The organism is Bradyrhizobium sp. USDA 4369 (genome assembly GCF_054056435.1).
In genome coordinates this window covers 393548-843395 of the sequence record NZ_JBSRYH010000001.1, presented here as the reverse complement: position 1 = coordinate 843395, position 449848 = coordinate 393548, and the positions used below count along the sequence as shown (strand labels likewise).

General features: G+C 65.4%; 418 protein-coding genes, 1 tRNA gene, 11 pseudogenes and 1 riboswitch (2 of these 431 cut by a window edge). Of the genes and pseudogenes, 273 read left to right on the top strand and 157 right to left on the bottom strand.

Features of this window, described 5'->3' with window-relative positions:
* Together ileS and ACVIJ6_RS03990 are read right to left on the bottom strand one after the other, a co-directional pair.
* On the bottom strand, nucleotides 1–1135 hold the 5' end (the start) of the coding sequence (gene ileS, locus ACVIJ6_RS03995; RefSeq protein WP_456771586.1) for an isoleucine--tRNA ligase. The gene continues 1865 nt to the left of window position 1, outside the view; 1135 of the gene's 3000 nt are visible here — the first part of the coding sequence; it begins with the start codon at nucleotides 1133–1135; the stop codon falls past the left edge of the window.
* Nucleotides 1136–1359: 224 nt separating this feature from the next.
* Nucleotides 1360–2340 (bottom strand): bifunctional riboflavin kinase/FAD synthetase, encoded by a 981-nt coding sequence (locus ACVIJ6_RS03990; RefSeq protein ID WP_456771585.1) that lies wholly within the window; start codon nucleotides 2338–2340, stop codon nucleotides 1360–1362.
* 269 nt (nucleotides 2341–2609) lie between these two features.
* Between ACVIJ6_RS03990 and ACVIJ6_RS03985 the strand changes: the two genes are divergently transcribed.
* Nucleotides 2610–3005: a response regulator gene (locus tag ACVIJ6_RS03985; protein WP_006613531.1), complete on the top strand. Its 396-nt coding sequence runs from the start codon at nucleotides 2610–2612 to the stop codon at nucleotides 3003–3005.
* 67 nt (nucleotides 3006–3072) lie between these two features.
* On the opposite strand, the gene ACVIJ6_RS03980 is transcribed toward ACVIJ6_RS03985, so the two are convergent.
* The 10 genes from ACVIJ6_RS03980 to uvrC form a co-directional block, all read right to left on the bottom strand.
* Complete coding sequence (locus ACVIJ6_RS03980; protein WP_456771584.1) at nucleotides 3073–3927, bottom strand: TIGR01459 family HAD-type hydrolase; 855 nt, start codon at nucleotides 3925–3927, stop codon at nucleotides 3073–3075.
* A 15-nt stretch (nucleotides 3928–3942) separates the two neighbouring features.
* A complete protein-coding gene (locus ACVIJ6_RS03975; protein ID WP_456771583.1) occupies nucleotides 3943–5538 on the bottom strand; it encodes an EAL domain-containing protein in 1596 nt (531 codons plus the stop codon).
* A 417-nt stretch (nucleotides 5539–5955) separates the two neighbouring features.
* Nucleotides 5956–6519, bottom strand: coding sequence for a phage holin family protein (locus ACVIJ6_RS03970; RefSeq protein ID WP_456771582.1), 564 nt, complete (start codon nucleotides 6517–6519; stop codon nucleotides 5956–5958).
* Between the two features lie 182 nt (nucleotides 6520–6701).
* Nucleotides 6702–8045 carry an aspartate aminotransferase family protein gene (locus ACVIJ6_RS03965; RefSeq protein ID WP_012041961.1) on the bottom strand — a complete coding sequence of 448 codons (1344 nt, stop codon included), beginning with the start codon at nucleotides 8043–8045 and terminating at the stop codon, nucleotides 6702–6704.
* A gap of 332 nt (nucleotides 8046–8377) precedes the next feature.
* The gene (gene prmB / locus ACVIJ6_RS03960) at nucleotides 8378–9343 is read right to left on the bottom strand and encodes a 50S ribosomal protein L3 N(5)-glutamine methyltransferase (RefSeq protein WP_456771581.1); all 966 of its coding nucleotides are present in this window, start codon (nucleotides 9341–9343) and stop codon (nucleotides 8378–8380) included.
* Nucleotides 9343–9807, bottom strand: coding sequence for a molybdenum cofactor biosynthesis protein MoaE (locus ACVIJ6_RS03955; protein WP_012041963.1), 465 nt, complete (start codon nucleotides 9805–9807; stop codon nucleotides 9343–9345). The genes prmB and ACVIJ6_RS03955 overlap by 1 nt, the downstream gene beginning before the upstream one ends.
* 24 nt (nucleotides 9808–9831) lie before the next feature.
* A complete protein-coding gene (gene moaD / locus ACVIJ6_RS03950; protein ID WP_456771580.1) occupies nucleotides 9832–10083 on the bottom strand; it encodes a molybdopterin converting factor subunit 1 in 252 nt (83 codons plus the stop codon).
* On the bottom strand, nucleotides 10080–10697 hold the full coding sequence (pgsA, locus tag ACVIJ6_RS03945) for a CDP-diacylglycerol--glycerol-3-phosphate 3-phosphatidyltransferase (RefSeq protein WP_041750468.1): 618 nt from the start codon (nucleotides 10695–10697) through the stop codon (nucleotides 10080–10082). Before pgsA ends, moaD begins: the two co-directional genes overlap by 4 nt.
* A 283-nt stretch (nucleotides 10698–10980) precedes the next feature.
* On the bottom strand, nucleotides 10981–11316 hold the full coding sequence (locus ACVIJ6_RS03940; protein ID WP_315713606.1) for a GIY-YIG nuclease family protein: 336 nt from the start codon (nucleotides 11314–11316) through the stop codon (nucleotides 10981–10983).
* Between the two features lie 321 nt (nucleotides 11317–11637).
* Complete coding sequence (gene uvrC, locus ACVIJ6_RS03935) at nucleotides 11638–13704, bottom strand: excinuclease ABC subunit UvrC (protein WP_456771579.1); 2067 nt, start codon at nucleotides 13702–13704, stop codon at nucleotides 11638–11640.
* A 242-nt stretch (nucleotides 13705–13946) separates the two neighbouring features.
* Between uvrC and ACVIJ6_RS03930 the strand changes: the two genes are divergently transcribed.
* Complete coding sequence (locus tag ACVIJ6_RS03930) at nucleotides 13947–14567, top strand: outer membrane protein (RefSeq protein ID WP_456771578.1); 621 nt, start codon at nucleotides 13947–13949, stop codon at nucleotides 14565–14567.
* 348 nt (nucleotides 14568–14915) lie between these two features.
* Here the strand turns inward: ACVIJ6_RS03930 and ACVIJ6_RS03925 are convergent, their stop codons facing one another.
* From ACVIJ6_RS03925 to ACVIJ6_RS03910, 4 genes are all read right to left on the bottom strand, one after another.
* Complete coding sequence (locus tag ACVIJ6_RS03925; RefSeq protein WP_012041969.1) at nucleotides 14916–15131, bottom strand: cold-shock protein; 216 nt, start codon at nucleotides 15129–15131, stop codon at nucleotides 14916–14918.
* Between the two features lie 251 nt (nucleotides 15132–15382).
* Complete coding sequence (locus tag ACVIJ6_RS03920; RefSeq protein WP_456771577.1) at nucleotides 15383–16243, bottom strand: 23S rRNA (adenine(2030)-N(6))-methyltransferase RlmJ; 861 nt, start codon at nucleotides 16241–16243, stop codon at nucleotides 15383–15385.
* A 122-nt stretch (nucleotides 16244–16365) separates the two neighbouring features.
* Nucleotides 16366–17067 carry a ribonuclease T2 family protein gene (locus ACVIJ6_RS03915; RefSeq protein ID WP_456771576.1) on the bottom strand — a complete coding sequence of 234 codons (702 nt, stop codon included), beginning with the start codon at nucleotides 17065–17067 and terminating at the stop codon, nucleotides 16366–16368.
* A gap of 136 nt (nucleotides 17068–17203) precedes the next feature.
* Nucleotides 17204–17668 carry a hypothetical protein gene (locus tag ACVIJ6_RS03910; protein ID WP_456771575.1) on the bottom strand — a complete coding sequence of 155 codons (465 nt, stop codon included), beginning with the start codon at nucleotides 17666–17668 and terminating at the stop codon, nucleotides 17204–17206.
* Between the two features lie 170 nt (nucleotides 17669–17838).
* Here ACVIJ6_RS03910 and ACVIJ6_RS03905 point away from each other — a divergent pair, with 170 nt between their 5' ends.
* Nucleotides 17839–18159, top strand: a complete 321-nt coding sequence (locus tag ACVIJ6_RS03905; protein ID WP_456771574.1) for a hypothetical protein — start codon at nucleotides 17839–17841, stop codon at nucleotides 18157–18159.
* Nucleotides 18160–18240: 81 nt separating this feature from the next.
* Entirely contained in the window at nucleotides 18241–18786 is a 546-nt protein-coding gene (locus tag ACVIJ6_RS03900; protein ID WP_456771573.1) for a DUF3617 domain-containing protein, read from the top strand.
* A gap of 72 nt (nucleotides 18787–18858) precedes the next feature.
* On the opposite strand, the gene ACVIJ6_RS03895 is transcribed toward ACVIJ6_RS03900, so the two are convergent.
* From ACVIJ6_RS03895 to ACVIJ6_RS03885, 3 genes are all read right to left on the bottom strand, one after another.
* Nucleotides 18859–20247 carry an ATP-binding protein gene (locus ACVIJ6_RS03895; RefSeq protein WP_456771572.1) on the bottom strand — a complete coding sequence of 463 codons (1389 nt, stop codon included), beginning with the start codon at nucleotides 20245–20247 and terminating at the stop codon, nucleotides 18859–18861.
* A 273-nt stretch (nucleotides 20248–20520) separates the two neighbouring features.
* A complete protein-coding gene (locus ACVIJ6_RS03890) occupies nucleotides 20521–21252 on the bottom strand; it encodes a response regulator (RefSeq protein ID WP_456771571.1) in 732 nt (243 codons plus the stop codon).
* Entirely contained in the window at nucleotides 21249–21800 is a 552-nt protein-coding gene (locus ACVIJ6_RS03885; RefSeq protein WP_456771570.1) for a MarR family winged helix-turn-helix transcriptional regulator, read from the bottom strand. The genes ACVIJ6_RS03890 and ACVIJ6_RS03885 overlap by 4 nt, the downstream gene beginning before the upstream one ends.
* A gap of 341 nt (nucleotides 21801–22141) precedes the next feature.
* On the opposite strand from ACVIJ6_RS03885, the gene ACVIJ6_RS03880 reads away from it, so the two are divergent.
* The 4 genes from ACVIJ6_RS03880 (at nucleotide 22142) to ACVIJ6_RS03865 (ending at nucleotide 26086) form a co-directional block, all read left to right on the top strand.
* Nucleotides 22142–23221: a branched-chain amino acid aminotransferase gene (locus ACVIJ6_RS03880; protein ID WP_456771569.1), complete on the top strand. Its 1080-nt coding sequence runs from the start codon at nucleotides 22142–22144 to the stop codon at nucleotides 23219–23221.
* Nucleotides 23222–23384: 163 nt separating this feature from the next.
* Complete coding sequence (hisS, locus tag ACVIJ6_RS03875) at nucleotides 23385–24983, top strand: histidine--tRNA ligase (protein ID WP_456771568.1); 1599 nt, start codon at nucleotides 23385–23387, stop codon at nucleotides 24981–24983.
* A gap of 250 nt (nucleotides 24984–25233) precedes the next feature.
* On the top strand, nucleotides 25234–25470 hold the full coding sequence (locus tag ACVIJ6_RS03870) for a tautomerase family protein (RefSeq protein ID WP_456771567.1): 237 nt from the start codon (nucleotides 25234–25236) through the stop codon (nucleotides 25468–25470).
* A gap of 220 nt (nucleotides 25471–25690) precedes the next feature.
* Nucleotides 25691–26086: a thioesterase family protein gene (locus tag ACVIJ6_RS03865; protein WP_456771566.1), complete on the top strand. Its 396-nt coding sequence runs from the start codon at nucleotides 25691–25693 to the stop codon at nucleotides 26084–26086.
* Nucleotides 26087–26189: 103 nt separating this feature from the next.
* On the opposite strand, the gene proC is transcribed toward ACVIJ6_RS03865, so the two are convergent.
* Both proC and ACVIJ6_RS03855 read right to left on the bottom strand, forming a co-directional pair.
* Nucleotides 26190–27056 carry a pyrroline-5-carboxylate reductase gene (gene proC, locus ACVIJ6_RS03860; protein WP_456771565.1) on the bottom strand — a complete coding sequence of 289 codons (867 nt, stop codon included), beginning with the start codon at nucleotides 27054–27056 and terminating at the stop codon, nucleotides 26190–26192.
* A gap of 123 nt (nucleotides 27057–27179) precedes the next feature.
* Nucleotides 27180–27680 (bottom strand): type III secretion system chaperone family protein, encoded by a 501-nt coding sequence (locus tag ACVIJ6_RS03855; protein WP_012041983.1) that lies wholly within the window; start codon nucleotides 27678–27680, stop codon nucleotides 27180–27182.
* A gap of 392 nt (nucleotides 27681–28072) precedes the next feature.
* A riboswitch (FMN riboswitch) is annotated at nucleotides 28073–28268 on the top strand.
* Nucleotides 28269–28344: 76 nt separating this feature from the next.
* On the opposite strand from ACVIJ6_RS03855, the gene ACVIJ6_RS03850 reads away from it, so the two are divergent.
* From ACVIJ6_RS03850 to ACVIJ6_RS03815, 8 genes are all read left to right on the top strand, one after another.
* The gene (locus ACVIJ6_RS03850; RefSeq protein ID WP_456771564.1) at nucleotides 28345–28959 is read left to right on the top strand and encodes a 6,7-dimethyl-8-ribityllumazine synthase; all 615 of its coding nucleotides are present in this window, start codon (nucleotides 28345–28347) and stop codon (nucleotides 28957–28959) included.
* Between the two features lie 171 nt (nucleotides 28960–29130).
* Complete coding sequence (locus ACVIJ6_RS03845) at nucleotides 29131–30363, top strand: MHYT domain-containing protein (RefSeq protein WP_456771563.1); 1233 nt, start codon at nucleotides 29131–29133, stop codon at nucleotides 30361–30363.
* Nucleotides 30364–30726: 363 nt separating this feature from the next.
* A complete protein-coding gene (locus ACVIJ6_RS03840; RefSeq protein WP_456771562.1) occupies nucleotides 30727–31590 on the top strand; it encodes an FAD binding domain-containing protein in 864 nt (287 codons plus the stop codon).
* A 257-nt stretch (nucleotides 31591–31847) separates the two neighbouring features.
* Nucleotides 31848–32348 (top strand): (2Fe-2S)-binding protein, encoded by a 501-nt coding sequence (locus tag ACVIJ6_RS03835; RefSeq protein WP_456771561.1) that lies wholly within the window; start codon nucleotides 31848–31850, stop codon nucleotides 32346–32348.
* A complete protein-coding gene (locus tag ACVIJ6_RS03830; protein ID WP_456771560.1) occupies nucleotides 32345–34765 on the top strand; it encodes an aerobic carbon-monoxide dehydrogenase large subunit in 2421 nt (806 codons plus the stop codon). The genes ACVIJ6_RS03835 and ACVIJ6_RS03830 overlap by 4 nt, the downstream gene beginning before the upstream one ends.
* Nucleotides 34766–35112: 347 nt before the next feature.
* Nucleotides 35113–35982, top strand: a complete 870-nt coding sequence (locus ACVIJ6_RS03825) for an AAA family ATPase (RefSeq protein ID WP_456771559.1) — start codon at nucleotides 35113–35115, stop codon at nucleotides 35980–35982.
* Complete coding sequence (locus ACVIJ6_RS03820) at nucleotides 35979–37184, top strand: vWA domain-containing protein (RefSeq protein WP_456771558.1); 1206 nt, start codon at nucleotides 35979–35981, stop codon at nucleotides 37182–37184. The genes ACVIJ6_RS03825 and ACVIJ6_RS03820 overlap by 4 nt, the downstream gene beginning before the upstream one ends.
* A gap of 214 nt (nucleotides 37185–37398) precedes the next feature.
* A complete protein-coding gene (locus ACVIJ6_RS03815) occupies nucleotides 37399–38214 on the top strand; it encodes an XdhC family protein (RefSeq protein WP_456771557.1) in 816 nt (271 codons plus the stop codon).
* A gap of 7 nt (nucleotides 38215–38221) precedes the next feature.
* On the opposite strand, the gene ACVIJ6_RS03810 is transcribed toward ACVIJ6_RS03815, so the two are convergent.
* The 7 genes from ACVIJ6_RS03810 to ACVIJ6_RS03780 all read right to left on the bottom strand — a co-directional run bounded on the left by ACVIJ6_RS03810 (nucleotide 38222) and on the right by ACVIJ6_RS03780 (nucleotide 45230).
* Nucleotides 38222–39316: an HWE histidine kinase domain-containing protein gene (locus tag ACVIJ6_RS03810; protein WP_456771556.1), complete on the bottom strand. Its 1095-nt coding sequence runs from the start codon at nucleotides 39314–39316 to the stop codon at nucleotides 38222–38224.
* Between the two features lie 319 nt (nucleotides 39317–39635).
* A complete protein-coding gene (locus ACVIJ6_RS03805; protein ID WP_012041993.1) occupies nucleotides 39636–40460 on the bottom strand; it encodes a carbohydrate ABC transporter permease in 825 nt (274 codons plus the stop codon).
* Nucleotides 40457–41395, bottom strand: a complete 939-nt coding sequence (locus ACVIJ6_RS03800) for a carbohydrate ABC transporter permease (protein ID WP_012041994.1) — start codon at nucleotides 41393–41395, stop codon at nucleotides 40457–40459. Before ACVIJ6_RS03800 ends, ACVIJ6_RS03805 begins: the two co-directional genes overlap by 4 nt.
* A complete protein-coding gene (locus tag ACVIJ6_RS03795) occupies nucleotides 41392–42711 on the bottom strand; it encodes an ABC transporter substrate-binding protein (protein WP_456771555.1) in 1320 nt (439 codons plus the stop codon). The genes ACVIJ6_RS03800 and ACVIJ6_RS03795 overlap by 4 nt, the downstream gene beginning before the upstream one ends.
* Before the next feature lie 149 nt (nucleotides 42712–42860).
* Nucleotides 42861–44093: a benzoate/H(+) symporter BenE family transporter gene (locus tag ACVIJ6_RS03790; protein WP_456771554.1), complete on the bottom strand. Its 1233-nt coding sequence runs from the start codon at nucleotides 44091–44093 to the stop codon at nucleotides 42861–42863.
* Nucleotides 44094–44634: 541 nt separating this feature from the next.
* Complete coding sequence (locus ACVIJ6_RS03785; RefSeq protein WP_456771553.1) at nucleotides 44635–45036, bottom strand: type II toxin-antitoxin system HicB family antitoxin; 402 nt, start codon at nucleotides 45034–45036, stop codon at nucleotides 44635–44637.
* 5 nt (nucleotides 45037–45041) lie between these two features.
* Complete coding sequence (locus ACVIJ6_RS03780; RefSeq protein ID WP_456771552.1) at nucleotides 45042–45230, bottom strand: type II toxin-antitoxin system HicA family toxin; 189 nt, start codon at nucleotides 45228–45230, stop codon at nucleotides 45042–45044.
* On the opposite strand from ACVIJ6_RS03780, the gene ACVIJ6_RS03775 reads away from it, so the two are divergent.
* Nucleotides 45144–45746: a hypothetical protein gene (locus ACVIJ6_RS03775; protein WP_456777178.1), complete on the top strand. Its 603-nt coding sequence runs from the start codon at nucleotides 45144–45146 to the stop codon at nucleotides 45744–45746. The two genes, ACVIJ6_RS03780 and ACVIJ6_RS03775, sit on opposite strands and share 87 nt — an antisense overlap.
* Nucleotides 45747–45789: 43 nt before the next feature.
* On the opposite strand, the gene ACVIJ6_RS03770 is transcribed toward ACVIJ6_RS03775, so the two are convergent.
* The 7 genes from ACVIJ6_RS03770 to ACVIJ6_RS03740 all read right to left on the bottom strand — a co-directional run bounded on the left by ACVIJ6_RS03770 (nucleotide 45790) and on the right by ACVIJ6_RS03740 (nucleotide 51609).
* Nucleotides 45790–46029: a hypothetical protein gene (locus ACVIJ6_RS03770; protein WP_456771551.1), complete on the bottom strand. Its 240-nt coding sequence runs from the start codon at nucleotides 46027–46029 to the stop codon at nucleotides 45790–45792.
* A gap of 754 nt (nucleotides 46030–46783) precedes the next feature.
* Complete coding sequence (locus ACVIJ6_RS03765; protein WP_456776892.1) at nucleotides 46784–47737, bottom strand: ribose-phosphate pyrophosphokinase; 954 nt, start codon at nucleotides 47735–47737, stop codon at nucleotides 46784–46786.
* Nucleotides 47738–47901: 164 nt separating this feature from the next.
* Nucleotides 47902–48462: a hypothetical protein gene (locus ACVIJ6_RS03760; RefSeq protein WP_456771550.1), complete on the bottom strand. Its 561-nt coding sequence runs from the start codon at nucleotides 48460–48462 to the stop codon at nucleotides 47902–47904.
* A gap of 201 nt (nucleotides 48463–48663) precedes the next feature.
* Nucleotides 48664–49410: a peptidoglycan editing factor PgeF gene (pgeF, locus tag ACVIJ6_RS03755; protein WP_456776891.1), complete on the bottom strand. Its 747-nt coding sequence runs from the start codon at nucleotides 49408–49410 to the stop codon at nucleotides 48664–48666.
* A gap of 20 nt (nucleotides 49411–49430) precedes the next feature.
* Nucleotides 49431–50558, bottom strand: coding sequence for a class I SAM-dependent methyltransferase (locus tag ACVIJ6_RS03750; RefSeq protein ID WP_456771549.1), 1128 nt, complete (start codon nucleotides 50556–50558; stop codon nucleotides 49431–49433).
* A complete protein-coding gene (lgt, locus tag ACVIJ6_RS03745) occupies nucleotides 50555–51412 on the bottom strand; it encodes a prolipoprotein diacylglyceryl transferase (RefSeq protein ID WP_456771548.1) in 858 nt (285 codons plus the stop codon). Before lgt ends, ACVIJ6_RS03750 begins: the two co-directional genes overlap by 4 nt.
* A complete protein-coding gene (locus tag ACVIJ6_RS03740) occupies nucleotides 51409–51609 on the bottom strand; it encodes a hypothetical protein (RefSeq protein WP_456771547.1) in 201 nt (66 codons plus the stop codon). The genes lgt and ACVIJ6_RS03740 overlap by 4 nt, the downstream gene beginning before the upstream one ends.
* Before the next feature lie 46 nt (nucleotides 51610–51655).
* Here ACVIJ6_RS03740 and ACVIJ6_RS03735 point away from each other — a divergent pair, with 46 nt between their 5' ends.
* The 4 genes from ACVIJ6_RS03735 (at nucleotide 51656) to ychF (ending at nucleotide 54650) form a co-directional block, all read left to right on the top strand.
* Nucleotides 51656–51946: an accessory factor UbiK family protein gene (locus ACVIJ6_RS03735; protein ID WP_456771546.1), complete on the top strand. Its 291-nt coding sequence runs from the start codon at nucleotides 51656–51658 to the stop codon at nucleotides 51944–51946.
* A 194-nt stretch (nucleotides 51947–52140) separates the two neighbouring features.
* Nucleotides 52141–52839 carry a 50S ribosomal protein L25/general stress protein Ctc gene (locus ACVIJ6_RS03730; protein ID WP_456771545.1) on the top strand — a complete coding sequence of 233 codons (699 nt, stop codon included), beginning with the start codon at nucleotides 52141–52143 and terminating at the stop codon, nucleotides 52837–52839.
* 69 nt (nucleotides 52840–52908) lie between these two features.
* On the top strand, nucleotides 52909–53514 hold the full coding sequence (pth, locus tag ACVIJ6_RS03725; RefSeq protein ID WP_456771544.1) for an aminoacyl-tRNA hydrolase: 606 nt from the start codon (nucleotides 52909–52911) through the stop codon (nucleotides 53512–53514).
* 38 nt (nucleotides 53515–53552) lie between these two features.
* Entirely contained in the window at nucleotides 53553–54650 is a 1098-nt protein-coding gene (ychF, locus tag ACVIJ6_RS03720) for a redox-regulated ATPase YchF (protein WP_456771543.1), read from the top strand.
* A 15-nt stretch (nucleotides 54651–54665) separates the two neighbouring features.
* On the opposite strand, the gene ACVIJ6_RS03715 is transcribed toward ychF, so the two are convergent.
* Nucleotides 54666–54956 carry a DUF4282 domain-containing protein gene (locus tag ACVIJ6_RS03715; protein WP_041750474.1) on the bottom strand — a complete coding sequence of 97 codons (291 nt, stop codon included), beginning with the start codon at nucleotides 54954–54956 and terminating at the stop codon, nucleotides 54666–54668.
* Nucleotides 54957–55178: 222 nt separating this feature from the next.
* Between ACVIJ6_RS03715 and ACVIJ6_RS03710 the strand changes: the two genes are divergently transcribed.
* The 3 genes from ACVIJ6_RS03710 (at nucleotide 55179) to ACVIJ6_RS03700 (ending at nucleotide 56381) form a co-directional block, all read left to right on the top strand.
* Nucleotides 55179–55640: a MaoC family dehydratase gene (locus ACVIJ6_RS03710; protein WP_456771542.1), complete on the top strand. Its 462-nt coding sequence runs from the start codon at nucleotides 55179–55181 to the stop codon at nucleotides 55638–55640.
* Nucleotides 55640–56119, top strand: a complete 480-nt coding sequence (locus tag ACVIJ6_RS03705) for a MaoC family dehydratase (protein WP_456771541.1) — start codon at nucleotides 55640–55642, stop codon at nucleotides 56117–56119. Before ACVIJ6_RS03710 ends, ACVIJ6_RS03705 begins: the two co-directional genes overlap by 1 nt.
* Before the next feature lie 118 nt (nucleotides 56120–56237).
* The gene (locus ACVIJ6_RS03700; RefSeq protein ID WP_041750475.1) at nucleotides 56238–56381 is read left to right on the top strand and encodes a hypothetical protein; all 144 of its coding nucleotides are present in this window, start codon (nucleotides 56238–56240) and stop codon (nucleotides 56379–56381) included.
* Between the two features lie 312 nt (nucleotides 56382–56693).
* Here ACVIJ6_RS03700 and ACVIJ6_RS03695 read toward each other — a convergent pair whose 3' ends face one another.
* The 5 genes from ACVIJ6_RS03695 to ACVIJ6_RS03675 form a co-directional block, all read right to left on the bottom strand.
* Nucleotides 56694–57116, bottom strand: coding sequence for a hypothetical protein (locus ACVIJ6_RS03695; RefSeq protein WP_012042011.1), 423 nt, complete (start codon nucleotides 57114–57116; stop codon nucleotides 56694–56696).
* Nucleotides 57117–57265: 149 nt separating this feature from the next.
* The gene (locus ACVIJ6_RS03690; protein ID WP_456771540.1) at nucleotides 57266–58195 is read right to left on the bottom strand and encodes a hypothetical protein; all 930 of its coding nucleotides are present in this window, start codon (nucleotides 58193–58195) and stop codon (nucleotides 57266–57268) included.
* A 126-nt stretch (nucleotides 58196–58321) separates the two neighbouring features.
* Complete coding sequence (locus ACVIJ6_RS03685; protein ID WP_012042013.1) at nucleotides 58322–58762, bottom strand: nuclear transport factor 2 family protein; 441 nt, start codon at nucleotides 58760–58762, stop codon at nucleotides 58322–58324.
* Between the two features lie 189 nt (nucleotides 58763–58951).
* Nucleotides 58952–59227: a hypothetical protein gene (locus ACVIJ6_RS03680; protein ID WP_456776890.1), complete on the bottom strand. Its 276-nt coding sequence runs from the start codon at nucleotides 59225–59227 to the stop codon at nucleotides 58952–58954.
* 120 nt (nucleotides 59228–59347) lie between these two features.
* On the bottom strand, nucleotides 59348–59794 hold the full coding sequence (locus ACVIJ6_RS03675) for a nuclear transport factor 2 family protein (RefSeq protein WP_456771539.1): 447 nt from the start codon (nucleotides 59792–59794) through the stop codon (nucleotides 59348–59350).
* Between the two features lie 278 nt (nucleotides 59795–60072).
* On the opposite strand from ACVIJ6_RS03675, the gene ACVIJ6_RS03670 reads away from it, so the two are divergent.
* The 3 genes from ACVIJ6_RS03670 (at nucleotide 60073) to ACVIJ6_RS03660 (ending at nucleotide 62033) form a co-directional block, all read left to right on the top strand.
* The gene (locus ACVIJ6_RS03670; protein ID WP_456776889.1) at nucleotides 60073–60294 is read left to right on the top strand and encodes a hypothetical protein; all 222 of its coding nucleotides are present in this window, start codon (nucleotides 60073–60075) and stop codon (nucleotides 60292–60294) included.
* 140 nt (nucleotides 60295–60434) lie between these two features.
* Nucleotides 60435–60827 (top strand): hypothetical protein, encoded by a 393-nt coding sequence (locus tag ACVIJ6_RS03665; RefSeq protein ID WP_456771538.1) that lies wholly within the window; start codon nucleotides 60435–60437, stop codon nucleotides 60825–60827.
* 741 nt (nucleotides 60828–61568) lie between these two features.
* A complete protein-coding gene (locus ACVIJ6_RS03660; protein WP_456771537.1) occupies nucleotides 61569–62033 on the top strand; it encodes a hypothetical protein in 465 nt (154 codons plus the stop codon).
* Nucleotides 62034–62527: 494 nt separating this feature from the next.
* Here ACVIJ6_RS03660 and uvrB read toward each other — a convergent pair whose 3' ends face one another.
* From uvrB to ACVIJ6_RS03640, 4 genes are all read right to left on the bottom strand, one after another.
* On the bottom strand, nucleotides 62528–65704 hold the full coding sequence (gene uvrB / locus ACVIJ6_RS03655; protein WP_456771536.1) for an excinuclease ABC subunit UvrB: 3177 nt from the start codon (nucleotides 65702–65704) through the stop codon (nucleotides 62528–62530).
* 179 nt (nucleotides 65705–65883) lie between these two features.
* Nucleotides 65884–66066, bottom strand: coding sequence for a hypothetical protein (locus ACVIJ6_RS03650; protein WP_456771535.1), 183 nt, complete (start codon nucleotides 66064–66066; stop codon nucleotides 65884–65886).
* A gap of 169 nt (nucleotides 66067–66235) precedes the next feature.
* Nucleotides 66236–66448 (bottom strand): hypothetical protein, encoded by a 213-nt coding sequence (locus tag ACVIJ6_RS03645; RefSeq protein WP_041750477.1) that lies wholly within the window; start codon nucleotides 66446–66448, stop codon nucleotides 66236–66238.
* Between the two features lie 66 nt (nucleotides 66449–66514).
* Nucleotides 66515–67438 (bottom strand): LysR substrate-binding domain-containing protein, encoded by a 924-nt coding sequence (locus ACVIJ6_RS03640; protein WP_012042022.1) that lies wholly within the window; start codon nucleotides 67436–67438, stop codon nucleotides 66515–66517.
* Nucleotides 67439–67530: 92 nt separating this feature from the next.
* On the opposite strand from ACVIJ6_RS03640, the gene ACVIJ6_RS03635 reads away from it, so the two are divergent.
* Genes ACVIJ6_RS03635 through ACVIJ6_RS03625 form a run of 3 tightly spaced genes read left to right on the top strand, consistent with a single transcriptional unit; the run spans nucleotide 67531 to nucleotide 69286 of the window.
* Nucleotides 67531–68295: a TSUP family transporter gene (locus tag ACVIJ6_RS03635; protein ID WP_456771534.1), complete on the top strand. Its 765-nt coding sequence runs from the start codon at nucleotides 67531–67533 to the stop codon at nucleotides 68293–68295.
* 10 nt (nucleotides 68296–68305) lie between these two features.
* Nucleotides 68306–68545, top strand: coding sequence for a hypothetical protein (locus tag ACVIJ6_RS03630; RefSeq protein ID WP_456771533.1), 240 nt, complete (start codon nucleotides 68306–68308; stop codon nucleotides 68543–68545).
* 45 nt (nucleotides 68546–68590) lie between these two features.
* The gene (locus tag ACVIJ6_RS03625; protein ID WP_250172725.1) at nucleotides 68591–69286 is read left to right on the top strand and encodes a glutathione S-transferase family protein; all 696 of its coding nucleotides are present in this window, start codon (nucleotides 68591–68593) and stop codon (nucleotides 69284–69286) included.
* On the opposite strand, the gene ACVIJ6_RS03620 is transcribed toward ACVIJ6_RS03625, so the two are convergent.
* Nucleotides 69283–70068 (bottom strand): crotonase/enoyl-CoA hydratase family protein, encoded by a 786-nt coding sequence (locus ACVIJ6_RS03620; protein WP_456776888.1) that lies wholly within the window; start codon nucleotides 70066–70068, stop codon nucleotides 69283–69285. The two genes, ACVIJ6_RS03625 and ACVIJ6_RS03620, sit on opposite strands and share 4 nt — an antisense overlap.
* Nucleotides 70069–70165: 97 nt before the next feature.
* Here ACVIJ6_RS03620 and ACVIJ6_RS03615 point away from each other — a divergent pair, with 97 nt between their 5' ends.
* Nucleotides 70166–70795, top strand: a complete 630-nt coding sequence (locus tag ACVIJ6_RS03615; RefSeq protein ID WP_456771532.1) for a TetR/AcrR family transcriptional regulator — start codon at nucleotides 70166–70168, stop codon at nucleotides 70793–70795.
* 16 nt (nucleotides 70796–70811) lie between these two features.
* Here the strand turns inward: ACVIJ6_RS03615 and ACVIJ6_RS03610 are convergent.
* Together ACVIJ6_RS03610 and ACVIJ6_RS03605 are read right to left on the bottom strand one after the other, a co-directional pair.
* Nucleotides 70812–71487 (bottom strand): annotated as a pseudogene (locus ACVIJ6_RS03610) (HAD family hydrolase).
* Nucleotides 71484–71693, bottom strand: coding sequence for a cysteine-rich CWC family protein (locus tag ACVIJ6_RS03605; protein WP_456776887.1), 210 nt, complete (start codon nucleotides 71691–71693; stop codon nucleotides 71484–71486). The pseudogene ACVIJ6_RS03610 and the gene ACVIJ6_RS03605 overlap by 4 nt, the downstream one beginning before the upstream one ends.
* Before the next feature lie 157 nt (nucleotides 71694–71850).
* On the opposite strand from ACVIJ6_RS03605, the gene ACVIJ6_RS03600 reads away from it, so the two are divergent.
* The 3 genes from ACVIJ6_RS03600 (at nucleotide 71851) to ACVIJ6_RS03590 (ending at nucleotide 75037) form a co-directional block, all read left to right on the top strand.
* Entirely contained in the window at nucleotides 71851–73386 is a 1536-nt protein-coding gene (locus tag ACVIJ6_RS03600; RefSeq protein WP_456771531.1) for a DUF1800 family protein, read from the top strand.
* Entirely contained in the window at nucleotides 73383–74606 is a 1224-nt protein-coding gene (locus ACVIJ6_RS03595) for a DUF1501 domain-containing protein (protein WP_456771530.1), read from the top strand. Before ACVIJ6_RS03600 ends, ACVIJ6_RS03595 begins: the two co-directional genes overlap by 4 nt.
* A gap of 110 nt (nucleotides 74607–74716) precedes the next feature.
* On the top strand, nucleotides 74717–75037 hold the full coding sequence (locus ACVIJ6_RS03590) for an antibiotic biosynthesis monooxygenase family protein (protein WP_456771529.1): 321 nt from the start codon (nucleotides 74717–74719) through the stop codon (nucleotides 75035–75037).
* A gap of 171 nt (nucleotides 75038–75208) precedes the next feature.
* On the opposite strand, the gene ACVIJ6_RS03585 is transcribed toward ACVIJ6_RS03590, so the two are convergent.
* The 5 genes from ACVIJ6_RS03585 to ACVIJ6_RS03565 all read right to left on the bottom strand — a co-directional run bounded on the left by ACVIJ6_RS03585 (nucleotide 75209) and on the right by ACVIJ6_RS03565 (nucleotide 78523).
* Entirely contained in the window at nucleotides 75209–75670 is a 462-nt protein-coding gene (locus ACVIJ6_RS03585) for an N-acetyltransferase family protein (RefSeq protein ID WP_456771528.1), read from the bottom strand.
* Between the two features lie 73 nt (nucleotides 75671–75743).
* Nucleotides 75744–75929: a hypothetical protein gene (locus ACVIJ6_RS03580; RefSeq protein ID WP_012042034.1), complete on the bottom strand. Its 186-nt coding sequence runs from the start codon at nucleotides 75927–75929 to the stop codon at nucleotides 75744–75746.
* Nucleotides 75930–75996: 67 nt separating this feature from the next.
* On the bottom strand, nucleotides 75997–76242 hold the full coding sequence (locus ACVIJ6_RS03575; RefSeq protein WP_456771527.1) for a hypothetical protein: 246 nt from the start codon (nucleotides 76240–76242) through the stop codon (nucleotides 75997–75999).
* A gap of 207 nt (nucleotides 76243–76449) precedes the next feature.
* A complete protein-coding gene (locus ACVIJ6_RS03570; RefSeq protein ID WP_456776886.1) occupies nucleotides 76450–77100 on the bottom strand; it encodes a glutathione S-transferase family protein in 651 nt (216 codons plus the stop codon).
* A 193-nt stretch (nucleotides 77101–77293) separates the two neighbouring features.
* Nucleotides 77294–78523, bottom strand: coding sequence for a glycosyltransferase family 87 protein (locus ACVIJ6_RS03565; protein ID WP_456771526.1), 1230 nt, complete (start codon nucleotides 78521–78523; stop codon nucleotides 77294–77296).
* Between the two features lie 191 nt (nucleotides 78524–78714).
* Between ACVIJ6_RS03565 and ACVIJ6_RS03560 the strand changes: the two genes are divergently transcribed.
* The 11 genes from ACVIJ6_RS03560 (at nucleotide 78715) to ACVIJ6_RS03510 (ending at nucleotide 91074) form a co-directional block, all read left to right on the top strand.
* Complete coding sequence (locus ACVIJ6_RS03560) at nucleotides 78715–79917, top strand: pyridoxal phosphate-dependent aminotransferase (protein WP_250172791.1); 1203 nt, start codon at nucleotides 78715–78717, stop codon at nucleotides 79915–79917.
* A 120-nt stretch (nucleotides 79918–80037) separates the two neighbouring features.
* Complete coding sequence (locus ACVIJ6_RS03555; protein WP_456771525.1) at nucleotides 80038–80562, top strand: DUF992 domain-containing protein; 525 nt, start codon at nucleotides 80038–80040, stop codon at nucleotides 80560–80562.
* Nucleotides 80563–80742: 180 nt separating this feature from the next.
* A complete protein-coding gene (locus ACVIJ6_RS03550; RefSeq protein ID WP_456771524.1) occupies nucleotides 80743–81213 on the top strand; it encodes a DUF992 domain-containing protein in 471 nt (156 codons plus the stop codon).
* A 176-nt stretch (nucleotides 81214–81389) separates the two neighbouring features.
* On the top strand, nucleotides 81390–83438 hold the full coding sequence (locus tag ACVIJ6_RS03545) for an elongation factor G (protein WP_456771523.1): 2049 nt from the start codon (nucleotides 81390–81392) through the stop codon (nucleotides 83436–83438).
* Between the two features lie 295 nt (nucleotides 83439–83733).
* Nucleotides 83734–84759: a sensor histidine kinase gene (locus tag ACVIJ6_RS03540; RefSeq protein ID WP_456771522.1), complete on the top strand. Its 1026-nt coding sequence runs from the start codon at nucleotides 83734–83736 to the stop codon at nucleotides 84757–84759.
* A gap of 129 nt (nucleotides 84760–84888) precedes the next feature.
* Nucleotides 84889–85191 carry a helix-turn-helix domain-containing protein gene (locus ACVIJ6_RS03535; RefSeq protein ID WP_456771521.1) on the top strand — a complete coding sequence of 101 codons (303 nt, stop codon included), beginning with the start codon at nucleotides 84889–84891 and terminating at the stop codon, nucleotides 85189–85191.
* 92 nt (nucleotides 85192–85283) lie between these two features.
* On the top strand, nucleotides 85284–87059 hold the full coding sequence (locus ACVIJ6_RS03530; protein WP_456771520.1) for a SulP family inorganic anion transporter: 1776 nt from the start codon (nucleotides 85284–85286) through the stop codon (nucleotides 87057–87059).
* A gap of 125 nt (nucleotides 87060–87184) precedes the next feature.
* Nucleotides 87185–88027 carry a shikimate dehydrogenase gene (locus ACVIJ6_RS03525; RefSeq protein ID WP_456771519.1) on the top strand — a complete coding sequence of 281 codons (843 nt, stop codon included), beginning with the start codon at nucleotides 87185–87187 and terminating at the stop codon, nucleotides 88025–88027.
* 109 nt (nucleotides 88028–88136) lie between these two features.
* Nucleotides 88137–89483, top strand: coding sequence for a YARHG domain-containing protein (locus tag ACVIJ6_RS03520; RefSeq protein WP_456771518.1), 1347 nt, complete (start codon nucleotides 88137–88139; stop codon nucleotides 89481–89483).
* On the top strand, nucleotides 89480–90271 hold the full coding sequence (locus tag ACVIJ6_RS03515) for a M15 family metallopeptidase (protein WP_456771517.1): 792 nt from the start codon (nucleotides 89480–89482) through the stop codon (nucleotides 90269–90271). Before ACVIJ6_RS03520 ends, ACVIJ6_RS03515 begins: the two co-directional genes overlap by 4 nt.
* 242 nt (nucleotides 90272–90513) lie before the next feature.
* Nucleotides 90514–91074: a hypothetical protein gene (locus ACVIJ6_RS03510; protein ID WP_456776885.1), complete on the top strand. Its 561-nt coding sequence runs from the start codon at nucleotides 90514–90516 to the stop codon at nucleotides 91072–91074.
* 219 nt (nucleotides 91075–91293) lie between these two features.
* Here the strand turns inward: ACVIJ6_RS03510 and ACVIJ6_RS03505 are convergent, their stop codons facing one another.
* A complete protein-coding gene (locus ACVIJ6_RS03505; protein WP_456771516.1) occupies nucleotides 91294–92430 on the bottom strand; it encodes an alpha-hydroxy acid oxidase in 1137 nt (378 codons plus the stop codon).
* A gap of 393 nt (nucleotides 92431–92823) precedes the next feature.
* On the opposite strand from ACVIJ6_RS03505, the gene glmM reads away from it, so the two are divergent.
* A complete protein-coding gene (gene glmM / locus ACVIJ6_RS03500) occupies nucleotides 92824–94173 on the top strand; it encodes a phosphoglucosamine mutase (RefSeq protein ID WP_012042050.1) in 1350 nt (449 codons plus the stop codon).
* Between the two features lie 328 nt (nucleotides 94174–94501).
* Here the strand turns inward: glmM and ACVIJ6_RS03495 are convergent, their stop codons facing one another.
* A complete protein-coding gene (locus ACVIJ6_RS03495; RefSeq protein ID WP_456777177.1) occupies nucleotides 94502–94702 on the bottom strand; it encodes a hypothetical protein in 201 nt (66 codons plus the stop codon).
* Here ACVIJ6_RS03495 and ACVIJ6_RS03490 point away from each other — a divergent pair.
* The 4 genes from ACVIJ6_RS03490 to ACVIJ6_RS03475 all read left to right on the top strand — a co-directional run bounded on the left by ACVIJ6_RS03490 (nucleotide 94629) and on the right by ACVIJ6_RS03475 (nucleotide 97705).
* Complete coding sequence (locus ACVIJ6_RS03490) at nucleotides 94629–95474, top strand: outer membrane protein (protein ID WP_456771515.1); 846 nt, start codon at nucleotides 94629–94631, stop codon at nucleotides 95472–95474. The genes ACVIJ6_RS03495 and ACVIJ6_RS03490 overlap by 74 nt on opposite strands.
* 179 nt (nucleotides 95475–95653) lie before the next feature.
* Nucleotides 95654–96535: an outer membrane protein gene (locus ACVIJ6_RS03485; protein WP_456771514.1), complete on the top strand. Its 882-nt coding sequence runs from the start codon at nucleotides 95654–95656 to the stop codon at nucleotides 96533–96535.
* A gap of 86 nt (nucleotides 96536–96621) precedes the next feature.
* Nucleotides 96622–97212: a glutathione S-transferase family protein gene (locus ACVIJ6_RS03480; protein WP_456771513.1), complete on the top strand. Its 591-nt coding sequence runs from the start codon at nucleotides 96622–96624 to the stop codon at nucleotides 97210–97212.
* A gap of 37 nt (nucleotides 97213–97249) precedes the next feature.
* A complete protein-coding gene (locus ACVIJ6_RS03475; protein WP_456771512.1) occupies nucleotides 97250–97705 on the top strand; it encodes an N-acetyltransferase family protein in 456 nt (151 codons plus the stop codon).
* A gap of 6 nt (nucleotides 97706–97711) precedes the next feature.
* Here the strand turns inward: ACVIJ6_RS03475 and ACVIJ6_RS03470 are convergent, their stop codons facing one another.
* Complete coding sequence (locus ACVIJ6_RS03470) at nucleotides 97712–98563, bottom strand: amidohydrolase family protein (RefSeq protein WP_456771511.1); 852 nt, start codon at nucleotides 98561–98563, stop codon at nucleotides 97712–97714.
* Entirely contained in the window at nucleotides 98560–99546 is a 987-nt protein-coding gene (locus ACVIJ6_RS03465; RefSeq protein ID WP_456771510.1) for an aldo/keto reductase, read from the bottom strand. The genes ACVIJ6_RS03470 and ACVIJ6_RS03465 overlap by 4 nt, the downstream gene beginning before the upstream one ends.
* 116 nt (nucleotides 99547–99662) lie before the next feature.
* Here ACVIJ6_RS03465 and ACVIJ6_RS03460 point away from each other — a divergent pair, with 116 nt between their 5' ends.
* The 5 genes from ACVIJ6_RS03460 to ACVIJ6_RS03440 all read left to right on the top strand — a co-directional run bounded on the left by ACVIJ6_RS03460 (nucleotide 99663) and on the right by ACVIJ6_RS03440 (nucleotide 107054).
* Nucleotides 99663–99953 (top strand): hypothetical protein, encoded by a 291-nt coding sequence (locus tag ACVIJ6_RS03460; RefSeq protein WP_012042057.1) that lies wholly within the window; start codon nucleotides 99663–99665, stop codon nucleotides 99951–99953.
* 142 nt (nucleotides 99954–100095) lie between these two features.
* Nucleotides 100096–101268 (top strand): phosphoserine transaminase, encoded by a 1173-nt coding sequence (locus ACVIJ6_RS03455; RefSeq protein WP_456771509.1) that lies wholly within the window; start codon nucleotides 100096–100098, stop codon nucleotides 101266–101268.
* Between the two features lie 264 nt (nucleotides 101269–101532).
* A complete protein-coding gene (gene serA, locus ACVIJ6_RS03450; RefSeq protein ID WP_456771508.1) occupies nucleotides 101533–103122 on the top strand; it encodes a phosphoglycerate dehydrogenase in 1590 nt (529 codons plus the stop codon).
* Nucleotides 103123–103325: 203 nt separating this feature from the next.
* Nucleotides 103326–104984, top strand: coding sequence for a mucoidy inhibitor MuiA family protein (locus ACVIJ6_RS03445; RefSeq protein ID WP_456776884.1), 1659 nt, complete (start codon nucleotides 103326–103328; stop codon nucleotides 104982–104984).
* A gap of 495 nt (nucleotides 104985–105479) precedes the next feature.
* The gene (locus ACVIJ6_RS03440; RefSeq protein ID WP_456771507.1) at nucleotides 105480–107054 is read left to right on the top strand and encodes an ABC transporter substrate-binding protein; all 1575 of its coding nucleotides are present in this window, start codon (nucleotides 105480–105482) and stop codon (nucleotides 107052–107054) included.
* Nucleotides 107055–107138: 84 nt separating this feature from the next.
* On the opposite strand, the gene ACVIJ6_RS03435 is transcribed toward ACVIJ6_RS03440, so the two are convergent.
* The 9 genes from ACVIJ6_RS03435 to ACVIJ6_RS03395 form a co-directional block, all read right to left on the bottom strand.
* Nucleotides 107139–107486 carry a RidA family protein gene (locus tag ACVIJ6_RS03435; RefSeq protein ID WP_456771506.1) on the bottom strand — a complete coding sequence of 116 codons (348 nt, stop codon included), beginning with the start codon at nucleotides 107484–107486 and terminating at the stop codon, nucleotides 107139–107141.
* Between the two features lie 7 nt (nucleotides 107487–107493).
* A complete protein-coding gene (locus ACVIJ6_RS03430) occupies nucleotides 107494–108627 on the bottom strand; it encodes an NAD(P)/FAD-dependent oxidoreductase (RefSeq protein WP_456771505.1) in 1134 nt (377 codons plus the stop codon).
* Nucleotides 108624–110030: an FAD-dependent oxidoreductase gene (locus ACVIJ6_RS03425; protein ID WP_456771504.1), complete on the bottom strand. Its 1407-nt coding sequence runs from the start codon at nucleotides 110028–110030 to the stop codon at nucleotides 108624–108626. The genes ACVIJ6_RS03430 and ACVIJ6_RS03425 overlap by 4 nt, the downstream gene beginning before the upstream one ends.
* Nucleotides 110027–110323: a (2Fe-2S)-binding protein gene (locus ACVIJ6_RS03420; protein ID WP_456771503.1), complete on the bottom strand. Its 297-nt coding sequence runs from the start codon at nucleotides 110321–110323 to the stop codon at nucleotides 110027–110029. The genes ACVIJ6_RS03425 and ACVIJ6_RS03420 overlap by 4 nt, the downstream gene beginning before the upstream one ends.
* 31 nt (nucleotides 110324–110354) lie before the next feature.
* Nucleotides 110355–111494 carry an NAD(P)/FAD-dependent oxidoreductase gene (locus ACVIJ6_RS03415; RefSeq protein WP_456771502.1) on the bottom strand — a complete coding sequence of 380 codons (1140 nt, stop codon included), beginning with the start codon at nucleotides 111492–111494 and terminating at the stop codon, nucleotides 110355–110357.
* 8 nt (nucleotides 111495–111502) lie between these two features.
* A complete protein-coding gene (locus tag ACVIJ6_RS03410) occupies nucleotides 111503–112312 on the bottom strand; it encodes an ABC transporter permease (RefSeq protein ID WP_456771501.1) in 810 nt (269 codons plus the stop codon).
* Complete coding sequence (locus ACVIJ6_RS03405) at nucleotides 112309–113190, bottom strand: ABC transporter permease (protein WP_456771500.1); 882 nt, start codon at nucleotides 113188–113190, stop codon at nucleotides 112309–112311. The genes ACVIJ6_RS03410 and ACVIJ6_RS03405 overlap by 4 nt, the downstream gene beginning before the upstream one ends.
* On the bottom strand, nucleotides 113187–114227 hold the full coding sequence (locus ACVIJ6_RS03400) for an ABC transporter ATP-binding protein (protein ID WP_456771499.1): 1041 nt from the start codon (nucleotides 114225–114227) through the stop codon (nucleotides 113187–113189). Before ACVIJ6_RS03400 ends, ACVIJ6_RS03405 begins: the two co-directional genes overlap by 4 nt.
* Nucleotides 114228–114488: 261 nt before the next feature.
* Nucleotides 114489–115520 (bottom strand): ABC transporter substrate-binding protein, encoded by a 1032-nt coding sequence (locus ACVIJ6_RS03395; protein WP_456771498.1) that lies wholly within the window; start codon nucleotides 115518–115520, stop codon nucleotides 114489–114491.
* A gap of 203 nt (nucleotides 115521–115723) precedes the next feature.
* Here ACVIJ6_RS03395 and ACVIJ6_RS03390 point away from each other — a divergent pair, with 203 nt between their 5' ends.
* From ACVIJ6_RS03390 to ACVIJ6_RS03380, 3 genes are all read left to right on the top strand, one after another.
* Nucleotides 115724–116671, top strand: a complete 948-nt coding sequence (locus tag ACVIJ6_RS03390) for a LysR substrate-binding domain-containing protein (protein ID WP_456771497.1) — start codon at nucleotides 115724–115726, stop codon at nucleotides 116669–116671.
* Between the two features lie 97 nt (nucleotides 116672–116768).
* Nucleotides 116769–118625, top strand: coding sequence for an ATP-dependent zinc metalloprotease FtsH (gene ftsH / locus ACVIJ6_RS03385; RefSeq protein ID WP_456771496.1), 1857 nt, complete (start codon nucleotides 116769–116771; stop codon nucleotides 118623–118625).
* Between the two features lie 108 nt (nucleotides 118626–118733).
* Complete coding sequence (locus tag ACVIJ6_RS03380) at nucleotides 118734–120419, top strand: methyl-accepting chemotaxis protein (protein WP_456771495.1); 1686 nt, start codon at nucleotides 118734–118736, stop codon at nucleotides 120417–120419.
* Between the two features lie 81 nt (nucleotides 120420–120500).
* Here ACVIJ6_RS03380 and ACVIJ6_RS03375 read toward each other — a convergent pair whose 3' ends face one another.
* From ACVIJ6_RS03375 to mgtA, 3 genes are all read right to left on the bottom strand, one after another.
* Nucleotides 120501–121475: a DMT family transporter gene (locus tag ACVIJ6_RS03375; RefSeq protein WP_456771494.1), complete on the bottom strand. Its 975-nt coding sequence runs from the start codon at nucleotides 121473–121475 to the stop codon at nucleotides 120501–120503.
* A gap of 100 nt (nucleotides 121476–121575) precedes the next feature.
* Nucleotides 121576–122505: a DMT family transporter gene (locus ACVIJ6_RS03370; RefSeq protein ID WP_456771493.1), complete on the bottom strand. Its 930-nt coding sequence runs from the start codon at nucleotides 122503–122505 to the stop codon at nucleotides 121576–121578.
* A 144-nt stretch (nucleotides 122506–122649) separates the two neighbouring features.
* Nucleotides 122650–125214: a magnesium-translocating P-type ATPase gene (gene mgtA / locus ACVIJ6_RS03365; RefSeq protein ID WP_456771492.1), complete on the bottom strand. Its 2565-nt coding sequence runs from the start codon at nucleotides 125212–125214 to the stop codon at nucleotides 122650–122652.
* Between the two features lie 207 nt (nucleotides 125215–125421).
* On the opposite strand from mgtA, the gene ACVIJ6_RS03360 reads away from it, so the two are divergent.
* From ACVIJ6_RS03360 to ACVIJ6_RS03330, 7 genes are all read left to right on the top strand, one after another.
* Nucleotides 125422–126687 (top strand): efflux RND transporter periplasmic adaptor subunit, encoded by a 1266-nt coding sequence (locus tag ACVIJ6_RS03360; RefSeq protein WP_456771491.1) that lies wholly within the window; start codon nucleotides 125422–125424, stop codon nucleotides 126685–126687.
* On the top strand, nucleotides 126684–127910 hold the full coding sequence (locus tag ACVIJ6_RS03355; RefSeq protein WP_456771490.1) for an ABC transporter permease: 1227 nt from the start codon (nucleotides 126684–126686) through the stop codon (nucleotides 127908–127910). The genes ACVIJ6_RS03360 and ACVIJ6_RS03355 overlap by 4 nt, the downstream gene beginning before the upstream one ends.
* A complete protein-coding gene (locus tag ACVIJ6_RS03350; RefSeq protein ID WP_456771489.1) occupies nucleotides 127903–128607 on the top strand; it encodes an ABC transporter ATP-binding protein in 705 nt (234 codons plus the stop codon). The genes ACVIJ6_RS03355 and ACVIJ6_RS03350 overlap by 8 nt, the downstream gene beginning before the upstream one ends.
* 324 nt (nucleotides 128608–128931) lie before the next feature.
* A complete protein-coding gene (locus tag ACVIJ6_RS03345) occupies nucleotides 128932–130224 on the top strand; it encodes an adenylosuccinate synthase (protein WP_012042083.1) in 1293 nt (430 codons plus the stop codon).
* A gap of 36 nt (nucleotides 130225–130260) precedes the next feature.
* The gene (locus ACVIJ6_RS03340) at nucleotides 130261–131895 is read left to right on the top strand and encodes a hypothetical protein (protein WP_456771488.1); all 1635 of its coding nucleotides are present in this window, start codon (nucleotides 130261–130263) and stop codon (nucleotides 131893–131895) included.
* 54 nt (nucleotides 131896–131949) lie between these two features.
* Nucleotides 131950–132396 carry a DUF5413 family protein gene (locus ACVIJ6_RS03335; RefSeq protein ID WP_456771487.1) on the top strand — a complete coding sequence of 149 codons (447 nt, stop codon included), beginning with the start codon at nucleotides 131950–131952 and terminating at the stop codon, nucleotides 132394–132396.
* 48 nt (nucleotides 132397–132444) lie between these two features.
* A complete protein-coding gene (locus ACVIJ6_RS03330) occupies nucleotides 132445–132996 on the top strand; it encodes a DUF4112 domain-containing protein (protein WP_456771486.1) in 552 nt (183 codons plus the stop codon).
* Nucleotides 132997–133081: 85 nt separating this feature from the next.
* Here the strand turns inward: ACVIJ6_RS03330 and ACVIJ6_RS03325 are convergent, their stop codons facing one another.
* The 3 genes from ACVIJ6_RS03325 to msrA all read right to left on the bottom strand — a co-directional run bounded on the left by ACVIJ6_RS03325 (nucleotide 133082) and on the right by msrA (nucleotide 134997).
* Nucleotides 133082–133366, bottom strand: a complete 285-nt coding sequence (locus ACVIJ6_RS03325; protein ID WP_012042087.1) for a hypothetical protein — start codon at nucleotides 133364–133366, stop codon at nucleotides 133082–133084.
* Nucleotides 133367–133764: 398 nt separating this feature from the next.
* Nucleotides 133765–134175, bottom strand: a complete 411-nt coding sequence (gene msrB, locus ACVIJ6_RS03320; RefSeq protein WP_456771485.1) for a peptide-methionine (R)-S-oxide reductase MsrB — start codon at nucleotides 134173–134175, stop codon at nucleotides 133765–133767.
* Nucleotides 134176–134280: 105 nt separating this feature from the next.
* Entirely contained in the window at nucleotides 134281–134997 is a 717-nt protein-coding gene (gene msrA, locus ACVIJ6_RS03315) for a peptide-methionine (S)-S-oxide reductase MsrA (protein WP_456771484.1), read from the bottom strand.
* Nucleotides 134998–135432: 435 nt separating this feature from the next.
* On the opposite strand from msrA, the gene ACVIJ6_RS03310 reads away from it, so the two are divergent.
* The gene (locus ACVIJ6_RS03310; protein ID WP_456771483.1) at nucleotides 135433–135732 is read left to right on the top strand and encodes a hypothetical protein; all 300 of its coding nucleotides are present in this window, start codon (nucleotides 135433–135435) and stop codon (nucleotides 135730–135732) included.
* A gap of 45 nt (nucleotides 135733–135777) precedes the next feature.
* Here the strand turns inward: ACVIJ6_RS03310 and ppk2 are convergent, their stop codons facing one another.
* The 7 genes from ppk2 to napE form a co-directional block, all read right to left on the bottom strand.
* Nucleotides 135778–136905 (bottom strand): polyphosphate kinase 2, encoded by a 1128-nt coding sequence (gene ppk2 / locus ACVIJ6_RS03305; protein WP_456771482.1) that lies wholly within the window; start codon nucleotides 136903–136905, stop codon nucleotides 135778–135780.
* Nucleotides 136906–137052: 147 nt separating this feature from the next.
* The gene (locus ACVIJ6_RS03300; RefSeq protein ID WP_456771481.1) at nucleotides 137053–138162 is read right to left on the bottom strand and encodes an ATP-dependent DNA helicase; all 1110 of its coding nucleotides are present in this window, start codon (nucleotides 138160–138162) and stop codon (nucleotides 137053–137055) included.
* A 293-nt stretch (nucleotides 138163–138455) separates the two neighbouring features.
* Complete coding sequence (locus ACVIJ6_RS03295; protein WP_456771480.1) at nucleotides 138456–139118, bottom strand: NapC/NirT family cytochrome c; 663 nt, start codon at nucleotides 139116–139118, stop codon at nucleotides 138456–138458.
* The gene (locus ACVIJ6_RS03290) at nucleotides 139115–139567 is read right to left on the bottom strand and encodes a nitrate reductase cytochrome c-type subunit (RefSeq protein WP_456776883.1); all 453 of its coding nucleotides are present in this window, start codon (nucleotides 139565–139567) and stop codon (nucleotides 139115–139117) included. Before ACVIJ6_RS03290 ends, ACVIJ6_RS03295 begins: the two co-directional genes overlap by 4 nt.
* A 23-nt stretch (nucleotides 139568–139590) precedes the next feature.
* Nucleotides 139591–142095 (bottom strand): nitrate reductase catalytic subunit NapA, encoded by a 2505-nt coding sequence (gene napA / locus ACVIJ6_RS03285; protein ID WP_456771479.1) that lies wholly within the window; start codon nucleotides 142093–142095, stop codon nucleotides 139591–139593.
* 15 nt (nucleotides 142096–142110) lie between these two features.
* Entirely contained in the window at nucleotides 142111–142431 is a 321-nt protein-coding gene (locus tag ACVIJ6_RS03280) for a chaperone NapD (RefSeq protein WP_456771478.1), read from the bottom strand.
* A 17-nt stretch (nucleotides 142432–142448) separates the two neighbouring features.
* Nucleotides 142449–142634 (bottom strand): periplasmic nitrate reductase, NapE protein, encoded by a 186-nt coding sequence (gene napE / locus ACVIJ6_RS03275; RefSeq protein ID WP_012042097.1) that lies wholly within the window; start codon nucleotides 142632–142634, stop codon nucleotides 142449–142451.
* Between the two features lie 385 nt (nucleotides 142635–143019).
* On the opposite strand from napE, the gene ACVIJ6_RS03270 reads away from it, so the two are divergent.
* The 6 genes from ACVIJ6_RS03270 (at nucleotide 143020) to ACVIJ6_RS03245 (ending at nucleotide 147709) form a co-directional block, all read left to right on the top strand.
* Nucleotides 143020–143976, top strand: coding sequence for an aliphatic sulfonate ABC transporter substrate-binding protein (locus ACVIJ6_RS03270; RefSeq protein ID WP_456771477.1), 957 nt, complete (start codon nucleotides 143020–143022; stop codon nucleotides 143974–143976).
* 34 nt (nucleotides 143977–144010) lie between these two features.
* Nucleotides 144011–145186 (top strand): FMNH2-dependent alkanesulfonate monooxygenase, encoded by a 1176-nt coding sequence (ssuD, locus tag ACVIJ6_RS03265; protein ID WP_456771476.1) that lies wholly within the window; start codon nucleotides 144011–144013, stop codon nucleotides 145184–145186.
* Complete coding sequence (locus ACVIJ6_RS03260) at nucleotides 145183–146001, top strand: ABC transporter permease subunit (RefSeq protein ID WP_456771475.1); 819 nt, start codon at nucleotides 145183–145185, stop codon at nucleotides 145999–146001. Before ssuD ends, ACVIJ6_RS03260 begins: the two co-directional genes overlap by 4 nt.
* Before the next feature lie 8 nt (nucleotides 146002–146009).
* Nucleotides 146010–146876, top strand: coding sequence for an ATP-binding cassette domain-containing protein (locus ACVIJ6_RS03255; protein ID WP_456771474.1), 867 nt, complete (start codon nucleotides 146010–146012; stop codon nucleotides 146874–146876).
* Nucleotides 146877–146890: 14 nt separating this feature from the next.
* Complete coding sequence (locus ACVIJ6_RS03250) at nucleotides 146891–147472, top strand: flavin reductase family protein (protein ID WP_456771473.1); 582 nt, start codon at nucleotides 146891–146893, stop codon at nucleotides 147470–147472.
* Nucleotides 147473–147553: 81 nt separating this feature from the next.
* A complete protein-coding gene (locus ACVIJ6_RS03245) occupies nucleotides 147554–147709 on the top strand; it encodes a hypothetical protein (protein WP_456771472.1) in 156 nt (51 codons plus the stop codon).
* A 19-nt stretch (nucleotides 147710–147728) separates the two neighbouring features.
* On the opposite strand, the gene ACVIJ6_RS03240 is transcribed toward ACVIJ6_RS03245, so the two are convergent.
* From ACVIJ6_RS03240 to ACVIJ6_RS03200, 9 genes are all read right to left on the bottom strand, one after another.
* On the bottom strand, nucleotides 147729–148121 hold the full coding sequence (locus tag ACVIJ6_RS03240) for a hypothetical protein (protein WP_456771471.1): 393 nt from the start codon (nucleotides 148119–148121) through the stop codon (nucleotides 147729–147731).
* A 40-nt stretch (nucleotides 148122–148161) separates the two neighbouring features.
* Nucleotides 148162–149541, bottom strand: a complete 1380-nt coding sequence (gene flbD / locus ACVIJ6_RS03235) for a sigma-54-dependent transcriptional regulator FlbD (RefSeq protein WP_456771470.1) — start codon at nucleotides 149539–149541, stop codon at nucleotides 148162–148164.
* A gap of 53 nt (nucleotides 149542–149594) precedes the next feature.
* Nucleotides 149595–149942 (bottom strand): flagellar motor switch protein FliN, encoded by a 348-nt coding sequence (gene fliN / locus ACVIJ6_RS03230; RefSeq protein ID WP_456771469.1) that lies wholly within the window; start codon nucleotides 149940–149942, stop codon nucleotides 149595–149597.
* Nucleotides 149943–149972: 30 nt separating this feature from the next.
* The gene (locus tag ACVIJ6_RS03225) at nucleotides 149973–150590 is read right to left on the bottom strand and encodes a FliH/SctL family protein (protein ID WP_456771468.1); all 618 of its coding nucleotides are present in this window, start codon (nucleotides 150588–150590) and stop codon (nucleotides 149973–149975) included.
* Nucleotides 150590–151684, bottom strand: coding sequence for a flagellar motor switch protein FliG (gene fliG / locus ACVIJ6_RS03220; protein ID WP_456771467.1), 1095 nt, complete (start codon nucleotides 151682–151684; stop codon nucleotides 150590–150592). The genes ACVIJ6_RS03225 and fliG overlap by 1 nt, the downstream gene beginning before the upstream one ends.
* Before the next feature lie 46 nt (nucleotides 151685–151730).
* Complete coding sequence (gene fliF, locus ACVIJ6_RS03215) at nucleotides 151731–153341, bottom strand: flagellar basal-body MS-ring/collar protein FliF (RefSeq protein ID WP_456771466.1); 1611 nt, start codon at nucleotides 153339–153341, stop codon at nucleotides 151731–151733.
* A gap of 328 nt (nucleotides 153342–153669) precedes the next feature.
* The gene (sciP, locus tag ACVIJ6_RS03210) at nucleotides 153670–153945 is read right to left on the bottom strand and encodes a CtrA inhibitor SciP (protein ID WP_002714638.1); all 276 of its coding nucleotides are present in this window, start codon (nucleotides 153943–153945) and stop codon (nucleotides 153670–153672) included.
* Nucleotides 153946–154216: 271 nt separating this feature from the next.
* On the bottom strand, nucleotides 154217–154909 hold the full coding sequence (locus ACVIJ6_RS03205) for a flagellar hook assembly protein FlgD (protein WP_456771465.1): 693 nt from the start codon (nucleotides 154907–154909) through the stop codon (nucleotides 154217–154219).
* Between the two features lie 12 nt (nucleotides 154910–154921).
* The gene (locus ACVIJ6_RS03200; RefSeq protein WP_456771464.1) at nucleotides 154922–156520 is read right to left on the bottom strand and encodes a flagellar hook-length control protein FliK; all 1599 of its coding nucleotides are present in this window, start codon (nucleotides 156518–156520) and stop codon (nucleotides 154922–154924) included.
* 16 nt (nucleotides 156521–156536) lie between these two features.
* Here ACVIJ6_RS03200 and ACVIJ6_RS03195 point away from each other — a divergent pair, with 16 nt between their 5' ends.
* From ACVIJ6_RS03195 to ACVIJ6_RS03175, 5 genes are all read left to right on the top strand, one after another.
* Complete coding sequence (locus ACVIJ6_RS03195; RefSeq protein WP_456771463.1) at nucleotides 156537–156854, top strand: hypothetical protein; 318 nt, start codon at nucleotides 156537–156539, stop codon at nucleotides 156852–156854.
* 24 nt (nucleotides 156855–156878) lie between these two features.
* Nucleotides 156879–158072 (top strand): tRNA 2-thiouridine(34) synthase MnmA, encoded by a 1194-nt coding sequence (mnmA, locus tag ACVIJ6_RS03190; protein WP_456771462.1) that lies wholly within the window; start codon nucleotides 156879–156881, stop codon nucleotides 158070–158072.
* A gap of 21 nt (nucleotides 158073–158093) precedes the next feature.
* Nucleotides 158094–158729 (top strand): class I SAM-dependent methyltransferase, encoded by a 636-nt coding sequence (locus tag ACVIJ6_RS03185; RefSeq protein WP_456771461.1) that lies wholly within the window; start codon nucleotides 158094–158096, stop codon nucleotides 158727–158729.
* A 76-nt stretch (nucleotides 158730–158805) separates the two neighbouring features.
* On the top strand, nucleotides 158806–159153 hold the full coding sequence (locus tag ACVIJ6_RS03180) for a hypothetical protein (RefSeq protein WP_456771460.1): 348 nt from the start codon (nucleotides 158806–158808) through the stop codon (nucleotides 159151–159153).
* Nucleotides 159154–159395: 242 nt separating this feature from the next.
* Nucleotides 159396–159472: transfer RNA gene (locus tag ACVIJ6_RS03175), tRNA-Met, on the top strand.
* 572 nt (nucleotides 159473–160044) lie between these two features.
* Here ACVIJ6_RS03175 and ACVIJ6_RS03170 read toward each other — a convergent pair.
* Nucleotides 160045–160122, bottom strand: a pseudogene (locus tag ACVIJ6_RS03170) (hypothetical protein); the annotation flags it as partial.
* Nucleotides 160123–160182: 60 nt separating this feature from the next.
* Between ACVIJ6_RS03170 and ACVIJ6_RS03165 the strand changes: the two are divergent.
* Nucleotides 160183–160671 carry a hypothetical protein gene (locus ACVIJ6_RS03165; RefSeq protein ID WP_456771459.1) on the top strand — a complete coding sequence of 163 codons (489 nt, stop codon included), beginning with the start codon at nucleotides 160183–160185 and terminating at the stop codon, nucleotides 160669–160671.
* On the opposite strand, the gene ACVIJ6_RS03160 is transcribed toward ACVIJ6_RS03165, so the two are convergent.
* Complete coding sequence (locus ACVIJ6_RS03160; RefSeq protein ID WP_456771458.1) at nucleotides 160668–161051, bottom strand: recombinase family protein; 384 nt, start codon at nucleotides 161049–161051, stop codon at nucleotides 160668–160670. The genes ACVIJ6_RS03165 and ACVIJ6_RS03160 overlap by 4 nt on opposite strands.
* A gap of 605 nt (nucleotides 161052–161656) precedes the next feature.
* Here ACVIJ6_RS03160 and ACVIJ6_RS03155 point away from each other — a divergent pair.
* The 13 genes from ACVIJ6_RS03155 (at nucleotide 161657) to ACVIJ6_RS03095 (ending at nucleotide 177046) form a co-directional block, all read left to right on the top strand.
* The gene (locus ACVIJ6_RS03155; RefSeq protein WP_456771457.1) at nucleotides 161657–162181 is read left to right on the top strand and encodes a DUF3833 family protein; all 525 of its coding nucleotides are present in this window, start codon (nucleotides 161657–161659) and stop codon (nucleotides 162179–162181) included.
* Between the two features lie 842 nt (nucleotides 162182–163023).
* Nucleotides 163024–163341, top strand: coding sequence for an STAS domain-containing protein (locus ACVIJ6_RS03150; RefSeq protein ID WP_456771456.1), 318 nt, complete (start codon nucleotides 163024–163026; stop codon nucleotides 163339–163341).
* Nucleotides 163341–163706 carry a response regulator gene (locus ACVIJ6_RS03145; RefSeq protein WP_456771455.1) on the top strand — a complete coding sequence of 122 codons (366 nt, stop codon included), beginning with the start codon at nucleotides 163341–163343 and terminating at the stop codon, nucleotides 163704–163706. Before ACVIJ6_RS03150 ends, ACVIJ6_RS03145 begins: the two co-directional genes overlap by 1 nt.
* The gene (locus ACVIJ6_RS03140) at nucleotides 163703–165745 is read left to right on the top strand and encodes a chemotaxis protein CheA (RefSeq protein WP_456771454.1); all 2043 of its coding nucleotides are present in this window, start codon (nucleotides 163703–163705) and stop codon (nucleotides 165743–165745) included. Before ACVIJ6_RS03145 ends, ACVIJ6_RS03140 begins: the two co-directional genes overlap by 4 nt.
* Entirely contained in the window at nucleotides 165745–166215 is a 471-nt protein-coding gene (locus ACVIJ6_RS03135; protein ID WP_456771453.1) for a chemotaxis protein CheW, read from the top strand. The genes ACVIJ6_RS03140 and ACVIJ6_RS03135 overlap by 1 nt, the downstream gene beginning before the upstream one ends.
* Nucleotides 166216–166250: 35 nt before the next feature.
* Nucleotides 166251–167969 carry a methyl-accepting chemotaxis protein gene (locus ACVIJ6_RS03130; protein ID WP_456771452.1) on the top strand — a complete coding sequence of 573 codons (1719 nt, stop codon included), beginning with the start codon at nucleotides 166251–166253 and terminating at the stop codon, nucleotides 167967–167969.
* A 71-nt stretch (nucleotides 167970–168040) separates the two neighbouring features.
* Nucleotides 168041–169993, top strand: a complete 1953-nt coding sequence (locus tag ACVIJ6_RS03125; RefSeq protein WP_456771451.1) for a HAMP domain-containing methyl-accepting chemotaxis protein — start codon at nucleotides 168041–168043, stop codon at nucleotides 169991–169993.
* A 56-nt stretch (nucleotides 169994–170049) separates the two neighbouring features.
* Nucleotides 170050–172245, top strand: coding sequence for a HAMP domain-containing methyl-accepting chemotaxis protein (locus ACVIJ6_RS03120; RefSeq protein ID WP_456771450.1), 2196 nt, complete (start codon nucleotides 170050–170052; stop codon nucleotides 172243–172245).
* A gap of 63 nt (nucleotides 172246–172308) precedes the next feature.
* Nucleotides 172309–172794, top strand: coding sequence for a chemotaxis protein CheW (locus ACVIJ6_RS03115; protein ID WP_456771449.1), 486 nt, complete (start codon nucleotides 172309–172311; stop codon nucleotides 172792–172794).
* A gap of 32 nt (nucleotides 172795–172826) precedes the next feature.
* The gene (locus tag ACVIJ6_RS03110) at nucleotides 172827–173648 is read left to right on the top strand and encodes a CheR family methyltransferase (RefSeq protein ID WP_456771448.1); all 822 of its coding nucleotides are present in this window, start codon (nucleotides 172827–172829) and stop codon (nucleotides 173646–173648) included.
* Nucleotides 173649–173665: 17 nt separating this feature from the next.
* Nucleotides 173666–174760 (top strand): protein-glutamate methylesterase/protein-glutamine glutaminase, encoded by a 1095-nt coding sequence (locus ACVIJ6_RS03105; protein ID WP_456771447.1) that lies wholly within the window; start codon nucleotides 173666–173668, stop codon nucleotides 174758–174760.
* A gap of 172 nt (nucleotides 174761–174932) precedes the next feature.
* Entirely contained in the window at nucleotides 174933–176498 is a 1566-nt protein-coding gene (locus ACVIJ6_RS03100) for a chemotaxis protein (protein WP_456771446.1), read from the top strand.
* A 344-nt stretch (nucleotides 176499–176842) separates the two neighbouring features.
* The gene (locus ACVIJ6_RS03095; protein WP_456771445.1) at nucleotides 176843–177046 is read left to right on the top strand and encodes a hypothetical protein; all 204 of its coding nucleotides are present in this window, start codon (nucleotides 176843–176845) and stop codon (nucleotides 177044–177046) included.
* Between the two features lie 247 nt (nucleotides 177047–177293).
* On the opposite strand, the gene ACVIJ6_RS03090 is transcribed toward ACVIJ6_RS03095, so the two are convergent.
* Together ACVIJ6_RS03090 and ACVIJ6_RS03085 are read right to left on the bottom strand one after the other, a co-directional pair.
* On the bottom strand, nucleotides 177294–177560 hold the full coding sequence (locus ACVIJ6_RS03090; protein WP_456771444.1) for a hypothetical protein: 267 nt from the start codon (nucleotides 177558–177560) through the stop codon (nucleotides 177294–177296).
* 461 nt (nucleotides 177561–178021) lie between these two features.
* Nucleotides 178022–178492, bottom strand: a complete 471-nt coding sequence (locus tag ACVIJ6_RS03085) for a PfkB family carbohydrate kinase (protein WP_456771443.1) — start codon at nucleotides 178490–178492, stop codon at nucleotides 178022–178024.
* Between ACVIJ6_RS03085 and ACVIJ6_RS03080 the strand changes: the two are divergent.
* From ACVIJ6_RS03080 to ACVIJ6_RS03005, 16 genes and pseudogenes are all read left to right on the top strand, one after another.
* Nucleotides 178433–178960, top strand: a pseudogene (locus ACVIJ6_RS03080) (substrate-binding domain-containing protein); the annotation flags it as partial. The gene ACVIJ6_RS03085 and the pseudogene ACVIJ6_RS03080 sit on opposite strands and share 60 nt — an antisense overlap.
* 61 nt (nucleotides 178961–179021) lie before the next feature.
* Nucleotides 179022–179615 (top strand): invasion associated locus B family protein, encoded by a 594-nt coding sequence (locus ACVIJ6_RS03075; protein ID WP_456771442.1) that lies wholly within the window; start codon nucleotides 179022–179024, stop codon nucleotides 179613–179615.
* A gap of 530 nt (nucleotides 179616–180145) precedes the next feature.
* A complete protein-coding gene (locus tag ACVIJ6_RS03070) occupies nucleotides 180146–181018 on the top strand; it encodes a helix-turn-helix domain-containing protein (protein ID WP_456771441.1) in 873 nt (290 codons plus the stop codon).
* A 319-nt stretch (nucleotides 181019–181337) separates the two neighbouring features.
* Nucleotides 181338–182168, top strand: coding sequence for a helix-turn-helix domain-containing protein (locus ACVIJ6_RS03065; RefSeq protein WP_456771440.1), 831 nt, complete (start codon nucleotides 181338–181340; stop codon nucleotides 182166–182168).
* 307 nt (nucleotides 182169–182475) lie between these two features.
* Nucleotides 182476–182880 carry a hypothetical protein gene (locus ACVIJ6_RS03060; RefSeq protein ID WP_456771439.1) on the top strand — a complete coding sequence of 135 codons (405 nt, stop codon included), beginning with the start codon at nucleotides 182476–182478 and terminating at the stop codon, nucleotides 182878–182880.
* Complete coding sequence (locus ACVIJ6_RS03055) at nucleotides 182835–184244, top strand: MFS transporter (protein WP_456771438.1); 1410 nt, start codon at nucleotides 182835–182837, stop codon at nucleotides 184242–184244. The genes ACVIJ6_RS03060 and ACVIJ6_RS03055 overlap by 46 nt, the downstream gene beginning before the upstream one ends.
* Nucleotides 184244–184498, top strand: coding sequence for a hypothetical protein (locus ACVIJ6_RS03050; protein WP_456771437.1), 255 nt, complete (start codon nucleotides 184244–184246; stop codon nucleotides 184496–184498). Before ACVIJ6_RS03055 ends, ACVIJ6_RS03050 begins: the two co-directional genes overlap by 1 nt.
* Nucleotides 184498–185289, top strand: a complete 792-nt coding sequence (locus ACVIJ6_RS03045) for an SDR family NAD(P)-dependent oxidoreductase (protein WP_456771436.1) — start codon at nucleotides 184498–184500, stop codon at nucleotides 185287–185289. The genes ACVIJ6_RS03050 and ACVIJ6_RS03045 overlap by 1 nt, the downstream gene beginning before the upstream one ends.
* Before the next feature lie 500 nt (nucleotides 185290–185789).
* On the top strand, nucleotides 185790–186380 hold the full coding sequence (locus tag ACVIJ6_RS03040) for an NADPH-dependent FMN reductase (RefSeq protein WP_456771435.1): 591 nt from the start codon (nucleotides 185790–185792) through the stop codon (nucleotides 186378–186380).
* 95 nt (nucleotides 186381–186475) lie between these two features.
* Nucleotides 186476–187726, top strand: a complete 1251-nt coding sequence (locus ACVIJ6_RS03035) for an acyl-CoA dehydrogenase family protein (RefSeq protein ID WP_456771434.1) — start codon at nucleotides 186476–186478, stop codon at nucleotides 187724–187726.
* 21 nt (nucleotides 187727–187747) lie between these two features.
* Nucleotides 187748–188821, top strand: coding sequence for an alpha/beta hydrolase (locus ACVIJ6_RS03030; protein WP_456771433.1), 1074 nt, complete (start codon nucleotides 187748–187750; stop codon nucleotides 188819–188821).
* A 112-nt stretch (nucleotides 188822–188933) separates the two neighbouring features.
* Nucleotides 188934–189914 (top strand): NAD(P)H-dependent flavin oxidoreductase, encoded by a 981-nt coding sequence (locus ACVIJ6_RS03025; RefSeq protein WP_456771432.1) that lies wholly within the window; start codon nucleotides 188934–188936, stop codon nucleotides 189912–189914.
* 200 nt (nucleotides 189915–190114) lie between these two features.
* Nucleotides 190115–190252 (top strand): hypothetical protein, encoded by a 138-nt coding sequence (locus ACVIJ6_RS03020; protein WP_456771431.1) that lies wholly within the window; start codon nucleotides 190115–190117, stop codon nucleotides 190250–190252.
* The gene (locus tag ACVIJ6_RS03015) at nucleotides 190239–190412 is read left to right on the top strand and encodes a carotenoid oxygenase family protein (RefSeq protein WP_456771430.1); all 174 of its coding nucleotides are present in this window, start codon (nucleotides 190239–190241) and stop codon (nucleotides 190410–190412) included. Before ACVIJ6_RS03020 ends, ACVIJ6_RS03015 begins: the two co-directional genes overlap by 14 nt.
* A gap of 15 nt (nucleotides 190413–190427) precedes the next feature.
* Nucleotides 190428–191957, top strand: coding sequence for an AMP-binding protein (locus ACVIJ6_RS03010; RefSeq protein WP_456771429.1), 1530 nt, complete (start codon nucleotides 190428–190430; stop codon nucleotides 191955–191957).
* A 708-nt stretch (nucleotides 191958–192665) separates the two neighbouring features.
* Nucleotides 192666–192830, top strand: a pseudogene (locus tag ACVIJ6_RS03005) (transposase); the annotation flags it as partial.
* Between the two features lie 48 nt (nucleotides 192831–192878).
* Here ACVIJ6_RS03005 and ACVIJ6_RS03000 read toward each other — a convergent pair.
* From ACVIJ6_RS03000 to ACVIJ6_RS02990, 3 genes and pseudogenes are all read right to left on the bottom strand, one after another.
* Nucleotides 192879–193124 (bottom strand): annotated as a pseudogene (locus ACVIJ6_RS03000) (IS66 family transposase); the annotation flags it as partial.
* Between the two features lie 815 nt (nucleotides 193125–193939).
* Nucleotides 193940–194053, bottom strand: a pseudogene (gene tnpA / locus ACVIJ6_RS02995) (IS66 family insertion sequence element accessory protein TnpA); the annotation flags it as partial.
* 620 nt (nucleotides 194054–194673) lie between these two features.
* A complete protein-coding gene (locus tag ACVIJ6_RS02990; protein WP_456771428.1) occupies nucleotides 194674–195012 on the bottom strand; it encodes a hypothetical protein in 339 nt (112 codons plus the stop codon).
* Between the two features lie 82 nt (nucleotides 195013–195094).
* Between ACVIJ6_RS02990 and ACVIJ6_RS02985 the strand changes: the two genes are divergently transcribed.
* Together ACVIJ6_RS02985 and preA are read left to right on the top strand one after the other, a co-directional pair.
* Nucleotides 195095–196462 (top strand): NAD(P)-dependent oxidoreductase, encoded by a 1368-nt coding sequence (locus ACVIJ6_RS02985; protein ID WP_456771427.1) that lies wholly within the window; start codon nucleotides 195095–195097, stop codon nucleotides 196460–196462.
* 3 nt (nucleotides 196463–196465) lie between these two features.
* A complete protein-coding gene (gene preA, locus ACVIJ6_RS02980; RefSeq protein WP_456771426.1) occupies nucleotides 196466–197791 on the top strand; it encodes an NAD-dependent dihydropyrimidine dehydrogenase subunit PreA in 1326 nt (441 codons plus the stop codon).
* A gap of 6 nt (nucleotides 197792–197797) precedes the next feature.
* Here the strand turns inward: preA and ACVIJ6_RS02975 are convergent, their stop codons facing one another.
* Entirely contained in the window at nucleotides 197798–198472 is a 675-nt protein-coding gene (locus ACVIJ6_RS02975) for a TetR family transcriptional regulator C-terminal domain-containing protein (RefSeq protein WP_456771425.1), read from the bottom strand.
* A 197-nt stretch (nucleotides 198473–198669) separates the two neighbouring features.
* Between ACVIJ6_RS02975 and ACVIJ6_RS02970 the strand changes: the two genes are divergently transcribed.
* The 14 genes from ACVIJ6_RS02970 to ACVIJ6_RS02905 all read left to right on the top strand — a co-directional run bounded on the left by ACVIJ6_RS02970 (nucleotide 198670) and on the right by ACVIJ6_RS02905 (nucleotide 215783).
* Nucleotides 198670–199455 (top strand): ABC transporter ATP-binding protein, encoded by a 786-nt coding sequence (locus ACVIJ6_RS02970; protein WP_456771424.1) that lies wholly within the window; start codon nucleotides 198670–198672, stop codon nucleotides 199453–199455.
* 43 nt (nucleotides 199456–199498) lie between these two features.
* Nucleotides 199499–200392, top strand: a complete 894-nt coding sequence (locus tag ACVIJ6_RS02965) for an ABC transporter permease (protein ID WP_456771423.1) — start codon at nucleotides 199499–199501, stop codon at nucleotides 200390–200392.
* Complete coding sequence (locus ACVIJ6_RS02960) at nucleotides 200389–201366, top strand: ABC transporter permease (RefSeq protein WP_456771422.1); 978 nt, start codon at nucleotides 200389–200391, stop codon at nucleotides 201364–201366. The genes ACVIJ6_RS02965 and ACVIJ6_RS02960 overlap by 4 nt, the downstream gene beginning before the upstream one ends.
* A 44-nt stretch (nucleotides 201367–201410) precedes the next feature.
* Nucleotides 201411–202400 carry an ABC transporter substrate-binding protein gene (locus ACVIJ6_RS02955; protein ID WP_456771421.1) on the top strand — a complete coding sequence of 330 codons (990 nt, stop codon included), beginning with the start codon at nucleotides 201411–201413 and terminating at the stop codon, nucleotides 202398–202400.
* Nucleotides 202401–202508: 108 nt separating this feature from the next.
* Complete coding sequence (gene hydA / locus ACVIJ6_RS02950) at nucleotides 202509–203966, top strand: dihydropyrimidinase (RefSeq protein ID WP_456771420.1); 1458 nt, start codon at nucleotides 202509–202511, stop codon at nucleotides 203964–203966.
* Nucleotides 203963–205237: an allantoate amidohydrolase gene (locus tag ACVIJ6_RS02945; protein ID WP_456771419.1), complete on the top strand. Its 1275-nt coding sequence runs from the start codon at nucleotides 203963–203965 to the stop codon at nucleotides 205235–205237. The genes hydA (ACVIJ6_RS02950) and ACVIJ6_RS02945 overlap by 4 nt, the downstream gene beginning before the upstream one ends.
* Before the next feature lie 1045 nt (nucleotides 205238–206282).
* On the top strand, nucleotides 206283–207635 hold the full coding sequence (locus ACVIJ6_RS02940) for an ABC transporter substrate-binding protein (protein ID WP_456771418.1): 1353 nt from the start codon (nucleotides 206283–206285) through the stop codon (nucleotides 207633–207635).
* 72 nt (nucleotides 207636–207707) lie between these two features.
* A complete protein-coding gene (locus tag ACVIJ6_RS02935) occupies nucleotides 207708–208589 on the top strand; it encodes an ABC transporter permease (RefSeq protein WP_456771417.1) in 882 nt (293 codons plus the stop codon).
* Entirely contained in the window at nucleotides 208586–209476 is an 891-nt protein-coding gene (locus tag ACVIJ6_RS02930) for an ABC transporter permease (RefSeq protein ID WP_456771416.1), read from the top strand. Before ACVIJ6_RS02935 ends, ACVIJ6_RS02930 begins: the two co-directional genes overlap by 4 nt.
* A gap of 11 nt (nucleotides 209477–209487) precedes the next feature.
* Nucleotides 209488–210594, top strand: coding sequence for an ABC transporter ATP-binding protein (locus ACVIJ6_RS02925; RefSeq protein WP_456771415.1), 1107 nt, complete (start codon nucleotides 209488–209490; stop codon nucleotides 210592–210594).
* Between the two features lie 27 nt (nucleotides 210595–210621).
* Nucleotides 210622–211110 carry a (2Fe-2S)-binding protein gene (locus ACVIJ6_RS02920; RefSeq protein WP_456771414.1) on the top strand — a complete coding sequence of 163 codons (489 nt, stop codon included), beginning with the start codon at nucleotides 210622–210624 and terminating at the stop codon, nucleotides 211108–211110.
* 2 nt (nucleotides 211111–211112) lie between these two features.
* Nucleotides 211113–213500, top strand: a complete 2388-nt coding sequence (locus tag ACVIJ6_RS02915) for a xanthine dehydrogenase family protein molybdopterin-binding subunit (RefSeq protein ID WP_456771413.1) — start codon at nucleotides 211113–211115, stop codon at nucleotides 213498–213500.
* Between the two features lie 9 nt (nucleotides 213501–213509).
* On the top strand, nucleotides 213510–214307 hold the full coding sequence (locus ACVIJ6_RS02910; RefSeq protein WP_456771412.1) for an FAD binding domain-containing protein: 798 nt from the start codon (nucleotides 213510–213512) through the stop codon (nucleotides 214305–214307).
* A gap of 15 nt (nucleotides 214308–214322) precedes the next feature.
* Nucleotides 214323–215783, top strand: coding sequence for an amidase (locus ACVIJ6_RS02905; protein ID WP_456771411.1), 1461 nt, complete (start codon nucleotides 214323–214325; stop codon nucleotides 215781–215783).
* A gap of 223 nt (nucleotides 215784–216006) precedes the next feature.
* Here ACVIJ6_RS02905 and ACVIJ6_RS02900 read toward each other — a convergent pair whose 3' ends face one another.
* Both ACVIJ6_RS02900 and ACVIJ6_RS02895 read right to left on the bottom strand, forming a co-directional pair.
* Nucleotides 216007–216906 carry a LysR substrate-binding domain-containing protein gene (locus ACVIJ6_RS02900; RefSeq protein WP_456771410.1) on the bottom strand — a complete coding sequence of 300 codons (900 nt, stop codon included), beginning with the start codon at nucleotides 216904–216906 and terminating at the stop codon, nucleotides 216007–216009.
* A 385-nt stretch (nucleotides 216907–217291) separates the two neighbouring features.
* Nucleotides 217292–218188 (bottom strand): GNAT family N-acetyltransferase, encoded by an 897-nt coding sequence (locus ACVIJ6_RS02895; RefSeq protein ID WP_456771409.1) that lies wholly within the window; start codon nucleotides 218186–218188, stop codon nucleotides 217292–217294.
* Between the two features lie 205 nt (nucleotides 218189–218393).
* Here ACVIJ6_RS02895 and ACVIJ6_RS02890 point away from each other — a divergent pair, with 205 nt between their 5' ends.
* Nucleotides 218394–219317: a 2-hydroxyacid dehydrogenase gene (locus ACVIJ6_RS02890; protein WP_456776882.1), complete on the top strand. Its 924-nt coding sequence runs from the start codon at nucleotides 218394–218396 to the stop codon at nucleotides 219315–219317.
* A 21-nt stretch (nucleotides 219318–219338) separates the two neighbouring features.
* Here ACVIJ6_RS02890 and ACVIJ6_RS02885 read toward each other — a convergent pair whose 3' ends face one another.
* Nucleotides 219339–220613, bottom strand: coding sequence for an NAD(P)/FAD-dependent oxidoreductase (locus ACVIJ6_RS02885; protein ID WP_456771408.1), 1275 nt, complete (start codon nucleotides 220611–220613; stop codon nucleotides 219339–219341).
* A gap of 13 nt (nucleotides 220614–220626) precedes the next feature.
* Nucleotides 220627–221295 (bottom strand): haloacid dehalogenase type II, encoded by a 669-nt coding sequence (locus tag ACVIJ6_RS02880; protein ID WP_456771407.1) that lies wholly within the window; start codon nucleotides 221293–221295, stop codon nucleotides 220627–220629.
* Nucleotides 221296–221463: 168 nt separating this feature from the next.
* Here ACVIJ6_RS02880 and ACVIJ6_RS02875 point away from each other — a divergent pair, with 168 nt between their 5' ends.
* The 7 genes from ACVIJ6_RS02875 to ACVIJ6_RS02845 all read left to right on the top strand — a co-directional run bounded on the left by ACVIJ6_RS02875 (nucleotide 221464) and on the right by ACVIJ6_RS02845 (nucleotide 229775).
* Nucleotides 221464–222306 (top strand): GNAT family N-acetyltransferase, encoded by an 843-nt coding sequence (locus ACVIJ6_RS02875; RefSeq protein WP_456771406.1) that lies wholly within the window; start codon nucleotides 221464–221466, stop codon nucleotides 222304–222306.
* Nucleotides 222307–222319: 13 nt separating this feature from the next.
* The gene (locus ACVIJ6_RS02870) at nucleotides 222320–223696 is read left to right on the top strand and encodes an aminotransferase class III-fold pyridoxal phosphate-dependent enzyme (protein WP_456771405.1); all 1377 of its coding nucleotides are present in this window, start codon (nucleotides 222320–222322) and stop codon (nucleotides 223694–223696) included.
* Nucleotides 223697–223854: 158 nt separating this feature from the next.
* On the top strand, nucleotides 223855–224574 hold the full coding sequence (locus ACVIJ6_RS02865; RefSeq protein WP_456771404.1) for an HAD-IA family hydrolase: 720 nt from the start codon (nucleotides 223855–223857) through the stop codon (nucleotides 224572–224574).
* Nucleotides 224575–224625: 51 nt separating this feature from the next.
* Complete coding sequence (locus ACVIJ6_RS02860; RefSeq protein ID WP_456771403.1) at nucleotides 224626–226233, top strand: ABC transporter substrate-binding protein; 1608 nt, start codon at nucleotides 224626–224628, stop codon at nucleotides 226231–226233.
* A gap of 81 nt (nucleotides 226234–226314) precedes the next feature.
* On the top strand, nucleotides 226315–227265 hold the full coding sequence (locus ACVIJ6_RS02855; RefSeq protein WP_456771402.1) for an ABC transporter permease: 951 nt from the start codon (nucleotides 226315–226317) through the stop codon (nucleotides 227263–227265).
* Entirely contained in the window at nucleotides 227262–228116 is an 855-nt protein-coding gene (locus tag ACVIJ6_RS02850) for an ABC transporter permease (protein WP_456771401.1), read from the top strand. Before ACVIJ6_RS02855 ends, ACVIJ6_RS02850 begins: the two co-directional genes overlap by 4 nt.
* Nucleotides 228117–229775 carry an ABC transporter ATP-binding protein gene (locus tag ACVIJ6_RS02845; RefSeq protein ID WP_456771400.1) on the top strand — a complete coding sequence of 553 codons (1659 nt, stop codon included), beginning with the start codon at nucleotides 228117–228119 and terminating at the stop codon, nucleotides 229773–229775.
* A gap of 8 nt (nucleotides 229776–229783) precedes the next feature.
* Here ACVIJ6_RS02845 and ACVIJ6_RS02840 read toward each other — a convergent pair whose 3' ends face one another.
* Complete coding sequence (locus ACVIJ6_RS02840) at nucleotides 229784–230260, bottom strand: Lrp/AsnC family transcriptional regulator (RefSeq protein ID WP_041750504.1); 477 nt, start codon at nucleotides 230258–230260, stop codon at nucleotides 229784–229786.
* 241 nt (nucleotides 230261–230501) lie between these two features.
* Between ACVIJ6_RS02840 and ACVIJ6_RS02835 the strand changes: the two genes are divergently transcribed.
* Nucleotides 230502–231827 carry an NAD(P)/FAD-dependent oxidoreductase gene (locus ACVIJ6_RS02835; protein ID WP_456771399.1) on the top strand — a complete coding sequence of 442 codons (1326 nt, stop codon included), beginning with the start codon at nucleotides 230502–230504 and terminating at the stop codon, nucleotides 231825–231827.
* 123 nt (nucleotides 231828–231950) lie between these two features.
* Here the strand turns inward: ACVIJ6_RS02835 and ACVIJ6_RS02830 are convergent, their stop codons facing one another.
* A complete protein-coding gene (locus tag ACVIJ6_RS02830; RefSeq protein WP_456771398.1) occupies nucleotides 231951–233330 on the bottom strand; it encodes an aspartate aminotransferase family protein in 1380 nt (459 codons plus the stop codon).
* A gap of 205 nt (nucleotides 233331–233535) precedes the next feature.
* A complete protein-coding gene (locus ACVIJ6_RS02825; RefSeq protein WP_456771397.1) occupies nucleotides 233536–234606 on the bottom strand; it encodes a LysR family transcriptional regulator in 1071 nt (356 codons plus the stop codon).
* A 63-nt stretch (nucleotides 234607–234669) separates the two neighbouring features.
* Here ACVIJ6_RS02825 and ACVIJ6_RS02820 point away from each other — a divergent pair, with 63 nt between their 5' ends.
* From ACVIJ6_RS02820 to ACVIJ6_RS02810, 3 genes are all read left to right on the top strand, one after another.
* On the top strand, nucleotides 234670–235323 hold the full coding sequence (locus ACVIJ6_RS02820; RefSeq protein WP_456771396.1) for a hypothetical protein: 654 nt from the start codon (nucleotides 234670–234672) through the stop codon (nucleotides 235321–235323).
* A 502-nt stretch (nucleotides 235324–235825) separates the two neighbouring features.
* Nucleotides 235826–236086 (top strand): hypothetical protein, encoded by a 261-nt coding sequence (locus tag ACVIJ6_RS02815; RefSeq protein WP_456771395.1) that lies wholly within the window; start codon nucleotides 235826–235828, stop codon nucleotides 236084–236086.
* Between the two features lie 400 nt (nucleotides 236087–236486).
* Entirely contained in the window at nucleotides 236487–237470 is a 984-nt protein-coding gene (locus ACVIJ6_RS02810; protein WP_456771394.1) for a SphA family protein, read from the top strand.
* Between the two features lie 77 nt (nucleotides 237471–237547).
* On the opposite strand, the gene ACVIJ6_RS02805 is transcribed toward ACVIJ6_RS02810, so the two are convergent.
* Nucleotides 237548–238456 (bottom strand): LysR family transcriptional regulator, encoded by a 909-nt coding sequence (locus ACVIJ6_RS02805; RefSeq protein ID WP_456771393.1) that lies wholly within the window; start codon nucleotides 238454–238456, stop codon nucleotides 237548–237550.
* A gap of 143 nt (nucleotides 238457–238599) precedes the next feature.
* Here ACVIJ6_RS02805 and ACVIJ6_RS02800 point away from each other — a divergent pair, with 143 nt between their 5' ends.
* The 8 genes and pseudogenes from ACVIJ6_RS02800 (at nucleotide 238600) to ACVIJ6_RS02765 (ending at nucleotide 245986) form a co-directional block, all read left to right on the top strand.
* Entirely contained in the window at nucleotides 238600–239757 is a 1158-nt protein-coding gene (locus ACVIJ6_RS02800) for an alpha/beta hydrolase family protein (RefSeq protein WP_456776881.1), read from the top strand.
* A gap of 23 nt (nucleotides 239758–239780) precedes the next feature.
* Nucleotides 239781–240738 (top strand): annotated as a pseudogene (locus tag ACVIJ6_RS02795) (VOC family protein).
* Nucleotides 240722–241084 (top strand): Rieske (2Fe-2S) protein, encoded by a 363-nt coding sequence (locus ACVIJ6_RS02790; RefSeq protein ID WP_456771392.1) that lies wholly within the window; start codon nucleotides 240722–240724, stop codon nucleotides 241082–241084. Before ACVIJ6_RS02795 ends, ACVIJ6_RS02790 begins: the two are co-directional and overlap by 17 nt.
* Nucleotides 241085–241123: 39 nt before the next feature.
* Nucleotides 241124–242254, top strand: coding sequence for an FAD-dependent oxidoreductase (locus ACVIJ6_RS02785; protein WP_456771391.1), 1131 nt, complete (start codon nucleotides 241124–241126; stop codon nucleotides 242252–242254).
* Nucleotides 242255–242305: 51 nt separating this feature from the next.
* Nucleotides 242306–243463 carry an MFS transporter gene (locus ACVIJ6_RS02780; protein WP_456776880.1) on the top strand — a complete coding sequence of 386 codons (1158 nt, stop codon included), beginning with the start codon at nucleotides 242306–242308 and terminating at the stop codon, nucleotides 243461–243463.
* A 16-nt stretch (nucleotides 243464–243479) separates the two neighbouring features.
* Nucleotides 243480–244055, top strand: a complete 576-nt coding sequence (locus ACVIJ6_RS02775) for a cupin domain-containing protein (RefSeq protein ID WP_456771390.1) — start codon at nucleotides 243480–243482, stop codon at nucleotides 244053–244055.
* Nucleotides 244055–245056: a fumarylacetoacetate hydrolase family protein gene (locus ACVIJ6_RS02770; RefSeq protein ID WP_456771389.1), complete on the top strand. Its 1002-nt coding sequence runs from the start codon at nucleotides 244055–244057 to the stop codon at nucleotides 245054–245056. The genes ACVIJ6_RS02775 and ACVIJ6_RS02770 overlap by 1 nt, the downstream gene beginning before the upstream one ends.
* Nucleotides 245057–245059: 3 nt before the next feature.
* Nucleotides 245060–245986, top strand: a complete 927-nt coding sequence (locus tag ACVIJ6_RS02765) for an NAD-dependent epimerase/dehydratase family protein (protein ID WP_456771388.1) — start codon at nucleotides 245060–245062, stop codon at nucleotides 245984–245986.
* A 104-nt stretch (nucleotides 245987–246090) separates the two neighbouring features.
* On the opposite strand, the gene ACVIJ6_RS02760 is transcribed toward ACVIJ6_RS02765, so the two are convergent.
* Complete coding sequence (locus ACVIJ6_RS02760) at nucleotides 246091–246768, bottom strand: helix-turn-helix domain-containing protein (RefSeq protein ID WP_456771387.1); 678 nt, start codon at nucleotides 246766–246768, stop codon at nucleotides 246091–246093.
* Nucleotides 246769–247023: 255 nt separating this feature from the next.
* Between ACVIJ6_RS02760 and ACVIJ6_RS02755 the strand changes: the two genes are divergently transcribed.
* The 4 genes from ACVIJ6_RS02755 (at nucleotide 247024) to glnT (ending at nucleotide 251314) form a co-directional block, all read left to right on the top strand.
* On the top strand, nucleotides 247024–247917 hold the full coding sequence (locus ACVIJ6_RS02755; RefSeq protein WP_456771386.1) for a class II glutamine amidotransferase: 894 nt from the start codon (nucleotides 247024–247026) through the stop codon (nucleotides 247915–247917).
* Entirely contained in the window at nucleotides 247917–248600 is a 684-nt protein-coding gene (locus ACVIJ6_RS02750; RefSeq protein ID WP_456771385.1) for a GltB/FmdC/FwdC-like GXGXG domain-containing protein, read from the top strand. Before ACVIJ6_RS02755 ends, ACVIJ6_RS02750 begins: the two co-directional genes overlap by 1 nt.
* Before the next feature lie 10 nt (nucleotides 248601–248610).
* Nucleotides 248611–249936, top strand: coding sequence for an FMN-binding glutamate synthase family protein (locus tag ACVIJ6_RS02745; protein WP_456771384.1), 1326 nt, complete (start codon nucleotides 248611–248613; stop codon nucleotides 249934–249936).
* 79 nt (nucleotides 249937–250015) lie between these two features.
* On the top strand, nucleotides 250016–251314 hold the full coding sequence (glnT, locus tag ACVIJ6_RS02740) for a type III glutamate--ammonia ligase (protein WP_456771383.1): 1299 nt from the start codon (nucleotides 250016–250018) through the stop codon (nucleotides 251312–251314).
* 230 nt (nucleotides 251315–251544) lie between these two features.
* On the opposite strand, the gene ACVIJ6_RS02735 is transcribed toward glnT, so the two are convergent.
* Genes ACVIJ6_RS02735 through ACVIJ6_RS02720 form a run of 4 tightly spaced genes read right to left on the bottom strand, consistent with a single transcriptional unit; the run spans nucleotide 251545 to nucleotide 256634 of the window.
* Nucleotides 251545–252144, bottom strand: a complete 600-nt coding sequence (locus ACVIJ6_RS02735) for a sarcosine oxidase subunit gamma (protein WP_456771382.1) — start codon at nucleotides 252142–252144, stop codon at nucleotides 251545–251547.
* Complete coding sequence (locus tag ACVIJ6_RS02730; protein WP_456771381.1) at nucleotides 252137–255115, bottom strand: sarcosine oxidase subunit alpha family protein; 2979 nt, start codon at nucleotides 255113–255115, stop codon at nucleotides 252137–252139. The genes ACVIJ6_RS02735 and ACVIJ6_RS02730 overlap by 8 nt, the downstream gene beginning before the upstream one ends.
* Nucleotides 255112–255375, bottom strand: a complete 264-nt coding sequence (locus ACVIJ6_RS02725) for a sarcosine oxidase subunit delta (RefSeq protein ID WP_456771380.1) — start codon at nucleotides 255373–255375, stop codon at nucleotides 255112–255114. The genes ACVIJ6_RS02730 and ACVIJ6_RS02725 overlap by 4 nt, the downstream gene beginning before the upstream one ends.
* Before the next feature lie 8 nt (nucleotides 255376–255383).
* Nucleotides 255384–256634, bottom strand: coding sequence for a sarcosine oxidase subunit beta family protein (locus ACVIJ6_RS02720; protein WP_456771379.1), 1251 nt, complete (start codon nucleotides 256632–256634; stop codon nucleotides 255384–255386).
* Between the two features lie 32 nt (nucleotides 256635–256666).
* Between ACVIJ6_RS02720 and ACVIJ6_RS02715 the strand changes: the two genes are divergently transcribed.
* From ACVIJ6_RS02715 to ACVIJ6_RS02645, 15 genes are all read left to right on the top strand, one after another.
* Entirely contained in the window at nucleotides 256667–257692 is a 1026-nt protein-coding gene (locus ACVIJ6_RS02715) for a GlxA family transcriptional regulator (RefSeq protein WP_456771378.1), read from the top strand.
* Nucleotides 257693–257860: 168 nt separating this feature from the next.
* The gene (locus tag ACVIJ6_RS02710) at nucleotides 257861–259027 is read left to right on the top strand and encodes a transporter substrate-binding domain-containing protein (RefSeq protein WP_456771377.1); all 1167 of its coding nucleotides are present in this window, start codon (nucleotides 257861–257863) and stop codon (nucleotides 259025–259027) included.
* 36 nt (nucleotides 259028–259063) lie between these two features.
* Nucleotides 259064–259672, top strand: a complete 609-nt coding sequence (locus ACVIJ6_RS02705; protein WP_456771376.1) for an ANTAR domain-containing response regulator — start codon at nucleotides 259064–259066, stop codon at nucleotides 259670–259672.
* A 250-nt stretch (nucleotides 259673–259922) separates the two neighbouring features.
* Nucleotides 259923–261179 (top strand): transporter substrate-binding protein, encoded by a 1257-nt coding sequence (locus ACVIJ6_RS02700; protein ID WP_456771375.1) that lies wholly within the window; start codon nucleotides 259923–259925, stop codon nucleotides 261177–261179.
* 62 nt (nucleotides 261180–261241) lie between these two features.
* Nucleotides 261242–262135: an urea ABC transporter permease subunit UrtB gene (gene urtB, locus ACVIJ6_RS02695; protein WP_456771374.1), complete on the top strand. Its 894-nt coding sequence runs from the start codon at nucleotides 261242–261244 to the stop codon at nucleotides 262133–262135.
* 2 nt (nucleotides 262136–262137) lie between these two features.
* Nucleotides 262138–263286, top strand: coding sequence for an urea ABC transporter permease subunit UrtC (gene urtC, locus ACVIJ6_RS02690; RefSeq protein WP_456771373.1), 1149 nt, complete (start codon nucleotides 262138–262140; stop codon nucleotides 263284–263286).
* A 3-nt stretch (nucleotides 263287–263289) separates the two neighbouring features.
* On the top strand, nucleotides 263290–264033 hold the full coding sequence (gene urtD, locus ACVIJ6_RS02685) for an urea ABC transporter ATP-binding protein UrtD (RefSeq protein ID WP_456771372.1): 744 nt from the start codon (nucleotides 263290–263292) through the stop codon (nucleotides 264031–264033).
* Nucleotides 264033–264728: an urea ABC transporter ATP-binding subunit UrtE gene (gene urtE, locus ACVIJ6_RS02680; RefSeq protein ID WP_012042180.1), complete on the top strand. Its 696-nt coding sequence runs from the start codon at nucleotides 264033–264035 to the stop codon at nucleotides 264726–264728. The genes urtD and urtE overlap by 1 nt, the downstream gene beginning before the upstream one ends.
* 92 nt (nucleotides 264729–264820) lie before the next feature.
* Nucleotides 264821–265858, top strand: a complete 1038-nt coding sequence (locus tag ACVIJ6_RS02675; RefSeq protein WP_456771371.1) for an aliphatic amidase — start codon at nucleotides 264821–264823, stop codon at nucleotides 265856–265858.
* Nucleotides 265859–265934: 76 nt separating this feature from the next.
* Entirely contained in the window at nucleotides 265935–266480 is a 546-nt protein-coding gene (ureE, locus tag ACVIJ6_RS02670) for an urease accessory protein UreE (RefSeq protein WP_456771370.1), read from the top strand.
* Nucleotides 266481–266483: 3 nt separating this feature from the next.
* Nucleotides 266484–267155 carry an urease accessory protein UreF gene (locus tag ACVIJ6_RS02665; RefSeq protein ID WP_456771369.1) on the top strand — a complete coding sequence of 224 codons (672 nt, stop codon included), beginning with the start codon at nucleotides 266484–266486 and terminating at the stop codon, nucleotides 267153–267155.
* A gap of 12 nt (nucleotides 267156–267167) precedes the next feature.
* Nucleotides 267168–267863, top strand: a complete 696-nt coding sequence (locus tag ACVIJ6_RS02660; protein WP_456771368.1) for an urease subunit gamma — start codon at nucleotides 267168–267170, stop codon at nucleotides 267861–267863.
* A 21-nt stretch (nucleotides 267864–267884) separates the two neighbouring features.
* Nucleotides 267885–269594: an urease subunit alpha gene (gene ureC / locus ACVIJ6_RS02655; protein WP_456771367.1), complete on the top strand. Its 1710-nt coding sequence runs from the start codon at nucleotides 267885–267887 to the stop codon at nucleotides 269592–269594.
* A gap of 4 nt (nucleotides 269595–269598) precedes the next feature.
* Nucleotides 269599–270243 (top strand): urease accessory protein UreG, encoded by a 645-nt coding sequence (gene ureG / locus ACVIJ6_RS02650; protein ID WP_456771366.1) that lies wholly within the window; start codon nucleotides 269599–269601, stop codon nucleotides 270241–270243.
* Complete coding sequence (locus ACVIJ6_RS02645) at nucleotides 270209–271045, top strand: urease accessory protein UreD (RefSeq protein WP_456771365.1); 837 nt, start codon at nucleotides 270209–270211, stop codon at nucleotides 271043–271045. The genes ureG and ACVIJ6_RS02645 overlap by 35 nt, the downstream gene beginning before the upstream one ends.
* Before the next feature lie 2 nt (nucleotides 271046–271047).
* Here ACVIJ6_RS02645 and ACVIJ6_RS02640 read toward each other — a convergent pair whose 3' ends face one another.
* The 5 genes from ACVIJ6_RS02640 to ACVIJ6_RS02620 form a co-directional block, all read right to left on the bottom strand.
* Nucleotides 271048–273366, bottom strand: a complete 2319-nt coding sequence (locus ACVIJ6_RS02640; protein WP_456771364.1) for a VWA domain-containing protein — start codon at nucleotides 273364–273366, stop codon at nucleotides 271048–271050.
* Nucleotides 273354–274154 carry an AAA family ATPase gene (locus ACVIJ6_RS02635; protein ID WP_456771363.1) on the bottom strand — a complete coding sequence of 267 codons (801 nt, stop codon included), beginning with the start codon at nucleotides 274152–274154 and terminating at the stop codon, nucleotides 273354–273356. Before ACVIJ6_RS02635 ends, ACVIJ6_RS02640 begins: the two co-directional genes overlap by 13 nt.
* 197 nt (nucleotides 274155–274351) lie before the next feature.
* Nucleotides 274352–275095: a hypothetical protein gene (locus ACVIJ6_RS02630; RefSeq protein ID WP_456771362.1), complete on the bottom strand. Its 744-nt coding sequence runs from the start codon at nucleotides 275093–275095 to the stop codon at nucleotides 274352–274354.
* 134 nt (nucleotides 275096–275229) lie between these two features.
* Nucleotides 275230–276897 carry a 2Fe-2S iron-sulfur cluster-binding protein gene (locus ACVIJ6_RS02625; protein ID WP_456771361.1) on the bottom strand — a complete coding sequence of 556 codons (1668 nt, stop codon included), beginning with the start codon at nucleotides 276895–276897 and terminating at the stop codon, nucleotides 275230–275232.
* Between the two features lie 307 nt (nucleotides 276898–277204).
* The gene (locus tag ACVIJ6_RS02620; RefSeq protein WP_456771360.1) at nucleotides 277205–277969 is read right to left on the bottom strand and encodes a thioesterase II family protein; all 765 of its coding nucleotides are present in this window, start codon (nucleotides 277967–277969) and stop codon (nucleotides 277205–277207) included.
* Nucleotides 277970–278233: 264 nt separating this feature from the next.
* On the opposite strand from ACVIJ6_RS02620, the gene ACVIJ6_RS02615 reads away from it, so the two are divergent.
* From ACVIJ6_RS02615 to ACVIJ6_RS02455, 33 genes and pseudogenes are all read left to right on the top strand, one after another.
* On the top strand, nucleotides 278234–278845 hold the full coding sequence (locus ACVIJ6_RS02615) for a hypothetical protein (protein WP_456771359.1): 612 nt from the start codon (nucleotides 278234–278236) through the stop codon (nucleotides 278843–278845).
* A gap of 4 nt (nucleotides 278846–278849) precedes the next feature.
* Nucleotides 278850–280349 carry an MATE family efflux transporter gene (locus ACVIJ6_RS02610; RefSeq protein WP_456771358.1) on the top strand — a complete coding sequence of 500 codons (1500 nt, stop codon included), beginning with the start codon at nucleotides 278850–278852 and terminating at the stop codon, nucleotides 280347–280349.
* 445 nt (nucleotides 280350–280794) lie between these two features.
* Nucleotides 280795–282255 carry an aldehyde dehydrogenase family protein gene (locus ACVIJ6_RS02605; RefSeq protein ID WP_456771357.1) on the top strand — a complete coding sequence of 487 codons (1461 nt, stop codon included), beginning with the start codon at nucleotides 280795–280797 and terminating at the stop codon, nucleotides 282253–282255.
* A 167-nt stretch (nucleotides 282256–282422) separates the two neighbouring features.
* Nucleotides 282423–282827: a carboxymuconolactone decarboxylase family protein gene (locus ACVIJ6_RS02600; RefSeq protein WP_456771356.1), complete on the top strand. Its 405-nt coding sequence runs from the start codon at nucleotides 282423–282425 to the stop codon at nucleotides 282825–282827.
* Nucleotides 282824–283720 carry an NAD(P)-dependent oxidoreductase gene (locus ACVIJ6_RS02595; RefSeq protein WP_456771355.1) on the top strand — a complete coding sequence of 299 codons (897 nt, stop codon included), beginning with the start codon at nucleotides 282824–282826 and terminating at the stop codon, nucleotides 283718–283720. Before ACVIJ6_RS02600 ends, ACVIJ6_RS02595 begins: the two co-directional genes overlap by 4 nt.
* A gap of 1020 nt (nucleotides 283721–284740) precedes the next feature.
* Nucleotides 284741–285751 (top strand): phosphate ABC transporter substrate-binding protein PstS, encoded by a 1011-nt coding sequence (pstS, locus tag ACVIJ6_RS02590; RefSeq protein WP_456771354.1) that lies wholly within the window; start codon nucleotides 284741–284743, stop codon nucleotides 285749–285751.
* A gap of 96 nt (nucleotides 285752–285847) precedes the next feature.
* Complete coding sequence (gene pstC, locus ACVIJ6_RS02585) at nucleotides 285848–286846, top strand: phosphate ABC transporter permease subunit PstC (protein ID WP_456771353.1); 999 nt, start codon at nucleotides 285848–285850, stop codon at nucleotides 286844–286846.
* A 3-nt stretch (nucleotides 286847–286849) separates the two neighbouring features.
* On the top strand, nucleotides 286850–287725 hold the full coding sequence (gene pstA, locus ACVIJ6_RS02580) for a phosphate ABC transporter permease PstA (protein ID WP_012042209.1): 876 nt from the start codon (nucleotides 286850–286852) through the stop codon (nucleotides 287723–287725).
* Nucleotides 287722–288543: a phosphate ABC transporter ATP-binding protein PstB gene (gene pstB, locus ACVIJ6_RS02575; protein WP_456771352.1), complete on the top strand. Its 822-nt coding sequence runs from the start codon at nucleotides 287722–287724 to the stop codon at nucleotides 288541–288543. The genes pstA and pstB overlap by 4 nt, the downstream gene beginning before the upstream one ends.
* Before the next feature lie 33 nt (nucleotides 288544–288576).
* Nucleotides 288577–289293: a phosphate signaling complex protein PhoU gene (phoU, locus tag ACVIJ6_RS02570; RefSeq protein WP_012042211.1), complete on the top strand. Its 717-nt coding sequence runs from the start codon at nucleotides 288577–288579 to the stop codon at nucleotides 289291–289293.
* 16 nt (nucleotides 289294–289309) lie between these two features.
* A complete protein-coding gene (gene phoB / locus ACVIJ6_RS02565) occupies nucleotides 289310–290017 on the top strand; it encodes a phosphate regulon transcriptional regulator PhoB (protein WP_012042212.1) in 708 nt (235 codons plus the stop codon).
* A 95-nt stretch (nucleotides 290018–290112) separates the two neighbouring features.
* Nucleotides 290113–291429: a trypsin-like serine protease gene (locus tag ACVIJ6_RS02560; RefSeq protein WP_456771351.1), complete on the top strand. Its 1317-nt coding sequence runs from the start codon at nucleotides 290113–290115 to the stop codon at nucleotides 291427–291429.
* 180 nt (nucleotides 291430–291609) lie between these two features.
* A pseudogene (locus tag ACVIJ6_RS02555) lies at nucleotides 291610–292738 on the top strand (HoxN/HupN/NixA family nickel/cobalt transporter).
* Between the two features lie 14 nt (nucleotides 292739–292752).
* Nucleotides 292753–293769 (top strand): NADH-quinone oxidoreductase subunit B family protein, encoded by a 1017-nt coding sequence (locus ACVIJ6_RS02550; protein ID WP_456771350.1) that lies wholly within the window; start codon nucleotides 292753–292755, stop codon nucleotides 293767–293769.
* Nucleotides 293766–295205, top strand: coding sequence for a nickel-dependent hydrogenase large subunit (locus ACVIJ6_RS02545; RefSeq protein WP_456771349.1), 1440 nt, complete (start codon nucleotides 293766–293768; stop codon nucleotides 295203–295205). The genes ACVIJ6_RS02550 and ACVIJ6_RS02545 overlap by 4 nt, the downstream gene beginning before the upstream one ends.
* A gap of 225 nt (nucleotides 295206–295430) precedes the next feature.
* Nucleotides 295431–296522: a hydrogenase small subunit gene (locus ACVIJ6_RS02540; protein WP_456771348.1), complete on the top strand. Its 1092-nt coding sequence runs from the start codon at nucleotides 295431–295433 to the stop codon at nucleotides 296520–296522.
* Between the two features lie 21 nt (nucleotides 296523–296543).
* Nucleotides 296544–298334: a nickel-dependent hydrogenase large subunit gene (locus ACVIJ6_RS02535; RefSeq protein WP_456771347.1), complete on the top strand. Its 1791-nt coding sequence runs from the start codon at nucleotides 296544–296546 to the stop codon at nucleotides 298332–298334.
* Nucleotides 298335–298347: 13 nt separating this feature from the next.
* The gene (gene cybH, locus ACVIJ6_RS02530; RefSeq protein WP_456771346.1) at nucleotides 298348–299091 is read left to right on the top strand and encodes a Ni/Fe-hydrogenase, b-type cytochrome subunit; all 744 of its coding nucleotides are present in this window, start codon (nucleotides 298348–298350) and stop codon (nucleotides 299089–299091) included.
* 14 nt (nucleotides 299092–299105) lie between these two features.
* Nucleotides 299106–299693, top strand: coding sequence for a HyaD/HybD family hydrogenase maturation endopeptidase (locus ACVIJ6_RS02525; RefSeq protein ID WP_456771345.1), 588 nt, complete (start codon nucleotides 299106–299108; stop codon nucleotides 299691–299693).
* A 28-nt stretch (nucleotides 299694–299721) separates the two neighbouring features.
* Entirely contained in the window at nucleotides 299722–300012 is a 291-nt protein-coding gene (locus tag ACVIJ6_RS02520; RefSeq protein ID WP_456771344.1) for a HypC/HybG/HupF family hydrogenase formation chaperone, read from the top strand.
* A 243-nt stretch (nucleotides 300013–300255) separates the two neighbouring features.
* The gene (locus ACVIJ6_RS02515; RefSeq protein ID WP_456771343.1) at nucleotides 300256–300702 is read left to right on the top strand and encodes a hydrogenase accessory protein; all 447 of its coding nucleotides are present in this window, start codon (nucleotides 300256–300258) and stop codon (nucleotides 300700–300702) included.
* Nucleotides 300699–301562 (top strand): hydrogenase expression/formation C-terminal domain-containing protein, encoded by an 864-nt coding sequence (locus tag ACVIJ6_RS02510; protein ID WP_456771342.1) that lies wholly within the window; start codon nucleotides 300699–300701, stop codon nucleotides 301560–301562. Before ACVIJ6_RS02515 ends, ACVIJ6_RS02510 begins: the two co-directional genes overlap by 4 nt.
* Nucleotides 301559–301768 carry a rubredoxin gene (locus ACVIJ6_RS02505; protein ID WP_456771341.1) on the top strand — a complete coding sequence of 70 codons (210 nt, stop codon included), beginning with the start codon at nucleotides 301559–301561 and terminating at the stop codon, nucleotides 301766–301768. Before ACVIJ6_RS02510 ends, ACVIJ6_RS02505 begins: the two co-directional genes overlap by 4 nt.
* Nucleotides 301765–302268 (top strand): [NiFe]-hydrogenase assembly chaperone HybE, encoded by a 504-nt coding sequence (gene hybE, locus ACVIJ6_RS02500; RefSeq protein WP_456771340.1) that lies wholly within the window; start codon nucleotides 301765–301767, stop codon nucleotides 302266–302268. Before ACVIJ6_RS02505 ends, hybE begins: the two co-directional genes overlap by 4 nt.
* A complete protein-coding gene (locus ACVIJ6_RS02495) occupies nucleotides 302265–303371 on the top strand; it encodes a nickel-dependent hydrogenase large subunit (RefSeq protein WP_456771339.1) in 1107 nt (368 codons plus the stop codon). The genes hybE and ACVIJ6_RS02495 overlap by 4 nt, the downstream gene beginning before the upstream one ends.
* On the top strand, nucleotides 303364–303705 hold the full coding sequence (gene hypA, locus ACVIJ6_RS02490; protein WP_041750511.1) for a hydrogenase maturation nickel metallochaperone HypA: 342 nt from the start codon (nucleotides 303364–303366) through the stop codon (nucleotides 303703–303705). The genes ACVIJ6_RS02495 and hypA overlap by 8 nt, the downstream gene beginning before the upstream one ends.
* Nucleotides 303705–304646, top strand: a complete 942-nt coding sequence (gene hypB / locus ACVIJ6_RS02485) for a hydrogenase nickel incorporation protein HypB (RefSeq protein WP_456771338.1) — start codon at nucleotides 303705–303707, stop codon at nucleotides 304644–304646. The genes hypA and hypB overlap by 1 nt, the downstream gene beginning before the upstream one ends.
* Nucleotides 304643–306901, top strand: coding sequence for a carbamoyltransferase HypF (hypF, locus tag ACVIJ6_RS02480; protein WP_456771337.1), 2259 nt, complete (start codon nucleotides 304643–304645; stop codon nucleotides 306899–306901). Before hypB ends, hypF begins: the two co-directional genes overlap by 4 nt.
* Nucleotides 306901–307137 carry a HypC/HybG/HupF family hydrogenase formation chaperone gene (locus tag ACVIJ6_RS02475; protein WP_456771336.1) on the top strand — a complete coding sequence of 79 codons (237 nt, stop codon included), beginning with the start codon at nucleotides 306901–306903 and terminating at the stop codon, nucleotides 307135–307137. Before hypF ends, ACVIJ6_RS02475 begins: the two co-directional genes overlap by 1 nt.
* Nucleotides 307134–308261, top strand: coding sequence for a hydrogenase formation protein HypD (gene hypD, locus ACVIJ6_RS02470; protein WP_456771335.1), 1128 nt, complete (start codon nucleotides 307134–307136; stop codon nucleotides 308259–308261). The genes ACVIJ6_RS02475 and hypD overlap by 4 nt, the downstream gene beginning before the upstream one ends.
* On the top strand, nucleotides 308258–309298 hold the full coding sequence (hypE, locus tag ACVIJ6_RS02465) for a hydrogenase expression/formation protein HypE (RefSeq protein ID WP_456771334.1): 1041 nt from the start codon (nucleotides 308258–308260) through the stop codon (nucleotides 309296–309298). Before hypD ends, hypE begins: the two co-directional genes overlap by 4 nt.
* 9 nt (nucleotides 309299–309307) lie before the next feature.
* Nucleotides 309308–310765 (top strand): sigma-54-dependent transcriptional regulator, encoded by a 1458-nt coding sequence (locus ACVIJ6_RS02460; protein WP_456771333.1) that lies wholly within the window; start codon nucleotides 309308–309310, stop codon nucleotides 310763–310765.
* Nucleotides 310740–312107 carry a sensor histidine kinase gene (locus ACVIJ6_RS02455; protein WP_456771332.1) on the top strand — a complete coding sequence of 456 codons (1368 nt, stop codon included), beginning with the start codon at nucleotides 310740–310742 and terminating at the stop codon, nucleotides 312105–312107. The genes ACVIJ6_RS02460 and ACVIJ6_RS02455 overlap by 26 nt, the downstream gene beginning before the upstream one ends.
* A gap of 8 nt (nucleotides 312108–312115) precedes the next feature.
* Here the strand turns inward: ACVIJ6_RS02455 and ACVIJ6_RS02450 are convergent, their stop codons facing one another.
* Together ACVIJ6_RS02450 and ACVIJ6_RS02445 are read right to left on the bottom strand one after the other, a co-directional pair.
* Nucleotides 312116–312802 carry a GntR family transcriptional regulator gene (locus tag ACVIJ6_RS02450; RefSeq protein WP_456771331.1) on the bottom strand — a complete coding sequence of 229 codons (687 nt, stop codon included), beginning with the start codon at nucleotides 312800–312802 and terminating at the stop codon, nucleotides 312116–312118.
* A gap of 79 nt (nucleotides 312803–312881) precedes the next feature.
* Nucleotides 312882–313602 (bottom strand): annotated as a pseudogene (locus ACVIJ6_RS02445) (GntR family transcriptional regulator).
* Between the two features lie 191 nt (nucleotides 313603–313793).
* Here ACVIJ6_RS02445 and ACVIJ6_RS02440 point away from each other — a divergent pair.
* From ACVIJ6_RS02440 to ACVIJ6_RS02385, 12 genes are all read left to right on the top strand, one after another.
* Nucleotides 313794–314249: a copper chaperone PCu(A)C gene (locus ACVIJ6_RS02440; protein ID WP_456771330.1), complete on the top strand. Its 456-nt coding sequence runs from the start codon at nucleotides 313794–313796 to the stop codon at nucleotides 314247–314249.
* A gap of 99 nt (nucleotides 314250–314348) precedes the next feature.
* Nucleotides 314349–316127, top strand: coding sequence for a PQQ-dependent dehydrogenase, methanol/ethanol family (locus ACVIJ6_RS02435; RefSeq protein WP_456771329.1), 1779 nt, complete (start codon nucleotides 314349–314351; stop codon nucleotides 316125–316127).
* A 99-nt stretch (nucleotides 316128–316226) separates the two neighbouring features.
* Complete coding sequence (locus tag ACVIJ6_RS02430) at nucleotides 316227–316724, top strand: c-type cytochrome (protein WP_456776879.1); 498 nt, start codon at nucleotides 316227–316229, stop codon at nucleotides 316722–316724.
* Nucleotides 316721–317353, top strand: coding sequence for a hypothetical protein (locus ACVIJ6_RS02425; protein ID WP_456771328.1), 633 nt, complete (start codon nucleotides 316721–316723; stop codon nucleotides 317351–317353). Before ACVIJ6_RS02430 ends, ACVIJ6_RS02425 begins: the two co-directional genes overlap by 4 nt.
* Before the next feature lie 134 nt (nucleotides 317354–317487).
* Nucleotides 317488–317586 carry a pyrroloquinoline quinone precursor peptide PqqA gene (gene pqqA, locus ACVIJ6_RS02420; protein ID WP_456771327.1) on the top strand — a complete coding sequence of 33 codons (99 nt, stop codon included), beginning with the start codon at nucleotides 317488–317490 and terminating at the stop codon, nucleotides 317584–317586.
* 185 nt (nucleotides 317587–317771) lie between these two features.
* Entirely contained in the window at nucleotides 317772–318260 is a 489-nt protein-coding gene (locus ACVIJ6_RS02415) for a (2Fe-2S)-binding protein (protein ID WP_012042242.1), read from the top strand.
* Complete coding sequence (locus ACVIJ6_RS02410) at nucleotides 318257–320539, top strand: molybdopterin cofactor-binding domain-containing protein (RefSeq protein WP_456771326.1); 2283 nt, start codon at nucleotides 318257–318259, stop codon at nucleotides 320537–320539. Before ACVIJ6_RS02415 ends, ACVIJ6_RS02410 begins: the two co-directional genes overlap by 4 nt.
* A 773-nt stretch (nucleotides 320540–321312) precedes the next feature.
* Nucleotides 321313–322335, top strand: coding sequence for a TRAP transporter substrate-binding protein (locus ACVIJ6_RS02405; RefSeq protein WP_456771325.1), 1023 nt, complete (start codon nucleotides 321313–321315; stop codon nucleotides 322333–322335).
* A gap of 29 nt (nucleotides 322336–322364) precedes the next feature.
* Nucleotides 322365–324248 carry a TRAP transporter large permease gene (locus tag ACVIJ6_RS02400; RefSeq protein ID WP_456771324.1) on the top strand — a complete coding sequence of 628 codons (1884 nt, stop codon included), beginning with the start codon at nucleotides 322365–322367 and terminating at the stop codon, nucleotides 324246–324248.
* A 34-nt stretch (nucleotides 324249–324282) separates the two neighbouring features.
* A complete protein-coding gene (locus ACVIJ6_RS02395; protein WP_456771323.1) occupies nucleotides 324283–325836 on the top strand; it encodes an AMP-binding protein in 1554 nt (517 codons plus the stop codon).
* Nucleotides 325837–325874: 38 nt separating this feature from the next.
* A complete protein-coding gene (locus ACVIJ6_RS02390) occupies nucleotides 325875–326813 on the top strand; it encodes an AEC family transporter (RefSeq protein WP_456771322.1) in 939 nt (312 codons plus the stop codon).
* A gap of 28 nt (nucleotides 326814–326841) precedes the next feature.
* Nucleotides 326842–328554, top strand: coding sequence for a thiamine pyrophosphate-binding protein (locus tag ACVIJ6_RS02385; RefSeq protein WP_456771321.1), 1713 nt, complete (start codon nucleotides 326842–326844; stop codon nucleotides 328552–328554).
* 112 nt (nucleotides 328555–328666) lie between these two features.
* On the opposite strand, the gene ACVIJ6_RS02380 is transcribed toward ACVIJ6_RS02385, so the two are convergent.
* Entirely contained in the window at nucleotides 328667–329977 is a 1311-nt protein-coding gene (locus ACVIJ6_RS02380; RefSeq protein WP_456771320.1) for an MFS transporter, read from the bottom strand.
* A gap of 151 nt (nucleotides 329978–330128) precedes the next feature.
* Here ACVIJ6_RS02380 and cyoA point away from each other — a divergent pair, with 151 nt between their 5' ends.
* Genes cyoA through ACVIJ6_RS02345 form a run of 7 tightly spaced genes read left to right on the top strand, consistent with a single transcriptional unit; the run spans nucleotide 330129 to nucleotide 337111 of the window.
* A complete protein-coding gene (gene cyoA, locus ACVIJ6_RS02375; RefSeq protein ID WP_456771319.1) occupies nucleotides 330129–331304 on the top strand; it encodes a ubiquinol oxidase subunit II in 1176 nt (391 codons plus the stop codon).
* 24 nt (nucleotides 331305–331328) lie between these two features.
* Nucleotides 331329–333338 carry a cytochrome o ubiquinol oxidase subunit I gene (gene cyoB / locus ACVIJ6_RS02370; RefSeq protein ID WP_456771318.1) on the top strand — a complete coding sequence of 670 codons (2010 nt, stop codon included), beginning with the start codon at nucleotides 331329–331331 and terminating at the stop codon, nucleotides 333336–333338.
* Nucleotides 333335–333964: a cytochrome o ubiquinol oxidase subunit III gene (cyoC, locus tag ACVIJ6_RS02365; protein WP_456771317.1), complete on the top strand. Its 630-nt coding sequence runs from the start codon at nucleotides 333335–333337 to the stop codon at nucleotides 333962–333964. The genes cyoB and cyoC overlap by 4 nt, the downstream gene beginning before the upstream one ends.
* Nucleotides 333961–334344, top strand: a complete 384-nt coding sequence (cyoD, locus tag ACVIJ6_RS02360) for a cytochrome o ubiquinol oxidase subunit IV (protein WP_456771316.1) — start codon at nucleotides 333961–333963, stop codon at nucleotides 334342–334344. The genes cyoC and cyoD overlap by 4 nt, the downstream gene beginning before the upstream one ends.
* Nucleotides 334344–335189, top strand: coding sequence for an SURF1 family protein (locus ACVIJ6_RS02355; RefSeq protein WP_456771315.1), 846 nt, complete (start codon nucleotides 334344–334346; stop codon nucleotides 335187–335189). The genes cyoD and ACVIJ6_RS02355 overlap by 1 nt, the downstream gene beginning before the upstream one ends.
* A 46-nt stretch (nucleotides 335190–335235) precedes the next feature.
* Nucleotides 335236–336588 (top strand): ATP-binding protein, encoded by a 1353-nt coding sequence (locus ACVIJ6_RS02350; RefSeq protein ID WP_456771314.1) that lies wholly within the window; start codon nucleotides 335236–335238, stop codon nucleotides 336586–336588.
* On the top strand, nucleotides 336578–337111 hold the full coding sequence (locus tag ACVIJ6_RS02345) for a response regulator transcription factor (protein WP_456771313.1): 534 nt from the start codon (nucleotides 336578–336580) through the stop codon (nucleotides 337109–337111). The genes ACVIJ6_RS02350 and ACVIJ6_RS02345 overlap by 11 nt, the downstream gene beginning before the upstream one ends.
* Before the next feature lie 188 nt (nucleotides 337112–337299).
* Here ACVIJ6_RS02345 and ACVIJ6_RS02340 read toward each other — a convergent pair whose 3' ends face one another.
* From ACVIJ6_RS02340 to ACVIJ6_RS02320, 5 genes are all read right to left on the bottom strand, one after another.
* A complete protein-coding gene (locus ACVIJ6_RS02340; RefSeq protein ID WP_456771312.1) occupies nucleotides 337300–337497 on the bottom strand; it encodes a hypothetical protein in 198 nt (65 codons plus the stop codon).
* Nucleotides 337498–337658: 161 nt separating this feature from the next.
* Nucleotides 337659–338933 (bottom strand): DUF2130 domain-containing protein, encoded by a 1275-nt coding sequence (locus ACVIJ6_RS02335; protein WP_456771311.1) that lies wholly within the window; start codon nucleotides 338931–338933, stop codon nucleotides 337659–337661.
* A gap of 109 nt (nucleotides 338934–339042) precedes the next feature.
* Nucleotides 339043–342120, bottom strand: a complete 3078-nt coding sequence (locus tag ACVIJ6_RS02330) for an efflux RND transporter permease subunit (RefSeq protein ID WP_456771310.1) — start codon at nucleotides 342118–342120, stop codon at nucleotides 339043–339045.
* On the bottom strand, nucleotides 342117–343190 hold the full coding sequence (locus ACVIJ6_RS02325) for an efflux RND transporter periplasmic adaptor subunit (RefSeq protein WP_456771309.1): 1074 nt from the start codon (nucleotides 343188–343190) through the stop codon (nucleotides 342117–342119). Before ACVIJ6_RS02325 ends, ACVIJ6_RS02330 begins: the two co-directional genes overlap by 4 nt.
* Nucleotides 343190–344314, bottom strand: coding sequence for an efflux RND transporter periplasmic adaptor subunit (locus ACVIJ6_RS02320; protein WP_456771308.1), 1125 nt, complete (start codon nucleotides 344312–344314; stop codon nucleotides 343190–343192). The genes ACVIJ6_RS02325 and ACVIJ6_RS02320 overlap by 1 nt, the downstream gene beginning before the upstream one ends.
* A gap of 317 nt (nucleotides 344315–344631) precedes the next feature.
* Between ACVIJ6_RS02320 and ACVIJ6_RS02315 the strand changes: the two genes are divergently transcribed.
* Nucleotides 344632–345270, top strand: a complete 639-nt coding sequence (locus tag ACVIJ6_RS02315) for a TetR/AcrR family transcriptional regulator (RefSeq protein WP_456771307.1) — start codon at nucleotides 344632–344634, stop codon at nucleotides 345268–345270.
* 60 nt (nucleotides 345271–345330) lie between these two features.
* On the opposite strand, the gene ACVIJ6_RS02310 is transcribed toward ACVIJ6_RS02315, so the two are convergent.
* Entirely contained in the window at nucleotides 345331–345621 is a 291-nt protein-coding gene (locus ACVIJ6_RS02310; protein WP_456771306.1) for a hypothetical protein, read from the bottom strand.
* An 868-nt stretch (nucleotides 345622–346489) separates the two neighbouring features.
* A complete protein-coding gene (locus ACVIJ6_RS02305) occupies nucleotides 346490–347677 on the bottom strand; it encodes a urate hydroxylase PuuD (RefSeq protein WP_456771305.1) in 1188 nt (395 codons plus the stop codon).
* A gap of 199 nt (nucleotides 347678–347876) precedes the next feature.
* On the opposite strand from ACVIJ6_RS02305, the gene ACVIJ6_RS02300 reads away from it, so the two are divergent.
* Nucleotides 347877–348182: a hypothetical protein gene (locus ACVIJ6_RS02300; protein ID WP_456771304.1), complete on the top strand. Its 306-nt coding sequence runs from the start codon at nucleotides 347877–347879 to the stop codon at nucleotides 348180–348182.
* A 17-nt stretch (nucleotides 348183–348199) separates the two neighbouring features.
* Here ACVIJ6_RS02300 and ACVIJ6_RS02295 read toward each other — a convergent pair whose 3' ends face one another.
* Genes ACVIJ6_RS02295 through ACVIJ6_RS02285 form a run of 3 tightly spaced genes read right to left on the bottom strand, consistent with a single transcriptional unit; the run spans nucleotide 348200 to nucleotide 353165 of the window.
* Nucleotides 348200–349597, bottom strand: coding sequence for a nucleobase:cation symporter-2 family protein (locus ACVIJ6_RS02295; RefSeq protein WP_456771303.1), 1398 nt, complete (start codon nucleotides 349595–349597; stop codon nucleotides 348200–348202).
* Nucleotides 349598–349626: 29 nt separating this feature from the next.
* Entirely contained in the window at nucleotides 349627–352341 is a 2715-nt protein-coding gene (locus tag ACVIJ6_RS02290; protein ID WP_456771302.1) for a molybdopterin-dependent oxidoreductase, read from the bottom strand.
* On the bottom strand, nucleotides 352338–353165 hold the full coding sequence (locus tag ACVIJ6_RS02285) for an FAD binding domain-containing protein (RefSeq protein ID WP_456771301.1): 828 nt from the start codon (nucleotides 353163–353165) through the stop codon (nucleotides 352338–352340). Before ACVIJ6_RS02285 ends, ACVIJ6_RS02290 begins: the two co-directional genes overlap by 4 nt.
* Nucleotides 353166–353305: 140 nt before the next feature.
* Between ACVIJ6_RS02285 and ACVIJ6_RS02280 the strand changes: the two genes are divergently transcribed.
* Nucleotides 353306–354652: an 8-oxoguanine deaminase gene (locus tag ACVIJ6_RS02280; protein ID WP_456771300.1), complete on the top strand. Its 1347-nt coding sequence runs from the start codon at nucleotides 353306–353308 to the stop codon at nucleotides 354650–354652.
* 9 nt (nucleotides 354653–354661) lie between these two features.
* Here the strand turns inward: ACVIJ6_RS02280 and ACVIJ6_RS02275 are convergent, their stop codons facing one another.
* From ACVIJ6_RS02275 to ACVIJ6_RS02235, 9 genes and pseudogenes are all read right to left on the bottom strand, one after another.
* Nucleotides 354662–355639, bottom strand: coding sequence for a peptide ABC transporter ATP-binding protein (locus tag ACVIJ6_RS02275; protein ID WP_456771299.1), 978 nt, complete (start codon nucleotides 355637–355639; stop codon nucleotides 354662–354664).
* Nucleotides 355636–356667, bottom strand: a complete 1032-nt coding sequence (locus ACVIJ6_RS02270) for an ABC transporter ATP-binding protein (RefSeq protein WP_456771298.1) — start codon at nucleotides 356665–356667, stop codon at nucleotides 355636–355638. The genes ACVIJ6_RS02275 and ACVIJ6_RS02270 overlap by 4 nt, the downstream gene beginning before the upstream one ends.
* A 27-nt stretch (nucleotides 356668–356694) precedes the next feature.
* Nucleotides 356695–357606 (bottom strand): ABC transporter permease subunit, encoded by a 912-nt coding sequence (locus tag ACVIJ6_RS02265; RefSeq protein ID WP_456771297.1) that lies wholly within the window; start codon nucleotides 357604–357606, stop codon nucleotides 356695–356697.
* Nucleotides 357603–358613 carry an ABC transporter permease subunit gene (locus tag ACVIJ6_RS02260; protein WP_456771296.1) on the bottom strand — a complete coding sequence of 337 codons (1011 nt, stop codon included), beginning with the start codon at nucleotides 358611–358613 and terminating at the stop codon, nucleotides 357603–357605. The genes ACVIJ6_RS02265 and ACVIJ6_RS02260 overlap by 4 nt, the downstream gene beginning before the upstream one ends.
* A gap of 209 nt (nucleotides 358614–358822) precedes the next feature.
* Nucleotides 358823–360421 (bottom strand): ABC transporter substrate-binding protein, encoded by a 1599-nt coding sequence (locus tag ACVIJ6_RS02255; protein WP_456771295.1) that lies wholly within the window; start codon nucleotides 360419–360421, stop codon nucleotides 358823–358825.
* A gap of 222 nt (nucleotides 360422–360643) precedes the next feature.
* Nucleotides 360644–361724 (bottom strand): annotated as a pseudogene (locus ACVIJ6_RS02250) (BMP family ABC transporter substrate-binding protein).
* Nucleotides 361725–361803: 79 nt separating this feature from the next.
* A complete protein-coding gene (locus tag ACVIJ6_RS02245; protein WP_456771294.1) occupies nucleotides 361804–362721 on the bottom strand; it encodes an ABC transporter permease in 918 nt (305 codons plus the stop codon).
* Complete coding sequence (locus ACVIJ6_RS02240) at nucleotides 362708–363799, bottom strand: ABC transporter permease (RefSeq protein WP_456771293.1); 1092 nt, start codon at nucleotides 363797–363799, stop codon at nucleotides 362708–362710. Before ACVIJ6_RS02240 ends, ACVIJ6_RS02245 begins: the two co-directional genes overlap by 14 nt.
* A complete protein-coding gene (locus ACVIJ6_RS02235; protein WP_456771292.1) occupies nucleotides 363783–365351 on the bottom strand; it encodes an ABC transporter ATP-binding protein in 1569 nt (522 codons plus the stop codon). Before ACVIJ6_RS02235 ends, ACVIJ6_RS02240 begins: the two co-directional genes overlap by 17 nt.
* A gap of 574 nt (nucleotides 365352–365925) precedes the next feature.
* Here ACVIJ6_RS02235 and ACVIJ6_RS02230 point away from each other — a divergent pair.
* Complete coding sequence (locus ACVIJ6_RS02230; RefSeq protein WP_456771291.1) at nucleotides 365926–367020, top strand: hypothetical protein; 1095 nt, start codon at nucleotides 365926–365928, stop codon at nucleotides 367018–367020.
* A gap of 59 nt (nucleotides 367021–367079) precedes the next feature.
* Here ACVIJ6_RS02230 and ACVIJ6_RS02225 read toward each other — a convergent pair whose 3' ends face one another.
* Together ACVIJ6_RS02225 and ACVIJ6_RS02220 are read right to left on the bottom strand one after the other, a co-directional pair.
* Nucleotides 367080–367604 (bottom strand): nucleoside deaminase, encoded by a 525-nt coding sequence (locus ACVIJ6_RS02225; protein ID WP_456771290.1) that lies wholly within the window; start codon nucleotides 367602–367604, stop codon nucleotides 367080–367082.
* 184 nt (nucleotides 367605–367788) lie between these two features.
* A complete protein-coding gene (locus ACVIJ6_RS02220; RefSeq protein WP_456771289.1) occupies nucleotides 367789–369081 on the bottom strand; it encodes an MFS transporter in 1293 nt (430 codons plus the stop codon).
* Nucleotides 369082–369146: 65 nt separating this feature from the next.
* Here ACVIJ6_RS02220 and ACVIJ6_RS02215 point away from each other — a divergent pair, with 65 nt between their 5' ends.
* The 4 genes from ACVIJ6_RS02215 (at nucleotide 369147) to ACVIJ6_RS02200 (ending at nucleotide 373211) form a co-directional block, all read left to right on the top strand.
* Complete coding sequence (locus ACVIJ6_RS02215) at nucleotides 369147–370076, top strand: 2-dehydro-3-deoxygalactonokinase (RefSeq protein ID WP_456771288.1); 930 nt, start codon at nucleotides 369147–369149, stop codon at nucleotides 370074–370076.
* Between the two features lies 1 nt (nucleotide 370077).
* Nucleotides 370078–370719: a 2-dehydro-3-deoxy-6-phosphogalactonate aldolase gene (locus ACVIJ6_RS02210; protein WP_456771287.1), complete on the top strand. Its 642-nt coding sequence runs from the start codon at nucleotides 370078–370080 to the stop codon at nucleotides 370717–370719.
* 123 nt (nucleotides 370720–370842) lie between these two features.
* On the top strand, nucleotides 370843–371298 hold the full coding sequence (locus tag ACVIJ6_RS02205; protein ID WP_456771286.1) for a MarR family winged helix-turn-helix transcriptional regulator: 456 nt from the start codon (nucleotides 370843–370845) through the stop codon (nucleotides 371296–371298).
* Complete coding sequence (locus ACVIJ6_RS02200) at nucleotides 371295–373211, top strand: FUSC family protein (protein WP_456771285.1); 1917 nt, start codon at nucleotides 371295–371297, stop codon at nucleotides 373209–373211. The genes ACVIJ6_RS02205 and ACVIJ6_RS02200 overlap by 4 nt, the downstream gene beginning before the upstream one ends.
* Here ACVIJ6_RS02200 and ACVIJ6_RS02195 read toward each other — a convergent pair.
* The gene (locus ACVIJ6_RS02195; protein ID WP_456771284.1) at nucleotides 373192–375846 is read right to left on the bottom strand and encodes a flavin-containing monooxygenase; all 2655 of its coding nucleotides are present in this window, start codon (nucleotides 375844–375846) and stop codon (nucleotides 373192–373194) included. The two genes, ACVIJ6_RS02200 and ACVIJ6_RS02195, sit on opposite strands and share 20 nt — an antisense overlap.
* A gap of 286 nt (nucleotides 375847–376132) precedes the next feature.
* Between ACVIJ6_RS02195 and serA (ACVIJ6_RS02190) the strand changes: the two genes are divergently transcribed.
* A complete protein-coding gene (gene serA / locus ACVIJ6_RS02190) occupies nucleotides 376133–377380 on the top strand; it encodes a phosphoglycerate dehydrogenase (protein ID WP_456771283.1) in 1248 nt (415 codons plus the stop codon).
* 21 nt (nucleotides 377381–377401) lie between these two features.
* Complete coding sequence (locus ACVIJ6_RS02185) at nucleotides 377402–377881, top strand: TOBE domain-containing protein (protein ID WP_456771282.1); 480 nt, start codon at nucleotides 377402–377404, stop codon at nucleotides 377879–377881.
* Here ACVIJ6_RS02185 and ACVIJ6_RS02180 read toward each other — a convergent pair.
* From ACVIJ6_RS02180 to ACVIJ6_RS02145, 8 genes and pseudogenes are all read right to left on the bottom strand, one after another.
* Nucleotides 377790–378212 carry a winged helix-turn-helix domain-containing protein gene (locus ACVIJ6_RS02180; protein WP_456771281.1) on the bottom strand — a complete coding sequence of 141 codons (423 nt, stop codon included), beginning with the start codon at nucleotides 378210–378212 and terminating at the stop codon, nucleotides 377790–377792. The genes ACVIJ6_RS02185 and ACVIJ6_RS02180 overlap by 92 nt on opposite strands.
* A complete protein-coding gene (locus ACVIJ6_RS02175) occupies nucleotides 378209–378799 on the bottom strand; it encodes a DUF2478 domain-containing protein (RefSeq protein ID WP_456771280.1) in 591 nt (196 codons plus the stop codon). The genes ACVIJ6_RS02180 and ACVIJ6_RS02175 overlap by 4 nt, the downstream gene beginning before the upstream one ends.
* A gap of 11 nt (nucleotides 378800–378810) precedes the next feature.
* Entirely contained in the window at nucleotides 378811–379674 is an 864-nt protein-coding gene (locus ACVIJ6_RS02170) for a xanthine dehydrogenase (RefSeq protein WP_456771279.1), read from the bottom strand.
* 203 nt (nucleotides 379675–379877) lie between these two features.
* Nucleotides 379878–380975 carry a molybdenum ABC transporter ATP-binding protein gene (gene modC, locus ACVIJ6_RS02165; protein WP_456771278.1) on the bottom strand — a complete coding sequence of 366 codons (1098 nt, stop codon included), beginning with the start codon at nucleotides 380973–380975 and terminating at the stop codon, nucleotides 379878–379880.
* On the bottom strand, nucleotides 380972–381661 hold the full coding sequence (gene modB / locus ACVIJ6_RS02160) for a molybdate ABC transporter permease subunit (RefSeq protein ID WP_456771277.1): 690 nt from the start codon (nucleotides 381659–381661) through the stop codon (nucleotides 380972–380974). The genes modC and modB overlap by 4 nt, the downstream gene beginning before the upstream one ends.
* Before the next feature lie 26 nt (nucleotides 381662–381687).
* Nucleotides 381688–382455 (bottom strand): molybdate ABC transporter substrate-binding protein, encoded by a 768-nt coding sequence (gene modA / locus ACVIJ6_RS02155; RefSeq protein ID WP_456771276.1) that lies wholly within the window; start codon nucleotides 382453–382455, stop codon nucleotides 381688–381690.
* Between the two features lie 278 nt (nucleotides 382456–382733).
* On the bottom strand, nucleotides 382734–384296 hold the full coding sequence (locus tag ACVIJ6_RS02150) for an amidase family protein (protein ID WP_456771275.1): 1563 nt from the start codon (nucleotides 384294–384296) through the stop codon (nucleotides 382734–382736).
* Nucleotides 384297–384318: 22 nt separating this feature from the next.
* Nucleotides 384319–385738 (bottom strand): annotated as a pseudogene (locus ACVIJ6_RS02145) (M20 family metallopeptidase).
* Between the two features lie 287 nt (nucleotides 385739–386025).
* On the opposite strand from ACVIJ6_RS02145, the gene ACVIJ6_RS02140 reads away from it, so the two are divergent.
* Nucleotides 386026–386271: a hypothetical protein gene (locus ACVIJ6_RS02140; RefSeq protein ID WP_456771274.1), complete on the top strand. Its 246-nt coding sequence runs from the start codon at nucleotides 386026–386028 to the stop codon at nucleotides 386269–386271.
* Between the two features lie 6 nt (nucleotides 386272–386277).
* Here the strand turns inward: ACVIJ6_RS02140 and ACVIJ6_RS02135 are convergent, their stop codons facing one another.
* Both ACVIJ6_RS02135 and ACVIJ6_RS02130 read right to left on the bottom strand, forming a co-directional pair.
* Nucleotides 386278–386466 carry a hypothetical protein gene (locus tag ACVIJ6_RS02135; RefSeq protein WP_012042301.1) on the bottom strand — a complete coding sequence of 63 codons (189 nt, stop codon included), beginning with the start codon at nucleotides 386464–386466 and terminating at the stop codon, nucleotides 386278–386280.
* Between the two features lie 51 nt (nucleotides 386467–386517).
* Nucleotides 386518–386673, bottom strand: coding sequence for a hypothetical protein (locus tag ACVIJ6_RS02130; protein ID WP_456771273.1), 156 nt, complete (start codon nucleotides 386671–386673; stop codon nucleotides 386518–386520).
* Between the two features lie 118 nt (nucleotides 386674–386791).
* Between ACVIJ6_RS02130 and ACVIJ6_RS02125 the strand changes: the two genes are divergently transcribed.
* The 6 genes from ACVIJ6_RS02125 (at nucleotide 386792) to ACVIJ6_RS02100 (ending at nucleotide 392362) form a co-directional block, all read left to right on the top strand.
* On the top strand, nucleotides 386792–387370 hold the full coding sequence (locus ACVIJ6_RS02125; protein ID WP_456771272.1) for a cytochrome c oxidase subunit 3: 579 nt from the start codon (nucleotides 386792–386794) through the stop codon (nucleotides 387368–387370).
* 3 nt (nucleotides 387371–387373) lie between these two features.
* Nucleotides 387374–387634 (top strand): cytochrome C oxidase subunit IV family protein, encoded by a 261-nt coding sequence (locus ACVIJ6_RS02120; protein WP_456771271.1) that lies wholly within the window; start codon nucleotides 387374–387376, stop codon nucleotides 387632–387634.
* A 102-nt stretch (nucleotides 387635–387736) separates the two neighbouring features.
* Nucleotides 387737–388189, top strand: coding sequence for a c-type cytochrome (locus tag ACVIJ6_RS02115; RefSeq protein WP_456771270.1), 453 nt, complete (start codon nucleotides 387737–387739; stop codon nucleotides 388187–388189).
* A gap of 37 nt (nucleotides 388190–388226) precedes the next feature.
* Nucleotides 388227–389573: a cbb3-type cytochrome c oxidase subunit I gene (locus ACVIJ6_RS02110; protein WP_456771269.1), complete on the top strand. Its 1347-nt coding sequence runs from the start codon at nucleotides 388227–388229 to the stop codon at nucleotides 389571–389573.
* Nucleotides 389574–389635: 62 nt separating this feature from the next.
* Nucleotides 389636–390445: an AAA family ATPase gene (locus ACVIJ6_RS02105; protein WP_456771268.1), complete on the top strand. Its 810-nt coding sequence runs from the start codon at nucleotides 389636–389638 to the stop codon at nucleotides 390443–390445.
* 3 nt (nucleotides 390446–390448) lie between these two features.
* Nucleotides 390449–392362 (top strand): VWA domain-containing protein, encoded by a 1914-nt coding sequence (locus ACVIJ6_RS02100; RefSeq protein WP_456771267.1) that lies wholly within the window; start codon nucleotides 390449–390451, stop codon nucleotides 392360–392362.
* Nucleotides 392363–392483: 121 nt separating this feature from the next.
* On the opposite strand, the gene ACVIJ6_RS02095 is transcribed toward ACVIJ6_RS02100, so the two are convergent.
* Nucleotides 392484–392918: a DUF2267 domain-containing protein gene (locus tag ACVIJ6_RS02095; protein ID WP_456771266.1), complete on the bottom strand. Its 435-nt coding sequence runs from the start codon at nucleotides 392916–392918 to the stop codon at nucleotides 392484–392486.
* 514 nt (nucleotides 392919–393432) lie between these two features.
* Between ACVIJ6_RS02095 and ACVIJ6_RS02090 the strand changes: the two genes are divergently transcribed.
* Nucleotides 393433–393675: a hypothetical protein gene (locus ACVIJ6_RS02090; RefSeq protein WP_231327015.1), complete on the top strand. Its 243-nt coding sequence runs from the start codon at nucleotides 393433–393435 to the stop codon at nucleotides 393673–393675.
* A gap of 351 nt (nucleotides 393676–394026) precedes the next feature.
* On the top strand, nucleotides 394027–394977 hold the full coding sequence (locus ACVIJ6_RS02085; RefSeq protein ID WP_456771265.1) for an N-carbamoyl-D-amino-acid hydrolase: 951 nt from the start codon (nucleotides 394027–394029) through the stop codon (nucleotides 394975–394977).
* 112 nt (nucleotides 394978–395089) lie between these two features.
* On the opposite strand, the gene upp is transcribed toward ACVIJ6_RS02085, so the two are convergent.
* The 3 genes from upp to ACVIJ6_RS02070 form a co-directional block, all read right to left on the bottom strand.
* Entirely contained in the window at nucleotides 395090–395719 is a 630-nt protein-coding gene (gene upp, locus ACVIJ6_RS02080; RefSeq protein ID WP_456771264.1) for a uracil phosphoribosyltransferase, read from the bottom strand.
* Nucleotides 395720–395957: 238 nt separating this feature from the next.
* Complete coding sequence (locus ACVIJ6_RS02075; protein WP_456771263.1) at nucleotides 395958–397181, bottom strand: URC4/urg3 family protein; 1224 nt, start codon at nucleotides 397179–397181, stop codon at nucleotides 395958–395960.
* A 15-nt stretch (nucleotides 397182–397196) separates the two neighbouring features.
* Nucleotides 397197–398453 (bottom strand): GTP cyclohydrolase II, encoded by a 1257-nt coding sequence (locus tag ACVIJ6_RS02070; protein ID WP_456771262.1) that lies wholly within the window; start codon nucleotides 398451–398453, stop codon nucleotides 397197–397199.
* Between the two features lie 254 nt (nucleotides 398454–398707).
* On the opposite strand from ACVIJ6_RS02070, the gene ACVIJ6_RS02065 reads away from it, so the two are divergent.
* Nucleotides 398708–399937: an amidohydrolase family protein gene (locus ACVIJ6_RS02065; protein WP_456776878.1), complete on the top strand. Its 1230-nt coding sequence runs from the start codon at nucleotides 398708–398710 to the stop codon at nucleotides 399935–399937.
* A gap of 133 nt (nucleotides 399938–400070) precedes the next feature.
* Entirely contained in the window at nucleotides 400071–400997 is a 927-nt protein-coding gene (locus ACVIJ6_RS02060) for an N-carbamoyl-D-amino-acid hydrolase (protein ID WP_456771261.1), read from the top strand.
* Between the two features lie 253 nt (nucleotides 400998–401250).
* Here the strand turns inward: ACVIJ6_RS02060 and ACVIJ6_RS02055 are convergent, their stop codons facing one another.
* Complete coding sequence (locus tag ACVIJ6_RS02055; protein ID WP_456771260.1) at nucleotides 401251–401910, bottom strand: aspartate/glutamate racemase family protein; 660 nt, start codon at nucleotides 401908–401910, stop codon at nucleotides 401251–401253.
* A 129-nt stretch (nucleotides 401911–402039) separates the two neighbouring features.
* Here ACVIJ6_RS02055 and hydA (ACVIJ6_RS02050) point away from each other — a divergent pair, with 129 nt between their 5' ends.
* From hydA (ACVIJ6_RS02050) to ACVIJ6_RS02040, 3 genes are all read left to right on the top strand, one after another.
* Nucleotides 402040–403509, top strand: a complete 1470-nt coding sequence (gene hydA, locus ACVIJ6_RS02050; protein WP_456771259.1) for a dihydropyrimidinase — start codon at nucleotides 402040–402042, stop codon at nucleotides 403507–403509.
* Nucleotides 403510–403690: 181 nt separating this feature from the next.
* A complete protein-coding gene (locus ACVIJ6_RS02045; protein WP_456771258.1) occupies nucleotides 403691–404662 on the top strand; it encodes an NAD-dependent epimerase/dehydratase family protein in 972 nt (323 codons plus the stop codon).
* 1 nt (nucleotide 404663) lies between these two features.
* Nucleotides 404664–405425: an SDR family oxidoreductase gene (locus ACVIJ6_RS02040; protein ID WP_456771257.1), complete on the top strand. Its 762-nt coding sequence runs from the start codon at nucleotides 404664–404666 to the stop codon at nucleotides 405423–405425.
* 188 nt (nucleotides 405426–405613) lie between these two features.
* Here the strand turns inward: ACVIJ6_RS02040 and ACVIJ6_RS02035 are convergent, their stop codons facing one another.
* Nucleotides 405614–406507, bottom strand: coding sequence for a LysR family transcriptional regulator (locus tag ACVIJ6_RS02035; protein WP_456771256.1), 894 nt, complete (start codon nucleotides 406505–406507; stop codon nucleotides 405614–405616).
* A 210-nt stretch (nucleotides 406508–406717) separates the two neighbouring features.
* Between ACVIJ6_RS02035 and ACVIJ6_RS02030 the strand changes: the two genes are divergently transcribed.
* From ACVIJ6_RS02030 to ACVIJ6_RS02005, 6 genes are all read left to right on the top strand, one after another.
* Entirely contained in the window at nucleotides 406718–408148 is a 1431-nt protein-coding gene (locus ACVIJ6_RS02030; protein WP_456771255.1) for an NAD(P)-binding domain-containing protein, read from the top strand.
* Between the two features lie 149 nt (nucleotides 408149–408297).
* Nucleotides 408298–409917 carry an ABC transporter substrate-binding protein gene (locus tag ACVIJ6_RS02025; RefSeq protein WP_456771254.1) on the top strand — a complete coding sequence of 540 codons (1620 nt, stop codon included), beginning with the start codon at nucleotides 408298–408300 and terminating at the stop codon, nucleotides 409915–409917.
* A gap of 236 nt (nucleotides 409918–410153) precedes the next feature.
* Nucleotides 410154–411185 (top strand): ABC transporter permease, encoded by a 1032-nt coding sequence (locus tag ACVIJ6_RS02020; protein ID WP_456771253.1) that lies wholly within the window; start codon nucleotides 410154–410156, stop codon nucleotides 411183–411185.
* The gene (locus tag ACVIJ6_RS02015) at nucleotides 411182–412042 is read left to right on the top strand and encodes an ABC transporter permease (protein ID WP_456771252.1); all 861 of its coding nucleotides are present in this window, start codon (nucleotides 411182–411184) and stop codon (nucleotides 412040–412042) included. Before ACVIJ6_RS02020 ends, ACVIJ6_RS02015 begins: the two co-directional genes overlap by 4 nt.
* A gap of 23 nt (nucleotides 412043–412065) precedes the next feature.
* Nucleotides 412066–413703, top strand: coding sequence for a nickel ABC transporter ATP-binding protein NikE (gene nikE / locus ACVIJ6_RS02010; RefSeq protein ID WP_456776877.1), 1638 nt, complete (start codon nucleotides 412066–412068; stop codon nucleotides 413701–413703).
* A gap of 120 nt (nucleotides 413704–413823) precedes the next feature.
* On the top strand, nucleotides 413824–415239 hold the full coding sequence (locus ACVIJ6_RS02005; RefSeq protein ID WP_456771251.1) for an FAD-binding oxidoreductase: 1416 nt from the start codon (nucleotides 413824–413826) through the stop codon (nucleotides 415237–415239).
* A 46-nt stretch (nucleotides 415240–415285) separates the two neighbouring features.
* Here ACVIJ6_RS02005 and ACVIJ6_RS02000 read toward each other — a convergent pair whose 3' ends face one another.
* Entirely contained in the window at nucleotides 415286–416767 is a 1482-nt protein-coding gene (locus ACVIJ6_RS02000) for a mannitol dehydrogenase family protein (RefSeq protein WP_456771250.1), read from the bottom strand.
* A 9-nt stretch (nucleotides 416768–416776) separates the two neighbouring features.
* Nucleotides 416777–417799 carry a Zn-dependent oxidoreductase gene (locus ACVIJ6_RS01995; protein ID WP_456771249.1) on the bottom strand — a complete coding sequence of 341 codons (1023 nt, stop codon included), beginning with the start codon at nucleotides 417797–417799 and terminating at the stop codon, nucleotides 416777–416779.
* A 159-nt stretch (nucleotides 417800–417958) separates the two neighbouring features.
* On the opposite strand from ACVIJ6_RS01995, the gene ACVIJ6_RS01990 reads away from it, so the two are divergent.
* The 29 genes from ACVIJ6_RS01990 to ACVIJ6_RS01850 form a co-directional block, all read left to right on the top strand.
* Nucleotides 417959–418975, top strand: a complete 1017-nt coding sequence (locus ACVIJ6_RS01990) for a TRAP transporter substrate-binding protein (RefSeq protein WP_456771248.1) — start codon at nucleotides 417959–417961, stop codon at nucleotides 418973–418975.
* Between the two features lie 42 nt (nucleotides 418976–419017).
* Nucleotides 419018–420880, top strand: a complete 1863-nt coding sequence (locus ACVIJ6_RS01985) for a TRAP transporter large permease (protein WP_456771247.1) — start codon at nucleotides 419018–419020, stop codon at nucleotides 420878–420880.
* Nucleotides 420881–420898: 18 nt separating this feature from the next.
* Nucleotides 420899–421624 carry a GntR family transcriptional regulator gene (locus ACVIJ6_RS01980; RefSeq protein ID WP_456771246.1) on the top strand — a complete coding sequence of 242 codons (726 nt, stop codon included), beginning with the start codon at nucleotides 420899–420901 and terminating at the stop codon, nucleotides 421622–421624.
* 32 nt (nucleotides 421625–421656) lie between these two features.
* Nucleotides 421657–422853 (top strand): mannonate dehydratase, encoded by a 1197-nt coding sequence (gene uxuA / locus ACVIJ6_RS01975; protein WP_456771245.1) that lies wholly within the window; start codon nucleotides 421657–421659, stop codon nucleotides 422851–422853.
* A gap of 53 nt (nucleotides 422854–422906) precedes the next feature.
* Nucleotides 422907–423938 (top strand): L-idonate 5-dehydrogenase, encoded by a 1032-nt coding sequence (locus tag ACVIJ6_RS01970; protein ID WP_456771244.1) that lies wholly within the window; start codon nucleotides 422907–422909, stop codon nucleotides 423936–423938.
* 17 nt (nucleotides 423939–423955) lie between these two features.
* Entirely contained in the window at nucleotides 423956–424882 is a 927-nt protein-coding gene (locus ACVIJ6_RS01965) for a sugar kinase (RefSeq protein ID WP_456771243.1), read from the top strand.
* Entirely contained in the window at nucleotides 424879–425523 is a 645-nt protein-coding gene (gene eda / locus ACVIJ6_RS01960; RefSeq protein ID WP_456771242.1) for a bifunctional 4-hydroxy-2-oxoglutarate aldolase/2-dehydro-3-deoxy-phosphogluconate aldolase, read from the top strand. The genes ACVIJ6_RS01965 and eda overlap by 4 nt, the downstream gene beginning before the upstream one ends.
* Before the next feature lie 243 nt (nucleotides 425524–425766).
* The gene (gene ytfQ, locus ACVIJ6_RS01955) at nucleotides 425767–426732 is read left to right on the top strand and encodes a galactofuranose ABC transporter, galactofuranose-binding protein YtfQ (RefSeq protein WP_456771241.1); all 966 of its coding nucleotides are present in this window, start codon (nucleotides 425767–425769) and stop codon (nucleotides 426730–426732) included.
* A gap of 94 nt (nucleotides 426733–426826) precedes the next feature.
* Nucleotides 426827–428377: a sugar ABC transporter ATP-binding protein gene (locus ACVIJ6_RS01950; protein ID WP_456771240.1), complete on the top strand. Its 1551-nt coding sequence runs from the start codon at nucleotides 426827–426829 to the stop codon at nucleotides 428375–428377.
* Nucleotides 428374–429366, top strand: coding sequence for an ABC transporter permease (locus tag ACVIJ6_RS01945; RefSeq protein ID WP_456771239.1), 993 nt, complete (start codon nucleotides 428374–428376; stop codon nucleotides 429364–429366). The genes ACVIJ6_RS01950 and ACVIJ6_RS01945 overlap by 4 nt, the downstream gene beginning before the upstream one ends.
* Nucleotides 429363–430358 carry a galactofuranose ABC transporter, permease protein YjfF gene (gene yjfF, locus ACVIJ6_RS01940; RefSeq protein ID WP_456771238.1) on the top strand — a complete coding sequence of 332 codons (996 nt, stop codon included), beginning with the start codon at nucleotides 429363–429365 and terminating at the stop codon, nucleotides 430356–430358. Before ACVIJ6_RS01945 ends, yjfF begins: the two co-directional genes overlap by 4 nt.
* On the top strand, nucleotides 430355–431098 hold the full coding sequence (locus ACVIJ6_RS01935; RefSeq protein ID WP_456771237.1) for a FadR/GntR family transcriptional regulator: 744 nt from the start codon (nucleotides 430355–430357) through the stop codon (nucleotides 431096–431098). Before yjfF ends, ACVIJ6_RS01935 begins: the two co-directional genes overlap by 4 nt.
* On the top strand, nucleotides 431095–432831 hold the full coding sequence (locus tag ACVIJ6_RS01930; RefSeq protein ID WP_172235533.1) for an IlvD/Edd family dehydratase: 1737 nt from the start codon (nucleotides 431095–431097) through the stop codon (nucleotides 432829–432831). Before ACVIJ6_RS01935 ends, ACVIJ6_RS01930 begins: the two co-directional genes overlap by 4 nt.
* A 10-nt stretch (nucleotides 432832–432841) precedes the next feature.
* The gene (locus ACVIJ6_RS01925) at nucleotides 432842–433771 is read left to right on the top strand and encodes a dihydrodipicolinate synthase family protein (RefSeq protein ID WP_456771236.1); all 930 of its coding nucleotides are present in this window, start codon (nucleotides 432842–432844) and stop codon (nucleotides 433769–433771) included.
* A 1-nt stretch (nucleotide 433772) separates the two neighbouring features.
* Nucleotides 433773–434699, top strand: a complete 927-nt coding sequence (locus ACVIJ6_RS01920) for a Gfo/Idh/MocA family protein (RefSeq protein WP_456771235.1) — start codon at nucleotides 433773–433775, stop codon at nucleotides 434697–434699.
* Between the two features lie 3 nt (nucleotides 434700–434702).
* Nucleotides 434703–435782: an aldose epimerase family protein gene (locus tag ACVIJ6_RS01915; RefSeq protein ID WP_456771234.1), complete on the top strand. Its 1080-nt coding sequence runs from the start codon at nucleotides 434703–434705 to the stop codon at nucleotides 435780–435782.
* Nucleotides 435782–436663, top strand: a complete 882-nt coding sequence (locus ACVIJ6_RS01910; protein WP_456776876.1) for an SMP-30/gluconolactonase/LRE family protein — start codon at nucleotides 435782–435784, stop codon at nucleotides 436661–436663. Before ACVIJ6_RS01915 ends, ACVIJ6_RS01910 begins: the two co-directional genes overlap by 1 nt.
* 106 nt (nucleotides 436664–436769) lie before the next feature.
* Nucleotides 436770–437840 (top strand): multiple monosaccharide ABC transporter substrate-binding protein, encoded by a 1071-nt coding sequence (gene chvE, locus ACVIJ6_RS01905; RefSeq protein WP_456771233.1) that lies wholly within the window; start codon nucleotides 436770–436772, stop codon nucleotides 437838–437840.
* A gap of 109 nt (nucleotides 437841–437949) precedes the next feature.
* On the top strand, nucleotides 437950–439500 hold the full coding sequence (gene mmsA, locus ACVIJ6_RS01900) for a multiple monosaccharide ABC transporter ATP-binding protein (RefSeq protein ID WP_456771232.1): 1551 nt from the start codon (nucleotides 437950–437952) through the stop codon (nucleotides 439498–439500).
* A 21-nt stretch (nucleotides 439501–439521) separates the two neighbouring features.
* On the top strand, nucleotides 439522–440712 hold the full coding sequence (gene mmsB, locus ACVIJ6_RS01895) for a multiple monosaccharide ABC transporter permease (protein ID WP_456771231.1): 1191 nt from the start codon (nucleotides 439522–439524) through the stop codon (nucleotides 440710–440712).
* Between the two features lie 595 nt (nucleotides 440713–441307).
* A complete protein-coding gene (locus tag ACVIJ6_RS01890; protein WP_456771230.1) occupies nucleotides 441308–441628 on the top strand; it encodes an STAS domain-containing protein in 321 nt (106 codons plus the stop codon).
* Between the two features lies 1 nt (nucleotide 441629).
* Nucleotides 441630–441995: a response regulator gene (locus ACVIJ6_RS01885; protein WP_012042358.1), complete on the top strand. Its 366-nt coding sequence runs from the start codon at nucleotides 441630–441632 to the stop codon at nucleotides 441993–441995.
* Nucleotides 441986–444040 carry a chemotaxis protein CheA gene (locus ACVIJ6_RS01880; RefSeq protein ID WP_456771229.1) on the top strand — a complete coding sequence of 685 codons (2055 nt, stop codon included), beginning with the start codon at nucleotides 441986–441988 and terminating at the stop codon, nucleotides 444038–444040. Before ACVIJ6_RS01885 ends, ACVIJ6_RS01880 begins: the two co-directional genes overlap by 10 nt.
* On the top strand, nucleotides 444030–444557 hold the full coding sequence (locus ACVIJ6_RS01875) for a chemotaxis protein CheW (protein WP_456771228.1): 528 nt from the start codon (nucleotides 444030–444032) through the stop codon (nucleotides 444555–444557). The genes ACVIJ6_RS01880 and ACVIJ6_RS01875 overlap by 11 nt, the downstream gene beginning before the upstream one ends.
* Nucleotides 444558–444607: 50 nt before the next feature.
* On the top strand, nucleotides 444608–446959 hold the full coding sequence (locus ACVIJ6_RS01870) for a methyl-accepting chemotaxis protein (RefSeq protein ID WP_456776875.1): 2352 nt from the start codon (nucleotides 444608–444610) through the stop codon (nucleotides 446957–446959).
* 57 nt (nucleotides 446960–447016) lie between these two features.
* A complete protein-coding gene (locus ACVIJ6_RS01865; RefSeq protein WP_456771227.1) occupies nucleotides 447017–447835 on the top strand; it encodes a CheR family methyltransferase in 819 nt (272 codons plus the stop codon).
* On the top strand, nucleotides 447832–448473 hold the full coding sequence (gene cheD, locus ACVIJ6_RS01860) for a chemoreceptor glutamine deamidase CheD (protein WP_456771226.1): 642 nt from the start codon (nucleotides 447832–447834) through the stop codon (nucleotides 448471–448473). Before ACVIJ6_RS01865 ends, cheD begins: the two co-directional genes overlap by 4 nt.
* A gap of 11 nt (nucleotides 448474–448484) precedes the next feature.
* Nucleotides 448485–449543, top strand: a complete 1059-nt coding sequence (locus ACVIJ6_RS01855; protein ID WP_456771225.1) for a protein-glutamate methylesterase/protein-glutamine glutaminase — start codon at nucleotides 448485–448487, stop codon at nucleotides 449541–449543.
* A 105-nt stretch (nucleotides 449544–449648) separates the two neighbouring features.
* Nucleotides 449649–449848: the start of a methyl-accepting chemotaxis protein gene (locus ACVIJ6_RS01850; protein WP_456771224.1), read on the top strand. 823 nt of this gene lie beyond the right edge of the window; only the first 200 of its 1023 coding nucleotides appear in the window; the start codon lies at nucleotides 449649–449651; its stop codon lies beyond the right edge, outside the window.

The window sequence follows — 449848 nt, the reverse complement described above, 5'->3', positions numbered from 1 at the left end:
CCAGCTCGCGGCCATTGGCCATCCAGACGTCGAAATCCTCGCGGCCGTGGCCGGGCGCGGTGTGAACGAAGCCGGTGCCGGTGTCGTCGGTGACGTGGTCGCCGGGCAGCAGCGGCACGACGAAATTGTAGCCGCCGGCGAGACCCTTGAACGGATGCGCGCATTCGACGGCATCCAGCGTGTCACCGGGGATGTCGCGCAGTTTGTTGTAGCTCGTGACGCGCGCCTGCTTGAACACGCCTTCGGCGAGCGCGTCAGCGAGGATCAGCTTGTCGCCGGTCTTGGCCCAATTGTCCGCCGGTGCGTCGGTGACCTCGTAGAGGCCATAGGCGATCTTGGGCGAGAACGAGATGGCGCGGTTGCCGGGCAGGGTCCAGGGCGTGGTGGTCCAGATCACCACCGAAGCACCCGCGAGCGCGCCATGGGCCGGCGAGGTCACCGGAAACTTCACCCACACCGTGTCGGACTGATAGTCCTCGTACTCGACCTCGGCTTCGGCCAGCGCGGTCTTCTCGACGACACTCCACATCACGGGCTTGGAGCCGCGATACAGCGTGCCGTTGGCGGCGAACTTCATCAGCTCGCGCGCGATCTGGGCCTCGGCCGGATAGGTCATGGTGGCGTAGGGATGGTCCCAATCGCCGATCACGCCGAGCCGCTTGAACTCCTCCCGCTGCACGTTGAGCCAATGCTCGGCATAGGCGCGGCATTCCTTGCGGAACGCGACCATGGCGGCGGAGTCGCGGAAGTCGGGCTTGGTCTTGCCCTTCTTGCGGTAGTTCTCCTCCTCGATCTTCCACTCGATCGGCAGGCCGTGACAGTCCCAGCCCGGCACATAGTTGGAATCGTGGCCGAGCATCTGCTGGCTCTTGGTCACGACGTCCTTGAGGATCTTGTTGAGTGCGTGCCCGATATGGATGTTGCCGTTGGCGTAGGGCGGGCCGTCATGCAGCACGAATTTCGGCCGCCCCTGGGCGGTCCCGCGCAGCTTGCCGTAGAGGTCGATGTCACCCCAATATTTCAGGATCTCCGGCTCGCGCTGCGGCAGGCCGGCGCGCATCGGGAATTCCGTCTGCGGCAAATAGAGGGTTTTCGAGTAATCGGCGGCGTCGGACTTTTGCGGCTTCTCGGACATCGTGATCTGGCTTGATGAGCTCAAAGAGGGGGCGCGGAGGCGCGATCTGGGATCGCGGGCGGCGGAACGAGCAGAGACATCCCGGTCTTGCGCCGAGCTCGAAAAGCTCAGGCGGAAGCCGGGCCGCTAATGCCGATGATGCGCCGTATCAACATGGGGCTTCCTCATAGCAGCCGGGCGGCGAAATCGCAAAGCGATCGTGCGCCGCCGGACCGCCCGCGGGCCTATTCGATCTCGCCGAGCCGGGGGAAGAGGCCGGCATTGGCCTGAAGCACGGCGCGGGCCCTGGCGCTGTCGTCGTCCATCTGCCGGATCAGGGCCTCGATCGAGCTGAATTTCGCCTCCTCGCGGATGAAGCCGATGAAGGCGACGTCCAGGACCTCGCCATAGAGGCTGCTATGGAAGTCGAACAGGAAGGTCTCGAGCAGCGGCGCGCCATTGTCGAAGGTCGGCCGGCGGCCGAAATTGGCGACGCCGTCGATCAGCACCCGGTTCGCACCGCGGCCGCGGCCGACCCGGACGGCATAGATGCCGTGGCGCAGGCCGCAATCGCGGTCGAGCCGCATATTGGCGGTGGGGTAGCCGAGATCGCGGCCGCGCTTCTCGCCATGGATGACCTCTGAGGTCACGAACCAGGGGCCGCCGAGCATCTCGGTGGCCTCGGCGACCTGGCCCTCGGCCAGCGCCTCGCGGATCGCGGTCGACGAGACCGGCCGCTCGTCGATGTCGACATGGGGCTGCACGTCCACCTCGATGCCCAGTCTGGGGGCCTCGCTGGCGAGCAAAGTGGGCGAGCCGACCCGGCCCTTGCCGAAATGAAAGTCGTAGCCGACCGCGATCCCGGCGACGCCGAGGCGGCCGATCAGTTCATGGTGAATGAAATCCTGCGCCGAGGTCTGGGCACGGCCCTTGTCGAAGGTCATGACGACGGCGCCCTGCAGCCCGGTTCCGGCCAGGAGCCGCAGCTTGGCGCGCTCGTCGGTGAGCCGGAATTGCGGCGTGTTGGGGCTGAAGAAGCGCCGCGGATGCGGCTCGAAGGTCAGCGCCAGCGCCGGACGGCCGTGAATCTTGCCCATTTCGACCGCTGCCTCGATCACGGCGCGGTGGCCGAGATGGACGCCGTCGAAATTTCCCATCGCCACCACCGCGCCTTTGACGATGGCGGCCGGCGGGGTGGTGTCGCGGATGATCGTGAAAGCAGCCATGTGACGGAAATATCTCGTGGATTCGCGAAGCCGCCGATCGGCGGAGGTCGACCTGGACCGTGGGCGGCCGGCCTGCCGAAGTCAAGCCGAAGGGGCGCTCGCGGCGCATGCAGCGCAGCAAAGCCGACATGCGAACGGGGTGCAGTTAACGCGCTGTTTAACGGCTGGTGCTACTCCTGGACCCGGATGGCGGAGGTCGTTCGAGACCTGAGCCGAAAAGATCGTTTTGGTAACAGTCTGCGCGTTGTGTTCGCGTTGGGGGAGTCAAGATGGCGGTTGATTTGACGATGCCGGTGCTCGTCGTCGACGATTACAGCACCATGATCCGTATCATCAGGAATCTTCTGAAACAGATTGGGTTCGAGGACATCGACGACGCTAGCGACGGCTCGATGGCGCTCAACAAGATGCGTGCCAAGAAATATGGCCTCGTGATCTCGGACTGGAACATGGAGCCGATGACCGGCTACGACCTGCTCCGCGAGGTCCGCGCCGATCCCAACCTGGCGACCACCCCGTTCATCATGATCACGGCGGAATCCAAGACCGAGAACGTGATCGCGGCCAAGAAGGCCGGCGTGAACAATTACATCGTCAAGCCGTTCAACGCGGCGACCCTGAAGACCAAGATCGACGCCGTGTTCCCGGACATGGCCACGGCCTGAGCGCCGGTCGAATCTGGCAATCCCAATATGAAAAACGCCCGGCCTGACAGCCGGGCGTTTTTCATTGTCACCACTTCAATTCCCGCATCAAGGCGCGCGGCGGATGGCCGAACAGCTCCTTGACCGAGGCCGGATCGAGCTGATCGACGCCGGCGAACTCCTCGGAATGAATGCCGCGGGTGACGAACAAGCAGTCGATGCCGAAGGCGTGCGCGCCGGCCAGGTCGGTGCGGACGGAATCCCCGATCGCGAGCACCTCCTCGCGCGTGACCGGCCGGCCGGCATGCTGCTCGGCGAGCCGCATGGCGCGTTCGTAGATCGGCCGGTGCGGCTTGCCGTAGAAGATCACCTCGCCGCCGAGCTCGCGGTAGAGTTCGGCAATGGCGCCGGCGCAGTAGATCAGGCGGTCGCCGCGTTCGACCACGATGTCCGGATTGGCGCAGATCAGTGGCAGCTTGCGCTCCAGCGCGCGCAGCAGCATCGGCCGGTAATCCTCAGCGGTCTCGGTCTCGTCGTCGTAGAGGCCGGTGCAGATGATGTAGTCGGCCTCGTCCTGCGGCGACAGGGTCACCTCGAGGCCGCGATGGATCGAGTTGTCGCGCTCGGGGCCGAGCCAGAACACCTTGCCGCCGGGATGGTCCGCCACGTAATGGCGGGTCAGGTCGCCGGAGGAGACGATGGCGCTGTAGACCTCGTCGGCCACGCCGAGCTTGCGCAGTTGCCGCTGCACCGAATCGGCCGGCCGCGGCGCGTTGGTGATCAGGATCACCGTACCGCCCTCGCGCCGGAAGCGATGCAGCGCCTCGCAGGCCTCGGGAAAGGATTCCAGCCCGTTATGGACCACGCCCCAGATGTCGCTCAGCACGACCTGCTTGCGGCCGACCAAATCGCGCAGCCGCTCTTCGAAGTGCAACGACGTCATGGCAAAAGGCGCGGCTCAGGCCGGTCCGGCGATGCGACGGGCCAGTGCAGCATTGCCGACGCTTCGCGGTGAGGCGCTGGCGGTTGACGCGTCGGAGGAATGAGGACCGGCGGCATTGGGATCCTGAATCTTGATGTCCTGCCCGCCTCCGGGGGAGGCCGCAGCGGCCACGCCGGTAGCAGATGAGCCCTCGGGCCGCAATGGCCGCGGCGGCGCGAACAGGAAGCCCTGGCCGAACCGGACGTCGTAATCCAGCAGGTCGATGACGCTGCGCTCGCCCTCGATCCGCTCGGCGATCAGGTCGATGCCGAAGCGGCCCAAGAGATCGGACAGGTCGGTCGGGTGGATGTCGGACACCGAGCCTTGCTTGGGATCGAGCAGCAGCGCCGCCGGCACCTTGATGAAGCGGATGCCGCGGTCGGCGAGCTCGCGCGGCTCGAACCGCAGTTCGGTGACGTGATCCATCGAGAAACGATAGCCGCGCTGGGCGAGCGCCGCGAGATGCTCGGTCTCGGTCGGGCCAAGGTTGCGCAACGTCGCCTGCTTGAATTCGAGCACGAAGGACGGCGCCAGCGCGCGGTTGGCCTCGAGGAAATCCAGACACTGTGAGAAGTTGGCGGGGCTGCTCAAGGTGGCCGACGAGACGTTGCAGAAGATCCCGACCTCCTTGTTGCGCACCATCAGCCGGCGCAGCACCTGCACGCAGCGGAGCATCACCATGTGGTCGATCCGCCCCACCAGGCCGGCCGCCTCGGCGATGCCGATGAAGTCGTCGGCGGCAAGCACTTGGTCGCGCTCGTCGCGCAGCCGTGTCACCGCTTCGTAGAATCGCACCTTGCGTTGCGGCAGTGTCACCAGCGGCTGCAGATAAATGTCGAGACGGTTGTCGTCGAGCGCGGCCTTCACGGCCGCGAGCATCTGCGGCTGGCTGCGCGGGGCGGCGGGGGCTGCGGCAGCGGCCGGGGGCGCGTTGGCCGCGACAGGCGAGGGGCTCGGCTGCGACGGGACCGGCTTCGCAGGCGTCATGCCGGCGGGAGGCGTGACGCGCATGCTGGGTTCGGCCGGCTTCACTTCGGGCGCGGTCGAGGGGGCGATCTTGGGCTCCACGACTGGAGTCGATGCCGGTGCGGCCGCAGCAGGACGCACGGGTTCCGCCGAAGCAGACGGTGTCGGTGCCGATGCTGCTGGCTGGGCCTGAGAGGGGATCGCGGCGATCAGATCCTCGTGCTGTGCGACCGTGACGGCGAGCTGCTTCATCAGGCCGCCGAGCTCGTTGATCTCGCTGATCACGCCCTGCAGGCGGTCGGTGCTGACCGAATTCGACGACACCACGCGCCCTTCGACCGCGGACAGGCGGCGACCGAACTCGGCGACCTGGCGCGCGAGATCAGCGGTGCCGCGCGACAGATCAGCAATCTGGCTGCCGACGTCGGAGCGGTCGCGCAGCCGCATCGACACGGCGTTGTAGAGGATGAGGAAGGTCAGCGCGGCGAGTGCGACGATCGCAGATTCCGAGCCACTCATACCGGCCACCGAATACAGGATCAGGCCGAGCGAAGCCGCGACCAGAACCATGCAGATGGCGATGAAAATCGTGGAAATCCGGATCATGCTGCGCGACGCTCCCAACCGAATACAACCCTAGCACTTCTGTTGATTCGCGAGGATAGCTGGCAGGATTCAAATACCGGGAGAGACAGATGATTTCCCCAGGGCGTGTCATTTACGCAAATTCACGCCGCAAGGTGAAGTGTCATCGTAGTGACGCGTCCCGTAGAACAACGGAGTGCGGGCCAGCGTCGCTGGACATGGTGAACATTCATGAGAGGCGGACGTCGATCGGCCGCGTTCCACGCGACGAAATCGGCGATTTTGTTTCCGGATCATTTCTGGCGCGCTGACGCGGACCGATCGGCGCCTGCGCGAAGGTGTCCGCATGCTGGTGCACGTGTCACCCTCGTCAAGTTGATCAGCTCAAATGAGCCAGTCATGGTTCGACCCTCATCGAACCAAGCGTTCCCCTCAGCGTCACGCGTTGCGGTGCTGACGCCTTCGCAGCGCGGCCACGCCGAGCAGCAGCGCTGCAACGGCGACTCCGACTGGCAGGTTGACGCGGCCGAGTGCGCCACCAAGACCGCCGCCGTGGTTCAAAGACGTCGCCGAGGGTGCGAGCGGGATGGTGTCGGGGTCGATCTCGTCGGCATCGGGCTGGCGCGACGTCGGCGAGGCGATCGCCACGCGCAGCCGGCTGCCGAGGGACGGATAATGCGGGGCCGGGCTGCGCAGCTTGACGGCTGCGATCACGGCAAAGATCACCGCCAGCGCGACGAGGATGCCGCCGACCACCGCGAATGCGGTGAACAGGCCGTAGGTCATTTCCACCCAACGGAACAGCGCCGTCAGACCGACGATGCAGGCCGCGATCAGGAAGAGGCCTGCGGTCGCGAACAACCCCGTAGCCACGACGTAGGAAGTCACCGTGCCCGTGGCCTGCCGCGCGCGGTCGCGCATGTAGGATTGCGTGGCGCGTTTGACGCGGTTCAGCCGCTGCTCGAGCCCCAGCTGCAAGAGTTCGCCTGGCGGTGCGAGCATGCGCTTCCTCCGATCGTTCGTCCGCCGCGCGCGAAACGCCGGCTCGCGACATGAACGTGGAGGGGGGGCGAAGGTTCCCGGCGAGTGCGGCCCATGGCTGCACCGTGGGCCGTTGCACCAAAACAAATCCCCTCCTCGCTCGCGCGAGGAGGGGATGATGAGACGGCCAGGATGACTGAGGCTTACGCCACGGCCTTGATGACCTTGCCGACCTTGTCGACGATCTCGCCGATCTGGTCCTCGCTGATGATCAGCGGCGGAGTCAGCGCCAGGGTATCGCCGGCGATGCGCAGCATCAGGTCGGTGTTGTGGAAGGCTTGCTCCATTGCCGAGTAGCCACGCTTGCCGGCCGCGTCGGGCAGCGGCGCGAGGTCGATGCCGGCGGTCAGACCGACGGTGCGGATGTCGAGCACGTTGGGCAGGCCCTTCAGCGACATTACGGCGTCGGCCCATTTCGGCTCGATCGCCTTGGCATGCTCGAACAGCTTGTGGTCGCGGTAGATGTCCAGCGTGGCGAGGCCGGCGGCACAGGCGATCGGATGTGCCGAATAGGTGTAGCCGTGAGTGAACTCCACCATGTGCTCGGGGCCGCTCATGAAGGCATCGTGGATGGTGTCGCGCACCACCACGCCGCCCATCGGCGCGGCGCCGTTGGTGACGCCCTTGGCGAAGGTGAGCAGGTCCGGCGTCACGCCGTAGCGCTCGGCGGCGAAGGCATGGCCGAGGCGGCCGAAGCCGGTGATGACCTCGTCGAAGATCAGCAGGATGCCGTGCTTCTGGGTGATCTCGCGCAGGCGCTTGAGATAGCCCTTCGGCGCCGGGATCACGCCGGTCGAGCCGGCCATCGGCTCGACGATGACCGCGGCGATGGTGTTGGCACCGTGCAGCGCGACCAGGTTTTCCAGCTCTTCGGCGAAATGCGCTCCGTACTCCGGCTCCCCCTTGGTGAAGGCCTGCTTCTCGCGATCATAGGTGGCGGGGATGTGATCGACGCCCGTCAGCAGCGTGCCGAACATCTTGCGGTTGTTGACGATGCCGCCGACCGAGGTGCCGCCGAAACCGACGCCATGATAGCCGCGGACACGGCCGATCAGGCGGGTGCGGCTGCCCTGGCCGTTGATCTGGTGATAGGCGAGCGCCATCTTCAGCGCGGTATCGGCGGCCTCCGAGCCGGAGTTGCAGAAGAACACGTGATCGAGGCCGGCGGGCGCGAGGTCGGCGATGCGGTTCGCCAGCTCGAACGCCTGGGGAATGCCAAACTGGAATGGCGGCGCGTAATCGAGGGCGGCGGCCTGCTTGCCGATCGCCTCGGCGATCTCGGTGCGGCCGTGTCCGGCGTTGCAGCACCACATGCCTGCAGCGGCGTCGATGATCTTGCGACCGTCGATCGTGATGTAGTGCATGTCCTTGGCACCGGCGAGCAGGCGCGGATTCTTCTTGAACGCGCGGTTCGCGGTGAACGGCATCCAATGCGCGGCAAGATCGTTCGGAACGGTGACGGCGGGGCGGGGGCTCTTGTCCAGCATGGGGACCTCTCGGGACGTTCAAGGCAGGTTGTGCGACGGCGCCAGCATGATCCGGAAAGGTGGCGAACCGGTGCCAGAGCAGCTTGCCGGAACGGATCGTGCTTGATGGGCCTGAATGCGCGCCGACGTGGTCAGCCGACTATCCGGGCCGACGGCAAACTATCAGCTTCGCGCGCGAACGGAAATGTCAAAGGTCCCGCGTTCCTGCTGCACTGGTGAGCGGTTTCTGCACAGCAACAGCAGAAAGTGCCGTTTATTGGAAGTCGCTGCGTCATTTTGCGCCAAGGGATCGGACGGCGCGGGGATCGCGCCTGTGCCTGGCTGACGCTGCCTCAGACCAGATCCTGCGCGGTGATCCAGAACACCTCGCCCTCGGACTCCTCGGTATCGAGCCACAGCAGCGGGAGGTCCGGATACGCCGCCTCGATCTGCGGCCGGTCGCGGCCGACCTCGCACAGCAGCCCGCCTTCCGCGGTGAGATGGTCGCGCGCCTGGCCGAGAATGCGATGGATGATGTCGAGGCCGTCGGCACCGCCATCGAAGGCGAGCGCCGGCTCGGCGCGGCATTCCTGCGGCAGCCCGGCCATGCCCTCGGCATCGACATAGGGCGGATTGCTGATGATCAAATCGTAGCGACGCTGGCTGAGCGGCGCGAACAGATCGCCGCGGTGCAGCGAGATGCGCTCGCCGAGGTCGTAGTCGGCGACGTTCTTCGCGGCGACCGCGAGCGCATCCTTGGAGATGTCGACGGCGTCGATCATCGCGTTGGGGAAGTGGCGGCTGGCCAGGATGGCGAGGCAACCGGAGCCGGTGCAGAGATCCAGCACGCTGTCGACGGCCAGCGGATCGTCGATCAGCGAGGTGCCGTCAGCCTCGGCGCCGCCGAAATGCGTCTCCAGGAGCTCGCCGATGAAGGAGCGCGGCACGATGACGCGCTCGTCGACATAGAACGGCAGGCCGCGCATGTAGACCTTGTTGACCAGATAGGCCGCCGGCTTGCGCGTGGTGATCCGGGTCGTGATCAGGTCGAGGATCTGCTTGCCCTCGGCGGCGGTCACGCGGGCGGTGACGAAGCTCTCGAACTGGTCGGGACGCAGATGCAGCGCCTCGCCGATCAGGAAGGCAGCCTCCGACACGGGGTCGGTGGTGCCATGCGCGAACACCAGGTCGGCGTCCTGGAACCGGCTCACGGCATAGCGCAGATAGTCGAGCAGGGTCACGAGCTCGCCGGCATTCACCTTCGGCAGCTTGGGTGCCGGCGCCTTGCGCGGCGCAGCCGCCTTGACCTTCTTCGCCATCACGATGTCCAGCGCGCCGCGGCAGCGTCGTCGTGGCTCTTGGCCTCGACCCAGCTGCCGCCATCGGCGGTCTCCTCGCGCTTCCAGAACGGCGCGTTGGTCTTGAGATAATCCATCAGGAACTCCGCGGCCTCGAACGCCGCCCGGCGGTGGCTCGACGCGGTGACCACCAGCACGATGTTCTCACCGGGCGTGATGCGGCCGAAGCGGTGGATCACGGTCAGGCCCTGCAGCGGCCAGCGTGCCATCGCCTCCTCGGCATGGCGCATGATCTCGGCTTCCGCCATGCCCGGATAATGTTCGAGCACCAGCGCGCTGATCGGCGTGTCATGGTCGTTGCCGCGGCACAGGCCGGAGAAGCTGACGACCGCGCCGATATCGGTGCGGCCATGGCTGAGCGCCGCAATCTCTGCCGCGGTGTCGAAATCCTCTGGCTGCACGCGGACGGTGACGATCGCGGTCATGGTGCGGGTCTTCTGCTGGCGTGCTCAGCCGCCGGTCATCGGCGGGAAGAAGGCGATCTCGCGGGCGCCCGAGATCGGGGCATCCGGCTGCACATGCGACTGGTCGATGGCGGCGCGGATCACCTTCGGCTTCTCGAAGGCATAGGCATAGCCTTCGCCCTGCGCGGTCAGCCAGGCGATCAGCTCGCCCACCGTGCGCACGTTCGCAGGCGGCTCGATCGTCTCCTCGGCCTTGCCGATGCGCTCGCGCACCCAGGCGAAATACTTCACCTTCATCGCGAATCTTCCTCGATGAGGTGGTGTATGCCGGAGCGGAAATAATCATAGCCGGTATAGATCGTGAAGATCGCCGAGGTCCACAGCAGCACGATCCCGATCATGGTCACCACCGGCACAATCTGGTCACCGGCCTCGCCGGCGAGCAGGAACCCGATCGCGATCAGCTGCATCGTGGTCTTCCATTTCGCGACCTTGGTCACGGGAACGCTGACGCGCAGCGCGGCGAGATATTCGCGCAGGCCCGACACCAGGATCTCGCGGCACAGGATCACGATGGCCGCCCACAAGGTCCAGCCATGGATGCTGTTGTCGGCGGCCAGCATCAACAGGCAGGATGCGACCAGGAGCTTGTCCGCGATCGGATCGAGCATGCGGCCGAAGGCCGATTGCTGGTTCCAGATGCGGGCGTAATAGCCGTCGAGATAATCGGTCACGCCGGCCGCGATGAACACGGCGACGGCGACCCAGCGCAGCCACAGCGGATAGTCCATGATGGACTGCGCGTAGATGCAGCCGACCACGACCGGTATCGCGGCGATCCGCGTATAGGTCAGGATATTCGGCAGGGACGTCGACGTCTTGCTGGGCACGCGTGTGGTCGCAATATTCATCCGGTGTACCAATACTGATGCCGTGCGAACGTCAACCTTCGAGCCGAACCGCACCGGCAGGATGACGCAGATATGACGCGAATCGCAACGAAGTCTTGCCGAGATAGGAACTCTCCCGCGCAGGGCAACGCGAGCCGCAATGCTTCATTAAGCAACCGGACGCGGTCGCGCCAGTCTCCAGATCGGCGCGGCCGGCGTTCGCCGTCCGACCTTATTGCGCTGCAATGACAATGGCGCGAAGCGCAGGCCAAGCCAAGTCAGCCGGCCATCTCAGCCGTCCCTGTCAGATTGCCTCGGCGCCATGCACCGCGCACCAATGCGCCTGGCGTTCCGCGAACACGCGGTCGCGGACATAGCCCAGCGTCTCCTCGTCCAGGGTCTCGATGACGTCCAGGCTGAAGGCCTCCGCGCCGTGGGCGGTCCAGGCCGCCTGCAGGCCGCCGCGGCGGTGGCCGCCCTGGCGCAGGGTGAACCACAACCGGTTCTGGATCTTGTCGAGGTCGGGCGCGCAGCCGATCCAGCGCTCTCCCGTGGCGGCGCAGGTCACGGCGAAGATGCCGGCGGGTGTCTTGCGCTCCTTATAGGCGGCAACGGCCGCCTTGCGCTGGTCGGGGGTCATGTCGGGGCCTCCTGGATTTTCATCCGGGTGCATATCGGATATTTTTGTCCGGGTAAAATATTTTTATGGCCCGATTTCGACGCCTGGCTGTTGGCGATCTGGCCCAACCCTCTCCGTCATTCCGGGGCGCGCGCAGCGCGAGCCCGGAATCCATAACCACGACCATCCGTGTCGGAGCGAGATGCTGCCACATGCTGTCCCGTCCACACGCCCGCCTGTGCGTATGGATTCCGGGCTCGCGCTGCGCGCGCCCCGGAATGACGGGTGGAGAGAGGCGGGCTCAAGCTGGACCGGGAAACCGGTCGGTCCGCTTTTCCGATCTCAACTCGCATTGCTGTGGAAGTATTCAAAGATCTTCCGCGCGCTTTCCGCGCTGACCCCGGGCACCTTGCCGAGATCGGCGATGGAGGCGCGTTCGATCTCTTTCAAAGTGCCGAAATGGTGCAGCAGCGCGCGCTTGCGCGACGGGCCGATGCCGGGGATCTCCTGCAGGCCGGCCTCGCGGATGTCCTTCTTGCGCAGCTTGCGGTGCGAGCCGATGACGAAGCGATGCGCCTCGTCGCGCAGGCGCTGGATGAAATACAGCACGGGATCGCGCGGCTCGAGCTTGATCGCCTCGCGCTCGGGGATGAACAGCGTCTCGCGGCCGGCGTCACGGTCGGGGCCCTTGGCGACCGACATCAGCGCCACGTTGGTGACGCCGAGTTCGGTGAAGATCTCGCGGACGGCATTGAGCTGGCCGCGGCCGCCGTCGATGATCACGAGGTCGGGCCATTGCGGCACGTCGTCCTCTTTCGCGGCGCGTGCGACGTCCTTCTCGGACGGTGCCACCAGCCGCTTGAAGCGACGCTGCAGCACCTCCTTCATCATCGCATAGTCGTCGCCGGGCGTGAGCCCTTCCGACTTGATGTTGAACTTGCGATACTGGTTCTTCATGAAGCCGTCGGGGCCGGCGACGATCATGGCGCCGACCGCGTTGGTGCCCTGGATGTGGCTGTTGTCGTAGACCTCGATCCGCTTCGGGATCTGCGGCAGGCCGAGCGTCGTCGTCATCGCCTCCAGCAGGCGGCTCTGCGTCGCGGTGTCGGCGAGCTTGCGGCCTAAGGCCTCGCGCGCATTGGTCAGCGCATGGGTGACGAGGTCCTTCTTCTCGCCGCGCTTCGGGCAGGAGACCTCGACCTTCTGGCCGGCCTTGACGCACAGCGCCTCGGCCAGCAGCTCGGCCTCCTCGATCTCATGCGACAGCAGGACCAGCCGCGGCGGCGGCTTGTCGTCGTAGAACTGCGACAGGAACGCGGACAGCACCTCCTCGGGCGTGAACGTCTTCTCGGCGCGCGGGAAGTAGGCGCGGTTGCCCCAGTTCTGGCCGGTGCGGAAGAAGAATACCTCGACGCAGAAGAAGCCGCCTTCCTGGTGGACCGCGAACACGTCGGCTTCTTCCACCGTGCGCGGGTTGATGCCCTGTTGCGAGGAGATCGCCGACAGCGCCGCGAGACGGTCGCGATAGACGGCGGCGGTCTCGAATTCGAGCTCGCTCGAGGCCTTCTCCATCTCGGCGGCAAGCAGCGCCTTCACCGCCTGGCTGCGGCCGGACAGGAAATCGGTCGCCTCGCGCACCAGCTCGGTATAGCCGGGAAAGTCGATCTCCTGGGTGCAGGGACCGGCGCAGCGGCGGATCTGGTGCAGCAGGCAGGGGCGGGTGCGGCTCTCGAAGAACGAATCGGTGCAGGAGCGGATCAGGAACGCGCGCTGCAGCGCGGTGATGGTGCGGTTGACCGCGCCGGCCGAGGCGAATGGGCCGAAATAGCGTCCGGGCCGCGACTGCGCGCCGCGGTGCTTGAGGATCTGCGGCGCCCAATGGTCGCCGGTGATGAGAATGTAGGGGAACGACTTGTCGTCGCGCAGCTGCACGTTGAAGCGCGGCTTGAGCTGCTTGATGAGGTTCGCCTCGAGCAGCAGCGCCTCGGTTTCCGTGGTGGTCGAGACGATCTCGACAGTCACTGTGGCCGCGATCATGCGCAGGATGCGCGCCGGCAGCGGCGCATTGGCGCGGGCGTAGGATGACAGGCGCTTTTTGACGTTCTTGGCCTTGCCGACATAGAGCACGTCATGGGCCGCATTCAGCATGCGGTAGACGCCGGGCGAGGTCGGCGCCAGCCGCACTGCGTTCTCGATGGCGGCATGGCCGGTCGCGAGCGGACCTTCGCCGACCGGCTCCAGGGTCTCTTCCGTCAACTCCGGCAGGCGCGATTCATCGTCCTCGTCGGCCGCGGAGGCCGCGGGATCGAGATCGGGCGTATCGGTCGGCTCGGGCGGCAGGTTGGCCGCGGCGCCACGCCTGGCGTCAGGCGCCGGCGCCTTGGATGGATCAGAGCTTTGGGTGGTCATGTCAGCAAATTAAGCGCTCGCGGCCGCGCCCGCCAGCGCGCGGTGGCGCCATGCACAGCGGCCGCGGTAACGCTTTGTTAAGCACGTTAATCGGCGGGTAACCCGGCTTAACAACGGCTTAACCTAAAACTCTCGATAAATGCTCACGAAAAAAGACGGAGTTCCGTAACCATGCCGGCCCGCGCGCGATCGTCGCGCGGCGCATGCTTCGGGTGGTGACGGAGAGTTGCGTGGAGTGAGCGATGAACAGGTTCATGGTGGGGGCTGCCGTCGCAGCGGCGCTGGGATCGGTGTCGGCGCAGGCTGCCGATTTCAATTACGGGCGCCAGGCGCCCTATACGGTGAACCAGCCGCTCAATGCCTATAGCTGGGCCGGCCCCTATCTCGGCGGCACGCTGGGCTATGAATGGGGATCGGTCGGCAACAACCCGACCAAGCCGTCCGGCCTCGTCGGTGGCCTGACCGCGGGCTATAATTGGCAGAACGGTCCCTGGGTGTTCGGCGCCGAGGGCGACATCAACCTGACCGGTGCCAACGACACCTTCGCACCGTGGAAGTTCTCGAACCCCTGGTTCGGCACCGTGCGTGGCCGCGTGGGCTACGCCTTCAACAACGTCCTGTTCTACGGCACCGGCGGTCTCGCCTTCGGCGGCTTGCGTGGCGAGACCTTCGGCCTCTCCGAATCCCACACCTCGCTGGGCTGGACGCTCGGCGCCGGCGCCGAATTCGGCCTGGCGCAGAACTGGACGGCCAAGATCGAGTATCTCTACATCGATCTCGACAGCAGCAATTTCGTGATCACGGGGGCGAAGAACGACTATCGCTTTGGGGTGGTGCGCGCAGGCATCAACTTCCATTTCTGATAGGAAAAAATCAGGAAGAAGAAACGCCGAACAACAACCTCCCGGCCGCGTGAGCGGCCGGGATTTTTCTGGTCGCACGGGTGCACTCGAGCGTGATCCGGAAAAGCGGCAACCGCTTCTCCGCAAGGACCAGGCTCGAACAAAGCGATCAGTTCATGATGCCGCTCCCGAGGCGCCGCATGATCTGTTGGGGGCAGGCGCGCAGCATCATCGGCGGCAACGGCGTCAAAGCCATGCACGCGACCCGGCCGGGAGCCGGTACCTTCAGACGAACGGATGGTTTGACGTCGAGCCGCCCGCGATCCGCGACCGCTTGTCAATCGCGGTCGCTATGGTGCGGGCGCCGCTCTAGGACGACAGCACCAGGTTCACCGCTTTCGGGCCTTTGCCCTTCTTGTCCGGCTCGACCTCAAAGCTGATACGCTGTCCTTCGCTCAGATCCTTCAAGCCGGCGCGCTCCACTGCCGTGATATGCACGAACACGTCGCGCCCACCATCGTCCGGCTTGATGAAGCCGTAGCCGCGTTCACCATTGAAGAATTTGACTGTCCCAGTCATGGCCATCGGGAAACTCCTCCCCCGCATTGCTTCCTCCACTGCGCGTCTGCGCAGCGTCCGACCGGACATCACTTTGATCGGAAAGCGTTGGCCACCTTAACGTCCAGCGCTCATCACGCCGGAACGTCGGATCTTGTTAGGCCTTGATCACCCCGCCGCAACCATTCGCGGAAGCGGAACGTAAAGCCAGTCTTACAATCAGACACTGTAATACGGTTCCGCGCCGATTGACTACGGCTTTTCGACCAGTGCCCGCTTCAAGCTTTGGGGAATTCCAGCCGAAACCGTGCGGCGCCACCCTGGCCCAGCGGGCGCTGCAGCTCCTGCAGGATCAGCTTGAGCTCATCATGCAATGTCCAGGGCGGGTTGACCACCAGCAGTCCGGTCGAGGTCAGCGCCTCGCCCTCGATCTGCGGCGCCACGCTGAACTCGATCCGCAGCACCTTGCCCGGCGGCTTTGCCGCGGCTGCGAGATGGGCGACGCGTTCGGCCAGTTGCTCGGTGGCGCGGCGGCTCTTGGCCGGGTACCAGAGCACATAGATACCGGTTGTCCATTTGGCGAACGCGGTCGCGAAGCGGTCCGCGAGACGCTCGAACTCATCCTTCGCCTCGAAGGCGGGGTCGATCAGGACGAGGCCGCGACGCTCGTTCGGCGGTACGAAAGCCGGCAAGGCGACCCAACCGTCGAGATCGACGACGCGGGCCTGCGTGTCGCGGCGCAGCGCATCGATTAGCTGCTTGCGCGGGATCGGCGCCAGCTCGCACAGGGTCATACGGTCTTGCGGCCGCAGCAGCGCGCGGGCGATCAGCGGCGAGCCCGGATAGGCGACGAGCTCGCCGGGCGTATTGAAGGATCTGACGATGTCGAGATAGGGTGCGACCAGCGCATAGGCTTGGTCCGACAGCCGCGCCTGCAGCAGCCGCGCGATGCCGGTGAGGAATTCGCCGCTGCGCGTGGCCTCGTCGCCGGTGAGATCATACAGGCCGGCGCCGGCATGGGTGTCGATGACACGAAACGCGGCCGGCTTCTCCTGGAGGTAGACCAGGATGCGGGTCAGCACGATGTGCTTGATGACGTCGGCAAAGCCGCCGGCGTGAAAGGCATGTCGGTAATTCATGCCGCAGCAGTTACGCCGTTCCGGATGAAAAGGGTACCCCGGCGATGCGCCCGCCGCGCACAGCGAGCAGGGCGCGGCCGGGAATGCAGCTGTGCCGCCCTCCGGCCGTCGCCCGGCGACTGCTACCCGCCGCGCACCGGCGGCATGTTGACCTCGTCGCGGCGGCAGGCCTGGCGATCGACTTCATCGCAGTTGCGGAATTCCAGATTCTTCGACAGGCAGATCCGCACCTCGCTCAACCGGGTGCGGTTGCAGGTCACGGCAATGGCCGAACTGGTGAGCTTGGGATTGGCCTTGATGAAGGCCTCCTCGATCGCGGTGGGGGTGACCGTCTTGGCCTGCGACAAATCGAGGAATTCCTCCGGGATCTTGATCGCGGCGCGCGCCTTGCGGATGGCTTCGAAATAGGCCTTCGCAGACAGGCCGGCGCAGGTGCCGTGCTTGTCCCACTCGTTGTAGATCAGTCCCGGCGCCGGCATCAGATCGAGCATCGAGGTCATGATGTTGCGCGGCAGGCGCGGCGCCGGCTGCTCGCAATATTCGGGATAGCCATTTTCATATTGCGGCCACAGCCCATGCACGACGAACGAATAGGGCCGTCCGCTGCATTGCTGGGAGCGGCTGCCGCGGCCGCCGCGCTCTTCGGCCTCGGCGCAGAACGAGGGCGACCAGGAGAGCGACAGCACGTAGAAATCGAACGCGCCCGGCGCGTTCTGGCGGCGGTCCTGGGCGCCGGCCGGCCCGGCCCCGAGGGCGCAGAGCAACGCGATACAGGCGGCCGTTCTGAACAGCAGGGCAGCGGGTCGGCGCAGGCATTCGAACATGGCTAACTCCCCGGAGAATTCCAGGAACTTAGCAGTCGTCCGGAACATTTCAAGAACAAAGATGACACTGCTCGCGGCCGGCATTGTCACCGGTGCGAAAGCTGCCGATCAACAAGCCGCAGGTGGCGAGTGTGGATCAGGGCTTGGCGGCGCGGCAGGCTGGATTGAAGGCCCAGTTGCGGTCAAGGCCGACGACGCAGAATTCGACGCCCTGGTCGTAGCCGGCGAAGCCGCCATCCTCGATGATCGAGTAGTTGACGGTCCGCACCTTGCCGTCGCTGACCATCACGCTGCCGGTGCAGAACCGGCGCGGAATGTTGTCGGACTGCCAGGGGCGGAAGGCGATCTCGCGGACATTGGCGACGCCGGTGATCGTCAGCGTCGAATTCCAGAAGGTGCTTTCCTTCTCCTGGAACCGCGACACGATCGTCGGAATGGCTGCCTCGCAGGGCGCGACGCGGCCTTCATATTTCGGGCCGGACAGCCAGAAGTTCATCTCCAGCGGATTGGCGGCCTTGGCGGGAGCGGACGCGGCGAGCGTTGCCAGCAGCGCGCCACAAACCGCGCCGAACGTCTTGAAAGCTGAGCTGAAGTCGCGCATGGGCCGTCCGCAAAGGCTGGATCCGAGGGAGGAGACCGTGCCGCGACCGCCACAGCAGGTCAAGTGCAACGCGGCAACACTCCACGATTAGTCCTGTTAACCGCAGGCCGGTGTTCTTTTCTTGGCCGGACATGACCTTTAGGATGACGCGCCAGCGCAAGGAGAATGCAATGCGGATGCTGAAGGGCGGGATCGTGAAGGCCCGAATCGGAACGACGGCCGGCCTGATGGCCGCCATGGTGGTGCTGGCGGTCGCGCCGGCCCACGCCGATTGGGTGCCGCCGATCAAGGGCAACGACATCGGCGGCATCATTGCCTATCCGGTGGCGCAGACCGCCGACGCCCGCCAGATCGCGGCTGATCACTGCGCCTCCTACGGCAAGGTCGCGAAATTCCTCGCGGTCGATGCGCGTTATGGCGGCTATGTGTCCTTCGCCTGCCGCTGGGTGCCTTACGGTTCGGCGCAGCGGCCCTTGCGGACGCTGTACTGAACCGAATCGAGGCCTGACTAAACTAACGCCATGATTCGGCGTCATCGGTCCGCCGATCGACATCAAAGCCGGAACACAATCATGACACGTCAGCGCCTCGTCCTCGGAGTTCTTTGTTGCGGCCTTTTGTGCGGGACGGCGGGCGTCGCTTTTGCCCTCGACCTGCCGGTGCGCAAGCCGGGCCTGTGGGAGCTTAAGATGCTCAGTTCCGGCGGCCAGACGCCGGAGGCGACGATGCAGCACTGCACCGACGAGACCACCGACAAGGAGATGAACAGCTTCGCTTCGCCGATGGCGCAGCAGGTCTGCTCCAAGCAGGACATCCAGAAGACGGCGACCGGCTACGTCACCGATTCGGTGTGCAATTTCGGCGGCATCAATACGACGTCGCATGCCGACATCACCGGCGACTTCAACTCTGCCTACACGGTGAAGACGATGTCGCGGGTCACTGGCGGCGCCGCCGGCACGGGTGTCAAGGACACCGCGATGACGATCGAGGCCAAGTGGCTCGGGGCCTGCAAGCCCGGCCAGAAGCCCGGCGACATCGTCATGCCCGGCGGCATGAAGATGAACATCAAGGACATGGGCAAGCTCAAGAACCTGATCCCGGGCGCGAAGCAGTAGCGCGGAAGATGGATCGCCGCACCTGTCGGCGAGTTACGAGCGGGCTGCTCCGCCGGCAGCGCGCTCCTTCACTCAAACCGGGATCCGCACGCTCGCCCGCAGTCCCCCCATCGGGCTGTCGCCGAGCGTGATGTCGCCGCCGTGGGAGCGCGCGATGTCGCGGGCAATGGCGAGACCCAATCCGGTGCCGCCTTCGTCCTGGTTGCGCGCGTCGTCCAGGCGCAGGAACGGCTTGAACACCTCTTCGCGCATCTCGGCCGGAATGCCCGGACCGTCATCATCGACCGTGATGGTGAGATAACGGTGGTCGCGATGGCCGGTGATGGCGATCGCATCGGCATGGCGGGCAGCGTTTGAGACGAGGTTGCCGAGGCAGCGCTTCAGCGCCTGCGGCTTCACCGTGACCACAGGGAGACCGTGGAACGACACCGTGGCGGAATGGCCGTTGCGCTCGGCGTCGCCGCGCAGCTCCTCCAGCGCGTTGGAGATATCGGTCGGCTGCGCGATCTCGCCATTGTCGCCGCGCGCGAATGCCAGATAGTCCTCCAGCATATGCGACATCTCGTCGACATCCTTGCGCATGGCGTCGATCTCGGGGCTGTCGCCGAGCAGCGCCAGTTCGAGCTTGAAGCGCGTCAGGATGGTGCGCAGATCGTGGCTGACGCCGGCCAGCATGGCCGTGCGCTGCTCCATCGCGCGCTCGATGCGCGACTTCATCTCCAGGAACGCATGCGCCGCGCGCCGTACCTCGCGCGCCCCGCGCGGCCGGAAGTTGTGGACCTCGCGGCCCTTGCCAAAACTCTCGGCGGCATCGGCCAGCCGCAGGATCGGCTTGATCTGGTTGCGCAGGAACAGCACCGACACGATCAGCAGGATCGACGAGGTGCCGACCATCCAGAACAGGAAGATGTCGGTGTTCGAGGCATAGGCGGCGCCGCGCTGCGCGAACACCCGCATCACGGCATCGTCGAGCGCGATCCGGATCTCGACCAGGTTGGAGCGGCCGACCGTGTCGATCCAGAACGGGCGGCTGATCTGGCGGCCGATCTGGCTCGACAGCGACTGGTCGAGCAGGTTGAAGAACGGTTTGGGGCCGGGCGGTGGCATGTCGCCGGCCGGCAGGAAGTCGACGACCAGATTGAGCCGCTGCTGCGCGATCCGCCGCAGCGTGGTGCGGTCCTTGTCCTGCGGATAGCCCTTGTAGATCTCGATCAGCGCCGCGACGTCCTGCACCACGGCGGCCGACAGGCGCCGCGTCACCGTGTTCCAGTGCCGCTCCATGAACACGCCGGCCACCACCGTTTGCAGGATGACCATCGGCACGATCATGATCAAGAGCGCGCGCGCATATAGCCCGGTCGGCATCCAGCCCTTGAAGGCATTGCCGACGATGCTGTTCGCCCGCGACACGCGCCGCGATGCCGTGCGGATCAGGGTGAGGCCGGTGTCGAGCGTGCTCATGCCGGGACACTCTCGCTGCTGTCGTCATTGCGAGGAGCGAAGCGACGAAGCAATCCAGAATCATCGCGGGACTCTGGATTGCGTCGCTGCGCTCGCAATGACGGGGAGGGGCCGAGGCGTCTCAGGTCTCGCGGCGGGGATGCGAACTCGCGCGCCTCTGAAGCTGTTGCCCCGACAGCGGTGCACTGGCTCGATTCCCGCTCGAAGATATTCGTTAATGCCCTCTTCCACGGGGGCAGAGGGGTGGCGCGCTGCTCGAAGGAATCGCTCATCTCAGCCCGAAACCATCAGCCGGTAGCCGATGCCGCGCACGGCCTGCAGGAACAGCGGGTTGGCGGGATCGATCTCGAGCTTGCGGCGCAGGCGGTTGATCTGGACGTCGACGGCGCGCTCGTTGACGGTCCCGTTGCCGGTCAGCGCGCCGCGCGGCACGGTTTCGCCGCGCGCATTGGCGAGGATGCGCAGCATCTCGCGCTCGCGGTCGGTGAGGTGGACGATCTCCTCGCCCTGTTTCAATTCGCCGCGCGCCAGATGATAGACGAACGGGCCGAACGCGATCTGCTCGATGACCTCTTCGGCCGGCGGCGGCGCTGCGCGCTTGAGGATGTTGCCGATGCGCAGCGCGAGCTCGCGCGGCTCAAAAGGTTTGGCCACGTAGTCATCGGCGCCGAGCTGCAGGCCTTCGATGCGGCTGTCCGGCTCGGCGCGCGCGGTCAGCATCACGATCGGCACCGAGGATTGCGTGCGGATGAAGCGGGCGAGGTCGAAGCCGCTTTCGCCGGGCATCATCACGTCGAGGATCAGCAGATCGAAATGCAGGCCGGTCAGCTTGGCGCGCGCGTCGCTCGCACTCGCTGCGGTGGTGACGCGATAGCCCTCGCCGCGCAGGAAGCGTGACAAGAGATCGCGGATGCGGCGGTCGTCGTCGACGAGCAACAGATGCGGCGCGTCGTCGGCCGGCGTCTGCGGCGGCTGGGAGGTGATGGCGGCGATCGACACGGTCACTCCTTGGCAGCGGCGACGGGCGTCCTGAAAATGGCTTCCAGTACCTTGTCCGGATCGTCGCGATCGATCATCGCGCGCAGGAACTGCCGGACCTTCTCGGCGCCGGCTGGTCCGACCTGCTCCAGCGCACGATCGATGCGCCGCGTCTGCAGCCCGGCCAGCTTGGCCACCAGCGCCTCGCCCTTGGGCGTGGCGAAAAGAAGGCGCTGCCGGCGATCATTGTTGCCGGTCTTCTGCACGATATAGCCCTCGTCGAGCAGTTGCTTGAGCACGCGTCCGAGCGACTGCTTGGTGATGCGCAGCACGTCCAGGAGATCGGCGACCTTCAGGCCGGGATAGCGGGTGACGAAGTGCATCACGCGGTGATGCGCGCGGCCGAAACCGAACGCCTCCAGCTCCTGATCCGCATCGCCGACGAAGTCGCGATAGGCGAAGAACAGGAGCTCGATGATGTCCCAGCGCAGCGGCTCTCCGTCTGCACCGGCCTGAGGCTCGGCTGCCCGCAGCTCGGGACTCAATACCGGAGACGAGAAATTTATGTCAGCCATATTGACGTTTCTGCGGTTCAATGTTACAAAACAATCGCCTGCCACGAAATTTTTGATCGTTCGTGGATGGCGACGGTTTCAGGACGTGACTGAACGGGTTAGGCAACCCGGACGGGTGTCCGGGGCCACTGATTGAACAACCGTGTGATGTCGAGCGGCATTTCGGCAAACCATACTGGACTTCCGCCGGGCGCAAAAGCATGTCCTGTGACGGCATGCTTGCCTGGCGACCGGCTCAAGGACCGGCCGCGGCTGGTCCGACATTCAAAGAGCCGACTGAACCGGACGGGCAGGTCGGCCACAGAACTCGCGCATGGCGATCAAGCGGGGGAAGCAAGGACATGACTTTGACATTCGACATCAAGCCGACGACCAACCCCACCTCCGACCAGGAGCGCGCCGCCAAGCTTGCCAATCCGGGCTTCGGCCGCGTGTTCACAGATCACATGGCCGTGGTCCAATTCAGCCAGGACAAGGGCTGGCATAGCGCGCGGGTCGAATCCCGCGCCAATTTCCCGCTCGATCCGGCCGCCGCGGTGCTGCATTACGCGCAGGAGATCTTCGAAGGGTTGAAGGCCTATAAGCGTGACGATGGCGGTGTGAACCTGTTCCGCCCCGACGCCAACGCCAAGCGGTTCTGGAATTCGGCCGAGCGCATGGCGATGGCGCAACTGCCGCACGAGGTCTTCATCGAGGCGGTCGAGCAACTGGTGAGCATCGATCGCGCCTGGATCCCGGGCGGCGAGGGCAGCCTGTATCTGCGTCCCTTCATGATTGCCAATGAAGTGTTCCTCGGGGTGAAGCCGTCGGCGGAATACATCTTCGCGGTGATCGCCTCGCCGGTCGGCTCCTATTTCAAGGGCGGCCCGGCGCCGGTCTCGATCTGGGTCTCGGAGAACTACACCCGCGCCGCCGTTGGCGGCACCGGCGGCGTCAAATGCGGCGGCAATTATGCCGCGAGCCTGAAGGCGCAGGCCGAGGCGATTGCGCATGGCTGCGACCAGGTCGTGTTCCTGGACGCGATCGAGCGCCGCTATGTCGAGGAGCTCGGCGGCATGAATGTGTTCTTCGTGTTCGACGACGGCTCGCTGTCGACGCCGCCTTTGGGCACCATCCTGCCGGGCATCACCCGCGACTCCATCATCAAGCTGGCGCGCGATGCCGGCCGCGAGGTGCGCGAGGAGGCCTATGCGATCGACCAGTGGCGCGCCGACGCAGCCAGCGGCAAGCTCAAGGAGGCATTCGCCTGCGGCACCGCCGCGGTGATTTCGCCGATCGGCAAGGTGCGCTCGGCCAGCGGCGACGTGCTGATCAATGGCGGCGAGGCCGGCCCGGTCGCCATGGGCCTGCGCAAGCAGCTCGTCGACATCCAGTACGGCCGCAGCCCCGATCCGCACAACTGGATCCGGGATGTGAAGTAGGGGGTAGGCCCAGTTTTGACCGTCATGCCCGGGCTCGTCCCGGGCATCCACGTCGTGCGGCAAAGAAAGTCGTGGATGGCTGGGTCAAGCCCGGGCATGACGAGTTCTAAAATGAACAGCGGGTGCCGTTGATGCAGGCCCGGTTGGCTGCTACCAAGCCTGCATGTCCGACAAACCGAAGAAACAACAGAAGCTGAAGGCGCGGCTGCCGCGCGGGCTCGAGGATCGCGGCCCCGCGGCGATCGCCGCCACGCGCGAGATGGTCGAGAAGATCCGCGCCGTCTATGAGCGCTACGGCTTCGAGCCGGTGGAGACGCCGGCGTTCGAATATACCGATGCGCTCGGCAAGTTCCTGCCCGACCAGGACCGCCCCAACGAGGGCGTGTTCTCGTTCCAGGACGATGACGAGCAGTGGATCAGCCTTCGCTATGACCTCACCGCGCCGCTGGCGCGCTATGTCGGCGAGCGCTACGGCACCGACCGCCTGGTCCTGCCCTATCGCAGCTACCGCTCCGGCTACGTGTTCCGCAACGAGAAGCCCGGCCCCGGCCGCTTCCGCCAGTTCATGCAGTTCGATGCCGACACCGTCGGCTCCGCATCGCCGGCGGCGGACGCCGAGATGTGCATGATGGCGGCGGATACGATGGAGGCGTTGGGGATTGCGCGGGGCGACTACGCGATCAAGGTCAACAACCGCAAGGTGCTCGACGGCGTCATGGAGTCGATCGGCCTCGGCGGTGACGAGAATTTCGGCCGCCGCCTCACGGTGCTGCGCGCGATCGACAAGCTCGACCGGCTCGGCGAGCGCGGCGTGCGCGAGCTGCTTGGCGCGGGCCGCAAGGACGACAGCGGCGACTTCACCAAGGGGGCAGGGCTCGACGAGACGCAGATCAAGAAGATCGAGACGTTCGTCAATGCGCGCGCGCTGGTCGCGCCGCCGACGCTCGCTTATGCCGGCGACAAGGACGTCGCGCAGCGCCTCGCCGGCGATCCCGATCGCAAGGACAATGAGTACGACGTCGCGCGTCGCATCGTCGACATGCTGCGCGAGACCTTTGCCGACTCCAAGCTGGCGATCGACGGCTTGAACGAACTCGTCGAGATCGCGCGCCTGGTCGATGCCGCCGGCTATCACAGCCAGATCATGGTCGATCCCTCGGTCGTGCGTGGTCTCGAATACTACACGGGGCCGGTGTTCGAGGCGCAGCTGCTCGCCGAGATTCCCAACGAGAAGGGCCAGCCGGTGGTGTTCGGCTCGGTCGGCGGCGGCGGCCGCTATGACGGCCTGGTCTCGCGCTTCCGCGGCGAGCCGGTGCCGGCGACCGGATTCTCGATCGGCGTCTCGCGCCTGCAGGCGGCGCTGACCTTGCTCGGCAAGCTCGACACGCGCCCGGCCTTCGGGCCGGTGGTCGTCACCGTGTTCGATCGCGACCGCGTCGCCGACTATCAGAAGATGGTTGCGACCTTGCGCAGCCACGGCATCCGCGCCGAGCTCTATCTCGGCAACCCGAAGAACATGGGCAATCAGCTCAAATATGCAGATCGCCGCAACGCTCCTTGCGTTATCATCCAGGGCTCGGATGAAAAGGCGCGCGGCGAGGTGCAGATCAAGGATCTGATCGAGGGCGCCAAGGCCGCGGCCGCGATCGCCTCCAACCAGGAATGGCGCGAGAGCCGCCCGGCGCAGGTCTCAGCCAAGGAGGACGAACTCGTCGCCGCTGTCCGCGAGGTGCTCGCGCGCCACGACGTGAGCTGGGGGTAACACGACTCGTCATGCGCGGGCTTGACCCGCGCATCCATCACGTCAAACGACGCTGTCGATCTTGGCACGTCATTGCGAGCGAAGCGAAGCAATCCAGGGCCAAGCCGTACGACCTCTCGGAGAAACCCTGGATCGCTTCGTCGCTGCGCTCCTCGCGATGACGAGCTCATCGATACCCGAATTGCTCAGGAGCGGGCTGATGCTCCTGTGCAATATTGGGTAAACTGATCGAGCCTTTGAGAAGTTCGTCGTGGAAACGACGGCAAATGGGAAGGAGCAACGAATGCCCGAGATCACCGTGAACATGGCTGCCGGCCGCACCGACGAGCAGAAGGCCAACATGATGCGCGACATCACCCAGGCGCTGGTGACGCATCTCGGCGTCGATCCGGAAGCCGTGGTGATCCAGATCAACGAGGCGCCGCTGACGCACAAGATGAAGGGCGGCAAGACCTTCGTCGAGCGCGCGGCTGAGCAGAAGAAGTAGTTGGCCGTCATCCCGGCGAGGCCATAACATCTGTCTCGACAACATTCGCTGTCGTCCCTGCGAACGCAGGGACCCATAACCCCAGTGAACGTTTGAGGCACGCTGGTCATCGGCCTTTTGCCCGTCACGACCGCCGCGGCGTATGGGTCCGGGATCGGCGCCGAGCCGCGCTGTCGCGCGGCACGGCTTGTCCGGGACGACAACGGAGTTTGGGGCGATCATGGACGCACGTGAGATCATCAAGCCGGGCATGCGCGCCGAGCGGTTGCTCGTGGTGCCCGCGGAGCGCACGGTCGGGCACTTTGTTCCGCATATGCCGATGGTCTATGCGACGCCGATGATGATTCTGGAAATGGAGATGACCTCGGGCGACGCTATCAATCCGGTGCTGCCGCCGGGCTGGGTCACGGTCGGCACCGAGGTCAATGTCCGCCACCTCGCGGCGTCGCCGGTCGGCGCCACCATTCGCACGGTTGCCGAGGTGATCGAGGTCGAGCGTCGCGTCATCCGCTTCAGCGTCGAGGCCTATCACGGCGAGACCAAGATCGGCGACGGCCGTCACGGCCGCGGGCTGATCAATGTCGAGCAGTTCAAGAAGCGGTTCGCGGTGCCGTAGGCGCCGTCATTGCGAGGAGCGCAGCGAGGAAGCAATCCAGAGTCCCGTGCGAGATTCTGGATTGCGACGCTTCGCTCGCAATGACGATGGAGAGGGTAGGAGACTACTTCGCCAATTCCTTCGACCGCGCCGTCGCGGCGGCCACCGCGCGCTCCAGCAGCGGCTGGAAGCCATCCGGCCCCATCAGCACCGACAGCGCTGCCGCGGTGGTGCCGCCGGGCGAGGTGACGTTCTGGCGCAGCGTCGCGGATGACAGCTCCGAGCGGTGCAGCAGTTCGCCAGCGCCGGACACCGTGTCGCGCGCGAGCCTGGTGGCCAGCGCCTCCGGCAGGCCGGCGGCGATGCCGGCGCGGGCGAGCTCCTCGGCGAGCAGGAACACGTAGGCGGGACCTGAGCCGGAAACGGCGGTCACCGCGTCCATCAGCGCCTCGTCATCGACCCATTCCACCGCGCCGGTGGCGCGCAGCAGCGCATCGGTCAGCGCGCGCTGGGCGGCGTTGACATGGCTGGCGGGGACGGCGACGGTGATGCCGCGACCGATGGCGGCGGGCGTGTTCGGCATGGCCCGAACCACGGCGCCGCCCACGACGTTCTGCAGGCTGGCGATGGTCGTGCCCGCCATGATCGACAGCACCAGCGTCGTGTCGGCGACCCAGGGTTTCAGCGCTGGCCCGGCCTCGCGGAACATCTGCGGCTTGACGGCCACGACCACGACCTCGGCCGGGGTGACCGCAGCCGGATTGAGGCGGATGCCCTTGGCCCCGAGTGCGCTGATCTCCGCCGACGGCATCGGCTCGATCACCACCACGCGCTCCGGATCGAGCCCGCCGGCCAGCCAGCCGGTCAGCATCGCCCCGCCCATTTTGCCGGCGCCGGCCAGCACGATGGTGCCTGTGGTGTGTTGGAGTTCGTTCTTGCCCACTGCCGTCACCGCACGAAAGCTGTCGTCCCTGCGCAAGCAGCGACCCATTACCACCAGCGTTTCTAGTGGAGCGAGGGCAGAGCGACAAGCATCGTGCGACACATCGAGATCACGCGGTATGGGTCCCTGCGTGCGCAGGGACGACACCGCATGTGTGGTGACTGCGCCGCCTTACGCCTCGCCTTCGGTGTCGAACAGCGCCGCCGCCATGGCGTCCTGCGTCGACTTGCCGGCCCAGACGACAAACTGGAACGCCGGGAAATAGCGCTCGCAGGCGTGGATGGCTCCGGCCAGCATGCTTTCGCATTGCGGCCCGGAGGCGGTGATGCCGCCCGGCAGCACCAGCGCCTGTCGGTGCATCACCATGCCGGTATGGGTCCAGATGTCGAAATGCCCCAGCCACAGCTGCTCGTTGATCGCGGCGATCAGCCGCTGCACCTCGGCACGGCGTGCTTCGGGAATCTTCATGTCGAAGGCGCAGGCCAGATGCAGCGCCTCGATCTCGGCCATCCAGGTAAAGGAGAGCTGATAGTCGGTCCACTGCCCCTTGGAGGCGATCGTGATCTCGTCCTCGCCGGAGCGCTCGAACATCCAATTGTTGTCGGACGCGATGTTCTCCACCACGCTCAAAGGATGATCTCCGGAATCGATAGTGCTCTCGAGCAGGGACATGCCGTCTCGACCTCTGTCTTCTTGATCTCGTTGGTACATACGCGGCGACCCGGCCCGCGCCCTGTCGGCGCCTCGAACCCGGCTTGCAGCCCCGGAGGATGCCCGGGCGTGCGCGGACAAAGTGATGTGATTTGCGGAATCCGCGCAACGGGGGGGTGAGTCCGTCCACAGCCAAACACCGCTTCGTCCACAACTCCTGTCCAGCCTGTGGAATCATGGCCGAATGAGAACAAAACGGAATCGGATTCGGCGCAAGCGCTCGATCAGGGCCTGATTGGCGGGGAAACGGCCGCTTCTGGCCGCATGGCCGTCCCCCATCGAGCGCGGGCATGAGCCCTTGTCGACACCGCAGAGCCCCTGCATAGTTCCTGCGGGCCGTCCATCCGGGCGGCTCATGTTCTCAGGGCGGGGTGAAATTCCCCACCGGCGGTAAGCGCTCTCGGTCGAGCGCGCGAGCCCGCGAGCGCCTTCTGCAAAAGGCGTGATCCGGAGAATCCTGTTCCCCGGATCGCGCCAAGAGCAGAAGGGTCAGCAGATTCGGTGCGATTCCGAAGCCGACGGTCACAGTCCGGATGAAAGAGAACGGGTCCCGGCTCTCCGCGCAATCCCGCGCGGGGCGTCGTCGTTCCGTGTGCCCTGATTCTGGTCTCTGACGAGGATAACCATGAATCAGATTCTACAAGACGCGCCTACCGACACCCCCCCCGCCGACAGCACACCCACCGCTACGATCAGCACAGACAGCGCGCCGCCGGCGGAGCCGAGCCCGCCCGACGACACGCCGCCGGCGCCATCGCATCCGCGCTTCACCAAGCCGCAGCGCGTCGCCTTCGTGCAGTCGGCCTGGCATCGCGACGTTGTTGCCGAATGCCGCCATGCCTTCCTCGACGAGATCGCGGCGCGCCACATCGCGAGCGACCGCGTCGATATCTTCGAGGTGCCCGGCTCGTTCGAGATCCCGCTGCATGCGCAGCTCCTGGCCAAGACGCGGCGCTACACCGCGATCGTCGCGGCCGGGCTCGTCGTCGATGGCGGCATCTACCGCCACGAATTCGTCGCCGACACCGTGATCAAGGCGCTGATGGATGTGCAATTGCGCACCGAGGTGCCGGTGTTTTCAGCGGTGCTGACCCCACAGCAATTCCACGAAACGCAGGCGCATCTCGATTTCTTCCGCAAGCATTTCGCCACCAAGGGAATCGAGGTGGCGGCAGCCTGCGCGGAGACCCTGCTGAGCCTGGAGCGCCTGCGCAGCCAGGTGGCGGCCGGGATCATCTGAGGCGGCGACGTCGTGTGGCTGGTCGCGGCCAGCCACATCCACGCCGCTTTCAACACCCCCAGCGACAACGCGTCCCCTCCCGCTCGTCGCCTCGTGTTGTCATTCCCCTCGCGGCCCCTGTAAAATCTCCCCGGGAGGAGGCCTGCCCGTGGCGACGGGCGGCCGACAAGGATGATCGAAGGATACGATCCTTATCTCGTCGCGCTCTCGGTCGTGATCGCGAGCCTGGGTGGCTATACCGGCTTTGGTCTCGCTGCGCGCATCCGCAGCGGGCCGGGAGCCAATCCGCGCGTGCTGTTGTCCGGTGCGGCGGGCATTCTGGCCGTGGGCATCTGGACCATGCATTTCGTGGGCATGATGGCGGCCCCGTTGCCGGCCGATGCGGTCTATCTGGTGCTGCCGACCATCATCTCCTTCCTGATCTGCGCGCTGGTGGTCGGCATCTCGCTGTTCTTCGTCAGCATCGGCGATCCCGCAGCCAAGCGCGTCGTTCCGTCAGCGCTGCTGCTCGGTGCCGGCATCGCCAGCATGCATTATGTCGGGATGCACGGTCTCGCCGGGCCGTTCGGACTGACGCATGATCCAGCGCTGGTGGCGCTGTCGGTGGGCATCGCCATCATCGCCGCCTATGGCGGCCTGCGCATCTTCCTGGCGCGGCAGGACGGGCTGCGGCTCGCCATCAGTGCGGTGGCGTTCGGAATCGCGGTCTCCGGCATGCACTATACGGCGATGCTGGGCATGCATGTCGTGCCGGAGGTTGCGGGACATCATCACGCCGCGGGGCTTGCTGCATCGCCGCAAGCGCTGGCGATCGTCGTCGCCGTGCTCTGCTTCGTCCTCGCGGCCGGCTTCCTGCTGTCTCTGGTGCCCGACCCGCGCCGTCAGTCGGGGGTGGCCGCGGTGCTGCCTGAGGCTGCGCCGCGTCTCGCGCCGGAACCGGCCGCGCCACCGCCGCCCGCGCAGCCGGTGACGCCGGCGTCTCCCGATCCCGTCGAGAGCCCCCCGTCCGCCCGCCGCATCGCCGCGCCGCTCGGCGGCATCGGCCAGCCGCCGCGCGTCGCCGCAGCCCGGCTGCCGCTGGAAGGCGCCAATGGAACCCATTTCATCGATGCCGGCGACGTCCGCAGCGTGCGCGCTGACGCGCATTACACAAGAGTGCACGACGGCACCCGCGAGCGGATGTGCCCGTGGTCGATCTCCGAGGCTGAGGCGCAGCTCGATCCCGGCCGCTTCCTCCGCGTCCATCGCAGTCACATCATCGCCATCGAGCACGTCATCTTTGTGGGCAAGGAAGGCGAGGGGGCGATCATCGAACTCGATGGTCCGTCCAAGCCGCGCGTGCCGGTGAGCCGAGCCAAGGTCGCCGAGGTCAAGGCTCGGCTCGGGCTGCGGCGGCCGGCCTGATCCGCGCGACTTGGTTCGCAACTGCGGCGGCGCGCCGCTCCTCGTTGCAACGCACACAGGTCGATCATACCAGGCGCGCACCGCGCGTCGCCGCGGGCGTGGCGTCACGCACCGACTCGCACCGCGCCTCCCGTTGAATTGGGTCGCCCTCGCTGACGCAGTTCGTGCGCAACGACCCGCAATTCGTGCGATTTCACCGCCCTCCGTGCCGGCTTCGTTGCGCAACCGGTGAACCCGGTCGACTCTCCACGGCAACAGCGCGATGCGCCCGTCTTCGTCCTTCGCTCTCGCAGCAAGAACAAGCGCCGGCCGTTTCAGCGCAAGGCCAAGCCGACAAGGCAAGCCAGCACAGGAGGAAACGCCATGATTCCAGGTCCGTTCGACTATCACCGGCCGGCGAGTGTCGGCGACGCAATCAAGCTGCTCGCCGATCTCGGCGACGAGGCCCGGCCGCTCGCCGGCGGCCACAGCCTGCTGCCGATGATGAAGCTGCGGCTGGCGACCCCGGCGCATCTGATCGACCTGCACGGCATCGCCGGCCTGAAGGGCATCTGCCGCGACGGCGGCCGCATCGTGATCGGCGCGATGACCACGCAGGCTGAGCTGCTGGCGTCGGCCGAGGTCGGAGAGAGCCTGCCGATCCTGAACGAGACGGCGCTCCTGATCGCCGATCCGCAGGTGCGCTACCGCGGCACGCTCGGCGGCAATGTCGCCAATGGCGATCCCGGCAACGACATGCCGGCGCTGATGCTGGCGCTGGATGCGAGCTATCGCCTGGAAGGTCCGAACGGCGCCCGCGAGGTCGCGGCGCGTGAGTTCTACCAGGGTGCCTATTTCACCGCGCTCGAGCCCGGCGAGATCCTGACCGGCATCAGCATCCCCGTTCCGCCTGCCGGTCACGGCTACGCCTATGAGAAGCTGAAGCGCAAGGTCGGCGACTACGCGACCGCGGCGGCCGGCGTGGTGCTGACCATGGCCGGCGGCAAGGTGGCGAGCTGCGTCATCACGCTGACCAATCTGCACGAGACGCCGCTGCTGGCGACCGGCGCGGCGAACGCCGTGATCGGCACCACGCTCGATGACGCCGCGCTGAAGGCGGCCGCAAGCGCGGCGCGCGCGATCATGCAGCCGGCCTCCGATGCGCGTGGCCCGGCCGAGTACCGCACGCATGTCGGAGGCATCATGGTGATGCGCGCGCTGCAGCGCGCCGCGAGCCGGGCGAAGTAGCGGCGTTTGCCGACACCTTGGCACTGCATGCGGTGCAGCCTCGCCACCCGGCGAGATCTCTCTTCTCCCTCCCCCTTGTGGGGGAGGGGCGGGGAGGGGGGGTAGCCCCAGGCGAAACTGCCGCCGTGGACCCCCACCCCCCAACCTCTCCCGCTGCCGACAACCGCTGCGCGATTGCGGCGTGGGGGAGGGGAGCGCACCGACAGCGCGGCTGATACTTCGGCCCAAAATTGCAAGAGTTATTCAGGGAGCACCGAATGCCCAAAACCCATATCACGATGAAGGTGAACGGCAGCGAGGTCGAGGGCCTCGCCGAGCCGCGCACGCTGCTGGTTCATTTCCTGCGCGAGCAGGCCCAGCTCACCGGCACCCATATCGGCTGCGAGACCAGCCATTGCGGCGCCTGCACGATCGACATCGACGGCATGAGCGTGAAGAGCTGCACCATGCTCGCGGTGCAGGCCAATGGCGCCGAGATCACCACGATCGAGGGCATGGCCAATGCCGACGGCACTCTGTCGCCGCTGCAGGAAGGCTTCCGCATGATGCACGGCCTGCAATGCGGCTTCTGCACGCCCGGCATGATCATCCGCGCGCATCGGCTGCTGAAGGAAAATCCGTCGCCGACGGAAGCCGAGATGCGCGCCGGCATCTCCGGCAACATCTGCCGCTGCACCGGCTACCAGAACATCGTCAAGGCGATCCAATACGCCGCCGCCAAGATCAACGGCGTGGAATTCCAGGAGGCCGCGGAATGAACGACATGACTCCCACGCGGGAACAACGCGAAGCCGCACTCGAAGGCATGGGCTGCCGGCGCAAGCGCGTCGAGGACATCCGCTTCACCCAAGGCAAGGGCAACTACGTCGACGACGTGAAATTGCCGGGCATGCTGCATGGCGACTTCGTGCGCTCGCCGCATGCGCATGCACGGGTGAAGGCGATCCACACCGAGGAGGCGCTGAAGGTGCCCGGCGTGCTCGCGGTGATCACCGCCGAGACGCTGAAGACCGTCAACCTCGCTTGGATGCCGACGCTCGCCGGCGACGTGCAGATGGTGCTGGCCGACGGCAAGGTGCTGTTCCAGAACCAGGAGGTCGCCTTCGTCGTCGCGACCGACCGCTATGCCGCCGATGACGGCGTCAACAAGGTGGTGGTCGAGTACGAGGCGCTGCCGGTGCTGGTCGATCCGTTCAAGGCCATGGACCCAGATGCGCCTGTCCTGCGCGAGGACCTCGCCGGCAAGACATCGGGCGCGCACGGCCCCCGCAAGCACCACAACCACATCTTCGAATGGGCGATCGGCGACAAGGACCTCACCGACGCGGCGTTCGCCAAGGCCGACGTCACAATCAAGGAGATGATCTCCTATCACCGCACCCATCCGTCGCCGCTGGAAACCTGCCAGTGCGTCTGCGCGTTCGACAAGATCAAGGGTGAGCTGACGATCTGGGGCACCTTCCAGGCGCCGCATGTCATCCGCACCGTGGTTTCGCTGATCGCAAAAATCCCGGAGCAGAAGATCCACGTCATCGCGCCGGACATCGGCGGCGGCTTCGGCAACAAGGTTGGCGCCTATCCGGGCTATATCTGCGCGGCCGTCGCCTCGATCGTCACCGGCAAGCCGGTGAAATGGGTCGAGGACCGCATCGAGAACCTGACGGCGACCGCGTTCGCGCGCGACTATCACATGACCACCGAGATCGCGGCCACCAAGGACGGCAAGGTCACCGGCCTGCGCGTCCACGTGCTCGCCGACCACGGCGGCTTCGACGCCTGCGCCGATCCGTCGAAATGGCCGGCTGGCTTCTTCAACATCGTCACCGGCTCCTACGACTTCCCGGTCGCGCATCTCACGGTGGACGGCGTCTACACCAACAAGGCGCCGGGCGGCGTCGCCTATCGCTGCTCGTTCCGCGTCACCGAGGCGGCCTATTGCATCGAGCGGGCGATGGACATTCTCGCGCAGAAGCTCGGCATGGACCCGGCGGAGCTGCGCCTGAAGAACTTCATCAAGCCGGAGCAATTCCCCTATCACTCAGCGCTGGGCTGGGAATATGATTCCGGCGACTACCACACCGCCATGCGCAAGATGATGGAGAGCGTGGACTATGCAGGCCTGCGCAAGGAGCAGGCCGAGAAGCGCGCGGCATTCAAGCGCGGCGAGACCCGCGAGATCATGGGTATCGGCGTCTCCTTCTTCACCGAGATCGTCGGCGCCGGTCCGTCGAAGAACTGCGACATCCTGGGCATCGCGATGTTCGATTCCTGCGAGATCCGGCTGCACCCGACCGGCGCCGGCATCGCGCGCATGGGTACCAAGAGCCAGGGCCAGGGCCACGAGACCACCTGGGCGCAGATCATCGCCAGCGAGATCGGCATTCCCGCCGACAACATCATGGTGGAGGAGGGCAACACCGACACCGCGCCTTACGGCCTGGGCACCTACGGCTCGCGCTCGACCCCGGTTGCGGGTGCAGCGATCGCGATGGCCGCGCGAAAAATCAAGGCCAAGGCGCAGATGATCGCGGCCTACAAGCTCGAGGTCCACGAGGACGATCTCGAATGGGACATCGACGGCTTCCGCGTCAAGGGCCTGCCCGAGAAGGTCATGTCGATGAAGGATATCTGCTGGGCGGCCTACAATTCGGTGCCGCCGGGCATGGAGCTGGGGCTGGAGGCGGTCAGCTATTACGACCCGCCCAACATGACCTATCCGTTCGGCGCCTATCTCTGCGTGATGGATATCGACGTGGATACGGGCGTGTACAAGGTCCGGCGCTTCTATGCGCTGGATGATTGCGGCACCCGCATCAACCCGATGATCATTGAGGGCCAGATCCATGGCGGCCTCACCGAGGCCTTCGCGATCGCGATGGGTCAGGAGATCCGCTACGATTCCGAGGGCAATGTCGTCACCGGCTCGTTCATGGACTTCTTCATGCCGACCGCCGTCGAGACGCCGCATTGGGAGACCGACTTCACGGTGACGCCCTCGCCGCATCATCCGATCGGCGCCAAGGGCGTCGGCGAAAGCCCCAATGTGGGCGGCGTGCCGGCCTTCTCCAACGCCGTCAACGACGCGTTCTCATTCCTCGGCGCCACCCACATCCAGATGCCCCACGACTTCTGGCGCAACTGGCAGGCGGCGAAGACCCTCGGCGTGGTGGTGTAAACTCGACCCTCGTGCACCACCGTCGTTGCGAGGAGCGAAGCGACGAAGCAATCCAGAGTCCCACCCGAGGCGCTGGATTGCTTCCGCCTACGCCCTGCGGGCCTTGGCGGACACGTTGCTCCGCTCGCAATGACGAAGAGAGAATGGAGTCGTAACGGCATCGGCAGTGCGCTCCCTCGCCCCGCTTGCGGGGAGGGTCGGGGTGAGGGGGACTCTCCGCACGACCGGTTTCGCGGAGAGCCCCCCTCACCCGGATCGCATCTGGCGATGCGATCCTCACCTCTCCCGCAAGCGGGGAGAGGTGAGGATCTTCATACGCGCCGAGCCCGATAGGCAGAATTACCACGATGAAGACCCGCGACGACATCGCCAAATCCCTCGCGGCCAGCGGCTACATCGCCGATGGCGAGCTGGCGACGGCGGTTGCGCTGATGCAGCTGTTGAAGCGGCCGCTGTTGCTGGAAGGCGAGGCCGGGGTCGGCAAGACCGAGGTGGCCAAGGCGCTCGCCGCCACCCACGACACCGAGCTGATCCGGCTGCAATGCTATGAAGGCCTCGACCAGAGTTCGGCGCTGTACGAATGGAACTATCAGCGCCAGCTGCTGGCGATCGAGGCGCATCGCGGCCATGCCGAGGCGATCGAGGACCAGATCTTCTCGGAAAAATATCTGCTGGAGCGGCCGCTGCTGGCGGCGATCCGCCGCGCCGTGCCGCCGGTGCTGCTGATCGACGAGATCGACCGCGCCGACGATGAGTTCGAGGCCTTCCTGCTCGAATTGCTCTCCGACTTCCAGGTCTCGATCCCCGAGCTCGGCACCATCACGGCGACCAGCATTCCGCATGTCGTGCTGACTTCCAACGGCACCCGCGAGCTGTCGGACGCGCTGCGCCGGCGTTGTCTCTATCATTATGTCGACTATCCGGATGTCGATCGCGAGGCGCGCATCATCCTGACGCGGATCGGCGGCGCCTCAGCCTCGCTCGCGCTGCAGATCGCGCTGATGGTCGAAGGCTTGCGCAAGGAGGAGCTGCGCAAGGTGCCCGGCGTCGCCGAGACGCTCGACTGGGCGGCGGCGCTGGTCGGGCTCGACGTGCGCGATCTCAAGGATCAGCCCGAGCTGGTGCATGACACGCTGATGTGTCTGCTCAAGACGCATGAGGACCGCGCCCGCGTCACGCGCGAGGTCACGGCGCGGCTGCTGGGGAAGGTCGCATGAGCTGTTGTGGCGCCACACCTGACCATGAAGACCTCGACGCGGTGGCGCGGCTCCTTGTAGGCCGCCTCGGCGCATTTGTGAAAACGCTGCGTGACAATGGCTTTGCGGTCGGACTGCAGGAAGGGCAGGACGCTGCGGCGGTGATGGCCGCGGGCTATGCCGGCAAACCTGGCCTGTTGCGCTCGGCGTTCAAGCATTTGTTCGCGGCGCGCAAGAGCGAATGGGATCGTTTCGACGGCCTGTTCGATGCGTTCTGGCTCGGCAAGCGCGTGCGCTCGCGATCGCTGGTGTCGGGCGCCGCGCCGGCCGCGAACAGTCCATCGTTGAAGAGCCTGCGGGACGCCAATGCGGGCCAATCCGGCCCGCAGAGCGCGACGGATCAGATCCCCTCCGACGACACGCCGCGCGACGCCGGCGGCGAGGGCGTGCGCGAAGGCGCCTCGCGCGTCGAGGCGATCAACGACACCGACTTCCGCAGGCTCGCCGATCCCGACCAGGTCGCGCTGGCGCATGAGGCGGCGGCGCGGCTCGCCAGGGTGATGCGGACACGGCTGACGCGGCGTGATCAGATCAGGCGCAAGGGCTGGAGGCTCGACCTGCGCCGCACGATTCACCGCAACATCAGCCATGGCGGCGTGCCGATTGCGCTGGTGCACCGCCGCCGCAAGTCCAAGCCGTTGCGGCTGGTGGTGCTGCTCGACGCCTCCGGCTCGATGAGCGCCTATACGGCGGTGTTCCTGCGCTTCATCCATGGCGTGCTCGACACGTTTCGCGAGGCCGAGGCGTTCCTGTTTCACACCAGGCTCGCCTACGTGTCCGATGCGATGAAGGAGAGGGACGCGGCGCGCGCGCTCGACCGGTTGTCGATGATGGCGCAGGGCGCGGGCGGTGGCACCCGGATCGGCGAGAGCCTGCAGACCTTCAATCGCTGGCACGCCGCGCGCGTGATCCATTCGCGCAGCTGCGTGATGATCGTGTCCGACGGCTACGACACCGGCGATCCGGCGCTGCTCGGCCGCGAGATGGCGCAATTGCGCCGCCGCTGCCGCCGCATCGTCTGGCTCAACCCGATGCTCGGCTGGGACGGCTACGCGCCGGAAGCGCGCGGCATCAAGGCCGCGCTGCCGCATGTCGATCTCTACGCGCCGGCGCACACGCTGAGTTCGCTGGCGGCGCTGGAGCCCTATCTGGCAAGGTTGTGAGGATGCTGAACGACCTGATTGATCTGAGTGCGAGGCACTCTGCTACGGCATCGGTACGACGCTCCCTCCCCCCTTGTGGGGGAGGGTTGGGGAGGGGGGTATCCCGGCGGCGGTGCAAGACGCCCCCCTCCCTAACCCTCCCCCACAAGGGGGGAGGGAACAGACCGTCGATGTCGCCGCAGCGTGCCCTGAACGTGCGTCCGAGGTGGCACCGATGACCACATCCTCAGAACTCCTCGATCTCGCCGCGCAGTTGAAAGCGGCCGAGGAAAGTTTTGTGCTCGCCACCGTCGTGCGCACGGTGTCAGTGACCGCTGCGAAGGCCGGAGCCAAGGCGATCATCCGTTTCGATGGCACGATCGTGGCGGGGTGGATCGGCGGCGGGTGCGCCCGCGGCGCGGTGCTGAAGGCGGCGCGCGAGGCGCTGGCCGACGGCATCCCGCGCATGATCTCGGTGCAGCCGGACAATCTGCTGGCCGAGCTCGGCGTCAGACCTGGCGAGACCCGCGAGGGCGTGCGCTTCGCCGCCAACATGTGTCCAAGCCAGGGGACCATGGACATCTTCATCGAGCCGGTGCTGCCGCATCCGTCGCTGGTCATCTTCGGCGCGAGCCCGGTCGCGCTGTCGCTCGCCGCTCAGGCGCGGCCGCTCGGCTATCATGTCACGCTGGCGGCGCCGGCCGCCGACCTCCTCGCGACACCGGAGGTGGATGTGTGCGTCGATGGCTTTACGCTGGAGCAGCCGGCCGGTGGCGCCCGCTTCATTGTGGTGTCGACGCAAGGCAAGGGCGATGAAGTCGCCCTGCGCGCCGCGCTCGGCTGGGCTGCGACCTATCTCGCTTTCGTCGGCAGCCGCCGCAAGATGGACAGCCTGCGCGACAAGCTGATCAAAGACGGCATCGACGCTGCGCTGCTCGACAGGGTGAAAGCGCCGGCGGGGCTCGATCTCGGCGCCATCACGCCGGAGGAGATCGCGATGTCGATCCTCGCCGAGATCACGCTGACGCGCCGGCGGGGTCAGCGCGGCTGAAGCAAGCTCACGGCGTCAGCGGCAGATCGAACGTCACCTTGACACCGTCGATGGCGAAGTCGCGCGTCACCTCGCCCTTCAGTGCCGCGCCGAGAATGCGTTCGAACAGCAGCGAGCCGAAGCCGTTGCGCGCAGGCGGCGCGACCGGAGGCCCGCCGCTTTCCTGCCAGGACAATTTGAGCCGGCCGTCGTCGCCCGTCCAGCTCAGCGCCACCCGTCCCGCATCGTTCGACAGCGCGCCATATTTCACCGCATTGGTGATCAGCTCGTGCAGGCCCATCGAGAGATAGAGCGCAATCCCCGGCGCAAGCTGCACGGCGGGACCATCGACTGCGACGCGGTCGCATTGCAGCGGCGCGAGCTCGGCCTGGACCAGGTCGTCGAGGCCCAGCGCCTCGCGACCACGATCCAGCGCCAGCGCGTGGCTGCGGGTGAGCGCGGCGATGCGGCCGCGCAGCACCTCGCCGAACTCGGTCAGCGCGGTGTCGGCGCGGATGCTGAGCGCGATGACGCTGTCGACCAGCGCGAGCGTGTTCTTGACCCGGTGATTGAGCTCGTGCACCAGCACGCGCTGATGCTGCTCGATGGTGCGTCTGCGCGCATTCTCGGTGCGTAGCGCGATCTCGTCCATCACGATCTCGCTGAGCTCGGTGAGCTGCGCGATATCCTCCTCGCTCCAGGGACGCGGCACGTGATCGATGGCGCAGAGCGCGCCGATCACCTCGCCGCTCGGCAGCTTCAGTGGCACGCCGAGATAGGCGATCACGCCGAGGTTCGGCACCGCGAGATTGTCCTTCACCAGCGGATGTTGGCTCGCGTCGACCACCACCAGCGGCTGCGCCGTGGTCACGACATGCTGACAGAACGAGTGGCTGAGCGGCGTCTCGCGCAGCGACGCCCACGGCTCGCACAGGCCGACGGAGCTCTTGAAGAACTGCCGGTCGCGGTCGACCAGTGCGATGATCGATGCGGGCGCAGCCAGCAGCCGTGTCGCAAGCCGCGTCACGCGATCGAAGCCGGGCTCGGGCGGTGAGTCGAGCAGCTCGGTCTGCAACAGGGCAGCCAATCGGTCTGGCGCGGAGGCGTCGCGATCGGACGTCATGCAACTTTCGTCGGTCTGGCGTTCAGCCGGTGATGGATCTGCACGACGAGCCGAACGGGGCGCCAATCCGAGCCGGTCGATCGCGCGGGCACAGTGGTATTCGGCTGGAACGAAGCCGGCACAGAAACTCTTTGAAACCTTTGAAGATGATCTTCCCGCGCGTCAAGCGCGCGAGCGAATCCCGGTTCCATTTGGGTAACCATGGAGCGGAACATGGCTTGACGAAGGCGAACGGCGTGCGCGCCGCAAATTGTCCGCGATCCGTTCTCCATCGCGCGGAATATGCGCCGTCGCGGACGCAATTATGGCCAATCGTTCGTCAACCGCCCTTGACTGCACCCGCCGTCAGCCCTGCCACGATCTGACGCTGCGCGAAGACCGTCAGCAGCAGCACCGGCAATGTCACGATCAGGGCCGCTGCGGCGAGCGGGCCCCAGGAGAGCTGATCGAACGAGATCATGTTGTAGACCGCGACCGGCAAGGTACGTGTCTCGCGTCCGGCCAGGACGATGCCGAACACGAAATTATTCCAGGAGAAGATCACCGCGAGAATGAAGGCGACGGCCAGACCCGGCTTGGCCACCGGCAATGCGACGTGACGGAAGACCTGCCAGCGCGTAGCGCCGTCGATCCGCGCGGCCTCCTCGAGTTCGATCGGCGTGGTCTCGAAATAGCCGATCATGATCCAGATCACGATCGGCACGGTGACGACGAGGTGGATGATGATCTGTGGCCACAGGGTGCCGAGCAGGCCGAGCCATTGGAACAACAGGAACAGCGGGATCAGGTAGGACAGGCCGGGCGTGATGCGCGCTATCAGGATCACGATTGCCGATTTATGCGCCGCCATGCGGGCGATGCCGTAGCCGGCGGGCACGCCGACCAGCATCGCCAGCGCGGTGGCGCCGCCGGTCACCAGCAGGCTGTTCTTGAAATAGGTGAAGAAGCGGTTGGACGATAGCACATCAGTGTAGTTCTTCCAGGCGAAATGCTCCGGCCAGAACACCGGCGGATAGGCCGCATTGTCGACCTCGAACTTCACCGACAGCGAGATCATCCAGAGGAAGAACAGGATTGCCGGCGAGACGATGAGGAACACGCCCAGCGCCAGCCCGAGCCGGCCGAGGATGGTGTGCGCGCTCATGTGTCGGTCCCCAGCGCATTCCACTGCGCGCGCCGGCGCAGCACCAGCAGCAATGCGGTCAGCGCCACGATCAGCGCGAAGAACACCACCGCGATCGCCGAGGCATAGCCGAGGTCGTAATAGACGAAGGCGACGCTGTAGAGATAGAGATTGATGGTCTCCGACGCCGAGCCTGGACCGCCTTGCGTGATCGCAAAGATGATGTCGAAGCTCTTGATCGCGTCGATGGCGCGGATCATCGCGGCTATGAACAAGAACGGCATGATCAGCGGCAAGGTGATGTAGCGGAACATCTGCCAGGTCGAGGCGCCGTCGATCTGCGCGCTCTCATAGGGCTCGGTCGGCAACGAGGCGATGCCGCCGAGCACGATCAGCATGACGAGCGGCGTCCATTGCCAGGTTTCGACCAGCACCAGCGACGGGATCACCGTGCCCGGATGAAACACCCAGAGCTGCGGCGGCAGGCCGACGAGCGACAACAGATAGTTCAATATGCCGAGCTGCGGGTGGAACATCATGGTCCACACCAGGGCGATCGCGACCGGCGTCGCCATCATCGGCATGATGAATAGCGCGCGCAGCAGGCCGCGCCCCGGAAAGCGCGCGTGGAAGACGACGGCAGCCAAGGTGCCGAGCACCAGCGGCAGCAGCACCGACAGCGCCGTGTAGGACAGCGTGTGCCCGACCGACTCGACAAAGCGCGGATCGGCCGGCAAGCGCAGATAGTTCGAGAGCCCGACGAAGGCCGTGGGCGAACCGACCTTCCATTCCTGGAAGCTCATCCAGATCGTGAACAGCCAGGGAAAGATGATCACCGCCAGCACGGTGACCAGCGCCGGCACCACGAACGGCCAGTAGGAGGGCGGCCGCAATGCGCGTTCCGGCGCGGCGGCCTCGCTCGCCGCGCCGGAGACCTGCTCGACGATCGTGCTCACGCTTTCTCGCTGCGCTCCAGGATCGGGCGGAACTGTTCGTGGGCCTTCTTCAGCTCGGTCGCCGGATCGGCGCCTGACAGCGTGGCGGTCAGCGCCGCGCCGACCAGGTCGCGGAATTCGGCCACCGGAATGATGACGGGCAGGCCGAGCTTCGAGATCTTGCCGGAGTCGATCGCCGACTGCAGCCACTCCTTGGGCATCTTCACGCCGCCCTGGATCTCGGCATCGCCCAGCACGGAGTTGCGGAACGGCACGCCGCCGCCGGCCTGCACCAGCCGCGCGCCCTGCGCCTTGGAAACCATCCATTGGCACAGCAGCCAGGCGGCCTCCTTGTTCTTGCAGGCCGCGGGAATGCCGACGCCGTCGCCATAGGTTGCCGAATACTGCCCCTTCGGTCCGGCCGGCACCACGGTGTAGCCGACCTTGCCGACGACGCGCGAGGCGTTGGGATCTTCCAGCGGCGGCGCCCAGCCGACACCGTCGATCCACATCGCCGAGCGCCCTTGCGTGAACGAGGCCATCGACTCCATCCAGTTGAAGCCGGCGACGCCCGGAGGCGCGCATGTGGTCAGCAGCTTCTGATACAGCTTGGTGGCCTCGATCGCCTCGGGACCATCGGTCTGGATGTTGCCCTTGGCGTCGAGGAATTCGCCGCCATAGTTCAGGAAGAAGTTGGTCCACAAGGTCATGTTGGCGTTGCGCAGGCCGCGGCCGACGAAGCCGAAGGTGCCGTCCTTGGGATCGGTGAGCTTCTGCGCCGCCACCACCATCTCGTCGAGCGTCTTCGGCACCTCGACGCTCTTCTTCGCCAGCAGCTCCTTGTTATAGTACAGGATGAAGTAGTCCACCGACCACGGCAGCGAGAACATGCGGCCCTTGTCGTTGCTGGCGTAAGTCAGTCCGGCGGCTGAGAAATCGCCCGGCACAAGGTCCGGGGCCGTGAGGTTCGGATCCTTCATGAAGTCGGTGACGTCGGTGAGCCAGCCGGCCTTCTCGAACTGCCGCTTCTGCACGTGGTAGCTGAGATGCACGACGTCGAAGCTTGGCTTGCCGGACGACAGTTCGATCACCACCTTCTGGCGCTGCTGCTGCTCGGGGATCTGCTCGGATTCCACCTCGATGCCGGTCAGGGCGGTGAATTCCTTGATGTTCTTCTGCAGATTGTCGCCGCGCGGCCCCTTGGCCAGGATCACCTCGAGCTTGGTGCCGGCATATTTCTTCCACTGCGGTTCCGACCAGGCAGGTTGGCCGGTGAGCGCCAATGCGCCCGCTGCTGCCGTGCCCGCAAGCATGTTGCGGCGCGTGATCGCGGTCATCGTGTCCTCCCCAAATGATTCTTGAGATCATTCTTGTTTGGTCGGGAAGTGTAGCGCGATCCAGCGGCGCCGCAACAGGGCGTTGCGCGATGTGCGCAGATGTCACGATCGAGCGTGACGCGATGCAGCGAGATCGCAGGCGCTTCGACTTACCTCGGAGCCTCGGCTGTGAAGTCGGCCCGCTCCAGCAGCCAGGAGGTCGCAAAGCCGGCGACCAGCCCCCAGAATGCGGCGCCGATATTCAGCAGCGGCATATCGGCCACCGTGACCAGGAAGGCGATCAGCGCGCCGAGCGAGAACCGCGTCTTGAATGCGGTCACGAACGCCGTCTGCAGCACCCGCAGCATGGCCAGTCCGGCCAATGTGGTGATCAAGGATTTTGGCGCGATCAACAGCAGCGTCGTGAAGGTCGGCGCCAGCAAGCCGAAGCCGAGCGCCAGCACGCCGACCAGCATCGCGGCGGTATAATGACGCTTGCGCTCGCCGCCGGCGACGACGATCGCGTTGGTCGGGCCAGTGAGGCAGGTCGAGACGCCGCCGACGATCGCGGCCAGCGCCGAGCCGATGCCGCAGGCCACCGTGACGAGGTTGACCGGCGGCGTGTGGCCGGCGGCGCTCAGCACGGCAAAGCCCTGGCCGTTCTGCACCACCAGCACGGTGACTGCGAGCGGCACCACGAGCTCGATCATGGCCGCGAGCGACCAGGACGGCGTGGGGATCACCGGCGTGATCAGCGCGATCTGCAGCGAGGTGCTCTGATCATATTTGCCGAACATGAAGGCCGCGAGCGTGCCGATCACCAGCGCGCCGATGATCGGCGGACAGCGCCGCCCGAGCGCGGGCAGGGCTGTCAGCACCAGCCAGATGATGACCATCGGCCCGGCGATGGCGAAGTCGGCGAGCACGGCGCGGACCAGATCGAGACCGAAGCGCAGGAACACCCCGGCCACCATGCCCATCACGATCGGCATCGGCACCAACTGCATCGCGCGCTTGACCCAGCCCGACAGCCCGAGAACGAGCATCAGCAGCGCCGTGCCGTAGAACGCACCGACCACTTGCGGGAAGGTCAGATGCGTCAGCGACTGGCCGACCAGCACGGTGCCGGGAATGGTCCAGAACAGCACCAGCGGCTCGCGGTAGCGCCACGACAGCAGGATCGTGAGCAGGCCGTTGACGAAGAACACGCCGAAGATCCACGACGCGATCTCGGCCTGCGACAGCCCGCCATTGGCGCCGACCGACAGGATGATGGCGACCGGCCCGGTGACCGCGAACAACCAGCCGATGAAGCCATGCGAGGCATAGAGCGGACCGAAATCGGCGATGATCTGGCTGAGCCGCGGCGGCGGGCTCGCGGGGCGTTCGATGGCGCTGAACATGGAGGGCAGTGCTCGGGTGTGTTCTTGTCGTTGTCCTTGGGTCGTATTGGGTGTTGTGGCCGAATGAAGCGGGCTGTGCAAGGCAGGGGGATTGCCATGTGTTGCTCCAGGTTCGCGACGACACGGCCGAAGATGTCGCGCGCAACGTCGCCGACGCGGTCGAGATGCTCTTGCGCAACGGGACCACCGTGAGGGGGGGCCGTCGTCGCTGGTCTCCGCCGTGTTTCCGCTGACCGACGCTAAACGATCAGCGAGCTTGAAGAGACACGTCGGCCAACTTGGTCCGAACGCCAGAGCCGTCTCTCAGGGGGGCGAGCAAATGCGGGGCATGCTCGGGCATCAGGCGCGTTCGGCTATGGCACGGTGCTGCCGAACATGAGCTTGGGTAACGGAGAGACTGCGAGAGCATGATCCGGAAAAGTGGAAACCGGTTTTCCGAAAAGATCATGCTCAAACAATGAAATGAGGTCTGGAATTAGCTCGTGCCGAGCAACTGGGTGTGAAACGTCGTTCGCGTGTCCTGCGTCGCATTCGGGCGTTGTCAGGCTGCCTCATCGGTCAGGAGTCTCTTGGCTGCCTGAACCAGCAATCCGGAGCGGGTGAAGCCATGGACCGCGGCATAGCGGTCGATCTGAGCCAGCACATCCTCGGGCAGCGTGACATTGACACGGACCGTTTTGGGCTGATCGATTTTCACCGGCACGAGGACGGCGACGCCGGAGCGGTTGTCCCGATCGGACATGATCTGTTCGAGCGATGAAGGCTCGGGAACGGCTTCGCCATCTTCGATCAAGCCTTCGATGTGCAACGCCAAGGCCTCTTCGGCCATGACGCGCGCGTCATCCAGAGTCGTGCCAGCGGTCGCCACGCCCGGAAGATCGGGGAACGAGACGCCGAAATGGCTGTCGGCATCCTTATGAATAAGACCGATGTAGTGCCGCATCGTGCTCACCTCAGTTTCAGCCCTGACTGCTTCTCGATGCTCTTCAGCGTGCCGATCGGAAGATCTCGCTCAGGATGAGGAACGGTCGCGCGGCCCGTCTTGCTCGGATGCCTGAACTGGACGTGGCTGCCCTTCTGAGCCACTTGAAACCAGCCGTCCCGCTGGAGAGCAGAGGTGACGTCCCGACTGTTCATGGTGTGTATTTATACACACCATTCATGGAATGTCAATATTCCGAACAGAGCCAACAAACGACAGCGGCTCAGGCTGTCGCTGCCGACCGTTTCCGAAAGGGCGAGATCTTGAGCGAAGGGTTCTTATGCGAGTTTGCCTCGCCAGACGGCGCCGCTACGATTGTCGTCGAGGATGACGGCCGCGTCGCTTACGCCTATTGGCTGGATGCAGAGGGAGCGATCCGTGGTGACGTTTGGCTCTACAACCGCTGTCTAGCGCCGGAGCAGCCCGAATGGGACGCTCGCGACGCGGCGCCCTACGCCAATCCGGCTGAGTTTGTCGACGGGGCTATCGAGTTTTCTCCGCCGACCTCGGCATCCTGCATCACTGTCGAATGGCTCCGGTTCAACGCAGAGTTGATAGCCCGCGTGCGTGTGTCGGAGATGCTGGTGGCACAATTGAAACACGGCAGCAAACCCGGTTGGTCGCGACTGGCAGCGAAGGATGGACCGCTGGCGTTGTGTTTGACAGATTGATGGCCGCGCCGGCCATAACCTATTTGCCGGCCCGCGTGCTGGCTCATTGGTCCAGCGCGGCGCGTGAAACGAACTGAAGGTCAGGCTCTGCTACTTCGTAGTGGATCAATCCGTAGCCAGGAAATCTGATGAGAGCACCTTTCTTGAGGTGAGCCCATTTGGCTTGCGGATAGTCGGCGCCGTGCTCGTTCGCATCGATATGCGCGACGACCAGGTCGCCGTCATCCGCACCGAGGCGAACGCGATCTCCCAGAGCAACCTGTTGCCCGTCGGGATACTTCATCGGTCTTTCCTGATGCATCTGAATTCATCGGATATCGTATGCGAGGGCTGCCCGCCGGGCAAATCAGCTTGCCTCCCCGAATCCTGTCCAGTCCTTCGGATAAAAGTAAATCGCTTGGTGGCTTCGTAAAATCAGCATTATAGTCCCGCTCGTTCCGTTGCGTCGGAGGGGACGTATCGCGGTCGTTACGGACGTCGGCAGCGGAACGCGGTGGGCGTGTCGGGTCGCAGCGCGATTGATGTCGCGCGGACGAACGATCGGGCACGCACGGTCAAGTCGCGCGGTCCTGATACCCCGATGCTGGTATCCAGCGTAATGCGCGCAAGCGCATTGCGCGACACGGTGGCCAGAAAGCCCGGCGCACCAGGGGAGAACGCGAAGCAGCCGTCAAAACCATCGCGCAGGGAGGGCCGGACGTCTTCGGCCAGACCTGTGGTACCTGCCGCCTGCATTCTTTTCCGCAGGCGGGCCACGGGCGCGGCCAGCGTCCGGCCTTCCCTGCGCCCTCTACGTCGAGGGCGATGCTGACTCAGAGCTCGGACGCAAACGCGCCGCGAGATCGCGGAAGCTCATCTGCAAGATGCTGTGGGAGATTGTCGGAATGAAAGAGGCACGGCGTCATCACGACCGGCGACATGTGCGCGTGTGGCACGACGCCCACCCTCCCCCTCCAGGGGAGGGTGGACCAGATCGAGGCGGTTCGCGTAGGAACGAAGTTCGATGCGGACCGGCGTGATGCTGTTAGTTCAGCAACTCAGTCGAACAGGCTCGACACCGATTCTTCCGCCGCGGTGCGGCCGATGGCTTCGGCGATCAGCGGGGCGATCGGCAAAGCGCGGATGTTCGGGGCGTTGCGCACGGCTTCGGTCGGCATGATGGAGTCGGTGATCACGAGCTCCTTCAGGCGCGACGAGGTGATGCGGGTCGCGGCCCCGCCGGAGAGAACGCCATGGGTGATGTAGGCGTAGACATCCTTCGCGCCATGCTTGAGCAGCGCATCGGCGGCGTTCACCAGCGTGCCGCCGGAATCGACGATGTCGTCGATCAGAATGCAGGTGCGGCCCGAGACGTCGCCGATCACGTTCATGACCTCGGATTCGCCGGGCCGTTCGCGGCGCTTGTCGACGATCGCAAGCGGCGTATTGATGCGCTTGGCGAGGCCACGGGCGCGCGCGACGCCGCCGACGTCGGGCGATACGACCATCACGTTGGAAAGGTCAAACCGGTCCTTGATGTCGCGTACCATCAGCGGCGCGGCATAGAGATTGTCGGTCGGGATGTCGAAGAAGCCCTGGATCTGGCCGGCATGCAGGTCGAGCGTCATGACGCGATCGACGCCGGCATGGGTGATGAGGTTGGCGACCAGCTTGGCCGAGATCGGCGTGCGCGAGCCGGATTTGCGGTCCTGCCGCGCGTACCCGAAATATGGAACCACGGCAGTGATGCGGCGCGCGGAGGCGCGGCGCAGCGCATCGGTGATGATCAGCAGCTCCATCAGCAGATCGTTCGCGGGATACGAGGTCGACTGCAGGATGAAGACGTCGGAGCCGCGGACGTTCTCCTGGATCTCGACGAAGATCTCCATGTCGGCGAAGCGCCGGACCACGGCCTTTGTCAGCGGCAGGCCGAGCTCGGCGGCAATGCCGGCGGCGAGAGCCGGGTTGGAGTTGCCGGCGACGAGTTTGATGGAGCCGTTCTTGGCCGACATCGCGAATTCTCCTCGCGGCTCGCTGGAGACCTTGTTCAGCATATCGGGATATCCGTGGAACCGGCACTGTGTGACGGGCGAGGTGATATCAAGGACACTGCGCGCATGGCAACCCGCCGCAGCTGTTTTCCCGGTCAAAAAGCGGCGCAAATTGCGCCGCTAGCCTAATGGTCGGTGTAGCCCAGGGCGGCGACGCTGGTGCCAGCGGTGGAGGGAGGCTCGGTTGCGGCCACGGCAGGGCCACGGGTGATGGGGGCGGGCTGTGCCGGCGCGGTCTCGGCAGGCGCCGTACCGTTCAGCATGTTGGTGAGCCCGCTGAAGCCGGCCTGGGCAATCTTCCGCAACACCATGTCGTCGACGGCGTTCCAGGGGTCGCGGCCGCCGCGTCCGACCGGCTCTTCGCCGGACAGGCGGAGCGCGCGCTGCTGGTTGCGATCATAGACGTCGAACACCCAGGCGATGACGCTCTTGCCGCTGACGACCTGGGCCGACAGATAGGTGCGGACCCGATAGGCGGCAGGCGCCTCGCGCGACACGATGGCGAGGCTGCGCAGCTTGGACTCGCTGTCGAGCACGTTGACCATGCGGTCGAAGATCTGCGGTGGCGGCCCGTCGATCTGCTCGAAGGCGATGGTCGCGCCGTCGGAGGAGGGCGCCATCGCATAGGCGTTGGCGGGGCCGCTGGTGCCGCTGGTCGCGCAGCCGGCGAGCGTTGCGGCAGACATGATCAAAGCGGCAAGGACGCATGCGTGCTGCGTGGCGCGGCTGATCAGTCGCAATGGTGTCGACGCTCCCCTCATGGATGGGAGCGATATCGTTAAAATCGATTAACGTCTAGGTCGCCACTGCCACAGACCGGGACAGAGTGCAGCCTGTTGTTTAGAAAGGGTTAACCAACCCCCATGCGGCCACAATCGCGCCCTGCTTCAGCCCTCGATCATGATCGCGTGGACATGCCGGCCGTAGTCCGGCTCCTTGCGATGCACGGAGCGGCGGTAGCTGAAGAAGCGTTCATCGGCATAGGTGTCGAGCCCGAGATCGTCGATCAGCAGCACGCCGGCGCTCTCAAGCCGCATCCGGATGAAGCCGCCGAGATCGAACATCGCGTGACCCTCGCGCTGCGAGGGCAGGAAGAAGCGGGCGTGCTCGGCGTCGTCGTCGATGAAACGCGTGACGAATTCGGCGCCGACTTCGTAGCTTTGCTGGCGGATCAGAGGACCGATCGCGGCGATGATCCGGCCACGCTCCGCGCCGAGTTCCTCCATCGCCTGCAGCGTGGCCTCGATCACACCGGTCAGCGCGCCCTTCCAGCCGGCATGAGCGGCGCCGACGACGCGCCTCTCGGGGTCGGCGAACAGGATCGGCCCGCAATCGGCCGTGGTCACGCCGATCGCGAGATTGGGCGTCGCGGTCACGAGCGCGTCGGCCTTCGGCCGGACGGGACCGTCCCAGGGACCGGTCGCGATGACGACGTCGGGCGAATGGACCTGGTGCAGGCTGAGAAGCTGGTCCGGCGCGACGCCGAGCCGCTCCGCCATCCGGCGGCGATTTTCCCGCACGCTGTCAGGCCTGTCATTCGATCCGAGCCCGCCATTCAGGCCGGCATAGATGCCGTCGGAGACACCGCCCTCGCGGGTGAAGAAGGCGTGCCGCACGCCGGGAATCGCGGACATCACATCCGATGACACCAGCATCATGCCCCTCCTGGTTTTCCGCCCGTATGTTCGTCGCTGATTCCAGCCAGAACGGGAATGCTGGCATCGGACAGGCCGAGCACCTTGAACAGCGAGCCCATGCCGCCGCGGCCGCCCTCGATCAGGCGTTTCAACCCGCTTGCGATGTCCCTGGAAATGTCGGGCGAGGCCTTCTGCATCAACGTCAATGCGCGCGTCTCGATGCCGAGCCGGCGCAGGAATTCACCTTGCGTGATCGGCCCGTGGACGCGGGCGCCGACGGCGTCCGCCGCGCGCGCCAGCGCCTCGAAATCGACGTGGGCGGTGATGTCGGCGAGCCCCGGGGTTTTTAGGGGATCGGCAAAGCTGTGCCGGGCGATGGCCTGGAACGTGTCGCCGACATCGCTGCGGACATGACCATAATCGATGATCACGGCGGCGCCGCGCTGTTCGCGGATGCGCTTGGCGATTGCCATGATCTCGTTGTTCGGGCGCCATTCGAAGATCGCCCCCAGCGGCGCCGCCCGCACTAGCGGCGGCAGCAGCAGCTCGAATCCCGGCGTGGGCTCGGCAGCCGTGCCATAGGCGAAGTTCTCCTCCGCATCGAGCTCGACGACGCGCTCGTGCCACCCGGTCTCGCGCTTCAGCATCTGGTGGATCGGCAGCACGTCGAAATATTCATTGGCGAAGATGACGCTCGGGCCCTCCGGCACGTCGTCGAAGCTCTCATGCCAGGTGATGTTGCGCAGGCCGGTCAGGGTCGCCTTCTGCTTCTCGCGCAGCACGGGGTTGATCTCGACCATGTGCACGGAGATCGTCTGGTACAGCGGCGGCAGCACGCGCAGCGCCCGCAGCGCGTCGGACATCATGGTGCCGCGGCCGGGTCCCAGCTCGATCAGGCGGAACTGCTGGGGCGAGCCGGAGGCTTTCCAGACCGAGGCCGCCCACAGGCCCAGCAACTCGCCGAACATCTGGCTCACTTCGGGGGCGGTGGTGAAGTCGCCCTCGCGCCCGAGCGGATCGCGCGAAATATAATAGCCGTGCTGCGGATGCATCAGGCACAGCTCCATATAGCGCCAGACCGGCATCGGCCCGGACGCTTTGATCACCCGCTTGATCTCGGAGTGGAGCGGAGACAGTTCGATCACGGATTGGCCTGCAGCGAGGGAGTGGCTTGATGCGGCTCAGGCTTGCGCAGCGCCCGCACCACCAGGATCGCGCCGACGATGAGCATCGGCACCGACAGCAGCATGCCCATGGTGAGTCCGCGCCAGAGGAAACCGAGTTGCGGGTCCGGCTCGCGAAACAGCTCGCTGACGATGCGCGCGACGCCGTAGAGGCCGATGAAGCTGCCGAGGATCAGGCCCGGGCGCTTCAGTGCGCCGAACCGGATCATCACGGCGAGCGCGATGAACAGCAGGACGCCCTCGAGGCCTGCTTCATAGAGCTGACTCGGATGCCGCGGCAGGTGGGCGCGGTCGGTCGGAAAGATCATGGCCCAGGGCAGGCTTGGATCGGCCGCGCGCCCCCACAATTCGCCGTTGATGAAATTGGCGATGCGGCCGAGCAGCAGGCCGATCGGCGCGACCGCGGTGGTCAGGTCACCGAGCGACAGGATCGGCAGACCATTGCGACGGCTGAACCAGATCACCGCGATCACGCAGCCCACGAAGCCGCCATGGAAGGACATGCCGCCCTTCCAGAGCTCGAAGATCTCCAGCGGGTGATCGATGAAGAACGGCAAATTGTAGAACAGCACATAACCTGTGCGGCCGCCGAGGATAATGCCGAGCGTGACCCAGAGAATGAAGTCGTCCAACTGCGGCAGCGAGACCGGGGCGGGACCACCCCACAGCCGGTCTTTCCTGAGCAGCGAGCGGGCATAGAGCCAGCCGATGACGATGCCGCAGATATAAGCGAGCGCATACCAGCGGATGGCGAACGGGCCGATCGCAATCGCAATCGGATTGAACACGGGAAAGTCGATGAGGAGAGGCGTCATTCACTGGCTTTCGTGGGCACGGCGTTCCGCTTCAGGCGCACGCGGGCTTCGAACGGGGCCCGCATGACCATGCGCGGCGCAACGCGGTCGCTGGGCCGCTCATACAGCGCGGCCGGCCAGCACAACAAGTACGATGACAAGGAAACCGCGGCGTGACAAGACGGGCCCATCTTGAAGGCGACCGGATGGATCGCCATTCTGTCTTCCATCATCGTGCTCGTCGCGGGACGCGGAGTTTTTAGCATGACCCAGACCAACAACCGGTTTTTCGATGAACTCGGCCGCCTGATGAACGATGCCGCAGGCGCCGCTCAGGGCATGAAGCGGGAAGTCGATTCCGTCATCCGCAACCAGGCGGAAAAGATCCTGAACGATCTGGATATCGTGAAGCGCGAGGAGTTCGAGGCCGTCAAGGACATGGCCAGGCTCGCCCGCGAGGAGAACGAGGCCTTGAAGGCGCGGATCGCCGCGTTGGAGGCCAAATTGGGCGGCGCCGCCGGCGGCCAGCTGGGCAGCGGCAGCGCGGATGGCTGACGCCGCGGCCGGGTCATCCCAGGCCGGGCCGGGAGGAAGGGGCAGCCGGCCCCTTCATTTCCTTGTCATTTCGGCGGTTTGCCGCTAGAACGCCGCCACGTCCGCGGCCCCCGCACCCCTGGAGGCTTGCCGAAGGACGTCCAGCAACGGGCCGCATTGCGGCCTTTAACTTTTTAAAACAAGGACTTAACACGATGGCGACCGTCAGAGAACTGAAGGCGACCGCCCGTCCGTCAGTCGGCAAGGGGGCCGCACGGGCAGAGCGTCGCGCCGGGAGAGTGCCCGGAGTGATTTATGGAGACAACCAGCCCCCGCTGCCGATCTCGGTCGAGGACCGCGAGCTGCGCCAGCGCATCCTGGCGGGCCGGTTTCTGACCACGATCTTCGACATCAGCCTCGACGGCAAGAAGCACCGGGTGATCCCGCGCGACTTCCATCTCGATCCTGTCAAGGACTTCCCGATCCACGTCGACTTCATGCGACTCGGCCAGGGCGCGACCATCCGCGTCAGCGTGCCCCTGCATGTGGTGGGGTCGGAAGGCGCGCCGGGCGTCAAGCGCGGCGGCACCGTCAACATCGTGACCCACACGCTCGACCTCGAATGCCTGGCGGAGAATATTCCGCAGTTCATCGAGGCCGATGTCAGCGCGCTCGAGATCAACCACTCGCTGCATATCTCCGATGTCAAGCTGCCGACCGGCGTGAAGACGCTGTCGCGCGATGACGCGACGCTGGTCACCATCGTGCCGCCGTCGGGCTATGGCGATGACAAGGCTGCTGGCGCTGCTGCGGCCGCCCCGGCTGCGGCGGCTCCGGCTGCCGCTGCCAAGGCGCCCGCTGCGGCCAAGGCTCCTGCCGCCGCTGCGAAGCCGGCCGGCGACAAGAAGAAGTAAGCCGGTCCGCTGGCGGGGGCACGGGACGTCCCGTGCTCCCGCTGCGGCGGCTGGTCTGGATGCCGCGTCATGCTGCTGTTTGTCGGTCTCGGCAATCCCGGCGCGAAATATGCGCGCAACCGGCACAATATCGGCTTCATGGCCGTGGACGAGATTTCGCGGCGTCACGGCTTTTCGCCCTGGCGCCGCAGGTTTCAGGGTGAGACCTCGGAAGGCACGCTCGATTCCGAGCGCGTCATCCTTCTGAAGCCCACGACCTATATGAACGAATCCGGCCGCGCGGTGCAGGAAGCGGCCAGTTTCTTCAAGCTCGGCGTCGGTGACGTCACCGTGTTTCAGGACGAGCTGGAATTGCCGCCCGGCAAGCTGCGCGTGAAGGTCGGCGGCGGCATCGCCGGGCATAACGGGCTGCGCTCGATCTCGGCGCATCTCGGCAATGACTACCGCCGCGTGCGGCTCGGCATCGGTCATCCCGGCGTCAAGGAGCTGGTGCATGGCCACGTGCTGTCGGACTTCGCCAAGTCCGAGATGCCGTGGGTCGAGGCGCTTTGCCAGGCGGTGGCCGACAATGCGGGTTTGTTGACAGGCAAGCGCGACTCCACCTTCGCCAACAAGGTGCATCTGGCGCTGCAGGCCAAGGGTTTTCTGGACAAGGGCGACGCCGGCGCCGCGTGAGCGCCTGGCTGTTGCGCTGAGAGGATGCGGGACGGATCATGGGATTCAAATGCGGAATTGTCGGGTTGCCCAATGTCGGCAAGTCGACGCTGTTCAACGCACTGACGGAAACGGCCGCGGCGCAGGCCGCGAACTATCCGTTCTGCACCATCGAGCCGAACGTCGGTGAAGTCGCGGTGCCCGATCCGCGGCTCGAGAAGCTCGCGGCGATCGCCAAGTCGGGCCAGATCATTCCGACGCGGCTGACCTTTGTCGACATTGCAGGCCTGGTGCGCGGCGCGTCCAAGGGCGAGGGCCTCGGCAACCAGTTCCTGGCCAACATCCGCGAAGTGGACGCGATCGCGCATGTGGTGCGCTGCTTCGAGGATTCCGACATCACCCATGTCGAGGGCAAGATCGCGCCGCTCGCCGACATCGAGACGATCGAGACCGAGCTGATGCTGTCCGATCTCGACAGCCTCGAGAAGCGGGTCGACAACCTCGCCAAGAAGGCGAAGGGCGGCGACAAGGACGCCAAGGAGCAGCACGATCTCGTCAGCCGCGCCCTGGTGCTGTTGCGTGACGGCAAGCCGGCGCGGCTGCTGGAGCGCAAGCCCGAGGAGGAGCGCGCCTTCGGCATGCTCGGACTGCTGACCTCCAAGCCGGTGCTCTATGTCTGCAACGTCGAGGAAGGTTCGGCGAAGGACGGCAACAGCTTCTCGCAGGCGGTGTTCGCGCGCGCCAAGGAGGAGGGCGCGGTCGCCGTCGTCATCTCCGCCAAGATCGAATCCGAGATCGCGACCCTGTCGCGCGAGGAACGTGCTGACTTCCTCGATACGCTGGGTCTGGAGGAGGCCGGCCTCGACCGGCTGATCCGCGCTGGCTATCAGCTGCTCGACCTGATTACTTATTTTACCGTCGGTCCGAAGGAGGCGCGCGCCTGGACCATCCATCGCGGCACCAAGGCGCCGGCGGCGGCCGGCGTCATTCATACCGATTTCGAGAAGGGCTTCATCCGCGCCGAGACGATCGCCTTTGCCGACTACGTCGCGCTCGGTGGCGAGGCGGGCGCCCGCGAAGGTGGCAAGCTCCGTCTCGAGGGCAAGGAGTATGTCGTCGCCGACGGCGACGTGATGCACTTCCGTTTCAACAACTAGCGCCGTCAGGGGTGGCTACATCCGGCCCTGCTCGCGGATCGCGCCGAGGTGCTCGTTGATGCGGAAGACGATCAGGACGAACTCGGCAATGATGCGCGAAAACACCATGCCGACGATGATCCCGGCCAGCGACGACAACAGCATCAGGAAGCCGCCGAACGGGCTGATGGCCATCTCCGACAGCCCCGCGAAAATACCGCGGATTCCGGAGAGAATGATGAGCGCGATCACCAGCCAATAGAAGGTCTTGATGATCGTGGGCGTGATGAAGCGGTCCCACTGGAACAAATCGCGAAATTCCAACATCCTGATCCCCCAGCAAATTCCGAATCGCAGGCAAGTCCGTCTTTAAGTCTTGCCCGGGTCTTCCGCCAGATGACGATCGGGCGCGGTCGACATCGTTCTCGGGATGGAGGGCCTCGTGGCGCTCTTGTGCGACCGCACCGGGCGTCAGCCATGCGAGCGGCCCGGTTGTGATTGCTGCAAAGTGCGGCCACAATCGGGCTTGTTCCAGCCAATCTTGCCCCCATGACCCTTACCTTCGAAGATTTTCCGCAAGGACATTTCGGCCGTTTCGGTCCGCGCCTCGTCTCCCGCGACGAGATCATCGCCTTCGCGGCTGAGTTCGATCCGCAGCCGATGCACCTCGACGAACAGGCCGCTCTGCAGTCGATGCTCAAGGGACTCTCGGGCTCGGGCTGGCATCTCTGCTCTCTGATGATGCGGATGATGTTCGATGGCTTCATTGACCGGACCGCCTCGCTCGGCTCGCCGGGGGTCAACGAGGTGCGCTGGCTGTCGCCGTTGCGGCCGGACGATGAGCTGATGCTCGATGTGGAGGTCGTAGAAGCACGGGTCTCGCAAAGCCGGCCGTCGACCGGCATCGTCACGTTCAAATGCAGCGTGAGCAACAAGTCTGGCGAGACGCTCTGCGAGATGGTGTCGCCAATCATCGTCGAGCGGCGCGACGGCAGCGGGAGGGCCGGCTGATGCGCTTCTTCGAGGACCTCCAGGTTGGACAGCGGCGCGAACTCGGCACCTACACGTTCACCGCGGAAGACATCAAACGTTTCGCTCGGCAATTCGATCCGCAACCTTTTCATCTCGACGAGGACGAGGGCCGCAATTCGCTGTTCGGCGGATTGGCCGCATCTGGCTGGCATGTGGGATCGGTCTGCATGAAATTGATTGTTGCCGACAATCAGCGGCTCGCAGATCTTGCACGCGCGCGCGGCGAGCCGATCGTTCTCGGCGGTCCGTCGCCTGGCTTCAAGGATCTACGCTGGTACAAGCCGGTGCTCGCCGGTGATATGATCACCTACTCCAGCGAAATCGATTCGTTGCGCGCATCCGCCTCGCGTCCGCAGTGGGGGATTCTGCAAGTGCGCAACATCGGCATCAATCAACGCGATGAGTTGGTGTTCTCCGTTCTTGCGTCGGCCTTTGTGCCACGGCGGAACAATGGTTGAGGCGAAAAGGTCACGCTTGGCGGGATTTGTCGGCGCGGAACGAAGTTCGCGCTAACGCATTCTGAACCCGGACTCTATAAGACGGCCATCCAGGGATCAGGATTTGGGGTGAGTAAGCATGGCAGATCGGAGCGGTCTGAAACTCCTTGGCTTTATCTTTGCCAGCGTGACGCTCGCGGTAATGCTTGCGACCGGGATGGTCGTGAAGGGCTATGCCGACGGTTCGTATTCGTTGGAGACGTCGGCCTCGATCGAGGAGTGATCGTTAAGACTTCGTTAACGCCGCGCCTGCGGCGCATCGACCAAACAGCCCGGCGGTTGACGCGGACGACCCCGACCGCCACGGGATTGACCCGATCCGATGACGCGGACCGCATCGGTCTCAGCAACCACCGCCCTTGGTGCGGTGGACGAGGTTGAACCTTCCTCGGCCTGTTGCCTTTATCAAGATCAGTCCTGACTACGCACCCGCCCGACGATGGGGCGCGTCATTACCGGAGACAACCCTTCGCTACGACGAAAGCCGCCGCGCGAAGCCACGCGCGGCGGTTCTCGATGAACTCTCAGGAAGGGCTCAGCTGTTGCGCAGGCCGTCGGCCGCGCGCTTCCACTGCGTCACATTCTCGGCGATGGCGCGGGTGGATTTCATCGCGGCCTGACTGAGCTGGGCGTAGCTCGCGATCTCGCGCTGAACGCGCTGGCCTTCAGCATGCAGCAGTTCGCGCAGGCTCTCGAGCTCCCCGATCAGGTTCTCGATCTCCGACAGCGAGGTCCCCGCGACGCGCTGGATCAGCGACGTGACGCTGTTGACCGCCGCATCCGCATCGATCGCAGGCTCAGCTGTGGCTGCTGCGGCGGTGGCATTCGGACGGCGCAGGTAAGCGATGTCGTTGCGGACGAAATCACGAATGCCGGCCTCGACTTCGGACACTGCAGCCAGATCCGGATCCAGCTCGGTTTCAGTTCCCTCGATCTTGTCCGGACGGATAACATTCATCGGCTCATTCCTCATTTCGCGTTCAAGCGAGCGCGGTGTCCCCGCACGACGAAAACCTAAACCTATCAGTGCGGCCAAATTGGGCCACATCGCGGCGAAGCTGCGGCAGCGGTTCGATCATTCGTGGCAAGTCGCCACAATTGTCAAGCTCACCAGCTCCGCTTGAAGCCGGCGGAGATGCTTTTGCTGGTGCCGCCTTGCGCCGTCTCGCCGATCGAGCCCGATACGCTGAGGCCATCGGAGAGCTTCTGCTCGGCGCCGATCTTGCGCAGCCATTTGTCGTCACTGGACGACAGCGTCTGCCCGGCGGTGACACTCGTACCAGTATCCTGGATGGATAGTTTCGCGGACTGCTCGGTATCGAAGCTGCGACTGGAGCGCGGCGCTGCGCCCGGAATCGGCACCATGCCCTGTTGCGTGACATTGTAGCCGTTCTGCAGGGTCAGATTGTAATGATCAATCGGCACCGCCTTGGTGATGGTGGTGCCGATCCGGCTCTGGTCCGAGCCGGGATCGACGCGCGCCTCGATCGCTGTCTTGTCCCAGATGGAGCCGGCGCCCGGCGCGGTGACGGCGGCCCAGGCCGAGCCGCCGGATTGCGGAGCGTTGCCGCCGTTCTCGGCTTTCTCGGCCAGCAGTTCGGACATCGTTGTCGGTTGTCGCGCGACGGTCATGTCAGCGCCGATGCGCGTATCCCAGAACGGTGAGACCGATTGCTTGACCGAGACGCCTGTTGCTGCGCCCTTGTTCTGGTTGGCCCAGTCGAGCGCGGCGGCCTTTTCTGCGGCGGCTTTTCGTTTCGCGGCCGCGGCTTCAGGCCGGTCGAGAAAGGTCGTCTCGTCGATCGCGAGTTGAGTCCAATCGAGCTTGCTCACGTCGATATCCTGCATCGGATCGACGGCCGCTGCCTGATTGTCCGGTCCATCCTCGTCGCCGTCCTGAGGCGCAGGAGCAATTTGCTGCCACGGCGTGATTTGCAGCGGTGGCGTCGCCTGCATCAATGTCTGCGCCTGGGCGGCGGCCGCAGTGAGCCCAAAGCTGGTTGTGATAATCGCCAGCGCGCGACCACACGATATCATGAGAGCAACCCCCGCCGCCCGAACCTGTCCGCCGGAATATGGTTGAATCTTGGCGCAAAATTATGACCGCACCAATCACGATGTGTTTGGTTGTGGGGCGAATTTATACAACTTTGTAACGGAAGATCAGGCGAAGCTGCCGATCCGCGGCAGGTCGATCGGATGGCCCAAGGTCTGCTCGACCAGATCGAAGGTGTCGATCAGGATACGCAGCCGCGCCAGCTTGCCGGCGCGAAACTGCAGGAATTGCGCGAGCCGTGTTGTGATCGGCTTGTCCGAATGCTGTGTGGTCATCGCGCAGCGGACCATGGTGGCGGCGGTGCTGTCACCCAGCATCAGGGTCTCACGCTCCAGCTTCCGGATGCGCACATGGTCGGCGATCTGCCGGATGGCATCGAGCACGGCCTCTTTGCCGAGCCGAGCGCCGAGGAAGGGAAACATGTCGATCGGGCCGTAGATGGCCCAGTCGATGTCGTCGTCGATGAGTTCGGCGAGCGGGTCGAAATGGCGTTCGTTGATCGCGCGATGCAATGCGTGCGACAGACGCCAGAGGCTGTGCTCCGTCATCCTGATGGTGATCCTGATCTGGCTTGCAAGGCGGCGCACCAGTCTTCAGGCGACATCGTCAATGGAGTCGCGCCGGGCACCGAATCTCATTTCCGCTGCACCAGATACGCGAAACAGCGACACCCGCAAGGCTTGTTTTTGCATCGCACAAATGCGTGTCCGTGTTGCGATCGCGAGGCCTTCCCGCATTCACGCCTCGTTAACGCCCTCGTGACCCATGCGCTGACGCGCAATGGTTGCCTCATGCTCGCGTAAGGCGGCCATGCCGAACAGGGTTGCCCCGCCGAGGCCGCCGATCAGCGCGCCGAGCGGCATGAAGGTGAAGAACACCAGCATGCCGGCATAGCCTTCAAATTCGCTGCTATTGAACAGCTGGATCCACCCCAGTCCGAGGCCGATGCCCACCGTGGCGCCGCCCACGACGCCCATGATCAGTCCCGCTATCGCGAGGAACGCGATTCTCATCTCAGCCATGCCCCATCAACCGCCCGCTGATGGGTTCGGGGCGCAGAGGCGAGGTTCAATGAGCGGAACCTAGTGCCAGTGACGTTTGCGTGATCGGCGGCAATCCGCGTCGCGCGGGCCTCAGGGGCGGGCGGTGCCTGCGATCAGCAGCCGGCTGAGATCGCATTCGAGCACCTGCTGCACCAGGTCGAACGTATCCATGATCTCGCGGATGCGGCTGATGCGGCCGTCGCGCAGGGTGTAGAAGGCGGCGAGGTCGTATTGCACGATGCGGTCATTGTCGCGTTTGCGCAGGAAGATGCGCAGGTCGGCGGCAACCTGCTCGCCTTCGCAGATCATGGTCTTGATCTCGTGCCTGACATCGGCATAGCGGCTGCGCGTCATCTCCCACATCTGCCGCACCTCGGCCTTGCCGACGCGGCGGCCGAGATGGGGGAAGATGTCGATCGGCGCGGAGGCGAAATGCTCGATGTCCTCGCTGCAATGGGCCAGGACCGCGTCGAAATCGCCGGCGGCATGGGCCTCGAGCAGCTTGCGCACGCGCTGCTTGTTGATGTGCTCGATCATCCTGTCTCCATGACGGGAAAGCCCACGCTTGCACCGGACGTTCTGAAGAGGCGGGCGCGCGACCGTCAATCGGCTCTCGTCACGTCCGGCCGCGAAAAGCGCCGGCACGGTGAACAGAAGCTTGGCGACGCGCAGCAGGCGCGGTCAGTTCTCTCAAGGCGTAGGTCACCCACGCAGCCAAAAGGTTCGCGCCCGCCGCGGCGTCATGGTCCCCGCGGAACCGGGTTGCGCCCCCGTCGTTAGACAGCAAACATCTGCGGAGCTCGATCATGAAGACCATGCTTGTCATGTCCGTCGCGGCGCTGGCGCTGCTTTCGACGCAGGGCGCCGAGGCCAAGGGCTGCATCAAGGGCGCCATCGTCGGCGGCGTCGCCGGCCATTATGCCGGTCACCACGGCATGCTCGGTGCCGCCGCCGGCTGTCTCTATGGCCGGCATCGCGCCAAGGAGCAGGACCGTCAGCAACAGCAGACCCAGGTGAACGGCCAGGGGCGGATGTAGCTCGCGCCAGCCGCGGCGCGCGTTCATCCGGCGCCTCCCTTGAGCGTGAGTGACACTCGTCACGTTCGGCGCAGCCTGTGTGGCTTAATCGATTGCGATCCGGTCCTTGGCCTGAGGACCTCCGCACCCGGATGCTCGCCATGCTTGCCGTTTCCTCTCCCAGCTCGTCTGCGCCGAAGGCGCCCGCCCTCAATCTGTTGGAAGGAATGGCGCTGACTGCGTTGTTGCAGGCCATCCCGACCTATACCGGTGCCGCGCTGATCCTCAAGGTCGCGCACAGCAGCGCCTTGCGACCGGGCGTCATCGGCTTCGTGACGATCGCGACGGTCATCCACGTGCTGCTGACCGCGCTGCTGGGACCGCGCTATCCGCGCCTGTTCAAACAGGCCTATGCCGCGGAGTTTTTCGACGCCTCGCTCGGCCTCGCCGACAAGGTGCTGCGCTGGCGCACGCAGCCGACGGTTTCGCTGCAGCTGTTGACGTCGACCGTGATGCTCTCGGTTCTGTCGATCGCGGTATTGGCGCTGGGGTAAGGCGCCCGATGTTTCACAATTGTCAAACAGCCAACTGCGCAGTCCGTCGTTGCGAGCGCTCGCAATGACGCTCGTGGCGTCTTGCATCGTCGAGCGCCAACCTGCATGCGCACATACAAGACCGCGATCTCGCGGCGCGTTTGCGTCCGAGCTCTGAGTCAGCATCGCCCTCGACGTAGAGGGCGCAGGGAAGGCCGGACGCTGGCCGCGCCCGTGGCCCGCCTGCGGAAAAGAATGCAGGCGGCAGGTACCACAGGTCTGGCCGAAGACGTCCGGCCCTCCCTGCGCGATGGTTTTGACGGCTGCTTCGCGTTCTCCCCGGTGCGCCGGGCTTTCTGGCCACCGTGTCGCGCAATGCGCTTGCGCGCATTACGCTGGATACCAGCATCGGGGTATCAGGACCGCGCGACTTGACCGTGCGTGCCGGATCGTTCGTCGGCGCAACATCAGTCACGCTGCGACCCGACATGCCCACCGCATTTCGCTGCCGACGTCCGTGACGACCGCGATACGTCCCCTTCGACGCAACGAAACGGGTGGACCATAATGCTGATTTGGCGAAGTTGCCAAGCGATTTATTTTTATCCGAAGGGCTGGGCAGGATTCAGAGAGCGCGGACTGATTTGCCCGACGGGCACCATCGTTTGGGATGTCCGTTGCCGCAACCGGGGTGCGCTCCTCATCCCTTTCACGGGGAGACAGCTGTGGCGAGGAGTCGCGGAACGGAAAGAGTCGCTTCCGTTGAGCGGACTAACTCTCGACGGCTATTTCTCGCTGAATGACAGTAAGTACTCCTTCGATATTTCCCAGAACATCGTGGTTCCAGAAGCGAAGGACGCGATAGCCTTCGTCAGCGAGCCGACGATCGCGAACGACATCCCGGACAGATTCGCTATGTTGCCCACCATCAACCTCGATTATCAGAGATCTTTCCCGACAGACGAAATCGCAGATGTATCCCGCAATGGGACGTTACCGAACAAACTTATGGCCCTCCAGCTGGCGGTTGCGGATCCTGTTCCACAAGACCGTTTCCGCGTCTGTCTGGTCAACACGGAGGCGCCGTGCCCGTCCGATAGATTTGAGATCTGGGCCCCGCATGTGCCATGCCCCTCACCCGGATTGCTGCGCAATCCAACCTCTCCCCGCGAAGGGCGGGGAGAGGTTGCACTGTCTGTATTGAGAGAGATTGCGCCAACGACTTGATGAACGCAATGTCCTGTTATTCTCATCATCGCCCGCCGCGCTGATAGTGCGCTCCCTCTCCCCGTTCTTCACGGGGAGAGGGTTGGGGTGAGGGGCAGCCACACGGGAGGTATTAGTTGTGAGTCAGACCTTGCGCTTGCTGCGCTGCGCATTGTTGTGCGCTCATGGGGTTCGAACCCATGGCGACATGCCATCCTTCCGTTCAGCTTGGGATCCTGCGGGCAAATCAGAAACCTCGTGCAATGTCGGATCGGATTGGAGCAGCCCGCCGACATGGACGAAATGACCGTCCGCAGCACTGTCATGGTCATTCTGGCCGCACATGAATTGCCAGCTATCTGGCTCATGCAAAGCATATCGGACTGGACGCTCGCGACGAAGTACGTGGCCGCAGCAGATGACACCAAGCCGGAGATTAGAAAAACCCTTTGGCATTTTCATCAGTGCACACGTGCTGTCGTAACCGCTCGCGGCCGTCGCTCCTGGGAAGTGCACTACCGCTTCTTCCACCCACCCCGCTTGCCCGGCGCGCCGCCGGTCGAGCGTGGGGCCGGGCCGAATTCGGGGCCGGACTCCCGCGAGTTGGTCGGCTGGATGATCTTGCTGCTGCCGCCGAAGGGTTTGGCCGGCAGCTTGGCGTTGGGGCGGTAGGGGAGGGATTCCGGGCCGTGCATCTCGTCGAGATGGGGCTTGTGGACTTTGGAGCCGGTGCTTGCGCCACGGCCGCCGGGACTTGTGGACCCCCCACCCCGACCCTCCCCCGCAAGGGGGGAGGGGGAGGAGGGTCCGCCCGTGCGGCGTGACGAGCCGCCCGTGAGCTCGTCGAGCAGGGGGGCGAGCGGATCTGTGTCGGGGCGCTTTGCTCCGCCACGGCTGCCGCGGCCCTTCAGCGCCGTGGTCGGCAGGTTGGCGGCGTCGCCGTATTTCTTGGCGCCCGCGTAGCTGCCCGCCTTGCTCTGGACGGTGCGCTGCTTGGCGGTGGGGTCGTCGACGACGGCGAGCTCGGTGGCGCGCAGGCGCTTGACCTCGTCGCGCAGGCGGGCCGCCTCTTCGAAGTTGAGATCCGCGGCGGCTTCGCGCATGCGGGTTTCGAGATCGGCCAGCACGGTCTCGAAATTGTGCCCGATCGAGATCACGTCATCGGTCGTGGTGCCACCGCCGGTCTCGACCAGCACGTGGTCGCGCTCATAGACCGAGTTGAGGATGTCGCCGATCGACTTCTTCACGCTCTCCGGCGTGATGCCGTGGGCCGTGTTGTACTCGACCTGCTTCTCGCGGCGGCGGTTGGTCTCGGCGATGGCGCGCTCCATCGAGCCGGTCATCTGGTCGGCGTAGAGGATCACCTTGCCGTCGACGTTACGGGCGGCGCGGCCGATGGTCTGGATCAGCGAGGTCTCGCTGCGCAGAAAACCTTCCTTGTCGGCGTCGAGGATGGCGACCAGTGCGCATTCGGGAATGTCGAGACCCTCGCGCAGCAGGTTGATGCCGACCAGCGCGTCGAATGCGCCCAGCCGCAGATCGCGGATGATCTCGATGCGCTCGATCGTGTCGATGTCGGAGTGCATGTAGCGGACGCGGATGCCCTGCTCGTGCAGATATTCGGTGAGGTCTTCGGCCATGCGCTTGGTCAGGACCGTGATCAGCGAGCGATAGCCCTTCTGCGCGGTGGCGCGGACCTCGCCGAGCAGATCGTCGACCTGGGTGCGGGCGGGACGGATGTCGACCGGCGGGTCGATCAGTCCGGTCGGACGGATGACCTGCTCGACGAACACGCCGCCGGCCTCGTTCAGCTCCCAGCCACCGGGCGTCGCGGAGACGGCCACCGTCTGCGGCCGCATCATGTCCCATTCCTCGAACCGCAACGGGCGGTTGTCCATGCAGGAGGGCAGGCGGAAGCCGTATTCGGCCAAGGTCGCCTTGCGGCGGAAGTCGCCGCGGAACATGCCGCCGATCTGCGGGATGGTGACGTGGCTCTCGTCGGCGAATACCAGCGCATTGTCGGGCACGTATTCGAACAGGGTCGGCGGCGGCTCGCCGGGGCGGCGGCCGGTCAGATAGCGCGAATAGTTCTCGATGCCGGCGCAGCTGCCGGTCGCCTCCATCATCTCGATGTCGAAGGTGGTGCGCTGCTCCAGCCGCTGCGCCTCCAGCAGGCGCCCCTGTGCATGGAGCTGGTCCAGGCGCATCTTCAACTCGGATTTGATCGACTTCATCGCCTGAACCAGGGTCGGGCGCGGCGTCACATAGTGCGAATTGGCGTAGACCTTGATGAACTCCAGCTCATCCTGCTTGTGGCCGGTGAGCGGATCGAACTCCTCGATATTCTCGACGGTGTCGCCGAACAGGTTCACGCGCCAGGCGCGGTCCTCATAGTGCGCCGGGAAGATGTCGATGACGTCGCCGCGCACCCGGAAGGTGCCGCGGGTGAAATCGTGCTGGGTGCGCCTGTATTGCAGAGCGACCAGATCGGCTATCAGCTGGCGCTGGTCGATGCGCTCGCCCTTCTTCAGCGCGAAGGTCATTGCGGTGTAGGTCTCGACCGAACCGATACCGTAGATGCAGGACACCGAGGCGACGATGATGACGTCGTCACGCTCCAGCAGCGCGCGCGTCGCGGCGTGGCGCATCCGGTCGATCTGCTCGTTGATCGAGGAGTCCTTCTCGATATAGGTGTCGGTGCGCGGGACGTAGGCCTCGGGCTGGTAATAGTCGTAATACGAGACGAAGTACTCGACCGCGTTGTCGGGAAAGAAACTCTTGAACTCGCCATACAGCTGTGCGGCGAGCGTCTTGTTGGGCGCGAGGATGATCGCCGGGCGCTGCGTCGCCTCGATCACCTTGGCCATGGTGTAGGTCTTGCCCGAGCCGGTGACGCCGAGCAGCACCTGCGTGCGGTCGTTGCGATTGATGCCCTCGACGAGCTCCGCGATCGCCTGCGGCTGATCGCCCTTCGGCTCGTAGGCCGATTTGATCTCGAAGCGGACGCCGCCTTCCGACTTGTCCGGGCGTGGCGGCCGATGGGGCGTCCACAGTTTCAGCGAGCCGTCGTCCCTGCGGAACTCGGGGCGGCCTTCGCGGATCAGGGCCTCCAGCGCCTCGGCCGTGGCCTTGACCCCCAGCGCCTCCATCTTGCTGCGCGGCGGTCGCGCCAGCGCCTCCTCGTCATCCTCGGCGGTCGGCAGGCCGAGCTGCCGCGCCAGCTCGGGATCGAGCGTCGGAATGGTGGCGGCCGTGCCGTATGTCGCCTGCGGAGCTTCAGCGAGGCCGGTCGGCGCCTGGCTTTCATCCGTGGTGCCCGACCCATCATCTCCCGGCGTCGCGGCAGCGCCGTCCGCAGCGGCGAGCGGCCGTGCTCCAGCCTGCTGGGGCTGGGGATTGGGCCGCAGCGGCATCGGATGTTCGGCTGCATCGCGGCCGGCGATGTCGGCGCCCTTGCCCTTGGTCGACGCGCGGGCACGATGCGCGGCGGCTTCGCCGCCGCTGCGACGGTCCCACGAATTGTCGGGCGGCGGCTTCAATCCCGTTGAGGAACCGATGCCGCTCTCGCCCCGATTGATGGCGGGGTTGAGCAGTTCAGCGAGCGCCGGCGCGATCGGCTGCACGTCCGGGCGGTGCGCTTTGGATTTCGGAGTTCGGCCAGGCTTCTTGGGAGTGTCGGAGGTCTTCGCCATGCGCCGAATATGGGACCGGAAGCGCCGACATGAAAGAGCGATTGCACGACGGCCAACACCCTGCTGACAGCAGGGTGGCAGCAGCACGGCTTGTGGACAAGTCGCTGGCGCAGGACTCCCGGCGGTGCCGGATCATCCCGGACGGAGTGGCGGCGCCGCGGGGCGTCGCCACGACGACGCTAATGACGGGTCGGAGGCTCGACGATGTCGAGATGCACGCCCTGGCAGGCGACGCATTGCAGCGCCCAATATTCGGAACCGCCGCGGCCATTGATGACGCTCAGAATGCTCAGTTCCCCATCGCAATCGGGGCATCGCGTTCGGACGGAGTAGGTCGGGTGTTTGAGGGCAGGCTCAGCCATGAATTGCAGTCCGCATTACCAATACGCTTGGCATTTCGAATGATGGATATGAATGCTTGGATCGACGTGGCCTCGGTAAGCTCCTACTGTCGGAGATTGGTCCGTGCCGCGCTATCCGTCTTTTCACGGGGTTTGGTCGATATCTTGGATCGGCTGCAAATCCGCCGCACTATGACCACCGCGTGCGGAACCGGTCGATATGACTCTTGGCGTCGGCCACGGCCCTATCTGCATCCGACCATGCAAAGCCGACCTCGACCGAGGGAAACGAAACACCATTAATCACCACAGGAGACATATCGACGCGGCGGATTCGTGCGTGCCACAAGCCGCGCCCTGCTTCGAAGGATTCTATGGCAAAATCTTCGTACAAGTTCGTCATTGTCCAGCCCTGGATATGATGAACGGCGATGACAGCATTAATACGTCGAACTACATGTGAATGGGTTCACACCGCGGCGTCTTTTTTGCTGGCCTCCTTGCGCTGAGAATTCCGTGTCGCGGACAGTGCCGCCGCCTGCATGATCCAGCGCCGGAAGGCGGTGAAGTCGCGCTGGCCAGCTTGGAAGCTGCGATAGACGAGATACCAACGCTCGCCTTTTGGCACCGTCAGAGCAAAGGGGGCGACCAAACGTCCGGCGGCGAGATCGTCATCAATGTAGGGGCGGATGCCCATCGCGACGCCAAGCCCGTCGATAGCGGCTTGCAGCGCATGGCCGTAATACTGAAACTCCGTACCTCGTGCTGTGATGCGCGAGACTCCGGCAGCCTTCAACCAAAGCGACCAGTCCTCGGCGGCATGGGACACCCGCAGCAGGCTTGGTCCTTTGAGGTCACTCGGTCGCTTCAGGGTTGCAGCCAGCCGCGGCGTGCATACCGGCACGAGGTCGGCGGCAAACAGCGGTTCGGCGACAAGCCCCGGCCAGGCGCCATCGCCCAGTCTGATGCCGCAGCTCCAATCGTCGCCGAACGGTACGGCTGCGCCGCCGGTGGTGATGCGCACCTCGATGTCCGGCTCCTCCTCGCTGAAATCGGCGAGCCGCGGGATCAGCCATTTCATCGCGAAGGTCGGTCCGACGCCCAGCGTCAGCACGCGCATCGACGACGGCGCCATGATCTGCGCGGTTAGGCTGGACAAAGCGTCGAAGATCGGGGTGAGCCCGCTCTGATAGGCGCGGCCGGCCGCGGTGAGCGCCAGCCGGTTGGCCTTGCGCTCGAACAGGACGACGCCGAGACGCTGCTCCAGCAGGTTGACCATGCGGCTGATCGCGGCGGCCGAGACGTTGAGCTCGGTGCCGGCCGCGGCGAAGCTGCCGGTGCGGGCTGCCGCCTCGAATGCCTTGATGCCGTTCAGAAACAGAAGCCGCCGCATGCCAGCCCTCAGGAAAACTGATGGAGGGCAAGATAACTCGGTTTGTGTCGCGGCCGCCAGTGCGACATCCTCGCTTGCAGAGGAGATCAGCCATGTCGCCTGTCCTGATTGCAGCGCTCGGATTGCTGATGGTGGCAACCGCCTTCCTGTCGGGTCTGTTCGGCATGGCCGGCGGGCTGATCCTGATCGGTGTTCTGCTCGCGATCCTGCCGCTGCCGGCGGCCATGGTCCTGCATGCGATCACCCAGATGGCGTCCAATGGCTGGCGCGCGGTGCTGTGGCGCCGGCATATCCGCTGGCGGCCGGTCGCGGTGTATCTGATCGGCTGCGCACTGGCGCTCGGCCTCTGGGCCTTGGTGCGCTACGTGCCGGACAAGCCGGTGGCGCTGCTGCTGCTCGGCGTCACGCCGTTCATGGCGCGACTGCTGCCGGCCGGCCTCAGGCCCGATCCGGACAGCGTCTGGCAGGGCACGATCTACGGCACGATCTGCATGGGGCTGATGCTGATGACCGGCGTGTCCGGTCCGCTGCTCGACACCTTCTTTCTCGGCGCACGCTTCGACCGCAGGTCGATCGTGGCGACGAAGGCCACGTGCCAGGTCGCGAGCCACCTCACCAAGCTGATCTATTTCGGCGGCATCATCGATCAGGCCGCCAGTCTCGACCCCATGCTCGCGATGATCGCGGTGATGGCCTCGATGCTCGGCACGACATTGGCGCGGCGGCTGCTGGAGTCGATGAGCGAGCAGCAGTTCAGGGCCTGGGCGAACCGCATCATCACGGTCGTGGCGAGCTACTACATTCTTTATGCCGGCTGGCTGATGCTGATCGCCCAGCGGTCTGTCGCAGCCGAATAATGAGCGCAGCATGAGCACAAATGTGGATCCCCTGGTGCTGGACTTCGTCGAATGGATCGCGCGCGAGCCGCGGCGCCATGCCGAGGTGCTGGAGACCTGGCGCACAAGCTGTCCCCGGCTGACGATCTGGGAGGATGCGGCCGACGCCGGCTACGTGACCCGCACCGCCGTCGCCAGCGCAGGCCTGGTCGTCGCGGTCACCGCGGCGGGCGCGCAGCTGCTGCGCGACAATGGCCGCTGCATCGGCTAGAACACGCCGTGACACGGGGAGGGACCGGGACATGGTACCGAAGACATGGCGCTGAAGCTGTTCGAACTTGTCGGCACCGATGCCGGCCGCCCGTTCAGTCCGTTCTGCTGGCGCTCGCGGCTGGCCCTGGCGCATAAGGGCTTGAGCGCGGAGTCGATCCCCTGGCGCTTCACCGAGAAGAGTGCGCTGGCGCCGTACGGATCGGAAAAGGTGCCGGTGATGCTCGACCGCGATCGTGCGGTGGCCGATTCCTGGATCATCGCGACCTATCTGGAGGACACCTATCCGGACCGGCCGTCGCTGTTCGGCGGCGCCGGCGGCCGCGCGATGGCGCGGTTCCTCAATGCGTGGGGCGACATCGCCATCGTCGGCGGCATTTTCCCGCTGATCATCGCCGACATTCCGAACAATCTGGCCGCCGTCGACGCCGCTTATTTCCGTCAGTCGCGCGAGGCGCGGTTCGGCAAGCGCCTCGAAGAGATCATGGCGCCACGCGACCAGGCGGTGGTGGGTTTCCGCAAGTCGCTGGAGCCGCTGCGCCAGACGCTGAAGACGCAGCCCTTCCTCGGCGGCGACGCGCCCAATTATGCCGATTACATCGTGTTCGGCGGCTTTCAATGGGCGCGTGTGGTGAGCCCGTTCAGGCTGCTGGAGGAGACGGACAGCGTCTACGCCTGGCGCGAGCGGCTGCTCGACGCGTTCGACGGATTGGCCCGCAACTCGCCGGGCTATCCGGTCTAGAGCGACGAGCGCGGCCGGCGTTCGCGCCACGCCGCCAGTCCATCCTCCAGGTCGCGACCGCCGACCAGGCGCCCGAACTGCTCGCCTTCGACCTGAAGCCCCTCGCCGATGGCCATGTTGAGCCCGCGGGTTGCGGCGGTGATGACGCTCGTGACGGCATCGGGGCCATGGCGGATGATGCGCTGTGCCAGCTCGCGCGCGGCCGGCAACATCTGGTCGTGCGGCACGACCGCGTTGACGAGGCCGATCTCCGCTGCGCGCTGCGCCGGGATCGCGTCGCCGGTCAGCAGCAGTTCCAGGCCGCGCTTGCGGCCCACCAGCCGCGGCAGCCGCTGCGTGCCGCCGAAGGTCGGAGGCATGCCGAGCCGGATTTCCGGCTTGGCAAAGCTGGCGCGCGCGCTCGCGACCGCCAGATGCACGGCCTCCGTGATCTCGCAGCCGCCGCCGAAGGCGAGCCCGTTGACCGCCGCAATGATCGGCTTCGGGAAGGCCTCCAGGCGCGAGGTCATGGCCTGGCCGCGGCGGACGAAGTCGCGCAAGGCGACGCTGCGGCCATGGCCGACGCTCGCGGCGAATTCGTGAATGTCCGCGCCGGCCGAGAACGCCCGGTCGCCGGCGCCGGTGAGAATGATCGCCCTGATGCCGGCGTCGCTCTCGATGCGGTCGAGCATGGCCATCAGCGCGTCGATCAATCGGTAGCTGAGCGCGTTGAGGCGCTCCGGACGATTGAGGGTGAGCAGGGCGATGCGGTCGGTGATGTCGAGCAGAACGGTGTCGGTCATGGCGGCTCCTCGCGGCTGGCAGCAAACGCTGCGAAGACTAGGCGCCGTGACGCTCAAGGTATATTCACTGGTCAGTATACCTGAGACGAGTGCCGTCATGACCCGCCCCTCGGATTCGACCCGGACGCGCATCCTCGCCGCCGCGAGCCGGCTGTTCTACGCCGAAGGCATCCGCGCCGTCAGCGTCGATGCGGTGGCGGAGAAGGCGGCGATCACCAAGAAGACGCTGTACTATCATTTTCGCAGCAAGGACGATCTCGTCGCAGCCTATCTGGCGGCGCGCGACCAGCCCAATCTGGAGCTGTTCAAGCGCTGGTTCGAGGAGACTCCGGGAGGGCTGCCCGACAAGCTGGCGGGTCTCTTCCGGCAGCTTGCGCGCGCCGCGCGGCATCCCAGATGGCGCGGCTGCGGCTTCCTGCGCACGACGGCGGAGCTTGCCAATCTGCCCGGTCATCCCGCAATCCGAATCGGCGCCGCGCACAAGAAGAAGTTCGAGGCCTGGCTGCAGGCTGTGTTCGAAGCCGAGGGGATCAGCGGCGCTGGCGAGCTCGCGCGGCAGATGCTGCTGCTGCTCGACGGATCGTTCGCGGTCGGGCTGCTGCACCGGGACGCCAGCTACATGGAGAGCGCCGGCGAGGCGGCGCGGTCGCTGGTTGCCGCGGCCCTGCCGCAGCGCTCGCGATCGGGGCCGACGCGCAAGCGGGCTGCTGCGTGCCGGACCGGCTAGACGATGGTCACGTCGGTCATGTGAGTTGCAGGCGCTCTCCGAGCAGTTCGCGGACAGCGTCGAGATGCGGCAGCACCGCCACGCATGCGGCGCGCGAGCGATCGGTCGGCGGCACGATGTCCGGCACCATCAGCGTGATCGCGCCCGCGGCATGCGCCGCAGCGACGCCGGGATTGGAATCCTCGATCGCGACGCAGGCGGCCGCGCGCGTGCCGAGCCGGTGCGCGGCGAGCAGATACAGATCGGGATGCGGCTTGGCACGGCTGACATCGTCCCGGGTCAGCACCGCATCGAACCGATGATCGATGCCGGCAAGGCGAAGATGTTCGGCGGCCGTGTTGCGCGACGACGAGGTCACGACCGCCTTGGGCAGGCCGGCGGCGTCGATCGCATCGAGCAGATCGATGACGCCGCGCTTCAGCGGCATGCCGGCCTGCAGGATCTCGGCGGTCTTGGCGGCAAACAGCCGGTTGACTTCGATGAGGGGAAAGTTGTCGCCGAAATGGTCGCGCAAGGTGCGCTCATTGTCCGGCCCGGGGATTCCGATCATCGCGTGACAGAGCTCGACGACGCCGTCGTTATAGCCGAGCGCATTCAGCCGCTGCGATCGATGCGTCGAGATAGACCTGCTCGGTGTCGAGCAGTGTTCCGTCCATGTCGAGCAGCACGGCTTCGACGTGCCAGCGCGTCATGAGCACGGCTCCGCTTCGCCGGCCAGCCTGGTCAGGCAGCGCGCGCACAGGCAGTCCTTGAACCGGCTTTGTCCGTCAGTCGGCAGCGGCAGGCGTACGGTTTCCTCGAAGCACCAGCATGCGCCGCCGGGATCGCAGGTGAATTCCGCGCCACACGACTCGCAGCTCAGCTGCCGTGTGGTAACCTTTGCTAAACGATTTGTCATGTTCGGAACCACGTCCAAGCAGTCCTTTTCATGTCCGGTTCATCTGCTCCGGCAAGTATAGTCCGTGACAATCTGCCGCGCCATCGCAGTCTGGATGCGGCATGAGCACGCTCCCCGCGATGATCTGCGCAAGGGGGCTCGCTGATAAGGATTTGCCATGGCGCGTGATCCACAAGGCGCTCTGATCGCCCTGAACCGCTTCGGCTTCGGTGCGCGCGGCGGTGCCTCCGGCGATCTGATGAATGCGGCGTCCGATCCGCGCGGCTTCGTCAAGGCCGAGCTGGCCCGTCCGAATGGCGCGCTCCTGGAACTGCCCGGCCTGCAGGCGACGCCTGTCCTCGCCGAGGCCGTGTTTGCCTATCAGGACGAGGTCAAGCGGGCGCGCGAAGCCGCCGCCAAGTCAGATGCGTCGCCGGAGCAGCCGGCCCAGACGCGCAACCCGCCGGCCACGGGCGCCGATCTGCCGATGGCGTCGCCATCGCCCGCCGCCCCGCAGGCGGCAAGCCTGTCGCCTCAGACTGGCGAGGCCGCGCCGGCGATGCAGGCGGTCCAAGCCAAGCCGCAGCCGCAGCAGCCGCCCAACGTCGTCCAGAAGACATTCCGCGCCGAGGCGCGGGCGCGGCTGCAGCGCGCGGTGCTGGCCGATTGCGGCGTGACGGAGCGCCTGGTGGCGTTCTGGTCGAACCATTTCTGCATCTCGGCGGGCAAGGGCGAGCTGGCGCGGATGTGGGCGGGCGCGTTCGAGCGCGAGGCGATTCGGCCGCATGTGCTCGGGCGCTTCGCCGACATGCTCAAGGCGGTCGAGCAGCATCCGGCGATGCTGTTCTTTCTCGACAATCAGGAATCGCTCGGTCCGGAGTCGCGCGCCGGCCAGAACCGCAAGCGAGGTCTGAACGAAAATCTCGCGCGCGAGATCATGGAGCTGCATACGCTCGGCGTCGGCGGCGGCTACACCCAGGAGGATGTGACGTCGCTGGCGCGCATCATCACCGGCTGGAGCTTTGCCGGACGCAACAGCCGTAACGCAGCCCCCGGCAGCTTCGTGTTCAACGCCAATGCGCATCAGCCGGGGCCGCAGACCCTGCTCGGCAAGATCTATCCGGATGACGGCCTGGCCCAGGGCGAGGCGGCGCTCGCCGACATCGCGCGCCATCCCTCGACCGCGAAGTTCATCGCCACCAAGCTCGCCCGCCACTTTGTGGCCGACGATCCGCCGCCTGCGCTGGTGGTGCGCCTCGAAGCCGTGTTCAAGACCAGCGACGGCGATCTCAGGGCGGTGACATCGGCGTTGATCGATGCCGACGAAGCCTGGTCGGCGCCGCTGACCAAGATCCGCTCGCCCTATGAGTTCCTGATCGCCGGCGGCCGGCTGCTGTCGCGCGTGCCTGAAGACCCCGGCTTCTATCTCAACGCCCTGAACACGCTCGGTCAGCCCTTGTGGGCGCCGGCGGGGCCGAACGGATTTGCCGACACCAATGCGATGTGGGCGGCGCCCGAAGGCATGAAGCTGCGGCTCGACCTCTCCGCGCAGCTCGCGTCGCGTCTCGGCAACAATCTCGATCCGCGCGAGATGCTGGAGATCGTCGCGGGCGACGCCGCCTCGAGCGACACGCGGCGCACGATCGAGCGCGCCGAGCAGCGCCAGCAGGCGCTGGCGCTGCTGCTGATGTCGCCGGAATTTCAGAGGAGATGAGGATGGAGCAGATCAGGACAACGCTGTTGACCTCGCGCCGGCACGTGCTGCTGGCCGGCGCCTCCTTTGCGGCCTGGGCCTATCTGCCGAAATTCGCCCGCGCCGCCGATCAGCGCGATCCGCGCCTGATCGTGGTGATCCTGCGCGGCGCGCTCGACGGGCTCGCCACCGTCGCGCCGATCGGCGACCCCGATTATGCCGGGCTGCATGGCGCGATCGCGCTGACCGCCGACGGGCCGCATCCGGCGCTGCCGCTGGATTCGTTCTTCGCGCTGCATCCGTCGATGCCGGAATTCGCACGCATGTATCGCGACAAGCAGGCCGCGGTGATCCATGCGGTCGCCACGCCCTATCGCGAGCGCTCGCATTTCGATGGCCAGGATGTGCTCGAAAGCGGCTTCGCAGGGCCCGGCCGCGTGCAGTCCGGCTGGCTCAACCGCGCCTTGGAGGCATTGCCGCGTGGCGTGCGGGTGTCGAGCGCGCTCGCGGTCGGGCCGACCGCGCCGCTGGTGCTGCGCGGTGCCGCGCCGACCGCAGGCTGGGCGCCGGTGACGTTGCCGCAAGCCGACGACGACACCGCGATGCGGCTGGTCGATCTCTATACGCATCGTGATCCCGCGCTGGCGGCGGCGCTGTCGCAAGGGCTGAAGCTGGAGAAGGTCGCGTTCGGCGACGACATGAAGCCGAAGCCGGGCGGCAACCAGATCGCGGCGATGCGCCAGGTGGCGCGCGGCGCGGCGAAGCTGATGGCCACGGATGATGGTCCGCGCATCGCGGCGCTGGCGTTCGACGGCTGGGACACCCATGCCAATGAAGGCGGCGCCGTCGGCCGGCTGGCACAATTGCTGTCGGGCCTCGACGGCGCGCTCGCCGAATTCGAGAGCGGGCTGGGCGCGCGCTGGCGCGATACGGTGGTCGTCGTCGCCACCGAATTCGGGCGCACGGCGAAGATCAACGGCACCCAGGGCACCGATCACGGCACCGGCACCATCGCGCTGCTCGCCGGCGGCGCAGTCAAGGGCGGCCGGGTGATGGCCGATTGGCCGTCACTGAAGACCGCGAGCCTCTATCAGGGCCGCGACCTCGCGCCGACGACGGATCTGCGCGCGGTGTTCAAGGGCGTGCTGGCCGATCATCTCGGCCTCGGAGAGCGTGCGCTCGGCGAGAGTGTGTTTCCGGACAGTGCTGCCGTGAAGCCGATCAAGGGGCTGGTGGCGTAAACCGGGACGCTCCATCCGAGCCTCTCGCAATGGCGACGATCGCCGCAGGCGCATTGCGCGGCGAAGTCTGCTATTCCTGAACGCAGCGGCACATCATCCAGGAGATCAGCATGTTCATCGCCATGAATCGTTTTCGCGTCGCCAAGGGCTCGGAGGCGGCCTTCGAGCAGGTCTGGCTGTCGCGCGACAGCCATCTCGACAAGGTGCCCGGCTTCGTCGAGTTTCATCTGCTGAAGGGACCGGAGGCCGAGGACCACACGCTCTATGCCTCGCACACGATCTGGGCGTCGAAAACCGCCTTCGAGGACTGGACCAAGTCGGAAGCCTTCCGTGCCGCCCATAAGGGGGCCGGGGACAACAAGCCGCTTTATCTCGGCCCGCCGCAGTTCGAAGGTTTCGAGGTGCGCCAGACGGTCGGCGGAAAGAAGTAGGACGTCGCTCGGGATTGCATTCGGTCGAGGCAATTCCTCTCACCAAAAAAATGCGGCCCCGGTCAGAGACGGCGACTGACGGGGACCGCTGAACGCGTGATCGGTGACGGGGGGTGATCAGGCGCCCCGTGAAGCGTAGGCCTGTGACGTGACCATTGCGTGACAGCGCGTCTATAGCGTCTTGCGATAGACAATGAAGCCCGAGCGTTCGGCGACCTTGTTGTAGAGCGCCTGGGCCGTGGTGTTGGTCTCGTGCGTCTGCCAATACACCCGCGGAGAGCCGGCCCGCCGCGCCTCCTTGTAGACCGCTTCGATCAGCGCGCGACCGACACCCTTGCCGCGTGCGGCTTCGCTCGTGAACAGGTCGTTGAGATAGCAGATCGGTGCGATCGTCGTGGTGGCGCGGTGAAACAGGTAATGCACGAGACCGACCAGTTCGCCATCCTGCTCGGCCACCAGCGCATGCACTGGCTCATCAGCATCGAAGAAGCGCGCCCAAGTTGTCGCGGTCACCTCGGGCGGCAACGCGGTCGCTCCCGAACGACCGTAGAAGCTGTTATAGCCGTCCCACAAAGGTAGCCAGCGATCATAGTCCTCGTGCGTGATGGCACGTATCATGGGAGAGGAATGCATCAATGAGCCGCCATCGGTTGCTATGCCAAAGGCTCTCTCGATACGTCCTGCATCGCCTGTGATCAATCCATGATCAATCAGTAAGTCCGTTCTCTGTTGGAAACTGCGTCAGTTGCGCTTGAACCGTTCCGCCGCCTTCACTGAGCGGAGAGAGCGAAAGCTCGCCCTTCCGCTCGATCAAGATCAGCAGTGACGCCGCCAGCAGGATCGCGAGTGCCAGGGTCACGGCAACGATTACGACCGTTGATTTCATCGCCATTTGGAGCGCGAGACAATCATCGCCTGTTGTCGCGAAAACTGCGAAGGGTTGTCAAAAACGTCTGCTGCTAAGTCGACATCAGGGCGCGGATGGAGAGCGTCGCGATGGTGACGATGCTTACGCCCAGCGATAGCGTGCCAGCTGCGATGCAGGCGGCGACGATGCTGGTCAGCCGCGGCGACAGAGTCAGCGTTGCATTGCCGTGAAAGCCGCCGGCGCGAAACGAGCCGTCGGGACGTTCAAGCAGGGACAGCGAGGAAGGACCTCGGATCCCTGACAGACTCGGAACGGAAGCACGATGCCACCCATACATGACCTCGAATCCCTCACCCCTACATGCGCGAGCGAATCACTCGCGGAGGTAAATTCTGCAGTAATGACAGGCAGGAATGCGGCGGTGGCGGGCCAAAAACGGCAAAACAATGGCGCTGGCGGTATTTGTTCCCACCATTCCGTGTGTTTTCTCCGCTATTCTACGGACAGTCGGTAGTCTTACGGTGCTCGCGCGCTCGGTGCTCGCTCAATCGTAATCGGCGGCGATACCGGCAGAGTCGATCAACGCCGGCTGCCAATCCATGGCGACGAAACCCGGCGCCTGCTCGACCCGCCGCAGCCAGCTGCGGATTTTTGGAAAGGTCGAGAGATCGAAGTCGCAGCGGTCGGCCACATGCGTGTAGCCATAGAGCGCGATGTCGGCGACGGTCAGCTGCTTTGCCGCGAAGTAGTCGTTGGTCTTGAGATGATTCTCCATCACCTGCAGCGCCGCATAGCCGCGTTCCATCCAGTCCTCCAGCGCATGTGTCTGCAGGTCGCGCCCGCCCTTCACCAGCAGCAGCCAGAAATAGGCAGCCCCGATGTTGGGCTCCAGCGCGTGCTGCTCGAAGAACATCCATTGCAGCGCCTCGGCGCGCTCGATGCGGGACTCGGGCACCAGCGGCGTGCCGCCGGCGACGTACCACAGGATCGCATTGGACTCGGCGATGTAACGATCCTCTCCGACCTCGAGCAGCGGCACCTGGCCACTGGGATTCTTGGCGAGGAATTCAGGCGTGCGGCTCTCCCCGCGCAGAATGTCGATCTCGATCGCCTGATAGGGCGCGTTCAGCAACGCCAGCGCAAGGCGAACCTTGTAGCTGTTGCCTGAGCGCTGCATGGAATAGAGCTTGTACATCCGGCCAATATCGAGTTCGAGGAATCGTTCAGTCGCAGAATCATGCATTCGGACGCCAGATCGTCCCGCAATGCGGCCAGACAATGATGCCGAAGGGCCCAGGCCGCAAGAGCCGGCGGATGGAAAAAGTCGAAAAGCGCTACTGCAGTGCACGCGCAGACAACAACTTTCCAACAGCGTCAAACAATCGAGATCACGCTTGTGCGATGCGCGCGTGTCCGCTGATCTCGGAGGCGCGATCAGCCTGCGCGCGGAGCAGAGTGAAGGCGAACAGCGCGATCAGCACCATGAGGCCGAGCGGCACCGTGGTCAGCCCGGCGATGCTGCGCGACAGCAGCGGCACGATCCAGGCTGTGCCGAGCACGCTGATCTCATAATCGCGAAAGCCGTTGGCGAGGCCGTGACGAACGAAGAAGATGATCGCGACCGCTGTGACCACGAGGTCGTAGTCGAGCACATAGGGGGTTGCCAGCAGGCTTGCGCTCGCCAGCGCCGAAGCCTTGAGATCGAAGGCCGCTTCGCTCCGCCACAGCCAGGCGAGGCCGGTCGCGAGGGCCAGGGCCATGATGGTCTGCACCGTGTAGGCGGTCTTGACATCGGCGCCCCAATGGCGCGCGGCTGAGAACGCCGACTGGATCTTTTCCCAGCCCGTGCCGCCTTGTTCGAGCACCACGTTCTGTGTGAACGTCATGGACTGAAAGAAGGCGTGCCAGACATCGCCGCCGAGCGCAGCAAAGCTGAGCGCAACCAGGGCGCCGACGGTGATGCCGGCTGCCGTGATCGTCGACCAGCGCGCGCCTGCGACGAGAGCCACCGGGATGAGCATGCCGAATTGCGGCTTGTAGGCGAGAAGCCCGATCAGAATTCCGGCCATCCACGGCCTGCGTTCGATCAGCAGCAGGGCACCACCGAGCAGTGCCGCCGTGAAGAAGGCGTTCTGCCCATGGCCGATGTTCACGAACACCGCCGGGAACGCGGCTGAAACCAGCAGCGTCTCGGGGCGCGGCAGGATCGCGCGCATGACGGCAAGGTAGGCAAGCAGGCTCGACACCACCCACAGCGCGAGCCCGCCGGCATAGGGCAGCATGGCGGTGATGGCGGCGACGGCGAAGAAGAACGGCGGATAGTGCCAGCCGAAGAACGGCACGTCGCGGCCATGGAAGACGGCCTTTTCCATTGCGTGCTGCAGCGGCGGATCATAGGCGTCAGCCGCCTTGCCCTGAAGGGTCAGCACGCCTGCCGCATAGACGTTGGAGAAGTCCGTGCCGATCGGCTTGCCGTGACGGTCGATCAGGCCGTCGGACAGCGCGATCCAGCCGGCGATCGCGGCCATGGTGAAGGCGAGCAGGATCCAGCTGTAGGACTTGATCCGCGCGGCCGTCAGCCAGTCGCCGGATCGCAGGGCGCACCCGATATCGGTCATCTCGGCCTGAAGAAATGGACAATCGTTCAGGCAGCCTAGCGGGGCGGCTTTAACGTTCTCTAAAGTCTTGGGAGCCATGTGCCCAAGCTTCTTGCGATGCCGCGCCGCGGGCCTTAAAAGCGGGCGTTTCCCTGACATGACCGGTCGTGGCCCGAATGGGGTGATCCACGACGCCTGCATAGGAGCTGATGATGTCCTTTCTCGCCGCTGCGCTCGACCGTGTGAAGCCGTCCGCGACCATCGCGGTCACGGATAAAGCGCGTGTCCTCAAAGCGGCGGGGCGCAATGTCATCGGCCTCGGCGCCGGCGAGCCGGATTTCGACACGCCTGACAACATCAAGGAAGCCGCCATCAAGGCGATCCAGGCTGGCAAGACCAAGTACACCGCGGTCGACGGCATCCCTGAGCTGAAGGAAGCCATCATCGGCAAGTTCCAGCGCGAGAACGGTCTCACCTACAAGCCGAACCAGGTGATCGTCGGCGTCGGCGGCAAGCAGGTGCTCTATAACGCCCTGATGGCGACGATTAATCCGGGCGACCAGGTGATCATCCCGGCGCCGTATTGGGTCAGCTATCCGGAGATGGTGGCGCTCGCCGGCGGCGAGCCCGTGCCGGTGGTCTGCACGGCCGCCCATGGCTTCAAGCTGCAGCCGGAGGCGCTGGAGAAGGCGATCACGCCGAAGACCAAATGGCTGATCCTGTGTTCGCCGTCGAACCCGACCGGCGCCGCCTATACCAAGGCCGAGCTGAAGGCGCTCACCGAGGTGCTGGTCAAGCATCCGCATGTCTGGATCATGACCGACGACATGTATGAGCACCTCGTCTATGACGACTTCGTCTTCACGACTCCGGCGCAAGTCGAGCCGTCGCTGTTCGACCGTACGCTGACCGTGAACGGCGTCTCCAAGGCCTATTGCATGACCGGCTGGCGCATCGGCTATGCCGGCGGCCCGGCCAACCTCATCAAGGCCATGGCGACGATCCAGTCGCAGTCGACCTCGAATCCGTGCTCGATCGCACAGTGGGCGGCTGTGGAGGCCTTGAACGGTCCGCAGGATTTCATCCCGGCGAACAACAAGGTGTTCAAGGAGCGCCGCGATCTGGCGGTGTCGATGTTGAACCAGGCGAGTGGCATCGAATGTCCGCGGCCCGAAGGCGCCTTCTATGTCTATCCGTCCTGCGCCGGCACGATTGGCAAGACCGCGCCGTCCGGCAAGGTCATCGACAATGACGAGACGTTCGTCACCGAGCTGCTGGAAACCGAGGGCGTGGCCGTGGTGCACGGCTCGGCCTTCGGCCTCGGCCCGGCGTTCCGCATCTCCTACGCCACCAAGACGTCGGATCTCGAGGAGGCCTGCAAGCGCATCCAGAGGTTCTGCGGCAATCTGAGGTAATCCGGCAACAGCCGCTCTGATTCTCCTGCAGCCAAGTTCCGCACAGAAAGGCGCCATGTTTTCAACATGGCGCCTTTCTCTTGTCGGGCGGTAAGTGTGCTGGCGTAGGGTTGGAGTTGGATGCGGCTGCTCGTGCTGTCGATCGTGTTGCTTGGGTTGGTCGTCCCGCTCGCGCAGGTCCATGCAGCCCGGCCCATGCGAGCCGGCGTGCTCGAATGCGAGGGGCGCAGGACCTCGGGCAAGCTCGTGATGTCCCAGGCTCGACTGCGCTGCGTGTTTCGCAGCGAGGGCCGCCAGCCGGAGCGCTATGTCGCCAAGGTCCGCCGTTATGGTCTCGATCTCGGGCTGACCGACGAGACGAAGATGGCGTGGGCGGTCAACGCGCCCGTCAACGATTTCGGTCGCAGTGAGCTGCGCGGCCGCTATGGCGGGCTTACGGCCAACGCTGCCGCTCTGGTCGGCTTTGGCGGCAGCTTGTTGTTTCGTGATTCCGGCCGCGCAACCGCATTGCAGCCGATCAGTCTCCAGGGGCAAACCGGCATCAATCTGGCGGCGGGCATTACCGAGGTCGAGCTCATGCCGCTGCTGCCGATGCATCCGAGCCCGAGCCGTTCATCGTCCTACTTCTCGCGCTTCTATCGTTGAGCGTCGACCCGTCCGCAGCGAACCCGTCGCAACAGCGTTCGCGGTATCGGCGCGGCGCTTGAGCCTCAGTGTGGCAAATCTGGTGCGGCGGTACGGCTTGTGCCATAGATGTGATCGCCCGTGATCATCGGTTCGGTCGACGGGTCTGCATCACACCTTCATCTCAGCCGGAGTTTCTTCATGCGCTCGACCATCCTCGCCGGGCTCACTGCTGCGGTTCTCTGCGTGGCCGGCGCCGCCCAGGCGCAAGATCGCGTACGCGTCGGCGTGCTCGAATGCCGCGGTGGCGCCAGCATCGGCTTCATCGTCGGTTCGGTCACGCATCTCGGCTGCGTGCTGCGTGCCGATGGGCTGCCGGAGGATCGCTACGTCGCGACCATCCGCAAGGTGGGCGTCGATATCGGCATCACCCAGGAATCGCTGCTGGCCTGGGTGGTCTACGCGCCGGTGGCGCGGCTCGGGCCGGGGGATCTGTCGGGTGACTATGCAGGCGCGCAGGGATCGGCCTCCGTCGGCGTCGGGCTCGGCGGCAACGTGCTGATCGGCGGCTCGGCCAATTCGATCGCGCTGCAGCCGCTCAGCGTCCAGGGACAAGTGGGGCTGGCGGTGTCCGCCGGTCTGGAAAGTCTCGAATTGCGCCCGGGACGTTGATCCCACCTTTGCCGTGACCACCGCTCTTCCCGCTATCGTGCGGGAAGAACGGTGCGTTCTCCGCAGTGCAGCAACGTTTTTCGCGGTCGCCCTGCTTGCCAAAGCGGCAGACCAGGCAGAGCATTCGGCTTTGCCGACCCAATCAAGGGCCGAGCTCCACAACGAGGAGGCGGCGAATGGGACAAGACCTGAGAAGTCCCCGAGGTCCACGGTGCATTGCGCTGGTGGGCCCTTTCCAAAGCGGTAAAACCACCCTGTTAGAGGCGATCCTGGCGCGGACGGGCGCGATCCCGCGCGCCGGCAGTGTCGATGCCGGCACATCTGTCGGCGATGCCAGCGCGGAGGCGCGTCATCACAAGATGAGCGTCGCAATGACGGCGGCGACGACCACCTTCATGGGCGACAGCTACACATTCCTCGACTGCCCCGGCTCGATCGAGTTCGCCCACGACATGCGCGCGGCGCTGCCAGCGGTCGATGCCGCGATCGTGGTCTGCGAGGCGGATGAGAAGAAGCTGCCGCAATTGCAGATTATCCTGCGCGAGCTTGAAGAGCTGCGCATTCCGCGCTTCCTGTTTCTCAACAAGATCGACCGCGCCAATGCGCGCATCAGAGAGACGCTCGCAACCCTGCAGCCGGCGTCGCGCGTGCCGCTGGTGCTGCGCCAGATCCCGATCTGGAACGGCGAACTGATCGAGGGCTTCGTCGATCTCGCGCTGGAACGCGCCTTCATCTATCGCGAGCACAAGGCGTCCGAGGTGATTGCGCTCGAGGGCGGCAATCTCGACCGCGAGAAGGAGGCGCGGTTCTCGATGCTGGAGAAGCTCGCCGATCACGACGATGCGCTGATGGAACAACTGCTGGAAGACATCCCGCCGCCGCGCGATGCGGTGTTCGACGATCTCGCGCGCGAATTGCGCGATGGTCTGATCTGCCCGGTGCTGCTCGGCTCGGCCTTGCGCGAAAACGGGGTGCTCCGGCTGATGAAGGCGCTGCGCCACGAGGCGCCCGGGATCGCGGAGACTGCAAAGCGGCTCGGCGTGACCGAGACCAAGGAGGCGCTCGGCTACGTCCTCAAGACGCTGCATCTGCAGCACGGCGGCAAGCTGTCCCTGACGCGGGTGCTGTCCGGCCATCTCGACGACGGCGCCACGCTGCACGTCGCCTCGGGCGAGGCCGCGCGCGTCTCCGGCATCCTCGCCGCGACCGGTGCCTATGACAGCAAGCGCGCCGCTGCGGATGCCGGCGATACGGTCGCGCTCGGCAAGCTCGACGCGGTCAAGACCGGCGATACGATCGCGACCGGCAAGACGGCGCCGCAGGCATTGGTCAAGATCGATCCATGCGCGCCGGTGTTGGCGCTCTCGATCGCCGCCCTCGACCGCAAGGACGACGTCAAGCTCGGCCAGGCCCTGCAGCGGCTGCATGAGGAGGATCCGTCGCTGACCATGGTGCAGAACCCGCGCACCCATGACACGGTGTTGTGGGGGCAGGGCGAGATGCACCTGCGCGTCGGGCTGGAGCGGCTGCGCGACCGTTTCGGCGTCCAAGTCAAATCGCATCAGCCTGCGATCGGCTATCAGGAGACCATCCGCAAGCCGATCACCCAGCGCGGCCGGCACAAGAAGCAGTCTGGCGGCCATGGCCAGTTCGGCGACGTCGTGCTCGATATCAAGCCGCTGCCGCGCGGCGAAGGTTTCCAGTTCACCGAGAAGGTGGTCGGCGGCGCGGTGCCGCGCAACTACATCCCGGCGGTGGAAGAGGGCGTGGTCGACGCCTTGGCGCGGGGGCCGCTGGGCTTTCCCGTGATCGATGTTGCGGTCACGCTCACCGACGGCTCCTATCACAGCGTCGACTCGTCCGATCTTGCGTTCCGGACCGCTGCAAGGGTCGGCGTCAGCGAAGGACTGCCGCAGTGCCAGCCGGTGTTGTTGGAGCCGATCCACACCGTCGAGATCGTCTGTCCGACCGAGGCGACCGCCAGAATCAACGCGATTCTGTCGGCACGGCGCGGCCAGATCCTGTCGTTCGACACCCGCGACGGCTGGCCGGGCTGGGACTGCGTCCGCGCCATGATGCCGGAGGCGGAGATCGGCGAATTGATCGTCGAGCTGCGCTCCGCCACCGCCGGCGCCGGCAGCTTCACCCGACAGTTCGACCACATGGCCGAGGTGACGGGTCGCGCCGCCGACCACATCATCGCCTCGCACCGCGACGCGGCGTAGCGGCATCGCCGCAACCCAGCCTGAAGCTGGCCGAGCCTTTGCGGCTCGGCCACGGCTTGTGATGGGGCAGGGTTCCGATCGGCAAAGGGCCGGGTCGGAGCCGGCCGCAATGCGGCAAAATGTGCACTTCTGCACCTTCAGCGGCCGCGAGTTGGTGCTATGATGTGCGGAGCTGATATTCCGTCGCCATCCGCTTATGCGGGTCAGCTGCTGATCCCATGCGCGTGCGGCGGGTTCCCGGCCGGGAGGGCCTCTCCTTGTCCCGCGCGGTTGTCCGTCCCCGCTCAAGTGTCCTGTGACCAAAAAGCTCCCGCACGCTCCATTCTATCTGCGCGCCGCCGACGCCACTGAAAAGCTCCGCCGGCGTGCTCTGCTCGGTTACGCCATCGCCATCGGCGCGACGTTCATTGCCTTCGTGCTGCGGCTCGCTCTGGTCGATACGCTTCCCGACGGATTTCCCTATCTGACCTTCTTCCCGGCCGTCATTCTGACGGCGTTCTTCTGCGGCCTCGGGCCGGGCGTACTCTGCGCCGTGCTGTCCGGCCTGCTCGCGTGGTCCGTTTTCATTCCGGGCTCCGGCTATCAGACCGCGCTCGCACTCGGCTTCTACGCGATCATCGTCGCGGTCGACATCACGCTGATCCACATCATGCATGAGGCCGCCCAGCGTCTGCGGCAGGAGCGGGCGGTTTCCGATAGCCTTTACGACAACCAGCGTGTGCTGTTCCAGGAGCTGCAGCACCGGGTCGCCAACAACATCCAGTTCATCGCCGGGCTGCTGATGATGCAGAAGCGACAGGCCATCGCTGATCCCAGCCGCGCGATCGGAATCCTCGACGAGGCGCAGGCGCGGCTGCAGACCATCTCCCGGATCCACCGCATGCTGCACGATCCCGGCCGGATGGACGTGGACATCGGCCCCTATCTGCAGGAGATCTGCAATGATGTCCTGGACTCGAGCGGTGCGCGCGAGGTGACCTGCGTGGTCGATTTCGTGCCGGCGAAGCTCGATCTGACACGCCTGACGGCGTTGTCGCTGCTGGTTGTGGAGCTGGTCACCAATGCGTTGAAACACGCCTTCGGCCCGGGACAGGCGGGGACCATTCGGGTCAACATGCGGCCGCTCGATGCCGCGCATTATGCCTTGACGATTTCGGACGACGGTCAGGGCATGTCGGCGGATGCCGATCCCGGCGCGGGCGACAGCCTCGGCTGGCGGATCTGCCAGGGCTTGGCGGCCCAGCTCAACGGCAGGCTGACCTACAGCAGCGATGGCGGGACGACGGTCCGGCTCGAATTCCCCCGACTGGTTCCGGCCTGAGCCGACGTGACGCCGCGGCAGCCGCGCGCGGTCGCCGCCGCGGCGCTTGCTTTTGGATCGATGTGATGTATTTTACATCATTGTCTTTGTCTCATGCATCAATTATGGTGTGTGCTACGTGAGGCCATCGTGATCACGTCGTTCCAGATGCGAGCAGCCCGGGCGCTGCTCGGGATAGATCAGAAAACCTTGGCCGAGCTGGCCGGCGTGTCGCTGCCGACGATCCAGCGGATGGAAGCCTCCACAGGCAACGTCCGCGGCGTGGTGGACTCGCTGACCAAGGTCATCGATGCGCTCAATCGTGCGGGCGTGGATCTGATCGGCGAGCATGCCCGCAGCGAGGATGGCGGGCGCGGTGTTCGCCTGAAGGACCCGGGATCGCCCCGCCGCTTGGGCCGTCAAACTGACATTGCGCGCGATAGCGCGGGTTGAGGCCTGTCGCGCGGCACGGGGGTTGAACGCTCCGTGTGAGACGCATCGTCGGTGGTCGTCCGCCCCGATGGCGCGACGGGAGCGTGATGGGCATGAGCATCGCAAGCGAGCGCAATGCGCAGGGATCGGCGCGGGGATCGGTCGGACATCATCAGCCGACCTTCGCGGAGCTGTATTCACCGAAACTTCTGACGGTCCTGCGCGAAGGCTATGGCTTGGCCGATCTGCGCGCCGATGCGCTGGCCGGCTTGACGGTCGCGATCGTCGCTTTGCCGCTGTCGATGGCGATCGCGATCGCCTCGGGTGTTTCGCCCGGCCGTGGCCTCTACACGGCTGTCATCGGCGGCTTTCTGATCTCGCTGCTCGGCGGCAGCCGCTTCCAGATCGGCGGCCCGGCCGGCGCCTTCATCGTACTGGTCGCCGCGACCGTCGACCGCCAGGGCCTCGACGGCCTGCTGGTCGCCACCATGATGTCCGGGGTGATGCTGGTGATCGCCGGCTATTTGCGGCTCGGCACCTACATCAAGTTCATTCCCTATCCGGTCACGGTCGGCTTCACCGCGGGCATCGCGGTCATCATCTTCGCCAGCCAGCTGAAGGATCTGTTCGGCATCACGCTGACCGGCAAGGAGCCCGGCGAGCTGATCCCCAAGCTGGTCGCGCTCGCGCATGGCGCGCCGACCACGAACATTCCGGCGGTTGCGCTCGCCGTGATATCGATCGTCATCATCGTCTGGCTGAAGCAGCTGCGGCCGACCTGGCCCGGCATCCTCATCGCGGTCGTCATCGCCGCCATCATCACCTTTGCGCTGCAGCTGCCAGTGGAGACCATCGGCACGCGCTTCGGCGGCATTCCGCGCGAGCTGCCGGCGCCGGCGCTGCCGGCATTTTCGCTGGCCAAGATTCAGGCGGTGTTTCCCGATGCGATCGCCTTCACGCTGCTCGGGGCGATCGAGTCGCTGCTGTCGGCCGTCGTCGCCGACGGCATGACCGGCCGGCGCCATCGCTCCAATTGCGAGCTGGTGGCGCAGGGTTTCGCCAATATCGGATCGGCGCTGTTCGGCGGCATCTGCGTCACCGGCACCATCGCGCGCACCGCGACCAATGTCCGCGCCGGCGCGCGCGGGCCGGTGTCGGGCATGCTGCATTCGCTGTTCCTGCTCGTGTTCATGCTGATCGCCGCCCCCTTGGCGAGCTACATCCCGCTGTCGGCGCTCGCCGCCGTGCTGGTCGTGGTGGCCTGGAACATGGCCGAGAAGCACGAATTCCTGACCCTGATCCGCTCGTCCTGGGGCGATGCCACGGTGCTGCTCGCCACCTTCGGGCTGACGATCTTTCGCGACCTTACCGAAGGCATCCTGGTCGGCTTCGCGCTCGGCGCCGTGCTGTTCATCAACCGCATGGCGCAGATGACGGGGGTCGAGGACGGCACGCCGCTGGTCGCGCAGGACCGCGCCGATTTCGAGGATGGCGCGCGTGTGCGGTATGATTCCAAGCTCAGCGCAGACAAGGATGTGCTGGTCTATCGCATCACCGGCGCGTTCTTCTTCGGCGCGGCCTCGACGGTCGGCACCGTGCTCGACTCCATTGCCGACCGGCGCAAGGCCTTCGTGGTCGATTTCGCCGCGGTGCCATTCCTGGATTCGACCGCGGCCAATGCCATGAGCAGGGTCGCCGCCAAGGCCAAGCGCCAGGGCATCCGGCTGTTCATCACCGGGGCCTCGCCGACGGTGCGCCGGGCCTTGCTGACCCACGGCGTGCGGCCGCCGCTGGTGCGCTACCGCGAGACCATCGAGCGCGCCGTGGCCGATATCAAGGGCCGGGAGACGGCGGGCGAGGAGATCGCCGACGGGCTGGCGGCAAGCTGACCGACGCGGTCTCGGGCAATTGTCACCAGCGCGACTTGGCCAGCGCGACCTGGCCGGCGCGACTTGGCCGGCGGGCTCGGCCGGCGAGCATTGACTCCGGCCGGAGCTTGTCCGATGTCAGCGCCATGACCCTCGCTGCCAAACCTCGCGCCGCGTGCCTGATCGGGTGGCCTGCCGCGCATTCGCGCTCGCCGCTGATCCATCATCATTGGCTGCACAAGCTCGGCATCGCCGGCGGCTACACGATCGAGGCCGTGCCGCCGGAAGAGCTGGCTGACTTCGTGATGCATCTCCACAGCCGCGGCTTTGTCGGCGCCAATGTCACGATCCCGCACAAGGAGCGGGTGCTGGAGCTGACCGAGCCGGACTCCCGTGCCCGCGCGGTCGGCGCGGCCAACACGCTGTGGTACGAGCACGGGATCTTGCGTGCGACCAACACCGATGTCGAAGGCTTCGTCGGCAATCTCGATGCCGCGGCGCCTGGCTGGGACCGCACCGATGTGGCGCTGGTGCTCGGCTCCGGCGGCTCCGCCCGGGCCGTCGTGTTCGGCCTGCTCGAGCGCGGCATCGGCCGTGTTCACGTCATCAATCGCACCGCCGCGCGCGCGCAGGCGCTGGCCGATCAGTTCGGCCCCCGCGTCGTCGCCGGCGGCTGGGAGCAGGTCAGCGCGCTGCTGCCGCAGGCCGGGCTGCTCGTCAACACGACCTCGCTCGGGATGCATGGCCAGCCGCCGCTCGCGATCGAGATCGGCCTGTTGCCGGAGCAGGCCGTCGTGGTCGACATCGTCTATGTGCCGTTGGAGACGCAGTTGCTCGCGGCCGCCCGCGCGCGCGGACTGCGCACGGCGGACGGGCTCGGCATGCTGCTGCATCAGGCCGTGCGCGGCTTCGAATTGTGGTTCGGCGAGCGTCCCCAGGTGACGCCTGAACTGCGCGCGCTCGTCGAGGCCGATCTCCGCAACAGATAGCGGTCTCCCGGCTGTCGATAGCGGCCCGCGATGCAATATCGCCGCAATGCCACGGTCGATTTGGTCGATCCGGCGAGCTAGAACGACGTCCGGATTTTGAGGACGGATGATGCGGCGATTGGCGATCGGTATTTTGGTCTTGGTGTTGCTCGGCGTGGCGCCCTGCAGGGCCGCGAGCCGTATCGCTCTGGTGGTCGGCAATTCGGACTATCAAAGTGTCGGCAAGCTTGCCAATCCGGCCAATGATGCGCGCCTCGTCGCCGAGACCTTCCAACGCCTGGGCTTCACCCTGGTCGGCGGAGCCGCACAGCTCGATCTCGACAAGCCGCGTTTCGACCAGGTGATCCAGACCTTCAGCAAGCAACTGCTCGGTGCCGAGGTCGCCGTGTTCTACTACGCGGGCCACGGCATTCAGGTGCGCGGCACCAACTACCTTGTGCCGATCAGCGCCAATCCCGCGCGCGAAGCCGATGTCGATTTCATGATGGTCGATGTCGGCCTCGTCCTGCGCCAGATGGAAGCGGCCGGCACCAAGCTGAACATCGTCATCCTCGATGCTTGCCGTAACAATCCGTTCGGCGGACGCGGCCTGCGATCGAGCGATGGCGGCTTGGCGCAGATCCGCGCGCCCGAAGGCACGATTCTGTCCTATGCGACGCAGCCCGGCAATGTGGCGCTCGATGGCGATGATGGACACAGCCCGTACACGCGCGCGCTGGTCGATGCGGTGCAGCGGCCAGGGCTGGACGTGCTGCAGGCCTTCAACCAGGTCGGCCTCTCCGTGAAGAAGGCCACGGCCAGCGCGCAGCAGCCGTGGGTCGCTTCGTCCCCGATCGATGGCTCCTTCTACTTCGCAGGGCCCGCGGACGGGCAGCCGGCTGCTGCACCAGTCCCTGCAGCCGTCTCACCGCCATCAGCACAGGCGCCGGCCTTGCCAAGCGCGCCTCGATCGGCCGAGTTCGTATTCCCGGACTCAGACCAGCGCTTGCTGTCCGTCGCCGACCTGCAGGGACGCACGAAGGACGAGCTTCGCATTGCCCGCAATGAAATCTTCGCGCGGCGCGGACGCTATTTCTCCTCGCCCGAGCTGACGGCCTATTTCAGCAGGTTCCCCTGGTACGTGCCGCGCACCTGGGATCCGATCTTGAGCCCGGTCGAGGCCGCCAATGTCGATTTTCTCGATCGCGCCGAAAATGGCGGGACGAGCGGATTCATCTTTCCCGACTCCGACCGCCGCCTGTTGACCGCGGCCGAACTGGCGCGGCTGTCCAAGGCCGAGCTGCGGCTGGCCAAGAACGAAATCTTTGCCCGGCGCGGGCGCTTCTTCGATGCGCCGGACCTCAAGGCCTATTTCGGCCGCTTCGCCTGGTATATGCCGTCGACCTGGAATCCGACCCTGACCGGGGTCGAGGAGGCCAACGTCAAGCTGATTGATCAGATGAGCAGGCGGCCGTGACCCGTCCCGCTGCTCTCTGTCTCTTGGCGATCGGCGTCTGCCTGCAGTGGCTGTCCGCGTCGGCCGTGCGCTGCGAAACGATCGGCAGCATGCTGGACCGGCTCGTGCAGGCCTATCCGCAAGCGCTGGCCGGACATGACGACGAGGTCATCATCTGGCGCGACGGCACGCGCATGCCGGTCGGCAAGCTCGATCCGCAGCGCCCCTTCGCCGACAAGCTCCGCAACGCGACCATCCTCGATCAGCTCAGCCTGTCCTATCCACTCGGCGCGCCGGCCACGCCCGCCGTCAACGCCGATCCCGGGCGTTTCAGGAACGAGGCCTTCTTCAAGAAGATGTATGGCGACTGCAGCGCAGGCGGCGTGGCCGGGCATCTCGTCTCGATCAGCTGGCTGCCGAAGAGTTTTGGCAAGACGGTCAAGGTGACGCGCATCAATGGCATTGCCGAGCGGCTGAAGGAGATTTCCAGGGAGATCGACGATCTCGACCCCAGGATCAAGCGCGCCGCCTTTCCGATCGCGGGCGTTCTGTCCTGCCGTCCGGTGGCCGATACGGGCCGGATGAGCATGCACGGCTATGCGGCGGCGATCGATCTGAACCTGGATTATTCCGACTACTGGCTGTGGAACGCCAGGTCGTCCGCGTCCATTCCCTACAAGAATCGTTTCCCGCAGCAGATCGTCGAGATCTTCGAGCGGCACGGATTCATCTGGGGCGGCCGGTGGTATCACTACGACACGATGCATTTCGAGTACCGGCCGGAGCTGCTGCCGGGGCAGCCGCGCTGAGCGTCTGCCCGCGTTGAGGGGCGTCTGCGAAGGCTTGGTCGGTGGGGCAGTCATTCTCACAATGACTTGAGAATGGAATATGCGCCGCCGACAAGCGTCTCATTCCACGTATTCTCGAGCGGGATCGTGTGCGGCCCCGCATGAGAGGCCTAGCCAGACAGCCCCCTGGAGCGCCCTGCATGTCCTTCCGTTTCGCCCTGATCCGCCCCGCTGTTGCATTTGCCATGGTCGCAACCACCTCCATGCTCGCCATCGCGCAGCAGGCCCCGGTGCCGACGCGCGTCCGCGGCGCCATCGAAAGCGTGGACGCGGAAACGATGACGGTCAAAGCGCGCAGCGGCGAGATCTTCAAGCTGCGCATGGCGGGCGATCTGCGTGTGTCCGGCGTCGTCAAGGCCGACCTCGCCGACATCAAGCCCGGCTCGTTCATCGGCGCCACGACCGTGCCGGGGCCGGACGGCGCGCCGAAGGCGGTCGAGATTCACATCTTCCCGGAGGAGATGCGCGGCACCGGCGAAGGCTCGCGGTCGTGGGACCTGAAGCCGAATTCGAGCATGACCAACGCCACAGTGTCCGAAAGCTCGGTGTCGACCGACGGCCATACGCTGCTGGTCAAATACAAGGGCGGCGAGAAGCGCATCGACATCGCGCCCGAGACCCCGATCGTCACCTTCGTGCCCGGCGACAAGTCCGAGCTGAAGGCCGGTGCCAAGGTGATGGCCACGATCAAGCAACTGCCCGACGGCTCCTTCGAGACCAGTCGCGTCAGCGTCGGCCGCGACGGCCTGACGCCGCCGATGTGACCCGGCTCATCTGAGTCTACGCCGCATCCTGACGAATGATCCATGCGGACGAGCGACGCTGTCATGCTCCGTGAAGGCAGAGCATCCAGTATTCCGCGGCAGAAGATATCGAGCCGAACCGTCACGGCGTACTGGATCGTCCGCTTTCGCTTTCGCGGACGATGACAGCGGGGGTCTCAATGTCCCTGTCAACAGGACACAGACTTTGGAATCGGCCGTCTAGTTCGCCAGCACCTTGCGGTCGATCTCGGCCACCGTGTTGACGCCGCACAGGCCCATCGTGGTCAGCAACTCGTTGCGGATGATGTCGATCGCCTTGGCGACGCCGGCCTGGCCGCCGGCGCCGAGCCCGTGGGCATAGGCGCGGCCGATCATGCAGGACTTGGCGCCGAGCGCGAGCGCGCGCATCACGTCCTGGCCCGAGCGGATGCCGCCATCGAACATGATCTCGATCTTGTCGCCGACCGCGTCCGCAATGCCCGGCAGCACGTGGATCGACGACGGTGCGCCGTCGAGCTGGCGCCCGCCATGGTTCGACACGACCATCGCCTGTGCGCCGGTCGCGGCGGCGAGCTTGGCGTCCTCGATGTCATGAATGCCCTTGATGATCAGCTTGCCCGGCCAGATCGAGCGGATCCAGTCGACGTCCTTCCAGTTCAGCGAGGTGTCGAACTGCGAGGCGGTCCAGGCTGAGAGCTTGGTGAGATCCTCGGTGTTCTTCACGTGGCCGGCGATGTTGCCGAAGGTGCGGCGCTTGCCCTGCAGCACGCCCTGCACCCAGGCCGGCTTGGTGGCGAAGTCGAACAGCTTGGACAGCGACCATTCCGGCGGCACGCTCATGCCATTCTTGATGTCCTGGTGGCGCTGGCCGATCACCTGCAGGTCGACCGTCAGGCACAAGGCAGTGCACTTGGCGGCGATGGCGCGCTCGACCAGCGCCTTGATGAAGCCGCGGTCCTTCATGACGTAGAGCTGGAACCAGAACGGCTTCTCGACGCTGCCGGCGATGTCCTCGATCGAGCAGATCGACATCGTGCTCTGGGTGAAGGGAATGCCGGCGGCCTGCGCGGCGCGGCAGGCGTGGATTTCGCCGTCGCCATGTTGCATGCCGAGCAGGCCGACCGGAGCGAGGATCAGCGGCATCGACGAGGGCTCGCCGAGGATCGTCGTCGACAGATCGCGCTTGGAGACGTCGACCAGGATGCGCTGGCGGAACTTGATCTTCTGCAGATCGTCGCGGTTGGCGCGCAGCGTCTCCTCGGCATAGGAGCCGCGATCGGCATAGTCGAAGAAGGCTTTGGGAACGCGGCGCTTGTGTAGCAGACGCAGGTCTTCGATACAGGTAATGTGTTTCATCGCGGTCTTCGGCTCCCCACCGACGGTCTTGCTCAGCTTGCCAGTCCTCTAGCATCTTTGCGGCGGCTGCCAAATCCGGCGTGGGCGATCCACCGCAACTGCGCCCGACCAGAAAACCTCTGGATGTTGTATGGCAGATGAACACCCCCAGCGAGCTGCCGCAGTGCGGGCCGCCGCCGTCAAGGCGCCGTCCCATGCCGTCGCGGCATCAGGGAAAAATTAGTCTTAACAAGGTCTTATGGACGTGATGGCGGTTTCGTGGTAATGATTCATCACATTTTTTGAAGCCATCTTAGCTTTAAGGCGACTATAACCCGCGGACTAAACGGGCGGCCGGATGCGGTGATTCGGCGCGGTCGGCCCGGACTATCGAGAGCTGTTGCTGGGGGTCGTATGAGCCGTAACTATTTCGGGACCGATGGGATTCGTGGCCGCGCCAACGGCCTGATCACGCCGGAACTCGCGCTCAAGGTCGGACAGGCCGCGGGTCTTCTGTTCCAGCGCGGCGAGCACCGCCATCGGGTCGTGATCGGCAAGGACACGCGCCTGTCCGGCTACATGATCGAATATGCGATGGTCGCCGGCTTCACCTCGGTGGGCATGGACGTGCTGCTGGTTGGTCCGATGCCGACCCCGGCCGTGGCGATGCTGACCAAGTCGATGCGCGCCGATCTCGGCGTCATGATTTCGGCCTCGCACAATCTGTTCGAGGACAACGGCATCAAGCTGTTCGGCCCGCAGGGTTTCAAGTTGTCCGATGACGTCGAGAAGCAGATCGAGCAGCTGCTCGACGAGTCGCTCGACAAGAAGCTGGCGCAGAGCGCGAGCCTCGGCCGCGCCCGCCGCATCGATGGCGTGCATGACCGCTACATCGAATTCGCCAAGCGCACTTTGCCGCGCGACCTCTCGCTCGACGGCCTGCGCGTGGTCGTCGATTGCGCCAACGGCGCCGCCTACAAGGTGGTGCCCGAGGCGCTGTGGGAGCTCGGTGCCGACGTGATCTCGATCGGCGTGGAGCCGGACGGCTTCAACATCAACAAGGAATGCGGCTCGACCTCGCCGGAGGCTCTTTGTCGGAAGGTCCGTGAAATGCGCGCCGACATCGGCATCGCGCTCGACGGTGACGCCGATCGCGTCATCCTGGTCGACGAGCGCGGCCATATCGTCGACGGCGATCAGCTGCTCGCCGTCATCGCGCAGAGCTGGAAGGAAGACGGCCGCTTGGCTCGGCCCGGCATCGTCGCGACCGTGATGTCCAATCTCGGCCTGGAGCGCTTCCTGCAGGGGCAGGGGCTCGAGCTGGTGCGCACCCCGGTCGGCGACCGCTACGTGCTCGAGCGTATGCTGGCCGACGGCTACAATCTCGGCGGCGAGCAGTCCGGCCACATCATCCTGTCGGACTATGCGACGACGGGCGACGGCTTCGTCGCCGCGCTGCAGGTGCTTGCGACCGTGCAGCGGCTGCGCCGTCCGGTCTCCGAGGTCTGCCACAAGTTCGACCCGCTGCCGCAGATCCTGAAGAACGTGCGCTATCGCAGCGGCAAGCCGCTCGACGCCGACGCAGTGAAATCGGCCATCGACACCGGGCAGAAGCGCCTCAACGGCCATGGCCGCCTGCTGGTGCGCTCCTCCGGAACTGAGCCCGTGATCCGCGTGATGGGCGAGGGCGACGATCGTGATCTGGTCGAGGAGGTGGTCGACGATATCGTCACCGCCGTCGGCAACGCCGCAGCCGCAGCCTGATCAGCCGCAGCCAGATTGGTATCGAGGCCTGCCATCCCGATCGGGTGGCAGGCCTTTGTGTATTCTTTGTATTCGTCCATGGCCGAGCTCGTGATCGGCTCGTGGCTCGCCCAACCGGCAGGGCAAGCGCATGCGAGGAGCAGGCGTGTGGTCGGCTTCGTTCCATTGCGCCGTGGTCGCTTCGTCCATAGGGCGCGGCTCCGTCCACTTGGGGTTCCGATCGGTTCGCCGGCGACAACTAATTAGTTGACGCGCCGCAAGCCTGACGCGAAGCGTCGCTAACGATTTGTTAGGATGCGTTGACGGACGATGAATGGCTGCAGTTCGATCACGAAGCATCAACCTTAATTATTAGGGTTAAGCGCTGCTTAAGCATTTGATGCGATTGTACGAAGGTCAGTTTTGATGTGGGGCCGCGCTTTCCGATGGCCTCACCGGCCGAAGGGACGAAGCCAATGCGTAGCGTTAAGTCTTTGATCGCCGCAGGAGCGGCCTCTCTGTTTTCCACTTTGGCCTTTGCGGCCGACATGCCGATTGCTCCTCCTCCGGTCTACGCGCCGCCACCGGCGGCGGACTTTGGCGGCTGGTACCTGCGCGGCGACATCGGCTTCAGCAATCAGAAGGTCAAGGACGTTCATTACACGCGCGAGTCGGCCTATACGCCGATGACGTCGTTCAATCAGACCTCCGCGTTTGACGCCGCCGGCATCTATGGCGTCGGCGTCGGCTATCGCTTCAACAACTGGTTCCGTGCCGACATCACCGGCCAGTATCGCGGCAATTCGAACTTCAAGGGCACCGATCGCTTTAACGCCACTGCGAACGGCGTGCCCTACAGCGGCATCGACAATTACAGCGCCAGCAAGTCCGAATGGCTTGTGCTCGCCAATGCCTATGTCGATCTCGGGACCTGGTGGTGCATCACGCCGTTCGTCGGCGCGGGCGTCGGCGGTGCGCGGGTCACGATCGCGAACTTCACGGACACGGGCATCAACAGCTTCACGAACGCGCCCAGCTTCGCCAGCGCGCCGACCTCCTCGAAGTGGAATCTCGCCTGGGCCGCACATGCGGGCCTTGCCTACAATGTCAACCCGAACCTGGTGCTCGAACTGGCGTACAGCTATGTCGATATGGGCGAGGGACGAACCGGCGTGCTGACGACCTATGACGGACAGACCACCGGCAACATCTTCAAGTTCAAGGACATCACGTCGCACGATCTGAAGCTCGGCCTGCGCTGGAATTTCGACAATCCGCCGCCGCCGCCTCCGCCGATGATGCCCCTGATCCGCAAGGGCTGAGAGACACGCTACTTAATGAGTTGGTTTGACGGCGCGGGCCTCCCGCGCCGTTTTGCTTTTTCCGAGACGCGGGGCAGGTTTGGTAAAAGAATTGTCAGTCTGCGCACCGCGGCAACCAATGATTAAGGTTAACGCGCGATGATCGCTCCAGAGTTAAGTGGCTGATTTGGAGCGTTGCGATGCGTAGCCTGGTGATGGCGGTCTCGGTGTTTGGCATGGTCTCGGCTGCGCAGGCGGCCGACATGCCGGATCTCCCGGTCCTGCGCGGTGGCTTGACCGAAGGGCTCAACGGCGCACGCGCCAATTGGGACGGGTACTATGTCGGTGGCCAATTCGGCTACGGAACGTCGGACATGGATTTCAGCCGCAGCGCGGCGTCGCTGACAAATTTCATTTTCCGCAACAGTGTTCTGCAGACGCCAACGTCGACATGGTCGGTCCTCAACAAGAACCATGTCCAGGGATCAAGCTTTGGCGTCTATGTCGGCCGCAATTTCCAGTGGGAAGACACGGTCTGGGGCATTGAGGTCAACTACAACTACATGAACCGGATGGTGAGCTCCGCCGGAAGCTCGATGGCGCTCAATATCGTCAATCCGTCGGGCGAGACGGTGGCGGCCAACGAGACGCGGACCTACAGTACTTCGGTCCAGGCCGCGGCTGCGCTGCAGATCAAGGACGTGGTGACACTGCGCGGCAGGGTCGGCTGGGCTGCTGACAACTTCCTGCCGTACGTCTTTGGCGGCTTGGCTGTTGGCCGGATGGAGACGTCGAGAGTGGCGACCACGAACGTGTATCTGACGGACACGTTTGTTAATCAGACGACCGGGGCGATCATTTCGCAGACCGGGCCGTCGTATCTGCCAAGCGTTTCCAGGACCTATGGCGAGAGCCGCACCAACAGTTTTGTCGGCGGCTGGACCGGCGGTCTCGGATTTGAATACATGATGTGGGGCGGGCTCTTTGCGCGCGGCGAGTGGGAATACGTCAAGTTCATGACGGTGAAGGATACGGCCGTGACGCTCAACTCGTTCCGCGCCGGCGTCGGCTACAAATTCTAGGGGGCTGCTTCGCCCTGCGGATCGCCGGGCGATTGACAGTGCCGGCTGCGCCTGATGCTCTCCATCCGACGGCAACGGAGGATGGAATGCGGATCCTGGGCGATCTCAAATCGGGCAATTGTCTGAAGGTCAAATGGGTGTGCGATCATCTGGCGCTGCCCTATGACTGGGTCGACGTCGATATCATGACGGGCGGGAGCCGCACCCCGGACTTCCTGGCGCTGAACCCGTGGGGCCAGGTCCCCACAATCGTGCTGGATGACGGCCGTCCACTGGCGCAGTCGAACGCGATCATCCGCTTTCTCGCCCGCGGCAGTCGGCTCATTCCGTCGGACGCCTATGCGCAGGGACGGATGGACGAGTGGCTGTTCTGGGAGCAGTACAGCCACGAGCCTTACGTTGCGACCTGCCGCTTCCACATGGTCTATCTCGGCAAGCCGGCCTCCGAGCTCGATCCGGAGAAGGTCAAGCGCGGTTATGCGGCGCTCGATCACCTGCAGCGGCAGCTCGTGCGTTCGCGCTTTCTCGTCGGTGAAACCCTGACCTTGGCCGATATCGCGCTGCTGGCCTATACGCGGGTGGCGCATGAGGGCGGTTTCGATTTGTCGGGCCATGATGCGGTCAGGCGCTGGATCGGCGACGCCGAGCAGGCGCTCGGTCTGAGGCCGGCCGGCTGAGCGATATGGAGATGACAGGGGGGAGATGACAGGGCGCATGGCGATCACCATTCGAGCTGCGCGGCGCGACGACGTCAGCGCCATCGTTGCCATGCTCGCCGACGATCACCTCGGCCGGGCACGGGAGCGCGTCGAGGATCCGTTGCCCGCGTCATATCATGCGGCGTTCGAGGCGATCTCGGGCGATGCCAATATCAGTCTGATGGTGGCCGAGGACGCGGGCAGGGTGGTCGGCTGCCTGCAGCTCTGCATCCTTCCTGGCCTGAGTTCGCAGGGCGCATCGCGCGCGCTGGTCGAGGATGTCCGCGTCGCGGCGGACCGGCGCAGCCGCGGCATTGGCGAACTGCTTCTGCAATGGGCGATCGACGAGGCGCGCAGCCGGGGCTGCAACTTGGTCGAGCTGATGACGCATCAGAGCCGCACAGATGCTCAGCGCTTCTACGAGCGGCTTGGCTTCGCCAAGAGCCATTTCGGCATGGTGATGCGGTTCTGAGATCGATCAGGCCAGCAGCCGGTAGGCAGCGATCGTGTTGGGGCCGAACGCCTTGTCGCGGATATCGGAGCCGAGCTGCGTCAGGCAGTGCTCCAGCGCCTGCTTGATGGCGCCATAGTGGCCGGCGAGCAGACAGACCGGCCAGTCCGAGCCGAAGATCAGTTTGTCGGGGCCGAAGCAGCGCGCCACATGCGCCACATAGGGCGAAAGCCGCTCGGCGTTCCAATCGCGCCAGATCGCCTCCGTCGCCAGCCCGGAGATCTTGCACCAGACGTTGCCGCAGGCCGCGAGCTCCGCGATGCGATCGGCCCAATTCTGATCGAACCCGTTCGCAATCGGCGGTTTGGCGGCGTGGTCCAGCACAAAGCGCGCCTGCGGAAAGGCGCGCGCCGTCGCGATCGCGGCCGGCAGCTCGCGCGTGCGTACCAGGAGATCGTAGGTCAGGTCGTGAGCGAAGACCCGCTCGAGGCCGCGCCTGACATCGCCGCGATAGATCCATGCCGGATCGGCTTCGTCATGAACCTGATGGCGGATGCCGACCAGCCTGTCGCCGCCGGGCAGGCGGCGCAGCCGGTCGATCGTGGCGTCGAGCTGCTGATCGGTCAGGTCGACCCAGCCGACGACACCGGCAACGAACGGCGTCTCCTGCGCGATGCGCAGGAACTCCTCGGTCTCGTCGAGCGATGACCTGGTCTGCACCAGGATGGAGGCGTCGAGACCGTTTTCAGCGAGCAGCGGGGCGAGATCCGCGGGGCCGAATGGGCGACGGATCGGCGCCAGCGCGTCGCCCGCCATCCACGGATAGTCGGCGCGGCCGGGATCCCAGAAATGCTGATGCGCGTCGATGGTGCGGCTCATCGTGCCTCTCCCGGTAGCGGTGCATGCGCATCGATCAGCTGGCTGGCACGCAGCGCGTGCCAGAACGCCGCAGGGATCGGGGCATGGGCCATCGCGATATTGTCGGCCGCCTCCTGCGCCGTGCGAGCCCCCTGCAGGCCGATGGTGACCGCAGGATGGGCGAGGCAGAACTGGATCGCAGCCGCCTTCAGCGCGATGCCATGCTGTTTGCACAAGGCATCGAGCGCGCGCGCGCGGGCCACCAGGCTGGCATCGGCATCCTCATAGTTGAACTTCGCCTGGCCATGAGGGTTCGCCAGGATGCCGCTGTTGTAGATGCCGCCGAGCAGGATGGCGATGTTCTTCCTCACGCAGATCGGAAACAGCGTCATCAGCGCGCCCTGATCGAGCAGCGTGTAGCGGCCGGCGAGCAGGAAGCAGTCCACCGGCGCGGCGTCCGCGAAGCGCGCCAGCATCTCGGATTGGTTCATGCCGGCGCCGATTGCCTTGATGCTGCCGTCGTCGCGCAGGCGCTGCAGCGCCCGGAACGCGCCGGCAACCGCCTCGTCGTAATGATCGTCAGGATCATGCACGAGCAGAATATCGATCCGGTCGAGGCCGAGCCGGACCAGGCTCTCTTCCACGGAACGCATCACGCCATCATAGGAGTAATCGAACCGTGGTCTCAGCGGCGGGGTGCCCTTGTAGTGCGGATCCTCGCGCGGTGCGCCCACATCGGGTCGCAGCAGCCGTCCCACCTTGGTCGAGAGCACATAGCTGTCGCGCGGCTGCTTGCGGAGGAACGCACCGAGCCGCTGCTCGGCGAGGCCGAAACCATAGAGCGGGGCGGTGTCGAAGAAACGGACTCCATGCGACCAGGCGGTTGCGATGGTGGCTTCGGCATCGCTGTCGCTGACCGGCTCGAACAGGCCGCCGAGCGGCGCCGTGCCGAGGCCGAGGCGGGTGACGTCGAGCGAGCTCCTGCCGAGACGGACGCGTTCCATATCTGTATCCTTCTTGTTGTGTGGGCGCGTGCAGCTTCGCGTCATTCTGCATGGATCGCCCGAGGAGACAACGTCGTCGCATTGTGCGGCACGGCAGCGGGGAGGATGAAGCAGAGATGTCGGCGATCAATCCAATCACGGCGCTCGGCGTCGTGCTGGCGACTGCGGCCACCGACGCAGTCTATGTCATGTTCACCTCGGCGGTCGTTGCGCGGCGGCGCCTCTCGGCCGCGACATGGAGCTCGATCTGGTACATGCTCTCGTCATTCGCTGTGATCAGCTACACCGAGAACTGGATCTATGTCGGCTTTGCGGCCATCGGCTCGTGGATCGGCGCCTACGCCTCGATGACCTTCCTGCACCGGCCACCCAGCGGGCAGGCGCCCGTCGGCGCGGCGCCGGAGTGAGGTTGTCTGCATGCCAGCCACGTCTGCGTGAACGCACGACCAAGAACTCGCGAAGTTCCTTGACGCGGAACGGCCGTTCCCTTAATCACGCCAGCGGGACACCTCCCCCCAACGGGAGGCTTACTATCTGGAAGGATAGACGATGACTGCAGCGAAGCCTTCGCAGCGGCCTGCCGTGCCGCACTTCTCCTCCGGCCCCTGCGCCAAGCGCCCCGGATGGACCGCCGAAAATCTCAAGGACGCCCCGCTCGGCCGTTCGCATCGCGCGAAGATCGGCAAAGCCAAGCTCAAGCAGGCCATCGAGCTGACTCGTGAGGTCCTCGAAGTGCCGGCCGACTACAAGATCGGCATCGTGCCGGCGTCCGACACCGGCGCGGTCGAGATGGCGCTGTGGTCGCTGCTCGGCGCGCGGCCCGTCACGACCATCGCCTGGGAATCGTTCGGCGAGGGCTGGGTCAGCGACATCGTCAAGGAGCTGAAGCTCAAGGACGTCACCAAGCTGCATGCCGGCTATGGTGAGATTCCGGATCTGTCGAAGGTCGATCCGGCCACCGACATCGTCTTCACCTGGAACGGCACGACCTCCGGCGTGCGCGTGCCGAATGCCGACTGGATCAGCGCGAGCCGTGAAGGCCTGACGATCTGCGACGCCACCTCGGCCGCCTTCGCGCAAGCCCTGGATTGGCCGAAGCTCGACGTCGTCACCTTCTCCTGGCAGAAGGCGCTCGGCGGCGAGGCCGCGCATGGCATGCTCATCCTCTCGCCGCGCGCAGTCGAGCGGCTCGAGACCTACAAGCCGGCCTGGCCGCTGCCGAAGATCTTCCGCCTCACCAAAGGCGGCAAGCTCAATGCCGGCATCTTCGAGGGCGAGACCATCAACACGCCGTCGATGCTGTGCGTCGAGGACTATCTGGATGCGCTCAACTGGGGCAAGTCGATCGGCGGCCTCAAGGCGCTGATCGCGCGCGCCGACGCCAACACCAAGGTGCTGGCGGACTGGAAGGCGCGCACGCCCTGGATCGATTTCCTCGCCCAGGATCCGGCGATCCGCTCCAACACCTCGGTGTGCTTGAAGGTGGTCGATCCCGCCATCACGGCGCTGTCGGCCGATGCCCAGGCCGAGTTTGCCAAGAAGCTGGTGTCGCTGGTCGAGAAGGAGAACGCCGGCTTCGATTTCGCGCATTACCGCGATGCGCCGGCCGGCCTGCGCATCTGGTGCGGCGCGACCGTGGAAGCCAGCGACGTCGCGCTGCTGACGCAGTGGATCGACTGGGCGTTCGCGGAAGCTAAGGCCGCGCTGCCGAAGGCCGCCTGAGGTTCGCGCGACGCCGCCATTGCGAGCGCGACGAAGCAATCCAGGGGCCACGAAGAAAGCCTGGATTGCTTCGTCGCAAGTGCTCCTCGCAATGACGAAATAAGTTGCGAGAGTTGAGCTAAGCGCAACGCGCTGTGCCCAACCCATATGCTTCCGACGCGAGAGAGCGGTGGGCACGCTTTGTTTTGCCCACCCCACGAGCTTTCCCCTCATCCCGGCGCGCTGCGCCGCCCTCCTCGATGGAAGGCGTGAAGGACCATCGTCATGTCAAAGCCCAAGGTTCTCATCTCCGATGCTCTGTCCCCGGCCGCCGTGCAGATCTTCAAAGATCGCGGCGTCGAGGTCGACTTCCAGCCCAATCTCGGCAAGGACAAGGATAAGCTCGCCGACATCATCGGCGATTATGACGGCCTTGCCATCCGCTCGGCCACCAAGGCGACGGCCAAGATCATCGAGCGCGCCAAGCGGCTCAAGGTGATCGGCCGCGCCGGCATCGGCGTCGACAATGTCGAGATTCCCGCGGCGACCGCCAAGGGCATCATCGTGATGAACACGCCGTTCGGCAATTCGATCACCACCGCCGAGCATGCGATCACCATGATGCTGTCGCTGGCCCGCGAGATCCCGCAGGCCGACGCCTCGACGCAGGCCGGCAAGTGGGAGAAGAACCGCTTCATGGGCGTCGAGATCACCGGCAAGACGCTGGGCGTGATCGGCTGCGGCAATATCGGCTCGATCGTCTGCGACCGTGCCCAGGGCCTGCGCATGAAGGTGATCGGCTTCGATCCGTTCCTGACCGAGGAGCGTGCGCGCGATCTCGGCGTCGAGAAGGTGGAGCTCGACGAGCTCTTGAAGCGCGCCGACTTCATCACCTTGCACACGCCGCTGACCGACAAGACCCGCAACATCATCGACGCCGTCGCGATCGCCAAGATGAAGCAGGGCGTGCGTATCATCAATTGCGCGCGCGGCGGCCTGATCGACGAGCAGGCGCTGCTCGCGGCGCTCAACAGCAAGCATGTCGCGGGCGCCGCCCTCGATGTGTTCGCCGAGGAGCCCGCCACCAGCAATCCGTTGTTCGGCCATCCCTCCGTCATCTGCACGCCGCATCTCGGCGCCTCGACCACGGAAGCGCAGGAGAACGTCGCGCTGCAGATCGCCGAGCAGATGTCCGACTATCTGCTGACCGGCGCGATCTCGAATGCGATCAACTTCCCCTCGATCACCGCGGAGGAAGCGCCGAAGCTGAAGCCGTTCATCGCGCTCGCCGAGAAGCTCGGCTCGTTCGCCGGCCAGCTCACCGAGAGCAGCATCACCAAGATCCAGATCACCTATGAGGGCCAGGTCGCGGAGATGAAGACCAAGGCGCTGACCTCGGCGGTGCTGGCAGGCCTGCTGCGGCCGATGCTGGGTGAGGTCAACGTGGTGTCGGCGCCGGTCATCGCCAAGGAGCGCGGCATGATCGTCGATGAGGTGCTGCGCGCCGGCGAGAGCGACTATGAGAGCCTGATCACGGTCGCGGTGACGACTGAGCAGCAGGAGCGCGCGGTGTCCGGCACGGTCTATGCGGATGGCAAGCCGCGCCTCGTGGACATCAAGGGCATCCGCGTCGACGCCGAGTTCGGCAAGTCGATGATCTACGTCACCAACGAGGACAAGCCGGGATTCATCGGCAAGTTCGCCAGCCTCTTGGGCGACGCCAAGATCAATATCGCGACCTTCCATCTCGGCCGTGTCGCGGCGGGGAGCGATGCCATCGCGCTGGTCGAGATCGACGGCGCCGTGCCGGCGGAGCTGCTCGCGAAGATCCAGGCGCTGCCGCAGGTCAAGCAGGCCAAGGCGCTGACGTTCTGATCGCGCCACGCGGTTATGTCCCGCCTGAAAGAGGCAGTACGGCCTGATCACCGTACTGCCTCTTTTGATTCTCGACGGCATTCGAACGATCGTCTTCGCCGGACCTCAATTGAACCCGCTTCACTTTCCCCACGTCTAAAAGCCCGATGAAGGGCCGGCTGATCCGGCTTCCTGGGCGCTGGGCTGCGGAGAAAGTGATGATCATGCGACACAGGGGCCTGACGGCCACGGGGCTCGTTCTCGGCGCAGCGCTGAGTGCTGCGCCCGGCCATGCTGCCAACCGCGATGTGACCTCGACCGTTGATGCCGTCACCGTCTATCCCGATGGTGCCAGCGTCACGCGGGTCATCGCGCTCGACCTTCCCGCCGGTGAGACGACGGCGATCGCCAGGGATTTTCCGCTCGGGCTCGATGCGTCCTCGCTGCGCGTCGAGGGCGAGGCCGGAACGAAGCTCGTCATCGGCACCGTCGATGCCAAGCCGCCGCGCGCGGCTTCGCCGGTTAATTTGCCGGAGATCGACAAACGCATCGAGAGCTTGAAGGACGAGCGCGCCAATCTTGACGGCGCCATTGCTGCCGCCCTTGCGCGGAAGAAGTTTGCCGAGCGGTTCGCCGAGGCGTCGCCCGCCGGTCTCGGCGAGAAGGGCGAGGCGCGCCCGGTCGCGGAGTGGCGCAACGCCTTTGCCGCGGTCGGCGAAGAGGTCGGCCAGGCCGATGCCGCGATCCGCGACGCCGAGCGCAAGCAGCGCGACATTGACCGCGAGATCGCGCGGCTGCAGGCGGATCGTGCGGACAAGCCGCCAAGCAAGCTGGAGGTTCAGATCGAGCTCTCGGCCGCGGCCGCGACCAAGGCTGTCTTGCGCGTGACCTACACGGTCCGCAACGCCCATTGGGTGCCGCTCTACGACGCGCGTCTCGAGACGTCGGCAAAGGACCGTAAACCCGCGCTCGAGCTGGTGCGGCGCGCTGAGATCCTTCAGTTCACCGGCGAGGATTGGTCCGATGTGGCGCTCTCAGTCTCCACGGTCCGCACCGGCCGCGGCGGCAGTGCGCCCGAACTCAAAACGGTGATCGCGCAATATCCACCGCCGCCGCCCAGGCCGGCGGCCCCCAGCGCAGCACGCGGACTCCCGGAGATTCGGCAGGAATTCCGGTTCAGCGGAGGGACCAGCTTTGGCGACGTCGCTGACAAGGCCCTCGAGCAGGAGACGATCGCCGAGATCAGCGCGTTCCAGACCGTCTTCCGTCTTCCCGGCCGCGTCACTGTCGGTGCGAATGAGGGCGCCAAGAGCCTGCGCATCTCCACCGCGACGATCACACCCGATTTGATCATCCGTTCGGCGCCCATCGCCGATCCCACCGCCTATCTCGAAGCGAGCTTTCCGCAGAGCGAGGATGCGCCGCTGCTGCCGGGCAAGGTCTCGATCTATCGTGACGGCATGTTCGTCGGCACCTCGAAGATGGCCAATGCCGGCAAGGACGAGCCGGTTCGCGTCGGCTTCGGCGCCGACGACAAGGTCAAGATCGAGCGTAGCGTGATCAAGCGCAATGAAGGCACCGCAGGCCTGCTCGTGACGACCGGGAAGACCGATGAGCGCGCCTTCAAGACCACGATTCGCAACGCGCATGATTTCCCGGTGAAGGTCGCGATCCAGGATCAGCTGCCGGTCAGCGAGAATGAGGAGATCGCGGTCGAGATGCTGCCCTCGACGACGCCGCCGACATCGCTCAACGTTCGCGACCGGCGCGGGGTGACCGAATGGATCGTCGATGCCAAGCCCGGCGAGACCAAGGACATCTCATTTGCGTGGCGGGTGCGCTGGCCGAAGGACAAGACCATCGTGCTCAGTCCGTCAGGCTAGTTGATATCCAGGGCCGGTCGCTGGTCAGGCGGTTCGCCAAAGGCACGCCGTCTTCAACTCGAGATCAGGCCGCAGCTGCCGTTGAAACCCGAAGTGTTAGTTCTGGTGCTGACACGATCGATCCGGGCCAACCCAGCTGCGGCATCATTGCGTCGCGCTTGCCCTCATCTGAACTCAAAGCGGTCGTAGATGCCGGCAATGCCGCGTCTTCGCCCCAGACACGGACGCAAGTTGCAATCGGCGGCATTCGGACATCAACGCTGCGGGATACGGGAAAACAAGAGCTTTCGCGCGATCCAAGCGGCTGCAGGAAGAATTGACCGGCCCCGGCTGTCGGGTCCGGCCGGCAAGATTTTTCCTGATGTTTCCGGCATTCCCAATCGTCATGACGATATCCGAATTACCGCAATCGATGGTCATCCCGGTTGGCCTCATCCTTGCGTTCGGTCTATGCGAGACGCGCGGCGGACAGCAACGGAGGTCTCGGTCTATCAGATGCAATATCTGTCTTTCGCCTCGTGCATCACGCGGCATTCGTTTCGATCGGCGGTGCTGTCCGCCGTCATCATCGCCGGACATGCGAGTGGGGCCGTCGCGGCCGACAGTGTGAACGTGGTCCGCGAGCTGGCCGGCCGTGTCGGCCCGATCCTCGGTTCTGCCCAGGCCTGCACGAGCATCTCGACACGCCGCGTTCAAGTGATGCTCGGCAAATTTCAGCAGGCGATCCGCGAGGCCTCGGCGAACCCGAACGATCGCAATGAACTGGCCCGCGAGTTCGAGAAGAACATCGCCGATGGCCGGACCGCGGTGAATCGCGGACGGGCGGATTGCAGGCTGGTCGAGCGCCAGCTCGCCGATCTCGAAGGAAGCGTCGGCGCCCCGCCGGCGCCTGCGGCCGCGCCTGTCGCCGGCAATGCAGCCGGTGCTTCAAGGCCGGTCGTTGCTGGCCAGGTGCGCGGCGTGACCGATCAGGAAGTCCGCTTCGGAATGGTGATCCCCTACACGGGAAGCGCCAAGGAGAACGGGCAGAGCTACAAGCGCGGTATCGAGGTGGCGTTCGCGCGGGCCAATGCCGGCGGCGGCGTCCATGGACGGACGCTCAAGCTGATTGCCGCCGACGATGGTTTCGAACCGACGCGGACCTTGGATGCGATGAAGCTGCTCTGGGACAAGGAGCAGGTGTTCGGCTTTCTCGGCAATCTCGGCACGCCGACCGCGGCGGTCGCCGTGCCATTCGCGCTCGAACGCAAGGTGCTGTTCTTCGCGCCGTTCACCGGCGGCAGCGTGGTGCGGCACGATCCGCCGGACCGTTATGTCTTCAACTACCGGCCGAGCTTCGTCGAGGAGGCCGACGCCGCGGTGCGCTATCTCCTGAAGATGCGCAAGATCAGGCCGAACCAGATCGCCGTGTTTGGCCAGAATGACGATCTGGGCGAGCAGGGCTTCGCCGGTGTCGCCAAGGCCTATCGTGCCGCCGGTCTCAACGACTCAGCGATCCTGCGGCTGGTCTATACCCGCAACTCCATCGACATGGACGAGGCGGTCGCCCAGTTGAAGCAGCAGAGGGTGCCGATCAAGGCGATCGTGATGGTCGGCACCACGCGCCCGGCGGCGAAATTCATCGAGAAGACGCGCGACCTCTTTCCCGGCATGATCTACACCAACATGTCGATCGTCGGCGCCACGGCGCTGGCGCAGGAATTGATGCTGCTGGGGCCGCGCTTCACCGAGAACGTCATCGTTACGCAGGCCGTGCCGGCCGTCTCCGGCTATTCGAGCACCGTGCTCGAATTCAAGACCGCGCTGGCACAGGTGGCGCCCGGCGAGGTGCCGGACTACATCTCGCTCGAAGGCTACATCGCGGCCAATCTGCTGATCGACGCGCTGAAGCGCTGCGGACCGCAGCTCGACACCGAACGCCTGGTGGAGACGCTGGAGAGTACGCGGAATCTCGACATGGGGCTCGGCGCCTCGCTCAATCTGAGCCGCGGCGATCACCAGGCTCTGCACAAGGTCTGGGGCACCCAGCTCGACAAAACGGGTGTCTATCAGCCGATCGATCTGGAGTGAATTCGGGGTGGCGGCCGGGCGGCCCGTCACCCCAATGCGTTTGCGCCGGCCCGAACCTCCCGGCCGGCAGCGTTTGCGCCGCGATCAGCCCTTGATCGCGGTGATCACGATTTCGATCAGCGCGCCGCCGCCGAGATCGGCGACGCCGACGGTGGCACGGGTCGGCAGATCGTCGCCGAAGAATTCGGTCCAGGCCGCATCCATCTCCTTCTTCTTCGACAAGTCCGTCACGAAGATCTGGCCGGAGACGACACGCGACCGGTCGGTGCCGGCCTCCTTCAGGAAGCCGTCGATCTTGCCGAGGATGTTGCGGGTCTGCTCGCCCATCGACACCGATGTGTCGTCGGCGATGGTGCCGCCGATGAAGACGAAGCCATTGGCTTCGACGATGCGGTGATGGATGGCCGAGCGGATCTTGCGGGTGATGGTCATGCTGTCCTCATGCTGTTGCTGAAGGGGAGGAGTTGCGGAAGCGCTCGATGCTGAGCTCTCCGATCCGTGTCTGCGTGCCGCCATGCACGATCAGCTCAGCCATGACGGCGCCCGCGCCGGGGCCGAGCTGGAAGCCATGCAGCGAAAAGCCGAACTGATGAAACAGGCCCTCATGCACGGCGCTCGGCCCGAACACCGGGATGTCGTCCTGCATGCGCGCCTCGATGCCGGCCCAGGCCCGCATGATGGTGGCGCTGCGCATCACCGGGAACAGCTCGAACACGGTGCGCGCGCTGATGGCGAGGCTGCGCAAGTCGAGCACCGTCTCGTTGCGATCCTGATCGGGCGTCGCGAGATGGCCGCCGCCGATCAGCACGGTGCCGTTCTTGAACTGCTTGAAGGACAGCTTGCGGCCGCGCAGGATCACCACGGGATCGATGAAATGCGGGACCGGCGAGGTGATCATCAGCATCGGCGCCACCGTCGTGACCGGCACCGGCTCGCCGAGCGCGGCGGCGATGCGGCCGCCCCAGGCGCCCGCGGCATTGACCAGAATGGGAGCGGCATAGGTGTCGCCGCCGACATCGACGCGCCAGAGCTGATCCTCCTTGCGGATGTTGCCGGCGGACACGCCCTCGCGGATGATGGCGCCGAGCTGCTCGGCCTTGCGGCGAAACGCCGTGGTGGTCTTGGCCGGCTGTGCCGCGCCGTCGCGGCGCGAGACGATCCCGCCGGGGCAGGTCTCTGCCACCGCCGGCACCAGCCGGCGCAGCTCGGTGCTGTCGATCAGCTCCTCATGGCTGAAGCCGCGCGCGTTGAGATCGGCGACCCGCTCACGGCAGGCGGCGAGCTCGGCCGCGTTCTCCGCGACCAGCACCTGGCCATGGCTCTCGAAGCCGCAATCATCGTCGACCAGTTCGGTGATGTTCTCCCAGATCCCCATCGACCGGATCGACAACGGAATCTCGGCGACGTCGCGCGCGAGCTGGCGCACGCCGCCGGCATTGACGCCGGAGGCGTGGCGGCCCGCATAGTCCTTTTCGATCAGCACCGGCTTCAAGCCGGCGAGACAGAGATGCAGCGCGGTCGAGCAGCCGTGGATGCCGCCACCCACGATGATGGCATCCGTGTTGATCGTCATCCGCGCACCACGGCCTTGGTAGCCTCGTCGCTCTTGGGCAGGTTTGCGAGCTCCGACAGCATGATCGGTTTGACCGGCGCGCGCAGCCGGTAATAGCCGATCTCCTGCGGGCCCTTGCCGCGCGCCTCCGCCATCAGCTCGGTGACGGTGAGGCCGCACAGCCGGCCCTGGCAGGGTCCCATGCCGGTGCGGCGATAGGCCTTGAGCTGGTTCGGCCCCGTCGCGCCCATTGCGACGGAATCGAGCACGTCTTTGGCGGTGATCTCCTCGCAGCGGCAGACGATAGTGTCTCCGTCCGGAATGCGGAACTGCTTCGCCGGCCGGAACAGTATGTCGAGAAAGGTGCGGCCGCGCTCGGCGCGCTTCAACTGCGGTGAAAGATCGGAGACCTTGGCAGCCGGACGAAGCGCCTTGATCGCGTGTTCTGCCGCAATGCGCCCGCGCCACAGCGCCGCCTGCGCGCCGCCGATGCCGGCGCCATCGCCGGCGATCGCGATGCCCGGAATCGAGCTGTTGCCGTCGGCATCGAGCACGGGCGTCCAGCACAATTGCAGCTCGTTCCAGCGATGCTCGACACCGGCGGCCATCGCCAGGTTGACGTTCGGCACCACGCCGTGATGCAGCAGCAGCAGCTCGACCGGCAGCGTCTCGCGCCGGACCCCGGCCGTGACATAGCTGACCGATTCCAGCCGGTCTGTGCCCGCCGCCGCCAGCTCCGTCACGCCGGTGGTGACTTTCACCTTGGCGCGGACCTCACGCATCATCGCCAGCCCCTTCACGAAATAGGACGAGGTCATGAAGGCGAAAGCGTGCGGCAGCGCGGCGAAGTAGTTGGCGCGCGGCGTGGTGTCGAGCACGCGGTCGATGCGGCCGCCGAGGCGCAGGATCTGCGCGGCGAGCAGCCACAGCAGCGGCCCCTGGCCGGCGAGGACCGTCGGGCCATCCGGCACCAGGCCGGAGGATTTCAGCATCGTCTGCGCCGCGCCGGCCGTCATTACGCCGGGCAGGGTCCAGCCTGGAATCGGAAACGGCCGCTCCTGCGCGCCGGTCGCGATGATGACCCGCTTGGCCTTGATGAAGGCCGAGCCGCCGCCGACGGACACGCCGAGCTCGAGATTGCGGTCGAGACTCCACACCGTCGCGCGATGGATGATCTCGGCGCCGCTGTCGCGGGCGGCCCTGGCGATCTCGGCGCCCGACCAGTAATCGGCGCCGAGCAGCGCTTCATTCTTGACTGGCGTTGCGTCGATCGCGCGCCAGACCTGGCCGCCGGGACCGGCGTTCTCGTCGAGCAGCAGCGTCGACAGGCCGGCGCGGGCCGTTGCGGTTGTCGCGGCGAGTCCGGCCGGACCGGCGCCGATCACCACGACGTCGTATTGTTCATGCTTCGGCGCGGCGCTCATTTGCCGATCTCCCGCTTGCCCTTCTGGATTTCGATTTGCATGCCCTCGGCAACGGGCACGAGGCAGCCCTGGCGGTTGCCGACGCCGTCGATGGTGACGAGGCAGTCGAAGCATACGCCCATCATGCAGTAGGGCAGCCGCTTGGCGCCGCTCACTGCGGTGTTGCGCCTGACGTCGAGACCCGAGGCGAGCAGCGCGGCCGACACCGTGTCGCCTTCGCGGGCCGAGATCGCCTGGCCCTCGACATGGATGGTCAGCGTTCGCCTGCCATCATCCTCAGCTCGTTTGAACATCATCGTCTCCGTGGCGGCATTCGCCGCGATCTCAGTAATAGCCACTGCCGCCCGCGCCGGTGTCGTCGGCGAAGCGCTTGGCGGTGAAGGCGCCGACCAGTTCGGGCTCCAAGGCGCCGTCCTTCACCATGCGGGCGATCTCGAAGGCGTGGTTGGCAGCCAAGGTCACGCCGGAATGGCAGCAGGCGACGAAGGCTCCCGGATGGGTCTCGGACTGCTCGTAGATCGGGAAGCCGTCCTTCGGCATCACCCGGATGCCGGTCCAGCTCCTGACGACGTTGAGGCGCGCCAGATGCGGGAACATGCGCTGGGCCCGGTCGGCCATCACGGCGTTGATCGGATGGTTCTGGACGCGATCGTCGAGCTCGTCCTCCTTGCTGTCGCCGATCATCACCGTGCCCTCATCGGTCTGGCGGATCGTCGTCAGCGGATGCGGCAGGAACGGCATCGTGCGCTCGGTCACGACGATCTGGCCGCGGGTCGGGCCCATCGGCGCCGACAGCCCGACCATCGGCGCCAGCGTCTGGTTGGCGTTGCCTGCCGCAAGCACGACCTTGGCGGCGCGCAGCTCGCCTTGCGCCGTGGTCAGCCTGAACTCGTGGCCCTCGCGCGCAATGGCGCTGACGGCGCGCTCGGGCAGATAGTCGACCCCGAACTGCTTCATGCCGGCATGCAGCGCGCGGAAGGTACGCAGCGAGTTCACATGGCCGTCGAACGGGCAGAAGCTGCCCCCGGACACGTCGGGCCCGATCAGCGGCAGCATCTTCTTGACCGCCGCGGCGGACAGCATCTCCATGTGGTAGTCGGCCGCGCCGACCTGGTTGTGCATGCGGGCGACGAGCTGGCTGCGCTGCTCATATTCGGCCTCTCCCAGGCAGAGATGAAAGCCGCCATTCTGCTGCAGCACGACGTCGAGCCCGGTCTGCGCCTTCAGCTCCTCCGCGAGTTTCGGCCACGCCTTGGCGCCGCGCACGGTCCAGCCCGTATAGGCCGGCATGCCCAGTCCTTTGCTCTGTACCCAGACCAGCGCGAAATTGGCGCGGGACGCCCGCTTGGCGATGTCGCCCTCGTCGAACACCGCGACGCGCTGGCCGAGCCGGCCCAGCCCCCACGCGATCGCAGAGCCGAGCAGGCCGCCGCCGACGACGGCGACGTCATAATCTCTCATCATTGTATCTCCTATCGCCCTGCGTCGCCGCCTTTGGCGGTGAGCACCCGGTCGAGCCCGTAGAAGCGATCGAGCAGGATCAGGACGGTCATGGTGATGGCGATGACGCTGGCGGACACCGATGTCACCAGCGGATCGATGTTGTCCTGGATGTACAGGAACATGCGCACCGGCAGCGTCTCGGTGCCGGGGGTTGCCAGGAAAATGGTCATGGTCAGATCGTCGAATGATTGAATGAAGGCGAGCATCCAGCCTGAGACGATGCCGGGCAGGATCGCCGGCAGGGTGACGCGGCGGAACATGGTCCAGCCGTCGGCGCCGAGCGAGATCGCCGCCATCTCGACCGAGCGATCCATGCCGGTGGCCGCCGCCAGTGTCAGCCGCAGCGCAAAGGGAAACACGACGACCACATGCGCGATCACCAGCGCCACGAATGTGCCGCCGATGCCGGCCGACGTGAAGAAGCGCAGAAAGGCGATGCCGAGCACGACATGGGGAATCATCAAGGGCGAGAGAAACAGCGCCGACAGGGCCTCGCGGCCGCGGAACTGATACCGGTTGAGCGCGAGCGCGGCCGGCACCGCAAACAGCAGCGCGACGCAGGACGACAGCGCCCCGAGCCACAGGCTCACGGCGAAGGCATGGACGAATTCTGGATAATTGGCGAGCGCCTTGAACCAGCGCAGCGAGAAGTTCGTCGTCGGAATCGACAGGAATCCCTCGGGCGTGAACGCGACCCAGCAGACGACGACGATCGGCGCCACCATGAACACCACGAACAGCGTGTGGAAGATCAGCGCGACAGGACCATTCCGGCTCATCGGAACATCTCCTGATAGCGGCGCTCGATCAGCGCATTCGATCCGACCACGATCAGCACCAGCGCAATCAGCAGCAGCACGGCGACCGCCGCGCCGAGCGGCCAGTTCAGCGTGTTGAGGAATTCGTCATAAGCGAGGGTCGCCGCGACCTTGAGCCGGCGTCCGCCGATGATCGCGGGCGTGGCGAAGGCACTCGCCGCCAGCGAGAACACGATGATGGCACCCGACAGCACGCCGGGCATGATCTGCGGCAGGACGATGCGGCGGATCACGGTGAACGAGCCGGCGCCGAGCGACAGCGCGGCGTTCTCGACCTGCGGATCGAGCCGCTGCAGCGCGGTCCACACCGCCAGCACCATGAACGGCATCATCGCATGGGCCAGCGCGATCACCATGCCGGTCTCGGTGAACATGAAGCGGAGCGGCGAGGCGATCAGTCCGAACGACATCAAGAGCTTGTTGGCCAGGCCGTTGTTGCCGCCGAACAACAGCGCCCAGCCGAGCGTCCGCGCGACCACCGAGATCAGCAGCGGCCCGATGATGATGAGCAGGAAGAGACCTTTCCATGGTCCCTGCATGCGGTTGAGAATATAGGCCTCGGGCACGCCGAACACCGCCGTGATCAGGGTCGCCAGGACAGCGACGCGGAAGGTGCGCCAGAACATCTCGGCGTAATAGGGATCGCCGACAATCTCGATCCAGTTCTTCAGGATGAAGACCGGCTCGATGCCCTTGTACTGGCCCCAATCGTGGAACGACAGCATCACCGTCATCGCCAGCGGAATCACGACGACCCCGGTGAACAGCATCAATGCCGGCAGCGCCAGCGTCAGCCCGGTTCGCGCGTCGGACGAGTTCGCGGAGACAGTCGTGCTCATGCGGCCACGCTCGCCCGCAGACTCATGTCGGAGTCCTGCCAGATCAGGTGCACCGTTTCACCCTGGTCCGGCTGCGGCTGGCCGTCATTCTGACGGATAACGATTGCAGGGCCGCATTCCGTGTCGCACTGGAACAGCCAGTGATTGCCCTGGAAGATGCGGCTGGTGATCCGTCCCGCGAGGCCGGAGCTGCCGAAGCTGATGCGCTCGGGGCGCACGCTGATGGTCACCATGCCGGTGGCGCCGGCCGGAGCCGGCGCGCTCCACGAGCCCGCAACGAGCCTGGCAGGCCCGGCAGCGCGATCCACCTGAGCCGCGAACTCATTGGTCTTGCCGAGAAACTGCGCGACGAAGGCCGAGGCCGGCTGCTCATAGACCTGCTGCGGCGAGCCGATCTGCTCGATCTTGCCTTTGCTCATCACGACGATGCGGTCGGACAGCGACATCGCCTCGATCTGGTCGTGAGTCACGAGGATCGTCGTGGTGCCGAGATTGCGCTGGATCTGGCGCAGCTCGATCTGCATGTCCTCGCGCAGCCGCGCATCCAGGTTGGACAAGGGTTCGTCGAGCAGCAGCACCGAGGGGCGGATGACCAGCGCGCGTGCCAGCGCGACGCGCTGCTGTTGGCCGCCGGACATGCGGCGCGGGTGCCGGCCTTCGTAGCCGGCCAGGCCGACAAGCGCGAGCGCCGTACGGACGCGCTCGTCGCGCTCGTTGCGCGGCACTTTGCGCATCTCGAGCCCGAAGGCGACGTTCTCGGCGGCCGTCATGTGCGGAAACAGCGCATAGCTCTGAAACACGATGCCGAGCCCGCGCTTGGCCGGCGGCATTGCCACGAGGTCCTTGCCTTCGAGGCGGATCGCACCATGCGAGGGGTCGAGGAAGCCCGCGATCATCTGCAGGGTCGTGGTCTTGCCGCAGCCGGACGGACCGAGAAACGAGATGAACTCGCCCTTGGTGACAGCGAGGCTGAACTCTTCGACGGCCGCGTTCGGTCCGAAGGATTTTCCGACGCCGTCAAGCTCGAGGAAGGACATTGGTGGTTTCCGAATAACATTCATCATCAGGCTGGATGAGGCGATGATCTAAGCCGGCAGAAATTATCTCGGTCGCGCAATGCGCTCGCTGCCACCTCGCCCCGCTTGCGGGGAGAGGTCGGATTGCATCGAAGATGCAATCCGGGGGAGGGGGCTCTCCGCGCGGACGATGCGCACCACCCGTGCGGCTGCCCCTCACCCCGACCCTCTCCCCGTAAGGACGGGGAGAGGGAGCGCGCCGCCGTCCAGGAGAGGGTTGGCTCAGCGCTCGACCTCGCGATTCCAGCGCTTGGTCCATTCCTCGCGCTTCTCATTGACCACGGTCCAATCGGGCGCATAGACCTTGGTCGCGCGCTCGCCGATCGGCGCCATCGCGCCGACGCCCTCGGGCACCACGACGGATTTCACAACCGGGCCGTAGCCATATTCCTTGAGCATGGTGAGCTGGATCTTCGGATCGAGCAGCAGCTTGATGAAGCTCGATGCCAGCGGCGAGGTCGAGGTCTTGGCGATCGGGCACGCCGTCGTCAGCAGGCTGACGGCGCCTTCCTTTGGATAGACGAAGTCGACCGGGAAGCCGGTATTCGCAAAGCTCTGCACACGGCCCGAGCCCCACACCGCGATGACGGCCTGGCCCGACTGGAACAGCTCGGTCATCTTGCCGGGCGAAGGCTCATAGGCCAGCACGTTGGGATTGATGTCGTTCTTGAAGATCTTGAAGCCGGGCTCGACGTTGGTCTCGCTGCCGCCGTTCATCTTCGCCAGCATCAACAGGGCGTTCAGCCCGTAGGTGTTGTTGATCGGCGGAATGACCAGCTGCTGCTTGTATTTCGGGTCCTTGAGGTCGTTCCACGAGGTCGGCGGCGCCCAGCCTTTCTCGGCGAACACCTTCTTGTTGTACATGAGGCCGGTGGCCACGAGGCCAATGGCGACGGCGCGGTCGTCCTTGAAATGCGCGATGTCGAGGAGATCGCCGGGAAGCCCCGTCACCTTGTCGCAGAAGCCGAGCTGGATCGCCTGGTACATCGGACCATCGTCCAGAATGGCGACGTCGATCTGCTGATTGCCCTTCTGGGCCTGCAGCTTCGCCAGCGTGTCGGTGGAATTGCCGGCGACATATTCGACCTTCACGCCGTTGGCCTGCTCGAACGGCGGGATCACCTCGTCGCGGATCGTCTTCTCGAACGAGCCGCCGTAACCGGCCACGTACAGCGTCTTCTGCTGAGCCCAGGCCTGAGAGGCCGAGGCAAGGACGGCAAGGCTGACCATCGTCAGAACGTTCAAGTGCTTCATGAAGGATCTCCCCTGGTGCGCGCCGGTCTCGAGGACCGCCGTGAGATCCAGCTGCGCGCTTCGGACGTCCGTCCCGCCGTTACGGCGGGGCAGCCTAAAAAACGAGCCGTCTCTCCAACTGATGAAAACGATCGCAGTCCCTCCTTTTATCGTCCAATGAATAATGGCAACGTCTTCATGCTTAAATGTTATGAATGGCGACCATGGCCAGGATCAATTCGCGACAAGTCGAGGCTTTCAGGGCGATGATGCTGACGGGCAGCGTCACGGAGGCCGCCAAGCTCATTGCGGTGACGCAACCGGCGGTCAGCCGGCTGCTGCGCGACTTTCAGGCGCTGCTCAAGATGGAGCTGTTCGAGCGGCGCGGCACGGGCCTGGTGCCGACTGCCGCGGCCACGGCCCTTTACATGGAGGTCGAGCGCTCCTTTGTCGGGCTCGATCGCATCACGGCGGCGGCTGAGGAGATCCGCGGCCGTCGCACCGGCACGCTGCGGATCGCGGCGCTGCCGGCGCTGGCCAATGGCTATCTGCCCCGGCTGGCGGGGCACTTCCTGATCGAGCGGCCGAATCTCAATTTGGCGTTTTTCGGCGTGATCTCGCCGATCGTGATCGACTGGGTGCTGAACGCGCAGTGTGACGTCGGCTTTGCCGAGGTCCCGATCGCCCATGCCGGTTTGCCGAGCGTCAAATTGCCGGCGCTGCCGCGCGTGGCCGTTCTTCCGGCCGGTCATCGGCTCTGTGCCAAGCAGGCCTTGATGCCCGGCGATTTCGAGGGGGAGACTTTCATTTCGCTCTCGGCCGGATCCACCAGCCGGCATGTCATCGACCAGATCTTTCATCGCGAGGATGTCAGACGGGTGCTGCGGGTCGAGACGACGCTGTCGGAGATCATGTGCGGCCTGGTGTCGTCGGGATTGGGCGTCTCGATCTGCGATCCGTTCACGGCGCGCGAGTTCGACGGACGCGGCGTTGCCGTGCGTCCGTTCCTGCCGCGCATCGATTTCGAATTCGCGGCCGTATTTCCGCCGCAGCGCAGCCCGTCGCCGGTCGCCTTGGATCTCGTCGAGACGGTTCGGCGCGCGCTGGAGGCGTTCGGCCACGCTCCCCAGTCGGTCCACAACACGGCGGCGGCGCCGTCGCTTGATCCATGACAAGCCGTGCTGCCGAGAGCCTGTTATGCGCGACGGGAGCCATTCGGTCCCGCTCCCCCGATGAGCGGCGAGCGAGCTGCCCGAAAGAGAGCGCGACATGGAATCCGATCCCAACACCCGCAAGCAAGCCATCGCGGTCAGCTACATCTTTCTGGCCGGGGTCGGCATGCTGCTGCTGCAATGGCTGCTGACGACCTACAACACGGTTGAGACCATTCCCTACAGCCAGTTCGAGCAACTGGTCGAGCAAGGCAAGATTGCGGAAGTGTCCGTCAGCCAGGACACCATCCAGGGCAAGTTCAAGGACAAGCAGCAGGACGGCAAGACCTCGTTCATCACCGCGCGTGTCGATCCTGCGCTGGCGGAAAAGATGGCGTCCAAGGGCGTCACGGTGACCGGCGTGCCCTCGGGCGGCGTGATCCAGACGCTGCTGTCCTGGATCGTGCCGGCGCTGATGTTCTATCTGATCTGGGTTTTCCTCGGCCGCAAGGTGATGGACCGGCAGGGCTTCGGCGGGCTGATGTCGATCGGCAAGTCGCGCGCCAAGGTCTATGTCGAGACCGACACCAAGGTCACCTTCGCCGACGTGGCCGGCGTCGATGAGGCGAAGTTCGAGCTGCAGGAGGTGGTGCAGTTCCTGAAGGACCCGAAGAGTTATGGCCGGCTCGGCGCGCATGTGCCGAAAGGCATTCTGCTGGTCGGCCCGCCCGGCACCGGCAAGACCTTGCTGGCGCGCGCCGTCGCAGGCGAGGCCGGTGTGGCGTTCTTCTCGATCTCCGGCTCGGAATTCGTCGAGATGTTCGTCGGCGTCGGCGCCGCGCGGGTCCGCGATCTGTTCGAGCAGGCGCGCAAGGCCGCGCCCTGCATCATCTTCATCGACGAGCTCGACGCGCTCGGGCGCAGCCGGACCGCCGGCGGCGGGCTCGGCGGTTATGACGAGAAGGAGCAGACGCTCAATCAGCTGCTCGCCGAGCTCGACGGCTTCGATCCGAGCGCCGGGGTGATTCTGCTCGCCGCCACCAACCGGCCGGAGATCCTGGATCCGGCCCTGCTGCGCGCCGGTCGCTTCGACCGCCAGGTGCTGGTCGACCGGCCCGACAAAGGCGGACGGCTGGCGATCCTCAAGGTGCATGTCCGCAAGATCACGATGGCCGAGAGCGTCGATCTCGACAAGGTCGCCGCGCTGACCGCGGGTTTCACCGGCGCCGACCTCGCCAATCTGATCAACGAGGCCGCCATCGCCGCGACCCGCCGCAGGGGACATGAGGTTACCTTCGACGATTTCACCGCCGCGATCGAACGCATCGTGGCCGGCCTGGAGAAGAAGAGCCGTGTGCTCAACCCCGCCGAGCGGCGGCGTGTCGCCTATCACGAGATGGGCCATGCGCTGGTCGCCGCCAATCTGGCCGGCGTCGATCCGGTGCAGAAGGTGTCGATCATTCCGCGCGGCGTCGGCGCGCTCGGCTATACCATGCAGCGCCCGACCGAGGACCGCTTCCTGCTGGCCGTCAGCGAGTTGAAGAACCGCATCGCGGTGCTGATGGGCGGACGCGCATCCGAGCAATTGATCTTCGACGGCGATGTGTCCACCGGCGCGGCCGACGATCTGCAGCGTGCGACCGAGATCGCGATCGAGATGGTCACGAAATACGGCATGGACGCGACGGTCGGCCAGCGCACCTACGCGCCGCGGCCGCAGGCCTCGTTCCTGCAGCCGCAGGACCAGCTCGTGTCGGCGGCCGAACAGACCGGACGGGAGATCGACCTTGCCGTGCGCGATCTCATCGCGGAGGGCGGCGTGCGCGCCCGTGCGATCCTCGATGCCCATCGTCGCGATCTCGAGCAGGGCGTGGCGCTGCTGATCGCAAAGGAGACGCTGACCGCCGAGGAGTTCGCGCCGCTGCGGCCGGTGTCCATGAAGGCGCCGGCGGACGACATCCGCGCGACAGGTTGACCCGTGTTTTTACGGGTCTTCCCGGCAACGGAGCTCTAACCATCGCGTGATGAATTCATCGGCAGTTTGCGTTCGGCGATCGATCGCATCGGTCGGGTGGAGTGTCGCGTGCTGCTGAATAATATCAGGATTGCCCCCAAGCTCGGGATCGTCGTCGGTGTTGCGCTATTGGGGCTTGCAGCCGCGGGCACATTTGCGGGCAATCTGATGCAGCGGGAGATGGTCAACGCGCGCATCGAGCAGTGCCGGGCGATCGTCGAGACGGCACGCAACATGGCGCTCGGCCTGATCAAGGAGGTCGAGGCCGGCAGGATGACGAAAGAGGCCGCGATCGATGAGTTCGTCAAGCGCGGCAGCACCATGACGTTCGACAAGGGCATGGGCTATTTGTTTTCCTACACCATGGAAGGCAACGTCATCCTGTCCCAGGATCCCAAGCAGCGCGGCCAGAACGTCATCGATTTCGAGCTCAACGGGCGCAAGCTGGTGGTCGAGTTGCGCGATGGCGTCGCCAAGAATGGCGAGGTCACCTTGCACTATGAATATCTCCGTCCCGGCCAGGAACAGCCGACGCGCAAGATCTCCTATGCGCTCGCCATTCCGGCCTGGAACGCCTTCGTCGGCACTGGTGTCTATGTCGACGATCTCGATGCCAAGCTGAAGCCGCTGAAATGGATGATGTGGCTGGCTTGCGCGGGCATCGCCGTGATTGCCGGCGGCATTGCCTGGCTGATCGGCCGCAGCATCAGCGTGCCGCTCGATCGCCTCGGCGGCCGCATGCGCGAGATCGCCGACGGACGGCTCGAGGGGGAGATTCCCGGCGTCGGTCGCGGCGATGAGATCGGCTCGATGGCGGCCACCCTCCAGATCTTCAAGGACAACGCGCTGCGGATGCGCGAGCTCGAGCAGGCGGAAGCTGCGACCCAGCAGCGCGCGCTGGCCGAGCGCCGGTCCGCGATGGAAAATCTCGCTGCCGACTTCGAACGCAGCGTCAACGGCATCGTCCGTTCGGTGGCGTCGGCTGCGGAGGGCATGCAGCACACGGCGCAGTCGATGACATCGACCGCCAGCGATGCCAGCGCACGCGCCTCCACGGTCAGCGCCGCCACGCAGAGCGCGAACGACAATGTCGGCACCGTGGCCGCCGCCGCGGAGGAACTGTCGAGCTCGGTGGCGGAGATCTCGCGTCAGGTGGCTCGTTCCAGCGAGGTCGCGGGCCAGGCGGTGAACGATGCCGAGCGCACCAATGCCACGGTGCAGGTGCTGTCGAGCGGTGCCGAGAAGATCGGCGAGGTCGTCAAGCTGATCCACTCGATTGCGGCCCAGACCAACTTGCTCGCGCTCAACGCGACCATCGAGGCGGCGCGCGCCGGGGAATCCGGCAAGGGCTTCGCGGTCGTCGCCTCAGAGGTCAAGGCCTTGGCCAATCAGACCGCCAAGGCGACGGAGGAGATCTCAGCGCAGGTCGCGGCCATGCAGACCTCGACCCAGGATGCGGTCGCCGCCATCAGCGGGATCGCCCAGACCATCGCGCAGATGAGCGAGATCACCAACTCGATATCAAGCTCGATCGCGCAGCAGGGCGATGCGACGCGCGAGATCGCGCGCAATATCCAGTCGGTGGCCGCGGGGTCGAACGAGATCAGCGCCCATATCGGCGGTGTCACCAAGGCCGCGGAGGCGACCGGCATGGCGGCCTCCGAGGTGCTCTCCAGCGCACGCGAGCTCGACAGCCAGTCCGGCCTGTTGCAGCAGGCCGTCGACGGCTTCATGGCGAAGGTGCGAACGGCCTGATTGGGCCGGAACGCCGTTCCGACCGGGAGCTCTCACGCGATGCTGGCCCGTCGATGAAAATCGAATGAGGCCGGCCCGCGTTCACGAAGCGTCTTGCCGCAACGAGCTGTCCTTGCGCCGATCGCCCGTATCGGCGGGCCGGAGCGGCGAGCGCGATGCCACGATCACGCCGCCGATCACCAGCGCGTAGCCGGCGAGGTGGAAAGCCTTGAGCTCTTCGCCGAGCAGAACGATCGCCAGCACCGAGCCGAACAGGGGCACCAGGTGCAGGAACGGCGCGGCGCGGTTCGGCCCGATCAGGCTGATGCCGCGGTTGAAGAACAAATAGGCCAGCGCCGAGGCGAACACCACGACATAGCCGAGCGTCGCGATCGACAGCAGGTCGGGCGCGAGCACGTAGCCGGATGAATATTCCCAGATCGCCAAGGGCAGCAGCAGCACGGCTCCCATTGCCGTACAGCATGAGATCAGGGAGAGCTGGTGCACGGCCGGCCGGCGCGTCATGACGGCGGAGTAGAGTCCGAAGACCAGCAGCGCGGAGGCGAACATCAGGTCGCCCCGGTTGAACTGGATCGCACCGAGCGCGCCGAGATCGCCGCGCAGCAGGATCACGAGAACGCCGGTCAGCGACATCGCAATGCCCATCAGCTGCCCTACGCTCAACCGCACCCCGAACAAAGCCAGCGACCACAGCGCCACGAACAACGGCGCCGAGGATTGAATCAGCAGCCCGTTGAGCGCCTGCGTATATTGCATCGCCCAATAGGACAGGGCGTTGTTGACGGCAAAGCCGGTCAGCGCCAGCAGCAGCAGAAGCGGCCAATGTGCGAGCATCGTCCGCCAGTCGCGCGCCAGATGCGGCCGGGCGAAGGGCCACAGCATCAGGAACGTTCCGATCCAGCGGATGCAGGACAGCGTCAGCGGCGGCACATGCCCGGCCACATAGCGCGCCAGCACAATGTTGCCGGCCCAGAACAGCGAGGCCAGCGTGAGCAGCACATAGGGCTGATTGTTGAGCCAGGCGAACGGAGAGCGAGGTTGCGAGGGGGCAGGCAAGGTTCCAGCTTCGATTGTTGACCCGAGCTTGTGCTCGAAAGCGGAGCCAAGACAAGAGCGCGCGATGGGATGCCGCCATGTCCGAACATGCGATGAGGCCTCACGTCGCCTGCTTGCGGGAGGCGATGAATACGCCGCTGAGCACCAGCACGAAGGCGATGACGTGAAAGATCTCCGGCTGCTCGCCGAGGAAGACGAAAGCCATGATCGAGCCGAACACCGGCACAACGTGCAGGAACGGGGCGGCGCGGTTGGCGCCGATCAAGAGGACGCCGCGATTGAAGCAGAGATAGGCGATGGTCGATGGAAAGATCGCGACATAGAGCAAAGAGAGCAGGTTCTTGGCATCCAGGACCATCACCGGGCGGGCGTGAAGTTCCCAGACCAGCAGGGGGATCAGGCTCGCGGCCCCGCAGCCGAACGTGAACGCCACCATCGACAGGCCGTGAATCTGCGGGCGCTTCAGGGACAGCACCGAGTAGAAGCCGAAGATGGCCATGGCCAGCAGGAAGATCAGGTCGCCGCGGTTGAAGGTGATGCTGGCGAGCGCCGTCGGATGGCCGCGCGTCAGAATAAGCAGCACGCCGGCGAGCGACAGCACGATGCCGATGGCCTGCGCCACGGTCAGATGAACGCGTAGCAACAGCAGTGACCACACCGCCACGATCAACGGGCCGGCCGATTGCAGCAGCAGCGTGTTGAGCGCCTGGGTGTATTCCAGTGACCAATATTGCAGGGTGTTGAAGGCGCCGATGCCGGTCAGCGAGAGCGCGATCATGATGCCGAGCCGCGACCGGATCGCCGGCCAGTCCTGGCGGAGCTGTTTCCAGGCCAGCGGCAGGATCAGCAGGAAGGCGAGCGACCAGCGCAGGAACGACAGCGTCACCGGCGGGATGTGGCCGGCAGCGAGCCGGCCGACGATCGCATTGCCAGCCCAGCACAGGGCCGTGATACTGAGCAGCACATAGGGTTGGTTCGCGATCCAGGCGCGCTTGGGCGCAGCGGATGCGGTGGGATCGGCGGCGGACATGTGTCGGTGTTGGCCCCGGTTCGGTAGGCCGCGGTATTCGACCGGCGGGACCCGGCCGACGTTCCTCCCCGGCTCTTGCGACAGACACCAATCCCAGCTGCCTATCAAGAGGGCAGATGCATCGCGACTATGCAGCCAGGGCGGTCACGCAGCTCGGTGGTGAGCGGGATGCGGCCGGCGCGATCTCCCGGGGGCGGCTTGTATGGCGAGAGACTTCAGCCATTCCGCGCACAGCAGATAGGCGGCAACAAGGGCCATGATGGCCATGAGCAGGGGGACAGGCGGTGTCACAAAGCCGAACCATGCGCCGGCGGGTGTGAACGGCACGACCAGCGCAACCGCGAGCGCGATCAGCGAGGAGGCCGTCAGCATCGGATCGGCGCGATTGCTCCACGGCCGGCCATTGGTCCGGATGATGAAGATGACGAGAATCTGGGTCGCCATGGATTCGAGGAACCAGGCGGTGCGAAATTCATCGGGCGTCGCCTGGAACAGGTAGAGCAGCGCGCCGAAGGTCAGGAAATCGAACACCGACGAGAGCGGGCCCATGATGGCTGCAAAGCGCAGCAGACGCTTCATGTCCCAGCGCTGCGGACGTGCCGTGGCCAGCGGACTGACGCGGTCGAAGGGGATGCCGAGTTCCGACAGGTCATAGAGCAGGTTGTTGAGCAGGATCTGCGTCGGCAGCATGGGCAGGAACGGCAGCATGATCGACGCGACCGCCATCGAGAGCATGTTGCCGAAATTCGAGCTCGCGCCCATCCGGACGTATTTGAGGATGTTGGCGAAGGTGCGCCGGCCTTCCTCGACGCCGTCGGCGACGACCTCCAGATCGGAGGCAAGCAGGATCATGTCCGCCGCCGCTTGCGCCACGCCTGTGGCCCCGTCGACGGACAGGCCGATATCTGCGACCTTCAAGGCCGGTGCATCATTGATGCCGTCGCCGAGGAAGCCGACGACCTCGCCCGAGGCCTGCAGCGCCTTGACGATTCGTGATTTCTGATCCGGCGCGAGCCGGCCGAAGGCGTCGGTGGACCGCACCTGCACCGCGAGCGCATCGTCGCTGAGCTTGGCAATGTCGCTGCCGGACAGCACGCGATCCGCTTTCAGCCCGACCAGGCCGGCCAGCCGCTTGACCACCACCGGATCGTCGCCGGAAAGAATCTTGAGCGTAATGCCGGCGCGGGCGAGCTGCGCGATCGCGGCTGCGGCGGTCGGCTTCGGCGGGTCAGCGAAGGCGCATAGTCCCTCGAAGATCAGCTCCTGCTCGTCATCCGTTTCGATCTCGCGCGGTGCGCCGCTCCAGGGTCGCGAGGCGATCGCCACGGTGCGCAGGCCCTCCTGCGCCAATGCATGAACCCGCGCGCTGATGGCGGCGCAGCCCTCGTCATCGATCGGTGCGACCGTGCCGCCCTGCCGCTGCTGCGTGCAGAGCGGGATCACCGCTTCCGGCGCGCCCTTCACGATCAGGATCTGGTCCTGCCCGCGGATCGCCAGCACCGAGCCGAGCCGGCGCGAGAAGTCGAAGGCCTGCTGGCCTCCCAGGCTCCATCCTGACGCGGCATGGTCCGCGCCCGCGATCAGCGCAGCGTCGAGCGAGCCGCGGTCGCCGCCAAGCGCGGCAGCGATGGCGCCAAGTTCGGCGGCGCGCGGAGCCTCGCTGCCGTCGGGCCCGACGCTGCGGGCAAGCGTAATCTCCGCGGATGTCAGTGTCCCCGTCTTGTCGGTGCACAGCACCGACATCGCGCCGAGATCGTGGATCGCAGCGAGCCGCTTCACGATGACGTTGCGCTTGGCCATGCGCAGCGCGCCGCGCGACAAGGTCACGGTGGTGATCATCGGCAGCAATTCGGGCGTCAGTCCCACCGCGAGCGCGACGGAGAACAGGAGCGAATCGAGGACGTCGCGGCCGAACACGACCCGGACCGCGAGCACGATGAGCACGAGCGCCAGCGTGAGCCGGGCGATCACGAGGCCGAATTCATGCAGGTCGCGCTCGAACGCCGTGCGGCCCTGCACCTCGGCCAGCGCCGAAGCGGCGGCACCGAACATTGTATTCGGTCCGGTGTTGACGACCAGGGCGACGGCCTCACCGGTCTGCGCCACCGAGCCGCGGAACAGCGCGGTCGACGAGTCGTTCTCATCCGTCGGAACGCCGGCCTGCTTGGTCACGGGATAGGGCTCGCCGGTCAGCGCGGCCTCGCCCGCGGTGAAGGCCTTGGATTCGATGACCAGCGCGTCCGCAGGAATGATGTCGCCGGCGCGCACGCGCATGATGTCGCCGGGCACGACCTCCTCGACATCGATCTCGCGATAGGTGCCGTCGCGCAGGACCTCGGCCTTCAAGGCGACCGAGCGGCGGAGTTCCTCGGCGGCCTTGACGGCGTGTCCCTCCTGAACCGTATCGAGTCCGATCGACAGCGCCAGGATCATGACGATGATCGCGCCACCGATCACGTCGCCGGTGCCCATCGAGATGATGCCAGCCACCAGCAGAATGAGCGACAGCGGCTCGAGCAGCCGGCGCAGCACGGCGCGTAGAGGGCCGACCACATGCGACGGCATGTCGGCGTTGCGGCCGTAGCGCTGGAGGCGCTGTTCAGCGTCAGCCTGGCCGAGGCCATTCAGGCCGCAGCCCAAGCTGCCGCAGATCGTCGCCTGCGGAAGGTGCCAGAAGCGGTTGAGGCCTGGGGTGGTGTTGCTGCTCACGTGGCCCCGTTCATGTTTGTGGACGAATGTTCATGGCCATTGGTCCTGATTTGCACGATGCGCCGCATCGCGGTTGACCTAGCGCAAGATGCTGATGCTGCGATGACCTACTTTATCGAAGCGGGCTGTGGGGCTGGCGCGCCGCATGGTCAGGCATGCGCGGACGAAATTCCGCCCGGTTCTCTGGGCGCTTGCGTATTGACAGAGATGGCCGATCAAACTGCAGCCCTCCCACGTCAGAAAACCAGTTCGCAGCCCGCCCTCTGGTCCGCCATTTGGGCGCACCGCTGGTTCGTCCTTGCGGTGACGTTGTTGCTTGGCTTCGGCGGCTGGCAGAGCTTGCGCGTGGTCCTTGGTCCAGCGGTCGTGGTCGATCAGGTCCGGCGTGGTGATCTGGTCGAGACGGTGGTCGCCAGCGGCCATGTCGAGACACCTTATCGCGTCGAGATCGGCAGCCAGGTCACCGGAACCGTCGACGATGTGCTGGTGCAGGAAGGGCAGCGTGTCACCAAGGGGCAGCCTCTGATCTCGCTCGAGGCGCGCGAGTTGAAGGCCGCTGTGCTGCAGGCACAGGGCGCCGTCGCGCAGGCGGAGGCGCGCCTGCGCCAGCTCGCCGAGCTGACCTTGCCGTCGGCCAAGGAAGCGCTGCGTCAGGTGCAGGCGACCCTTCTCAATGCCCAGCAAACCTACGACCGTACGTCGCAACTGGCTGGCAATGGCTACGCGACCCGGGCTGCGCTCGACGAGGCGCAGAAGACGCTCGATGTAGCTCTGGCGCAGAAGCGCGCGGCCGAGTTTCAGGTGTTCACAGCAAGCCCCGGTGGCAGCGACTTTGTGATGGCCGAGACCCAGCTCAACCAGGCGCGCGCCAGTCTCGACACGGCGCAATCCCGTCTCGGCTACGCTACCATCCTGGCCCCGCGCGACGGCGTGTTGATCACGCGCAGCGTCGAGAAGGGCGCCGTGGCGCAGCCCGGCAAGGCGCTGCTGGTGCTGGCGCCGGCCGGAGACGTGCAGCTCGTGCTGCAGATCGACGAGCGCAATCTCGGCAAGCTGGCGCTGGGCCAGACCGCGCTGGCCTCGGCCGACGCCTATCCCGACCGCCGCTTCGCTGCGGTCGTCAGCTACATCAATCCCGGCGTCGATATTTCCCGTGCCTCCGTGCAGGTCAAGCTCACCGTCAAGGATCCGCCGGATTATCTGCGCCAGGACATGACGGTGTCTGTCGACATCGAGGTCGCGGCTCGTCGGGATACTCTGGAGCTGCCGGTGCGTTCGGTTCATGACCTCACCTCGGGCCAGCCCTGGGTGCTCGGCGTCAAGGACGGCCGCGCGGCCAAGATTCCGGTGCGCGTCGGCATCCGCGGCAACAGCCATGTCGAGATCGTTGCTGGCTTGAGCGCCGGGGATGTCGCGGTCCCCCAGAGTTCCGGCGTCGTGACCGGCCAGCGCTTCCGTGCGGTGCTGCCGTGAACCGCTGGCTTCCGTTCGAGTGGATCGCGGCCGTGCGCTTCCTGCGCGAAGGCCGGCTCCAGACCTTGTTCATCATCGGCGGCATCGCGATCGGGGTGGGCGTGATCGTCTTCATGTCGGCGATGCTGGCGGGGCTCGAGGCCAATTTCATCAAGCGCGTGCTGACCTCGCAGCCGCAGATCCAACTGCTGACGCCCGATCAGGTCGCACGTCCCCTGCGCAATGACCACGGTGTGATCGAGGACGCCATCGTGCAGCGCCCGAGCCAGCGCGTGATCTCGATCGATCAATGGCCCAAGATCCGCAATCAGATGCTGGCGATGCCGGAGATCACGGCGGTGTCGCCGACCATCTCGGGCTCCGCTCTCGCCATTCGTGGCGATGCCAGCCGTGCCGTGACGCTCTCGGGGATCGAGCCGGAGAGCTATTTCACGATCGTGCGCGTACCGGACTACATCGCGGCCGGCGAGCCGCGGCTGACCAGCGACGACATCATCATCGGGATCGAACTGGCCAAGGATCTCGGCGCCGTCGTCGGCGACAAGCTCAACGTCCAGGCGGCGTCCGGCGCCAACCGCGTGCTGACAGTTACCGGCCTCGTCGATCTCGGCAACAAGGGCGTCAATCAGCGGGCGGCCTATGTCGCGCTGCGCACGGCGCAGTCGCTGCTCGGCATGGTCGGCGGCGTCACCACGATCGACATCACCGTGCAGGACATCTATGCCGCCGAGGACATCGCGCAGCGGATCCAGGCGGCCAATCTGGTGAAGGCCGACAGCTGGATCAAGACCAATGCGCAGTTCTTCACCGCCGTGCGCGCCCAGGAGACCTCCAACACGCTGATCCGGGTCTTCGTCGGGCTGTCGGTCGCGTTCGGCATCGCCGCGGTGCTGATCGTTTCGGTGATCCAGCGCTCCAAGGAGATCGGCATCTTGCGCGCGATGGGGACCTCGCGCGGCAAGATCATGCGCCTGTTTCTACTGCAGGGCGGCCTGCTCGGTTTCATCGGGTCGCTGTTCGGCGCCGCGATGGGCGCCGGTGCGTTGATCTATTGGCACGCGGTACAGCGCCAGGCCGACGGCTCGGAGCTGTTTCCGCTGATCCTGGAGCGGCGCCTGTTCTTGATCACGGCGGTGCTCGCCACCGTGACGGGATTGCTCGCTGCGACGGCGCCTGCGTTGCGCGCCGCCAGGCTCGATCCGGTGGTGGCGATCCGTGGCTGAGGACATCCTGCGCCTGGAGAAGGTGTGCAAGGCCTATAATGTCGGCCAGCCGACCGAGACCGAGGTGCTGCACGACATCGACCTCGAGGTCGATCGCGGCGAGTTCGTCGCGCTGATTGGTCCGTCCGGCTCCGGCAAGAGCACGCTGCTCAATATTGTCGGCCTGCTCGACCGGCCGACCTCCGGCCGGTTGACGATCAAGGGGCAGGATACCGCGTCGCTCGGCGACACCGAACTCACTCATCTGCGTGGCCACACCATCGGCTTCATCTTCCAATCTCATCTCCTGATCTCGGCCTTCACGGCCAAGGAGAATGTGATGATGCCCCTCCTGGTCGATCGCGGTTTCCCCAGTCCCGAGATCGAGGCCCAGGCCTCGCGCCTGCTGGACCAGGTCGGCCTCGCCAAATTCGCCAACCATCTCGCGAGCAACATGTCGGGCGGCCAGCAGCAGCGGGTCGCGGTGGCCAGGGCGCTGGCCATGAATCCCGATCTGGTTCTGGCGGATGAGCCCACCGGCAATCTCGACACCAAATCCGCAGAAGCGGTCTTCGGGCTGATGCGGGAGGTCAATCGCGCGGTCGGCACCAGCTTTCTGCTGGTCACCCACAACCTCGACCTGGCACGGCGCTGTGATCGCATCATCGAGGTTGTCGATGGCCGGATCCAGCCTGACGGCGCGCCGCTTCGATCGTAGAATCGCCTCCGTTCGGGTGTTCGATGGGGAGCCTGGATCATTGCGCCGCCAGAAGCGCAAGGGCCGGGTCGCCCGATCCGCAGCCGGGGCGGCTTGAAATTTTGGGGCTTATCAAAGGCTTGGTGGCGCTCTCTGTGCTCCTGGGGCCCGTTCTTGCTTGCCTAGCCCGGCGGCTTCCTTTATCCGGTGGGTCGCCTCGCAAGCGAGCGGTCCCGGCCGCGATTTGGGCTGGGCGCATGGTTGGCCAGGCTGGCCCCTCATCGGAAGCGATATCGCCCGAGCCGATCGTGCTGTTTTGGATCTTGGCACAGGAAAGAGCTGCGCATGGCTAACGTCGTGGTCGTCGGCGCCCAGTGGGGTGACGAGGGGAAGGGCAAGATCGTCGATTGGCTGTCGGAGCAGGCCGACATCGTCGTGCGCTTCCAGGGCGGTCACAACGCCGGCCACACCCTCGTCATCAACGGCGCGACCTACAAGCTCGCGCTGCTGCCGTCCGGCGTGCTGCGGACCGGGAAGCTGTCGGTGATCGGCAATGGCGTGGTGTTCGACCCTCAGGCTTTCCTGGACGAGGTCAGCAAGCTGCAGTCGCAGGGCGTCGCCATCAGCCCGGACAATCTGCGCGTCGCCGAGAATGTCACGCTGATCCTGCCGCTCCACCGCGAGCTCGACGCGCTCAGGGAATCCGCCAGCGCCGCGACCGCCATCGGCACCACGCGCCGCGGCATCGGCCCGGCCTATGAGGACAAGGTCGGCCGGCGTGCGATCCGGCTGATGGATCTCGCCGATCTCGACACGCTGCCGCATAAGATCGATCGCCTGCTCGCCCATCACAACGCGCTGCGCCGTGGTCTCGGCCTGGAGCAGATCGACGGCAAGGACATCCTGCGCGAGCTGACGGCATTCGCACCGAAGCTGCTGCCTTATGCCGAAACGGTCTGGCGGCTGCTCGACATCAAGCGCCGCGAGGGCAAGCGGATGCTGTTCGAAGGCGCACAGGGCGCACTGCTCGACGTCGATCACGGCACCTATCCCTACGTGACCTCGTCCAACACGGTGGCGGCGCAGGCCGCGACCGGCGCCGGCCTTGGGCCGGGCGCGATCGGCTACGTGCTCGGCCTGTGCAAGGCCTACACGACGCGGGTCGGGCAGGGGCCGTTCCCGACCGAGCAGGACAACGAGACCGGCCGCAAGATCGGCGAGCGTGGTCGCGAATTCGGAACAAACACCGGCCGGCCGCGTCGTTGCGGCTGGTTCGATGCCGTTCTGGTTCGCCAGGCGGTGCGGACGTGCGGCATTAACGGTCTTGCGCTGACCAAGCTGGACATTCTCGATGGTTTTGACACGATCGATGTCTGCACCGGCTATCGGCTGGACGGTAAGGAGATCGATCATTTCCCGGCAGGCGAGGGCGCACAGGCCCGGGTCGAACCGATCTATGAGACCATCGAAGGCTGGAAGCAGCCGACCGCGAATGCCCGCTCCTGGGCTGATCTGCCGGCACAGGCTATCAAATACGTCCGGCGGATCGAGGAACTGGTGGGTTGTCCGATCGCGCTGCTTTCCACCAGCCCCGAACGCGAGGATACTATTCTGGTCCAGAATCCCTTTGAGGCGTGACGGGACCCGACAGCGCAGCCCGCGAATTGAGTTGATATGGCCGACTACTACCCGCTGATAGCCCGTGCCATTGCCGGATTGGACCCCAATGCTCCCGGCGAGAGCCGGCGTGCGCTCTATGAGCGGGCTCGGGCGGCGCTGATCGCCCAGCTGCGGAGCGTCCAGCCGCCACTCAGCGAGTCCGAGATCACGCGTGAGCGGTTGTCGCTGGAGGAGGCCGTCCGCAAGGTGGAAGCGGAGGCAGCCCAGCGCGCCCGCGAGGCGCAGCGGGCGTCCGGCGGCGCCGCGCGTCCAGGCGATGCCTTGCGACGGGCCGGAGCGCGCAATCCGGATGGGCCGGCGGCGCCGGTGGCCCAGCCCGGGCCCGGACCGGACCAGGCGCCATCTCCCGCCCCTCGGCCACGGCCTGCGGCGGTGTCGCCCGTGCCCCGCGATGATCGTCCGCTGCTCGGCTCCGAGTCGCCGGACGCAAGACCTGCCCGTGCCCCGCGGCCTGATCTGCCACCCGCCGCTGCCGCGCCGACGGCCCCGCTGCGTCCCCAGCCGCCGCAAGCGGCAGCCCAGGACGCACCGCCGCTGCGCGAACGAACCGCCGCTCCGCGCCGCGGTCCGGATAACAATGGCCCCGCGGCAACGCCGGCGATGCGCGGTTTCCGCGACATCACGGCCGATGTCGACGATCTCGGCAAGGCGACCGCCCAGGCGAATCGCGCCGCGCGGAAGACCTACGCCAATGTTCCCGCGACCGAGCTCGATCGTCTCGATGGCGATGACGACCGGCCGCCACTGCCTGAGCCGCCTTATTCCTATGACGAGTCGGTCCAGGAGGCGGAACGTTACGCCCTGCCGGCCACGTCCGGTCGTCAGCGCGCCGGGGCGGAGCGCGAGGGCAAGAAGAAGTCGGAGCGGAGCGGCTCGACCTTCCCGTTCAAGGCCGCCATCGGCGCCGGCATCGTGCTGATCCTGATCGGCGCCGGCATTCTATGGGGCCGGCCGCTGGTCGGCGCCGTCACCAACCTGTTCAAATCGTCCTCGACCGTCGAGGTGCCCAAGGACAATGGCGCGCCGCTGACGAAGCCGAAGATCACCGACCGGGTCGGCCAGGCGCCGTCCTCGGATCAGATCGCGCCGGTCGCGCAGCGGGTCGTGCTCTATGACGAGGATCCCGGCGATCCCAAGGGCAAGCAATATATCGGATCGGTGGTCTGGCGCACCGAGCAGATCAAGGCGACGGGGACGCAGAAGGCGGATATCGCCGTTCGGGCGGACATCGAGATTCCTGATCGCAAGTTCAAGATGACGATGTCGTTCCGGCGCAACACCGACACGTCGCTGCCCGCGAGCCACACCGCCGAGCTGACCTTCATCCTGCCGCAGGATTTCTCCGGCGGTGGTGTCGGTAACGTGCCCGGCATCCTGATGAAATCCAACGAGCAGTCGCGCGGAACGCCACTGGCCGGCCTTGCGGTCAAGGTCACCGATGGCTTTTTCCTGGTCGGCCTGTCCAATGTGGACGCCGACCGGACCCGCAATGTTCAGCTCCTGAAGGAGCGCTCCTGGTTCGACGTGCCCCTGGTCTACACCAATCAGCGGCGGGCGATCATCGCGATCGAAAAGGGCGCACCGGGGGAGCGGGCCTTCAACGACGCGTTCACGCTGTGGGGTGACTGACCGGACGGCACGGGCTTCGCGGGGTCGGCCATCGAGCGAGGCGGGAGGTTTAGCATGAAGCGCTATCTGATCTTCGTTGCCGTCGGGCCAGCGCTGGGCGGCTTCGTGCTGCTCCTGGTCACCACCTACATGTCCGGCTATTGGACCAACACCGACGCGGGCGAGGTGGCCAAACTGTTCAAGGTGTTCGTCACCTCGCTGCAGTTCAGCTATCTGTTCGGCTTCCTGCCCGCCCTCATGATGTGCGCGATCGACGACATCCTGTTCCATGTCCGGCGCATTCCGCCGGTGCTGCGCATGCTGCTGGTCGGCAGCGTCGGCTTCCTGCTGGCCGGCTTCAACTATGCCTCGCATGGTTCCGATTCTGGGGCCCTGCAATGGATCCTGTATGGGATGGTCGGCTTCATTCCGGCGACGGTGTCGTCCTGGCTGGTTCATCGCTATGTCGACGAGCCGCTCCCCGGTGCCGCGGCCGGTCAGCCCCGCGAGCACAGTGCGTGACGGCATGACGCAACTTGCGCAGCGCCGCCGCGTTTCTATGTGATGGGCATGCAAGACCAGGTCTCCACGACATCCCGCCGTCCGTCCGGACGTGCCTCGCAGGCGCGCTTCAACGCGAATGAGGCGCGCGGGCCGATCATCGACCAGGACGGGCGGGAGATCCCGCAGGGACCGTTTCAGGGCCCGTTCAGCGGCGCCTTCGATGGGCCCGGCGGCATCCGCTTCGACTTTCAGAGCACCAACCCGTTCGGCAATCTGACCCGTGAGCAGCGCATTGCGCGGCTCGAGGCGGTGGCCAAGCTGCTCGACGTCGCCTTCGTCCTGCCCGGCACCAACATTCGCTACGGCATTGACGGGATCATCGGTCTGATCCCGGTCGTCGGCGACCTCATCGCGACCGCGCTGTCGCTATGGCTGGTGCGCGAGGCCCGCGCGCTCGGAGCGCCCTGGCACGTGATCACGCGCATGCTCGGCAACGTCGCGGTCGAGGGCGTGATCGGCATGGTGCCGGTCGCCGGCGACGCCTTCGACGTGCTGTTCCGCGCTAATATGCGCAACGCCAGGATCCTGCGGCGCTGGCTGGACACGCAGCCGCGGTGAGGCGCGGCGAAGCAGCACACGCAGGCCACAAAAAAAACTGCCCCGCTCGAGGCGGGGCAGGGTTTCGTTTGACGACCTGGCTGGCTTACGCCGCGTCGGCGTCCGGAGCCTTCTCAACGGCACGGCGCGGCAGCGGGAACGCCTCGCTCTCATACAGGGTGCGGATGCCGTTCTGGTCGAAACGGGCCTCCTCGACCTGCAGATAGGCGCCATTCAGCGAGTCCGCCGGCAACTCTTCCATGGCGAAGCGGACTGCTTCAGCCGCAGTGCCGAACCGCCGATAGGCGAAGCCCGCCCGCTTCTTCTTGCGAATGGCGGCGGGGAACAGTTCGGCAGAAGTGTTGAAGTTGAACGGACGCATTGGACGCATGGTCTGAGACCTCTTCTTGTCGGCTAAGAGCGCTGACGCGAGCTTTCGAACGATCAAGCTTGGCAATGACGCCAGCGATTGCGGGAGTGGAGGGCGGTATATGCCGCTCCAGGCGGCCCGGCCCTGCATGTCAGTTACGACCCCTAATATAGGCCGATTTGACAGAAATGCGAATCCTGCCCGGTCACATCGTAAATCCAGCCTGCTGCGGGCCTGATGAAAATATTTTATCTTTTCAATGATTTAGTTGGTCTGCAACTTGTGAATGCAGGGGAGGCCGATCCGCACAGCGAAAATCTCGCGCCGTGCGGTCGATTTTGGCCGTTCCGGCCCGGAAAATTTGCCGTGCCAGCCCCCGATACCGCCGGGGGAAGCGGCACCGGGGGAGGCCATCGTCGTCAGCGCGGCTTCAGCTTCAGCGCCGCCGAGTTGATGCAATAACGCAGGCCGGTCGGCCCCGGACCGTCGGGGAAGACATGGCCGAGATGGCCCGAGCATTTCGAGCACAGCACCTCGGTGCGGACCATGCCGTGGGTATAGTCGGTCTCCTCGTCGATATGGCTTTCGACCGCCGGCTGGGTGAAGCTCGGCCAGCCGCAGCCGGAATCGAACTTGGCGTCGGATTCGAACAGGGTCTGGCCGCAGCCGGCGCAGACATAGCTCCCGGCGCGGTGCTCATGCTCGTACTCGCCCGAGAACGGACGTTCGGTCGCCTTCTCGCGCAGCACGGCGTACTGCATCGGCGTCAGCTCCTTGCGCCACTCGGCCTCGGTCTTGACGACCTTGTCGCTCGTCTTGGTGTCGCTCATCTCAGCTCCTTCGGCGGACCAGCCCAGTCCGCCCCTCTCGGTGACATCTCGGCCGGCGGCGTCGCCTTGAGCGATCGCCTGGCTGTTCATCGGCTCCGTTCATGCTCAGTTCGTCGCTTTCGCGTCGCTGACCAGCGTCGGCTTCTCGATATAGTTCTCCGCGAAGATCTTCTTCAGGTTCTCGATCTTCGGCAGGTCGTTATAGGCAATATAAGGCTGGCTCGGGTGCAGCGTCAGATAGTCCTGATGATAGGCTTCGGCCGGATAGAACGCCTCGAGCTTGCCCACCTTGGTCACGATCGGCTTGCCGAACACCTTGGCCTTGTCGAGCTGGGCGATATAGGCCTCGGCCACCTTCTTCTGCGCGTCCGACGTGGTGAAGATCGCCGAGCGATATTGCGGGCCGGAGTCCGGGCCCTGGCGGTTCAGCTGGGTCGGATCATGCACCACGGAGAAGAAGATCTGCAGGATCTTCCCGTAGCTGATCTTCTTCGGGTCGAACTTGATCTGCACCGATTCCGCATGGCCCGTGGTGCCGCTCGAGACCGTTCGATAATCGGCCGTGGCCTTGGTGCCGCCGGCATAGCCGGACACGGCGCTGACCACTCCGGCGGTGTGCTGATAGACGCCCTGGACGCCCCAGAAACAGCCGCCGGCGACCACGGCGGTCTCCAGCCCGTCGGCGGCCGGCTGGTCCTGCGCCGGCGGCGGGATCACCGCCGCCTCCTCGGCGGCGTGCAGCGGCTGCCACGCCAGGATCCCGGCCGCCGCGATGGCGCCGAGCAGGGCGGTCTTGATGAAAAGGGAGCGGGTGAGGCGCATCTTCGATCCTCGTCTGGGTGACTTCTCATGTCGCCGGCCGGAACACTGGCCCGTCCCGGCCTCTGTCGCAAGATACGTCGGCGGTCTCTGGGCGTTACAGCGGCGGCCACACGACTGCGTGAACGAGCCGCCAGGGGCCTGCCGGTCCGCCTCGCCGACCGCAGAGCATGCGGCCGGCGAGGTCGGCCTCGCTCGAACCGCGACGCTCTTGCTTCGACCCATCGATGTTCCGGCCGGCTCCGTTCGAGATCCGCCGCGAACATGCCAGATCTGTCCTGCCGCTTCTGCGCGCCGTCGTCACGCCGGCCCGCTGGCGAAGCAGGGCGACGGGCAAAGGCGTGACGTTCAGGTCATGGCACACTTCGTTATCGATCGAATTATGGTCGCGCGGTCGTGATGCGTCCGGTGGAGGATCGGCGTGGACGGATCGATCCGATGCTCACCATATCCGAGCCAACAGCGATGAGGCGATCGCTGCCTCTGACAGCTCTGCTGCTGTCCTCGACCGCTGCTGCGCCGGCGTCGGCGCAGGGCTGGTTCTGGGGGCAGCAGGAGCCTGCGGCCTTCCAGGCGATGTACCCCAATCGCGACGTGCTCAATGGTGGCGCGCTGACGCCGGCCGGACGCATGGGACTGCTGCGAGCCCGCGGCGCTGCGCCTGTCTATTCGCAGCCCGATCCCGCGCCGGAACGCTTCGGTCCGTCCGGCCCTGCGTATCGGCGCGAGGCAGAGTGACGAACCGCGCGATGCGCGGCGCGCGCTCTTGCGGTGAAGCTCGCCTCAGTTCGCATGCTCCTCGCGCTCGTGGATCACGCTGGCGCGGCCGACGATGAGGTCGTCGACATGGCCGATGCGCGAGACGTCCTTGCCGGCATAGGGCAGGGAGTGCAGCACGCAGCGCATCGCGTTCAGCCGCGCGCGCTTCTTGTCGTCCGACTTGATCACGGTCCACGGACAGTCGGCAGTGTCGGTCGAGAAGAACATCGCCTCCTTGGCGCGGGTATAGTCATCCCATTTGTCGAGCGAGGCGGTGTCGATCGGCGACAGCTTCCACTGCTTCAGGGGGTGCGCCTCGCGCTCCTTGAAGCGGCGGCGCTGCTCCTCGCGGCTGACCGAGAACCAGAACTTGATCAGGTGCATGCCGCTGCGCACGAGATTGCGTTCGAACTCCGGCACCTGGCGCAGGAATTCGTCATATTCGGCCTGCGAGCAGAAGCCCATCACGCGCTCGACGCCGGCGCGGTTGTACCAGGAGCGGTCGAACAGCACGATCTCGCCCGCTGTCGGCAGGTGCTCGACATAGCGCTGAAAGTACCATTGGCCGCGCTCGACGTCGCTCGGCTTGTCCAGCGCCACAACGCGCGCGCCGCGCGGGTTGAGGTGTTCCATGAAGCGCTTGATGGTGCCGCCCTTGCCGGCGGCATCGCGGCCCTCGAACAAGAGCACCAGGCGCTGCCGTGCATCCTTCATCCAGTTCTGCAGCTTGAGCAGCTCGGTCTGCAGGATGAATTTCTGCTCCTCATAGTCCTTGCGATACATACGGTATTTGTAGGGGTATCCGCCCTGACGCCAATTGTCGGCGAGTTCGTCGGAGGTGTGACGCTTGTCGCGTTTCGCCTCCCGGCCATCGATCAGCGCCTTCATCAGCTTGGCATCATCGGGCGCGGCGCCGTCGAGCATGGCTTTCACCGGAGCGCTGTTTGCGTCGAGCCTCGGCGGTCCGTTCAGCACGCTTTCGAAGGCCGACAGCTCGGTGATCTGCGCCGCCTGCATCGATTCGTCGATCAGCGACTGGGCGATCGGATCGAGCGGGGCTGCGGATTGCCGGCGCGCGACGTTGGCCCTCGCGCTCGCGCGCTTGGTCCGTGACCCATTCGAGGCCGTGTCTTTCGTGGTCTTCCTTGCCATGCGATTGCGCCCCGCCTGTTGCTGTCGTGCAGAGATGTGAATCGATTTTTATCCGCCAAGCATGCTGCGGCAGGTTGACCTGGATCAACTGGTCGCAGCTTGAGGCTGTGCGAGGCAGTGCGATACCGCCATCTCTCGATGCGAAGGTTAAACAACGATGGATAGGCGCTTCGCGGCGCGGGTGATGCCGGTGTAGAGCCAGCGCGCGCGGGCTTCCTGGAAGGCGAAGCTCTCGTCGAACAACACGACGTCGTCCCATTGCGAGCCCTGCGACTTGTGCACGGTCAGCACGTAACCGTAGTCGAACTCGTCATAGGGCTTGCGCTGCTCCCACGGGATGTCCTCGATCCCGCCAGCGAAGCATTCGCCGCGCACCGAGACCTTGGTCACCTTGCGTCCGAGATCTTCGTCGGGCGCGACGCGCATCGTGACGATCTTGGACTTGGAGGTCGCGCGCGACTTCACCCGCCACAGCCCGCCATTGAACAGGCCCTTCTTGCGGTTGTTGCGCAGGCAGACGAGCTTGTCGCCGGCCACAGGGAGCGCGTCCTCGATGTCGAGGCGCTGCCGGAACCGGTTGTTGTAGGCGCGGCGGGTGGCGTTGCGGCCGACCAGCACCTGGTCGGCCTCCATGACGCGGGACGGATCGAGTTCACGACGCTCGACCACCTCGCTCTCGCCATAACGGCCGATGTCGAGCGTGTTGCCTTCGCGCACGTCCATCGACATCCGCACGATCGGATCGTCCTTGGCCTGACGATGCACCTCGGTCAGCATCACGTCCGGCTCGCTCTCGGTGAAGAAGCCACCGCCCTGCACCGGCGGCAGCTGCGCGGGATCGCCGAGCACCAGCAGCGGGCAGTCGAACGACAACAGGTCGCGGCCGAGATCGGCGTCGACCATCGAGCATTCGTCGATGATGATCAGCTTGGCCTTGGACGCCGGCGCGTCGTCCCACAATTCGAAGTTCGGCTGTTCCTCGCCGCTCTCGCGCGCCCGGTAGATCAGCGAGTGGATGGTGGAGGCGTCGTCGCAGCCCTTGTTGCGCATCACCAGCGCCGCCTTGCCGGTGAAGGCCGCGAACTTGACCTCGCCATCGACGCCCTCGGCAATGTGGCGGGCGAGCGTGGTCTTGCCGGTTCCAGCATAGCCGAACAGCCGGAACACCTGCGGCGTGCCCTTCTGGCCGGGCTTCGCCTTCAGCCAGTCGCCGACGGCCTTCAGCGCGGAATCCTGATGCGGGGAAAAGGTGGTCATGGCTCAAGGGGATGGAGCCGCAGGGCGCGACTCGGGGACCCGGTGAACCTAAGGGCTGATAGGGAGAGATCAAGCTCTGGATAGTGCCTTCTCGACGTGATGGTCGAGCAGGAGCCATACGAACGGTGCGCTCCCTCCCCCCTTGTGGGGGAGGGCTGGGGAGGGGGGGCCTCCGGGCGACACTACCCGTGCGGGCCCCCTCCCCCGACCCCTCCCCACAAGGGGGAGGGGAGCGCAGTGTGCTCGCAGCGCAAACGCCGCTCACATTTTGCAGAGCGCCGTTGCCTCCAAGCCTACTGCCAGCCCGGCACGCCCCTCATGTCGGGCAGGTGATGGGCAATGCCCTTGTGGCAGTCGATGCAGGTCTTTTCGCCGGTGAAGAGGAAGCGCTGGTGGGCCTCGACGGCGCGCGGCGACTGCTTGGTGATGTCCATCGACTGCGCGCTGTGGCAGTTGCGGCATTCCAAGGAGTCATTGGCCTTGAAGCGCGCCCATTCGTGCAGCGCCAGTTCCAGCCTTCGATCGGTGAACTTCTCGCGGGTGTTGATCGAGCCGAACAGATGGCCCCAGACCTCCTTCGAGGCCTGCATCTTGCGTGCGATCTTGTCGGTCCAATTGTGCGGCACGTGGCAGTCCGGGCAGCTGGCGCGCACGCCGGAGCGGTTGGAGAAGTGGATGGTCGATTTCAGCTCGGCGAACACGTTGTCGCGCATCTCGTGGCAGCCGGTGCAGAACTTTTCGGTGTTGGTGATCTCGAGCGCGGTGTTGAAGCCGCCCCAGAAGATCACGCCGGCGACGAAGCCGGCGAGCACCAGCACGCCGAGACCGAAGATCGAGCTCGGCTTGAGCAGCACGTCGATCAGGTCGAGCACGAACTGCCAGGCGCGACGGACGAGGCCGAGCCGTTTTTCGGGGGCCGGCGCTCCCGTCCCCTGCGGGATGTCGGCGCTGCTCATCGTTTGCCACCCGGCTTGTCGTGCGACAGCACCGTGTCGATGTCGACGAAGTCGTTGCTGACGGGCGGATTGGCTGTGCTCTGCGGCACGTGGCATTGGGTGCAGAAGTAGCGGCGCGGCGACACCGACGCCAGGAACTGGCCGTCGCGATCCATGAAATGGGTGATCGACAGCATCGGCGCCTTGGACTCTGCGGTGCGGGCGCGGGCATGGCAGGACAGGCATTTGTTGCCCTGCATGTCGACCTGGTAGCCGTCGATGGAATGCGGGATCACCGGCGGCTGCTCAGGATAATTGCGCACCTCCTTCTCGGCGGTGTTCTTCATCGGCTGCATTGGCGGCGCCGGGCCCTCGTCATTGAGCGCGGCAGGGCCGCGCAGGGAGGAGGAGACGCTCTGGGCGAGCAGCGTGCTCGAGCCGGCCGCGAGGCTGGCCGCGAGCAGCATCATTGCAACTTTCTTGATCATGGTCGTCACACCCGCTCGATGCGCACCGCGCATTTCTTGTAGTCGGTCTGTAGCGAGATCGGATCGGTGGCGTCGAGCGTCACCTTGTTGATCAGCTTCGACTCGTCGAACCACGGCACGAAGACGAGGCCGCGCGGCGGCTTGTCGCGGCCGCGGGTCTCGACGCGGGCGCGGATGAAGCCGCGCCGCGAGGCGACCCTGACCTCGTCGCCACGCCGCAGATTGGCGGCCTCGGCGTCGTCCGGATGCATGAAGCAGACGGCTTCGGGGAACGCCTTGTAGAGCTCGGGCACGCGGCGGGTCATCGTGCCGGAATGCCAGTGCTCGACCACGCGTCCTGTGGACAGCCAGAACGGATAATCCTTGTCGGGCGATTCCGCCGGCGGCTCGTAGGGCAGGGCGAAGATGCGCGCCTTGCCGTCGGGGAAGCCGTAGAACTGCACGCCAGTACCGGCCTTGACGTAAGGGTCCGAACCCTCGCGGAAGCGCCACCGCGTCTCCTTGCCGTCGACGACCGGCCAGCGCAGGCCGCGCTCCTTGTGATAGGCCTCGAACGGCGCGAGGTCGTGGCCATGGCCGCGGCCGAACGCGGCGTATTCCTCGAACAGGCCCTTGTGGACGTAGAAGCCGAACGCCTTGGACTCATCGTTGGCATAGCCAGCCTCGATCTGGTCGAGCGGGAATTTGTCGACCTGGCCATTCTTATAGAGCACGTCGAACAGCGTCTTGCCGCGGACGTCCGGCTTCTTTGCGATCAGCTCCTCGGGCCAGACCTCCTCGATCTTGAAGCGCTTGGAAAACTCCATCAGCTGCCACAGATCGGAGCGCGCCTCGCCGGGCGCCGACACCAGCTGATGCCAGAACTGGGTGCGGCGCTCGGCATTGCCATAGGCGCCTTCCTTCTCGACCCACATCGCGGTCGGCAGAATCAGATCGGCGGCGAGCGCGGTAACGGAGGGATAGGCGTCGGAGACGACGATGAAATTGTCGGGGTTGCGGAAGCCGGGATAGGTCTCCTCGTTGGCGTTGGGGCCGGCCTGGAGGTTGTTGTTGACCTGCACCCAATAGGCATTGAGCAGGCCGTCCTTCAGCATCCGGCTCTGCAGCACCGCGTGATAGCCGGGCTTGTCCGGGATCGTGCCCTCCGGCAACTGCCAGATGTGCTCAGCCTTGGTGCGGTGCTCCTTGTTGGTGACGACCATGTCGGCGGGCAGGCGGTGCGAGAAGGTGCCGACCTCGCGCGCGGTGCCGCAGGCCGAGGGCTGGCCTGTCAGCGAGAACGGGCTGTTGCCGGCCTCGGCGATCTTCCCGGTCAGGAGATGGATGTTGTAGACGAGGTTGTTGCACCAGACGCCGCGGGTGTGCTGGTTGAAGCCCATGGTCCAGAACGAGACCACTTTCGTCTTCGGATCGGCATAGAGTTCGGCCAGCGCCTCGAGCCGATTCAACGGCACGCCGGACATCTCGGCGGCCTTCTCCAGCGTGTAGTCCGAGACGAACTTGGCGTAGTCGTCGAAGCTGATGTCGGTGGCGTCGTTGGCCTTGGCCGCACCGGTGGCCTTCTTCTGCAGCGGATGTTCGGGCCGCAGGCCGTAGCCGATGTCGGTCTGGCCTTTCTTGAACACGGTGTGCGCCTGGACGAAGTCCTTGTTGACGCGGCCGGTCTTGATGATGTGGTTGGCGATCGCGTTGAGCAGGTAGAGGTCGGTCTGCGGCTTGAACACCATGCCGATATCGGCGAGGTCGAACGAGCGGTGCTCGAAGGTCGAGAGCACGGTGACCTTGACATGCGGCGCCGACAGCCGGCGGTCGGTGACGCGGGTCCACAGGATCGGATGCATCTCCGCCATGTTGGAGCCCCACAGCACGAACGCGTCGGCGGCCTCGATGTCGTCGTAGCAGCCGGCCGGCTCATCGATGCCGAAGGTGCGCATCATGCCGGCGACCGCCGAGGCCATGCAGTGCCGCGCATTGGGATCGATGTTGTTGGTGCGGAAGCCGGCCTTGAACAGCTTCGAGGCCGCATAGCCCTCCCAGATCGTCCACTGTCCCGAGCCGAACATGCCGACGCCCGAAGGCCCGCGCTTCTTGAGCGCGTCCTTGAACTTCAGCGCCATGATGTCGAAGGCCTCGTCCCAGGAGACGGGCGTGAACTCGCCGTTCTTGTCGTATCGGCCGTTGGTCTTGCGCAGCATCGGATGCGTCAGGCGATCATGGCCGTACATGATCTTGGACAGGAAGTAGCCCTTGACGCAGTTGAGGCCGCGATTGACCTCGGCCTTGATGTCGCCGTGGGTGGCGACCACGCGGTTGTCCTTGGTCGCGACCATCACGCTGCAGCCGGTGCCGCAGAAGCGGCACGCGGCCTTGTCCCATTTGAGTTCGCTGGCCTCCCGCTCGGTGACAAGGTTGGCCGCGAGCGAGGTGCTGGGCATGCCGGCAGCGGCTGCCGCGATGGCGGCAGCCTCCAGCTTCAGCATTTGGCGACGATCGATCTTCATGTCGGTCATGGTGGTCTCGGTTGATTAGCCGGCGTCGATGGCGTGGAAGACGAGGCAGGCGGAATGCACGCAGGGAATTGCGGAGATCGTGGTCATGGTGGCGCCGAGCGCACCTGCGTTCGGGGCATCGACGACGATGATCAGCTTGCCTCTGATGTCGCGGCCGTGGATCTCGCAGCCGGCGAGTGCGAGGATCTCGGCGGCGACGCGGTCGAGCTGGTCAGGGCGGGTCTGCACGATGATCGAGGCGATCTCGCCCGAGGGCGGCGCGACTACGGGCTCGGCGGTGAGCACGCGGCCGGTGATCAGCGCACGGCGGTCGAGGGGAGTGCGGTGTGAGAGCATGAGAGCCCTCCTTGCGATCAATGCGCTGCCGGCGGTCCGGGAGGACCTGCCATCATCTGGTACACCCACACCGTCAGCCCGTAGGAGCCGACGGTGGCGACCGCAAGCGCGGGCATCAGCACGGCGGTGAGGAAAAGGAAGGCAAAAATTTCCATGCGTCTGCGACGCGCACGCGCGTTCGCATCGCTGCCAACGAGCGACATGAGAGAATTCTCTGCTAGGGGGATGGGAGAGTTTGCGGCATCCGGGCCGCGCCTGTTTGCACGCTAGCGGAAGCCTGGGAACTTGCGTTGACGTGGATCAAGGCATGGAACTCCGGACCTGCCTGCCGTACCGCCACATCGGATTCGCCGATCGCTCCTTTCGATCTTGGTTGATGGCGCGTGAAGATGCGTGATCGCGTCGCAGCCCCCTGAGAAATTCTCGCTGCTTTTCGCTGGCTATTTGAAACAAACCCTGCTTCCGACCGCGCGCGCATAGGACCGGCATCGCTATTTTTCCGGGGCGCTCGACACCGGTTTTGGCCGCCACCATCATTGTTTCTCGCGCTGCATCAACGTGGATGCGCAGTCATGGTCGGAGAGGTCAATGAAGCGTCGTGATTTTCTGAAACTGTCGTTGGCATCGACCGCAGTGATCGCTTGCGCGACGCCGCTGCGCGCCGAGGACAGGCCGAAGGAGATCCGCATCGGCACCCAGAAGGGCGGCTTCTTCCCGGCGGTGCGGGCGCGCGGCACCATCGAGAATGCCTTCAAGGCTGACGGAATCAACGTCGTCTGGGTCGACTTCCAGTTCGGCCCGCCGCTGCTCGAAGCCATCAATGTCGGCAGCGTCGATTTCGGCTATGTCGGTGATGCGCCGCCGATCTTCGCCCAGGCCGCCAACGCCAAGATCCGCTATGCCGCGGCCGTCAAGCAGAACGGCAGCAGCCAGGCGATCATCGTGCCCAAGGATTCGCCGATCAAGACGCTGGCCGATCTCAAGGGCAAGCGTGTCGCCTTCGGCAAAGGCTCCAGTGCGCACAATCTGCTGGTGGCCGCACTCGAGAAGACTGGGCTTGCCTGGAGCGACATCATCCCCGCGCCGCTGGCGCCGGCGGATGCCACTGCGGCCTTCGTCAAGGGCTCGGTCGACGCCTGGTCGATCTGGGATCCGTATCTGGCGCTGGCCGAGCTGAAGGAGAATGCGCGTGCCATCGTGTTCGACAAGGACGTGCACAAGCCGAACTCATTCTACATCGTCGGCAGCGACTTCGTCGAAAAATATCCCGCCGTCGTCGCCAGGCTGAATGCGGCCTTCGCCGCCGAGGGCGTGTGGGCCAACAGCCATCACGAGGAAGTGGCGAAGGCACAGGCGGAAGCGACCGGCGTCGACATCGAGGCCGTGCGCCGCTTCGTCGACCGTTCGGTCTACAGCGTCGTGCCGCTCGATGACGACATCATCAGGAGCCAGCAGGCAGTCGCCGACCGCTTCGCCCGCGTCGGTCTCATTCCCAAGCAAGTCAACGTCGCCGACATCGTCTGGAAGTGGACGCCGTCCACCTGACGCCTGATCGCGACCTCTATCGAAAGAGAATGGCATGAGTAACGCTTCGAAGCCGAATGTGCTGTGGTTCCTGCCGACCCATGGGGACGGCCGCTATCTCGGCACCTCAGAAGGCGGCCGCGAGGTCAATTTCAACTATCTGCGCCAGATCGCGCAGGCCGCCGACCAGCTCGGCTATTACGGCGTGCTGATCCCGACGGGGCGCAGCTGCGAGGATTCCTGGATCGTGGCCTCGGCCGTGGCGCCGTTCACCGAAAAGCTGCGCTATCTCGTGGCGGTGCGGCCGGGCCTGCAATCGCCGGGCGTGGCGGCGCGGATGACCGCGACGCTCGACCGCGTCAGCAACGGGCGGCTGCTCGTCAACGTCGTCACCGGCGGCGACCCGGTCGAGAACAAGGGCGACGGCATCTTCCTGTCGCATGAGGAGCGCTACGAGGTCACCCGCGAATTCCTCACCGTCTACAACGCGCTGCTCGAGGGCGAGGCGGTCAACTTCTCCGGCAAGCACATCAAGGTCGAGGACGGTCGGCTGCTGTTCCCGCCGGTGCAGTCGCCGCGGCCGCCGCTGTTCTTCGGCGGCTCGTCGGACGCCGGCATCGATGTCGCCGTCGACACCGTGGAGAAGTATCTCACCTGGGGCGAGCCGCCGGCCGATGTCGCCGCCAAGATCGCCAAGGTCAGGGCCATTGCCGACAAGCGTGGCCGCAAGCTGTCCTTCGGCATCCGCCTGCACGTGATCGTGCGCGAAACCAACGAAGAGGCTTGGGCTGCGGCTGACGACCTCATCAAGCACGTCACCGACGACACCATCGCCTCGGCGCAGAAGATCTTCGCGCGGATGGACTCGGTCGGCCAGCAGCGCATGTCGCAGCTGCATGGCGGCCGGCGCGACAAGCTTGAGATCAGCCCGAATCTGTGGGCCGGTGTCGGCCTCGTGCGCGGCGGCGCCGGCACCGCGCTGGTCGGCGATCCCGACACGGTGGCGGCGCGCATCGGCGAATATCAGGATCTCGGTATCGACACCTTCATCCTCTCCGGCTACCCGCATCTCGAGGAAGCCTATCGCTTCGCCGAGCTGGTATTCCCGAAGCTCGGGCTGAACGTGACGGAGCAGGGCGGCAACGTGACCAAGCTCCGGGCCAATACCGGTCCGTTCGGCGAGACCATCGCCAATGAGCATCGTCCCCTGCAACGGGCGTCGCAATCATGAGCCTGATCGAAAGCCTTCCCAAGGTCGGCAACAAGGTCCGTAAGCTCACGGTGCCCAAGGCGGACGGATTGCTGCCCTGGCTGGTGCCGCTCGCGACCATCCTGATCTGGCAGGCGGCCTCGGTCGCCGGCCTCGTCTCGCCACGCGTGCTGCCTGCGCCGAGCGATGTCGCCCGGGCCGGCTGGAAGCTGTTGTGGTCGGGCGAGCTCGGCCGCAACATCTGGGTCAGCTTCTGGCGCGCCTCGATCGGCTTCGTGATCGGCGGCGGCATCGGCTTCGCCTTCGGCCTCGCCAACGGCCTGTCGCAGCTGTCGGCGAAGCTCACCGACACCACCTTGCAGATGGTGCGCAACGTGCCGCATCTGGCGCTGATCCCGCTGGTCATTCTCTGGTTCGGCATCGACGAGAGCGCCAAACTGTTTCTGGTGGCGCTCGGTGTGTTCTTCCCGGTCTATCTCAACACGCTGCACGGGATTCGCACCGTCGATCCGCAACTCATTGAAATGGGCCGGGTCTACGGCATGACCGACAGCGAGCTGTTCCGCCGCGTCATCTTCCCCGGCGCGCTGCCGTCGATCTTCGTCGGCCTGCGCTTCGCGCTCGGCATCATGTGGCTCACCTTGATTGTCGCCGAGACGATCGCGGCGTCCTCGGGGCTCGGCTACATGGCGATGCAGGCGCGCGAGTTCATGCAGATCGACGTCGTCGTGCTCTCCATCCTGATCTACGCCCTGCTGGGCAAGGTCGCCGACAGCGCCTCGCGTGCGTTGGAGCGGCTGACGCTGTCCTGGCATCCGGCCTTCAACCAGCATTGAGGTCTGTCATGCAGCAAGTGCTCCGAATTCCCGTCTCCGGCGTCGAGGCGGTCGACGGCAGCGATGCGCTCGGGCATGCTGGGACTTTCCGCCCCGCGAAGAAGTCCAGCGTGACCCCGCAGCCCGCCAGATCCGAGACGCGCGGCCTGCCGCTGGTGATCCGCGACCTCCGCAAGTCGTTTGGCGACAATGAGGTGCTGCGCGGCATCGACCTGGAGATCCCGGTCGGGCAGTTCGTCGCCATCGTCGGTCAGAGCGGCTGCGGCAAAAGCACGCTGCTGCGGCTCATCGCCGGGCTCGACAAGCCGACCTCCGGCACGATCAGCTTCGGTGACGCCGCGGCACGGCCCGAGGACGTGCGGGTCATGTTCCAGGAGCCGCGCTTGTTGCCTTGGGCGCGGGTGCTCGCCAATGTCGAGGTCGGTCTTGGCCGCGAGCGCAAGGCCGTGGGCGCGCATGACCGTGCGCGGCAGGCGCTCGAGGAAGTCGGTCTCGCCGACAAGCGCGAGCAATGGCCGGCGGTGTTGTCGGGCGGCCAGAAGCAGCGCGTGGCGCTGGCGCGCGCGCTGGTCAGCGGACCGCGCCTGCTTGCCTTCGACGAGCCGCTCGGCGCGCTCGATGCACTGACACGCATCGCGATGCAGCGGCTGCTGGAGCGGGTCTGGGCCGACCAAACCTTTACCGCAATCCTGGTCACCCATGACGTCTCCGAAGCTGTCGCGCTGGCAGATCGCGTGCTGGTGATCGAGGAAGGCCGGATTGCCGAGGACATCACGGTCGATCTGGCGCGGCCGCGCCAGCGCGGCTCGGCGGAGCTTGCGGCGCTGGAAGGCTCGATTCTCGGCCAGTTGCTTGGACCGGGCGGGGCAGGGTAGGAAAGATCAACGCAATGAACTCCATCGTCCGCCCCATGCCCGACGCCACGGCGCTTCAGCCTGACTTCCGTTCTGCGATGCGCCAGCTCGTCGGGGGCGTGAGTGTCATTACCGTTGGTCGCGGCGACGAGATCACCGGCATGACGGTGAGCTCGCTGTCGTCATTGTCGGTCGATCCTCCCTCCGTGATCGTCAGCCTCAATCGCAATGCGTCGTCCTGGCCGATCCTGCAGCGCGAGCGCGTTTTCGCGGCCAATCTGTTGGCGGCGGACCAGATCGACGTGGCCGAGCGGTTTGCGGGCAAAGGCGGGCTGAAGGGGGCCGAGCGCTTTGCCGGCGCCGAGTGGCGCAAGCATGTGACCGGCGTGCCGCTGCTGGCCGGCGCACTCGCTGCGCTCGATTGCGAGGTCGAAGAGATCATCGAGCGGCATTCCCATGGTATCGTGATCGGCCGCGTGGTGCATGTCGAGGTAGCGCCGCAAGCGGCGGCCCTGGCATATTGGCATGGCGGCTATGTGCCGGTGGACCGTGAGGACGACCTAGCCAGGTTGGCGGCGCTGAGCGTGCCCGATCCAAGGCTCCCGCCCAAACGGTGAGATCAACGCCGATAGGGTGGCATCTGGACCTCCGACCCCGTAAAACCGCCCAGGCTTGTGGCGTTGTGGACGGCGGAACGGATGAAACGGATCGGAACCTGGGCGCTCTACGTGGTCGGTACGGTCGCGATCCTCTATCTCGCGCTCTATGCCTATGCAGTGCTCACCCAGCGTGAGTTCACGCCCGGCGATCCCATCCACATCTTCCGCAATCCCGAGGCGCCGAACTATTCGTAACGTCGGATGGCTGGGTACGTCACCGGGACGGCTTGCGAATCCAGGGCTCGGAGGATTGCTCACAGTCCTGGAGTTGCATCCAGTCCTTCGTCAGAAACTGCACGCGGCAACGCCGCCATACCTTGCTTTGCACCTTGCCATCCGCCGAGGTCTCGACATCGGAGAGCCAGAGCATCGGCGGCCGCCAGCGATAGCGCCATGCGCCGCCCCAGCCGTCGCAACCGCCGGGGCCGCAGGTGAGGTTGATCGACTCCATTCGGCCACGCGCGCGGAAGCACCAGCTGCGCGAGCCCCATTCCTCGCCCCGTTGCGGCTTGACCAGAGGCGCATGGGAGGCCTGCTCCCAGCAGCCGACGAGCAAGTCGCGGGACGCGGCATCGGCTGTCGAAAAGGCAGACGGCGCGCCCAGCATGAGCGCGCCGCCGAGAACGAGGTCATAAATCCGCGCGAGCCTATGCCGGGCTCGGCATGCGCGGCGTATCGCCGGCGCCCGGCGGCGGAATCGGCACGCCGCCATCGGCATATTCGTTGAGCTTGTTGCGCAACGTGCGGATCGAGATGCCCAGAATGTTGGCCGCATGTGTCCGGTTGCCCAGGCAGTGCTTCAAGGTCTCCAGGATCAGGTCGCGCTCGACGTCGGCGACGGTGCGACCGACGAGCGCGCGCGTGACCTGCTCGGCGGCCATCGTAGCATGGGCGACGGCGGGCTGCGTCTTGCCGATGTCCAGGCGGGCGCCGTCGGGCGTCAGGATCGCGTCCGGCCCGATCTCATCGCCCTGCGCCATCAGCACCGCGCGGTGCAGCGTGTTCTCCAGCTCGCGCACATTGCCCGGCCAGCGGTTCGTGGTGAGGACGCGCTTGGCTTCCGCCGAGATCGGCCGCAGCGGCACGGCATTGGCCTCCGAATATTTGCGGGCGAAGTGCTGCGCCAGTTCGAGGATATCGGCGGGACGCTCGCGCAAGGGCGGGATCTTCAGGTTCACGACGTTGAGCCGGAACAGCAGGTCCTCGCGGAACGAGCCTTCACGCACGGCGTCCGCAAGGTTGCGGTTGGAGGTGGCGATGATGCGGATGTCGACCGGAACCGGGCGGGTGCCGCCGACGCGGTCGATCACGCGCTCCTGGATCGCGCGCAGCAGCTTCGATTGCAGCCGCACATCCATTTCCGAGATTTCGTCGAGCAGCAGGGTGCCGCCATTGGCCTCCTCGAATTTGCCGATGCGGCGCGCGACCGCGCCGGTGAAGGCGCCTTTCTCGTGGCCGAACAGCTCGGATTCCAGGAGATGCTCGGGGATCGCAGCGCAATTGATCGAGATGAACGGGCGCTTGGCGCGCAGCGAACGGCTGTGGACATAGCGCGCCAGCACCTCCTTGCCGGTGCCGGATTCACCGGTGATCATGACCGAGGCGTCGGAGCCGGCAATCTGTTGCGCCAGCTTGATGACCTTGGCCATGGCCTCGTCGCGGTAGACGAGGTCGCGGCTGTCATTGGCTACGGCGGCCAGCACGGCCGCGATCAGCTCGGGATCCGGCGGCAGCGGAATGTATTCCTTGGCGCCGGCATGGATGGCGGCGACCGCGGCGCGGGCGTCGCTGGTGATGCCGCAGGCGACGATCGGCACATGAATGTGCTCGGCGTCGAGCCGCATCACCAGGTCGCGAATGTCGAGTGCGACGTCGACCAGCAGGAGGTCCGCGCCCTTGCCGCCGCGCAGCACCCGCATCGCCTGTTCATTGTCCTCGGCATGGGTGACGGTGGCGCCGTTCTCCATGGCGATCTTGGTGGCCGCAGTAAGCTGGCCCTTCAGCGTTCCGACGATCAGAAGCCGCATGTTGATCTCCTATTCGGCCGCGCAGCTCTCGACGGGCGCGCGTGGGTTTCCTGTCAGTTGCGGTCGGATTTGATGATTTCGGTCATCGTCACGCCGAGCTTGTCTTCGACCAGCACCACCTCGCCGCGTGCCACGAGACGGTTGTTGACATAGATGTCGATGGCTTCGCCGACCTTGCGATCGAGCTCCAGGACTGTGCCGGGTCCGAGCTTCAGCAGCTCGCCGACATCCATCTTGGAGCGGCCGAGCACGGCCGAGACCTGCACCGGCACGTCGAACACCGCCTCGAGGTCGGCGGCGATGCGCGAGGCATGCTCTTCATCGTTGTAACCGACGTCGTCGCTCAAAGGCGGCGCATCTGCCGAATTGAGGTCGGGAAGCGGGATCTCGTTGTCGCTCATGACTTAAACTCCCTCGGCCACTGCCATGGCCTAATTCTTCTTGGACGCCATGTAGCGTCCGACCAGTTCGTTGATCTTGGCGTCGATTGCCGCGCGCTCCAGCACGACGCCGCCATCGGCCCATTCGATGCGGCAATCGCCGGTCTCGATCTCCGGCTCGGCGAGGATGACGAGACGTCCCTCGAAGCCGCTCTGCTTGGCCAGCTTTTCGATCTTGTCGTGCGCCGCCTCGTATAGCGAGTCGTTGATGCGCAGCACCAGATGCGGCGTGGACACCAGATGCGCGAAACAGTCGCGAACGAGGCCCGTGATTTCGCCGAGCGGCTCGGCCGCGACCAGTGCCGCGCACAGCTTGCGGGCGACGGCGACCGCGACATCCACCGCCTCGGTCTCCATGCGCGTTTCGATGTTGGAATAGCGGGCGGCGATGCCCTGCAGATGGATGTTGATCTGCTCCAGTGCGGCGGCGACCCGGCGGTCGGCCTCCACCTTGGCCTCGCGTTGGGCCGCCTCGTAGCCGTTGCGATAGGCGGCGGCCTCGGCGGCGGCCACCTTCTGCGCGATCTCCGCGGCCGTCGTCGCCCGCTCGCGCGTCTTCTCGGGCGCAGAGAAGTCGGTGTCGAACAGGAACTTCGCGGGTTGGGCCATCAATACACCAGTTCGTCGTCGGCGCGGTTCTTGCTGAGCATGATCTCGCCCTTGGCGGCGAGGTCCTTGGCGAGATTGACGAGCAGGGCCTGGGCTTCGTCGACGTCGCGCAGCCGCACCGGGCCCATCGCGGCCATGTCGTCCTGCAGCATCTTGGCGGCGCGCGACGACATGTTGCCGAAGAAGAAGTTGCGGACCTCCTCGTTGGCGCTCTTCAGCGCCACGCCCAGCTTGTCCTTGTCGACGTTGCGCAGCAGCGTCTGGGCCGAGGCGGAATCGAGCTTGATCAGGTCGTCGAAGGTGAACATCAGCGCCTTGATGCGCTCGGCCGATTCGCGGTTCTCTTCTTCCAGCGAGGTGATGAAGCGGGTCTCGGTCTGGCGGTCGAAATTGTTGAAGATCTCGGCCATGACCTCGTGGGCGTCGCGCCGGCGGGTCTGCGACAGGTTGGACATGAACTCGACCCGCAGCGTCTGCTCGACCCGCTCGATGACCTCCTTCTGCACCGCCTCCATGCGCAACATGCGGCCGATGACGTCGAGCGCCATGTCCTCGGGGAGGATTGCGAGCACACGGGCGGCATGCTCGGGCTTGAGCTTTGACAACACCACGGCGATGGTCTGCGGGTATTCGTTCTTGAGGTAGTTGGCGAGAACCTCTTCCTGGACGTTGGAGAGCTTCTCCCACATGTTGCGCCCGGCGGGGCCGCGGATCTCGTCCATGATGCCGTTGACGCGCTCCGGCGGCAGATATTGCTGCAGCAGCCGCTCGGTCGCGTCGAAATTGCCCATCAGCGCGCCCGATGCCGACATCCGCGATACGAATTCGAGCATCAGGTCTTCGACCACGTCGGCCTCGACGGTGCCGAGTGTCGACATCGCCAACGACAATTCGCGCACCTCGTCGTCGTCGAGCTGCTGCCAGATCTTGCCGCCATACTGTTCGCCGAGCGCGAGCATCATCACGGCGGCGCGCCGCGGTCCGCTCAAGGGCTCGGTCTTCTCGCGTTGCGCCTGGCGGCTCGCAAGCGTCGCGATGACGGTGGAGATGTCGTTGGCGTTTGCGTTTGCGTTCTGCGTTTGCGGGAGCGACATGACAATCTACATTCGGTTCAGTTGCTGCGGATCAAACAAAAGCGGGTCATTGCTGCTGCGGCTCGGCGAGCCACTGGCGGATGATGGCGGCGGCTTCGCCCGGATTGCGGTCGGCCAGCTCGCCCACCCGGTGCACCGACTGGGCGTGGACCTGTCCTTGGACCTGAGCGACGTCGATCAGGGTCGCGGTCTGTTGGGCGTGGGCCTGCGCCTGAGCGGTCTCGTCGGTGAGGGCGGGGACCGCGCTCTTCAGGGCCGCGGCGACCTCGTCGGAGGCGATGATCTTCTTCACCAGCGGCCGGACCACCATGAACACCACGACAATGCCGAGCAGCATCATCACAGCGAGCTCGATGACGTACATGACGTCATCCTTGGTGAATTGGAGCATTCCGAGGAAGCCGCTGGGCTCGTTGATCTGCGGGACCGTCGGCGCATCGGCGAATTTCAGGTTGACCACCTCGACCTGATCGCCGCGCTTCTGGTCGAAGCCGATCGCGGAGCGGACCAGAGCTGCAATGCGATCGAGCTCCTCCTTGCTGCGCTCCTTGTAGACCAGCTCGCCCTTCTCGTTCTTGGAATAGGCGCCGTCGACCAGGACCGCGACCGAGATGCGGTTCACACGGCCCGCTTCGGTCACTTCGGTCTTGGTGGTCCGGGAAATCTCGTAATTGTTGGTCTCTTCGGTCTTCTTGCTCTGATCGCGCGGCGGCTGCTGCTGTTGGTTCTGGTTCTGCTGGTTGCCCGGCAGCTCGTTGTTGACCGTGACCTGGCCGTTGCTTTCCGAACTGGCCGACTGCTCTTCACGGGTCTGGCTCGACCGGAGCACGCGGCCTTCCGGATCGTAGCGGTCGGAGGTCTGAGTGATGCGGTTGAAGTCGAAATCGGCGGAGAGCTGGACGCGGGCACGGCCGGCGCCGACCACCGAGGAGACGATGTCCTCGACCTGCTTGCGCATCCGCTTTTCGAACGTGTTGCGGCGCTCGTCGCCGACCTGCTGGTCGATGTCGGTCTGGGTGCCGTCGGCGAGCAATTGTCCGGCTTCGTCGACGATCGAGACACGCTGCGGCTTCAGGCCGTTGACCGCTGAGGCGACGAGGTGGCGAATGGCGCGGATCTGGGCGGCATCGAGGGCGCCGCGTACGCGGACCACGATCGAGGCCGACGGCTCCGGCGTCTCGCGCGAGAACAGTGGCCGCTCGGGCAGAACGAGATGGACGCGGGCCGCCTGGATGCGGTCGATGGCGCGGATGGTGCGGGCGAGCTCGCCTTCCAGCGCGCGCAGATGGTTGATATTCTGAACGAAGCTCGTGGTGCCCAGCGCGTCCGACTTGTCGAAGATCTCGTAACCGACGCCGCCGCCCTTGGGCAGGCCGCCTTCGGCGAGCTTCATCCGCAGTCGCGTCACCTTGTCCTTCGGGACCAGGATCACGCTGCCTTCATTGCGGATCTCGAACGGAATGCCCTGCCGCTCCAGATCCTTGATGATGCTGGAGGAGTCGTCCATGCCGAGGTCGGTGAACAGGGTCGTCATCTGCGGCGCCGTCACCCGCATGATGACGAAGCCGAAGAAGCCGATCAAAGCCGCGGTGACCGCGATCATGGCGGTGAGCCGCGCGGCGCCCAAACCCTTCAGGAAGTCCAAGAGACCTTGCAAGCAACTGCCCCATAATTCGGCATTCGACGGGTGGCTGCAGGAAGGTGATTTGAGCTTCGCAGGCCTTTAAGGCCGGTTGCAGAATTCGCGAAATTCAACCCGTAACCTTCGCCGACACCCGCATTCCAGGTGGCGATTCGATTCAGCCGCGGCCCCGTACGGACAGGTCGCGGAGGTTGAATCGAACCACTGGGCAATTATTGCCTATGGGAAGGTTTCGATATGGTTAACGGTGGTTAAAGGGTCCTAACAAAGTGTAGACATGGCAAAAATCGGCTTGGCGGGACCAAGCCGATTTTCGAAGACATCACGCCGCGTTTGAAACGCTTTATTGGCGATATTGCTGAATTCGGGTGGTGCGCAAGCCGGCGAGACCGTGCTGGTCGATCGAGAACTGCCACGACAGGAATTCGTCGACGGTCAGGGTGTAGCGGCTGCACGCTTCTTCGAGGGACAGCAATCCGCCGCGGACAGCGGCGACGACTTCAGCCTTGCGGCGAATGACCCACCTCTTGGTGCCTGGGGCAGGCAAATCCGCGATGGTGAGCGGGCTGCCGTCAGGCCCGATGACGTATTTCACCCTCGGGCGATGGGGTTCTGTCATGGCGTACTCACAAACTCTTAACCACTGAACTCACGGTAAGACCCTACGCCGCCTCGCTTAAAATTTGCCTAAGCAAAGGGCGTGAATACGGCCCTGGCCGCAAATGCCGGCGCTCCCGGCGCCTTACGGCTCCGGGAGCGGGAATAGGGTAAATGATTGGTTAAGAATTTCCGGCGGTTACGCCGATATATTGCCGCCGTGACTGAGCTTGAGGTTGAAGCTCAGCTGCAACCGTATCTGCCGTCTTAAGAGCGGGGGGCGGCGTCAACGGTCAGTTAACGATCCGCTGGATCTGGCTTACGGTGTAGGTCTGGCCGCCGATCGAGAGCAAGGGCGGTTGTTGCGTCAGGTCGACCGAGGAGACGGTCCCCTCGATGTGGGTCGACACCGCCACCGGATTGCCGGAGCTGTCCTTGGCGGTCACGGTGAGCTTGTATTTTCCATCCGGCCATTGGGTGCCGTCGCTGCCCTGGCCGTTCCAGTTGTAGGCCTGGTTATCGCCCGCCTTCGCGTTGTAGGTGCCACTGAAGACGGTCTGACCGACGCTGTTGGTGATCGTCGCGGTCATGGTGCAGTCCTTCGGGATGCTGAGGTCCCAGCTGGCTTTGCCGCTCGCCAGGTTGGTCGTTGAGCCGTTGACGACCGCCGTCTTGCCGACGAAGGCCAGCGCCTGGGTGGCCTGGGTGGTCTGCTGCATCGAGATCAACGAGCCCAGCTGGTCGTTGGTCTTGAGCTGCTGCTCCACGCCCGCGAACTGAACGAGCTGCTGCGTGAACTGGTTGGTGTCCAGCGGATCAAGCGGGTTCTGGTTCTGCAGCTGCGTCGTCAGCAGCGTCAGGAAGGTCTGGAAGTTGCCCGCGATGGTCGAGCCAGCCTTCGAGCTCAGGCTGCTGCCGTTCGATGTGGACGAGGTGGTCGTCCCCGAAACTGGCGGGCTTGACGTGATTGCGTCACCGATTGCCATGGAAGCCTCCTGTTAAACGCGGATATCGACGCCGCCCTGCGCGCTGAACATGCGTCCATAGGACCGTCCGGCCAGCTGGGCTGGAACCGTTTCGTCCTCGGTCACGATCAGGCGTTGTGCGTTGCCGTTCTGCTGGTTGTCGCCGCCATTCTGGCCGGACGAATTCTGGTCGCGGAGCGAGAATTGCAGCCCGCTATTGTTGCTCTTGAGGCCGGCGTCCTGCAGCGCCTGCTGCAGTTGCGGCGCGGTCTGCTGCAGCATCGCGAGCGTCTCCGGCTTCTCGACCCGCAGATGCGAGGTGACCTGACCGTTACGATCGACGTCGATGCGCACATCAATGCGTCCGAGTTCGGCGGGGTCCAGTCGGATCTCGAAGCGGCTCTTGCCATTCAGCGCGGACGCGGCGATCTCGACCGCGAGCCCATGCAGCGGCACGGCTGTAGCAGTGGCGGCTGTCGCGGTCAGATTGGCTGACGTGATCTGGCCAGACTGTGAGGCCGGAGTCGTAAGCTGCGGCTGCAGCGCGGTCGCCAGTTGCGCCGTCGGATCGGAAGCCGGGGCGTTCGCCTGATTGGCCGCCTGCGCACCATTCCGATCGTGTCCGGACGGCGGCTGGGCATTGCCGCTGGCCTTGCCGGCTTCGTCTGATGGGACCGTTTCCGGCTTCGCTCCGACCGCGGGCTGTTGCGTCAGGCCGTGAGTCGGTTGCTGAGCCCCCTGGACAGGGCCGCTGCCTTGCTCGGTAACCTTCCCGGCGTCGCCGTTCACGAGGCCGGTCTTGGTTTGCGCAGCCGGCTTGCCGGTTGTCTTGGTGTCGCCGGCCGCCGATGCATCGAGGGCGGCGGTGAAGCTCTGGTCCGCGGAGGCCGCCGCGTCGCCGGAGGGCGTCGTGGCCGTGCCGGAGCCTGCGGTCGCCGCGGTGGTGTCCTCGGACGTCTTGGTCGCACCGGCCGACTTGGCTGCGGCGGCTGCGAGCCCGGCGGTGGCATCGACCGCACCCTGCGGGCCGACGCCGCTCGGGCCGGCCGGCACAGAGGCCGCCGGCGTGGTGGAAGACCCGTCATTGTTCGTCGCAGCCGCGCCGCTGACGACGTTGGTCAAGGTGATCTCGGACGGAAGCACAACGGCGACTGGAGCCGGCGCCGCAGTCGCCTGAGCGCTGACGGTTGCGTCGGCAGCCTTGGTCGTATCTGTCGCAGCCGGGTCGCCGTCCTTCTTGTCGGCTTTGTCGGTGGATTTGCCGTCGGTGGCGTCAGCCGTGCCAGTTGCGGCGCTCTTGTCGCTGACGGGGTCGGGTGTCTGATCGGATGACGATTTGTCGCTGCGGTCGGGACGCGACGAGCTGCCATCGCTCTTGTCCGGGGACTTCGCCTGGGTCGCGCGGTCGGAGTCGGTGCGTGCAGACTCGCGGCTCGGGCTGGACGCGCTGCTGCGCGGCGCTGGAGACGACGACCCGCCGGGGAGGGGAGATGTGGACGTGTCCGGCGCGGCCGCGGCCTCGACCAGCGCGGCGAAGCTGTCGGACGGCTGCGAGGCGTCCGAGCGGGACGTCTTGGGCACGGCGGTCCTGACGGTCGTACTGGCCGGGATGTCTGACGGAACGCTGAACACCTTGGAACCTCTCGCAATGAAACTCGACAAGCCAGTTCAGCAAGGAGTGGGCCAAACCGAGATGATTCAAAAAATACAATATATACAATGGCTTGCTGCGGCGCTCGGCAGGGCTGGCGGCAGCCGGGGCCCCGTCATTTCTGCCCGGCCGGCAAGATTTGCCGCCGATACTTGGAGCCAGCGCGATTGCTTCGCAGGAAGTGCCCCTATATTAAAAGACCATGGCTCCCGCGCCGTGTCCGATCAGCCCACCTCGTTCGGAGATCGCCGGGAGCAAGCCATCCGCAAAGACGGCGCATGCGAGGCGTTCCCGCGCCGGGAACACGTCGCCTGACGCCGTGATCGCAGTGACCTGACCATGCTCAACAGTCTCGATCTCGAAGGCCGTCCCGAAGACACCAGGGTCGTCGTCGCCATGTCCGGCGGCGTGGACTCGTCGGTCACGGCTGCGCTGTTGAAGTCGGAAGGCTACGACGTCGTCGGCATCACCTTGCAGCTCTATGATCATGGCGCAGCAACCCACCGCAAGGGCGCCTGCTGCGCCGGCCAGGATATTCACGACGCGCGCAACGTCGCCGAGCGGCTCGGCATCCCGCATTATGTGCTGGACTATGAGGACCGCTTCCGGGAGTCGGTGATCGACAATTTCGCCGCCAGCTATGCCTCTGGCGAGACCCCTGTGCCGTGTATCGAGTGCAACCGCGCGATCAAGTTCGGCGACCTGCTGAAGACCGCGCGCGAGCTCGGCGCCTCGGTGCTCGCCACCGGCCATTACGTCGCCTCGCGCCGGCTGGCGGATGGATCGCGCGCTCTTGTGTGCGCGGCCGATGCCGATCGCGACCAGAGCTATTTCCTGTTTGCGACCACGCGCGAGCAGCTCGACTATCTGCGCTTTCCGCTTGGCGACATGACCAAGCCGGAGGTGCGCGAGCTGGCGCGCCGCTTCGGCCTGGAGGTCGCCGACAAGCACGACAGCCAGGACATCTGCTTCGTGCCGACCGGCCGCTACACCGACATCATCGGCAAGCTGCGGCCGAACGCGATGGAGCCCGGCGAGATCGTCGACCTCAATGGCCGGGTGCTCGGGGCGCATCAGGGCATCGCCAACTACACCATCGGCCAGCGCAAGGGACTCGGCATCGCGGCAGGCGCGCCGCTTTATGTCGTCAAGCTGGACGTCGCGACCCGTCGGGTCGTCGTCGGCCCGCGCGAGGCGCTGCGCACGCACCGCATCACGCTGCGCGAGGTCAACTGGATCGGCGACGGCGTGCTGGATGCCGCCGTGCGTGACGGCCTCGAGCTGTTCGTGCGGGTGCGCTCCACGCGGCCGCCGCAGCCGGCCTGGCTCCGCGGCGCCGATGGTCATTACGAGGTCGAGCTCGTCGCCGGCGAGGAGGGCGTCTCGCCGGGGCAGGCCTGCGTGTTCTATGACGCCGCCTCTGGTCGTGCGCGCGTCCTGGGCGGCGGCTTCATTCAGAGCGCCGTTGCCGAGAGCCGCACCACCGCCGGTCTTGTCAGGCCGCAGCGCGTGGCCGAGCCGCTCCGCGGCTGATCAATCATTCAGGGCAGGGGCATGGGGGACATCGACCGCGCGGGGGTCGAAAAGGCCTATGAGCGCTGGGCGCCGATCTACGATCTGGTGTTCGGCAAGGTCTTCGACCAGGGACGCCAATCGACCATCGCGGAAGCCGACCGTATCGGCGGCCGCATCCTCGACGTCGGCGTCGGCACCGGCCTGTCGCTGTCGGACTATGCGCGCACCACCCGGGTCTGCGGCGTCGACATTTCCGAGCCGATGCTCCGGCGCGCGCAGGCGCGGGTGCGCGAGCTGAAGCTCCTCAACGTCGAGACGCTCGCGGTCATGGACGCGAAGCATCTCGCTTTTCCGGACAATTTCTTCGATGCGGTTGTGGCGCAATATGTCATCACCGCAGTCCCGGATCCGGAAGCGACTCTCGATGATTTCATCCGCGTGCTGAAGCCGGGGGGCGAGCTGATCCTGGTCAATCACATCGGAGCCGAGAGCGGCCCGCGCCGAATGTTCGAGCTCGCCTTCGCGCCGATCGCGCGGCGGCTCGGCTGGCGGCCGGAGTTCCCCTGGGCGCGGCTGGCGAACTGGGCTGCGAAGCATGGCGGTGTGACGCTCGCGGAACGCCGGCCGATGCCGCCACTCGGGCATTTCTCGCTGATTCGTTATCGCAAGGGCTGATCGCCGGGGCGCGCAGGTCGGTTGATCGACCCGTCGTCACGCGGGAACGCTGGCGCGGGCTCGGCGTTGCTCCGCCATGAGCATCAGGCAATTCTTGTTTCTCTCTCTCGTGCTGGCGTCTGCCGTCCACGCCCACGCCCAGGCACCGCCGACACCGGCAACGCCGCCGCAGGCCACCGCGCCGGCCCTCGGGCAGAACGCGGCGTGTGCGCCGAATGCGCGGGCTACGCCGACGCCCGACGGCATCACCACCGGCCGCGCCGGCGAACCGCTCGGCGAGAAGCTCGCCAAGACCAATGGTGTGCTGTGCCCGCCGAGCGGCGTCGATCCGGAGATGCATGCGCCGACGCCTGAAGGCGGCACGACGCCAGTGATTCCGCCGCTCGGCAGCCCCGGAGGCAATCCCAACGTGCAGCCGAAATGATCATCCGGGAATGCGCGGATTCGACCGCGGCCGAGCGCTGCGCCCTGGGCGCCGGCTTCCCGGTCGGCCATCACCGGGAATGCGATGGCAAGGCCTTGAGCAGGCGGACAAAAATCGCACAGAACGAAATCGGCGTGCGGCGGCGGGCTTTGCTTGACAGGGGCCGGAACGGCTCCTTATAAGCGGCCCGTTCACAAGGCCGGTCGCATACGTCGACCTCTCTCGCCTTGATCGGACACCGTGGCGGGGTAGCTCAGCTGGTTAGAGCACGGGAATCATAATCCTGGGGTCGGGGGTTCGAGTCCCTCCCCCGCTACCAACGGTCACCCCCCCCCCAATCGAACGCTTTAGCAGCGGTCCCGGCAACGTCAAATCAGACAAGGATGCCTTGATCTCGATTGTGAGTTCGTCGGTCCCCGGTGGCGTAAAAACTGTAACGGTTTGGACCAGCTGACGCAGCGTTAGAACGAGTTCAGGCTCATCAAGTTCGGCAGCCTCGGCGGCGACATCGGCAAGCCGCCGGATATCGGCTAGATAGCGCTCGACCGCAGCCGGGTGCACGGTGACAATCTCGGAACTCGACGCGATCTGTGTAAGCTCGGCCTCGACGCGCTTGCGTTCGGCCGCGAGTTCATTGACCTTAGGATTGTAAAGATCGAAATCTGCGCCCTTAGATATATTGGTGATCAGGCGATCGATCTCGCGATCTAGCTCGCCCTTGCGACGCTGCAGGTGCTTTTCGCGGTCACCACTCACTTTGGCCAGGCGCCTTCGCTCGGCATTATAGGTGCGAACATATTCGGCGATCGCCTCGGGGTTGGCGAGCTCGTCGCGCAACCCCTCAAACACCAGCGTCTCGATTGCCTGCCGCGAAACCTTGCGGCCGTTGCTGCAGATACCACTCTCACGAAATGCCGAGCACTGCATGCGATGAGGTTTGCCCTTCCTCGGCGCGCCAATCGCCGACATTCCCGCGCCACAGGATCCGCAGCGCAGCAGGCCTGACAAGGGCCGGACAGCCTTGCGCGATTGCAACGCACCCTGGTGACTGCGGCCAGCCTTAATCGCCTGTGCGGCCTTGAAGATTGCGTCATCAATGATCGCCAAGTGCGGCGCGTCGACGCTGCGATGTTGGTCTTTGCGGTTGGGGCGAGCCACGCGTCTTCCGGTCGAAGGATCCTTGATCATTCGTACCTTGTTTCAGACGATGCGGCCCGCATAGAGCTCGTTGATCAGCATGCCATGGCCGCGCGCGGTATTGCCATTGATCGTCGACGCGTTCCAATTCCTGCCGCGCGGTGGTTTGACACCATCGTTGTTGAGACCTGCGGCGATCTCGCGCGGCGTCTTGCCCTCGACAAACTCGCAGAAGATCCTCCGCACGATCTCGGCTTCAGCCTGTTCGATCTCGAGCTCGCCTGGTTTGCCTGCGATCGCACGCTAGCCATACGCACGACCTCCGGCGTGCCGGCCGTCGCGTATCACACTCTCAAGGCCCCGGCGGGTGTGGACGGCTAGGTTCTCGAGAAACATCTCGCCCATGAGCGCGCGCAGGGCACCGTCAAGCTTCCCCACTTTTCCGCTCGCCGTATGGACCGCTTGCCTAGGAATTCGAGTCGCTTGCGTGTGGCATGCCAATCGCCCTGGTCTCGCGAAATGCGATCGACGTCCTCAGCGACGATGACCTCGAAGCGCAGCGCTTCGGCTGCCCGCATCAAGTCCTGGAAGCCCGGACGATTTACGGTCGAGGCGTCGGAAATCTCGCGATCGCAGAAGGTCAGGACGACTGCAAAGCCTTCACGGGCGCAGAGCTCGCGGCAGGACGCGATCTGATCGTCAACGGATCTATCGTTTTGACGATCGGACGAGAAGCGGGCGTAAATGGCTGCGCGGATCATTTTGTTTTGCCTCCGGCTCGCGGACGGGCGCGGCCGCATGATCCTGCCTTGCATGCAGCAATGCAAGGGCGCGCGCAACGGCCAAAGCCGCCTCGCCCGGCCTTTCCGGTGACGACTGTTGCGGCGAGTTGGTCATCGGGAGCCGGGCTTCTGCTCGATCATTGCGCCAACTGGGATTGCTGTGGGAGGGCGTTCGCAAGCTCCGCAATGTCGCGATCGCCGCCACACACGCTCCCATCCGAGCATCATGCCTGGGCGTGGCCGGAGTGGAATAAGCGCTGTGAGTTCTTCGTACGATTGGATGCGAAAGCAAAGAAAAGGAGGGCGATTGCCGCTTTCCTCACGTGCACATTCAACGGGAAGATTCATCGAGGCCAAAAAGCCCCTGGCTCATCAGCGCCAAAACCAGCATGGGCGGCAGGATAGCGACGGCTCTTTGAGTTGTTTCTGGTGCGAAACAGGGTGTGACGCATCTGCCTGTAAGCAAGCCGAGATACGCGTCTCGCAACGTGCTCTCCAGGGGCCATTAAAAAGTCGAGCTAGGCTTCGAACCGAATGGGGAACTTCTTCATGAATCGTAGCTTGTGTCGGCAAAGGATCGGACCATGGCCATAGATGCGTTTACGGGCACCACGCCCCTGTTTCTCCCCGAACGATTCTTCATCGGTCGCCTCGAAGGGTGGGCGGTCGTGGAAAGTCTTGTCGGTGGTCTCCTCAAGCGCGCGGCAATAACTGGTCATGGAGAATTGGACAGCGACACGGACACGATCGTATTCACTGAAACTTACATGTTCGATGACGGTCACAGCGACACGTTGAAGTGGACAATTCGTAAGATAGGTGAAGGTCAATATACTGGACACGAAAATCGGCTGGAGGGGAAAGCTATCGGCGAGCAGGCAGGATGCGCTTTCCACTGGAAGTACACCCGTGATACGCCGCAAGGCGATGGCAGGTCGTTCAAGCTGAACTTTGATGATTGGTTCTATGCAATTGATGATCGCACAAGCATGGTGCGCGGTAGTGCTGGGCGCGCTGGCATTCCATTCGCGACGGCACGTTGCCTACAAGAAGACCTAGTCCGTCGGTCCAAACTCCGGGCTACGGGGCCCTGGTCAATGCCCTCCTAGTCGCCAGCTGATGGACACAGCTTAAGTTCGTGCGGCCTGAAGCCGACCATGAGAGAAGGGGAGAGCGCGTCCGCTCGGCAGTCTGACGTCAACTGCTTCATCAAATGGACGTATCTGACGCGGCGTGGCCTGGTAGGACTTAAACCTGCAGTCAGACCGCCATGAGCGCGAGAATATTGATCGGGCTCGTTGGTTTTTGAGGTCTTCGTGTGGTTTCGATCGCGTTTGTTGCTTTCCGATGGTTGTTACTGGTGCGCTCAAGAACCGAGTCCTAGCGCGATGTCTATCTGATGGTGATCGCGAACTGGGCAAAGTTCTATCGGATCGATCGGGCCTCGTTGCCTCGGCCTCGATCCTTCTTATCGCGCGTCGGTTCGTGCCCCTCTGTTCGCGCCGCCGGTCGATCGCCTTGAGAAGCGTGTCTGAACTGTAGCGACTTCGGCGGCACCGCCGCGCCTCGCGAATCAGTCCGCACGCGACTCCATTGGCGGACGCGCCTCCAAAGCAAGGCCGGTGTGCGACTTCGTCTGAAACCTAAGCGCTGCAGGCGCCGCATGCGCTGGCTTCGTGGGAGCCATGCGAAAATACCGTGATACCGCAACCTCCGAGCGAGGCTGACGGCGAGTCGCGCCGTAGAAAAGTGGTTTGTTCGCCTATCAAACGCCACATTTTTGCCACTCGGCATTCGAGCAAGCGAAACGCTTGATGCAATTACAGGTAGTGTTTGCCGGGGTTAGGGAGGTAATCAGTTAAGCTTTTCATTACGGGCAGGGGCGAAACTCGTCTTCAATCGGGTTGATGGCTGTCGGCGTAACAACTCAGGGGCGTGGGGAAGATTAGCAATGGAAGACACAATCGAGTCGCGGCGATCGCTGCGGCTCCCGGCTGATTGCAGCATCGCGGCGATACGCGGCGTGCACGATCAGATCCGAGATGCATTCGGTGGGCAGCGCCCGCTCGAGATCGATTGCTCCGATGTCGTCAAAGCCGATGTGACATCGATTCAGCTCCTGCTCTCCACCACGATGACCGGCGCGGCGCAAGGTCGATCGGTGATCCTGAAATCGTTCTCGCAAAACCTTCGGCTCATCCTGCAGCGCGCGGGCGTTCTGCGCGCAGCGCCGCCGAAACATGTCTCCAAAGATAAGGGTAGCAGCTGATGGCGATCGTCCTGACTGTCGACGACTCCCCGAGCATCCGGCAGATGGTCAAGGTGACGCTTGAGCCAGCCGGACATCAGGTGATCGAAGCTGGCGACGGCGTCCAGGGACTGGCGAAGGCGCAGACCAGCCGTCCCGACATCGTCATCACCGACCTCAACATGCCGGTGATGAATGGACTCGAACTGATCCGCGCGCTGCGCAAGGAGCGCACCCTGACCGGGATGCCGATCCTGTTCCTCACTACCGAGTCCAACGACGCGGTGAAGCAGGAGGCCAAGAGCGCCGGGGCCACCGGCTGGATCACAAAACCCTTCAAGCCCGAGCAGCTGCTCGCCGTGATCGGCAAACTGGTGCGGGCATGAACAGCGTCGATCCTGTCGAGGTCTTCCGGCAGGAAGCCTCCGAATTGTTCGAGACCCTCGAAGGCGCGCTGCTCGATCTCTGCCAGCGTCCCGATGACCGCGAGCTGATCGACGCCGCCTTTCGCGCCCTGCACACGATCAAGGGCTCGGGCGCCATGTTCGGCTTCGACAAGGTCGCCGCGTTCACCCATGAGTTCGAAACGGCGTTCGAGCTGATCCGCCGAGGCGAAGTCAAGCCGACCCAGGAACTGATCTCGGTCGGGCTTGCGGCCAAGGACTACATCCGCGCTTTGATCGACGCGCCGGAGACCGTCGATGCCATCATCGGCGACGCCATTCTGGACGAGCTGAAGCAGCTCGTCGCGCCCGGCGTCCGGGCCTATGAGGCCACGCCGGACATGCCTGCGACGGTGCCGGCCGAACACCATGCGGCGGGCTGGCTGCTGCGGCTGGAATTCGAGGCACAGATCCTGCGCAACGGCTCCAATCCGCTCGACATGCTCGAAGACCTGGCCAAGCTCGGGCCCTGCTTCGCCGTGCCGATCACCACCGACATTCCCCTGCTCGACGCGCTCGAGCCCGAGGACTGTTACTTGAAATGGGAGGTGACGCTGTCCTCCGATTGCGATAAGGCCGCGATCGAGGATGTCTTCATGTTCGTGCTCGACGAAATGAAGCTGGGCATCACGCCGCTGGCCCGCGTCGAACTTCCGGATCTCGCGCCCTTGCTGCAGGAGGCGGACAGCGAGCCGCCGCCGACGACGGTGTCTGCGCCTGCTGTGCCCGACGCTGCCGTCGCCGAGCGGCCTGCAGCGCCCGTCGAGCCCCGGCGCGACGAGCCGAAGCGTAGCGAGGAGCGCGGCATCGCCACCGTCCGGGTGCAGGCCGAGCGTCTCGACGAGCTGATGGATCGGGTCGGCGAGCTCGTGATCGCCCAGGCACGGCTGAGCCAGCTTGCGGCGACCGGCTCCGACCTCTCGATCAAGCTGATTGCCGAGGAAATCGAGCGTCTCGCCGCAAGCCTGCGCGACACCACGATGGGCGCGCGCATGGTGCCGATCGGCTCATTGTTCGGGCGCTTCCGGCGCCTGGTGCACGATCTGTCGCGCGAGCTCGCCAAGCCGGTGGAGTTCGTGACCACCGGCGAGGACACCGAACTCGACAAGACCATGATCGAGTGCCTCGCCGATCCGCTCGTGCATCTGATCCGCAACGCGATCGATCACGGCATCGAGGATGCCGGACGGCGCGCCGCGGCCGGCAAGCCCGCTCAGGGCCGCATCGAACTGTCCGCTATTCATGCCGGCGCCCAGGTTCTGGTGACCGTCAGCGACAATGGCGGCGGCCTCGATACCAGGCGTATTCGGGCCAAGGCCGAGGAGCAGGGACTGATCGCGCCGGGGGCGGCGCTGACCGATCATGAGATCCATCAGCTGCTGTTTCATCCGGGCTTCTCGACCGCGCAAACGGTGTCCGCCCTGTCCGGGCGCGGTGTCGGCATGGACGTGGTCAAGAAGACCATTGAGAACATGCGCGGCTCGATCGATCTGATCACCAGGCCGGGCGAGGGGACGACGGTCACGCTGCGGCTGCCGCTGACGCTCGCCATCATCGAGGGACTTCTGATCCGGGTCGGCGCCGGCCGCTACATCATTCCGCTGTCGGCGGTCGAGGAATGCGTCGAGCTGACGGCGGCCGATCAGCGCTCGCGCGGCCGCAGCTTCCTCAATGTGCGCGGCGGGCTGGTGCCGTTCCTGCGGCTCCGGGAGGTACTGCAGATGGACGGCGCGGCCGAGGAGCATCAGAAGACCATCATCATCTCGACCGGCGAGACCTGCGTCGGCCTGGTCGCCGATCAGATCATCGGCAACCACCAGACCGTCATCAAGTCGCTGTCCAAGCTGCATTCCGATGTGACCATCTTCTCCGGTGCGACCATCCTGGGTGATGGCACCGCGGCGCTGATCCTCGACGTCGGCCAGCTGGTCGCGCTGGCGCAGGCGCAGGCCGAGAAACAGCAAATGAACGAGGCCGCCTGATGACTGCATCACCGACGCAGCCCGCCGGAGCCCATGCCGCCAGCGCCATGCAGGTGGTCATGATCGGTCTCGGCGAGGAGAAGTTCGCGCTCGATGCCGGCCTGGTGCGCGAGATCATCGACCCCGTGCCGGAGACCAAGGTGGCCGGCGCCAAGGCCTACGTGCCGAGCCTGATCAATGTCCGCGGCAATGTGATTCCGCTTGCCGACCTGCGGATCCGCTTCGGAATGCCGCCGACCGACCATTCCGTCGACAGCCGGATCGTCGTGATCGAAGTCATGCTCGACGGCGAACCGGTTCTGGTCGGCGTCACCGCGGACAAGGTCTACGAGGTCACCGAGATCTCGCAGACCGACGTGCAGCAGACGCCGCGCGTCGGCATGCATTGGAAGCCGGAGTTCATCCGCTTCATCACCAAATGGCGTGAAGAGTTCGTCATCGTTCCGAACATGGAACGCATTCTGAATTGAAATACGTCTCGGGGGCGAGACGCGAGGGGCTGAAGATGAGATTCACCGTAAAGGCAAAGCTGGCGGCCGCGTTCGGACTGATCATCGTGTTGTCCGCCACCGCGAGCGCCATCGCCTACATGAAGCTGGCGGACCTGACCGCCGTCTCGGAGGCCATCGTCCTGCGCGCCGGACGCATGGAGAAGGCGGCCGAGATCGAGATCGAGATCCTGCGCCAGGTCCGGGCCGAGAAGAACGCGCTGCTGACGACAGGTGCCGAGTCCGAGCAGTTCATCGCCGACATCGGCCCGGCGCGTGAGCTCGTGTTCAAGTCGAAGGACACCGTCTACGCGATGGCCAGTGAGGGCGGCAAGAGGCTGCTCGAGGCTTTCGCCGCGACCTACGCCAAGATGAATGCGTTCGAGGACGAGACCATCAAGCTGTCGAGGGTCGACAGGGCGGCGGCAACGGATCGCTCTGTTCGTGAAGGCAAGAAGCTCGTCACCGAGACGCTGGACGCGGCGGACGCCTATATCACCTACACCAGGAAAGGCATGGCGGACCAGGCCGCCCAGGCGCGAGAGGAGGGCGCCCGTGCGCAGTTCCTGCTGACGGTTCTGGCTACGGTCTCCACACTCATCGCCGTCGCCGCGGCGCTCTGGATGTCGCTCACGATCAGCCGCGCCCTTGGCCGCGCCGTCGGCCTTGCCGGCGCCGTCGCCAACGGTGATCTCAGCCAGACCATCAGCATCTCCAGCAATGATGAGATCGGCGACCTGGTCAAATCGTTGAATGCGATGGTCGAGAAGCTGCGGCAGATCGTTGCCGATGCGCTATCCGCCGCGCACAATGTGTCAGCAGGCAGCCAGGAGCTGTCGGCGAGCGCCGAGCAACTGTCGCAGGGGGCGACCGAGCAGGCCTCGTCGGCCGAGGAGGCGTCCTCGTCGATGGAGGAGATGGCGGCGAATGTGAAGCAGAACGCCGAGAACGCCAGCCAGACCGAGAAGATCGCGGCGCAATCGGCCAAGGACGCGGAAATGAGCGGCGCAGCCGTCAGCCGCGCGGTGGAGGCGATGCAGACGATCGCCGAGAAGATTACGATCGTGCAGGAGATCGCCCGCCAGACCGACCTGCTGGCGCTGAACGCGGCGGTCGAGGCGGCACGCGCCGGCGAGCACGGCAAGGGCTTTGCGGTGGTCGCCTCCGAGGTGCGCAAGCTCGCCGAGCGCAGCCAGGCGGCGGCCGCGGAGATCGGCACGCTGTCTTCGGAGTCGGTAAAGGTCGCGCGCGAGGCGGGCGGCATGCTGTCCAAGCTGGTGCCCGACATCAAGAGGACGGCAGAGCTGGTGGTTGAGATCACGGCCGCGTGCCGCGAACAGGACATCGGATCGGCACAGATCAACCAGGCCATTCAGCAGCTCGACAAGGTCGGGCAGCAGAATGCGAGTGCGTCGGAGCAGGTGTCCTCGACCTCGGAGGAGCTCGCCTCGCAGGCCGAGCAGCTGCAGTCCACCATCGCCTTCTTCCGCATCGGATCCGCCGATAACATGGAGGACCTCCAAATGGATGGCGCGGTCACCCGGCTGCGGGCCAAGGCCGCGACGATGAAGGCGGCGGCGACGATGAAGCCCGCGCACCGCGTCGCGAAGATGCCGCCTGCCACAAAGCCCGCGACTGCGGCTCGTCGCCCGCTCAAGGCGGCGGCTGGCGGCGGTGGCTTTGCCTTCGTGATGGACGACGGCAGAGACGAGCGAGACGCCGACTTCCAAGCCTGAAAGCTAACTGCGCGTAGCAACTTTCCGGTCCGGCACGCGAGCGCCGCCCAAGTCATGACAAAGGGACGAAGATGCGATTCACGATCAAGGCCAAACTGGCCTCCACGTTTGGCGCCGTGATCCTGCTGTCCGCGATCACGGGTGGCATCGGCTATATGAAGCTAAGCGATACGGCCACGGCGACCGAGAGCATCGTGTCAGCCGCGGGCCGGCTCGACAAGGCTGCGCGCCTGAAGGAGAACGTGCTGTTGCAGATCCGCGCCGAGAAGAATGCGCTGCTGGCCGCGTCGGACGCCGAGGCGGACCGCTATGTCGCCGAGGCGATCTCCATCCGGGCCGCGGCGGTTAAGACCCGGGATGAGATCTACGCAGCTGCCACGGAAGCCGGCAAGAAGATCCTCGAGAAGATCGAGACCAGCTACGCCAATACGAACGCGCTCGAGGATCAGACCTTCAAGCTGCTGAGATCCGACCGGGCAAAGGCGATCGAGCATTCTTCGACCGACGAGCGCAAGGCGGTGACGGAAACGCTCGACCGCCTCGGCGAATACGACACCTTCCTGAAGAAGCTGATGGCGGACAAATCCGAGCAGGCTCGGCAGGAGGGCGGCCATGCCCAGACGCTGATGCTCGGTCTGGTCCTGGTGTCGCTGATATTTGCCGCGGCCGCTGCGTTCTGGATGTCTCTCAGCATCGGCCGGACGCTGGCTCGCGCCGTCGGGCTGGCTGATGCGGTCGCGATCGGCGATCTCAGCCAGAAGATCGACACGGTCCATGACGACGAGGTTGGCGATCTCATCAAGTCGCTGAACACGATGACCGCGAACCTCAACGCCACCGCGGCGATCGCCGCCGAGGTCGCGCAGGGCAATCTGGACGTTGCGGCCAAGCCGCTGTCCGACAAAGACACCCTCGGCCTTGCGCTGCAGCGCATGCTGGAGAGTCTCAACGCCACGGCGGCGGTTGCCCAGGAGATCGCGCGTGGCAACCTGACCGTGGAAGCCAAACGCATCTCCGACAAGGACAAGCTCGGCATCGCGCTCGAGCACATGGTGGACAAGCTCCGGCAGATCGTCACGGAAGCAATCACGGCCGCGCACAATGTGTCAGCAGGCAGCCAGGAGCTGTCGGCGAGCGCCGAGCAACTGTCGCAGGGGGCGACCGAGCAGGCGTCGTCGGCCGAGGAGGCCTCCTCGTCGATGGAGGAGATGGCGGCGAATGTGAAGCAGAACGCCGAAAACGCCAGCCAGACCGAGAAGATCGCGGCGCAATCGGCCAAGGACGCGGAGATGAGCGGCGCCGCCGTCGGCCGCGCGGTGGAGGCGATGCAGACGATCGCCGAGAAGATCACGATCGTGCAGGAGATCGCCCGCCAGACCGACCTGCTGGCGCTCAACGCGGCGGTCGAGGCGGCGCGAGCCGGCGAGCACGGCAAGGGCTTTGCGGTGGTCGCCTCCGAGGTGCGCAAGCTCGCCGAGCGCAGCCAGGCGGCGGCCGCGGAGATCGGCACGCTGTCCTCGGAGACGGTGAAGGTCGCGCGCGAAGCCGGCGGAATGCTGTCCAAGCTGGTGCCGGATATCAAGAGGACGGCGGAGCTGGTGGTGGAGATCACGGCCGCGTGCCGCGAACAGGACATCGGGTCGGCGCAGATCAACCAGGCGATTCAGCAGCTCGACAAGGTCGGCCAGCAGAATGCGAGTGCGTCGGAGCAGGTGTCCTCGACCTCCGAGGAGCTCGCCTCACAGGCCGAGCAGCTGCAGTCGACCATCGCCTTCTTCCGCATCGATCGGTCCTCGGAGGCCGGGGGGGCTGCGCCTGCGGTCACCACGATTGATCGCGCTGTTGGCCAGCTCAGGGCCAAAGCCGCCAGCATGGCCGCCGCGAACCGGGACGCCAACAACGCGCCACGGAAGCCGGTTGCAAGGTCTGTTGCTGGGCGCGGCTTCATGGCCTCGAGCGGCGGCGGCTTCGCGTTCGACATGAGCGAGGCCAGCGACGCCCGCGACCGCGAATTTCAACGTTAGTAGCACGCAGGGTCGTCTGCGGACGGCCTCCTGCAACGGAAATTGAAAGTCTGAAAATGAGATTCACGATCAAGGCCAAGCTGGCTGGCGCTTTCGGTGTCGTCGTTACGCTCTCGATGATCACGGGCGGGATCGCCTACATCAACCTCTCGTCGCTGAGTGAGGCGGAGCAGCGTACGGTCGCACAGGCCGGTCGCCTCAAGATGGCGGGCGATCTCATGAACGGCATCCAGGGCCAGCAGCGGTCCGAGACGCGTATGATCAACGCGACCACGGACAAGGATGTCCAGGACTACTACAACATGATGACGGCGCGCCGCGACAAGGTGCTCAAGCTGCGCGACGAGCTTTACGGCCGTGCGAGCGAGTCCGGCCGGCGCATCCTCGACCAGGCCACTGTCTCCATCAAGCGCATGAACGAGCTCGAGGATCAGGTCAGCAAATTCGCCCTCCTGAATTCGAACAACAAGGCAGCCGAGGTCTGGCGCGGCGAGGGGCAGCCGGCGACGCGCGAGCTCGATGCGACACTCGATTCGATCGTTGCAGAGCTGAACAAGGATGCGTCCGACAGCCAGCGCATGGTCACGGCGCTGTTGACCGCAAGGCTCGATGCCGCGCGGCTGTCGCGCGCCATCATCTCCGCCTATACCAGCGCGAACGTCCAGGATATCGACGCGGACTTGAAAGAGGCTCAGCAAAGGCTCACCACCGTCAAGACGGATCTGGTGAAGATCGCCGGCGAGCAGGCCGGGCCTTCCAGTGGCGCGATCAAGGGCGCCCTCGAGCGGTTGAGCAAGGCCGTCGAAAAGGCTGCCAACTTTGCTGCGGAAGCTGGCAACGTCAAAGCGATGGCGATCGCCAACGGGGATGGCCGCAAGGCGTTCAACGATAGCCTCGATACGATCGAGCAGTACGTTCAGCAGAACGAACGACAGATGGCCGAGGTTGCCGATGACGGAGCGCGCGAGGCAAGCTCCGCCAAGACGCTGATGGTCAGCATCATCATCGGCGCGCTGGTGATCGCGGTCGTCTCGGCGACCTGGATTGCACTCAGCATCAGCAGGGCGCTGGCTCGCGCCGTCGGCCTTGCCGACGCCGTGGCCATCGGCGACCTGAGCCAGACGATCGAGGTACGTAGCGACGACGAGATCGGCGATCTGGTCAAATCGCTCAATGCCATGACGCAGAATCTCAATGTGATGGCAGGCATCGCCGACGAGATCGCGCACGGCAATCTCACGGTCCAGACCAGGCGCGCCTCCGACAAGGACAAGCTCGGTATCGCGCTCGAGCACATGGTGGACAAGCTCCGGCAGATCGTCGCCGAAGCCCTGACGGCCGCGCACAACGTCTCGGCGGGCAGCCAGGAGCTCTCGGCGAGCGCCGAGCAGCTGTCCCAGGGTGCGACCGAGCAGGCGTCGTCGGCCGAGGAGGCCTCCTCGTCGATGGAGGAGATGGCGGCGAATGTGAAGCAGAACGCTGAGAACGCCAGCCAGACCGAGAAGATCGCGGCGCAATCGGCCAAGGATGCGGAGATGAGCGGCGCAGCGGTCGGCCGCGCGGTAGAGGCGATGCAGACGATCGCCGAGAAGATCACGATCGTGCAGGAGATCGCCCGCCAGACCGACCTGCTGGCGCTGAACGCGGCGGTCGAGGCGGCGCGGGCCGGCGAGCACGGCAAGGGCTTTGCGGTGGTCGCCTCCGAGGTGCGCAAGCTTGCCGAGCGCAGCCAGGCGGCGGCCGCGGAGATCGGCACGCTGTCCTCGGAGTCGGTGAAGGTAGCCCGCGAGGCCGGCGGGATGCTGTCCAAACTGGTGCCGGACATCAAGAAGACGGCGGAACTGGTGGTGGAAATCACGGCCGCGTGCCGCGAACAGGACATCGGGTCGGCCCAGATCAACCAGGCCATTCAGCAGCTCGACAAGGTCGGGCAGCAGAATGCGAGTGCATCCGAGCAGGTGTCCTCAACTTCGGAGGAGCTCGCCTCGCAGGCCGAGCAGCTGCAGTCCACCATCGCCTATTTTAGGATCGATGACGGAGCCAGGGCGCATGGCAGCGCGCCGGCGCCGATCGACCGCGCCGTGAGCCAGCTCAAGGCCAAGGCCGCGACCATGGCAGCCGTCGACCGGGTCGGCAGAAAGGCGGTCGCGGCCAAGTCGGCGCGCGCCGCCAAGGCTGCCTCCGGCGGCTTCGCCTTCGATCTCGCCGATGGCGGCGACCACCATGACGCTGAATTTCAACGCAGGGCGTGACAAGCGGGCGGCCGAGGGACGGCCGCGCCGGACGACGGACCCTTACTGCTCGGAAAGAACGACATGGCCGAATCGACTCAATATCTGACGCTCGGTCTCGACGGCGAGACATTCGGCATCAGCATTCGCAACGTCCGCGAGATCCTGGACATGCGGCCGATCTGCCGTTTGCCGCATGCGCCTGCATTCCTGCTCGGGATGATCGACGTACGCGGCAGCGGCTATCCCATCGTCGATCTGCGACTGAAGCTCGACTTGCCCAGCGCGCCCGCCACCGATGCCACACGAATCATCATTCTCGATGTGGCGATCGAGAACCGCATCGTTGGCGTCGGGTTTGTTGCGGATTGTGTCTATGAAGTCACCGATATCGACGATCGCACGATGGAAGCCGTGCCCGATGTCGGCGGACGCTGGAAGTCCGACTACATCGCTTGCATCGGACGCAAAGGCGAAAAGTTCGTCATCATTTTCGATCTCATCCGTCTAATGGCCCACGAGGGGATGCCGTCCGCAGAGGCGGCGCCGACCGCTGCGGCTGCGGCGTGAGCGTCCGGAGCTCGGCAGTGCTGGAGAGTGCGTTGCATCTTTCAGAACGTCATTTCAAAACCATCTCAAAGCTGATCGAGGGACAGGTCGGAATCAAGCTGCCGGCCGCCAAGCGGCTGATGGTCGAGGGGCGGCTCCACAAGCGTGTCCGCGCGCTGAACTACTCCTGTCTGAACGAATATGTCGACAATCTGTTTCAGGATGACCGGTTCGAGGAGGAGATCGCGCATCTCATCGATGTCGTGACCACCAACAAGACGGATTTCTTTCGAGAGCCGTCGCATTTCGACTTCATGCGCGAGGTCGCTGTTCCCGGGCTCCTGAATTCTCGCAGTCGCGCCGATCTAAAGATCTGGAGCGCGGCTTGCTCCACCGGTATGGAGGCGTACACCGCCGCCATGGTGCTCGACGACATGAACCGGAGAGGATCGCGCTTCGGCTTCCGGATCCTCGGGACCGATATCTCCAACCTCGTGCTGAATGCAGCAAGGACGGCGATCTATACAGCCGACGCACTGGCACCGGTGCCGCCGGAGTTCATCAAGCGTTACTTCATGATGTCGCGAAACCGCGAGAGCGATCAGGTGCGTGTCGTACCCGAGCTGCGCCGCCTGACCGGGTTCATGCGCATGAATCTTGTGGAGCCCGGCTACCCGGTCGACCGCGACGTCGACATGATCTTTTGCCGCAACGTGCTGATCTATTTCGAGCGCGAAACGCAGCGCAAGGTCATCGAGCGTCTGTGCACGCACCTCCGGCCGGGTGGCTATCTCATGGTTGGACACTCCGAATCGATGATTCACAGCGTCGTGCCCGGCTTGAAGCAGGTGCAGCCGACGATCTTCAAAGTCTAGCAGCGGAACGCGGCACGATGGCAAGCCAGAAGGTTAGCGTGCTGATCGTGGACGACTCGGCGGCGGTGCGCCAGATTCTGACGTCGATCCTCGGAGAGGATCCCGAGATTGAGATCATGGCCACGGCCTCCGATCCCTATGCGGCCGCGCGGTGCCTCGAGGCTCAATTGCCCGATGTGATCCTGCTCGACATCAACATGCCGCGCATGGACGGCATCACGTTCCTGCGCAAGATCATGGCGCAGCATCCGATTCCCGTCATCATCTGCTCGTCGCTGACCGATGAAGGCTCGGAGTTGATGTTCGAGGCATGCGAGGCCGGTGCGGTCGACATCATTCCCAAGCCGCGCATCGATACGCGTCAGGCCTTGCTCGAATGCTCGACCCGGCTGCGCGATGCGGTCAAATCGGCAGCCGGTGCGAAGGTGCGGTGGCGGCCGCAGCGAAAGACCGTCGTCGAGAAGCGGCTGACGGCAGATGCCATCATCCCGCCGCCCGTCGCGGGACGCGCGCATCGCAAGACGGAACGCATCGTCTGCATCGGCGTCTCGACCGGAGGGACAGAGGCGCTGAATGATGTGCTCGAAGTGCTGCCGCCGAACTGCCCCGGGATCTTGATCGTGCAGCACATGCCGCCGGGTTTCACAGCCGCGTTTGCACGGCGGCTGAACGGCATCTGCCGGATCCAGGTCAAGGAGGCCGAAGATGGCGAGCCGGTGCAACAGGGGTGTGCCTATATCGCGCCGGGTGCTCGTCACATGCTGCTGCAGCGCGTGGGGGCGCGCTATGCCGTTGCGATCAAGGATGGTCCCCCGGTGTCGCGGCATCGTCCATCAGCCGACGTGCTGTTCCGCTCAGCCGCGCAACATGCCGGCAGCAACGCACTGGGAATCATCATGACCGGCATGGGGGACGATGGGGCGCGGGGACTTCTGGAGATGCGCAAGCTGGGCGCGGCGACGCGGGCGCAGGACGAGGAAAGCTGCGTCGTGTTCGGTATGCCGAAGGAGGCGATTGCCCGCGGCGCGGTCGAGAAAGTGATCTCGTTGAACCAGATCCCGCGCGAGATCATGCTTTGGTCTCAGGCGGGACAGCCGCTGTTGGCGGATTAGGTACGCGATGGCTGAAACTTGCCCCCGGGAAGCGATCAGAACGTCCCTCGCCTCGATCGATGACGTCTCGTCGCACATCGAGGAAACCTTCTTGCAGGCGGGACAGCGGCTCGGCCGCGGACATGCGATCTTTCAGGAGCTGAATCACGATCTGGCAGCGCTGGCCAACGAAATGTCCGGCAGCGAGATCGAGCAGGCGTCAAGTGCAGTTCGTGACATCGCCAGCCGGCTCGACCGTCTCGCGCAGGCGTTGCCCGCTGAGACGGCGCTGCTCGGCCGCCTCCGGCAAAGCGCTGCAGAGGCGGCGGGCCAACTCAAGACTCTGTTCAAGCATGTCCAGACTATCTCGATCATCGCGCGTAGCGCGCGCATCGAGGCCGCATCGCTGGAGGGAGACCGGGACAACTTCCTTGTCTTTACCAGGCAGGCGCATGAGATCGCGGGCTCGGTAAAGCAATCGCTCGACGCCTGCGCGCGGGATCAGGACCTGCTCGCAAAGGCGGTCGAAGCCGCTCTCGATCGGCAGAGTGATTTCGACCAGCGCTATCGCACCCAGCTTCTCGCGACCGGCGAAGAGCTGATCGTCGCTTACTCCGCCATGCACGAGCAGCGGAGCAACAGCCTCAAGCTCGCAGAGTCGGCAGGCGGGAGTACGCAGAAGATCGCCCAGGCCGTCGCCCGTTCGATCGTCTCGCTGCAGGCCGGAGACAGCACGCGGCAACGGCTGGAGCATGTCAGCTGGGGGCTCGAATTTGCCGACCGTGAAATAGGAGTTACGGATCCGGAATCGTGCCAGGATCTTGCGACGTTGCCAGCCTTTCTGTGTCGGCTCCAATCGATGCAGCTGGATGATGCGAAGCGCGAGCTGCAGAACGATACCGGGGCGATCTTGCACGCGCTGTCGAGCATCGTGAGCGATGCGATCGGCGTGATTGGCCAAGGCAGGTCGCTCTATGGTGATCAGGGCGATTATGCCGTATCCTTTCTTGCGCGCACCAAACAGGTGCTGGCGCAGGCCTCGACCCTCATTGCCACCTGCGAACGAGCGGGCACGTCGGTCGACGACGCGCTTCTCATGGTTGAAGAACTGCTCGGCCGCTTTCGCGTCGCCGTTGCGGCTCTACTGGAGGCCGTCCTCGATATTACCTTGATCGGCATGAATGCGAGCCTCAAGGCGGGTCACCTTGGTAGCAAAGGAAGAGCTTTCGTCGTGATCGCAAACGAACTCAAGGCCACGGCCGATGTGGTTGCCGCTGGCGCCGGCCGGCTCAAGACGGCCCTCGAAGTCATCGAATCCCTGGCGCTCGAGCTCCGGGCGCTTCGCCTCGGAGGCGAGCCTGCCCAACTCGCCGGGCTGGAGCCGGCGATTCTCGATGCGATACATGGGGTCGAAGCCGGACATGCACGTCTCGGGACGTTAGTTGAACGCCTGATCAGCGAGGGTGCCGAATTCGAGGAGCTGATGGGATCGGTTCGGCAGCTGATAGCCCATCTCAACGAGAGCACGACCGCGTTGTCCGGTGTTGCCGCGCAATTGAAGGCAACCGGTGTGGGCGCGCAAGGAGCCCTGCCTACGGTGAGCGACCGGACAGGCTTCGACGATGCCTTTGGTCGTTATACGATGGAGCGGGAGCGCGAAGTTCACCGGATGTTCCTGAGCGGCTTCGGTCTCGTGGCGAGTGCGCCCTCGCAAGACGTCGACGAGCTCGAAGCAGACGATGGCGTGCTGCTGTTCTGACGCCGCGTTGCGCAGGTCGAGCCGTTCCGGTCGTCCAATCCAAGTCGCCACCCCGGCCGATCGCCGTGTTCGGCGGCGAGAGCCGGGCTGATTAACCGGCGATAGCCGGAAGGCTCGCGTTGGATTGTCACTCATTGCATCAGCACTCAATGTGACAGGGCCTATCCCGAAGCAGGCGCGATCCGGTGGTCGCTGAGCCTTGCAGCTCCACACGAACGAAAAGTGGACGTATCTGGAGCGGCGAGGCGGCCGCGACAAATCTAAAGCCAGTAAGCCGTTGCAATCGCTGGTGGCCCGGCAGGACTCGAACCTGCAACCAAACCGTTATGAGCGGGAGGATATCGATGAGGTTCGCTGATTCCGCAGCAATTTCATTCGATTTCGAGGACGTCCGCTCCATTTTGTTCACATCGATTCTGGTGCGAAACTGGTGCGGCGGGAAAACCCGAAAATTAGTCGCCGAGATCGAGCAGGCGAGCGCGGAAATCCTCGCCTACAGCCAGGCCCCGGAGCTTTCGACCCGCTTCGCGAGTTGGGCCAGATGCTGACGTTCAGGGATGGCGATGAAGTCTGAGGGCCCAACTCGGGATTTCCGCCGCGCGTTCGCGAGAGAGCCGATCAGCAACTCCGGAATCTTTCGAACAGCCCCGATGAGAAGATCATCAGGGGGCATCGCGAAGGCCGAACCGCGTGATCGCTCGCTCCTGAGAATCGCGCAAGTTGCAAGTCAGAAGGAGCGATGCCTTGGCCGCGATCCCGCTGCGACGACATGTCGATCGTCTGGATCAAGCAGGGTCAGACTTCCAAGCCCGGCAAACCGCCAGAGACGAGCGCGCGGCCGACAGCGATAGCGGTCTCTGGATCGTCCAACGTCAACACCGGTACAACCGGCGCGAGGTTGAGGATGGCATCAATCTTGGTTACGTCCTGCGCCATGAACGCTTCTTTATGCTTTTCGACGTGGGTCGACGGTTTCGCTGGCTTGTGTGTTGTCAGAGCGCCGATGTAACGATGGCCTGTAGAACAAAGTTTAGGTAGCAGCGCGGCTTGAGCGCCGAACATTATTCAACTGCTGATCGCCAAGGCGGTAGAGATATCGATCGTCGAGGGGCTCGTCATAGCGTCCTGCTCCGCTCAGTTGTCGTCAGTTCGATCAGCGCTGGGGCCATTTCTTATCGATCAACAAGCCAAGTTTTGTGGACAACATCGAAGAAGCGGCTATCAGAGAAGCCGTGCGGGCCCCGCGTAACCGCTCTTCCGCATGCGAGGATCGGCGAAGCGGGAGCTTCGTATAGCGCCGTGCGATCGGGATAGGCGACCTGCAAGACGAGGGGAGGGTGACCCGCGCCGTCATCGGCTTCGAACTCGTGCATGACCTCGATGCGAAGGGCATACGGTGTCTCACGCCAGATCGGTAATTGCTGGCTCGACCGTAACGATCGAAGCCGATCTCGTGACCGCACCGGACAAAACCTTCAAAAGAAGCGAGGCGAATGAGCATGACGAATCTTCGCTCTTCTACTTCATGTCTTCGCGGTCTGTGCGTGGATGATCCTCTGAAAGGGCTGCAGGGCATGCTCGGTCGCCAGAGCGCCAAAATGGCCGATCACCTCTCCAGCTACGTCTTGTCCCAGCTTGCAGGCAGTCAATGAGGGCATTCCGACCAGACGGCCTGATAGGTAACCGGCATTGAACGAGTCACCGGCACCCGTCGTGTCGCAAAGAGTTCTGGCCTTCGGGGTGGGAACGCGAACGAGAGTGCCTTCGTTGAAGAGAGCCACCGCGGTGGGGCCGTTTTTTACAGCAATTTCTTGAACGCCAGCATCGCTGATCCGCTTTGCCGTCGCTTCGGGGTCAACATCGCCCCAGAGTGTCGCCTCGTCGTCGAAGCTCGGCAGAGCAATGTCCGCGACCTCGAGAGCTTCTCGAACGGCATGCCGCATCTCGAGTGGATCCCGCCAGAGCCGGGCCCGAACATTCGGATCGTAGGACACGACGCTTCACTTCTGGTGCTTGCGCCCGCAATTGATACGTCCGCCCGCGATGTCCAAGGACTCATTGCTGGCCTGCCGGTCGTCCAGGTCATGCGAAGGCTTCCGGGTCTCAAGGCGTCGCTGGTCGCCCCGGAAAACAAGGAGGGCGCGCGAAAGGCTACCGCGCATCTGATTGCACAGGGACACAAGCGCATCGCCGTCGTCGGAGGGGCCACGTCGCTGCTGGTTCGCGAAGAGCGGTTGTCCGGATATCGCCTCGCCCTTGAGGATGCCGGAATCCCGCTCGATGCGTCGTTGTTGATTGAAACGAGGACCAACTGCTCGGGTGGCGGGGCACCGGTCCCGCAGCTGCTCAACCTGCGCGATTCCGCGGCTGCTGCCCTTTGTTTCAACGACGTCGTTGCTATCGGCCTCATTCGTGCCCTCACCCAGGCTGGTGTTGCAATCGGTCGCGAGTTCGCTGTGATCGGCTTCGACGACATCGAAGAAGCTAAGCACATGCTTCCCGCACTCACGAGAGTTGCGTTGAATGACGGCGTACCTGGCGTCAGACGTCACCATCTCGACACCGAGCCGTGCCGCCACGAGCATCGACAGGCACGACGATCACGCGCCCCAGCGCTTCCAAATCGCGCAGGCGCAGACCGGCCAGCCCGCTGGCGGGGCGGCCGCCTCCAGCCTTCCGGGCGGCGCGTCATCGCTCAGCGAGAGCTACCGGGACTGGCGGGTCTCCTGCATGCTGGGTGGAGCAACGAAGCGCTGCACCATGTCACAGGCCCAGGCTCAGCAGAACGGTCAGCGCGTGTTGGCGATCGAGCTGATTGCGTCGAACGGCAATACGGTCTCCGGCACGCTGGTCCTGCCGTTTGGGCTCGCGCTCGATTCCGGCGTGGCCTTCCAGATCGACGAGAAACCGCCCATGCAGCCGGCCCGCTTCCGCACCTGCCTGCCCGTCGGCTGCATCGTCTCCGTCACCTTCGATGCGCGGACATTGGTCGCGCTGCGCGCCGGCACGGCGCTGAAGCTGAAGGCCACGGCGGATGGCGGCGCGGCGGCGCCGTTCTCGATCTCGCTGCAAGGTTTCGGCACCGCGCTTGATCGTGTCGGGGCGCTGTCGCGTTGAGATGGCTCGAGAAAACGCGCCGGCGCGCGTTCGCCTCGAGCCATGTGTCGATGTCGATTGGAAAGCCGTTGATGGCGATCACGCGACGAGACGTGGACCGCCCACGTCGTGGGGGCGGCCGCAAAGTCGTCATTCGCTGCGAATCCCAGCGCGGCGTCAACGCGGTTTGCGGTCCGACTTGGGATGGCGCTATGTATGATGGAACTAATCAGAGTCTCCAGCTTCCGCAAGCGACAAGCCGGTCAAGAATGCCACGCTGAATCCGGCCACGCGCGCAGGAACGGAATGGGACGGCTGCCTCAGTTCGGAGAACCGGCAGTCGGTTCTTTGCTGTGCGAAAATGTTCCTGCAGCGTGTCATCAGGTCGAGGTATTTCCGAGTGACATGTCGTCTCCTCGCAAGTCGCGAATTGCAGCGAGTGGCGTTCCGGCTGCAAGGATGCTAAGGAACCCGAGGTTCACGTTTGGAATTCGCTGCGGGTCAACAGGCCACCAACCTTCATCAAACGCGGTCGAGCTTAGATCTGTACCATGGAGTCAAAGCGCAATCTCGAAAGCGACGAGACGCACGGCGTGCTTCGGCAATTCGATGCCGATGTCGTGGTGTCGAGCCGTGGGCTCGGCTGGTCCTCGGCCCATGCGTCGATCCAGCGAGAACGGCCATTCGAGGGCAGGTTAGACGCGATTTCTGATTGTATGCTGGTGGTGCACCGCAGCGGTCCGGTCGACGTGACCTACAGGGCGGACGGCTGGTCGCTGACGCGGCGCGTCCCTTCGGGCGGCATCTCCCTTCTTCCGGCCGGATATCAATGCGACATAGCCCTGCATGCGCCGCTCGAAACGATGCATGTCTATCTGCGATCAGATCTGTTCGTCGATGAGGGGCGAATGGTCGTGCCGGCGCCGTGGATCGGGGCTCAGGATTCGATCCTGCATCATCTCGCGAGTGCCTTGGGGGAGGGGCTGCGTGACAGCCGTGGCGCGTCTTCGCTGTTCGTCGAACCGATCGCGCACGCCATCGCGCGCCGCGTGGTGTCGATCGACGGAAAGTGCACGACTGACGGCGACCGTCGCTCCCGGCTTTCGGAACGGCAAATGCGGCAGGTTCGGGAGTTCGTCGAAGCCAATCTCGACGATGATATCCGTCTGGAGGCCATGGCCAGCGCATGCGGGCTTGGAGCCAAGGCGTTCCTGCGGCTGTTCAAGGCATCCGTTGGAACGTCACCCTATCAATATGTGATCGCCGTTCGGGTCGAGCGCGCCAAGGCGCTTCTCGACGAGCAATCGCTCGGGCTGGCGGAGATCGCGCTACGCTGCGGCTTCTCCCACCAGGAGCACTTGACGCGAATGTTTCGGCGGCTCGTCGGCCAGACGCCGGGACGATATCGCCGCCGCGCAGACTAATGTGGCAGATCCTCCGTTCGTTTCGGCATCTCCGCGAGGCGTCGGAAGTGGTGCGTCATCTTGGACCACGCTCCGTGGATGGGACTGCATTATATCTTGCGAAGTTCGGCCGCCTCCAGCCCTTGATTTTTGGACGGATCGCAATCAGCATCCTTCAGGAATTTCTCAATTGGAACGGTAATCCAGACAATCTCCGGAGCGAAGCAGATGGCCGCGTTCGGCCGATCGCCCAGCCTGAAAGGTTCTGTTCAGCATCGCGGAGGCTCTCGTGAGCGCCAAGCGGAAAGTCGATGATGTTGCGTCGCCAGATGACGCAACGGTGAGCATCAAGGCGTCCAGCGCGGGCCTCGGCTGGTCGATGTCATTCGCCTCGCTGCAACGCGAGGAGCCCTTCCGTGGGCGCCAGGTGAGCCACTCCGACGCGTTGCTGGTGACTGGAAATCATGGACCGGTCGACGTCACCTACCGCATCGGTGGACGTTCGGTGTCGAAGCATCTGCATCAGAAGGGAGTCTTCTTCCTCCCGCCCGGCCGTGATTGCGAGGTGACGTTGCGTACGCCGCTGGACACGCTGCACGTCCATCTCCATCCGGATCTCTTTCGCTCGCCCGAGCCCTGTGCGTCGGGGCAGGATGTCGACCTTCGACCGATTCTCGGCGATCCCGAAGGCGTGACGTGCAGTCTTCTCGCCGTTCTGGAGGAGATCCTGCTGCAAGGCGATACGTCCTGCTCGCTGCTCGCGGATTCCGTGGCCCTTGCGATCGCCAACCGATTGCTCGTCCTCAATCGGCTGGATCGAAAACCCGAAAATCCGTCCGGGCGCGCGCTCGGCAGCCGACATGTTCGCGCGGTCCGCGATTTCGTCGAGAACCATCTCGCAGACAGCATTCCTCTCACGGAACTGGCCAAGCTCTGCGGCGTGAGTTGCGAGCACTTCGTCCGCACCTTCAAGACAGCCGTCGGTGTATCGCCGCATCGCTATGTACTGGGTTTGCGCATCAACCACGCAAAACGGCTGTTGCGGGACTATGACCAGGGGCTTGCGCAGATCGCACGGCAGTGCGGATTTGCCCATCAGCAGCATTTTACCAACACGTTTCGGCGCATGACGGGCGTGACGCCCGGCGCCTATCGGCGTTCGCTGAACTGACCGTCCGGGACAACCCGTCCTGAACGATTGCCCGCGGGCCGCATCGGCCACCCGCGTCGGTCGGCGGCGCACTTCGTATCAGTTTCCTGCAAATCGGGACAATTCGTGCAGGCCTTCTCCCGGCCGAATCCCTAGCGTTCACTCCAAGGCGCCCGTTCCAAAATGTCGGCGTCAGCTAGGGAGAAACGTCCATGGCATTCGTCGCTGCCGGGAGAGGGCTGTCTTGCGCCCTGTCCAAGCTGGATCCGCTTGACAGCCAGGTGCTGTTGACGACGTGTCCAAGTCGCGGTTGTCGCGGGACCCTGGCATGATGGACCGCGCTCCGCTCATCGTCGGCATCGGCATCGGCGGCGAGCGGCATGCCGGTTCGACCGTCGAGAAGGCGGCGCTCGCGGAGGCCGTGCGTTTCGCCGCAGTGACGCAGTTGTCTCCTGGCCGGTCGCTCGATCTCATCCCTTACGACGACGTCGAGAATCTTCGCGTCGACCGCCGCGTCCATCTCGCGGGTGGGGCGGTGGGCGCGACGCTTGCGACCGTGCGCAACATCGCCCTCGGGCTGCGCGGCTGGCTGACGCCGTTTTCGGCGGTGATCAACGCCTCGACCCGGCCCTTCTCGCAGGACGGACGGTGTGACGATCCGGTGCTCGCGCAGCAGATAGCCCTTCGTTGCCGAGCAGGTCATGGAGTTCGCGCGGATGCGACGGCTCTATAACGACCGCAGCATCGGGCGAACCGAGCCCGAAGCGAGGCCGCGGGCGACCTCCGCGTAGTCGAATTCGAGCTACGGCAAGACAGGAAGAGAAAATCCAAACGGAGCCAGGGGAGAAAGCGGTGAACAAGTCTCGTTTCTTCAGCTACGAAAATCTCGTCGTCCTGCTGATGGGGGCGGCATTCGGGTTCGTGTTCTTCGATCGGCTTGCGCTGAATCTGCTCGCACCGTTTCTGATGCCTGAGCTGCAGTTGAGCAACAGCCATCTTGGCGCGCTCTCCGCTGCGCTGGCCCTGAGCTGGGCGATCTCCGGCTACGCGGTGGGAGCACTCTCGGACTACTTCCAAAACCGCAAGACGCTGCTGGTATGCTCGATCGTGATATTCTCGGCATGCTCGATCGGATCGGGCCTCGCGAATTCGTTCCTGATGCTGCTGGCGGCGCGATTCCTCATGGGCTTCGCCGAAGGGCCGGTGCTGCCGATTGCGCAATCGATCATGTCAGCAGAATCCACGGAGCATCGCCGCGGCTTCAACATGGGCGTGTTGCAGAACTTCTTCAGCTCGATCCTCAGCAACTTCGCCGCACCTCTGACACTCATTCCCATCGCCGAGCTGTACGGCTGGCGGAGCGCATTTTACGTCGCCGCCCTGCCGGGCCTCATCGTCGCTGCGCTGATCGCCGTCTTCATCCGCGAGCCGTCCTCCACGAGCCCGGCGACGCCACACGCGGGACGAAGCGTGATCCCGCTCACCACCATGCTCAAGCACCGCAACATCTGGGTGTGCGCGGTCATCAGCTGTCTGATGGTGGCGTGGCTTCTCATTCAGATCACTTTCCTGCCGGTTTATCTGGTCCAGACCCGCGGCATGTCTCCTGGCGCGATGAGCGTCGCGATGGCCGCCACCGGCGCCGCTGCCGCCATCTCGTCCGTGCTCGTGCCGGCCCTGTCGGACCGGTTCGGACGCCGCTCGATGCTGATGTTGTTCGCCTTCGTCGGCGTGATCGCGCCGATCACGTCCGCGACCTTCGACGGTCCGCTGCCGGTGATGCTTCTGCTGATGGGCACGGGCTTCCTCGCGATCGGCAGCTTCTCGCTGTTCATGGCAACCATACCGTCGGAGACGATGCCGCCCGCCCACATCGCCAGCGCGCTCGGCTTCATCATGGGGGTTGGGGAGATCGCGGGCGGCTTTGTCGGGCCGGCTGTCGCGGGCGTTGCCACCGATGCTTTCGGCCCCTCGACTCCGATGTGGACCGCCGCGGTTCTGTGCATCGTGGCGGGTCTATTCTGCACGCAGCTCCAGGAAACCGCGCCACGTGTGATTGATCGCGGCAAGCGATTGGCTGCGGAGTCGCCGGCGTGATGCGGCCCCGGCCGGCGCCGACGCTTTCCGGCCAGGACTTGCAGGAAACCGACAGGAACATGCACGTGCTGTGGAAGATGCTCGCGCGTCTTGAGCCGGACCTCACGCCCGGGGGACCTGATCGCGCAGCTCGGCCCGAGGGCGACGGGTATCCGATGATTCAGGAGAGGAACGTCGCGGCCTTCGCTACGACGTGGATCGTAAACCCGGTCGGCACGATGAGGTCGGTCGTGGCAGTCAAGGAGACGATTTGATGCGGTTGAGCAACAAGGTTTGCATTGTCACCGGCGGAGCGTCCGGAATCGGCGCTGCAACAGCGATCCTGTTCGCGCGGGAAGGCGCGCAGGTCGTGGTGGCGGACATCGCGGCGACCGAAGCAGTGGTCGCAAAGATCAACGATGCCGGAGGCAGCGCCATCGGCGTCGAGGCGGATGTGTCGATCGCAGCCGGCGCCGAACGTGCAATCGACGTTGCCGTGCGGGCGTATGGCGAGGTCGACATTCTGGTGAACAATGCCGGGATCGGGACGCGGGGGGATGCGCTCTCGACCGATGAGGAAACCTGGGACTCGCTGTTCAGGGTCAATGTGAAGAGCGGGCATCTCTGCTCGCGCGCGGCGATGCCGCATCTGCTGAAGCGAGGCGGCGTGATCCTGTTCACCGCCTCGATTGCAGGACTCGAAGGCGTCTGTGACCTCTACGCATATTGCGCCACAAAGGCTGCGGTCATCAACATGGCACGCGCCATGGCGCTGGATCTGGCCCGAAGCAACATCCGCGTGAACGTCGTCTGTCCGGGCGCGACCGATACCCCGATGCTGCGAGCTGGATTCGGCCGCAACGGAGTTCTCCCGAATCAGTTCATCGATCGCTTGCCGCTCGGGGCGCTGGTCCAGCCCGAAGACATCGCGGATGCGTTCCTGTTCCTCGCATCGGACAGCGCGCGATCTATCACAGGTCAGGTCGTCGTGGTCGATGCGGGCCTCGTTGCTGGCGATTTCTTCATGCCCGGCGCGGCGGCAGAGACGCTGCGCAACGCGAATTGAACGACGAAACCGGATGGGACAGGCCCCGGCGGGCAGCACCGGCCGACGTGTCACGCAGTAGGCGCGTTCCATGAATCGCCGGGCCGCCCGCGCCAGATCGTGGAGGAGAAGTGCGAGTGGGACGTCAGCGGCCTTGATGGTCCGCACGTGCAGCCTCGGAGTCGAGCCGTTCGTCAGATGCTCCAGGACAGCGACGGGGATGTCGCCATATCGGTGCGTCTTCGCGGCGTGCGTCGATCGCGAAGGCCGTCGGCTTGCGGCAGCAGGATTTTTTATCAGTTTCCTGCAAGCCGGTCGGTTTTGTGCAGGCACGGCCTGCCTCACCTCTCCTACGTTCGGCCTAACGAGCGAACCGTTCAAGACGACGGTCGCGAAGGGAGGATGCGCATGGCGCTACGCAGTGCGTCGGCAGGGTATTTCGATACAGCTTTCGCCGCCGGGTCGTCGGACAGGCTCCGGCCATCGAGCCGTCTGCAGCCGCAAAGGCCGAGGCGTCTCCGATGAGTAACGCCGTTCCGTTCATCGTCGGGATCGGAGGGACCCAGCGCGAGAGCTCGGCTTCCGCGGCGGCGCTTCGTTACGCGCTGGCCCGAGCAGCGCAGCTTGGTGCGACGACCGAGCTTTTCACCGGGCCGGCCCTGCGCCTGCCCCTCTATGACCAAGGCGAGCGATCGCCGTCGGCTCTCGCCATGATCGCGGCGCTCCGCGACGCAGACGGCGTCATCGTCGCAACGCCGAGCTACCACGGTTCCGTCTCCGGCCTCGTCAAGAACGCGCTCGATTATACGGAAGATCTTCGCGAGGATGCGCGCGCCTATCTCTCCGGTCGCGCCGTCGGCGCCATCGTCTGTGCGGACGGCAACCAGGCCATGGGCTCGACGCTTGCGACGGTGCGCAGCGTCGTACACGCACTCCGCGGCTGGCCTACGCCGTTCTCAGCGGTCATCAACACCTCCCAGCGTCCTTTCACGGCGGATGGCGAATGCAAGGATGCCGCCACGGCGCAGCACCTCTGGCTGGTGGCCGAGCAGGTCGTCGAGTTCGCCACAATGCGAAAGCTCTACGAGAGCCGCGGGAGCGGACCGCGATAGCACATCGGGCCGGTCACGAGATCGGACCGACTGCGTGAAGCTCCCCAGTCGATGAGCACCGTCTCTCCTGAACCCAGATTTCCACGGAGACCTCCATGCAAGACCAAGCCTCGAGGAAAGACCTGCCCGCGCCAGAGCCAGATCTGAAGCCGCGGGATCTGATTGATCGCGCCATCGCCACGAGGGGCCTGCTGCGCGAATCGCAGGACGAGACCGACGAGCGAGGCTACTTCTCCGACGCGATCGAGCAGAAATTCGTCGAGGCCGGCTTCTATCGGATCCTGCAGCCGAAAATGTTCGGTGGCTACGAGTTCGGTTACGAAACCTACTTCCGCGTCATGCTCGAAATCGCGCGTGGCCATCCTGCCGCCGGGTGGTGCCTCACGCTGGCTGCCTCTCATGCACCGATCATCGCCGCGCATTGGTCGGAGGCTGCGCAGCTGGAAATCTTCGGCGCGTCGGGCCATTTCGCGGCTCCCCACCGGGCCGCGCCGGGCGGCACATGCCTGCCTGTCGAGGGCGGCTACGTGATCAATGGTGTGTGGCCATACTCGTCCGGAATCCCGCACAGCACGCATTTTCTGGGGGCGACGCTGCTGCAGACCTCGTTTCCTCCGAGACTGCTCCACTTCGTGGTGCCGCGCGGCCGATACACCATCCTGAACGACTGGGGTGGCGATCGGACGTTGGGCATGCGCGGATCCGGGTCGAACAGCGTCAAGCTGGAGAATGTCTTCGTACCCGAGCACATGACCGCGTTCTTCGATGCTCTGGGCGTCAAGCAGGATTTCCGCAATGGCACCCATGGCACCCGCTTGCACGGCAACCCGATCTATCTCGGCGTCGCGATGGGACCGTATCATGCGTCTCTCACCGCTCCGATCGTCGGCGCGGCCCGTGCCGCGATCGACGAGTACCGCGATACTCTCATGTCGCAGAACACGTTCGCGCCTCCCTTCATCAAGCGTGCGTTCGAAACGGATTTCCAAGTCTCCTATGGTCGCGCCATCGCGCTGACCGACGCGGCGGAAGGCGTGCTGCTTCAGGGCATCAGGCAGCATACCGACTATTGCCATCGCTGGGCCGGGACCGGCGTGGCGGCCTCTCCGGAAGAGAATCTGCGGCTGTGGGGCATGCTGCAGACCGGAGCGAGACTCGCCTGCGACGCGATCGAACTGCTGTTCCAGACCGCAGGATCGACGGCCGCGCGCAAGGGATCGAGGCTGGTCCGTTATCTTGGTGACGCTCAGATGTATCGCGGGCACATGTCGTCTCAGTACATGACGTTCGCCAAGTACATCGCGCGCAGCAATCTCGGGTTGCCAACGGGCTTCCTGGATCTTTGATACCCAATTGGGAGATCGCACGTGAACCAATCGCAGTCGACATCCGAGCCGTTGGTCCTGGCGGATCAGGGCTTCTTCTGGACCGGCGTCCAGCGTCAGCAGACGCCCAACGGCACGATCGCGTCCGGACAGATGTTCGTTCAATACCAGATTCCGGAGCGGATCCGGTCGCCTTATCCCATCGTTCTGGTGCATGGAGGCGGCGGACAAGGCCTCGACTACCTGGGCACGCATGATGGCCGGCCCGGATGGGCGACCTACTTTCTCCGGCAGGGATTCGCCGTTTACGTCGTCGACCGGCCCGGCCATGGCCGCTCACCGCTCCATCCGGATGCGCTTGGTCCGATGACGCCTTCGCCGAACTACGAGTTGGCCATGGCGATGTTCACGGCCCCCGGAAAGCAACCGAGCAGTTGGCCGAATGCCTCACGCCACACCCAGTGGCCCGGACCGGGCGTCATCGGTGACCCGGGCATGGATCAATTCATGGCCGGGCAGGGGCCATTCCTCGTGTTCCTTGCGCAGACGCAGCAACTGATGCAGAAGGCCGGCGCAGAGCTTCTCGACCGGATCGGACCGGCGATCCTGCTCACTCACTCGATGGGCGCGCCGTTCGGCTGGCTCGTCGCCGACGCCCGGCCGAAGCTCGTCAAGGGCATCATTGCGATCGAGCCGATGGGCCCGCCCTTCAGCCAGCTGCCGATGGGACTCGGTGATCTCTCCTACGGACTCACCGCCATCGCGATGTCTTTCGATCCTCCGGTCAAGAGTCCGACCGAGCTCGGGCGCGAGACGCGCAAGGCTCCGCGGCCCGGTCTGGCCGACTGCTTCGTTCAGAAGCATCCTGCACGAAAGCTTCCGAACCTCGCCTCCATCCCGGTGGCGGTCGTGACGTCGGAAGCATCGGCGTGGTCCATGCACGATCATGGCACGGTCGATTTCCTGCTGCAGGCGGGTGTTCCGGCCGTCCATCTGCGTCTGGAGGAGATGGGGCTGCGCGGCAACGGACACCTGATGATGCAGGAGAGGAACAGTGACGAGATCGCTGGGCTCTTGACGAAATGGATATCGGAGCACGTCTCAGCAAAGATCTGAGCTTCGCTGCGACGATCAGCGGCGGCGGGCATGCCTGCGGGCCATGGTGAAACGCGTGCGACGGCGTCCGCCCGTCGCCTGCTCCTAATGAGAGGACGTGCAGGGAATCAACATGAAGACGGCCATCACAGACCTGTTCGGTATCCAGCATCCTATCATTCAGGGCGGCATGCATTATGTAGGCGTTGCCGAGATGGCCGCCGCGGTGTCGAACGCCGGCGGCCTCGGCCTCATTACCGGCTTGACGCAGCGAACGCCGGAGCTGCTGGGGAAGGAGATCGCGCGGTGCCGCGACATGACCGATAAGCCGTTTGGCGTCAACCTCACGTTCCTTCCCACCTTCGCCGAGCCGCCTTATCCGGAATACATTGCGGCCATCAAGGAGGGCGCCGTCCGGATTGTCGAGACGGCCGGAAGTAGTCCGGAAGCTTACATGCCGCTGCTCAAGGCGGCGGGCATCAAGGTGCTCCACAAGTGCACATCCGTGCGTCACTCGCTCAAGGCGGAGAAGATCGGCTGCGACGCGGTCAGCGTCGATGGCTTCGAATGCGGCGGCCATCCTGGTGAGGACGACGTTCCCAACATGATCCTGCTGCCGCGGGCCGCGGACGAGTTGAAGATTCCGTTCATCGCGTCCGGCGGCATGGCGGACGGACGTAGCCTTGTCGCTGCGCTGGCGCTCGGGGCGTCCGGCATGAACATGGGCACCCGCTTCATCGCGACCAGGGAAGCTCCTGTCCACGAAAACGTCAAGCGGGCTCTGATCCGGGCTACCGAACTCGATACGGTCCTGGTTATGCGGGCGCTCAAGAACACGGAACGTGTGCTCAAGAACAAGGGCGTCGACCAGCTGTTGGAGATCGAGCGCGTGAAGGGCGCGTCGCTCAAGATCGATGACATTCGCGACAAGGTGGCCGGTGTCTATCCAAGGGTAATGGTGGACGGCGAGACGGACGCCGGCGCTTGGAGCTGTGGCATGGTCGCCGGGTTGATCAACGACGTGCCGACCGTGAAGGAGCTCATCGACCGTATCATGGCGCAGGCTGACCAAATCATCCGTGAGCGCCTGACCAGCTTGATCGAGGCGCGATAGGCTCCAACGATGCTTGATCGGATCGCGGCCTATAGGTCGCATAAGCAGGTCCAAGCTTTCTCCGGTCTCGGCCGGCGAGCGATATTGATCGGCAGGAGCAGTGAGGGCGCATCCGATGGAGCGTCACCCGCTGCCGCATCAGGATGGCGCTGCCGGATCAACGACCAGGCCGACCAGAAGCGACCAGGGGAGACCGCGTCATGATCATCAACGCCGCCGAAAGCAGGTTCTTGTTGGGCGACTATGCGTCGATCGCCGAAGAGCAGACGAGATTCGATCTGCCGGTCACCGGGCGAGCCCGTCTTCGTCCAGGCCGCCGGGGCGGTGAACGAGGATGACGGCTATCTCATGTTCACCGAGTTCAACTCCGATCGCGGCGCGACCGACCTTGTCATCCTCGATGTCCGCGCGATCAAGGACGAAGCACTGGCCCGCATTCATCTGCCGATACGGGTGCCGTTCGGAGTCCACGGCAGCTTCGTGCCATTCTCGCACTAACCGAAGGAGCTGAGCGTGTCGGTGATTGCTCTGGAACTTGAGACGAAGGACATCGTGGCGTCGCATCGCCGCGCGACGCCGGGCCGGATCGCGTTGTCCGATCTCGAGGCCGATCGGCATTGGACGTGGGCTGAGCTCCATGCTGCCGTCGACCGGCTGGCGGCGTGGCTCGTCGAGCGGCTTGGACCATGCAGCGCCCAACGCGTGGCCTGTCTCTCGCGCAATCGCGCCGACGTCCTGCTGCTGTATCTGGCGAGCGTTCGTGCCGGCGCGATCTTCGTCCCGCTGAATTGGCGTCTGGCCAGGCCTGAGGTTCGTGCGCTGATCGAGGATGCCACGCCGGAGATCATCTTCCATGAGGCCGACTTCGATCTGTCGGGTGCGCCCGGACAATCGTTTGCGATCGAGCGCCTGCAGGACCTTGGACGCGAGGGAAGCAGGCCCGATGCGACGGCGCGGCGCAGCGATTCCGACGTCAGCACGCTGCTCTATACGTCGGGTACGACCGGGCGCCCGAAGGGCGTGATGATCTCCGAGCGTGCGGCGTATGCCTCGTCGTTGAACATGAGCGGCGGCTGCGGCCTGACGGGGCGTTGCGTCTTCCTCTGCGACATGCCGCTGTTCCATACGGCAGGCTTGTTTCTGACCGCCCGTGCGACGCTTCAGAGCGGCGGCAGATTGCTGCTCTCCGGCGGGTTCGACCCGATGCGGACCTTCGCGCGGTTGACCGATCCCGAACTGGGAGTCTCGCATTACTTCTCCGTGCCTGAGATGGCGGCTGCCATCACGCGCTCGTCGAGCTTCGACGGCGCCGCGCTGCGTCGTCTCGAATGCTGGGCCATCGGGGGCGCGCCTGTTCCTCCGGCGTTGATCAGCACCTATCTGGACCACGGCGTTCACCTGGTTCAGGGATTCGGGATGACCGAAACGGGGGCCAATCTGTCGATGCCGCCGCACGATCTGGCGCGGCTGCGTGAGAAGATCGGAAGCTGCGGGCTGCCGCTGACGGGCACGAGGATGCGACTCGTTCCGGTGTCGGACGGTGGCGGCGCCGCGGCGGAGGTCGATATCGAAGAGGGCGAGCTCTGGCTTGCCGGCCCGGGTCTCGCGCAGGGCTACTGGAATCAGCCCGAGGCGACCCGGACCGCCTTTCACGACGGCTGGTTCGCGACCGGCGACATCGCCCGGCGCGACGCCGATGGCTTCTTTCGCATCGTCGATCGCAAGAAGGACATGTTTATTTCGGGCGGCGAGAACGTGTACCCGGCGGAGGTCGAGGCGGCGCTGTGCGAGTATCCAGCCGTCGCGGAAGTTGCGGTCGTCGGCGTGCCCGATGAACGCTGGGGCGAAGTGGGATGCGCCTATGTCGTACTGAGGCCCGGCGCGCAGGCCGATGCCGATGCTCTCGCCGCCCATTGCGCGGATAGACTCGGCAAATTCAAGATCCCGCGCAGCTTCGTCGTGACGGCCGCTCTGCCGCGAACGGCCTCGGGCAAAGTGCAGAAGCGGCTGCTCCAGGCAGAGGCGCAACCCAACTCGCGGTGAGCGCGGCGATGCGCGGACGCGTCGTCTCATCGTGGGTGTCGATCGTTCGAGGAATGGACCCGACATCGAGGTCAACAAGATTCCCGTTCTCTGCGGCAGCGCAGACCCATGCGCTCCGCAGTTGCTCTCAGCCAAGATGAAAGGTTCCAATCTTCGGCCGGACGATGGTCTCGAAACGATTGCGCCAGGCACTCACGAAACGGACTTCAAATATCAGGAATGGTGTGACAGTCCGGATGCGATGTTCCATCCGCGCCGCGCCGTCAAACAGAATTAGCGCCACATCGCTCGTGAAGAGCGTTCGTAGAGCCGTTCACCATCGCTGGCCACGACGGTCCAAGGGATCTGCAGTCCGGCACCGGTCGGTTGGCTATTCTTAGTTTGCTTCTGCGAGGACACGGCCCACCTGCAAACGGCAGGCTCGCCGGTGTCTGCATCGGAACGATCACGGTTGAGGGACGATGGTCGCCGCTCCGTCTGGAGCCGACGGCAGGGAAAGGCTGCAACCTCTCCCGCCAGGCGCAGCACGCCGGCAAACACCCGGCTACGGGCCGTAGTAATATCCATAGGGCGCATAGACGACCGGTGGCCGGACGTACACGACGGGCGGTGGCGGAGGCGCGACATAGGCGACGGGACGCGAGGCAGCCGCAGCACCGAGTGCGGCTCCAACGACCAGACCCGCAGCCGCGCCGGCTGCGACATTGCCGTGACCGGACCTGGGAGACGCGCGCTGGCGCGGTTGAGCTGCGCATCCCCAAGCTGCGCAAGGGAAGCTACTTCCGGGGCTTCCTGGAGCCGCGCCGGATGGCCGAGAAGGCGCTGACCGCGGTTGTTCAGGAGGCCTATGTGCAGGGCGTCTCTACCCGCTCGGGTAGTGCGCACGACGCGAAGCTGCGCCGGGACCCAATCCAGCATCTCGCTGACGCTCTCGCCGATCAGATGGAGAGCTCCGCCACAGCAGCCACAAACCCTGTCTTGCACGTCCGCCAGGACGTCTTCGCGTGGCAGATGATCGGGCAGCGTACGATTTCGCGGCGGAGTTTTTGTTTCTGGAGTGACCTTCGGTTGCGCTTCCTCGACGCGACCAACATCACTGTCGAGATCCTCAAGACCGAGTGCAAGCTGATCGGGATCGAAGCGCTCGAAGCTGCGGCCGAACTGCATTCGCTGCAGCTGTTTGATGATGGATTCGAGACGCTCGATCTCGGTGTCGCGATGGTCGATCGCAGCGGCAATGTCGCGCACCAAGCGCTGCAGAAGGTCAGTATCGGACGGGAGACTGGTGAGATCGATCTGCATGTCCGATGGTACTCAAACATGCTGATTCGTAGAAGAATCGCAACGCAGTTCAACACCAATTTTTGCAGATCATCCTGCAATCGCCGGCTTCCAGACGCGCTCCGGCGTGCGCCAGTCGATGCAGCGGAACAGCATGCTGGTGACGATGCCGTGGCGCCGACAGAGTTCGGCAGCGGCCGTACCGCAACGTCGGACTCACGCACGATCGCGAGCTTCTCCTCGTCCGTGAACCGGCGCCGGTTCGCTCGCCCATCACGTGGCTCATCTGTCAAGCTCGTTTCGCAGTCGGGCGCCTTAGCAGCGCTGCTTACGACGCTGCTAACGATGGGCCGGGCGGAGGGATGAAGATGGGCGCGCCAGTCGATCGTGACCTCGCCAGCGGCCAGTCGGTCGCGCCATTTGCGCAGCGAATGCGGCGACAACTGCATCGCTGCGGCATAGGCGCGGAGCTCCATTCCGCTCCAGTTCAACGCCTCGACATGCATCGCCCAGAACGCCTGAGACGCCCGATTACGCACGTCCGAGGTGATCGTGAACCTGCGCTGCTTCTGCTTTCGGAGCGCCTTTTCCCGCTCTTCCCGGGCGCGCTCGCGGCGCAATTCCGTCTGATATTTCTCGAGCTTAAGCGCAGTCTCGTTGCCGGCCAGCCGCTTCAGCCAACGCCGCAGGGTGTTCTCAGTCAGGCGTTGTTGTTGGCAGTATTTGCGGATCCCGAGACCGCTCCGACGCCACGCTTCGACGTGCAGCGACCACCATTCGCGGCGCGCTTTGTTCTCGAAATGTTTGGATCTCACCGGAGATTCTCCACAGCAGCAGAGAACCCGAAATGGAACGACAACTCACGAGGGGGAAGGTGTGCAGAGACCGGACGGTTACCGGGCGGCCGTCTAGGGCAAGATAAAAGCGGCTCGCCGGTTGAACGGCAAGCCATTGACATGGCTTGCGTTCAACGGTGCCGGTCGGTCTAGGGGCGTGCGATCAGCGAGCATTTCGTCAACAATCTCGAGGGTCTTTCTGGCACTGATCGTATGGTCGCGCACGAGCGCGCATAACGCGGACTTGCAAGAAGACTGCGTGAATTGCGCAGTTGGAAGACAGGGTGTTGGCGGCCTTACGAAGGCCTCAGCGTCTCTCCGATTGCAGGCCCAACGCAAATCGACGTTTGACGTCAGGTTGGTTCAGAAGGCGCGCAACAAATCGGGAAGCCAAGCGAAGCCTCAGGGAAAAGTAAGGAAGAGAGTTTTCACACCCTACGCACCTCCGGTGCTGACGCTTCGCGGGCCGCATGCGGCTATCTCGTTGGGGTGAGGCAAACATTTTCTCTCAAGCGATGTTTACAAAAGCGGGCCTGAGCGAATACGGCGGTCTCGCCGGAAGATCGACAAATCAAGCCTCGTCAATGATTTGTCCACGTCTAGGCGCGTATGCGGACGGAATTGCCGGTCTCGGGGTCGATCCGTGGTGCGTTCGCTTCAGTCAATCGCGTTCCAAACTGGCGACTCTCGCGATCTGAACTCGAAATCTGCGGGCCGCTTCCGGAGGGCCGCAAATCGATTGCGAAGCGGTCAGGGTACTGCACGAAGACGCGGCTTGTCGTTGTCGCCTGGTGATCTGCAAGCTCCACCGGATCGCTCAAACCAAGGGCAACCATTGCCATGGGAATTGGCAGTGCGCCGGTCGCGCAGGCAGAGGCCGTGTTCAGTCGCGCGCTGAGATCTTTTTCGCGGCCGCGACGCATGTCGGCGTTTGACAATTTTGATCAACTGGTCAAATCTTCTGGAGCAAGATCGTTCTCGAACAGGTCGTTCAGCGACCGAGACTGCAGGAGGACTGGGTTGAGCAACGAACCGGCTGGCGGCCTTGCGGGCCACAGAATCTCTGCCGAGCTATGCCGCGAGAATTTCAAGGACCTGGTTGCGCCGCTCCATCCCAACGAGGCGCGCGTCGCCGCCGAGCGCTGCCTGTTCTGCTACGATGCGCCCTGCGTCGCAGCGTGCCCGACCGAGATCGACATTCCGCTGTTCATCCGCCAGATCGCGAACGGCCTGCCGGTCGCGGCTGCCAAGACCATCCTTGATGCCAACATCATGGGTGCGATGTGTGCCCGCGTCTGTCCGACTGAAAATCTCTGCGAGGGCGCCTGCGTGCGCGAGTCCTCCGAGGCGCGTGCGGTGGAGATCGGACGGCTGCAGCGCCATGCGACCGACGCGTTGCTCGCGAGCGGGCGCCAGTTCTATCGCGCTGGCGCGCCGACCGGCAAGCGCATCGCCGTGGTCGGTGCCGGTCCGGCCGGGCTGTCCTGCGCGCACGCGCTGGCGCGGGCCGGCCATCAGGTGACGATCTACGAGGCGCGCGACAAGGGCGGCGGCCTCAACGAATACGGCATTGCCGCCTACAAAGTCACCGGCGACATCGCGCAAGCGGAGCTTGCTTATATTCTCGCGGTCGGCGGGATCGCGGTCGAGTACGGCAAGGCGCTCGGTCGCGACATCACTTTGGCCGGCCTGAGAGCCGATCATGATGCGGTGTTTCTCGGTCTCGGCCTCGGCGGCACCAATGGTCTCGGTCCTTCAGAGGTGCCGAGCGGTGTCAGTGATGCGGTCGCGTTCATCGCCGCGCTGCGTCAGGCGCCGGACAAGACCGCGCTGCCGATCGGCCGCAACGTCGTCGTGATCGGCGGCGGCATGACCGCGATCGATGCGGCGACCCAGGTCAAGCTGCTCGGCGCCGAATGCGTCACCATCGCCTACCGCCGCTCGAAATCCGAGATGCCGGCCTCGCTTCATGAACAGGAGGTCGCGCAGGTACGCGGCGTGCTGATCCGCGAGCATCTCGTGCCGGTCGGCTTCGAGCAGGCTGATGGGGCCGTCAGCGGCGTCACTTTTGCGCGGACGCGCAGCGAGGAGGGACGACTGATCCCGACGGGCGAGCGCATGACGCTCGCGGCCGACCAGGTGCTGATCGCGATCGGACAGACGCTGCTCGCGAGCGGCCTCGCCGATAGCGACCTCAGCTTCGAGAACGGCCGCATCGCGGTCGATGCGGCGCGGCGCACCAGTCTTCCCGGCGTCTGGGCCGGCGGCGATTGCGTCGCCGGTGGCAGCGATCTCACCGTGGCCGCCGTCGCCGACGGCAAGGCGGCCGCAGCCTCCATCATCGCGGCGCTGCAGGGCGCTGCTGTGCCCCATCACGCAGGAGCTTGAGCAGTGGCCGACCTCCGCACCAGCTTCGCCGGCATCACCTCGCCCAATCCGTTCTGGCTCGCCTCGGCGCCGCCGACCGACAAGGCCTACAACGTCGTTCGCGCCTTCAAGGCAGGCTGGGGCGGCGTGGTTTGGAAGACGCTCGGCGAGGATCCACCCATCGTCAATGTCAGCGGTCCGCGCTATGGCGCCATCCATGGCAGCGATCGTCGCGTCATCGGCTTCAATAACATCGAGCTGATCACCGACCGTCCACTCGAGGTCAACCTGCAGGAGATCACGCAGGTCAAGCGCGACTGGCCGGACCGCGCCGTCGTGATCTCACTGATGGTGCCCTGCGAGGAGCCGAACTGGACCGCGATCATCAGGCGGGTCGAGCAGACCGGCGCCGATGGCATCGAGCTGAATTTCGGCTGTCCGCACGGCATGAGCGAGCGCGGCATGGGCGCTGCGGTCGGCCAGGTGCCCGAGTACATCGAGATGGTCACGCGCTGGTGCAAGGCGGCGACGCGGATGCCGGTCATCGTCAAGCTCACGCCGAACGTCGCCAGCATCCTGCCGCCGGCGGAAGCGGCGAAACGCGGCGGTGCCGACGCGGTGTCGCTGATCAACACCGTGAACGCGCTGATGGGCGTCGACATCGACCAGATGGCGCCGTGGCCGCATATCGACGGCTACGGCACGCATGGCGGCATGTGCGGCCCGGTGGTCAAGCCGATCGCGCTCAACATGGTCTCGGCGATCGCGCGCCATCAGGTGACGCAGGGCCTACCGATCTCCGGCATCGGCGGCATCGAGAAATGGCGCGATGCGGCCGAGTTCATGGCGCTGGGCGCCGGCAACGTCCAGGTCTGCACCGCCGCGATGGTCTACGGCTTCAAGATCGTCGAGGAGATGATCGCCGGCCTGTCGGAGTGGATGGACCAGAAGGGCTACGCGCGCACGGAGGATTTCGTCGGCCGCGCCGCGCCGCGCAAGACCGAGTGGCAGCATCTCAATCTGGATTATGTAGTGAAGGCCCGCATCGACCAGGACCTCTGCATCAAATGCGGCCGCTGCCACATCGGCTGCGAGGACACTTCGCACCAGGCGATCACCAGCCTCAAGGACGGCCAGCGCCATTTCGAGGTGATCGAGGAGGAATGCGTCGGCTGCAATCTGTGCGCCGTGGTCTGCCCGATCGAGAACTGCATCACCATGGTGCCCCTCAAGGAGGGCGAGGTCGATCGCCGCACCGGGCTGACGGTCGGTGGTCACCGCACCTGGCTCGAACACCCCAACAATCCGATGGCGACGAATCCGCGGCCTGCCAAACATGCCGCGGAGTAGTTCGGTTCATTCCTGCCCCGGCCCGAGCACGGCGTCGAGGATCGACTGCCGTGCCGCGGTGAAGAAAGCGGGATGATGAAGCGTGCGGCCGGTGATGGCCTCGACCTGCGTGGAGAAATCGGCGTAATGCTGCGTCGTCGCCCAGATCATGAAGATGAGATGATGCGGGTCCCGGCGCGGCAGCTTGCCCTGGGCCATCCACCGCCGCAGCAAGGTGACCTTACTGTCGACCTGCTGCTTCAGGTCGTCCTGCAGCACCTTGCCGAGCACCGGCGCGCCGCGCATCACCTCGATCGCGAACAGCCGCGATGCCTTGGGATGGTCGCGGGCATATTCCAGCTTCGTGGTGATGTAGTCGGTCAGCGCCATCAGCGGATCGCTCCGCGGCTCGATCCTGGCCAGCGGCACCAGCCACATGTCCAGCGTGCGCTTGAGCACCGCGAGGTAGAGATCCTGCTTGGTGCGGAAGTAATACAGCAGGTTCGGCTTCGACAGGCCGGCGAGATCGGCGATGGCGTCGACGCGGGCGCCGGCGAAGCCGTCCATGGCGAATACCGAGAGCGCGGCGTCGAGGATCCGCTCCACATTGGCCTCGCCGCCGCGCGTCTTGGCCCGGATCTCCGGATCAGGCGACGCCGTTTTCCGGGCCTTGCGTTTCAGGGTCGTGCGCGCTGCCGCCATCAGACAGTCCGTTGCAAATCGATGAGATCACGTCGATTGGTCCGCCGGCACAATGCAATGAATCTGATCAAATGGTCAAACCTTGCGCAGGTGGTTTCGAAGCCTTCTCGATCGAGGCCTGCGATATCAAGCAGCCGTGCATGGCATACCGCTTGCTTCGATGCGATCGGACGAGCGGCGCCAGGGAAGGGTGATCTGTGAGCGTGCAGACGGCCATCGACATTCGCAATCTGTCGCTGACGTTCCAGACCGGGGACGGTCCGGTCTACGCGCTCGCCGATGCCAATCTCACCATCGCAAAGGGCGAGTTCGTCTCCTTCATCGGCCCGTCCGGATGCGGCAAGACCACGCTCTTGCGCGTGATCGCCGATCTCGAGCAGCCGACGTCCGGCAGCATCACCGTCAATGGGCTCGCGCCGCATGAGGCGCGTCTGAAGCGTCAATATGGCTACGTGTTCCAGGCGCCGGCGCTGTATCCGTGGCGCACGGTGGAAGCCAATGTGATGCTGCCGCTCGAAGTGTTCGGCCGGCCGAAAGCCGAGCGCCGCGAGCGGGCGCGCAAGCATCTCGACATGGTCAGGCTGTCGGGCTTTGCCAAGAAATATCCGTGGCAACTGTCCGGTGGCATGCAGCAGCGCGTCTCGATCGCGCGTGCGCTGTCGTTCGAGCCTGAGCTTTTGCTGATGGACGAGCCGTTCGGCGCGCTGGACGAGATCGTGCGCGATCAGCTCAACGAGCAGCTCGTCAAGCTCTGGAACGAGACCCGCAAGACGGTCGTGTTCGTCACGCATTCGATTCCCGAAGCCGTGTTCCTGTCGTCGCGCATCGTGGTGATGTCGCCGCGGCCGGGGCGCATCATCGACGTGATCGATTGCGCCTTCGGCGCCGAGCGCACGCTCGATATTCGCGAGAGCCCGGAATTCCTGAAAGTCGCGCACCGCGTCAGGGAGGGGCTGCGCGCCGGCCATAGCTACGATGAGTAGTGTCGCACTTGGGGCGCCGCGCGAAGCTTCGAGGGGCCACCGGATGTGGGACGACCTGCGGCGCGGCGGACTGATCCCTGTGCTGACGCTGACGGCGATCATATTGGCGGTGTGGTATCTCGCCTGCCTGCCGATGAACCGCGACCTGCCGCAGCTGGTGCGTGTCGAGGGACTCGCCAATCGCTACGAGGTGGCCTGGAGCCTGGAGCGGCCGGTGCTGCCGGCGCCGCACCAGATCATTAGTGAGCTCTATTCCTCAACGATCGGGACGCGGCTGCTGCGCGAGACCGCCGACGGGCTCGTGCTCAATCCGCGCAACCTACTGACCCATGCCTGGGTGACAATCTCGGCGACGCTTGTGGGCTTCGTCATCGGCGTGCTGCTCGGCATCGCCCTGGCGGTCGCGATCGTGCACGTCAACGCGCTGCGCCGCAGCCTGATGCCGTGGATCGTGGCCAGTCAGAGCATTCCGATCCTGGCGATCGCGCCGATCATTATCGTCGCGCTCGGCTCGGTCGGCATCGTCGGCCTGCTGCCGAAGGCGATGATCTCGGCCTATCTGTCGTTCTTCCCGGTCACCATCGGCATGGTCAAGGGCCTGGCGTCGCCCGACGCGACGATGCTCGACCTGATGCGCACCTACAACGCGTCGGGCACGCAGACTTTCGTCAAGCTGCGCTGGCCAGCCGCGGTGCCGCTGTTGTTCGCCAGCCTGAAAGTATCGATCTCGATCAGCCTGGTCGGCGCCATCGTCGGCGAACTGCCGACCGGCGCGCAGGCCGGCATCGGCGCGCGTCTGCTCTCGGGCTCCTATTACGGCCAGACCGTGCAGATCTGGTCGGCGCTGGTGATGGCCGCGCTGCTCGCTGCGCTGCTGGTGGTGCTGATCACGCTCGCCGAGAAGCTGACCTTGCAGGCCATGGGGACGCGGCCATGAGCGTCATCGCGCCTGCCGCCCCCGAGCGCAAGCCGGTGCTGTCACTGGCGGCCTTGCTCGCGGCTGGAAGCCTGCTCGCGGCCCTTGCATTGATGCTCGCGCATCGTGGTGCGGCGGGGGCGATCGTGATCACGCTCGCTCTCGCCGCCTGGGCGATCGCCTGGTTCGCCAACGTCATCTGGAGTAGCGCGGAAAATCTGCCTCCGGTGCTCGCACGACTGGCGCCGGCCGCGGTGCCGCTGCTGTTCGGATTGACGCTGGTGTTTCTGTGGGAAGTGATCTGCGTCGGCTTGAAGGTGCCGACCGTGCTGCTGCCGGCGCCGTCGCTGATCCTGGCACGGCTGTTCGCGTCGCTGCCGGTGCTCGGCGCCGACTTCGTGCAGACCTTCGTGCGCGCGGCTGTGCCGGGCTGGCTGATCGGATCGGCCACAGGCTTCATGGTCGCGCTCGCCTGTGACCGCTCCGATTTCCTGCGCCGCGGACTGATCCCGATCGGCAATTTCATCTCGGCGCTGCCGATCATCGGCATCGCACCGATTCTGGTGATGTGGTTCGGCTTCGACTGGCAGTCGAAAGCCGCCATGGTCGTCGTCATGACCTTCTTCCCGATGCTGGTGAACGCGGTCGCGGGCCTTGCCGCGGCCGGCCGGCTCGAGCGCGACCTCATGGTTAGCTACGGCGCCTCATGGCTGCAGACCTTGCTGGCGCTGCGGCTGCCGGCGGCGATGCCGTTCCTGTTCAACGCGCTCAAGATCAATGCGTCGCTGGCGCTGATCGGCGCGATCGTCGCCGAGTTCTTCGGCACGCCGACGCTCGGCATGGGCTTTCGCATCTCGACCGAGGTGGGCCGCATGTCGCTCGACATGGTGTGGGCGACGATCGTGATCGCGGCCATCGCCGGCTCCGCCTGCTTCGGCGCGCTGGTGCTGCTCGAGAAACGGGTGACGTTCTGGCACCCGTCGAACCGGGGGTGAGACGAGGTGTGTTGGTTCGTGGTGTTGAACAGGGGAGACGACGGATGCTGAAGAGATTGATGCTCGGCGCGGTGCTGCTGGTGGGACTCGCGGCTCCTGCCTCGGCCGACGATAAGGTCACCTTGCAGCTGAAATGGGTGACGCAGGCGCAGTTCGCCGGCTACTACGTTGCCAAGGACAAGGGCTTCTACAAGGCCGAGGGCCTCGACGTCACCATCAAGCCCGGCGGTCCGGACATCGCTCCGCCGCAGGTGATCGCCGGCGGCGGCGCCGACGTGATCATCGATTGGATGCCGGCCGCGCTTGCCGCGCGCGAGAAGGGCGTACCGCTGGTCAACATCGCCCAGCCGTTCAAGCGCTCCGGCATGATGCTGACCTGCCGCAAGGATTCCGGCGTCGCGGCCCCGGCCGATTTCAAGGGCAAGACGCTCGGCGTCTGGTTCTTCGGCAACGAATATCCGTTCATGGCCTGGATGGCCGAGCTCGGCTACAAGACCGACGGCTCGGCCGGCGGCGTCAAGGTGATCAAGCAGGGCTTCAACGTCGATCCCCTGATCCAGAAGCAGGCCGCCTGCGTCTCGACCATGACCTACAACGAATATTGGCAGGTCATCGACGCCGGGCTGAAGCCCGAGGAGCTCGTGGTGTTCAACTACACCGATCAGGGCGTCTCGACCATGGAAGACGGGCTCTACGTGCTCGAGAGCAAGCTGTCTGACGCCGCCTTCACCGCCAAGATGGCGAAGTTCGTCAAGGCCACGATGAAGGGCTGGGACTTCGCACGCAGCAATCCGGATGAGGCGGTCAAGATCGTGCTCGACAATGATGCGACCGGTGCCCAGAAGGAGGCGCATCAGAAGCGCATGATGGGCGAAATCAACAAGCTCACCGCGGGCTCCAACGGCAAGCTCGAGCCGGCCGATTTCGATCGCACCGTCACCACGCTGCTCGGCGCCGGCGGCGACCAGCCGGTCATCACCAAGAAGCCCGAGGGTGCCTGGAGCCACGCCGTGATCGACGCGGCTTTGAAGTAAGCGTCCCATCATCGGAAGACTTGGCTGCAGCGCCTTGCGGTGCCGCAGCCAACCCACTCCTGATCATCAATCTCGACACGACCACGCTATCCAGCCGGAGGAGCGCTCATGACCATTCTCATTCGCGGCGGCACCGTCATCAATCATGATCATTCCCGCCGCGCCGACGTCCTGATCGAGGACGGCAAGTTCGCAGCAGTCGCCGAAGGATTGTCCGCGCCGACCGGGGCGCAGGTGATCGACGCCGGCGGCTGCGACATCCTGCCGGGCGGCATCGACCCGCACACCCATATGGAGCTCATGTTCATGGGCACGGTGTCGGCGGATGATTTCGAATGGGGCACCAAGGCGGCGCTGTGCGGCGGCACCACGATGATCGTCGATTTCTGCATTCCCGCTCCGGGCGAGTCGATGCTCAAGGCCTACCAGGATTGGCGCCACAAGAGCGAGAAGGCGGCCTGCGACTATTCCTTCCATATGGCGGTGACGTCGTGGACGAAGGAAACCCATGACGACATGGAAGCCGTGGTGAAGACCTACGGCATCAACACCTTCAAGCATTTCATGGCCTACAAGGGCGCGCTGATGGTGAATGACGACGAGCTGTTCAACTCGTTCTCGCGCTGCGCCGCGCTCGGCGCACTGCCGATGGTGCATGCCGAGAACGGCGACGTCGTGTTCCGTTTGCAGGAGACCTTGATGGGTAAGGGCGCGACCGGGCCTGAAAATCACGCCTATTCGCGGCCGCCCGAGGTCGAGGGCGAAGCAACCAACCGCGCCATCATGATCGCCGACATGGCGGGCGCGCCGCTCTACGTGGTCCACACCTCCTGCCGCGAGGCGCATGAGGCGATCGCGCGCGCCCGCGCCGCGGGCAAGCGCGTCTATGGCGAGCCGCTGATCCAGCACCTCGTGCTGGATGAGGACGAATATCGCAATCCGGACTGGGACTATGCGGCGGCGCGCGTGATGTCGCCGCCGTTCCGGCCGCGCAAGCATCAGGACTCGCTGTGGTCGGGCCTGCAGTCCGGCTCACTGCAGGTGGTCGCGACCGACCACTGCTCGTTCACCCGCGCGCAGAAGCGGCTCGGGTTGACCGATTTCCGCATGATCCCGAACGGCACGGGCGGCGTCGAGGACCGGCTGCCGGTGCTGTGGACCAAGGGCGTCAATACCGGACGGCTGACGAAGGAGGAGTTCGTCGCAGTCACCTCGGCCAACATCGCGCGCATCCTCAACATCTATCCGCGCAAGGGCGCGGTCGCGGTCGGGTCGGACGCCGACCTCGTGATCTGGGATCCTGCGAAGAGCAAGACCATCTCGGCCAAGACCCAGACCAGCCGGATCGATTACAACGTGTTCGACGGCATCGTCTGCACCGGGGCGCCGCGCATCACGCTGTCAGGCGGCCGCATCGCCTGGCAGGATGGCGAGTTGCGCGCCGGGAAGGGCGACGGGCAGTTCGTCGCCCGGCCGCCATTCCCGGCGTCGCATGTCGCCAACAGTACATGGAAGGAATTTTCGGCGCCGAAGCCGGTGTCGCGCAGCATGCCGGTGGTGCCATGAGCGAGACCGTGACAACTCCGGCCAAGGCCGACCGCACCAATCTGTCGATTGACCCGCAGCGGCTGTGGGACAGCCTGATGGAAACGGCCCGCTTCGGCGGCACGGCGAAAGGCGGCATCTGCCGGCTCACGCTGTCCGATGACGACCGCAAGGTCCGCGACTGGTTTAAACGTGCCTGCGAGGCGATCGGCTGCACGGTCGCCGTCGATGATTGCGGCAACATGTTCGCGCGCCGCCCCGGCAAGCGCACCGACCTGCCGCCGATCTGCATGGGTTCGCACCTCGATACGCAACCCACCGGCGGCAAGTTCGACGGCGTGCTGGGTGTGCTCAGTGCGTTGGAAGTCATGCGCACCTTGCACGCCACAGGCTACGAGACCAACGCGCCGCTCGAGATCGTCAACTGGACCAACGAGGAGGGCTCGCGCTTCGCGCCGGCGATGCTGGCCTCCGGCGTGTTCGCCGGCGCTTTCACGCGTGAGTTCGCCTATTCGCGCCGCGACCGCGACGGCAAGGCCTTCGAGGCCGAGTTGACCCGTATCGGCTACAAGGGCAGCGAGCCGGTCGGACAGCGCAAGATCGGCGCGATGTTCGAGCTGCACATCGAGCAGGGGCCGATCCTGGAAGCGGAAGGCAAGACCATCGGCGTCGTCACCGGCGTGCAAGGCATGCGCTGGTACGAGGTCACGGTGGCTGGTCACGCCGCGCACACCGGCGCGACGCCGATGCATCTGCGCAAGAACGCGCTGCTCGGCGCGTCGCGCATGGTCGAGCAGATCGACGCGATCGCGATGAAGCACGCGCCCGATGCGGTCGGTACCGTCGGGCTGATGGAGGTGCGGCCGAACTCGCGCAACGTCGTGCCGGGCGAGGTGTTCTTCTGCGTCGACTTCCGGCATCCGGACGAGGCCGTGCTGGAGACGATGGAGCAGGAGTTCCGTGCCGCGCTGAAGGCGACGATCGAACCGCTCGGCCTCACCTATGACGAGAAACGCATCTGGGACAGCCCGGCGGTGCGCTTCGATGCCGAGATGATCGATTGCGTGCGCGCCGGCGCCGAGAAGGCCGGCTATGCCACCCGCGACATGGTGTCCGGCGCCGGCCACGATGCGGCCTACATCGCGCGCGTCGCGCCGACCACCATGATCTTCGTGCCCTGCGCCGGCGGCGTCAGCCACAACGAATCCGAGTCGACCGCGTTCGACGAGTGCGGCGCCGGCGCGCAGGTGCTGCTTGAAGCCGTGCTCGCCTATGACCGGCGCTTCGGTTGAGGACGAAGTCCCAGCCTCTCGATCAGCGAATGGCGGCAGCGCCCCGTCTGCGCATCGCGGAAGAACCGGCCGAAACGCACGGCGAGTGTCGGTGGCACCAGCAGGTTCAGCGCCATCGGCCGAACACGTTGAGCTCGATACTGGATGAAGTTGATTCCGGTGCGTGGAGGGCAGCATAAGTCCGAACCCATGCTGTTGCGCGCACACCGGCGAATTGATTGCTCTTTCTCACTGTGCTTTGTATCGTCAGGCTAGCGACCGTGATTACGACAAGGAGCGTGTCAGGACATATCCTGACGACTCTCGCTGGCGGTAAATAACCTCGATGCGGCGCGCCGCTTTCGCGGAACTAGCTCCTCGTGAACTGCGGCGCTAGAGCACTACGGCCATGCCGCGGTCGGCTCTACGGGGATTGGGCGCTGCAGTTAAGTTGGCCGATTGCTATAGCTGCTTCTGATACCGAACCGGACTTCCGACACGATTGACACCCTATTTGCCCCTTCTCGCGTTCTTAATCAGGCCGTAACCTATGGGAGTCGCTTGGGTCGAATCTACCATATGGGGATGCGTCTCCGTGACCGCTCGCGACGCAGGGGCAAGAGGGAAGAACGTCCTCGCCATCTGCATCTGCTCCCTGTCGGCTTGCCTAGCTACGTTGGGGCGCTGCTATCGGAGTTCTGCCGTCGCGCAATCAACTGATGCTGGAACGTCCAGAGATTGGTCGCGGAATCTCAAGGCATTCTTAGAACTCAACCTAAGATACGACGCTCGCGTGTCCGTTTCTTGATCGCCGTCAGAAAGGAATCCGTTTGCGGCCAACATCGCCTTACTGCTCAATCGGTTCTCAGCCGATTGGCGCGGATCTGTGCGATTGCCGAGAGCTCAAGCAGAAGACAGCCGACATTAGCGGCGCTTATATCCGCAATTTTTGCTTCCAATTTTACTTCGCAAAATCCCGCCGATAGCCTCGCATCAAGATCGAAACGCAAGCGGGCCAACATCCAACGAAGGATGTCGTGCTGCCTTGTAACCAGCGGGGGTTGCTATGCGCGACAACGAGACACGCACGTCGAAGGGCGAGACGGTGGGCCAAAAGACAAAGCCGCCGAAAGACAAGCTGAGCCGGCGTTCATTGCTCAAGGGTGCGGCCGCTCTTGCGGGTGCAGCGGTCGGCTCGGACATCGTGCCAGGCGCGCCGACGATCTGGGCGCAGGAGATCAAGGACATCGAGCTGCGCCATGTCGGCGTGTCCTATTCGGTGGTGAAGGCGATCGGTGACCAGGCCGCGAAGGATCTCGGCTTCAAGGTCACGATGCAGAACCTCGATACGTCGGCGGCGATCAACCGTTTCATCAGCCAGCCGAACAGCGTCGACATCGCCGACCTCGAGGGCTGGCAAGCCAAGCTCGCCGCCAAGCGCGGCGTCATCCAGGGCATCGAGGTCAAGAAGATCAAGGAGTTCGACAACATCCTGCCGATCTTCACCAAGGGTGAGATCAATGGCCACAAGATTCCGCGCCAGGGCATTTCGCCCTATGAAGCGATGTACATCGCCAAGCCCGATGCGACCGATCTTCATGACGGTGTGACCGAGTGGGCGACCTTCTTGCCGCAGGTCTACAATGCCGACTCGATCGGCTACCGGCCCGATCTCGTCGGCCACGAGGTGACCGAGTGGAAGGACCTGATCGACCCGAAGTTCAAGGGCAAGGCCGCGATCCTCGACGTGCCCGCGATCGGCATCATGGATGCCGCGCTGTGCTTCGAAAGTGCCGGACTGATCAAGTACGGCAACAAGGGCAACATGACCAAGGAGGAGATCGACTTCACCTGCAACAAGCTGATCGAGCTGAAGAAGCAGGGGCAATTCCGCGCCACCTGGACCACTTTCGACCAGTCGGTGCAGCTGATGGCGGCAGGCGAGGTGGTGATCCAGTCGATGTGGTCGCCGGCGGTGGCCGCGGTGCGCGTCAAGGAGATTCCCTGCGTCTACGCGCCTGTCAACGTCAAGAACGGCAAGGAGGGCTATCGCGGCTGGTGCAACGGCATGGGTCTGATGAAGCACCTCACCGGCAAGAAGCTCGACGCCGCCTATGAGTATCTCAACTGGTACCTGTCCGGCTGGCAGGGCGGCTTCGTGGCGCGCTACGGCTATTACAGCCCGGTGCCGTCGACGGCGAAGAAGTTCCTCACCGCTGCGGAATGGGACTTCTGGTACGAGGGCAAGCCCGCGCCTGAGGTCGTGAACGACCCCTATGGCGTGCCGATGGAGAAGGCCGGCACCAAGCGCGACGGCGGCTCGTTCCTCGACCGCGTCACGAACATCTCCTGCTGGAATACGCTGATGGACGAGGCTGCCTACATGAACAAGCGCTGGAACGACTTCAAGGTGGCCTGATTCCTGCCTCTCTCCACTGCACGGCCGGTGCGATTCCGTGCCGGCGCAGGCGACAGCAAAGCAATCTCCGCGATGATGCCGAGCTCTTCTTCAACCTCTCGTTCGAGCCTGACCGGCTGGCTTTACGTGTCGCCTCTGGTCGGCGTGCTCGTGCCGTTCTTCCTGGCGCCGATCCTGGTGGTGCTGGCGGCAAGCTTCTTCGGCTCGGACGGATTCGGCGGGCTCACGCCGGGCTTCACGCTCGCGAACTACGTCGAAGTGCTACATTCGGCACTGACGCTCAAGCTCTATCTGGCAACGATCAAGTTCACCGTGCTGACCTGGATCGTCACGCTGCTGATCGGCTTCTTCGTGGCATACTTCCTGGTCTTCCACGTGCGCAACCAGCTGCTCGCGATCGGGCTGTTCCTGCTGTGCACCGTGCCGTTCTGGACCTCGAACATCATCCGCATGATCTCGTGGGTCCCGCTGCTCGGCAAGGAAGGGCTGATCAACGCGGCCCTGATGTCGACTGGGGCGATCCGACAGCCGCTGGAAGTGCTGCTGTTCTCGGATCTCGCCGTCGTCATCGCCTATGTGCACCAGCTGACGATCTTCATGATCGTGCCGATCTTCAATGCCATGGCGCGGATCGACAAGCGGCTGATCGAGGCCGCGATCGATGCCGGCGCCAGCCGCTTCGACATCCTCCGCCTGATCGTGGTGCCGATGTCCAAGAGCGGCATCGCGCTCGGCTCGATCTTCGTGGTCTCGATCGTGATGGGCGACTTCTTTGTCGTCAAGGTGATGTCCGGCGGCGGCTCCGCCTCAGTGGTCAGCGCCTTCTATGAGGACGTCGGCGTGCTGCAATATCCGACGGCAGCGGCGAGCGCAGTGCTGCTGACGCTGGTGCTCGTCGCCATCGTGTCGCTGATCCTGCGCAGCGTCGACATCCGCCGGGAGATCACCCGATGAGCGCCGTCGTGGTCGACAATCCCGAGCAAGGGATCTCTGCGCGCAAGGCGATCGCGCCGAGCGGGGGCAAGCGTCCCTGGACGTTCTACGTACTCGCGTCGCTGTTTACAGCTTATGTGCTCGCGCTCTACGGCCCGATGTTCTGCATCTACATCCTGTCGTTCCAGGACATTCGCGGCGGCCTCGTGTTTCCGATGAAGGGGCGTTCGCTGCACTGGTTCGTCGATCTGTTCACACAGGTGCGTACCGGCGACGTCAAGGGCTCGTTCGACCGCTCGATCAAGCTCGCGGTGATCGTCACTGTCATCACGGTCGTGATCTCGTTCCTGGCTGGCCTCGGCTTCCGCCGCCGCTTCAAGGGCGACAGCATCGTGTTCTACATGATGATCGGCAGCCTCGTGGCGCCCGGCCTGGTGCTCGGTCTCGGCACTGGCCTGCTGTTCCAGGCGCTCGGACTGAACCCGGCCTGGTACTCCTCGGCGCTCGGCGCGCAGCTGTCGTGGACGTTGCCGTTCGGCGTACTCGTGATGTTCGCGGTGATGTCGCGCTTCAACAACGCCTGGGACGAGGCGGCGCGCGATCTTGGCGCCAGCCGCTGGCAGGCGATCCGGCTCGTCATGATCCCGGTGCTGGCGCCGGGGCTGGTTGCGGTCGCGTTGTTCGGCTTCACGCTGTCCTACGACGAGTTCGCGCGCACCCTGCAGACGGCTGGCTCGCTCAATACGCTGCCGCTGGAGATCTGGAGCATGACGTTGAACGTCACCTCGCCCTCGCTCTACGCGCTCGGCACCGTCACAACGATCGTGTCCTTCGTCGTCATCGGCGTCAGCCTGGGAAGCATCGTGCTGATCCAGAAGAAGCGCGGCGCGCGGAAGATCAAAGGATAAGGCTTGGACTGATGCGGATCGAACGAGGCGATATTGAGCTCGCAGGTGTCTGCAAGAGCTATGATGGCGTCGTCAATGCCGTCGACGGCGTCAATCTCAGGATTGCCGACGGAGCCTATTGCTGCTTCATCGGCCCGTCCGGCTGCGGCAAGACCACCATCCTGCGCATGATTGCCGGCCATGAGGATCCGACCGCGGGAGAGATCGTGATCGGTGGCCACAACGTGGTCGGCCTGCCGCCGGTGCAGCGGCGCACCGCGATGATGTTCCAGTCCTACGCGCTGTTTCCGCACCTGACGGTGCGCGAGAACATCGCCTTTGCGCTGCAGGTCCGCGGCCATTCCAAGGCCGAACGGCTGCGCGCGGCGGATGCGATGATCGAGAAGGTGCGGTTGACGCAGTTCGCCGACCGGCTGCCGGCGCAGCTCTCCGGCGGGCAGCAGCAGCGCGTGGCGCTGGCGCGGGCCGCGATCACCGAGCCGCGCGTGCTGCTGCTCGACGAGCCGTTGTCGGCGCTCGACGAGCAGCTGCGGGTGCAGATGCGCCAGGAGCTGCGGCGGATGCAGCGCGAGCTCGGCATCACCTTCATCCACGTCACCCACACCCAGCTCGAGGCGATCGCGCTTGCCGATCTCGTCGTGGTGATGGAGCAGGGGCGGATCAAGCAGGCCGGGCCGGCGCGCGAGGTCTACGCCCATCCGCGCGACCGTTACGTCGCCGAGTTCATGGGCGGCCAGAACGTGCTGTCCGGCCGGGTCGAGAAGGTCAATGGCGAGAGCTTCCTGCTGAAGCAGGGCGCGCGAGAGGCCATCGAGGTGCCGCTGCAGGCGCGTCGCGGCATCGACGTCGGCGACAATGTCGATATCGCCGTGCGCCGCGACGATGTCGCGCTGGTCCGCCCCGGCGCGTCGCTGCCGCCGGGTTGCGGCACCGCGCTGCCAAGCCGCGTGACCGCGATCGAGTATCAGGGTTATTTCGTGAAGGTCATGCTCGACACCGTGCCGGACGACGAGTTCGTCGCCTATGTGCCCGAGAAGACCTTCTTCGCAGATCCCTTCAACGTCGGCGACGTCGTTCTGGCCACCTGGGTGGCGGATCGCGCGTGCCCGCTCGCCTGACCTTTTTTCGACAACGGAGAGTAGACCGTGCAGATCTCCTTCACCCTCAATGGCCGTCCGACTACGGTCGACGTGGAGCCGGCAACGCTCGTCAGCGATCTCCTGCGTGAGCAGCTCAGCCTCACGGGGACGCATGTCGGCTGCGATACCAGCCAGTGCGGCGCCTGCGTCGTGCATCTCGACGGCGCGCCGGTGAAGAGCTGCACCTTGCTGGCGCCGTCGCTCGACGGCGCGACCTTGCTGACCATCGAGGGGCTCGGCGCCACTGCAGGATCGAACGGGCTGCATCCGATGCAGGAAGCGTTCCGCGAGCATCATGGCCTGCAATGCGGCTTCTGCACGCCGGGCATGGTGATGACCGCGACCGCGCTCGCTGCCGCCAATCCGGCGCCGACCGAGGCCGAGGTCCGGCACGGGCTCGAAGGCAACATCTGCCGGTGCACCGGCTATCAGAACATCGTCATCGCGGTCATGGCCGGCGCGGCCGCCATGCACGCCACGTCAGCGGGAGAGTGACCATGGGGCAGGTGATCGGGATCGGCGCGGCGCCGAAGCGCAAGGAAGATCAGCGCTTCCTCACCGGGCGCGGCAACTACGTGTCGGACATCAAGCGACCGGGCATGACGGCGGGTGTTTTCATCCGTTCGCCGCATGCCCATGCCGTGCTGCGCGGCATCGACAAATCCGCCGCGCTGGCGGCGCCGGGTGTGGTCGCGGTGCTGACCGGCGAGGATGTCGCCGCCGACGGCCTGGGCTCGCTGCCCTGCGGCTGGGGCATCAGCGACGCCAAGGGCGTGCCGATGAAGGAGCCGCCATTCCCGATGCTGGCGCAGGGCAAGGTGCGCTTCGTCGGCGACATGGTGGCCTTCGTCATCGCCGAGACGCTCGAACAGGCGAAGTCGGCGGCGGAGCTGGTGAACGTCAACTATGAGGTGCTGCCCTCGGTCGTCGGCGTGCTCGATGCCGTCAGGCCCGACGCGCCGCAATTGTTCGACGATGTCCCGAACAATGTCTGCTGCGACTGGGAGCTCGGCGACAAGGCGACGGTGGAGTCGGCGTTCCGCAAGGCCGCGCATGTCGCCAAGCTGAGCCTGGTCAACAACCGGCTGATTGGGAACCCCATGGAGCCGCGGGCGGCCATTGCCGAATATGATCCGGGCAAGGGCCACCACACGCTGTGGACCACCAGCCAGTTTCCCCACGTCGTACGCTTTCTGATGAGCGCGCTGGTGCTGAAGTTGCCGGAGCACAAGGTGCGCGTCGTGGCGCCCGATGTCGGCGGCGGTTTCGGCGTCAAGCAGTTCCACTATGGCGAGGAGGCCGTCGTCACCTGGGCGGCTAAGCGCGTGCTGCGCCCGGTGAAATGGGTGGCGGATCGCTCGGAAGGCTACTTGTCGGACCGTCACGGCCGCGATCACGTCACCGAGGCTGAGCTGGCGCTCGACGAGAACGGGAAATTCCTGGCGCTCCGGGTCAAGACGCTCGCCAACATGGGCGGTTATCTCTCGACTTTCGGCCCCAACATCCCGACCAATCTGTACGCCCCGCTGCTCGGCGGCGTCTACACGACGCCGGCGATCTACTGCAACGTCAAGGTCGTATTCACCAACACCGTGCCGGTGGACGCCTATCGCGGAGCCGGTCGGCCCGAGGCGACCTTCGTGGTCGAGCGCATCGTCGATGTGGCCGCGGCCGAGATGGGGATCGACCGTGTCGAGCTGCGTCGGCGCAACATGATCCCGAAGGACGCCTATCCGTATCAGACGCCGGTGCTGGTGCAGTACGATTCCGGAGATCCGATGGGCTGTCTCGATGGCGCACTGGTCGCCGCCGACGTGAAGAATTTCGGCGTGCGCAAGGCGGAATCGGCGCGCAACGGCAAGTTCCGCGGGCTCGGCTTCTCGACCTATGTCGAGGCCTGCGGCCTCGCGCCGTCGCGCTTCGCCGGACGGTTGGGCGCGCGTGGCGGCCTCTATGAAAGCGCCACTGTGCGGGTGCATCCGGCGGGGCAGGTGACCGTGATGATCGGGACGCATAATCACGGCCAGGGCCATGAGACGACCTTCGCGCAGATCGTGTGCGAGAAGCTCGGCGTCCCCTTCGAGAATGTCGACATCGTGTTCGGCGACACTGACCGCGTCCAGTTCGGCATGGGCACCTATGGCTCGCGCTCCCTGGTGGTCGGCGGTGCGGCGCTGTCGAAGGCCGCCGACAAGGTGATCGTCAAAGGCAAGAAGATCGCCGCGCATCTGCTGGAAGCCAGCGAGCAGGACATCCATTTCGAGGCCGGCAAGTTCTCGGTTGCCGGCACTGACCGGGTCAAGACGATCGAGGAGATCGCAGGCGCGGCCTACGTGCCGCACAATTATCCGTTGGAGATCCTCGAGCCGGGACTGGAGGAGCAGGCCTATTACGACCCGGTCAACTTCACCTATCCGGGCGGCTGCCACATCGCCGAGGTCGAGATCGATCCGGAGACCGGCATCGTCACGCTGGTCAACTATACGGCGGTGGACGATGTCGGCACCGTCATCAACCCGATGATCGTGGAGGGCCAGCTGCATGGCGGCATCGTGCAGGGCGTAGGCCAGGCCCTCTATGAGAATGCAGTCTATGACGAGAGCTCCGGGCAGTTGGTCTCGGGCTCGCTGATGGATTATTGCGTGCCGCGTGCCGACCATCTGCCGATGATGAAGGTGGCCACGCACTCGACGCTGTGCACACATACGCCGATGGGCGTGAAGGGCTGCGGCGAGGTCGGCACCATCGGCTCGCCGGCCGCCGTGATCAACGCGGTGGTCGATGCGCTGGCGCATCTCGGCGTCACCCATGTCGACATGCCGGCGACGCCGAACCGGATCTGGCGCCTGTTGCAGAACGCGTCGCTGCCAGTGGCCGCAGAGTAGGGGGGAGACATGCGTGCATTTGCCTATCACCAGCCGAACGAGATCTCGGAGGCGGTCAAGCTGCTCACGTCGGTCGAGGACAGCAAGGTCCTCGGCGGCGGCATGACCCTGATCCCCACGCTCAAGCAGCGCCTCGCGGCGCCGGCAGCCGTGGTGGATCTCGCGAAATTGCCTGCTCTGAAAGGGATCAGCGACGACGGCGTGACCGTGACGATCGGCGCCATGACGCCACATGCGGTGGTCGCTGCGTCACCGATCGTGCGGGCGCGCATCCCCGCGCTCGCTCATCTTGCATCCGAGATCGGCGATCCAGCCGTCCGCAACCGCGGCACGTTGGGCGGCTCTGTCGCGAACAACGACCCGGCCGCGGACTATCCCGCTGCCGTGCTCGGCCTCGGCGCCACCATCATCACCAGCGCGCGTGAGATCGCGGCGGATCGGTTCTTTGTCGGCCTGTTCGAGACCGCCTTGCAGCCCGGCGAGATCATCACGGCGATCCGCTTTCCCGTACCGGTGGCGGCGGGCTACGCGAAGTTCAAGGCGCCGGCGTCGCGCTATGCGCTGGTCGGCGTGTTCGTCGCCAGGTTCGCCGACGGCGTGCGCGTCGCGGTGACCGGCGCGGGGGCGGGCGTGTTCCGTGTTGCGGCAATGGAGCAGGCGCTGAGCCAGAACTTCGAGCCCACCAGCATCGCCTCCATCAAGATCGATGCGGCCGGGCTGACATCCGACATCCATGCCGAAGCCGACTACCGGGCGCATCTCGTCACGGTAATGGCCAAGCGCGCCGTCACGGCCGCATCGAGGTAGCCTTCAGGACCCATCATGACAGCCTTGTCTGCCCACGCGGCCGCTGCGGACGCGCCGTCCGATCTCGCTCGTTTGTCTGCCGTCGATCTCAAGGCAGGATATCGGCGCAAGCGCTTCACTCCGGTGGACGTGGTCGAGGACGTCATTGCGGCGCTGGACGCCACGCACGCCCGCTGCAACGTCGTGGTGACCGCGATGTACGAGCAGGCGCGTGCCGACGCCAAGCGCATCACCGCCGCGATGCTTGCGGGCGAGCCGTGTGGTCCGCTGGCCGGTGTGCCCGTCACCATCAAGGATCTCGTGTTCGTCGCGGGCGTGCCGGCCTATGCCGGCTCGCCGATGAACCGGAGCTTTGTCCCCGACGCCGATGCGGCTGTGGTGTCGGCGCTGAAAGCTGCGGGCGCGATCATCACCTGCAAGACCACGACCTGCGAGTCCGGTTACAAGCTGACCGCCGACAGTCCGGTGACGGGACTGACGCGCAATCCCTGGAATCCGGCGCACACCAGCGGCGGGTCGAGCGGTGGTGCGGCTGCGGCGGTCGCTTCGGGTTGCGGTCCGATCGCGATCGGCACCGACGGCGTCGGCTCGATCCGGGTGCCGTCGTCGTTCTGCGGCGTGTTCGGACTGAAACCGACCTTCGGCCTGGTGCCGCGCTCGCCCGGCTTCGCACCGCCCTCCTGGGCCTCGCTGGCGCATACCGGCCCGATCACGCGCACGGTGGCAGATGCCGCGCTGGCGCTCGAGACGATCGCCATCCACGATCTGCGCGATGCAGCGAGCCTCGCGGTCGCGCAGCGCCGCTTCGACGCGAGCCCGCGGCCGCTGATCGGCCTGCGCATCGGCGCCAGCGCCGATCTCTGCTATGCCGCCGTCGCGCCCGATGTCCGCGTGGCCTTCGCCAAGGCGATCGCCGTGCTGGAGGACTGCGGCGCGCGCATCAGCGCCGATCATCCCGGCATCGACAGCCGAATTCTGGAACGGACGCTGAAGCCGATTGCCTTCATCGAGCAGGCCGCAGCCGTCGCGCACAAGAGTGGAGACGAACTCGCCGATTGCGAAACCGATTATCGTGACGTGATCGCGGCAGGCCGCAGCTACACCGGCGTCGATTATGTCGAGGCCGGCTATCGCCGCACCCAGATGCGCGCCGCCTTCGTCGATTTGTTCTCCCGCGTCGATGCGCTGGTGACGCCGACGGTCGCGGTGACCGCGTTCGGTGCGGGGCAGCTCGGGGTCGCGAGCATCGACGGCACGCCGGTCGATCCGCATCTCGGCTGGTCGCCGTTCTCCTGGCCGATCAATCTGGCCGGCCTGCCGGCCGCCACCGTGCCGTGCGGCTTCGATCGCGACGGCCTGCCGATCGGCCTGCAGATCATCGCGCCCTGGCTCGACGAGCCCACGATCTTCAAGATCGCCGCGGCCTTCGAGGAGGCGCAGCCGTGGGCCGGGAGGTGGCCGGAGATGCGCCGTTAGTTGGTGCGCGGTGTGTGCCGGTTACACGCGCACGCAACCCATGACGAATCCTTAAGTTCATCACCTGCTCTGCATTGCGCAGCGAAACGCTGATTGAGCCTACCGTCTTGCTGATGAGATGGCTGCGCGACGGTGGGCATGCGGCGGCTGCTTTGCCCTCCCTACGAACCCATGCCGTGTTGCGCGGGCGTGTTGCGAAAATGCGCCGGCGACCCGCATGTGCTCAGCCCATTTCGATAGGGACCCCGGTCTCGCCGAGCTGATCGCCGAGGCGCAGATAATGCGCGAGGTAATCGTGCAGCGCGGTGGCCGCCTTCGAGGTGGCGCCGCTCGACTTGTACAGCAGCAGCTCGACCTGCGGCAGCGCCGGAAGTCCGTCGGCGGGGCCGAGCTCGCGCATGCCCGCGACCAGCGCGCTGCGACCGAGCACGGTCACCGCCATTCCGGCGAACGCCGCCGCCTGCAGGCCGCCGACGCTCTCACTCTGACAGGCGATGCGCCAACGCAAATTTGCGGCCTCCAGCGCCGCGATCGCGTGGTCGCGATAGATGTTGCCCTGGGGAAGCAGCGCCAGCGGGATGGGCCGCTCTTGATGTGCCGCCGACTGTTCTCCGGTCATCCACACCAGCTGCTCCCGCCTTACGACCTGGCCGCCGGTGAAATCATTCATGCGCGTGACCAGCGCGATGTCGACCTCGCTGCGCTTCACCAGCTCGACCAGCGGCGTCGACAGCGCGCAGTTCAGCTCGACCTGGATGCGCGGAAAGGATTTGCGGAAGACGCTGAGGATCGAGGGGAGGATGAAGGCCGCGTAGAGGTCGGGCGTGCCGAGCACCACTTGGCCCTCGATCTCCTGCGATGCCAGCTGCGAGATCAGCTCGTCATGCAGCCGCAGGATGGAACGGGCGTAGGTCAGCACGATGCCGCCGTCTTCGGTCAGCGCCAGCCGTCGCCCGCCATGGACAAACAGCTGCTTGCCAGTGAGCTCCTCGAGACGCTGGAGCTGCAAGGTGATCGCCGGCTGGGTGCGTCCCAGCCGCCGCGCGGTTTCAGTGATGCTGCCGGTCTCGACGACGGAGATCAGCGACCGGAGCATGCGAATGTCGAGGCTGATGAGGTTCATTCTTGATCCATACCGTGTCTCATGCAAATTTTGTGCAACGACGATGTCGCAGCGTCAGTCAGGCGTTGCGCGGCTATGGTTCGGGTCGGCGTGCGCCCATCCGCTACGGAAAACTCGACGAGTCCTGTCCGCTAGGGTGGCATCGCGCTGCGAATCCGGAATCCGATCAGAAATTCAATCGTGAGTTTTCAATTCAGGTTCGAACGCGTCAGCGTCGAACGCTCCGGGCCGAGGAGCGTCGTGCGGCTTTGCCGGTCCAGTTCGCACCTTGTGATCTCGTTCCAGTCACGCGTCTTGCGGCCGCCGAGGACAATTGAAGCTGAGCCTTTCGGCGCGCATCTTGACGCAAGCTGTGGCCTCGGGACAAGAACCGCGCGCAGGCCTTCTAGCCAAAAGCCTGGCTGACCACGGCATAGCTGCTCGGCGCATCGGCGGCGCGCTGGCCGGTGTCATCGGCGTCGCTGCGCAACGACATCGTCGTCACCGTTTCATGCAGTGCGAGGCCCGCGGCGGCGATGAAGGCGCGGAATTCATTGCCCTCGCTGTGAGTATCGATCCGCAGGAACTGCCGCGCATGGGCGGCGACGTGGGGCGCGACCACCGCGATCGCATCCCTGTCGGACGCGGCGACGACGGGACCGATGACATGGCCGCGTCCAAACCTTCGGCACAAGGCGAAGGCGGCGAGCCGTCCCGATCGAAACAGGCCGTAGCCGGTCGATTGCTGAAACAGCGCCGTGATCAGCTTGGTTCTCGCCGCGCCATAGGCGCGCGCGTCGGCCGCGATGACCGACGACAGCTCGATCTCGCTGAGCCGTCGGACGCCATCGCCGTCTACCGCGGCGGTGGCTGCGCCGTTCGCCCGTCCCTGACACTGGTACAACGTCTTCTCTGGCTTGAAGTCGAGCGACCTGTACAGACGGTCGGCCGCATGTGTCGCGTTGAGTCGCAGGGCACGTTCGCCGCATGCGGCGATCACCCGCGTCATCAGCCAGTTGCCGGTGCCGAGCGCCTGCAATCGCGGTGAGGTGATCACCATGCCGATGGCGGCAAACGTCTCGGTGTAGGGAAACCACATCGCCGATCCGCAAACGCGGCCGATCTCGTCGAGCGCAGCGAAGCCGTGTCCCTGGCTGAGCATGAAGTGCCAATCCGTGGCGCGATGCGGCCAGCGGACCGAGATCGACAACGCCAGAAGCTGCCGGACGTCGACGGTCTCGATGTCGGCGAGGCGCATCTCGAACACGTCGACAGAGCGAAATTCGACGCCGGGATCATCCATGCCGGTCTTCCCTGTCGGTTGCGTCCGCGCCCGTGATGCCGGCGCCGAACGTCTGGTTCAGTATTTTTCGGACAGATCGGCGCAACATTCCACTCGATCCCCGCCCGCATTCGGCATGGAATACGTCCCCGGCGCCGTTAGCATGGCGGATGCGGGCGTAAGGCGGATCACAGCGATCTGGCCGGCCGGCCTGGGAACGACGGTGATGACCTTCCTGTTCAACTCGGATGCCCGTCGCGGCGCGGTGTTTCGCGAGGTGCTGGCGCGCGAGCTTCCGGATCTCCCGTTCGCATTTGAGCCGGCCAACGTCGCTCCCGATGACGTCCGCTACATGATCACCTGGCTGGTGCCGCCGGATCTCGCTCATTATCGCAATCTCGAGATCCTGTTCTCGATCGGTGCAGGCATCGACCAGTTCAACGCCGCTTCGGTTCCCGCGCAGGTGAAGATCGTCCGCATGGTAGAGGATGGCATCGTCAGGATGATGCAGGAATACGTCACGCTGGCCGTGCTGGCGCTGCATCGGAAGTGGCCGGTCTATCACGACCAGCAGCGACAGCAACTTTGGCGCGCGGTCACGCAGCCGCAGGCGCAGGAACGTCGCGTCGGCGTGCTGGGCCTGGGCCTGCTGGGCCAGGCCGTGCTGGAGCGGCTCAAGCCGTTCGACTTTCCGTTGTCGGGCTGGAGCCGCAGCCCGCGCGCGATCGACGGTGTCACCACGCATCATGGCGCCGACGGCCTCGACCGGCTGCTGGCGACGACCGACATCCTGATCTGTCTGCTGCCGCTGACGGACGAGACGCGTGGCCTGATGAACGCAGAGCTCTTTGCCAAGCTGCCGCGCGGTGCTGCGCTGGTGCAGACCGGGCGCGGCGCGCAGCTCGACCAGACGGCGCTGCTCGCTGCGCTGGACAGCGGACATTTGTCGGGCGCCGTGCTCGACGTGACCGAGCCGGAGCCGCTGCCGGCGGATCATCCGCTGTGGCGGCATCCGCGGGTCATGATCACCCCACATGTCGCCAGCGTCACGCAGCCGGAATCGGCCGCGCGCGCCGTGGCCGAGAACATCAAGCGGCATCGCGCGGGGCTCGATCCGGTCGGTCTCGTCGACCGCAGTCGTGGCTATTGAGGACCGGCGCGCCGCCACGTCTCAGCGGATCCAGTCCAGGGTCTTGTAGTAGGCGCCGACGAATGGCAGGAACCAGGGCTTGCCGAAATGACCGGGCACGACCGGCCAGGGGGCATCCTTCATCGGGTTTTTGTCGGGCCGGCCGAGCATCGCATCGGCCATGATGGTGCCGAGGTGGGTCGAGAGCTGCGCGCCATGGCCCGAATAGCCCATCGCGTACCACAGCCCGCCCTCGCGGCCGGCGCGCGGATAGCGATCGGCGGTCATGTCGACGAGGCCGCCCCAACAATATTCGATGTCGATGCCGGCAAGCTGCGGGAACATCCGTTCCATCGCGGCCCGCAGGATGGTGCCGCTCTTGGCGTCCGATCGCTGGTCGGATGTCGCGGAGAAGCGCGCGCGGCCGCCGAAGATCAGGCGATTGTCCGGCGACAGGCGGAAGTAGTTGCCGATGTTCATCGAGTTGACATAGGTGCGGTTGCCCGGGAGAATCGACGCCGCCTCGGCCGCCGTCAGCGGCCGCGTCGCGATGATGAAACTGCCGACGGCAATGATGCGGCGGCGGAAATAGCTGAAGTTTGATGGGGTGTAGGCGCCAGTGGCCAGCAGCACCTGCTCGGCGCGCAGCGTTCCCTTGGCCGTGGTCAGGCGAAACCCGTTGGTCTCCTGCACCTGCTCGGTCACCGCAGCCTGTTCGACGATGATGGCGCCGCGGCGGCTTGCAGCTGTGGCGAGGCCGGCTGCGAAGCGGCCCATATGCATCATCGCGCTCTTCTTGAAGAGCATCCCGCCATGGAATGGTGAGCCGATCTCGGCTTTCAGATCGGTGGCCGAGAGCAGCGCCGTCTCCGGATCGACCTCGCGGTTGATGGCTTCGAAGTTCTTCACGATTCCTTCGAGATGTCCGGGCTTCGAGGCGAGCTTGAGCTTGCCGCAGCGGCGGAAATCGCAGGCGATATTCTCCTCCGCGATCAGGCGCTCCAGCGTGTCGATCGAGTCGTCGAACGCCTTGTAGAGTGCAATGGCGCGCTCGGCGCCGAGCTCGGCTTTCGCGGCCAGGAAGCTGTGCGCCAGCCCATTGTTGAGGTGGCCGCCATTGCGCCCCGATGCGCCCGAGCCGACAGAATCCGCTTCGAGCACGATCACCTTGGCGCCCGCCTTGGCGAGCTGCAGCGCCGCGCCGAGCCCGGTGAAGCCGCCGCCGATGATGGCTACGTCGTAGTGCCCCTCCACGGGCCCGGCGTGGCCGCCGGCAAAGGCGGCCGCAGTGTCGCGCCAGTAGGAGACATATTTCATTGCAGCACTCTGCTTAGAGACCGAACACGCCGGGCAGGCCGGAGATGTCCTTGATCTCGGTGTAGCCGTAATAGGGATTGGCCGGCTCATGACCGCGGTTGACCCAGACCTTGCTCTTGATGCCGAGATCGTGCGCCGTCATCAGATCGTAGCGGAACGAGGAGGAGCAATGCGTGATGTCCTCCGGACCGCAGCCGAGCATGTCGAACATATAGTCGAAGGCGCGCATCCGCGGCTTGTAGGCCTGCGCCTGCTCGGCGGTGAAGACGGCATGGAACGGCGCGCCGAGCTTGGCGACGTTGGAGGGAATCTGCGCCGTCATGGCATTGGAGAGAATGACCAGCGGGATGTGCTTGGCCACCTTGGCGAGGCCCGCCGGCACGTCCGGATGCGGCCCCCAGGTCGGTACGCGCTGATAGACCATCTCGCCGTCCTGTGGCTTGTAGGGGATGCCGATCTTGCGGCAGCTGCGCGCCAGCGCGTTGCTGACGACCTCGGCATAGGGCTTCCAGGCGCCCAGGATTTCGTCGAGCCGGTACGCGGCGAAGACGCGGATGAACTCGGTCATCGCAGGCTCGGAGAGGATTGCGCCGTAGAGATCGCGCGCGGCCTCGGCCATCGCGAAATTGGTGAGCGTGCCGTAGCAGTCGAAGGTCACATATTTGGGGCGGAAGCTGCTCATGGATCCTCATCCGGCGATGGTCTCGGCGTCCGATGATAGGCCGGCGCGCCAGCATAAGATGCGGCTTTGCCCCGGTTCTGCGGCGGAAGATGTTGTCGGCCGCAGTGCCTTCAGCCGATCTGCCGGGTGCTGCGCGCCCAGACTCGCCGCGGAATGGGAGAGCGGGACATGACTTCCGACGCTGCGAGCTTCACAGTCTTCGGCCCTGAGCATCTCGACGCTGCGACGCGGCTGTCGCGGCAGGCCGGCTGGCCGCACCGCCGCGAGGACTGGCAGATGGCGCTTGCGCTGAGCAGAGGCTGCGTGGCCATCGCGGCTGACGCGCGCGTGATCGGCACCGTGCTGATGACGCCCTATGGCGCCGCTGCGGGCACCATCAACATGGTCATCGTTGACGAGGCCGAGCGCGGGCAGGGGCTCGGCCGGCGTCTGATGCGAGAGGCGCTGACGCTCGCGGGCGACCGGCGGCTGCAGCTCGTCGCGACCGCGGATGGCTTGCCGCTGTATGAGAAGCTCGGCTTCGGCAGGACCGGCGAGATCGTCCAGCATCAGGGGCAGCTCGCGCAGGCTGTCACGCGGTCCGATGCGGTGCGGGCGGCCACGCCAAATGACATCACCGCCATCGCCGCCCTCGACGCCGTGGCTTTCGGTGCGGAGCGCAGCGATCTGATCGTCCATCTCGCATCGGTCGGCGAGTTCGCGGTGCTTGAACGACAGGCGCAAACGGCCGGCTTTGCGGCGCTGCGTCGCTTTGGCCGCGGCCTCGTGATCGGCCCGGTCGTCGCCTCCGATCTCGACGATGCGAAGGCGCTGGTCGGACATTTTCTCGCGGGACGCGAGGGCGAATTCATCCGTGTCGACACCGGAATCGAGAGCGGCCTCGCGCCATGGCTGATGAGTCTCGGCCTCGCGCATGTCGGCGGCGGCATCGTCATGCACCGTCCGGCCGTGAAGGACAGCACGCCCCAGCCCCCGACATCCTTTGCATTGGCCAGCCAGGCGTTCGGCTGAACCGGAGATCATCATGCTCAGCAACTCGCTCATCGAACTCGACCGCGCTCATCTGGTGCATCCGGTCGCGTCCTATCGCGGACACGAGGCCTCGGGTGCGCGCGTCCTGACATCGGCCAAGGGCGCTGTTGTCACCGACGGCTCTGGCCAGCAGCTGGTCGACGGCTTTGCCGGACTGTGGTGCGTCAATGCCGGCTATGGTCATGAGAGCATCGTCGAGGCGGCCGCCAAGCAGATGCGCGAGCTGCCTTACGCGACCGGCTATTTCAGCCTCGCCTCGGAGCCGGCCATCCGCCTCGCGGCGGCGCTGGCCGAGCGTGCGCCGGGCGATCTCAACCACGTCTACTTCACGCTCGGCGGTTCGGATGCCGTCGACAGCACGGTGCGTTTCATTCACAATTACTGGCACGTGAAGGGCCAGCCGCAGCGCGACCAGTTCATCACCCTGCAGCAGGGCTATCACGGCTCCTCGACGGTCGGCGCGGGACTGACGGCGCTGCCCGCATTCCACGCCAATTTCGGCGTGCCGCTCAATTGGCAGCACAAGATCCCCTCGCACTACGCGTATCGCAATCCGGTCGGCAGCCATGCCGATGCGATCATTGCGGCTTCGCTCGCCGCGCTCGACGCCAAGATCGCCGAACTCGGCGGGCCTGAGCGGGTGGCGGCGTTCTATGCCGAGCCGATCCAGGGCTCCGGCGGCGTGCTGGTGCCGCCCGACGGCTGGATGAAGGCGATGCGCGCGCGCTGCAGGCAGCACGGCATCCTGTTCGTCGCCGACGAGGTGATCACCGGCTTTGGCCGCACCGGACCCTTGTTCGCCTGCACCGATGACGAGGTCGTCCCCGATCTCATGACCGTGGCCAAGGGCCTGACCTCCGGCTACGTCCCGATGGGCGCGGTGCTGATGTCCGATCATGTCTATGGCGTGATCGCCGATGGGGCAGGGGCGGCGGCCGTGGGGCACGGCTATACCTATTCGGCCCATCCGGTGAGTGCGGCCGTCGGCCTTGCCGTGCTCGATCTGTATGAGAGCGGCCTGTTGGAGAATGGCCGGCGTGCCGGTGCGCGGCTGATGGCGGGCCTGCGCGCGATGCAGGATCATCCGCTGGTCGGCGAGGTCCGCGGCCGCGGCCTCCTGGCCGCGATCGAGCTCGTGGTCGACAAGGAGAAGAAGACGCCCTTGCCGGCCAGCGCCGAGCCGTCGCGCCGCATCTTCGATCGCGCCTGGGCCAATGGGCTCGTCATTCGCGCCTTCCCGACCGGGGTGCTCGGCTACGCGCCGCCGCTGTGCTGCAGCGAGTCCGATATCGATGCCATCATCGAGCGGACCGCGCGAACGCTCGACCAGACCCTGGCCGACCCGGACGTCCGCCAAGCCATGCCATGAAACCGGGCACCGGCAGATCGCTGCCTGTGCAGCAGCGGCGATATGTCGGCGCCCGCTCCTATTCGCAATTTTGTGCCGTGGGGTCCCCGCAATTCGGAAGTTTTCGCCGGAACCCGGCCTCACACTGGGACCACCACATAAGAGCACCGCACTCCCGGATGAGCACGATGGATCTCGCCCAATTCAGGTATCTGACCTTCGATGTGGTCGGCACGCTGATCGACTTCGAAGGCGGGATCGTCATCAGCCTCGGCGACATCGCGGCGGAATCCAGCAAGGTCATCGATGGTGAGCAGGCGCTCAGCCTGTACCGCGCTGCGCGCTACGCCGCCGACGCGGATCGTTTCCCGGATGATCTGGTGCGCGTCTATGACGTCATTGCGCCGCAACTCGGTCTGCCCAGACAGACCGCGCTGGGCGAGCGCTTCCGCGATTCGGCCGCGCGCTGGAAGGCGTTTCCCGACAGCGCCGCGGCCATGGCCCGCCTCGCCAAGTGTTACAAGCTCATCGCGATGACCAATGCGCGGCGCTGGGCGCTGGACCATTTCGAGCGCGAGCTGGGCTCGCCGTTCTACGCGACCTTCACGGTCGACGACACCGGGACGGAAAAGCCGGATCCCGCCTTCTTCACCCAGGTATTCGACTTCGTCGCACGCGACGGCGGCACCACCTCGCAGATCCTGCATGTCGCGCAGAGCCAGTATCACGACATCGGCATCTCCCGGCAGCTCGGCATCACCAATTGCTGGATCGAGCGGCGTCACGACAAGCAGGGCTATGGCGGCACCATCGCGCCCGCGTCCTTCACGAAGCCGGATTTTCATTTCCACTCGATGGCCGAGCTGGCCGACGCGGTGGATCACTTGCCTGCGACATGACGAACTGCTGACGATTTCATTCTGCCGGATCGCGAACAGGGGACGGATGACATGAGCAACGGGATCACCAACTGGACTGCGAGCGATGATGGGCTGGTTGAGGCGGCGATCCGGCGCGGCGCGTCGCGCCGGGATCTCCTGAAGATGATGTTCGCCAATGGCGTCGCGCTCGCTGCCGGCAGCACCATCCTCGGCCGCGCCGAGCCCGCTTACGCGGCAACGCCGAAGAAGGGCGGGTCGATCAAGGCGGCGGGATGGTCGACCTCGACCGCCGACACGCTCGATCCGGCCAAGGCCTCGTTCTCGACCGACTATGTCCGCTGCTGCTCGTTCTACAATCGGCTGACGACACTGGACAAGAACGGCGCGGCGCAGATGGAGCTCGCCGAAGCCGTGGAGTCGACGGATGCGCAGACCTGGACGGTCAAGCTCAAGAAGAGCATCACCTTCCACGATGGCAAGCCGTTGACGGCTGACGACGTCGTGTTCTCGCTGAAGCGGCACCTCGACAAGGCGACCGGTTCCAAGGTAGCCAAGATCGCGGCGCAGATGACCGGCCTCAAGGCGGTCGACAAGAACACCGTCGAGATCAGCTTGGCGAGTCCGAACGCTGACCTGCCGATGATCCTCGCGCTGCATCACTTCATGATCGTGGCCGACGGCACCACCGACTTTTCCAAGGCGAACGGTACCGGCGCATTCGTCCGCGAGGTCTTCGAACCCGGCGTGCGCTCGATTGGCGTGCGTAACAAGAACTATTTCAAGGACGGTCCCTATCTCGACCAGATCGAGTTCATCGCGATCACGGAAGAGAATGCGCGCGTGAACGCGCTGCTGTCCGGCGATATTCAGCTCGCGGCCAGCATCAATCCGCGTTCGCTCCGGCTGATCGAGGGCAAGGAGGGGATCGCGCTGTCGAAATCGACGACCGGCAACTACACCGATCTCAATATGCGGCTCGATATGGCCCCGGGCAACAAGAAGGACTTCATCGATGGCATGAAGCACATCGTCAACCGCGAGCAGATCGTCAAATCGGTCTTGCGCGGCTTCGGGGTCGTCGGCAACGATCAGCCGGTCTCGCCGGCCAACTTCTTCCACAATCCCGACCTCAAGCCGAAGCCGTTCGATCCCGACAAGGCGAAATTCCTGTTCCAGAAGGCCGGCGTGCTCGGTACGCCGATCCCGGTGGTCGCATCGGAAGCTGCGAACTCCGCGATCGAGATGGCGATGGTGATCCAGGCCTCGGCCGCGGCGATTGGACTGACGCTCGACGTGCAACGTGTCCCGTCGGACGGCTATTGGGACAATTACTGGCTGAAGGCGCCGGTCCATTTCGGCAACATCAATCCGCGGCCGACGCCGGACATCCTGTTCTCGCTGCTCTACGCCTCCGAGGCGCCTTGGAACGAGAGCCGCTACAAGTCCGAGACGTTCGACAAGATGATGCTCGAGGCACGTGGGATGCTCGACCAGGCCAAGCGCAAGCAGATGTATGCCGAGATGCAGGTCATGATCGCGGAGCAGGCGGGCACCATCATTCCGGCCTATATCTCCAATATCGATGCCACCTCGTCCAAGCTGAAGGGCTTGGAGCCGAGCCCGCTCGGCGGCATGATGGGATATGCCTTTGCTGAATATGTCTGGCTCGATTCGTGAATGTCAGAGACGCTGGCCGCCGGCGTTGAGGCCGGCGTCCAAGTGACCAACATCCTCTGATCAGGCTCACGGACGCCCAGTGTGAAACATCGGATCGCCTCACTTGTCCTTGCCCGGTTGGCCATCGCACTGGTCACCGCGATCATTGTTTCATTCGCCGTGTTCTTCGCCACCGCCATGCTGCCCGGCGACACCGCGACCATCCTGCTCGGCCAGGCGGCGACGCCGGAAGCCGTCGAAGGGCTGCGCAAGGCGATGCATCTCGACGATCCCGCGATCTTCCGCTTCCTGCGCTGGCTCGCCGGCGTTGTGCATGGTGACCTCGGCGTCTCCTACGCCAACAACATGCCGGTCGCCAAGCTGATATCAGGACGGCTCGTCAACACCCTCAAGCTCGCCGGCCTCACAGCGGTCATCTCGGTGCCGTTGGCGCTGACGCTCGGCATCACCGCGGCAATGCTGCGCAACACGCTGTATGACCGCTGCCTCACCATCGCGATCATCGGCGTGGTTTCTGTTCCGGAGTTCATGATCGCGACGCTCGCCGTGCTGCTGTTTGCGGTCTATCTCAACTGGCTGCCGGCGGTGTCCTTCACTAGCGAGATCCGCACCGGCTATGATTTCGCGCGCGCTTATGCGATGCCGGTCGTCACGCTCACGGTCGTGATCTCGGCGCAGATGATCCGGATGAGCCGGGCGGCCGTGATCGAGACGCTGAACACGCCCTATGTCGAGATGGCGCTGCTGAAGGGCGCCTCGCGCGGCCGGCTCGTCTTTCACCACGCGCTGCCCAATGCGCTCGGTCCGATCGTGAATGCGGTGGCGCTGTCATTGTCCTATCTCCTTGGTGGCGTCATCATTGTCGAGACCGTCTTCAACTATCCTGGCATCGCCAAGCTGATGGTCGACGCGGTGTCGACCCGCGATCTGCCGCTGATCCAGAGCTGTGCCATCATCTTCTGCTTCGGCTACCTGTTCCTGACCACCACGGCCGACATCATCGCCATCCTCTCCAATCCGAGGCTGCGATGACCCGCGTCGCGAAATCCGCTCCGCGCCATCAGCGATTTGGCTACCGCATCAATGCGGTCGGCGTGGCCGGGGCGCTGGTCGTGGGATTCTGGATCGTGGTTGCGCTCGCCGCGCCCGCGATCGTTCCGCATCCGATCGGCGACATCGTCGACACCGACTATTTCGGCCCGATCAGCCGCGAACTCTGGCTCGGCTCCGACTATCTCGGCCGTGACATGACCTCGCGCATCCTGATGGGCGCCAGATATACGCTCGGCATTTCGATAGCCTCCGTCATCATCGCCGGCGTGTCGGGCGTCATGCTCGGCATGATCGCGGCGATCACCGGCGGCGTCGTCGATATGGTGCTGAGCCGGTTTCTCGATGCGCTGAACTCGATCCCGAGCAAGCTGTTCAGCCTCGTCGTCGTCGCCGCGGTGGGATCGTCGATTCCCGTTCTCATCGTGACGATGGCGGTGATTTACATCCCTGGCGCCTTCCGCTTCGCCCGCGCGCTTGCGGTCAACATCAACACCATGGATTTCGTCGTGGTCGCCCGCATCCGCGGCGAGAGCCTGTTCTATCTGATCCGGGCGGAGATCCTGCCCAACATCATCGGTCCCGTGCTGGTCGATCTCGGCTTGCGTTTCGTCTTCATCGTGCTGCTGCTGTCGGGGCTGTCCTTCCTCGGCCTCGGCGTCAAGCCGCCCTATGCCGATTGGGGCGCGCTGGTGCGTGAGAACATCGGCGGTTTGCCCTATGCCGCGCCGGCCGTGATTGTTCCGTCGCTGGCGATTGCCAGCCTGACCATCGCCGTCAACCTCCTGATCGATAATTTGCCGACCAAGATCCGCGACCGGGAGCCCTCCTAGATGACGAGCCTCGTTGAGATCCGCGGTCTTCGCGTCGAGGCGAGCACGGATTCCGGCCGTACCATCGAGATCATCAAGGGCGTCGATCTCGACATCGCCGAGGGCGAGATCGTCGCGTTGATCGGCGAGAGCGGCTCCGGCAAGACGACCATCGCGATGACCCTGATGGGCTATGCGCGCGCCGGCTGCAGGATCGTCGGTGGCGCGGTCGCGGTCGACGGCGTCGACATGGTGGCGCTGTCCGAAAAGGACAGGGCGGCCGTGCGCGGCGCGAAGATCGCGTATGTGCCGCAGAGCGCGGCCGCGGCGTTCAATCCGGCGATCCGGATCATGGACCAGGTCATCGAGGTCGTGCGCATCCACGGCGTGATGCCGCTGGAGGGGGCGCGTGCCAAGGCGGTGACGCTGTTCCGCGCGCTGTCGCTGCCCAATCCCGAGACGATCGGCGATCGCTATCCGCATCAGGTGTCCGGCGGCCAGCTGCAGCGGCTGGCGGCGGCCATGGCTTTGATCGCGAATCCCAAACTCCTGATCTTCGACGAGCCGACCACGGCACTCGATGTGACGACGCAGGTGGAGGTACTCAGAGCCTTCAAATCGGTGATTTCGGCGCACCGCATCGCCGGCATCTATGTCTCGCATGATCTCGCGGTCGTGGCCCAGATCGCCGACCGCATCGTAGTGCTGCGGAACGGCGAGGTGCAGGAATCCGGAGCGACCCACGATATTCTCGCGCGCGCGCGGCACCCCTATACGCAGCAACTGCTCGCCGCCGTGACGCCGCACCACGCGCCGCGGCCTGCAGTGACCGGTCCCACCGCGGCCGAGGCGCTGCTCGAGGTTCATGAGGTGTCGGTCGGCTATGGTCCGCTGCGCTCGGACGGCCAGCCTGCGATCGTGGCGGTCGAGAACGTCAGCCTGCGCGTCGCGCGCGGGCGCAATCTTGGCATCATCGGCGAATCCGGCTGCGGCAAGTCGACGCTGGCCCGCGCCATCGCCGGCATCCTGCCGCCTTTCGCCGGCGGCGTCGTGTTCGACGGCCGCGAGCTCGCACGCAGCGCGCGTAGCCGCAGCGCGGACCAACTGCGCCAATTGCAGATCGTGTTCCAGCATGCCGATACGGCGCTCAATCCGGCGCAGACCGTCGAGGACATTCTCGGCCGCCCGCTGACCTTCTATCACGGCATGGCGCGCAAGCCGCGCAGCGCGCGGATCGACCAGCTGCTCGATATGGTGAAGTTGCCGCGGAGCTTGCGGCTGCGGCGTCCGGCCGAACTCTCGGGCGGTCAGAAGCAGCGAGTCAACTTCGCCCGCGCGCTGGCGGCTGATCCCAAGCTGATCGTCTGCGACGAGATCACCTCGGCGCTCGACACCGTCGTCGCCGCCGCAATCATCGATCTATTGAAAGAGCTGCAGCGCGAGCTCGATCTCGCTTATGTCTTCATCAGCCACGACCTGTCGGTGGTCGAGGCGATCTGCGACGACATCGTCGTGATGTATCGCGGCCGCAAGATCGAGCAGATCTCGCCCGAGGCCATGGCGCGGCCGGAGCATCCCTATACGCAGCTTCTGCTGTCCTCGGTGCCGAAGCTCGATCCTGCCTGGCTCGACAATCTTCGCCAGGATCCCGACCAGGTGCGCGCTTATTGCCAGCGCTGATGGCGGGTCTACATCTGGAACAGGCTGGTCAGCGGCAGATAGGGTTTGACGATCGGCGACTTCAGCACGACGAAGCTGAAATATTTCTCGATGCCGATGTCCATATCGGTCAGCCGCTCCATGATGGTCTGATACTCGCCGATCCCCGCCGTGACGAACTTCATCATGTAGTCGTAGCCGCCAGAGACGAGATGACACTCGATCACCTGGTCGATCTTCTCCACTGCGGCGAGAAAGCGGGCGAAGTCGATCTGGCGATGGTTCTTCAGGGTCACCTCGGTGAACACGGTCAGCGTCTGGCCGAGCTTGGAGACGCAGATCTGCGCCGAATAGCCCTCGATGTAGCCCTCGGCCTGAAGCTTCTTTACCCGCATCAGACAGGGGCTGGGCGACAGGTTGACCAGCTCGGCCAGCTCGACATTGGTGACGCGGCCGTTCTTCTGCAGTTCGTGCAGGATCTTGATGTCGATGCGATCGAGCTTCATGAGGCCGGGATCCCGTGTGGCGATGCGTGCGGGCCCATTACAGCAGAAAATGCTGCCATGGAGCCATCGGAATGTCCGTGAAGCAAGAATGGGGCCGCGATCATTCAAATTATGCAATGCAAAACAATGCACCGGCGGGGTGGTGGTCAGCAGAATCAAATGCCGTCCGGCTGCCAAATCCGGCGCCCGCCGTGCCCGATACCGCTGTAACCTGTGAACAGCCGAGAGCCGGAGACGCCGCATGCCCGCACCATTGGTGCACGTCGAAACATCCCCTACGCTGCCTGAGCGTGCAGATGCCGTGGTCATCGGCGGCGGCATCGTCGGCGTGTTCACGGCCTATGAGCTCGTGCGGCGCGGGCTTGCGGTCGCCCTCATCGAGAAGGGCCGCATCGGCGCCGAGCAGTCCAGCCGCAACTGGGGCTGGTGCCGGCAGCAGAACCGCGACGCGCGCGAGCTGCCGATGGCAACGCTCAGCCTCGATCTGTGGGAACGCTTCGCCGCCGAGAGCGGCGAGGCGACCGGCTTCTCGCGCTGTGGCCTGCTCTATCTCAGCAATGACGAAGCTGAGCTCGCGGGTTGGGCGCGCTGGGGCGAGTTTGCCAGGACCGCTGGCGTCACCTCGCACATGCTGGACAGCCGCAAAGCCACCGCGCGCGGCGCGGCCACTGGGCGCAGTTGGAAGGGCGGCGTGTTCTCGCCGACCGACGGCACCGCAAGTCCCGCCGATGCTGCGCCCGCCGTAGCGCGCGCGATCCTGAAGCAGGGTGGCTCGGTGCACCAGATGTGCGCCGTGCGCGGCGTCGAGACCAGTGGCGGCCGGCTCTCCGCCGTCGTCACCGAGCGCGGTACGATCCGCACGCCGACCGCGGTGCTTGCGGCCGGCGCCTGGGCCTCATCGTTCTGCCATCAGCTCGGCGTCGCGCTCCCCATTGCCTCGATCCGCGCCTCGGCGCTTGCCTTGTCGCCGTCCGCGGAGCCGCTGCCGCCGGCGCTGCACACCGCCGCGGTCTCGATCACGAGGCGCGGCGATGGCGGCCATACGCTGGCCATCAGCGGCCGCGGCCGCGTCGATCCGACCCTGCAGCAGCTACGCTTCGCGCAACATTTCCTGCCGATGTTCGCCAAACGCTGGCGCAGCCTGCTGCCGGGCGGCTTCGAAGGGCTGAGAATGGGGCACGAGACGCTTGGGCGCTGGCGGCTCGATGCGCCGACGCCGATGGAGTCCACGCGCATTCTCGATCCAACCCCGGATCAGGCGACCATCCGCCTCACCCATCAACGCGCCCTGGAGCTGCTGCCGGCGTTGAAACAGAGCAAGGTCACGGCGACCTGGGCGAGCTATATCGACTCCACGCCGGACGGCGTGCCGGTGATCGGCGAATTGGCTGCCATGCCCGGCCTGATCGTGGCCGCGGGCTTCAGCGGCCACGGCTTCGGCATCGGACCCGGTGCCGGTCACCTCATCGCCGACCTCCTCACCGCTGCCACGCCGATCGTCGATCCCAAGCCTTACGCCCCCGGGCGCTTTGCGCGCCATGGGGCGACGAAGGTCGCAGACTTCTGAGGGCCGGATGCCGCGACGCGGCTCGGCCCTCAGCGCTGAATGATCTGGGCGTCGAGGACCGCGCTCGAATGAGGGGCGTGCGCCTTCGCCGGCGAAGGGACCAAGGCACACGCAGGCGAGGGGTCAGGCCTCCGGCATGCCGGCGTTGACCCAGTCGGTGATGTCGTCGAGCGTCGCCTTGAAGCGCTTCAGCAGTTCGTCGACCTGCGCGGCGGTGATGATCATCGGCGGACAGATCGCGATGCTGTCGCCGACGTTGCGGATGATCAGGCCGTGCTGATGGGCGCGATCGAAGAACTTCAGTCCGACCTTGCCGACCGGGTCGAAGCGGGCCTTCGTCGCCTTGTCGGCAACCAGCTCGACGGCAGCGATGAGGCCGCGGCCGCGGACCTCGCCGACCAGCGGATGATCGGCAAAACGCGACAGCCCCGCATGCAGGTGCGCACCGACCTCGGCCGCATTGGCGACCAGGTTGCGCTCCTCGATGATCGCCAGGTTCTCCAGCGCGACGGCGGTCGCGACCGGGTGGGCGCTCGCCGTATAGCCGTGGCCGAAGGTGCCGAGCCGGTCGGACTGGTCGGCCATCGCCTGGTACATCTCGTCGCTGATCAGCACCGCGGCGAGCGGCTGGTAGGACGAGGTGATCTGCTTGGAGCAGACCAGGATGTCCGGCCTGATGCCGAACGTGTCGCAGCCGAACAGGGTGCCGAGCCGGCCGAAGCCGTTGATCACCTCGTCGGCGATCACCAGCACATCGTATTTGCGGCAGACCTCCTGGATGCGCTGCCAGTAATTCACCGGCGGAACGATCACGCCGCCGGCGCCCATCAGCGGCTCGCCGATGAAGGCCGCGACCGTATCCGGGCCCTCGCTGAGGATCAGGTCCTCGAGTTCCTTGGCCAGCCGCTCGGTGAACGCCTCCTCGCTCTCGCCGGGCAGGCCGAAGCGGTAGTAATGCGGGCAGGTGAGGTGCTTGGCGAACGGCAGCGGCAGGTCGAAGCCGCGCTGATTGGCCTGCAGGCCGGTGAGGCTGCCGGCGGCGATCGTGATGCCGTGATAGCCGCCCTGGCGGGCGATGAACTTCTTCTTGTCGGGCCGGCCGAGCGCGTTGTTGTAGTACCAGACGAACTTGATGGCGGAATCGTTGGCTTCGCCGCCGGAGCTCGTGAAGAACACGTGCTTCAGGTTGGCAGGCGCCATCGACACCAGCTTTTCGGCCAGCAGGGTCGAGGGCTCATGCGTCTTGTGCGCGAAGATGTGGTAATAGGGCAGCTTGGCCATCTGGCGTGTCGCGGCTTCGACCAGGCGCTTCTCGCCGAAGCCGACGCCCACGCTCCACAGCCCGGCGAGGCCCTCGATATATTCGCGCCCCTCGTCGTCGTAGACATAGATGCCGGAGCCGCGATCGATGACGATCGGGCCGAGGCGTTCGTGCCGCCTCAGATTGGTCGCGGGATGGATCTGGTGGGCGATATCTTTGCTCTGCAGGGAATTGGTTCGCATGGAGGAGGGGACTTTCTGATGGCGGAAGAGGGCAGTCTATCGCGAACCGGATGAAAACGATAATCCCATCACGGGTCGGAGGCACCGTCGCCGCGCGGGCTCGGCTCGGTGAACGGCCGAAGCGGCCCCGGCAACTGAGCTGCGCCTGGTCACCATGGCCCGAGTGGTCGGCGATGCTGACCGCGTCGACCAAGTCAGCCGAGGTCTAAGGTGGTTGGTGGACGCCGACCGACAGCGTCTTTCGCCACTTCTGTATGAATTTCACAAACACCTGCAGCGGTACGGGCACCTGGCGCCGGCTTGGGTGAAACAGGAAAATGCCTGGCATCATATACTCCCAGCGCGGCAGGACATGCACCAATCGCCCTTCAGCCAAATGGGTCTCGATCATCGGTCTTGGCAAATAGGCGATACCGACGCCGTTCAAGGCCGCCTCCACCAGAAGATCAAGGTCGTTCACGACAAGAGACCCTTCGACGGGGACGTCCATTTTCTGACGACCGTCGCTCAAGGTCCACTGATGGATCGAATTTTCGCCTGGCGATCTGTATTTAAGGCAGTTGTGACGAAGTAGATCGCCGGGACTCAAGGGCTCCGGATGCCTCGACAAGTAGTTTGGCGATGCCACGGTCAGCAGAGCAAAGTCATCGAGCATACGCACGATCTTCATGTCCCGTCCCACGCCGCTGCCGACACGAATACCCGCATCGAAGCGATGTTTGACGATATCGACGTTGGCGTCGTCCAAAGCGATCTCTAGCCGAATGTCAGGATACTCGGCCGAGAACGATCGGATCAATGGCGCCAGCTGTCTCAACCCGAACGGACGAACGACGGTGAGACGCAGAGTCCCGATCGGCTTCTCCCGGAACAGGTTGATGCTTTCAAGCGCCTGACCCACGCCCTCGAGCACAGGCAGGACTTCTGCAAACAGCCGCTCTCCTGCCTCCGTCAGCGCCACGCTGCGTGTCGTACGATTGAAGAGCCGGACCCCGAGATCCTCCTCGAGCGATCTGACAGTCTGACTGATGGTCGGCAACGCCATTCCGAGCTCTCGGGCCGCCTTGGTAAAGCTGAGGCGCTCGGCGACCGCGACGAATGCCGTAAGCTCAGAAAGCTGAACGCGAGCCATTATCTGCAAAATCCAAAGTACCCATTTCGTCGGTCCCGCCTTATCAGAACAGCAGCGCGCGTCCAAATTGGCCTTTGGATCGAAGCTGATCCGAGGAAGAGCTGATGCGAGTTCGTCGGCATCCTGCCGGCGCGTGGCCGCCAACTCGCGGCCGGCGTCCGATCAATATATTGGGCGAATGTCTCCAACTACAAGGCAGCCTTTCACATGTTCGCACGATCACGATACCGGCCGCGCGCCGCATACTTGATCAGAACAGGTATCCGCGCCCTGGCTGATCTGGCCCGTCGCGCCATTGCTGGATTGCGCGCACGCCGGCGCCAGGTTTACGCGACAGGTGCCGGTGTCGCCCTGTTATGCGCCGGTTGGTGCGGTTATGATCATCTGGCGCGCACAACCGATCTTGTTTCGACGAACGACGCCTTCGTCCAGATCGATGCCAAATCCGACACAGCCTACGTCGTTGCCTATTTCGAGGATCGCCGCGCCAGCCGGATCATGGCTGGACAACCGGTATCTATCGGCATCAAGGGTCCACCGGAGCGTACCCTGGCCGGTCACGTCGTCGAGGTCTCTGAAAAGACCGCCCTTCTGCACCTCTCGGAAGAGAGTGGGTCAATGCAAGCGTCCGAGATCATGATCCCGGTGCTGATCGCATTTGAGGATGTCATCGACGCATCGACACTTCCGGCGAGTATATCGGTGACGCCGACCATCAACACAAAGCCGCGCGACCGCGACCTTATTGCCGCACCTCCCGCTTGCGTGTGCCGTGGCTCGAGACCGGCGTCCGGCTTGAAGATCACCGATGTGCCGTGGGCCGAATCCTCGGCGACCGATATTAATGATATGCATCATTAATAAAAGATTGCAATTGCAATAAATGCATATGCGCGGGTTGGCGCTGCGGTCGATGCAGGAGCCGCCTGCGCCCCTCTTGCAAAGCACCGGGCGGTACCCGGGGCATGCTTCCAGCTCTCCGTCATACCGATTTCACCGCGACTTGCGGGTGAAAAAGCCGCCGGTCGTCAGACCATATGACGGCCCGACGGCGGCTCTTGGGATTCTTGAACCCGCGGCGAATCGTCGTTGATGCATGGCGTGTCTCGGAGACTCCGTCGTCTGGAGGCGGGGATCGCATGTATGCACGGCTGCGGTGTGCCCAGTTGCGCTTAATACAAACTGCGGGGCGATCGACAGCCAGCGAGGTGGATGGCCGGTCCGGCTCGGAGAGGATTATGCACCGAATCCAAATATGATGTTTGCAACAATCCCAATTATCACGCGCTCGGACGCGTCGCATTGTCCGCCTACGGAGTGGAAAGCATCCACTTGGCCGACTGCGGATGAAAAGGACTAAGATATGAAATCGATCTTCAGGATTGCTGTGCCCACGCTCTGTGCGACCGGCGCATTGCTGATCAGCGTCTCCTGGGCACAAGCCGCCGAATACTGCGCAAAGGATTCCGCGGTGAAGGGATGTTTTTCGACGCTCGCGCAATGCCAAGCATCGGTTTCAGGTGCTGGTGGGAATTGCGTGGAGGCGATCGTCTGGAACGATGCCGCGGCTGCACAGCAGTCCAGAAATGCACAAGGGAGCCGCGCGCAGAGTCTGACGAGATGACCGTCGTGTGGTAACACCGCCACAGGTTGCATGGACACGAGGCCTCTGAGGGTGACTTCAGAGGCCTCGTTCGTTGGGGCAAGCGCTGTGAACGATGCCTGTTCGCTTGCCGAGATGCGACACCAAGAGATGGTCGTCGAATGGCATCGTCAGTTGCTGATTACTTCGATTCCGGGAGAGATGCTGGCTGTCTCCGCCATCCCGAACAACGACAGAAGCCCAACGTCAAGCGGGCCGAAGCGTTCACATGGAGTTTGTGAATATCTCAAATCAAAACGATCAATTTTACGAATGATCGGGGATCGCCCATCAATGGCGCGGTCGGTTGGGCGCCAGCGCGTCGCATCGGCCGGTCGGGGCAAGCTCGTTTCGTAGAAGACGCGCCGCCAAGGGGGGAATGATGACGAGAGGACTGAAGCGGTCCGCTTCCGTAGCGTTGCTGCTGGCTGCAATGATCCAGGGCGCATGGGCGGCCGAGAATGCCGCCACGAACTATCCCGCGGGCTCGCCCGGGGTATTTATCGCGTCGTTTCCGCCGATCCCCGGCCTGTTCGCAATCAGCCAGACCAGCTACACCAGCGCCAGCGGCCTGTATGACGGACAGGGCAACAAGCTGCCGATCAACTTCAAGCTGTCCGCTGTATCGGAAACGATGCGCTTTCTCGCCAGCTATCCTGGCGACTTCTTCGGTGCTCATGTCTATTCGCAGCTCGTAGTGCCTTTCGTTCACCTCGAAAACACCAATCCCGGCGGCTCGTTCCAGGCCAACGGTCTTGGCAACATCACCTTCTCGCCGATCATCCTGAGCTGGGCGCTGTCGCCCGTTCAGACCGTCACGTTCGGGCTCGACATCATGCCGAACACCGGCACCTATTCGGCGCGACAGCCTCTCAACGTCGGCACCAACTATACGACCATCTCGCCGGTCCTCGCCTATCGCTATGCCGATCCGAAGGGCTTCGAGTTCGCCGTTTCGCCGCGTCTGCTGCTCAACGGCACCAATACCGACTCGGTCAATTCCTTCACGCAATTGTCCCAGCAGTATCGCAGCGGTGATGCGCTGGTGGTCGACTTCAACGCGGGCTACAATATCGGCGCCTGGAAGCTCGGCGTCGTCGGTGGCTATACGCAACAGTATCAGGACGACAAGATCAACGGCGTCAAAGCCTTCAATTTCGCCGGGGTGCAGGATGGCAACCGGTTGCGCTCGCTCAACGCCGGCCCGTCGCTGACCTATAATGCGGGGCCGTTTCAGATCAACGTGAACTACCAGCACACGTTCTACGTCGAGAATGGCAGCCGCGGTGATACGGTCTGGGCCAATCTGGCTTTCCCGATCTGGGTGCCCGCGCCGCCGGCGGGAGCCGGGCCGGTCAAGCGCTGATCGGCACGGCCCGACCTTCCATCGCACACACGGCCGGCGTCCTGCGCCGGCCGTCCCACGAGCAGGGCGGGCAGCGATCAGGGCAGCTCGGTCACGACCTCCTGCATCAGCTCGCGCAGCCACAGCAGGCCGGCATCGTTGGAGCGATAGCGGTGCCACTGCACGCGCTGCCGCAGCACTGGCAGCGCAATCGGCAGCTCGATGATGCGGATCGGCAGGCTGCGCTGCGCGGCGATGGCGAGCCGCCGGTGCACGGTGGCGAGCCGGTTCGTTCCGGCGACGAGATGCGGGATCGCCGTGAAGGCGTAGACCGACACGTCCTCGCTGCGGCTCGCGTTGCGCTGCTCCAGGTAATAGGTTTCGAGCGATTGCGCCGCGATCGCTGGCCGCATCACGACGTGGGACGCCCTCGCGAAATCCTGTCGTGACAGCTTGCCCTTGCCATACTTTCCCTTGCTCCATGCGATGACGCAGAAATCGTCCTCGAAGATCACCTCGGATGGGTGCAGCTTGGAGCTGAATTCTTCCGGGATGATCAGCAGGTCGACATCGCCGCGCTCAAGCGCGCGCTCCGGCCGCTGCACCTGTTGTATGAAGTCGAAGCGGATTCCAGGCGCAAGCGCCTCGCTGCGGGCCAACAGCCGCGGGATCAGCGTTACCAGCGTGTAGTCCGATGCCAGGATCTTGAAGCAGCGGTCGGATTGAGCCGGATCGAACTGGGCAGACGAAGCGATGGCCCAATCGACCCGTACCAGAAGGTCCCGGATCGAGTCCTTCAGGGCCTCCGCCCGCGGCGTCAGCTCCATCTTGCGGCCGATCTTCACCAGCAGCTCGTCGTCGAAATAGGTGCGCAGCCGCAGCAAGGCGTTGCTCATCGCCGACTGCGTCATGTTCATGCGCGCGGCGGCGCCGCTGACGCTGCGCAGGTGCAGGAGATGGTCCAGCGCTACCAGCAGATTGAGATCGAACTTGTTGTTGAAGCGCATCGGCGGCCCCGCGCGAGGTATTCAAGAGATCAATGCGGTGGATCTTGATAATCAATTTTTCGGAATGGTCAAACGAGGCTATTCACGACCCAGGGAAGAAACGTGAGGGGACGCGCGGCGGACGGCGCGTCGAAAGTGCAATGATGTTCAAGTATTTTCCGACCAACTATGTCTGGAATCTCTCGGTCGATCTGGCGATCGAGATGGGCGCCCGGATCGGTGAGATCGAGGAGATGTGCGCGCCGCTGCAGGAGGCTGCGCGGCAGCCCGATGCCAGCGGTACCCAGGCCTTCCGCGAGACCTGGGCCCGGATGGCCGACAAGCTCAGTGCGCTCGCCGCCGAGGACGAGGCGAAGGGGCGGCTGTCGTCCGCCGGCGAGAAATATGGCCGCGCAGCGAGCTATCTGATCACCTGCGAGCGTCTTCAGGCCCATGATGCGCCGGGACGTCTGGCGCTATACCGCAAATGTCTCGATCTTTTCGCCAAGGGAATCGCGCTGGCGCAAGAGAACTGCGAGCGCGTCGAGATTCCCTATGAAGGATCTCATATCTCCGGTCTCCTGGTTCGTGCGGCGGGGGTCGAGGGGCCGGCACCGCTGCTGGTGCAGGTCAACGGGCTGGATTCCACCAAGGAGATGAAATACCGCGTCGGCCTGCCGGCCTGGCTCGCCAAACGCGGCGTGTCGTCGCTGGTGATCGATCAGCCCGGATCGGGCGAAGCGCTGCGGCTGCAGGGGCTCACCGCGCGTTATGACTGCGAGCACTGGGCGTCCCGCGTCGTCGACTGGCTGGAGGCCCGCAGCGACGTCGACCCGAAGCGCATCGGTCTGGAGGGCGTTTCGCTCGGCGGTTATTACTGCCCGCGCGCGGTGGCCTTCGAGCCGCGCTTCGCCTGCGGCGTCGCCTGGGGCGCCAATCATGATTGGCGCGACGTGCAGAAGAAGCGGCTGCAGAAGGAGGGTAATTTCCCGGTTCCGCATTATTGGGCGCATGTGCGCTGGGTGTGGGGCGCGCGGGATCAGGACGACTTCATGCGGATTGCCGAGCAGGTTCACCTCGACGGCATTCTCGACCGCATCAAGGTGCCGTTCCTGGTGACGCATGGCGAGAAGGACTCGCAGATCCCGCTGCATTGGGCGGAACGGACCTATGAGCAACTGGTCAATTCGCCGAAGCGCGAGCTGAAGATCTTCACGGAGCGTGAGGGCGGCGCGCAGCATGCGAGCTTCGACAACAGCATCAATGCCGGCCACTACATCGCGGACTGGGTGGCGGAGACGCTGGGCGGACGCGTCGCCTGAGATCTCGCGAGAGGGAGCTGATCATGAAGATCGTTGGTTTGGAAAGCTTGGTATTCGCGGTCGACGACGTCGCCGGCGCGTCGCGTTTTCTCGTCGACTACGGCCTTGCGCCGGTCGGGGTCTCCGATCGCGGCGGCGCGGCGCTTCGAGGCGATGGACGGAACGGCCGTGGTGATCGCGCGGCAGGACGATCCGGCGCTGCCGCGGCCGCCCGTGCCGGGCTGCCGTCTGCGCAAGACGGTCATGGGCGTGGCCGACGAGGCGACGCTGGGGGCGATCGTGGCCGAGCTGCGGCGTGATCGCGAGGTGCGGCGGCTGGCCGACGGCTCGATTGAATCGATCGACGATTCCGGCTTCGTGATCGGCTTCCAATTGACCGCGCGGAAGCCCTTCGTACTGGCCGGCGAGATCTCGAATGCGCCGGGCGGCGTCGTGTTCCGGCCGATCAACAGTCTCGGCGTGCCGCCGCCGGGCAGCGTGATCCGTCCGCGCTCGTTGTCGCATGTCGTCTATTTCGTGCCCGACGTGGTGAAGGCGGAAGCCTTCTACGTCAACCGTCTCGGCTTCCGCTGCACCGATCGCTTCACCGGCACCGGCCCGTTCCTGCAGCCTGGCGGCTCGCTCGATCACCACACCCATTTCCTGATCGGCGCGCCGCCGCAGATGCATGGCGTCGAGCACTTCACGTTCCACTTCGGCGGCCCGTCGGAGATGATCAGCAACGGCTATCGCTTTGTGGAGAAGGGCTATCAGGCATTCTGGGGCCCTGGCCGTCACATCCTGGGATCGAACTGGTTCTGGTACTTCAATAGTCCGTTCGGCTGCCACATCGAGATGGATGCCGACATGGACCAGCATGATGCGAGCTGGCAACCGCGCGAGGCGACGGCCTCGGCGGACAATTCGCAGGCCTTCCTGCTGAAGATGCGCAAGAAATGGTACCCGGGCCCGGGGATTCACGAGAATGGCGACTACGCGTGAGGCCGGATCGCCTGCCTTGTTGCGGCTGTGTCGCGCCGAAGAGATCGGCGAATCGCAGTCGCGCGGCTTCGATCCTGACGATGAGGGCCAGGACAGCCTGTTCGTCGTGCGATGGCAGGGCCAGCTGCATGGCTGGCGTAACGCCTGTCCGCACGTCGATGGCGCACCGATGGCCTGGCGCAGGGATGCGTATCTCAACGCCGAGGGCACGCGCATCGTCTGTCACGCGCATGGCGCCGAGTTCGTGCCCGATACGGGACTATGCGTGCAGGGGCCGTGCCGCGGTGAGCGGCTGAGCCGGCTCGAGCTGGTCGTCGTCGACGGCGAGCTGTTCGTGACATCATAACACGCCCGCAAGGGCGGATTGCAGAGGGAGGAGGGCGCCATGGCAGTGGTGAGCAGGGTGCTGACGATCGGCGGCGGCTTTTCCGGCATGGCCGCATCGATTCAGATGCGCAAGGCCGGCATCGACGTCGATCTCGTCGAGGTCGATGCCAATTGGCGACCGGAGGGCGCCGGCATCACGGTGAGCGGGCCGACCTTGCGCGCGCTGGAGACGCTCGGCGTGTTCGCGGAATTCGCGCGGCGCGGCTACACGGCGGATGGCGTTGATCTGGTCACGCCGGCAGGCCATCGGATCGGCGAGATCCCGACACCGAAGGCCGTTGGATCGGATGTGCCCGGCGGCGGCGGCATCATGCGGCCCGAGCTCGGCCGCATCCTCGCCAATGCGACGCGTGCCGCCGGCGTTCACGTCCGGGTCGGATGCACCTACACGCAGATCACGCAGCACGACGGCGGTGTCGAGGTCGCCTTCACCGATGGTACGACCGGCCGCTATGATCTCGTCGTGGCCGCCGACGGCGTCCATTCGAAGACCCGTGCGCTGCTGTTTCCCGAGATCAAGCCGCCGCAATATATCGGGCAGGTGGTCTGGCGCGCCGTGCTGCCGCGGCCCGCCGAGATCGTGCGTCCGCGGATCTGGCTTGGCGGAGCGGTGAAGGTCGGGGTCAACCCGGTGTCGCCGAGCCACATGTACATGTTCATCACCGAGGCGCGGCCGGAGAAGCTGCAGGCTGAGCGCGCGTCATGGCCGCAGCTGGTTGCCGACATGCTCGCGCCGTTCGGCGATCCCGTGCTGGTGGCGCTGGGTCCGCATCTGTCAGCCCCGGATGCTCAGATCGATTATCGGCCGCTCGCCAACCTGCTGGTGCCGGCGCCGTGGAATCGCGGTCGCGTCATCCTGATCGGCGATACGGTGGCGGCGACCACGCCGCATCTCGCCTCGGGCGCAGGCATCGGCATCGAGAGCGGCATCGTGCTGTCCGAGGAACTCGCACGCGCCGCGACCTTGCAGGAGGCGTTCGACCGCTTCCATGCGCGGCGCTGGGAGCGCTGCCGCATGGTGATCGAGAACTCCGCGCGGCTCTGCCGCATCGAGATGGAGAATGGCGACAAGGCGGAGCACGCCAGGATCATGCGCGATTCCACGATCGCGCTGCTGCAGCCGATCTGAGCCGGCAACACCATCAACGAACAACAACATCAGCGGGAGGAAGCAATGACGGTGACGACGGAGACTTGGCGTGGGCGCATCGCCCTGATGGTCGCGCATTGCGCCGGGATGGTTGATCTCGTGGCGCTCCCCGTCTGGGTGGGGGCGCTGATCGAGCGGTACCGGTTCAGCCCGCAGCAGGCCGGACTGCTGGCTACGCTGTTCCTGCTGGGCGCCGTGCTCAGCAGTCTGGTCTTTGCGCCGCGCTTCAACCGGATGAACACCCGGCTGGCGGCAACTGCGGGATACGCTGTGGCCGCGCTGGTGTTTCTGGCCGCCAGCCAGACGTCGGATTTTGCGCTGCTCGCGATGCTGCACGCGCTGGCCGGCGCAACGGCGGCCTGCGGGCTGAGTTTCACCCACGGCACGATCGCACGCAGTGCCAATCCGCACCGGCTGTTCGCCATCGTCGGAATGGCGCTCGGCGTGTTCGCCATTCTCTTTCTCGGCATGACGCCCAATCTCGTGGCGCGCTTCGGCGGGGCCGCGCTGTTCGTGGTGTTCGCCGGCGTGATGGCGGTTGCGGCGGTCGCGGCGGCGCTGTCCTTTCCGAAGGGCGTGGTGTGCAGCGAAGATGATCTCATCGCTGAGGTCAGCCATCTTCCCCGCGCCGTGTGGTTCGGCATTGCCGGCATCAGCTGCATGGCGCTGACCCAGGCGATGCTGTTCAGCTTCATCGAGCGCATCGGGGCTGACCGCGGCTTCGGTGCCGAGGCAGTCACCGGCGTGCTGATTGCGCTCGGCTTCGTCAACCTGCTGCCGGCGCCGCTTGCCGCCGTTCTGGAGCGGCGGCTGCCGGCCCGATACGTGCTGCTGGCCGGGCCGGTCTGTCAGGCGCTGATCGCCGTGACGATCACCTTCGGCTCGGGCTTTCTCACCTATGCCGTTCCGACCGCGATCTTTGCCGCGGTGATGATCTTCACCCACACCTTCGCGTTCGGGCTGCTGTCGCGCCTCGACCCCACGGCGCGGGCGCTTGCTGGCACGCCGGCGATGCTGATGATCGGCGCCGCGATCGGCCCCATTCTCGGCGGTACCTTGGTGCAGCTGTTCGGCTATCCCGCGCTCGGGCTCGGTGCCGTCATCATCTCATCCATCGCCGCCGTGATGTTCTCACGCGTGTTTGCCGCGCGTGGCGCGGCGACCGCCGCCTCTCTCGAAATCGCCTGATCAGGAGACCTGTTGCATGACCCTTCCGCAAATCCGCCGTGTCGTCACCGGACATGATCCGCAGGGGGCCGCCGTGATCTCGTCCGACGGCGCATTGCCGACCGTCACCGAGTTGGCGGCTATCCCCGGTACCTTCTTCCACGAGGTCTGGAGCACGCGGGCAACGCCGGCGCCGATTGACAATGGCCCTGATCCGACGATCGGACCGTTGCGGCTGCCGCCGCCAACGCACGGCAGCCGCATCCGCTTCGTCGACATTCCGCCGGACACCGAGGATTTCCTGCGCAACGGCGCGACGCGGATGAAGGCCGCCTTCAGCCAGATCGGTGACCCCCATGCTTCGACCGTAACGACAGAGTCGCCGCATCCGCTGATGCACCGCACCGAGACCATCGACTATGGCATCGTCATCTCCGGCGAGATCACGCTGGTGCTCGACAAGGGCACGGCGGACCTCAAGGCCGGCGACGTCGTGATCCAGCGCGGCACCAATCACGCCTGGGCCAATCGCAGCGACAGACCGTGCCGGATGCTGTTCATCCTGGTCGACGGCAAGTTCGGTCCCGAAGCCAACCCGGGCAAGGCCAGCTGATGAGACTCGCAACCTATCGCAACGGCAGCCCCGATGGCGGCCTCGTCATCGTCTCCAAGGATCAGGCGCGCGCGGTCGACGCCAGCGCGATCGCGCCGGATCTGCTGACGGCGCTGCGGAACTGGCAGCAGGTCGAGCCGGCGTTGCGCCGGCTCGCTGAGAGCCTCGAGGATGGATCGGCCGCCGATGCGATGGCGTTCGATCCCACGCGCTGCCTCGCACCGCTGCCGCGCGCGCCGCAATGGCTGGATGGCTCGGCCTTCCTCAATCACGGACGGCTGATGGATATCGCCTTCAACAAGCCGCCGATCCCCGACTTCGACACCATCCCGGTGATGTACCAGGGCGCCAGCGACGATTTCCTCGGGCCGCAGGCCGACGTGCCCTTCGTGACGGAGGCGGATGGCATCGACTTCGAGGGCGAGTTCGGCGTCATCGTCGATGATGTGCCGATGGCCGTGACGGCAGAGCAGGCCGCGCAACGGATTCGGCTGCTGGTTCAGATCAATGATTGGAGCCTGCGCGCGGTCGGCGCGCGCGAGGTGCGCACCGGCTTCGGCTTCCTGCAGGCGAAGCCCTCGACGAGCTTCGCGCCGATCGCGGTGCCCCCGGACGAGGTCGGCGACGCCTGGGGCGACGGCCGGCTCGACATGGCCCTCCATGTTCACCGCAATGGCGAGCGGATCGGCGCGGCCTCGGGCCGCGAGATGGCGTTCTCGTTTGCGCAACTGATTGCCCATGCCGCCCGGAGGCGGCGGTTGACGGCCGGCACGATCATCGGCTCGGGTACGGTGTCGAATGCCGATCGCGCCGCCGGATCGAGCTGCCTGGCTGAGGTCAGGGCGATCGAGATGATCGAACGCGGCGAGGCGCGCACGCCGTTCCTGCGCTTCGGTGACGAGGTGACCATGCAGGCCTGCTTCGCCGATGGCCGGGTAGGTCCGTTCGGGCGCATCGCGCAGCGCGTGGTTCGTGCGGCTGGCACCGATCGGCCGGAGTGAGCGATGCGAATTCTGATTACGGGCGCCGCGGGCTTCATTGGCCGTGCGCTGCTGCATCGGTTGCTGACCGAGATGGACGGGGCCGACATCACCGCACTCGATCTCGCCGAGGCGCCGCCGGATGTGTCGGGTGCGCGTCTGTCCTGGATCAGCGGCGGCCTCGACGACCGCGCCGTGCTGGAGCGACTCGGTGCTGCGCCGTTCGATCGCGTGTTCCATCTCGCCAGCGTGCCCGGCGGCCGCGCCGAGGCCGAGCCTGTGCTCGGCCGCCGCGTCAATCTCGATGCGTCGCTCGATCTCCTGCAACTGCTGGCACAGCATGGCAACCGGCCGCGCGTGGTCTACGCCAGCAGCATCGCCGTCTATGGCGCGCTGTCCGGGGCGCCGGTCAGCGCGCAGACGGAGGCGCGGCCTCTGATCACCTATGGCGCGCACAAGCGGATGGTGGAGATCGCGCTCGCCGATCACACCAGGCGCGGAGAGCTGTCAGGTATCGCGCTGCGGCTGCCCGGCATTGTCGCGCGGCCGCGACCGGTAAGCGGCTTCGGCTCCGCCTTCATGAGCGAACTGCTGCATGCGGTGTCAGCGGACGAGAGCTTTGTCTGCCCGGTGTCGCCGGACGCGACCGCTTGGTGGCTGTCGGCCAAAGTCGCAGCCGACAATCTCATCCGCGCCGACGAGATCGATGTTTGCGGCACTCTGCAGTCGCCGGCTCTTCGGCTTTCGATCGCCGAGGTGATGGCAGGCTTGGCGCAGCTCTACGGTGCTGAGCGACCCGTGCGCGTGACGTTCGATCCTGACGACAGCATCGAGGCGGTGTTCGGCCGCTTTCCATTGCTGGAGGTTGGCGCCGAGTTGGCGCTGGGCTTCGCTCATGATGGATCGGTGGCGGAGATGATCACGAATGCGCTCCGCACCGCCAACATCTGAGAGAAGGTCGGAGCCGCTACGGCTCGCAAAGCGCAGCTCCCATTTGCGTCGGCGCTTGACCGATTGAAGCTCCAAGACGAGGGCGCGACCGCGCTGTGCTGCCGCTAACGGGCGCGTCGGGGATAGATGATCACCGAGAGATAGGTCATCGGCGCCTTGATCAACTCCTCGGGGCCGTGACGGGCTGCGGCGTCGAAGAACAGGGCGTCGCCGGGCTCCAGCAGATACAGCCGGTCGGCATGGCGATAGCGCACCTTTCCGCTCAGCATGTAGATGAACTCGACGCCGGCGTGGCGGAAATCCGTGTAGGGAACGGCGTCGCCCTTCAGCGTGATCAGATAGGGTTCGACCACCACGTCGCCGCCGAGCGAGTGGCCGAGCAGATCGTAGAGATGGCCGGCCTTGGTGCCGCGGCGCTCGATGCGAACGCCCTGGCCGGCCTTGACGAAGGAGCAGTCGCGCTCCTCGCCATTCTCGCGGAACAGCCGCGCGATCGGCACGTTCAGTGCCTTGGCGAGCGCCGACAGTGTCGCCAGCGACGGCGAGATCGAGCCGTTCTCGATCTTGGACAGCATGCCGGCCGAGATGCCCGCCGACGCGCCCAGTTCCGACACGGTGAGATCGAGGTCCTTGCGCAAGCGGCGCACCTCGGCCCCGATCTCCGACTCCAGGGTTGGCGTGGCCTCCTTCGGCGCGAGCGATCCTGTCAGCAGCTCGGGCTCCGCGCGGGGCGTCCCGGTCTTGCTATCCTTCCTGGGATGCTTCGCGGCACCTTTCGCCACAGGAAACCTCGCTTGCTTCTCGGCGGTCCCGCCGCAGCGCTGACCCTATGACGTCTATACGCCGCAGCGGCCATTGCGGCCAGTGCAAGTGCCCATTTACAGGTTCTCTCGATCTGCGCCGAGCCCGCCTGCCGGCCCGCGCGATGACTTTCCTGAAATGAACAAAAGTTTCTTGACGAGAATTGCGGCTCGGCTATCCTGGCGGTCGGACGGGGCGCTCAGCCCGTCCCACAATGATGTGGATCGGAGCGGCGCATGTGCGGAATCGTCGGGCTGTTTCTGAAAGCTCCCCGGTTGGAGCGGGAGCTTGGCGCGTTGCTCAGCGAGATGCTTGTCGTCATGAGCGATCGCGGGCCCGACAGCGCCGGCTTCGCGGTCTACGGCGATCGAACGCAGGGCCGGGTCAAACTCACCATCTCCGGTGCCGACGAGGAGGTGTTGCGGCGCGCCGTCGCCGAGCTCGGCAAGGCGATCAATGAACCACCGGGGGTGACCCTGCACGACACCCATGCCGTGCTGTCGATCTGCTTCGACAAGGAGAAGGCGGCGCGCGCCTTCGTCGAAGCTCGTGACGACATCAGCTTCGTCGGCGCCGGCGCGCGCATGGAGCTCTACAAGGAGGTTGGCCGTCCCGAGCAGGTGACGCAGCGGTTCGGCCTGCCGCGCATGGCCGGCAGCCATGGCATCGGCCACACCCGCATGGCGACGGAATCGGCGGTGACGACGCGTGGTGCGCATCCATTCTCGACCGGGCTCGATCAATGCCTCGTGCACAATGGCTCGCTGTCGAACCATAATGGCGTCCGGCGCATGCTGCAGCGGGAAGGCATGCGCTTCGCCACCGAGAACGACACCGAGGTTGCGGCGGGCTATCTGAGCTGGCGGATCCGCGAGGGCGCCTCGCTGAAGCAGGCGCTGACCGACAGCCTGTCCGATCTCGATGGCTTCTACACCTTCGTGGTCGGGACCGAGACCGGCTTCGCCGTGCTGCGCGATCCGATCTCCTGCAAGCCTGCGGTGATGGCCGAGACCGACGATTACGTCGCGTTCGGCTCGGAATATCGCGCGCTCGCCGGCCTGCCCGGGGTCGACAAGGCGCACATCTTCGAGCCCGAGCCGGCCACGGTCTATGCCTGGGAGCGGCGCTGATGCCGAGTTTCGATCTTGCGAGAGCGCCGCTGCGCGAGCTGAACGCTGCGCTTCATGCGCTGTCGCCCACCACCAACGAGACGCATTGGATCGTCAGCAATCCCTCAGGCAAGCACGCGGTCGCCTGCGGGCTCGATGCCCCCGTCACCGTCGAGATCGACGGTCACGTCGGCTACTATTGTGCCGGCATGAACAAGACTGCCACCGTCGTGATAGCAGGCAATGCCGGCGTCGGCGTCGGCGAGAACATGATGTCGGGCGAGGTCCGCGTCAAAGGCGACGCCAGCCAATCGGCCGGCGCCACCGGCTGCGGCGGGCTGCTGGTGATCGAGGGCAATGCCTCGGCGCGCTGTGGCATCTCGATGAAGGGCATCGACATTGTTGTGAAAGGCTCGATCGGGCCGATGAGTGCGTTCATGGCCCAGGCCGGCAATCTGGTCGTGCTCGGCGACGCCGGCGATGCGCTCGGCGATTCCATCTATGAGGCCCGATTGTTCGTGCGGGGCCGCGTTGCCAGCCTGGGCGCCGACTGCATCGAGAAGACGATGACGGAGGAAGACCGCGCGATCCTCGCGGCTGTGCTGAAGCGGGCCGGCGTCGAGGCGCGCGCCGATGACTTCAAGCTCTACGGCTCGGCGCGGCGCCTCTATCACTTCCACATCGACAATGTCGACGCCTATTGAGGCCATCACGATGTCCGTGCCTCCGCATCGCACCCCGCCGCGTTTCTCCGCGACCTTCAACCCGAACGTGATCGCCGAGATCCAGCGGGCGGCGGCGACCGGCATCTACGACATCCGCGGCGGCGGCGCCAAGCGCGCGCTACCGCATTTCGACGATCTCCTGTTCCTCGGCGCCTCGATCTCGCGCTATCCGCTGGAGGGCTATCGCGAGAAATGCGGCACCGACGTCACGCTCGGCACGCGCTTCGCGAAGAAGCCGATCAAGCTGAAGATCCCGGTGACCGTCGCCGGCATGAGCTTCGGCTCACTGTCCGGACCGGCCAAGGAGGCATTGGGGCGCGGCGCCTCCGCAGCCGGGACCTCGACCACCACGGGCGACGGCGGCATGACGCCGGAGGAGCGCGGTCACTCGTCGATCCTTGTCTATCAATACCTGCCGTCGCGCTACGGCATGAACCCCGACGATCTGCGCAAGGCCGATGCGATCGAGATCGTGATCGGGCAGGGCGCCAAGCCCGGCGGCGGCGGCATGCTGCTCGGGCAGAAGATCTCGCCGCGCGTCGCCAAGATGCGCACGTTGCCCGAGGGCATCGACCAGCGCTCGGCCTGCCGCCACCCGGACTGGACCGGACCTGACGATCTCGAGATCAAGATCGAGGAGTTGCGCGAGATCACGGATTGGGAGAAGCCGATCTACGTCAAGGTCGGCGCCAGCCGCCCCTATTACGACACGGCGCTGGCGGCGAAGTCCGGCGCCGATGTCATCGTGCTCGACGGCATGCAGGGCGGCACCGCGGCGACCCAGGACGTCTTCATCGAACATGTCGGTCTGCCGACATTGGCTGCGATCCGGCCGGCCGTGCAGGCGCTGCAGGATCTCGGACTGCATCGCAAGCTGCAGCTGATCGTCTCCGGTGGCATCCGCACCGGCGCCGACGTCGCCAAGGCGCTCGCGCTCGGTGCCGACGCGGTCTCGATCGGCACCGCGGCGCTGATTGCGCTCGGCGACAATGATCCGCAATGGGAGGCCGAGTACCAGAAGCTCGGCACCACCGCCGGCGCCTATGATGACTGGCAGGAAGGTCTCGATCCCGCGGGGATCACGACCCAGGATTCCGCGCTTGCCGCGCGGCTCGATCCGGTCAAGGCCGGCCGCCGGCTCGCCAACTATCTCTCGGTGCTGACGTTGGAGGCGCAGACGATCGCGCGGGCCTGCGGCAAGAGCCATCTGCACAATCTCGAGCCGGAGGATCTCGTCGCCCTGACGATCGAGGCGGCGGCGATGGCCGGCGTGCCGCTTGCAGGCACCAATTGGATTCCGGGGCGCGACAAATAGGCTGGCAGCGCTGCGCGCGCCGCTGACGCGATCGACGGATGGACGATGCCGGGGTCTTCAAGGACTCAAAGAGGGAATCATGTCGAGTAGCCTCCATGCCGTCGCCTGTGAGCGGGGCATCAAATATTTCCTGATCTCCTATACCGACCTGTTCGGCGTGCAGCGCGCCAAGCTGGTGCCGGCGGCGGCGATCGACGGCATGGTCAAGACCGGAGCTGGCTTCGCAGGCTTCGCGACCTGGCTCGACATGACCCCGGCCGATCCCGACGTGTTCGCGATGCCCGATCCGGCGAGCCTGATCCAGCTGCCGTGGAAGCCGGAGGTCGGCTGGCTCGCGGCCGATCCCTGGATGAACGGCAAGCCGGTGGCACATGCGCCGCGCAATCTGCTCAAGCGCATGGTCGCAGATGCGGCGGCGCAGGGCTATGAGCTGAAATCCGGCGTCGAATGCGAGTTCTTCCTGATCACCGCCGACGGCAGCGCGCCGTCCGATGTCGCGGACAAGCAGTCGAAGCCGTGTTACGACCAGCAGGCCCTGATGCGGCGTTACGAGGTGATCGCCGAGATCTGCGACGCCATGCTGGCACTGGGCTGGAAGCCGTATCAGAACGACCACGAGGACGCCAACGGCCAGTTCGAGATGAACTGGGAGTTCGACAGCGCGCTGAAAACCGCCGATCGCCACGCCTTTTTCAAATATATGGTGCGCTCGATTGCCGAGAAGCACGGGCTGCGCGCCACCTTCATGCCGAAGCCGTTCGTCGATCTTACCGGCAATGGCTGCCATGCCCATGTCTCGGTGTGGAAGGACGGCCGCAATCTGTTCGAAGACGAGGCCGGCGAGCTCGGCGTGTCCAAATTGGGCTATCAGTTCCTCGGCGGCATCATGTATTCGGCCGATGCGCTGGCCGCGCTGTTCAACCCGACCGTCAACTCCTACAAGCGCATCAACGCGGCGCGGACGACATCGGGCGCGACCTGGGCGCCGAACTCGGTGACCTATTCCGGCAACAACCGGACCCATCTGATCCGTATTCCCGAAGCCGGCCGCTTTGAGGTCCGCCTCGCCGACGGTGCCGCCAATCCCTATCTGTTGCAGGCCGGGCTGCTCGCCGCCGGGCTCGACGGCATCGCCAATGATCGCGACCCGGGCCCGCGGCTCGACATCAACATGTACACCGACGGCCACACGGTGAAGACCGGCAAGAAGCTGCCGCTCAACCTGCTCGATGCGATCCGCGCGCTGCAGGCCTCGCCGGTCCTGACCGAGAAGCTCGGCGATTTCATTCCCTGCTACGTCAAGCTCAAGACCGAGGAATGGAACGCTTATGCGCGCCATCTGACCGCGTGGGAGCGCGAAACGACGCTCGATTGCTGAGCGGGTGCTGTCGCTCGCATGACAACGCCCAAGTGAGCCGAGATCGTCCCGCGCGTCATTGCGAGGAGCGAAGCGACGAAGCAATCCAGACTGTCTCCGCGGAATGATTCTGGATTGCTTCGCTGCGCTGACAATGACGTGGAGAGGGCGGAGTGTTAGTCCGTAGGCTGAACAAAGTCATCGGGCGGGACCAGCCGCGCGAAGGCGTGGCCATCGATTGTCGCGCTGCTCTATGACGGCTTCACCTCGCAGCCGAACTCCGCCGCCGCCTCCGAGAACCAGTGCCAGAAGCTGCGGGATAGGCTGCGGAATACGGCGATGTCGAACGAGGCGCATCCGTCCTGGTCGTCGTTGCGCCAGATGATGGCGCCGATATGTGCGGCCACCGTCGTGGCTGCCGCGCCGGGCGGGAAGGCGCGCTCGTGGAGGTCGATCGGAAAGCCCTTGGCGAGCACGTCGCTGATGGCGGGGCCGCCGACGCGGAACACGACATATCCGCCGCTCTGGTCGACGATGGAGGCGAGGGGGCCGACTGCGGCCTTCAAGGCCGCGGCCAGGCGATGGCTGCTGCCGTCGGCAATGCCGAGCCAATGCTGCGGACCGAGCCCTGCAAAGGCGATCGTGTCGGCGCTGGCCACGGCGGGTCGATCCGGCAGTGTGACGCCGTAATGTTGCCGGATCGCCTGGCGCAAGGCCGCGTCCTGGCCCTTGCGGACCTGCACTGTCGCCAGCCCGAGATCGGCTCGCTCGGTGATCGTGACCTGGCTGCCGGGCGGCGCGGGCGCGGCGTCGGCGAGCGTGGCATGTGACGACGGACTGCGCTCAGCCATGGAGCCGCGCTCCCTGTGGATCGATGAAGACCGGCGAGACGAGTTCGACCTCGGTGTCGCCGTCGCGCACCGGATCATAGGCGCGCATGCGTTCGCCGTGCCGCGCCGGTCCGCGCCTGACGAGGGCAAGGCCGATCCAATGTCCGAGTGCGGGAGAGAACGCGACCGACGTGACATAGCCCTCGTCGTTCTCTGTCGTCGGCGCTGCGCCCAGCGCGACCATGTGAGCGCCGGCGCGTAGCCGTGACATCGGATCGATCGGCCGCAGGCCGACGAGCGTCGGGCGGTCGGGATCGGTGAGCCCGGGCCGCTGCGCCAGCACGCGGCCGATATAGTCCTTCTTCTGCGACATCATCCGGCCTAGGCCGAGATCGGCGGCTGTCGTGGTGCCGTTGATCTCGTTGCCGGCGACATGGCCCTTTTCGATGCGCATCACGCCGAGCGCCTCGGTGCCGTAGGGCGTGATGCCGAACTCCGCGCCGGCTTCCATGATGGCGCGGATCGCCGCGTCGCCATATTGTGCCGGCACGGCGATCTCATAGGCGAGTTCTCCGGAGAAGGAGACGCGGAACAGCCGCGCCGGCACGTCGCGCCAGGTGAATTCGACGCATCCGAGATACGGCAAAGCGGCATCGGAAACATCGATGACGTCGCCGAGCAGGCGGTTCAACAGCTGTCGGGCGCGGGGGCCCGCGACGGAATATTGCGACCATTGCTCGGTGACGGAGACGAGTTGCACGTCCAACTCGGGCCACAGCACTTGGCGCGCATGTTCCAGATGCTGCATGACCCTGGCGGCGTTCGCGGTCGTGGTCGACACCACATAATGATCCGGCGCGAAGCGGGCGGCCGTGCCGTCATCCAGCACCAACCCGTCCTCGCGCAACATCACGCCATAGCGCGTCTTGCCCACCGGCAAGGTCGAGAACATGTTGATATAGACGCGGTCGAGGAAGGTGCCGGCATCGCTGCCCTGGACGTCGATCTTGCCGAGCGTCGAGACATCACAGACCCCGACCTTGCTGCGGACGTCGCGCACCTCGCGCGAGACGGCGGTGAGCCAGTCGGTTTCGCCCGGTTGCGCGAACCATTGCGCGCGCAGCCAGGCGCCGGCCTCGACGAAGCTTGCATTGCTCTGCTCGGCCCAGCCATGTCCGGCCGTCAGGCGCGTCGGCCGGAAGTCGCGGCCGCGGTGATGCCCCGCGAGAGCGCCGATCGCGACCGGCGTCACCGGCGCGCGGAACATCGTGGTGCCGATCTCGGCCATGCTGCGGCCCGTCAGCTCGGCCATCATCGCCTGGCCATTGATGTTCGAGGTCTTCCCCTGGTCGGTCGCCATGCCCAGCGTGGTGTAGCGCTTGAGCAGTTCGACGGAGCGGAAGCCCTCGCGCGCCGCGAGCGCAACATCGGCGCTGGTGACGTCGTGCTGGAAATCGACGAAGGCCTTCGATGGCGAGGCGACGTGCCAGAACGGCGCCAGCGCGATGGCCTCATCGTCCGCCCGCGGCGCCGTGGCGGGGGCGACGGCAAAGCCCGTCGCCTCTGCGGCAGCGGCGCCGAGCGCTGTGCCCTGCTGCAGGGCCTCGGCGAGGCCGAAGACCCCCGCCGCCGCGCCCGCGACGCTCATGCCCGGCGGCAATGCATCCGGCACGAAGGCGGCATGGGCATCGGACCAGCGCGGCCTTTGTCCGAGATGCGTGGTCAGTGCGAGGTGTGGCGACCAGCCCGCCGACATCGCCAGCAGGTCGACCGGCAAGCATTGTTCTCGCCCATCCGCCCGCCGCACCGTGATCGCCTGCAGGCCGTGGCGGCCGCCGCGCGTCTGGGTGACGTCAGCCCCGAGATCGACGGGAATGGCGAGTCGTGTTGCCTCGGCACGGAGTTGCGGCGCGACCGTTTCGCGGTGATCGATGATGGCCGCCACCGTGACGCCGCTGCGGGCAAGATCGAACGCGGTCGTCCAGGCGTCATCGCAGCCGGTATAGACCGCGGCCCGCTGTCCGGGCTTGACCGCGTAGCGGTTCAGATAGCTGCGCACGCCAGCGGCCATCATCACGCCGGGACGATCGTTGCCACCGAACACGATCGGGCGCTCGATCGCGCCGCTCGCAAGCACCGCACGCTTGGCGACGATCTTCCAATAGCGCTGCCGCGGCTGATGCGGCTGCGGCTCGGCGAGATGATCGGACACCCGCTCGAGCGCGCCATAGGTGCCGCCATCATAGACGCCGAACACGCTTGTGCGCCTGAGGATGCGGACATTCGGCAAAGCCTCGAGCTCGGCGGTGACGTGTCGCGCCCAATCGGCGCCTGGCCGGCCATCGACCTCTCTGAGGTCGCTGTTGAGCCGCCCGCCGAGCATGCAATGCTCGTCGCACAGCATGACGCGCGCGCCGCTGCGCCCGGCGGCCAACGCCGCGGCGAGCCCGGCCGCGCCGCCGCCGATGATCAGGACGTCACAGAAGGCGTTGATCTTCTCGTAAGTGTCGGGGTCCGCCTCGCCGCTGGCGCGGCCGAGACCGGCGGCCCGGCGGATCGCCGGCTCGTAGACGTTCTCCCAGAACGCAGCGGGCCACATGAAGGTCTTGTAGTAGAAGCCGGCGACGAACAGCGGCGACAGCAGCGAGTTGATCGCCCCGACATCGTAGCGCAGCGACGGCCAGCGGTTCTGGCTCCAGGCCTCAAGGCCGTCGAACAGCTCGATGGTGGTGGCACGCGTGTTCGGCTCGCGCCGGGCGCCGGCGCGCAGCTCGACCAGCGCGTTCGGCTCCTCGGGCCCCGCGGTCAGGATGCCGCGCGGACGGTGATATTTGAAGGAGCGGCCGACGAGACGAACACCATTGGCAAGCAGCGCCGAGGCCAGCGTATCGCCGGCATAGCCTTGATAGCTGCGGCCGTCGAAGCTGAAGCCGATGGGCTTGCGGCGATCGATCAGGCCGCCGGAGGCGAGCCGGTTGGAGGCCGATGTCATGCCGCGCCTCGCGTCGCGAGCGTGGCGCCGAGCACCTGGTGGGTCCGGACGTCGCGCGCCACGATCAACCAGCTGCGGCAGCCCTGCGCGTGATACCAGAGCTCGCAATGCTCGCTGGCGGGATTGTCGCGCAGATAGACGGCCTCGAAGAAGCGCCGCTGAACATCGTCGGTGGCCGGATCAGGCCGCTTCGCGGTGTCGCCGTGATAGGCGAACTCGCTGACGTCGCGCTCGCCGCAGAACGGGCAGGGAATTCGCATGGTTGGCCTCAGTGCAGATTTGGCTGCGCGCCCTGACCTTTTTCGTCGATCAGGTGGCCGGTTGCGAAACGGTCGAGGCGATAGGCGCTCGCGACCGGATGCGGCTCATCGCGCGCCAGCAGATGCGCGAAGCACCAGCCGGAGCCCGGCGTGGCCTTGAAGCCGCCATAGCACCAGCCGGCGTTGAGATAGAGTCCTTGCAGCGGCGTGCGGTCGATGATCGGAGAGCCGTCCATCGACATGTCGACGAGCCCGCCCCAGGAGCGCAGCATGCGCACGCGGCCGATCGCGGGCATCAGCGCCATGCCGCCCTCGCAGACATCCTCGACGGTCGGCAGATTGCCGCGCTGCGCATAGGAATTGTAGCCGTCGATGTCGCCGCCGAACACCAGCCCGCCTTTGTCGGACTGGCTGATATAGAAGTGGCCGGCGCCGAAGGTGACGACACCGGGGATCAGCGGCTTGATGGCTTCGGAGACGAAGGCCTGCAGCACGTGGCTTTCGATCGGTAGCCGCAGGCCGGCATATTGCGCGACACGCGAGCTGCTGCCGGCAACCGCAAGCCCGACTTTGCCGGCCTGGATCGCGCCGCGCGTGGTCGTGACCCCGGTGATGCGATCGCCGTCACGCACGAAGCCGGTGACCTCGCAGTTCTGGATGATGTCGACGCCACGCGCGCTGGCGCCGCGGGCGTAGCCCCAGACCACGGCATCATGGCGGGCCGTGCCGCCGCGCCGCTGCAGCAGGCCGCCCTTGATCGGAAAGCGCGCATTGTCGAAATCCAACATCGGCAGCATGCGCCTGACGGCGTCGGCATCGAGCAGCTCGGCGTCGGCGCCGGCCAGCCGCATCGCATTGCCGCGGCGGGCGAAGGCGTCGCGCTGCGCGTCGGAGTGATAGAGGTTCAGCACGCCCCGCTGGCTGACCATGGTGTTGTAGTTCAGGTCCTGCTCCAGGCCCTCCCACAGCTTCATCGACCATTCGTAGAACGGCTCGTTGCCGGGCAACAGATAATTGGAGCGGATGATCGTGGTGTTGCGGCCGGCATTGCCGGAGCCGATCCAGCCTTTTTCGAGCACGGCAACATTGCGAATCCCGTGCTCCTTGGCGAGGTAATAGGCTGTGGCCAGCCCATGGCCGCCGCCGCCGACGATGATGATGTCGTAGCTCGCTTGCGGGGCGGCATCGCGCCAGACCGGCTGCCAGTCGCGATGGCCGCGCAGGGCCTGGCGGGCGAGAGAGAACAGCGAATAGCGCATGCGCCTTCGATCACCGGGTTGTCGATCGCATCATGCGCTGCTATCTCTCGGAACAGATGTCCAGAAACGACATAAAAGGGTCAAAAAACGACGGACCGCGCGGCGACGAGTTGCGGGCGCATCGGGTCGGCTTCCTGCTGATCCCCGACTTCGCCCTGATGTCCTATGCGTCGGCGGTCGAGCCGCTGCGGGCGGCGAATGTGCTCAGCGGCCGGACGCTGTACCGCTGGCGTCATATCGCGATCCGCGGCAGCGATATTGCTGCCTCCAACGGCGTCAGGATCCCGGCCGATGCGACGATCGGCAGCGCCGCACGCCTCGACTCCATCGTGGTCTGTGCCGGCGGAAATCCGGCCGCTTTCTCGCATCCACCTACTCTCTCTTATTTGCGGAGCACGGCGCGGCATGGTGTCCGGATGATCGGCGTCTCAGCGGGTCCCTTCATCCTCGCCCAGGCTGGCCTGCTCGACGGCTATCGCTGCACCCTTCATTGGGAGCACATGCCGGCGTTCACCGAGACCTTTCCGGATTTGTCGCTCAGCCGCTCGCTGTTCGAGATCGATCGCGACCGCTTCACCTGCGCGGGCGGCATCGCGGCGCTCGATATGATGCATGCGATGATCAGGATCGATCACGGCGCGCGGCTGGCGGCGGCGGTGAGCGACTGGTTTCTGCAGACGGAGGTCAGGCGCGGCGAGGCTGCACAGCGGCTGTCGCCGGCACAACGCTTCGGGGTGCATCATCCCAAGCTGGTCGACACGCTGCTGCGCATGGAAAGGCGGATCGAACGTCCGCTGGCACCTGGCGAATTGGCCGCCGGCGCCGACCTGTCGTTGCGGCAGCTGGAGCGTCTGTTTGCGCAATATCTCGGGACGACCCTTCATCGCCGCTATCTGCAGATCCGGCTCGAGCACGCGCGCGGGCTGCTGCGCCAGAGCACGATGGCGATCCATGAGGTCGCGCTCGCCACGGGGTTTGCGACGCCGATGCATTTCGCGCGCTGCTATCGGCGTCAGTTCGGCCTGGCGCCGCGCGAGGAGCGCAGGGCACACCGATGACACTCCCGCTGTTGTTCGGTCTCTCTCCGCTGCGCAAGCTCTGCCATCTGGTCGTGCGGTTGACGCCAAGCAAGTAATCATCCTAGACAGAATAAAGGTGGCGTTGGTCCGCAATGCCGATCTCCGGTGTCGGAAAACGCGAATTCAGGAGCGTGGTGCTGTCGTCACATGGGTTCTTCAGAAAGGCAGCCTGAAAGCTGGCGCGTCGGCGTGCTGTTTTCGCATACCGGCGTGACCTCGGGCATCGAACGGACACAACTCAACGCCACCTTGCTGGCAATTTCCGAGATCAACGCTGCCGGCGGTATTCTCGGCCGCCCCATCGAGCCGATCATCTACGATCCCGCGTCGGACCCGAAGAAGTTCCGCGCCTTCGCCGAGCGCCTGTTCCAGGTCGACCGCATCCGTCTGTTGTTCGGCTGCTACATGTCGAGCACGCGCAAGGCCGTGCTGCCTTCGGTCGAGGGCCATCGCGGTCTGCTGTTCTACCCGACCCTGTATGAAGGGTTCGAATATTCCCGCAATTGCATCTACACCGGTGCCGCGCCGAACCAGAATTCGCTGCAGCTGGCGCGCTTCCTGCTCTCGACCTATGGCAACCGCTTCCTGTTCGTTGGCTCGAACTATGTCTTCCCTTACGAGTCGAACCGCCTGATGGCCGATTTCGTGGTGCAGGGCAAAGGCAAGGTGCTGGACGAGATCTATGTTCCGCTGCTCGCGCAAGCCAAGGATTTCGACAAGGTCATCGCCCGCATCAAGAAGACATCGCCGGACGTGATCTTCTCGACGGTCGTCGGCAGCGGAACAGCCGAGTTCTATCGCGCCTATCGCGCCGCCGGTTTCGATCCGACGCGGATGCCGATCGCGAGCCTCAGCACCAGCGAGGCCGAGGTGGCCGAGATGGGGGCGGAGGCCGCCGAAGGCCACATCACCGCGGCGCCGTTCTTCGAGACGTTGTCGTCGCAGGCCGCGCGGCGCTTCGTTGCAAGTTTCAAGGCGCAATATGGCGACGATGCGCCGGTGACGGCCTGCGCCGAAGCGGCCTATTTTCAGGTCCATCTGGCGATGCGCGCGGTGGCCAAATGCGGCACGGATGATCCGGAGCAGGTGCTCGGCAACATGCGTGATTTCGAGTTCGACGCGCCGCAGGGGCGGGTCCGAGTCGATCCCGAGAACAATCACACTTACTTGTGGCCGCGCATCGCGCGGGTCGACGGCCAGGGACGCTTCCAAATCGTCTGGAATCCGGGCGTGCGCGTGAAGCCCGATCCCTATTGCGTGGTCCAGAGCCTCGACGACTGGTCGGTCGACGAGCAGCAGCTCATTCGGTCCTGAGGTCCAGGGGTAGCGTGGCGGGACGGAGATCCGGGCGTGGCCATCCAAATTCTTCGTGATCTGCGCGGCCTGCGGGTCCACGTCGTGCATCCACCGGACAGCGAGCGGACCAAGCTCGTCGAGCATCTGCGCCGTATTGGCTGCATGGTCGAGATGCAATGGCCGGTGCCGGATTGCTGGGCTGAAGGCGCGGACGTGGTGCTGCTCGCGATCGAACATGATGTGCGGTTGGAAATTCAGCGGCTGCTGAAATCGGATGCAAACCATCGACCGACCCTGATCGCCGTCGTCTCCTACGAGGATCCATCGACGCTGCAACTGGTGCTTGAGGCCGGTGCGGTGGCCGTCATCGAGCGGCCGATCCGACCATTTGGATTGCTCACGAATTTGACGATCGCGCGCAGCCTGTGGTTGGAGCGGCGGGAATCGGAGAAGCGCTTGCGCAAACTGGAGCGCAAGCTCGCCGGCATCCAGCGGATACAGAAGGCCAAGGCGATCCTGATGGATGGCCAGGGATTGAGCGAGGCTGATGCTTATGAGAGCATCCGCAAGCAGGCGATGTCGAAGCGCCTGTCCATGGACGATATGGCTGCGGCGATCATTCACGCCAACGAGCTCTTGCAATATCGCGCGAAAGGTGATTAGCTTTTATTAGTTGAAGGGAGAAGATCCTTCTCAACGCAGCCGGACCATCGATGATGCTGGTCTGGCATCGGCTAGGTAGCCCGAAGAACCCGTGAAGGGTTCGTCGGGCTTTTTTGTTTTTTGGATCGAGGACAGCCGCCGGCGCACAGCGCGTCGTCGGAGCTCGATCCGCTCTGGGCGAATTTTGGCAGCAAGCAACGGGCTTCGGCGCGAACGAGGACGTGTGCCTGGACAACGGGGAGTGTGCGGTATGGCAGTCGATCGACGCAAATTCTTGAAGAGCGGCGCCCTGGCGGGCGGCGCATTGATTACCTCGCCATGGGTGTTCTCGACCGGCGCGCAGGCCGCCGGCGAGATCAAGGTGGGCGTGCTGTTTTCGCTGACGGGCGGCCTCTCGATCGTGGAGAAGTCGCTGCACGATGCCACGATGATGGCGATCAGCGAGATCAACGCGGCGGGCGGCGTCAAGGGCATGAAGATCGCCGCGATCGCGGAAGACGGCGCCTCCGATCCGAAGACCTACAATGAGAAGGCGTCCAAGCTCGTCATCCAGGATCGTGTCCCAACGGTGTTCGGCTCCTACACCTCGGCGAGCCGCAAGGCGGTGCTGCCGGTGTTCGAGAAACGCAACAATCTCTATTTCTATCCGACCTACTACGAAGGCTTCGAGTGCTCGAAGAACGTCGTCTATACCGGCGCCGTACCGAACCAGCAGCTGTCGAACTTCATCCCCTGGATCATCAAGACGCTCGGCAAGAAGAAGTTCTTCATCGTCGGATCGAACTACATCTATCCACGCGAGATGGCCAAGGTCTCCAAGATCCTGATCGAGAAGAATGGCGGCGAATGGATTGCCGACGAATATCTTGAGCTCGGCCATTCCGAATGGGGCTCGATGGTCAACAAGATCAAGAGCTCGGGCTGCGATGTCGTGCTGTCCAACGTGGTCGGCGACTCCGTGATCGCGTTCTATCGCGAGTACAAGAACCAGGGCCTGACCCACGACAAGCTGCCGATCTGCGCGACCGTCACCTCGGAGATCGAGATCGCGGCGATGGGCGCGGAATACGCCGTCGGCTCCTTCACGTCGTTCCCGTATTTCCAGGCGATCGACACCGATCGCAACAAGGCGTTCATCGAACGCTACCGCAAATTCGTCAAGGATCCGAAGGCGGTGACGCATCACGCGCTGGAATCGTCCTACTTCCAGGTGTTCCTGTGGAAGCAGGCGGTGGAGAAGGCCGCCGAGATCTCTCCGGCCGCGATCCGCGAGGCCGTCAAGGGCCAGGAGTTCGACGCGCCGAACGGCCACGTCAAGATCGAGGCCGAAAACCTGCACACCTATCTGACGCCGCGCATCGCACAGTGGCTCCCGGACGGGCAGGGCAAGATCATCGATGCCTACAAGGAGCCGGTCATGCCGCTTCCCTACGTCGCCTATGGCGAAACGCCGACGAACCTTTTCTGCACCGGAAAGGGTCTCGACGCGGCCAAGCTGAAAACCTGACGTCTGGGAAACCTCATCCACCGCGCGCCTCCCTCGCGCGGTGGATGGCGGGAGGCACTGTCATGCTCGAGGTTCTGTTCATCGGTCTCAGCCTGGGATCGATCCTGCTTCTGGTCGCGCTCGGTCTCGCCATCACCTATGGCGCAATGGGCGTCATCAACATGGCGCATGGCGAGATGGTCATGGTCGGCGCCTATGTGACCGTGCTGTCGGGCCTGTGGCTCGGCACCAACATCTTCGTTGCCATTCCGCTCGCCTTCATCGTGACGGCGCTGCTCGGGCTGCTGATCGAGCGCGTCGTGGTCCGCAAGCTCTACGGCCGGCTGCTCGACACGCTGCTCGCCACCTGGGGCATTGCAATCCTGATCCAGCAGGCAGTGCGGCTCGAATTCGGGCTGTCGTTCCTCGGCATCCACATCCAGGGCCTCGGACCCGGCCTGCAGAACGTCAGCGTCCCGGACATCCTGCAGGGCACGTTCCGTTTTGCCGGCACCGACATCAACCGCTATCGCGCCTTCATCATCCTGGTGACCGCCATTCTCGCCATCGCCACCTGGTTCGTGATCTATCGCACCGTGGCCGGCACGCAAGTTCGCGCCATCATCCGCAATCCGAAGATGGCCGCCGCCTGCGGCATCGACGTCACCCGCGTCAATGCGCTGACCTTTGCGTTCGGTTCGGGTCTTGCGGGTGTCGCCGGCGTGATGATGTCCGGCTTCAAGACTGTGTTCCCCGACATGGGGACCTCGATGGTGGTCGACGGCTTTCTGGTGGTCGTCATGGGCGGCGTCGGCAGCCTGCTCGGTTCGGTGCTGTCGGCCGGCATTCTCGGCGAGATCAACGGCCTCGTCGCGGCCGCGACCAATGACATCCTCGCCCGCGCCGTCGTGTTCGGCGTCGTCATCGCCATCATCGTGCTCAAGCCGAAGGGCCTGTTCGCCCTCAAGGGACGCTGACCATGATGTCGAAGCGCCGCATCGACTGGGCGATCTACGCCGCCTTCATCGTCCTGATCATGCTCGTGCCGCTGATCATGGATTCGTTCTGGCTCAACCGTCTCGCCAAATATCTTGTGTTCGGCATGCTTGGCATCGCCGTGGCGCTGTCCTGGGGCTATGCGGGCATCCTCAATCTCGGGCAGGGCCTGTTCTTCGGCGCAGGCGCCTACATGCTGGCGATGTCGCTGAAGCTCGCGAGCTCCACCAGTCTGCAGCAGGGCTCGGACAGGCCGGTGCCGGACTTCATGCTGTGGAACGCGGAGCCCGGCGCCAAGACCGAGCTGTGCTGCATCAACAAGGCGTCGTTTCTCTGGTTGCCGTTCCAGAGCCAATGGTACGGCGTCGCGATGGGGCTCATCCTGCCGGTCGCCATCGCCTTCGTGCTCGGCTCGATCGTGTTCCGCAAGCGCATCGCCGGCGTCTTCGTCTCGATCATCACGCTGGCGCTGGTGCTGCTGGTGCGGCTCGTGATGATCGACGCCCAGCCGGTCACCAACGGCTTCAACGGCCTCACCGATCTCGGCTGGTTCAAGCTCGGCGGCTTCGAGTTCGATCCCTATGTGGTGCCCACATATTACCTGATCGCCGTCTCGCTCAGCGTCGTGCTGGTCGCGGCGCGGCTCCTGGTCGAGACACGGGCAGGGGTCATCCTGCAGGCGATCCGCGACGATCAGAACCGCGCGCGCTATCTCGGCTTCGATGTTCCGGCCTACCAGACCTTCTTCTTCGCGGTGTCGGCGCTGATCGCGGGCTTCGCGGGCATGCTCTACGTCATCGTCTCGGAGTTCGCCTCGCCGACCTTCATGGATCTGAGCTTCTCGATCACCATGGTGGTGTGGGCGGCGGTCGGCGGCCGCGCCTCGATCCTGGGCGCCTGCATCGGCGCAATCCTGATCAACATGATCTCGGCCACCGTCAGCGAGACCGAAGGCTTTGCGGAGGCGTGGAAGGCGATCATCGGTCTGATCTTCGTGCTGGTCGTGCTCTACATGCCGCGCGGCATTGCCGGTCTCGCCCATGACCTGATCGATCGCTTCGTCGCCCGGAAGCCGTCCACGCCGGCCCCGGCGTTGCGCGTCAACGATCCATCCTCGCAGCCGGCGGAGTAGCCCATGGCCCAGGCAGCGCTCACCATCGACGGTCTCAGCGTCGATTTCGAAGGCTTCAAGGCGGTCAACGGCGTCTCGATGATCGTCGAGGACGGCGAATTGCGGGTCCTGCTCGGCGCCAATGGCGCCGGCAAGACGACCTTGATGGATCTCATCTCCGGCAAGACGAAGTCGACCGGCGGCCGCGTCTTCGTGCATGACACCGAGATCACCAATTGGGAGGAGCACAAGATCGCCCGCGCCGGCATCGGCCGCAAGTTCCAGATCCCCAGCGTGTTCAAGGAGCTCACGGTCCGCCGCAATCTCGAGGTCGCGAGCTGCAGGAATCCCGGCGTGTTCGCCAATCTCGGTTTCGGCTTCTCGGCCAAGGCCAAGATCGACGAGGTGCTGGAGCTGATCGGGCTGACCGAGGAGGCCAACCAGGTCGCTGCCTATCTCAGCCACGGCCAGACCCAGTGGCTCGAGCTCGGCCTGCTGATCACCCAGGATCCGAAGATCATCCTGCTCGACGAGCCGACCGCGGGCATGACGCAGGCCGAGACGCACAAGACCTCGCTGATCGTCAACAATCTCAAGGGGCGCCACACCATCATCGTGGTCGAGCACGACATGGCCTTCGTGCGCGAGATCGCCGAGCGCATCACGGTGCTGCATCTTGGCCAGGTGCTGGCGGAGGGCAGCGTGTCGGAGATCGAGAACGATCCCAAGGTGCGCGCGGCCTATCTCGGGTCGAAGGGGATCACCTGATGCTCGCTTTGTCTCATGTCGACAGCTTCTATGATCGCAGCCACATCCTGCACGACGTGTCGCTGGATGTGCCCGATGGCCAAGTGACGGCGGTGCTCGGTCGCAACGGCACCGGCAAGACGACCCTGCTCAAGACGCTGATGGGACTGACCGACCGCATGGATGGGCAGATCCGGCTGGGCGATCAGGAGATCGGGCGGGAGCCGACGTTCCGGCGCGCACGTGCCGGCATCGCCTATGTGCCGCAGGGCCGCGAGATCATTCCCGACTTCACCATTCGCGAGAACATCCTGATGGGATCGTTCGCGCGCGCCGATGGCAAGCGCGAGATTCCGCCTTTGGTGGCCGAGCTGTTTCCGTATCTGATGAACAATCTCGATCGCAACGGCGGCGTGCTGTCCGGTGGTCAGCAGCAGCAGCTTGCGATCGCGCGCGCGCTGGCCGCAAACCCCAGGATCATCCTGCTCGACGAGCCCAATGAAGGCATCCAGCCATCGATCGTCGAGGAGATCGAGCAGGTCATCATCCGCCTCAACCGCGAGATCGGGCTGACTGTGATCCTGGTCGAGCAGAACGTCTCTTTCGCCCGCAATGCGGCGCATCGCTTCGCCATGATGGAGAAGGGACGCATCGTCGCAGCAGGCGAAATTTCGGAACTCACCGACGCGATGGTCCATCGCCACATGGCGGTGTGACGATCCGACGTCGTGGAGAAAGCTGGTGCGCAAGCCAGCGCGCCGGAACGCGAATGGCAGGCTTTTGACGGGTTGGTAGCAAGGAGAGCAAGATGCTGCACGGTGATATCACTTCGAGCAACGACACGATCGGCGTCGCCGTCGTGAACTACAAGATGCCGCGCCTTCACACCAAGGCGGAGGTGCTCGACAATGCCCGCAAGATCGCCGACATGATCGTCGGGATGAAGACCGGCCTGCCGGGCATGGATCTCGTGATCTTCCCGGAATATTCGACGCACGGCATCATGTACGACTCCAAGGAGATGTACGAGACGGCCTCGACCGTTCCGGGCGACGAGACGGAGATCTTCGCCGAGGCCTGCCGCAAGGCCAAGGTGTGGGGCGTGTTCTCGCTGACCGGCGAGCGGCACGAGGAGCACCCGAAGAAGGCGCCCTATAACACCCTGATCCTGATGAACGACAAGGGCGAGATCGCGCAGAAATATCGCAAGATCATGCCCTGGGTGCCGATCGAGGGCTGGTATCCCGGCAACTGCACCTACGTCTCTGAAGGCCCGAAGGGGCTGAAGGTCTCGCTGATCATCTGCGACGATGGCAACTATCCCGAGATCTGGCGCGATTGCGCCATGAAGGGCGCCGAGCTGATCGTGCGCTGCCAAGGCTACATGTATCCGGCCAAGGACCAGCAGGTGATCATGGCCAAAGCGATGGCCTGGGCCAACAATGTCTATGTCGCGGTCGCCAACGCTTCCGGCTTTGACGGCGTGTACTCCTATTTCGGCCATTCCGCGATCATCGGCTTCGACGGTCGGACGCTCGGCGAATGCGGCGAGGAGGATTACGGCGTGCAATATGCGCAGCTGTCGAAGTCGCTGATCCGGGACGCGCGCAAGAACGGCCAGTCGCAGAACCACCTCTTCAAGCTCGTGCATCGCGGCTACACCGGCCTGATCAATTCCGGCGATGGCGATAGCGGCGTCGCAGCCTGTCCTTACGACTTCTATGCCAAGTGGATCGCCGATCCTGAAGGCACCCGCGAAATGGTGGAATCGTTCACCCGATCCACGGTGGGCACCGAGGAATGTCCGATCGAGGGCATCCCCAACAAGAAGGTCGTCCACCGCTGATCCGAATCCTGGCCGGCGGCGGGCCTCGCCCGCCGCCGCGCCCCCTCTTGCCATCGAGTGAACGGAGGCCTCTGCGATGCGACGTATCGAGCACGTGCTGGGGAGCAGGCTGGAGCCGGACATGTCCGAAGCGCTGCATCGTCTCGAACATCGGGGGGCAGTCGATATCGTCACCGTGCCGGCTGCCGATCTCGCCCGACGCCGGCTGCTGATTTCGACGCGCAGCGGCGAGGAACTCGCGATCGCGTTGCCCCGGACCGAGAAGCTGTTCGATGGTGCCGTGCTGCTCCTGGAGCACGACCGCGCGATCGTGGTGCGGGCTGCGACCGAGCGGTGGCTGCGGCTCGAGCCGCGCTCGATTTCGGATGCCGTCGAACTTGGCTACCAGGTCGGAAACCTGCACTGGCGTGTCAGGTTCGGCGGCGAGGTGCTGCTGGTGGCCCTGGAGGGCCGGCCCGAGGACTACACCGCCCGGATCGAGAACCTGATCGCGGCGCGGCGGGTGGCCGTCACCGTGCTCGACGAGGAGGTCGTTGATTCACCGCCTTCCCACGAGGCCGCGCCGTCTCACAGTCACGGTGCGGGTCATGATTACCACCCTCATCACCACCGCGACCACTGACCCATGCTCCCGTTGTTGCGCGCGATCTGGCAGGCCGATGCGGCGTTTCCGAGCGGCGCCTTTGCATTTTCCTACGGCATCGAAGGAGCGCTGGCGTTGCGCCCCGACATGAGCCTGGGCGAATTCGAGCGCCTCTGTGCCGCGGTGCTGCAGCAGCGCTGGGCAAGCTATGACCGGATCGCGCTGCAACGCGCGTTTCGCGCCGGCAGGGATCTCGATGCGTTGGCCGCGGTGGATCGGGAGATCGAGGCCTCCACCATGATCGAGGCGCTGCGCGCCGGTTCGCGCCGCAATGGCGCGTCATTTCTGGCTGCGCATGCGCGGCTCGGACAGCCGCTTGCGCTCGAGCTGCGCGAGCAGGTGAAGGCCGGCGGCTGCCTGGGGCATATCGCCGTGATGCAGGGCGCCATATGGGCGGCGCTGCAGCTCGATGAGCCGCACGCCGCGTTGTGCTCGGCCTACACCGTGGCGTCCGGCCTCATCACCGCGGCGGTGCGGCTCGGCGCCGTCGGCGCCCTGCAGGGGCAAAGCGTCCTGCAGGCGCTGCTGCCGCTGATCGACGCCCTGGTCGCAACTCCGGTCGACGATGACGCCGCGTTCGAGAGCTTCATTCCCGTCCTCGACATTGCGGCCGCGCGGCATGTCCATGCCGAATTGCGGCTGTTCGCCAATTGAGAGTGTGATCGCATGCTGCTGACGCCAACCGAACTCGAGCGCCTCACCATCTTCAACGCCGCCGAGCTGTCGCGCCGCCGCCGCGCCCGCGGGCTCAAGCTGAACTATCCGGAAGCGGTGGCCATCATCACCGACGAGATCCTCGAAGGCGCGCGCGACGGTCGCAGCGTCGTCGACCTGATCAGTCACGGCTCCACCATCCTGACCACCGACGACGTGCTGCCGGGGATCGCCGCGATGATGGACATCATCCAGGTCGAATGCGTCTTTCCGGATGGCACCAAGCTCGTGACCGTGCATGAGCCGATCCGGCCGGCCGCAGGTTCGGCTGCCGATCCCGAGCACCCGGGCGAGATCAAAGCGCATCCGGGGCAGCTTGCGCTCAATGCCGGCCGCCGCAGCATCACGCTCACGGCCGTCAACACTGGCGACCGGCCGATCCAGATCGGCTCGCACTTCCACTTCTTCGAGGTCAACAAGGCGCTCGAATTCGACCGCGCCGCCGCCTTCAACATGCGGCTCGACATTCCCGCCGGCACCGCGGTGCGCTTCGAGCCGGGCGCGTCCAAGCAGGTTTCGTTGGTGGAGTTCGGCGGCCGGCAGCAACTCACCGGCCTCAACAATCTCACCGATGGCGCGGCCGCTGATCCTGCCGTTCGCAGTGCGGCGCTGGCGCGCGCCAAGGCCCGCGGCTTCCGCGGCGCCTGACAGTTTCAAGGGGGGCATCACGTGGCAACGATCGACCGGGGTGACTACGCTGCACTCTATGGCCCGACCACGGGCGACGCGGTCCGGCTCGGCGACACCTCACTGTATGCCGTAGTCGAGAAGGACCACGCCGTCTATGGCGACGAGTGCCTGCATGGCGGCGGCAAGACCTTGCGTGACGGCATTGGCATGGCCGGCATCACCAGCGCCGAGGGCGCGCTGGATTTCCTGCTGTGCAACGTCACCGTGATCGATCCCGTCATCGGCATCGTCAAGGGCGATCTCGGCATCCGCAACGGGCGTATCGTCGGCATCGGCAAGGCCGGCAATCCGGCGATCATGGACGGCGTCGATCCGCGCCTGATCGTCTCGACCGGCACCACGGTGCGCGATTGCGAGGGACTGATCGCGACACCCGGCGCGATCGATGTTCACGTCCATTTCGACAGCGCCGGCCTCGTTGAGCACGCGCTGGCGAGCGGCATCACCACGATGATCGGCGGCTCGCTCGGCCCGATTACCGTGGGCATCGACTCCGGTGGTCCCTTCAACACCGGCAAGATGCTGCAGGCGGCCGAAGCGTGGCCGATGAATTTCGGCTTCCTCGGCCGCGGCAACTCGCATCGCGAGCCGCCACTGATCGAGCAGCTGCAGACCGGCGTGATGGGCCTCAAGCTGCACGAGGACTGGGGCACGATGCCGGCGGCCATCGACACCTGTCTCAGGGTGGCCGATGCCCAGGATTTCCAGGTTCAGATCCACACCGATACGCTGAATGAGTCCGGCTTCGTCGAGAACACGCTGGAGGCGATCGGCGGCCGCACCATCCATATGTATCACACCGAAGGCGCGGGCGGTGGCCATGCGCCGGACATTATCCGCGTCGCCGGCGAGATGCATTGCCTGCCGTCCTCGACCAATCCGACCAATCCCTACACGGTCAACACCTTCGACGAACATCTCGACATGACGATGGTGTGCCACCATCTCAATCCGGCGATTCCGGAGGACGTCGCCTTCGCCGAGAGCCGCATCCGCGCCCAGACCATCGCGGCCGAGGACGTGCTGCACGACATCGGCGCGATCTCGATGCTCGGCTCCGACAGCCAGGGCATGGGCCGCATCCACGAGGTGATCTGCCGGACCTGGCAGCTGGCGTCGAAGATGAAGGACCAGCGCGGCGCGTTGCCGGAGGACAGACCCGGCTTCGGCGACAATGCCCGCATCCGCCGCTACATCGCCAAGTACACGATCAATGCCGCCAAGACCTTCGGCATCGCCGATCACATCGGCTCGCTCGAGGACGGCAAGATCGCTGACATCGTGGTGTGGCGCCCGGCCTTCTTCGGCATCAAGCCGGAGCTCGTCATCAAGAGCGGCTTCATCGCCTGGGGCGCGATGGGCGACAGCGCGGCGTCGCTGATGACCTGCGAGCCGATGCTGCTGCGGCCGCAATGGGGCGCCTTCGGCCGCGCGCCGGCGGCATTGTCCGCCTGCTTCGTGCATCCGCTCGCGATCGAGCGCGGGCTGGCGGCCGAGCTCGGCCTGTCGAAGCAGCTCCTGCCCGTGAAGGGCACACGCGGGCTGACCAAGCGGGACATGGTGTGGAACGACACCTGTCCCACCATCCGGGTCGATCCCGAGACCTTCGACGTGTTCGTCGATGGCGAGCTCGCAACCTGCGAGCCGGCCCGCGAGCTGCCGCTGGCGCGCCGCTATATGCTGAGGTGACATCATGCTTCATGCGTTGAGGCAGACCGGCGCGCAGGCGACGGTGGCGGCGCGGGTCGGCATTGGCGGTCCGGTCGGCTCGGGCAAGACCGCGCTGATCGAGGCGCTGATTACGGTGCTGCAGCGGCGCGGCGTCGACTTCGCGGTCGTCACCAACGATCTCGTCACCAGGGAGGATGCCGAGCGGCTGCGGCGGTCCGGACTGATCGATCCCGCCAGGGTGTCGGCGGTCGAGGCGGGCGCCTGTCCGCACACGGTGATCCGCGAGGATCCGACGCTCAACATCGCCGCTGGCGATGAGCTCGAGGCGCGCTTTCCTGGCGTCGAGCTGATCCTGTTCGAATCCGGTGGCGACAATCTCGCCTCGACCTTCTCGCTCGATCTTGTCGATTGGTGGATCTTCGTCATCGATGTCGCCGGCGGCGACGACATTCCGCGCAAGCGCGGGCCGGGTCTGCTGCGCTGTGATCTCCTCGTTGTCAACAAGATCGATCTCGCGCCGCATGTCGGCGTCGATCTCGACCGCATGCTCGCCGACGCACGGCAGGTGCGCGGCGGAAAGCCGGCGATTGCCACCAACTTGAAGTCCGGCACTGGTGTGGAGGCGGTCGCCGATGCGATCTCCGCTGCTGTCCTGTTCCGGGTCTGAGGGCCGCGCGGTCGAGGCCGCGCTGTCCGTCGAGCATGCCGGCGGCCGCAGCATGCTGCGCCGCCAGCATGTCGGCTATCCGCTGCATGTCACGCGCGGATTCCATCTCGATGCCGCAAGGCCCGACCTCCTGACGCTCTATCTGCAATCGGCCTCCGGCGGGCTCTATGCCGGCGATCGGATCGGGCTCGATCTGAGCGTCGCGCGCGGCGCGGCTTTTCACCTGACGACACAAGCGGCCACTGTCGTTCACGACGGCCGCGGCGCTGTGCAGCGCTTGGCGGTGAATGTCGAGGCCGGCGCATTCTGCGCCGTGACCTCCGATCCCTACGTGCTGTTTCCAGGCGCGGAGCTGGCCCTCGAAAGTGAAGCGACCGTCGCCGACGACGCGGTGCTCTGCATGGCCGACGGCTTTGCCGTGCATGATCCGCACGCACGCGGCCGCAGCTTCACGGAGCTGTCCAGCCGTCTGCGGATCCGTCGCCCCGACGGCCGGCTCCTGCTGCAGGATGCCGGCCGTATCAGCGGCGAGGATCTGCAAGGCGCGCTGGGGCGGTTTGCGGCGGCGGCCAATCTCGTCCTCATCGCGCCGCCGGATCGGCTGCCGCCGGTCAAGGAGCTCCAGCAGGCAGCCGATCGCTGCGGCGCGCTCGCCGGCGCCTCAGCGGCGCCGAACGGCGCCGGTCTCGTGCTGCGCGTCCTGGCGCCCGACGGAGGCAGCTTGTCGCGCGCGATGGAGGCCGCATTCCATGTCGCCGCGGCGGGCGCGCTCGGTGTCGCGCTGGCGCGGCGGCGCAAATAGTCTCATCGTCGCGCCAGCCTGAAATACAGCTCGGACAGCCGCGCCGGCAGATCCTCGACACGGTGCACCAGCATGGTGTTGCCGCGGCCGAAGATGCGCGTCGCGGCCTCGACGCCGGCACGCCCGAGCACGACACCATAGGCATCGATGCCCTGCGCATGCAGCCCGACCGCGGCGCGGCGGGCATCCTCGATCAGGTCGAGGGGATCCGGGACGTCGATATCGGACGGCTCGCCGTCGGTCAGCACGATCAGCAGCTTGCGACTGGTCGAGGCGCTGCCGAGGACGCGACCTGCGTGGCGCAATGCGGTGCCGAGCCGGGTGGACAGACCCGCGGACAGGCCGGCGAGCCGCGCGCGGCATTCGCGGTCATAGGCCGCGCTGAAGCCCTTGATGCTGGTCATCCGCACATCGTCGCGCCCGTCAGAGGCGAAGGCGAGAAGACCAAAGGTGTCGCCGAGCTCCTCCATCGCTTCAGCCAGCAGCGCGACCGCCAGGCGTTCGACATCGAGCACGGTTGCGCCGGAAGCGAGACGGTCACGGGTGGATTCCGAGGTATCGATCAGCAGCAGCGCCGAGAGGTCGCGATGCAGCGCCTTGGCCGAGCGGAACACGCGCAGGTCGGGCGTCTCGCCGCTGCGCAAGGCGATGCCGGCGTCGAGCATGCCATCGAGATCGAGATCGTGCCCATCCTGCTGGCGCTTGAGCCTGACGGTGCGGCCGATGCGCACGCTGCGCACCAGCCGCGCCACGCGGCCGCGCAGGACGCTTGCCTGCTCCAACGCATGTTCGATGCTGCCGGCATCACCCAAGCTGGCGGCGACCTCGCGCACGGTGGTCCAGTCCGCGCGCTCGATCGCATCGACGCGGTCCCATTCCGGATAGCGGGCGATGACCACGCCACGCCCGTCGGGCGCCACCGGCCGCGCCTTGCCGGGCTCGGTGGCTGTGTCCGCGGCATCCTGTTCGCGCGGTGGGCCGTCGGTGGTCTCCTGCTGCTCCGGCCTGAGCGCGTCGATGAACAGCTCCAAGGTCTCGGCGGAAGGCGGCGTGTCGTCGCCGAAATCCCATAGTCCCAGGCCGTCGTCGCGATACAGCGGCTCGACCACATAGGTCTTGGCGTTGAACTGCACCCGCATCTGACCGAGATCGTTGCCGAGCAGCATGCCGATCTCGCGGCTGATGGCGTGCTCGTCGAGCCGCGGCAGCGCCGCGGCAAACAGCGCGCGGCCCTTGCTGACGAAGCCGTCAGCGTCGGCGTAGTCCGGGTCGAATAGCGCCCGCGCCAGCCGCGCCAGCAGCATCGGCGCCGTGGCGACACTGGTCGGAGTCGCGACATGATAGGGCGCCCATAGCCGCCGCAGCCCGGGCAGGCGGTGTATGGCCAGCGTCTCAACGCGGGCGTCCTCGATCAGATTGACCAGCGCGACCTGGAGTGGTTTGAGCTGGCCGATGGCAAAGCGGGCACGTCCGAGCGCGAGATGCGCCTGAGCATGGGCGGCCGCGGCACGGAACAGTGCGCGCGCCGTATCGCCTTGCACGCCACGATAGATCTCCGGCAGCCGGACGAGGGGGCCTGCGATCGCCGCGCGCCACTGCGGTGTCTGCGCGCTCTCGTTGGTCGAGATGCTCCGCAGCAGCGGCACCTCGCCATAGAGCGCGATGAGGAACGCCTTCAGCTCGGTCTCCACGTCGCTGAACGTCACCGCACCGGGATCGCGGGCGATCATCCGTCGCGCCAGTTCGTCCTGCAGCGAGAAGAAGGCCAGCCGTTTGCGTCGGTCACCGGCCGCGGTTCGCAACCCGGCGGCGACGAAGCTCTCGAAGGCCGCGATCGTGCCAGGCCGCAGGATCTCGGCCATGTGGTGCGAAGCGGCTACCAGCGATTCCGGGGCCTGTGTCGCCAGCCTTTCCATCGTGCGCCACCAGTGCGACAAGGCGTCGCCGGAGCCGAGGATGCGCCGCGCCGCGGGCAGCGCCTTGAATGAGACGGTCGCGGCCTGCGCGCCGGCGTGACGGCAGATCTCAGCGCCGGACTGCGCGGCGCCGAGCAGCGGTGCGATCTCTGTCGCGCCGTCGCTCGTGCTGGCATCCCAATAGGCGATAAGGCAGGATGGTCCAGCATTGACGTTGGCGAGATCGAGCACCGCGCCGGCCCAGGCGTCCATCTCGGCGGCCTCGAATCTTTGCGACAAGTTCTCCCAGGCGGCGGTGAAGATTGGCCGCAGCCTGTCGCGCTGACGCATCCACAGATGCAACGTCCGGGTCGCTCCCTCCACAACGCTGACCAATGGCAGTTGCGCCGCGCTCACGGCAGGCACGCCTCGATCGCGTCCGACAGCGCGGCACGGATGTCGGGATTGTCGGTAATCGGCAGCACGATTCCGGACTGTACCGCGACCGGCAGCGGCAGCCCGGCGCGCACCATGCGGCCGGTGTGGATCAACATCCGCGTCGAGGCACCTTCGTCGAGCCCATGGCCCTGCAGGTTGCGCGAGCGCTCGGCGATGGTGACGAGCAGACGTGCGAGATCGGTATCGGCGCCGCTCTCGCGCGCCACGATCGCGCTCTCGGTGGCCGGCGGTGGATAGCTGAAATCGATGGCGATGAAGCGCTGCTTGGTCGATTCCTTGAGGTCCTTGACCGCGCTCTGATAGCCCGGATTGTAGGAGATCGTGAGCTGGAAATCCGGATGCGCTGGCACGATCTCGTTGTGCTTGTCGAGTGGCAGGATACGGCGGGCGTCGGTCAATGGATGGATCACGACGGTGGTGTCCTGCCGCGCCTCGACGATCTCGTCGAGGTAGCAGATCGCGCCGTGCCGCACCGCGAGCGTCAGCGGACCATCGTGCCAGACGGTGCCGGAGGGCTCGAGAAGATAGCGGCCGGCGAGATCCGCTGCCGTCATGTCCTCATGCGCTGCGACCGTGATCAAAGGCTTTCCGAGCCGCCAGGCCATATGCTCGATGAAGCGCGTCTTGCCGCAGCCGGTCGGCCCTTTCAACATGATAGGCAGCCGCTCGTGATACGCGGCCAAGAAGGTCGCGATTTCCTGACCTTGCGGCTGGTAGTAAGGTTCCGTGGCGATGCGATAGGAGTCGAGGATCATGCTAATCTCCGCGTCCTTCGCGGAGACCGGCCAAGCACCGCCGTTCTCCGTGAAGGAGATGTGGCGATCATTGCCGTGGGAACACGCTGCGACCTCGGAGCGTGCAGAAGGCAGCTGTGCTGCGAGGCGGATTAGAAACGAAAACGAGAGGTCCGACAAGACGAAATCAGGTGCGGCGGCGTCCTTGTCTGCATCAGTTACATGTAGCGAGCCACCATGGCCGCGATGTCCGGAGCGTGCTGCCGCAGGGCCTGCAGGCCGCGCTCTTCCATCGACATCACATGTCCGGACCGGCGGCTGGCATGAGCGGAGACCGCTGGCTTGCTGCCCCCGCGCGTCTTCTGCGGTGCCTCATGACGGGCCGGCGGCGTCACCTTCGCGGCGGGCGTGGCGACGAAGGGGGGCGACGCTGGCGGCGCAAGGTTCGGTACGACGGGCTGTGGCGGCTGCTTGGACGCGGGTTCGGTCGGCTTCGGCTCGTCGCGCTCCTGCATGCGCTGGGCTGCGGCGACAACGGTTGACGCCTGAACCGGTTCTTCGGCAGCGGGTTTGACCGGAAGCGACGACGGCGCTGTCTCGATCGGGGCCGACGCCAGCACCGCGGCGACACTGGCATCGCGCTCTGCGGTTGCTGCGTCTTTTCCCACCGCGACCGACTGCACCGTCGTCGGCTGCGCGCCCGCCACGCTGTGCTGCTCAGCCGGCGGCTGCACGGCTGCCACGACGGCCGTCGCCGGCGGTGTTTGAGCTGCGGTCGGCGGCACTGCGCCGGACTCCTGGGAGAGCCGACGCTGGATCACGGCATCGCGGGCCTTGGTCGCGAATTCGGACTGGGCCTTGGCCAGCCAGTCCTGCGATGAGCGCGCCGGCTGCGCCCCCCAGGCCATCGAGGCGACCGCTGCGATGCTTGCGACGCTGCTCATCATCCAGATCTTGCTCATCATGCATCTCCCCGCTCAGCTGCCGGGAAGATCGTCCGGCTCTGCGGCGGTGACTGTGACATGGATCACGGGACGCCCATCCGCGCGGCCAGCCGCATTGTCGGTCATCTGCCGCCTATCCAGCGATCGATCGCTCAGGCTTGCGCGAAAGCGATCCCCCGGGCCTGGGGGACGGCGAACACATCCTGCGATGCAGCCCCTTCAGCCAACGTGAGCACCTCGCAGGATGATGCGTCGATATCGGCGTGGCGGAAGATCGTCGGATCCGCCAGCAGCTGCTTGCCGCGATGCTCGGCCTGTGCAGCCAGGTCCGAGGCCACGTCGATGGCGACGCCGATCGACGTCAGCGGCTTGGCAGGGCCGGCGCCAATCCGGCCGATATAAGCGGGTCCGCAGGCCAGACCCATCGCGGCTTTGACGGGACCGCCGATCTCCGCGGCGAAGCGCTCGTTCAACCGGTCGAGCGCCACATCCATCGCCGCGCTCGCCGCGACCGCAGCTCGGCAGGCGGCAGCCAACTCGCCGTCGCGGCCGAACACTGCAATGATGCCGCCGCCGGTCATGCCCGCGATCCAGCCGCCATGACCGGAGACGGCATCATGGGCCGCGTCGAGAAACGCGTTGAGCAGAAAGATCGCGTCATAGGCCGCGCGGCTCCGCGTCAGCGCGGCGTGATCCTGCAGTTGGATGCGGAGTGCGGCGATCTGGCGCTCGATGCCGGCGGCGTCGATGTCGGGCTCGGCGACGGCAGCATCGCTGCGGGTCGCGAGGCGGGTGATGGTGAGCGACGCGGTTGGCCTGATCTGGCAGGCCAGACGAATTCGGCTGTCGTCGGATCCCAGAAGGGCGCGCTCTGCGGCATTGGCGGGGGGCAAGGTGGCAGCGCTCTGCTCGATCCGGACGCTGCAAGCGGTGCAGCGTCCGCGGCCGCCGCAGCCATCGCCATGGGCGACGTCGTTGCCATGGCTGATCTCGAGCAAGGTCGGTCCGATCGCCGTCTTGAGCGTCGGTCCGTTGACATAGGTCACCTCGATCTTCGGCGCGACGACGAGGCGAAGCAGCCGCGCGACAAGCGCGGCGGCGGCCGCCAGCAGCACGATGCCGTAGCCCGCCAGGACGATCCACCGGACGCGTCCCAGCGTGGTCTCGGCTTCGCCCGAAGGCCAGTGGCCCAGGCTGCGGATCTGGGCCGCGACCGAGTCGTCCGCCATGAGTACACCGGCAACACGCGCCGAGGCGATCAGTCCGGCAATGGCCGCGATCGGCAAGGCCAGGGCGATGACTCCGAGCAGCGGCGCGAACCGCGCGTAGCCGGTGCGCGGCCGGAGCCATTGATGCACCCCGAGACAGCCATGGGCCCACAGCAGCACGATCAGTGCAACGTAGAAAGGGGCGCGCTCCGGCCACAGCTTCGCCAGCCGGTACAGCGTGTCGTCGGTGACACCGAACAGCATGGCGGCGCCGGCCGTATCGACCAGCGCGGGCAGCAGCAGGAGGGGGACGAGAATGCCGCTCAGGATTTCCGCACCATCCGTCCACGACATCCGCACCGTCGCGCGACGGGCCGTCAGGGCCAATGTCGCGCCGATGTGGCACGCCAGCGCCAAGGCCAGGATCGCGAGGCCCGTGGCCGAGTGCAGGAGAGCGTCGCGCCAATCCGCAATCCGGCCCATCGCCTCGAGCGATACCACTCCGACGGCGTCGGTGACGAGCTCGACCAGCGCAACGGCAAAAAGCACCAGGCCGGACGCGAGAGCCGACAGGCGCAGGGCTCGCGCAAATCGTTCAGCAGCTTGGCTCACGAGGCGAGCCGCCTTGTCGCGAATACGGCGGCAATCGGTTCGGGACTGGCGTCGTCAAAGGCCATGGGCGCGACAAACAATCGGTGCGGTGCGGGTCAAAGGACGATCTCGATCACAATATGTGCGGCCAGCCATGCGTCACGTTCGAGGATATTTCGTCTTGCCGGGAGACGAAAAATGCTCTTGCGGTCCCGTCGGGGCGGATCAGTCGCCACCGACATCTATTCCTTCCGATCGGCGGGGATGCAAGCGCGGCCTTTCGACCGGTCGTCGCGCTACCGTCAAGCCATCGCGGTCAAGCTGCGCCTCAGGAACGCAAACCTGTCTCGCGCATGTCGTGCAGCAGGGTCGATGCGACCGCCTCTACCTGGTCGGCGATGAAGAAGTGGTCGCCTGGGAACATTCTAACCACGCATTTGCCGCTCGTCTCCGACTGCCATTCACGAAGGGCCGCGATATCGGCGTCTTCATCATCGACACCACCATACACGGCAATGGGGACCGTGAGCTTCCGGTTCCAAGACGGTTCATATGTCTCGCACGCACGGAAGTCGGCGCGGAGCAGCGGCAGCAGAAGCTCCATCAATTCGCGGGTCGCGAGGATTTCGGGAGGGGTAGCGCCAAGTTCCCGAAGATGCGCGATAAACTGGTCGTCCGGAACGGCATGCATCGGCGGAGACGAGCGCGGCACTCTTGGCCCGCCATGACCGGACACTGCCAGCAATTCCGGGAGCTGCGCGCCATGTCGCGCGAGTTGATGACACGCTTCAAATCCGACCAGGCTGCCCATGCTGTGTCCGAACAGAACGTAACGGGCGTGGCCTCTCGATGCGATCTCCCGGGCAAGCCCATCGGCAATCCGATCAATCCTATCCAACAATGGTTCGCTTCGTCGTGCGCCATGACCGGGATAGTCGATGTAGCAGACGCTTATTTCTGGAGGAAACAGCTTCTGCCAATTGGCGAACACACGTCCGCTCCCTCCAGCATAGGGCAAGCAATACAGATGAAGCTGCTCCTTGGCGGAACCGGTGTGAGAGGTCGGCGCAGACGGTACGCCAAGCATCGACATTGCAAATTTCCTGAGATGATTTCTGCGAGCTGAGAGATCACCCTATAGTAGTTAGCTGCGTCGCGGACGTTAGAAAACGGGACGGTGATTGATCAAAAAAAAGTTAAGCCAGCAATGCAACCATAGGTAGCAAATTGATTTCTCGCGGCATTGCTGGAGGTAAGATGGTCGTGTATAGGTCGAAATACAACAAGGGTCTCGTTGCAGCCGGTTCGACGGGCAAGCTCGATGTTGGCGAAGACGTCGCACACGGATGTTGGCTGCATGACCAAGGCGATGCGGCGCGGGAATATCTCGAATGTCGAAACCCTCGTCGGATTTTGCGCGCACTTCCTGCCGCGGCTGATCGGGCCGATCGGTGAATTGTCCGTTGCGAATTGGCCGTCGGATCTGCAGTCACTGCAGGCTGAGGAACGGACACACGACCGCTATCAGTGGCTCGACATGCACCGATGGTTCGATCTGCACCGATGGCTCGGCCTCCCCATGGAGAAGCGGCTAAGCGATGCCGTCATCGTGTTCGAAAACGCTCCGGCCGCGGACGCGCTCGCAAAACACGATGCAAAGAACAGGCACGATGCGAAGGGCAGCGGCGGCATCCATGTCGTTTCGTTCGATCGTTTCGGGGCAGATGATCCGTTGTGTCTTGTCATCGCTGGCGAGACAGGCCTCGGTCTCAGCCTGACCTTCGGCCGTCAGCGCTTCGATGCGCACGACCTCGCCCGTCTGCTCGACAATGTCGTTGAACTGATACGTGCCATCGTCGCGGATCCCGAGCGACGGGAGAGATGTTGTGGTCCGACTGTGAGCATCGCGGCCTACCATGAATCACGTTCTGATACGAGGGAGGATGCTGTGCGCGCGGCATCGCGATGAGAACATGTCGATGGTCCGCACAGCGATAGCCAAGGCACAAATAGTAAAGGCACACATAGCCAAGATAAAAATAGCCAAGACACAAGGCAGGTTCTCCCGCGCAACACCCGAGACCCTGTCCGATGGGGCGCCCGAGCCGGTCGCGGCAGCTCCAGCGAAATCGCGCCGGCCGCTGCCGCCGCTCTGGTGGCCCATCCTGCGCTTCGCCCTTCCGCAAGGGGCCAGTGCGGCATTGCAGCTGCTGTCGGGAACGGTGACCGCGGTTTATTTCGGCCAGCTCCTCGGCGTGTCCGCACTCGCCGCGGCATCGGTGTTCTTTCCGGTCTTCTTTCTCCTGATATCGTTCCTGATCGGTCTGATTTCAGGCGGCATCGTTCTTGTCGCGCGCGCTTACGGCGCCGGTGACATGCTGGCGGTAAAGGATGTCGCCGGAACGACGTTCTGTGCCAGTGTCTCGCTCAGTCTCGTCGTGTCGATCGTCGGCTACGCGTTCGCCCCGGAGCTCCTCGGTCTCATGTCGACGCCGGCCGACATTCTCGCGTCGGCGATCGACTATGCGCGGATCACATTCGTATCCCTGCCAGCGCAGATCATCCTGCTCGCCTATGTCTTTCTGCTCAGAGGGACGGGAGATGCGAAGACGCCGTTCATCCTGATGGCCGTCTTCTTCGGCATTTCCCTGCTGCTGATGCCCGCCTTGATCCTGGGGTGGGGCGGTCTGCCCAAACTCGGCGTGACCAGCGCGCCATGGGCCAGCATAGGGGCCACCGCGATCTCGCTGCCCGGACTGATCCTGTATCTGCGCTTGAAGCAGCATCCGCTGGCCTTCGGCGGCGAACTGATCCGGCGGCTGCGGATCAATCGCGAGGTGATCCGCCCGTTTCTGGTGATCGGCGTTGCCGGTGGCATCCAGGCCATGGTGGCGTCGCTGGCCGAAGTGGCGGTCGTCACGCTGGTGAATTCGTTCGGATCGAACGCGACCGCGGCCTATGGCGCCATCAACCAGGTGATCGGATATCTGGTCGTGCCGATGCAGGCGGTGGGGCTCGCGGCGAGCGTGATGGCGGCGCAGGCGATCGGAGCAAAGCGGCTTGGCCAGCCGCACATCATCGCGCAAATTGCGGCGATCATGAATGTCCTGATCGGCGCGGTGAGCGTGGCGGGGCTGCTCGGCTTCGCGGACGGCATCCTGTCCTGGTTTGTCACCGACGCCACGACGTCGGCAATCGCGGAGCGAGCCCTGCGCATGATGCTGTGGAGCTACATCCTGACCGGCATCTCGGACGTGCTCGCAGGCGTGATGCGCTCGTCAGGTACGGTGGCGTGGCCGACCCTGATCTCGCTGGGCGGGATTTGGCTGGTGCAGGTCCCCGTCGCGTATCTGCTCGCCGGAACGGCCGGGTTGGATGGCGTCTGGATGGGCTATCCTGCCGGCTTTCTCGCGGCGCTCCTCGCGCAATCGGCGTATTACGGCCTGGTCTGGCGGTCCCGCAAGATCGGGTGACCCCCAGAGCAAGCCCGCGCCAGGCCTCACCTCCTGCGCCGCAGCAAGCTACCGCGAGACGCGCTGTCGTGATTTGCATGGCGGTGATTGGCGTGTACGCGCGTACGCCAGTCACCGCCGCCGCGGTCTGCTGGCGACGCCGATCAGCCCGGCCGCAAATGCTGGTGACGGGCATGGCGGTGATGTGCAATCTGCGGCCTGTGATAGGAGGCAGGCTTCGGCTTGGCTCCGGTGAGAGTTGAGAACGTGGTCGAAGCGATCGAGCGCACGGATCGAAAGCCGCTGGCGGCGATCGCGGGGGGGGGGGGAGCCGACGGGTGTCGCGGCTGGTCGAGGTCGCGCCCGATCTCTGCCTGCGAGGTCGTCCGCATCGTGGTCTCTGCCCGGGGCGAACAGCTGAAGTCGCCGGGACATCGCGACAATCGAGAGAAGTTGGAGAGCTGCCATGAATGCCAATGTGAAACTGCCTGCCGCAAAGGGTGTCTTCATCGACAACAAATGGCAGCCCGCGCAATCCGGTCGTACCATTGCGATGCTGGCACCGGCGACCGGGCAAGTGATTGCCTCGATCGCGGCTGGCGATGCGGCGGACATTGATCTCGCCGTCGCGGCGGCGCGCCGCGCGCTGGAAGGACCGTGGGGGCGGCTTGCTGCGGTCGAGCGCGGGCGGCTGCTGTCGAAGCTGGGTCGCCTCGTCGAGGACCATGCGGAGGAGCTGGCGAAGCTCGAAGCCGCCGACACCGGCAAGCCGATGAAGCAGGCCAAAGCGGACGTGGTCGCGGTGGCGCGCTACTTCGAATATTATGGCGGCGCCGCCGACAAGGTTCATGGCGACACAATTCCATTCCTCGACGGTTTCTTCGTCACGACGGTCTATGAGCCGCTCGGCGTCACCGGCCATATCATTCCCTGGAACTATCCGGGACAGATGTTCGGCCGCACCGTTGCGCCGGCGCTGGCGATGGGCAATGCCACGGTGATCAAGCCCGCCGAGGAGGCCTGCCTGGTGCCGCTGCGGCTCGCGGAACTGGCCGCGGAGGCTGGCTTCCCGGCCGGCGCGATCAACGTCGTGCCGGGTCTCGGCGAAGAGGCTGGCGCAGCCTTGTCGGCGCATGATGGCATCGACTTCATCTCGTTTACCGGCAGCCCGGAGGTCGGCGCTCTGGTGCAGACGGCGGCCGCCAAGAACCATATTGGCTGCACGCTGGAGCTCGGCGGCAAGTCGCCGCAGATCGTATTCGCTGACGCCGATCTCGATGCGGCGCTGACCTCCGTCGCTGCGGCCATCGTGCAGAATGCCGGGCAGACCTGCTCGGCCGGCTCGCGCGTGCTGGTCGAGCGCACGATCTGGGATCGCTTCCTGGCCGATCTCACGCTGCGGTTCGAAAAGATCACGGCTGGCACGCCGGAGATGGATCTCGATCTCGGCCCGGTCATCAGTGCGGTCCAGAAGAAGCGCATCGAGAGCATGCTGGCGCGCGCGGAAAGCGGCGGCGCCAGGCGCGTGGCCTCGGGCAGGATCGCCGCGGGCGTCCCGAGCGAGGGCTTCTACGTTGCTCCGGCGCTTTACCAGCACGTCGCGCGCGACTCCGAGCTGGCGCGCGAGGAGGTGTTCGGTCCGGTGCTGGCAGCGATGCCGTTCGATGACGAGGCCGATGCGGTCAGGCTCGCCAATGCCACCGATTTCGGCCTGGTCGCCGGCGTCTGGTCGGGCGACGGCTCGCGCGCCATGCGCGTAGCGCGCAAGGTTCGGGTCGGTCAGATATTCGTCAATGGCTATGGCGCGGGCGGCGGCATCGAGCTGCCGTTCGGCGGCATGAAGCGCTCCGGCCACGGCCGCGAGAAGGGTTTTGAGGCGCTGTACGAGCTTGCGGCGATGAAGACCCTGATCGTCAAGCACGGTTAGCGGCGCCGGCCCGCAGATTCCAACATTCCGCCGGGCGGACGTCACGATGAACATCGCCCGGCAGGGTTGTCAGTCCGCAAGGCATAGGGTGAGCTGGGCGCGATCCGGAGGCTTCCGAAACATCATGCGTCCATGACATCTGGCACTGCAGAGAGGGAGACGAGCGAATGAGCGACGACAACGAGTTGTTCGAGAAGGGTCTGAAGGTGCGCCGCGAGGTGCTCGGCGCGGCCTATGTCGATGGCAGCCTCGCCAAGGCCGACGATTTCATGATGGCGTTCCAGCACATCACCACCGAAATGTGCTGGGGCTTTGCCTGGACCCGGCCGGGCCTCGATCGGCGCACCCGCAGCATCATCAATCTCGCGATGCTGACGGCGCTCAGCAAGCCGAGCGAATTGAAGCTGCACGTCAAGGGCGCGCTCACCAACGGGGTCACGGTCGACGAGATCAAGGAGATCCTGCTGCACGCGACCGTCTATTGCGGCATTCCCGCAGGTCTTGAGGCGTTCAAGGCCGCGCATGAGGTGCTGCTGGCCGAAGGCGCCATCGCCAAGAAGGATGGCGCATGAGCGTGCCGCAAAGCGCCCTGTTCGTCGGCATCGGCAATATGGGCTGGCCGATGGCCGCGCGCCTGCTCGGCGCCGGCATTGCAGTCGCGGTCAACGACGCGATGCCTGGGCGTGCCGCCGATTTCGTGCGCCAGGTCGGTGGCGTCGAAGCGGCGGATCTCGCGGCCGCTGCGGCCGCGGCCGATGTGATCATCACGATGCTGCCGACCAGCAGGCATGTGGCCGATGCCGTCGCGGCGCTGCGTGCCGGGCTGAAGCAGGGTCACGTCGTGATCGACATGAGTTCCGGGGCTCCGGCGGCGACGCAGGCGATTGCGGCCGATCTCGATGGGCTCGGCGTCACCATGCTCGACGCGCCGGTCAGCGGCGGCGTGCCGCGCGCGGTGACCGGTGAGCTCGCGATCATGGCGGGCGGCGATGCCGTCGCACTCGATCGCGTCGAGCCGTTGCTGCGCGCGATGGGCACCACCATCCACCGCATCGGCGGCCTCGGCTCCGGGCAGGCGATGAAGGCGCTCAACAACCTCGTCTCCGCCGGCGGATTCCTGATCGGCATCGAGGCGCTGCTGATCGGCCAGCAATTCGGCATCGATCCCGGCCTGATGACGGACGTGCTGAATGCGTCGACCGGCATGAACAATTCGACGCAGAAGAAGTTCAAGCAGTTCGTCCTGTCGCGCAAGTTCAACAGCGGCTTCGGGCTCGATCTGATGGTGAAGGACCTCTCGATCGCGCTCGAGGTCGCGCGCGCCAGCGGCGTCGCCGCGCCGTTCTCCAATCTTTGCCGCGAGCTGAGCGCCAGCGCGCAAGCCATGCTCGGGCCGGGCCAGGACCACACGGCGCTGGCAAGGCTGAGCGAGGCGCTGGCGGGCGTCGAGCTTGACCAGGAGTGATCGATCTCCGTCGAGATCGAATTCTGAAAAATATAAATCTCTTGCGCTTTTTCGGAATTCGTGGTCTTCTCTGCCCACCCCGCCTCGAAGCAGAGGGACGGACGCGTCGTCACGAACGTGGAGGTGGGCTGCGATGGACGTGACGGCTGCGCCGGACGAGCGCGGCCGTGACGGACGGCGAAGTCGTGTGGTCCTGGCCTCTCGACGCTGAGGTCTGCGGAGCGCGCCACAGGCGCGTTGTCGCAAATGGGGGCAAGAACGCCGATCCCCAGGGAGAGCACGAAGGACACCGTTAAAACCGTCGCGCGGGGAAGGCCGGGCCTGTCCGGCTGTACCTGTGGTGACTGCCGCCTGCTTTCTTTGTTGCAGGCGGGCCACGGGCCTCAGCCGAGGTCCGGCCTTCCCCGCGCCCTCTCATTGTTCAGGAGGGACAGGATCGCTGCATCACCCGGGCACGATGTGTCGCGGGATCATGAGATCGTGTCTCGATGACGAAGATGCCAACCAAATCCTCAGTGTCGTCCCGGACAAGCGCGCAATGCGCGCGCCGATCCGGGACCCATAACCCCAGGGAGACGTGCGAGGCACCATGTCCGCCCCATCCCGCCCAGCCACATCCGTTCCGGCGTATGGGTCCCGGGTCAGCGTCCGCCGCCGCTGTCGCGTCGCCGGACTTGCCCGGTACGACACCTTTTCTTTGCGGTGGGCGATAAACAGGCGGCATCTGGATATGGCGCCGGCGTTGACCACATTCTCTGTTGTCATTCCGGACAAGCCGGAGGCGGGAGGCTCGTTGAGCAACGCTCTCTTAACGAAAGGTGAATCAGCGCGGCGGCACACGGTCAGGTGGACCGTAAAAAATCGGGCCAAAGTCTAAATATCAATAAGTATCAAAGGCTTGTGACTGTCATCTGAGTGTCATCGAACCTTTATAAAAGCGGCACCGAGGCCCCGTAAAGCGGCCGGGGAAGCGCGATCGGGCGCACATGGCGCTTCGCTTCCCGAGCATGGAGACCAGCTATGAATTTCGTCAAAGCTATCGTCGCTGCCGGCTTGGTCGCCGCATCGACGTCGGCATTCGCTGCCGACATCACCGGCGCGGGCGCGACGTTCCCGTTCCCGATCTATTCCAAGTGGGCTGACGCCTACAAGAAGGAGACCGGCAACGGTCTGAACTACCAGTCGATCGGCTCCGGCGGCGGCATCAAGCAGATCCAGGCCAAGACCGTGACCTTCGGCGCCACCGACGCGCCGCTCAAGGCCGAGCAGCTCGAGAAGGACGGCCTGGTGCAGTGGCCGCAGGTGATGGGCGGCATCGTGCCGGTCGTCAACCTCGAGGGCGTGAAGCCGGGCGAGATGGTGCTGGACGGCGAGACGCTGGCCAACATCTATCTTGGCAAGATCACCAAGTGGGATGACGCCGCGATCAAGAAGCTGAACCCCAGCGTCAAGCTGCCGAGCGATGCCATCGCGGTGGTCCGCCGCTCCGACGGTTCGGGCACGACCTTCAACTTCACCTACTACCTCTCCGAAGTCAGCGCTGACTGGAAGAGCAAGGTAGGCTCCAACACCGCGGTCGAATGGCCGGTCGGCGTCGGCGCCAAGGGCAATGAGGGCGTGTCGGGCAACATCAGCCAGACCAAGAACTCGATTGGCTATGTCGAATACGCCTATGCCAAGCAGAACAAGCTGACCTACACCGCCATGGTCAACAAGGCCGGCAAGACCGTGCAGCCGACCGTCGAGGCCTTCCAGGCGGCGGCCGCCAACGCCGATTGGGCCAAGGCTCCCGGCTACTATGTGATCCTCGCCAACCAGCAGGGCGACAAGTCCTGGCCGATGACGGCCGCGACCTTCATCCTGATGCACAAGGAGCCGACCGACAAGGTGGCCTCCGGCGAAGCCATCAAGTTCTTCAAGTGGTCGTTCGAAAAGGGCGACAAGATGGCTGAGGAGCTCGACTACATCCCGATGCCCGACAGCGTCGTGAAGTTGATCGAGAAGACCTGGTCCTCGGACATCAAGAGCTGACGCCTTTCGCGCCAGAAACCCCTCTCCCGTCACCGGGAGAGGGGACATGATCGGGGTTGAAGCGTGCTAAAAAAACAGGGGGCAGAATTGGCAGACATGGCGGTTCAAACCGAAGTCAGCGATATCGCGGCTGCTGCCGGGCCCTATGACCGGGCGCGCGCGCTGAGCGCCTTCAAGCTTGGTGATGTCACTTTCTATTGGATCACGCGGCTCGCCGCGATCTCGGTGCTGCTGATCCTCGGCGGCATTATCGTGTCGCTCATCATCGGCGCCTGGCCGGCGATGAAGGCCTACGGTTTCGAATTCCTGTGGACGCGGCGCTGGGCGCCGTCGGCGGATCCGCCGGTGCTGGGTGCGCTCGGCCCGATCTACGGCACGCTGGTCACGTCCTTCATCGCCATGTTGATCGCCATCCCGGTCGGTCTCGGCATCGCCATCTTCCTCACCGAGCTGTGCCCGCAATGGCTGCGCCGCCCGATCGGCATCGCGATCGAGCTGCTGGCTGGCATTCCCTCGATCATCTACGGCATGTGGGGCTTCTTTGTGCTGGGCCCGTTCCTGGCCTATAATTTCCAGCCGTTCATGATCAGCCTCTGCGCCAACATTCCGCTGCTGCAGGACATCTTCGCCGGCCCGCCATCCTATCTCAGCCTGTTCAACGCCTCGCTCATCCTGGCGATCATGGTGCTGCCCTTCATCACGGCGATCTCGGTCGACGTGTTCAAGACGGTGCCGCCGGTGCTGAAGGAGGCGGCCTATGGCGTCGGCTGCACCACCTGGGAAGTCGTGCGCAGCGTCGTCATTCCGTATACCAGGGTCGGCGTGATCGGCGGCATCATGCTGGCGCTCGGCCGGGCCCTCGGCGAGACCATGGCGGTGACCTTCATCATCGGCAACTCGTTCCGGATCTCGTCATCGATCTTTGCGCCGGGCACGACGATCTCGGCCGCGATCGCCTCCGAGTTCCAGGAGAGCGATGGTCTGCACCAGTCGAGCCTCATCCTGCTCGGTCTCTTGCTGTTCGTTCTGACATTCTTCGTGCTCGCGGCAGCCCGTCTGATGCTGATGCGGCTCGAGACCAAGGCGGGGAAATAGCTCATGACTGCCATTGACGCTCAGCCCAGTCCCGTCAATCCGATCTACACGCGCCGGCGCCGCACCGACATCGTGGTCCGCGGCCTCTGTTTTGCTGCCGCCGCGTTCGGCGTCACCTGGCTGGCGCTGATCCTGTTTACGCTGTTCTATAACGGTCTGGCCGGGCTCAGCCTGCAGGTCTTCACCGCCGACACGCCGCCGCCAGGATCGAGCGACGGCGGTCTGCGAAACGCCATTGTCGGCTCGATCATGATGACCATCATCGGAGTCGGTATCGGCGCGCCACTCGGCCTGTTCGCCGGCACCTATCTTGCCGAATATGGCCGCAACGACCGTCTGACTTCGGTGATCCGCTTCATCAACGACATCCTGCTGTCAGCGCCGTCGATCATCATCGGCCTGTTCATCTATGGCGCGGTCGTGGTGCCGATGGGCGGCTTCTCGGCGATCGCCGGCTCTCTGGCGCTGGCCGTCATCGTAATCCCCGTCGTGCTCAGAACCACCGAGGACATGCTGCTGCTGGTGCCCAATCCGCTGCGTGAGGCGGCCTCGGCGCTCGGCCTGCCGCGCTCGCTGGTGATCCGGCGGATCGCTTACCGCGCCGCGCGCTCCGGCCTCATCACCGGCGTGCTGCTGGCGACTGCCCGTGTCGCCGGCGAGACCGCGCCGCTGCTGTTCACCGCGTTGTCGAACCAGTTCTGGAGCATGAACCTCTCCAAGACGATGGCGAACCTGCCGGTGACCATCAACAACTTCGTCCAGAGCCCCTATGCCTACTGGAAACAGCTGGCATGGAGCGGCGCCCTTCTGATCACCTTGACCGTGCTGGCCCTGAACATCGGTGCGCGCATCCTGGGCGCCGAGAGGAGCTCGAAATGACCGACATGTCCGTATCCGTGAGCAGCCCGACGGCCGCCATTTCCGCCAAGTCGCTGCCGGAGGCGCCGGCCAAGGTGATCGCGCGAAATCTGAACTTCTATTACGGCGATCATCACGCGCTGAAGAACATCAACCTGTCGCTCGGCACCAACCGCGTCACCGCTTTCATCGGTCCGTCCGGCTGCGGCAAGTCGACTTTGCTGCGCATTTTCAACCGGATGTACGATCTCTATCCGGGCCAGCGCGCCACCGGCCAGCTGATGCTGGACAACACCAATATTCTCGACCCCAAGCTCGACCTGAACCTGCTGCGCGCCCGTGTCGGCATGGTGTTCCAGAAGCCGACGCCGTTCCCGATGACGATCTATGAGAACATCGCCTTCGGCATCCGCCTCTATGAGAAGATCTCGAAGTCCGAGATGGACGACCGGGTCGAGAAGGCGCTGCGCGGCGGCGCCCTGTGGAACGAGGTGAAGGACAAGCTCAACGCCTCCGGCCTGTCGCTGTCCGGCGGCCAGCAGCAGCGCCTGTGCATCGCCCGTACCGTGGCTGTCAGGCCCGAAGTGATCCTGTTCGACGAGCCGTGCTCGGCGCTCGATCCGATTTCGACCGCCAAGGTCGAGGAGCTGATCCAGGAACTCTCCGAGAACTATACGATCGCGATCGTGACCCATAACATGCAGCAGGCGGCGCGTGTCTCCGACAAGACCGCGTTCATGTATCTCGGCGAGCTGATCGAGTTCGACGACACCAGCAAGATCTTCACCTCGCCGAGCGATCGGCGGACCCAGGACTACATCACCGGCCGGTTCGGCTGACGCCGACAGCATCATTGCCTTCAGGAGATCATCATGGCCAGTGAACATACCGCCAAGGCGTTCGACAGCGATCTGCAGGATCTGACCCGGCTCGTGTCGGAGATGGGCGGTCTCGCCGAGCGGCTGATCGTCGACTCCGTCGACGCGCTGGTTCGGCGCGACGTCGCGCTTGGCCAGAAGGTCGTCGCCGCCGATGCCGAGGTCGACAAGCTGCAGCGCATCATTGAGGAGCGCGCCGTGCTGACCATCGCGCGCCGGCAGCCGATGGCGGTCGACCTGCGCGAGATCGTCGGCGCGATGCGCGTCGCCACCGATCTCGAGCGCATCGGCGACCTCGCCAAGAACATCGGCAAGCGGGTTGCGGCGCTGGAAAGTGATTTCCATCCGCTCAAGCTGATCCGTGGCCTCGAGCACATGACGGATCTCGTGCAGTCGCAGGTCAAGTCGGTGCTGGATGCCTATGCCGCGCACGATCTGCCGGCTGCGATGGCGGTGTGGAAGGGCGACGAGGAGGTCGATGCCATCTGCACCTCGCTGTTCCGCGAGCTGCTGACCTACATGATGGAAGATCCGCGCAACATCTCGTTCTGCATCCATCTGATGTTCTGCGCCAAGAATATCGAGCGGATGGGCGACCACGCGACCAATATCGCGGAGACGGTGTTCTACATGATCGAGGGCCAGGCGATGGTCGACAAGCGTCCGAAGGGCGACATGACGAGCTTCGCCACCACGGTCCCCGGCAACTGAGAGAGACTCGTTCGATATGACTGCGCGCATCCTGGTGGTGGAAGACGAAGAGGCGCTGACCACGCTCCTGCGCTATAATCTGGAGACCGAGGGCTATGAGGTCGAGACTGTGGGGCGTGGCGACGAGGCCGACACGCGGCTGAAGGAGCGCGTTCCCGATCTCGTGGTGCTCGACTGGATGCTGCCGGGCCTGTCCGGCATTGAACTGTGCCGCCGGCTGCGGACGCGGCCCGAGACCAAGCAGCTGCCGATCATCATGCTGACCGCGCGCGGCGAGGAGAGCGAGCGCGTGCGCGGCCTGGCGACCGGGGCCGACGACTACATCGTCAAGCCGTTCTCGGTCCCTGAGCTGCTGGCGCGGGTGAAGGGTCTTCTGCGGCGGGCGAGCCCGGAGCGGCTGGCGACGGTGCTGTCCTATGGGGACATCGAGCTCGACCGCGAGAAGCGCCGGGTGGCGCGCTCGGGCCGGCCGATCGATCTCGGCCCGACCGAATACCGCCTGCTCGAATTCTTCCTCGAGCATCCGGGCCGCGTGTTCAGTCGTGAGCAGTTGCTCGACAGCGTCTGGGGCCGGGACATCTATATCGACGAGCGCACCGTGGACGTCCATATCGGGCGCCTGCGCAAGCTGCTCAATCCGGGCCGCGAGCAGGATCCGATCCGCACGGTGCGCGGCGCCGGCTACGCGCTCGACGACCGCTTCGCCAAGAGCGAGCAGGCGTAAGCCCGCGGCAGCCGTTTTGCGCGCGGCCATGGGGCTGCCGTCTTGATCCCGTCTGCTGGTCTCCCCATCATGATGACCGGGATGCCGCGGACGCGATGATCAGGACAATTGCTCTCGTTTTAGCCGTGTGGCTCGCCGGCATGGTGCCCGGTTCGGCCGCCGAACTCGAGGATGCCGTGGCCGCGGCGGCCAATGGCCAGCAAGCTATGGCGATGCGGCGGCTGATGCCGTTGGCGGCCAAGGGCGATGCGCGGGCGCAGTTCGATGTCGGCTTCATGCAGGCGTTCGGCTGGGGTGTGCCGCGCAACCCCGCCGAGGCGCTGGCCTGGTACCGGAAGGCGGCGGATCAGGGCCTCGCCGTCGCGCAACATTATCTCGGCGTCGCCTATTACAATGGCGAAGGCGTCGCCCGCGATCATGGCGAAGCTAGCCGGTGGTTTTCTCGCGCAGCGGCCCAGGGCTTCGCCCAGTCGCAATATATGCTCGGCCTGATGATGCTCGACGGGCGGGTGGTCGCGCAGGATGTCGCGCAGGGCTATGCTTGGCTGGTCATGGCGGGGCGAAATGGCGTGCGGTCCGCCGGCCGCGAGGTCCAGCGAGTCACGCTGAGCGAGGCGCAGCGTCGACAGGCGGAGCAGGCCATCGCCGCCTGGCGGCCCAAGCCGGAAACGGCCGAAGCAGGCATTGCCAATCCGCGGCCCGAGCAATTGCTCGGGCTCGACCGGCATATCGGCGAGGTCGTGGATCCCACGGCGTGGCCGGCGTCATCGATCGGTGTCGTCACCGTGGCACAATACAGCACGGGTGGCTCGTGCACGGGCACGCTGGTGGCGCCGCGCCTGGTGCTCACGGCCGCGCATTGCGTCTTCAACGGCGTCGCCCAGGTCAGTCCCGGCAACGTCCACTTCCTGGCCGGCATGAACAAGGGCACGCCGGCAGCCTCGTCGATTGCCGACAAGCTGATCGTGGCGCCGGACTTCGTGCCGATCCAGCACGACAAATGGTCGCTTGACCGCTCGCGCGCCGATTGGGCCCTGATCGTTCTGAAGGACGCGCTGCCTTCGCGGCCGGTGACGGTCACAGCGCTCACGCGCGAGCAACTTGCCGCGGCGACGGCGGCCGGGACCATTTCCGAGATCGGCTACGGCCAGGAACGGCGTTATTCGCCGACCGGACAGCGCAATTGCAGCGCCGGCATGACCGAGGATGGCCGGTTGCTGACGGTGCATTGCTTGGCGAATTTCGGCTATTCGGGCTCGCCGATCCTGGCCGAGATCGGCGGCGAGACGGTCGTCGTCGGGATCTTCTCGGCGTTCCATGAGGAGACCCGGCTGATGTTCGCCGCACCGGCCAGCGGGTTTGAGGCCGCCGTCAGGCGCGAGATCGCCGTGCAAAGCGCCTCGGTCCGGTAAGGCGGGGGTGAGCGAAGGTTTTCAGCGGCTGGTCATTGTTTGTGCGTGACCGGACAGCGAATTGCCACGGAGGCAGGCCGGTCCAGGCCAGACGGGGGTGAACGGCGTGAATCTACGCTGATCTGGCCCTCGCGGAGCAAGGCTTGCCAACTGGCGCGAGACTTGCTCTCCTGCCTGAGTATGACGATTTTCCCAATTGATCATCCCCAGCCTCCACGCCCAGCGCCGGCCTGGCTGCAGACCGCGGGCGGCCGCAATATTGCGCTGCTGGCCGGTCTCGTGCTCGCCAACGCGCTCGCCTGGGCCTGGGCGTTTGCGCTCTATGCCGACCGTCCCGCCATCGTCGGCACGGCCATGCTGGCCTGGCTGCTTGGACTGCGCCATGCGGTTGACGCCGACCACATCGCCGCGATCGACAACGTGGTTCGCAAGCTGGTGCAGGACGGGGACACGCCGCGCGCCGCCGCGTCTGTATTTCGCGCTCGGACATTCGAGCGTCGTCGTCATCGCCACGATTATCGTCAGCCTCGTCGCTGGCGCCGATCTGTTGCGCGAGGACAGCGCGATTCGGGCGATCGGTGGTGCCATCGGCACGTCGGTGTCGGCCGGCTTCCTGCTGCTGATTGCCTTCGCGAACCTCGTTCTGTTCGTCAATCTATGGCGCCGCCCGGCAGCGCCGCAGCAGTCCGAAATGGCGGATACTGCAAGTGCAGGACGGGGCATTCTCATTCGTCTGCTGCGTCCTGTGCTGCGCCTCGTGGACCGCGCCTGGCACATGTATCCGCTCGGGTTCCTGTTCGGCCTCGGCTTCGATACTGCGAGCGAGATCGGTCTCCTCAGCCTTTCTGCGACCGAAGCAGCGCGCGGCGCGAGCCTCGCCCATGTGCTGGTGTTCCCGGCGCTGTTCGCTGCGGCGATGGCGACCGTCGACACCGCCGACAGCATGCTGATGGTCGGGGCCTATCGCTGGGCGCTGACGGATCCCGCGCGCAAGCGACGCTACAATCTGCTGATCACCGGAACGTCGGTCGCGATCGCGCTGGTGATCGGCGGCGTCGAGGCGGTGACGTTGCTGGCGCCACGGCTTGGCGCTCAGGGCGGCTGGACGGATGTCGCGGTGGCGCTGGGCGATGACATCGCCAATCTCGGGATCGTCGCGGTCGGCCTGTTCGGACTGATCTGGGCCGGCGCCGTGCTGCTCGGCCGTCGCCGGGGCTCCGAGCGCACGCCGTGCGAGGCGCTTGCCAGTACTCACGCTGCGGCGCTAAACCCGAGAGCATCACCAAGCGGAATGCCCGGCGCGGAATAGCAGCGGAACCCACGATGGTCGGCGCGGAGGGAATGACCAGGATGTTGTGGCTGCAGGGCGCGAGCTGCGGCGGCTGCACCATGTCCATCCTGGAAAGCGGCGCCTCCGGCTGGTTCGACGAACTGCGCCAGTCCGGCATCGATCTGGTGTGGCATCCCTCCGTCAGCGAGGAGACCGGCGAGGAAGCCGTGGAATTGCTCGAGGCCATCCGCGGCGGGCGCGAGCGGCTCGATCTGCTGGTGCTCGAAGGCTCGGTCGCCCGCGGCCCCAACCTGAGCGGCCGCTTCAACATGCTGGCGGGCACCAGCCGCTCGATCTATCATTGGCTGCTCGATCTCGCGCCGCTGGCCGACTATGTCGTCGCGGTCGGCAGCTGCGCGGCCTATGGCGGCATTCCCGCGGCCGGCATCAACCCGACCGATGCGGTCGGATTGCAGTTCGAGGGGAGCGACGTCGGCGGCGCGCTGGGGGCAGGTTTCCGCTCGAGGCGCGGCTTGCCGGTGATCAATGTCGCCGGCTGCGCGCCACACCCCGGCTGGATCATGGAAAGCCTGCTTGCGCTCACGGCTGGCGATCTCACCGCCGACGGCCTCGACGCCGTCGGGCGTCCCACCTTCATCGCCAACCACCTCGCTCATCATGGCTGCTCGCGCAACGAGTTCTACGAGTTCAAGGCGAGCGCCGAGGCGATGTCGGAGCGCGGCTGTTTGATGGAGCATCTCGGCTGCCGCGCGACGCAGGCGGTTGGCGACTGCAATCAGCGCTCCTGGAACGGTGGCGGCTCCTGCACCAAGGGCGGCTATGCCTGCATCGCCTGCACGTCGCCGGGCTTCGAAAGCGCGCAGAACTATCTGCAGACGGCGAAGCTCGCCGGCATTCCCGTCGGACTTCCGACCGACATGCCCAAGGCCTGGTTCGTCGCACTCGCGGCCCTGTCGAAATCGGCGACTCCGCGCCGCGTGCGCGTCAATGCCACGGCTGATCACGTCGTGGTGCCGCCGAGCCGCTCGGGCGACAAGCGCAGTTCATGACCCGGATCACGGTCGGCCCGTTCAACCGCGTCGAGGGCGATCTCGAGGTTCGCCTGGATATCGAGAGCGGCCGTGTCGCGCGCGCCGAAGTCACCGCGCCGCTCTATCGCGGCTTTGAGCAGATCCTGGAGGGGCGACCGCCGCTCGATGCGCTGGTGATCGCGCCGCGCATCTGCGGCATCTGCTCGGTGTCGCAGTCGATCGCGGCGGCCAGCGCGCTGCGTCAGGCCATGGGCGTCGTGCCGGCGCGCAACGGCGTGCTCGCGACCAACATCGCCCATGCGGCCGAGAACGCCGCCGACCATCTGACGCACTTCTATATCTTCTTCATGCCGGACTTCGCGCGCGAGGCCTATGCCGCGCACGCCTGGCACGGCGCGGCGGCGGAGCGCTTCACCGCGACCAGGGGATCGGCGGCGCGCGAAGCCTTGCCCGCGCGCGCGCGACTTCTGGACATCATGGGCTTGATCGCCGGCAAATGGCCGCACAGCCTGGCGTTCCAGCCGGGGGGCACCACGCGCGCGATCGAGCTTGGTGAGCGTATCCGGCTGAATGCGGTTGCCGGCTCGTTTCGCGGCTTTCTCGAACGTGTGGTGTTTGCCGATACGCTCGAGAATGTGCTGGCCTTGTCGACGCCGGCTGAACTCGATCGCTGGCGCGACGGACGCGCGGGCGATTTCGCGCACTTCCTGCGGCTGGCCGATGCGCTGGCGCTCGCGGATCTTGGCAAGGGACCGGGGCTGTTGATGAGCTTCGGCGCGTATCACGATGCCGATGGCGCGCGCTTCCGCGCCGGGCTGCACGCCAGCGATGGAACGATCTCAGCCTTGCCGTCGGACCTGATCACGGAAGATGTCTCGCATGCCTGGATGCGTGAGACGTCGCGCGATCCGGCGGCGAGCCGCTCCGTGCCGGACGCCGACAAGGCTGACGCCTATAGCTGGAGCAAGGCGCCGCGGCTCGCCGGCGAGCCGGTCGAGGTCGGCGCACTTGCGCGACAGGCGGTCGATGGTCAGCCGCTGATCACCGCGCTGCTTGCATCCGATGGCAGCAACGTCCGCAACCGCGTGATCGCGCGGCTGATCGAGACGGCGCGACTCGCGCTCTCGATCGAAGGCTGGATCAAGGCGCTGCGGCTCAACGAGCCGTTCTGCGAGACCAGCGGTGAAACGACGGACGGCCGCTTCGTCGGGCTTGTCGAGGCGGCGCGGGGCAGCCTTGGTCATTGGCTCGCGGTCGGCGGCGGTCGCATCGAGCGCTATCAGATCATCGCGCCGACGAGCTGGAACTTCTCGCCGCGCGATTCCGATGGCGTTGCCGGGCCGCTTGAACAGGCGCTGGTCGGAACCGAGGTCGGTGACGCCGGCGCGCGCGCCGTCAGCATCCAGCACGTGGTCCGGTCGTTCGATCCCTGCATGGTCTGCACGGCGCATTGAGTGCGTCGCGCCTCGGCGGAAACAAGCTTGTCGGGTGCAAAGTGCGTGATTTCCGATTGTCACCCGCCATCACGCTCTGAACCGTCTGCGGCGTCGACTCTCTAAATCCAAGTATCTGGAATCATTATGATTCAAATCCAGCAATGATGCTGGCCCGCATCTTGCTGTCCCTCTCTGCCAGATCGCGATCGGATGATCGCCAACGCGATAGCAGGGGGAGGACTCATGGGCGCGACGACCGAAACCTTTTACAGCGTCATCCGGCGCCAAGGCATCACGCGGCGCAGCTTCCATAAATTCTGCAGTCTCACCGCGACGAGCCTCGGGCTCGGCCCGCTGGCCGCGACGCGTATCGCCAATGCGCTGGAGACCAAGCCGCGCACGCCGGTGATCTGGATGCACGGGCTGGAATGCACCTGCTGCTCCGAAAGCTTCATCCGCTCGGCGCATCCTCTGGTGAAGGACGCCGTGCTGTCGATGATCTCGCTCGATTATGACGACACGATCATGGCGGCGGCCGGACAGCAGGCCGAGGAGATCCTCGAAGAGACCCGCGCCAAGTACAAGGGACAATACATTCTGGCCGTCGAGGGCAATCCGCCGCTCAATGAGGGTGGGATGTTCTGCATCGATGGCGGCAAGCCGTTCGTCGAGAAGCTGAAGCTGATGGCCGAGGATGCGATGGCCATCATCGCCTGGGGCGCCTGTGCGTCCTGGGGCTGCGTGCAGGCCGCCAAGCCCAATCCGACGCAGGCGACTCCGATCGACAAGGTCATCACCAACAAGCCGATCATCAAGGTGCCGGGCTGCCCGCCGATCGCCGAGGTCATGACCGGCGTGGTCACCTTCATCACCACCTTCGGCAAATTGCCCGAGCTCGACCGCCAGGGCCGGCCGAAAATGTTCTACTCGCAGCGCATCCACGACAAATGCTATCGCCGGCCGCATTTCGATGCCGGCCAGTTCGTCGAGGAGTGGGACGACGAGGCTGCGCGCAAGGGCTACTGCCTGTACAAGATGGGCTGCAAGGGCCCGACGACCTACAACGCCTGCTCGACGGTGCGCTGGAACGGCGGCGTGTCGTTCCCGATCCAATCGGGGCACGGCTGCATCGGTTGTTCCGAGGACGGCTTCTGGGACAAGGGCTCGTTCTACGACCGGCTCACCACCATCAAGCAGTTCGGCATCGAGCGCAATGCCGACCAGATCGGCATGGTCGCGGCGGGCACGGTCGGAGCTGCGGTCGCGGCGCATGCCGCGGTGACGGCCGTGAAACGACTCGCGACCAAGCGCGACGACGCCAAGCAAGACCATTAAACCCAGTCAGGGCAGGCAACGATGGGCATCCAGACTCCCAACGGCTTCAATCTCGACAATTCCGGCAAGCGCGTCGTGGTCGATCCGCTCACGCGCATCGAGGGACATCTCCGCGTCGAGGTGAATGTCGACTCCAACAATGTCATCCGCAACGCGGTGTCGACCGGCACGATGTGGCGCGGCATCGAGACCATCCTGCGCGGCCGCGATCCCCGCGACGCCTGGGCCTTCACCGAGCGGATCTGCGGCGTCTGCACCGGCACCCACGCGCTGACCTCGGTGCGCGCGGTCGAGAATGCGCTGGGGATCATGATCCCCGACAACGCCAACTCGATCCGCAACATCATGCAGCTCTGCCTGCAGGTGCACGACCACCTCGTGCACTTCTATCACCTGCATGCGCTGGACTGGGTCGACGTCGTCTCGGCGCTGAAGGCCGATCCGAAGGCGACCTCGGCGCTGGCACAGTCGATCTCGGACTGGCCGCTGTCCTCGCCGGGCTATTTCAAGGACCTGCAGATCCGGCTGACCAAGTTCGTCGAGTCCGGCCAGCTCGGTCCGTTCAAGAACGCCTATTGGGGCCACGCCGCCTACAAGCTGCCGCCGGAAGCGAACCTGATGGCGGTCGCGCATTATCTGGAGGCGCTCGACTTCCAGAAGGAGATCGTCAAGATCCACACCATCTATGGCGGCAAGAACCCGCATCCGAACTGGCTGGTCGGCGGCGTGCCCTGCGCCATCAATGTCGACGGTACCGGTGCGGTCGGCGCCATCAACATGGAGCGGCTGAATCTCGTTTCGTCGATCATCGACCGCTCGATCGAGTTCGTGCAGAAGGTCTATCTGCCCGACGTCGTCGCCATTGGTTCGTTCTACAAGGACTGGCTCTATGGCGGTGGCCTCTCGGGCAAGAGCGTGATGTCCTATGGCGACATTCCGGAGAACGCCAACGACTATTCGGCGAAGAATCTCAAGCTGCCGCGCGGGGTGATCCTCAACGGCAATCTCAATGAGATCCTGCCGATCGATCACGGCGACCCCGAGCAGATCCAGGAGTTCGTCACCCACTCCTGGTACAAATATCCCGACGAGAGCAAGGGGCTGCATCCCTGGGAAGGCGTCACCGAGCCGAACTATCAGCTCGGCCCCAACGCCAAGGGCACCAAGACCGACATCAAGGAGCTCGACGAGGGCGGCAAGTACTCTTGGATCAAGGCGCCGCGCTGGCGCGGCAATGCGGTCGAAGTCGGCCCCCTGGCGCGCTACATCATCGGCTATGCGCAGAACAGGCCGGAGTTCAAGGAGCCGACCGACAAGCTCCTGAAGGCGCTGAACCTGCCTGTAACGGCGCTGTTCTCGACCCTCGGCCGCACCGCCGCGCGTGCGCTCGAATGCGACTGGGCCGCGACCCAGATGCGCTACTTCCAGGATAAGCTGGTGGCGCGCATCAAGACCGGCGATTCCTCGACCGCGAATATCGAGAAGTGGAAGCCGGAGAGCTGGCCGAAGGAAGCCAAGGGCTATGGCTTCACCGAGGCGCCGCGCGGCGCGCTGGCGCACTGGATCAAGATCAAGGAGACCAAGATCGACAACTACCAGTGCGTCGTGCCGACCACCTGGAACGGCTCGCCGAGGGATCCCAAGGGCAATATCGGCGCCTTCGAGGCGTCGCTGATGGATACGCCGATGGCGGATCCGGAGAAGCCGCTGGAGATCCTGCGGACGATCCATTCGTTCGATCCGTGCCTCGCGTGCTCCACCCACGTGATGAGCCCGGACGGCCAGGAAATGGCGACGGTCAAGGTCAGGTAGCGGGAGACGCGCCATGATGGATGTAGTTGCTCGTCCCGCCGAGGCCGAGCCCAACCTCGCCGCGATCGCGGCCGACGCAGCCGGCGAGCATGCGGTCGGCCGGCCCACGGTCTATGTCTATGAAGCGCCGGTGCGCATCTGCCATTGGGTCAACGCGTTCGCGATCCTCGTGCTGATGGTCACCGGCTATCTGATCGGGACGCCGCTGCCGAGTGTCGAGGGCGAGGCGTCGGCAAGCTTCGTGATGGGCTATATCCGGTTTGCGCATTTCGCGGCCGGGCAGGTGCTGGCGGTGTTCTTCCTCGCCCGCATCCTCTGGGCCTTTGTCGGCAACCACCATTCCCGACAGATCTTCTACATTCCGGTGCATCGCAAGCAGTTCTGGAAGGAGGTGCTGCACGAGATCCGCTGGTACGCGTTCCTGGAGCGCGAGCCGAAGATGTATGTCGGTCACAATCCGCTGGCGCAGACGGCGATGTTCACCGGCTTCACGCTGTTCGTCGCCTTCATGATCGTCACCGGCTTCGCGCTGTATTCGGAAGGCACCGGCATCGACAGCTGGCAGCACAAACTGTTCGGCTGGGTGTTTGCGATCTGGCCGAACAGCCAGGACGTGCACACCTATCATCACCTCGGCATGTGGGCGCTGGTGATGTTCGTGACGGTGCATGTCTACGCTGCGATCCGCGAGGACATCATGTCCCGTCAGAGCATCATCTCCTCGATGATCTCGGGCGAGCGGCAGTTCCGCGAGTGAGGAGCAGTACCGAGATGACGGACCACGCGAAGCTCGATCGCATCCTGGTGCTCGGCATCGGCAACATCCTGTGGGCGGATGAAGGCTTCGGCGTGCGGGTGGTGGAGGAATTCCACCGCCGCTACGCCGTCCCCGACAATGTCACGATCCTCGATGGCGGCACCCAGGGGCTCTATCTGGTCAACTATGTCGAGGAGGCGGACGGCCTGATCGTGTTCGACGCGATCGACTATGGACTTGTGCCGGGCGAGCTCAAGCTCGTCCGCGACGACGAGGTACCGCGCTTCACCGGCGCCAAGAAGATGAGCCTGCACCAGACCGGCTTCCAGGAGGTCCTGAGCGCAGCTGATCTGCTCGGCCGCTATCCGCGCCGGCTCGCCTTGCTCGGCTGCCAGCCGCTCGATCTCGAGGATTGGGGCGGCCCATTGACGGCACCGGTGCGCGCGCAGATCGGGCCCGCGATCGAGCTGGCCTGCGCGCTGCTGGCAGAATGGGGGGCGGCCGCCGTGCTGCGAAGCGAGCCGATCGCGGCCGATGCGCGGTTGCTCGCCAATGACATCGATCACCAGAGCTATGAGATGCGCGCCCGTCCGGCAGAGTGATTGCCGTGCGCCTGTGAAGGAATCTGCCATGTGCCTGGGCCTGCCGATGACGATCGTAGAGACCGATGGTGTCACGGCGTTGTGCAGCTTCGACGGTGAGGAGCGCCGCGTCTCGGTGCTGCTGCTGTCGGATCCGCCGGTCGGCGCCAAGGTCCTCGTCTACCTCGACAACGCCGTCCGTCTGCTCGATGACGAGGAGGCGCGGCTCATCGCCGACGCGCTGCGCGGACTGCATGCCGCGATGAACGGCGAGAATTGCGACGACTTCTTTGCCGATCTGGTCGGCCGCGAGCCGCAACTGCCCGACCATCTGCGCTGATGCATCGTCGCGGACGCCTGTGGCAGCTGTTCGAAATCTGACAATCTGATTTCCAATTGGAATGTAAGTTTTCAGACCGGTCTGGAAAGCTACTTCCCTTTTGTTGCGCTGCGATATCGAGAAAGAGAAATAATCTAGCAATTTCAATGCATTGTATGTGGTCGCCGCTTTCTTGAGCTGGCACATCGATTGCTAACCATCAAGCGTCAGTCGGAACGACAACTGGTCAGGGGAGAGACGTCGATGGATGTTCAGCAGCGCGCAGCGGCGCGGAGGCAGGGCGGCTTGCCGGAGGTCGACGCCGGCACAGTCGATGCGTTTCTCGCTGACGTGGACAGCGCCGGTGCCGTGGCGGTGCTGCTGTCTGCGGGCGATCCCGCGCGCTTTCCGGAGGCGCTCGATGTCGCCATCGTGCTGCCGGAGCTGATCACCGCATTTCAGGGCCGGCTGCGGGGCGCAGTGATCGCGCGCGAGGCCGAGGCCGAGCTCGGCGCGCGCTTCGGCGTGCGCGTGCAGCCCAGCCTGATCTTGTGCCGTGGCGCCGAACCAATCGGCCTGATCGCCAAGATCCAGGACTGGTCGGTTTATGTCGATCGCATATCGCGCCTGATTGATCGGCCCGTCGGCGCGGCTGCGACCGTGGTTGCCAGCATCGTGCCAGCGCACCAGACCTCGGGAGCTGGCCGATGAAGCCCGGATTCTGGATTGCGCCGGAGGGCGCGGAGCAGCCCGTCAGCGTGTTTCCGATCGGTGAGGAAGCGCTTGATGCACAGTACAAGGGCCTGACCGCCTCGGGTGCGCTGGCCAAGCTCGCCACCATGGATTCGGAGGCGCTGGCGCGCAGCTGTCCGCGCGCCGTCGAATTGCTGTCGACCATGGCGTCGGCGATCGCCGCACAGACCGCTGACGCGCCGACGCAGCTGTTCCGGCTCGACGGGTTCAATGACCTTGAGCGCCGCCTGATCGACGATGTGCTGGGCGAAGGTGAGGTCGCCGGCGTCGTCGCGTTGCCCGGCGGGCGGCTCGCGCAGATCCAGGAGTCGGTGCTGGCGGGCATCTGGCGGGTGCGGCTGGAGGCGCATGAGAGTCACGACTACATCGAGATCGGCTCGGTTCCCGAGATCGTTGCGCGCGCGGCCGTCGATCTGACGGCCGACGACATCGTCATCGGGCACGCGCCCGAGGGCACGATGAACGCGCTGCCGGTGCTGGCCGAGATCCGCGAGCGCGCGCGCGCCTGGCAGCCCGGCCAGCGATCGCAAACTATCAACTTCACGCTGCTGCCGATGAGTCCCGCCGACATGGTCTTTCTGCAGCAGACGCTCGGCAACGGGCCGATCCAGCTGGTCTCGCGCGGCTACGGCACTTGCCGGGTGCTCGCGACGGGGGTCCGCAATGTCTGGTCGGTGCAGTTCTTCAACGCCATGGACACGATCATTCTCGATACGCTGGAAGTCGGCGGCGTGCCGGTGGTCGCGCTCGCAGCCAGTGAGGATTTCGAGGATTCCGCCGAACGCCTGCAGCAGATCATCGAGGCCTATTTCACATGAGCGGCTTCGAGAATTTCGGCGTCCGCAGCGATCTCGCCGATGATGTGCTGCTGGAATGCGGCATCTGCTGGACCCGCTACGATCCGGCGGAGGGAGATGGGGTTGCGCAGATTCCGCCGGGCACGCCGTTCGCGGTGTTGCCGGACGACTGGCGCTGCCCGAACTGCGACGCGCCGAAGGCCAAGTTCATGGTGGTCGAGTCATGAGCGCCGTCCTGGCAGGGCAGGGCAGGATTGAGCCCGCACCGGCCGCGTGGGGCGAGCATCTCGCCAGCATCTATCGCGAGATCGGCGTACGCGCGATGCGCGAGCTGCCGATCTATCATGATGCGCTGACCGTCGAGGCCGTCGGCTTCGACAGTTTCGCAGGAGTGACGATCGGCATCGTCATCACGCCGTGGTTCATGAACGTGGTCACGCCGGCCCGGCATGGCGCGCCTGGAGCCTCCGTCGCGATGGCGCTTCCGGCTGGGATGTTCGAGTTTACCATCGGCGATGTCGAAGGCTTTGGACGCATCGCCAGTTGCTCGCTGTTCTCGCCGATGTTCCAGTTCGAGGACATGGCGGCGGCGCGCGCCGCGGCCGAGGCCGCGCTGGCGACGCTGCTGACGGCGCCCGACGCGGAGGAATTGCCGAGATCTGCCGCCGCGAGCGCGATCGACCGCCGCTCCTTCCTGCGCGGCACCTTGTCGGAGCGCCGCGCATGACCCTGGCTTTTCGCAACCACATCGATGTCACGCTGTTGGTCGCAGCTGAGATGATCGTCGGTGTCACGATCGAACCGCGCTCGCGGCCGCCGCTCGGACGGCTGTTTGCCGGCAAGCCGGCCGAGACGCTGCTGGCGGCGTTGCCGCGGCTGTTCTCATTATGCGCCACGGCGCATCAGGTCGCCCTCTTGTCTGCGCTCGAAGCGGCACGCGGCCATCAGGTGCCGCCGCTGACGCGGTATCGGCGCATCACCGCCGTGATCGTGGAGTGGTTCGCCGAATTGCTGCGCGGCGTTCTGGTCAGCCGTCTCGCCGGCGATCGCAGCGCCCTGGCGCAGCTGCAGCTTCTGCTGCAGGCGGTGGCCTCGCTGCAGGCCTCCGCGGGGGCCGGGAGCGCGCGGCAATCTCGCAGCGCAACCTTGTCGCAGATCAAGTTGGCCCTGGCCGCCCTGGGTTTAGGATCGGTTGCGGAGCCCGTGGTGCGGGGAACTCCGCTTGCGTCGATCATGGATGCGGCCCGCAGAGCCGAAGCCGACGGAGGATGGAAGCAGATGCCGGCCGAGCACGGTGTCCTGTCGGCCGCCGACGATGACACCATCGTCGCTCGATTGATCGATCCGCAGGACGCCTTCGCCGAAGCGCCCGAACTTGCCGGGTGCGTTCCGGAGACCGGGGTCTGGGCGCGGCAAGCATCGCGTCATCGGCATTCATCCGCGGGGTCCGTCGAGCGTCTCATGGCAAAGCTGACCGAACTCGCCGAACTGCTGTGCTGGATCGAGACCGGCGAGGCCGAGGACGAAGCGGTCGACCAGGACGTCGTCGCAACCTACGCGCTCGGCCCACGGCGCGGTGCGGCCGCCGTCGAATGCGCGCGCGGCCGGCTGCATCACGCGGTCGAGCTGGATACGGAAGGCCGTGTCCGCCGGTTCGAATTTCTCGCGCCGACCGAATGGAATTTTCATCGCCGCGGCCCGGTTGCCGGCAGCCTGACAGGGGCTCGGCTTTGCGGCTCCGCCGATCGTGCCGCGATCGAGGCGATGATCAGTTCCTTCGATCCCTGCGTCGGCTACCGTCTCGCGGTCCGGGAGATGGCCGATGCATGAAATGGCGCTGTGCGAGGGCATCGTCGATATCGTCGAGCAGGAAGCCCGCAAGGGCGCGTTTTCCAGGGTCAAGACCGTCTGGCTCGAGATCGGTACGCTCAGCCATGTCGCTCCCGATGCGCTCCGGTTCTGCTTCGAGGCGGTGACGGCCAATACCATCGCGCGCGGCGCTGCGCTGGAGATCATCGAGCAGCGCGGCACGGCCTGGTGTCTGTCCTGCTCGCGGAGCGTCGAGATCAGCCAACGTTACGATCCTTGCCCCGCCTGCGGCAGCCATCAGCTGCAGGTGACGGGCGGCGAGGACATGCGGGTCAAGGAGCTGGAGGTCGAGTGATGTGTACTGTCTGTGGGTGCGGCGACGGCAAATCCTCGATCGAAGCGGGTGATCATCATCACGATCATGGCCATAATCATGCTGGTCATCATCACCATCACCATCACGATCATCATCATCATGGTCATGTCCACGATGACCACGATCATCATCACGCGCATGACCATGATCATGACCACCATCATCATCATGGCCCTGCCGACCGCATCGATTGTTCTGCAAACCCGGCCGGTCAGGAGATTGCCGGCCTGTCCAGCGGCCGCATCATCCAGATCGAGCGCGACATTCTCGGCAAGAACGACCGCCTCGCGGCGGAGAACCGCGCGCGCTTCGCCGCGCATGACGTGCTGGCGTTCAACATCGTCTCCAGTCCAGGCGCTGGCAAGACCTCACTGCTGGTCCGCGCCGTCTCCGATTTGAAGCCGAGCCGTCCCGTCGCGGTGATCGAGGGCGATCAGCAGACGTCGAATGATGCCGAGCGCATTCGCGCCACCGGCGTGCCGGCGATCCAGATCAATACCGGCAAGGGCTGTCATCTCGATGCGGCGATGGTCGGCGAAGCCTACCGCCGTTTGCCGTCGCTGCGCGGCGGGCTCCTGTTCATCGAGAATGTGGGAAATCTCGTATGCCCGGCCGCCTTCGATCTCGGCGAAGCCTGCAAGATCGTCGTATTCTCCACCGCTGAAGGCGAGGACAAGCCGCTTAAATACCCGGACATGTTCGCCGCCTCGGCGCTGATGCTGATCAACAAGATCGACCTGGCGCCGGTGCTCGATTTCGACCTGGCACAGACCATCGAATATGCCCGCCGGGTCAATCCCAGGATCGAGGTGCTGACGATCTCGGCCAAGACCGGTGAAGGCTTCTCGGCGTTCTACGCCTGGATCAGGAAGCAGACAGACCGGATGCGGGCCGGCACGCTCGGGACCGTTCAGGGATGAGCACGTCCGGGCCGACATTGGCGTTGCAGCACAGGCGTCTCCGGCTCCGCGTCCGAGGGGCCGTGCAGGGCGTGGGCTTTCGCCCCTATGTCCATGGTCTGGCCCGGCGCCATCATCTTGGGGGTTTCGTCGCCAATGACGCGCAGGGCGTCGTGATCGAGGTCGAAGGCGAGGAGGTCGCGTGCTTCGTCGCGGCGCTGCCGCGGCAGGCCCCGCCATTGGCGCGCATCGATGACATCGCGGTCGAACCCGTGGCGGCCCAGGCCAGCCGCGATTTCTGCATCTCGGAAAGCGTCGGCGGTCGGGTGACGACGCGGATCGTGCCGGACGCCGCCACCTGCGATCAGTGCCTCGCCGAACTGTTCGATCCCGAGAGCCGCTTCCATCGCTATTCCTTCGTCAACTGTACCCATTGCGGTCCGCGCTTCACGATTGCGGAGCGTCTGCCTTACGATCGCGCGACCACGGCGATGAAGCGCTTTCCACTGTGCGAGGCCTGCCAGGCGGATTACGAGAATACGGGTGGTCGCCGCTTCCATGCCGAAGCGATTTCGTGCCCACGCTGCGGGCCGCGTCTGAGCCATGGCGTTGACGACATCGCGGCAGCGTTGGCCGCCGGCCGGATCGTCGCCATCAAGGGGCTCGGCGGTTATCAGCTGCTCTGCGACGCGCATGATGAGCAGGCCGTTCGCCGCCTGCGCGCGCGCAAGCGGCGCGACGGCAGGCCGTTCGCCGTGATGCTGGCTTCAGCGGCTGCGGCCAATGAGATCGCCGACATCGATCCGGCTGAAAGCGCGCTGCTGGAGCAAAGGGCGCGGCCGATCGTGCTGGTGACATCGCGCGGCGGCATCGCGCCCTCGGTCGCACCGGGGCTCGCCAAGGTGGGCGTCATGCTGCCGGTCGCGCCTTTGCACCATCTGATCTTGCATGAGCTCCACGCCAAGCATGGCGAGACGGCGCGGGCGCTGGTCTGCACGAGCGCCAATCTGAGCGGCGAGCCGCTGCTGACCGGCAATGACGAGGCCCTCGCCGGATTGGCTGACATCGCCGATCTGATCGTGACGCATGACCGCGACATCGTGATCCGGGCGGACGATTCCGTGGCGGCGGTCATCGCTGGTGCGCCTCGCTTCATCAGGCGCGCACGCGGCTATGTTCCAGAGCCGATCCGGCTCGCGCATGCCGTGCCGCCGTGTCTCGCCGTCGGCGCGTATCTGAAAGCGACGGTGACGGTCACGCGCGGTGACGAGGCGTTCGTGTCGCAGCATCTCGGCGATCTCGACACGGCGCAAGCGGTCCGCTTCTTCGAAGAGACGATTGGCCACCTCACCTCCATTCTCGATGTCGCGCCGGTCTTGATCGCGCATGATCTGCATCCCGACCTGGCCTCGACGCGCTATGCGCAATCCTGCGGTCTGCCTACGCTGGCCGTGCAGCATCATCATGCGCATGCCGCCTCGGTGATGGCCGAGCACGGATTGACGGAACGTGGGCTCGCGCTGGTGCTCGATGGCTACGGCTATGGCAGCGATGGCGGCGCTTGGGGCGGCGAGCTGTTATTGTGTGAGGGGGCTCGCTTCCAGCGCCTTGGTCATCTCGCGCCGCTGAAGATGCCGGGGGGCGACCGGGCCGCACGCGAGCCGTGGCGGATGGCGGCCGCCGTGCTGTACGAGATGGGACGCGATGCGGAGATTGCGTCGCGCTTCGCAGCCCAGCCTCAGGCACGCAACCTCGCCATGCTGCTGCAGCGCGCCGATGCCCCGGCCACGACCAGCGCCGGCCGGCTTTTCGATGCCGTCGCGGGACTGCTCGGCGTCAACATGGTCCAGAGCTACGAAGGCGAAGCCGCGATGAAGCTCGAGGCGCTCGTGCGTGAGCCGGTGACGCTGGCGCGCGGCTGGAGCATCAGCGATGGCGTGCTTTCGTTGCGTCCCCTGCTTACGCATCTGATCGAGAGCAAACTCGGCCTCGCCGAGGCGGCGGCGCTGTTTCACGGCACCTTGGCCGCGGCCTGTGTCGATCTGATCGGAACCGCGGCGCGTGCGACTGGCATCGATATCGTCACGCTGAGTGGCGGCTGCTTCCTCAATACGCATCTGGCGACGCAGATCATCAGCGGCTGTCGCGCTGCCGGCCTCGATGCGCGGCTGCCGCGCCAACTGCCGCCGAATGATGGCGGCCTCAGCCTGGGCCAGGCCTGGATCGCGGGGCAGAATATCATGCATAACGAAAGAATCTCTGGAGGGAGCGTCTGATGTGCCTGGCCATTCCTGCGGAGGTGATCAAGCTGTTGGCTGACGACATGGCGATCGTATCGATCGATGGCGTCAGCAAGGAGGTCTCGGTCGCGCTGATCGAGCAGATCGCCGTCGGCGATTACGTCATTCTTCATGTCGGCCACGCGCTGGCCAAGATCGATCCCGAGGAGGCGCGCGAAACGCTCGACCTGCTCCGGCAGATGGGTGCGGTGACGGCGGAGGTTTCCCCATGAAATATGCCGACGAGTTTCGCGACAAGGAGCTGGCAACGGGTCTTGCGCGCGCCATCCGCGCCAAGGCCGATCCATCGCGCGCCTATCGCTTCATGGAGTTCTGCGGCGGCCACACGCATGCGATCGCGCGCTATGGTTTGGAGGACATGCTGCCGGACAATGTCCGCATGATTCATGGTCCGGGTTGCCCGGTCTGCGTGCTGCCGGCGGGGCGCATCGACATGGCGATTGCGCTGGCCGAGCGTCCCGAAATCATCCTCTGCGTCTATGGCGATCTCATGCGCGTGCCGGGGTCGCGCGGGTCCTCGCTGCTCAAGGCGAAAGCGCGGGGCGCCGACATCCGCATGGTTTATTCGACCTTGGACGCGATCGCGCTCGCCGAGCAGAACCCCAGCCGCGAGGTCGTGTTCTTCGCCATCGGCTTCGAGACCACGACGCCGCCGACCGCGGTGATGATCCGCGCCGCAGAAAAAAAGAGCCTCACGAATTTCAGCGTGTTCTGCAACCACGTCCTGACGCCACCGGCGATGCGCGCGATCCTCGACAGCGACACGCCGATCGAGATCGACGGCTTTGTCGGACCGGCGCATGTCTCGACCGTGATCGGCACCGAGCCTTACGCGCCATTCGCGCGCGACGACCGCAAACCGGTGGTGATCGCGGGCTTCGAGCCGCTCGACATGATGCAGGCGATCCTGATGCTGATCGAGCAGGTCAATGACGGCCGCCACGAGGTCGAGAACCAGTATCGCCGCGCGGTGGCCGGTGGCGGCAACCAGCGCGCAATCAAGGAGGTCGCCGCGCTGTTCGAACTGCGCGACCAGTTCGAGTGGCGCGGTCTCGGCAGCATCCCGGCGAGCGCGTTGAAGCTGCGTCCGGCCTTCGCGCATCTCGATGCCGAGTTGCGTTTCGCGATGGCAGAGCGGGTCGTCGCCGACAACCCGGCCTGCGAATGCCCGGCGATCCTGCGCGGCCTGAAAAAGCCGGTCGACTGCAAGCTGTTCGGTACGGCGTGCACGCCGGAGACGCCGGTCGGCTCCTGCATGGTGTCGTCGGAAGGCGCCTGCGCGGCGCATTGGACCTATGGCCGCTTCCGCGACCATCAGCGGAGGCTCGCATCATGAGCATGCATCAACGCCGGCTCGATCTGAAGACCGGCTGCGTCGATCTCTCGCACGGCGCCGGCGGCCGCGCGATGGCGCAGCTGATTGCCGGCCTGTTCCACGAGGCATTCGGCAATGAATGGCTGGCGCGCGGCAATGACCAGTCGACATTCGATGTCGCCGCCGGCCGGATGGTGATGACGACCGACGGCTATGTCGTGTCGCCGCTGTTCTTCCCGGGCGGCAATATCGGCTCGCTCGCGGTGCATGGCACGGTCAACGACATCGCGATGGCCGGCGCCAGGCCGCTCTATCTGTCGGCCAGCTTCATCATCGAGGAAGGCTTCCGGTTCTCCGACCTCAAGCGCATTGCTGATTCGATGGGTGAGGCGGCGCGCGACGCCGGCATCGCGATCATCACCGGTGATACCAAGGTGGTCGAACGCGGCAAGGCGGATGGCGTCTTCATCTCCACTGCCGGCGTCGGCGTGCTGCCGAACGGCCTGGACCTGTCAGCCGACAAAGCGAGGCCGGGCGATCGGGTGCTGCTGTCAGGCAGCCTCGGCGACCACGGCGTCGCCATTATGTCGAAGCGGCAGAACCTCACCTTCGAGACCGAGATCGTCTCCGATTCGGCGTCACTTCACGGCCTGGTCGCAGCCATGGTGGCGGCCGGTGGCCAAGGCCTCCGGCTGATGCGCGACCCGACCCGCGGCGGTCTCGCCGCGACCATGAACGAGATCGCGCAGCAATCCAATCTCGGCTTCCGGCTGCAGGAGGATGCCATTCCGGTCAAGCCGGCGGTGGCCGCTGCCTGTGAGCTGCTGGGATTGGACCCGCTTCATGTCGCCAATGAAGGCAAGCTGGTCGCGGTGGTCGCACCGGAGCAGGCCGATGCGGTGCTCGCCGCCATGAAGGCGCATCCGCTCGGGCGCGATGCGGCTCAGATCGGCGAAGCTGTCGCCGATGATCATCGCTTCGTCCAGATGGCAACCAGCTTTGGCGGCGGCCGCATCGTCGACTGGCTGTCGGGCGAGCAACTGCCGCGGATCTGCTGAGACGGCGAGATGGGAATCCAGGGAACGATATTGGTGGTGGACGATGAGGTCCGGTCCCAGGAGGCGCTGCGGCGCGTCCTGAACCAGGACTTCGAGGTCCTTTGCGCCGGCAATACGACCGATGCCGAGAAGCTGCTCGAGGGCGAGATCGTCCATGCCGTGATCTGCGATCAGCGCATGCCGCAGGAATCCGGCGTCAGCTTCCTGAAGCGCGTGCGCGAGCTGTGGCCGGACCCGGTGCGGATGATCATCTCCGGCTATTCGGATTCCGAGGACATCATCGCCGGGCTCAACGAAGCCGGCATCTATCAGTACATCACCAAGCCCTGGCAGCCGGATCGCCTGATCGAGATCGTGCGCGAGGCCGTTCAGCTCTATCGGCTGCAGAAGGAGACAGAGACCGCCGGTGTGGACGTCAAGGCGACGCCGGCGCATATCAAGCAGGTCGTGTCCGTCAAGCGCGGCGCGGCCAAGAAGCTGTACGATTTCGACCGTATCGTGCACTCGGCCGCAAGTCCGATGCGCAACGTGATCGAGCTCGGCCGCCGCGCCGCCGACTATGACATCTCGGTGCTGATCACCGGCGAGTCCGGCACCGGCAAGGAACTGCTGGCGCGTGCGATCCACTATGGCTCGGCGCGCGCGACCAAGGCGTTCGTGGTCGAGAATTGCGGCGCGCTGCCGGATGAGCTGCTCGAGAGCGAGCTGTTCGGCTGCAAGAAAGGCGCGTTCACCGGCGCCTATCAGGACCGCATCGGCCTGTTCGAGGTCGCCGATGGCGGCACCATTTTTCTCGACGAGATCGGCGAGACCTCGCCGGCGTTCCAGGTCAAGCTCTTGCGCGTGCTGCAGGAGAGCGAGATCCGGCCGCTCGGCGCGCAACGTGTCCGCAAGGTGGATGTCCGCGTGGTCGCGGCCACCAACCGCGATCTCGAGGCCGAGGTCGAGGCCGGGCGCTTTCGTCGCGACCTGTATTACCGGCTTGCCGCGTTCCCGGTGCACATGCCGGCGCTGCGCGACCGACCGATGGACATTCCGCTGATTGCCGAAGGGGTGCTGTCGGCGGTGAAGACCTCGTTCAACCGGCCGCATCTGCGCTTCGCGCCACCCGCGCTGGAGGAGTTCTGCCGTTACCACTGGCCCGGCAATGTACGCGAGCTGCAGAACGAGATCCAGCGCATGGCGGTGCTTGCGGATGCCGACGAGCTGCGCTGCCCGCCTTTTGCCGGGCGCCGCAATGGCCGCCGCGCCGCGCCTGCGGTGACCCATGGCAAGCTGAACGGGACGGCGAGCCTGAAGGACAGGGTGGAAGATCTCGAAAAGACCATCATCGTTGACTGCCTGGAGAAATATGATGGTAACATCAGCCGGGTCGCGAGCGAGCTCGGCCTCTCGCGTGTCGGCCTGCGCAACAAATTGTCGAGATACGATCTGAAGAAAAATGGCAAAGGCCACGCACTCTCCTGAGGCATCGGGGGCTGATACGCTTCTCAAGCTGATCGCGAGCAGCAGCACGCTGGAGCTCGACAGCGAGCGCGAGGGCGTGTGGATCGAAGTCATCCGCAAGATGGACGAGGTCTATTCCGACCTGCTGCGCTACGAGGTCGATCTCGAGCACAAGAATGCCGAGCTCGAGGAGGCCCAGGCCTTCGTCACCAATGTCATCGAATCCGTTTCCGACATCCTCGTCGTGTGTGACGCCAAGGGCACCGTCCAGCAGGCCAACTCCGCGTTCCTGCAGACCTCGGGACTGAGCCCGGCTGATATCAGCGGCCGCAACATCGCCGAGATGATCGATCTGCCACACCGGGCGCAACTGCCATCGCTGCTGAAGCCGCGCAGCAGCGCCGAGGTCGTCGATGGCGAGCTTCGGTTTGCCGCCCAGGGCTCAAGCTCCGACCTGTTCGCGATCAACAGTTCGCCGCGGCACGACCACCGCGGGCGCTTCATCGGCGTGGTGCTGACCGGCCGTCCCATCGGCGAGCTCCGGCGGGCCTACGAGGCGCTGCACAAGGCGCATCAGGAGCTGCAGCGGGCGCAGCGGCAATTGGTCGAGCAGGAGAAGATGGCGAGCCTCGGCCGGCTGGTTGCCGGCGTCGCTCATGAGCTGAACAATCCGATCAGCTTCGTCTACGGCAACATCCACACCTTGATGCGCTACCGCACCTCGCTGGTCGGCTATCTCGATGCCGTCCATGAGCAGCCGGTGGCGGACGAGCTCGCCGCGCTGCGCTCGGATCTCAGGATCGACGCCATCCTCGAGGATTTCGGGCCCCTGATCGAGGGCACGCTGGAAGGCGCGGTGCGGATCAGCGAGATCGTCAAGAATTTGCGCCGCCTGTCATTCTCCAAGCTCGGCGAGGTCGAGCGCGTCAATATCGAGCGGCTGATCAACACCGCCGTGCTGTGGGCGGGACGCACCAAGCAGCATCGCGTCGATATCCAGATCGAGGTCGAGCCGGATGTGTGGATTTCCGGCAATGAGGGCCAGTTGCATCAGGTGATCGTCAATCTCGTCGAGAACGCGATCGACGCCATGCGGTCGACCGAGCTGCCGCGTCTCCTCGTCACGGCGGCGCGCCAGGGCAACGAGATCGCGTTCAGAATCTCCGACAACGGACCCGGCATCGACCAGGACCATCTCAGCCATATCTTTGAGCCGTTCTTCACGACGAAGCGCGTGGGCGAGGGCACCGGACTCGGACTGTGGATCAGCTATGGCATCGTCCGCGAGCATGGCGGCGAACTGATCGCGAGCAACGCGCCGGACGGCGGCGCGATCTTCTCCTTCGCTCTGCCGGCGGCGTAGGCCGCGCGTCAGGTGTGAGCCGGGACGGCGCTGCGCTCGCGCTGCTTGGTCATTCTTGCCAGCAGCACGCCTGCGGTCCGCGTGATGTGTTGCCGCGCCAGCTCCTCGGCCTTCGCGGCGTCGCCGGCGATCACGGCCTTGAGGATGTCCTCGTGCTGATCCCAGATTCGCCGCGGGGTCTCGTCGCGCATCAGCACCTCGCCCATCAGGCGGCGCAGATGCAGCCAATGCGGCTGGGTCGTGTCCTGGATGATCGCGTTGCCGGAGATCTCGTAGAGAAATTCGTGAAACTTGACGTCAGCCTCGATCAAACGCTCGACCGAATGCTCGCGCTCGGCGCGGCGGCCGTCCTCGATCAATTTCGGACCTTCCTTGGCGGCGCGTTCGGCGCCGCGGGTTGCGGCGAGCCCGCAGGCGAGGCCTTCGGCGACGGCGCGGATTTCGTAGAGATTGCGGATGAAGTCAGTATCGATCGGCGCAACTTCCAGCCCGCGTCCCGGCGCCTCGCGCACAAAACCCTGATTGCGCAGCAGCAGCAGCGCCTGCTGCACGGGCTGGCGCGACACGCCAAGGTCGCGCGCCAGATCGTCCTGGATCAGGCGGGCCAGTTCCGGCAGTTCGCCGCCGACGATGTCAGAAAGGATGCGTTGATAGACGCGTTCGGTCAGATTGGGCTGGGTCTTCAGCGGCGGCACGTGAACACCTGCTCAGCTGGATGCGGCGCGCCTGTGGCGCGGTCATCCTGCGTTTTCCGCACGCGCGGTTCGCGATCCATCATGATTCGAGCGACACTTTTCGCGCAGCGAGCGTACGCCGCTGCTTCGGCTTGCTGTCCTGCTGAGCCTCGAGGTGATGAACGAAAACGCGCGCCGCCCGGGTGATGTGCTCGCGGCTTAGGCGTTCGGCGTCGTTGCTGCGGCCCTCGATCACGGCAGCAAGAATCTCCTCATGTTCGTCCCAGACCGTCTGCGACATCCCTACTTCCTTCTGCAGCACGTCTGACATCACGCGCTTCAGATAGGGCCAATGCGGCGCCATGGTCTCGTTGATGAGGGTGTTGCCGGAGAGCTCGCTCAGGAAGCGATGGAAGGCGATGTCGGTCTCGATCTTGCGGTTGACCAGGCCGCTCCGCACCGCCTCGTGCCCGGCCGCGATATAGGCCGGCCCTTCGCTGGCGGCGCGATGGCTGGCGCGTTCAGCGGCGAGCCGCGCGGCAAGACCTTCAAGGACGGCCCGCATCTCATAGAGATCGCGGACCGGGCTCGGGTCGAGCGGCGCCACGATGAGGCCCGCGGCCCGGCGCGCTCTGCACCAGCCCGCATCCCCGCAACAGCATCAGCGCCTGTTGCACCGGCTGGCGCGACACGCCGTAGGCCTGCGCCAGATCGTCTTGGATCAGCCGGGAACCGGGTGCGAGCACGCCGCTGACGATCTCGTCGGTGATCGCTTCGACGACTTGATCAACCAGGGAAGGGGCAGGAGGTACGATTCGCATGGGGCATCACAATTTCGCGCACAATAACACGTCAAGCGCTAAAATCCATTTGCGAAGAATTCGAATTCAGAGTACGAATTCAAAAAAATGAAGCCACGCTTAACGGCTTTTCATCGGGGAGGGCGTCCGTGTCGGATCAACCGGCTCGTTCGAAGCGAGACCAGAATTGCTCGGGCGCCCTCGGGGGCAGCATGCGCGCGTTTGCGCGCATCATTGGCGGATGCCTTGCGGCGCTGGCCGGCTTCATTGTGCTCGATGCGCAAAGCGTCGCGAAGGCGGGCGAAGGTCTGACACTGTCGGACGCCTGGGTCCCTGCGGCGCCCGAGGTCGGCCGCGATATTCCGCTGCTGCTGACGATCAAGAACGAGACCTCGGCGCCCGAAGCCTTGATGCGCGTGCGCTGTCCGATCGCCAATTTCTCCGAGCGCCACACCGTCGATCGCGGCGAAGGCGCGCCGGCCATGCGTTCGATCCCCAACATCCCAATCCCCGCCGGCAGCACATTGGTGCTGTTGCCGACCGCCTATCACGTGATGCTGCTGCAGACACGTGAGCCACTTGAGCCCGGCAAGCGCTTCACCTGCACGATCGTGTTCCAGAAGGCAGGATCCATCGAAACGGAGGTCGAGGTTCGTAAATCCCCTTAGCTTGCTTGTCGCCTGCTGCCTCTCCGCTGCGAGGCGGAGTGGATCCAACAAAGATTCAAAAATCGCAAAGATTCAAAATCAAAGTGGGAGAAGGAAACGATGAGGAATCACGTCAGGTCGAAATTGCGGGCGGTTCTGCTCGCCAGCGCAGCCTTCGCCTGTTTCCAGCCTGCCTCGCCGGTGCGCGCCGCCGACGAGATCACGCCGGAGCGGCTGCTGAATGCCGACAAGGAAGACGGCAATTGGCTGCACCATCATAAAAACTACTCCGGCACGCGCTTCTCGGCGCTGAAGGAAATCAACAAGGACAACGTCAAGAACTTGAAGGTCGCCTGGACTATGCATCTCGGCGGCGTCGAGGGCGGCGGCATCTGGAGCCATGGTGGTCTGGAAGGCACGCCGATCGTCGAGAACGGCATGATCTATGTCACCGACGGCTGGGGCTCGGTCTATAAGATCGACGCGCGCGGCGGCAAAGGCCAGCTGGTCTGGAAGATGGATCCTAAGACGGATCATGACTGGGCCGGCGCGATCGCCTGCTGCGGCGTCGACAATCGCGGCGTCGCGCTGTGGGGCAATCTCGTCATCTCGCACACGCTCGACGGCCGCCTGATCGCGACCAACAAGGAGACCGGACAGGTCGCCTGGCAGCGTCAGGTCGCCGATCCCGACAAGGGCGAGGTCATCACCGGCGCGCCGCTGATCGTGAAGAACATGGCTGTGTCAGGAGTCGCAGGCGCCGAATACGGCATCCGTGGCTGGATCGCGGCGACCGATCTCACCTCGCAGAAGGAAGTCTGGCGCACCCACACCATTCCAGCCAAGGGCGAGCCCGGCAGCGAGACCTGGAAGGACAGCAACGACGCGGCTGCGGCCGGCGGCGGTTCTACCTGGGTGACAGGCACCTATGACCCGGCGACCGACACCATCATCTGGGGCGTCGGCAACCCCGGTCCGGACTGGGACAACGCCTATCGTCCGGGCGACAATCTCTACACCGACAGCTCGCTGGCGCTGGATGCCAACACCGGCAAGATCAAGTGGCACTATCAGCACACGCCCAACGATCCCTACGACTATGACAGCGTCGCCGAGAATGTCCTGGTCGACGTGCCCGCGCCGAACGGATCAACGCTGAAGCTCGCGCTCGAGGCCGACCGTAACGGCTTCGCCTATGCGATCGACCGCACCAACGGCAAGTTCCTCTGGGGGCTGCCCTTCGTCAAGAAGGTCACCTGGACCAAGGGGCTCGACGCCGAGACCGGCAAGCCGATCGAGTACGATCCCAAGAACCCGGTGCAGCGCTACAATGCTGCGGTGACGCCACATCGTGAGAACAAGGTGGCGGACATCTGTCCCGGCAATATGGGCGGCAAGAACTGGCCGCCGACCTCGTACAATCCGGACCTGAAGCTCTGGTACATCCCGGTGATCGAGAGCTGCAACCGGATCACCGTCGAGGAGGCGACCAAGGACAAGCTGAAGGCGCGCGAGTTCTGGACCGGCGGCGGACCGAGCCAGCCGTTCAAGATCACGGGCAGCGTGACCGCGATCGACGTCACCACCGGCAAGATCGCCGGCAAGATGGAGACGCCGTTCCCGAATCTCGGCGGCATGCTGTCGACGCCTGATCTCGTCTTCACTGGCCAGCCCTCGGGCGAGGTGATGGCGCTCGATGCCAAGACCCTGCAGAAGCTCTGGGAGTTCAACACCGGCGGCGGCGTCAATGCGCCTCCGGTGACGTTCTCGGTCGACGGCAAGCAATATGTCGCGATCCTGGTCGGTCTCGGCGGCGCCTGGGACAAGTGGTTCATCGAATCCACGCCCGAGCTGAAGAAGATCCAGCCCGGCTCGATGCTCTACGTCTTCTCGCTGTGATGTCGATGAGGGAGCGGAGGCCTGGCCTCCGCTCCCTCCGTGTCCCCTGTTCGACAAGAAGATCAGATGAAATTCACTGCGATCACGTCCGCGGCGGCGTTGGCCTTTGTTCTCGTCTCTGCGTCGCTGGCATCAGCACAATCAGCTGCTCCGGCGGATGCGACCGACGCCGGCAAGGCGGTGTTCAAGCGAGCCAACTGCGTCGGCTGCCACAAATGGCACGGCAATGGCGGCGGCGGCTATGGCGGCGATGCGCTGTCGCTGCGCAAGACCGATCTCGACCGCCAGCACATCATCGAGACCGTCACCTGCGGCCGACCCGGAACCGGCATGCCATATTTTGCACGCGGCTCCTATGACACCACGAAGTGCTACGACATGACTCGCCAGGACGTCGGCGAGCGCATGCCGCCCGAAGGCGGCACGTTCCTGCGGCCCAACGACATCGAGGCAGTTGCGGACTACGTGCTCGCGCATATCAAGGGCCGCGGTGAGCCGAGTTACGACGAGTGCACGGCCTTCTTCGGCAACACGTCCCGCGTCTGCGACATCTACAAGGCAAATGCCGCCAAGCCTGCGAACGAGCCATCCAAATGAAACGGACATCCTTCGCTGCCATCTTCGCAATGGTCCTGCTGCCCTTCGTCATGCACGCGGCTGCGGCGCAGGCCGTGCCGAGCTATGATCTGCGCGACATTACCGTCGGCATGCCGGTCGGCGATCTGCCGAATGAGGGCTATGTCAATCTGACCTGCGCCAAGGATCCAGCTCGCAAGCTCGCGACGTGGTCGGCGTGGCGCGACTGCCCCGCTGACGAGCAGGCACGCCACGCGGTGCGGTTCGATTTCGATCCGGAGACCAGCCAGGATGGCACCAAGGTGGCGGGACACCCCGTGCTGCTGACCGTTCTGGTCGACGACAAGGGCACCGTCACCGGCCTGACCATCGAGACCGACCCGAAGGCACGGCTCTATGTCCGCAAGAAGGCGTTCCTGCTCGGCAACCAGGTGAAGTCGCGCTATGGCGCCGAGGGCTGGGATTGCAAGGAGCAGCAGCCGACCGCGAACGAGCAGCCGGTCGGCGGCGTGTTCCTGCGCGAGGTCTGCAAGAAGACCGTTCCGGGACGGATGCTCACCGTCGAGCGCGAGCTGTTCCGAAAGCCGGATCAGGACGCCAAGAGCTTCGTCGACCAGACGCTGGTTCGGATCACGAAGCAGGCGAACTGATCGGCGTCCAGTGCGCGCCGTGGTGGGCGGCGTGTTGCAGTCGTTACGCTTGCCGTCGCCGGGCGCGGAGAGTTGCCGGAGACGCAGGTGGCCGTTGTTGCGCGGCGATGATCATCCTCTCCGGGAGAACGAGCATGAGCTGGACTGCCCCCAAGATCGTCGAAGTTCCCGTCGGGATGGAAATCAACATGTACGCCTGCGCCGGCCGGAAAGCTGCCGAGCGCAAGAGCTGATCGGACGCAATCGACATTCGTCGTGGCAGCGGCCGCACGCCGTGTCGTCGCTGCCACCTGACTGAGACGGCAATTCACCATTCGGATAGCGCGCGGGCGATGGGGCGCCGTGCGGCCGAGATGAGCCGGAACGCCGATGGGCGTTCGCTGCAGAGCAAATCCGTCCCGTAAGGAGGTTCTTGGCAATGGCGAAACTCAGTATCAACGGCAGAGACGTCTCTGTCGACGCGGCGAATGACACGCCGCTGCTATGGGTCATCCGCGAGCAGTTGCAGATGACCGGCACCAAGTTCGGCTGCGGCGCCGGGCTGTGCGGTGCCTGCACCGTGCATGTCAATGGCGAGGCGGTGCGCTCGTGCCAGACCATGGTCGGCGACGTCACCAACAAGAAGATCACCACCATCGAGGGGCTGTCGCAGAAGGGCGATCATCCCCTGCAGAAGGCATGGATCGCCGAGCAGGTGCCGCAATGCGGCTATTGCCAGTCCGGCCAGATCATGCAGGCAGCCTCGCTGCTCGCCAAGACGACGAGCCCGACCAAGGAGGAGATCGTCGCGCATATGGACGGCAATCTCTGCCGCTGCATGACCTATTCGCGGATCCAGAAGGCGATCCAGCGCGCCGCATCCGAAATGCGCACCGCGTCGAACACCAGTGACCGGAGGGCGACATGAACCAGCACGTCAAGGCAACGCCGTCGATGGCGCCCGATCTCAGCCGCCGCTCCTTCCTGGTCGGCACCGCCGCCACCGGCCTCGTGCTCGGCTATGCCGGCCTCGCCGACGGCGCGCTCGCCGCAACGACACCCGCGGGCTTCGAGCCCAGCGTCTGGTATTCGATCGCGCCGGATGGCCTGGTCACCGTGACCTGCGGCAAGGCCGATATGGGCCAGCACATCGCCTCGACCATGGCGCAGATCATCTGCGAGGAGCTTGGGGCGGCCTGGAAGGACATGCGCGTCCAGCTCGCCTCCAACGATCCGAAGTTCAACGATCCCGTGCTCGGCGCCCAGATCACCGGCGGCAGCTGGAGCACGATGATGAACTTCGACGCCATGAGCCGCGCCGGCGCGGCGGGGCGCATCGCGCTGACCGAGGCGGCCGCCACGGCGATGGGCGTGCCGGTGAAGGAGCTCGTGGTGCGCGACGGCGTCGTGATGCATCCGAGGTCGAAGAAGCAGATGAGTTATGCCGAGATCGTCAAGAGCGGCAAGATCACCAAGAGCTTCACGGCCGACGAGCTGAAGGCGCTGACCTTGAAGACGCCCGATCAGTACACCCTGATCGGTGTCTCGGTGCCGCAGCTCGATATTCCGTCGAAGACCAACGGCACGGCGAAATACGGTATCGATACGATGCTGCCGGGCATGGTCTACGGCAAGGTGGTGACGCCGCCGGTGCGCTTCGGCGCCACCGTCAAGTCCGTCGATGACAGCGAGGCCAAGAAGGTGCCCGGCTTCATCAAGGCGGTCGTGCTCGACGACAAGACCGGCTCCACGTCGGGCTGGGTGGTCGCGGTGGCCTCGACCTTCGCCAATGCCAAGAAGGCCGCGGATGCGCTGAAGATCAGCTATGACAAGGGCCCCTACGCCAATGTCAGCACCGACACGATCATTACCGAGGCGATGCGGCTGCAGGCGCAGGACGATGCCGGGCAGTTCTTCGTCAAGGACGGCGATCCCAACGCGGCGCTGGCCGGCGCGGCGAAAGTGCTGGAGGCGGAGTACACCACCAGCATCAACATCCATGCGCCGATGGAGCCGATGAACGCGACCGCCGAGTTCAAGGGCGACATCCTGCACATCTATTCCGGCAATCAGTTCGCGACCCGCTCCGGCGCGATCGCGGCCGGTGCGGCCGGGATCGACCCGAAATACGTCGTGATGCACCAGGCCTGGCTCGGCGGCGGCTTCGGCCGCCGGCTCGATGCCGACATGATGGTGCCGGCGGTGCAGGCGGCGAAGGCTGTCGGCAAGCCGGTCAAGGTGATCTATTCCCGCGAGAACGACATGACGATGGACTACTCGCGGCCGCTCACCTACCAGAAAGTGAAGGCCGGGCTCGACAGCAATGGCAAGCTCATTGCCTTGAGCCACGACGTCGTCTCGGCCTGGCCGACGGCGCGCTGGGGCATCCCGGACTTCCTGACGCCCTCGGTGGACAAGAAGGGCCCGCTCGATTCGTTCACGGTCAACGGCGCCGACTTCTTCTACACCGTGCCCAACCACCATGTGCGCGCGATCAAGAACGAGCTCGCGCACAATGCGACGCCGTCCGGGCAATTGCGCTCGGTGGCGCCGGGGTGGACGTTCTGGGCGGTCGAGAGCATGATCGACGAGATCGCGGCCGCGTCCGGCCAGGACCCGGCGCAGTTCCGCATCACGCTGCTCGACGGCAAGGGCAAGAACGATGGCGGCGCGCAGCGGCTGCGCAACACGCTGCTGGCGGCGATGGGCCTGTCCGGCTACGGCAGCAGGAAGCTGCCGAAGGGCGAGGGCATGGGCGTCGCCTGCGTCTCGTCGCAGGAGCGGGCCAGCGCGAGCTGGACGGCCTGCGTCGCCCATGTCGCGGTGGCCGAGACCGGCGCGGTGACGGTGAAGAAGCTCACCGTGGCGACCGACGTCGGCACGCAGGTCCATCCCGACAACATCCGCGCCCAGGTCGAGGGTGCGGCGCTGTGGGGATTGTCGCTCGCGATGTACGAGAAGGCGACGTTGAAGGATGGTGGCATCGAGCAGACCAACTTCGACAGCTACACGCCGCTGCGGATGAGCCAGGTGCCGGAGGTCGCGATCGCCGTGATCGCCAATGGCGAGAAGGCGACCGGCGTCGGCGAGCCCGCGGTGACCGTGGTCGCGCCGGCGCTCGGCAATGCCATCTACAACGCCTGCGGCGCACGGCTGCGGTCGCTGCCGATCTCCGCGGAAGCGGTGAAGGCGGCGATGAAGGCCTGACAATGAGGAATGGGTGGGGTGGTACATGCCCGCTCCACCCGTTAGTCTCATGAGCTTCTTTCCGTGCGTCGCGGCATCCGCTCCGCGCTATTCGTATCTATTAGTTAGTTTGAATCTTGGTGTTTCAGGCTGGCGAGCGTTTTGCTCGTGAATTTCAAAGCCACATCCGCCGCCGTGCATCGGACGTGAAAAAATCAAGCGCGCAACGCGCGCGCGATCCGGGGATTCATAATCCCGGGGAGATGTGCGAGGCACGATGGTCGATCGATCTCGTCCAGCCACGCCGGCCGCAGAGTATGGTCCCGAGTCGGCGTCCGCCAATGCTGGCGCGTTGGCAGGCTTGCCCGGGACGACACCATTGATGCGTGGACGGCGGTGGCCAATGAGGACGGCACAGGGATGCCGGTGTGGCCAATCAAGTCCCCCGCCGTCGTCCCGGACAAGCCGAAGCGGCGCATCAGTGCCGTATCGGCGCCGACCCGGGACCCATAACCCCGGTGAGCAGTTTGAGGCACGATGGCCGCTCCATCCCGCCCAGCCAAATCCGCCTCGGAGTATGGGTCCCGGTCCGGCGTGCGCCAACGCTGGTGCATTGCCGGACTTGCTCGGGACGACACCCTTTGCGTGGTGAGCGCCAGTCACACTGAGCCGTCGCCATCCCGGCTGCTGAAAACCTTCGAAAGCTTTCAGTCGAAATCGCTTGCTTTGAATTCGAATTCGGAATACGAATTCTTTTAGAAGTCGCGAGAATGCGACCATGAGGGGAGAGAGCCATGCTCAAGGTGAGCCGTCGTGCGTTGTTGACCACTGTTGCCGGCGCCACCGCTGCTGGCTGTCTCGTGAAGAGACCGGCCGTGCTGGCGCAGGCCGCGCCGCTCAAGCTGAAATTCGGCAATGACCTGCCGGCGCCGCACTCGGTGAATGTGCGGCTGCGCGAGGCCGTCGAGGCGATCACCGCGGAGACCAAGGGGCAGGTCGAGATCAGCCTGTTTCCGAACAACCAGCTCGGCAGCGACAGCGACATGATCACCCAGCTGCGTTCCGGCGCGCTCGAGCTCGCGACCATGCCGGGCACCGTACTGTCGACTTTGATCCCGACGGCGTCGCTGACCGGCGTCGGCTTCGCCTTCACCAGCTACGACAAGGTGTGGGCGGCGATGGATGGCGAGGTCGGCGGCTTCATCCGCCGCAACATCGAGAAGGTCGGGCTGTTTCCGTTCGAGAGCGTCTGGGATAACGGCTTCCGGCAGATCACGACCAGCACCAAGCCGATCAATACGCCGGCCGATCTTGCCAACTTCAAGATCCGCGTGCCGGTCGTGCCGCTGTGGGTCGCGATGTTCTCGGCGTTCGGCGCCTCGCCGATCAGCGTGCCCCTGAGCGAGGCCTACTCGGCGCTGCAGACCAGGATCGCCGACGGCCAGGAGAATCCGCTGGCGCTGATCGACTCCGCCAAGTTCTACGAGGTGCAGAAGTTCTGCTCGCTGACCAATCACAGCTGGGACGGTTTCTGGCTGCTGTCGAGCGGCAAGATCTGGAAGACGATTCCGAAGGACGTGCAGCAGCTGTTGCAGGCGAAGTTCAACGAAGCTGCCAAGAAGCAGCGCAACGACATCGTCCAGGCCAATGCCGATCTGCAGAAGAGCCTGGAAGGCAAGGGGCTGACGTTCAATACGACCGATGCCGAAGTGTTCCAGGCGACCTTGGCCAAGACCAGCTTCTACAAGGATGCCAAGGCCAAGTTCGGCGACGAGGCCTGGACCCTGCTGCAGCGCTACGCCGGCAACATCAGCTGACCCTCAAACCCGGTTGCGGATCTCGGGCCATGACCATGCAGCTCGCTGACCACTCCAGTGCATCACTCCTGCCCGCAACCGGATTGACGTCGATCGCGAGGACGCTGGAGCGAGCACTCGGCGCCATCGTCGCGGCGGCGGCGGCGTTGCTGGTTGTTGCAGAGATCGGCGTGCTGTTCGCCGGCGTCTGCGCCCGCTACGTCTTCCACAAGCCGCTGATCTGGTCGGATGAGCTGGCCGGCATCCTGTTCCTCTGGCTGGCGATGCTGGGTAGCGCCGTCGCCTTCCTGCGCGGCGAACACATGCGCATGACCGCCGCGGCGGGGCGCTTGTCGAAGCGGATGCAATCGTTCCTCGACGTGCTCGCCATCGCGGCACCGCTCGCCTTCCTCATCCTCGTCATCGATCCGGCCTATGAGTTCGCCGCCGACGAGGCGATCATCACCACGCCGGCGCTGGAGCTCTCCAACCTGTGGCGCGCCGCCGCGCTGCCGACCGGCCTCGGCGTGATGTTGGTCATGGCCGTGCTGCGGCTGTGCACGCTCGGCGAATGGAAGCTGGTCGGCGCCGTCGCTGTGCTGATCGGCGCGACCGGCATCGGGCTTCATCTGATCGGCCCGGCGCTGATCCCGCTCGGCAACCTCAATCTGCTGATCTTCTTCGTCGGCCTCGTCGCGATCCTGGTGTTCGCCGCCGTGCCGATCGCCTTCGCCTTTGGCCTCGCCACCTTCGCCTACATCACCTTGACGACAAACACGCCGTCCACCGTCGTGATCGGCCGCATGGACGAGGGCATGAGCCACCTGATCCTGCTGTCGGTGCCGCTGTTCGTGTTCCTCGGCTTGCTGATCGAGATGACCGGCATGGCGCGGGCCATGGTCGGCTTCCTCGCGAGCCTCCTGGGTCATGTCCGCGGCGGCCTGCAATATGTGCTCGTGGCCGCGATGTATCTCGTCTCCGGCATCTCCGGCTCGAAAGCCGCCGATATGGCCGCGGTGGCGCCCGTGTTGTTTCCGGAGATGGTCAAGCGCGGCGCCAGGCCCGGCGATCTCGTCGCGCTGCTGTCGGCGACCGGCGCGCAGACCGAGACGATCCCGCCGAGCCTCGTGCTGATCACGATCGGCTCGGTCACCGGCGTGTCGATCGCGGCGCTGTTCACCGGCGGCCTGCTGCCAGGTCTCGTGCTCGCCGCTATGCTCTGCGTCGTCGTCTGGCGACGCTATCGCGGCGAGGATCTGTCGCATGTCAGCAAGGCGAGCCTGGGCACGATCGCCAAGAGTTTTATCATTGCCTTACCTGCGGTGGCGCTGCCCTTCATCATCCGCGCGGCGGTGGTCGGCGGCGTCGCCACCGCGACCGAAGTCTCCACGATCGGCATCGTCTACTCCGCGCTGTGTGGGTTGCTGCTGTACCGCCGCTTCGACTGGCGGCGGCTGTCGCCGATGCTGATCGAGACCGCGGCGCTGTCCGGCGCCATCCTGCTGATCATCGGCGCCGCCACCGGAATGGCCTGGGCGCTCACGCAGTCCGGCTTCTCGACCGCGCTGGCGCGCTTCATGACCAATCTGCCCGGCGGCGCACCGATGTTCCTGGCCGTGACGATCGTGGCCTTCATCGTGCTCGGCAGCGTGCTCGAAGGCATTCCGGCGATCGTGCTGTTCGGCCCTCTGCTGTTTCCGATCGCCAAGCAGATCGGCATCCACGAGGTGCACTATGCGATGGTCGTGATCCTGGCGATGGGCATCGGCCTGTTCGCGCCGCCGTTCGGCGTCGGCTACTACGCCGCTTGCGCCATCAGCCGGATTCATCCGGACCTCGGGATCCGGCCGATGCTTGGCTATACGCTGGCGCTCTTGATCGGAACGATCGTGATCGCCGCCGTGCCGTGGTTCTCGATCGGGTTGTTGCGATGATCCCTGTGCATATCAAGAGGTGAGGGGAACGACGATGAGGGAGCTCTTGAATTTCGGGCAGATGCTGTCAGCCCACGCCCGGATGTCGCCGGAGCGCACCGGTGCCCGCGATCTCGAACGCTCGATGAGCTTCAGGCTCTGGAACGAGCGCGCCTGCCGGCTCGCCAATGCGCTGCTCGGGCTCGGCCTTGCCAAGGGCGATCGCGTCGCCATTCTCGCCTATAATTGCGTGGAGTGGTGCGAGATCTATGCGGCCACGGCCAAAGCCGGACTGGTGGCGCTGCCGATCAATTTCCGTCTCACCGCGCCCGAGGTGCAGTTCATCGTCCAGAACGCCGAAGCGTCCGCTGTCATCGTGCAGGACGAACTCACAGGCCCGGTCGAGGAGGTACGCAAGGATCTCGGCATCGCCGATGATCGCTTCATCCATTTCGGCATTAGGCCGCGCCCTGTCGGCTATCGCGGCTATGAGGACATCATCGCGGCGGCTGCCGATCGCGAGCCGAACCAGCAGGTTGCGCTGTCGGATCCCTGGACCCTGATGTACACCTCGGGCACGACCGGCAAGCCGAAGGGCGTGCTGCGCAGCCATCGCAGCGCCGTGCTGCTCTCGATGGTGACCGAGATCGAGCTGAAGCTCAGCCGCAATGACGGCGCGCTGCTGGTGATGCCGATGTGCCACGCCAATTCGCTGAACTTCTTCGGCGCGTTCGGATATATCGGCGGCGTCAATTCGATCTATTCGCGCAAGAGCTTCGATCCCGAGCATGCGGTGACGACCCTCGCCGATGGCGGCTCGACCTTCACCTCGCTGGTCCCCACGCACTACATCATGATGCTGGACCTGCCGCGTGCCATCCGCGCGCAGCACGATTTCAGCGCGGTCACCAAGCTGATGATCTCCTCGGCGCCGGCGCGCCCGGAGACCAAGCGCGAGGTGATGGAGATGTTTCCGAAGTCCGGACTCTACGAGCTCTATGGCGCGACCGAGACCGGCTGGGTGACGATGCTGCACCCGCATGAGCAGTTCACCAAGCTCGGTTCCGTGGGGCGCGAATGCGTCGGCGCCGCGCCGATCCGCATTCTCGACGAGGCCGGCAACGAGGTGCCGGACGGGCAGGCGGGCGAGCTCTATTCCTCCAACGCGCACACCTTCGACTGCTACTGGCGCCTGCCCGAGAAGACCGCGGAGGCGTTCCGTGGCGACTATTGCTCGGTCGGCGACATGGCCCGCCGCGATGCCGACGGCTACATCCACCTCGCCGACCGCAAGAGCAACATGATCATCTCGGGCGGCGAGAACATCTATCCGTCCGAGGTCGAGGCGCTGGTCGGCGCCCATCCTGGCGTCAAGGACATTGCCGTGATCGGCCTGCCCGACGACAAATGGGGAGAGCGCGTCCATGCGGTGATCGTTCCGCGCGACGGCATGGCGGTCAAGGAATGCGAGCTGGCTGAATGGGCGAAGGAGCGCCTCGCCGGCTTCAAGCGGCCGCGGACCTATGCCTTCATCACTGACGCGGAGATGCCGCGCAATGCCACCGGCAAGATCCTGCATCGCGAGTTGAAGAAGAGATTTGCCCCGTGAGGTGGTTGCGATGTGCCGCGGTCTGATATGGAACTGCGATGCAGGCCGTTCTCAATTCCGCTCTTCCGATTTTCGCGCTGATCCTCACCGGCTTCCTGTGCGGACGGTTCAATGTGTTCGATCGCACCGCGACCGACAATCTCAACCGCTTTGCCGTGTATCTGGCGCTGCCGGCGCTGATCTTCACGGCGATGTCCAGGATCGGCGTCGAGCAGGTCAGCCAGTTCGGCTTCATCGGCGCGTTCTGCGGCGGCATTGCCGCGACCTTTGCGACCGGCTTCGTGATCAGCCGGCTGCGGGGCCGCCGCGTCGCCAATGCCAGCATCGAGGGGCTCGACGCCGGCTACAGCAATGTCGGCTTCATGGGCATTCCGATGTGCCTTCTGGTGTTCGGCCCCGACAGCGCGCCGGCCTCGATCATCGCCACTCTGTTCACGGCCTGCGTGCTGTTCCTGTTCGCGATCGTCGTCGTCGAGATGGATTTGCAGAAGGGCGTCACGCTCGGGGCGACCATCGCCAAGGTCGCGCGCTCGCTCTTGACCAGCCCGTTGTTCATCGCGCCCGTCGCCGGGCTTGTGGTGGGCTTGAGCGGCTTCGCGTTGCCGGCGCCGTTCATGAGCTTCACGACCTTGCTGGGCGGCGCGGCCTCGCCGGCGGCGCTGGTCTGCATCGGTCTCTTTCTCGCCCAGGAGCGGGTGGTGACGCACGATGCGGCCTCGATCGCCATTCTCGTGTCGCTGAAGCTCGTGATGCAGCCCGCGGTGACCGCGCTGCTCGCCTTTCATGTGTTCGCGATGTCGCCGCTGTGGTCGCATTCGGCCGTGATCCTGAGCGCGCTGCCGATCGGCTCCGGGCCGTTCACGATCGCCAAGCTCTACGGCCTCGAGGCCGGCGTCACATCGGGCGCGATCCTGGTCTCGCACATCTTCGCCGTCCTCACCGTCTCGCTGCTCGTGGCCTGGCTCGCGCCGGGCTGATCGCAACATCTTCAGCCGGAGTGATCCGATGAAAGTCTCTCCCGACTGTGCCGCCGACCTGATCGCCCGCCTGCTCAAGCGCCGCGGCGTTGCCCGCGTGTTCGCGCTGTGCGGCGGCCACATCATGCCGATCTGGATGCGGCTCGACGCCGAGGGCATTCGCATCATCGACGTGCGCGACGAGCGCGCCGCCGTGCACATGGCGCAGGCCCATGCCGAACTGACCGGTGAACTCGGCGTTGCGCTGGTCACGGCCGGGCCCGGCATGACCAATGCGATCACCGGAATCGCTAACGCGCATGTGTCGCGCGCGCCGGTGCTCGTGATCTCGGGCGGCAATCCGCGGCCGCAGGAGAACCGCGGCGGCTTGCAGGACATGGATCACACCCAGCTGGTGCGGTCGATCACGCGCTATGCCCGCACTGTGCGCGAGCCGTCGCTGGTGCTGCAGGAGCTCGACGAGGCGATTTCGCGCGCCTTCGGCGATGGCGGCGAGCCCGGGCCGGTCTTCATCGACTTTCCGGTCGACACCTTGCGCGGGATCGTGCCCAAGGCGTTGCAGTTCGAGGAGCATCTCGCGCCGAAGCCGCGCGCGGCGCCACGGCCCGACCCGGCGGAGGTCGAGAAGGCGGTCGAACTGCTGTGGTCGGCGCGCCGCGTGCTCGTGATCTCCGGCCGCGGCGCGCGCGGGGCAGGGCCCGAGCTGATCGGTCTCCTCGACCGGCTGGGCGCGGTCTATCTCGACACCGGCGAGAGCAGGGGGCTCGTGCCCGACGATCATCCCTCTGTCGTTGGCGCGATGCGCGGCGCGGTGATGGGCGATGCCGATGTGGTGCTGACGGTCGGGCGGAAGCTGGACTTCCAGCTCGCTTATGGCTCGCCGGCCGTGTTCAAGGACGCCACCTTCGTGCGCATCAGCGACACCGCGAGCGAGCTGCGCGACAACCGCCGCGGTGCTGCCGAGATCCTGGCGTCACCGGCGGAAACGTTGCGGGCGATGGTCGCGCTGGCGGGCAATCGTGAATCCGCTGTCGATCGTCAATGGGCGGCGAAGCTGCGCGCCAGCCATCAGGAACGCGCGGCCAAGCTGAAGCAGAGCATGGCGGCGGCGCCGGCCGGCTCCGACGGCCGGCTGCATCCGAATCGTGTGCTCTCAGCACTGCAGGACGCGATCGGCAACGATGCTGTCGTCATCACCGATGGCGGTGATTTCTTGTCCTTTGCCCGCGTCGGCCTCAGCGCGCCGTTGATGCTCGATCCCGGCCCGTTCGGCTGTATCGGCATTGGCGTGCCCTATGGCATCGCCGCCAGCCTCGCCTTTCCCGACAAGCCTGTGGTGGTCGCGACCGGCGACGGCGCTTTCGGCTTCAACGCGATCGAGGTCGACACCGCGGTCCGCCACAAGGCGCCGGTGCTGATCGTCGTCGCCAACAATGGCGCCTGGCAGATCGAGGTGCACGACCAGACGGTGACCCATGGCAAGGTCGTCGGCACCAGGCTGCAATTCGCCGATCACGCCGCGATGGCGCGCGCCTTCGGCATGCATGCCGAGCGGGTCGAGACCGCGCAGCAACTGGGGCCCGCGATCAAGCGCGCGCTCGCCAACCGGCCGGCGCTGCTCGACATGGTCGTGACGCCGGAAGCCGTTTCCTCCGACGCCAAGACCGGCCTCGCCTGGGTGCCCGACCTGCAGCCACTCGCCGCCTGGGACGAGGCGGAGCGGAAGTGGCGAGGAAGCTGATCCGTCCTCGAGGTGCAACGCCGTTTTCGGAACTCAACCCTCATGGTGAGGAGCGCCGAGGGCGCGTTCAGGCGATGCTGTTGCATCGCCTTGAGAACCATGAGGCCCCGCCCTAGACCTGCTGGATCTGCCGCGGCGCGCTGAGCCAGAGCGCGAGCAGGGTGCAGACCGCGCCGGACAACAGATAGCCGCCGGCCGAGAGCAGGCCGAGATAGGCCGCCAGCACCAGCGCGGCGAGCGGCGCGAAGCCGGCGCCGAACAGCCAGGCGAGGTCGGCGGTCAGCGCCGAGGCCGTGTAGCGATAGGTGCGGGCGAAATTCGCGGCGATCGCGCCGGAGGACTGGCCGAACGACAGGCCGAGCAAGATGAAGCCGAGCACCATGTAGATCGTCTCGCCGACCGGGCCGGCGTCGAGCAGCTGCGGCGCAAAGCCGGAGAACACCGCGATCGCGATCGCCGAGCCGATCAGCAGCGACTTGCGCCCGATGCGGTCGGCCAGCATGCCGGAGGCGACGATCGCGACCACGCCAAACACGGCGCCGACCGCCTCGATGATCAGGAATCGCGCCGGCGTCTCCTTGGTGAACAGGAACACCCAGGACAGCGGAAACACCGTGACCATGTGGAACAGCGCAAAGCTCGCCAGCGGCGCGAAGGCGCCGATCACGATGTTGCGGCCCTCGTGCCGGATCGTATTGCTGACGCTGGCCGGCTGCAGCTCGCGCGACTGGAACAGCTCGTCATATTCCGGCGTCACGACCATGCGCAGCCGGGCAAACAGTGCCACGACGTTGATGGCGAAGGCGACGAAGAACGGATAGCGCCAGCCCCAGTCGAAGAAGTCGGCCGCCGAGAGATTGCCGACGAAGAACGCGAACAGTACGCTGGCGACGATCAGCCCGAGCGGCGCGCCGAGCTGCGGAATCATCGCATACCAGCCGCGCTGGTGCTCCGGCGCATTCATCGCGAGCAGTGACGCCAAGCCGTCCCAGGCGCCACCCCAGGCGAGACCCTGGCCGATCCGGGCCAACGCCAAGAGCCAGATCGCGGCCGCGCCGACGGTGTGATAGCTCGGCAGGAAGGCGATCGCGACCGTGGACGTGCCGAGCAGGAACAGCGCCAAGATCAGCTTGGCGCTCTTGCCGTAGCGGCGGTCGATCGCCATGAACATCACGCTGCCGAACGGGCGGGCGATGAAGGCGAGCGCGAACAGCGCGAAGGAATACAGCGTCTGTGTCAACTCGTCGGCGAAGGGGAAGACGAGGCGCGGAAACACGATCACCGAGGCGATGGCGTAGACGAAGAAGTCGAAAAACTCCGACGTGCGGCCGATGATGACCCCGATCGCGATCTCGCCGGGATTCGCTTCATGCCTGCGCGAGAGATTGGTCTCGCCGTCGGCTGTCGCCACTGCCTGTGTCATCGCTGCCTGCAGTCCTCTCGCACTCTATCTCTGCCCGTAATTGTCTGCCTGGACGCCGCTCCGGTATTGGACAAATTGTCCAATGTTGGGCGCGCCGTCCGGTCGTTACCTGAGGCCTCGTTCAGAGATCCGCCTTTTGACGAGGTTAATCGTGCGTTACTGGAAATCGTTGGCCCTGCTACCGCTCGGGCTCGCGCTCGGCGGCTGCAATCTGGTGGTGCTTGCGCCCTCCGGTGACGTCGCCGCCCAGCAGCGCGATCTCGTGATCATCGCCACCGTCCTGATGCTGCTGATCGTGGTGCCGGTGATGGCCGCCACGGCGATCGTGGCCTGGCGCTACCGGCAGTCGAACAAGGCGGCGACCTACACGCCGGATTGGGATCACTCGACGCAGCTCGAGCTGCTGATCTGGGCGGCGCCGCTGCTCATCATCATCTGCCTGGGCGCGGTGACCTGGATGGGCACGCATCTGCTCGATCCCTATCGCACGCTCAGCCGCATCGCCGCCGACCGGCCGGTGACGCCGCAGGACAAGCCGCTCGAGGTGAATGTCGTCGCGCTCGATTGGAAGTGGCTGTTCATCTATCCCGAATACGGCGTCGCCTCCGTCAACGAGCTCGCCGCGCCGGTCAATCGTCCGCTCGATTTCAGGATCACCTCGTCCTCGGTGATGAACTCGTTCTATATTCCGGCACTCGCCGGCCAGATCTATGCGATGCCGGGCATGCAGAGCCGGCTGCACGCGGTCATCAACAAGTCGGGCGTCTATCGCGGCTTCTCGGCGAACTACAGCGGTGCCGGCTTCTCCGGCATGCGGTTCGCCTTCCACGGCCTGTCGGATGCGGAGTTCGCCGGCTGGGTCGACAAGGCGAAGGCGAGCGGGCAGCAGCTCGCCAAGCCGGATTATCTCGCGCTGGAGCGGCCCAGCGCCAACGAGCCGGTTCGCTATTATGCCTCCGTCGATAGCGACCTGTTCCGCGCCATCCTCAACATGTGCGTCGAGACCGGCAAGATGTGCATGAGCGAGATGATGGCGATCGACGCCAAAGGCGGCATGGGCATGGCCGGCGTCCGCAACACGCTGCCGCTTGCCTATGACAAGTTCGCCGGGCGCGGCGCGGTGTTCGGCGCCGAGCCGAGCTTCGTCGCCGGCGGCGTCTGCCTGCCGGGTGATCAGGTCACGCGCATGGCCGAGGACTCCTCGCCGACCGTCCTGGCGCCACTCGACTGGACGCCGCTGCAGGGACGCGGTCTGGAACGGCCCAGCCTGATGCGGCCGTCCAAGGCGTCCCTCATCACGGGGCCCACCTCCAAGTCAAATTCTTGAAAGTCGGATTCGTGAGGGTCCATCATGTTTGATACAGCAGATCTCACCAAGCTCATCTTCGGCCGGCTGACCCTGGAGTCGCTGCCGCTGCACGAGCCGATTATCGTTGGCACCTTTGCGATGGTCGCGCTCGGCGGCCTCGCTCTGTTCGGCGCCATCACCTATTTCCGGCTCTGGGGCTACCTCTGGAAAGAGTGGTTCACCACGGTCGACCATAAGCGCATCGGCATCATGTACATGGTGCTCGGCATCGTCATGCTGCTGCGCGGCTTCGCCGACGCGCTGATGATGCGGCTGCAGCAGGCGATCGCCTTCAACGGCTCCGAAGGCTATCTCAATTCGCACCACTATGATCAGGTGTTCACGGCGCATGGCGTGATCATGATCTTCTTCGTGGCGATGCCGCTGGTCACCGGCCTGATGAACTATGTCGTGCCGCTGCAGATCGGCGCCCGCGACGTCTCGTTTCCGTTCCTCAACAATTTCAGTTTCTGGATGACCACGGCCGGCGCCGTGCTGGTGATGTGCTCGCTGTTCGTCGGCGAGTTCGCCCGCACCGGCTGGCTCGCTTATCCGCCGCTGTCGAACCTGTCCTACAGTCCGGATGTCGGCGTCGACTATTACATCTGGGCGCTGCAGGTCGCCGGCGTCGGCACGCTGTTGTCCGGCGTCAACCTGATCTGCACCATCGTGAAGATGCGGGCGCCCGGCATGACCATGATGAAGATGCCGGTGTTCACCTGGACCTCGCTGTGCACCAACGTGCTGATCGTCGCCTCCTTCCCGGTGCTGACGGCGGTGCTCGCGCTGCTGTCGCTCGACCGCTATGTCGGCACCAACTTCTTCACGAATGATTTCGGCGGCGATCCGATGATGTATGTGAACCTCATCTGGATCTGGGGGCATCCGGAGGTCTACATCCTCATCCTGCCGGCGTTCGGCATCTTCTCCGAGGTGACCTCGACCTTCTCGGGCAAGCGGCTGTTCGGCTACACCTCGATGGTCTACGCCACCGTCGTCATCACCATCCTGTCCTATCTGGTCTGGCTGCATCATTTCTTCACGATGGGGTCGGGCGCCAGCGTGAACTCCTTCTTCGGCATCACCACGATGATCATCTCGATCCCGACGGGCGCGAAGATGTTCAACTGGCTGTTCACGATGTATCGCGGCCGCATCCGCTTCGAGCTGCCGATGATGTGGACCGTGGCCTTCATGCTGACCTTCGTGATCGGCGGCATGACCGGCGTGCTGCTGGCGGTGCCGCCGGCCGACTTCGTGCTGCACAACAGCCTGTTCCTGGTCGCGCATTTCCACAACGTGATCATCGGCGGCGTGCTGTTCGGCCTGTTCGCCGGCATCGCCTACTGGTTCCCGAAGGCGTTCGGCTTCAAGCTCGATCCGTTCTGGGGCAAGATGTCGTTCTGGTTTTGGACGGTGGGCTTCTACTTCGCCTTCATGCCGCTCTACGTGCTCGGCCTGATGGGCGTGACCCGGCGGCTGCGCACCTTCGACGATCCGAGCCTGCAGATCTGGTTCGTGATCGCCGGCATCGGCGCGTTCCTGATCCTGCTGGGAATCGCGAGCTTCCTGATCCAGATCGCGGTCAGCATCCTCCGCCGCGAGCAGCTCGCCGATGTCAGCGGCGATCCCTGGGATGCGCGCACGCTGGAATGGGCGACGTCGTCGCCGCCGCCGGCCTACAATTTCGCCTTCACGCCCGTGGTGCACGACAACGACGCCTGGTGGGATATGAAGCGCCGCGGCTACGTGCGTCCGCTCGCCGGCTTCAAGGCGATCCACATGCCGAGCAACACCGGCACGGGCGTGATCCTGGCGGGCCTCAGCACCACCATGGCGTTCGGCCTGATCTGGTACATGTGGTGGATGGCGGCCGGCAGCTTCGTCGCGCTGCTGGCGGTCGCAATCGGCCACACCTTCAATTATCACCGCAGCTTCCACATCCCAGCCGATGAGGTGGTCAGCGTCGAGCGCGCGCGGACCGAGCTGCTCGCGGCAGGAGCCAAGTCATGACCGTTGCGATGGGCACCATGAAGGCCGGCGAGCCGGTGTTCTACGTCGTCGACGAGCACGAGCATCCCGAGGGGAGCAGCACGATGCTCGGCTTCTGGATCTATCTGATGAGCGACTGTCTCATCTTTGCGATCCTGTTTGCCGTCTATGGCGTGCTCGGGGCCAAATATGCCGCCGGCCCGGCGCCGAAGGACCTGTTCGACCTGTCGCTGGTGGCGGTGAACACCTCGTTCCTGCTGCTGTCCTCGCTCACCTATGGCTTCGCGATGCTGTCGATGCAGCAGAACCGCGTCGGCGCGATGCAGGCCTGGCTGGCGGTGACTGGCCTGTTCGGCCTCGCCTTCCTGGGCATTGAGCTGACCGAGTTCGCGCACATGATCCATGAGGGCGCGACGCCGCAGCGCAGCGCCTTCCTGTCTTCGTTCTTCACCCTAGTGGGAACCCACGGCCTGCACGTGACGTTCGGTCTGATCTGGCTGGTCACCTTGATGGTGCAGGTGAAGGCCCATGGCCTGATCGAGGCCAACCGGCGGCGGCTGGTCTGCCTCAGCATGTTCTGGCACTTCCTCGACGTGATCTGGATCGGTGTCTTCACGTTCGTCTATCTGATGGGGATGCTTCGATGAGCTCTGATACCCACGCCCACGCTCATGCCCAAGCTCATGCCGATGACCCGGCCGATGCCCATGCCGGCACGCGGCAGGGACAGCTGATCGGCTTCGGCGCGTCCGTCGTCCTGACGGCGATTCCGTTCCTGCTGGTCATGCACGGCACGCTCGACAAGCAGGCCAGCGCGCTGATCATCATGGCGTTCGCGGCCGTGCAGGTCGTCGTCCACATGATCTTCTTCCTGCACATGAACACCAAGGCCGAGGGCGGCTGGACCATGATGGCGCTGATCTTCACCATCATCATGGTGGTGATCGCGCTCAGCGGTTCGCTCTGGGTCATGCATCATCTCACGACCAACATGATGCCCGTGCACGAGATGGGCCAGACGCCGTGATGTCTGCTCCTGCCGACGGGGCAGGGGGGACAGACGCGCCCGGGCGCCGGCGGCGTCGCGCGCTGCGGCCGGCGACGCTCGCGATCGGCGCAGCCTGGGTCGCATGCGTGGGACTCCTGCTGGCGCTCGGCGTGTGGCAAGTCGAGCGACGCGCCTGGAAGCTCGATCTGATCGCCCGGGTCGAGCAACGGGTGCATGCCGACGCCGTGCCTGCGCCTGGACCCGCGATGTGGCCCGCCATCAACCGCGCCGGTGATGAATACAGGCGTGTCACCGTCAGTGGCCGCTTCCTGCACGATCGCGAGACGCTGGTCCAGGCGCTGACGGTCGAGGGGCCGGGCTATTGGGTGGTGACGCCGCTGCAGACCGCTGACGGCGTCGTGCTGGTCAACCGCGGCTTCGTGCCGGCGGACCGCCGCGACGCCACGAGCCGTGCTGCGGGGAACCCGGACGGTCCGGCCGCCGTGACGGGATTGCTGCGGATCTCGGAACCGGGCGGCGGCTTCCTGCGCCATAACGATCCCGCGGCGAACCGCTGGTATTCACGTGACGTTGCCGCGATCGCTACCACGCGCGGCCTGTCCAACGTCGCGCCCTTCTTCGTCGATGCCGACGCAACGCCCAATCCGGGCGGATACCCGGTCGGCGGACTGACCGTCATCGCGTTTCCGAACAACCATCTGGTTTACGCGCTGACGTGGTTTACATTGGCTCTGATGCTGGCCGGGGCCGGGCTGCAGCGGCTGCGCCGCCGGCGCGGCGAGGTCGGCTCAGTGGCAGCGCAGGATGCGGAATGGGATCATCGGCAGCAGAGCAGGCGTGGACACGAGGCGTCGCCATTGTGAGCGGCCGCGCCTTGCCGACCTCGACGCTGATGTTGGACGCCACCGCATGAGGAATGAGGTGCCGAACCTTCCGATCGGTGCGGTGGCCGCGCTCGCCACGCCCGAGATCCACGCGCCGCTGCCGACCAAGGACGCCACCAACCGCAAGAATATGGTGCTCCTGATCCAGCTGCGCTGGATCGCCGTGGTCGGTCAGATCGTGACCATCGCCTTCGTCACCTACTGGTTCGGGATCGCGCTGCCGGTGGTACCGATGGCCGCGATCATTTGCGCCCTGGTGGCGCTCAACGTCGCCAGCCATGTCTGGCTGCGCACGCGCGATGATGTCGGCAATCGCGATCTCCTGATCGCGCTGATGCTCGATGTGGTCGCGCTGACGTCGGAGCTCTATCTCACCGGCGGCGCGTCGAATCCGTTCACCTGCCTCTATCTGCTGCAGGTCACGCTGGGCGCGGTGCTGCTCGATGCCCGCTCGTCCTGGTCGCTGGTTGCGCTGACCGTGCTCAGCTTCATCTGGCTCACCATCGAGTACCGGCCGCTGGAGCTGCCGCACCGTCACGTCAGCGATCCATTCAGCCTGCACGTCACCGGCATGTTCGTCGGCTTCGTGCTCGATGCGGTGCTGCTTGTGGTGTTCGTCACGCGCATCAACCGGAACCTGCGCGAACGCGACGCCAAGCTTGCCGATCTGCGGCAGCACGCCGCCGAGCAGGATCACATCATCCGCATGGGCCTGCTCGCCTCCGGCGCGGCGCATGAGCTCGGCACGCCGCTGGCCTCGATCTCGGTGATCCTCAACGACTGGCGGCGCATGCCCGCCATCTCGGCCGATCCGGCGCTGGCTGACGACTTCACCGAGATGGAAGCGGCGGTGCAGCGCTGCAAATCGATCGTCACCGACATTCTCGTGTCCGCCGGGCAGGCGCGCGGCGAAGGCTCGGCGCCGACGACCTTGAAGGCGTTCCTGAGCAATCTCGTTGCCGAATGGAGCGCCGCGCGCTCGGCGCGCAATCTGATGTTCCGCAATGAGTTCGGTTCGGACCCTGCGATCGTTTCCGACGTCGCGCTGAAGCAGGCGATCGTCAATGTGCTCGACAACGCGTTCGAGGTGTCGCGCGAATGGGTCGAGTTCGTCGCCGAGCGCGACGGTGATCAGCTGCTGCTCAGCGTCAGCGATCGCGGACCCGGCTTCGATCCTGCGATGCTGGCGCAGCTCGGCCGTCCCTATCAGTCGAGCAAGGGGCGCCCCGGCCGCGGCCTTGGCCTGTTCCTGGTGGTCAATGTGATCCGCAAGCTCGGCGGCGGCGTTTCTGCCTGGAACCACCGGGGACGCGGGGCAACCGTGCGGCTGTCGCTGCCGCTGTCGATGCTTGCGATTGGAGAGCCCAGTGGAGATTGAACGCTCTCTTCTGATTGTCGAGGATGACGAAGGCTTCGCCCGTACCCTGAAGCGATCGTTCGAGCGGCGTGGTTATGAGGCCGTGGTCGCCGCCTCGCTCGAGGAGGTCGATGAGGTTCTGAAAGACAAGACGTTCGGCTACGCGGTGGTCGATCTGAAACTCGGCGGCGCGTCGGGCCTCGTCTGCGTCGAGAAGCTGCATGCGCATGATCCGGAGATGCTGATCGTGGTGCTCACCGGCTTCGCCAGCATCGCCACCGCGGTCGAGGCGATCAAGCTCGGCGCCTGCCACTATCTCGCCAAGCCGTCGAACACCGACGATATCGAAGAGGCCTTCCGCAAGGCCGAGGGCAATGCGCAGATCGCGCTCCCCGAGCGCTCCACCTCGATCAAGACACTGGAATGGGAACGCATCCACCAGACCCTGATCGAGACTGACTTCAACATCTCCGAGGCGGCAAGACGGCTCGGCATGCACCGCCGCACCTTGGCCCGCAAGCTCGAAAAGCGGCCAGTGAAGTAGGCGGCTCGCCTTGCTTGGTCGTAGTCAGCTGCCCCGGCACCGACGGGGCGCTCCCGCTCCCCGTTGTACACGGCGGCGCGACGATCTTCGCTCGCGCTGAGAGGGGAGGGGTGAGGTAAACCGAGCAAGAGGCAAGCCGCAGCATCACATCGACAGCTCATTCATCTTCTGGCTAATTCGCCCTCGTCTCACATCGGATGATGCGACAGGTAGGCTGTCGTCTTGAGGATGATCATCAAGGTCAGCAGGCCGCAGGCGCCGGTCAGCACCAGCGTGAAGCGCGCGAACTGACCGAGCAAGGCACGGGCCCAGTCGTTCGCGCGCGCCTCAGGTTTTGACCATGCCGCACGATGCAGCTGTTGGTGGTGAGACGTGAGAAGGGACATCTGATCCATCCATATGTTCGGTCGGCCAAGCCGACCTTCGCTCGGATGGATGTGCCTCCGCATGCCATAGGAATGCGAGACGCGGCCGCGTGCGGCCGCATAGGAAAATCATAAAAGTATGATGGTGCAGGGCTACTGCCGAATGCGCGCGAGCGGCGCGCCTACTCCGCCGCCTCGCTCTTGCCCTCGATCAGCAGCACGTCGAGGCTTTCGATCTCCTGCATCGCCCGTCCGGCGATGCCCTGCAGGTCGCCATAGAGCCCCGCTGTGGAATCCAGCACGCCGCGCAGCTGCTCCTCGCGCTTGGCCCACAGCCGCATCATGGTCTTGCGCTCGCGATCGAGATCCGACTGCATCTCGGTGAAGCGCTCGACGATGGCGTCGATGCGGTGACGAAAACGGGGACCTGTGAGATAGGCGTAGACCATCTCCATCTTGGTCTGCTGGCCCTCCTGGGCGAGCTTGCTGCCGGCGACGTCGATCAGCGACTGCCGCAGCGCGAGCGACAGCGGCAGGGCGAAGCGCGGCTCGGCGACCCAGACGCCGTCGATCAGATCGAAGCCGTCGACGCCCTTGGGCAGCGCTGTCGAGACGATCAGCGCGATGTCGGCTTTGGCCGCGCGCAGGTCGTCACGCAGCTTCACCAGCCAGCCATCGCTCCAGTTCTTGGTGCGCTTGGATTCCCACAGGATCGCGCCGCAGACCTGGCCGCTCGGGGCCACCACCCGATGGATCACGTCGCCGCCGAATTCGCCCTTCGGCACCGGCTCGACCAAATCGCGCGGAAAGCGCGCGCGCAATTGCGACTCCAGCTCGATCTCCAGCGCCTCGCCCTGCAGCTGCTGCGAGCCCTGCTCGGCCTTGCGGCGGAGCTCCTCGATCTGGCGCTGCATGCCGGCGATCTGGGTCTCCTTCTCGGCGACCTTGGCCTTCAGCCCTTCTTCGGCCTCGAGCCGCGCCTTGTCGCGCACGGCGACGAGCGACTCCTGGACCTTCTTCTCGACGGTGAGATCGAGCTCGCGGCGGGCCTCGTCGAGCTCGCGCTGCTTGCGCATCATCTCGGCCTGCGCCTTCTGGGCGTCGGCGAGCTTGGCGTCCTTGCTGATAATGGCCTGATGCAGCTCGGCGAGCTGGCGGTCGCGATTGCCTATCTCATCCGCGACGGCTTGGCGCGCCTTCGCCGCCTCGGCCTCGGTGATCGCGGCGCGCTCGGCCTTCAGCTTGGCGGCGACCTGCTGGTCGATCGCGGCCTTGGCCTGCGCGATCTGCTCCTGCGCCGCCTTGAGCTGAGCCTCGCGGCGGCCGAAATCGGCCTCCTTGGCCTGGAGCTGCTTCTCGAACTGCCGGCGCGTCTCCGCGATCAGGGGCGCAGCGAGCTGCTCGGTCAGCTTGATCTCGGTGCGGCAGGAGGGGCAGACGATCTGAGGATCGGTCATGATTCGCATCCTTCCATGGAAGCCGAACCTAACCGGCCGCCGCGTGGCGTTTAACCCACGCGAACGGCTTATCCCATGCAATTATCTGCGATTCCCACCGTTCGGCGCCTTACGCGCCGTGCGGCGTGGACTCGGGCTCCGCCATCGTCTCCGGCGTCTTGATGCGGAACCAGGCGACGTAGAGCGCCGGCAGGAACAAGAGCGTCAGCACGGTGCCGACGATGATGCCGCCCATCATCGCATAGGCCATGGGGCCCCAGAACACCTCCCGGGCGATCGGAATCAGCGCCAGCGAGGCTGCGGCGGCGGTCAGCATGATCGGCCGCATGCGGTGCTCGGTCGCCTCCATGACCGCCTCCCAGGGCGGCCGGCCCTCTTCGCGCAGATGCTCGATCTGCACGATCAGGATCACCGAGTTGCGGATCAGGATGCCGATCAGCGCGAGCACGCCGAGGATGGCGACAAAGCCCAGCGGCGCGCCGCTCGGCAGCAGCGCCGCGACGACGCCGATCAGGGCGAGCGGCGCCACCGCGAACACCAGGAACAGGCGTTGGAAGCTCTGCAGCTGCAGCATCAGGATGGTGGCCATCGTGAACAGCATGATCGGCACGACGGCAATGATCGGCGCCTGGCTCTTGGCGCTTTCCTCGACCGCGCCGCCGATAACGACCTTGTAGCCGGCCGGAAGCTTGGCGTTGAAGGCCGTGATCGCGGGTTTGAGCTGATCGACCACCGTGTTCGGCTGCACCTGATCGATCACGCTGGCCTTCAAGGTCAGCGTCGGCTGCCGCGAGCGCCGCCAGATCTCGGGCTGCTCGATCTGGTAGCGCAAGGTCGCGAGCGCCGCGAGCGGGATCGACTGGCCGTTCGATCCGGACAGCTGCAGGTCGCGCAGCGTCTCCAGCGACTGCCGTTCCTTGGCCTGGGCGCGGCCGCGAACGTCGATCAGGTAGATGTCGTCGCGCACCTGGGTGATCGAGGTGCCGTCGAGCACGCTGTTCAGCGCGTTGGCGATGTCCTCGGAGCTGACGCCGAGCTGGCGCGCCTTGTCCTGCAGCACGTCGACCTTCACGACGCGTGCGGGCTCCATCCAGTCGAAGATGACGGCGCCGAGATGGCTGTTGGCCCGCATCACTCCGGCGAGTTGCTGGGCGATTTCGCGCACCTTGGCGACATCAGGCCCGCTGACACGATATTGCACGGGGCGGCCGACCGGCGGCCCGATGTCGAGCAGATGTACATAAGCGTCGGTGCCCGGGAAGGTCTTGGTGAGATAGGCCTGCAGCTTGGCACGGGCGCGGTCGCGCGCTTCGAGGCTCTTGGTGACGATGATGATCTGCCCGAACGACACGTCGGCCGGCTGCACGTCGAACGACAGGACGAAACGCTGCGCGCCGGAGCCGACATAGGTCGACCAATGGTCGATGTCGGGATCGCCCTTGAGCGCCTCCTGCTCGAACTTCGCCATCTGCGCGTTGGTCTCGGCGATCGAGGAGTTCTGCGGCAGGTTGAAGTCGATGACCAGCTCGTTGCGGTCGGAGGAGGGGAAGAACTGCTGCTGCACGAAGCGCATGCCGAACACCGACAGCGCGAAGATCAGGATGGTCGTGATGATCGTGGTCCAGCGATGCCGCATGCAGGCATCGAGCATGACGCGGAACATCCGCGTCAGCCGGCCCGCCTCGGCATGATGGCTCGGCAGGCTCGCGGGCAGGATGGTGACGCCGAGCAGCGGCGTGAACAGCACGGCCACGATCCACGACACGATCAGCGAGACCGCGATCACGACGAACAGCGTGAAGGTGAATTCGCCGGCGGCGCTGTTGTTCAGCCCGATCGGGATGAAGCCGGCGACTGTGACCAGCGTTCCCGTCAGCATCGGGAACGCCGTGGACGTGTACACATAGGTCGCCGCCTTCTTCAGCGAATCGCCGACCTCGAGCCGCGCCACCATCATCTCGACCGCGATCATGGCGTCGTCGACAAGGAGGCCGAGCGCGATGATCAGCGCGCCCAGCGAGATGCGCTGCAGCGAGATGCCGGTATAGGCCATGACCAGGAAGGTGATCGCGAGCACCAGCGGGATCGAGATCGCGACGACGAGGCCGGCGCGCACGCCGAGGCTGACGAAGCTGATCGCGAGCACGATGATGACGGCCTCGTAGAGCGCCTTGGTGAAGCCACCGACGGCTTCCTCGACGATCTTGGGCTGGTCCGAGACGAGATGCACGCCGACGCCGACCGGCAGGTCGGCAACGACCTTGGTCATCTCCTCCTTCAGCGCCTCGCCGAAATCGAGTAGATTGGCGCCGGCCTTCATGCCGATGGCAAGCCCGATGGCCGGCTGGCCGTTGACGCGGAACAACGAAGTCGGCGGGTCCTCATAGCCGCGGCTGATGGTGGCGACGTCGGTGAGCGGGAAGAAGCGGTCGTTGATGCGCAGATTGATCGCCTTGAGGCTCTCCTCCGAGCTGAACTGGCCGGAGACGCGCACCGCGATGCGCTCCGGGCCGGCCTGCAGCACGCCGGACGGCGACACCGCGTTCTGGGCCTGCAGCGCATTGAGGATGGTGCGCTGGTCGATCCCGAGGGCGGCGACCTTGCGCGGCGAGAATTCGAGATAGATCACCTCGTTCTGCGCGCCGACGATGTCGACGCGGCCGACATTGGGCACGGTCAGCACCTTGGCGCGAACCTCCTCGACGCGGTCGCGCAGCTGGCGCTGGCTCAGCCCGTCGCTGGTGAAGGCGTAGATGTTGCCGAACACGTCGCCGAAGCGATCGTTGAACCCAGGGCCGACCACGCCCGACGGGAAGTCGCCCTTGATGTCGTTGATCAGGTTGCGCACCTGCAGCCAGGTCGGCACCACGTCACGCGCTTTCGTCGTGTCGCGCAGATTGACGAACACGGTGGTCTGGCCGGGCACGGTCAGGCTCTTGGTGTAGTCGAGCGCCGGCAGCTCCTCGAGCTTCTTCTCGATCCGCTCGGTGACCTGCCGCGTCATCTCCTCGGCGGAAGCGCCGGGCCATTTGGCCTGGATCAGCATCGTCTTGATGGTGAAGGACGGATCCTCCTCGCGTCCCAGATGCAGATAGGAGTAGAGGCCGGCCGCCATGAAGGCGATCATGAAGTACCAGACGAGCGAGCGGTGCTCGAGGGCCCAGTCGGAGAGGTTGAAGGACTTCACGGCTGAGTTTCCTGATCGATGCGGATGGACTGGCCATCCTTGAGACTGTTCACGCCGGCGGTGACGACGCGCTGGCCGGCTTCGAGCCCGCCGGTGACGCGGATGCTGCCGTCCTCGTTGCGGGCGATCGTGATTTCCTGCCGCTTCACCGTCTTGCTGGCGGGATCGACCAGCCAGACGAAGCTCTTGTCGTTCTGCTCCAGCACGGCCGAGCGCGGCAGCCGGATGACCATCTTCTGCTCGGCGTCGAGACTGGCCGTGACCGTGGTGCCGAGACGCATGATCTCGGGCGGATTATCGAGCGTGATGCGGACACGGCGCGTGCGCGTCGTCGCATCGGCGCGTGGCGCGATCTCGCGCACTTTGCCCGAGGCGCTGACGCTGGGATCGACCTGCAGGCGCACCGTGAATGGCGTGCCGGCCTGCAATGCGCCGGCGATGTCGTCACCGACATCGATGACCGCCTCGCGGATGTCGGGCCGCGCCACGGTCACGACGCTCACGCCGGGCGAGACGACCTGGCCGACCTCTGCGCTGACGGCGGTGACGATGCCGGCGAAATCCGCCTTCAGCTGGGCGTAGCCGAGCTGCTCGCGCGCCTTGGCAAGATTGGCCTGCGCCTTGATCACCGAGGCCTGCGCCGCCGCCCTTGACTGCTCGGCGCTTTCCAGCGTCGCCTTCGTGGTTGCATCGGTTTCTAGCAAGGTGCGCTGCCGGCCTTCGGTGCCGGTGGCATTGGTCAGCTGCGCCTGGCTGCGGGACACGTCGGCGACCGAGGCGCGAACCGCCAACTCGAGCGCGGCAGGATCGATCGCCGCGACGACCTGATCCTTCTTCACGATGTCGCCGACATAGACCGGCCGGGCGATCAGTCGTCCCAGCACACGGAAGCTGAGATCGGCCTTGTAGCGCGGCTCGACCGTGCCGGTGACCGCCGAGGCATTGGCAGCCTGCGGCTCGACCTTCATCGACAGCACCGGCCGGATCGGCTCGGGCGCCTCGTTCTTCTCGTTGCAGCCGGCGAGCACGGCGAGCGCGAGAACCGGAAACACAGAACGCATCGGCGTCATCACGACCGCGTCTCCTCGTTGAATGTAACCTTCTGTCCGACGCTGAGCAGCTTGCCGCCCTCGGTCACGACGCGATCGCCCGGCTTCAGTCCGGAGGAGACGACGATGGCGCCGGTCTCGTAGTCCTCGATCGTGATCGGCTTGAGCGACACCGATTTGTCGCTGTCATCGACCAGCCAGACAGCCGGCGTCTTGCCGGTCGCGGTCAGCGCGCTCCACGGCAGCACGATGCGCTGCTCGGGCTTGATGAAGCCGGTGGCGGACACGGCGCTGCCCAGGATCATCTCGGGCGGCGGATTCTCGATCGCGATCTTGACGCGAACCGTTCCGGATTGGGAATCGATGGTCGGCGAGACCTCGCGCACGCGGCCCTTGGCGGTCACGGAAGGATCCGAGAGCAGTGCCAGCGCGACCTTGGTGTCGTCGAATTTCAGCGACAGCGCTGCTTCGTAGACATCGATGACGGCATCGCGGTCGCCGTCACGGGCGAGCGTGAATACCGGCTGTGCGGCCTGCGCGACCTGACCGGCCTCGATGTTGCGCGCGGTGATCGTGCCATCGGCGTCGGCGCGCAGCTCGGTGTAGGTGAGCGCATCCTTCGCGGTGTCGCGCTGCGCCTTGGCAGCTTCCAGCGATCCTTCCGCGGTCCGCAGCGTCTCCTGGGCCTGATCGAACGTCGCCCTGGTCGTGAAGCCGCTCGACAACAAGGTCTGCTGGCGATTGAAATTGGAGGTCGCGACCTTGACCTGCGATTCCGCGGCGCTGACCGCCGCTTCGGCGGAATTCAGGTCGGCCTGCTGTTCGGCGGGATCGATCCTGGCCAGCACCTGGCCAGCCGTGACATGTGCGCCAACCTCGACGAGCCGCTCGGTGACACGGCCGCTGACCCGGAACGACAGGTCCGCGAGCACGCGCGGCTGGACATCGCCCGTCAGCGTGATCGATTGCCGCCGCTCCGACAGCTTCACCGTCTCGATCTGCACCAGCCGGGCCGGTTGCTTGGCGACATTCGCCTTCCGGTCGCAGCCCGCCAGCAGCAGCCCGACCGCGGCACAGCCGACCATGATCGCAAGGCGAGGGCTTGATGACCAGGCGGGAGGGGGAGATCGCATGAATGAGATCATGGTTGCACGTTCAGGCCCAAAGCGAATGGTTGACAGTTTCCATCCGACCGAGCGGACCGTCGGTCGCATGGCATCCGGACGATGAAACGGGTGGCGCAGCAGGCCGAAGAACCCCGACCAGCGGTTTCCCGTCGGGAGGGATCACGGCTTCGGGAACCATGCTGAGCATCATCCCCTTGACAGTGCGTGAATTAGACAATCATGTCTAGAAATTGTTGTCTAGTAACATTCCTGTTGGACGGTTTAGAACTCGGAATGGCCGTCCCTGGGGCGAGGACATCGAGCCCTCGGGGGCCGAAATGAGGACGTGACCAGACGTGCGGCGGAAGGATGTAACGAAACCGGAGCCTTCGACGCGGACCGCGGCCCGCGCGCCCCGCCAGGCGCGAGGGCGTGAGCGCCGCGAACAGCTCCTTGATGCGGCGGCAGCGCTCATCGCCGAGTCCGGGCTTGCTGCGGTCAGCATGCATGCCGCGGCCCAGCGTGCGGGTGCCTCGATTGGCTCCGCGTATCACTTCTTCCGCGACAAGGACCAGATGCTCGATGCGCTGGCGGAGCGGCACGATGCCGAGCTGCGGTCGGCATTCGATCGTGTGCTGCAGAGAACCGATGCGGAGTGGGCGGCGCTGTCGCCAGCCGAGATCATCGAACAACTGATTGGCTGGGCGATCCGCTACTTCGTCCGTCATCCTGATGCGCTGGCGACGCTCGATCTGCATGACAAGGCCATGCATGCCGAATTCAACGCGGTCATCGACCGCATCCTGCGCGCCAGGCTCGGTGAGGAGCTGGGGCCGCAGACGGCCACAACGATCGACGCGGTCATGCTCGGCACCTTGCTGTTCACGCGCGAGCAGGACCCGCGCAGCCGCGATCTCGTGGTCGCCGTGTTGCCGGACATGCTGGCATCCTATCTGATCGCGCTGGAGGCGAAAGCGAAGCGGGCCAAACGATGACGCGGCTTCGCGCCCGATTTGCAGCCTGCCAGTGGCTCAAAGCGGGCGCGGAGATGCATCTCAGCCACCTCTCGGCGTCGGCGGCGCGGCCTGATCGGCGCTCGTCATCGGCAGCGGCACCGCGTCCTCGGCGAGGACCGAGCGGACCGACGCGAGCCGCCGCTTGATGCTCGCATCGCGTTGCCTGACAATCGCTTCGATCAGCCACGCGACCAGACCAACGACTGCAAAGCTGACGAGCAGCGAGATGACCAGCAGCCCGAGATAAAGCTTCAGCTCCGAACTCGCGAAGCAGGCCATCGCGATGAGCGCGACAACAATGGCCAGCAGGCCTTTGACGGAGGTCGACATTGTGGGCGTTTCGCTGAGACTGGTTGTTGCCGCACTCTAGCGTCATCTTCTCCGCAGCCAAGCCGCGTGGCTGAGGGTGGTAAACATTACTGCAAAGGTCATGACGAGAATCGCGCGTCCTCGAACTGAATCGTATTTTATGACGCCTGATCTCAACCGCTCGTTGCGCTTGTGGGGTTGTCCCCGCGCTCGTCTCCCGCATTCCTCGCACGACTCGGGGGTGATACTTGGAAGCGATGGCGCCAGGACACCAGTTTCGCGAAGCTTCCCATCTGACGAGGCCCGTCACGTTCCTCGCCGAAAATAAATCTCTTTCGTTTAATCAGAAAATGTGGTTCTCTAGCGTCATCCCGCCTCATGCAGAGGGACGTGCGCGTCGTCACGATACGTTGGGGTGGGTCGCGGTGGCCGTGAATGGCGGTGCAGGACGAGCGCTGTCGGGCACGGACGCAAAATCGTGTGGTCCTGGCGCCCCGATGCCGGCGCCAAGTCCTTGGGGATGATGAACCCGAGGACGACGGTGGCTAAAAGCCGGACACCGAGGAGAGCGCGACATAAGCGTGAAAACCATCGCGCAGGGAAGGCCGGGTCTGTCCGGCTGTACCTGTGGTTCCTGCCCCGTGCATTTTTTCACGCACGGGGGCCACGGGCCTCAGCCGAGGTCCGGTCTTCCCTCGCCCTCGCATTTCGTAGAGGGTGAAACATGCCGCATAACCCGAGCCGATCGCGCTGCGGGAACGTCGCGGTGCGTCTTGTCGGCGCAAAGCGCGATGTGAGCGAGAGGAATGTCGTTGGCCGAGAGGCGAGAAGTCGACGCGACGATGCTTTCGATGAAATCGGTTATTCGACATGTGAGGACAGAGGTGCGCTATTGCGCGCCCGCCCAGGCCGCGAGGACGGCGCGCTCCTCGCCGGTGATCTCGGTGATGTTGCCGGGCGGCATGGCGCTCGACCACGCCGCATTGCGCGCAATCAGCCGCGCATTGCGCTGGATATTCTCGGCAGTGTCGAGAAGCACGCCCTTGGGCGCGGCCACGATGCCCTCCCACACCGGTTCGGCGGCATGACACATGCTGCAGCGGGAGGTCACGATGTCCGCGACCTCAGCGAAACTCGGCTGCGCGGTGCCGGCTGCCGCCTTGGCATCGCGCGGGCCGGCGGAGGACAGCAGCAGGATCGCGGTCATGCCCGCGGCGGCGACGCCCCACACCCACCAGGGCGCGGGATTGCCCTTGTGGCGCTCGTTGAAGAAGTGGCGGATCACCGGACCGAGCGCCAGCACGATGGCGACGATCGCCCAATTGTAGCGGGTGCCGAACAACAGCGGATAGTGGTTGCTGATCATCAGCACGACGACCGGCAGGGTCAGGTAGTTGTTGTGGACCGAGCGCTCCTTGCCGGCCTTGCCGAGCCTGGGATCGGGCGCCTCGCCCGCCAGCAGGGCGGCGACGATCTTCTTCTGGTTGGGGATGATGACCGCGAATACATTGGCGACCATGATGGTGCCGATGATGGCGCCGATCTGGTTGAAGGCACCGCGGCCGCTCAGCACATGCGTGAAGGCATAGGTGAGCGCGACCAGGAAGATATAGCCGCCGATTGCGAACGGCAGCTCATGCTTCGCAAGCCCGCTGCGGCAGGCGGCCTCATAGAGCAACCAGGCCAGCGCCAGCGAGCCGAAGCTGAACAGGCCGGCTTGAACCGGCGTCAGATCGAGGATCGACTTGTCGACCAGGAACAGGTCGGCATTGAGATAGTACACCACGATCATCAGCACGAAGCCGGACAGCCAGGTGGTGTAGGCCTCCCATTTGAACCAGGTCAGTTCGCTCGGCATCTGGGCCGGCGCCACGAGATATTTGACGATGTGGTAGAAGCCGCCGCCATGGACCTGCCAGGCCTCGCCCATCACGCCGTTCGGCAGACCCGCGCGCGGCTTCAGGCTGAGATCGAGCGCGATGAAATAGAACGAGCTGCCGATCCAGGCGATGGCGGCGATCACGTGCAGCCAGCGGAAGATCAGGCTCAGCCATTCCGATATGATCGAAGCCCACATCGCGCGGTCATCTCCTCATCCGGGGCGCCGCGGAAGCTGGGCGCCTGCCTGTCATCTGTCGCATCGATCGGGAGTGATTTCCAGCGCATCGCGGCGGCGGCTCCTGCACAGCAGGCAGGCCGGCCTGCACGCGCGATGTGGTGGACTTCGGCGCTGCGATTGCGTTCAATGCGTCGGATAGCGAAGCGGGGCGGATGCGATGAAGAGACTGATCCTGATCATGCTGGTCGTGGCGCTGCCCGCCTTGTCGCAGGCTGCGCTGGCACAGATGGCGCCTGCGCCAAAGCCCGGTGTGACCAAGCGTGCCGATGCCTGCGCGCCGATCGGACGCACCGAGGACGGCAAGTTGGTGTATTCGATGAAGTGCGAGACCCTTCCCAAACCGGTGACGCCGCCGCAAGCGTCGGCTCAGCCGAGCGCACCGGCTGCAGCCGCCGAGCCGGAGCCCGAGACGGAGCGAAGCGGTCTGTTCGGCATGTCGTTCGATCGCCGTCCCAAGCAGTAGCGCAGTCATGCTTCGCCTCAGACGTGCTGGGCGGACGAGGCCGCGGCTGCGGCATCGGTTTCCGCGGTCTTGCCGCTGCCGAGTCCGTTGAAGAAGGCATTCAGCAGCACGGCGACCAGGGCGCACAACAGGATGCCGGATTCCAGCAGCGGCTGCAGGTCCTTGGGCAGGTTGTGGAAGAAACTGGGCGCGGCGAGCGGGATCAGCCCGAACCCGACCGAGATCGCGACAATGAACAGATTGAAGCGGTTGGTCTTGAAATCCACAGCGGCGAGGATGCGCGCGCCGGTCGCCGCTACCATCCCGAACATCACCAGGCCGGCGCCGCCGAGCACGACCTGCGGCACGGCTTCGACCAGCGCCGCCGTTTTCGGCAGCAGTCCGAGCAGCAGCATGATGACGCCGCCGGTCACCGTGACCCAGCGCGTGCGCACGCCGGTAACCGACACCAGCCCGACATTCTGCGAGAAGGACGTATAGGGGAAGGTGTTGAAGAGGCCGCCGAGCAGGGTGCCGACGCCGTCGGCGCGCAGGCCGCGCGCCAGCGCCTCGCGATCGACCTTCTTGCCGGTCATCTCGCCGAGCGCCAGGAACATGCCGAGCGATTCGATCATCACCACGATCATGACGATGCACATCGTCACGATCGGCACCGGCTTGAATTGCGGAACGCCGAACTTGAACGGCACCACCAATGCGCCCCAGGGGGCGGCCGCGACCTTGTCGAAATGCATCACGCCCAGCGCGCTGGCGAGCACCGCGCCCGCGACGATGCCGAGCAGCACCGAGACGTTGGCGACGAAGCCGGTGCCCCATTTGATCAGGCCGAGGATCACCAGCAGCACGAACAACGCGATGCCCAAGCCCTGCAACTGACCATAATCCGGATTGGGAAAATTGCCCCTGACGCCATCGACGACCTTGATGATGGTCGGCTGGCCGCCGCCGGCCCAGTTGATGCCGACCCGCATCAGCGAAACGCCGATGATGAGGATGATGGTGCCAGTCACGACCGGGGGAAACAGCGGCAGCAGCCGGCTGATGAACGGCGCAATGATGATGCCGAACAGGCCGGCGGCGATCACCGAGCCGTAGATGCCCAGCAATCCGATCTCGGGCGAGGCAGCCATCGACAGCATCGGTCCGACGGACGCGAAAGTGACGCCCATCATGACCGGGAGGCGGATGCCGACGCCGGGAAAGCCTATGCACTGCACCAGCGTGGCAAGCCCGCAGGCGAACAGATCGGCGCTGATCAGGAAGGCGACGTCCTCTGGCGGCAGCTTCAGGGCGCGGCCGATGATCAGCGGCACGGCGACGGCGCCGGCATACATCACCAGCACGTGCTGAAGGCCGAGCGCGAGCAGCTTCGGCACGGGAAGCATCTCGTCGACCGGATCAATCGTCTTGCTCATGTGTCCCCCCAGATCGTCCCTTGGTCGTGTCAGTCGCGGAACTTCTCCTGCAACAGCGGAAACAGCCGGTCCGGCTTGAAAGGCGTGGCCGTGAAGCGGATGCCGGTCGCCGCGCGCAGCGCGTTGCCGAGCGCCGCGGAGACCGGGTTGTACGGGCTCTCGCTCATCGACTTCGCCCCCAGCGGCCCGATCGTGTCGGTCGTTTCGGCAAACAGCACCTCGGTGCGCGGCACGTCAGCATAGGACGGCAGATGATAGTCGCGGAAGCGCGGATTGATGACACGGCCCGTATCGTCGATGACGATCTCCTCGTAGAGCGCGGCGCCGAGCGACTGCGCGACGCCGCCTTCGATCTGGCCGCGGCATTGCATCGGATTGGCGACCCGGCCGGCATCGGCCGCCTGCACGCTTTTGAGGATCCGGACCACGCCGGTGTACTTGTTCACGGCGACACGGAAACCCTGGACGTTGAATGCGACCGATCGCGGCGTGCCCTGGGAATTGCCCTGCGCGGTCAATGGCGGCCCACCGGCCTTGATGAGGTCAGTGAAGGGAAGACGGCGAGCGCCGCAACTGACCGCATCATCGGCGAGCCGGCACTCGCCCGGGTCGACGTTCCAGTGATCCGCGGCGACGCGCTTGATCGTCTCGGCGAGCGCCTCGGCTGCGGCCTGTGTCGCCCGGCCTGCCACGAAGGTGCCGGTCGAGCCGTAGGCGCCGGTGTCGTGGCCGCCATGGGCGGTGTCGGATTGCTTGAGGGTGATGCGGTCGACGGTGGTTCCGAGGATCGTGGCGGCGATCTGCCGGTGTACCGTGCTGGTGCCGTTGCCGAACTCGGCGGTGCCGACGGTGAGCGTGAAGCCGCCATCCTCGCCGAGGCTGATCGCGGCATCGGCGATGTGCCCGTCGGGCGGCACGGTATCGATCATGGTCAAGGCGATGCCGTCGCCCGTCAGCCATTCGTCGGAGAGCTCCGGCGTCGGCGTCGCCTCGGCCATCGCGCGCTCCACCAGATCGAGGCATTGGTCGAGCCCGTAGGAGCCGTACAGAACATCGCTGGGCTCGGCGTCCGGCGGCGACAGCATGGGATCGCCGGGCCGGACGATGTTGCGGCGGCGCATCTCATACGGGTCGATGCCGAGCTGCAGCGCGAGCTCGTCGATCGCGGCTTCGACCGCCAAGGTCGTCTGCGGCAGGCCGTAGCCGCGATAGGCGCCGGCAGGCACCGTGTTGGTGTAGACGGCGGCCGCGTCGACCTTCTTGTTCGGACAATTGTAGACCGCGATCGACTCGCCGCAGGCATGGAACAGCACCGGTCCGGCATGATTGCCATAGGCGCCGGTATTGGACAGCACGTCGAGCTGCAGCGCGGTGAGCTTGCCGTCCTTGTCGGCGCCCGCCTTGATGGTGACGCGCATCGGATGCCGTGTCGAGGTCGCGATGAACTGCTCCTCGCGGGTGAATTCGAGCTTCACCGGCCGCTTCGTCTTCAGCGCCGCGAGTGCCAGGATATCCTCGACGAACATTTCCTGCTTGCCGCCGAAGCCGCCGCCGACGCGTTCGCAGAACACCCGGACCTTGTCGGGGGCGAGTGCAAAGATCTCGCTCAGCGCCCGCCGCGTCAGGAACGGCACCTGCGTGCTGGAGCGGACATTCAGCGTGCCGTCCTCGTCGAGCCAGGCAAGGCCGCCATGCGTTTCCAGCGCGGCATGCTGGACGCGCTGCGTCGTGAAGATGCCCTCATAGGTCGCCGCGGCGGCGGCAAGCGCTGCGGCGACGTCGCCGAATTCGCCATGGGTCTCGGCAACGATGTTGCGGCTGACATCGGCGATGCGATGCTCCCGGCTGCGGCCGGCGTGGATGACCGGCGCGCCGGGCGCGATCGCTTGCGCAGGATCGACGACCGCGGGCAGGACCTCGTAGTCGACGCGCAGGCGCCGGCAACCTTCCTCGGCAGCGGCTTCGCTGTCGGCGACCACGGCCGCGACCTTCTGGCCGATGAAGCGGACGGTATCGTCGAGCACGCGGGTGTCGGCGGGATCCATCCAGTCCTGCTCGTGGCGCGCGGTCGAGAACAGCGTCGCCGGCGCATCCTCATGCGTCAGCACCGCGTGCACGCCCGGCACGGCGAGTGCCGCAGCTTTGTCGATGCTGGTGATGCGCGCATGCGCATGCGGGGAGCGCGCGAGCTTGACATGCAGCAGGCCTTCGATGGCGGTATCGAAGGTGTAGCGCACCTTGCCGCGCACCACATCGGGCCCGGCGGGCGCGGGCAGGCTGCGGCCGAAGGCTTCGCCGGCGGCGACATCCTCGATATGGGTGCGGCCGAGCAGGGCGTCCTCGATGGCCCGATAGCCGGTGCAGCGGCACAGATTGCCCTTCAGCGCGGCGCCGAGATCCTTCTTCTGGGCCTGGTTGAGCGAGGCGCAGGTGACGATCATGCCGGCGGTGCAGAAGCCGCATTGAAACGCCTGGGCGTCGAGAAAGGCCTGCTGCATCGGATGCAGGCCGTCGGCGGTGGCGAGACCTTCGACCGTCGTGACCTCGCGGCCATCGGCGCGAAAGGCGGGGATCAGGCAGCTGTGCACCGGCTCGCCATCGAGCAGCACGGTGCAGGCGCCGCAGTCGCCGGCATCGCAACCTTTCTTCACGCCGAAATGGCCGGTGTCGCGCAGAAAAGTGCGCAGGCATTGCCCGGGGCGCGGTGCGGCATCAACCGCCTTGCCGTTGACGACGACGCTCATGACCGTGCGCCGCTTGCGAGTTCGCCGCGGATCTCCTCCGCGAGGCGCAACGTCATGGCCTTGCGCCAGGTCGGCTTGCCGTGGACATCGTCATGATAGAGCGCGTCGGACACGCCGTCGAGAATGCTGGCGCGCAGCGTGGCCGCGTCGGGAATCGTCGCAAAGCGCAGCTGCAACGGCCTGATCGTCGATGCGGTGATCGTGAGCGCCAGGTCGCCGTCACGGCCTGCCGTGCCGATCAGCAGCGCGCCGGAGCGTCCGACGGGCGTCAGCGCGATCTGACGAAATGCTGTGCGGCGCTTCAAGGCGGCGAGGGGGACGTCGATCTGGCGCAGCAGGTCGCCGGAGGCAAGGAGGTTGCTGTTGTTGCCGGTGACGAAGTCGGTGACTGCGACGCGCTGCTCGCTGCCGTCATTCCTCCAGATCGTGCAGACGCCTTCGAGGGCCGCGAGCAGCGAGATCATCGGTCCGGCCGGCAGCGACATGCAGAGATTGCCGCCGACCGTTGCCGTCTTCCAGATCTTGAAGGAGGCCAGGAACGCTCGGCAGCATTGATCGATCAGCGGTGCCGCGATCCAATCGGACGGACATGGCAGCGCGTCGAGCTCGGCGACGCTGCAGGTCGCCGCGATGCTCAGCCCCTGATCGTCGATCGTGAGGGGGGGCCAGGCGAAATCGCCGAGGTCGATCAGCCGCGTCAGCTGCGCCTGTGGCTCGGAGAACAGCCAGGTGCCACCTGCCAGCCAAGCGTCGCCTGCCTTCCAGCTGGGCAGCTCTGCCCGCGTTCTGGGACGCACGATCTCGGTGACAGTATTCAGGTCCATGGTAACGCAAGCTCGTTGGCGCAGGGCATCGCGGGCGAAATCCTTGCAAGACCAGCGCCAACTGGCAATAGGATGAGGTTGGCCTTTCGCTTGCAAGCTACCGGCACGCGCAAGAGCCCACATAGCGAGACGAGACAGCCATGAGCAGCATGCCGATCTGGATCAAGGACCCGCTCGCCATTCTGGCGGAGGGCGCCGGCCGCGGCCTCGTCGTTAAGGACGGCCGCATCGTCGAGCTGGTGCCGGCCGGCGCCGAGCCCGCGACCGCGGGCGTGGTTGCCCATGATGCCAGTGGGCACGTCGTGATCCCCGGTCTGATCAACACGCACCACCATTTCTACCAGACGCTGACACGTGCGCTGCCGGCGGCGATGGACCGCGAGCTGTTCCCGTGGTTGAAGGCGCTGTATCCGATCTGGGCGAAGCTGACGCCGGAGGCGCTGGACGCGGCGGTCACGGTCGCGATGGCCGAGCTGATGCTGTCGGGCTGCACCACGACGACGGATCATCATTACGTGTTCCCTTCCGGCCTGGAGGACGCCGTCGGAATCGAGGTCGAGGCCGCGAAGCGGCTCGGCATCCGGGTGCTGTTGACCCGTGGCTCGATGAATCTGTCCGAGCGCGACGGCGGATTGCCTCCGGACAGTGTGGTGCAGGACGAGGATACGATCCTCGCCGACAGCGAGCGCGTGGTCGCGCAGTTTCACCAGCGCGGGCCGGATGCGATGGTGCAGATCGCGCTGGCGCCGTGCTCGCCGTTCTCGGTCACCGGATCCTTGATGCAGCAGACGGCCGCCTTGGCCGAGAAGCTCGACGTGCGGCTGCACACGCATCTGGCGGAGACCGAGGACGAGAACCGATTCTGCGAGGCCATGTTCGGCTGTCGTCCGCTCGATTATCTCGAGAAACATGGCTGGCTCGGCCCGCGGACCTGGCTCGCGCACGGCATCTTCTTCAACGCCGACGAAATGAAGCGGCTCGGCAAGGCCAAGACGACGATCAGCCATTGCGCCTGCTCGAACCAGCTGCTTGCCTCCGGAGCTTGTCCGGTGTGCGAGATGGAAGACGCCGGTGTCGGCATCGGTCTAGGCGTCGACGGCTCCGCCTCCAATGACGGTTCCAATCTGATGCAGGAGGTGCGCGCCGCGTTCCTGATGCAGCGCGCCCGCTATGGCGTCAGCCGGCTGAGCCACAAGGATGCGCTGCGCTGGGCGACGAAGGGCTCGGCAGCCTGCGTCGGACGTCCGGAGCTCGGCGAGATCGCGGTCGGCAAGGCCGCCGATCTCGCGCTGTTCAAGCTCGACGAGCTGCGCTTCTCCGGCGCCGGCGATCCGATGGCGGCGCTGGTGCTGTGCGGTGCGCACCGCGCCGACTGCGTCATGGTCGGCGGCCGCTGGACGGTGATCGACGGCGCCATTCCGGGCCTCGACGTCGCCGCGCTGATCCGGCGCCACAATGCGGCGGCAGAACGGATGCGGGCCGGCTGATGACGATCGTCAGGCCGGCTGTGTGTCCAGGAAGCGCTCGGCGTAGTGGCAGGCGACGAGGCGGCCATCGAGCGAACGCAGCGGCGGGCGCTGTGCGCGGCAGAACTCCGTCACATGCGGGCAGCGGGTCGAGAACACGCAGCCGGCGGGCGGATCGAGCGGCGAGGGCAACTCGCCCTTGGGCACGATGCGCCGTCCCTTGCGGCCAAGACCCGGGGTGGCGTCGACCAGCGCCTGGGCGTAAGGATGCAGCGGCCGCGCAAAGATGCGGTCCTTCGGCCCATGCTCCATGACCAGGCCGAGATACATGATCAGCACGTCGTCGGCGATATGTCTGACCACGCCGAGGTCGTGCGAGATGAAGAGATAAGCGAGCCCGAGCTCGCGCTGCAGGTCGGCGAGCAGATTGAGCACCTGCGCCTGCACCGACATGTCGAGGGCGGAGACCGGCTCGTCGGCGACCAGCAGCTTCGGCCGCAGCATCAAGGCCCGCGCGATCGCGATGCGCTGCCGCTGCCCGCCCGAGAACATGTGCGGATAGCGGCCATATTGCTCCGGGCGAAGCCCTACCTTCGCCATCATGTCGAGCGCCTGCGCCCGCCGCTGCTGCTGGGAGAGGTTGGTGTTGATGATCAGCGGCTCTTCCAGGATGGCGCCGATCCGCTTGCGCGGGTTGAGCGAGCCATAGGGGTTCTGGAATACGATCTGCACCGTTCGTCGCAACACCTTGGCGGCGCCGGCCGGCGGATGGACGGCATCGAGCCCGTCGAGCGTCAGCGTACCGGCGCTGGGCTTCTCGATCAGAGTGACAAGTCGCGCGAGGGTCGACTTGCCGCAACCGGATTCGCCGACGATCGCCAGCGTCTTGCCGGCGTCGATCGCAAAGGATATGCCGCCGACGGCCTGCAACTGCGCCGGGGTGCGGAACAGGCCCTGCCGGATCTCGTAGCTTCGCTTGAGATCACTGGCCGTGACGAGCGCCGTCATGACACGGCCTCGCGCTTGCTGGCGGCAGCGCTGTCACCGCCGTCAGCGGCACGTCGCGCCTCGCGCGTCGAATCTCCGAGCGGATAATGGCAGCGGATCAGGCCATCGCGCCACGGACGCAAATCGGGGCGGAGCTCGTCGCTCAACGGCGTCGCGGAGGCGCAGCGCGGACTGAACAGGCATCCGCGCGGCCGATCATAGGCGCCGGGCACCACGCCCGGAATGGTGGCGAGCCGCCCGCCATCGCTCGCCTCCGGGCGCGCCGCCAGCAGCGCGGCCGTATAGGGATGCTGTGGCGATTCGAGCAGGCCCTGCGTCGGCCGCACTTCCATGATCTGCCCAGCATACATCACCGCGACCCGCTCGGTCGTGTCCCAGACCACGCCCATATTGTGCGTGATCAGGATCAGCGCCATGCCGCGGTCGCGCTGCAGCGACAGCAGCAGATCGAGGATCTGAGCCTGGATGGTGACGTCGAGCGCCGTCGTCGGCTCGTCAGCGATCAGGAGCTTCGGATTGCAGGCGATCGCCATCGCGATCATGACGCGCTGGTTCATGCCGCCAGAAAGCTGGTGCGGATAGGCCGACAGCCGGCTCTCCGCGGCGGGAATGCCGACCTGTTCCAGCAGTTCGATCACCCGCCGCCGCGCGGCCTTGCGGTCCATCCCCTCATGGATGCGCAATGTCTCGGCCAGTTGATAGCCGATCGTGAAGGACGGGTTGAGCGACGTCGTCGGCTCCTGAAAGATCATCGCGACGTCCTTGCCGGTGAGGGCCCGCCGCTCGCGCTCGGACAGGCGTTGCAGATCCTTGCCCTCGAACCGCAGCCTGTCGGCCTCGACGCGTCCGGGGTGAGGGACCAGCCCCATCAGCGCCAGCATGCCGACGCTCTTGCCGGAGCCGGATTCGCCGACGATTCCGAGCACCTCGCCCCTGTCGAGCGTGATGCTGATGCCGTCCACGGCGCGCAGCATGCCGTTGCGCGACGGGAAGGCGACCGACAAATTTTCGATATCGAGAAGCGGCATCGGGGCGCCCTTACTGCGTTGCCAGCGTCATCGTTTGAGCTTGGGATCGAGCGCATCGCGCAGCCCGTCGCCCAGCAGATTGAAGGCCAGCACGGTCAGCAGGATCGCCAGGCCCGGCAGTGTGACGACCCACCAGGCCCGCAGCACGAATTCGCGCGCGTCCGCCAGCATGGTTCCCCATTCCGGCGAGGGCGGTTGCGCACCAAGACCGAGGAAGCCGAGCGCGGCCGCGTCCAGGATCGCGGTGGAGATGCCGAGCGTCGCCTGCACGATCAAAGGCGCCGCGCAATTCGGCAGTACCTCCTTGAACATCAGCCGGAGCCGGCCGGCGCCTGCGACCTTGGCCGCGGTGACATAGTCCTTGGAAACCTCGCTGATCACGGCGGCACGCGCGATCCGCACGTAATGCGGCAGCAGCACGATTGCGACCGCCAGCATGGCATTCATCAGGCCCGGCCCGAGAATCGCAACGATCACGATCGCGAGCAGAAGGCTCGGCAGCGTCAAGGTGATGTCCATCAGCCGCATGATCGCGACCTCGGTCACGCCGCGGAAGAAGCCCGCGACGAGACCCAGGATTGTCCCCGCGATCACGGACAGGCTGACCACCGCGATGCCGATCAGCAGAGACAGCCGCGCGCCGTGGATCAAACGGGACAGAATATCGCGTCCGATCGCGTCGGTCCCGAGCGGATAGGTGAGCGATCCGCCTTGCTGCCAGAATGGCGGTCTCAGGAACGCCGTATCATTGGTGAGAACCGGCGAATGCGGCGCGACGAGATGGGCTGACAGCGCCAGCAGGATGAGGACCGTGATCAGGACGAGGCCCGCGACCGCGCCTGAATTCTTCCGGAAGTCGAGCCAGAACTCCAACAAAGGAGACGGCGGTGCGGCTGCCGGTGCTGTCACGGCGGGGGCTGGAAGAGGGTGGATGGTCATCGCGTGTACCGGATGCGTGGGTTGATCAGCCCATAGGCGAGATCAACCAGGAGATTGACAGTCATGACGACCGCGCCAATCATCAACGTGCCGCCCTGCAACACGGGATAGTCCCGGCGGTTGATGCCCTCGATCAGCCATTTGCCGACGCCCGGCCAGGAAAAGATCGTTTCGGTGAGGATGGCGCCGGTGAACAGCACGCCGACCTGCAGGCCGATCACCGTCACCACCGGGATCAGGGCATTGCGCAGGGCATGGATCGCGATCACGCGGAAGCGCGGCAGGCCCTTGGCGCGGGCGGTGCGGATGTAATCCTCGCCCAGCACCTCCAGCATCGCCGAGCGCGTCATGCGCGCGATCACTGCAAGCGGCACGGTGCCGAGCACGATCGTCGGCAGCACGAGATGCGACAGGGCGGACCGGAACGCGCCGCCGTCGCCCGCAAGCAGCGTATCGATCAGCAGAAAGCCTGTGACCGGCTCGATGAAGTACTGCACTGCGATCCGGCCCGACACCGGCGTCCACCCAAGCTGTACCGAGAACAGCAGGATCAGCAGCAATCCCCACCAGAAGATCGGCATCGAATAGCCGGTGAGCGAGATCCCCATCACGCCGTGATCGAAGATCGAGTTGCGCCGGACCGCCGCGATAATGCCGGCCGGCAGCCCGACACACAGCGCAAACAGGATGGCGCAGATCGACAATTCGACCGTGGCCGGAAACAGGCTCTGGAATTCGGCAATGACCGGCTCATGCGTGACGATCGAACGGCCAAGGTCGCCATGCACCAGCCGCGACAAATAGAATCCATATTGGACCAGCACCGGCTGATCGAAGCCGTAATCTTTGCGAAGCTGCGCGAGGCGGGCGGGATCGATGCCGCGTTCGCCGGCCATGGTCTCGATCGGATCCCCGGGGATCAGACGGATCAACACGAAGACGAGCAAGGTGATTCCGATGAACGTCGGAACCACGAGGCTCAATCTGGTCAGCGCGAATCGAAGCATGCCTGGCTCTGTCGTCCCCGACCGCGAGGACGGATTAATCGAATTCAACCACGAGATCGAGGATGGCCTCGCTCAACTCGCCCTGGCGGGATCTGCTGGCGTCGAACCATGATTCCGCGTGCCATGCTCGCAAGTTCGGGGATCATGAAGTTCAGGGATCATGGAGGGCAGCCCCCGACGGGCTGCCCTTGTGCGACAGCGGAGTCACGTCAGTCCTTGACGTCGACACCGTAGAAGCTGTGCCGTCCGAACGGCGACAGTTTGAAGTCGATGACGCGCTTGCTGACAGGCTTTAACTGCACGGCATGCGCAATGGTGTACCACGGCGCCTGCTCCTTGAAGACGACCTGGGCCTCCGCATAGAGCTTGGCACGCTCGGCCTGATCGCTGACCGTTTTGGCCTTCACGACCAGATCGTCGAACGGCTTGTAGCAGAACTTCGCGATGTTCGAGCCCGAGCCCGAGGCCGAGGCGCAACCGAGCAACGTGTGCAGGAAATTGTCGGGATCGCCATTGTCGCCGGTCCAGCCATACATGCCCATCTGATGCTCGCCGGCCTGCAATCGCTTGCGGTATTCACCCCATTCGAACGACTTGATCTCGGCCTTGATCCCGATCTTGGCGAGGTCGGCCTGCATCAATTCGGCGATCCGCTTGGCGTTCGGATTGTAGGGACGCTGCACCGGCATGGCCCACATGTCCGTGTCCAGCCCGTTGGGAAATCCGGCTTCGGCGAGCAGCTTCTTGGCGGCCTCCGGATCATAGGGATCGTCCTTGACGTTGTCATTGTAGGACCACATCGACGGCGGGATCGGGTTCTTTGCCGCAATGCCGGTCGACAGATAGACGGCGTCGATGATCGCCTTCTTGTTGATCGCCATGCTCAGGGCTTTGCGCACGCGGACATCATCGAACGGCTTCTTCTGCGTGTTGAACGCCAGATAGCCGACATTGAGGCCGGGTTGTTCGAGGACCGTGACGTTCGGGTCTTTCCTGATCGCATCGATGTCGGCCGGGTTCGGATAGGGCATCACGTCGCATTCGCCCTTCTGCAGCTTGGCCCAGCGAACGGACGAATCCGGCGTGATCGAATAGACGAGGTCGTCGATCTTGGCCTTGCCGCCCCAATATTGCGGGAAGGACTTGTAGCGGATCACCGCGTCCTTTTGATACTGCACCAGATAGAACGGGCCCGTGCCGATCGGATCCTGGTCGATCTTCTCGGGCGTCCCGGCCTTCAGCATCGCATCGGCATATTCCTTCGACTGGATCGCCGCGAACGGCATCGCGAGATCCGCAAGGAACGGAGCCTCCGGCTGATTGAGCGTGATCTTGATCGTGTAATCATCGATCTTCTCGACCGACTTCAACAGTTTCGGCAGCGCCATGTCACCGAAATAGGAATGGTTCGGGCTCGTCACCTTGAAATAAGGATGATCCTCTTTCCACTGCCGCTCGATCGAGAACAGAATGTCGTCGGCATTGAAGTCGCGCGTGGGCTTGAACGATTTCGATGTCGTGTGCCACTTCACGCCCTTCCGCAGATTGAACGTATAGGTGGTGCCGTCGGGCGAGATCGTCCATGTTTCGGCCAAGCCTGGCACCACTTGCGTGCTGCCGCGATCGAACTCGACAATGCGATTGTAGATCGGCTCATTGCCGTCGAACGAGGTCCCGGTCGTGTTGATGCCGGGATAGAAATTTTCAGGGCTGCCTTCTGAGCAGAACACGAGAGTTTTTGCGAAAGCGGCGGGAGAGGCCAGCAACGCCGAAGCGCAGACGGCAACAAGCAGGTTACATTTGTTCACGGATGGAACTCCAGGTAGAAACTGGCGATGCAAAGAGGGGATGCGCCGCATCGTCGCGCCTGCCTCAACCTTGCTATTGTGTGTTGCTGCTGTCAATGCATCGTAAGGTAGAGCGCAGGTAGCTCTCTATGCAGGCGCTTGTCCGCCGCTCATGGCGGACCCCCTACACCTGCGAACCCCTGCCGTAATGCGAACGGCAGGGGTCTTGGTCGCTGATCGCGATTACTTGCCGGGAAGCTTGTCGTCGACGCCTTTGACGTAGAAGTTCATGCCGAGGATCTGGCCGTCGGCCAGATGATCGCCGCCCTTGCACTCCACCTCCTTCCCGTCCTGGCCGACGACCGGGCATTTGAACGGATGCAGCCTGCCTGCGGTGATCGCGGCCTGCGTCTCCTCGGCCATCTTCTTCACGTCATCAGGCATGTTGGTGTAGGGCGCCATTTCGAACATCTTGGAATCGAGGCCGCCCCAGGTGTCCTCCGACTTCCAGGTGCCGTCGAGCTCGGCCTTGACGCGGGAGATGTAGTAGGGCGCCCAGGTGTCGAGGATCGAGGTCAGCTGCGCTTTGGGGCCGAACTTGATCATCTCGGAGTCCTGGCCGAAGGCGAGCTTGCCGCGCTCGGCCGCGACCTGCATCGGCGCCGGGCTGTCGGTATGCTGCATGATGATGTCGGCGCCCTGATCGAGCAGCGCCTTGGCGGCGTCGGCCTCCTTGCCAGGATCGAACCAGGTGTTGACCCAGATGATCTTGACCTTGATGTTGGGATTGATCGACTGCGCGCCGAGCATCGTCGCGTTGATGCCCGAGACCACCTCGGGAATCGGGAACGAGCCGATATAGCCAAGCACGCCGGCCTTCGACATCTTGGCCGCGATCTGGCCCTGGATATAGCGGCCCTGGTACCAGCGCGCCGAATAGGTCGACATGTTCTTGTCGCGCTTGTAGCCGGTGGCGTGCTCGAAATGCACGTTGTGGATATTTTTTGGCGACCTTCAGGGTCGGGTCCATGTAGCCGAACGAGGTCGTGAAGATCAGCTTGTTGCCGGCGCGGACCAACTGCTCGATGGCGCGCTCGGAGTCGGGGCCTTCCGGAACGTTCTCGAGATAGGTCGTCTCGATCTTGTCGCCGAACTCCTTCACGAGCGCCTGGCGCGCCAGTTCGTGCTGATAGGTCCAGCCGAGATCGCCGATCGGTCCAAGGTAGATGAAGCCGACCTTCAGCTTGTCGGCGGCGTGCGCGACGCCGGCGATGCTCCCCGCCAGCATCAGCGCGGCGGCAGCCCCCAGAAGCCTTTTCATCATCGTCAATATCTCCAAATGGTCAGGGGAAAGCTTATTTCCAGAGCGTCGCGCCCCATCGCAGGCGCTCCGGATGAAACGATCAGCGGTCCGGGACGAATACCGTTCCCAATGCAGCCGGCGCCGTCGAGCCGCCGGTCCGGGCGCGCGACAGCAGCACCAGCACGATCACGGTGGCGAGATAGGGCAGCGCGGACATGAATTGCGAGGGGATGCCGACACCCGCGCCTTGCGCATGCAGCTGCAGGATCGTCACCGCGCCGAACAGATAGGCGCCGATGACGAGACGGCCCGGTCGCCAGGATGCAAACACGACGAGCGCGAGCGCGATCCAGCCGCGTCCCGCCGTCATGCCGGGAATGAAGAATGGTGTGTAGGCCAGGGGCAGATAGGCCCCGGCGAGCCCGGCACAGGCACCGCCGAACAGCACGGCCAGCATGCGGATGCGCAGCACGGGATAGCCGAGCGCATGCGCGGAGATGTGGTTGTCGCCGCAGGCGCGCAGGACGAGACCGGCACGGGTGCGATAGAGGAACCACCAGACCGCAACGATCAAGGCCAGCGACAGATAGACGAAGGCGTCCTCGCCGAACAGGATGCGGCCGACCAGCGGGATGTCACTCAGGCCGGGAACCGAGAGGTGCGGCGCGGTGTTGATGCGCTCGCCGACAAAGCGCGCCCCGATCAGGCCGGAGAGACCGATGCCGAAAATGGTCAACGCCAGGCCGGTCGCGACCTGATTCACCGCGAGCCCGAGCGTCATGAATGCGAAGATCAGGGACGTCAGCATGCCGGCGATGATGCCGCACAGCGCGCCGACGACGATCGAGCCGGACAGCCAGGCGCCGCCAAAGCCACAGGCGGCGCCGACGATCATCATGCCCTCGACGCCGAGGTTGAGCACGCCGGCGCGCTCGGTGACCAGCTCGCCGGTCGCTGCCAGCAGCAGCGGCGTCGACGCGGCGAGCACCGACAGGATGATTGCTTCAACCAGCACCACTTTGCACCTGTCGGGCGGAGAAGACGAGCTTGAACCGATAGAGGATGAGGGAGTCGCAGGCGAGCACGTAGAACAGCAGGATGCCCTGGAACACCTTGGTCACGTCGAGCGGAATCTTCATCGTGATCTGGGCCTGCTCTCCGCCAATGAACGTCAGCGCGAGGAAAAGGCCTGCAATTAATATTCCAACGGGATTGAGCCGGCCGAGGAAGGCGACGATGATCGCCGTGAAGCCATAGCCCGGCGAAATGCCCGGTTGCAGATGGCCGATCGGACCCGCCACCTCGATGATGCCGGCGAGTCCGGCCAAAGCACCGGAGATTGCGAAGGTCACCAGCACGAGCTGATTGGCGTTGAAGCCGCCGAAGCGGGCGGCGCGCGGCGCAACGCCGACGACCCGGATTTCGAAACCCTTGATGGTGCGATCAAGCAGCACGAAAGCGCAGATGACGACAATGAGCGCGATGATGCTGCCGAGATGCAGCCGTCCGCCCTCGATCAGCAGCGGCACGGTCGCGACCGGATCGAACTCGGCGGTGGTCGGGAAATTGAAGCCGGCCGGATCACGCCACGGGCCGCGGACGAGATAATCGAGCAGCAGATCGGCGACATAGACCAGCATCAGGCTGGTGAGGATCTCGCTGGCGCCGAACTTCACCCGACACAGCGCCGGAATCAGTGCGTAAAGTGCGCCCGCGGCAGCGCCGGCGAGCAGCATGGCCGGCAGCACCCAATATCCGGCTTCTGTGCCCTGCGTCTTGACCGCGATCCAGCTGCCGGCGACGGCGCCGATCAGAAACTGGCCTTCGGCGCCGATGTTCCAGGCATTGGCGAGATAGCACAGCGACAATCCGATCGCGATCATCACCAGCGGCGTCGCCTTCACGGCGATCTCCTGCAGCGAATAGCCGTCGGTGAGAGGGGCGATGAAATAGACGCCGAGCGCCGCGATCGGGTTCTTGCCGAGCAGGGCGAACAGCACGCTCATGGTCACCAGTGTCAGCCCGATGGCGATCAGCGGCGACACCAGCGCTATGGTGCGTGAGCGCTCGGCGCGCTTCTCAAGCACGAGCTGCATGCGCGGCCTCCTTCTGGTCGAGACTGGCGCCGCCCATCAGCAGGCCGAGTTTTTCGCGCGTGGCTTCTATGCGCGGCAGGGCTGCCGAGAGTCGGCCGTGAAACATCACGGCGATGCGGTCGGCGATTTCGATCAGCTCATCGAGATCCTGGCTGGTGACGAGCACCGCGGCGCCAGCACTTGCGAGGTCGATCAACGCCTGACGAATGATCGCAGCAGCGCCGGCATCGACGCCCCAGGTCGGCTGGTTGACGACGAGCACCGCCGGTTGCCGCAAGATCTCGCGGCCGACGACGAATTTCTGGAGATTGCCGCCGGACAGGCTCGCGGCCTCGGGATCGCGCTTGGCCTTACGGACGTCGAACGTCTCGGTGGTGCGATCCACCGTCCGCAGCGTCGCGGCGGCATTGATGAAGCCGTGGCGCACCATGTCGCCGGCGGCGTGCCCGGTCAGCAGCGCATTCTCCGACAGCCTCATTCGCGGCGCGGTGCCGTGGCCGAGCCGTTCCTCGGGCACGAAAGCCGCGCCCATCTTGCGGCGCTCGCTGATCGAGAGATTACCGCAGGCGATGCCGTCGATGATGATCGTTCCAGGTTCCTTGACAAGGCGTTCTCCAGAAAGTGCGGCGAACAGTTCGTCCTGTCCATTGCCTGCGACCCCGGCGATGCCGAGGATCTCACCGCCCTTCAACTCGAACGAGATGTTCTGCAGACGGACTCCATGCAGCTCGGCCGGTTGAAGCGTGAGATCATTCACGACCAGGCGCGGCACCGTCGTGCGCCGCTCGGCTGACGGCTTCACTTCCTTGATCTCGCTCCCCACCATCATGCGGGCAAGCGATCCGGCCGTCTCGAGCTTCGGATTGCAGGTGGCAACCTTCCTGCCGCCGCGCAGGATCGTGGCGGTGTCGCACAGCCGCTTCACCTCATCGAGCTTATGGCTGATGTAGAGGATCGCGCGCCCCTCTTGCTTCAGGCGCTCAAGCACAACGAAGAGCTGATCGGCCTCCTGCGGCGTCAGCACCGCCGTGGGCTCGTCCAGGATCAGGAATTTCGGGTTCTGCATCAAGGCCCGCACGATCTCGATGCGCTGCCGCTCGCCCACGGAGAGTTGCCAGACCTCCCGCTTCGGATCGAGCGGCAGTCCGTAGTCGCGGGCGACGTCGGCCAGCCGGGCCGACACCGCCCTGAGCGGCTCCTTGCCATCGAGTCCGAGCGCAACGTTCTCCGCGACGGTCAGATTGTCGAATAGGGAGAAATGCTGAAACACCATGCCGATGCCCAGCGATCGGGCCTCGGAAGGCCCGGAGAGCTTGATCGGTCGGCCCTGCCAACGCAATTCCCCGCCACTCGGCTGCACCAGTCCGTAGATGGTCTTGACCAATGTCGACTTGCCCGCGCCGTTCTCGCCGAGGAGAGCGTGGATTTCGCGCGGGACGATCTCGATGTCGATCCTGTCATTGGCGAGGAAATCGCCGTAGCGCTTGGTCAATCCGACCGTCTGCAGGAGCGGCTGTACGGGGGCTGGGCGAGCCAGCGCGGGATCGGGCATGTGCTGCGTCTTAGGCAGGGAATGGAACTGCCTCAATTGTGAGCTAATTTGCTCCGCTGTGTAAGAGGTGAAAAGCGCCATCCTTTGCACAACTCTTGCCCAGCCTCTGGAAATGTCCCCGGTCCATTTCCGCTTCACAGTCAGTTGCATCGGGCCGGCAATGCAATTGGACTGCCTCCGTCCGCGCGACGCGACATGTGGCACTTTTGCGACAGTTGCCGGGAATCAATCTCGGACAGCAGCATGCCCGTTGGATGAGCAGCATCATCTCGACGGCCGAGCGAACCTCGGTCGTGTGCTTGCAGCGTTCCGCAGCGGCCGATGAAGCTGCTTTTGCCCTGTCCAGAAAACTCCAACGATGTGAAGTCGAAAGCCCCGTTTTGCGGTTCCATTTGCCGCGGCCAATCGTCTCACGTCCTGGAACACCGGCGCGAGGCGGACGCCACCGCTTGGGGCGGAACCTTGATCAAACTGCGAGCAAGACGTGGAGAATCTTGAGGCTTCTCGCGACGAAGCTTCGGCGCAACTGTGCATGCAAGTGCGGAATCGGCGCTTGTTCATTGGGGGTGTCTACATGTCGTTTCGTCATTTCATCACTGCTGCGGTTGCGCTGGGCGCAGGCGCGATCGCGGCGCTGGGGCAGGCCAGCGCTGCGGATCTGCCGGCCAAGGCCGCGAAGAAGGCTCCGGCTGATCTGCCGTTCTTCCTCGTCGTCGACAACCGCGTCAGCTTCTCCTGGATGCCCAAGGGCACCGATCCCGGCGTGTTCTCGGTGCGGCCGAATGGCAGCATCAACAGCACCACCGCCAAGCAGGTCTATTCGTTCAGCCACTTCGACGTCTGGCAGTACGGCACGAACTTCTTCACCATTTCGATGTTCAAGTCGGATCACAACGACCCGGCCAATCCCTGCACCAATGCCGGCGTGATCTTCAATCCCGGCACCGGTATCGCCACCCCCGCAACGTGCGAAGGCGCCACCGAAATCTATGGTCTGTTCCGCTCGACTTTCGGCTGGAATCAGATCTTCAACACCAGCGCTTTCACGATGGGTCCGCTGCACAACATCTCGTTCGAGGTGGGCATGGATGCCAACACCGAGAACAACTATCTGTCGCCGGCCAAGCGCTCCATGGTCGCCGGTCTGCAATTCGCGTTCGATCTGCCTTACAAGGGCTACCTCAACGTCGCCCCGCTGCTGTATTACGAATTCTACAACCGCAATGCTTTCACCCAGTGCGGAGCGGGCTGGCAGCTGCCGGCAGCGGCCGTTCCGGGCGTGAACTGCTTGACCGACGGCAATCGCAGCTTCAACCCGACCTGGGCACTCGAGCTGAATTACTACATGGACCTCGGCTTCCTGCCGCCGAACATGCAGTTCTGGTCGATCAGCGGCCGCGCCGGCTGGTACGGTGAGAAGGGCAACGAGAACAGCCCGCTGCCGGGGACCAAGACCGCGATCGAGTTCAACTCCGAGCCGATCCGCCTGACCTTCGACGCTTCCAAGGCTTTCATGGGCGACAAATATTCCCACTTTGTCGATGTCTGGGTCGCTTATCGCTACTGGCAGAACAAGTTCGGCCTCGACCACAAGACCAGCGGGGCCTGCGTCGGCAATGCGAGCTGCACCGAGGAAACCGTCTATGGCGGCGTGACCGTCAAGTTCTGATCTGGCGTGACCAGAAGAGGAGGGCGCTGCAGCCAGGCTGCGGCGCCCTTGTCGTTTGATCATGTGTCCCAGACGCCGACATGCAGGGCTGCGGCTTCGTCCTCCAGCAGCGGTCCCACGACCTCCGTCGCACGCTGGCCGCTCGCGAAGACGTCGCGGCAGGGCAGGTCGAGCGTCGGGTTTTCCGGATGGTTGCCGGTGAAGTCGCGCAGCCGCCGTTCGCTCAGGCCGTAGACGACCCGCCCGATGCCGGCCCAATAGATCGCGCCGGCACACATCGCGCAGGGCTCGGCTGACGAATACAGCGTGGCTGTCGCCCGAACCTCCGGCGCGATCTTCGTGCAAGCCTGCGTCGCAACCAGCCGTTCGGCATGCGCCGTGGCGTCGCGCGCCGGCATGTAGCCATTCTCCGCCTCGATCAGCACGTGGCCGCCGGCGTCGACGAGAATAGCTGCGAACGGATGGTTGCCATGCGAGGTCGACCGCCGGGCGACGGCAAAGCTGTGGCGCAGGAAATGGGCATCACGCGCCTGCGTGCCGGCCGTACCGTGATCATCCGCCGGGATATCGCCATACACCGCCATCGCACTGCTCCATTGCGCATCGGCAGAGTGTGCGCCGGCATGCCGGAACGCACAAGGGAACCGATACGAGCAACCCGCGTTGCCCGGCGCACGCGCTGCCGTCTGGACCGGCAGCTCAGCCGTGATGAGCGAGGCGATCCACTCGGTCCTCGGTTCACCAAAGCAAGGATGGCCGGCCGCGTTCCTATCGCGGCGCACTTGCGACCAAAGGCGCACTCGCGAGCACGACGACCAGCAGCGCCGCGAGCAGCCAGAATGCCGTCGACAGGCTCGTGGCTGCGGCGACGAAGCCGATGCCGGCAGGCCCGAGCAGCACGCCGGAGTAGCCGGCGGTGGTGACGGCCGCGACGGCAAGGCCGATGGGCATCACGGTCTGTGCACCAGCCCGTCGGAACAGCACCGGCACCAGATTCGAGGCGCCGAGGCCGATCAGCGCAAAGCCTGTCATCGCACTGACAACCGAGGGAATGGCCAGCAGCACGACGAATCCGGTGATCGCCATGACGCTGCCCCACAGCAAGGTCGCGCGATCTCCGATCCGTGCGACGACGACATCGCCAGCGAGACGGCCGATCGTCATCGCGATCGAGAACATGATGTAACCGAGCCCGGCCTGTGCCGCCGGGAGACGGCCGGAGCCGGTGAGCAGCAGCGCGCTCCAGTCGAGCATCGCGCCTTCGACCAGGAACATGATCGCCGCGAGCGCCGCCAGCAACAGCACCGCGCCCTGCGGCAGCACCAGCAGCGGGCCCGATTGCGCCGGCTTGCCTGCAATCAGCCGCGGAACGGCAATGATCATCGCCGCCAATGCGATCGCACAGCAGGCGAGCGTGCCCGGCAGCGGCGCGATCTCGACCGCGAGCAGCGCGGTCATGACGCCGGAGCCGGCAAAGCCCCCGATGCTGAATTGAGCGTGAAAGCCGGACATCAATGGCCGTGCGCTGAGCCGCTCGACCTCGATGGCCTGGATGTTCACGGCGACGTCGAGCGAGCCGAGCGCCGCGCCGAAGGCGAACAGCGCGAGCGCGAGGGTGACCGGCGTCGTGGCGATGACGAGCGGAGGCAGCAAAACGCTGAGGGCAAGTCCGCTGACGATCACCACCGGCTTGCTGCCATAGCGCGCGCTGAGGAGGCCGGCCGCCAGCATCGATACAACCGAGCCGACACCGAGCGACAGCAGCAGCAGTCCGAGCGTCGCATCATCGACGCCGAGCCGCTGCTTGGCGAATGGCACCAGCGGCGCCCAGCACGCGATGCCGAAACCGGCGACGAAGAAGGCCAGGCGTGTCGCGAGCTGCGCCGCGCGGTGGTCTGCAATGGTCATGGATGAGGTCCGGAATGCGGATGAAGCCGCGCCCAAAAGCGGCTGCGGGAGATCGGGGAGCGGGGCGCCGCGCCTTTGCAGCGCAACAATGAATGGACGATGCCGTCGGACCTGCCGATCCACTGGCCGTGCTTGTCGGCCGCGACATATCATGCATATAGGGCGGGCGTCACCCGAGCCGAGGCTCGAGAGTGTCGCAGCACAGCCGCAGAGGAACGATGAGCTCGACCGGGATGTCCAAGGCGGCCTTCATTGCCGTCGACTGGGGAACTTCGAGCTTCCGCGCCTGGCTGATGGCCGCCGACGGAACGGAGCTCGCCGAGAGCCGCGGCCCCGAGGGCATGTTGCAATGTGCGACATTGGGTTTCGCGCCGGTGCTGCGCGATCACCTTCGCAAGCTCGGTGGACCGGCCGACCTGCCGGTGCTGATCTGCGGCATGGCCGGCGCGCGGCAGGGCTGGGTCGAAGCGCCATATCTGCACACGCCGACCCGCCTCGACGCGCTGCATGCCGGCGCGATCCGCGTCGAGACCGAGGGCGACGTCAGGATTCTTCCTGGTCTGGCCCAGGCCCACGCCGATCAGCCGGATGTGATGCGCGGCGAGGAGACGCAGCTGCTCGGCGTCACCGAGCCAGACTTTTCCGGGGTCGTGTGCATCCCCGGCACCCACAGCAAATGGATCCAGATCGAGGCTGGCGCCGTGGTCGCGTTTGCCACCTACATGACCGGCGAGCTGTTCGCGGTGATCTCCCAGCACAGCATCCTGATGCATGCCGTCGAGCCGAATGCCGCAGCGGCCGATGACGGCCCTTCGTTTCGCGCCGGCCTCGCGTCTGCGCTATCGTCTCCGACGAGCCTGACCAGCGCGCTGTTCCGGCTGCGCGCGGCTCAGTTGCTCGGCTTCGAGCAGCGTTCGGATGGAGCTGCCCGGTTGTCCGGCCTGCTGATCGGCAGCGAGATCGCGGATGCCGGCACGCGCTTCGGCCGCGACCTCCCGCTGCGGCTGATCGGAGCAGGCCGGCTCGGCCGCCTCTATCGTGAGGCCCTGACGGCGTCTGGTTTCACCGTGAACGAATGCGATGCTGAGCTGGCCTCGCGCCGAGGCCTGATCAAGGCGGCCCGGCAGATCTGGGGAGCGCGTTTCTGACATGACACAGTCCGTGAACTGGCCCAACGTGAAGCGGTCGTTGGTTGCGATCCTGCGCGGCATCAAGCCCGATGAGGCCGAAGAGATCGTGGCTGTCCTGATCGAAGCGGGTTTCGAGATGATCGAGGTCCCGCTCAACTCGCCTGAGCCGTTCGTCTCGATCGAACGGCTGGCCAGGCGCTTCGGCCAGGACTGCCTGATCGGTGCGGGGACCGTGACCAATGCACCGGATTGTGTGCGCGTTGCGGAGGCTGGCGGCCGCTTGATGGTCAGTCCGAACGTCGATGCCGAAGTGCTGGCGACGGCGCAGGCTTACGACATGGTGACGATGCCGGGCGTCTTGACGCCGACCGAGGCCTTCCTAGCCTTGCGCTGCGGTGCCTCAGCGTTGAAGTATTTCCCAGCGTCCGTGCTCGGTCCATCGGGCATAGCAGCGCAGCTCGCGGTTCTGCCGAAGGGCGTGGTCGTCGGCGCTGTCGGCGGCGTCTCGGACAAGAATCTCGCGACCTATGTCGCGGCTGGTGTGCGCGCGTTCGGCCTCGGCTCGAGCCTGTACAGACCGGGCATGACGGCGAGCGATGTGCGTGACACCGCGCGTGCCTCGGTGCTGGCCTATGACGAGGCCATGAAACAGCCGGTTTGAGCGGATGCAGCTGCGTCCGGATCGTTCTGCCCATGTCGGCATGCGCCGGACGCGGAGCAGCCCGGCGCGGGTTACTCCGAAAATAGATTGAATCCAAATCATTTTGGTTCAAGTAAATGGGGCATGGCACCGTCGGCATCCACCGCCCGTCTTCGCTTCGGTTTTGCGCTCGTTGGCCTCGCCCGCCGCTGGCGCCGCGCGCTGGACGAACGGATGGGCGCGCTCGGATTGTCGGATGCGGCATGGCCGCCGCTGGTGCATCTCGATCGGTCCGGCGATGGCATCACCCAGAATGAGCTTGCGGCCCGCTGTGGCATCGACGGATCGAGCCTGGTGCGCCTGCTCGACATGCTCGGCGAGCGCGAGCTGATCGAGCGGCGGGTCTCCCCGACCGACCGCCGCTCGCGGCTGGTCTTTCTCACCGCGAAGGGCAGGCGGCTGCTCACCTCGGTCTATCGAGTCCTGCGCGAGGCCGAGAGCGCGATGCTCCGGGACATCGACGACGCGCGCCTGCAGGCGACGCTCGAGATATTCGACCGGATCGAGCAGCGGCTCACCGAAGGAGACGACGAGGAATGAATGCGCCACCCGTCTCGCGGTTCGGCTTCGAATGGCCCCGGCTCGCATTCGGCTTTCGGACCGCGCTCGCCGCATGTCTTGCGCTCCTGCTTGCCTGGCTGGCGGGACTGGAGCATCCGCAATGGTCGGGGATGACGGTGTGGGCGGCCTCGCAGCCTCTCCGCGGACATCTTCTGGAGAAGAGCGCGGCCCGGCTCGCCGGCACTGTTATCGGCGTGTTGTTCGGACTGGCCTTGATGCGTCTCTCCCACGGCGACGCCATGGTGCTCGTCATCGGCATCTCGCTCTGGATCGGCCTGTGTGCCTTTGCCGGCAATCTCGTCCGTGGCTACGCCTCCTATGCCGCAATGCTCTCCGGCTATTCGGCGGCCATGGTGGCCCTGCTCGACGCGGCCCATCCGGAGCATGTGCTGGCCTTGGGTGCCGATCGCGTGCTGACCGTTGCCGTCGGCATTCTGGCTGCGCTGCTCGTCGGCTGGCTGTTCGCTGCGCCCGGCGACGATATCTCGGTCGTGGAGAAGGCGCGGCTTCTCAGTGAGCGGCTGGCTGCCGACATCGTCGCGCGTCTGCGCGGGGCGCCGGTCCCGGAGAATGAGCAGCGTTCGATTCTGTCGGACATCTCGGCGCTCGAAGGCACGCTCGACCTGCATGGCGCCGGCTCACGCCGGCGACGGCGGCTGGTTCGGAAGATCCGCGCGCTGCTGGCGGCGCAGGTGTCGGCCGTGCTGTGGCTGCGCTCGGAGGACAGCCGGGTCATCGATGCCGCGATGGCGGATTCGCTGGCGCGAACGGACATGTCCAAGACCGGAATTTCCGTGCCGGCGCTGCGGCGGTTGGGCGAGGCCGCGGCCGCCGCGAATCCGCACGGACCACTGGCGTCGATCCTGAATGACCTCGGCGCGGCGACGAGCAATCTGGATGATCTCGACGGAAGCCCTGCTGCCGAACTGCTTCTGCATCGTGATTGGATGCTGGCGCGCCGCGCGATGTTGCGCGCCCTTGTCGCGATGCTGGCCACCGGCCTGGTCTGGCTCGTGACCGGCTGGGAGATGGGCGGCTTCATGATGCTCGGCACGGCGATCATGTTGTCGGTGTTTTCGACCTTCGAGAAACCGGCCGCCATCCTGCCTCACGTGCTCGCCGGGCAGGTGCTGGGGACGGGCCTCGCCCTGATCTGCCGCTGGCTGATCTGGCCATATGTCGGTGGATCGCTCGGGACGGTGCTGGCGATGGTCCCCTTCATCCTGCTCGGTGCGCCGCTGTCGGCGCATCGCCTGACCCAGCGCATGGCGTTCGACGTCAACATGGTGCTGTTGCTGATGCTGCAGCCGACCTGGCCACAGACCATGAGCTTCGGGCATTCGCTGATGGCCAGTCTTGCCGTGATCGCCGGACCAGTGGTCGCGCTGATCGCCTTCAGCCTGATCTATCCGGTCGACAGCCGCCGGCGCTATGAGGCGGTCAGATATTCGATGATCGACGATCTCGAACATCTCGCGGCCAGCGCCCTTCGATCGGATCGCCGCAAGCGATGGCGCGCGCTGCTGCACCACCGCGTCCTGCTCGCCACCTATTGGGGCGAGCGGGCCTCGTATCCGACTGCGCGCCTGGCCGACGATGCCCTGGCGCTGTTGTATGTCGGACAGGCGATCGAGCAACTCGGCGAGCTCGCTGCCCGCGCAACGTCGCCGAGCGCCAGACGGCGCTGCACGGCGACGCTGGAGCGACTGCACCGCATCGGCACGGATCCGCTGCGCGCGGCCCGCGCCTTGCTCGATGCGGTGGGTCGGCTGCCGGCCGAGATGTCCGGCTGCAAACCCGTTCTGACACGGGCGGCGGCCAAGCTTGCAGAACGTCCTGCAACCTTTCGCAAGATGGCTGCCGGCGCCGGTGCTAGCTCGCCGCGGCGTTGATCTCCGGCGAGCCGCTGTCTTCGGCAGGCTGCGTGAACGCCTGCAGCGCCTCGGCCATCTGCACGCGACCACCGACACCGGTAATCACGATATCGACCATCGTGAACGAGGAGTGGAAATGGCCGCTGGCCTTGAGCTGTCCGACGGGGACGCCCGCGGCGGCCAATGCCTCCGCATAGGCCACGCCTTCGTCGCGCAGCGGATCAAATTCGCAGGTCACGATATAGGCCGGCGGCAGTCCTTTCAGCTGGCCGCGCAGCGGCGACACAAGCGGATCGGTGCGATCGGCCGGCGAGCAGTAGATGTCCCAGAACCAGAACATCAGGCCGCGCGTCAGGAAGTAGCCGGCGGCATTCTCGGTGTAGGACGGACGATCGAAGCTGCAATCGGTAACCGGGCACACCAGCAGCTGGCCACCGATGACCGGCCCGCCGCGATCGCGCGCCAGCTGGCATGTCACGGCGGCGATGTTGCCGCCCGCGCTCCAGCCCGCGACCAACACCGGACCTTCGCGGCCGCCGAGCTCGGCGGCGTGCTCCGCAACCCAGCGGGTGGCGGCGTAGCCATCCTCTGCCGCCGCAGGGAAGCGATGCTCGGGCGCGTGGCGGTAGTTCACGCTGACGAAGATCATGTTGGAGCGGCGGCACATGTCGCGGCAGAACGGATCATCCGACTGCTCGTCGCCGAGCACCCAGCCGCCACCATGGAAGTACACCACGATCGGATGCGGCCCAGGCGTTGCCGGGCGATAGAGCCGGTAGGCGAGGGGGCCATCCGCGCCCGGGAGCGTGCCGTCCTTGACCTCACCGACGGGCCGTCCCGGCGGCCGGGTCTTGTTGAACTCGGTGATGAAGTCGCGTGCGCCCTGCGCGCCCATCGATTCGATCGGCGGCAGGTTCATCTCGGCGAGCATGTTCAGCACCAGCCGGACATCCGGCTGCAACTTCACGATCTCGCCGTCATTGCATTGGGTCGTGCCGTTCGGACCGGCCAGCTTGAAGCCGAGCATGCCGCGCTTCACGATCTCGTTGCAGATGCCGCGGTAGGGCCCGACGCCGCCGGTATAGGGCATCAATGTCTGCGGCTTGCCCGGCACGTTGGCGCCCGTGTACCAGGTGTTGGCGAGCCGATGCAGCGTCACCGTCGCGCAGTCCGCCATGTGGCGCATCCAGCCTGCCTGCGCGGTGTCCGTCGGCTCGATCGTCGTGAAGCCGGCCTCGCGCATCTCGGCCAGGCGGTCCACCACGAAGTCGACATGCTGTTCGATCGACACCGCCATGTTCGAGAGCACCGATGGGCTGCCGGGCCCCGTGATCAGGAACAGATTGGGGAAGCCGGCGACGGTCAGGCCGAGATAGGTCTCCGGGCCATTCGCCCAGGTCTCATCGAGCGATTTGCCGTCGCGGCCCTTGATCGGATGCACGGCGCGGATTGCGCCGGTCATCGCATCAAAGCCGGTGGCGAACACGATCACGTCGATGTCGAAGCTGCGCTTGTCGGTCTTGATGCCGTTCGCCGTGATCGACGTGATCGGCTCCTTGCGCAGGTTCACCAGCGTCACGTTCGGGCGGTTGAAGGTCGCGTAGTAGTTGGTGTCCAGACACGGACGTTTGGCGCCGAACGGATGATCATGCGGCGTGAGCGCCTCGGCTGTCTCGGGATCCTTGACGATCTCGCGGATCTTCTCGCGGATGAGATCCGCGAGCAGCGCGTTGCCGTCCGCGTCGACACCCTGGTCGGCCCAGAGCTGCGTCAGCATGCCGACGAGGTCGCCCGCAGCCCACAGCTTCTCGAAGCGAGCGCGGCGCTCGCTCTCGCTCATCTGCCAGCTGAATTCGGTGGCCGGCGGAATCGGCACGCCGGTCAGCGACCAGCGTGCCTGTTCGCGCAGGCCGTTGCGATCCTGCGCCAACTGGGCGGCACGATCGGCCGGCAGCGGGCCGTTATGCGCCGGGAGAGCGAAGTTCGGGGTGCGCTGGAATACGGTCAGCTGCGCCGCCTGCTCGGCGATGATCGGGATCGACTGGATGGCGGACGAGCCGGTGCCGATCACCGCGACGCGCTTGCCCTTGAGGTCGACGCCGTCATGCGGCCAGCGGCTGGTGAAGTAGATCGCGCCCTTGAAGTCGTGCACGCCGTCGAATTCCGGCGGCTTGGGCTGCGACAGGCAGCCGGTCGCCATGATGTAGTGGCGGCAGGAGACGGCCGGGCCGTTGTCCGTCGTGAGCAGCCAGCGCTCCTTCGATTCATCCCAGGAGGCGCCGAGCACGCGGGTGCCGAAGCGAATGTCCCGGCGCAGATCGTAACGATCGGCGACGAAGCCGAGATAACGCAGGATCTCCGGCTGGGTGGCATACTTCTCCGACCACTGCCACGCGGTATCGAGCTCGGGATCGAACGTGTAGCTGTAGTCGACGGTCTGGATGTCGCAACGCGCGCCCGGATAGCGGTTCCAATACCAGGTGCCGCCGACATCGGTCGCGGTATCCAGCGCCACGGTCGAGAAACCCGCCTTGCGTAAGCGGTGAAGCAGGTACAATCCCGCAAATCCGGCGCCCACGACGGCAACGTCGACCGTCTGGGTTTCACCCTGAGCGGATTCCGACGCGCGTGCCTCGACCACTCCGTCTGACATGCTGACCTCCCGATGATTTTGTGATTGCAGGAAGGCTAGCGCCGCTCGCGTGGTTTGTCAGCAGCCAAAACAACGATCTGCGGTTGCTGCAGTGCGGGCGGGCCGGGCGTTCCATGGGCCAGGCGCTGATTTTGCATTGCCTGTCAAAAGACGCCAATGGAGTGGACAAGGCCCTGAGAAAGCGACAGAAAGCGACGCCGCCGCGCTGCATTCACCAAGTTTCAACGCATCGCGACTGTAACAAGCGCTACACTACGCCACACCCACGATTGATCAGGCCAGGCCCATGCCGCTATCGCTGCCCAAGCAAAAGATCCGCGTTCTGCTCCTGGAGGGCGTGAACGACTCGGCCGTCCGCATGTTCGAGGCCAACGGCTACACCGAGATCGAACGGCTGCCCAAGGCGCTCGGCTCGGCTGAACTGAAGCGCATGCTGTCCGGCGTGCATATGCTCGGCATACGCTCGCGCACGCATCTGACCGAGGACGTCCTGCAGGCGGCAGACCGGCTGATGGCGGTCGGCTGCTTCTCGGTCGGCACCAACCAGGTCGAGCTCGACGCCGCCAAGCGGCTCGGCATTCCCGTGTTCAACGCGCCATACTCGAACACGCGCAGTGTCGCCGAATTGACCATTGCCGAAGTCGTAATGCTGATGCGGCGCATCTTCCCGCGCTCGGTGGCGGCGCATGCCGGCGGCTGGGACAAGTCCGCCAATGGCAGCCGCGAAGTGCGCGGCAAGACGCTCGGCATCGTCGGCTACGGCAATATCGGCTCGCAGCTGTCGAACCTGGCCGAAGCGATGGGCATGCGCGTGATCTTCTTCGATCTCACCGACAAGCTGCGCCATGGCAACACCGAGCCGGTCGAGAGCCTCGATGAGCTGCTGGCGATGAGCGACGTCGTCTCGCTGCATGTGCCGGAGACGCCGGCGACCGCCAACATGATCGGCGAGCGCCAGATCCGGCACATGAAGGACGGCGCTTATCTGATCAACAATTCGCGCGGCACGGTCGTGGATATCGAGGCACTGGCCAGCGCGCTGCGCGACGGCAAGCTCGCCGGCGCTGCGGTCGACGTCTTCCCCGTCGAGCCGGCCTCGAACGCCGATCCTTTTGTATCACCGCTGCAGGGCCTGCCGAACGTGATCCTGACCCCGCATGTCGGCGGCTCCACGGAGGAGGCGCAGGATCGGATCGGCGGCGAGGTCGCGCGCAAGCTGATCGACTATTCCGATGTTGGCTCGACGTTTGGCGCAGTGAACTTCCCGCAGGTGCAATTGCCGGCGCGCCCGACCGGCACGCGCTTCATCCACGTCCATCGCAACGTTCCGGGCGTGCTGCGCCAGGTCAACGAGGCGGTCTCGCGGCATAACATCAACATCCTCGCGCAATATCTGCAGACCGATCCCGAGGTCGGCTATGTCGTGCTCGAAACCGACGTGGTCGGCGGCGAGGGCGAGGAGCTGCTGGCCGAGCTGCGCGCTGTGGAGGGCACGATCCGCGTCCGCGTGCTGTACGATCACGATCGGCCGTGACGTGATGGAGGCGCTTGCGCGATGACTGCCGAGGCTCCCTCGTCCTCAGCCTCCGCCGTGGTGCTCAGCACCACGGTGCCGGCGCGGGTGCTGCGGCACGATCCGCAATATGGCATGTCGACGCTGTTCTTCGCCGATGGCGAGCTGCGGGTGCCGATGGTCGATGCCGCGATCGATGCCGGCGTCTCCGTGACCATCGAGGCGCGTGACGTTTCGATCGCATTGTCGCGGCCGATGGACGTGTCGATCACTAACCGGCTGCCGGGCCGCATCGAGGCGATCCTGCCGCTGGATCCGCCCTATGTGCGCGTCACATTCGATCTCGGCGCGACGAAGTTGCACGCCTTGGTGACGCTCGAATCGGTCGAGCGGCTGGCGCTGGAGCCGGATCTGTCGGCCTGGGCGATGATCAAGAGCGTCGCGATCGGACCCGGCGCGGTTCGGCCTTCGGAGCTGCCTCGGCCGCGCCGCTGGCCCGCTTCTGATAATGGGGATCCGTAGCCTTCTGCAGCTCGCCCAGCGCCGCGGCCGTGGCCGTGCGCGTGCGCCGCTCCATCGAGCGGTACAGCGCGATCAGACGCTCGCCGAACAGCGTGATCTCGGCGCCGCCGCCGCGGCGGCCGGGATGGGTTTCGAAGACCGGCATCTCGAAGGTGCGGTTGAGCGCATCGACCATCAGCCAGCACTTGCGGTAGGAGATGCCGCTGGCCCGCGCCGCGCCGAGGATCGAGCGCTCCTTGCGGATGAATTCGATCAGCTGCAGATCCTCCGGGGAGAGGCTGCCGCCGTTGCCGAAAGTGATGGTCAATGCGATCTGAGCTTCGCGCTTCATCCCAATCCGATCCGCTCGCGTGGTGATCCGATCATGTCACGCGGGCTCCGCGCTGTCACCATGCGGCCCGACCACGCCTCGATCCATCCTGGCCTGCGCGCGGTCTCGGCCGGAACGTAGGTGGCGAAGGGGCCGGCGAAGCTGCTCCATGCCTCCATCATCGCCGGCGACACCGCGGTGATGATCGGAAGCCCGGCGGCGATGGCCGTGCCGAAGGCGTCGGCAAGCCCGCCGCCGGCAGCTTCCTGCTTGCCGAACTTGCTGAGGATCACGACATCGGTGCCACGCGCGATCGACTGCTGCACGGCGGCACAGGCGAGTACCAATCCTTCCGGATCGAGATTGCAGGCCTGCGACCCCGGACCGAGATCCTGCGAGATCGAGAACAGGCGTTCGTCATCGAGATTGCGCAGCATCATGGCCTTGCAGGGCTTGGCCGTGTCCGCACTGCTCTCGATCACGCCGGAAACGCGCAAACCCGCGTCCGCAAGACGCAACGCGAACTCACCGAGTAGTTCCTGGATCACGGCGGACGCGGCGCCCTGCAACGCCACGATCTGACACGTCCCGGCTTCTGCGACTTCCATGGCAGTCCTCCTCACACGATGGCGGAGACGCGGCCCGCCTTCCGACCGGTTTGCATGATCTGGTGAACGGCTGACACGACGCTCGCGGCGATTGCCTGGCCGCGCTCGTCCATGCCGGTCCAGGCGGCGTGGCGGCCGCGCGGATCGATCTCGAGCAGCTTGACGTTGGCCGGGACGCGCACGCCGTCACGCGCGATGCCGCGCAGCGCGCCGTCGAGCGGCGCGAGCACCGGCGCGCCGCCCAGCGAGCCGAGCTGCAGCCCCTTGTAGACGCGGGTGCCAATGTCGAGCGGCGTGTGCCAGACGGCCTCCTCATCCGAATAGACGAAGCGCTCGCTCCCGGCGCCGCCGAGATCGCGTGCCCTGCCGTCGGCGTTGCGCGTGGTGCCCTGCGCGACGATCGCCCCGGTCTCGCACGGATGCGTCTCGATCGCGACGTCGCAATTGTGCCCGACCGCAAAGCGCGGGCCGATGCCGACGGCGATGCCGGCGACGCCGCGCAGATCCGGCGTGACCAGATGCTTCTGCATGCGCGCGTCGACGATGACGGCCGGATAGCGGAAGGCGATGATGTCGGTGAGATGCATCGCGGTCACGGCGACCTGGCCGGGCGCGCGGTGAATCCGCACGACGTCTGCGATGCTCTCGGCGCGGCAACCGATCACGCCGCCGACGTCGCGGGCTTCACCGAACAGCACGTCGTGGAAGGCCATGCCGCGTCGGATCACCGGCGGAAAGGCGTCGTGGCAGAGCACGACCGCAAAGCGGGCCTGGTTCAGCCCTGCCGCGACGGCGGAGGCGATCTCGTTGGTGCCCAGCAGCAGCGCGAGCGGCTCGGGCGCGTTCGGATGCCAGGTGACGGCGGCGGCTTTCATGCTGATGACCTCATGTTGCAAGGCCGAACTAGCAAGCCCCGGGCCATGCGGCCAAGCGTGGGTCAACTCCCTGATGACATTGATGAAACGCAAGATGGTCGGCGTAGGCGTGATCCGAAGCTGTATTGTTTAAGATATAACATAGGATGCTATATTGTCACTTATACAACACTGCGGGGGATGGATCGCGACGGGCGGTTCGCTCAGATGGCAGGATCTTCGCGGCGGACCAGGGCGACGCCCTTGACCTGGGCGTAGACGGCAAGCCCCGTCTGCAGGCCGAGCTCGTTCCACGAACGCTGGGTGACGCGCGAGAGCAGCCGCGCCCCCTTGCCGTCGTCGCCGAGCCCAAGCAGCGCGGTGACACGATGATCCGACTGGCTGCGGATCTCCAGAATCCTCGCCCGCAGCACGTTGACGATGGTGCTGCGGCTCGGGGCTTCCAGCGCCAGGCTGACGTCATCGGCCAGCACGCGCAGCCGGCGGCGTGTACCTGGCGGCAGCGGCTCGGCCGGCAACAGGAATTGGCCGCCGGGCACGACGAGGGTCGCCATTCCGTCAGCGGAGTCCTGGCCCACGACCTCTGCATCGAAACTCACGGCCGCATCGCGCGACAGCGCGAGCGGCAGCGACAGATCGGCCTGGAGCTTGGACAGCGGCCCTGAGGCGAGAACGGCGCCGCTTCGCATCAGCACGAGCTGATCGGCAAGCCGCTCGACCTCGGCGATGTCGTGGCTGATATAGAGGATCGGCAAGTCGAGCGCGGCATGCAGCCGCTCCAGATAAGGCAGGATCTCGTCCTTGGTTATCTGGTCGAGCGCCGACAGCGGCTCGTCCATCAGCAGCAGCTTCGGCTGGCTGAGCAGAGCACGGCCGATTGCGACGCGCTGGCGCTCGCCGCCGGACAGATGCCTCGGTGAGCGCTCCAGCAGCTTGGCGATGCCGAGCAGCGACACGACCTCGTCGAAGCCGATCGCGGCGGCGCCGGTCATGCCGGGATGGCCGTACATCAGGTTGCGGCGGACCGAGAGATGCGGGAACAGATTGGCTTCCTGGAACACATAGCCGATCGGGCGCTGGTGCACGGGGCGGAACGTCTTCTCGTCCTGCCAGACGTCGCCGGCCACCGAGCACAATCCGCCAGCGAGCCGGTTGAGCCCGGCAATACAGCGCATCACCGCGGTCTTGCCACAGCCAGAGGGGCCGAAGATCGCGGTCACGCCGCGAGCCGGCACCTCGAACCGCGCGTTCAGCTCGAAGCGCCCGAGCGTGCCGCGGAAATCGACCTTGACCGTGCTCATGACGCGCTTTTCGTCATCTTCTTCTCGATCAGCATCATCGTCAGAATGACGCAGAACGAGAACACGACCATGCCGAGCGCGAGCACCGAGGCTTCGGCCCATTGCGACGTCTCGACATAGTCGTAGATCGCGACCGACAGCACCTTGGTCTTGCCGGGGATGTTGCCGCCGATCATCAGCACGACGCCGAACTCGCCGACCGTGTGCGCAAAGCCGAGGATCGCGCCGGTGAGGAAGCCGGGGCTCGCGAGCGGCACGGCGATGGTCCAGAACGCCCGCCAGGGCGAGGCGCGCAACGTGGCCGCCGCTTCCATCGGCCTGTCACCCATCGCCTCGAACGCGTTGCGGATCGGCTGCACCACGAAGGGCATCGAGAACAGCACCGAGCCGATGACGAGGCCCGGAAAGGTGAAGGCCAGCGTGCGTGCGCCCCACAATGAGGCCAGCGCGCCGCCGGGACCACTCGGCCCCAGCGCCACCAGCAGGTAAAAGCCGAGAACGGTCGGCGGCAGCACCAGCGGAATGGCCACAAGCGCCGCGACAGCCTCCTTCCACCACGCCCGCGACCGTGCCAGCCACCAAGCGATCGGCGTCCCCACGGCCATCAGTATGACGGTCGTGAGGGCGGCGAGCTCGAGAGTCAGCCGGACCGGTTGCCAGATGTCGGCCGAAACGTGGAGGTTCATCCTTCAAGCATCATCGATGCGCGGGTTCAGGTGCCGGACTTCGGATCCAGAGCATAGCCGAACTTCTCGATGACAGCACGGGCTTCCGGAGTCTTGAGGAACGCCAGGAAGGCTGTCGCCGCCTCATTGCCGGCGGAGCCCTTGAGCAGTACGGCGTCCTGGCGGATCTCGGTGTAGAGGTTCTGCGGCACCAGCCAGCGCGACCCGCCGGCATTCGGCATCAATTGCGATAGCGCCACGAAACCGAGTTCGGCATTGCCGGTATCGACGAACTGGAAGGCCTGCGAGATCGTGTTGCCCTGCACGATCTTCGGTTGGATCGTGTCATAGAGGTTGAGCGCCTTCAGCGTCTCGACGGCTGCGGCTCCGTAGGGGGCGGCCGTCGGATTGGCGATCGACAGCTTGTTGAACGCGTTCGCCTTCAGGGTCTCCTCGCCCTTCACCGTGGCCGGGTCCTTGCTCCACAGCACGAGCTTGCCGATGGCATAGGTGAAGCGGCTCTCGGCGACGCCAAGGCCCTCGGACACCAGCTTCTTCGGCCGCTCGTCATCGGCAGAGAGCAGGATCGCGAACGGCGCGTTCTCCTTGATCTGGGTGTAGAACTGCCCGGACGCGCCGAAGCTCAGCACGACGTCATGTCCCGTCTTGGCCTTGAACAGGCCTGCGATCTCCTTGGCCGGCTCGGTGAAGTTGGCGGCGACCGCGACATTGGCGCTGCCCGCGAACGCGTTGGCGCCTGTCAGCAGAGCAATGGCCGCGCCGAGGGCGGCGGTGGCGAAACTCATCGATCTCATCACATTGTCCTTGTTCTATCCACCAACACGGGCTCGTTGCGGTGAATTGCAAGTCCCATTCCGTCACATCGGCCGCGGCCGATGCCGTGCTATATTCATTCGTATACATCAGAATAGACAGCTCGGCCGGTTCCCGTCAACACGAGGGCCTCCCCCCGACGAACGCGATGCGTGTTGGTGTTCGACTTTCGACAATCGATGTGGCGCTGTGTCGCAAACACGACGGCCCGAGGATCGAAATCCTCGGGCCGCCGCCGGATCCTCGGGGCGCCGCAGGATCAGGACATCCGGTCCCAGAGCTGCCGCACCAGTATGCCCGCGCGCTTCTCGATCGCGGCCGCGGCATCGAGCGCGAGGTCCTCGCGATAGCGGCCTGCGATCAGCTGGACGCCGATCGGCTGGTTATTACGAACCGTGACCGGCACCACCGCGCCGGGCAGGCCGAGCACGTTGATGGCCGAGATAAAGCGGATCTCGTTGAAGAAGATCTCGCGGACGCGCTCCGCACTCACGGTGTCGTCGCGTGGACCTGGCGTCGGCTTGACCGTCGTCGGCGCCAGCACGACGGGGTAGTCCTCGAAGAACAGCTGCCAGGCGCGAATATGCGTCGAGCGCTGCGCCGTCGCATTCATCCAGCCGGCGAGATCGAGCATCTCGGCCTTGGCGCGCATGCCGCCCCAGGCTTTGTGGAAGTCTTCGGAGGTGACGGACAGCATTTTTGCCTCCTGCATCACCACCACCTCGTTGGTGATGATGTCGCACCAGGACTGCCAGACGCCGGAGATGTCGGGAACCTCGACCTCGCTGACCCGGTAGCCCGAGCGCTCCAGATGATCCGCGGCCTGCCGAAGCGCGGCCTCGACCGCGGGATCGACCTCCATGTCATCAGGGATCTTGGCGAGGGCGACCTTGATCGGACGCTTCGGCTTGTCGCCCTCGAGTGGCGCTGGCACCCACCAGGGGTCGCGCGGATCGCGCCGGCTCATGACCTCGAGGGCCAGCCGCACGTCGGCGACGCTGCGCGCCAGCGGGCCCTGCGACGACATCAGATGCGCCAGCAGCGGCCGTTCGGCGGCAGCGCTTTCATTGTAGGCGGGGATGCGGCCCTGCGTCGGCTTGATCGTCACGACGCCGTTGCAATGCGCTGGCCAGCGCAGCGAGCCGCCGATGTCGTTGCCATGCGCTATGGTGCCGATGCCGGCTGCGACCGCTGCTCCGGCGCCGCCTGAGGACCCGCCGCAGGTGATCTCCGCATCCCACGGGTTCAAGGTCAGGCCATGAAGCGGGTTGTCGGTAAAGCCGCGAAACGAGAATTCCGGCGTGTTGGTCAGGCCGAGCACGATCGCGCCGGCATTTTTGAGGTTGCGCACCACGGGTGCGTCGGAGGGCGCGATGATGCCCATCTGGGCCGGAACACCGTTGGGATTCGGCCGTCCCTGATAGTCGACATTCTCCTTGATGGTGACGGGTACGCCATGCAGAAGGCCGGTCTTGTTGCGTGACTTGTCGGCCGCACGCGCGGTCTTCAGGGCATCCTCGGAGAGATCGACCACGACGGCATTGAGCTTCGGATTGACCTCCGCCATGCGCGCGATATGCGCCTCGGTCACCTCGACGGAGGAGACCGCGCCGGAGCGGATCGCAGCCGCAGTGTCGATCGCCGACCATTGCCAGATCGGTCCCTTCGGCAGGCGCGGCTTTGGCGCGGCTGCCTTCGCCGACAATTTGGGTTGTGGCTTGGCCTTCTTCGCCGCGGCGCTGCTGGCCGCGCGCTTCGGAGCCGGCTTCGCCGTCTTTGCCGCCTTCTTCACTTTCAAGGCCTTCTTCGCTGTCTTCGCCATTGTCGTCCCCCCAGTGATCGTCTCAGGCCACCGACATCGTCAGCGGCGGTTCCACATCGGCCGGCAGCGGGCTGACATAGGGCGTGCGCAACGTCCGCCTTGTTCAGGTCGGCCTTGGCGGCCGCGATCAAGGCCGGCTCGTTGAGGGCCTTGATGCCCAGACCCGCCATCGCCTTGGCGGCCTGCACCATCGCCTTGTGGGCGGCCGGTGACTTGCCCTGGGCGACGACCTGCCAGGTGTGGAACGGCGTCCCGATGGCCACCGTCGGCGCGTGAACCTGGACCGTCGGCACGACCCAGCTGACGTCCCCGACGTCGGTCGAGCCGATCTGCGGATTGCGCTTGGTGTTCAACGGCACCAGGAAATCGGCCAGCGGCTTGTCGGTCGGCTCCATGCCGATGCTGTAGTAGACGGACTCGATGTCCTTGTCGGTCAGCGTCGCCTGGATCTGACCGGCGAAGTCCCGGTCGTTCGCGTCGAAATGCGGCGGCCCGAGTTCCTCCATGATCCCGTAAAGAGCTTCCTCGAGCGGCGTGTTGGGCAGGATGTTTGACACCGCCGAGATGATCTTCATCTCGACCTTGGTCTCGGTCATCATCGCCGCGCCTTGCGCGATCTTGTGCACGCGCTCCACCAGCTCGTTCATGCCGGGCAGGTCGCGGGCGCGGATCGAGTAGCGGACCCGCGCATGGGCCTGAACGACGTTCGGCGCGATGCCGCCAGTATCGAGCAGCGCGTAGTGCACGCGGGCGTCGCTCGGCATGTGCTCCCGCATGTAGTTGACGCCGACATTCATCAGCTCGACGGCATCGAGCGCGCTGCGGCCGAGATGCGGCGACGCCGCGGCATGTGACGTGCGGCCGGTGAAGATGAAATCGGCGCGGGTGTTGGCGAGCGACGGCGTCATCACCACTTCCCAGAAGCTCGACGGATGCCAGGTGATGGCGATGTCGGCGTCCTCGAACGCCCCCGAGCGCACCATGAAGGCTTTCGCCGCGCCGCCTTCCTCCGCGGGGCAGCCGTAATAGCGCACCCGGCCCGGCACCTTGTTGGCCGCAAGCCAATCCTTGACCGCGGTGGCCGCGAGCAGGGCCGCCGAGCCCAGCAGATTGTGGCCGCAGCCGTGGCCATGACCGCCGGTTTCGACCGGCCGATGCTCGGCGACGCCGGCTTCCTGGCTCAGGCCGGGCAGGGCGTCATATTCGCCCATGAAGGCGATGACCGGGCCGCCTTCGCCCCATTCACCCATCAGCGCCGTCGGGATGCCTCCGACCTTTTCGGTGATGCGAAAACCCTGATGCTTCAGCTCGGCGAGATGTTCGGCGCAGGAGCGGGCCTCGGTGTAGCAGACTTCGGGCATGCCCCACACCCTGTCGCTGAGTTCGATGAAACGGGTCTTGATTGCGTCGACGCCGCGCCAGATCTCGCTGCGGTTGTCCATCTCGGGTCTTCGTCCTCTGCTGCCGTCGGAAGCGCTATCGATATCAGCTAAGTTCCCCGACGCCTAGCGACCCCCGGCGGGAGCAGCCATGCGGCGCGCTTGACGCTGCGTGCGAGCGCGCCGTCCTTGAGCAGATCCTGCTGCGGCTGGGTGCAATGCGGCGCTTTCCCGAGCGCAGACTGAGAGATGATGTTCTCGCATTTCGGAACTGGCCCGTGCGCCGTTACCGCAATGTCCAGGAACGACCGCCGGCCCGTTCCGTTTTCGGTGCCAGGAGCGCCGTCGTCATGCGTGCAGCACCGATCACGATCATCGTCGCGTTGCTGCTGATTCTCGCAGCCGCACTTGCTTATGCCTATCCCGGATTGACGGCGCCCGGCGATCCGATGCCCACCGAAGGCTGGATTGCGCTGATACTCGGAGTGGTCGTCTCCCTGATCGTCGGCGTCGGATTGATGGCGCTGCTGTTCTACAGCAGCCGCAAGGGCTACGATGATCCGTCGCAATTTCCGCCTGGCGATCGTCCCGAATGAGTCTGCTCAGACCGGCCGCGGCGGATGCTGGGTTCGCGGATGACGGTCGTGCAGAAGCTTCGCGAGCTGGTGCCGCAGATCGTCGCGACCGCGCATCGCTGTCTCGAACAAGGCCTCCTGGATGTCACGCGGCATATCTCCCCACACGCTGATCGCGGCGTTGCCGAGCAGCTCTGCGAACCGGTTATCGTCCATGCGGCACCTCCGGACGATCTGACGTCCGAGAGCGACAAAGGTTCCAGCCGGCTATTGCGTGGTGAACAGCACCACCGCAATCGCGACCGAGGCGGCGACGGCGAACGCCGCCGCCGTGGTTGACAGCACGCCCATGCGTCGCAGCGCCACGGCGAACACGATGATGATCGGCGTGGCCGTGACGAGGCCGAGCTGTGCTTCGGTCATGGGATCTGCTCCTGATGGTGCTGACCCCTAGCGCAAACCGCTGGCGCCTTGTTTGTGCGGCGACAAAGAGCGGTCCTGCGGTCGCGACTAGCTTTCCACCATCCAGGCGGAGAGGGCGATGTCCGCGGTCACATGCGAACCGGACGATGAGGAACGTGGGGACGTGTTCGACGGCCTGCCCGGCGATCCCATGATGTGGGTTCTGATCCTCAGCGAACTCGTTGCCTTCGGCCTGCTGCTTGGCGGCTTTGTCGTTGCGCGTGCGATCAATCCGGCCGTGTTCTCGGCCGGGCAATCGATGCTCGACGGGCACCTCGCTGCATTGAACACGATCGTGCTGGTCACCAGCGGCTGGGCGGCGGCCCGCGCTGCTGCCGCGGCGCGCGACGCATCCTCGGCGGCCGCGCGGCGCTGGATTGCGCTGGCCATGCTGCTCGGCGCCGCGTTCATCGCCGTCAAGCTGACCGAGTATGGCGGCGAGATCGCGGCCGGGGCCGGCCTGGAGACCTCGCCTTTCTTCACGCTCTACTTCCTGCTCACAGGGTTCCATCTGCTGCACGTGGCGCTCGGCATCGTCATCCTCGCGATCGTCGGCCGTCATGCCACCGCGAGCGGCGTCGAGACCGGGACGGCGTTCTGGCACATGGTCGATCTCGTCTGGATCGTGATGTTTCCGATCGTCTATCTGGTGGGCTGAGCCATGATTCGCGATCGTCTCAATGTCGCATGGCTCCAGCTGCTGGCCCTCGCCGTCGCCACGCTCGCAGCCGCGCTGCTGCCGAGCCGGTGGCTGATCGATGCGGTCGTCCTCTCGCTTGCGATGGCCAAGGGCAGGGTGATCGTGCGCGATTTTCTCGGCCTCCGTCACGCGCCTGCGCTCTGGCGCGGCCTGCTCACGACATGGCTCGCGGGCCTCGCCGTGTTCGCGGGGCTTGCGGTCGCGCTCCGCGCGATGGTCTGAGCGGCCATCGCCGCGTTCCTTGCGCCCCGACAAAGAGCCATCGGGCACAATCGATAGACTGATCTCACATCATCAACCTTCACCACACGGAAAGGACGTGTCATGGCGGAACGCCTGACCAAGTCGGCCGCGCGGAACGTCTTCTATGGCGGTTCGGCCTTCTTCTTTGCGATCTTCCTCGGGCTGACCGCGCACAGCCACTACTACATGGTCACGACCTCGACCAAGGCGTCGACGCTCTCCGACGGCGTCGCGCGCGGCAAGCATGTCTGGGAGCGGAACTCCTGCATCAACTGCCACACCCTGCTCGGCGAGGGCGCCTATTTCGCACCGGAGGTCGGCAATGTCTGGGACCGCTGGGGCGGCAGAGAGGACCCCGCCGCGGCCCGCGAGATGCTGAAATCCTGGATGCAGTCGCAGCCCTCGGGCGCGCCGGGCCGGCGGCAGATGCCGCAGTTCAACCTGACCGACCAGGAGCTGAACGACCTCGCTGACTTCCTGCAATGGGCCGACACGATCAAGCGCCAGGACTGGCCGCCGAACAAGGCCGGCTGAGCCCGCATCCCGTCCTACATCATGAGAGAGATCCTCGATGAGATATGAGACCCAGAAGGTCGCGATGCTGTATTTCTACGGCGCGCTGACGCTCTTCCTCGCCCAGGTCCTGTTCGGCCTGCTCGCCGGCACTATCTACGTGCTGCCGAACACGCTGTCGGTCCTGCTGCCCTTCAACATCGTGCGCATGATCCACACCAACGCGCTGATCGTATGGTCGCTGATCGGCTTCATGGGCGCGACCTATTTCCTGCTGCCCGAGGAGACCGAGACCGAGCTCTATAGTCCGTTGCTCGCCAAGATCCAGTTCTGGATTTTCTTCGGCGCAGCCGGCGCCGCCGTGGTCGGCTATCTCTTCCATTATCATGAAGGCCGCGAGTTCCTCGAGCAGCCCTTCATCATCAAGGTCGGCATCGTCGTGGTCTGCCTGATGTTCCTGTTCAACGTCACGATGACGGCGCTGAAGGGCCGCAAGACCACGGTGACCAATATCCTGCTGTTCGGCCTATGGGGCGTGGCGATCTTCTTCCTGTTCGCCTTCTATAACCCGGCCAATCTCGCCGTCGACAAGATGTACTGGTGGTACATCGTCCACCTCTGGGTCGAGGGCGTCTGGGAGCTGATCATGGCCTCGATCCTGGCCTTCCTGATGATCAAGCTCAACGGCATTGACCGCGAGGTGGTCGAGAAGTGGCTGTACGTCATCATCGGCCTCGCGCTGTTCTCCGGCATCCTCGGCACCGGTCATCATTTCTACTGGATCGGCGCCCCCGGTTACTGGCAGTGGATCGGCTCGCTGTTCTCCACCCTCGAGGTCGCGCCGTTCTTCACCATGGTGATCTTCACCGTGCAGATGACCCTGAAGGCCGGCCGTAGGCACCCGAACCGTGCGGCGTTGTTGTGGTCCGTCGGCTGCTCGGTCATGGCGTTCCTTGGCGCCGGCGTGTGGGGCTTTCTGCACACGCTGTCCTCTGTCAACTACTACACCCACGGCACCCAGGTCACCGCGGCGCATGGCCATCTCGCCTTCTTCGGCGCCTATGTGATGCTCAACCTCGCGGTGATGGCCTATGCCGTGCCGCAGCTGCGCCAGCGTGCGCCGTACAACCAGTGGCTCTCGATCGCGAGCTTCTGGATCATGTGCACCGCGATGCTGGTCATGACCTTCGCGCTGACCTTCGCCGGCATCCTCCAGGTGCATCTGCAGCGCGTGCTGGGCCAGAGCTACATGGACGTGCAGGATCAGCTCGCGATGTTCTACTGGGTTCGGCTCGGCTCCGGCGTGTTCGTCGCGATTTCGGCGCTGATGTTCGTCTGGGCCGTGCTGGTGCCCGGGCGCGCCAAGCAGGCCGTTATCCCCGGCGCGCTGCAGCCCGCGGAGTGAATGCTGGCGGGCGGCGGCCTCGGTGCCGCCGCCGCCATCCACCAGACCTTCGGAGAGTGATCATGAAAGCCGCGCTGCACGCGATCGACACCGTTCCCTCGTTTCCCTTGTACACGCCGACCGGGAATGAATGCGCGCTGTTCGAGCATGCGTTCCGCCATCGCCTGCCGGTGCTGCTGAAGGGGCCGACGGGCTGCGGCAAGACGCGCTTCGTCGCCCACATGGCCGCGCGGCTCGGCCTGCCGCTGCACACGGTGGCCTGTCACGACGATCTCACCGCCGCCGATCTCACCGGGCGCTACCTGCTGAAGGGTGGCGACACGGTGTGGACCGATGGGCCGCTGACCCGCGCGGTGCGCGAGGGCGGCATCTGCTATCTCGACGAGGTGGTCGAGGCGCGCAAGGACGTCACCGTCGTGCTGCATCCTCTGACCGACGACCGCCGCATTCTCCCCTTGGAGCGCACCGGCGAGGAGCTGACTGCGCCTGACGGTTTCATGCTCGTGGTGTCCTACAATCCCGGCTACCAGTCGCTGCACAAGGCGCTGAAGCCGTCGACCCGGCAGCGATTCATCGCCATAGAGTTCGACTTCCTGCCCGCCGAGCAGGAGACTGCGGTGGTCGCCGCCGAAAGCGGCCTGTCGGCGGAGCGCGTGCGGCCGCTGGTCGCGCTGGCGCATCGGCTGCGGGCGCTGCAGGGCCATGATCTGGAGGAGGGCGTCTCGACGCGGCTGCTCGTCTATTGCGCGACGCTGTTCGCGGCCGGCACGCCGATCGCGGACGCCGTCCTCGCCGCGATGATCGAGCCGCTTACCGATGATGCCGACGTCAAAGCAGGCCTGCGCGAGGTCGCGCACGCCTTGATCGGGTGAGCCATGCTCGATGTCCTCGAACTGGAGGAGACCGTCGGCCGCGCCTGGCATCGCCTCGTCGGCACGACGTCGAGCTATCCGGTCCATCCGGATCATGCGGTGGCCCTGACCGAGGTCAGCGGCCGCATCGCAGTGATGTTCCGTGCGCTGGGCGGCGAGAGCGGTGTTCAGATCGCGGGCGCCAAAGCGCGCAAATCAGGCCACCGTCTCGGCTGGCGTCAGCGCATCGGTCTCGGCGACGAGTGCCTTGACCAGGCGGGGCGCGATGGCGCCACGATCTTCCTGCCCGAGCGCATCGCGCTGCTGCCGGACCGCGCCCTCAATGCGCAGCTCTATCACTGGCTCGCGGCGTGGTTTGCGACCATGCCGGCCGCCCCGATCGCGGAAACTGACCCGCTGCGGCGCGATCTGCTGGTGCTGCGCCGTGCCCGCGAGACGACCGCCCTGGTGCTGGCCTGCTTCCCGGGGCTTGCGCGCTCCCATGCGACGCTTGCCGAGGCGTTGGCCGCGGCCCGGCCGCGGCGGCCGCTGCCGCGGCTCGAGCGGCAGGTCGAACACATGGCCATGGCGCTGCTCGGCGGCGGCGCGCCGCTGCAGGGCGCGCTGTGGAACGCCGTGATCGCCGATGGCGAGCTGCCGGACACCGCGCCGCCCGGCTATCGGCCGCTGCTGCCATGCCCGTTGTGGGGCGATTGCTGGAGCCGGGCGGCGGTCGCCGCCGGGCGCGATGACGAGGAGACGCAAGCGCCGGGAGAGCAGGCTGGCGCGCCCGATACCCGCAAGCGCTTCGCGCGGCGTGAGCGCGAGGAGGCGCCGCGCCGCGATCCGTTCATCCTCAACCGCTTCGAGAAGATCCTTGCGATGGCGGAGATGGTGAATGTCGATCGTCCCTCGGACGACACCGATGATGACGATGCGCGCAAGGCGGCTGACGATCTCGACGAGCTCGCGATCTCCAGGCGCAAGGGGCGGCCGGCGAGCAAGCTGAAATTCGATCTCGATCTGCCCCCCGAGGCGGTCGACGCGGCGCGGCTCGACGGCGGCCGGCTCTATCCCGAATGGAACTATCGCAGCGGTGCCTATCTGCCCGATCATTGCCGGGTCGTCACGGGCGATGCTGCTGAGACCGGCGACACCTGGACGCCGGATGCGGCGATGCGCCGGCGGATCCGCAGCGTGCGCCGCAAATTCGAGACGCTGCGGCCGCGCCATGAGGTGATGCGTGCGCAGACCGACGGCCACGATCTCGACATCGACGCGCTGGTGCGTGCGCGCAGCGACCTCAATGCCGGGCATGGTGCGCTCGACCGCGTCCATCTCGCGATGCGGCCGCTCGCGCATGATCTCGCGGTGACCCTGCTGGTCGATGTCTCCCTATCGACTGACGCGTGGGTTGACGGCGTGCGCGTGCTCGACGTCGAGAAGGAGGCGCTGTTGGTGCTCGCGCATGGGCTGTCGGCCTGTGGCGACAGTCATAGCATCCTCACCTTCACGTCACGGCGCAATTCCTGGGTCCGCCTCGAGACCGTGAAAGCGTTCGGCGAGCCGATGAGCGGGCAGGTCGAGCGACGCATCGGCGCGCTCCGGCCAGGCTACTATACGCGGATCGGCACGGCCGTGCGTCACGCTGCGCGCGAGCTGGCGGATCGTCCGGAGCGCAAGCGCCTGCTGCTGGTGCTGACCGATGGCAAGCCGAACGATGTCGATCATTATGAGGGACGGTTCGCGATCGAGGATACGCGCAAGGCGGTGCAGGAGGCGCGGCGCGCCGGCGTCGCCGTGTTCGGCGTGACCATCGATGCGTCGGCGCAATCCTACTTTCCGACGCTGTTCGGCCGCGGCGGCTATGCCATCGTCGGCAATATTCGCTGGCTGCCCGCCGCGCTGCCGGCGCTGTATCGGCAGCTGGCGCATTGAGGGCAGGTGGGAGCCCGGCCTGTGCAAGCCTATGCAGGCAGTCCGGGCCTCATGGGGTGAGGGGCGCCGAACAGCGGCGCTCCTCAGCACGAGGGTGGAGATTGTGGCCGCAGGCCGGCGCTCATGTCGCCGGCTCGCGCAGGTTCCGCAACGGCACCGGCAGATGTCCCATCAGCTTGTCGAACTCGCCGGGGTCGAGCTTCTCCCAGAGGATCTCGAAGATGCCGCGCGCGGCCGTGAGCGGATCGACCGGGAATTGCGGCGGCAGCTGTTGAAAGATGCTGTCGACAAACTCCTCGAGGTGTCGGTCTTTGGTCGGCGTGGCCGCGTGGTGCCAGCCCTCGTAGTAGATGCCGCGGATGAGCAGCGGCAACTGGGCACCCAGGTTCACCGCGGTCGCCAACGGTACGCGATCGCGCAGCACATGCAGCACCGCGCGCAACGCGTTGTAGGCTTGCTGCCGGCTCGCAATCCCGAGCCTTTGCTCGATCGCCTTGAGCCAGATATTGGTTTCCTGGACGGTATGGTCCAGCGCTTTGACGCCGATCTCACTCATCTCAGTCTCCGTGACAGCTGTCTCCGATCGTCCGCAAGGCAACGAACGAGGCCGCAGCAATGCTCGAGTCGATTGGACACGCGTCGAGTAGGCGCGTCTCCTGTCGCGGAATATTGATCTGCATCAACGCCAGTGTGGAATGCGCGATCGCGGGGTAAACGGACAGTCAATGACCAAGACGTGCGTTCACGCTGGCGAAGCCGCCGTCGTCATCCCGCTGCAGGGATACCGGCGGCAGCGGAGATCGTGGGTCGTCACAGGCATCGTGCCAGGATTCGCTCGGGTTCGGCAACGGGGGGCCGGGCCACGCTGATTCGAACGGAGATTGGAAACGACATCCTCAAGTGATTGTGCGGTGTCAGTGCGCTGTCAGGTTGAACCGTAATCGTCCTGCTTGTGCAGAACGCGTCTTCGCTTGCCCGTCGCGACAGACTCACCTTACATCGGAGTCGCACGAGGCGGAGAGATCGCGCACTCGGCAGTCCCTCAACTCACCAATCGACGTCGGCTCGCAATGCTCAAGTCTGCCCAAGAGAAGTCTGTTCACAACAAGCCTGCTCAAGACAAGTCCGGCAAAGACCTGCCGCTGACCGGCTACGCCGTCGTGGTCGATGGTCAGATCAAGACCGAGTTCAAGACCAAGGAGGGAGCCCATAACGGGGCGCATGATCTCAAGCGTCGGTTCCCGATGTTGCAGATCAAGGTGTACGACGCTGAGACCAAGCAGACGCACGATATCGAGCTGGCGCGGGCGTAATGGTCTGTTCGACTGACTTTGGTGGTTGAGATCATTGCCGCGGATCCGGGTCTACTGAGAAGCATATCCGATCGAGCTGTCCGCCGGCCTGCAAGCAGGCTGGCGAGAGCGGCGGCATCGTCAGCGGTTTCGGGAGAGCTCAAAATCGAAGCCCATCGAGATCAGGCCGCGCAGTTGAACGGCGAGCGATGGGTCGCAGCATCCATAATCTCAGGTTATGGCTTCGAACAAAATATCATAGCCAAAGCCTGCTGGGCAGATTGCAAATCCATCCCCGGTTTCGCTTAATAGCCTCCGTTTCGATGCGCATCTCGCTGATCGCGGAGCCGGGCGCATAGACCGGAGGCCATGATGAGTCGTAGTTTTCGCGCCGCCGCCGCCCAGATGGGGCCGACTCAGCGGGCTGACAGCCGCGCGCACACGCTGTCGCGAATCATCGCGCTGCTCGATCAGGCCGCTGGCGAAGGCGCAAAGCTCGTGGTCTTTCCCGAGCTCGCCTTCACGACGTTCTTTCCGCGCTGGATTCTCGAGGGCGACGCGCTCGATCAATATTTTGAGCGCAGCATGCCCAACCCATCCGTCGCGGCGCTGTTCGATCGCGCGCGCACGCTCGGGATTGGCTTCTATGTCGGCTATGCCGAGCTGACGCCGGATGGGCGGCGCTTCAACAGCTCAATTCTGGTTGACCCCGACGGGGAGATCATCAGCAAGTACCGCAAGGTGCACCTGCCGGGCTCCGTCGAGCCGCGCGCGGATGCTAAATATCAGCAGCTCGAGAAGCGCTATTTCGGCTATGGCGATCTCGGCTTCCCGGCGGTGCGCGCCGGCAGCGACTGGGGCGGCGCCATCCTGGGCATGATGATCTGCAACGACCGGCGCTGGCCGGAATCCTGGCGCGTGCTCGGGCTGCAGGGCGTCGAACTCGTCTGCGTCGGCTACAATTCGGCGGCCTATGATCCCAATGGTGGCAACACCGAGGATGCGTCGCTGCGCACCTTCCACTCTACGCTGGTGGCGCAAGCCAATGCCTATATGAACGCGACCTGGGCGATCGCGGTGGCCAAGGCCGGTGACGAGGACGGCAGCGGCCTGATCGGCGGCTCCTGCATCGTCGACCCCAATGGCTGCATCGTGGCGCAAGCCAAGACGCTCGGCGACGAGGTCATCGTCGCCGACATCGATCTCGATTTGTGCCGGCAGGGCAAGGACAAGATGTTCAATTTCGCCGCACACCGCCGGCCGGATCAGTACAAGGTCATCACCGAGCGCGTCGGCGTGGTCGAGCCGGTGGCGGTGGAGTAGCGATATCGATGAAGGACCGTTTCCGGATCGGCCATCACGGATCCCGCTGCGCGGTCGTCATGATGCGAGAGCCAAGCATCGCGAATGAGGAGATGCACACGCGCAGACAGCCTTACCTTGTCCCGTAGGCGCGGTCGCCGGCGTCGCCGAGGCCGGGGACGATGAAGGCGTCGTCGTCGAGGCTGTCGTCGATCGCCGCCGTCCACAGCGCGACGTCGGGATGCAGGCCGCGGACGCGCTCGACGCCTTCGGGCGCGGCGATCATGCAGACCATGCGGATGTCCTTGGCGCCGCGCTCCTTGAGCCGGTCGACCGCGGCGACCGCGGTGTTGCCGGTCGCCAGCACCGGCGTCACCACGACGGCGAGGCGTTCCTGGAGGTCGGACGGCGCCTTGAAGAAATATTCGACAGCCGTGAAGGTCTGCGGCTCGCGGTAGAGGCCGATATGGGCCACGCGCGCGGTCGGCACCAGATCGAGCATGCCGTCGACGAAGGTGACGCCGGCGCGCAGCACCGGCACGAACACCAGCTTCTTGCCGGCGATCTTGGCCGACTGCATCCGCGCCAGCGGCGTCTCGACCTCGACCTCGGTCAGCGGCAGATCGCGCGTGACCTCGTAGCAGAGGAGCATGCCGATCTCCTTGAGGAGCTCGCGGAACGACTTGGTTGAGATCGACTTGTCGCGGATCAGGGTCAGCTTGTGCTGCACCAGCGGATGATCGACGACCGTGACGCCTTCCATGGCTTTCTCCTCCGAAGCGTAGGGTGGGCACAGGCACGAAGCGCCGCGCCCGCCTCATACCAGCTCAGCGTGGAATGGTGGGCACGCGGCGTTTGCCCACACGACGAGCAGCTGATCAGTTTCGTCATTGCGAGGAGCGAAGCGACGAAGCAATCCAGACTTCCCTTATTGGCCTTGGATTGCTTCGCTGCGCTCGCAATGACGGAGTCCGTTAGCACGCGAGCTTCCCTCGTATGTCTTAAAACACGGTGCCGTCGCTGACGATGGTCAGGGGCGGGGAGCCGTCGGGGCGGAGGGCGAAGGCGAGCTTGCGGCCGGCGGCCCAGCTGCCGCCTTCGAGGATGCGCGCCAGCGGCAGCTGTTCAGGCGTCTGCCCGGTGCGCTGGCGGATCAGTTCGGCCAGCCGGTCGAGCAGGGCGACGGTCAGCGCGCGCCATTCCACGACCAATGGGGAGCCGACCTCGTGTGCGCGCGCGGCATCGGCGGGATCGCGCAAGCTTAGCACGCCGCCATCGACGAACAGGCCGCCATTGCGGTATTCGGCGAGGCCGGTCAGGCCGTCGATCTCAGACACCGCAAAGCCGGCGCGCTGCAGCGGTTCGATCAGCGAATAGCTCAGCCATTGCGACAGTTTGTGCAGCGGGACGAGACCGGTGGTGGCATCGTCGGTGACAACAGAATCATGCCGCCAGCAATCGCCGAGCGCAATGCCCTGCAGCGTGAGGCGTGATGGCCAGATCGGGCCGAGCTGTAGCAGGACCTGCTGTAGGATATCGGCCGCTTCAATGCGGGCGTTCGCGGCGCCAGCGGCGAGCTGATCGAACAGGCCGCCGGGACGCGGGCTGTCCTTCGCACCGAAGATCTCCGGCTTCGCCGCCACAACCTCGCCCAGCCGGCGCAGCAGCGCGCCGCGGCCCTCCAGCCCGACCAGCGGATTGTCAGGCCCGACCTGAAAGCCGCGTTCGAGATCACCAATGGTGAGTTGCTGCAGCTTGGCCGCATCGGCGCGCAATGGATTGGGCGCGTCGGCGGAGAAAGCTCCGCTCGCGAACATGTCGAGGCTCGCCAGCGCCAGCCCCTCGGAGCGGGCGATCTGAGTGCCGGTCACCGCATCCTGATAGCGCCAGGCGGCGCCAGCGCCGGCGTCGAGCAGTACGCTGGTGATGGCGAGATCGAACTCGGCGCGCGCGCGTGCGGCGGCGTCCGGCCAGCTCACTCTGCCGGCAATGTCGATCCAGCGATCGACGCCGCCGACCACGAAGTGCCGCCAGCGCGAATGAAATGGCACCGCGCCGCCGGGATAGGCCTTGCCGGTCACGTCCAGTACGAGATCGGCGATCGTATCGAGCTTGCCGAGATCGATCCGGAAATGCGGCAGCTTGTCCGCAAGGCCGAGTGCAAGCAGCTGATGCGCCCGCTCGCGCACGGCTCGGGCGGACAGGAGGTAAGACATTTCAGTCATGATCTGCCGTGACGCTCAGTACTTCTCGAGCGGACGGCCGACCGTGTCGCCGAGCTCTTGAGGCTTCTGCGGCTCGAGCGAGAAATAGCCGGCAGCCTTCTTGGCCGCGATCTCGACATGTGCGTCGGCCGGGATCAGTTCGTCCGGGATCGGCACGCGCTCGACGATGTCGACGCCCTGGCCTGTCAGCGCATCATGCTTCATGTCGCTCATCGAGATGAAGCGGTCGATGCGCGTGATGCCGAGCCAGTGGATCACGTCGGGCATCAGCTGCTGGAAGCGGGCGTCCTGCACGCCGGCGACGCATTCGGTGCGTTCGAAATAGGCCGCCGCGGCGTCGCCGTCCTCCTGGCGCTTGCGCGCATTGTAGACCAGGAACTTCGTCACCTCGCCGAGCGCGCGGCCTTCCTTGCGATTATAGACGATGATGCCGAGCCCGCCGTTCTGTCCCGCCGCCACGCACTCCTCGATGCCGTGGATCAGATAGGGGCGGCAGGTGCAGATGTCGGAACCGAACACGTCCGAGCCGTTGCATTCGTCATGCACGCGACATGTGATCTTGGTGCGGCTGTCATTCAGCTTGGTGACATCGCCGAACAGATAAACGGTGGTGCCGCCGATCGGCGGCAGGAACACCTGCAGGTCCGGACGTGTCACCAACTCCGGATACATGCCGCCGGTCTGCTCGAACAGGCCGCGGCGCAGATTGGTCTCGCTGGTGCCGAAGCGCGCGGCGACGCCGGGCAGGTACCACACCGGGTCGATCGCGATCTTGACCACCGACACGCTGCCATTGGCATGCACGACATTGCCATCATGGACGAGGCGCTTGGCGGCGAGCGCGGCATGCAGCTCCGGCAGCTCGATCCGCGCCTTGGTCACCGCGATGGTCGGCCGGATATCGACGCCTTCGGCGATCTCGCCGCCGAAATTCTCGGCCACCAGATGGCCCCACGGGTCGAGGGCGACGATCTTGGCCGGATCGCGCCACTGCCCGAACGGGCCGATCGTGGCGGCGGGATGGGTGTTGGTGAGATCGGGACGGCGGATCGGATCCAGCGCGCCGGATGATACCGCGAGCGCGCGGTAGACCGTGTAGGAGCCGCCATGGCTGCCGATCACGTTGCGGTCCTGAGGCCGCGACACCGTGCCGATGATCGGCCCGCGCTCGCGCGCGCTTGCAGCGCCCCATTGCAGCGGGAAATGATGCTTGGCGCCTGGCACCGGGTGCGAGGTCAGGCGAATGTGATCCGTGCGGTTGGAGCGAGTCATCGGACGGCCACCCCCAAAACAGCAACGGCCCGCCTTGACGACGGGCCTGAGCACAACGAGTTCACGTTTTCCATGCACCAATATAGCAGTTTTTCCACAGCAAACAAGTGGTCCAAGGCCGCCTCCTATTTGTAAACGAATGGTGACGAAGCGGCTGGCGTTGCAGCGTGGTTCGCCACCCTGGCATGGCGCTTGCCTTTTGGGTGCGGGGCCGCCAGCTTGGCGCGCAGGGATTCCTCGACGGCAAAGGCGGCATGGACCTGATCATTCGCAACGCGGTGCTGGCGCAGCAAAGCGAGCTACGCCGCGCCGATATCGGAATTTCCAAAGGCCGCATCGCGGCGATCGCGCCGTCGCTGCCGGCCGGCGGCGCGGAGCGCGACGCCGAGAATTGCCTCGTCGTGCCCGGCTTGATCGAGACGCACATCCATCTCGACAAGACTTGCATCCTCGACCGCTGCACGATCCGGGAAGGCACCGTGGCGGAGGCGGTGCGCGAGACCGCGGCCGCCAAGCGCAATTTCACCGCCGAGGATGTCTATGCCCGTGCGAAGCAGACCGTGGAGCGTTGCGTCAGCCACGGCACGATGCGCATGCGTACCCATGTCGAGCTCGATCCTGGCATCGGCTTCGTTGCGTTCGAGGCGATCCAGCAGCTGGCGCGCGACTATGCCTGGGCGCTCGATCTGGAGATCTGCGTCTTCCCGCAGGAGGGGCTGACGAACTATCCGGGCACCGAGGAGCTGCTCATCGAAGGCCTGCGCCGCGGTGCGCGCACCATCGGTGCCGCGCCCTATTTCGACAGCGACCCGCCGGCGCAGATCGACCGCATCTTCGCCATCGCGCGCGACTTCGATGTCGACATCGACATGCATCTCGATCTCGCCGAGACGCTCGATCACATGCAGATCGAATATGTCTGCCGCAAGACCGAGGACTATGGCTGGGGCGGCCGCGTCGCTGTCGGCCATGTCACGCAGCTGTCACTGCTGCCGCCCGAGCGCTTCAACGCCATCGCGACCCAGCTCGCCAGGGCCGGCGTCGCGGTGACGGTGCTGCCCTCGACCGATCTGCACCTGATGGGGCGGCGGCACGATCACGCGATCCCACGCGGCGTGGTGCCGCTGGAGCCGTTGCGCGAGCGCGGCGTGACCTGCTCGCTGTCGACCAACAATGTGCTGAACCCGTTCACGCCCTATGGCGACGGCTCGCTGATCCGCATGGCCAATCTCTACGCCAATGTCTGTCATGTGTCGCGTCCCGATCATCTCGCCGGCTGCCTCGACATGGTGACGCATGATGCGGCGAAATTGATGCGGCTCGGCGATTACGGCATCGCCGTCGGCGCGCCGGCCGATCTCGTCTGCATCGATGCGCGCGATCCGACCGAGGCGGTGGCGACCCTGGCGCAGCCGCTGTGGGGCCTCAAGCGCGGTCGGCCGTCGTTCTCGCGCACGCGGCCCGTGCTGCATCGGCCGGGGTGAGGCGGACCGTTCTCAGATGAAGCTCTTTCAACGCGTCATTGCGAGCGAAGCTAAGCAATCCAGGGCCGCGCAAGGACTCTGGATTGCTTCGCTTCGCTCGCAACGACGGCGTGTCTAACGCCGGAGACTTACCATGCGCGTCTTCAACATCGCTGCAGCCCAGATGGGACCGATCCAGCGGGCCGAAAGCCGCGAGGTGGTCGTCGCGCGCATGATTGCGCTGATGGATGAGGCCAAGCGCAATGGCGCCGATCTCATCGTTTATCCCGAGCTGGCGCTGACGACGTTCTTTCCGCGCTGGTACATGGAGGACCAGGCCGAGGTCGACAGCTGGTTCGAGCTGACGATGCCGAATGCGGCGGTGCAGCCGCTGTTCGATCGCGCCGCGCGGCACGAGATGGCGATGTATCTCGGCTATGCCGAGCTGACACCGGATGGGCATCACTACAACACGGCTGTTCTCACTGACCGCACCAGCAAGATCGTCGGCAAGTACCGCAAGGTGCATCTGCCGGGTCATGAAGAGTTCGAGGTCGCGCGTAGCCACCAGCATCTCGAGAAGCGCTATTTCGAGCCCGGTGATCTCGGCTTTCCGGTCTGGCGCAATCTCGGCGGCATCATCGGCATGGCGATCTGCAACGACCGCCGCTGGCCGGAGACCTATCGGGTGATGGGCCTGCAGGACGTCGAGCTGGTGCTGATCGGCTACAACACGCCGTCGGTGAACTCATTGAAATCGGCCGAGGGACTGCAGCAGCGGCTGTTCCACAATCGGCTCTCCGCGCAGGCCGGTGCGTATCAGAATTCGTGCTGGGTGGTGGCGGTGGCCAAGGCCGGCGTCGAGGACGGCCATCATTTGATCGGCGGCAGCCTGATCGTCAATCCCGATGGCGAGATCGTGGCGGAGGCGGCGACCGAGGGCGACGAGGTGCTGGTCGTGCCGTGCGATCTCGATGCCACGCGCTTTGGCAAGGAGACGATCTTCGATTTCGCGCGGCATCGCCGGGTGGAGCATTATGGGCTGATCACCAGCAGGACGGGGGCGGTGCCGCCGGAGTGAGGCGTGAGATTGGGGCGGACTAAGCTGCTAGCGCGCGTTGTCAGGCACGAGCGGCGCTACAAAAACGGTGTCGTCCCGGCGAACGCCGGGACCCATACCGCGGAAGCTATCGAGGAACGGAACCGGCAGTTGCCTGTCTCAGCACGGCCGGTGGTTATGGGTCCCGGCTCAAGGCCGGGACGACAGCGGAGTGTGAGGTGGGCAGCTGGGTAGATCCGTGCAGGGGTGATCGCGAGACGCAGCCAGATATCACTCACCCCGCAAACGCCACCGCGCCCAGCGCCATCGTCACCGCGGCCTGGGTCGGATCGATCACCGGAATGCCCAGCGCATCCTCCAGATTTTTGCGATGCCGCGCCATGCCGGCGCAACCCATGACGATGGCGCCGGCGCCGTCCTCGTCTCTCAACGCGCGACCGACCGCGATCATCTTCGCCAAGGTGCCTTCGCCCGAGGCCGTCTCCGCGACTGTCATATCCAGCGGCCGCTCGGCGGCGAGGCGGTCCATCAGTCCCATCTGGCGGAGATAGCGGATGTGGCGGCGGATCGAGCGCTGCGCGATGGCGAGCACGCCGAAGGTGTCGGCGCGGGTCAGCGCGGTGAGCACGCCGCATTCGGCGATGCCGAGCACCGGCCGCGTCGTCGCTTCGCGGCAGACATGCAGGCCGGGATCGCTGTAGCAGGCGATGACGAAGGCGCTCGACGCATTGTCGCCCTCGACGAAGCGCCGCAGCGGCAGGGTGACGCTGTCGGCATCTTTCTGGCTCTCGATGCCGTAAGGTCCTTCCGTCAAGGTCTCGCAGACGATCTCTGGACCCTCCGCGAACATCAGCGGCTGCAGCGCAGCGGCGAGACCGTCGGTGACCACCTGGTTGGAGTTCGGGTTGATCACGGTGATGCGCGGGCGGGACATGGGAGCTACCTGCTTCTTCAGTGTTGACGGCGCGTGACAGGCAACCACTATGCCACGGTTGACGCAATGGGGCCGATGCGGCTGCCTCGCGTTCACGGCGTTCCATCTGGCAGAACTGAGGAGATCGCGATGACCGAGCCGGCCTATGACCTGATCATCCGGGGAGGGCGCGTCGCCACCACCACCGACACGTTCGAGGCCGACGTCGCCATATCAGGCGAGACCATCGCCGCGATCGGCCGCGGGCTGGGGCCCGCGAAGCGCGAGATCGACGCGCGCGGCAAATATGTGCTGCCCGGCGGCGTCGACAGCCATTGTCATATCGAGCAGCTCTCGGCCGCCGGTATCGTCAATGCCGACACGTTCGAGAGCGCGACCACCTCGGCGGCGTTCGGCGGCACCACGAGCGTGATCTCCTTCGCCGCGCAGCATGTCGGTATGCAGTTGCCGCAGGTGGTCGAGGAGTATCACGCGCTGGCGCGCAAGGGCGCCGTCATCGACTACGCGTTCCACATGATCGTCGCCGATCCCACCAAGGAGACCTTGGAGCGCGACCTACCGGCGCTGATCCGCCAGGGCCACGGTTCGATCAAGATCTTCATGACCTATGACCGGCTCAAGATCGATGACGAGCCTCTGCTCGACATTCTCGTCGCCGCGCGCGAGGGCGGCGCGATGCTGTGCGCGCACGCCGAGAACCACGGCATCATCTCCTGGATGGTGAAGCGGCTGCTCGCGCGCGGCTACACTGCACCGAAATACCACGCCATCAGCCATGCCCGCTTCTCCGAAGCCGAAGCGTTCAATCGCCTGATCGGCATGGCGGCGCTGGTCGATCAGCCGATCATGATCTTCCACGTCTCGACCGCCGAAGGCGCCAAGGTGATCCGCGATGCGCGCGGGCAGGGGCTGAAAGTGTTTGCCGAAACCTGTCCGCAATATCTGTTCATGACGGCTGACGATCTCGACAAGCCGGGCATCGAGGGCGCGAAATGGATGTGCAGCCCGCCGCCGCGCCGTGCGCCGGATCAGGAGGCGCTGTGGCAAGCGCTGTCGCTCGGCGATCTACAGACGATCTCCTCCGACCACGCGCCCTATCGCTTCGACGAGACCGGCAAACTGCGCGCTGGTCCCAATCCCAACTTCAAGCAGATCGCCAATGGCCTCCCCGGCCTGGAGCTGCGGCTGCCGCTGTTGTTCGACGCGATGGTGTCGAAGGGCCGGCTCGGGCTCAACAAGTTCGTCGAGCTGACCGCGACGGCGCCCGCCAAGGTCTACAATCTGCATCCGAAGAAGGGCGCGATCGCGATCGGCGCCGACGCCGATATCGCGCTGTGGGATCCGGACAGGCGCGTGACGATCAGCGACGCTGCCATGCACGATCTCGCTGGTTACACGCCGTTCGCCGGGCGTAGCGTGCAGGGCTGGCCGGTGACCGTGCTGTCGCGCGGCCGCGTCATCGTCGATGGCGGCAGGCTGTCGGCGCAGCCCGGCTCCGGCCAGTTCCTGGCCCGTAGCGGCGGCGAGGCGGCGAAGCCCACCGGGCGGCTGGTGCCGGACATGGATCCCGAGCAGAATTTCGGGGCGAAGCTGCTGTGAGCTGGCGAGCCTCCGTCGACCGATGGCCTCGTGCTTCGAGACGGGCGCTTCACGCCTTCCTCAGCATGAGGAGCGACAGCGAGGCTCGCGGCGCGCGAGCTGTTTTTCCTCATGGTGAGGAGGCTGCGTCAGCAGCCGTCTCGAACCATGAGGCCTCCAGAGGTTCGGATCGGAGTGTCTCATGCATGTCCTGATCTTCGGCGGCGCCGGCTTCGTCGGGCTCAACATCGCGCAGGGGCTGCTCGAGCGCGGCCACGCCGTCACCATCTTCGATGCGGCGCCTCTGCCGAATGCTGCGCAGCGCGCCTTTGCTGGTCACGGTGATCGGCTGCACGTGATCACGGGCGATGTCACTGACGAGCGCGCCGTTGCTTCTGCCATTGTCGGCGGCGGCGATGCCGCCGTGATGGGCGCGGCGATCACCGCCGGACCCGAGCGCGATGCGGCGGACCCCGAGCGCATCCTCGCGGTCAACCTGCTGGCGCAGGTGCCGATCCTGCAGGCGGCACGGAGCAGCGGCGTGCGCCGCGTGATCAACCTCTCCTCGGCGGCGTCCTACGGTGCGAGCGGCCAGCGCTTCGCCGTGCTGGAGGAGACGACGCCGTGCGAGCCGGTGTCGCTCTATGCGATCACGAAATTCGCCTCCGAGCGCGTCGCGGCGCGGGTAAGCGATCTGTGGCAGACCGACGTGATCAGCGTGCGCCTATCGGCGGTGTTCGGCCCGTTCGAACGTGGCGGCGGCGTGCGCGACACGCCATCGCCCCAGGCGCTGATCGCGGCCTGCTGCGCGCACAACGAAGCGGCGCTGCTGAGCGAGCCCGGTGAGAAGGACTGGGTCTACGCCGTCGATGTCGCCGACGCGGTCTGCCTGCTGCTCGAAGCCGACAAGCCGCAGCATCGGCTGTACAACATCTCCAATGCGGCGACCTTCACGGCGGAAGCGTGGGGACGCTGCTTCGCGCAAGGCCGCCCCGGCTTCGTCTGCCGCCTCGCCGTGCAGGAGGAGATACCGACCGTGCCGGTGTTTGCGCCGAACCGCGGCCGGCTGTCGACGACGCGGCTCGCGGACGAATTCGGCTGGCGCGCGCGTTTCGACTGCGCAGGCTCCGCCGCGCATTTTGGCCGCTGGTTCGATCAGTATGGGAGAGACTGAGATGAGGCTCGCAGACAAGGTCGCGGTTATCACCGGTGGCGGCTCGGGCATCGGCCGCGCCAGCGCCGTGATGTTCGCACGCGAGGGCGCGTCGGTGGCGCTGGTCGATCGCGATGTCAAGGGGGCCGAGGAAACGCTGGCGCTGGTGCGCGGCGCAGGCGGTGGTGGCAGCGTCCATCTCGGCGATGTCGGCGATGCCGACTTCGCCAGGGCGACCATCGAGAGCGTGGCCGGCGCGCGGGGGCGGCTCGATGTGCTGATGACCGCGGCCGGCTTCTCCTGCGGCGGTACCGTCGTCACCACCGATCCTGCCGATTGGGACGCGGTGTTCCGCGCCAATGTCGGCGGCACCTGGCTGTGGGCGAAGGTCGCGGTGCCGATCATGCAAGTCCAGAAGTCTGGCTCGATCATCACCGTGGCGTCGCAGCTCGCAGTCGCCGGCGGAAAGGGCAACAGCGCCTATATCGCCGCCAAGGGCGCGATCATCAGCCTCACCCGCACGATGGCGGTGGACTTCGCCACCGACGGCATCCGCGTCAACGCGCTGGCGCCGGGTGCGATCGACACCCCGCTGCTGCGCCGGAGCTTCGCCCGTCATGCCGATCCCGACCCCGTGCGCGAAGCCTCGCGCCAGCGCCACGCCATGAAGCGTTTTGGTGAAGCCGACGAGGTCGCCGCCGCCGCGCTGTTCCTGGCCAGCGACGAGGCATCGTTCACCACCGGCATCGTGCTGCCGGTCGATGGCGGCTGGCTGGCGGCTTAGGGATCGGGTGATTGAGCCGCGCTATCGCCGCGACGGCAGTCGGCTCACTCTCCCCGCAAGCGGGGCGAGGTGAGGACTGAGCGAGCCTCGCGTTTGTGCTCATCAGCGGCACTGAGGTCGGTTGACCCCTGCTCAACGAGCGAGCTGGGTTCGTTGGCCGTGTCGACCGTATAACAATGCCCAGCAGCTCAGCGTTTCGCCGTCGCCTTCCGATCACGTCCCCGCAAGATATCAGCCAGCGCCGCAGCGTTGCGCGACAGCGGCTCGAAGCGTGGCGTCAGCAGATAGGCGCGCATCGGGATCTTCGGCGCGAGGGGACGGGCGGCGAGGTCGGGCCAGGCGCGGTCGCGCAGTACGAATTCGTCGACCACCGCAAGGCCCGCTCCGGCGCGGACCATGGCGCAGGCGTCGGGCGTGTAGCGCACGATGGTCGTCGGCTCCGGGCCGCCCGCCAGAGCGGACGTGACGATGTGGCCATAGGGCGTCTGCGGGCCGAAGCCGACCAGCGGGTAGGGCAGCATGTCCTTGGGCCGGATGCTGCGCAGCTTCGCCAGCGCATGATCCGCTGGCATGATCACGTGCAGCGCGCCCTCGGCGATCGTTTCCACCGCGACCGTCGGCTCGTCGACCGGCAGCACGGTGATGCCGAGATCGGCGCGCGCGGTGCCGACGCGGCTGACAATCTCCAGCAGCGTCAACGATTCGAACTCGACACGCAGATCGGGAAACCGGCTGCGCAGCCGCGCCAGCGCCTCCGGCACCATGCTGTGGCCCGCGCTCGGGCTGGCGACGACGCGGATCGTGCCGGTGCCGCCGGCGCGCAGCTCATCGGCGAGATCGTTGATGCGCGCGACGCCGCGATGGATGTGCTCGACCTCGGCGAACAGCCGTTTGGCCTCCGGCGTCGGCTGCACCCGGCCGCTGATGCGCTCGAACAGCTTCAGCTTGAGGCCATCCTCGGTATAAGCCAGCAGCCGGCTGATCGCCGGCTGCGACACCGACAACAGCCGCGCGGCGCCGCTGATCGAGCCTGATATCATGATGGCGCGGAACACTTCGATCTGACGCAGATTGAGCGGCATGCGACCTCTTGTCTCGCTGCGGACAGCAACGGACTTTAGCCGCGACGGCGATCCCATAACAAGCTGTTATGGGCGGCGGACAAATCGGTATGGTCGGCTGCAGGCGTGCTTTGCTAAGCTTCGCGCGCCGAGTGACATGACTGATGGAGAGAGCGTGAGCGACAGCGGGCGTGTCGATCGCGATTGCGCGTGTTTCATCCGGTGGGCGGCATGAGCGACGGTCTCGCCGCGCTGACGGCCCAGGTTCGTAGCGACCTCGCCAGGATCGCCCATCCCAGCATGCCATGGCTGACGCCCGTGACCGCTCCCGATGGCCGCCCTGCGCTCGACGTCCTGATCGTCGGCGGCGGCCAGTCCGGGCTCGCGACGGCGTTTGCGCTGCTGCGCTCGCGAGTCAGCAACATTCTCGTGCTCGACAAGGCCGAAGCCGGCCGTGAAGGGCCGTGGCGCACTTATGCGCGCATGCCGACCCTGCGCAGCCCGAAGGACTTTACCGGGCCCGATCTCGACATTCCCAGCCTGACCTATCAATCCTGGCACGAGGCGACATTCGGTGTTGACAGCTGGCGCGAACTTGACCTGATCCCGCGCGAATATTGGGCAGACTATCTCGCCTGGTATCGCGAGGTGCTCGATCTTCCCGTGCGCAATGGCTGCGAGGTCGTCGACATCGCCGCCGCTGCTGACGGCTTGCTGCAGGCGACCGTGCGCGGCAAGGACGGTGAGACGACGATCCATGCGCGCAAGATCGTGCTCGCGACTGGACAAGAAGGCATGGGCGACTGGAGCATTCCGGAGCCGCTGCGGCAGCTTCCGTCGACGCGTTGCGCCCATTCCGGCGCGGAGATCGATTTCGCGAGCCTGCGCGGCCGCCGCGTCGCCGTGATCGGCGCCGGCGCGTCGGCCTTCGACAATGCGGCAGTAGCGCTCGAGACCGGGGCGGCGCGCGTGGATCTCATGTGCCGCCGTGCGGACATCCAGCTGATCCAGCCCTATCGCTGGCTGACCTTCCGCGGCTTCCTCAGGCATTTCTCCGAGCTCGATGATGCCTGGCGCTGGCGCTTCATGCGCGCGGTGCTGGAGCTGCGCGAAGGCTTTCCGCAGCACACTTATGATCGCTGCGCCCGCCATGCCGCGTTCCACCTGCACGAAGGCGCGCCCGTGCTGGCTGCGCGCGAGACGCCCGACGGCGTCGTGCTGCAGACGGCGAAAGGCGAGGTCACCGTCGACTTCGTGATCAGCGCCACCGGCATCACGATGGATTTCGCTCAGCGGCCTGAATTGAAGCGCTTCGCCGCCAACATCGCGCGCTGGTCGGACCGCTACACGCCCGATGCGAGCGAGCGCAATGATCGGCTTGGCGCCTTTCCTTATCTCGCCGACGACTATGCACTGTGCGAGCGCAACGCGGGCGAGACGCCGTGGATCAGCAATATTCATGTCTTCGCCATTGCCTCGACGATGAGCTTCGGCGCCTCGGGATCGTCGATCAACGCGATGACGACGGCGGTGCCGAAGCTGGTGCATGGGATCACCCGCGGCCTGTTCAAGGCCGATATCGACAAGCATTGGGCGAGCTTTCAGGCCTACGACGTGAGGCAGGCCGAAGTGCGCCGCGACCGTGCCGGCGAGCGCGCATGAGAGTTCGCGCGGCGCCATGCGGCACTGCGCCATCAGGATTCGCTCGTCATCTCCGGTGGCACGTGATTTGCTGCTGCGCAGGCGTCGCGATGACCGCTGGCAGGCTGTTTTGAGTGCCGGATTTTGAGACTGATGAAGGAACAGGGGCGATGAGTTTCGAAATGTCCAAACGCTCGTTATTCGCGGCGGCCGCGTTGCTCGCGGTGACGCTCGCAGCGCCGTCAGCCGATGCGCAGAGCCGCGCGGAGACCCTGCGCTACGTCACCGGCGCCACCGTGAACACGCTCGATCCGAATATCCCGGGGTCGACGCGCGAAGCCTTTGCGCTGTCGATGTCGAGCTATGACCGGCTGGTGTCGTTCGGTCGCAAGCAGCTCAATGGTAAGTGGGTGTTCGATCTCGACACGATCACCGGCGAGCTCGCCGAATCCTATTCGGTCAGCGCCGACGGTCTGAAGATCACCTTCAAGCTGCGCGCCGATGCGAAGTTCCAGGACGGCTCGCCGGTCACGGCCGAGGACGTCAAATGGTCGCTCGACCGCTGCGTCACCGCGCCAATCCTTGGCAAGGCCCAATTGCTGACGGGCTCGCTGACATCGGCCGATCAGTTCAAGGTGATCGACCCGCTGACGATCGAGGTGACGCTGCCCAAGCCGGACAAGCTGGCGCTGCCGAATCTGGCGACCGTCTATCCGATCATCATCAACTCCAAGCTCGCCAAGGCGCACGCGACTGCCGAGGATCCCTGGGCGCTGAACTGGACCAAGGAGAACGCGGCCGGCAGCGGCGCCTATATTGTCGAGACCTTCAAGCCGGGCGAGCAGGTGATCGCCAAGCGCAACGAGGCCTGGAACCGCGGCACGCCGGACAAGCCGGCGGCGTTCAAGCGCCTGATCATCCAGTCGGTGCCGGAGCCGGCGACGCGCGCCAATCTCGTCGAGCGCGGCGACGCCGATCTCGTCATCGACCTGCAGGCGAGCGACGTGCAGTCGCTGGAAGGCAAGGGCAAGCTGAAGGTGATCTCGACGCCGCAATACAATGCGGTGACGTTCATCTCGATGAACAACACCATCCCGCCGTTCGACAACGTGAATGTGCGCCGTGCCATCGCCTATGCGCTGCCCTATGACGACATGTTCAAGGCGGCGCTGTTCGGCCGCGGCGCGCCGCTCTACGGCGCGACCTGGGCCGATGGCAAGCCGCCGAGCGGCGGCTATCCGATTCCGCAGCCGATCAAGCTCGATCTGGAGAAGGCCAAGGCCTATCTGAAGGAGGCCGGCATGCCCGATGGCTTCTCGACCACCTTCAGCTTCAATGTCGGCCAAGCGGCGACCGCCGAGCCGATGGCGGCGCTGGTGAAGGAGCAGCTCGGCAAGATCGGCATCAAGGTCGACATCCAGAAGCTGCCCGATGCGCAGATGTCGACGGCGATCAACGAGAAGAAGCTGCCGTTCTTCATCGAAGGCATCGTCGCCTGGCTGCCCTCGACCGACTATTTCTACCGCAACTTCTACACCGGCAAGCAGCGCTGGAACTACTCCTCGACCGACAATGCGGAGCTGGAGAAGATCGCACAGGAGGCGCGCTTCGAGGCCGACAAGGCGACATATGAGGAGCAGGGCAAGGCGCTCAACGCCATCCATTTCGACCAGATGTTCCAGATCCCGATCTGGCAGGCGGCGCAGGACGCGGTGATGCAGCCGACGGTGGACGGCTATGTCTACCAGTTCACGCGGCAGGTCGATTATCGTAACCTGAGCCGCAAGTAGGACGACCAACGCAGTTTGGGCCGATCTCGTGAGGCCAACTCGGTTCACCTCTCCCATAGGGAGAGGTCGGATCGCATCGCCAGATGCGATCCGGGTGAGGGGAGCCGGTTGATAGTTTCGGCCGTGGCGCCCCTCACCCGCGCCTGCGGCGCGACCTCTCCCCGCCGGGGAGAGGTGGGGAGATCGTGGCGGGCGGCGGGATTCGATGGCGATGGCTTGGGACAGAAGGTAGATCCATGGGCACGATCGGCGCAACTTTGCTGCGGGCAGGACGACGCTTCGTCTCGTCGCTGCCGGCGCTGTTCGGTGTCCTGGTCTTCACCTTCCTCTTGATGCGCGTGCTGCCGGGCGATCCGGCCGTGTTCTTCGCCTCCGGCCCCAATGCCGGCAAGGAGGAGATCGAGGTGATCCGCCGGCAGCTCGGGCTCGACAAGCCGCTGCCGAACCAGCTCGCGATCTATCTCTATGACGTCGGCCGCGGCAATCTCGGCCGCTCGATGATGACCGGGCAGGCGGTCGCCAAGGACCTCGAGGAGCGGCTGCCGGCCTCGCTCGAGCTGACCTTGACGGCGTTGCTGATTGCGCTGGTCTCGGCGGTGCCGCTCGGCGTGCTCGCTGCGCTCCGGCCGGGCTCGCTGGTCGACCACGCCGTGCGCCTGTTCTGCTCGCTCGGTGTCTGCGTGCCGACCTTCGTCTCCGGCCTGCTGCTGATCTACGTGTTCTATTATCTGCTCGGCTTCGCGCCGGATCCGACCGGGCGTATCGACATCTTCGCCACGCTGCCGCCCTCGCGCACTGGCTTCCTGATCATCGACTGCCTGCTCGCCGGTGATCTCGACGGCTGGTGGGCGGCGGCGCGGCAGCTGATGCTGCCGGCGCTGACCATGGCGCTGTTCGTGATCGCGCCGCTGGCGCGCATCACCCGCGCCTCGATGCTGGTGTCGCTCGGCAGCGATTTCGTCCGCACCGCGCGCTCGGTCGGGCTGTCCTGGTGGCGCATCGTCGTGACCTATGCGCTGCGGAACGCGATCCTTCCCGTCATCACCATCGCGGGCATCGTGTTCTCGACCATGCTGGGGGCAAACGTGCTGGTGGAGAAGGTGTTCTCCTGGCCCGGCGTCGCCTCCTACGCGCTCGATGCGCTGCTGGTTTCGGACTATGCGCCGGTTCAAGGCTTCGTGCTGCTGATGGCGACGATCTTCGTGATCGTCAATCTCCTGGTCGATGTGCTCTACGGCATCGCCGACCCCCGGGCGACGGTGGCATGAGCACCATCGAGACCCCATCCACCTTGCGCCACACCGCCTTCGTGCTGCGCGGCAATCCGGTCACCGCGATCGCGGCCGCCGGCGCGCTGCTGCTGGCGCTGCTCGCGATCTTTGCGCCATGGCTGGCACCTTATGATCCGATCGCATCCGAAGTCTCGGCGGCGCTGCAGCCGCCGAGCGCGACGCATTGGTTCGGCACCGACCAGCTCGGCCGCGACGTGCTCAGCCGCCTGATCGTCGCTAGCCGGCTCGATCTCACCATCGCGGTGACCGCGGTCGCCGTGTCCTTTGCGCTCGGCTCGGTCGTCGGCGCGCTCTGCGGTTATGCCGGCGGCCGGCTCGACAGGGCGGTCGGCCGCTTCGTCGACGTGCTGATGGCGTTCCCGCTGTTCGTGCTGGCGATGGCGATGGTCGCCGCGCTCGGCAACCGGGTCGAGAACATTGTGATCGCGACCGCGATCATCAACTTGCCGTTCTACATCCGCTTCGCCCGCGCCGAGGTGAACATCCGCCGCAATCTCGGCTGGGTCGAGGCCGCCCGCGCCTGCGGCGAAAGCCACGTGGCGGTGGTGTTGCGCTTTCTGCTGCCGAACGTGCTTCCAGCGATGGCGGTGCAGATGTCGCTCAATCTCGGCTGGGCGATCCTCAACGCCGCGGGCCTCTCCTTCATCGGCCTCGGCGTCAAGCCGCCGACGCCGGAATGGGGCATCATGGTCGCCGAGGGCGCCCGCTTCATCTCGACTGGGCGCTGGTGGCTGGTGGCGTTTCCAGGCCTGGCGCTGATGAGCGCAGTGCTGTGCTTCAACCTGCTCGGCGACGGCTTGCGCGACATCCTTGATCCGAGGATGAGAACGTGACCGCCCCGGAACGCACCGCGCCGCTGCTCGAAGTCGAGAACCTCAACGTGACCTTCTCGACCCGCCGCGGTCTCGTCGAGGCCGTGCGCGGCGTGTCGCTGTCGCTGCAGCCCGGCGAGATGCTCGGGCTGGTCGGCGAGAGCGGCTCGGGCAAATCGGTCACCGGCTTTGCCATCACCCATCTGCTCGACAACGCCGGCCGCATCACCGACGGCCTGATCCGCTTCAAGGGCCAGGACATCACCCGCGCCGGCGGCGCCGATCTGCGCAGCCTGCATGGGGCGGCGATGTCGATGATCTTCCAGAATCCGCGCGCGGCGCTCAATCCGATCCGCACCATCGGCCAGCAGATTGCGGACGCGATCCTCGCCCATCGGCGGCTGTCACGGCAGGAGGCGCAGGCCGAGGCGCTGAGCCTGCTCAAGGCCGTGCAGATCCGCGATCCCGAGCGGCGCATGAGCGCCTATCCGCACGAGCTGTCGGGCGGCATGTGCCAGCGGGTGATGATCGCGGTCGCGATCTCCTGCAATCCATCGCTGCTCATCGCCGACGAGCCGACCACCGGCCTCGACGTCACCACGCAGAAGGTGGTGATGGACCTGCTCGCCCGGATCGCCGCCGACCGCGGCATGGCGACGATCCTGATCACGCATGATCTCGGGCTGGCCGCGCGCTACTGCGCGCGCGTCGTGGTGATGGAGCAGGGCCGGCTGGTCGAGGAGGCCGCGCCGCTGACGCTGTTCCATCGCCCGCAGCATCCCTACACCAGGCGCCTGGTCGCGGCATCGCCGACGGCGACCTCGCGCATCGAGGATCTGGTTCCTGATGGTGAGAGGATTCCGCTGGTCGCGGTGACGGAGCTGCCGCCGCCGCCGCACGGCACGCCTCTGCTGCTCGATGTCAAAGCCGTCAGCAAGCGTTTCGACGACGGCACGGTCGGCGTTGCTGATTTCTCGATGACGATGCGCGGCGGCGAGAGCGTCGGGCTGGTCGGCGAGAGCGGCTCCGGCAAGAGCACGACGTCGCGCATGATCTGCCGCCTGATCGACGCCAGCGCCGGCGAGATCCTGTTCGACGGCCAGTCGATCGGCCAGATCCCTGCGCGCGACTTCCACCGTTCCGAGCTGCGCAGGGACATCCAGATCGTCTTCCAGGATCCGAACGACAGCCTCAATCCGCGCTACACGGCGTTCGACTGCATTGCGCATCCGCTGCTGCGGCTGATGAATATGCGCAGCGGCGACAAGCTGCGCCAGCGCGTCGAGGAATGCGCCGACCGCGTTGGGCTCCCGCGCGAGCTGCTGTCGCGCTTTCCACATCAGCTGTCAGGCGGCCAGAAGGCGCGCGTCGGCATTGCCCGCGCCATCGCCTGCAAGCCGCGGCTGCTGGTGCTGGACGAGCCGACCGCGGCGCTCGACGTCTCTGTCCAGGCGGTGGTGCTGCAGCTCCTCAACAAACTCCGGCGCGAGGACAATCTCGCCTTCCTGTTTGTCAGCCACGATCTTAACGTCGTGCGCATGATGTGCGATCGCACCATCGTGCTGCGCACCGGCGTCATCGTCGAGCAGGGCGAAAGCCGGGCTTTGTTCGCCAATCCGCAGACTGACTACACGCGCGAGCTGGTCGATGCGGTTCCGCATATCGCCCCGACGCTGGCCTGAGCGTACCCCATAACAATCGATTATGGACGGCGGACAACTTGGTATTGGGGCCGCGATCGGTGGAGCTGTTAGTTTACGGCCGTCGCCATCCCACCCGCTCGAAAGGCTGAAGCGCTGACCATGACGGAGCTGATTTCCAGGCTGCAGGACGCCGTCGGCGCCGCGCATGTTCTCGTCGCAGCCGAGCATCAGGCGCCTTATCTGCGCGATTGGCTCGGCAAGTATCATGGGGCGGCGTTGGCGGTGGTGCGGCCGGGATCGACCGAGGAGGTCTCGGCCGTGATGGCCGCCTGCGCGGCGGCCCGTGTCGCCGTGGTGCCGCAAGGCGGTCACACCAGCCTGTCCGGCGGCGCGACGCCGGATGCGAGCGGCCGGGCGATCGTGCTGTCGCTGTCGCGGCTGAACCGGATTCGCAAGATCGATCCGATCGGTCAGACCGTCGTCGTCGATGCCGGCGCGGTGCTGGCCAAGGTCCAGGACGCCGCGCGGGATGTCGGCCTGCTGTTTCCGCTCAGCCTCGGCTCCGAGGGCAGCTGCACCGTCGGCGGTAATCTCGCGGCGAATGCCGGCGGGGTCGCCGTGCTGCGCTATGGCGTGATGCGCGAACTGACGCTCGGCCTCGAAGTGGTGCTGCCGGACGGGCGGATCTGGGACGGCCTGCGGGCCCTGCGCAAGGACAACACCGGCTACGCGTTGCGCGATCTCTTTATCGGCTCGGAAGGGACGCTGGGCATCATCACGGGCGCCGTGCTCAAGCTGTTTGCGCAGCCGACCGCGCGCGCCACCGCGTTTGTCGCAGTGGCCGATGCGGCGGCCGCGCTCAAGCTGCTGCGGCTGTCCCGCAGCCATTGTGGCGACCGCCTCACGGCGTTCGAATTTCTGACGGCTGCCACCCTCGACATGATCTTCCGCCAGATACCTGATGCGCGGCTGCCGTTCGCAGCGCTGCCTGCTGCAGCGGTGCTGATCGAGCTCAGCGATATCGGCGACGAGGCCGCGTTGACGGCGCGGCTGGAGGCCACGCTGGCCGACGCGATGGCGGAGGGGCTGGCCTCCGACGCCGTCGTGGCGCAGGACGGCACGCAGGCTAAGGCGTTCTGGCGCGTGCGCGAAAGCGTGTCGGACGCGCTGGTGCGCGAGGGTAAGGCGCTCAAACACGACATCGCCGTGCCGGTCGCCGAGGTCGCCGATTTCGTCAAGGTGATGGATGCGTCTGTCGACGCCGCGCTGCCCAGCATCCGCCCCATGGTGTTCGGCCATCTCGGCGACGGCAACCTGCACTACAATCTGATGCGCCCGCTCGCCATGACGGAGGACGAGTTCTACGGCCACGGCCCGCGCATCACCCGCATCGTCCACGACGAGATCACCCGCCGCCGCGGCTCTATCAGCGCCGAGCATGGCATCGGCCAACTCCGCACCGCCGAGATGCCGCTGTGCAAGCCGCCGCTGGAATTGGAGCTGATGCGAGGGCTCAAGCGCGTGCTCGATCCGCATGGGCTGATGAATCCGGGCAAGCTGCTGCCGAACGTGTAGTTCGCGACGGAGGTCGCGCGTTCGTCCCGTCAAAGCCGGCGTGACGTCAGCCTGCGTTTTGCAGGATCTGCGCGACCGTCGCACGGGTTCCATTCAGGAAGAGGCGATCGAGCGCTGCCTGAACCGTACGCGCGAAACGAGGATCGTTCGGTAACTCATTGCCGAACACCGACGTGACCGATAACAACGCCGGCGCGAGCCGGTTCGCGACCGGTCCGGCTTCATCGGCCAGCGCCCGCAGCTTTATCGCCAGCGGGTCACACAGCGCGATCGGCTGGCCTTGTTCGTCGGTGCCGCTGACATAGCGCATCCATCCGGCCACGGCGAGCGCGAGGCGGGTGATCGGCAGGCCGCGGCCGAGGCGGTCGCTGATGGTGCCGAGCAGGCGCTGCGGCAGCTTCTGCGAGCCGTCCATCGCGATCTGCGCTGTCAGATGCTTGAGCGCGGGATTGCGGAACCGCTGCAGCAGCGCGGCGCGATAGGCTGTGACGTCGAAGCCGCCGAGCGCGGGCAAAGTCGGCGTGACCTCCTCGCGCATCATGTCCTCGACCAGCCCGGCGAGCTCAGGCTCGGCCATCGCCGCGGCCACGGTCTGGCAGCCCATGAGATAGCCGAGATAGGCGATGGTCGAATGCGCGCCGTTGAGCAGCCGCAGCTTCATCAGCTCGAACGGCGCCACGTCGCGCACGAATTGCGCGCCACTCGCGTCCCAGGCCGGACGGTCGCCGCCGAAATCGTCCTCGATCACCCACTGGCTGAACGGCTCGGTGACGACAGGCCATGCATCGTCGAGGCCCAGCGCGGCGCGGACCTCCTCGCGGTCGGCATCGGTGGTGGCGGGCACGATGCGGTCGACCATGGTCGAGGGAAAGTGGACCTCGTCCGCGATCCAGCGGGCGAGATCGCGATCGACCAGCTCGGCGAAGGCGATGGCGAGGCCGCGCAGTGTGTGACCGTTGGCCGGCAGGTTATCGCAGGCCAGCACGGCATAGGGCGGCAGACCCTGTTGCCGCCGCAGCCGCAGGCCGCCGACGATGAATCCGAGCGTGCTGCGGGGATGCGTGAGATTGAGAATGTCGTGACGGATGTCGGGATCATCAGCGCGCAGCGCGCCGGTCGCGGGATCGTGGCTGTAGCCCTTCTCGGTCACGGTGGTGGAGACGATGCGCACGACGGGATCTGCGAGGCGTGCGAGTAGGCCGGCCGGATCCTCCGGCGCCACGGCAAGTCCGGTGAGCGTGCCGACGACGCGCCGCTGCTGTCCGCCGCCGTCGCTCGCCGTCACGCTGTAGAGGCCGGCCTGCGGCTGCAGCGCGTCGCGCGTATCCGGCGAGCGCAGGGAGACGCCGAGGATGCCCCAGCGCGGATCGTCCTTGAGCAGGGCGTCGGTGTAGACGGCCTGATGGCCGCGATGGAACGCGCCGAGGCCGAGATGGATGATGCCGGTCGCGACCGCCGCGCGATCGTAGTCCGGCTTGCGGATGCCGGCGGGCAGGCGGTGGAGCGTTGAGGGGCTGAGGCGGTCCATGTCGGGACTTCAGAAGATCAGCTGCACTTTGCAGCATTCGGTCTGATTGTGCTCGAACGTGTCGAAAGCGGTCGCGTAGTCATCGATCCCGAAGCGGTGGGTGATCAGCCGCTCCGGCTGCAACGTGCCGCTGGCGAACCAGTCGATCACCTTGGCGAACTTGCCGCTGTTCAGCCGGGACGCGTGGATCGCGAGCTCCTTGGCGGTAACCTTCTGCTGCACGATCGTCGACGGCTCGGCCGAGAAGCCGAGCAGGCCGATCCGCGCCGCGGGCGAGGCGATCTCGATGGCCTCAGCGAGAATGGACGGATGGCAGGCGGCATCGATGATCAGGGTCGGCTTCACGCCGGCGTCCACCAGCGCCGCGGGCAGGGCGGCCTGTGCGGTGTTGATGACGCGGTCGGCGCCATTGTGCCGCGCGGCGTCGAGCCGTGCATCGATGCGATCGGTGACGATCAGCTCCTTCACGCCATAGACGTGCTTGAGCACCTGGATCACGGTCAGCCCGATCGGTCCCGCGCCATACACCAGCGCAATATCGGCGGCGAACACGCGGGCGTGGTCGGTGATGTTGGCGGCGATCGAGAACGGCTCGACCAGCGGCGCCTTGTCGTCGCCGACGCTGTCAGGCAACAGATGCGCGTTCTCGGCCGGCACGCAGGCATATTCAGAGAAGCCGCCGTCGCGGTGGACGCCGAGCACCGCAAGATCAGCGCAGACATTGGGGCGGCCGACCGAGCAGGGATAGCAATGACCGCAGGCGACCACGGGATCGACCACGATGCGGGCCCCGAGCCGCGCCTGCACGCCGTCGCCCAGCTTGTCGATGCGGCCGAAGAATTCATGGCCGATGACGCGTGGATAGCGCGCGAACGGATTGCTGCCGTGAAGGATGTGGATGTCTGATCCGCAGATGCCGGCGCGTTCGACCTTGATGCGGATCTCGCCGCTCGCAGGTTCAGGGATGGCGCGGGTTTCGATCGACAGGCGGCCGGGCCGCTCCACCACCAGGCTCTTCACACGTTCCTCCATCCCTGAGGCTCATCTCGACCGTGAGCGGGCGTCGTATAGCAACCTTAAAACTTGGATACAAGTTATCTATTGAAACGTATTTTGGTATCCATTATAGGCTGAGAATATTGGAATGACATACAAAAGGCCCCCAAGCGGGCCGGCAGGGGAGGTTTGCCAATGTCTTCAGTCACATCCATGTCCCGTCGCCGCTTCGTCGGCTCCGCGCTCGCAGGGGCCTCGGTTCTGGCGCTCGGGTCCGCGCAAGCGCAGTCGGCCAAGTATCGCCTGCGCTACGGCACGGCGTTTCCCGCCACCCATCCCGGCGTCATCAGAATCATCGAGGCGTCCGAGCTGATCAAGAAGCAGACCAACGGCCTGGTCGATCTGCAGGTCTATCCGAACAGTCAGCTCGGCAGCGAGCCCGACATGTTCTCGCAGGTCCGCAGCGGGGCGCTCGACTTCATGTCGACGTCAGGCGTGAACCAGACGGTGGTGCCGATCGGCGGCATCAATGCGGTCGCCTTCGCGTTCGAGAGCTACGACCAGGTGTGGTCGGCGATGGATGGCGATCTCGGCAACCATGTGCGTGGCGAGTTTGCCAAGGTCGGTCTGCACGTGCTGCCGAAATGCCTCGACAACGGCTATCGCAACATCACCTCCGGCGCCAAGCCGATCACCTCGCCTGATGATCTCAAAGGCTTCAAGATCCGCGTGCCCGGCAATCCGCTGTGGGTCACCTTGTTCAAGACGCTGGGCGCCGCGCCGACGCCGATCAATTTCGGCGAGCTCTATGCGGCCTTGCAGACCCGCATCGTCGATGGTCAGGAGAATCCGCTGGCGCTGATCCAGAGCGCCAAGCTCTACGAGGTGCAGAAGTTCATCGCGCTGTCCGGCCACATCTGGGACGGCCATCACATCTTCGCCAATGCGACGCGCTGGAATGGTCTTCCGGCCGATGTGCGTGATGCCGTCACCGCTGCATTGTCCGACGCCGCCGTCAAGGAGCGGCAGGACATCCAGAGCTTCAACGAGAAGGCGCAGGCCGAGATGCAGGCAGCCGGGATCACGTTCAACAAGGTCGATACGAAACCGTTCCGGGACGCGCTGCGCACCGCTGGCTTCTACACCGAGTGGAAGACCAAGTTCGGTGCTGAGGCCTGGGGGCTGCTCGAGAAATCGGTCGGCCAGCTCTGAGACCGTTACAGCGCGCGGATACGCTGCCTGCAGGAGTACACAATGGCCGTTGACATCACAGCGACGACCTCCGTGCCGTCGCATGGCGCGTTCGCGCGGTTCGACCATTTGCTCGGCCGGACGGTCGAGGCGCTGGCGGCTGCGCTCGTCGTCGCCGAGCTGGTCCTGCTCGGCGCGGCGACGGCCGCACGCTACGTCTTCAACGCGCCGCTGATCTGGTCGGACGAACTCGCCACCGTGCTGTTCGTGTGGCTGGCGATGCTGGGCGCGGTCGTGGCGTTGCGCCGTTCCGAGCACATGCGGCTCACCGCTTTCGTGCGCAATCTCGCGCCGGAATGGCGGGCGCGCACCGACGCGCTCGGCTTGATGCTGGTCTGCGCCGTGCTGGTCGCTCTGGTGATGCCGTCCTGGCATCACCTCGAAAGCCATATGATCAGCCAGATGCCGGTGCTGGAGATCAGCGAAGGCTATCGCGAATCGGCGATGCTGGTCGGTGTGCTCCTGATGCTGCTGACCGCGGTCGACCGGCTGATCCAGCAGGCGAGCCTCACGCAGATCATCGGCGCGCTGGCGCTGGTGCTTGCCGGCGCAGGTGCGCTCTCCGCGGCCGCGCCGGTGCTGGAAGATCTCGGCAACATCAATCTCGTGATCTTCTTCTTCGTGCTCGTCGCCGGCGCCATGGTCATCGGCACGCCGATCGCCTTCACGTTCCTGCTCGCCACTGTCGCCTATCTGCATTTCAGCACCACGGTGCCGGTGTCGATCGTGCCCGGCCGCGTCAGCGAGGGCATGTCGCACATGGTGCTGCTGGCGGTGCCGATGTTCGTGCTGCTCGGCGCGCTGATCGAGATCGCCGGGCTCGCGCGGGCGATGATCCTGTTCCTGGTCTCGCTGATCGGTCATCTGCGCGGCGGCCTGCAATATGTGCTGCTCGGCGCGATGTACCTGGTCTCCGGCATCTCCGGTGCCAAGGCCGCGGACATGGCCGCGGTGGCGCCAGCGCTGTTCCCGGAGATGAAGCAGCGGGGCAGCAACGAGGGCGATCTGGTCTCGCTGCTGTCGGCCTCGGCCGTGATGTCGGAAACCATACCACCCTCGATCGTGCTGATCACGGTGGGATCGGTGACCGGCGTGTCGATCGCCGCGCTGTTCACCGGCGGGCTGCTGCCGGCGGTGGTCGGCCTGCTCGCGCTCTCGGTCGTGGTCTACATGCAGACCCGCAAGGAGGATATGACCGGAGCCCAGCGCTTCGACGCCAGGACGCGGCTGCGGCTGTTCGCGATCGCCATTCCCGGCCTCGGCCTGCCGATCGTGATCCGCTCGGCGGTGGTCGAGGGTGTCGCCACCGCGACCGAGGTCGCGGCCATCGGCGTCATCTACACGGTGCTGGTCGGCATCTTCTTCTATCGCCAGTTCGACTGGAAGCGGGTCTATCCGATCCTGGTCGATACCGCCTCGCTGTCCGGCGCGATCCTGCTGGTGGTCGGCGCTGCCACCGGCATGGCCTGGGCGTTGACGCAATCCGGCTTCTCGCAGCAACTCGTCGACATGATGGTCGCCGTGCCCGGCGGCCGCTGGGGTTTTCTGCTGATCTCGGCGCTCGCCTTCGTGGTGCTCGGCAGCGTGCTCGAAGGCGTGCCGGCGGTGGTGCTGTTCGGGCCGCTGTTGTTTCCGATCGCGCGCATGATGGGCGTGCACGAGGTGCACTACGCCATCATCGCGGTGTTCGCGATGGGGCTCGGCCTGTTCACGCCGCCATTCGGTGTCGGCTTCTACCTCGCCTGCGCCATCGGCCGCGCCTCGCCGGACGAGGTCATTCGCCATGTCTGGCCGCACCTCGCCGCGCTCCTGGTCGCGCTGTTGCTGATCGTGTTCCTGCCATGGATCTCGATCGGTTTCCTGTGAATCGGATAGGCTGCCGCCATGGATGACGATCTGACACCGTTGACGCGACTGGACGGCAAGGCCGGGCGGCGGCTCGCCGACCAGGTCTATGAGCGGCTGCTCGAGGACATCGTCTCCGGCGCGCTGCCGCCGGGCACGCCGATGGCCGAGCTCGATTTGTGCGAGCGTCTCGGCGTCAGCCGCACCCCCGTGCGCGAGGCGCTGATCAAGCTCGCCGACGTCGACCTTGTGCGCATCTATCCGCAGAGCGGCAGCGTTGTGGCCCCCGTCTCGCGCGAGGCCTTTGGCGAGGCGCAGTTCATCCGCGAGCATCTGGAATGCGCGCTGGTCGCCGAGGCCGTGCGCTACATGGATGCGACCTCGTTGCGCGAGCTGAATGAGCTGATCGAGAAGCAGAAGGCCGCAGCGACGCCGGGCGAATTCTACGCCCATGACGAGGCGTTCCACCAGACCATCGCCCGCACCAGCCGGCATCCGCATGTCTGGCAGGTGATCCGCCAGACCAAGATCCATTTCGACCGCGTCCGCCATCTGACCCTGATCGAGGACGCCGGCCATATTCCGCTCCTGATCGCCCAGCATCAGGAAATCCTGGACGGGCTCGCGGCCTGCAACGAGGCGCAGGCGGTCGCGGCGATGCGACGGCATCTGCGCGAGGTGTTCCGCCGCGCCGACGGCATCTTTGCCCGTCAGGAGGAGATGGCGCAGGCCGAGCCACGGACACGGGCCCGGCGGCGGCGCTGATCGCACCGGCTCAGTTTTGAGAGGTAAGAGACATGGAACAGACGTGGCGCTGGTTCGGACCTGATGATCCCATCACCTTGCCGCAGGTCCGCCAGACCGGCGCGACCGGCATCGTGACGGCGCTGCACCACATTCCCTATGGCGTGGTGTGGAGCACCGACGAGATCATCAAGCGCATCGGCCTGATCGAAGGTGATTCATCGCTGCGGCTGCGCTGGAGCGTGGTCGAGAGCCTGCCGGTGTCGGAGGCGATCAAGCTGGGCGAGGGCGATCTCACCACCCTGTTCGAGAATTATCGCCAGTCGTTGCGCAACCTCGCGGCATGCGGTATCACCACGGTCTGCTACAATTTCATGGCGGTGCTCGACTGGACCCGCACCGAGCTCGCGTTCCGGCTTCCCGGCGGCGCCACCGCCCTGCGCTTCGACCAGGACCGTCTCGCTGCTTTCGATTGCTACATCCTGCAGCGTCCGGGGGCCGAGGCGGAGTTTTCCTCCGATGTGCTCGACCGCGCCCGCGCCTGGGTGGCGCAGGCGTCCGAGTCCGATAAGGACCGGCTGCTCGCGACCATCATGGCGGGACTTCCCGGCGCCTACGACCGCTACGACGTGCCGGGCCTGCGCCGCATGCTGGAGACCTATCGCGGCATCGGCCATGCCGAGCTGCGTGCCAATTACGCGCGTTTCCTGCGCGAGGTGGTGCCGACGGCCGAGGAATGCGGTGTGAACCTGTGCGTCCATCCGGACGATCCGCCGCGCGACCTGTTCGGCCTGCCGCGGGTGGTGTCGTCGGCCGAGGATCTGCAGTTCATCGTCGATGCCGTCCCGTCCAAGGCCAGCGGCATCACCTTCTGCACCGGGGCGCTCGGCGCCGGCGGGCACAACAACGTCCCGGCATTGGCCGAGCGTTTCGCCCCGCACATCCGCTTCGTGCACCTGCGCAACGTCACCAAGATGCTCGACGGCTCGTTCATGGAGGCGGAGCATCTGCGCGGCGATGTCGACATGGTTAACGTCGTCACCACGCTCCTCAAGGAGCAGGCCCGCCGCAAGGCTGAGGGCGAGCCGGATTGGCGCATCCCGTTCCGTCCGGATCATGGCCATGAGCTCGCCGATGACATCGGTCGCGGCACGCATCCCGGCTATCCCCTGGTCGGGCGGCTCAAGGGCCTGGCCGAGATCCGCGGCGTGATGACCGCAGTTGCCGCCATCAACCGCTTGCCGGTGTGAGCCAGTCGTGATCTAGGATCGGAGCACAAGGCGAGACAGGGAGACCCGGCCCCATGCGTGCGGTCGTCATTCACGCGCCCAAGGATCTGCGCATCGATAGCTTTCCCGATCCGGCGCCGGGGGCCGGCGAGGTCCGGGTCAAGATCGAGGCCGGCGGCATCTGCGGCTCCGATCTGCATTACTACCATCATGGCGGCTTCGGCACCGTTCGCATCAAGCAGCCGATGGCGCTGGGACACGAGATCGCCGGCGTCGTGGCCGCGGTCGGCGCCGGCGTCCAGGGCCTGTCGGAGGGCACGCGCGTTGCGGTCAATCCGAGCCTGCCATGCGGACAATGTGCGTATTGCCGCGAGGGGCTGCGCAACCAATGTCTGGACATGCGCTTCATGGGCAGCGCGATGCGCGATCCCCACGTCCAGGGCGGCTTCCGCGAATATGTCACCGTCGATGCCGCGCAGGCGGTGCCGATCGCGCCGTCCTTGTCGCTCGGCGAGGCGGCGATGGCCGAGCCGCTGTCGGTCTGCCTTCATGCCGCGCATCAGGCCGGCTCGCTGCTCGGCAAGCGTGTGCTGGTGACGGGCTGCGGCCCGATCGGCGCGCTGTCGATCCTGGTTGCGCGGTACGGCGGAGCAGCCGAAATCGTGACTACTGATGTCGCCGATGCCCCACTCGCGGTTGCGGGCAGGCTCGGTGCTAGTCACGCGTTCAATGTGGGGACGGAGCCGTCCGCGCTCGATCCCTGGCGGGCCGGCAAGGGCCAGTTTGACGTGTTGTTCGAGGCGTCCGGCAACCAGGCCGCGCTGCGGTCTGCGCTCGACGTCATGAGGCCCGGCGGCGTCATCGTGCAGCTCGGGCTCGGTGGCGAAATGACTCTGCCGCTTAACACGCTTGTCACGAAGGAGCTGCAATTGCGCGGCACTTTCCGCTTCGACCGCGAATTCGAGCTGGCGCTGCGGCTGATGGGCGAGGGGCTTCTGAATGTGAAGCCGCTCATCTCCGCGACGCTGCCGTTCCAGGAGGCGATTGCTGCCTTCGAACTCGCCAGCGATCGAAGCCGGTCGATGAAGGTTCATTTGACGTTTTGATGGATGGATCGACGCCGATGAAAGTCGCCTGCATCGGAGAGTGCATGGTGGAGTTTGCGCAGGAGGACGGAAGTCTGTTCCGGCGCGGTTTCGGCGGCGACACGCTCAACACGGCGCTCTATCTGGCGCGGCTCGGCGTGCCCACCTCCTATGTCACCGCGCTCGGTGACGATCCGTTGAGCGCGATGATGCTGGCGGCATGGCAGGCGGAGGGTATCAACACCGCCGAGGTGCTGCGGGTCGATGGCCGCGTGCCCGGCCTCTATATGATCGAGCGCGACGCCAAGGGCGAGCGCAGCTTCCTCTATTGGCGCGACCGGGCGCCGGCGCGCGAATTGTTCGACCGCGCTGATCCTGCGATGCTCGACCGGCTGTCGCGCTTCGACCTGATCTATCTCTCCGGTATCAGCCTGTCGCTGTACAGCGAGACCGGCAAGGCCAAGCTGCGCGAGCTCCTGACGGTGGCCCGCAAGCGCGGCGCGCGTGTCGCGTTTGACGGCAATTACCGGCCCCGCGGTTGGCCCAGCCGCGAGGCGGCGCAACGCGCGTTCCGGGCGATCCTGCCGCTGGTCGATCTGGCGCTGCCGACGCTGGAGGACGAGCAGATGCTGTTCGGCGATTCCGACGTGTCGGTCAGTCTGCGCCGCTTCAAGGACGCAGGGGTCCGGGAGATCGTCATCAAGCGCGGCGCGCGCGGCTGCCTGATCGACGCCGATGGCGTGCTGGTCGACATCACGCCGCCGCAGGTGATGCAGCCCGTCGATACGACCGCGGCCGGCGATTCCTTCAATGCGGCCTATCTGGCCGCGCGTCTCAATCGGGTGCCGCCGCGCAAGGCTGCGCTCGCAGGCCACCGGCTCGCCGGTGCCGTGATCATGTCGCCGGGCGCGGTGATCCCGCGCGCGGCGATGCCGAAGGACATTCTGGCGCAGAGCGAGGCATGATGAGCAGTCCGGACAAGCGCGCGAAGCTCGCTGGCATCTTAGCGCTCGCGCCGGTGATCCCGGTGATCACGATCGAGGACGCGGCGCAGGCGGTGCCGCTGGCACGTGCCCTCATTGCCGGTGGTCTGCGGGTCATCGAGATCACGTTGCGGACGCAGGCCGGTCTCGATGCCGCGCGCGTGATCATCGATGAGGTGCCGGACGCTGTGGTCGGCATCGGAACGGTGCTGACGCCTGCGGACTATGAGCGTGCCGCCAGGCTCGGGGCCGCCTTTGCGATCAGTCCGGGCCTGTCGATCGACCTGCTGGACGCCGCGAATGAAGGCGAGCTGCCGTTTGCGCCGGGCGTCCAGACCCCGTCCGATCTCATCGCCTGTGTCACGCGCGGCTACGAGCTGGTCAAGTTCTTCCCCGCGGTGCCGGCCGGCGGCCTCGCCGCGCTCGATGGACTGGGTGGGCCGTTCCCGACCGTGCGCTTCTGCCCGACCGGCGGCATCAATGCCGGCAATGCGGCGCAGTGGCTGGCGCACAAGAAAGTCGTCGCGCTCGGCGGCTCCTGGATTGCGCCTGCGGCCGACATCACGGCCGGCGCCTGGGCCGCGATCGAACAGCGTGCCCGCGCGGCGGCGGCCCTGCGCTGAGGGGCTGGTTACAACTTCAGATTTTGCTAGAGTGGCCTGCCATATCTTGGCGGGCTTTTCTTGTGCGTTTGCGCGTTCTTTCAGCGTCCGCCAAAAAGTATTACAGTAAAATAATATGACTAGTCAGGCCTGATGTTCCGTGGAATAACGAGCACGTCGGCTGTTGCGGCCGGCTCAAAAGGTGCGTCGACACCGCGTGCTGCGGCGGCGCACCCAGAATCGATTATTGTGGGAGAACGCCTGATGACCCTGAAAGCCCTCTTTGCGGCGTCCGCGACGGCCGCCTTGTTGCTTGCCAGCTCCGCCAGTGCCGCCGAATTGACCGTCGGCTTTTCGCAGATCGGATCCGAGTCCGGCTGGCGCGCTGCGGAGACCTCGGTCTCGAAGTCGGAGGCGGCCAAGCGCAAGATCAACCTGAAGATCGCTGACGCCCAGCAGAAGCAGGAGAACCAGATCAAGGCGATCCGCTCCTTCATCGCCCAGAACGTCGACGCGATCTTCCTCGCGCCGGTCGTGGCCTCGGGCTGGGATGCCGTGCTGAAGGAAGCCAAGGAAGCCAAGATTCCGGTCGTGCTGCTCGACCGCGACATCGATCCCTCGGGCAAGGACCTCTATCTGACCGCCGTCACCTCTGACAGCGTGCATGAGGGCGAAGTGGCTGGCGAGTGGCTCGCCAAGACGGTCGGCGGCAAGGCCTGCAACGTGGTCGAACTGCAGGGCACGGTCGGCGCCAGCGTCGCCACCAACCGCAAGAAGGGTTTTGATGCCGTCGTTGCCAAGAACGCCAATCTGAAGGTTGTGCGCAGCCAGACCGGCGACTTCACCCGTGCCAAGGGCAAGGAAGTGATGGAAAGCTTCATCAAGGCCGAGAACGGCGGCAAGTCGATCTGCGCGGTCTATGCCCATAATGACGACATGATGGTCGGTGCGATCCAGGCGATGAAGGAAGCCGGCCTCAAGCCCGGCAAGGACATCCTGACCGTCTCGATCGATGCCGTGCCGGATATCTTCAAGGCGATCTCAGCCGGCGAAGCCAACGCCACCGTCGAGCTGACGCCGAACATGGCGGGCCCCGCTTTTGACGCCATCGTCGCCTTCAAGGAGAAGGGCACCGTGCCGCCGAAGTGGATCCAGACCGAGTCGAAGCTCTACACCGCTGCTGACGATCCGCAGAAGGTCTACGACAGCAAGAAGGGTCTGGGCTACTGAGTCGCACGATACTGCCGTCGTCCTGGCGTTCGCCGGGACGACGACTGTCGAGGCGCCCAGCCAGATCGTCCGCAAAGTAGTCAAGTCGTTCGTCATGTCTGATAGTTCAGCTCCACCGGCAGCGCGGCCCTCCCTTCTGGAGATCCGTGGCCTGACCAAGAGCTTCGGTGCGTTGAAGGCGCTGCAGGATGTCGACTTCACGCTCGGTGAGGGCGAGATCCACGCGCTGCTCGGCGAGAATGGTGCCGGCAAGTCGACCTTGATCAAGGTCGTCACCGGCGTGTTCGCGCGCGATGCAGGAACTGTCCGTCTCGCCGGCGATGAGATCGCGCCGCGCTCGGCCAAGGATGCCGTCGATGCCGGCATCGCCACCGTCTATCAAGAGGTGAACCTGCTGCCGAACCTCTCGGTGGCGCAGAATCTCTATCTCGGCCGGCAGCCGACACGCTTTGGCGTCGTGCGGCAGGCCGAGATGCGGCGGCGCGCGCATGCGCTGCTGCTCGACTACGGCCTGGATATCAATGTCGGCGCGCCCTTGGCGAGCTATTCAGTGGCGGTCCAGCACATCACGGCGATCGCGCGCGCGGTCGATCTGTCGGCGCGCGTCCTCATTCTCGACGAGCCGACGGCAAGCCTCGATCGCCATGAGGTCGAGATTCTCTTCAGGGTGATGCGAAAGCTCGCTGCTGATGGAATCGGCATCGTCTTCGTCAGCCATTTCCTCGATCAGGTCTATGAGATCTGCGATCGTGTCACCGTGCTGCGCAATGGCCGCCTGATCGGCACGCGCGACATCACCGATCTGCCTCGGCTCGATCTCATCCGCATGATGCTGGGGCGCGAGCTCGCCGAGACCACCCACGAACGCGCCGCGAGCCAGCCCGATACGGCGCGCGAGGTCTGCGTCAGCTTCAAGGGCTTTGGCAAGCAGGGGTACGTGGCGCCGTTCGATCTGGAGCTTCGCCGCGGCGAGGTGGTCGGGCTGGCCGGCCTGCTCGGCTCGGGACGAACCGAAACGGCAAGGCTCGTGTTCGGGGCCGAGCGCGCCGACAGCGGCGAAGCCAGTGTCGCGGGCAAGGCTGTCAGGCTGAACTCGCCGCGCGACGCCGCAGGCCTCGGCTTCGGCTATTGCCCGGAGGAGCGCAAGACCGAGGGCATCGTCGCCGATCTCACTGTCCGCGAGAACATCGTGCTGGCGCTGCAGGCGCGGCGCGGCCTGCACCGTCCGCTGTCGCGGCGTGAGCAGGACGAGATCGCGATGCGCTACATCCGCATGCTCGACATCAGGCCGCCCGATCCGGAGCGTCCGATCGGGCTGTTGTCCGGCGGCAATCAGCAGAAGGCGCTGCTGGCGCGCTGGCTCGCCACCTCGCCGAAGCTGCTGGTGCTCGATGAGCCGACCCGCGGCATCGATGTCGGCGCCCATGCCGAGATCATCCGTCTCGTCCGCGACTTGTGCGAGCAGGGGCTGGCGCTGCTGGTGATTTCCTCGGAGCTCGACGAGATCGTCACTTATTCCAACCGCGTGGTCGTGCTGCGCGACCGCGCCCATGTCGAGGAGCTGAAGGGCGACGCCGTCGAGGTCTCCAGCATCCTTGCGGCGATCGCGGCCGATGGCGCGCCGGTGCACGAGGCTGCATCATGACGCTCCGGATCCCCCGCCGCGGCCTCGCGCAGGCGTTTGCGCTGATCGTGATCCTGATGATCGATCGCGCGGTGTCGCCGCAATTCTTCAATCTGCATCTGCAGGATGGCCGGCTGTTCGGCAGCGTCATCGACGTGCTCAACCGCGGCACGCCGGTGGCGCTGCTGTCGCTCGGCATGGTGCTGGTGATCGCGACCGGCGGCATCGATCTGTCGGTCGGCGCGGTGATGGCGATCGCGGGCGCCACCGCGGCGAGCCTCGCCGATACCCATTCGCTGCCGGTGGTGATCGCCTCCGCGCTCGCCGTCGGCCTGGCGTGCGGATTGTGGAACGGCATTCTCGTCGCCGTGCTGCGCATCCAGCCGATCGTGGCAACGCTCATCCTGATGGTCGCGGGCCGCGGCATCGCGCAGCTCATCACCGAGGGGCGCATCGTCACCTTCACCTCGCCCGACCTGGTCTGGATGGGCAATGGCGCCGTGCTCGGCCTGCCGACGCCGATCGTGATCGCCATCGGCATGCTGCTGCTGACGGGAGCGGTCGTGCGCGGCACCGCGCTGGGGCTCTTGATCGAGGCGACCGGCGGCAATGCCCGCGCCAGCGAGCTGTCGGGCGTCGGCACCCGCGCGATGATCCTGTCGGTCTATGTCTGGTGCGGCATCTGCGCCGCGCTCGCCGGTGTCATCGCTGCCGCCGACATCATGGGCGCGGATGCCAACAATGCCGGCCTCTGGCTCGAGCTCGATGCCATCCTTGCGGTGGTGATCGGCGGCACCTCGCTGTTCGGCGGCCGCTTCAGCCTGGTGCTGGCGGTGGCCGGCGCACTGATCATCCAGGCCATGAACACCGGCATTCTGCTGTCCGGCTATCCGCCGGAGCTCAATCTCCTGGTGAAGGCCGTCGTCGTGCTCGCCGTCCTCCTGGCGCAGTCGCCGCGCCTTGGCGATCTCTCGCGCTTCACCGCGCGCTGGCGGAGGAGCAAACCATGAAGGCCTCGACCTCGGTCGCCATCACCGCCGCCGTGCTCGTCGCCGGTTTTGCGCTGTGCGCGCTGCAATTTCCCAACATCGCCTCGACGCGTGTGGTCGCCAATCTGCTCACCGACAACGCCTTCCTCGGCATCGTCGCAGCCGGCATGACTTTCGTGATCATCTCCGGTGGCATCGACCTCTCGGTTGGCTCGGTGATCGGCTTCACCACGGTGTTCGTCGCGCTCGCCGTCGAGCGCTGGGGCATCCCGCCGTTTGCGGCCTTTGCGCTTGTGCTCGTACTGTGCGCGCTGTTCGGCGCCGCGATGGGCGCGGTCATCCACGTGTTCGATCTGCCGCCCTTCATCGTGACGCTTGCCGGAATGTTCCTGGCGCGCGGCATCAGCTTCCTGCTCTCGACCGAGTCGATCCCGATCACCGCGCCGATCTACAGCGCCGTCTCGGACTTCGCGATCCGGCTTCCTGGAGGAGGGCGGCTCACCGCGATCGCGATCGCGATGCTCGCGATCCTCGTGCTCAGCGCGCTTCTGCTTCACCTCACCCGCTTCGGGGCCAATGTCTACGCGCTCGGCGGCAGCCGTGCCGCGACGGCTTTGATGGGCATCCCGGTGGGATCGATGACCATCCGGATCTACACGCTGTCGAGCGTGCTCGCGGGCCTCGCCGGCATCGTCTTCTCGTTCTATACGGCGGCCGGCTATTCGCTCTCCGCGGTCGGCGTCGAACTCGACACGATCGCGGCCGTCGTGATCGGCGGAACCTTGTTGACGGGCGGCCAGGGCTCCGTCATCGGCACCTTCCTCGGCGTCCTGATCCAGGGCATGATCCAGACCTACATCAATTTCGACGGTACGCTGTCGAGCTGGTGGACCAAGATCGCCACGGGGGTTCTGTTGTTCGTCTTCATTGCGCTGCAGCAAGGTCTGATGGCGCTCGCGCGCCGCTCGTCCGTCAAGCCCGCAGGGGTCAAACCCGTGGGGGTGAGCACGTGACCACGTCGCATATCGTCTCGATTCCGACGCGACGCGCCCATTCCAACCATGCCGAGGTCGCCCGCAGCATCGGCATCGATATCATCTCCGGCCGTCTGGCCGAGGGCGCGCGCCTGCCGGGGGACGCCGAGCTAACGGCGACGTTCGGCGTGTCGCGCCCGGTGCTGCGCGAGAGCGTCAAGACGCTGGTCGCGAAGGGACTGCTGTCAACCAAGGCCCGCGTCGGCACCGTGGTGCGCGGGCGCTCGGACTGGAACATGTTCGATCCGGACGTGCTCGCCTGGCACCTCGACGCCGGCATCGACAAGCGCTTCCTCGCCGACCTCGCCGAGATCCGTCTGGCGATCGAGCCGCGGGCGGCGGCGCTGGCGGCCGAACGGCGCAGCGACGACGACGTGGCGGCGATGCGCATGGCGATGGCGCAGATGGAGCGTGAGCCGTCGACCTCGGTCGCCTTCGCCGATGCCGACCTTGCCCTGCACATCGCGATCGCCAATGCCTCCGGCAATCCGTTCATGCGCTCGATCGGCGCGGTCATCGAGGCGGCGCTGCGCGCCTCCTTCGTGCTGAGCGCGCCGGTGGAGACCGCCGATCGCGACACCGTGCTGGTCTGGCACCAGCGCATCATCGACGCGATCGCATCGCGAGAACCCGAGGCCGCCTCCGAGGCCATGATCGAAGTCATCTACAACGGCCGGCGGCGTCATGCGCAATCGGTTGCACGAACGGACCAGGAATGAGCAACGATAAATCAGACAAGCAGCTGCGCAGCCAGGCGTGGTTCGGCCGCCAGGACAAAATGGGCTTCTATTATCGCTCATTCCTGAAGAACAGCGGCACGCCGCAGGACCGCTTCGAAGGCCGCCCGGTCATCGGCATCTGCAACACCTGGTCGGAGCTGACGCCGTGCAACGCGCATTTCCGTGTCATCGCCGAGCATGTGCGTCAGGGCGTGCTCGATGCGGGCGGCTATCCGCTCGAATTCCCGGTCTCCTCGCTCGGCGAGGTGACGATGCGCCCGACCGCGATGCTGTTCCGCAACCTCGCCTCGATGGATGTCGAGGAGGCGATCCGCGCGCATCCGCTCGACGGCGTCGTGCTCTTGATGGGCTGTGACAAGACCACGCCGGCGCTCCTGATGGGGGCGGCCTCGGCCGACCTGCCGGCGATCGGCGTCTCCGGCGGCCCGCAATTGCGCGGCGTCTATCGCGGCCAGATCATCGGCTCCGGCACCAACATCATCTCGATGAGCGAGCAGCTGCGTGCCGGTGAGATCACGCTGAAGGAATTCCACGAGGCCGAAGCGGGCATGAACCGTTCCGCCGGCAGTTGCATGACCATGGGCACGGCCTCGACAATGGCGTCGATGGTCGAGGCGCTCGGCATCGGCCTGCCGGAGAACGCCGCGATTCCGGCCGCGGACGCGCGGCGCAACCTGCTGGCCCGCATGGCCGGGCGGCGCATCGTCGAGATGGTCGGAGAAGATCTGAAGCCGTCGGACATCCTCACGCGCCAAGCCTTCGAGAATGCCATCCGTACGCTGGCGGCGATCGGCGGCTCGACCAATGCGGTGGTGCATCTGCTCGCCATTGCTGGCCGCGTCGGCGTCGAGCTGACGCTCGACGATTTCGATCGTCTGTGCCGCGATGTGCATTGCCTGGTCGACCTGATGCCCTCGGGCCGCTTCCTGATGGAGGACTTCTACTACGCCGGCGGCCTGCCGGCGGTGCTGCGCGCGCTCGGCGAGCGCGGCCTGCTGCACAAGGATGCGCGCACCGTGAATGGCAAGACGCTGTGGGACAACGTCGCCGACGCGCCCAACTACAATGCCGAGGTGATCACGCCGTTCGAGACGCCGTTCAAGTCCGAAGCCGGCATCGCCATCCTCACCGGCAACCTCGCGCCCAATGGCGCGGTCATCAAGCCGTCGGCGGCCTCGCCCGAGCTGATGAACCACACTGGACGCGCCGTCGTGTTCGAAAGCGTCGAGGAGATGCATGACGCCGTCGACGACGACACGCTCGACATCGATGCGTCCTGCATCATGGTGCTGAAGAATTGCGGGCCGAAAGGCTATCCCGGAATGGCCGAGGTCGGCAACATGCCGCTGCCGGCCAAGCTGCTGCGCGAGGGCGTGCGCGACATGATCCGGATCTCGGATGCCCGGATGTCCGGCACCGCCTATGGCACGGTGGTGCTGCATGTGGCGCCGGAGGCGACCGTCGGCGGACCGCTGGCGCTGGTGAAGAACGGCGACATGATCACGCTCGACGTCGCCGCGCGCCGGCTGCATCTGCATGTCAGCGACGAGGAACTTGCCACGCGCCGCGCCGCCTGGACGCCACCGAAGCCGCACGCGTCGCGCGGCTATCAGAAGCTCTACATCGATCACGTGCTGCAGGCTGATCGCGGCGTGGATTTCGACTTCCTGGTCGGCCGCACCGGCTCGCCTGTGCCGCGCGACAATCACTAAGAGGTGCAGCATGACCGCATCATCCAGAAAGCTATACAAGGGCGTGTTTCCAGTCGCGCCGACGATCTTCGACGCCGACGGTCGCCTCGACCTCGAGGGCCAGAAGCGCGCGATCGACTTCATGATCGACGCCGGCTCCCACGGCATCTGCATCCTCGCCAATTTCTCCGAGCAGTTCGTGCTGACCGATGACGAGCGCGACCTTGTCATGACCACTGTGCTGGAGCATGTCGCGGGACGCGTGCCGGTCATCGTCACGACCACGCATTTCTCGACCTTCGTCTGCGCCGAGCGCTCGCGCCGCGCGCAGGAGAAGGGCGCCGCCATGGTCATGGTGATGCCGCCCTATCACGGCGCCACCTTCCGTGTGCCTGACAGTTCGATCTACGAATTCTATCGCGGCGTCTCGGATGCGATCTCGATTCCGATCATGGTGCAGGATGCGCCGGTCGCCGGTACGCCGCTGTCGGTGCCGCTGCTGGCGCGCATGGCCAAGGAGATCGAGAACCTCGCTTATTTCAAGATCGAGGTGCCGCGCGCCGCCGACAAGCTGCGCGCGCTGATCGAGGCGGGTGGCGCGGCCATCGAAGGCCCGTGGGACGGCGAGGAGGCGATCACTTTGATGGCCGATCTCGACGCCGGCGCGACCGGCGCGATGACCGGCGGCGGCTATCCCGACGGCATCCGCAAGATCATCGATCCGTATTTCGCAGGCGATCGCGACGCCGCGGCCGCGGCCTATGAGCGCTGGCTGCCGCTGATCAACTACGAGAACCGGCAGTGCGGCCTTGCGACCTGCAAGATCCTGATGAAGGTGGGCGGCGTGATCCGCCACGATACGCTGCGCGCGCCGCAGCCGCCGATTCATCCGGCGACGCAAAAGGGCCTGCTCGAGATCGCGCGCCGGCTCGACCCGGTCGTGCTGCGCTGGGGACGCTGAGATGAGCGCGCTTCGTGTCGCCATCGTCGGCTTCGGCAAGATCGCACGCGACCAGCACGTGCCGGCCATCGCCGCCACCGAGGGGGTGACCTTGACGGCGGTCGCAAGCCGCAACGCCTCGTTGCCCGGCCTGCCGCATTTCGGCTCGATCGAGCAGCTGCTGCGCGATGGTCCCGAGATCGACGCTGTCTCGTTGTGCACGCCGCCGCAGGTGCGCCGCGCCCAGGCGCAGGCCGCGCTTGAGGCCGGCAAGCATGTGATGCTGGAGAAGCCGCCGGGCGCTGCGGTCAGCGAGCTCGATCCGCTGATCGCGCTTGCGAGCGCCAGGCAGCGCACGCTGTTTGCGACCTGGCACTCGCGCTATGCGCCAGCGGTGGAGCCGGCGCGCGCGTGGCTGTCCTCGCGGCAGATCCGCAGCGTCCGCATCGACTGGAAGGAGGACGTGCGCGTCTGGCATCCGGGACAGGCCTGGATCTGGGAGCCGGGCGGGCTCGGCGTGTTCGATCCGGGGATCAATGCACTGTCGATCCTGACGCGCATCCTGCCCGAACCGGTGTTCCTGACCGAGGCGGAGCTGTCTTTCCCGTCGAACCGCCAGGCGCCGATCGCGGCCAATCTGTCGCTCACCACCGCCAGCGATCTGCCGATCGCGGCCGAGTTCGATTTCCGCCAGAGCGGGCCGCAGAGCTGGGACATCCGCATCGAGACCGACGCCGGGCAGCTGAAGCTGTCGCTAGGCGGCGCGCGCATGGCTGCCGACGGCCAGGTGATGGTGGACGAGAAGGAGCGGGAATATCCCGGCCTGTATCGCCGCTTTGTCGCGCTGACGAAGACCGGCACGAGCGACGTCGATCTTGCGCCGCTGCGGCTCGTGGCCGACGCCTTCCTGCTCGGCCGCCGCAACTTCGTCGAACCGTTCGAGGACTGAGCCATGGCGGAGGCGCGGATTACCAAGGATGTGTTTGGCAGCCTGCCGGACGGTCGTGACGTCGAGCGCGTCACCCTGCGCGGCGCTCACGGTTTCGAGGCGCGGATCATCACCTACGGCGCGGCGCTGCAGGCGCTGCTGGTGCCGGATGCACAGGGCCGCGTCGACGATGTCGTGCTCGGCCATGACGACCTGCTGAGCTATCTCAAGCTCCGGAAATATTTCGGTGCGACGGTCGGGCGCTACGCCAACCGGATCGCCAAGGCACGCTTTTCGCTCGACGGTCAGGACCTGCGCCTCGACGCCAACAACGGTGCCCATGCATTGCATGGTGGCCCCGACGGCTTCGACCGCAAGCTCTGGCAGATCGTCGCCACCGAAGATGGCGCCCAGCCCTCGGTCACGATGCTCTATGTCAGTCCCGACGGCGAGGCCAACTATCCGGGCCGGCTCGATGTCCGTGTCACCTATCAGCTGACAGGTCCGATGGAGCTGGCCGTCAGCTTCAGCGCCCGGACGACCCGCACGACGGTCGTCAACCTGACCAATCACAGCTTCTTCAATCTCGACGGCGTGGCCGCCGGCACTGGTATTCTCGATCACCGTCTGACGGTCGAAGCCGACCACTTTCTGGCGATCGACGAGACCGCGATCCCGCTGGAGGGACCGCCGCAATCCGTTGCCGGCACGCCGTTCGACTTCCGCGAGGCCCATCCGGTCGGCGCGCGCATCCGCGCCGACGAGGCGCAGATCAGATGCGGCCGCGGCTATGACCACAATTTCTGCCTGCGCGACGGCGCTGGGGTCCGTCTGGCGGCTCGGCTGGAGTCGCCGCGTTCGGGGCGGGTCATGGAGTTGCACACCGACCAGCCCGGCCTGCAGGTCTATTCCGGCAACTATCTTGATGCCACCGTCAGCGGCAAGGGGCGGGTGTATCGCCAATCCGACGCCATCTGCCTGGAGCCGCAGGTCTGGCCGGACAGTCCGAACCGTCCGGATTTTCCAAGCCCCCGCCTTGGGGCCGACGACGTCTATAAGCACGAGACCGTGTATCGCTTCTCGAGCAGGGGAGCGTCCGCATGATGGAGCAGGTGCCGACCACCGTGCTCTGCGCCGAGCGCTGCCATCTCGGCGAGGGCCCGACCTATGATCCCGCGACTGACACCGCCTGGTGGTTCGACATTCGCGAGGGCCTGCTGTTCGAGGCCAGGATTGCCAGTGGCGAGGTTCGCCGCCATGCCCTGGGGAAGATGGCGAGCGCGCTCGGCCGCATCGATGCCGCGCGGCAGCTGATCGTGGCCGAGGATGGGCTGTACGTCCGCAGCATCGCTGACGGGGCGTTGTCGCTCTATCTGCCGCTCGAAGCTGACAATCCGGCGACGCGGTCGAACGATTCGCGCGTCCATCCCTCCGGCACGTTCTGGATCGGCACGATGGGCCGCAAGGCGGAGCGCGGGCTTGGCGCGATCTACGCGCTGCATCGCGGCGAGATCATCCGTCTGTTCCCGAACATCACCATTCCCAACGCGATCTGCTTCGCGCCGGACGGATCGGTCGGCTATTTCGCCGATACGGACGAGAACGTGCTCTATCGCGTCGTTCTCGATCCGGAAACGGGCTTGCCGCGCAGCATGCCGGACGTGCTCTTGCGCCGCCGCGGGCCCGGCGGCATCGATGGCGCGATCGTCGATGCCGAGGGGCTGATCTGGCATGCCTGCTGGGGCGCCGGTTGTGTCGATGTTTATAGCTCGTACGGCGAGTGTTTGCGCAGCATCGCCGTGCCGGCCAGCCAGGCGAGCTGCCCGGCCTTCGTCGGCCCGGACCTGTCGCGCCTGCTGGTCACCTCGGCGTGGCAGGACATGGACGCGGCCGCCAAGGCGGCCGATCCCGGCCATGGCCAGACCTTTCTGCTCGATGTCGGCGCCCGCGGTCGTGCCGAGCCTGACGTCAAGCTGTCGATCTGAGAGGAGGAACAATCAGTCAAGCGTCGTTCAGCCTAACAGCTAACTGGTATCAACATACGCAATCGCGTATTCATGGTGAAATTCGAAAATCCAAAGGGAGTGAAGCATGCTGAATTTGAAGACCATCATGGCCGCCGCGTTGGCCGGCCTCGGCGCCCTGGCGCTGTCCAGCGCCGCAATGGCCCAGAGCAAGGGGACCGTCGGCATCGCGATGCCGACCAAGTCGTCGGCGCGCTGGATCGACGACGGCAATAACATCGTGAAGGTGCTGAAGGATCGCGGCTACGTCACCGACCTGCAATATGCCGAGGACGATATCCCGAACCAGCTCTCGCAGATCGAGAACATGGTCACCAAGGGCGCCAAGGTGCTGGTCATCGCCGCGATCGACGGCACCACGCTGTCCGACGTGCTGAAGCAGGCCAAGGCCAAGGGCATCACCGTGATCGCCTATGACCGCCTGATCCGCGACACGCCGAACCTCGACTACTACGCCACGTTCGATAACTTCCAGGTCGGCGTGCTGCAGGCGCAGTCGATCGTCGACAAGCTCGGACTGAAGGACGGCAAGGGTCCGTTCAACATCGAGCTGTTCGGTGGCTCGCCGGACGACAACAACGCCTACTTCTTCTACAACGGCGCGATGTCGGTGCTGCAGCCCTATCTCGACTCCGGCAAGCTCGTGATCGGCTCCGGCCAGAAGGGCATGGACAAGGTCGCGACCTTGCGCTGGGACGGCGCCACCGCCCAGGCCCGCATGGACAACCTGCTCAGCGCCTTCTACGGCAAGAAGCGCGTCGACGCGGTGCTGTCGCCCTATGACGGTCTGTCGATCGGCATCATCTCATCGCTGAAGGGCGTGGGCTATGGCAGTGCCGATCAGCCGATGCCGGTGATCTCGGGTCAGGATGCCGAGGTGCCGTCGGTCAAGGCGATCCTGCGCGGCGATCAGTACTCGACCATCTTCAAGGACACCCGCGATCTTGCCAAGGTGACCGCCGACATGGTCGATGCCGCGCTGGCCGGCAAAGAAGTCCCGGTCAACGACACCAAGACCTACAACAACGGCGTGAAGGTCGTTCCGTCCTACCTGCTCAAGCCGGTCGTGGTCGACAAGAGCAATTGGGAGAAGGTTCTGGTCGACGGCGGCTACTACAAGAAGGCCCAGTTCCAGTAATCCTGGTCGAGGACTTAAGCTCCCTCTCCCCGGTCTCGGGGAGAGGGACATATTTGCTGAAGCTCGCGCGGCGGGGGCGAGTTGGCGTCATGAACAGAGACACGAGACGATGACCGCAATCCTGGAAATGCGCAACGTCAGCAAGAGCTTCGGCAATGTCCAGGCCTTGCGGGACGTCAGCTTCGCCGTCGCACCGGGCGAGATCCACGCCTTGGTCGGCGAGAACGGGGCCGGCAAGTCGACCTTGATGAAGGTGCTGAGCGGCGTCTATCCGCATGGCCGCTACGAGGGCCAGATCATCTTCGAAGGCGAGGAGCGGCGGTTCCGTGACATCAATGATTCCGAGGCGCTCGGCATCATCATCATCCACCAGGAGCTCGCGCTGATCCCGCTGATGTCGATCGCGGAGAACATCTTCCTGTCGCATGCGCCGTCGCGCTTCGGCGTTATCGATCGCGACGAGGTCTACCGGCGCACCCAGCAATTGCTCGCCCAGGTCGGCTTGAAGGAGTCGCCGGATACGCTGATCACAGACCTCGGCGTCGGCAAGCAGCAGCTGGTCGAGATCGCCAAGGCGCTGTCCAAGCGCGTCAAGCTCCTGATCCTGGACGAGCCGACCGCCAGCCTCAACGAGGCCGACAGCCAGGCGCTGCTCGATCGCCTCGTCGCCTTCCGCGAGCAGGGCATCTCCTCGATCCTGATCACGCACAAGCTCAACGAGGTCGCCCGCGTCGCCGACCGCATCACCGTGCTGCGCGACGGCCGCAGCGTCGACGGCATCGATTGCCGCGCCGAGCCGGTCCTGGAGGACCGCATCATCAAGAGCATGGTCAACCGCGACATGGCGCATCGCTTTCCCGAGCGCCAGCCGAAGATCGGCGAGCCGGTATTCACGGTGGAGAACTGGTCGGTGTTCCATCCGCAGCACCCGGACCGCCGCGTCATCAAGAACGTCGATTTCCAGGTGCGCCGCGGCGAGATCGTCGGCATCGCCGGGCTGATGGGCGCCGGCCGCACCGAGTTCGCCATGAGCCTGTTTGGCCGGTCCTGGGGCGTCAACATCTCTGGCCGCGCCCGGCTCGAGGGCAAGGACGTCAATCTCACCAGCGTGCCGGCGGCGATCGATGCCGGGCTTGCCTATGTCACCGAGGATCGCAAGCAGCTCGGCCTGATCCTGGCCGACGATGTCCGCAAGAACATCACTTTGGCCAGCCTCTCGCAGGTCGCGCCGAAGGGGGTGATCGACGACATTGCCGAGCTCAAGGCGGCGTCCGGTTACCGCGGCCGCATGCGCATCCGCTGCTCCGACGTCTATCAGGAGGCCGGCCAGCTCTCCGGCGGCAATCAGCAGAAGGTCGTGCTGTCGAAATGGCTCATGACCGATCCCAGGGTGTTGATCCTGGACGAACCGACGCGGGGCATCGACGTTGGCGCCAAATACGAGATCTACTGTATCATTCAGGAGCTTGCGGATGCCGGCCGCGGTGTGGTGGTGATATCGTCGGAAATGCCGGAGCTGCTCGGGATCTGCGACCGCATCTGTGTGATGAATGACGGCGCCTTCGTCGGCGAGTTCGCCGCCCAGGAGGCGACACAGGAAAAGATCATGCGCGCGATCATGCGCAACGAAGCCATCAAGAACGAGGAGACGGCCGCGTAAGCGGTCGGGAGGACGCCAGCCATGACCGACAAGACGGTTTCACTCCCGGAAGAGAAGTCGCACGCCGGCTTCCTGAAGAATAATCTGCGCAGCTACGGCATGCTGATGTCGTTGTTCGTCATCATGCTGTTCTTCCAGTTCATGACCGACGGCACCCTGCTGCAGCCACTCAACCTCACCAATCTGGTGCTGCAGAACAGCTACATCGTCATCATGGCGCTCGGCATGCTGCTGGTCATCGTGACCGGGCATATCGACCTGTCGGTCGGCTCGGTAGCGGGCTTCGTCGGAGCGGTCGCGGCCGTGCTGATGGTGCGCTATCACATCGACTATCCGCTCGCGATCATCGCCTGCCTGATCGTCGGCGCCGCGATCGGCGCGGCCCAAGGCTATTGGGTAGCGTATTTCGGCATTCCCTCCTTCATCGTCACGCTTGCCGGCATGCTCGTGTTCAAGGGCCTGGCGCTGGCGCTGCTGCAGGGACAGTCGGTCGGTCCGTTCCCCTCGACGTTCCAGAAATTGTCGTCGGGCTTCATTCCGGAGCTCATTCCCAGCTCCGGCAATCTCAATCTGACCTCGCTCGCCATCGGCGCAGTGCTGACGCTCGTGCTGGTCTATGCCAGCGTCAAGGGACGCGCCCGCGAGGTCGAGCATGGCATCGAGGTCGAGCCGTTCGGCTTCTTCGCCGCCAAGAACGTCGTGCTGGCCGGCGCGCTGATGTATTTCACCTATCTGATCGCCTCGCATCGCGGCCTGCCGAACGTGCTCGTGATCATGACCGCGCTGATCGCGCTCTACGGCTTCATGACGCGGCGCACCGTGGTCGGCCGGCAGATTTACGCCGTCGGCGGCAATGCCAAGGCGGCGAAGCTGTCGGGCATCAAGACCGAGCGCCTCGTGTTCCTGACCTTCGTCAACATGGGCGTGCTGGCGGCGCTGGCCGGGCTGATCTTCGCCGCGCGGCTCAACACCGCGACGCCGAAGGCGGGGCTCGGCTTCGAGCTCGACGTCATCGCGGCCTGCTTCATCGGCGGTGCTTCCGCCTATGGCGGCGTCGGCCGGGTCGGCGGCGCGGTCGTGGGCGCCATGATCATGGGCGTGATGAACAACGGCATGTCGATCCTCGGCATCGGCATAGATTACCAGCAGGTGATCAAGGGGCTCGTGCTGCTCGGCGCCGTCTGTATCGACGTCTACAATCAGCGTCGCTAAACGGCAGCCGCCGCGCCGCCGATCCTGCCGCGGCGCGGCTTGATCATCTCAGCGTGCATAGAGACTCCCGTAAATCACCGGCCCGGCCCCTGCGCCGGGCCGTAGTGTTCCGGGCCCCGACTACGGCAATCGGCGGAGAGTCTCTTAACTGACACGTTGCTATCAGCGCTGGTGTATTCGCCCAGCCGATAGCACATGTTCGATCGTCTCCACATCAACACCGATGTTCCGATCGATCGCCGGGCCGCAGTGCCGCTCGGAACGGCGGCTGCTGTCGTGCCGGTCGCTCTCTGCAGGTCCGTCGGCGATAGCAGCGAGCTGAGCAGCTCATGAGACGGAGAGCGTCTCGCAATTGTGGCGGAGCGCGCGGGCATGCCTTGCGGAAACGGCGCCTGGTGGGCGACATCTCAAGGTAGAGCGACCGTACTATTACGGCTCTCATCTTTAACAATACAACAATCGCTTTCCACCCAATTTGATCGAGTGACGGCGGCCGCGTGGGGGCCGTCGGTGGGCTTGAATTCAACTTCGGCAAGGTTGCCTGAGGGCGTCGAGCGCAACGGCTCGGTCGCCGCAGCGCACGGATGGTTCAACGATGGCGGACACCACCCCGAGCATTGAGACGTGCGCTGAAGCCGCTTCCGCGACAGCCTATCCTCTGCCGCAGATGCTGGACTTGATGCAGGCGTCGCAACTTCGTGACGAACTGATCAGGCTGTCGGGGCGCGAGAGCATCCTGCTCGATGCGAGCGGCGTCGAGCGGATGTCGACGCCATGCGTACAGATTCTCCTTGCCGCCGGTCACGGGGCGAAGGCGGCCAACAAGCTTTTCAAGATCACGCAGGCATCCGAGTTATTCAGGACGGCGATCGCCGATCTCGGACTCCGGCATGAGTTTGACAATTGGATGGAGTGACATGACCAAGCGAATTCTGGCAGTCGACGATTCGAAGACCATGCGTGACATGGTGTCCTTCACGTTGAAGAAGGCTGGCTTCGACGTAGCAGAAGCCGAAGATGGCAAGGCAGCCCTGAACGTGCTGACCGGCGGCAAGTTCGACTTGATCATCACCGACCTCAACATGCCGAACATGGATGGCATTTCGTTGATCAAGAGCGTGCGGGCCGGCAGTCAGCACCGCACGGTGCCGATCCTGATCCTCACGACCGAAAGCGATGGCGCGAAGAAGGCCGACGGCAAGGCGGCAGGCGCGACGGGGTGGCTGGTGAAGCCGTTCAATCCCGATCAATTGATCGCGACGGTCAACCGCGTATGTCCGTAGCATCCGAGCAAGAGGCCTATCCGGTCGCGCAGTTCCGCAAGACCTATTTCGAGGAATGCGCCGAGCTGCTCGACGCCTTGCAGTCGAATCTCGAACTGTTGTCCAGCGGACAGGAGGACGACGAGACGCTGCATGCGATCTTCCGGTCGGTGCATTCCATCAAGGGCGGAGCCGGTGCATTCGGCTGCACGGACCTCGTTGCTTTCTCGCACACCTTCGAGAGCCTGCTCGACGCGTTGCGCGATCACAAGATCGCGGTGACCAACGAGATCAAGCAATTGCTGCTTCGGGCCAGCGATGCGCTGGCCGACATCGTCAATGCGGCGCGGCTCGAGCTGCAGCTCGCGCCGAGTTTCGCCGTCGACATCCGCACGGCCATGCAGCATGTCCTGCAGGGCGCAGGCCCCTCGGCCGAGCCTGGCCCTGCGGCCGCCGCGTCCGACGCGAAGCCGCTCCATGAGCAGACATATCGCATCAGGTTCCGTCCGCATACGGAGATGCTGAAGAAGGCGAACGAGCCGCTGCTCCTGATCCGCCAGCTGCGCAAGCTGGGCGCGCTTGCGACCGAGGTCGATTGTTCGGCGCTTCCGGCGCTCGACGCGCTGGATCCCGAGGCGGCCTATTTCAACTGGACCTTCACGCTCGAAACGGCGGTGCCGCGCAGCGGCATCCAGGACGTGTTCGAGTTCGTCGAGGATGACTGCGACCTTCAGATCGAGCTGCTCGAGGCGGCCACGGCCGCGGTCGAGGCTGCGTCCGGCGATACCGGCAGCGCGGCGGCGCCCGTGGTCGCTGCGGTCTCCCTGGCACAGTCGATCCGGGTCGACGTCGACAAGGTCGATCGGCTGGTGAATCTCGTCGGCGAGCTCGTGATCAGCCAGGCGATGCTGACGGAGCAGGGACTGGCGTTGCCGGCCGACAAATATCCGCAACTCATTCAGGGCATCGAGGCGCTGGCCCAGAGCGCGCGTGAGCTGCAGGAAAGCGTGATGGCGATCCGCGCGCAGCCCGTCAAATCCGTGTTCGCGCGGATGCCGCGCATCGTGCGCGAGCTGGCCGCCGTGCTCGGCAAGGAGGTGCGCATCGTCACCTCCGGCGAGATGACCGAGATCGACAAGACGGTCATCGAGCAGCTCAACGATCCGTTGACGCACATGATCCGCAACGCGCTCGACCACGGGATCGAACCGCCGGCCGAGCGGCTTGCCGCAGGGAAGCCGCGGCAGGGCACGATCAACCTCTCGGCCGCCCAGCGCAGCGGCCGCATCGTCATCGAGGTCTCGGACGACGGCCGCGGCATCAACCGCGACAGGGTCCTGGCCAAGGCGCGCGCGCGCGGCCTCGTGCCTGCAGGCGCCAATCTCAGCGATGACGACATCGACAATCTGATCTTCCTGCCGGCCTTCTCGACCGCCGAGGTGATCTCGAACATCTCGGGGCGCGGCGTCGGCATGGACGTCGTGAAGCGAAACGTGCAGGCGCTCGGTGGCCGGATCTCGGTGCGCTCGCGCTTCGGCCATGGCTCGTCATTCACGCTGTCGCTGCCGCTCACCTTGGCGGTGGTCGACGGCATGGTGGTGTCGGTCGGGCGCGAGACGTTCATCATTCCGCTGGTTGCGATCGTCGAGAATCTACGTCCGCTCCCCGCCGACATTCATCCCGTGGTCGGCCGCGGCCATGTTCTGGCGCTGCGCGGCGAGTATCTGCCGCTGGTCTATCTGCATCGCGCGTTCTCGATCGGCGATGCGATCGGCGATCCATGCCGGGGCATCGTGATCATCGTGCAGAGCGAGAGCGCCGGCCGCGTCGGCATCGTCGTCGACGAGCTTCTCGGCCAGCAGCAGGTGGTGGTGAAGAGCCTCGAGGCGAATTACGAGCCGGTGGACGGCATCAGCGGCGCCACGATCCTCGGCAATGGCCGCGTCGCGCTGATCCTCGACGTTGCGCGCCTGCACGAAATCGACATGCGCGGCACGCCAGAACGGCTGCCGTCCCCGGAGCAATCGAGACCAGAATCCGCAAAGGACCTTACCCATGCAGCCTGACAACAAGCCGATCGCTCCGTTTGGCCAGGAAGCGGCGGTCAGCGAGAACGCGCAGCAGTTCATCACCTTCACGCTGGGCGCGGAGGAGTATGGCATCGACATCATGGTAGTCAGGGAGATCAAGGGCTGGACCGAAACGACCATGATCCCGAACGCTCCGCCCCATGTCCGGGGCGTCATCAATCTGCGCGGCATCATCGTCCCCATCTTCGACCTGCGTGCCCGGTTCGGCACCGGCGTGACCGTGCCGACCAACATGCATGTGGTGATCATCGTCGCTGCCGGCACGCGCACTGTCGGCCTGCTGGTCGATACCGTCTCGGACATCATCTCCGTCGATCCGAAGGAGATCCGCGACGTGCCGGACATGGGCATGCCGACCGAGGATCAGTTCCTGGAGGGGCTGGTCGCGATCCAGAACAGGATGGTGACGCTGGTCTCGCTGTCCGGTCTGTTCGGGATCCCGGCTTCGTCAATGACGCGTACGTCTGCCGCAGCCGATGCGGCGGCCGCCTAACCCCTACAATTTACGAGATCGTCATGAGCGACACTTTCGAGGAGAACATCATGCAGGACTTCACCACGGACGGCGCTCCGGGCGATGGCGCGTCCAAATCGAAGGCAAGGTCGCGTAGCAGTCGTCCGCGGCCGTCCGCCGCGAAGGTTCCGGCGGCAGCGCCCCGCGCAGCGAGCCGTGACGATCAGATGACGGCCGTCGTCGAAAAGGTCACAAGCGCCGTGATGCTGGTCGATAACGATCTCAAGATCACATACCTCAATCAAGCCTCGAAGCAGCTGTTCGGCCAGCACCTCACGGAGTTTCGCAAGGTCTGGCCGACCTTCGATCCCGGCGCCATGGTCGGGACCTGCATCGACGTCTTTCACCGCAATCCAGCGCATCAGCGGACGATGCTTGCCAATCCGGCCAATCTGCCGTTCCGTACCGACATTTCCGTCGGACCGCTCAAGATCTCGCTCAGCGTCAATGCGATGCGCAACGCGCAGGGCGTCAACCAGGGTTTCATGCTGGAATGGGCGGATGTCACCGAGATCCGCAGCCAGGCGTCGCAACTCGCGGCCATCGATCGCTCGCAGGCGATGATCATGTTCTCGCTCGACGGCAAGATCGAATATGCCAACGCGAACTTCCTGCTGACGCTGGGCTACTCGCTCGACGAGATCAAGGGCCAGCACCATTCTATGTTCGTCGATCCCGTCTATCGCCAGTCGACCGACTATCGCCTGTTCTGGGACAAGCTCGGGCGGGGCGAATATGACGCCGGACAATACAAGCGCATCGGCAAGGGAGGCCGCGAGGTCTGGATCCAGGCGAGCTACAATCCGATTCTCGATCAGTCCGGCAAGCCCTTCAAGGTGGTGAAATACGCGACCGACATCACCAGCGATGTGATCCGCAACGCCGACTTCGCTGGCCAGATCGACGCCATCAACAAGGCCCAGGCGGTGATCCAGTTCACCTTGGATGGCAAGATCCTCGACGCCAACGACAACTTCCTCAATACGCTGGGCTACTCGCTGGCCGAGATCAAGGGCCAGCATCACTCGATCTTCGTCGATGTCGCCTATCGCAGCTCGACCGAATACCGCATGTTCTGGGACAAGCTCGCGCGTGGCGAATATGAGGCCGGTCAATATCGACGGATCGGCAAGGGCGGCCGCGAAGTCTGGATCCAGGCGAGCTACAACCCGATCATGGGTCCCGACGGCAAGCCGTTCAAGGTCGTCAAATATGCAACCGATGTCACCGAGCAGGTCAAGGCGTCCGAGGCGCTGCAAACGGCGGTGCGGCAGACCCAGGCGGTGGTCGACGCCGCCAAGAACAATGATCTTCGCGAGCGCATCCCGACGGACGGTAAGTCGGGTGAGATCGGCCAGCTCTGCGATGGCGTGAACGGCCTGCTCGACACGATGTCGTCCATCCTTGCCGACGTCCTTGAAAGCTCGCAGACGCTGTCGAGCGCTGCGCGCGAGATCGCGAACGGCAACACCGACCTGTCGCAGCGGACGGAAGAGCAGGCGGCCAGTCTGGAGGAGACGGCGGCCAGCATGGAGGAGCTGACCTCGACCGTCCGGCAGAACGCCGAGAATGCGCAGCAGGCCAACAAGCTCGCGTCATCCGCATCCGACGTCGCGATCAGGGGCGGCACCGTGGTGGCCGAGGTCGTGCAGACCATGGAGGGCATCACCCATGCGAGCCGCAAGATCGCCGACATCATCGGGGTGATCGACGAGATCGCATTCCAGACCAACATCCTGGCGCTCAATGCCGCGGTCGAAGCCGCGCGCGCCGGCGATCAGGGCCGCGGCTTCGCGGTGGTCGCCGCCGAAGTGCGCAACCTCGCCCAGCGCAGTGCCAACGCGGCCAAGGAGATCAAGGGGCTGATCTCGGACTCGGTGTCCAAGGTGGAGTCGGGCTCGCGCCTGGTCGACACCGCCGGCAAGACGATGGAGGAGATCGTCCAGTCCGTGAAGCGGGTCACCGACATCATGGCCGAGATCTCGGCGGCGTCGCAGGAGCAGCGCGGCGGCATCGAGCAGGTCAACAACGCCGTCACCCAGATGGACAAGGTGACCCAGCAGAATGCCGCTCTGGTGGAGGAGGCTGCTGCGGCGGCCAAGTCGATGGAGGAGCAGACCGAGACGATGTCGGAGATGGTCGGCCGTTTCATGGTGCTGCCCGAATTCGAGCGTGGCCGGCCCTATGCGGCAAAGACCGGCAATCCGGTCGTCGACCGGTCGCTTGGCAAGGACAAGCTCGCGGCGATGCGGGCACCCGCCGGCAAGCCCGCGCCTGCATCCGCCCCGCGACCTTCGCCAACGCCGGCGCGCGCCACCGAGATGGAGCCGGTGCGTCGGCGCGTGGTTGGGGCCGGCGACGTCGATTGGAAGGAATTCTAGGCCGCGACGCGGCGTCCCCGTTGGTGCGGGGGCGCCTCTCTGGGGTGCCGGGAGACCATGGTGCAGGAACAGTTCGCGCTTGAAGACAAGGACTTTCGCAAGCTGTCCAAGCTTGTGATGGATACGGCCGGCATCGTGCTGAGCGAGCGCAAGCGTGCCTTCATCCATGGACGGCTGGGGCGGCGGCTGCGCGCGCTCGGCCTGGCGGACTTCTCACAATATTGCCGTCTGCTGGAAACGGATGATGGTGACGATGAGCTGCGCAATTTCATCAACGCGGTCACCACCAATCATACGAGCTTCTTCAGGGAAGCCCACCATTTCGATTTCCTTTCGCGGGTCATCATTCCCGAATTCCTCAGCGGGAATTCGACGCGCCTGCGGATCTGGTCTGCGGGCTGCTCGACCGGGGAGGAGCCCTACAGCATCGCCATGACCTTGGCCGCCGGCCCGACGGCGCTGATGGAGCGCGACGTCAAGATCCTCGCGACCGATCTCGATACGAATGTGATCGCCCGTGGGGCCGAGGGCGCATACGAGCTGGAGCGGGCCGAGGGTATCCCGGATGCCTATCGCAAGCGGTTCACCCGGCTGCGCGACAGCGAGGTCGTCATGAACGATGAGCTCTGCAGGCTCATCACTTTCGCCCATCTCAATCTGCTCGGGCCCTGGCCGATGTCGGGGCCCTTCGACATCATCTTCTGCCGCAACGTGGTGATCTATTTCGACAAGCCGACCCAACGTCGCTTGTTCGACCGCTACGCCAATCTGCTCAGGCCCGACGGCTGGCTGATCGCCGGGCACTCCGAAAACCTGCTCGGCGTCTGCGAGCGTTTCGATCTGGTCGGACGAACGATCTATCGGAGGCGCAGATGATCAAGGCGAAGAGCAGGCGGCGTCAAACGACGGATGCTTCGGTCACCGACGACCTTCTGACCTGCCCTCGGAAGTATCGCGACGAGCGCTTTGACGCGATCGCGGTCAAGCTATTTCCGGGAGAGCACTATGTCACCGACGCCGTGGACGAGATGCTCGTCACCGTGCTCGGGTCCTGTGTTGCAGCCTGCATCCGTGACCCGCAAACCCGGGTCGGCGGCATGAACCATTTCATGCTGCCGGAGAGCTTTGGCGGTTGGGGCGACGTGTCCGACGGGATGCGCTATGGCAATGTCGCGATGGAGCGGCTGATCAACGATATTCTCGCCCGGGGCGGCGCCCGACGCCGCCTGGAGATCAAGGTGTTCGGCGGCGCCAATGTGCTGAATGGCATGGCGAAGATCGGGCATCGTAACGCCGACTTCGTCGAAGACTATCTGGCGGCGGAACACCTTCCCATCGCGGCGTATCACCTGCGCGGCTCGCTGCCGCGCCGTGTTCACTACTTCCCGGTGACCGGCCGCGTGATGCTGCTCGAATTGCCGCGCGCCGATCATGATGCCGTTGTCCGCAACGAGACGTCCTACAAGACACGAATTCAGGTCGAGCCCGTGGCCGGGTCGGTCGAGATTTTTTGAGGCAGTAAGAGATGAGTGCCATTCGCGTTCTGATCGTCGACGACTCCGCCTTCGTGCGGCAGATGTTGACGGATCTCCTTTCAAGTGATCCGGGAATCGAGGTCCTCGGCGCCGCGCCCAATCCGATTGTGGCGCGCGATATGATCAAGTCCCTCAATCCTGATGTGCTCACGCTCGACATCGAGATGCCGCGTATGGACGGCCTCGCTTTTCTGGACAAGATCATGACCCTGCGTCCGATGCCGGTGCTGATGATTTCATCTCTCACGCAAAAAGGTGCGGATACGGCCGTGCGTGCGCTGGAGATGGGAGCCTTTGACTGCGTGGCGAAGCCCGTCATTGGCCTCGTCGAGGGACTGCCGGCCTTGCGCGACGAGATCGTCAGCAAGGTCAAGGCGGCCGCGGCGGCGAAGATCCGGCCGCGCTCTGGAGACGCGGTCCGCCCGCTACAGCGGCCCGGCGTGTCGTATAATTCGTCCGAAAAGATCATTGCGGTGGGCGCGTCGACCGGCGGCGTCGAAGCGCTGCAGGAGCTGTTGATGGCTTTTCCGGCGGATGCGCCCGCCGTCGTGATCACGCAGCACATGCCGGCGATGTTCACGGCGTCCTTCGCCAACCGCCTCAATCAGCTGTGCGCAGTCACCGTCAAGCAGGCCGAGAGCGGCGAGCGGGTGCTGCCGGGCCATGCCTATATCGCACCGGGCGGCTGCCATCTGGAGCTCGCCCGCAACGGCGCGAACTACGTTTGCCGGGTTCACGACGAACCGGCCGTGTCGGGACACCGGCCGTCGGTCGACGTTCTGTTCCGGTCCGTCGCCCACGCCGCGGGGCTCAATGCGATTGGCGTCATCCTCACCGGCATGGGCCGGGACGGTGCGCTCGGGCTGTTGGAAATGCGCTCGGCCGGAGCGTCGACCATCGGCCAGGACGAGGCGACATGCGTGGTCTACGGCATGCCGAAGGCGGCGCGGGAATGTGGCGCAGTCGAGATCGAGCTGCCGCTCAACAAGATTGCCGATCAGGTCCTGAAGCGGTGCGAGTCGCTCGCTGCGCGCGGCGTCAGGGTGTAATCCATGTTCGGTTGGAAACAGAGCAGCGCGGCCGCAGCGAAGCCGCCCAGTCCGGAGCCATCGCCGGCGCCTGCGCCGGTTGCACCTTCGCAGCAGGACGAGTTGATGCGCCGGTGGATCGCGTTCGCCGGCATGCAGCAGCGCGTGATCCGCACGCTTGTCAGCGAGATCCAGCAGACCTCCGCCGTGGTGGAGACCGAGGCGGACAGTCTGAGCAGCCGGTTTCAGCGTCTCGCCGTCTGCGCGGGGCAGCAGACCGAACGCGTCGAAAGCCTGAGCAAGCTCGCGATGGGCATCGAGGTCGA

Excerpts from the sequence above, each read along its gene's own strand:
- ACVIJ6_RS03395 (WP_456771498.1), bottom strand. The coding sequence starts at position 115,520 with ATGAAGCACTTGAACGTTCTGACGATGGTCAGCCTTGCCGTCCTTGCC.
- ACVIJ6_RS03925 (WP_012041969.1), bottom strand. The coding sequence starts at position 15,131 with ATGGCCATGACTGGGACAGTCAAATTCTTCAATGGTGAACGCGGCTAC.
- ppk2 (WP_456771482.1), bottom strand. The coding sequence starts at position 136,905 with ATGGCAAGGAAGACCACGAAAGACACGGCCTCGAATGGGTCACGGACC.
- ACVIJ6_RS02800 (WP_456776881.1), top strand. The coding sequence starts at position 238,600 with ATGTTCAAGTATTTTCCGACCAACTATGTCTGGAATCTCTCGGTCGAT.
- chvE (WP_456771233.1), top strand. The coding sequence starts at position 436,770 with ATGCTGAATTTGAAGACCATCATGGCCGCCGCGTTGGCCGGCCTCGGC.
- ACVIJ6_RS03825 (WP_456771559.1), top strand. The coding sequence starts at position 35,113 with ATGAAGACCCGCGACGACATCGCCAAATCCCTCGCGGCCAGCGGCTAC.
- urtE (WP_012042180.1), top strand. The coding sequence starts at position 264,033 with ATGCTCGCTTTGTCTCATGTCGACAGCTTCTATGATCGCAGCCACATC.
- ACVIJ6_RS02125 (WP_456771272.1), top strand. The coding sequence starts at position 386,792 with ATGTCCGCGGTCACATGCGAACCGGACGATGAGGAACGTGGGGACGTG.
- ACVIJ6_RS03440 (WP_456771507.1), top strand. The coding sequence starts at position 105,480 with ATGCAATATCTGTCTTTCGCCTCGTGCATCACGCGGCATTCGTTTCGA.
- ACVIJ6_RS03545 (WP_456771523.1), top strand. The coding sequence starts at position 81,390 with ATGGGACAAGACCTGAGAAGTCCCCGAGGTCCACGGTGCATTGCGCTG.
- ACVIJ6_RS03125 (WP_456771451.1), top strand. The coding sequence starts at position 168,041 with ATGCGATTCACGATCAAGGCCAAACTGGCCTCCACGTTTGGCGCCGTG.
- ACVIJ6_RS03670 (WP_456776889.1), top strand. The coding sequence starts at position 60,073 with ATGCTTGTCATGTCCGTCGCGGCGCTGGCGCTGCTTTCGACGCAGGGC.
- ACVIJ6_RS03600 (WP_456771531.1), top strand. The coding sequence starts at position 71,851 with ATGGCGCGTGATCCACAAGGCGCTCTGATCGCCCTGAACCGCTTCGGC.
- ACVIJ6_RS02850 (WP_456771401.1), top strand. The coding sequence starts at position 227,262 with ATGACCCGCGTCGCGAAATCCGCTCCGCGCCATCAGCGATTTGGCTAC.
- ACVIJ6_RS02185 (WP_456771282.1), top strand. The coding sequence starts at position 377,402 with ATGACTGCCGAGGCTCCCTCGTCCTCAGCCTCCGCCGTGGTGCTCAGC.
- ACVIJ6_RS01995 (WP_456771249.1), bottom strand. The coding sequence starts at position 417,799 with ATGGAGGAACGTGTGAAGAGCCTGGTGGTGGAGCGGCCCGGCCGCCTG.
- ACVIJ6_RS03280 (WP_456771478.1), bottom strand. The coding sequence starts at position 142,431 with ATGCTCTCACACCGCACTCCCCTCGACCGCCGTGCGCTGATCACCGGC.
- ACVIJ6_RS03410 (WP_456771501.1), bottom strand. The coding sequence starts at position 112,312 with ATGAGCCGGAATGGTCCTGTCGCGCTGATCTTCCACACGCTGTTCGTG.
- ACVIJ6_RS03205 (WP_456771465.1), bottom strand. The coding sequence starts at position 154,909 with ATGGCAATCGGTGACGCAATCACGTCAAGCCCGCCAGTTTCGGGGACG.
- ACVIJ6_RS02100 (WP_456771267.1), top strand. The coding sequence starts at position 390,449 with ATGCTCGATGTCCTCGAACTGGAGGAGACCGTCGGCCGCGCCTGGCAT.
- ACVIJ6_RS02175 (WP_456771280.1), bottom strand. The coding sequence starts at position 378,799 with ATGGAAGTCGCAGAAGCCGGGACGTGTCAGATCGTGGCGTTGCAGGGC.
- ACVIJ6_RS03975 (WP_456771583.1), bottom strand. The coding sequence starts at position 5,538 with ATGATCCGGATTTCCACGATTTTCATCGCCATCTGCATGGTTCTGGTC.
- modA (WP_456771276.1), bottom strand. The coding sequence starts at position 382,455 with ATGAGATCGATGAGTTTCGCCACCGCCGCCCTCGGCGCGGCCATTGCT.
- ACVIJ6_RS01920 (WP_456771235.1), top strand. The coding sequence starts at position 433,773 with ATGAGCGCGCTTCGTGTCGCCATCGTCGGCTTCGGCAAGATCGCACGC.
- ACVIJ6_RS01885 (WP_012042358.1), top strand. The coding sequence starts at position 441,630 with ATGACCAAGCGAATTCTGGCAGTCGACGATTCGAAGACCATGCGTGAC.
- ACVIJ6_RS02210 (WP_456771287.1), top strand. The coding sequence starts at position 370,078 with ATGACACAGTCCGTGAACTGGCCCAACGTGAAGCGGTCGTTGGTTGCG.
- fliG (WP_456771467.1), bottom strand. The coding sequence starts at position 151,684 with ATGTCGCTCCCGCAAACGCAGAACGCAAACGCAAACGCCAACGACATC.
- ACVIJ6_RS03095 (WP_456771445.1), top strand. The coding sequence starts at position 176,843 with ATGAGGTTCGCTGATTCCGCAGCAATTTCATTCGATTTCGAGGACGTC.
- ACVIJ6_RS03430 (WP_456771505.1), bottom strand. The coding sequence starts at position 108,627 with ATGACGATCAACACGGATGCCATCATCGTGGGTGGCGGCATCCACGGC.
- ACVIJ6_RS02135 (WP_012042301.1), bottom strand. The coding sequence starts at position 386,466 with ATGGACGATAACCGGTTCGCAGAGCTGCTCGGCAACGCCGCGATCAGC.
- ACVIJ6_RS03695 (WP_012042011.1), bottom strand. The coding sequence starts at position 57,116 with ATGAATGTTATCCGTCCGGACAAGATCGAGGGAACTGAAACCGAGCTG.
- ACVIJ6_RS03435 (WP_456771506.1), bottom strand. The coding sequence starts at position 107,486 with ATGACCATCACCCGCAAGATCCGCTCGGCCATCCATCACCGCATCGTC.
- ACVIJ6_RS03980 (WP_456771584.1), bottom strand. The coding sequence starts at position 3,927 with ATGACGTCGTTGCACTTCGAAGAGCGGCTGCGCGATTTGGTCGGCCGC.
- ACVIJ6_RS01950 (WP_456771240.1), top strand. The coding sequence starts at position 426,827 with ATGTCTGATAGTTCAGCTCCACCGGCAGCGCGGCCCTCCCTTCTGGAG.
- ACVIJ6_RS03635 (WP_456771534.1), top strand. The coding sequence starts at position 67,531 with ATGTCGCCTGTCCTGATTGCAGCGCTCGGATTGCTGATGGTGGCAACC.
- ACVIJ6_RS03270 (WP_456771477.1), top strand. The coding sequence starts at position 143,020 with ATGAAGCGTCGTGATTTTCTGAAACTGTCGTTGGCATCGACCGCAGTG.
- ACVIJ6_RS03965 (WP_012041961.1), bottom strand. The coding sequence starts at position 8,045 with ATGCTGGACAAGAGCCCCCGCCCCGCCGTCACCGTTCCGAACGATCTT.
- ACVIJ6_RS02895 (WP_456771409.1), bottom strand. The coding sequence starts at position 218,188 with ATGGATGATCCCGGCGTCGAATTTCGCTCTGTCGACGTGTTCGAGATG.
- ACVIJ6_RS02720 (WP_456771379.1), bottom strand. The coding sequence starts at position 256,634 with ATGCGCTATTCGCTGTTCTCTCTCGCCCGCCAGGCCCTGCGCGGCCAT.
- ACVIJ6_RS02390 (WP_456771322.1), top strand. The coding sequence starts at position 325,875 with ATGCAGGCCGTTCTCAATTCCGCTCTTCCGATTTTCGCGCTGATCCTC.
- ACVIJ6_RS03490 (WP_456771515.1), top strand. The coding sequence starts at position 94,629 with ATGCGTAGCGTTAAGTCTTTGATCGCCGCAGGAGCGGCCTCTCTGTTT.
- ACVIJ6_RS02775 (WP_456771390.1), top strand. The coding sequence starts at position 243,480 with ATGACCCTTCCGCAAATCCGCCGTGTCGTCACCGGACATGATCCGCAG.
- ychF (WP_456771543.1), top strand. The coding sequence starts at position 53,553 with ATGGGATTCAAATGCGGAATTGTCGGGTTGCCCAATGTCGGCAAGTCG.
- napA (WP_456771479.1), bottom strand. The coding sequence starts at position 142,095 with ATGACCGACATGAAGATCGATCGTCGCCAAATGCTGAAGCTGGAGGCT.
- ACVIJ6_RS02910 (WP_456771412.1), top strand. The coding sequence starts at position 213,510 with ATGCGTGCATTTGCCTATCACCAGCCGAACGAGATCTCGGAGGCGGTC.
- ACVIJ6_RS03790 (WP_456771554.1), bottom strand. The coding sequence starts at position 44,093 with ATGTTCAGCGCCATCGAACGCCCCGCGAGCCCGCCGCCGCGGCTCAGC.
- ACVIJ6_RS02845 (WP_456771400.1), top strand. The coding sequence starts at position 228,117 with ATGACGAGCCTCGTTGAGATCCGCGGTCTTCGCGTCGAGGCGAGCACG.
- cyoB (WP_456771318.1), top strand. The coding sequence starts at position 331,329 with ATGTTTGATACAGCAGATCTCACCAAGCTCATCTTCGGCCGGCTGACC.
- msrB (WP_456771485.1), bottom strand. The coding sequence starts at position 134,175 with ATGAGCGACACCAAGACGAGCGACAAGGTCGTCAAGACCGAGGCCGAG.
- ACVIJ6_RS02095 (WP_456771266.1), bottom strand. The coding sequence starts at position 392,918 with ATGAGTGAGATCGGCGTCAAAGCGCTGGACCATACCGTCCAGGAAACC.
- ACVIJ6_RS02750 (WP_456771385.1), top strand. The coding sequence starts at position 247,917 with ATGCCGAGTTTCGATCTTGCGAGAGCGCCGCTGCGCGAGCTGAACGCT.
- cyoC (WP_456771317.1), top strand. The coding sequence starts at position 333,335 with ATGACCGTTGCGATGGGCACCATGAAGGCCGGCGAGCCGGTGTTCTAC.
- ACVIJ6_RS02045 (WP_456771258.1), top strand. The coding sequence starts at position 403,691 with ATGCATGTCCTGATCTTCGGCGGCGCCGGCTTCGTCGGGCTCAACATC.
- proC (WP_456771565.1), bottom strand. The coding sequence starts at position 27,056 with ATGGGTCGCTGCTTGCGCAGGGACGACAGCTTTCGTGCGGTGACGGCA.
- modC (WP_456771278.1), bottom strand. The coding sequence starts at position 380,975 with ATGAGCACGGTCAAGGTCGATTTCCGCGGCACGCTCGGGCGCTTCGAG.
- serA (WP_456771508.1), top strand. The coding sequence starts at position 101,533 with ATGTCAAAGCCCAAGGTTCTCATCTCCGATGCTCTGTCCCCGGCCGCC.
- ACVIJ6_RS03390 (WP_456771497.1), top strand. The coding sequence starts at position 115,724 with ATGGCCAGGATCAATTCGCGACAAGTCGAGGCTTTCAGGGCGATGATG.
- ACVIJ6_RS03740 (WP_456771547.1), bottom strand. The coding sequence starts at position 51,609 with ATGGCGATCCATCCGGTCGCCTTCAAGATGGGCCCGTCTTGTCACGCC.
- modB (WP_456771277.1), bottom strand. The coding sequence starts at position 381,661 with ATGAACCTCCACGTTTCGGCCGACATCTGGCAACCGGTCCGGCTGACT.
- ACVIJ6_RS03510 (WP_456776885.1), top strand. The coding sequence starts at position 90,514 with ATGCTCGCCATCGCGCAGCAGGCCCCGGTGCCGACGCGCGTCCGCGGC.
- ACVIJ6_RS03630 (WP_456771533.1), top strand. The coding sequence starts at position 68,306 with ATGAGCACAAATGTGGATCCCCTGGTGCTGGACTTCGTCGAATGGATC.
- ACVIJ6_RS03460 (WP_012042057.1), top strand. The coding sequence starts at position 99,663 with ATGTCGGCGATCAATCCAATCACGGCGCTCGGCGTCGTGCTGGCGACT.
- ACVIJ6_RS02965 (WP_456771423.1), top strand. The coding sequence starts at position 199,499 with ATGTGGGACGACCTGCGGCGCGGCGGACTGATCCCTGTGCTGACGCTG.
- ACVIJ6_RS02620 (WP_456771360.1), bottom strand. The coding sequence starts at position 277,969 with ATGTCGATGCTTGGCGTACCGTCTGCGCCGACCTCTCACACCGGTTCC.
- ACVIJ6_RS03020 (WP_456771431.1), top strand. The coding sequence starts at position 190,115 with ATGATCATCAACGCCGCCGAAAGCAGGTTCTTGTTGGGCGACTATGCG.
- ACVIJ6_RS03345 (WP_012042083.1), top strand. The coding sequence starts at position 128,932 with ATGGCTAACGTCGTGGTCGTCGGCGCCCAGTGGGGTGACGAGGGGAAG.
- ACVIJ6_RS03620 (WP_456776888.1), bottom strand. The coding sequence starts at position 70,068 with ATGACCGACACCGTTCTGCTCGACATCACCGACCGCATCGCCCTGCTC.
- ACVIJ6_RS03705 (WP_456771541.1), top strand. The coding sequence starts at position 55,640 with ATGCGCTTCTTCGAGGACCTCCAGGTTGGACAGCGGCGCGAACTCGGC.
- eda (WP_456771242.1), top strand. The coding sequence starts at position 424,879 with ATGATGAGCAGTCCGGACAAGCGCGCGAAGCTCGCTGGCATCTTAGCG.
- ACVIJ6_RS02220 (WP_456771289.1), bottom strand. The coding sequence starts at position 369,081 with ATGATATGTCGCGGCCGACAAGCACGGCCAGTGGATCGGCAGGTCCGA.
- ACVIJ6_RS02455 (WP_456771332.1), top strand. The coding sequence starts at position 310,740 with ATGGCAAAGGCCACGCACTCTCCTGAGGCATCGGGGGCTGATACGCTT.
- ACVIJ6_RS03565 (WP_456771526.1), bottom strand. The coding sequence starts at position 78,523 with ATGACCGATATCGGGTGCGCCCTGCGATCCGGCGACTGGCTGACGGCC.
- yjfF (WP_456771238.1), top strand. The coding sequence starts at position 429,363 with ATGAAGGCCTCGACCTCGGTCGCCATCACCGCCGCCGTGCTCGTCGCC.
- ACVIJ6_RS02115 (WP_456771270.1), top strand. The coding sequence starts at position 387,737 with ATGGCGGAACGCCTGACCAAGTCGGCCGCGCGGAACGTCTTCTATGGC.
- ACVIJ6_RS02535 (WP_456771347.1), top strand. The coding sequence starts at position 296,544 with ATGGGCATCCAGACTCCCAACGGCTTCAATCTCGACAATTCCGGCAAG.
- ACVIJ6_RS01930 (WP_172235533.1), top strand. The coding sequence starts at position 431,095 with ATGAGCAACGATAAATCAGACAAGCAGCTGCGCAGCCAGGCGTGGTTC.
- ACVIJ6_RS02090 (WP_231327015.1), top strand. The coding sequence starts at position 393,433 with ATGCTCAAGTCTGCCCAAGAGAAGTCTGTTCACAACAAGCCTGCTCAA.
- ACVIJ6_RS02305 (WP_456771305.1), bottom strand. The coding sequence starts at position 347,677 with ATGTGGGCTTCGATCATATCGGAATGGCTGAGCCTGATCTTCCGCTGG.
- ACVIJ6_RS02410 (WP_456771326.1), top strand. The coding sequence starts at position 318,257 with ATGAACCAGCACGTCAAGGCAACGCCGTCGATGGCGCCCGATCTCAGC.
- ACVIJ6_RS03555 (WP_456771525.1), top strand. The coding sequence starts at position 80,038 with ATGCGGCTGCTCGTGCTGTCGATCGTGTTGCTTGGGTTGGTCGTCCCG.
- ACVIJ6_RS02925 (WP_456771415.1), top strand. The coding sequence starts at position 209,488 with ATGCGGATCGAACGAGGCGATATTGAGCTCGCAGGTGTCTGCAAGAGC.
- ACVIJ6_RS03650 (WP_456771535.1), bottom strand. The coding sequence starts at position 66,066 with ATGGCTGAGCCTGCCCTCAAACACCCGACCTACTCCGTCCGAACGCGA.
- ACVIJ6_RS03290 (WP_456776883.1), bottom strand. The coding sequence starts at position 139,567 with ATGATGCTGCTCGCGGCCAGCCTCGCGGCCGGCTCGAGCACGCTGCTC.
- ACVIJ6_RS02730 (WP_456771381.1), bottom strand. The coding sequence starts at position 255,115 with ATGACATCGGCCTCCAACCGGCTCGCCTCCGGCGGCCTGATCGATCGC.
- ACVIJ6_RS02230 (WP_456771291.1), top strand. The coding sequence starts at position 365,926 with ATGTCGTTTCGTCATTTCATCACTGCTGCGGTTGCGCTGGGCGCAGGC.
- pqqA (WP_456771327.1), top strand. The coding sequence starts at position 317,488 with ATGAGCTGGACTGCCCCCAAGATCGTCGAAGTTCCCGTCGGGATGGAA.
- ACVIJ6_RS03590 (WP_456771529.1), top strand. The coding sequence starts at position 74,717 with ATGTTCATCGCCATGAATCGTTTTCGCGTCGCCAAGGGCTCGGAGGCG.
- ACVIJ6_RS03225 (WP_456771468.1), bottom strand. The coding sequence starts at position 150,590 with ATGGCCCAACCCGCGAAGTTCCTGTTCGACACCGACTTCTCTGCGCCC.
- ACVIJ6_RS02320 (WP_456771308.1), bottom strand. The coding sequence starts at position 344,314 with ATGATCTCATTCATGCGATCTCCCCCTCCCGCCTGGTCATCAAGCCCT.
- ACVIJ6_RS02120 (WP_456771271.1), top strand. The coding sequence starts at position 387,374 with ATGATTCGCGATCGTCTCAATGTCGCATGGCTCCAGCTGCTGGCCCTC.
- ACVIJ6_RS03180 (WP_456771460.1), top strand. The coding sequence starts at position 158,806 with ATGAGCATCAGGCAATTCTTGTTTCTCTCTCTCGTGCTGGCGTCTGCC.
- ACVIJ6_RS03070 (WP_456771441.1), top strand. The coding sequence starts at position 180,146 with ATGGAGTCAAAGCGCAATCTCGAAAGCGACGAGACGCACGGCGTGCTT.
- ACVIJ6_RS03585 (WP_456771528.1), bottom strand. The coding sequence starts at position 75,670 with ATGCATTCCTCTCCCATGATACGTGCCATCACGCACGAGGACTATGAT.
- ACVIJ6_RS03090 (WP_456771444.1), bottom strand. The coding sequence starts at position 177,560 with ATGTTCGGCGCTCAAGCCGCGCTGCTACCTAAACTTTGTTCTACAGGC.
- ACVIJ6_RS02660 (WP_456771368.1), top strand. The coding sequence starts at position 267,168 with ATGCTGCTGACGCCAACCGAACTCGAGCGCCTCACCATCTTCAACGCC.
- ACVIJ6_RS02110 (WP_456771269.1), top strand. The coding sequence starts at position 388,227 with ATGAGATATGAGACCCAGAAGGTCGCGATGCTGTATTTCTACGGCGCG.
- ACVIJ6_RS02710 (WP_456771377.1), top strand. The coding sequence starts at position 257,861 with ATGGGTTCTTCAGAAAGGCAGCCTGAAAGCTGGCGCGTCGGCGTGCTG.
- ACVIJ6_RS03770 (WP_456771551.1), bottom strand. The coding sequence starts at position 46,029 with ATGAAGTATCCCGACGGGCAACAGGTTGCTCTGGGAGATCGCGTTCGC.
- pgeF (WP_456776891.1), bottom strand. The coding sequence starts at position 49,410 with ATGTCCGCGATTCCCGGCGTGCGGCACGCCTTCTTCACCCGCGAGGGC.
- phoB (WP_012042212.1), top strand. The coding sequence starts at position 289,310 with ATGACTGCGCGCATCCTGGTGGTGGAAGACGAAGAGGCGCTGACCACG.
- ACVIJ6_RS03715 (WP_041750474.1), bottom strand. The coding sequence starts at position 54,956 with ATGTTGGAATTTCGCGATTTGTTCCAGTGGGACCGCTTCATCACGCCC.
- ACVIJ6_RS02440 (WP_456771330.1), top strand. The coding sequence starts at position 313,794 with ATGCGCGCGTTTGCGCGCATCATTGGCGGATGCCTTGCGGCGCTGGCC.
- ACVIJ6_RS03130 (WP_456771452.1), top strand. The coding sequence starts at position 166,251 with ATGAGATTCACCGTAAAGGCAAAGCTGGCGGCCGCGTTCGGACTGATC.
- ACVIJ6_RS02150 (WP_456771275.1), bottom strand. The coding sequence starts at position 384,296 with ATGGCGAAGACAGCGAAGAAGGCCTTGAAAGTGAAGAAGGCGGCAAAG.
- ACVIJ6_RS02545 (WP_456771349.1), top strand. The coding sequence starts at position 293,766 with ATGACCCGGATCACGGTCGGCCCGTTCAACCGCGTCGAGGGCGATCTC.
- ACVIJ6_RS02875 (WP_456771406.1), top strand. The coding sequence starts at position 221,464 with ATGACTTCCGACGCTGCGAGCTTCACAGTCTTCGGCCCTGAGCATCTC.
- ACVIJ6_RS02270 (WP_456771298.1), bottom strand. The coding sequence starts at position 356,667 with ATGCCGCTTCTCGATATCGAAAATTTGTCGGTCGCCTTCCCGTCGCGC.
- ACVIJ6_RS02810 (WP_456771394.1), top strand. The coding sequence starts at position 236,487 with ATGACGAGAGGACTGAAGCGGTCCGCTTCCGTAGCGTTGCTGCTGGCT.
- phoU (WP_012042211.1), top strand. The coding sequence starts at position 288,577 with ATGGCCAGTGAACATACCGCCAAGGCGTTCGACAGCGATCTGCAGGAT.
- ACVIJ6_RS03795 (WP_456771555.1), bottom strand. The coding sequence starts at position 42,711 with ATGACCGCGATCACGCGCCGCAACATGCTTGCGGGCACGGCAGCAGCG.
- cheD (WP_456771226.1), top strand. The coding sequence starts at position 447,832 with ATGATCAAGGCGAAGAGCAGGCGGCGTCAAACGACGGATGCTTCGGTC.
- ACVIJ6_RS02005 (WP_456771251.1), top strand. The coding sequence starts at position 413,824 with ATGACGGAGCTGATTTCCAGGCTGCAGGACGCCGTCGGCGCCGCGCAT.
- ACVIJ6_RS02940 (WP_456771418.1), top strand. The coding sequence starts at position 206,283 with ATGCGCGACAACGAGACACGCACGTCGAAGGGCGAGACGGTGGGCCAA.
- ACVIJ6_RS02915 (WP_456771413.1), top strand. The coding sequence starts at position 211,113 with ATGGGGCAGGTGATCGGGATCGGCGCGGCGCCGAAGCGCAAGGAAGAT.
- ACVIJ6_RS03955 (WP_012041963.1), bottom strand. The coding sequence starts at position 9,807 with ATGACCGCGATCGTCACCGTCCGCGTGCAGCCAGAGGATTTCGACACC.
- ACVIJ6_RS01865 (WP_456771227.1), top strand. The coding sequence starts at position 447,017 with ATGGTGCAGGAACAGTTCGCGCTTGAAGACAAGGACTTTCGCAAGCTG.
- ACVIJ6_RS03050 (WP_456771437.1), top strand. The coding sequence starts at position 184,244 with ATGCGGCCCCGGCCGGCGCCGACGCTTTCCGGCCAGGACTTGCAGGAA.
- ACVIJ6_RS02015 (WP_456771252.1), top strand. The coding sequence starts at position 411,182 with ATGAGCACCATCGAGACCCCATCCACCTTGCGCCACACCGCCTTCGTG.
- urtC (WP_456771373.1), top strand. The coding sequence starts at position 262,138 with ATGATGTCGAAGCGCCGCATCGACTGGGCGATCTACGCCGCCTTCATC.
- ACVIJ6_RS02235 (WP_456771292.1), bottom strand. The coding sequence starts at position 365,351 with ATGCCCGATCCCGCGCTGGCTCGCCCAGCCCCCGTACAGCCGCTCCTG.
- ftsH (WP_456771496.1), top strand. The coding sequence starts at position 116,769 with ATGGAATCCGATCCCAACACCCGCAAGCAAGCCATCGCGGTCAGCTAC.
- ACVIJ6_RS02755 (WP_456771386.1), top strand. The coding sequence starts at position 247,024 with ATGTGCGGAATCGTCGGGCTGTTTCTGAAAGCTCCCCGGTTGGAGCGG.
- mmsA (WP_456771232.1), top strand. The coding sequence starts at position 437,950 with ATGACCGCAATCCTGGAAATGCGCAACGTCAGCAAGAGCTTCGGCAAT.
- pgsA (WP_041750468.1), bottom strand. The coding sequence starts at position 10,697 with ATGAATATTGCGACCACACGCGTGCCCAGCAAGACGTCGACGTCCCTG.
- uvrB (WP_456771536.1), bottom strand. The coding sequence starts at position 65,704 with ATGGCGAAGACCTCCGACACTCCCAAGAAGCCTGGCCGAACTCCGAAA.
- ssuD (WP_456771476.1), top strand. The coding sequence starts at position 144,011 with ATGAGTAACGCTTCGAAGCCGAATGTGCTGTGGTTCCTGCCGACCCAT.
- ACVIJ6_RS02170 (WP_456771279.1), bottom strand. The coding sequence starts at position 379,674 with ATGAAAGCCGCCGCCGTCACCTGGCATCCGAACGCGCCCGAGCCGCTC.
- cyoD (WP_456771316.1), top strand. The coding sequence starts at position 333,961 with ATGAGCTCTGATACCCACGCCCACGCTCATGCCCAAGCTCATGCCGAT.
- ACVIJ6_RS02520 (WP_456771344.1), top strand. The coding sequence starts at position 299,722 with ATGTGCCTGGGCCTGCCGATGACGATCGTAGAGACCGATGGTGTCACG.
- ACVIJ6_RS02020 (WP_456771253.1), top strand. The coding sequence starts at position 410,154 with ATGGGCACGATCGGCGCAACTTTGCTGCGGGCAGGACGACGCTTCGTC.
- ACVIJ6_RS03970 (WP_456771582.1), bottom strand. The coding sequence starts at position 6,519 with ATGCTCGCACCGCCAGGCGAACTCTTGCAGCTGGGGCTCGAGCAGCGG.
- ACVIJ6_RS02790 (WP_456771392.1), top strand. The coding sequence starts at position 240,722 with ATGGCGACTACGCGTGAGGCCGGATCGCCTGCCTTGTTGCGGCTGTGT.
- hisS (WP_456771568.1), top strand. The coding sequence starts at position 23,385 with ATGTCCGACAAACCGAAGAAACAACAGAAGCTGAAGGCGCGGCTGCCG.
- fliN (WP_456771469.1), bottom strand. The coding sequence starts at position 149,942 with ATGAGCGACAACGAGATCCCGCTTCCCGACCTCAATTCGGCAGATGCG.
- ACVIJ6_RS02665 (WP_456771369.1), top strand. The coding sequence starts at position 266,484 with ATGCTCCCGTTGTTGCGCGCGATCTGGCAGGCCGATGCGGCGTTTCCG.
- ACVIJ6_RS03495 (WP_456777177.1), bottom strand. The coding sequence starts at position 94,702 with ATGTCGGCCGCAAAGGCCAAAGTGGAAAACAGAGAGGCCGCTCCTGCG.
- cybH (WP_456771346.1), top strand. The coding sequence starts at position 298,348 with ATGATGGATGTAGTTGCTCGTCCCGCCGAGGCCGAGCCCAACCTCGCC.
- ACVIJ6_RS02820 (WP_456771396.1), top strand. The coding sequence starts at position 234,670 with ATGTTCGCACGATCACGATACCGGCCGCGCGCCGCATACTTGATCAGA.
- ACVIJ6_RS03105 (WP_456771447.1), top strand. The coding sequence starts at position 173,666 with ATGGCAAGCCAGAAGGTTAGCGTGCTGATCGTGGACGACTCGGCGGCG.
- flbD (WP_456771470.1), bottom strand. The coding sequence starts at position 149,541 with ATGCGGCTTCTGATCGTCGGAACGCTGAAGGGCCAGCTTACTGCGGCC.
- ACVIJ6_RS03570 (WP_456776886.1), bottom strand. The coding sequence starts at position 77,100 with ATGTACAAGCTCTATTCCATGCAGCGCTCAGGCAACAGCTACAAGGTT.
- ACVIJ6_RS03665 (WP_456771538.1), top strand. The coding sequence starts at position 60,435 with ATGCTTGCCGTTTCCTCTCCCAGCTCGTCTGCGCCGAAGGCGCCCGCC.
- ACVIJ6_RS01970 (WP_456771244.1), top strand. The coding sequence starts at position 422,907 with ATGCGTGCGGTCGTCATTCACGCGCCCAAGGATCTGCGCATCGATAGC.
- ACVIJ6_RS03245 (WP_456771472.1), top strand. The coding sequence starts at position 147,554 with ATGAAACGGATCGGAACCTGGGCGCTCTACGTGGTCGGTACGGTCGCG.
- ACVIJ6_RS03470 (WP_456771511.1), bottom strand. The coding sequence starts at position 98,563 with ATGAGCCGCACCATCGACGCGCATCAGCATTTCTGGGATCCCGGCCGC.
- ACVIJ6_RS02300 (WP_456771304.1), top strand. The coding sequence starts at position 347,877 with ATGAAGAGACTGATCCTGATCATGCTGGTCGTGGCGCTGCCCGCCTTG.
- sciP (WP_002714638.1), bottom strand. The coding sequence starts at position 153,945 with ATGACAGAACCCCATCGCCCGAGGGTGAAATACGTCATCGGGCCTGAC.
- ACVIJ6_RS01985 (WP_456771247.1), top strand. The coding sequence starts at position 419,018 with ATGGCCGTTGACATCACAGCGACGACCTCCGTGCCGTCGCATGGCGCG.
- ACVIJ6_RS03985 (WP_006613531.1), top strand. The coding sequence starts at position 2,610 with ATGGCGGTTGATTTGACGATGCCGGTGCTCGTCGTCGACGATTACAGC.
- urtB (WP_456771374.1), top strand. The coding sequence starts at position 261,242 with ATGCTCGAGGTTCTGTTCATCGGTCTCAGCCTGGGATCGATCCTGCTT.
- ACVIJ6_RS02835 (WP_456771399.1), top strand. The coding sequence starts at position 230,502 with ATGCCCGCACCATTGGTGCACGTCGAAACATCCCCTACGCTGCCTGAG.
- ACVIJ6_RS02240 (WP_456771293.1), bottom strand. The coding sequence starts at position 363,799 with ATGCAGCTCGTGCTTGAGAAGCGCGCCGAGCGCTCACGCACCATAGCG.
- napE (WP_012042097.1), bottom strand. The coding sequence starts at position 142,634 with ATGTCGCTCGTTGGCAGCGATGCGAACGCGCGTGCGCGTCGCAGACGC.
- ACVIJ6_RS02635 (WP_456771363.1), bottom strand. The coding sequence starts at position 274,154 with ATGATCCTCGACTCCTATCGCATCGCCACGGAACCTTACTACCAGCCG.
- ACVIJ6_RS01890 (WP_456771230.1), top strand. The coding sequence starts at position 441,308 with ATGGCGGACACCACCCCGAGCATTGAGACGTGCGCTGAAGCCGCTTCC.
- ACVIJ6_RS03195 (WP_456771463.1), top strand. The coding sequence starts at position 156,537 with ATGAAACTCGACAAGCCAGTTCAGCAAGGAGTGGGCCAAACCGAGATG.
- ACVIJ6_RS01880 (WP_456771229.1), top strand. The coding sequence starts at position 441,986 with ATGTCCGTAGCATCCGAGCAAGAGGCCTATCCGGTCGCGCAGTTCCGC.
- ureE (WP_456771370.1), top strand. The coding sequence starts at position 265,935 with ATGCGACGTATCGAGCACGTGCTGGGGAGCAGGCTGGAGCCGGACATG.
- pstC (WP_456771353.1), top strand. The coding sequence starts at position 285,848 with ATGGCGGTTCAAACCGAAGTCAGCGATATCGCGGCTGCTGCCGGGCCC.
- ACVIJ6_RS03575 (WP_456771527.1), bottom strand. The coding sequence starts at position 76,242 with ATGTATGGGTGGCATCGTGCTTCCGTTCCGAGTCTGTCAGGGATCCGA.
- ACVIJ6_RS02335 (WP_456771311.1), bottom strand. The coding sequence starts at position 338,933 with ATGACCGATCCTCAGATCGTCTGCCCCTCCTGCCGCACCGAGATCAAG.
- ACVIJ6_RS02295 (WP_456771303.1), bottom strand. The coding sequence starts at position 349,597 with ATGAGCAAGACGATTGATCCGGTCGACGAGATGCTTCCCGTGCCGAAG.
- pth (WP_456771544.1), top strand. The coding sequence starts at position 52,909 with ATGCTGCTGTTTGTCGGTCTCGGCAATCCCGGCGCGAAATATGCGCGC.
- ACVIJ6_RS03150 (WP_456771456.1), top strand. The coding sequence starts at position 163,024 with ATGGAAGACACAATCGAGTCGCGGCGATCGCTGCGGCTCCCGGCTGAT.
- ACVIJ6_RS03780 (WP_456771552.1), bottom strand. The coding sequence starts at position 45,230 with ATGAACAGTCGGGACGTCACCTCTGCTCTCCAGCGGGACGGCTGGTTT.
- ACVIJ6_RS03810 (WP_456771556.1), bottom strand. The coding sequence starts at position 39,316 with ATGACGTCCGATCGCGACGCCTCCGCGCCAGACCGATTGGCTGCCCTG.
- ACVIJ6_RS01925 (WP_456771236.1), top strand. The coding sequence starts at position 432,842 with ATGACCGCATCATCCAGAAAGCTATACAAGGGCGTGTTTCCAGTCGCG.
- hypE (WP_456771334.1), top strand. The coding sequence starts at position 308,258 with ATGAGCATGCATCAACGCCGGCTCGATCTGAAGACCGGCTGCGTCGAT.
- hypD (WP_456771335.1), top strand. The coding sequence starts at position 307,134 with ATGAAATATGCCGACGAGTTTCGCGACAAGGAGCTGGCAACGGGTCTT.
- ACVIJ6_RS03915 (WP_456771576.1), bottom strand. The coding sequence starts at position 17,067 with ATGTTCGAATGCCTGCGCCGACCCGCTGCCCTGCTGTTCAGAACGGCC.
- ACVIJ6_RS03885 (WP_456771570.1), bottom strand. The coding sequence starts at position 21,800 with ATGGCTGACATAAATTTCTCGTCTCCGGTATTGAGTCCCGAGCTGCGG.
- ACVIJ6_RS03405 (WP_456771500.1), bottom strand. The coding sequence starts at position 113,190 with ATGAGCACGACTGTCTCCGCGAACTCGTCCGACGCGCGAACCGGGCTG.
- ACVIJ6_RS01965 (WP_456771243.1), top strand. The coding sequence starts at position 423,956 with ATGAAAGTCGCCTGCATCGGAGAGTGCATGGTGGAGTTTGCGCAGGAG.
- ACVIJ6_RS02130 (WP_456771273.1), bottom strand. The coding sequence starts at position 386,673 with ATGACCGAAGCACAGCTCGGCCTCGTCACGGCCACGCCGATCATCATC.
- ACVIJ6_RS03710 (WP_456771542.1), top strand. The coding sequence starts at position 55,179 with ATGACCCTTACCTTCGAAGATTTTCCGCAAGGACATTTCGGCCGTTTC.
- ACVIJ6_RS03255 (WP_456771474.1), top strand. The coding sequence starts at position 146,010 with ATGCAGCAAGTGCTCCGAATTCCCGTCTCCGGCGTCGAGGCGGTCGAC.
- ACVIJ6_RS03465 (WP_456771510.1), bottom strand. The coding sequence starts at position 99,546 with ATGGAACGCGTCCGTCTCGGCAGGAGCTCGCTCGACGTCACCCGCCTC.
- ACVIJ6_RS02290 (WP_456771302.1), bottom strand. The coding sequence starts at position 352,341 with ATGAGCGTCGTCGTCAACGGCAAGGCGGTTGATGCCGCACCGCGCCCC.
- ACVIJ6_RS02275 (WP_456771299.1), bottom strand. The coding sequence starts at position 355,639 with ATGACGGCGCTCGTCACGGCCAGTGATCTCAAGCGAAGCTACGAGATC.
- uvrC (WP_456771579.1), bottom strand. The coding sequence starts at position 13,704 with ATGACCACCCAAAGCTCTGATCCATCCAAGGCGCCGGCGCCTGACGCC.
- ACVIJ6_RS02770 (WP_456771389.1), top strand. The coding sequence starts at position 244,055 with ATGAGACTCGCAACCTATCGCAACGGCAGCCCCGATGGCGGCCTCGTC.
- ACVIJ6_RS03990 (WP_456771585.1), bottom strand. The coding sequence starts at position 2,340 with ATGGCTGCTTTCACGATCATCCGCGACACCACCCCGCCGGCCGCCATC.
- ACVIJ6_RS02550 (WP_456771350.1), top strand. The coding sequence starts at position 292,753 with ATGGTCGGCGCGGAGGGAATGACCAGGATGTTGTGGCTGCAGGGCGCG.
- ACVIJ6_RS03530 (WP_456771520.1), top strand. The coding sequence starts at position 85,284 with ATGAGCATCGCAAGCGAGCGCAATGCGCAGGGATCGGCGCGGGGATCG.
- ACVIJ6_RS03940 (WP_315713606.1), bottom strand. The coding sequence starts at position 11,316 with ATGACCCCCGACCAGCGCAAGGCGGCCGTTGCCGCCTATAAGGAGCGC.
- ACVIJ6_RS03685 (WP_012042013.1), bottom strand. The coding sequence starts at position 58,762 with ATGACGGAGCACAGCCTCTGGCGTCTGTCGCACGCATTGCATCGCGCG.
- ACVIJ6_RS03690 (WP_456771540.1), bottom strand. The coding sequence starts at position 58,195 with ATGATATCGTGTGGTCGCGCGCTGGCGATTATCACAACCAGCTTTGGG.
- ACVIJ6_RS02075 (WP_456771263.1), bottom strand. The coding sequence starts at position 397,181 with ATGACTGAAATGTCTTACCTCCTGTCCGCCCGAGCCGTGCGCGAGCGG.
- ACVIJ6_RS02930 (WP_456771416.1), top strand. The coding sequence starts at position 208,586 with ATGAGCGCCGTCGTGGTCGACAATCCCGAGCAAGGGATCTCTGCGCGC.
- ACVIJ6_RS02515 (WP_456771343.1), top strand. The coding sequence starts at position 300,256 with ATGGATGTTCAGCAGCGCGCAGCGGCGCGGAGGCAGGGCGGCTTGCCG.
- ACVIJ6_RS02475 (WP_456771336.1), top strand. The coding sequence starts at position 306,901 with ATGTGCCTGGCCATTCCTGCGGAGGTGATCAAGCTGTTGGCTGACGAC.
- ACVIJ6_RS03455 (WP_456771509.1), top strand. The coding sequence starts at position 100,096 with ATGACTGCAGCGAAGCCTTCGCAGCGGCCTGCCGTGCCGCACTTCTCC.
- ACVIJ6_RS02645 (WP_456771365.1), top strand. The coding sequence starts at position 270,209 with ATGCGATCTCCGCTGCTGTCCTGTTCCGGGTCTGAGGGCCGCGCGGTC.
- ACVIJ6_RS02025 (WP_456771254.1), top strand. The coding sequence starts at position 408,298 with ATGAGTTTCGAAATGTCCAAACGCTCGTTATTCGCGGCGGCCGCGTTG.
- ureG (WP_456771366.1), top strand. The coding sequence starts at position 269,599 with ATGCTTCATGCGTTGAGGCAGACCGGCGCGCAGGCGACGGTGGCGGCG.
- ACVIJ6_RS02935 (WP_456771417.1), top strand. The coding sequence starts at position 207,708 with ATGATGCCGAGCTCTTCTTCAACCTCTCGTTCGAGCCTGACCGGCTGG.
- ACVIJ6_RS02435 (WP_456771329.1), top strand. The coding sequence starts at position 314,349 with ATGAGGAATCACGTCAGGTCGAAATTGCGGGCGGTTCTGCTCGCCAGC.
- ACVIJ6_RS02560 (WP_456771351.1), top strand. The coding sequence starts at position 290,113 with ATGATCAGGACAATTGCTCTCGTTTTAGCCGTGTGGCTCGCCGGCATG.
- ACVIJ6_RS02000 (WP_456771250.1), bottom strand. The coding sequence starts at position 416,767 with ATGGACCGCCTCAGCCCCTCAACGCTCCACCGCCTGCCCGCCGGCATC.
- ACVIJ6_RS02350 (WP_456771314.1), top strand. The coding sequence starts at position 335,236 with ATGAGGAATGAGGTGCCGAACCTTCCGATCGGTGCGGTGGCCGCGCTC.
- ACVIJ6_RS03880 (WP_456771569.1), top strand. The coding sequence starts at position 22,142 with ATGACTTTGACATTCGACATCAAGCCGACGACCAACCCCACCTCCGAC.
- ACVIJ6_RS02605 (WP_456771357.1), top strand. The coding sequence starts at position 280,795 with ATGAATGCCAATGTGAAACTGCCTGCCGCAAAGGGTGTCTTCATCGAC.
- hypB (WP_456771338.1), top strand. The coding sequence starts at position 303,705 with ATGTGTACTGTCTGTGGGTGCGGCGACGGCAAATCCTCGATCGAAGCG.
- ACVIJ6_RS01910 (WP_456776876.1), top strand. The coding sequence starts at position 435,782 with ATGGAGCAGGTGCCGACCACCGTGCTCTGCGCCGAGCGCTGCCATCTC.
- ACVIJ6_RS02205 (WP_456771286.1), top strand. The coding sequence starts at position 370,843 with ATGGCACCGTCGGCATCCACCGCCCGTCTTCGCTTCGGTTTTGCGCTC.
- ACVIJ6_RS02415 (WP_012042242.1), top strand. The coding sequence starts at position 317,772 with ATGGCGAAACTCAGTATCAACGGCAGAGACGTCTCTGTCGACGCGGCG.
- ACVIJ6_RS02200 (WP_456771285.1), top strand. The coding sequence starts at position 371,295 with ATGAATGCGCCACCCGTCTCGCGGTTCGGCTTCGAATGGCCCCGGCTC.
- ACVIJ6_RS02035 (WP_456771256.1), bottom strand. The coding sequence starts at position 406,507 with ATGCCGCTCAATCTGCGTCAGATCGAAGTGTTCCGCGCCATCATGATA.
- pstB (WP_456771352.1), top strand. The coding sequence starts at position 287,722 with ATGACCGACATGTCCGTATCCGTGAGCAGCCCGACGGCCGCCATTTCC.
- ACVIJ6_RS02340 (WP_456771312.1), bottom strand. The coding sequence starts at position 337,497 with ATGTCCCTTCTCACGTCTCACCACCAACAGCTGCATCGTGCGGCATGG.
- ACVIJ6_RS02880 (WP_456771407.1), bottom strand. The coding sequence starts at position 221,295 with ATGAGCAGCTTCCGCCCCAAATATGTGACCTTCGACTGCTACGGCACG.
- ACVIJ6_RS02540 (WP_456771348.1), top strand. The coding sequence starts at position 295,431 with ATGGGCGCGACGACCGAAACCTTTTACAGCGTCATCCGGCGCCAAGGC.
- ACVIJ6_RS02225 (WP_456771290.1), bottom strand. The coding sequence starts at position 367,604 with ATGGCGGTGTATGGCGATATCCCGGCGGATGATCACGGTACGGCCGGC.
- ACVIJ6_RS03260 (WP_456771475.1), top strand. The coding sequence starts at position 145,183 with ATGAGCCTGATCGAAAGCCTTCCCAAGGTCGGCAACAAGGTCCGTAAG.
- ACVIJ6_RS03830 (WP_456771560.1), top strand. The coding sequence starts at position 32,345 with ATGAACGACATGACTCCCACGCGGGAACAACGCGAAGCCGCACTCGAA.
- lgt (WP_456771548.1), bottom strand. The coding sequence starts at position 51,412 with ATGACGCCTCTCCTCATCGACTTTCCCGTGTTCAATCCGATTGCGATT.
- ACVIJ6_RS03855 (WP_012041983.1), bottom strand. The coding sequence starts at position 27,680 with ATGTCCCTGCTCGAGAGCACTATCGATTCCGGAGATCATCCTTTGAGC.
- ACVIJ6_RS03140 (WP_456771454.1), top strand. The coding sequence starts at position 163,703 with ATGAACAGCGTCGATCCTGTCGAGGTCTTCCGGCAGGAAGCCTCCGAA.
- ACVIJ6_RS02065 (WP_456776878.1), top strand. The coding sequence starts at position 398,708 with ATGGACCTGATCATTCGCAACGCGGTGCTGGCGCAGCAAAGCGAGCTA.
- pstA (WP_012042209.1), top strand. The coding sequence starts at position 286,850 with ATGACTGCCATTGACGCTCAGCCCAGTCCCGTCAATCCGATCTACACG.
- ACVIJ6_RS01945 (WP_456771239.1), top strand. The coding sequence starts at position 428,374 with ATGACGCTCCGGATCCCCCGCCGCGGCCTCGCGCAGGCGTTTGCGCTG.
- ACVIJ6_RS03735 (WP_456771546.1), top strand. The coding sequence starts at position 51,656 with ATGACCCAGACCAACAACCGGTTTTTCGATGAACTCGGCCGCCTGATG.
- ACVIJ6_RS03520 (WP_456771518.1), top strand. The coding sequence starts at position 88,137 with ATGCGGCGATTGGCGATCGGTATTTTGGTCTTGGTGTTGCTCGGCGTG.
- ACVIJ6_RS03765 (WP_456776892.1), bottom strand. The coding sequence starts at position 47,737 with ATGTCGGCCAAGAACGGCTCCATCAAACTCGTCGCCGGCAACTCCAAC.
- ACVIJ6_RS03250 (WP_456771473.1), top strand. The coding sequence starts at position 146,891 with ATGAACTCCATCGTCCGCCCCATGCCCGACGCCACGGCGCTTCAGCCT.
- ACVIJ6_RS03115 (WP_456771449.1), top strand. The coding sequence starts at position 172,309 with ATGGCCGAATCGACTCAATATCTGACGCTCGGTCTCGACGGCGAGACA.
- ACVIJ6_RS02510 (WP_456771342.1), top strand. The coding sequence starts at position 300,699 with ATGAAGCCCGGATTCTGGATTGCGCCGGAGGGCGCGGAGCAGCCCGTC.
- ACVIJ6_RS02615 (WP_456771359.1), top strand. The coding sequence starts at position 278,234 with ATGACCAAGGCGATGCGGCGCGGGAATATCTCGAATGTCGAAACCCTC.
- ACVIJ6_RS02265 (WP_456771297.1), bottom strand. The coding sequence starts at position 357,606 with ATGACCATCCACCCTCTTCCAGCCCCCGCCGTGACAGCACCGGCAGCC.
- serA (WP_456771283.1), top strand. The coding sequence starts at position 376,133 with ATGCCGCTATCGCTGCCCAAGCAAAAGATCCGCGTTCTGCTCCTGGAG.
- ACVIJ6_RS03845 (WP_456771563.1), top strand. The coding sequence starts at position 29,131 with ATGATCGAAGGATACGATCCTTATCTCGTCGCGCTCTCGGTCGTGATC.
- ACVIJ6_RS02595 (WP_456771355.1), top strand. The coding sequence starts at position 282,824 with ATGAGCGTGCCGCAAAGCGCCCTGTTCGTCGGCATCGGCAATATGGGC.
- ACVIJ6_RS02525 (WP_456771345.1), top strand. The coding sequence starts at position 299,106 with ATGACGGACCACGCGAAGCTCGATCGCATCCTGGTGCTCGGCATCGGC.
- ACVIJ6_RS02505 (WP_456771341.1), top strand. The coding sequence starts at position 301,559 with ATGAGCGGCTTCGAGAATTTCGGCGTCCGCAGCGATCTCGCCGATGAT.
- ACVIJ6_RS03035 (WP_456771434.1), top strand. The coding sequence starts at position 186,476 with ATGCAAGACCAAGCCTCGAGGAAAGACCTGCCCGCGCCAGAGCCAGAT.
- ACVIJ6_RS03045 (WP_456771436.1), top strand. The coding sequence starts at position 184,498 with ATGCGGTTGAGCAACAAGGTTTGCATTGTCACCGGCGGAGCGTCCGGA.
- ACVIJ6_RS02495 (WP_456771339.1), top strand. The coding sequence starts at position 302,265 with ATGACCCTGGCTTTTCGCAACCACATCGATGTCACGCTGTTGGTCGCA.
- ACVIJ6_RS03100 (WP_456771446.1), top strand. The coding sequence starts at position 174,933 with ATGTCCGGCAGCGAGATCGAGCAGGCGTCAAGTGCAGTTCGTGACATC.
- ACVIJ6_RS02385 (WP_456771321.1), top strand. The coding sequence starts at position 326,842 with ATGAAAGTCTCTCCCGACTGTGCCGCCGACCTGATCGCCCGCCTGCTC.
- ACVIJ6_RS02785 (WP_456771391.1), top strand. The coding sequence starts at position 241,124 with ATGGCAGTGGTGAGCAGGGTGCTGACGATCGGCGGCGGCTTTTCCGGC.
- ACVIJ6_RS03805 (WP_012041993.1), bottom strand. The coding sequence starts at position 40,460 with ATGAGCGCGCACACCATCCTCGGCCGGCTCGGGCTGGCGCTGGGCGTG.
- ACVIJ6_RS03910 (WP_456771575.1), bottom strand. The coding sequence starts at position 17,668 with ATGCGCGACTTCAGCTCAGCTTTCAAGACGTTCGGCGCGGTTTGTGGC.
- ACVIJ6_RS02460 (WP_456771333.1), top strand. The coding sequence starts at position 309,308 with ATGGGAATCCAGGGAACGATATTGGTGGTGGACGATGAGGTCCGGTCC.
- ACVIJ6_RS03325 (WP_012042087.1), bottom strand. The coding sequence starts at position 133,366 with ATGCGTCCAATGCGTCCGTTCAACTTCAACACTTCTGCCGAACTGTTC.
- ACVIJ6_RS03815 (WP_456771557.1), top strand. The coding sequence starts at position 37,399 with ATGACCACATCCTCAGAACTCCTCGATCTCGCCGCGCAGTTGAAAGCG.
- ACVIJ6_RS03930 (WP_456771578.1), top strand. The coding sequence starts at position 13,947 with ATGAACAGGTTCATGGTGGGGGCTGCCGTCGCAGCGGCGCTGGGATCG.
- ACVIJ6_RS03775 (WP_456777178.1), top strand. The coding sequence starts at position 45,144 with ATGCCTGAACTGGACGTGGCTGCCCTTCTGAGCCACTTGAAACCAGCC.
- ACVIJ6_RS02055 (WP_456771260.1), bottom strand. The coding sequence starts at position 401,910 with ATGTCCCGCCCGCGCATCACCGTGATCAACCCGAACTCCAACCAGGTG.
- ACVIJ6_RS02280 (WP_456771300.1), top strand. The coding sequence starts at position 353,306 with ATGAGCAGCATGCCGATCTGGATCAAGGACCCGCTCGCCATTCTGGCG.
- ACVIJ6_RS02830 (WP_456771398.1), bottom strand. The coding sequence starts at position 233,330 with ATGCGAACCAATTCCCTGCAGAGCAAAGATATCGCCCACCAGATCCAT.
- ACVIJ6_RS03040 (WP_456771435.1), top strand. The coding sequence starts at position 185,790 with ATGAGTAACGCCGTTCCGTTCATCGTCGGGATCGGAGGGACCCAGCGC.
- ACVIJ6_RS02040 (WP_456771257.1), top strand. The coding sequence starts at position 404,664 with ATGAGGCTCGCAGACAAGGTCGCGGTTATCACCGGTGGCGGCTCGGGC.
- ACVIJ6_RS02735 (WP_456771382.1), bottom strand. The coding sequence starts at position 252,144 with ATGGCTGAGCGCAGTCCGTCGTCACATGCCACGCTCGCCGACGCCGCG.
- urtD (WP_456771372.1), top strand. The coding sequence starts at position 263,290 with ATGGCCCAGGCAGCGCTCACCATCGACGGTCTCAGCGTCGATTTCGAA.
- ACVIJ6_RS03905 (WP_456771574.1), top strand. The coding sequence starts at position 17,839 with ATGCGGATGCTGAAGGGCGGGATCGTGAAGGCCCGAATCGGAACGACG.
- ACVIJ6_RS03300 (WP_456771481.1), bottom strand. The coding sequence starts at position 138,162 with ATGACCACCTTTTCCCCGCATCAGGATTCCGCGCTGAAGGCCGTCGGC.
- ACVIJ6_RS02400 (WP_456771324.1), top strand. The coding sequence starts at position 322,365 with ATGACCATGCAGCTCGCTGACCACTCCAGTGCATCACTCCTGCCCGCA.
- pstS (WP_456771354.1), top strand. The coding sequence starts at position 284,741 with ATGAATTTCGTCAAAGCTATCGTCGCTGCCGGCTTGGTCGCCGCATCG.
- ACVIJ6_RS02180 (WP_456771281.1), bottom strand. The coding sequence starts at position 378,212 with ATGAAGCGCGAAGCTCAGATCGCATTGACCATCACTTTCGGCAACGGC.
- ACVIJ6_RS03335 (WP_456771487.1), top strand. The coding sequence starts at position 131,950 with ATGAAGCGCTATCTGATCTTCGTTGCCGTCGGGCCAGCGCTGGGCGGC.
- ACVIJ6_RS03400 (WP_456771499.1), bottom strand. The coding sequence starts at position 114,227 with ATGTCCTTCCTCGAGCTTGACGGCGTCGGAAAATCCTTCGGACCGAAC.
- ACVIJ6_RS03120 (WP_456771450.1), top strand. The coding sequence starts at position 170,050 with ATGAGATTCACGATCAAGGCCAAGCTGGCTGGCGCTTTCGGTGTCGTC.
- ACVIJ6_RS02630 (WP_456771362.1), bottom strand. The coding sequence starts at position 275,095 with ATGAGCAAGATCTGGATGATGAGCAGCGTCGCAAGCATCGCAGCGGTC.
- ACVIJ6_RS03360 (WP_456771491.1), top strand. The coding sequence starts at position 125,422 with ATGGCCGATCAAACTGCAGCCCTCCCACGTCAGAAAACCAGTTCGCAG.
- ACVIJ6_RS03730 (WP_456771545.1), top strand. The coding sequence starts at position 52,141 with ATGGCGACCGTCAGAGAACTGAAGGCGACCGCCCGTCCGTCAGTCGGC.
- ACVIJ6_RS03550 (WP_456771524.1), top strand. The coding sequence starts at position 80,743 with ATGCGCTCGACCATCCTCGCCGGGCTCACTGCTGCGGTTCTCTGCGTG.
- ACVIJ6_RS02140 (WP_456771274.1), top strand. The coding sequence starts at position 386,026 with ATGCGTGCAGCACCGATCACGATCATCGTCGCGTTGCTGCTGATTCTC.
- ACVIJ6_RS03240 (WP_456771471.1), bottom strand. The coding sequence starts at position 148,121 with ATGCTGGGCGCGCCGTCTGCCTTTTCGACAGCCGATGCCGCGTCCCGC.
- ACVIJ6_RS02395 (WP_456771323.1), top strand. The coding sequence starts at position 324,283 with ATGAGGGAGCTCTTGAATTTCGGGCAGATGCTGTCAGCCCACGCCCGG.
- ACVIJ6_RS03415 (WP_456771502.1), bottom strand. The coding sequence starts at position 111,494 with ATGATGAGAGATTATGACGTCGCCGTCGTCGGCGGCGGCCTGCTCGGC.
- moaD (WP_456771580.1), bottom strand. The coding sequence starts at position 10,083 with ATGAAGGTGAAGTATTTCGCCTGGGTGCGCGAGCGCATCGGCAAGGCC.
- ACVIJ6_RS03675 (WP_456771539.1), bottom strand. The coding sequence starts at position 59,794 with ATGATCGAGCACATCAACAAGCAGCGCGTGCGCAAGCTGCTCGAGGCC.
- ACVIJ6_RS03895 (WP_456771572.1), bottom strand. The coding sequence starts at position 20,247 with ATGAGCACGCTCGACACCGGCCTCACCCTGATCCGCACGGCATCGCGG.
- mnmA (WP_456771462.1), top strand. The coding sequence starts at position 156,879 with ATGCTCAACAGTCTCGATCTCGAAGGCCGTCCCGAAGACACCAGGGTC.
- ACVIJ6_RS02890 (WP_456776882.1), top strand. The coding sequence starts at position 218,394 with ATGACCTTCCTGTTCAACTCGGATGCCCGTCGCGGCGCGGTGTTTCGC.
- ACVIJ6_RS03075 (WP_456771442.1), top strand. The coding sequence starts at position 179,022 with ATGACGGCGTACCTGGCGTCAGACGTCACCATCTCGACACCGAGCCGT.
- ACVIJ6_RS02325 (WP_456771309.1), bottom strand. The coding sequence starts at position 343,190 with ATGACGCCGATGCGTTCTGTGTTTCCGGTTCTCGCGCTCGCCGTGCTC.
- ACVIJ6_RS03615 (WP_456771532.1), top strand. The coding sequence starts at position 70,166 with ATGACCCGCCCCTCGGATTCGACCCGGACGCGCATCCTCGCCGCCGCG.
- ACVIJ6_RS03475 (WP_456771512.1), top strand. The coding sequence starts at position 97,250 with ATGGCGATCACCATTCGAGCTGCGCGGCGCGACGACGTCAGCGCCATC.
- prmB (WP_456771581.1), bottom strand. The coding sequence starts at position 9,343 with ATGGCGAAGAAGGTCAAGGCGGCTGCGCCGCGCAAGGCGCCGGCACCC.
- ACVIJ6_RS03185 (WP_456771461.1), top strand. The coding sequence starts at position 158,094 with ATGGGGGACATCGACCGCGCGGGGGTCGAAAAGGCCTATGAGCGCTGG.
- ACVIJ6_RS03605 (WP_456776887.1), bottom strand. The coding sequence starts at position 71,693 with ATGACAAATCGTTTAGCAAAGGTTACCACACGGCAGCTGAGCTGCGAG.
- ACVIJ6_RS02725 (WP_456771380.1), bottom strand. The coding sequence starts at position 255,375 with ATGCGAATTCCCTGCCCGTTCTGCGGCGAGCGCGACGTCAGCGAGTTC.
- ACVIJ6_RS02105 (WP_456771268.1), top strand. The coding sequence starts at position 389,636 with ATGAAAGCCGCGCTGCACGCGATCGACACCGTTCCCTCGTTTCCCTTG.
- ACVIJ6_RS03700 (WP_041750475.1), top strand. The coding sequence starts at position 56,238 with ATGGCAGATCGGAGCGGTCTGAAACTCCTTGGCTTTATCTTTGCCAGC.
- ACVIJ6_RS03625 (WP_250172725.1), top strand. The coding sequence starts at position 68,591 with ATGGCGCTGAAGCTGTTCGAACTTGTCGGCACCGATGCCGGCCGCCCG.
- ACVIJ6_RS02675 (WP_456771371.1), top strand. The coding sequence starts at position 264,821 with ATGCTGCACGGTGATATCACTTCGAGCAACGACACGATCGGCGTCGCC.
- ACVIJ6_RS03835 (WP_456771561.1), top strand. The coding sequence starts at position 31,848 with ATGCCCAAAACCCATATCACGATGAAGGTGAACGGCAGCGAGGTCGAG.
- ACVIJ6_RS03155 (WP_456771457.1), top strand. The coding sequence starts at position 161,657 with ATGGCCATAGATGCGTTTACGGGCACCACGCCCCTGTTTCTCCCCGAA.
- ACVIJ6_RS02805 (WP_456771393.1), bottom strand. The coding sequence starts at position 238,456 with ATGCGCTTCAACAACAAGTTCGATCTCAATCTGCTGGTAGCGCTGGAC.
- ACVIJ6_RS03640 (WP_012042022.1), bottom strand. The coding sequence starts at position 67,438 with ATGCGGCGGCTTCTGTTTCTGAACGGCATCAAGGCATTCGAGGCGGCA.
- ACVIJ6_RS02945 (WP_456771419.1), top strand. The coding sequence starts at position 203,963 with ATGAGCGAGACCGTGACAACTCCGGCCAAGGCCGACCGCACCAATCTG.
- ACVIJ6_RS02905 (WP_456771411.1), top strand. The coding sequence starts at position 214,323 with ATGACAGCCTTGTCTGCCCACGCGGCCGCTGCGGACGCGCCGTCCGAT.
- ACVIJ6_RS03865 (WP_456771566.1), top strand. The coding sequence starts at position 25,691 with ATGGACGCACGTGAGATCATCAAGCCGGGCATGCGCGCCGAGCGGTTG.
- ACVIJ6_RS02070 (WP_456771262.1), bottom strand. The coding sequence starts at position 398,453 with ATGACTCGCTCCAACCGCACGGATCACATTCGCCTGACCTCGCACCCG.
- ACVIJ6_RS03900 (WP_456771573.1), top strand. The coding sequence starts at position 18,241 with ATGACACGTCAGCGCCTCGTCCTCGGAGTTCTTTGTTGCGGCCTTTTG.
- uxuA (WP_456771245.1), top strand. The coding sequence starts at position 421,657 with ATGGAACAGACGTGGCGCTGGTTCGGACCTGATGATCCCATCACCTTG.
- ACVIJ6_RS03445 (WP_456776884.1), top strand. The coding sequence starts at position 103,326 with ATGCGACACAGGGGCCTGACGGCCACGGGGCTCGTTCTCGGCGCAGCG.
- ACVIJ6_RS02960 (WP_456771422.1), top strand. The coding sequence starts at position 200,389 with ATGAGCGTCATCGCGCCTGCCGCCCCCGAGCGCAAGCCGGTGCTGTCA.
- ACVIJ6_RS03330 (WP_456771486.1), top strand. The coding sequence starts at position 132,445 with ATGCAAGACCAGGTCTCCACGACATCCCGCCGTCCGTCCGGACGTGCC.
- ACVIJ6_RS02715 (WP_456771378.1), top strand. The coding sequence starts at position 256,667 with ATGCGCTGCTATCTCTCGGAACAGATGTCCAGAAACGACATAAAAGGG.
- hybE (WP_456771340.1), top strand. The coding sequence starts at position 301,765 with ATGAGCGCCGTCCTGGCAGGGCAGGGCAGGATTGAGCCCGCACCGGCC.
- ACVIJ6_RS03340 (WP_456771488.1), top strand. The coding sequence starts at position 130,261 with ATGGCCGACTACTACCCGCTGATAGCCCGTGCCATTGCCGGATTGGAC.
- ACVIJ6_RS03580 (WP_012042034.1), bottom strand. The coding sequence starts at position 75,929 with ATGGCGATGAAATCAACGGTCGTAATCGTTGCCGTGACCCTGGCACTC.
- glmM (WP_012042050.1), top strand. The coding sequence starts at position 92,824 with ATGAGCCGTAACTATTTCGGGACCGATGGGATTCGTGGCCGCGCCAAC.
- ACVIJ6_RS02865 (WP_456771404.1), top strand. The coding sequence starts at position 223,855 with ATGAGCACGATGGATCTCGCCCAATTCAGGTATCTGACCTTCGATGTG.
- ACVIJ6_RS02285 (WP_456771301.1), bottom strand. The coding sequence starts at position 353,165 with ATGGACCTGAATACTGTCACCGAGATCGTGCGTCCCAGAACGCGGGCA.
- ACVIJ6_RS02085 (WP_456771265.1), top strand. The coding sequence starts at position 394,027 with ATGAGTCGTAGTTTTCGCGCCGCCGCCGCCCAGATGGGGCCGACTCAG.
- mmsB (WP_456771231.1), top strand. The coding sequence starts at position 439,522 with ATGACCGACAAGACGGTTTCACTCCCGGAAGAGAAGTCGCACGCCGGC.
- ACVIJ6_RS03025 (WP_456771432.1), top strand. The coding sequence starts at position 188,934 with ATGAAGACGGCCATCACAGACCTGTTCGGTATCCAGCATCCTATCATT.
- ACVIJ6_RS01990 (WP_456771248.1), top strand. The coding sequence starts at position 417,959 with ATGTCTTCAGTCACATCCATGTCCCGTCGCCGCTTCGTCGGCTCCGCG.
- ACVIJ6_RS03420 (WP_456771503.1), bottom strand. The coding sequence starts at position 110,323 with ATGTTCAAACGAGCTGAGGATGATGGCAGGCGAACGCTGACCATCCAT.
- ACVIJ6_RS02900 (WP_456771410.1), bottom strand. The coding sequence starts at position 216,906 with ATGAACCTCATCAGCCTCGACATTCGCATGCTCCGGTCGCTGATCTCC.
- ACVIJ6_RS03525 (WP_456771519.1), top strand. The coding sequence starts at position 87,185 with ATGACCCTCGCTGCCAAACCTCGCGCCGCGTGCCTGATCGGGTGGCCT.
- ACVIJ6_RS02195 (WP_456771284.1), bottom strand. The coding sequence starts at position 375,846 with ATGTCAGACGGAGTGGTCGAGGCACGCGCGTCGGAATCCGCTCAGGGT.
- ytfQ (WP_456771241.1), top strand. The coding sequence starts at position 425,767 with ATGACCCTGAAAGCCCTCTTTGCGGCGTCCGCGACGGCCGCCTTGTTG.
- ACVIJ6_RS02380 (WP_456771320.1), bottom strand. The coding sequence starts at position 329,977 with ATGACACAGGCAGTGGCGACAGCCGACGGCGAGACCAATCTCTCGCGC.
- ACVIJ6_RS03310 (WP_456771483.1), top strand. The coding sequence starts at position 135,433 with ATGCTCACCATATCCGAGCCAACAGCGATGAGGCGATCGCTGCCTCTG.
- ACVIJ6_RS02870 (WP_456771405.1), top strand. The coding sequence starts at position 222,320 with ATGCTCAGCAACTCGCTCATCGAACTCGACCGCGCTCATCTGGTGCAT.
- ACVIJ6_RS03595 (WP_456771530.1), top strand. The coding sequence starts at position 73,383 with ATGAGGATGGAGCAGATCAGGACAACGCTGTTGACCTCGCGCCGGCAC.
- ACVIJ6_RS01875 (WP_456771228.1), top strand. The coding sequence starts at position 444,030 with ATGCAGCCTGACAACAAGCCGATCGCTCCGTTTGGCCAGGAAGCGGCG.
- ACVIJ6_RS02355 (WP_456771315.1), top strand. The coding sequence starts at position 334,344 with ATGTCTGCTCCTGCCGACGGGGCAGGGGGGACAGACGCGCCCGGGCGC.
- ACVIJ6_RS03920 (WP_456771577.1), bottom strand. The coding sequence starts at position 16,243 with ATGAATTACCGACATGCCTTTCACGCCGGCGGCTTTGCCGACGTCATC.
- ACVIJ6_RS02030 (WP_456771255.1), top strand. The coding sequence starts at position 406,718 with ATGAGCGACGGTCTCGCCGCGCTGACGGCCCAGGTTCGTAGCGACCTC.
- ACVIJ6_RS02885 (WP_456771408.1), bottom strand. The coding sequence starts at position 220,613 with ATGAAATATGTCTCCTACTGGCGCGACACTGCGGCCGCCTTTGCCGGC.
- ACVIJ6_RS03485 (WP_456771514.1), top strand. The coding sequence starts at position 95,654 with ATGCGTAGCCTGGTGATGGCGGTCTCGGTGTTTGGCATGGTCTCGGCT.
- ACVIJ6_RS03160 (WP_456771458.1), bottom strand. The coding sequence starts at position 161,051 with ATGATCCGCGCAGCCATTTACGCCCGCTTCTCGTCCGATCGTCAAAAC.
- glnT (WP_456771383.1), top strand. The coding sequence starts at position 250,016 with ATGTCGAGTAGCCTCCATGCCGTCGCCTGTGAGCGGGGCATCAAATAT.
- ACVIJ6_RS01870 (WP_456776875.1), top strand. The coding sequence starts at position 444,608 with ATGCAGGACTTCACCACGGACGGCGCTCCGGGCGATGGCGCGTCCAAA.
- ACVIJ6_RS03760 (WP_456771550.1), bottom strand. The coding sequence starts at position 48,462 with ATGTCTGCCGCAACGCTCGCCGGCTGCGCGACCAGCGGCACCAGCGGC.
- ACVIJ6_RS03480 (WP_456771513.1), top strand. The coding sequence starts at position 96,622 with ATGCGGATCCTGGGCGATCTCAAATCGGGCAATTGTCTGAAGGTCAAA.
- ACVIJ6_RS02815 (WP_456771395.1), top strand. The coding sequence starts at position 235,826 with ATGAAATCGATCTTCAGGATTGCTGTGCCCACGCTCTGTGCGACCGGC.
- ACVIJ6_RS02955 (WP_456771421.1), top strand. The coding sequence starts at position 201,411 with ATGCTGAAGAGATTGATGCTCGGCGCGGTGCTGCTGGTGGGACTCGCG.
- hypF (WP_456771337.1), top strand. The coding sequence starts at position 304,643 with ATGAGCACGTCCGGGCCGACATTGGCGTTGCAGCACAGGCGTCTCCGG.
- ACVIJ6_RS03680 (WP_456776890.1), bottom strand. The coding sequence starts at position 59,227 with ATGAGAATCGCGTTCCTCGCGATAGCGGGACTGATCATGGGCGTCGTG.
- hypA (WP_041750511.1), top strand. The coding sequence starts at position 303,364 with ATGCATGAAATGGCGCTGTGCGAGGGCATCGTCGATATCGTCGAGCAG.
- ACVIJ6_RS02260 (WP_456771296.1), bottom strand. The coding sequence starts at position 358,613 with ATGCTTCGATTCGCGCTGACCAGATTGAGCCTCGTGGTTCCGACGTTC.
- ACVIJ6_RS02860 (WP_456771403.1), top strand. The coding sequence starts at position 224,626 with ATGAGCAACGGGATCACCAACTGGACTGCGAGCGATGATGGGCTGGTT.
- ACVIJ6_RS01980 (WP_456771246.1), top strand. The coding sequence starts at position 420,899 with ATGGATGACGATCTGACACCGTTGACGCGACTGGACGGCAAGGCCGGG.
- ACVIJ6_RS03295 (WP_456771480.1), bottom strand. The coding sequence starts at position 139,118 with ATGAGCAGCGCCGACATCCCGCAGGGGACGGGAGCGCCGGCCCCCGAA.
- ACVIJ6_RS02765 (WP_456771388.1), top strand. The coding sequence starts at position 245,060 with ATGCGAATTCTGATTACGGGCGCCGCGGGCTTCATTGGCCGTGCGCTG.
- hydA (WP_456771420.1), top strand. The coding sequence starts at position 202,509 with ATGACCATTCTCATTCGCGGCGGCACCGTCATCAATCATGATCATTCC.
- hydA (WP_456771259.1), top strand. The coding sequence starts at position 402,040 with ATGACCGAGCCGGCCTATGACCTGATCATCCGGGGAGGGCGCGTCGCC.
- ACVIJ6_RS02405 (WP_456771325.1), top strand. The coding sequence starts at position 321,313 with ATGCTCAAGGTGAGCCGTCGTGCGTTGTTGACCACTGTTGCCGGCGCC.
- ACVIJ6_RS03785 (WP_456771553.1), bottom strand. The coding sequence starts at position 45,036 with ATGCGGCACTACATCGGTCTTATTCATAAGGATGCCGACAGCCATTTC.
- ACVIJ6_RS01915 (WP_456771234.1), top strand. The coding sequence starts at position 434,703 with ATGGCGGAGGCGCGGATTACCAAGGATGTGTTTGGCAGCCTGCCGGAC.
- ACVIJ6_RS02060 (WP_456771261.1), top strand. The coding sequence starts at position 400,071 with ATGCGCGTCTTCAACATCGCTGCAGCCCAGATGGGACCGATCCAGCGG.
- ACVIJ6_RS03645 (WP_041750477.1), bottom strand. The coding sequence starts at position 66,448 with ATGACGAACTTGTACGAAGATTTTGCCATAGAATCCTTCGAAGCAGGG.
- msrA (WP_456771484.1), bottom strand. The coding sequence starts at position 134,997 with ATGCGCCTCACCCGCTCCCTTTTCATCAAGACCGCCCTGCTCGGCGCC.
- ACVIJ6_RS03505 (WP_456771516.1), bottom strand. The coding sequence starts at position 92,430 with ATGAAACACATTACCTGTATCGAAGACCTGCGTCTGCTACACAAGCGC.
- ACVIJ6_RS03840 (WP_456771562.1), top strand. The coding sequence starts at position 30,727 with ATGATTCCAGGTCCGTTCGACTATCACCGGCCGGCGAGTGTCGGCGAC.
- ACVIJ6_RS02610 (WP_456771358.1), top strand. The coding sequence starts at position 278,850 with ATGTCGATGGTCCGCACAGCGATAGCCAAGGCACAAATAGTAAAGGCA.
- ACVIJ6_RS03145 (WP_456771455.1), top strand. The coding sequence starts at position 163,341 with ATGGCGATCGTCCTGACTGTCGACGACTCCCCGAGCATCCGGCAGATG.
- ACVIJ6_RS02215 (WP_456771288.1), top strand. The coding sequence starts at position 369,147 with ATGAGCTCGACCGGGATGTCCAAGGCGGCCTTCATTGCCGTCGACTGG.
- ACVIJ6_RS02600 (WP_456771356.1), top strand. The coding sequence starts at position 282,423 with ATGAGCGACGACAACGAGTTGTTCGAGAAGGGTCTGAAGGTGCGCCGC.
- ACVIJ6_RS02310 (WP_456771306.1), bottom strand. The coding sequence starts at position 345,621 with ATGTCGACCTCCGTCAAAGGCCTGCTGGCCATTGTTGTCGCGCTCATC.
- ACVIJ6_RS03060 (WP_456771439.1), top strand. The coding sequence starts at position 182,476 with ATGATGGACCGCGCTCCGCTCATCGTCGGCATCGGCATCGGCGGCGAG.
- ACVIJ6_RS03560 (WP_250172791.1), top strand. The coding sequence starts at position 78,715 with ATGTCCTTTCTCGCCGCTGCGCTCGACCGTGTGAAGCCGTCCGCGACC.
- ACVIJ6_RS03425 (WP_456771504.1), bottom strand. The coding sequence starts at position 110,030 with ATGAGCGCCGCGCCGAAGCATGAACAATACGACGTCGTGGTGATCGGC.
- ACVIJ6_RS02975 (WP_456771425.1), bottom strand. The coding sequence starts at position 198,472 with ATGGCGGCAGCGCGCACGACCCTGAAACGCAAGGCCCGGAAAACGGCG.
- upp (WP_456771264.1), bottom strand. The coding sequence starts at position 395,719 with ATGGAAGGCGTCACGGTCGTCGATCATCCGCTGGTGCAGCACAAGCTG.
- ACVIJ6_RS03850 (WP_456771564.1), top strand. The coding sequence starts at position 28,345 with ATGAATCAGATTCTACAAGACGCGCCTACCGACACCCCCCCCGCCGAC.
- ACVIJ6_RS01855 (WP_456771225.1), top strand. The coding sequence starts at position 448,485 with ATGAGTGCCATTCGCGTTCTGATCGTCGACGACTCCGCCTTCGTGCGG.
- ACVIJ6_RS02700 (WP_456771375.1), top strand. The coding sequence starts at position 259,923 with ATGGCAGTCGATCGACGCAAATTCTTGAAGAGCGGCGCCCTGGCGGGC.
- ACVIJ6_RS03820 (WP_456771558.1), top strand. The coding sequence starts at position 35,979 with ATGAGCTGTTGTGGCGCCACACCTGACCATGAAGACCTCGACGCGGTG.
- ACVIJ6_RS03370 (WP_456771493.1), bottom strand. The coding sequence starts at position 122,505 with ATGTCCGCCGCCGATCCCACCGCATCCGCTGCGCCCAAGCGCGCCTGG.
- ACVIJ6_RS02745 (WP_456771384.1), top strand. The coding sequence starts at position 248,611 with ATGTCCGTGCCTCCGCATCGCACCCCGCCGCGTTTCTCCGCGACCTTC.
- ACVIJ6_RS03135 (WP_456771453.1), top strand. The coding sequence starts at position 165,745 with ATGACTGCATCACCGACGCAGCCCGCCGGAGCCCATGCCGCCAGCGCC.
- ACVIJ6_RS02425 (WP_456771328.1), top strand. The coding sequence starts at position 316,721 with ATGAAACGGACATCCTTCGCTGCCATCTTCGCAATGGTCCTGCTGCCC.
- ACVIJ6_RS02840 (WP_041750504.1), bottom strand. The coding sequence starts at position 230,260 with ATGAAGCTCGATCGCATCGACATCAAGATCCTGCACGAACTGCAGAAG.